This is a genomic window from Leptolyngbya sp. FACHB-321 (assembly GCF_014695975.1).
Lineage (GTDB): Bacteria > Cyanobacteriota > Cyanobacteriia > Leptolyngbyales > Leptolyngbyaceae > Stenomitos.
Genome location: NZ_JACJPI010000058.1, coordinates 230,110 through 691,482, shown reverse-complemented (window position 1 = coordinate 691,482; position 461,373 = coordinate 230,110). Strand labels below are relative to the sequence as shown.

Genomic DNA, 461,373 nt, shown 5'->3' with positions numbered 1-461,373 from the left:
TTATGCTTAGCGATCGCTTTCCGCTTCTCTTTCTCTAGCGGGGTTTCAAAATGTCGCTTTTTTCGCATATCTTGAAAAATGCCTGCCTTAGAAACCTGACGCTTAAAGCGTCGTAGGGCAGACTCAATGCCTTCATTTTCGCCAACTACGATCTGGGTCATGCTTGTCCTCCGGTTGAACAGGTCGCTGCAAGCTACTGAACTTTAAGACAAGGGACTGAAGGTAAAAGGCTTTGCAGGCTAGAAGCTTTCGACCTGCGGGGCGATGTCATTTAGTCCATAGTCTAAAGCGGCACTTCTGAAGTTCAGTAGCTGGAGCATATACAAAAAGTCTCTAGCAGAGCAGAGCCGTTGCTTTCATCTGCCAGAGACTCTGAAATCAAAAACTTGTGCGTAGCGTCTTAATAGCGACGACCACCGCCACCGCCGCCGCCGCCACCGCCACGGTTGTTACCACCCCAACCGCCAGAGGAACCACGCTCTTCACGGGGCTTCGCTTTATTAACTTTCAAGTCGCGACCCATCCATTCAGCGCCATCAAGGGCTTCGATGGCAGCCGCTTCTTCTTCTTCGGTGCCCATTTCTACAAAGGCAAATCCACGCAGACGACCTGTTTCGCGATCGGTGGGAAGCTGAACTCGGTTAACAGTACCGTACTCTTCAAAGGCTTGCTTAAGGTCGTCCTGAGTAACCTGGTACGAAAGGTTACCAACATAAATTGACATGGATTGTCTCCAAATTTCAGTGTGTGTGAGAGTTACATTCGGAGAAACGCTTGTCAATGAACAAAAACGAATTACACGACCGAAGATAATCCTGTAGGGCAACTATAGCATAGCGATCCAAGTCGTGTGGCGTCAGCTTTTGCGACTGATTGTAAGAACGGCAGCACTAGTGCAGCAACCTCAGAGGCGTACTCCTCATGCAAACCTAAAGAGTCAGGAAGATGCTAGCTTTGGACGTTGGCAAGCGAGGCTATAGACTCCATTTCAGCTTTAGAAGCTGGTGGCGACTGTTCACCAATTACTACTAGCAGCGGCACTGTTAAGCTTTGAAACGGCTTAAGAAAGTCTTCGCGTTTAGCGGCTGGATCTAAGCCTTCAGTGACAAAGGCGGTTGAGTCAAACCGAGCACACGGTTGCTGGGTTATCTAATATTTCTGCTCGATGAAGGTGGGTGTCAGTATGGCGGCATTAGTGTAAACGTGCTGACGATACATGAAGCTCAGAAACTTGTGTTTCGTAAACGATCGGAAATTCTTGCCCCTGATAACGCCATTGATAGGTTTGAACAGAACCGCCAATACGAGCAGGAACCATAGTGGAAAGGTCGATCGTTGCAGAAGTCATGGTAATTACTTGCTGTTTGCTTTTAGTAGAGATACTACACGTAACATCCCTACGACTAACTTCCCCGATAGGTGCTGTACGACCAGGGCGAAGCCAACAGTGGCACATGATAGTGAGCCGTCGTATCGGCAATACCGAATTGAAGCGGCACCTCGTTTAAGAACGGTGGCTGGGGCAAGTCTTGAAGATGTTGAGCAAAGTACTCTCCGACGCCGAAGACCAGTTCATAGACACCCGCTTGCAGTGCGCCATCGGTTAGCAGAGGGCTATCAGTTCGTCCATCCACATTAGTGATTACAGTTTTAAGTAAGGTTTTCTCACCCGATGGTTCGATCGACCAAAGGGCGATCGTCAACCCTGCCGCCGGACAGCCACGAGCGGTATCAAGAACATGCGTTGTGAGTTTGCCAGTCATGAGAGGTGAGGGGAGAGGAGTGAGGGGAGTAAGGGGCGAAGCAGGGAAGCGTTTGATTGCTTTAGCCTTTTAGCTGCTGACTACTGACCGCTGGTAGCTGAGCGCTAATTTTCTTGTTTTGTTGCTTTCGATACGTAGCGGCTGAAACGGTGTGATTTTATGAGTAAATCAGGGCTATACCGTGAGTTATTCAATTCAGGCTATCAGCGTGTCTCTTAAAGCGTTTCGTAGTGCATTTCTTGACTTTGTTGATGATCCATTCTATGCGTCTGAGGCAGACAGCGTTCGTTACTTTGCAGATGGGTTGCTGGTCTTAGAAGACGGCAAAGTTAAAGCATTAGGGACTTACGAAGATCTGCATGAGATTTATGCGGATGTTTCTGTGACGACTTATCCTGATCGGCTGATTCTGCCAGGGTTTATTGATACGCACATTCACTTTCCGCAAACGGAGATGATTGCAGCCTTTGGAGAACAACTGCTGACCTGGTTAAGCAAGTACACCTTTCCCACCGAAGGCAAGTTTAAAGACAAAGCCTATGCTCAGGAGATTGCGTCTTTTTTCTTAGATGAATTGCTGAAGCATGGCACCACAACGGCTCTGGTGTTTGCTGCGGTTTATCCCCAGTCAGTGGATGCGTTTTTTGAGGAAGCGAGTCGTCGGCACCTACGCATGATTGCAGGCAAGGTGTTGATGGATCGAAATGCACCCGATTTTTTGACCGATACGCCCGAAACTGCCTATGCAGAAAGCAAGCAATTGATTGAGAAATGGCACAAGCACGATCGCCTTTTGTATGCCATTACGCCTCGCTTTGCCGTGACATCCAGCGATGAGCAACTGCGACTAGCGGGTAAGCTACTGGCAGAGTTTCCTGATGTTTATATGCATACGCACCTCTCGGAAACTGTGAAGGAAGTGGCGTTGGTGGCATCACTGTTTCCTGAGAGTGATGGCTATCTGGATGTATACGATCGCGCTGGGCTAGTTGGCTCTAAATCGGTCTTTGCTCATGGTATCCACCTGACGGAGGCAGAGTTTCAGCGCTTGTCAGAGGCACAAGCGGCGATCGCGTTTTGCCCAACGTCTAACCTTTTCTTAGGGAGTGGGCTGTTTAACCTTACTAAGGCGAAGTCGGTAGACACTCCGATTAAGGTCGGCTTGGGAACAGATGTTGGCGGCGGTACGAGCTTTTCGATGCTGGAGACAGCCAGTGAAGCGTACAAAGTCACGCAACTGCGGGGGGAAAATCTCTCTTCTTTTCAGGCATTGTTCTTGGCAACATTGGGGGGGGCAAGGGCGCTGTCGTTGGAAGACACGTTGGGCAATTTTGAGCCAGGTAAAGAAGCTGATTTCGTAGTGCTTGACCCCAGAGCCACGCCCTTGATGGCACGGCGTAATGCGACGGCAAGCGCGACGTCCCTCGCTGAACTGGCTGATCAAGCCTTCGCCACAATCATCCTGGGGGACGATCGCGCGGTTCATGCCACTTACGTCATGGGCGAACTAGCTTATAAGAACAAGGCATATGAGCCGGTTACTGCTTAACAGAGGAAGAGAGAATGGTTAATGATCCAGTTGTGATCAACGATTGGCATCCGGTAGCGCGATCAGAGGATGTACAGAAAGGCGCACTGTTGCCCGTCCATCTGCTAGAAGAAGATTTGGTGCTATGGCGATCAAGTGACCAACTCCATGCCTGCCAGGATTTGTGTGCCCATCGTGGGACGCGACTTTCCAGCGGACAGGTGACGGATGGTACATTGGTATGCCCCTATCATGGCTGGGCATACAATGGTGAAGGGCAATGCGTCCACATTCCAGCGCACCCTGGGCAAACGATCCCCAAACGCGCTCAGGTAAAGACCTATCATGTGCAAGAGCGCTATAACCTGATTTGGGTAGCGTTAGGTGAACCAAAACAGGACGTGCCCTCTTTCCCAGAATGGGAGGATTCCACCTACCGTAAACTGCTGTGTGGACCCTACGGTGCCTTTGATCTGTGCGGCTTACGAGCGATCGAAAACTTTCTCGATGTGGCTCACTTTCCTTTCATCCACGAGGGCATTTTGGGTGATGCTGCTTATCCAGCGATCGAGGATTATGGCACGACGATCGAGCCGGATGGTGTGCTTTCTAAGGGTGTAAGCGTTTATCAACCCGATCCCTATGGCACAGGTCAAGGCGATGTTGTTGCCTATACCTATCGTGCGCTCCGACCCTTCACAGCATATCTAGCGAAAGAGTCAGAGGGTACTCGTTTTTCGATTCTCTTCTGCGTCACACCGCATACTGCCCTTAAAAGTACGCTCTGGATGTGGATGGCGCTCAATTATGACTACGAAACGCCTGCGGCTGACTTGATTGCATGGCAAGAAAAAATTCTGAACCAGGACATTCCGATCATTCAGGCACAACGACCCCAATTGCTGCCGCTTTACGCTCAAACCGATTTGCTGCTGAATAGCGATCGCACCCTGATTGTTTACCGCAAATGGTTACAGGAGATGGGCTTACGCTTTGGCACCGTTGGCGCGTGAACGCTCGACATTTGGCACTAGAGATAGACTAGAGATCAAGGCTAAAGAGCCATCACCGAGGCTGAAATAGCAAAAGGATGAAGGATAAGGGATGAAGAGAAGCCCTTGTTCAAAGGAAGTTTCAAAGTTGATGTCTATCCTACTCTTCGACTGCTATACCTTTCTTGCTAAGTGCTTTTCTCAGTCAGCCTGGAGTCTCTGTCCTGTAAACTTTTCTATGCAGTCAGTATCAATCCCAACCGCAGAAGTGACAGAGCGAGAGTAACCTAAGCGATCGACGTTAACCTGCGCCTTTACACATACATTCTTGTCGCTCTGTAGAGTCTTTGAACTATGCTTGAATCCTACCGCCAACATATTGTCGATCGCGCGGCTCAAGGTGTGCCTCCCTTGCCCTTGAGTGCTGCACAAATGTCTGAATTGGGCGAATTACTGAAGCAGCCACCTGTAGGAGAAGCAGAATTCTTGCTATCGCTGTTGCGCGATCGCGTACCGCCCGGTGTTGATCAGGCAGCATATGTAAAAGCAGGCTTTTTGACCGCGATCGCCAAAGGTGAAACGACCAGTCCGCTGGTGTCTCCGAAGGAAGCCGTTGAACTGCTAGGCACTATGATGGGCGGCTATAACGTCCATTCATTGATCGAGCTACTGCAAGTGCCCGATGCAGAAATTGCGGCAACGGCGACCAAAGCGCTGAGCAAAATTTTGCTAGTCTACGATGCGTTCCATGACGTACAAGAATTGGCGGCAAATGGTAACACCTACGCCAAGCAAGTGCTCGACTCCTGGGCAAATGCCGATTGGTTCACCAGCCGACTAGAGTTGGCAGCCGCGATCACCGTGACAGTTTTCAAAGTACCGGGCGAAACCAACACGGATGATCTCTCGCCTGCACCGCACGCCACTACACGCCCAGATATTCCCCTCCATGCCCAAGTAATGCTGGAGACACGGCAGCCAGGAAGTCTAGAGACGATCGCCGCCCTGAAACAAAAGGGGCACCCCGTGGCTTACGTCGGGGATGTGGTCGGCACAGGCTCTTCTCGCAAATCTGCTATCAACTCCGTCCTGTGGCATATCGGTGATGACATTCCCTTCGTACCGAACAAACGCACGGGTGGCTACATTTTGGGCGGCAAAATCGCGCCGATCTTTTTCAATACGGCTGAGGATTCTGGCGCGTTGCCGATCGAGTGCGATGTTACCCAACTAGAAACGGGCGATGTGATTACAATCTATCCCTACAAAGGCGAAATCACGAATGAGGCAGGGGCGATCGTGTCCACCTTCACGCTTAAGCCCGACACCATTTTGGATGAAGTCCGGGCTGGGGGGCGCATTCCTCTCCTCATCGGTCGCACCTTGACCGACAAGATCCGCGCCGACATGGGGTTAGAGCACAGCCCCCTCTTCCGTCGTCCAACGCTGCCTGCCGATACAGGTAAAGGTTTCACGCTGGCGCAAAAAATGGTCGGCAAAGCGTCCGGGCTTCCGGGTGTGCGTCCCGGCACTGCTTGCGAACCCGTCATGACCACTGTTGGTTCCCAAGATACGACAGGTCCTATGACTCGTGACGAGCTAAAAGAGCTTGCCTGTCTTGGCTTCAGCGCCGATCTAGTCATGCAGAGCTTCTGTCATACTGCCGCTTATCCCAAGCCTGTTGATATCAAAACCCACAAAGATCTACCTGACTTCATGCACGAACGCGGTGGTGTGGCGCTGCGTCCAGGTGACGGTATTATCCACTCCTGGCTGAACCGGATGCTGCTGCCAGACACGGTAGGCACAGGCGGCGACTCTCACACTCGTTTCCCGTTAGGCATTTCTTTCCCGGCAGGTTCTGGTTTAGTCGCCTTTGCCGCTGCCCTCGGTGCCATGCCGCTGGATATGCCTGAATCTGTCTTGGTGCGCTTTAAAGGAACGCTGCAACCGGGCGTGACGCTGCGCGATATTGTCAACGCCATTCCTTACGCTGCTATGCAACGGGGATTGTTAACGGTTTCCAAAGAGAACAAGCAGAACGTCTTCTCCGGTCGCATTATGGAGATGGAAGGATTGCCTGATTTAAAGCTAGAGCAGGCCTTTGAACTTACAGATGCAACGGCAGAACGCTCCTGCGCTGGCTCGACGATTAAGCTGAGTACCGATACTGTAGCGGAGTATTTGCGTTCTAACGTAGCCCTCCTGAAAAACATGGTGGCACGAGGCTATGGCGATGCGCGTACGATTCTACGTCGTGTTGCCAAGATGGAGCAGTGGTTGGCGAACCCAAGCCTGATGTCTGCTGATCCTGATGCGGAGTACGCCGAAGTCATTGAAGTTGATCTAGATCAGGTGACCGAACCGATCGTCGCGGCTCCTAACGACCCTGATAACGTGAAGCTGATGTCTGAATGTGCAGGCGATCCCGTTCATGAGGTGTTCATTGGCTCCTGCATGACCAACATTGGGCATTACCGCGCCGCTGCCAAAATTCTGGATGGTGCCGGTCCCGTAAAAGTGCGCCTTTGGATCTGTCCCCCCACCCGCATGGACGAAAAACAACTGCGCGAAGAAGGCATATATGGCATCTTTGCCGCTGCCGGAGCCAGAACCGAAATGCCAGGGTGTTCGCTCTGCATGGGCAATCAAGCACGGGTGGCAGATGGTACGACGGTCTTCTCGACCTCGACACGCAACTTCAACAATCGTATGGGTAAGGGTGCTCAGGTCTACCTTGGCTCGGCAGAACTGGCAGCCGTCTGTGCGCTGTTGGGCAAGATTCCCACGGTGAAAGAATATATGGCGATCGTCACTAAAAAGATTGATCCCTTTGCCGCAGAACTCTACCGTTATCTCAACTTCGACCAGATTGCCAACTTTGAAGATGAAGGGCGCGTGATTCCACTTGACGAGATGCCCCGCATCGAAGACATCCTGGGAATGCCAACCGCCGCTGCCCGGTAAGGCAAATAAAGCCGGAACGTGGCTCTGAAAAAAAGTCGCTTCACCCACCATGCACTAGGACAGTGCCTTAAGCGCCGTTCAGATAAGGCAGAGGTTGGTGAAGCGATTCAAACTATAGCAAAGGTGTACTTGAAGGCGATCGCAAAGGAGAATAACGAGTGGTCTTACCCGTTGCTGGTAGCAAATAAAGCAGTGCGGTGATGGGGTGCCGTTAGATAACTTAGATCGGGACCGCTTGGTATAATGGCACCGGGATTAAGCGGAAATAAGTTGCCGTAATAGTCTCGCTTCACCGTTTCCAGGTCACACGTACTAGCAACGCCGGGCAGTTGGTACAACTCTTGCAGGTAGGCTCCCAAGTACTGATAATCCTGAATACGGCGGCGATTGCACTTGAAGAGTCCGTAATAAACCAAATCGAAGCGGTAAAGCGTGGTGAAAAGCCGTACATCTGCCAGGGTCAAGCTGCTGCCACATAAATACTGCTGAGTTTTCAAAACCGTGTCAATTTCGTCGAGTTCGGTAAACAGCTCGTTGCAAGCCGTGTCGTACGCCGCTTGCGTTTGTGCAAAGCCACAACGGTAAACCCCATTGTTTACGGCATGGTAAATTTTCTCATTCCACTGATCAACAGTTGCCTTGAGCTGCTCTGGATATAAGTCGAGGTCAGGCTGCTGAGCGAAGGCATTAAACTCAGCATTAAGGATAACAATGATGTCAGCGCTTTCGTTATTGACGATCGTCTGTGTCTCGTCATCCCAGAGCACAGGCACAGTAGATCGCCCAGAGTAACCGGGTGCAGCTTTGCGGTACAGATCAGCCAAAGTCCAGCAGTCTGCTTCCGGTTCATCCAGTACCCAGCCGCCTGCTTCGGGCGACGGTGAAACGATAGTGATGGGTATGGCAGCTTCCAACCCCTTGAGTGCGCGAACCACCAGTGTGCGATGTGCCCAAGGACAACCCCAGCCAACATAAAGACGGTACCGCTGTGCTGCGGGTGGGTACGACGCTCCAGGCTCACTGCTGATGCTGCCTCTAAAGGTACTAGCTGGACGAGTATAGGCTCCTGAGGCATCACGTGGTGCTAAGCGAGACATCATCAAGTGCCAGAGTGTCGTCCAGACGAAGCGACCCAATCGAATGATGAGCGCTGAGGGTAAGGCAGTCTTTTGTTTGGCTGGTGCAGTCATACAAGGGGGTGGGTCGGTTTCCACCTCTAATCTATCAACCGTTACCTTGTTAGTGGTCTGATGGAGTGGTGCCGAAACCCTGACTATGCCCCTCGTCAAGACCGAACACTGCTTTAAGAACCACCTGCAAGAAAATTGGCGGCGCGGCAGAACGCACTATAAACGTTGCGTGATCTCCTGGTTCACCTGAGTAGGCGATCGCAGGCGATCGTCGTGGAACCGCCCCCATCCCATTTAAAGTTCTTCTCAGCGTATTGAAATTAAAGCCCATCATCGGTGGCACAATTCGCTTGGTCTACCGCTGCTCCTGCTTCATCACATTGTTTAAATGTTTACTTTGTCGTCATGCAATTGCTGCTAAGTAGAAGGGCTAAATTAAGCACTACTTGGAGACCGGGTTTCGACTGCGCTCAACCCGCCTACATAGCGTTTTATCGCCATCATCGCCTCGAAGTTTCGATCAAAGACGTAGCAACAGCACCACTGGACGTTGAGCAAGATGATCGCCGACAGAAAGTGCCGTCCTTTAAAGAAAGTTAGAGAAGCTATTTAGATCAAGGTCAGAGAAATTATGCTTCTTAACCCTGACATTCTTGGGGTATAACCGACTGTCCCTGGAATTGCTTGATCGTGCCAGGATTGCTCAGGGGTGATTTTGGCAATGACGAAACACCATCTCGTTCGTTACTAGCGTGCTGTAAATTTGTGAGTACTCTTGCACAAAATCTCGATCGAGCCATTGGCAGCCTTAGGATAAATGTCATGAAAGAAACTGAGTTCACAGCTATTTTTGAATCCTTAACGGCTCGCCAGCGCAAAGTGATTCAGCACTTTTTAGCAGAAGAGAGTGATGAAGCGATCGCGGCGGTACTTTATGTTGAACCCTCAACGGTACGGCGACATTTAGCGAATATTTGCAAGGAGTTTGGTTTCAGTAACACTGCGGGAGAACACTATTCCTACCGCGATGAGTTGCGAAACTTATTTTTGCACTTTCGTCCTGAAATGATGAAGCCTCTAATTGTAAGTAGGCAATCACAACCACTGCTTGATCTAGAATTTCCGGGTAGCCCAATGGCGATCGATTCTTCCTTTTACATTGCTCGATCGCCGATTGAAGAACGCTGTGCTAAAGAGATTAGAAAACCGGGTGCACTTCTTCGCATTCGCGCCCCTCGACGGATGGGCAAAACGTCTCTACTGCACCAGGTTATGGCAACAGGAACTCAACTGGGTTATCGATCGTTGCGGTTAGACCTACGGCAAGCAGAGCCAACTTGCCTGCAAGATCTGGACAGCTTTTTGCGATGGTTTTGCCTGAATCTCAGCCTTAAATTAGGGATCTCTCCTCAGCTCGAAGAGTACTGGGATCGCGATCGTTTCGGTAGCTTAGTTAGCTGTACAACCTATGTGCAGGGATATTTATTGGAGCAACTAGAGCAAGGCTTGCTCTTGGGGTTGGATGAAGTGGATTGGCTGTTTGAATTTCCGGCGATCGCCCACGGCTTTTTTGCCCTCTTACGAAGCTGGCACGAAGAGGCGAGCAACCTGGAGATCTGGCAGCGTCTACGTTTGGTTGTCGTCCATGCGACAGAAGTCTACATTCCGCTGAATCTCCATCAATCGCCGTTTAATGTTGGGTTGCCCATTCGTTTGCCAGAATTCACCCTTGAACAAGTGCAGCAATTAGTACAAGCCTATGGGCTGTCCTGGTCAACGGCTAAAACGACCAAGTTAACTGCTTTAGTTGGTGGGCATCCTTATCTGTTGCAACTGGCTCTCTATCATTTGCAGACTGGCGAACTGACTCTGGATGAACTGCTGCAAACTGCCCCAACTCAGGCTGGCATTTACAGCAGTGATCTCCGGCGGCACTGGCAAGTTCTACAAACCTATCCAGAATTAATGAACGCATTGCAAACTGTAATTCAAGCTGGATCTGCCGCTTTGGATCCGTTACAGGCTTACAAACTCGAAAGTATGGGATTGGTGCAGTTACAAGCTAATCAAGCCAGGGTTAGTTGTGAATTATATCGACAATATTTTGGTGGACGCAGCTCATGAACGTACATCTAGCAGAGTATGAATATCAGGTTGGCGGTAGTTTACGGGTTGGTGCGCCCAGTTATGTCACTCGTCAGGCAGACCAGGATCTTTATGAAGCGTTGAAAGCCAGACAATTTTGCTATGTGCTGAACAGTCGGCAAATGGGCAAATCGAGCTTGCGGGTGCAAACAATGCATCGCCTGAAAGCCGAGGGAATTACTTGCATTGCGATCGATATGACCCGCATTGGTAGCGAACACATCACACCGCAGCAATGGTATGAGCAAGTAATTTCAGAGCTTTGGCGGGGCGCGAACTTAATTGGAAAAGTCAACTTAAAAGCCTGGTTTGGGGAAGAGGGCGATCGTAGTTCAATCCAGTTATTGATTCGTTTTATTGAAGAAGTGCTGTTAGTACAGCTGTCAGGTTCAATTGTCATCTTTATTGATGAAATTGATAGTATTTTAGGGTTGAATTTTTCAGTTAACGATTTCTTTGCCCTCATCCGAGCTTGTTATAACTACCGGGTTGACAATCCGGCGTATCAGCATTTGACCTTTTGTTTGTTTGGAGTTGCATCCCCGTCTGACCTGATGACAGACAAAACCCGGACTCCCTTCAACATTGGGCAAGCAATCACCCTTAATGGTTTTCGGTTTGAAGAAGCGCAGGGGTTAGCCGCAGGCTTGGCGGAACGCGTCACCGAGCCACAAGTAGCGCTTCAAGAGATTTTGGACTGGACGGGAGGACAGCCCTTCCTGACTCAGAAAATCTGTCGATCGCTCGCGGAGTCAACCAGTTCATCTGCCCAGCAGTGTGTGAATGACTTTATCAAAAACTGGACATCACAGGATGAGCCAGAACACTTACGCACCATCCGCGATCGACTTTTACGAGACCAAAAACTTGCCAGTGGTCTACTGGGCTTGTATCAACAAATTTTGCTGCATGGTGAGATTCCCATCGATGACAGCAAAGAACAACAGGAATTACGTTTGTCAGGATTAGTCGTCAAACAAGACGCAACGTTAAAAGTTTACAACCCAATCTACGCTGCTGTATTCAATCAAACCTGGGTGGAAACCATGTTAAACAACTTAAGACCTTATGCCGAAGCACTGAACGCCTGGATTACTTCAAATAAAGCGGATAGCTCTCGTTTGTTACGGGGACAAGCTCTAGAAGAGGCGTTGCAGTGGTCAGTTGGGCGCAATTTGAGCTATCAGGATTCTGAGTTTCTTAGAGCAAGCCAAACGGCTGAAAATCAGGATGCCAAACAAGCGAATCAAATTCTTACTCAAGCCAATCACAAAGCCAAATGGATGATCCGTGGTGGTGCAGGGCTTTTAGGCATTGCAGTACTCTCCGCTGGGGCGATCGGGCTATGGTCAAACAAATCGATTAATACGGCGAAAACAATCACTCAGCTAGAAAGCACGAGCAGCAATGTCTTAAAGCAGTTTGAACTTGACCAGAACGAAGCACTACGGAATGCCTTGAGAGCAACGGGGCAATTAAAACAAATCAGCGAACCAGACAAAAAGTATCCCACGTCTAGCCCGATCGTTGCCCTGCAAACTATTCTTGATAACGTTCAGGAGAAAGACGCACCGACTTCAGGAGGTGACAGATTCCAATTAACGGCTCAAGGCATTCGCTTCACTACCTCTGATATCTCTGACCGGAGTATAGCTACTGTATGGGATTTGCAGGGGAACCAAATCGCCGCTCTCAAACATCCAGGCACCGTTACATCAGCAACGCTCAGCCCCAATGGGCAATTCGTTGCAACAACAGTTAGTAACAGTTGTAACATCTATCTCTGGAATCTTCAGGGTCAGCAACTGGCAACTTTGAAAGGACCAAGGGTGCCCTACAGCGTCGAATTTAGTCCAAATAGTCAATTTATTATGGAGACTGAGTTACACGAGAGGTGTGCTGATAGAAGTAGTTCGAGCAACGAAGCAGATACATCAATGGCTGGGGGCACAGCAACAGCACGGTTATACAATCTTCAGGGTCGTCAGCTAGCCGTATTCAAGCAACTTTCGCTCGGTGTCAAAGCTGCACAGTTTAGTCCTCAGAGCGATCGTATTCTTACCTTAGAAGACGACATTAGAACAGACATTAGGACTCCAAGTAAGCCGTTGATGCGACTCTGGGATCTACAAGGTCGGCAGCAAGTTGCCTTTCCAAGGCAACCTAATACTTCAATCGTGAATGCTACATTTAGTCCGGATGGTAAGTTAATTACCAGCAGTGAAAAAGAGTTTGAAGGTCAGAACACTATTAGCTTGTGGAATGTACAGGGGCAACGACTGTCAACATTCAAAACCAAACAGAGCTTCTCGGGTGCAATGCGGTTTAGCCCTAACGGAAAACTGCTTGCAACGGGTGGAGGCGATGGCACCATTCAACTATGGAATCGTCAAGGGCGGCTAATCCGAACCTTCAAAGGTTATTTAGGAGAAGTTACAGCCATACAATTCAGCCCAGATAATCAACGAATTGCCACTGTTGGTGCGACTACAGCAAGGGAATCTGGTCGGGGAACTGGATATGTATGGGATCTCCAAGGCAATCGCTTAGATTCGTTTGATGGTTCTGGTGGCGAACTCCAGTTCAGTTCAGATGGCTCCCGTATTTTAACAACGTCTCAGATGACGTATTTGCAAAATCCTCATCGTGCAACACTAGGAGTGAATCGAGGTGAAATTCAGGTTTTGCAAGCGAGTCCTAAGGGCGATCGCAGTATGACCTACATTGAAGCTGAGGGGATGATTCGAGTTTGGGACAATCAGGGCAAGGCACTGGCAAGCATCAAAGTTGGTGAGTTGCCGAGATTTAAAACAGGATATGCCATGCAGTTTACTGCCGATGGCGATCGTATTCTCACCTTTAAAATGCCTAAGAATCCAGTAAACCCGGGTCAGGAGAAGTATGGAGTGCGAGTCTGGAACTTACAGGGTCAACAAGTTGCCTTTCTTGAAGGATCGTGGTGGAATCAAGATTTGACACCGCCAAAGCAATACTATGCTTCATGGTTAGGCAAGAAAACTGTTCGAGTTTGGGATTTGCAAGGCAAGGTAGTTACCACCATCAAAAGCAATATTGACATTTCTCGTCAACCCTATATAGATGACAGTCAAGTCCGTCTGAGTCCCAGTGGTAACTATGTTTTGATAACAAGTGATAGTGGGAGTACTGTGTGGTCATTACAAGGTCAGCAACTTGCTAAAATCGAGGATTTAAAGTCTGGAAAGATCTTCTTTAGCAGTGATGAACAACGCTTAATTGCCTTACGAAGCGGTACCGTCGTACAACAGTTACCAAGCAGTACCGTCGTACAACAGTGGAACCTTCAAGGAAAACCATTAGCTCCCATTCAAACAACCCTCAAATCAGAGGAAGGAAGACCCTACAGCGAGAGTTCCTTTTCCACTATATTCAATACAAAAGCGGATTTGTTTGCTTCGGTCGGCGATCGCGTTTTCCTATGGAACTTGCAGCGTGGAAAAATTGCTGAATTAGAGTCTCGGACAATTGCTTCTCCATTTAATGATAAGGATCAGCCAGTTCAAATGAGCGATCGCGGCGATCGCATTGCAACTCTAGGACAAGACAATAAAGTCCGAGTGTGGGATAACAAGGGCAATCAGCTTGCTGAGTACGAAGGCTACAAAATGGCGTTGAGTGCAGATGGCAAACAGATTGTCGTCGTTTCGCAAGCCGACAATATTCCTAGAGTTTGGCAAGTCAGCGATGTGGATGGGCTGCTAAAACGGGGTTGTGACTGGTTGCGGCTGGCGATCGTGCTGGATATTGATGCAGACGATCGACGCTTGTGTGGCTTTGACAAGTAGAGTGGTACCAAACTCCAAAAGCTGCAACCTGAATGCACAGTAACTTAATGGGCTGCGTTTATTAGCCAGGGAGCGAATTTAAATGCTAGTTCACCGATGCTGAGGCTACTAAACAGACCAAAGTGAAGCTCGTAATCTGAGTCGGTAGTGGCTCCGAGTAAAACGTTCAAGCAAAGGTTTTACTTGGAGTTCTCCATCTCTAGACGACAGTTTTCACCCATATGAGTGGTTTAACAAGCCGCTTACTGAAATAACGTAGTCTTGTTTGAAGCTAAAGACAGGCTTTCGTTTCATCCTCGGCAATCCGGTTGATTTTATGCAAAAACGCTATTGGTATTTGCAATGGGGCGCATCGCTTTATCTGGTTCGTTCCTGTACGATTGCGCACCTACCGTTTCTGAGAGTACCTGTCTTTGACTCTAAAGAAGAAGCGTTAGACTATCGCGCCTGGCTTTCTATGTCATAGGCTGTGACAAATCGCTTACTGATCAAGCGACAACGTTAGCGAACATTGCCAACGCTGCTCGTTGTCATCTCACATCAACGACGATCGCAGCTAAAATTCCCATACAGCAGTGCTTCGAGTTGTCTTGATTGGTAATGATCGTTTTGCGATCGCTTTTTCATCACAGGGCTCGAAGTGATCATCCTGCCCACAGCCACCATCACTGCATCAGCGCTGTCTGCGATCAATGGCTGACGTTAGAACATGGCAAACCATTGCCGCAACTCCGGCAAATAACGTGCTGTGAGGATACCACCGACAAAGCCAAACAGATGCCCTTGCCAGGAAATGCCGCGTCTTCGTGACGGCAGGATGCCCCAGATAAGTGGACCGTAGAGCAAAGCAACCACGACTGAAATAACGGCAGAGAAAAGCTCTTGCTCAAAGTAGCTCCGGGAGAGCAAAAAGCCGAAATAGCCAAAGATGATGCTGCTAGCGCCAATGTGCATGGTGCGGGGTGTTGCAAAGAGCCAAACACCTACACCACTGACTAACCAGATCACAGCCGTCGCGATCGTGAATTCGGTGACTCCACGCAGTAAGGTCAGCCAACCAAGTACAGCGAAAGGTAATGTATTTGCCATCAAATGCTGCCAGGTACCATGCAGCAGTGGCGCAAACAAAATGCCCCACAGTCCAATCTGAGTCCGGGGCGCAATGCCGAAACGATCCAAACGTCGCCGCAACAACACCTGGTCAACAAACTCTAACGCCCACATAAGCGTGAGCAAGCCACCGATAATTTTGGCTTGGGTAGCAACATCACTAGCAGACAGGGAAAATGGCATCGATCGCAGACATCACGTTCTATAGTAGTTTAAGCGACCAACTACGCTTTAGCTTAAGTAACTCAAGCAGCATAAACGAGCAGCTGAGACACTACAACCGATCGTGCTGTTGACGTGTAGTGCCTGTAGGAGCAGAATCATTTGAAGCTAACGTGCTCTGAAGTGAGCTTTAACGTACAGGCATTGCTAGCACACCTTATGAGCCATTTTGTTTATCTTGTGCAATGTGCTGATGGCACGCTCTACACAGGGTATGCCAAAGACGTGCAACAACGAGTAGCAGTGCATAACACTGGCAAGGGCGCTCGCTACACGCGCAGCCGTTTACCTGTTGTCCTGCTTGCCTCCTGGAACTTTCCCACAAAATCAGCCGCACTCAAAAGGGAGTATCAGATTAAGCAACTCACCCGGCAACAAAAACTGGAGTTAAGCAAAAGTTCAGTACCTTTTAACATTGTTGCAGAGCAGCAGTAGGGCATTGGTCGTTAGATTGACCTTCTGTGCTGCCAAAGGCAATCACGTCGGTTGAAATCCATGACCCGCATCCAGCGCAATTGCACCGTAGCTACCCACCAAAATGAGACTAGCATCTACCCTTCAAATTATCCGTTGAACATTCCATCACCTATAGCAGTCGAAGAGAACGTTAGGACAGACATCAACCTTGAAACATCCTTTAAGCAAGGGCTTCAATTCATCCCTTATCCTTCATCCTTTTGCTATAGGCTGCACTCTGAAACTCATTATGGTTTGGTTCCGCTAGGTAATGGGACAAAGGCTTCACTACTGGTGCGATAGCGAACGATGTACAAACCGTGACCCAATATGATCAAAAGTTGCGCTCATAGCCTCTTAGGAAGTTATGCCATCGCTCTAGCGAAATTGAGTTGATGGAACGATCGAAAGTGGGAGCATTATTGTTTGCCAACCTCATGTCCCAGGACTAGCTTCCAGAAGCTAGAAACCCCCTCCCGTGGAAAGAACCGAGGCAGCGTAGCAAGAACGGGATTAATCAGATTGCCAGGAATCACGATCGACTCTCGTTTTTCAAATGCTTTGAGGGCATCTTGTGCAACAGTTTCGATCGAGGTATCAAATTTTGTAGCCACATTAACCAAGAACGGCGGAAAGCCTGCTTCTTTAAGGAATTTAGCGCCAACTGGTCCTGGACAAACGGCTAGCACATGCACTCCATAGCTGCGATTCTCTGCCCACAAAGCTTCGCTAAAGCTAAGGATAAATGCTTTTGTTGCCGCGTAAAGCGAGAAATAGGGCATCGATTGAAACCCTGCTACCGAAGAAAGATTAATTACCCCTCCAGTTCGACGCTGTCGCATCCCAGGTAAGAAGCGATGGGTTAGATCCACAAGCGTCGCAATATTAACCTGAACCGTTTTAAGTTGGAAGTCTCGATCGCTTTCGGCAAAATCACCGTAATCTCCAATGCCAGCATTATTCACCAACAAATCAATTGAGCGTCCAAGGTGCTGCACAGTCTGAAAGATTTTTTCTGTAGCGTCTGGTGCGGTCAAATCCTGCACGATTATATCTACTTGGATGTGATGTTGCTGACTGAGTGAATTAGCAAGTTCTTGCAACTTGTCCTCGGAACGAGCAACCAGCACAAGATCAGTTTGACGCGCTGCTAATTGTTGGGCGAAGGCGGCACCGATGCCAGCAGACGCTCCGGTAATCAAGGCTGTTGTCATATAAGTTTACATTTCGCTTTACTAAACAGATTGAATGACATTTCTCATTTCTGCATCACTCTAAAGAACTATTACTGCGGTACTTAAAGGGTAGTAATCCAGTAACCGTGTTGCACTACTTGGTTGCAGCGGACAAACGTGTTGGAGTGCCCACCGTCTTCAAACATTGCGTTGGAACCATGGAACAGAGGCATCAGTTGACAAACCGCCTGAAAAAGAGGCTCACTGCAATAACTATGAATGAGTTCCATAATTTTGCGATTTGTCGTTTTTGTGAGGAAGAAGTGATGTCATTTAGTGCCGCAAGTTTAATGCCATTTTTGGTGCTGCCAAATTGGTTAGTCAGTAAGGGACACTTGTTGGAAACTAAATGCCCTGGCAAGATATCAATATCAGCTCTGTGTATAAGGATCTTCCCTTTCCCAACTTGCCTCTCGTGTACTGTTAGCAAGGGCGGTATGAAGTTGTTTATCTGCAATCTGGCAGTAGAATTAGATACCCTGGGCATTAGCTTAACAACGTGGTACCAGGGGCGATCGCAACATCTATCAATACGAAGCTACAAAAGATCTTGATAGCTGAGTGGTTGCTTTGGAACGACCAGGAGCAGTAGTAAAAGATGAAGGATGAGAGCTGGAGTGCTGGTTATTTGATTAGTTAAAGAGTAGCTGTATGCTGGCAGAAAATACCTTGGTGAAAGAGGCTTACGCAGCCCTTGAAAACGCAATCCTCTATTATCGGGGGCAGCCCGTTGGCACTGTTGCTGCTCGTGATCCTGAAGCAGCGGCACTCAATTATGATCAATGCTTTGTGCGAGATTTTGTTTCCTCAGGTTTATTTTTTCTGATGCAGGGTAAGCCAGAGATTGTACGCAATTTTTTGATGGAGGTGCTGAGGCTGCAAAGCCGTGAACCGCAGCTAGAATGCTTTCAACCAGGGCAGGGGCTATTTCCTGCCAGCTTTAAAGTTGTTGAGCGAGAGGGCGAAGAATATCTAACGGCTGACTTTGGCGAGCAGGCGATCGCACAAGTTGCTCCGATCGATTCCTGCTTCTGGTGGTTGATTCTGCTACGAGCTTACGTCAAAGCGACGGGCGATCTGAAGCTGGCTCACAGACCTGATTTCCAACATGGAATTCATTTGATTTTGCAGCTTTGTTTGGAAGCTCGCTTTGATATGTTCCCCACGCTCTTAGTGCCTGATGGCTCGTTTATGATCGATCGACGCATGGGAGTCTACGGTTATCCACTGGAAATTCAAGCGCTATTTTATGCGGCTCTGCGGGCAGCACGAGAACTTTTGCTACCCAGTGGTTTTGGCAGCACCTACCTTCAAGCAATCGAGACCCGTTTAAGCCACTTGACCTATCACGTGCGGAAATATTACTGGCTTGACCTCAAACGCCTGAATGAAATTTACCGCTATAAGGGTGATGAATTCGGTGCACTGGCAGTGAATCGCTTTAATGTCTACTCAGACACCATCCCACCCTGGTCAATTGAGTGGCTTATGGGAAAAGGCGGCTACTTGGCTGGAAACCTGGGACCGGGACAAATTGATTTTCGCTTTTTTGGACTGGGGAATTTGATGGCAATCATCGCTTCGTTAGCAACGGCATCACAAGCTCAGGCAATCATGGCGTTGCTGGAACAGCGCTGGCAGGAGTTAGTGGGCTATATGCCGATGAAAATTTGCTTCCCAGCCGTTGAGGGGCAAGACTGGCGCACCATTACTGGCTCTGACCCGAAGAATATTCCCTGGTCTTACCACAATGGTGGCAACTGGCCCGTTTTGCTCTGGCTTTTAACCGCTGCAGCTTTGAAAACTGGAAAGGTAGAACTCGCACACAGAGCCCTAGCAATTGCTGAACAACGCTTGTTGGATGATCAATGGCCTGAATATTACGACGATAGGAATGGCAGACTGATTGGCAAAGAAGCTAGAAAATACCAAACGTGGACGATCGCAGCTTTTCTAGTCACTAAAGCTCTGTTAGCCAATCCAGAATACATAGCGCTCATTAGTTTCGATGAAGAATCTTTTAATGAAGAATCTAATGCAACGGCTTGTAGTGTTTGAGCTTAATGCTCCATAGTCTAATTGGAGACGATTTCACAACGTCATTGGGGACATCGATCGCTCTTCTTCAGTCCAAGCCTCCCGCCGTGGCTTGAGATGTTCCATGCTTGAGGTGAGCGATCGCAGTTAAAGCTACTTTAATCACTTAATATCCCGTTCACTTATGGTTAGTAAGCTTTCAGAATAGTGTGCAACGGGATTGCTAGCTTGCCGTAATAATCCTTATAGATCGGCTCTCACTTCACAGTAGTTACCTTAGCCACGCCCTTCAATATATCCTTTGATGAGTTGGGTAATAGCTAAGACCTCAAGCATTAAGTAAGTAAAAGCATTAGCCAGCAAAAATGATTGCTTCACTTTTCCTTGCTCAACTGCCTTGAATCTAGAACGACCGATCAATGATTCCAGCACAACAGAAAATAAAAACATCGGAATCAGCGTAACGATAATTTCTAAGGGCGGGAACGGAAAAGAACCCGGTTGCACTGGCACAGTTGATCCAAAAATTATAGTGCCGACAAATGCTCCAATAGGTAATAAAACAAGCAACCCTCCAACAATTGTTGACAAGAAATTTGTACCAAGAGCAACTAAAATTGCTTTCTTAATAGTAGTTTTAAGTAGTTTCTTGTAAACAAAAGCTTCGATCGCAACAACCGGAATCAGTAGGAGAATTTGATAGAATACGCTCTGAGAAAACAGTGGAATCCCCGCATTGGCAAGATAGAGAGAGTAGTTTCCAAAATAGAAGGAAGATGCAGGAAATAGCATAAAAACTTACAGGGATTTGCGTTTCTTAAAGCATGAATAGATGCAGACTAATGGCTGAGAGCATCAACAAAGTGTCTCTAAAGCAATAGCGAAACGCTTCAATATTGCCCGATCCAACAATTTGTTATGTCCCTTCTGATTTAGCTGTAATTTTAGTCTGACGGCAAACTTATCTTGCCGTTGTTATAATTGTTCCACAAATCAAATCCCATTTTGAATCTTTGTTTCGATGTATCTAGGTATGCTTTGACTTCAGACTGCAACAACTTTTTCATCAAAGGCTGCTTTGACAAACTTAACAGTTCCTTTAATTCATCTTCCGAAAAATCGGCTTGTAGTCTTGCTGCATAAGCTTCTTTGAAGTGTTTCCACCCAATTTTTTTCGCAAACATCTTCCTAAATCTTGCGTAAAGCTCAACATCGTCACCCCTACCAATCAAAATGCCCATCAAATGGTCAAAATGCATATCGTATCTTCTTGCAATTCCTATTGCTGGCAGCACCTCGCTTGCTAATTTATACTTAGAGGTCTCTCCAGCAGATATTGGAGGTTGATTTTCACTTAAAGGCAGTTGTTGAGAATTTGCTACATATACCGTGAAGAGGGTAAAGTAGACGACCAGCAACAATGCTAGAAACTTTGAAAATTGCAACTTTACTTTAAACATTGAAATTTAAGTATCTCAATTTTGATGTACGATCGCGCCAAAAACCAAATCTAAACTGCGGCTGAGTTTCCCTGCTATCCAACTTTTCTATGGTGATAAAAATATATCAACTCTATGCTTTTATGCAAAGCTACCGCCCTTCTATTTTCCGAATCTAAGCAAAAAGAGACTCGCTATGCTTTAGCTGTGATCGCGCTGTGATCATCCGTAGGTATGAACGATCATTTATTTACAGATATGACTTGAGCATTCCGCAGCAAGAAATTGACGTAAAGGGCGATCGACCCAAGCCTGGAGCAGGAGGATTAGTAGTACTGGCTGAAGTGGTAGGGACAATAGCCTGCTGACATTACCCAGTAGTCATCAACTGGTTAGCCGCTTATACTTTTCGAGGTATGCTCTTTGCCCAAACGCCTGCACGCTTATAATGCCCTACAACCTTTTAAGCCAGATTAAGCGTCAACGAGTGAGTGATGGCGCTGTCGTACCCATTTTGGAGCCGTGCGAAGCAACCGCTCGGCAGTTGGTGCTGATCTGGCCGCAGCTAGGAGATTTTGATAGTCTCGAATATGCCTGGTGGCTGCAACGGGAACGCGGACGGCTCCAAGCCCAGGATATCAGCATCCGAGCCGTTGGCATTGGCGATCGCGCGGCTGGACAACAATTTTGCGCCTATACGGGGTTCCCCTCTGACCGTTTATTTGTCGATCCAACGGCAGAACTGCATCAAAGCTTAAACCTGTATCCCGGACTTGCTTTAAAACTGCCCGCTTTATCGACGGCTCAGACTGCCTGGTTAAATCTGGTGCTGATGTGCGCTGGCATTGGTAGCCCTGGCACGCTGGCTGAAGTGTTGCGAGGGTATCGGGGCGATCGCCGTGCACCGCAACTCATTGCAGATGATGAAGTTGTCCAGGCAACCCCGCTGCCACCTATCAAGGGTGAGTTCTTTCAGTGGGCAGGTGGCAAAGGTTTTCAACGTCCGTTTGAACTAGCAACCCTACGACTACGCAACATGGCAGAAGTGCTGAGCCACTGGAAAACCTATGTTCCTGATGCTGCCTATCTCACTCAACGGGGCGCGACCTTTCTGTTTGATGCTCAGGGAAATCTACTCTACGAACACCGCGATCCAGGTATTCTTGGTTTCGCAGCCGATAAGAGTTACCCCTTGTCCTTTCTCAAGTGAGCCCGCTGCCCTTTCAGTTTTGCATCGCGATCAGTAGCGCTTCTGAATAGCGACAAACTTTTATCAACCCTGTCCCTGCATGGACGGTAAGCCGCTGCATCTTTAGGCGACCTTTGGTTTTTAGCCCTCAGTTTTTTGCAAGACTTCTGCTCTTTTGTATCCTATTAGCCTGTTTCATAGCAGCGACTCGCCCATAATCATCACAACCTTCACTCGAACAAGGCTATGACTCGATTACGCCCCCCTCTATCAGTCATCCTGCCCGCTTCCATTGTTGCAGTTACGCTTCTCTTTGGTTCCTCCATCGCTACTCAAGCGTGTCCGCTAGCTGACGGCAAGGCGGGTCTGAGCCAGATGTTGCGCCAGCCAGATGTTAGCGACCGCTCTGCTAGCGCAAGTCTGCCAGAGACCTCGAATCGGCAACCGCTTGATTACGTCGATGTGGTAGGTTTGAGCGGCATCATGGGGTTATTTGCGATCGCTCTTTCCTTTAAGGTGCGCCGTTCCCACGCTATCGAACCTACTGAAGCTGAGTTTCTTAATCGGTTCCCTCAGATTGAGCATCCAGAACTCGCGTTGACTTCAGTGCCTCAAGAAGCGTTGCCGTCTCATATTGATCGAGAGCTTGTTTCGGTGCGTTAGCGATCGGGCAAAGGCGTGCAGTACGTCTCCTTAAGTTGTTCATGTGTTTCTCCTTGGTTGTGTGCGGAAATGACCCTTTGACAGCAATGTCAGGGGTCTTTTTATTTGGGGTCGCAGAGGGGCGAGGTTTTGCAGTAAGCGGTCAGCCGAACAGTGTAGGGTGTAAGAAGCAATGCTGGATGAAAGAGGGCTGAGGAATGAAGCGATTGGTTAAGCCTAGACAACTGGCAATGCCGCTGGTTTGCCTGATGGTGCTGTTTGTCGGCAGTCAGAGTGGAGAAGCCTTTCCCTATCCCGATCGTGCCAAAAAGGGCATGGTGGTTTCTGCACACCCGTTAGCAAGTGAAGCGGGTCTCACTATGCTGCAAAAAGGTGGAAATGCGATCGATGCAGCAGTGGCAACGACTCTAGCGATTTCCGTCGTAGAGCCAGCCTCAGCTGGTATAGGTGGCGGCGGTTTTTTGCTGCTGCGGTTGGGTTCTACAGGCGAAGTGAAGGCGCTCGATTTTCGTGAACGGGCACCACTGGCAGCCACCCGTACGCTGTATCTGGATGCTCAAGGGAAAGTACGCCCCAATGCAAGCACCGATGGCTATCTAGCGGTTGGTGTACCAGGTACGATCGCCGGACTTTATGAGGTGCAGAGCCGCTATGGCAAGCTACCCTGGAAGGCTGTGGTGGCTCCGGCTACACAATTGGCAGCGAAAGGCTTTCCAGTAAGTTGGCGCCTGGCAGCGGCGATCGCCCAGCAAAAAACACTTCAGCAAAATCCTGCTGCTCGCCAGATTTTTACTCGGAATGGTGTGCCGTTGCAAGCAGGCGATCGTCTGGTGCAAGCAGATTTAGCACAAACGCTGACTCAAGTAGCGGCTGATCCTCAAAATTTTTACACAGGAAAACTGGCAGAGACAATCGCCCGTGACATGGCTACGAATAAGGGTTTAATCACACTAGCTGATTTGAAGCGCTACCGCCCCCTTTGGCGCGATCCGGTCTGCGGCAACTTTCGAGCGGCGCGTGTTTGCTCAATGCCGCCGCCATCTTCGGGTGGTGTGCATCTGCTGCAAATCCTTAACCTTTTAGGTGATACCGATCTTAAGGCGATGGGGTGGCACAGTCCTGATGCACTGCATTTATTGGTGGAAGCCATGCGGATTGCCTATGCCGATCGTGCGGTGCATCTAGGCGACCCTGATTTTGTAAAGGTGCCCGTTGAAGCCTTGATCAACCCTGCCTATGCCAAACAGCGTCGTCAGGATATCGATCCGCAAAAAGCTAAACCGTCTAGTCAGGTACAAGCAGCTAACCCAGAAACCCTCAAGCGGCTGGGCAAAGAATCTAACGACACCAGTCATCTTAGTGTGGTGGATAGCACAGGCAATGCCGTGAGTCTCACCTTCACGGTCAACCTTGGCTTTGGCTCTGGCGTTGTAGTGCCAGGTACAGGGCTCATTCTCAACAACGAAATGGATGATTTTGCGATCGCTCCTGGTGTGCCGAATGCCTTTGGTCTGGTCGGCGGTGAAGCTAATGCGATCGCCCCAGGCAAAACACCACTGTCTAGCATGACACCTACGATCGTTACTGAAAATGATCAACTTCGCTTAGTAGTGGGCGCTCCTGGTGGCAGCACCATCATTACCACCGTCCTGCAAGTCGTGCTAAATGTGTTGGTCTATGACATGGATGCTAGACGGGCGATCGCAGCTCCGCGCCTGCATCATCAGTGGTTACCCGATCAGCTCCGGGTTGAACGCAACGGTCTTGACCGCCTCACTTTAGACAATCTTCGTCAGCGGGGGCATACCATTGCAGAAGGTAACACATGGGGCAATGCTCAGGCGATCATCCGTTCTGCCGATGGGACCCTTGAAGGGGCAGCGGACCCACGGGGCGAGGGAGCAGCGTATGGTTTCTAATTAATCAACGACTCGCAAAAGACCTCGACGTAAACGATCGAAGACTTCATTCAGCAAGGCTTGTTCATCACGGCTCAACTTTGCTAATGAAACCAGCAACCGTTGGTCAACGCGAGTAATACAGCGAGAGGTCAGAATACGGGTCACAACATCTTGAAGGGAGGGAGACAACACTTGGGCTTCCATGTTTTTTGGGGCAACTCGATACTGTTTAGTATGCGGTTGTACCGAGGTCTGCCTGGTGATTGAACTGAGTCGTACAATGTGACAATTCTACGATCAGAGCGTGATCCAGATCAGTTCGCTGTCGTTGTCAGAGCGTCTCGGCTATCCAATAACGTTGTGACAGCATTTACCACTCGTTGTGTTGCTCCAGCAAGGAACGCGCGATCGAGTGTTTCTGGTGTATCGCTAGGCTGATGGTAGTGGGGATTGCGGAAGTTTGCCGTATCGCCAACCATCACTGCGCCAATATTCCTTGCCCAAAAAGGTGCATGGTCACTCCGCAATACATCTGGAGTCAGCAAACCTTTGAGGGGAATCGGCACTGTGATAATAGCTGGCAGTTTGGGCTGCGTTGGTGAAGTCGAAGCAGACATCTGGAAGGCATTTAGCAATGGTAAATGCTCCTGATCGCCAATGACGCCTAGAAAGTCACCACGATCGCCCAGCAATTTCACCACAGGTAAGCCTTCAGGATATTTCTGGCATCCGGACGTGTAACAGGCATAGCCCATCATTTCTAGATTCACTACGCCAGCCAGGTTCACTAAATTTTCAGGACGCGATGTGAAATTGAGACTGCCTAGCAAGCCAGTCTCTTCACGATCGAAAAAAGCAAGCCATAAAGGGCGCTCAGTAGAACGAGAACCTAATAGACGAGCCACTTCTAAGGTCGCAGCGATCGCGCTGCCGTTGTCATCTGCACCGGGCGATCCTTGTACCGTGTCGTAGTGAGCGCTCACCAAAAGCGCATCCGCGTCAGCCGTTATACCAGGACGTTGAGCAAAGACATTCACACCCCCCTCAAAGACTTGCAGTTGTGGTTTCCAGCCAAAGTCTGCCAACGTTTGAACCAGATAGCGACGGGCACGATCGCGATCGCTGCTTTCAAAACGCTCAAAGTTCAACGCTTCGATATGCTCAAACAAACGTGTGGAATTGACTTGAGGTGGCTGGCTTGCAAGAGACGCTTGAGGAGGGGTGCTAGATGTTGAAGTTGGGCTGTTGGGGGAGCGTTTTGGAAGGGGTGGAGAAGATGCCAGATTACAGCTTGTTATGACGAATAAGGCGAGCGCCAACAAAACTCCTAAAATCGATCGCTGCATTACTTTGACCTTTGAACCAACGTGCGACGTTTCTGAGAAACCTGTAAAGCTTATCCTCACTCTAATCGCTTTACCGTTATGTCCGGCATCAGTAACAGATTGGGCACTCTTAGCGTAGTTTTTCTCGCTGGCTTTGGGGTGCGTTATGACTGCAACGGGTGCAGTAGTGTTGAGTCTTGCCTACATTCTGGGTTTGCTAGTAGCGAAGCTTCCCTGGGGCGGCTACGGGTTACTGGTGCTGGGTGTTGGGCTATCGTTCGGCATCAAGCGTGTCTGGCGATCGGCACCCAAATCATGGGTCTGGCTGCTAGCTGGATTGCTCGGACTTTTTGCCAGCCTGTATTGCCAGTTTAGAACCCCCCAGCCCGCCATAACGGATATCAGCCGCTTGATTCCGACTGCAAATGCGCCTAAGCAAGAATGGGTAGTGATTGGCGATCTCGATAGTGTGCCCCGCTTAACCCGTAGTCAAAAGGCACAATTCTGGCTGGAAGTCCGGCAGGTCAATTCGGTCAGTGGTGAAGTGCAATATGTGGAGGAAAAAGCACCCACTGGCAAGCTCTATGTAACGGTGCCACTCCTTCAAGCAACGGGACTCCATCCAGGGCAGCGCGTGCAAATGACGGGTGCCCTTTATCTACCCCAACCTGCAACGAATCCGGGTGGCTTTGACTTTCAAGCCTATCTCAGGCAAGAGGGTTGCTTTGCAGGGATGCGGAGCAAGCAAGCTGAAGTGCTGGAAGAGCGATCGCGCTGGGGCTGGTGGCAAATACGGCAACGGGTGGTGCGATCGCAAATGCTCTGGCTCGGTAGTCCTGCTGGAGCTTTGGTCAGCGCGATGGTCTTGGGTAGCCGAGGTGTTGATCTTCCGTTTGACTTGAAAGATCAATTTACTCAGGCAGGATTAGCTCATGCGCTAGCAGCATCCGGCTTCCAGTCTTCATTGATTCTGGGTGTTGTGTTGGCGTTAACCCGTCGCTTTTCGGCAAAGGTGCAGTTTGTTGCAGGCACAACAGCTCTATTGGTTTTCGTCGGACTCACTGGCATACAGCCTGCCGTGCTACGAGCCGCTGTTATGGGCTTTGGTGGGTTAGTGGCATTAGTGATGGAACGCAAAGTGAAGCCGCTGGGAGCGCTATTGGTGGCAGGCGTTCTCTTACTCCTGTTCAACCCCTTGTGGCTCTGGAATCTCGGCTTTCAGCTCAGTTTTTTGGCAACGATGGGGCTGATGGTAACGGTGCCACCGCTGACGAAACGATTGGATTGGATGCCCAGCGCGATCGCGCCCCTCTTTGCCGTTCCGATCGCCGCTTATCTATGGACGTTACCGCTGCAACTTGCTGCTTTTGGTGTGTTGTCGCCCTACAGCATTCTTGTCAACTTAATCACTACGCCACTGATCTCGATTCTCAGCATTGGCGGCATGATTAGTGCTCTGGCAGCGTTGATCTGGTCACCCGCCGGTAGCGCGTTGGCGTGGCTGTTGAAGTATCCAGCCCAAGCACTCATGCTTGTTGTCGATGGGTTCAGCCAGTTGCCAGGCAATGCTTATGCAGTAGGCACCATTTCAGCGTTGGCGGCGATCGTACTTTACTGCTTGCTATCCCTGACTTGGCTTCAACCCTGGTGGCGCAAGCGATGGTGGGTAGCGCTACTACTGGCGATCGGGCTGGTGGTGTTTCCGGCATGGCAGGCAAGTGCTGCAATGTTTCGCCTGACGCTGTTAGCCACTACGGGACAACCTGTGATGGTGCTGCAAGAGTCTGGACGCGCGGCACTTATCAATAGTGGGGATGCATCTACTGCTGGTTTTGCTGTGCTGCCATTTCTACAAAAAGCAGGGGTGAATGAGCTTACGTGGGCAATTGCCACCGATCGTCCTTCAAAACGACCAGGCGGCTGGGGCAAAGTGGCAGAACGTCTACCCATTAAGCAGTTGTACACCGTCAAGGAAAACCTCATTCAGGACACTACGCTGACGGTAAAACCCACTCTACTGGCAGCAGGACAGACAGCGCAAATTGGCTCTAGCCAGTTCAAACTATTGAGTACAGAGCCGCTAATTGCCTCACTACAACTGCGGCAGCAAACCTGGACACTGTTGGGAAGCCTATCGCTAGAGCAGCAGCAGACACTCCTTCAATCTGGTCGCTTGCCAAAGACGCAGGTGCTTTGGTGGTTTGGTCAACAGCTACAGCCAGACGTCGTGGCAGCACTACGACCACAAGTGGCGATCGCCACTACCCAGCTATACCCCCAAACTGAAGCTCAACTCCGCCAGCTTGGTACTCAGGTTTATGCGCTTGGACGCGATGGAGCACTTCAGTGGACACCCATCAATGGCTTTAAGACAACTTTAGAATCGCAAGAAAACTCGCCCTCTGCCCTGTAGAATAGATTACTAGCCGTTAGTTTTTTGCTGTTGACTAACCAACAACCAAAAACTAAGCCCCTTATGGAGAGGTGGCAGAGTGGTCGAATGCGCCTGACTCGAAATCAGGTTTGGGGCAACCCAACGGGAGTTCGAATCTCCCCCTCTCCGTCCCGTCCTATCGACTTTTCAGCCCTTCAACTTGACTCACTCAAACTAGGTTCTTTGGGCTGATTTCAGCTAAAAGAGCAGAAATTGGGGGAAGTTTGGGGGAAACTGAAGATGGCATAGAGACCAAGATTCAGGAGATAAGTCGCAGGCTAGAGACAATCTCGCTTGGACGAAAGGGCGATAAGCTCTATGTGCTGGGATAAAGGTTCTGTCACGATCGTAAGAAATCACACGTAAGAAATTACAGTGGTGGCGCGACCATCAGCCAGCCCCGTGCTTTCAAAAACTGCATCGTTGCCAGCCCTTGAGAACGCAGTGTGTCTTCGTCTGCATCCGGTTGCATCAACGAAGGAAACTGAGTGTAGGGCTGCCAGCGTAGGGACGATCGTGGCTTTAACCATAAAATCAGCGGCTCGTCTTGTGATGCATTAGGCGGCGGCATCCAGGTCATGTCACCACCTGCCGCAGCCGCAAGGAACTGTTGCATGATACCCTCGCAGAAATGTTTGGATTATAGCGGTTGACGGCAAGCATTCGACTCTGGCAACTTGCTGATTATTAAAGGAATGCAGTTCCGCCTGTGGTAAATGCTGGGCATTAAGGAGTAACTTTGGGCAATTGTCGCCCAGTGCGAATGCTGAAACGCCGACACTATGTAGAATGGCTAAATTAAGCACTACTGAGAGACCGGGTTTCGACTGCGCTCAACCCGCTTACACATAAGACTGAGAGCATTGAGCGCAGTCGAAATGCCTCTTGCAAATAACTATGCCCAGCTAGTTACGACAAACAAAAAGTCACGTTACATTGGCAAATCAAACGTTCAGATCAACAATTTGAGCCCGAATTTCTGTGCCGTTAAGATGCAGATGAGCTAGCGTAACGGGAAGCTTAAATCTTCGCGGTCCTGCACTACCTGGATTAAGAAAGAGAACACCGTTGTGTTCTTCGACTAGCGGTTTATGGGAATGTCCGCTAATAACCACTTGGATTCCTGCAAGTTGTGGATCGATCGTCAAGTCTTTGAGGATGTGCAACAGGTAGAGTGAAACGCCTGCGATTTCAACAGTTTCATGCTCAGAAATTGCCTCTGCCCATGAACCTTTGTCATTATTGCCCCGTACTGCAATCACAGGTGCAATGGCTCTTAAACCATCCAGCACCTCTGGCTTGCCAATATCGCCTGCATGGAGAATCAGTTCAGAGCCTGCCAGGGCATCTACCGCTTCAGGGCGCAACAGCCCGTGGGTATCGGAGATTACGCTAACTTGCATTTCATCTGGTTCAAAGAGGATTATTTGCGTTGGCTGCATGCATGACGATGTCTAAAGCAGGCATTATTCAGTCATTGGGTCTTGAGGTCCAGCACACAAAGAGGTTGGGTTGAACAATCAACCCAACCTTTAAAGGCTGTACAAAAAATTCTAGCGTTGCTTCAAGACGCTGCTCAACAAAATTCTAGGAAGCCATTGCGACTTCAACCATTTCTTGCAGTTCGCCTTTTTGATAAAGTTCGATCAAAATGTCAGAGCCACCAACAAACTGACCATCGACATAGACCTGAGGAATGGTGGGCCAGCTGGAGTATTCTTTAATACCCTGACGAATCTCATCATCAGCAAGCACATCCACTGTCTCGAAAGGTACGCCAAGCGTGTTAAGAATTTGCACAACGTTGTTAGAAAAGCCGCATTGGGGCATTAATTTATTGCCCTTCATGAAGACCATGATTTTGTTTTGCTTAATGAGCGTTTCGAGCCGCGCTTGAGTTTCGGGAGTCATAAGGTTTGGAGGGGTGAGGTGTGCAAGAGGACTGAAGCTTAAAAAGAGCTGATCGGTGACACAATTCAAACCGCTTGGCTGGCGATCGCCCAATCATGAGGGGTATAAGTCTTGATCGCCATGGCGTGAATTGCCCCGCTAAGTAGATGCTGCTGGACTGCCTTATTCACCAACTGATGCTGCTGTACCAGGCGTTTACCGTCAAATTGCGATGACACAACTGTCACTTCGTAATGTTCACCATCGCTCGTCAACACCTGAACTTGGGCATCGGGTAGTACAGCTTTGATCATGGTTTCAACCTGATCGGGGCTAATCATTTGCTCTCCTTAACCAATACTGATATGCGTAACTCTAGTCTAACGTTCAGTGCCAAGCTAAGTCTCGTTGGGTTAATGACGCATAAGGTTGAAGACAGACGCGATCGCAGGCACCCTATTCCACCAACGGTAATGCCAATCAAGCTCTATGAACCAATCTACTATTAACGTGGTGCTGCACTTGGTTGATCAGCACGAGGGCGAGGAAACGGAGCATCTACAAAACCTAGCTCAAGGAGTTGCTGGTAAGCTTTTTGCCCCAGACTGCGAGTAGGCTGTTGACTGCGAATAATTTGCACCAGCAGGGGAACTGCTAGTTCTGGCTGATTTTGCGCCCGATGCACTAGCGCAAGCTGATAGGTGGCTTGATCACGCATTTCGGCAGACTCCAACGCTTTACGCCGCTGGGTATCGGCAATGCGGTTATCAATGCCAGAAAAACTGCCTGCTAATTCCTGGTAGAAGTTAGACAACTGATTGAAAACCTGACGCGCATCCTGAAGTTTTTTGATGGCAGTGGGATAGTTCTGAGCAGAAACAGCTTTGTCGGCATCAGCCATTAGGCGCTTTCCGCCCTGCTGACTGAGCAGACCTGCATCTTGATCCGTCGGACGCAGAATGCTTGGGTCGTTAGGGTCGATCGGCTGCGCCCGGTCGGGACTCGCTGGCAAAGCTTGAGCGAAACCGCTTGCAGGCTTTAGCAACACGGCAGCCGCCAAAAGAGAAAGGGAGATTACTCCCGCAGTGCGGAAAAAGCGAGTAGTTCCAAAGAATTCCATGGGCAGCTCTAAATCTAATTGCAGAAACAGAAGAAACACAACTGTATCAAAACTGTGAGTATATTACCATTGCAGGGTGACTCTGCGCCTATGTGGTCTTTTGAGTCATCCGTAGAGCTTTGTCTATGTTAAACAAAGCAGGGATTGCAGTGTGGGCTGTAGTGCAGCGTCGCTACACCCTATCGCCAATACCCTCTTGCAGCTTTTCAATGAGGTGTTTTAATGTCTGACCAAACGCCAGTCAATTCGCCAGGAAATCAGGGTGGAGGGATGCCCGAGTCAAGCTTCAGCCAAGTGTTGCAGCGTGGTGGCGAAGAACTGTTGCTAGAAAAAGTGAACGATCGCTTTACGGTGAATGCAGTAGACAAAGCCGCGATCGCGGGTCTCATCCAACCGTTGCCTGCCGATGTTAGCCCCGAGCGTGCCCCCGTTAAACTTACAGAGATTCGAGTAGACCCGGCACAGCGCGATGCGGTGATGCAGCAGGTGCGTGATGCCGATGTAGTGAACTATGCCAGCCATGTTTATCAGTTAAAAGATGATCCAGGCTCGCGGCTTTATTTAACCGATCAGATCACGATTCAGTTTGCTGCCTCCGTAACGGCAGAAGCGATCGCGCAAATCACTACAGCGATCGGGTTGCAGCAGGTGAAACCGATCGCGGGTGTGCCGAATACCTTCTTGTTTGAGACGACGGCTAGCGCACAGGAAAACCCCCTGAAAATTGCCAATCGCTTGATGCAGCGATCGGAGGTGCTGACGGCAGAACCAAATATTGTTGTGCGAACGCAAGCTCTCTATCGTCCTCGTGACCCCATCTATGCTAAACAGTGGCACCTCAACCACAATGGCGGCGCTGATCTGGCACCCAATTCTCACGTTTCGGCTGAACAAGCTTGGGATCTAACGCGAGGCATTCGATCAGTGACGATCGCGATTATGGATGATGCGGTAGATGTATCACATCCAGACTTTCAGGGCATTGGCAAAATTGTAGCTCCCCGCGACTTTAAGGAAAATGACTTTTTGCCGCTGCCCGGTGATCCTGACGACAATCACGGTACTGCTTGTGCTGGTGTTGCCACGGCTGAGGAAAATGGGGTGGGTTCCGTTGGTGTTGCGCCTGGCTGCGCGCTCATGCCCATTCGCACCACCGGCTTTTTGGATGATCAGACGATCGAAGAGATGTTCGGCTGGGCAGTGACCAAAGGCGCATCGGTCATCTCCTGTAGCTGGGGTCCGGCATCCGTCTACTTTCCGCTCTCGCTGCGGCAACGCGCTGCTCTAACTCAGGCTGCCACGACTGGACGCAACGGTAAAGGTTGCGTGATTGTCTTCGCAGCCGGGAACGCTAACCGTCCGACCAATGGCAGTGTTGATGAAAGTGGCTGGCCCAATAATGCGCTGAGTGGTCCAACGTCCTGGCTAGGCGGCTTTACCGTGCATCCAGATGTAATCACGGTTGCTGCTTCGACGAGCCTCAACCGGAAAGCTGCGTATAGCAACTGGGGTGCAGAAGTGTCTGTCTGTGCGCCTAGCAACAACGCACCGCCTGGCGTAGGGCTGCAAGAAACGGGTTACGTCTTCACACCACCGCAGATTAGAGGGGCATTGCCCGGATTGGGCATTGTAACGACCGATCGCGTCGGTGCAACAGGTTATTCCGCCAATGAGAATGCGATCGATTTTGGTGGCACCTCTAGCGCTTGTCCATTGGTAGCAGGAGTGGCAGCGCTGGTGCTGTCAGCAAACCCCGATTTAACAGCCGCAGAGGTCAGGCAGTTACTGCAACAAACAGCAGACAAAATTGTAGATCCTAACCCCGATCCTCAGTTTGGCTTCCGCAAGGGCACCTACGAGGCAAGCGGACGCTGCGACTGGTTTGGCTATGGCAAAGTAAATGCTGCCAAAGCAGTACAGGCAGCCGTGCAGCGGCAGGCAGCGGCAGCGATCGCGTCCTCTCGCCAAATCCAGCAGCAAAATACTACCAGTGTCGCTATTCCCGATAACAATCCTCAGGGACTTACCAGCACAATTCAGATTGCAGAGACTGGCACCGTGCGATCAATTCAAATTAGCGTGGCGATCGACCATACCTTTCTAGGCGATTTACAAATCAGCCTGATCTCACCTGCCAATCAAACCGTTTTACTGCAAAGCCGCAGCCTCGGACGCAGCACTCGCCTCCAAAGCACCTACACGCTGCAAACGACCCCTTTACTAAGACGTTTCCTCAACCAACCCGCTCAAGGGCGTTGGCAACTGCGCGTTGTCGATGCGGCAGAAGGCGACACAGGAACGCTAAATAATTGGACCTTAACGTTGGGAGTGTAAGGACGAGGGCGAGGGCGAGGCGGAGGAAGGCGGAGGAGAGAAGGAAGGCACAGGAGCAGAGGAAGCAAGAGAGGACGTTTGAATTGTGTAAGGCTTTACCCTCATGAAGAGCCTTTCAATTACACCCTGCTTCCCTTGCCGCCCCTGCTCTTTATGCTTCCCCTACGCCCTTCCGGCTCGCACTACTCCACCAAACGGTTATCCATCGCAAAGCGGACAAGCTCAGCACGATTGCTGGTATCCGTTTTGCGAAGTAAGCTGCTGACGTATTTTTCGACTGTACGCGGACTCAAGTGCAGATGTTCGCCAATTTGCATATTTGAGTGCCCATCTGACAAGATTTTCAGCACGTCATGTTCGCGCTGTGTCAGGTTGAGTGCGGCAACAGCGATCGAGAGTGCTGCTACACGTGTTGCCTCTTCTCGATCAGTATGTGACTTGAGCGACGACGAAAAGCGTGCTTCGCTTGCGGCTTCAGTCTCACGGCTTTGTGCAGCATCGCCTCTAGTAAAGCGCCAATCTCGCTCAATCATTTGCAGGCGCTCTAGCAAGTTTCGCACCACTGCACCTAACTCTTGCAGTTCAAAGGGTTTGGAGAGGTAGACATCGCAGCCTGCCTGATAGCCGCGAATACGCTCCTGCGTGTCATTACGCGCTGTTAGAAACACTACGGGCAAAAGTCGCGAAGTCGGACGCTGACGGATACGGCTGACTAACTCGTAGCCGTCCATCTGTGGCATGGTGATATCGGTGACAACGAGGTGCGGCTGGTATTCCTCAACCAGCTTGAGCGCTTCCTGACCATTCTCAGCCGAAACAACCAGGTATCCGATCGTTTGCAGGTAATCACCGATCGATAGCCGCGTCCCTAAGTCATCATCCGCAACCAGGATTGTGAGAGGCATACAAAAGCTGCTGTTAGCGTGTCCAAACCTTGATTACATTTTTAGAAAAGCGCTATAAAACTAAAATATATCGGTTTTAGCTTTATCTGTGGGGCATAAATAAGCGATCGCGAACAAGAATTTTACAATCACCTGCCTGCGATCGCCTATCCTGCCACGGTTAGAGCTGCTTCAGCTTAAGCTTGCCTTTAAGCTCGACAGATCATTTGGGTTGCCTTCCAGTACAACACCCTGTTGATTAGCAGCCAGGTGGCGCACAATCTTGTAAATTGTCTCAGTTTGGTCAGTAGCACCGAGAACTGTTGCTAAGGCGGGTAGTGACAGTGGCGCACCTTCCTGCTCTAGCGCTTCTACCACTTCCATTTGCAGTTCCAGGATGGCTGCTGCTGCCTTCTTCCCCGCCTCTACCCCTGGCTGGTGGTACGCGTTGATGTTGACAAGAAAGCCGTACAAGCCCACGGCTCTTTCGTACAGCGCAATTAAGGCGCCGATCGATCGAGGAGACACGTCAGGCAGGGTAACCGTGATGGAATCGCGCTGATTTTCGTAGAGCGCTTGCCGCGTACCTTGCAGTAGTCCAGAGAGATAATCTCCGGCAGTAACACCAGGTTCCACCTCTACAGACGGTTTCTCGCGGTCTTTCAGCACTTCGATAAAGGTTAGAAAGAAGTTCGGTACGCCTTCACGTAACTGCTGCACGTAAGCATGTTGGTCAGTCGAGCCTTTATTACCGTAAACGGCGATCCCCTGATATACCGTCTTGCCATCCAGATCTTTTTCTTTGCCAAGCGATTCCATTACCAACTGCTGGAGGTAGCGGCTAAACAGCAACAGGCTGTCTTTGTAAGGCAACACAACCATATCTTTTTCGCCCTTGCCGTTACCTGCAAAGTACCAGGCGATCGCCAACAATGCTGCCGGATTTGCTTTGAGGTCGGGCACACGAGTAGCAGCATCCATCTCTTTTGCGCCTGCCAGCATACTGCGAATATCAATGCCTTGCAGTGCCGCGTCAAGCAACCCAACGGCAGAAAGTTCTGATGTGCGTCCTCCTACCCAGTCAAACATGGGGAAGGTTGCCAACCACCCTTCCGATCGCGCCAAGTCATCCATTTTGCTGCCGGGCATCGTAATAGCAACGGCTTGTCTAGCAAAATCCAAGCCCTTGTCAGCAAAGGCTTGCTTCGCTTCCACCATGCCGTTACGAGTTTCGGGAGTGCCACCTGATTTAGTGATGACAATGACAAGCGTACTGTTCAGACGATCGCTCAGCCGTTCAAACACGCGATCGAAGCCAGCCGGATCGGTATTGTCAAAAAAGTGAATTGCCAGTGGCGGCGCTTCGGGTGCTAGTGCAGCAGCAACAAATTCGGGTCCCAGAGCTGATCCACCAATGCCGATCGAGAGAATATCGGTAAATTTAGCTGCCTGAGGTGGACGAATCTCACCGGCATGAACTTTGTTGGCAAAGGCTTCCAGTTGGTCAAGCGCTTCGGTAATTTCTTGCTTGAGCGCTGGCGTGGGAGCCAGGTCAGGGTCGCGTAGCCAGTAATGACCGACCATGCGATTTTCATCAGGGTTGGCGATCGCGCCACCTTCTAATGCCGCCATATCCTTAAACGCCTGCTCGCATTTTGGCTGCATCGTCGCCACAAATGCATCGTCAAACCGCATCCGGCTGATATCTAAATACAGTCCCAAACCTTCGTGATAATAGAGCCAGTCTTGGTAGCGTTGCCAGAGTGCAGCAGCATCCATAGCGGGGTTCACGCCTCTTAACGTTCATCACTGTTCAGTGTATCGGGGTGTGGGGCTAGGAGCGTGAGGTTTTGGAAAGAAATAAGAAAGGGAGGGAGGAGAGAGGAAGGATAAAGGATAAGGGATGAGAGTTTGGAGTTGATTCGCTACTAGCAGTCAGCAGTTAGCCTTTTAGCCTTTTAGCCTTCTGCCCTTTGCCTTCTGCCTCCTGCCTTTCTCCTCAAAGCTCTGGTTTTGGCAATAGCCGCAAGAATTTGACAACCTGCCCAGTGATTTCGAGGCTGACGAGGTAGTGGTCGAGCGTGAAGCGGTAGAAAATTTTGCTGCTGCCAAGGGCACGAAAACCCGGTAGCGAGTGCACTTGTTGAATGCTGGTGAAATCTTTGAATACGAACTGCTGCATTCTTTTCTGGGCAGCAGTCTCCAGGCTTGTTAGATCGAGCAGAAACGATCGCTCATAGCGGATTTCTAACCCTTTAAAGCTGGACATTCTTTGGGATAAAGCTGGTTGGGCAGGCACTTGATTAACGTTCATAAGGGCGATCGCAACACATTACAGCAGTGATAGAAAACGAAGCGCTTCTTCACGAGTGAGCGTATCTCCTGGCTTCAGGGTTTCCTTCGAGGCTTGCGTTGCCCTGAGCATATAACAGTCGCAGTAGAACTCAGACAGCCCAGCCCAGACCTCTAGCAGTTCATCGTCTGCTAACTGCTCAACAAGGCGATGTAATCGATCTTTGAGAAGGCTCATGATGACCCTGACCAATAAGTTCAGACTAGATAGCGATCGTATAAGCTCAGAATGCCCAAACAACGGACTAGAATCGCAGTTCACTATAGCGGTTAAATCCAGTTAAGCTCCGTATAGAATCGATCGCTACTGGTTCTACTTGCCTGGTAGGATACGATTCAATCGCCCTTTGCTAACATGGCTCATGCTCGATTTCAGCGGCATTCTGCTGTTCTTTACGCCCAGTTATCTTGTCTCGTTGATGATCTTCACTGCTACCTTTGCCCTGTTTAGCCTGGGCTTAAATTTGCAGTGGGGCTTTACGGGGCTGATTAATTTTGGTCACATTGCTTTTATGACCGTTGGCGCTTATACCACTGTGTTGTTGAGCATGAAGGGCGTACCACTTCTTTTGGCAGTGCTGATTGGGGCAGGGCTGTCAGCGTTGCTGGGTTTGCTGATTGGGCTGTCTACACTGCGCCTGCGAGAAGACTATCTGGCGATCGTCACGATCGGTGTGTCTGAAGTCATTCGCCTTATTGCGCTGAACGAAGAATGGCTGACGCAAGGCTCACGCGGCGTTTATAGCTATCCCCTACCACTAGAAGCGCTGACCAGACCTACTTTCATTAGTAAGCTTGGCATGATTGGTATCTGGACGGTCATTTTTGGGCTGGCTGGCTGGCAACTGTGGCACTGGACGTGGCGACGGCTTGATCGCCTGGGGCAAAAAGACACCCGCAATGGCAAACAACCAGGGCGCATCGGCAAACTGACGCTGGGCATCTCTACCGCGCTTCTGGGCTTGATACTGTACTGGGCAGGTGCCGTTTCGCTCTACAACTATTCTTACAAAGCAGGGCTGATGCTGGTACTGGTAAGTGTGCTAGCGCTAGTATATTGGCGGCTAGAAGCGCTGGTGCGATCGCCCTGGGGTCGCGTGCTTAAAGCCATTCGTGAAGATGAGGACGTTGCGAAAGCATTGGGCAAGAATGTGTTTTGGTACAAACTGCAAGCACTGATGCTGGGTGGCGCGATCGCGGGCATTGCTGGAGCCTTTTACGCATGGCAGTTGAACTTCATTAATCCCGATGGCTTTATCCCGCTCATTACCTTTCAGGCATGGACGATCGTCGTGCTGGGTGGGGCTGGCAACAATGCTGGCACACTGCTGGGAGCCGCTATCTTTTGGGCATATAACTCAGTGACGCGGTTTCTGCTGCCTGCGATCGCCCCTGCACTCCACGCGATCATTCCCGCCATTCCATCCCAGCTTGATGAAGGCAGAGCCGGAGCCTTCCGAATTATGGTCATTGGCTTGCTGCTCATTGGGCTCATGATGGCGCGACCACAAGGCATTTTAGGCAAAAAGGAGGAACTGTCACTTGGTCGATAAAAACCCCAATGCCATTGATCCTGTAGAACATTTGAGTCATCCTGACAGTGAAGACCTGGCAGACATTTTGGCAGATGTGGAACCGATTGAGCAATCCGCTAAACTGCAACTGCCGCTTCTGGCAGCAAGTGGGCTAATCAAAAGCTTTGGTGGGCTGGTGGCAGTCGATCAGGTTGCGATCGAAGTGTCCAAAGGCAGCATTACTGGACTGATCGGTCCCAACGGCGCTGGCAAAACAACCCTCTTCAATTTGCTCTCAAATTTCATTCATCCTGACAAAGGGCGCGTGCTCTTTGATGGCGAACCGATTCACCACCTTCAGTCACATCAAATTGCCCAACGCGGCATGATTCGCACTTTTCAGGTTGCACGGGTACTATCACGCCTCTCTGTACTAGAAAATATGTTGCTGGCAGCTCAACACCAAACGGGCGAGAATTTCTGGTTCACCTGGTTTAAACAAAAGCAAATTGCAGCCGAATCACGCCAGCAGCGCGAACAGGCAATGACGATTTTGGACTCGATCGGTCTTGCACATATGGCGCATGAATACGCGGGATCGTTGTCGGGTGGTCAACGCAAGCTGCTAGAAATGGGACGAGCGCTGATGAGCCAACCCAAACTAATCTTGTTAGACGAACCTGCCGCTGGCGTGAACCCAACGCTGATCAACCAAATTTGCGATCGTATCCTCACCTGGAACCGCGACGGGCTGACCTTCCTGATCATTGAACACAATATGGATGTGATTATGTCCCTGTGCGATCGGGTCTGGGTACTTGCTGAAGGACGTAATCTCGCCGTTGGCACTCCTACCGAAATTCAAACCAACGCCCAAGTGCTAGAAGCTTACCTGGGGCAGTAAAGCAATTAGGTCAGCACTTCGTTATACAACTCTATCTGCAATGACCGCTCGAAAAATGTCTTTAGGAGACCACGCTACAGGAGCAGGGTAAACGCCTCCAGCTTGGTCTTAAATAGGGCTATGCCTTCATCAATGCATATTAATCAATGACTCACTTCATTAGAACTTGCTGTACCAAACTCTCAATTTGATCCGTACAGGGTGTCTTTTAAATACAAACCTTTCATATAAACCCCTAAAGCATAGCGTTTGTTGAAAGCGACTCCGGTTTGCGTGCCTTCTTATTCTCACCTGGGTAAAGCTAGAGAAAGAATCGATCGCCTGCAACCTTTATGATGTTCTTAGATATTTCCGCATTAGAGCCAGATTGGAGCCGTGAACAATGCCTACGCTGGTGGTCTCCAGGGCAACAGCTCCTCAAGTCAATTCGTCGCTACCAATATTGGCAGAAGCATGGCGGCATTGTGGGTCGCTTATGCACAAAGTGGCATGTCCTAGAGCATCGGTTCTGGAGTGTGGTTACAGCAGCAGATATTCCCCTAAATTGTCAGATTCAAGGAGGACTGTTGCTCCCACATCCAAACGGGATTGTGATTCATCCAGATGCAGTGATTGGTCCAAATTGTCTGATTCTTCAGCAAGTAACCATTGTGAGTGGTGTGACGATCGGTGGACACGTGGATCTTGGTGCTGGCGCTAAAATCATTCGTCCAGTAGCGATCGGCCATCATGCAAAAATTGGCGCTAATGCTGTCCTCTTGCGTGATGTGCCAGCGTACTCGGTGGCAGTAGGTGTTCCTGCACAAATCGTCGTCCGTAGAGAATCGTCCAACATCTTGCCGAAACTACATAGTGATGCTGCCTAAAGCGCTTGTGTGAAAGGAGGGGGCAGGTATAAATCCCTATCCCCTAAATCCATGCTGTAGTAGACAATCTGCGGCTTAGAGGATGTTGTAGAAGGCTAGATGTTTGTAGCTTTGGCGACTAAACTTTATGCTTAATGAACGTTTGTCGCTTTCAACATATGGTATGCAATTAGTAGCTGTGTAAGGGCGAGAGGGTAGCTTCGTAGTGTTTCTCCTGTAGTGCCTGTCACTGTACCCAGTTCAGAATGGATATCACGATTGCAGGCATCAATTAAGTTTGGGATGTCGCTACAGATAAAGCGCTCCAGCTTCGTTACCTGATCACTGGTAGCGTGACCGTCAATTTCTAGCACATCAACGGGTTTGCCCATATCGCGATCAAGTCCCAACCGGATGGCAGAGTCAGAGTGAACAGCATCGGTGCTTACGACCTGAGTTAAGTCGGGGTGTGGGATGTTGGGTCTAAGTACCAGACGGACATTGAGGTGCCCATTGCTACCATCAATCACCTCAGTCGAGGGATAAAAGCTGACCACCAGATCTGCCCATTGTCGTTGGGGACGAATATACGCTTCGGAGTCAGGTTCGCGCTTGACTATTTCTGCCCGCACCTGCTCTTCAGAGTAACCCCGCTTTTGGGTGTCTCGCTTGATCTTCCACTGTATCCGTAGGTCTTCGGGTGGGGCAAGGTAAACCTTGACGTCATAGGCTCCGCGAGTACCCCGCGTTGAGTAGCCTAGCAAGCCTTCTGCCACCACAAATTTATTGGGCTTAATGTATTCTGGTGGGTCAAACGTTCCAGTCTTGTGGTTGTAAATCGGTTTAAGAATTGGTTGCCCGGTGCGGAGTTGAGATAGATGCTGCTGCATGATATCCAGATAGTTGCAGTCTGGATGCAAGGCAGTAATGCCAAGTTCAGCACGCTGTTTGCGATCGTAGCGGTGATAATCATCCGTACAAATGACGGTCACATTTTCAGGACCGAGGAATTGAGCAATCCCTTTAGTCAATGTCGTCTTACCAGCAGCACTATCGCCAACGATGCCGAGAATAATGGGGCGATCTGTCATAGTTCCTCCGGAGCGAGCCGTTTGATTACGGTTGTTTACAAATTTGGCTTATTTTAAGGTATGAACTGGAAAGAGACGCGAACACAGCAGCCAAGAGGAGCCAGCGCATTCGCTCAACGGTCAAGCACTCTGTGCAAAGACGTTTGCTTATGGCTGGAGCTGCAAAAAACTTGGCGGTTGCAATGAAAGTACCATCTACGACTAAAAAGACGGGTAGCATTGGTTGCTCTTTGCTTGATCATCAATGCCAGAGGCACAAAACTCAGAACTGCCTGTGTCCCGAACTGCCAATATGAGAACCAAAAACGTAAGTGTCTAAGCTTTCATTTATTATCAGTAAGGCTAAACTTCTAAAGCTTTATTAAGAATTACTCTATTCTTCTTGGCTGCGCCTCTTTCACCTGTTATTCCTTTTCACTTTACGGAACCCTCATGAAACTGTTTGTTTTCCATACGCCTGAGTTAACGCCGACTGCAACAATCGCCGATTGTGCTATCGCAGTTGATGTCTTGCGAGCTACCAGCACGATCGCAACGGCGTTGGGGTCTGGCGCAGAGGCAGTTCAGGCATTCAGCGATTTAGACAAGTTGCTGGCTGTCAGCGAGACATGGGCACCCGACAAACGGATTCGTGCTGGCGAACGGGGCGGCTCACAAGTAGAAGGCTTTGACTTTGGCAATTCACCCCTTGACTGTACACCAGAGCGAGTGAGTGGTCGTCGTCTGTTTATCAGTACCACAAACGGCACACGGGCACTTCAACGTATTGAAGCAGCTCCTACCGTTCTGGCAGCCGCGTTAATCAACCGTCGTGCTGTGGTGCAGCACCTCGTTCAACAGCAGCCCGATGTTGTCTGGATTGTTGGGTCTGGATGGGAAGGCAGCTATTCGCTAGAAGATACAGTATGTGCAGGCGCGATCGCCCATAGCCTGCAAGCCGAACTTGGTATTGCCCTTGAGCAGATTGCTGGGAACGATGAGACGATCGCGGCTGTCAGCCTTTACCGCCAATGGCAAGACAATCTGCTGGGACTCTTCCATCATTCAACCCACGGTAAACGGCTCCTAAAGCTGGGCATTACCGAAGACCTAACCTACTGCTCACAGCAAGATACGTTAGACGTGCTGCCGATACAACGCGAACTCGGCGTGCTGGTGAAGCAGTAGGCGGCTTGGACTTCACCGCCTGTTTTTATAAATGAGCCTTGACATAGTAGTGCAGGTAAAACTCTGGTGCCCTCATGACCTGAAGCAGTCAGGAGCCAGAGTCTAATCACTCTTTGGACGATCGCTATCAATATAAATCACCACCTTAACGGGACCATAGCGATCGCGAATCGCCCGCTCTACCCGTTCGGCAATGCTACGAGCAATGCTTAGGCACTCTGGGTGCAGAATCAGCCGCATTTCTACAAAGACCTGACGACCCACTACGCCGCGAGACTGGATACCATAGCAGTGCGTGATCCCTTCTACCTGATGGATGGTTTGGGCTAAAGCTTCGGGAGCGATCGCGATTTGCCGCATGACCGATGGCAACTGCCAATTAAACACGCGCCAACAGTTACAGATTGCCGCCAGCACCAGCAGCATTGCCAGTACTGGGTCAAGCCAAAGATAGCCACGCGCAACACCGACTAAACCAGCTAGCACTGGCAGCATTAACCACGTATCTTGAAACAGATGACCCGCGCTAAAACGTAGGGCGCTGTTCTCCAAAAGCCCTGCTTCATAGCGCTGAAAACAGGCAAGGCAAAAGTTTGTCGCTATAACCACGCCTAAAAGCTGAAGCAACGGCGAGTTTACCCGCACAGGCAACCAGCTAGCTTCTTGTGCGATCGCCTCCAATTGCTGCGCCGATACCACCAGCAAACTCAGACAGGCAAACCCCATCAATGCAGCCAGCAACAGCGCCAGCACCGACTCTACCTTGCCGTGCCCTCCAACCTCTCGACTGGCAGGATAGCGCGACGTGATCGCGATCGTGCTCAGAAGAATGCTAAACCCATTCACCAACGTTTGTAGCGATTCAGCCAGCAAGCTCAATGATTGCGTTGCCCAACCAATCCACACCTTTACAACTAAAATCAGTAGCGCCAGCCAAAGCGACGCTAATAAAACCTGACGACTTGCCCGACGACGACCCTGTGCCTCAGCCATAGCTTACAAGCTACTATGAGATTTGCTTTCACATTATCAGCGGTTAATCTGGTAATGAACGAAAACTAACAGGTTAACGCTGGAAAAACTTACTAACTGAGGCAGAAGGCTAAAAGAACTTTTTACTCCTTCACCTCTTTACCCCTCCCGCCCCTTCATGCAAAATCGATCGCTCCCCGCAGACATCAAACTTCTTGTGCTGGATATTGATGGCACGATCGCGGGTGTTGAAAACGAGATTCGTCAGCCCGTGATACAAGCAATCCGGGCAGCACAGGCAAAGGGGATCAAAGTGGCGATCGCCACAGGACGTATGTATTGCGCGGCGCTACGCTTCTATGAAGCAGTTGGTTCGACTCTGCCGCTGATGGCATATCAAGGCGCATGGATTCAAGAGCCAGCAACGCAAACGATCCATCGTCACTGGACAGTGCCGAAGTCACTGGTGCTACAGCTTTTGGATTACTTTGAGCAGCCAGAATTACGATCGTTGCTTTCAGTACATTTCTACATCAACGACCAACTCTACGTGCGCGAACTTACCTCAGAGACAAAGGAGTATGCCAAACGATCTGGCGTACAGCCAATTCCTGTTGGTGATTTACGCACAGCACTGACAGCCGAGCCAACAAAAGTTTTGGCGCTAAGCGACGACACAGCTTTAATTACTACTCTGTTGGGCAGTTTGCAAAGCCGCTACACACCCGCCGAACTCTATCTAACAAAATCTGTAGCAACGTTCTTTGAAGCAACTAACCCGTTGGTCAGCAAAGGTACGGCGGTTCGCTACCTTGCAGAAGAGTATTTAGGGCTGAAGGCAGAAAATGTGATGGCGATCGGCGACAATTTCAATGATGTGGAGATGATTGAATATGCTGGCATTGGCGTCGCCATGGGTAATGCGCCAGATGCCGTAAAAGCCTTAGCGAACTGGGTTGCCCCTGATGTTGAGAAGGATGGCTCTGCTGCGGCTATTGAGGAATTTCTACTCTAAGGAAATGCCGGGTAATAACCTTCAATGTGCTGCTGGGGCGATCATGCAAGCTCTAAATATTGGTGGTTGGACGCTGATAGCTAAGGATCGCATTCAAAACTAACTAGCTTTAAAATCAGAAAGAGCACCGACGACTTGCCGTGTTTCGTCTCGGTGCTCTTGCTGGTTCGCTCCTCACACACTCAAGAATATAGCTGACTGCAACAGGTTTGTCTATCAAAAAAGTAATCAGAAAAACCTATGTCAAATTTGCTCAGTATCAAAAATTTCTGATGACCTGCACCCAGTCTGCGTTTAAAGCTCCACTACAGGGGGAAGACCTAGCCCGTCTGCCAAGAGTGCATACAGAATGCGTTGAGTTGCCAGCAGTAAGCCTAGCTGTGACACCACCAAGTTTAGCTCTGTTCCAGTTTTACGCCATAGTGGATGCACACGATGGAATGCCTGCATGGCTTGCGCGATCGCCTGCGCTGATCGCAAGCTTTGCTGCACACGATGCGGCGATTCATTAGACAAGCAATCCAGTGCCTCCACTAAATAGCCAAGCAGCCTACGATCGACAGGATGGTTCAGGCAAAGTTGGGCAGTAGAGGTCAACCAAGGTACAGACGGTGGGTTCACAACGCGCCAGGCGAGTGGAGCTACGTCAAGCCTGTCCAGCGTGATTAAGCCCTCACTGTGAGCAAGCCGCAAGAGTGAGCAACAACGGGCATGAGCATATTGCACTTCAAAGATTGCCGTTGTTGGTAGCAACATTTGCCGCTCTACTGAAGTAAAAGGCATACATGGCTGTTGGGGCAGCGCTTTAGTAAGGAGACGGTCAAGCCACGACGCGATCGCTCGATCACTTAGCTCAAATTGCAGCAAGCCTGTAGCGGTAGGTTGCACCACAATGCCTGATAAAGAGTCTTCCTCCGGTATGTGAAGCGGCTGCAACAACGCATCAACTAGCTGGGCAGCAATCAGTGCTGCGGGCTGAGACGGAGTAGCCAAACGATGGGCGATCGCACAGACATAAATAAACGGTATTGCTTTGCTGGCACGCTTAAACGGTATCGCTCGTAGAATTTGATCAAGGTTTGATCGCTCTTCCTGCTCTGTTGTGACGCGATCCACGATCGTTGTTGCCATATCACTTTGGCGATCGCGAAGGTATCGAGCGACCGCCTGGCGCAGTCTCATTCGTAACAGTGATAACATAGCAAGAAGCTAACGCAATCTTGTGCTAAGTGTCTCTCGCTTAACCGTTACTTCGTGTCATTTATTACGCTGCTTCCGGTCTGAGACAAATATGCTTTGACAAACACAGTAGGGATAGATTCCGCAGACGTTTTGTTTAAGAATCCTGAGCAGTATCCGCGATCGCTACCTTCCATCTGTATCGGATGTAGCACTATTAGTTTAACTAATAGAACTACTGTGTTGACATAGACTTGTAAGTGAAACGTGAAGGTAGATTGATGATACCTTTTTGTTGCAATGCCCTGAACTCGGCTTTAGTCGTAGAGTCTAGTGTCCTGGTCGTAGGAATGAATCTTACATCTTTCCTACTGCCCCTAGAAAGTCCCACAGCCTCCATAGCCTATGTACTCACTAACATCTAATTCTGAGGCAGCGCGTCCGTTTCTTACCTGGCAACGGATCATTGATTGGTCTCAAGAGCATTACCGCATTCGCACCTTTGCCAAAGATGAGAAGCTGCCAACTAGGCCCGGACTTGTCTACTTAGTGCAGCGGGGCGCAGTACGGTTGGTTGGTAGCGCTCAGGTGAATGCTACCGGCAACAATGCCTCACGCCTGCCGCGGATTAGTCCAGAAGAAGCTTTTTTGGGCTTTGTTGGAGCAGGACAACCCTTTGAAATCGTCGCTCAGTCACCGTTTACGCTGCAAAGCTATGCCCATGTTGACCAGACATCAGTGCTGTGGATGTACTGGCATGATCTAGATAACTGGCCCCACTTTCGTCGTGAAGTGCTGGATGCGTTTCGCTATCAGCATCAACGTAAGCTCCTCTGGCTCAGTACATTGGGGCAGCGTCGCACAATCGACCGCCTGCTTGGTTTTCTGACCTTGTTAATTGAAGAATATGGTGAACCGAGCGAACAAGGTTACTGCTTGCCATTTCCGTTAACTCATGCTCAGATTGGTAGCGCGATCGGCTCAACCCGCGTCACTGTCACTCGTCTAATGGGCAAACTTCGCCAACGCGGCATGATCAGTACGCAAGGAGATAACTTGCTCTGCATTCCTACAGATTCAACACTGACTCGTACCTGATCTTTACACTGTTCCTTCTGTATCCATCGCTGCTAGAATTGCCTGCTGACTTGCTGCCTGATACACAGTTTTCAAATAGTCCATTGCTGCTGGTGCCTCTGATGGTGCGATCGCACCTTCTGAAGCCACTTCCGCTTTGAACGGTATGGGACCCAACACATCCAACACTGTCTCGCTCGTTGGTGGTGGCGCAATGACAACCAATGATGACTCTAGCTGCTCTGTGTAATGCCAGAACTGCTCCATCGCCAAGGGTACACCCAGCGCCGTTGTTGGCTCTGCTATGCTGCTATCTGGTGAGTCTTCAGATGTTTCTGCAATTCCATTAGCAGTACTGCCTGCACTCCGAATTTGCCGTAATGCTTCAATAATTTGCTCTTTATTACGACCGCGTAGCTGAAATAAGACGAACGGATCTTCGCTAAAGCGATCGCCCAGTAAGTAATACACAGCCCCAATGTGCTTACACGGGTTAGCCGGATCGGGGCAGGAGCATTTGCTATGAATATCAAATTTGGTGAACGGAAACAGGCTCAACCCATTAGCTGTAAACACTTCCTCAATGTTTTGCGGCATTTCTCCTGCCAGCAATTTGGCAGAAAAAATTGCTCGTTGTGCCATCGACTCAATGACATACCCCCATTGATCATCCTCAAAGGGATCGAGTGACAGAGAGACCTTGTAGGGATCGGGTGCTGTGCCCTGGACTCTAGCAGCTACTTTTGATCCCTTAAAGTCGATGCTGAGGACGTTACCTTCACGAGCGTAGGTGCGTGCCCGTGCTAAGCGCCGTACCCAGCCGAAGGACTCCAGCACATCAATCCAGCGCTGTGCCCACCATTCACGGTTTGCTTGAGAGTAGGGATCAGACATAGGGAAGAGGGATAAGGGATGAAGGCTAAGACGAGAGGCGATCGCAATGTCCACCGCAATGTCCTTAGAAACTCTCTGGATCGACATTGAGTTCGCGCAGTTTGGCAGCTAGGCGATCGGCACGTTGCTGTAATACTAAGGCAGCTTCAGTAGGAGAAGGAACTAGCTCACCTTCAGGCGTAAAGTAGCGTAGTTTATTCTCATAAAGACCCAAAAACAACTGTAGCTGCTGGCTCCAAAGCTGACCCTGAGCATTAGGCTGAAGCGGCTGGTATTGACCGTTCACAAGAGCAAAGCCTGCAAATTCGAGGCTGTCGGGATCAAACCAGAAGTAGTCGTAAACTTTAAGCACATCCTGGTAAAGCTGTTTCTTTAAGCCTCTATCGATCGTTGCGGTGCTGTCCGACAGCACTTCAATAATCACGTTGGGTGTTTTGCCATCTTCTGCCCAGACAACCCAGCTTTTGCGGGGTCTGCGTTCTACGCCCAAAACGACAAAAAAATCGGGTCCACGAAAATCACGGCTGCGGAGTTGCTTCTCGCTAAAGTAAATGGTGCTGTTAGCACTGGCGTAAAAATCAGTGCGATCGCGCCACAGCCAGTTAAGGCAGTCTAAAAACAGTACGATTTGCTGAAAGTGAAGGTCGGTTTCCAACTGTGGCTCATCACTGTATAAATCGCAAGGCGGAAGCAGCACATCTGGATCTGGCAGTGCGGTCGCTGGGTCTTGAGCTGAAAACACTTGAGCCGAAGCCATGACTAACACCTGTTTTACTGCCAATGCCTATCAGCGTAGCAAACTTGCAGCCAGTTGCTTTTGTAGAAGCGTTCCATGGCACGTCTCTACTTTTCTAGACCATCTCAACTTACGAAATACAGACGTTCTTTTTGTTTCGGTGAACCGGGTTCGTAATAGCCTGTGAGCCAGGAATCATCAGGCTTGAGGTACATGGCTTTAGCTTCCTTTGGCTGCTCTATTGCTTGCATAGTGGTTACATAGCGAGAGTAGTAATGGTTGAACAGCCGCACGAATTCGCCCAGGTAGATATCGGCAACACGTCGATCGCCCCGAATCACCAGCATATTTTCGTCATTGTTTTTAGTTAAGGCATCGCTAAAGTTGGCGGAACCTGTAATCACAAGCGGGTCATCGCTGAGGGGATCGATCAGGATATATTTTGTGCGGATGTAGCGGACGTGGGTGTTGAGGTTAGTGGTCTTTTCTTGTAGAAAGCGATCAAATGTATCGCCTTTTTTCACCGCACCAACGGCAATGCGAGTATCGGGATCACGGCGCAGGGTTTCAATGTTGCCACCTTCTTTTTCGAGTAAGACATAGCGCAGATAATCTTTGTCTGCTGACAGCACTGTTGCCAATAAATCATTGACGCCAAAGGCAGCAGTGAGAAAAACAGCCGTATGCGTTGCTTCCATGCGATCGACGTACCATTCCAGTGCTGCCAGCGACCGACGAGGGCTGAAGATCGGCGTTGTTGCGTTGAGTGGTAAGTCCTTTGGTACAGGCGTTTGCTGCTCAGTCCAGGGACGCAACTTGGCAGCGGATCTTGGCTCAACGCCTCCCAGTAGTCGAGATAGCAGGCAGCAACAGCGGGATCGCGCACGACAGTCCGACATTAGAGTGCCCAGAAATGCCTCCATCGGTGATGTTGGTAGAACCTGTCCAGACTTGAAGGGGTTTGCCGTCTTTAAGCAAGACAATGAACTTGTTGTGGGCAATGTAGCTGGGGTTAGCTTGGCGAGGAAGGGTGAGGGCTTCGATGTTGGCGTTGGCGATCGCTGCCGGGTTTGCCTGTTTGGGGTAATTCTGCCCATTCGGCTTGGCATCAAAGATAATTTTGACAGTGGCTCCCGTTTTTTGTGCGGCACCAAAGGCTTGGAGTACGGGCAGATAGTGGAACTCATACAACGCTGCCCGCAGTTCGTATTGGCTACCCTTCGCTTGCTGAATAAAGGTCAGTAGTGCTTCGACTAACCCACGAAACAACCACTCCCAGGCACGACCTTTAGGCACCTGATCGGGCGGTAGATTTTTGAACTTGCGAGCATAGGCTTGCGCCCCCGCCACACTCCGATTGAAGTAGACGGTATGATTGCCCGTCGCCTCGTCTTCAGTCGTAATTTTGACTGCGACCGTCTCGCTTTGCTCCAACTTTTTGGGTTTGCCACGCAGTGCAACAATGCGGTAGGTGTAGTCGTGGGCTGGTTTGGCAGTGAAGTCACCCCATAAAAATGCCTGTATGGGATGTTCTAACAACGAAACCAGGCTACCGGGGGGCAAGCTGGGATCAGTTTCTTCAAATGTACGAAAGCCTTTGAGCCAGTAGCGTTCGTCTTCGGTGCGGTCAATACGCTCGATCGCAAACCCCAGTACACCCGCACAACTCGACTCTGCCAGATCAAAACCTAGCAGGACAACAAATGGCGCGATCGCCCGCACTGCGATCGCGCCATTCGTTTTTTTGTTTCGCATTGCTTGTTACCGGGTGGGTTGGTCGCACGAGCCATTGCGGTTAGTGTCGGGCGTAGCATCGGGATAAAACGTACGGATCGCACCTGCCTTTTTGACAAATACGGCTTGATGTGGCTTGGTGCCAGGTATTGCGATCGTCAGGAGACAACCCTTTGATTCTTTGGAGGTAGACTTAAACAACTTAAACCCGCGTGTTGCTTCCAGCAGCATTTCTTGGGCATTGAGCGTGTAGGGATAGCCTTTGATGGGATTGTCTGCAATCACCCGACCGTTTTGCACGATCGCCACACCAAACGTATAGATTTCACCATCTACTACTTCTTGCGTTGCCTTTCTACCATTGCCAGTACGAAGAATGCGTCCGGCGACACCGTTCTGCTGAAACTCCAGATACCGACCAACAAAATGTAGCCCGCCAATGCTCTTGCCGTCCTGCTCACCGCAGAAAATGTGCTTAAAGCCCTTTTGCTCAAACCAAATGGCAGTTAAATCATCTAAAAACTGGCTGTCGGAGCGACGCTTAGGCTTTAGCTCTCCGTCTGTTACCTGCTTGAGATCGCGCACCACATCCGGGTAAAACGTCATCAACTGACGGAACTTAACATTGCTAACGGGCGCATCAAACTTGCCTCCGCAGAGCGCCAGAATCTTTCGATCGAACTCCTCCAACTGGGGTGGTGGTGGCGAAATGTCCTTCTGAGCACCGCTTGGAAAATCGACTGAAACAGGATTATCTTCTGTATCAAAGAACGGCAGGAGCAATGAACCGGGTTGGCTCGTTGGGCTGGGAGTCGGTGACAAAGTTGGCGATGGCTTAGGCGATGGGTTCACCTCTCCAGATGCTTGAAAATCGCCGCAGGTCGCTTTTACCCAGCGTCGATCGGGTGTAGCCTGGGGCACCTCCAGCAAAACAAACTGACGCTGCGGGTTGTTAAACCCAACAACAGCGTACAAAACGCCGACGGTCAGCTTGATATTGCCAGGATTTTTACCGTTGATGGCTTGCGTTGCAGGGCAGGCTTGCGTTGCTGTAAAGGTTCCAGTAGGAGGTACTTGAGCCTGAGTTCTGTGAATCAAGAGGGCAGATGTAACACCTAACGATAAGCAGGCAACGCTGATCGTGACTGATTTAGAAAAGGGGGGCATAAATAACGACTCCTGATGGGATGCTTGCGGAACTTACAGCAAGTCGCTACAACAGGCAATAGCGTTACTCGGAAGTTTTTAATAAAAATCTACATTACAGCCACTTCTGATTGTATGAGTCAGACTTTTCACCCCTTCACCCTACCCCCTCCTACTTCACCAAATCCAGCTTCAGCGTGCCAAACTTCGGCGACCAAAACCCATCATGTCCTTTAAAGAAAGCAACCTCTTTACATTTTCCGCGTCGATTTTCCAGCAGTGAACAACGCAACATCATCTTCTCCTTCCCCTCTTTTGTGTAGCAGTAGCGCTCCAACAATGCCCCACAGACTGGACAAGGAACGTCGGTAAAGGCTTCTGGGTCAGGGATGCGTTGAGCATAGGGCATTTCATATCGTTTTCCCTCGGGATTCCAAAACATCACAGTGCCACAGCCTGCTCCACCACACTTGAGAAAATGGTTTGCCTTCAGCTTTTTCGATTTTGATGGAATCTTGCTCATTGCCTCGCCACACTTAGGACAAGCAGTTTTCGTGACCGTTGCCTGTGGTTTTAGCTGGTTTGCCTTGGGCAATTGCGTCGTGCCTTCTTTAGAGCCTTGCGCTCCATTCACATTCACCACCTGAGCGCTATTGGTTTTCAGCAATTGACCCGCTTTCTCCAAAGCAGGCACAAAATAGGTGCGATGCCAAGCAGTCAAATATCCCTGCCAGTCCTGCTTTCCGTGGGCGATCGTATCTAACGCAGCTTCCATCTGTGCCGTAAACTCTGGTTGAATCAACTCTGGTAGTAGTTTTTCTAACGCTCCATCTAGTCCCATTCCCAATGCAGTGGGCTGAAGTTTGCCTTTCTCAATCTGTACATACTCCCGTTCTTTCAACGTTTTGATGGTAGGTGCATAGGTGCTGGGTCGTCCAATGCCCTTGCGTTCCATCAACTGCACCAGCTTAGGTTCCGTGTAGCGAGGCGGCGGTTGAGTTTGTTTTTTGTCTGCGGCTGCCTGTTTTAGAGTCAGCGGTTGTCCCTGTTGCAATGCAGGCAATTGGCTATCGGCGCTCAGGTTGTTCCAGTAGCGGGTATAACCAGGGAACTCTACGACCTGTCCGTTCGCTTCCCACTGTACTGCACCGGATTTTGTCACAACGCGCGTTTTCCGTAAACGGGCAGAGCAACACTGGGAAGCAACCGCTCGATTCCAGATCAACTCATACAGCTTCGTCTCATCGGCACTTGCTTGCAGTTGCGCGGGCACCCGCTTCACATCTGTGGGACGAATCGCCTCATGCGCTTCCTGTGCCCCTTTCACCGCTCGATGCCGCGTCGTTTTACTGGGTACATTTGTTGGATCATGCGCTTCCAGGTATTGACGCACAGCAGCACAAAATGGCTCTGCTAAGGATACTGAGTCCGTTCGCATATAGGTAATGTGACCCGCTTCGTAGAGTGCTTGCGCCACTTTCATCGCTTTGTCAGGACTGAAACGCAATTTGGCACCTGCTGCCTGTTGCAAAGATGACGTGATGAACGGTGGTGGTGGTGCTTGCTGAGCGACTTTACCTTCAACGGTGACGACTTGATGAGGATTCGCACGGGCGATCGCCACTAAGCGATCAGCTTCCGCCTGACTGGTCACTCGATCCGATTCCTGAGCTTCCTTCCCTTCTGTAGCATCATCGGGCGCTTCGCTGGCTGCTGACTTAGAACCTGGCTTGGCATTCAGTTTGGCACGGTAGAACGCTTTAAACCCTTCCTGATACTCCACCCAAACGCTCCAGTAATCCTGGGGTTTGAATGCTTGAATTTCTTTTTCTCGCACACAGAGTAGATGCAGCGTGGCGCTTTGCACCCGTCCCATCGACTTGGCACCCAGGTTAAGTCGCCACACTATATGCTTGCTGCCCTTGTAACCCACCAGCTTATCAAGACAATCCCGTGCTCGTCCGGCGGCAATGAGTGACTGGTCAAGCGTTCGAGGATGGGCGATCGCGGCTTTCACAGCCTGGGACGTAATTTCGCTGTAGACCACTCGATGCGGGTTTTTGAGTTTCAATTCCTGTTGTAAGTGCCAACCGATGGTTTCGCCTTCGCGATCGGGGTCAGTAGCAATGTAGACCGCATCCGCTTGTTTCACAGCTTGGCGCAGGTCTGACAGTACCTTTTTGCCTTTCGCGCCTCGGGGTTCATAGCGACACTCAATGCGATCGCCGGATAGATCAAACCCTAGGGCATCCTCACCATCGTTTGCCAGCTCCCGCACATGACCCATGCTGGCTCTCACAATCCAACCAGCGCCCAAAATCTGACTTAATTTTTTTGACTTACCGGGACTTTCAATCAGCAGCAGGTTTGCCATGCATTCAGTTCTTGCTCAATGCCTTCATAGTACAGGCGATCTAAAGAAGAGGAAACTGTATGTATAGCAAAAGGATGCGGATGAAAGATGAGTAGAAGCTATTGCTCAAAGGAAGTTTCAGGGTTAGTGTCAGTCCTAACGTTCTCTTCGACTGCCATAGCCCACTTTGCTAATTTTTATCAAGCCAATAGGTTAGCCTCGCACTCAGCTCAAGCATCACAGAAGCAACTTACTACTGTAAAGTCCTTGATAGAGAACGAGGCTACTGTAGAGAGAAAGGCTGGTGGCTAGGTAACAGCCTTTTACGACACTGGCTTACTCAGTAGTGCCGAGAACCGTTCGTCTTGGCGCAAAAGGTCGAAATCGGAATTGGTTCGAGCGCTTTCACGATACTCGTTCGGGTCTAGTTCGAGTGCCTGCTGTAAGTTTTCAAACGCTAGATCGAAGTCGCCTTGCAAAGCATAGCAGCACGCTTTGTTGTAAAGAGAATAGGGGCTGTTGGGTTTGAGCGTCAAAGCCCTGTCATAGCTTTTAATGGCTGCTTCCAGAAAGCCCAGGTGATAAAGAGCGTTCCCGCGATTAGTCCAGGCTTCTTCAAAATCGGGTTTGAATTCCAGAGCCTTGTCGTAGCTAGCAACTACTTTGTCGATGCGATCGAGTCGGCGTAGCGCGAGTGCGCGATTGTACCAAGCCCAATAGTAGTCTGGCTTGAACTCAATCGCACGATCGTAACTGAGTACGGCTTCGTCGTAACGCTCCAGGTTACGAAGTGAAATACCTCGGTTGTACCAAGCCCAGTAGTAGTTTGGTCTGAACTTAATTGCCTGGTCGTAGCTAGTGATCGCGGCTTCGTACTGTTGTAAGTCGTCCAAGGCACTACCCCGGTTATTCCAGGCTTCCGGAAAACCTGGTTCATACTCAAGCGCTTGGTCATAGCTAGCAATCGCCGCTTCATAGCGTCCCAGATGATATAGGGCGTTCCCACGGTTGTACCAGGCATCGGGATAATCGGGCTGAAGCTGCAACGTGCGATCGTAGCTACTAACCGCCGCGCTAAAGTCCTTCTGCTTATTCAGATATAGCCCTTTCTGGAAAAGGAAGGCGGCTTCTACATCCTGAATATGGCTCATAAGTTCAGTGTCTCAATGGTTTCTTGTGCCTAATATGCCCAAAGAGGGTGGCAGAAAAACAGTTTAAACCCTCTACCTCATAAATTACTTAATGATTTACTTAAAGCTTTTGTAAACCGAGCCATTTGCAACAGGGGCAGAAAGGGGTTCTTTATGGTTCGTTGGCTTATACAGTCCGTTGGCATTGCCTTGAGAGCCGTAACAGTTTACCCAAGACAGAAGGCTTGACGTTGCTAACACAGGGCTGCTCTGACAGATTGCGTGCAGAGCGTAAGGTTTGGTCGGCGCTTTTGGTTCAGTAGTGGGGCTTGCTGGTTAGGTTTAGTGGTTACTCAATTTGTAACGATTCGAGGTTTTCATTTCAGTAAAGGCATAATAGCAGCCATCCAACATTCTTTATCAAAGGCTGCCGATGTTGTTATGGCATGATGCCCGCACGTATCAAATTCTTTTCCTGGCGCTCTTTTTGATGATTGGGCTGGGCACACGCGATTGGACGTTGCAGCCGGGCATGATTGCTGTGGCGATCGCAACCTGTGTGCTTACGCAATGGGTGATGGTAGCGGTCAGTGGTCAGGGGGTAAAAGGCAGGAGGCAGGAGGCAGAAGGCGGAGGGCAGGAGGTGGAGCAAGGAGGGGAAAGTAGGGGGTGGGGAAAATTCAAAGCTTTTAGCCTTTATCCTTTAGCCTTCAGCCTTCATCCCTCCTTCCTTTCCTCTCTCCCCAGTGCGCTTGTCACCTCGCTGGGACTGAGCATTCTCGTGCGCGCTGATCACTACAGCACGATGGTTTTGGCATGTGTGGCGGCGATCGGCAGCAAGTTTCTCATTCGGGTGCAAGGCAAACATATTTTTAATCCTGGCAACTTTGGCATTGTGGCAGCACTCATGCTGACACCAGATGCCTGGGTATCGCCAGGGCAGTGGGGTGAAGAAGGTTGGTATGCACTACTGTTTTTGAGCTGTGGTGGTTTGGTGCTCCGGCGAGTCGGACGCTGGGATACGACGGTAGCGTTTTTAGGTAGCTATGCCGTCCTTGAGGCAATACGCAATGTTTTGCTGGGCTGGACGTGGGATGTGTGGGCACATCGCTTAATGAGTGGCTCGTTGCTAATGTTTTCCCTTTTTATGATCACTGACCCGCGCACGATTCCCAATGCTCGGATCGGACGGTTACTTTGGGCAGTGGCGATCGCCCTTCTCACCTTTTTTCTCCGCAATTACCTGTTCCTTTCCACTGCTGTCTTCTGGGCACTCTTTGCATTGGCACCGTTAAGCATTCTGATTGATGCTGTTTTTCCAGGCGATCGCTTTGTCTGGAGCGATGGAGCAGGGGAAGCAAGGGAAGCAGAGGAGCGAGAAATGACGGCACTTGTCACTTAAAGCTTGTAAACCTGGGCAGCTATCAGTATCAACCATCAGCTAGTGCTTCGTACACAGAAGCTAGAACGCAGAACTCAAAACTCTCTTGACTCCTTTCCAACAACTCAAAACTACGATCATGAAACCCTTTCGTATTCTCATTACTTTGTTTCTCACCTGCCTTGTTTGCCTGGTAGTGGCTCCTGAAGCATGGGCATTTTGCGGCTTTTATGTAGCCAAAGCGGATACTAAGTTGTATAACCAGGCATCGCAGGTGGCGATCGCGCGTGCGGGTAAGCGTACTGTGCTGACGATGGCAAATGACTATCAGGGCGAGGTAAAAGATTTTGCGATCGTCGTGCCTGTCCCTGTGGTGCTGCGGAAGGATCAGATCAAGGTGGCTGACCCCAAAATTATTGAGCGGTTGGATGCCTTCAGCGCGCCACGGTTAGTAGAGTACTTTGACGAAGATCCGTGTGAGCAAGGTATGTACGATCGGGCAATGCCACCTCGCGCTGCAGCAGCACCAAGTGCGGCTCAAGAGTCGAACAGAGTACGCCAAGACTCACTGGGGGTCACTGTAGAAGCGCGCTACACCGTGGGCGAGTATGACATTTTGCTTTTAAGCGCAAAGGAATCGGATGGACTGCAAACCTGGCTGACCCAAAACGGCTACAAAATTCCGAGAGGCGCAAATCAACTGCTAAAGCCGTACATTCGGCAAAAGCTGAAGTTTTTTGTAGCGAAGGTCAATCTGAGTGAGTACGACAAAACGGGCTATCAATCGCTGCGTCCACTCCAAATTGCCTACGAGTCGCCACGCTTTATGTTGCCGATTCGGTTGGGGATGATCAATGCGAATGCAGCGCAGGATTTATTAATCTACGTGTTGTCTCCACAAGGGCAAACAGAAGTGACCAACTATCGCACGGTTAAAGTGCCATCTGAAACGGAGATTCCGGTGTTTGTCAAAAATGAGTTTAGCGATTTTTACAGGGCAATGTTTCAGACGGCATACGATCGCGAAGACCGCAAAGTTGCCTTTATGGAATATGCCTGGGATATGTCAAACTGTGACCCCTGTTCGGCAGAACCGTTGTCGCAAGCTGAACTAAAGCAGGCAGGTGTCTTTTGGCTTGACAATCCAGATAGCGATGCAATGCCCCAGTCATCAGGCGGATTCCGTCCAGGTCGCTTTCCCTCATCCAGCGTTTTCATTACTCGCCTGCACGTTCGCTACACCCGCGACAAATTCCCGGAGGATCTGGTCTTTCAAGAAACGGGCAACCGCAACCTTTTCCAGGGTCGCTATGTGTTACGTCATGCCTTTACAGGCGAGCCGAAATGTCAGGCAGCGTATCAGTATCGTCGATCGCTTCCCCGGCAGTTTGAACAACAGGCGCAAAATCTAGCGCGTCTGACTGGATGGAACATTCAAGACATTCGTAAAAAGCTGCCGCAGATACGGGCAGATGTGCGTCCCTTTTGGCAACAACTTCTGTCTAGCTTGATTGGCAAATAGTGTCGATCGTCCTGTCCCCTGTCGAAAGGCGCTGTTTTGTCTCTCTACAGGGGATGACGCGGCTATGAGTTGAAGGCAGAATAAGAGGGTTGCAATTCAGCGAACCGGCAGTTATGGATAGCTTGAACGATTTGTTTCAGAAAACCCTTTATTTTGGGGCAGGGTTAGTAGCGTATACGATCGAGAAAATCGAGCATCTGGATGAGAGCGTCTCAGCGCTACAGGTCGAAGTGCAGCAAACGGTAGATGAACTGATTGCACGAGGCGAACAGGTGATGACACAAACCCAGCAGTCGTCTGATGTGACTGATTGGCAGGTTGCACCCTTACGTCGCCGACTGGTAATGTTGCTCAACGGTAATGAAACGCTGGCAACACACTTGGTTGAACAAGCACAAGATACCTATCCTGATCGTTCCTTAATGTGGATTTACGAGAAAGTCATTCACGATTTAGAGCGCGATCGGGGCTTATAGATGCTGTCTCAAGAATTCATCGACTGTTATTACCGCCACAGTACGAAATGGATGCAGTACAAGCAAATCTCTGTCACCAGTGATGATCTACTGTGCTTGACCATTCAATGCCAATTCTAAAAGCTTGTCGTCTTTGCGATCGGACTTAAATAGTGGGAAGTATTTAAGTTTGGACTGTGTAACAGCACTTTTATTGTGATTCTAGCCAAATTGAATCGTTGCGGCGGATGGTGCCGTTCTGCAAAACTGAGGCACGGATACCGGCAATGACGTTGTTGTGTTGAGCGGTTGCGCGTAGGATATGCAGATCGTTTGGTAAACCGGATTGAGCCAGCGTGGTGACAACGCAGCGAGGACAGGCGGTATCGATGCTGAGACGTACTTCATTGCCGATCGCCAGTACACTACCAACCCAGGCATTTTCCACAAACGCTGCCTCATCCGCTACAGGTTTAATCAGAATGTTAGGTCGAAAGCGGCATGGCTCAAACTGTCCGTCTGGGTAAAGTGCCTGAAGTTTTGCCAAAGTTGCCGTCGTTAGGGCATGAACAAAGCAAGAATCAAAGAACGTATTAGGAGGCAGCACTAGTTCTGTGATTGTTTCCTGGTAAGCTGTTCCTTCCACGTTAGGCCAATACTGGTCTAGGCTAGCGGTTTTTGGTGCAGATGAGAGTAGCCGTACCTCGCGACCAAGCAGCCCAGAGAGAATGCTGTTAGTTTCGATCGCCTCACTGATTAGAGAACGACCATCCGGTAGGGATACGTTTACTGGAGGAATTGCTTCTCGCACGGGAGTTGTTGTGTACGCTGCCTGAAATTCGAGCAGCTTCGCCCACTTTTTGGGGTTCTTAGCGCTGGCAACCCTACCGCTTTGCACATCTAGCAGTGCGTAGGCGCGATCGCCCAATAGCCCCTGCTCAGTGATCTCTGAAGCCTCCAGTTCCTCTCCCAGCATTGATTTCACAGGATACCGCCAGAGCGTTTCTACTGAGCCAACCATCACCCCCATCATCACACCTTGCTTACAACTGGCTAACGCTAACAAGACTAGAGCGCTTTAGGAGTATCAGAAGGTACAGGGTTCATTCTTTCCCAGCCGATGAAGCAGATTGGGCTAGAGCCGTTTTACTACGTAGAAGCGTCTGAATTGCTTGAACTCTCTCCCCACTCTGCTTTACTGTTTTAAGGCGTTCATTGCGATCGAACATGGCAACCATCAACGACAACTATCTCAAACTTAAAGCGGGCTATCTGTTTCCCGAAATTGCGCGACGGGTGACAGCCTTTGCAGAGGCGAACCCAAACGCGAAGGTGATTCGACTGGGTATTGGCGATGTCACCGAACCACTGCCAGAAGCCTGTCGTACTGCCATGATTCAGGCGGTTGGAGAAATGGGCGATCGTGCCAACTTCAAAGGCTACGGTCCAGAGCAGGGCTATGCCTGGTTACGCGAAAAGATTGCAGCACACGATTTTCAGTCACGCGGCTGTGACATCGACGCAGCCGAGATCTTTATCTCCGATGGTTCCAAGTGCGACTGCGGCAACATTCTCGACATCTTCGGCAACAACAACAGCATTGCTGTGACTGATCCCGTTTATCCCGTGTATGTGGATACGAACGTGATGGCAGGGCATACGGGCGAGGCAAATGAGAAGGGTGAATACGGTGGTTTGGTGTATCTGCCAATTACTGCCGCAAACCATTTCACTGCTGAGATTCCGACACAGAAAGTAGATCTCATTTACCTTTGTTTCCCCAACAATCCGACAGGCGCGACTGCCAGCAAAGAGCATTTACAAGCGTGGGTGAACTATGCGCGATCGCATGGTTCCATCATCTTTTTTGATGCTGCCTACGAAGCTTTCATCACTGACCCAACGATTCCCCACTCTATTTATGAAATTGAAGGAGCACGGGAATGCGCGATCGAATTTCGATCGTTCTCCAAAAATGCAGGCTTCACAGGTACTCGTTGCGCGTTGACCGTTGTGCCCAAAGCACTCACTGCCAAAGCCGCCGATGGCTCGGATGTGGAACTGTGGAAACTCTGGAACCGTCGTCAATCCACCAAGTTCAACGGTGTATCCTACATCGTCCAACGTGGAGCCGAAGCCGTTTATACAGAAGCAGGACAGGCGCAAATCAAGTCGCTGGTCAACTTCTATATGGAGAACGCTGCCATTATCCGCGAACAACTGACTGCGGCAGGAATCACTGTCTATGGTGGCGTAAATGCGCCCTATGTTTGGCTGCAAACGCCCAATGGTCTTTCCAGTTGGGACTTTTTTGACAAGCTGCTGCACACTTGCAATGTAGTAGGCACGCCTGGTTCGGGCTTCGGCGCGGCGGGTGAAGGCTACTTCCGCCTTTCAGCATTCAACAGTCGTGAGAATGTGGAAGAGGCAATGAAGCGAATTACGACTGCGTTTAAGCAGTAAAACTGTTAAGCATCCATTGCTAATGGAAGGGCTGCAAATTGAAACAACCGTGGCAGCATTTATCGTACGTATTTAATTAAACGGCTTGCAGACGACATTGTTCTAAAGTCTGTAAGCCGTTTGTCATTAGTTGACAGCAAAATGTGGGAAGCAATCGATCGCGCTATTCTTTGGTATGCAGTTCTAGACCAGAGCTTATGCAGCGTTTAACACCTCTTACGTTGCTGAAGGAGTAGGTAAGCGATAACTGGGTACATCAAGTATGTTAGTGTCCTAAGCTTCCTAAAGTTCAAACTGTAGTTTTTGGCGCGAATGTAATCCCTGCTCCAAGTTGTGCAACCATTTCTGCACGAGATGAAACCTCAAGCTTACGGAACATTCGCTTCAAAGCTTGTTTGACAGAATTCTCAGTGATCCAAAGTTCCTTGCCAATTTCTGCATTTGTTCGCCCCAAACCAACTAATGCGGCAATTTGCAATTCACGAGACGTTAAACGTTGGCATAGCCCTTCTGAAAGAGAATCGCTTCTCAAGGTCTGGCGTTGTGACTTCCCTTCGTCTGGGCGAGCTTCGTCAATATAAACGGCTTGCGAACGCACTGTAGCAGCCCAAACAGACAAGTGCAAACAAATTCCACTTAAATCAGCCAGGTTTTGTGTATCAAAGGCAGGCATTGATTTTTCGCGCGTGCAGCCGACTGTACCAACTAATTGACCGTGGCTGACGATCGGTCCTGCCATCACATGCCAATGATCGGGACGAGGGCAAATCAGCGCCCACGCTTTGGGTGATGTTACTAAGCCTTCATGAACAGGCGTATGGCGCTCCGCTAAGTAACGTGCAACAGGATTATGTTCGATCGATAACGCAACTTGTAGGGCTTTTTGAAGTCTTTTATCAGCTACGATTTGGTCGAAAAAGAAGATTGCCGATCGCGTGGCTGCAAAATACTCGCCAAGCTTAGGTGCAATGTCTGTTCGCAGATCTTGTTCGTCTTTTAGCTGATTGATTTTTTCAAATAAAAGTTGCAATGAAAGCATCGTGGTGCCAAAAAGAGTACTCGATCGAGGACTAGGCGCGGTCAGTTGCCACTCCTAGTATAAGAACAGATTTAAGCGCCGTTGCAAAGGAGATGGATTATGACTGGCTCACAAAAGCACATTATTGGTATGGTCTTTTATCCCGGTATGACAGCACTAGATATGGTGGGACCACATCAAGTTTTTAGTGCGCTTCCTGGTGTTCAGATTTATCGCCTCTGGAAGACTTTAGACCCGATCAAAACCGATGATGGCATGGTGATTTTGCCGGATACCACCTTTGAAAATTGCCCACCTTTGGATGCTATCTGTGTTGGTGGCGGTTTAGGGCAGGCGGCAGTAGTAGATGATCCAGAAACACTTGATTTTTTCCGAAAACAAGGCAGCACAGCAAAGTTTATTACCTCTGTGTGTGGCGGGTCAGAGTTTCTGGCGAAAGCTGGGCTGCTACAAGGCTATCGAGCAGCAACTCACTGGACAGCACGAGAACAACTTGCAAAGCTGGGTGTTGAGGTTAGCATCGATCGCGTAGTCGTTGATCGCAATCGTATTACGGGTGGAGGTGTGACAGCAGGAATCGATTTTGGTTTGACGATCGCTAACATCCTGTGTGGCGAGGAGGTTGCCAAAATTATTCAGCTATTAATGGAGTACAATCCAGCCCCACCCTTTGATGTCGGTTCACCCGAAAAAGCGGGGGCTGAGTTGGTTGCTAAGGCAATGTTATTTGTGCAGGGAATATCAACTTTAGAACTAGCAAAATAAGTAAGCTGATATGACTACAAATTTGGAAACAAATCGCGATATTGCTACTACAAGCTGGATGAAACTTAGCTTTTACGCAATTTCCATCCTCTTTAACGTTTGCTTGATTGCTCAGGTGTTAACGGTTGGTGTTGCCTACTTCACTGATCCAACTTGGTGGCATATTCATGTATGGCTTGTGCGAGGGTACAGTGGGCTGGCGCTAATCTTGCTGGCAGGGTCGTTGGTTGCTCCATTCTCGGACAAAATTCGATCGCTCGCCGCCAGTCTACCCGTGCTGCTTGGACTCCAGTTTTGCAGCATTCATCTCAAGACCCCGCTTCACTTAGAGGTGCTTCATCCTCTAAGTGGCTTCACCTTATTCTATGTTTCTTCAAGTCTTGTACATCGTCTATCGCGTGAGGTGTTTAACAAGTCAGATGTTGTGACTAATGCTTAGGAGGAACTTGTGACTTCAACTCAACGAGACGTTCGCGTCACCATTATTTCTAGAATTTGGGCTTATGCAACGGCAATGTTCTTAATTTCTCTCTTGCTTAAGGGACAGGGACACGATCGAGCGGTACTCTTCTTGCCAGCAACAATTGTGTTCGGTGCGGTCACTAGCACGATCGTTGTTTTGAGAAAGTTGCGCGATCGCCAGCATGATGCTTCATTGCCCTCCGAAACGTTAGAGGCGCTTCAACACCGCCTTGAGAATTTAGAGGCGATCGCCACAAGTGACGCTAGTTATTGGGAGCATTCTCCAAAGCAACTTGAGCAAACAACTCTCGACCATCGTTGAATTGATTAGGGTGACAGCACGTTGGTCATGCGATTGCTGATGGGGCAAAAAACGACTCTTTGCCGATGCGACCAAGAGCGTTAACGATCGCCATCTCAACCGTCAAACTATTGGCAGAGTCCTTCTCGGCAACAGCTATAAGTTGGAGCGAAGGAACCAAGTGGTTGTCTTTCTACAGTTCCCTAGGCTTGAAGTTATGATGCCCCTGTAGGATCAAAGAGGCTTTGTAGCTCTCACAATGCTTTGGTTCCATCTCACCCCTGCTTACAGCACAGTATGCACTCTTCCCCTCAAGCCGACTCAAGCCGCCCTGGTCGTGGTTGCGTCCCTGCTACGGCTATCATCTGGGGCTGCTCGACAGGCATGTTAGCCATCAATCTGCTGCTCGCGACCAGTGCCCAGAGTGAGATAGCGATCGCGATCGCGATTGTGGCAGGGGCAGCAATGAGTACGATGACGGTCTGGCTGTCCACGCGCAATGCTGCTGTCCCACAGGTTGAGGCTAAGGACGAAAGCTAAGGAGATTTCTAGCAAACAAAATACCCGTAGGGGCAGGTTTGATATCAACGTGATTGGCGATTCGCAAAGCTTCTGCAAAACCTGCCCCCTACAAGCGGTACGTTCTTTCTCAGAAAGCTCCTAAGACCTTAGCTTGGCGCTAGCCCTCTGAGTGTTCAGCCGCGATCGCCGCATCAATTTCTTCAGTGTTCTGAGCATAGTAGGTGTGGACTGCTTTCAAATCGTCTCGGGTCAACTGTGGGTAGTCACTCAGTAAATTTGCATCAGAGCAACCCTGAGCGCGCAAGGCGATCAGTTGCCACACGGGAATTTGCGTCCGACCAATACAGGCGGCTCCGTTACAGATGCCAGGTGTTTTTCTAATTTTTGCCGTTGCCATGTCTCATCCCAAGGGTCTTACATTTCTTGTCAGTGCTTAATGAGGCTGAACGCTACTTCACGAGTAGCATCCACCTTGCTGCTATAGCGCCAGCTTCATTGCGCTAGTCATGTTTTAGCATTGCTTTGCTGTGAGGAATGGTTGCCAGAGGTAGCGGTATCCAGCATAAAGCTATGTAAATATTCTATCTAAAAACAGCTTGCACCCCGGTCGATCGACCTCAGACTGCTTCACTTTGTACTACTTCGAGAGCTAATTGTCAGTACAATCGACACTGCTGAAACTGCTGCACTGCAACGCTGTTAAAGCTAAGGGGAACTGTTGTACAGAACAACGCCTGTAAAGGTGTACTAGTGATGTTAGGCTAAACTTTGGACAGCTTGTTGCTCAAAAGGGCTGCTACAAAGGCAATTTGACCGAGTTTCAAAGGCTGGAAACCTGATGCTCTCATGGTCTTTCCGCTCCCTTTGGCAGAAGGGCAGGTCACCCTTCACCGAAATAAACGGCACATTGTCTCTACGATTGGCAGAGTTAAGGGTAAAGTTAAGCCTTCTGGGTGGGCTAGATAGTCATACACTAATTTTGCACCAATAAAAGGGGTTGCCCTGTGGAGACGATGAGCGGAAGCAAGATACCTGAGCTATTAGAAATCTATGAGACAGATCTGCTGACTGAGTGGCATCAGGAGTTAGTAGCGACTAACGCTCGGAAGAGTTTAATCAAAGACGCGGAGCTACAGGAAGAGTGTCGTGAGTTTCTTCGGTTGCTTCGCACTGCGGTTCAGCAGGGTAATTTGGCTAATCTCAAGGCACCAGAATGGCAAGAGGTTCGAGAGATGCTGACGAGCGTTTCGCGATCGCGATCGCACAAGGGCTTTACGCCATCTGAAACAGCTTCGTTTGTCTTTTCGTTCAAACAACCGCTGTTTAACCGCCTACAGCAGCATTTAAAGGATTCTGCTGAACTCAGCGACGCGATCTGGCAAGCCACAACCTTACTGGATCGGCTGGGTCTGCTGACGGTAGAAGCGTATCAGAAGGCGCGGGAGGAAGTGATTCTGCGGCAGCAGGAAGAGTTAATGGAACTGTCTACGCCAGTGGTCAAGCTGTGGGAAGGTATTTTGGCCCTGCCGATTATTGGCACTCTGGATAGCGCCCGCACTCAGGTTGTGATGGAGTCGTTATTGCAGAAGATTGTTGAAACCGGGTCAGAAGTTGCCATTATTGACATTACTGGTGTGCCGACGGTCGATACTCTGACGGCTCAACATCTTCTTAAGACAGTGACAGCGGCTCGTTTGATGGGAGCGGACTGTATTATCAGCGGCATTCGACCGCAAATTGCCCAAACGATCGTGTATCTCGGTATCGATTTAACGGGCGTGATTACGAAAGCAACGTTAGCCGATGCCCTGCTGATGGCGCTTAAGCGAGTGGGAGCAACCATCACTCGTTCGCAACCCAAATAGGTGAGAGGAGAAACGGATGGAGCGCATTCCCATACTGCAAATGGGTCATTTCTTGCTTGTCACCATTCAGGTCGATATGCATGATCAGCTTGCCATGACCTTACAGGATGACCTGACTAACCGCATTACTCAAACTTACGCTCAAGGTGTCTTGATTGATATTTCTGCGTTAGAAATCGTTGATTCTTTTATCGGCAGGATTTTAGGCAACATCGCCAAAATGGCACGGGTGCTGGGTTCCGAGACGGTTGTCGTCGGTATGCAGCCTGCTGTAGCCATTACGCTGGTAGAACTGGGGTTGTCGCTGACGGGCATTCGCACTGCGTTAAACGTAGAAAAGGGCATGACACTCTTGCGATCGTCGCTCGGTGACACCGTCAATCAGGTCACTGCTACTACAAGTGATGCAGAGGGCAATGGAGAAGCCTGAAACAATAAGCATCCAGTCGTCTGGGGATGTCGTTTTAGTGCGGCAAGCCGTGCGCCACTTTGCAGTAGCGATCGGCTTTGGCTTAGTAGACCAAACTAAAATTGTGACAGCCGCCAGTGAGTTAGCCCGCAACACCCTGGATTATGGCGGTGGCGGCACCATGATGCTGGAAAAGCTTCAGGCAGGAGGGCGGCAGGGGCTTAGGCTCACCTTTGAAGATCAAGGTCCGGGTATTGCTGATATTGAGATGGCATTAAAGGACGGCTTTACGACCGGTAAAGGGTTAGGGATGGGGTTAAGCGGTGCCAAACGACTCGCTAGCGAATTTGAGATCGAGTCCACTGTGGGGGAGGGCACGCGGATCACGATCGTACGCTGGAAGTGAAAGCGGGATGGAGATGCAGCGACAGAGGGATGAAGAGAGGAAGAGACTCGGTTTATGATCACAAGAGCAGTTTGAAGCCTTGAGTTTTCTGAGGAATGAGTGATGACCAAAGCATGAAAGAATCGATTGCCATTCCTATTACTGAATCTAGCCAGGCAGGGGAAGCACGACGGGTAGCGCTGGCGTTAGCGAGTCGCCTCGGTTTTAACGAAGGAGAGCGAGGTAAGGTGGGCATTGTTGTCACCGAGCTTGCTAACAATCTTGTGCAGCATGGTAATGGCGGTGCGGTGGTACTGCGTGCGATCGATCAATATGCCACTCTTGGCATTGAAATCCTAGCGCTAGATCAAGGACGGGGGATGCTTGATGTCGATGATTGCCTGAAAGATGGCTTCTCCACTGGCGGCACCGCAGGCAATGGGCTAGGTGCCATTCATCGCCTCTCTAGCTTCTTTGAAATCTACTCCCCGCCTGCAAAGGGAACCGCAATTTTGGCGCATCTTTGGTCAGACTCAAAATACCATCCACCTGAAAACACTCTAGAAGTCGGTGGTGTGTGCTTACCGAAGCTAGGAGAGACGGTTTCGGGCGATACCTGGAGCTGTCAAGGAGCAACTCATCGTTGCTTGCTGCTTGTGGTAGACGGACTTGGGCACGGACCCGCTGCTGCCAGCGCTGCCGCAGCAGCTTTGAGAGCTTTTCAAGAGCATCATCACCGATCGCCTCATGCCATCATCGAAGCCACCCACGCCGCCCTACGAAGCACTCGCGGTGCTGCCCTGGCGATCGCCGAAATTGACTTTGAACAGCAGTCGGTTCGCTTTGCTGGTGTAGGCAACATCGCGGCTAGCATTGCCTCTGGCACCGAACACCGCAATCTCATGTCGCACAACGGTACAGTTGGGCATGAGGTTCGCAAAATTCAAGAGTTTACCTATCCCTGGTCTACGAATGGACTTTTGATTATGCATTCTGACGGCTTAGGCACTCAGTGGAAGCTCGATCGCTACCCAGGCTTAAGCCTCAAACATCCCAGTCTGATTGCAGGCGTGCTGTACCGAGACTTTCATCGCGATCGCGATGATGTGACGGTGCTGGTAGCCAAAGGAAACGGCGTATGACAACCCTCTTCAAGCTTGTAGTGAATGTCGAGCAAGATGTAGTGCAGGCACGGCAGCGAACCCGCGAACTCGCTGAGCAGTTGGGGTTTGAGACTCAAGAGCAGGTGCGCTTGGCAACCGCTGTGTCAGAGCTTGCCCGTAATGCGTTTCAGTATGCGAAGGGCGGAACGGTTGAATATTACGTAGAGGGAGAGCCTCAAACGTTTCTAGTGCGAGTGCAAGATCAGGGTAAGGGCATTCCTCATCTAGCCGACGTTTTAGAAGGACGCTACACCTCATCAACAGGCATGGGAGTAGGTCTTGTTGGCACTCGTAGGCTGATGGACTTCTTTGAGATTGAATCGCTGCCAGAACAAGGAACCACGGTAGTAGTAGGTAAACCGTTGCCGAAACGGGCACCAACCTTGACTGCTTCACAGTTGCGGCAGCTTCAGGAAGCGGTGACAGCACGATCGCCCCAGAATCCGTATGAAGAAGTCCAGCGGCAAAACCAGGAACTGCTGCAAGCAATGGCAGACCTGCGGAAGCGAGAGGACGAACTAACGCAGCTCAATCAAGAATTAGAAGACACCAATCGCGGTGTCGTTGCCCTTTATGCTGAACTTGATGAGAAAGCAAGCTCCTTGCAGCAGGCAAACGAACTCAAAACCCGCTTTCTCTCAAACATGAGCCACGAGTTTCGCACACCGCTCAACTCAATTCTGTCGCTCTCTCGTATGCTGCTGGCTCGTATGGATGGCGATCTAACGGCAGAGCAAGAAAAGCAAGTCACCTTCATGCAAAAAGCAGCCAGTGGCTTGTCAGAATTGGTCAACGATCTGCTGGATCTCGCTAAAGTCGAGGCTGGCAAAATTGAGGTGCGTCCGAGTGCGTTTGAAGTCAGCGATTTGTTCGGCACCTTAAGAGGGATGTTGCGCCCCTTATTAGTGGAGGGTACTTCTGTGGCGCTCATCTTTGAGGAACCAGAGGGATTGCCAACGCTCTACAACGACGAGAGCAAAGTCGCTCAAATTCTCAGAAATTTTATCTCCAATGCGCTCAAATTTACGGAGCAGGGAGAGGTGCGAGTGACAGCCACGCACGCAGGGCATATGGTCGTCCTCTCGGTGTCGGATACAGGTATCGGCTTGACACCCGAAGATCAGGAACGCATTTTTGAGGATTTTGTCCAAATTGAGTCCCCGTTGCAAAAGCAGGTAAAAGGCACTGGGCTAGGCTTACCCTTAGCACGTAAGCTAGCAGAGCTACTGGGTGGCAGTCTTTCAGTGCACAGCCAGCCGGGACAAGGCTCCACTTTTGCAGTATCGCTGCCGATCGTCTACCCCCATGCCACTGAACTGCCCTCCCTGTTGCAACCGATCGCACCGTTGAAAGCAGCTCACCTGCCGATTCTTGCGGTTGAAGACCATACTGAAACGCTCTTTATCTATGAGAAGCACCTGCAAGAATCAAGATATCAACTGATTGCAGCCCGCACTCTGGCGGACGCTCGGAAAGCCTTGCAGCAACTGCGACCAGCAGCGATCATTCTGGATATCCTGCTCGACGGGCAGAATGGCTGGACGTTTCTGCGAGAACTGAAAAGCGATGAAGCGACTCGCAGCATCCCGATCTTAGTGATTACTGTGATTGATAACGAACAGCAGGCGCTGGCACTAGGAGCGGATGCCTTCTTAATTAAGCCTGTAGACCGATTGCCCTTGCTCAGCAAACTGAATAGGCTAGTTAGTCAGGGAAAAGCTCAAACGCTTTTGCTGGTTGATGATGACCCAGCCTATCGGTATGTGGTGAAGCAATTGTTGGCAGAGACTCCATTACAAATTTTAGAAGCTGTAAATGGACAAGAGGGCTTTGCCTTGGCAGAGACTGCACAGCCAACCGCTATCCTGCTTGACCTGGAGATGCCAGAAGTTAGCGGCTTTGATGTCCTCGATCGGCTCAAGCACAATCCCAACACTCAAGCGATTCCTGTCATTATCTACTCGTCTACACAACTGGATATAGAGGCGCAGAGCCGTCTAACTGCCCAAAGTATTGCTATTCTCTCCAAAGAAACGACTGCTCAAGCAGCGACACTGGCTCAACTTCGAGATGCCTTTGTTAAAGCTGGGCTTGTCTTGGAGCCTTGAGGGAAAGCGCTATGGCTGAGCCGCAGTTGACAGTCCTACATGTAGATGACAGTGAAGCTAATCGTTATGTGGTAGCACGGATTTTGCGAAACGGAGGCTTTACCGTTGTGGAAGCAGCAACTGGAGCCGCAGGTTTAGCTGCGATCGCTGCTCATCAGCCTGCCCTGGTGATTTTGGATGTGAAGCTACCCGACTTAAACGGGTTTGAAGTCTGTCGTCAGATTAAGTCCAACCCCGACTCTGAGTTTCTACCAGTGCTGCATCTCTCGGCTAGCTTTGTTCAAAGCCAGGATAAAGCCGAGGGCTTAGACAGCGGCGCTGATGCGTATCTTGTGCAGCCTGTTGAACCGATCGAACTGCTTGCTACGGTGCGATCGCTGCTACGCATTCGACGAGCAGAGGAAACAGCGCTAGCTTCAGCACGAGATTGGCAAACGACCTTTGATGCCATTAACGATGGGGTTTGTCTGGTAGACCCAGACGGCAAAGTTATACGCTGTAATCAGGCAATGAGCCAACTTTTTGGCAAACCCTTCAATGAAATTCTGGGGCGCGTTCATTATGAGTTGATGCGTGGGGTGTTAGGGCTGGGAGATGGCACCTGCTTTCAGCAGGCACAAGCAACGCACCAGCGTCAAGTTCTAGAACTTCAGGCTAAAGGACGGTGGTTTGCCAAAACGATGGATCCAGTGTTGGACGGACAGGGCACCTTTACGGGTGCCGTTTTCATCCTGGCGGACATTACCGCTCGTAAGCAAGCAGAAGCGGCTCTACAAGAGAGTGAAGCGTTAAAGCAACGCATTCTAGAAAGTAGTAAAGACTGCATTAAAGTTTTGACGTTAGATGGACGCATACTTTACTTAAACAAGGGTGCCCTACAGCTGCTAGAGGTTGATAATCCTACGTCCTTGCTAGGCGTTGAGTGGTTTAGTTTCTGGCAAGGCGAGGATAAGGACAAGGCAAAAGGAGCGATCGCCGCTGCCAAAGCCGGTAATAGCGGACAGTTTCAGGGCTTTTGCCCTACAGCAAAGGGCACACTCAAGTGGTGGGATGTCGTAGTGACTCCGGTTCAGGATGCCTTGGGACAGGTTACACAACTCCTGGTTGTTTCACGTGATATGACCAGGCAAAAGCAAGCAATCGCTGAACGCGAACAACTGCTGATACGTGAGCAAGAGGCTCGTGAACAAGCTGAGACCGCTAACCGGATCAAAGATGAGTTCCTAGCAGTGCTGTCGCATGAATTGCGATCGCCCCTCAATCCGATTCTGGGCTGGGCAAGAATTCTGCAAACGAGCCAGCAGGACGCGGTTAAAACCCAGTATGCGCTTGAGACCATCGAACGGAATGCCAGATTACAAGCGCAACTCATTGAAGATCTGCTTGATGTCTCGCGTATCCTTCAGGGCAAGCTGAGTTTGCATACAGATTCAGTCGGTCTGACGTTTACTATCAAAGCTGCCCTTGAAACCGTGCGGCTTGCGGCTGAGGCAAAGGCAATTCAGATTAAAACCGTCTTTGCACCCAACGTTGGGCAGGTCTTGGGTGACGCTAGTCGGCTGCAACAGGTTGTGTGGAATCTACTTACCAATGCCGTTAAATTTACCAAACAGGGTGGTCAAGTCGAAGTACGGTTAGAGGAAGTAAGGAGCGGGGAAGAGGACATAGGACAGGGAGAAATGCCTCACTCTTCACGCCCGACTTCCCATGCCCTAACTTACGCTCAGATCACTGTTAGCGACACAGGCAAGGGCATTTCCTCCGACTTCCTGCCCCATGTCTTTGAGTACTTCCGTCAGGCGGATAGCACCACGACTCGCAGCTTTGGCGGGTTAGGGTTGGGGCTAGCCATCGTGCGTTATCTGGTTGAATTGCATGGGGGCACCGTTCAAGCAGAGAGTCCGGGAGAAGAACAAGGAGCAACCTTTAGAGTCAGACTGCCAATTCTAGAAGCTTCTAGTTTGAATCAAGCTGATACGTTGCCTCATGAACACTCAAAGTTTAATCTCAATGGCTTAGAGGTGCTTTTTGTAGACGACGATCGAGATTCGCGAGAGTTGATTGCTTTTGTACTGCAACAGCATGGGGCAAATGTTACTGAGGTAGAGTCAGCGAGTGAAGCGTTGAACCATTTGAGCCACGCAACCTTTGATTTACTAATCAGTGATATCGGGATGCCTACTATGGATGGCTATGCCTTAGTGCGTCATATTAGAGCACGATCGCCTCAGCAGGGTGGACAGATTCCTGCTATTGCCCTCACTGCTTATGCGGGAGAGATTGATCAGCAGCAAGCGATCACGGCAGGCTTTCAGCAGCACCTTACCAAACCGATTGAGCCAGAGCTACTCATGCAGGCGATTTGGACTTTAATGCAAGCTAATGGCAAAGGCACCGCAGCGAAATTTGGATGAGCCAGAACTTTAGTGAAACTAGAGAATTGGTGAAACTAGACTATTGCCTTCGATCGCCCACTTTTGGCTTACGAATCTGGTTTGACTAGCCCGATCGCGATAAAGGTGTACTGCTGCCCATGCCAATCCACTGTCCTCTCCTTACAAGGGGCAATTTGTGAGTCGGATAAGAGCCTAAAGCCCTGTTGTTGGGCAAGGGCAATTGCTGCTTGCACCTCTACAAACGAGAAAATGCTCCAGGATAAGCCAAACGGTTTGATCGATGGATCTATCTGAATTTTTTCCTGCCAATAGTCAGTTGTGATGAACAGAAGCCCGTTGGACTTGAGGATGCGATAAGTTTCCTGAAAAAACTGCTTCAGGTCTACGCCGTGTTCAATGACGGAAATACTGACTGCACAATCAAATGTCTGATCTGAAAAGGGCGTAGCAGTCAGATCACCCTGGTAAAGCTGATAGGGGCGATCGCCAACTGGTTGATGAATGGTTAAATCAATACCATGCAGTTGTTGAAACCCTAGCGCTGCAAGAAACTCTAACGTGCAGTAATCTCCACAACCGAGATCAATGATGGGGCAGTGGCGATCGCTGTGATCTAAGCATTGAGCAAGTAACCACTGGTCCCAGTTTTTCTCTACCGTAAGGTGAGTTGGCAGACCTCGACTTTGGAGCGCTTGAGTTGCAAGCTCAACGTCTTGCAGAGTTTTCAGAACTTGAATCACAACAGCATTCCTATTAACTAGATTAGTGGTGCTTGATCGTAATAGGTTTTGAATTATTAATGATGGTAATTAGCGTTATACCAATTCCCTTTTAACGCGTTGCAAAGCAAGATCCCCCTGCCTGCGGCTTCTCCCTTCATAAGGCGAATTGAGGGGGATCAATTGGAGGAATCAACACTAAAGTAATTCATGTCAATTAGAGCACCTACACTGCGATTACTGAGATCGGTCAGCAGCATAAGATGACTAAATTTTTAGGGAATTACTCTTTGTTGATTCCTATGCAGAGGCTTGACAGCAGGTGCCAAATTAAGCTTCTTGCCACATTTCAGAGATTTTACCGGGCAGGTACTCAGCTACTTCCTGAACCCGTTCCTGCGATAGCTCGTCTTTTGTCGCTGAAAAGACTGCTTTGATAATCGTTTCTGCATCGGCTCCGGGCAAGTTACCTTCTTGTCTCAGGCGTACTAAAAAATTATCAGGGCTGATATGCAAGTTTGGGCGAATGTGGCTGAGGAAGCTCACTAATGGATTTGTGTCTTTCCAAAGGTCTTCCACTTTGTCAGGGGCTTTTTCATCCAGTTCATCGGCAACGCGATCGATCGCCTCATTGCTCATCACGTCTCGCATCGTTCGATAAACTACTTCTGTAGCGTTACGTGCTTCTTTCAAATCTTTTAAGTTGCCCTGCGTTCTAACTTTCTCTAGAAAATCTTGATACGTTTCCATGTAAAGCTCCAGTAAGTTGTAAATTCTTTGGCGCTCAAGCTGTTTGTAAAGCGACCTTTAGCATCTTAAGGTTGGCTGCTTGGAAAAATGTCGATCGCAAGACAGAAATCTCAAATAGACAGTGCAGAAAGTAGGTTGCGCCTCTGTTAGTTTCTTACAACCATTCACGACTAATAAGCTTTTCGTAGGATGGGTTAGCAATAGCGTAACCCATGCTGCTAAAGGATTTGATGCGTTACGGCTACTGCCTTTAGCGAAGCCATGCCGCAGGCTTTACACATCCTACGTTTAATTAGGGCGACCTAATTAGTCTCTTACGACCATTTACGACTGATGAGTAGATATCTACAGATCAAGCTTCCATTGACAAATTAGGATACAGATTTGGGCACAAGGGCATTTCACCTTCAATCAGGAGGCGTGCCAGACTGGGCAGAGCTTCACCATAAGTGGGATGGATATGTACCGATCGCTCTAGTAGTTGCCAGGTTGCACCCGCTTCCATAAGGGCTAACAACACATGCACTAGTTCCGCTGTTTCGTAGCCAACCAAGGTTGCACCTAAAATCTGATCGGTGTCGCGATCGATCACCAGGCGATAAAATCCCAAATCGTGCCCCCATTCAATGGCACGAGCAATATGAGCCATTGGTAAGGTGACCGCACGGGCATTGATGCCTTGCATTTGTGCTTGCTCCAGAGTCATGCCAACGCGCCCTACCTGCGGTTCGGTGTAGACAGCATAGCCGAGGACGCGATCGCTCCGTGTCCGTTGCTCTCCACACAAGATTGCTTTCAAGCGGCGATAATCCTCCCAGGAGACATGGGTAAAGGCAGGTTGCCCTGCCGCATCTCCAATTGCATAAACGCCCTCGCGGGTAGTCTGAAACTGGTCGTTGATTTTGATGAAGCCTTTGCCATCCAGCTCTACACCTGCGGCTGTGGCATTTAAGGCAGTCGTATTTGGTTTACGTCCGATTACCACCATTAAGGCTTCACCCTCAAGGGTTTCGCCATTGCTTAGGGTTAGCGTAAACACCTCGTTTGCATAGTGAACCTGTTCCACATCGACTTTAAAGTGCAGAAAAATTCCATCTTGGTGCAATGCTTCTGCTAAAGTATCGCTGACCTCAGGTTCTTCCTGCGCCAACACACGATCGCCCCTGATAATCAAATGGGTTTCACTGCCTAAGCGGGCCAATCCCTGTCCCAATTCCAGCCCAATGTAGCCCGCCCCAATGACCAGTAAACGCTTTGGCAGTTCTTTTAAGTCAAAGAAATTTCGATTAGTGAGATAAGGCGTTCCGGCTAAACCTGGAATCTCTGGAATCAGAGACGACGTTCCCGTATTAATTACCACCAGTGGTGCTTGCACTGTGACGGCTCCATCTGTAACAGCACCTTCTTCAGTGAGCGAAGCTTCGGCACAAACAACGTGAACCCCAGCACCCTCTAATTTTTGCTGAATTCCTTGATTAAAGCGATCGCGAATGCCTCTAACCCGCTCCATAACGGCTGGGAAATCAACCTGAACTTGAGTATGAATTCCCAGTTTGACAGCCTGACGGGCACGACCCGCCGCATGAGCAGCCGCTAAAAAGGCTTTGGAAGGCGTACACCCATAATTGATGCAACTTCCCCCTAAGGCATCCCGTTCAAACAACACAACCGTACGTCCAGCTTTCGCAAAATCGGCTGCCAGGGGAATGCCACCCTGCCCACTCCCAATCACAACTAAATCTGCGGTTTCCATCTCTGATACGCCTCCGCTTAAGTAACGGCAACCGTGCTCACCTCAATCTTCCAGTCAAAGACGACGCGAGGGGCAGCAAAAGTTTGTACAACAGCCACAGCGATCTCAACTCGCTGGTCTCAACTTTCTAGGTGCACAGTAGCACTTCTACTCTCTAGAAAGCAAAACAACCATGCTACTAATGGTTAGCGCTGCTCCAGGGTTGTATAGCAAAAGGATGAAGGATGAGGGATGAATCGAAGTCCTTGCTTAAAGGACGTTTCAAGGTTTAGGTCTGTCCTAACGTTCTCTTCGACTGCTATACCAATTCCCTTTGTCCACGCTACAAAGCAAGAACTCCCTGACTGTAGCTCTTCGTACATTGAAGTTAAATCGATGGAAGGGTACAGTATTTCCTTGCACTTCCGCGACTAACACTCTGTATTCGTTCTTAATTAAACTCCCCAGGCAAGATTCGAACTTGCGACCAATCGATTAACAGTCGATCGCTCTACCACTGAGCTACTGAGGAATGCTCTACGTTGCGAATCTAATAGTACCTACAAATAGGTTACTTTGACAAGCGTTCAGACTAGTTTTTTGTAAATGTGTTGCATCGAGGCAGAAATGTAGTCAACGATGTCCCAGCGCACCACGGTAAAACCAGTTTGCTGTGCCAACGATCGCGTGCCTCAGCAACCCATACAGCCCTGCGCTACTTCTCCCAATTCAGGGCTGATGCTTGCCAAAGCGCATTTTTGCCAACCGTTGTTGGGCTGCGGGGTCAAGCGCATGAGCCAGAAACCGACTCGACGGCTTTTTAGCTGCTTTTTGCTGACGTTGAACGCGACGATCAATTGCTGCCACCTCAGCGCCCAAGCGTTCGGCAGACATCCATTCTGCGCCATAGCCAACGACTGTCAACTGCTGGGCACGATCGGACGTTGCCACAATTAACCGTTGTTGAAACTTACGCAAATCGTAGCGGAAGTCAGCGCAGGCTTTTTCAATATAGGTATCTGCTGTCTGCCCGCAGTTGGTATAGCAGACACATAGATTAGGGGTAATGACCTCTCGACTGCTACCGGTATCACGATACTGGGAGTCAAACACAATTTGGGTATCAAAGTCTTGGAAAGCACTGTAACCCGTTAAGGCTTCAATTAATTGACGGCGCGCAGGCTCTAAACCCTCGCGATCGCGCACTCGCCGTAAGTCAGCCCACAGCCCGACGACATTGTAGCCGTCCACTAGCAGTATCGCTTGTGGAGCCGATCGCGGCATAGTTCAAAGCCTGCAAAGGACAGTAGACATTTACTTAACCTTTAGTTAGCTTTATCATCACACATTTTGTTGAGTTCTGTTACAAAGTACGGGTCAAGCAAGTGTAGTCTAGCTTGGCAAGTTTGTCTCAGAGCAACAGCCCCACGCTCAGATCGCCAAAGCTAACGCTCTCTTTCAAGAAGCGTTTAAAGAGGAGTGAGCAATGGCAGATTACAAGTTGATCGATTGTCTGCCCAACCTGTTTACCATCCTGGCAAGTGCTAAGGCTACAGATTCCTTCGCTTTCAGGCTTATAGCGCTCTAGAGAGGCACCTGCATCAAGCGTTGCTTCAAGCGCTGGGGATCACCTCGATCGACCACTTTGCCCTTCTCCAGCAAAAATGCACCATCACAGTAGTCCAACTCATCCAGCCGATGTGTGACCCAAAGTGCTGTCAAGCCGCGACTCTTGACCAACTGCTGTACCTGGGCAACTAGGTCAAGCTGACTATCAGGGTCGAGCAAAGCTGTGGGTTCATCCAGCAGCAAAACATCACAGTGTCGAGCGATCGCGCCTGCGATCGCCACTCGTTGTTTTTGCCCACCACTTAACGCATAAATCGGTCGCCGGATTAGCGATCGCAGATTGACAGCATCCAGAGCTTCCTCAACCCGACGATGGACTTGAGCAAGGGTTAGATTTTCTGCAACTAAGCCAAAGGCAACATCGGCACCAACAGTGGGCATTACAAGCTGGTGATCGGGGTTTTGAAACACAAAGCCGATATGTGGACTAGTCCGAATCGAGCCAGATTGGGGCGGCAACAGGTTCGCTAGCAGCTTCAACAGCGTAGATTTGCCGCTGCCGTTAGTGCCCAAAAGCATCCAGAATTCGCCTTGAGGCACCGTTAGGCTACACCCATCAAGGACTGTTTCTCCCTTGTACCAGCGAAAACATAGATCCTGAACCTCGATGCCAAAGGATCGAGGCATCGTCTCTGTCTCTAGCCTCCCCACAGGTAGTATGGGAAGCTGGTTGCCAAGACTAGTATCGGTCTGACGCGCAAACGGTTCTGAGGCACTCATTCAGCTAACGCAAAAAAGCCAGGTGGTCTACCAGAAGCCGCAGCCGTACCAGCTTTATCAGAAATCTGCACGGCTGAAATTTCGGAACCCATGATACCGATTTTTTTTCCTACTTGCTTTTCACAAGACAGTTCTAGCAATTCATTGCTGCCAGAGCGAAGCATTTGCAGGATTTTTTGATAGATGGCTTCGGCATCTTCTTCAGACTTGCGCTGTACCGAAAGGGAAAGGGGCGTGTTTTTGAGAGTGATATCGATAATAAACATATGTTGTGTGCGTCACAGAACCAGCTTCTAGTATCGCAAATCGCGGCGCGGTTGGTTGGACGATCATCAGACACTTGGAAACCAGCGCTTAAAACAGATGGGTTTCTCCACTTAAAGAGACGGTTTGAGCAAACAGGTTGACCCAGCAATCCGGGTTTTCTTCGCGTTTGTCTTTCATCAGCGACCTTTTGCCTAAGCGTCGTCTCGCTGTAAGGGTAAAAATACTTGTAGCCAGCCGCCATGAGTTTCAGGATGGTTGCTTGCCTGCACGCTACCGTGGTGTGCTTCCACAATTTGACGGACGATCGCCAGCCCTAAACCACTGCCGCTGCTTACTGATACGGCGTGGGTTCCTTTTGTGGACTGGGCATCATCGCTAGAGGCACTGTTAGCAGCCGCGGTGTTTTTGCCAACGGCATAGGTTTTGGAGATCTCTACCTCAGCAGGGCTACGAGAACGCGATGGATCGGCGCGGTAAAAGCGATCGAAGACATAGGGCAACGCATCGTTAGGGAAACCCAAACCCGCATCAATGATATCCAGTTGCACTAATTGCTTAGGGAGATTAGGGTCAGAGTGATCGTTGGTGATCAAACTTGCCTGTACTCGAATTGCCTGCTGGGGTGGGCTGTACTTAATGGCATTGTCGAGCAAATTTAGCAGCACGCGATGTATCCGTGATTCATCAAGCTGTATCAGCAGGCGATCGGGTCCTACATAATCAAGTCGAAGCTGCTTGTTACGGGCTAATGGCTCCAGACCGAACCAGGCGGATTGAATCAGCCTCGTTAGGTCAACGGTTTTGCACCTTAGACTTGGGTGAGGATTTGCTTCAAGCTGGCTCAGATCTAGCAGATCTTGCACCAGGCTGCTCAAGCGGATTGTTTCATTGAGTAGGCGATCGATCCAATCGCGTAGCGGCGGCTCCAGTCGGATTTGAAGCGTTTCGGCAACCAGGCGGATAGAGGTAAGGGGCGTCTTGAGTTCGTGCGCCACATCAGAAATCCAGCGATCGCGCTGTTGAGCCAATAAAACAGCTTCCTGACGACTTTCCAAGAAAACGCCTACACAACCATCGCGTAACGGTAAACTGTGCGCCCGCAATGGACGGGGCATCTGACGCGATAGCTGCGAGGGATCGGCACACACAGGATGAAATGTCCAGTCGCTTTGGCAGGGTTTGCGGAGAACGCGAGTCTGCTCAATCAATTGATCTAACTCATAGGAGCGGACAAGCTCCAGTAGCAAGCGACGGGTTGGTGCGGTCGGCGGCTGAATGCTAAGAAGCTGGCCGGCTTGAGCATTACACCAAATCAGTTGGTTCTCTTCATCAACTTGCAGTATCCCGATCGGGGCAGCAAGCGCAAGGTGTCGCCAGGTTTCCAGGTCAGTAAGTAAGGCTTCTTGGGCATCAACTGAGGCTGCAACCGCTTGCCGTAGCCGCAATACTGATACGAGCGATCGACGTGAACCCTGGGGTTGAAACGAAGACATTAAAAACCGAAGCTGGCGAGTGAGCTGAATGTGATACCAGCTCAAAACTCCCAGCCCAATTATCAGCCCTAGCAAAAACCACAAAAATGCCACGTTGTTTTGCGCTTAACTGTCAGCAAGCAGCCTTAAGTGAAAAAGCACGGATTTCAATGAGAAATCGCTCGAGCCATGAAGCGCTCAATGCTTATTTGCCTTTCAACAAAGCATGGCGATCGCCGTACCCACTTAAAGCAGAATGTATCGTTATTCTAAGCTGATTGCTGACTGCTGACCGCCAATCGTCATTTAACCAAAACGATAGCCAAACCCGCGCACTGTTACCAAATAGATGGGGCTACTGGGATCAACCTCAAGTTTTTCGCGTAGCCAGCGGATATGCACATCCACAGTTTTGCTGTCACCGATAAAATCGGGTCCCCAGATGCGCTCTAATAACTGCTCCCGCGACCAGACTCGGCGAGGGTAACTCATAAATAGCTCTAGAATTTTGAATTCTTTAGGCGAAAAATTGACGGCAACACCCCGCACTGTAATGCGGCATTCTTGGGGATAAAGAGCAATATCTTGATACTTCAACGACGGTTGCTCTGGCTGCACTTGAAACTGTTGGTAACGGCGCAGCAAGGCACGACAACGCGCAACCAATTCGCGAATGCCAAACGGCTTGGTGAGGTAATCATCTGCCCCCACCTCCAGCCCAACGACGCGATCGGTCTCGCTACCTTTGGCACTAAGCATCAAAATAGGGACAGTCATGCCTTCTCGACGAATGAGACGGCAGAGGTCAAGTCCATTGATGTAAGGCAACATTAAATCGAGAATAATTAGATCGAGCGATCGCCCCCGCAGTTGGTGCGGTAGCGTCGATGTCACCCCAGAACCACCGTTAGACTCCAGTTCTTTAAGCTGGTGGACGATCTCAAGGGCAGCCCGACCATCTGTAGCGGTCACCACATCGTAGCCTTCATCTTTCAACGCTAACGCAATCGTCTCGGCAATTAAAACTTCATCCTCAACAACCAAAACGCGCCCCAGTTTAACACTGGGCTGATGCTTTGTTCTTTCCGACGCTAGCGTAAGCGGCATATTGCTGGTCCTGATTAATCCAGGTAACTTCTGTCCATCAACCGTAATCGTACCACTTGTGACACTTTTAGTAAGGTTTGATACCGCAGATGGAATCTGTTTTATGCGTCTAGTCCTGATCTGCCTCGATTCTCGCTACGCCTGTTTTGGGATAGTAGTTGCTCAAGATTTGTTGATACGAATAGCCCTGCTCGGCTAATGCCAACGCGCCTAACTGGCTCATGCCTTTACCCTGAAACGCCTCTGCCACAATGTCATCAGACGCAGCATAGAGTGATTCAACAATGCCACCACGATAGCTGACAAACTCGCCTGCTGTGGCATCAACGGCGGCACTGGTTCTACTCGCTTCACGCTCGATGCCACTGTAAACTTGATAATACTCGGTTGCGCCCATGTGAAAGAGCGGACTGACAGGTTTGAAGTAGTAGGTCAACGCATAGGAACGGGCGGCAACAGCCTGTGCCTTTAGTGCTTCCATTTTCCAGCTAGGGGAGACTTCGCTGGCAACAACACTGTAAAGATACTGTCGCAGATTGACATGATTAACGCCCCACAATTTGCCATCAGTAGCAACCAGCAAGAGCCGTCCTCGGTAAGTGCGATCGCCCATTTGAAACACACTTCCTGGTGGAATCTCTAGCCAAACGACTGCTGGCAATTGCCAGTCTCCAAAGCGAATGGCTTGTCCATCAGGCTGAGCATTGTAAACAGTACCAGGTGGTAACTGATGCAGTTGCTGTCCTTTCTGGTTCAGCAGGATGGCACCAGTAGGTGCACCGATCGTCAGGGAAGGTAGCCCTTCAGCGATCGCCACATGCATTTCAATCAAGGCATCAACGGATGATCCCGTTGAGGCAAAGGCTGCTTTCGCGCGTCGATTAATTGCTTTTTGTTCTTCCGTCAACGCATTGGGATCAACCGGTTTAGGGGACGGTTTGGCAGTTGGTTTCGTCGCTTGCGGTGATGGGGTGGGAGTAGCTGAAGGCGACGGCACCACTGCTGGCAAGGGTGTAGCTGTGGGTACAGGAGTCAACGCTGTCGGGACAGATGGCTGCACCTGTTGCCGACTGAGTGTCATACCCAGCAGTGAGAGTACGCCAATCAAAGGCACTACTACCCAGAGTAGTGGCTCCATCTGCCTCACACGGTTTGGCGTGAGCGTTTTGTCAGGCTTCATTGGCGATCGCTTCATAGAGTTCAGCACATCCTTAACTCTGGCTTACACATTCAAACATCCTTGTAAGTCACAGCATACTTTTCACAGCTATGTTACGAAGCAGCCTTTGCTTTGGTAAGGCGCTGTTGCTCTAAGTAAGCAAACACACTTTTATCACCAATATCGGGCGGAATTGGCTGGATAACCTTGCGAACAGCAAAAACTAGAAAAAGCAGTGCCCAAAGGGCAAGCAATCCTTGTTCTAGCGGTAAAGGGAGCCAACCAACCATGTGCCCTAACAGGAGCAGCGGCACAATTGGCGTAAGGAACTTCGTTTCTAGACGGTTAAAGCACACCGCTTCTTTAAAGAAAATGCCAGTCAGCGCTGCAAAGGTAAAGCCAATACCCAGAATACTCAGCGGTTGATTATAAACGGTTAAGGCAAACGGCTCTGGATCAAGATGCCCGATCGCCACTGCGGCAAGACAACCAATAACCCAAAAGACCTGTAGCGCCCGATGCAAGGCTGCCATGTAAATATGGATCGTCAGCAAACTCACGCCCAATGCCAAACAAAAGCCCGTGTAAAGAAACGTCAGCCCTTGTAATACTGACTTGTCTACGTGCCATAACACTAACCCGACCCCAAGGGCAAAGCAGAGCGCCGCAGTCAGCAAGCCAGCGCGATAAATGACAACGCCCTTGCGATCGTCTGCCGTCAGCGTAAACTCCCCAAACTGTCCCTGGTAAAGCTCTGGCTCAAAAGATTGCGTCATGACTACTGTAGTGAGTGCTGTTGCGTTGCTCCTCACCTATTCTCTCTCTAACAACCACAACTAACAACTAATCACGATTTCAATCCTGTTGGCAGCTAGCTCCCGGTTTAAATGAAGTCTTGCCTGAGCATTACCGCCATTAACGGCAACTTCGACCCAGCCATGACTGCCCACCAGTGCTAGCAATTCTCCCGGTAGGCTGTCGCTATAGGTGTGCTGACCTGGCAGCGTTACATTGTTAATCGAGAGCGACCATTGTTTGCCGCTTACTTGCGCTTCAGGGATGTTTGTAATCACATTGCCAAAGTGGTCGATCGCTTGAATGCAGCCTGTCAGTTTGTAGGAGGAACAAGCAACGTCTCCACCCTCCGCTAAAACTGCCGCTGGCGTCTCAATGCTATCTGCCTCAAGTTGACAGTTCTCAAGCCGACGGTATACAGGCACGTTCAGCCTGACTAACGTTTCTGGTTCAAGGCGATCGCCCATCTCAGTAAGCAGTACCCCACTGGCAAGATGTGCACCGACTGGTGCAAAGATGTCGCGCCCATGAAAGGTTACGCTAGGTGCTGGTGTACGCCAATAGTGGGAGTTTGTTAGAGAAACGGCTGCAATGATGGGATGAGCAGCAAAGACTCCACTGAAAATGCCATTATCGGGTCCGACTAAAAAACCTGTTGGTGGTGCTGCCATTTCGCCTATGGCAACCGCGATCGCACGTCTCGTACCACCGACACCTGGATCAACCACAGCAACGTGGACAGCGCCTGCTGGAAAATAAGGATAAGCCGTCATTAGAGCAAAGCGTGCCAGAGCAATATCCTGTGGCGGGATCTGGTGCGTTAGATCAATAACGGTTAGTGACGCATTCACTTGCGCGATCGCCCCTTTCATCACGCCAACGTAAGGGTCGCTCAAGCCAAAGTCACTCAGCAAGGTAAGCACACGACTTGGCTCCATTGCTGCATCTCTATTGGTAATCAGCTAGCAAGCGGGAAATCCTGCCAGTGTCGCTCGGGAGCCTCATTCTGTACTATAAACGGGCGATCGGTTTGCATTGACTCCAGCTCAACGATCGCGTCAATTGACTGTTGTGCAGCGTACAGCGCCTCTTCCAGGGGTTGGGTCGGTGCAACAAAATAGCCATAGCGTACAGCAACCTGATCTTCCTGTGCTGCATACCTGCGATCGGCAGGGTGATACCAGTGGAGCCACAAGCCCTTATCAATAGACCCTTGAAAGACGCGGGTCAGAAAAATTTCCCATCCTAAATAGGTGTGAACAGGCTGAGAATCACTCAAGACGGCTTGAGAAGATGGGGGTTGAATGGTTGCCGAGAGAGTTTGCATTGTCCGCTACTATGATTGGTTGAGTTTGTTCTTTCTCTACAGAGACACGTTGGTAGTAGCTGCACACAATTAAAGATTCTCTACAATCCCTTCAGGTTCAGCGCAACGACATAACAGCGCAATGATGAACACATTCGGGGATGACACAGGGCAATTTTAAAATTCAGTAACACCCACTGCATGAAGCCAGAGACTAGAAGCAGTAAGGTGCTCAAGAGCGTAAAGCTCTCAGCTTGAGAAAAGTAAGAGCTTGTTTCACGTCTTGATGTTGCCATGAGGTTAGTATCACAAGGATGGCAGCTACTTCGCCTCTACCAGTAGTTCGATTTCATACTGCCATTGCCTCATTCCGGACTAGCGCTCAAGTGCGTCACCGTCTCATGACAATACTCTTACAGTTTCTGAAATGTTGAGCCGTATCCTGTTTTTTCTTAACTTCTGATCGCTAGTATCTGATGGCTGATAAAAGAGGTGAGCGACAGCGAGATCGTAACGTTCCGTATCACAAGCTACCGTTTTTCCTTATGGATGCTATAATTAAATCAAATCAACTAGCACATTTTATTTTTAAGAGATGTCTATCATGAACAGAAAGCGTCAGGAAGTCGTGACACAGGCATCCCAGACCCACCGCGTTAATATGCAAAAAAACTTGCAGCGCCGTTTGGAAGCCGCCAGAGCCAATGGTGATGAAGAATTGATTCGTCTTCTGGAAGCAGAAGCAAACTATATTGGTTAGTCGATCACTGAGTTCGCGTTGCTCAAGACAGTCTAAAGTTCCATTGCTCACAAAAAAGAAGCCAAGGATCAATCATTTGAGCGGTCCCTGGCTTCTTTTTTTAGGTTGGTTAAGCGTATGTAAGCAGCCGAAGCCCCAATATTGATAATGAGAAGTTGATGGGCGATCACGGCTCCTATAAGCAGCCCTTAAAGCTTCAACACCTCACCAACTTTCAGTATTCTGATTTGACTTTTGACACCTTGCTGCCGAAGTGCTTGAGAGAAAGCAGTCGGTGTTCCTGGCAGGTTGAAGGCACCATAATGCATGGGCACGACAGTAATTGGGTTGACCAGCTTAACGGCTTCAGCAGCTCGTTGGGGTCCCATAGTGAACTGGTCGCCAATGCACGCCAGCATCAAGCTCACTTTTCTAAATTTGGGTATGAGCGACATATCGGCGAATAAATCTGTGTCGCCCGTATGGTAGATCACAGGTCCACCTTTGACGCTTACCAAAAAACCACCAGGATTGCCAGCAAACGTTGCAGGGCTACCATCCGATGCTACCGAAGAACTGTGGACGGCTGGAATAAATGCAACCTTGACCTCGCCATTAAGCAAAGTCAGTTCTCCACCAAAGTTGCCCTGTGTTTCAAAAGGAACTAATTCTTTGGGATAACCGCTAAAGGCTACCATTGCTTGCCCTAAGTCGGAGGAACTGACAAGCTTAGCGTTCGTTCTTTTAGCGATCGCCACCGCATTCCCTACATGGTCAAAATGCCCGTGCGTCACCAGGATTAAATCGACCTGCTTTAGCGCTGCCAGATCTGCTTTACCGTTGGGGTTGAGCGGATTCTCTAACCAGGGATCGATCAGCAGCACTTTGCCGGATGGTGTGGTGAGCTTAAAGGCTGATTGTCCGTACCAGAGCAGTTGAGTACTACCTGATTGCGCATTGCTGGTACTGTGCCATCCAGCCATCACGATCGTCAGAATGATCGTGATCAGGGCGATACCTGCTTTCAGCAAATGCTGCCGCACCCAAGTCCATTGCTTCATTTTGATATCCTTTACGTTGGCGATCGCAGTGCTGATTTTGCTGCAAGCGTGCAGTAAGACCTCACTTCAGGGAGACCTCAGCACCGAAGGCAGTGGTCATTCTCATGAGTCAAACGCGATCGTATCAACCCAGTCTTGATACTGCGTCTCGCGTTTTTCGGTAATCGCAATGAGCAAGGCTCGCAGACGCTCAGTCACGGGACGGTCAGTGGGTAGTTCGTAGTTTTCAACGCGCTTGACGGGTGCCACCTTAGCTGCCGTGCCCGTCAAAAAGACTTCATCAGCAATATACAGTTCAGACTTGTCAATGGGACGCTCGATCGTAGGAATGCCCAAATCCTTCGCTAGAGTCAGCACACTGTCACGAGTAATACCTTCTAGAATGTCCTGATCAAGCCCAGGCGTAATCAACTGACCATTGCGAACGATGAAAATATTCATCCCTGAAGCTTCGCTCACTTTGCCCTGCGTGTTCAGCATAATAGCTTCATCAAAGCCCGATTCAACAGCTTCCGTTTTGGCAAGGGCTGAGGCAATGTATGCCGCAGTAATTTTGCCACGCAACGGCATACTAGGATCTGCCTGACGCTGCCACGAACTAATGCGACAGTTTACACCTGCGGGCGGCAAATAATCGTCCATCGCTAAACCGTATACCAACAGGCTCTTTTCAACCTGATGTAGCCTGGGTGCAATGCCAAGTCCAGAGGTATAAACAAGTGGACGAATATAGAAGGGACGAGTTGGGCGATTTTTTTGGATGAACTCAACAATCACCTGCTTGATCGTCGTACTAGGCAAGTCGTAATGGATAAAGCGGGCACTCTGACTGAGCCGTTGGCAGTGTCTCTCTAGCCGAAAGAGAAGGATCTGATTAGGGTTCTGTGGATCAGGAATGCCTCGCATCCCACCGATCGCCCCCGTCCCATAATGCAAAGCATGGGTAGCGATCGAGATTTTGGCATCTGTAAACGGGATAAATTGCTCTTGAAGGTAGGCGATCGGCAGAAAGGTGTCCATGAGTCCGAGGGGTGATTGAAAAAAGCTAGTGCTGTTGATAGTACTCCACGACCTGCGTCATGAACGACCGCCAGCGATCATTGAGCACTCAAATTCGGTGCAAAGACTGGGCGGCAATCATCTCATCCATACCCTCATGCACATGGCGATAGAGATACATAAACACTGCTACAACCCGTCACTCCTTTATCCTTTGCCTTTGCCCTTCTACCCCTTACAAAAGCCAGCCCATCTTGCTTCTTGTGCCCACTATCAATCCTGAAAGAGGGGGAATTCTCCACCAAAGCTTTACTTTTGGAGCAAGAGTTTGTAAAAACTGTTGACTTTCTAAACTGGTTGGGTACATTAGGTGAAGATTTGCATGACCACCTTTAAAGCGTTTGGCATCCATCTATGGGTAGAAAGAATCTAGCGGGTAAAAACAATCGCGCCGTTTTAACCTTAATCGTCGCGTGTAGCACCGCTGGCGTGATTTTGGGCGGTACAGCAAGCTGGGCAGAAAGTAACAGTTGCCTGCAAGAATCAGCACCCTCTGCACAGTGCTTAACTAAAAGCCCGATGACACGAACGATTGAGGGAATGAGTGTCGGCTTAGTAGCAGGCTTAGGAGCCGCATTGGGAGCCGTCTGGCAAGCGAAGCAGACAACCTAAGCATAGTTGTGAAGCATAACTGTGAACGATTGTCCTAGCTCTTAGGACGATCGTTCTTTGCACCTGACGACCGCACGTTGTTAGTATTCGCTTCTCTAGCACTGGCGTCCCTGGAACGAGAGGGCAGCTCTGGCTGAAGCTGCTGCCGACCATTGCGAACCACACGCATCATTTCACTTAGCTGTTGCTCCATTTCTTGCAGCACGCGATCAGCATACTCATCTGCCCCCGCCTGAATTTCTTCGCACTCGGCGATTGCCATGCGCTGCATTTCTTCTAGCTCCTGTTGAGCTTGACGGCGTATCCGTTCAATTTCGGCGATGGTCTGCGCTTCCGCAGCTTCACACTTTTGCTGCACTTGCTGACGAATCTGCTGCGCTTCGATCTCAGCCTGCCGCAAAATACCCATTTCGTTCAAAATTTGGGCTGCCTGCCGCTCGGCATTTTCGACAACTTCCTGGGCATATTGCTCGGCTTGCAAGAACAGCTCATCCTTCTGGTGAGCGATCGCCTCTGCCTCATGAAACGCCTCTGGGAGACTGAGTCGCACCAAATCGAGCTGCTCTAGCAACTGCTCCTCATCCACCCATGTCCAGCGCGTCATCGGCACCCGTGGACTGTCGAGGATCATTTCCTCCAGCCGATTCAACTCTCGCTGAATATCTATTCCCGACCGGGAGGTTTCTCCTGGGACGGTTCCGTTGTGAGTGGTAGCGGCGTTGGTGCCAAAGCTGTGGTCTGGGCTGATGCTGGATGAGTCTTGGCGAAGCATTGGTAAATATCTACGGCGACATGGTTAGGAACAAGATGATCGATCGCACCGCCAAACCTGGCGATTTCCTTAACGAGACTGCTGCTCAAAAAACTGTATTCATTAGACGTTGCTAAAAAAACGGTTTCGATCTGAGCCGAGAGTGTTTTATTAGTATGAGCCATTTGCAGCTCCATCTCAAAGTCAGAAAGCACTCGCAAGCCTCGAAGCAGTGCTGATGCTCGTCGCATCCTGGCATAGTCAATTGTTAAGCCGTCAAAACTATCAACTTCAAGATTAGACAAGTGTTGCGTGGAGCGGCGAATCTGCTCTATGCGGTCTGGTACTGTAAACAGCGGCGTTTTATTTGGATTGCGTAAAACTGCCACGATTACCTGATCAAACAGCTTACAGCCTCGCTCAATAATGTCGAGGTGCCCTAGGGTAACAGGATCGAAGCTGCCAGGATAAATTGCAAGCACGGACAGTGACCAACGCTACTGAGGCGATTATAAAAGCAAACGCTGCTGGCTCAACCGGATACTGCTGAAGTAAGCCCAATCAGGCGAAGCCGCTAAGAGCAAAGTCGCCTTAATCACAAGGCACATGGCAGAGAAGCAGCTCAGTAAAGAAAAAGGCGAAAAGGATGGCAGTAGATAACTTTAAGTGATGGAAATCTACTTACTTTACCAGAGCCATATGATTTCGCCAAGCGGATATGCTTCTCGGCGATCGTTGCTGCTTGATGAATTATTTTTGCAGGCAAAAACTGTGTTCACGTTGCTGTTTTCGTTTCACTGCCAATGCGACATTTTTGACTGGTGACTTGCTTCATCACTTCTGCTAGGGGTTGTTCCAGGGTCTGGCGCTCTTGCTGTAGTGTGGTGGGATAAAGGACTACGAACAAGTACTCGCGGAGCAACAGCATGGCACGCTGGGGGCTAGTCATTTGGTCCGCGAGAGGGCTGATAGCAGGAATGACCTGAAAGCCTACTTGCTCAAAGATCAGGAGCGATCGCCACAGGTGAGGCGCATCTGTCACTAACAAAATCTGCTTAACAGCTTGAGATTGCAGCACAGTTTTTGTAAACACTGCATTCTCCCAGGTTGTTTTGGAGCAACCCTCGCCGCTGATGTTTGTAGCCGGAATGCCTTTGGTTCGCAGTAATTGAGCAAGTTCGGGGGCATCGTTGATCCCACTAGCAAAAATTATGGGTGCTCGCTGCTCTCTCCAAAGTTGTGCGGCAACATCGGCACGAGACGGGCTATGTTCGCGCCCACGTCCTAAAATGACGATCGCATCCACCCTCGTACCAGGATCAGGGGATAGCGGGCTGACGATTCCAGCTGTTGCCAGTGCAACAAACGGTGGTGAGATGAGAATCAGGTAGACAATCAGTAGGGCGATCGCATAAGTTCTCACGCGACGCAGCCAGTGCCTAGAACGAAAGAGCCAGGGCAGGCTAATCAAAAACAGAAGCGTAAAGATGACTCGAATGGGATCACTGAACCACTCTAACCAGATCCAAGACAAACGAATTGAGTCCATTTGACGTTAGTCCGCAGAAGGCAGATGGTGGGAATGGGGAACCGGAAATAGAGAGGCAAAGGGACAAAGGAGTTAAGGGAAACAGAGGGAGCAGCTCAAAATTCCTTTCTTGGTTGAAGTACTTTAAGGTAAACACGATCACATCGCTCGGTTTCGACACCCGTTGCTGGCTGATAGCCGCTGGTTTCGTAGAGTTTGACAGCTTCAGCTAACACGCTAGCGGTTTCAATCCAGATTTGCTCGAAGTGGCGGGTGGCGATCGTGGCTTCTAAGGCTTGCAGCAAAAAACGCCCTAAGCCCCGACCTCTGGCTTCTGGTAGCAAGTACATCTTGCGAATCTCGACGGCATTTTGTCCGCGCAGGATAGGGTAGTAGGCTCCGGTGCCAACGAGTTTGCCATGCTGCTCGATCACCCAAAACTCGCCATTGATTGCTTGGTAAGATGCCTCGACTGCCAGGACATCGCGATCAGCACCCTCTGGCTCCCAACCTAACCCGTACTCCGCTAAGACAGTGCGAATGATTTCGGCAGCGGCAGCGCGATCGGTTGGTTGCCAGTCACGCAGCAAAAAGTCCTTGTACTGTACTTGCATGAATGAAAGGTTTGGGTGAACGAGAAACTTGGCTAAACGTGGGTCAGGCTTGCTGGGTTTGCTCTTGAATCACCGCACTCCAGTCATCATTTTCGACTGCTGCTTTGAGCGTTGAGTGCGCTTCAGCCTGACTTTGGGCATCAGCTTCACGACTCAGATCAGCGTCTGCCATTGCTTTGCGTAGCTTGAGCTTTTTCTCTTCGTATGCCTGCCGTTCGGCGGGTGACATAACAGCGATCGCAGCTTCTCCGATCGTTCCTGCCCACAGATCACTTGCCTCTGCATTACCAGATGGTACGTAAGCTAATTGAGCGATCCAGGCATCACGCTGCTGTTCCATGACTTCTCGCTTTGGAAACTTGGCGGTTTGTACCTGGACAAACGCGCAGATATCGCTGCCAAGCTGTGCCAAATGACCTCTAAGCGACAGGGCAACGTTACGAGAGTAGCCAATATAGTGAGTGCAGCGATCACGTCCCAAAACCGCATAGACCCCTACCACCTTGACGTTACCAGCTAGATCACACCAGGCTTCTAGAGGCATTAACTCAGAGCTATTCTCCAAACTCGGAGCTGCGGTAACTGCCGCTGTGTGCTCATCCTCAGAGCCATAGAGGAAGCCGTGTAACCCTTGATGACTTTGCGGTACGTTTTGATGCTCGATCGCTGTATTTTCAGCTTCCACTTGTGTTGCTCCTGGTTGAAATGGCTTGATAAGGCTGCTAGCACTCAGCGGTCAGCTACTAGCGTCCAGTCGGTTAACGTTCGGTCACTTGTTAATAGCGTTGGTTGAAATTTACAGGCTTACAGTGATGCGCTCATCAGTCGCTACGCTATGAGGGATGCTTTTTCCCTTGTTGGTTAGCTATGCATCCTTGGTTCAGGGTGCAGAGTAGCGAGCAACTGGCTTTCGATCGCCGCCAAGGCTTCTAAACGTTGGTCTACCACAGCACGCTCAAACTCAGTCGTTGCCAGGAGCCAATAAACCCCATAGTGCCGTGCTTCCGATGCCATAAGGGCGCGGTAGAACTTCGCCAATTCAAGGTCTGGACAATGAGCGCCCAACAGTCCAAGCCGTTCATGACTACGAGCTTCGATTAAGCCACAAACTAGTAGGGTATCCAGCAGGCGATCGGGTTCTTTTGCCCGAATTTGCTTGTTCAAGCCAGCGCCATAGGGAGGTGGTACCAGTGCGCGTAAAGGAATACCCCGTCGTTCTAAAATTTCGTTAACCTGTTCAAAGTGCTCCAATTCTTCTTGGGCAATGGCTGTGAGCGATCGCACCAATTTTGTATAAGACGGATAGCGAAACATTAGATTTAGCGCTACGCCTGCGGCTTTGCGCTCGCAATGGGAGTGATCCAGCAAAATGGTATCAAGATTGGTTAGCGCCTGCTCAAGCCATTGTTGAGAGGTCGGTTGCTGTAAAAACTTGATCGTTGTTGGGTTTGCCGAAAGCACCATCTAAAGTTGAGTTATGAGTTCATGCACAGTCTACCAAGGCAACAGGGTAGCGCTCACGGATTGCGATTGACAATCGACAGATAAGATATGTTAGAAGCGCTCTTCATTATCGCGATCGGGCTGATTCCGGCAATTATCTCATGGTTCCTGATGCGTAAAGCCGAAGCCCACCTGAGAACCCGCTTGCGTGCCGCGATGAATGCCTCCGCTAACCGTCAGTTTAACCGCTTTCACCGATCGCCACTCTCTGCCGATCACCAATATGTTGAGGGGGTTGGCTATCTGATCGGTGATATCAGTTGCCGCTTCAACGCCCGCTCTGCTCATATTCGCTGCGCCGTTAACCCCTCTGGACCCTGCAAGGAATGCCCATACTATGAGTCGATTGAATTTAAATAGACCTTAGGAGATTTCTGAGAAAGAATGTACCGCTTGTAGGGGGCAGGTTTTGCCAGAAGCTTTGCGAATAGCCGATCACGTTGGTATCAAACCTGCCCCTACAGGTATTTTGTTTGCTAGAAATCTCCTTAGTCCATAGCCTACCCAATGCCTCAGTTTCTTAGTTCCTCACTCCTTCAGCCCTCATGATCTTTCCCAGTTTTTCAGACTTCACGAGCCTCGCCAAGCAAGGTAACTTTGTTCCTGTCTATCAAGAATGGATCGCTGACCTGGATACTCCCGTATCGGCATGGTATCGAGTGTGTGCAGGACAGCCCTATAGCTTTTTGCTGGAGTCGATCGAAGGTGGTGAACAACTCGGACGCTACAGTTTACTAGGCTGCGACCCGCTGTGGGTGCTGGAGGCGAGAGGAAACCGCACCACACAGACTTACCGCAACGGGGAACAAGAAGTCTTTGATGGTGATCCCTTTGCGGTGCTTGCTCGTTGCTTAGAGCCATATCGCCCTGTAAAGCTGCCGCAGTTGCCACCGGGCATTGGTGGGCTTTTTGGTTTTTGGGGCTACGAACTGATTCATTGGATCGAGCCTCGCGTACCCGTTTATCCTGCAACAGCAACCGATTTACCGGATGGTTTATGGATGCAAGTCGATAACTTGCTAATCTTTGACCAGGTGAAACGCAAAATTTGGGCGATCGCCTATGCTGATCTGCGTGACCCAAATACCGATCATGCCCTTGCTTACCAACAAGCCTGCGATCGTGTGGCTCAACTGGTCAACAAGCTACAATCACCGCTTTCAGAGCAAGCCGTTTTACTGGCATGGACACCGCCAGGAACAAGCAGCCAGCCGTCAGTACCAAATCAACACTCCTCGCCTGCTCTCTACACCAGCAATACGACCAAAGAACAATTTTGCGCCAACGTTGAGACAGCAAAAGCGCATATTCAGGCGGGCGATATCTTTCAAGTGGTTGTGTCGCAGCGGCTATCGGCAGAGTATAACGGCGATCCGTTTGCGCTCTATCGATCGCTGCGGTTGATTAATCCATCGCCTTATATGGCGTACTTCCACTTTGGCGACTGGCAAATCATTGGCTCTAGCCCAGAAGTGATGGTCAAGGCAGAGCTTGCACCTGATCCAACTGAACCATTAGTGGCAACTGTCCGACCGATCGCAGGCACCCGACAGCGCGGTAAAACGTTCCAGGAAGATGCGGCACTGGCAGCCGATTTGTTGGAAGACCCCAAAGAAGTAGCTGAACACGTCATGCTAGTCGATCTGGGACGAAACGATTTGGGGCGGGTCTGCATCAATGGCACAGTCAGCGTTGACGAACTGATGGTGATTGAGCGCTATTCGCACGTGATGCACATCGTCAGCAACGTAGTGGGTAAACTTGCTCCTAGCAAAACAGCGTGGGACTTGCTGAAAGCGTGTTTCCCAGCGGGTACGGTCAGCGGCGCACCGAAAATCCGAGCAATGGAGATCATTCATAGTCTAGAGCCGTGTCGTCGAGGACCCTACTCTGGTGCCTATGGCTACTATGACTTTGAAGGACAGTTAAATACGGCGATCGCGATCCGTACAATGGTAGTTCGCTCTCAAGGTGGCGGCAAACATACTGTCACCGTACAAGCCGGAGCCGGACTAGTCGCAGATTCACAGCCTGAAGCAGAATATGAAGAAACCCTCAATAAAGCAAAGGGTATGCTAGAAGCAATCCGAAGCCTAACGTAGCGCTGACGTTAAACATTGCACGTTAGTTAGGCTTGCATCACTTCTTCATAAATGTTACCTTTCTTTACAGAGAGGGGTGGCAAGAACATAACCTAAGCGGTTTATGCCTTAAATGCCACGTTACGTTAGCTTGTGGTTTGCCTGTGCTCTTAGGCTTCCTCCAGTTAGCCCTGTCTGGTTCTGCCATCTGCCGTTTTATATAAAGTCGGGTTTACATTGGTTCCTTCCACGGCTTAAAAAATGGTGAAAGATTAAAGTTGTCTTCATAAAAAGTACTACTTAGGTCAGAAATCTTTTTTCATCCTGCGTACGCCTTACCCACCGTGATACCTTAATGGATGGCATCGAAGTTTCTAGAACAGTTACGTTAGAGAAGTTTCTTCACTTGTGACCCTTTGGTCAATTTACTCATCCTTGGCGCATCGGTGATGACAGAGCACTCACGCAATCACCATTTGACTCCAGACTCCTAGCCGTCCGGTGAAAGCGCCATCAGACGTAGAGCGGTGGATGGAAATGCCTTGACTAGTACACCCTATAATCAAGGTTAGTTAGGGAAAGAGTACGCTGTTTCTGGGGACAGGTTTACCACTCTGGTTTCATGCAGCATTTAGTTTGTGCGCTTAAGTATGTCTATCTGAATCACAGTCTGGAGGTATCGTTCCCATGTCCATTCGTCTCTATGTCGGCAATTTGCCAGAAGATTTGAGTCGCCAAGAATTAGAGGCGGTTTTTGCAGAAGCGGGTGATTCAATTTCGATTAAAATCATCACCGATCGCAAGACGAACAAGTGTCGTGGCTTTGGCTTTGTTACTGTAAAAAGTGAGGAAGAAGCCGATGAGATTATTGAGAAATTCAATGGTCGTCCCATTAAAGACAACGCTTTGAAAGTGGAACGGGCGCAGCCACGAGCTAAAGATAAAGCTGATGACGAAGATTCGCCTTCGGCTACGAGTGCTCCGGTTCCGGCTGGAAGTGCTCCTAGTGCTGTTCGACGTAAGGGCAATGGCAATAGCGGCAATAACAAGACCCGTCGTGCTGCTGGCACCACTCAGAATGATTCTGATAGCGTGCAACCTGATCCTCGGTGGGCGCAAGAGCTTGAGAAGCTGAAGCAACTGTTAGCTGCTCAAACAACAAACCCCTAGCGCCTTGTTGTCATACTTTGATTGAAATGCTAAAAGCTTGACGTAAACAAGCTGAACAGAAGGCTCTTAAATGACTAATTTGCAGCTTCTTGCAACATTGACCATTTAAGAGCCTTAACTTTTACTTATCAGCGACATCTCGGATGATCACAGAAGAAATCTGTTGGGCGCGATATGCCTTGAAGGGTAACCAATTGTTCGCATCCATTCAGTCGATCGCATACAATGCAGCATCTATGATTATTCACCTGCTCGCCCACTTTAATCGACTAGAGACACCTGAAATTGCTCTTGCAAATGCGCTCGAACTTGCTGAGAAAAGGTTGGGCGCTGATTGAATTTTTCTGTCCGCACCGCTTTGCGCTCGGCATCTAGCATCCAGCCATAGTCGCTGCTGAGGCGAAGATTGCCTTGCCAGTCTGCGATCGAAAGAATGAGTTGGTCGGCGGGGCTATTATCAACGCCGTTGACCCAAAACACGTAGTTATAGGTATTTTGACTAGCTGCTGCAACAGTGGACGGTTGCTCAAAGGTTTCCTTGAGCCGCTTTCCCACTTGTGCCGCCAGTCCGGGGGTTGTTAGGTCATCCAGCGTTCGCACTGCCAGCGTGAGGGCAAAATAGAACTGTTCTACAGGAATAAACTCAAGCTGCATAGGTGGTTACGCTCTGTCACGGTCTGGTTTGTCTGAGTCTGAGAGTTGGGTCGGTTACTGTCAGGAAGCTGTAACCGCAAATCCAAGCCATTAATCAGAGTACCAGTGTCTCGCAAACAGAAACAGGGGAAGCGACAGATGGCTGCGATCGCCCCTTCCCTCAGACCCCTTTGCCAGCGCTCACTTAACCCAGCGTATAGGCAGACTGTAATGCCCAGACAATCAGTGCCGCAATACTTCCCAAAACCAAGAACGCAGAGAGCGCAACCGCTTTTGGATTATCGGCACCATTGAACTTCATGATGCCGCGATTTAGATCTGACATAGGGCTACTCCTCGTAGTCACAGTGCTTAAGCAGAAGCAGTACAGGCAAGGCACGATCGCATTAGATAAGAGCCTTACTTGGTCACTGGCTTCTCCAGATAACACTTGTACCCTCAAATTTTAGCGATACTCACGCTAAAGACAACGTATTCTTAAGTGTTTGATTAGAAAAAAGCATCAATTGGTAAAAGAAATCGGTAAAAGGCGACCCACTTCTATGGTAGGCAGTATGTGTAACGAAAGGCAGTAGCGATCGTAGTCGCATACTTTCTAGCAGGACACCTGAAGATTAAATTTCTCCTTCAATAAGAAAGCGCGCTTTTCGTATGATTATTTGGATGCTTGAAAGAAATAGTCAGGAAAATGTGAAGTAATTTTAACCAAACGTTAATAATCACAACTAAGCTGTTGTTTTTTGATGTGCAAGTACAGCATACTTAACCTCAAATCAAGTCAACGCTCAGCCATGCCTCTGGATTAGTTTGTAATTGGTTTTAGATCTGCTTAAACGATGACTTAATCATGCCTCTGAGTCGGTCAGCTGTAAGCGTCATTTCGACGCGGCTGGGTGTTTTAAATTCATAAGTTTGGATATATAGAATGGCTTTCTCAGTTGAATTGACTGCGGCTAATTTTCAGCGCCCTGGTACTATCATTTCTCCCTCGTCAGCAAGGATGGCAAAAGTTCCCCCAGCAAAAGTCTCATCTCTAGCGGCATTGTGGGCAAAAAACTATATCATTTCTGTCACAACACGTGATGAAGCCGAACGGTTGCGAAAAAGTGCTGATTTAGCAGAGATTACATCGCAAGAAGGGCGTGCCCGCACGGCACAGCATTTACAGCACAACCTGAAGTTAGCAAGTGCTCAAGCCTGGTCGTTAACTGAGAAACTACTGTCTGAGGAAGTACGCCGTCACGGCATTGACCTGAATGTGATTAATCCCTGGCAGATTGCAGCAGATTCTCATGCCTTGTTTCAGAAGGCGTTAGATGCCTATGGCGATCGCGTAACGCCTCGACGGCTATCGGTTATTGTAGGCAGTGAGTTTGGGCGCGTGCGGCAGAAGTATACGGCTGATGATCCACGGGCGATCGGCTTTGTGAGTATGCAGTTTCACTACACGGGGCAAACGCTGCTCGACAGCCTCTCATCCGCAGAACGGCTCCTTCTAGAACCATACTTTAAAGTGATGGATGACCACCTCTATATGCCGCTTCGGGCTGCGTATGAGGCAGCAGCAAACCATCCATCAACCTCTCCCGCTTTACGAGCCGTACAGAATTTGCTACCCATTAGCACCCGTGTTGCCCAAGAAGTCTGTAAGCAGGTGAGTCGTCTGCATCCCAGTTACGAAACCTACAGTGGGTCTCTCAGCGCCCCACAGGTGAGAACATCAAGCATCCGCGACGTCGAGATGTTTCAGGTCTATCTGTGCCTCTGTGTGCTGGAAGATAGCCTTCAGTCGGTACAGAATGAACTGTTTCCCCTCTGCGCGATGCTGTATCCACGCCTTCAAGTTAGCTGGCGCTTAGTGCAGGAGATGCTGCAAGCGATCGGCTGGGAAATGCACGATCGTCTCACACCACATGACGTAGCTGTGTTTCTACCCTATCTAGGCGCGCTGACAGAAATGTTTTCTAATGAGGTGTTTCAGAGCGCTTAAGGCTTGTGAATGGTTGGCAGCAAAGTGATGACTCCATACGATGTTTTAGCAAATCTCATGCTAGAAGCGAAGTCTACCTTCAGTCAGAAGTTTGAAGCCTGCAACCAGCGCTGTAAAAGCAATGAGGAAGTTCCAAAGGCTCGTCGGCTTTAGCATGATGCCCCCGCTAAGGAAGACGAGCACAACGCCAAAAATTAATAAGATCCAGCCAAATTTGCCTGTTTGACGAGGGAAAACGAGAAGTGAAATGACACCCCCCATAATTGCTAGCACTGAGCCTTGCGCTGGTAGGTTGCGCCAGAAGTAGGGAGAGTAATAGGTCGAAAACATGATGTTTTGACCGAGAAAATACAGACCCCCTAGTAAGAGCACAATGCCAAACAATTGACTCATAAATTTAAGACCTGTCCAAAGTAACGTCAGTATTCCCTACTGAGGTTAAAAATCACGACAGAAAGAGGCGATTCCGGAGGCTGGCTAGTCTATATCTGACATCGATAGTGCGAGTTGGTAGATCTGACGGCGAGGCAGAGCCGTTTGTTGTGCGAGTTGACGGCTAGCGTCCGATCGCGAGAGTCCCTGCTCCAAAAGGTGCTGCAACTCCATTTTCAGCGCTGCTTCAGACAGTACAAGCTGAGTTGCGGCGGCTCCTGCTACAACAACTGTAAATTCGCCCTGCGGTTCGCGAGTGCTGTAATGGGCGATCGCTGCCTCAATGGTGCCACGCCAAATTTCCTCATACCGTTTGGTCAATTCCCGTGCCAGTACAATTTGACGGTCTGCTCCCAAGAGGAGAAAGTCTTGCAGCGTTTGGCGCAGTCGATGGGGTGCTTCATAGAAAACTAACGTGCGGGACTCGGTTTGCAACACCTCTAGATGAGCGCGACGTGCCTGAGGCTTGGCAGGTAAGAAGCCTTCAAAAATGAAGCGATCGCACGGCAAACCAGAGGCAACCAGGGCAGCGATCGCGGCACTCGCACCCGGCAGCGGCACCACAACGATATCTGCTTCGGCACAGGCTTTCACCAACTCATAGCCAGGGTCAGAAATTCCTGGCATTCCGGCATCGGTGACAAGGGCGATCGTCATGCCTTGTTGCAGCTTCTCTAATAGTTCTGCCGTACGACTATGACGATTGTGGTCGTGGTAGCTAATCTGAGGCGTTGTAATCTGAAAATGGTGCAGCAGCTTTCCTGTATGGCGTGTGTCTTCGGCAGCAATCAGGTCAACCGTTTGCAAAAGCCGCACTGCCCGGAAAGTCATGTCTTCTAAGTTACCGATCGGTGTACCGACAAGGTAGAGTGTTCCTGACATGGGGGAGAAAGGTAAAGGGAGAGGAGTAAAGAGTGAGGAGAAATGGAAGAGTGAAGGGGTGGAAGTCTTGAACAGTGGAGGGGTGGGTACTGGAAACTGGAAACTGACGACTGACTCTGAAGAAATGCCTCAAGCTCAATTCGATCGTGGACTGTTTGTGGGAATGGTGACGTTGGATCTGATCTATCTAGTCGATCGACCGCCCCCGCCAAATCAAAAAATTGTTGCGTCTGACTCCACCATAGCGGCTGGTGGACCCGCGACGAATGCGGCTGTCGCTTTTGGTCATCTGGGTAAAACTGCGATCGTGCTCGGTGCCTTGGGCGCTCATCCGATCACTCAGCTCATTTTGACAGACTTACAGCAGTGTGGCGTGACCTTAATAGACCTCAACCCGACTCACACCACCCCACCCCCTGTTTCCTCAATTATGGTGACAGAAAACACGGGAGACCGAGCCGTTGTCTCGCTTAACGCTGTAAAACCGCAAGCGATCGCCGACCATCTTCCCAGCGATATTCTGCAGGCTGTCTCTGTCGTGCTGATCGATGGGCATCAGATGGATGTGGGACAAGCGATCGCGACCCAGGCACGATCACAGGGTATTCCAGTGGTGGTCGATGGCGGAAGCTGGAAACCTGGCTTTGAAACGGTACTATCTCTGGCTGATTACGTCATCTGTTCTGCCAACTTTTACCCACCAGGCTGCAAGAACACTGCAGACGTAATGGCGTTTTTACAGGCGCTGGGCATCCCCCATCTTGCTATTACGCAAGGGCAAAAGCCACTTCTGTACTGGGCAGCGGATCAAGCTGGACAAAGCGAGGCTAGGCAGATGGCGGTGCCTGCGGTAAACACAATCGACACGCTTGGCGCAGGCGATATTTTTCACGGTGCGTTCTGTCACGCCATTTTGCAGGAAGATTTTAAAGGCGCGCTGGCGATCGCCGCTAAGGTTGCGGCTCAGTCTTGCCAATACTTTGGGACACGGCGATGGATGGAGGAGAGATGAAGAAGTGAAGAGGTGAAGAGGTGAAAGATGATAGGAGAATACGCCGAGTGAACCATTTGCACGCTACAGAATTGCAGGAATTAGTGGCCATCGCCCGACGGATTGGCTGGGGAGCTGCTGACATTTTGCTTAACGTTCAGCACGCAGACCTTGCAATTCAGGATTCGGCAGATGGTCCTGTGACAGCGGCGGATACTGCGGTCGATGCCTACATCCTTAACAATCTGCAAGCCAGTTTAGGAAAGCAGGACTTTGCTTACCTGACCGAAGAAACGTACAAAACGCAGCCCAGCCATGAACGGTTAGCTAAGCCCCTGGTCTGGGTGATTGATCCACTGGATGGGACGAAAGATTTTATTAACGGTACTGGAGAGTATGCGGTTCACATTGCCCTGCTGGCAGGCAATCGCCCCATTCTGGCAGTAGTCGTTTGCCCAGCGGCGGAACGGCTCTACTTTGCGACGTTAGGCGGCGGTACCTTTGTTGAACATCAGCATGAAGCGCCAAAACCGATCTATGTCTCCCAACGTAACCGTCTGGGGGAAATGACGATCGTTGCCAGTCGCAGTCACCGCAACGATCGTTTTGTGCAACTACTACAGCAGTTTCCGGTACAGCAGCAGCGATCGGTTGGCAGCGTCGGTGGCAAAATCGCCGCTATTCTAGAACAGCAGGCGGATTTGTATCTTTCGCTCTCTGGCACATCGGCACCCAAAGATTGGGATTTAGCTGCCCCCGAATTGATTTTGACGGAAGCAGGCGGACAACTCACGCATTTTGACGGCACTCCACTGCGATACAACCAGGAGGATGTTAGTCAATGGGGCGGACTACTTGCCAGTAATGGGCAATGCCATGACGTACTCTGTGCGGAGGCAACCAGGATTTTAGGGGCGATCGATGGTAAGTAACAGCAGAGGTTAGCGGCGGCTAGAGATCTTAAACTCCTACCAACAAACTTTACTTTTTTGGATACTTTTTATAATGTCCTCTTACAGGAGTTCCATCTTTTCGATGATATAGTGGAACATAATAGTAATCATTCTGGTTGGCTATTCTTGCATAGTCTTCAACTGAGATTTTTCCTTTGGTTTCTATTGGCTTGGTGTTCGATTGAGTCTGTTGCTGAGGACTGTAAGAAGGTTGCGGGTGGTTAACTTGAGATAGCTGTGTCCTCAAATTCTCTATCTCAGTATATTGCTGTTGATAGTATTGATATAGTGTCCGATATTGTTGCTCTAACTCAGATTTTTCATTCTGTAATTCTTCAAGCGAAGATAGATTTTGTTGAGCGTAAGCAGAGAAATCTTGAACTCTCTTCTGTAGATCTAGTTTTTGTTGAATTAGTTGGGATACTTGAGCCTGTAAACCGTTAATATAATTTTGTTTTTCTTGGTTAAGCGCAGTTGTATTTTGAACATCTCTCCTTAAGTCAGATATTGAATTTTGCAGACTGTTTATCTGAACCTGTTTATCGTGAACCGTTTCCGTCAGATTCTGAATACTTTTTTGCAAAGCGACTATATCTGCATCACGGTTGGAGATCTCTCTGTGTAGCTCAGAAATGTTTCTTGAAAGGCTAGAAATTTCTTGTATACGTTTATCCAGCTCACTTCTATCGTCTGACTTAGCTTTAAGCAGACTATTGAACTCCTTAGACAGAAGATTTAGACGAGAGCGCAACTCATTAACCATTAACTGGTAACTGCTATCGGTTCTAGAATTACTAGGATTCAAGACTAGCTTCGTTGATAAAACCTTCATTAATTCATCGATCCTGTAAGCAAGACGAAGGCGGTAAGGACTAATTTGATTAGTATTTTGTGTTATCTCCGCAGCTAATTTATTAATAACTTCTGAAAGCACAATTTGTGAAGGTAGCCTACTTCTCGTAAAAAGAACTAAATTAGTTACAATTTTCTGAAGCTGTTCATAGTCTTTCTCTGCTTGACTAGCCAAAAAAGCGCGGGTAGCATCCTGTAATCCTGCTAGAACTTGATAACTGCGAGGTCTTCGAGGCTCTAACTCTTGTAGAATTTCACTTCTTTTATACTCCAATGCCTCAAGCGTTCTTGCAATTTTTTCATGATTTGCAGAAGGATCTGCACCAAGACGCTCTAAAATTCCTTCATATAACCAGGCTTGAGACTCTAAATTATTTAGCTTTTGGACTTGTTTCTTGTTATCTGGCTGGGAAACTACATCTGTTCTTTGCAAATGTTGTTGCAAGCTATTGATTTTTGCTGAAACAGTTCCCTCAAAACAAGCAAACATTAGTTCTAGAGCTTGACCAAACGGAAAGGAGTAGTCAGCCAGCCAACCAAATAAAACCCAGAAAACTAGAGCACACAACAAAAAGCCAACTACTTTAATGTAATTGAGCAATCTTCTGATGAAATTACTATTAGATTCTAAATCTGAGCTTTTTAGGTTGAGAAATAGTTGGTTAACGAAAAAACTGTTGACCTATTTGCTGCCCAATCACTGTACCCGGATTGCTTGCAACATTGATGTTTACACCTGATTCGGTGTTTTGTGAAACGGAATTATTTTGTACTTGCTGATACTGGTTTACCAGTTTTTCAAGGTCTTTCTGAAACTCTCTATCCCACTCCGCTTCACTTAAAATTGCAGCTTCCAAAAGCTCTGGTTTAGCACCTCTAATTTGAAGTCTGCCTTGAAAGCTTTTGGTCAAAAACTCTAGAACATCTGCTCCAGCTTTCTCCAAAGCTCCACCAGAAACCTTGTCGATTGCCCATAATGCAATATTAGCGGCTTGCAAAGCTAGTACAGATAATTCCATGTTGGTAGTGTTCCTGTTGATTACAAATCCTTGCCAATGTATAACATACACACTCTAGTATTCCTTGAGTGCTTCTTTACGGATAGCATCAGGTTGCCGAGTTTGAATGCACACCAACAATCTGTAAAGACATTTCCCATTGCAAGATGAAGCAGCCCAATTACTAGATATACGGAAAGTCTCTGTATATCTCCCTGATTTGAGCGAATACCCCGAATCTTTCCGTGTATCGCCCCTCACCAGCCCTTGAGTTGAGCGTGCTAAACCTTCGCCTAGCAGCAATATGAGTGAGGCGAAACTACGCCACACTCGATTGATCGCTCGATTAAAGATGAGTCGCGACCTGTCTTCTGTCTTCTTCCTTCTTACCCTATGCCTCCCGGTGGGCAATCACTGCATAAAACGGATCGCCGCCGCCCATGCCAAGCAAGCGCATAATGCTTGGTGCCTGGGATGACCGCGCTACGACTTCAGGTTTTGTGAAGCCTGGCACGGCAGCGAAGTAGCCTGTAACGAGCTTCACACGATCGCCCTCAGTGCCATCACGCCATGCCTGAATCGCCTTCTGGTAAAACATTCGGTTAGAGAAGCTGATGATCGCCACGCCACCCGGTTTCAGCACGCGATGGATTTCGCTAAAAATCGCTTCAGGATACTGGATGTACTGTACAGAGACCGTGTTGAGCACCGCATCAAAAGATTGATCCTCAAACGGCAGCTTCGGCTCCTGGTTTAAGTTCTGCACGAAGTAATGATCAAGCCGTGGGTTGCGCGCCAGTTCTTCGCCGTTTAGTCCATGCCCTTCCACATGGGCAAAGGCGATCGCCTCAGGTAAATGTGACACCCAGCTACTCATCAAGTCCAGGATGCGTGTGTTTGGCTGCAACCGTTCTTGATAAAGATCAGTCAACTGCTGAATAAAGCCTTCGTCAACATGGGTGACAAAGCGTGGCTGTTCGTAAAAGAGGTTGTCGTTTGTATCGTCAAGTTTGGTGCGCTGTTCAGGACGTAGCAGCATAGCGTTTAAGAGAGAAATAGGTTAAGGGGTAGAGCTTTGATTATGAAGATATGTTAACAAAATTCAGCCTTAGATCTCTGCAAAAGTCATGGAACCAAAAGTCTTGCCACTTTGAAGATGCTTCAAAGCTCTTCAGCAGTAAGTTATGAGGACTCTGACTCACATTACGTGAAAGAACAGATCGGCTTTAATACTTGAGATCGCTCCAGCACTGATGAAAAAGAGAGTTTGTTTTGTCGCTTCTTTAAGTGGATGCGCGATCGTGTAAGCCTCGAAGTAGGCAAGCCGCTTCTCATTCGATTGCTTTAGTAATTCATGAGGAAATTCAACGGTATGGTTTCAATGTCCCTTAGCAAAACTATGGTTCCATCGTTGGCGTAGATCCACTAGAGATTCGTTTTGATGATTGTGATGTGCGAACCGGAGTGCTTCTGCTAAAGCACGAGCGATATTAAGGATAGGTTCGTTGTAGTTGAGAATACGGCGAGAGAGGCGATCACGCACCCCTTCAGCAGCTTTCATGTCCTACTTGTCACGCAACTTCTACTGTCAAAAATGGCTACTGCCATAAATGGCAAAACCCACAACGGCAAACAGCTCATGCAAGACCCGCAGAACAAAAGTAATAACCAGACCACCAAAATTCGCAGCAACAAATGCCTGTTAGCAAAGCTTCTAATCTGGTACTTCGTCCACCACTACAATGCACCCTTACTGGTTTAGGACGACCAAAAACGAAAATGTGCGATCGCAATCCGTTGCAGTGCTCGGTAGTTAAAAGAATTTGATTGACCAGGAGTACTAGATAGTTACGGGCGGAATTACTGGCTCGTCATCTTTTGAACGGTATAGCTGAGATAAATCCTTCCCCCTTTGGACTGATTCTGTAGAGGAGAAAATGAAGATAGCCTGCAAGCGTATTCTTTTGCAGGGCAGTTGTTCTCGCTCTAAATCTACCAACCCTTTATTAAATTGCTGTGAAACCGTTAAATTATCAATATGATTTTTGGGTACTGCCCCATTTAGCTGTCACTGTATGCTCCTAAAGACCTGTGTTTAACTATCTTCCGCCACTTAACGAGCACAACCTTCCTTACCCCGACACTATTCACCCGATCGTGGTGCATTTTGTCATTGCGATGGTGCTCTTTGCAGTGTTCTGCGATGTCGTCGGCTATTTCACAAAGAACTCCAAATTGCATGAGGTTAGTTGGTGGAACCTTGCATTCGCAACGGTTTCGATCTTTATCGCCATTATTTTTGGGCAGATCGAAGCGGGTCTAGCAGAACCTTATGCAGCGTCCGTGTCTACCTTAAATGTCCATACAATTTTGGGCTGGTCGCTCTCAGCAATTTTGGCGATCGTCACAGCATGGCGGTATGTGTTGCGGTTACAGGAAAGACCGCAGTTACCCATCCCTTACCTCATAGCAAGTGTGCTGTTAGCTGGGCTAGTTTGTGTTCAGTCATACTTGGGCAGCGTACTGGTTTGGGTCTATGGTCTGCATACAATTCCAGTTGTAGATGCGATTAGAGGCGGTCTGTCATGAATCCAGATCTACTAAGACAGTGGGGCAGTTTAGGTGCTAACGGGTTGCCTTATCCAATCCCGATTCATCCCAACCTGGTACATCTGACGTTGGGTTTATTTATTGTGGCGATCGCCTTCGATATCGTAGCGACACTGTTTCCGATCGAGAAAGCAGTCTTTAAGTTTTTAGCGATTCCGGCTACCCGCTCTGCGCTGTTCGATGTTGGTTGGTATAACTTGCTAGCCGCCGCAATCATTACTTTTTTTACGGTCGCTGCCGGTTTTTTTGAAATTTCTTTGGCTGTACCACTAACCGATGTTACAAGCGCCTGGGGCTTTCACGCCCTGGAGACGATGATTGTACACGGGGTTGGGGGTGTCATCATTTTAACGCTGATTGTAGGGATGACCGTCTGGCGAGGTTTTCAACGCTATCGCTGGCGCAAAGACATGGCAAGACAGGTGCAGTGGAGCTATTTAGCTGCTGGTTTGTTTGTTTTTGCACTGATGTTTGTGCAGGGAACGTTAGGTGCACATCTGGGTGCTGAGTTCGGCATTCACATCACGGCAGATCAACTGCTGCACCTGGGCGAAAATCCTAATCAACTTTAGGTAAAGAAAGGCAGAAGGCAGGAGGCAGAAGGCAAAAGGTAAGAATATTTTTTCGCCCTTTTCCCTCGACTTCGGTTTCTGCTCCCGCCCTTTTGCCCTCTACCCTTTGCCTTTTACCCTGTACCTTCTGCCTTCTATCTCACGTTTAATATGATGCGATCGCTGTCATGATGAAACTCCGCGCAATTTTGATAATGACGGTCTACGCCATCCTGGTTACGTTTGCTAGCGTTTGGATGGCGAAGCAATCTTACTCCTGGTTTCCGCCAGAAGCATCAGCGGAATCGAAGCTGCTGGATGATTTATTCAGTCTCTTTACAGGGTTAGGCACATTCGTTTACCTGGGTGTGATTGGTCCCTTTATCTACTCGCTGGTCTTTCATCGAGCCAGTAAGTACGACACGAGCGATGCTCCACCGATCGAAGGCAACACCTGGCTAGAAATTATTTGGACAGCAATGCCGCTGGTTTTGGTGTTAACCCTTGCTTTTGTCAGTTATCGTACTTACGAAAAAATGTCCATTCGTGGTCCGATGGAACTGGTGCATCTGCATGTGCCACAGGTGATGGAGCCTGCTTATGCTGAACCGTTTGACAGTACGCCTCAACAGCAGATTCAAGATGCAGTAGAGGTCGCCCCCATTGAGCAGATTGATGTGATGGCTAAACAGTGGGCATGGGTATTTCACTATCCAGAGCAGGATATTACCAGCACTGAACTGCATTTACCAGTTGATCGCCGTATTCGGTTCACGTTGCGATCGGAGGACGTGCTGCATGGGTTTTACATCCCAGCCTTTCGCTTGAGTCAGTATGTGGTTCCCAAGCAGGATATTAATTTTGAACTCACTCCTATAAAAATGGGAACGTATCGCTTGCGGGACTCAATGTATAGCGGTACTTATTTTGCTGCCAATCAAACCGATGTAGTCGTGCAATCACCCAGCGATTACCAGCAGTGGTTAGCCGATGCGGCGACTCAAACGCCCAGCGCCGCTTTTAACCAGGCTGCCTACGAGTATGACCAAACTTCTGAACGGGGAGCAGGTAACACCAAAGATAAGGTTGCCGTTCGTGGTTGGGCAACGATTCCACCTGCGCCGCCACCGGTGGTGAACTATGCACCAAAGCATAAGCCTGACAGCCCAGCCATCTGATGCAGCTTGCTCTTATTTAGCGTTTGTGTAGCGTCCCGTAAGGACTTGAAGGATTAGCGAAGGATTAAGGACTTTATGACGAATATTTCGATCGAGGCTCCAGACATTATTCGCGGACAACCGTACCCCGGTGCGCCCGACAACTGGAAGCGGTTTTTTACCTTCAGCACCGATCACAAAGTCATTGGCATTCAATATATCGTCACGTCTTTTGTCTTTTTTCTGGTTGGCGGACTGTTTGCCATGATTATGCGGGGCGAGCTAATTACCCCCGAAGCAGATCTGGTCGATCGCACGGTTTATAACGCGCTGTTTACCATGCACGGCTCGATCATGCTGTTTTTCTGGACGTTTCCCGTTTTGGTGGGACTGGGAAACTACCTGGTGCCATTAATGATCGGAGCGCGAGACATGGCTTTTCCTCGGCTCAATGCGGTCTCGTTTTGGATGATCCCGATCGCAGGCGTGTTGATGCTGTCGAGTTTTCTGATTCCGGGCGGTCCGTCGCAGTCAGGCTGGTGGGCTTATCCACCTGTCAGTTTGCAGAATCCAACCGGAAATTTGCTTAACGGACAAGTGCTTTGGATTCTCTCTGTCGCCATTTCGGGTGTTTCCTCGATTATGGGGGCAGTGAATTTTGTCACCACCATTTTTAGGATGCGTGCGCCAGGAATGACCTGGTTTAGAATGCCTGCCTTTGTCTGGGCAGTGCTAGGGGCACAGTTGATTCAGCTTTATGGCTTGCCATCACTTACAGGCGGCGCGATCATGTTGCTGCTAGATTTAACGGCTGGAACCAGCTTTTTTGCCCCCGAACGCGGTGGAAATCCCATTCTATACCAGCATTTTTTCTGGTTTTATTCCCATCCCGCCGTGTACGTGATGGTGTTGCCTGCCTTTGGCATCTTTTCGGAAGTGCTGCCCGTTCATGCGCGTAAGCCGTTGTTTGGCTACCGCGTGATTGCCGCTTCGTCGATCGTCATTACCATCATCAGCAGCACTGTGTGGGTGCATCACATGTTCGCCAGTGCCACCCCTCCCTGGATGCGGATGTTCTTTATGGTGACGACCATGTTGGTTGCCATTCCCTCTGGCATTAAGGTGTTTGGCTGGGTCGCGACCGTATGGGGTGGCAAAATTCGGTTTACAACGCCCATGCTGTTTGCGCTAGGTGGCATTAGCAACTGGCTGTTTGCAGGCATCACGGGCATCTTTTTGGGTTCAGTGCCGATCGATCTTCACGTTCACAATACGTACTTCGTAGTCGGTCACTTTCATTATGTGCTGTACGGGGCGATCGTCATGGGCATCTATGCCGGGATCTATCACTGGTTCCCCAAAATGACAGGGCGTATGTATTACGAAGGTCTGGGCAAACTGCATTTTGCGCTGACGTATATTGGCACCGCGTTAATCTTTTTGCCAATGCATCCCCTGGGGCTGATGGGAATGCCGCGTCGGGTCGCTTCTTATGATCCAGAGTTTGCTTATTGGAATGTGGTCGCCAGCATTGGTGGCTTTCTACTGGGTCTGTCTACACTGCCGTTTATTCTCAACATGGTGAGCGCCTGGATTCGCGGCGACAAAGTTGGCAACAATCCCTGGCGAGCATACGGCTTAGAGTGGCTCACCTCTTCACCACCCTCAGTCGAAAACTATGAAGAAACGCCGATCGTGATTTCGGGTCCTTATAGCTACGGCAGAAACGAACCGTTGGTCGAAAACATTCCAAACCCTGGCTTGACTGATTTCCCAGAATCTCTGACACAGCAGAAAACATCATGACGGCAGAAAGAGCGCTTTCCCAAGACCTCGAAGCAAACGTCCGAGAGCACCAAGAGCATGACGAAGCAGGAAACAGTAAGTTTGGCTTTATTGTGTTTCTGCTGTCAGAAAGTGTTATTTTCCTGAGCTTTTTTGTGGGTTATACCATCTTCAAAACCACCACAACTGATTGGTATCCAGCAGGCGTTACCGGGCTAGAAACCAGAGAACCATTGCTTAATACGATCGTGTTGGTCTCCAGTAGTTTTGTGATCTACGTCGCTGAACGATATTTGCATGACAAAAAGCTCTGGGGGTTTCGCCTCTTTCTCCTGACAACAATGGCTATGGGAGGCTACTTCCTATTTGGGCAGGCAGTGGAATGGCGCGGTTTGCCCTTTACCTATCAGTCCGGTTTGTTTGGCAGCCTGTTCTATCTACTCACTGGCTTTCATGGTTTGCATGTCCTCACTGGCATTCTGCTGCAAGGGTTGATGCTGGGGCGATCGTTCTTCCCCGGTAACTACGACAATGGTTTCTTTGGTGTCGAGGCAACCTCTTTGTTCTGGCACTTTGTTGATGTCATTTGGATCGTGTTGTACACGCTAATTTATGTTTGGCAGTAGGAGACTCCTATGATCGTTGACGACCAACACTATGACGTGATTATCATCGGTACTGGAGCGGGTGGCGGCACCCTAGCCCGTAAATTAGCACCAACTGGCAAAAAGATTTTGCTGCTGGAACGAGGGGAATTAATTTACCGCGAAAGCTCAGAGTTAATCGATACAGAAGTCTTTAAAAAAGAGCAATACCATGCACCCGAATCCTGGCACGACAGTTCGGGAGAGCCGTTTTCTCCACAAACGTATTACGCAGTGGGTGGCAATACCAAAATCTGGAGCGGTGTTTTGCAGCGAAGGCGCGAACGTGACTTTGAGCAAGTGCAACATCAAGGTGGGCTTTCTCCAGCATGGTCATTAAAATACCAGGACTTTGAGCCTTACTATACGGAAGCAGAAAAACTGTATCAAGTACACGGTAAGTTTGAGGATGATCCAACCGAGCCATCCCACAGCGAAGCCTATCCCTTTGCAGAAGTTGCCCATGAACCATTAGTGCAACAAATTGGCGGTTCTTTGGCTGAGCAAGGGTTACATCCCGTTCATCTACCGCTAGGGTTAGGTGATTTTGGTCGAACGGATGCTGAAGATACCGGCATTACTCCCGTACTCAACAGCGAGAACGTGACGCTCAAAACGTCTGCCCAGGTCGTTCTCCTGCATACCAATCCATCCGGCTCAGAGATCAAAGCAGTTGAGGCAAAGATTGGGGAGCAGTCCTATTTATTTTTAGGCGATGTTGTGGTGCTTGCCTGTGGTGCTGTAAATTCGGCAGCCTTGCTGTTGCGGTCTGCTAACGAAAAGCACCCCAAGGGAATTGCGAATGGCTCTGATCAGGTGGGTCGCAACTTGATGAAACAATTGTTGTCTGTTGTCGTGCAGTTGACCTCTACCGCTAATTCTGGGTTGTTTTCTCGCACGCTGGGGCTGAATGATTTTTACTGGGGAGACAAGGATTTTCCGTATCCGATGGGTCATGTGCAAAACTCTGGCGGGATTCTCCAGGATGTCATTTTTGCCGAAGCCCCTCCCATTTTATCGGCGTTATCTCGACTGATGCCCAATTTTGGCTTGCGGCAGTTGGCAACCCATTCGATCGGCTGGTGGTTGAAAACAGAAGACTTGCCCCATGCAGACAATCGGGTTCGTTATGTGGGAGATAAGCTGCGAATTGACTACACGCCTAATAACGTCGAAGCGCACGATCGCCTGGTTTATCGTTGGGTTGACGCGTTGAAAAGCGTTGAGCAGTCTCAGCCCAATCTATTTAACCGCACAACGCATCCTCGTAGTGATATGCCTGTACAGGTTGTGGCGCATCAGTGTGGCACCTGTCGGTTTGGCGAAGATCCAGCGACCTCAGTCTTAAATCTAGACTGCCGTACCCATGAAGTGCATAATCTCTATGTTGTCGATAGCAGCTTCTTTCCATCTCATGCCAGTGTTAGCCCCGGTTTGACGGTTATTGCCAATGCTCTGCGAGTCGGCGATCGCCTCATTGAGCAATTGCAGTAAAAAGCTGAAAAAACCATCATCGGGTTTAAGGACAAAAAGGCAATGTTAATTTCCCCTCAGCAAGCGATCGTATTCCGCTTTAGTGGCTCTGAAACATTCACACGCAGAGGCTTCTAGCCCAGATCGATTGAGGATTTGGACTCTTCCCCGCTGATACTGAATCAGTTTTCGCTCTTGTAGCCGTTGCGCCGCCAGCGTCACCCCTGCCCGCCGCACGCCTAGCATATGGGCGATAAACTCCTGCGTTAGCGGCAGATTGTCGGACTCAATACGGAATTGCGTTTCGAGTAACCAACGTGGTAGGCGTTGGTCTAGCGTGTGGAGCGAGTTGCAAGCCGCCGTTTGAGAGACCTGTACCATAAACGCCTGAGTGTAGCGTAGGAGTAAATTGTGAAGTTCATCATAGCGTTTGAACTCCTCCTCTAGTCTCTGCACCTCAATTCTCATCGCGTTGCCTGCGATCTGAACCATGTATGCTGTCTGTGTGGTTGCACTGTTGCCCATTAAAGCGTTAAGACCCAGCACTTCTTGATTGCCGACCATCCCGACCTCTGCTGTCGCACCATCTTGCATGGTGATGGTGATCGAGAAAAGACAGTCGAGTGGGAAAAAGATATGCAGCAATGGCTCGCCAGGCTGATGGACGATCGAACCCTGACTTAAGGTAACCTGCTCAAGATGAGGTGTAAGCCGATCGAGCACATCAGCAGAGAGCAAAGCCAATATTTGATTTTTAGCGGTCATAAAAGCCTCATAACGGCGTCGAAGTCGCCCTTTTTAGAACATTCTTTGAGAAAAAGTCGACTGCTATAAACAGGTGTTTGCTGCCATCGCTTGAACCGACCCGGTACGGCAAACGATCATAGCAAGTAACTTGTCGATGTCTAACGGTTTGGCTAAGTGCCGACAAAACCCAGCCGTGAGGGCACGAGTACGCTCATGCACTCCAACACATACCGTTAAAGCAATTGCCGGAATCTGAACACGATAGGTCGTTTCAAAGGCTTTCACCTTATCCATGAGTGCGTGTCCATCTTGACTCGGCAGAAAAAGCTCACTAATTACAAAATCGGGGAGAGTTTGTTGCATGCGTTCGATCGCTTCACTAACGCAGGTTGCTGTAGTCGTTTCAACCTTATAGCTGTCAAACAACATCGTTAGCAAGTCTCTACAATCAGCAGTACCATCGACATACAAGCACTCGTAAACCTTTTCGCAGTAGAGGTAAATGAGGCATAGCAGCGGCGATCGGGCTTATAGAAAGGTTTAATGCAACATAGATCAACAATAGTTGTTACAGAAATTGCGATCAGTACAGTTGCGTACTATGGAAACAAATTCAGTACATTCAGAGTTAGCGGTGTAGCATTTTTCGCAACGGGCAACGTTTGTGCTGCAGCTTGCCCGACGGTATCTATTCTCCAACTCGGTATCTATTCTCCAACTCAGTCACAGGCTCATTTCCACCCACCTGAGTGTCTTGCCGTTCTAACTTAACTTCGTACTCCTGGCTAAATGAGATGATGAGCAGATTAGGGTTCCCAGTTCTGCTTCTGGTAAGGGTTCTACTTAATCCTTTAGCCTTTAGCCTTTTGCCATAGATGTCCTGGTTCACTTTAGCACTCAAAACTTTTAGCCCTCACCCCTCAGCCTTTCTCCTGATGGATTCAGAAACCGACGTATGATCCTAATTTGAAGTCCTCTATGGCATCACTGGTTATGACGAGATTGCTTGTGAGAAGCCTGCGCTTTGGCTGTTTGGCGATCGCTCTAGCTGCTGTTTCCGTTAGTACCAAACCCGTTTTTGGCGATCGTTTGTTGGCGGCTGATCCCATCAAGCCGATGCTGCCTGCCAATTTGCGTGAGGTAAGTGTGTGGACGCGGGCATTGGGCAAGGCTCAACCACCCTCACCGTGGCGTGTGGCACCGTGCGATCGCAGTAGCAAAGCGCCGATGCTCTGTGTGTACGATCAACAGGCTCTAGTCGGCACGGTAGAACTGGGAACACACCTCATTAGCAGCCGACCTGATTTGAGGCAAAAGCTGAAAGAGGCAGGCATTCCAGCCAAGGCAAACTACGCTGCTCCTAAATATCGCAAGCAGGTGGCGATCGCCCTTAAAGCCTGGGTCGAAGACTACTACGCCTTCTTTAAAGACGATCGCAAGACTGCATACGGTGACAGCATTACCTTTGCCTCTCAGCCACCTATACAAGTGTCGCTTGGTAAGCTAAAGGGATTCCGCTACGGTTTTTCAGGCATCAAACAAGATAAGGACATCCACGAACAGCGCGTTGGCTATGTTGCCTTTGATGGTGCCACGCTGTATATCATCACAACTGCGTTTGATGCTACATCAGAGACAGGCAAGTTTAAGACGCTCGAAGACTTCCAGCGCTTTGAACCGCATTTGGCAAAGCTGATAGCACGACTGCAATTACCGATCGCCAAGCGATCACGTTGATTGATAGCTAAGTTGATTGGTAGCTAAACAGCTATTTAGCCACTAGCGCTCAGCTTTCAGCGACTAGCATCGGTTCTCGCACCAAACGCTGACCGCTCATCTAAACCAATAGCTGCTTTTTTACAAACCCTAAGCCTTAGACAAACGGTGTAGCCAAACATAGTTGGAACCTTCGGGGCTGCATTTGCTTTGAATCAGGCTGTTGGAATAAAAAAGGTTCTGCCCAGAGCGATCGGTGAGATAGCCAGAAGCCGTCCACTCGCCGTAGGGATCATTAACGTAGAAGCCGCTCTGGTTGTAGCCACGCACGACCACGATATGACCAAAGCTCGTGAAGTAACCGTGGATAATGCAGGGACGACCTTCGGCGATCGCCTTGCGAATATCTGCCAAACTACCTCGCAGGGTCAGGTTATTCTCAATGCCATACGCTCTCGCCATCCTTGCCAGATCGTCCGGCTCGTGACGGCTCAAGCCATTGCCATCCATATAACGATACAGTTCGTCCTCGTACTGGGCGGCACTGGTGCGCTGCTTAATGCGGAAGTACGCCATCACCATTGCAAAGCTAGTAACATTGCAGGCCCCGGTTGGGTTCACGGCATTGTCAAGCTGGCTTTTATACGGAATGTTGAGATTCTTGCTTTTTGGCAGTGCACCGGGTGGTGGCGCGGGTGCAGGCTGGGGCTTACTGTAAGCCACTTTGCCCTTGCTGTCGATTAACTGCACATGATACCCATAGGTGTGCCAGGTATTGCGGGGTGGATCGCCCAGTACCTCACCTAAGATCGCGACCTTGAGATGGTCTTTCTCAACAAATTTCCAGGAACTCAACTCAAAAACCTTTCCTGCGGCTACAGACACCTTATCTTTTGCAGATAGTTTGTCAGCATCAGCAGTCGATTGCTTGAATGTAGTGTTTTGAACAACTTTGAGCCTCATATACAATGCCCCTTCCGCTAAATGAAAGCATCGAACGGTCAACACAAGCGACGTGAGTGGAAAACAGATGCCCCTCTAACGTTGTCGAACCGATCCACACAACGATTAACCCATTTAAGCTTATCAACACAAGTTGGGTGTTACAGAGGCTGATCAAGTCGGTAGCTAGCGATCGCCTTAGAGCTTCTTTCCGTCTGCGGCTGCATTGTGCGCTGTTTGATCATACAACCCCACCTAAAGGTAACTCTAAAAGCGCGCTCGATCGTCCTTCATTGCACGAAGCACGCGCCCAACTTGTTTCAGACAGTCGAGGTGTTTAACGGCTACTTTATGCGCCAGACCGCTACATATAGCGTAAACTCACAAACGAATGCGCTAAAAGAGGCAGGATTCGTTAAAATGAAGCGGCAGCAAACGTTGGAGCCTATGACACGCACAGGCATTGGAATTCGGACGGCGAATGCACGCTCCGAGCGGCTCACTGGGCAAATTCATGTGTACGATGGCGCTGGAAAGGGAAAGTCTCAAGCAGCGTTGGGCGTAGTGCTACGTTCCATTGGTTTGGGCATTCACTCCGACTTGCAGACCCGTGTGTTGCTGCTGCGCTTTCTGAAGGGACCCGGACGGACGTATGACGAAGATGGGGCGATCGAGGCATTGCAGCGTGGCTTTCCGCATCTGATTGATCAGGTGCGTACGGGCAGAGCCGAATTTTTTGGGGCAGACGATATTACCCGTTTTGACACGCTTGAAGCACAGCGCGGCTGGGATGTAGCAAAGGGTGCGATCGCTTCCGGTCTTTACTCTGTCGTTGTACTCGATGAGCTGAACCCTGTGTTGGATCTGGGCTTGTTGCCGGTCGAGGAAGTGGTCAGTGCCCTCAAGCGCAAACCTGATCATATGGAAGTCATTGCAACGGGTCGTGGCGCACCCCAACCGCTGCTTGATGTTGCTGACTTGCACTCAGAAATGCGTCCTCATTACCACGCTGGTGCCAAAGAGCAGGGCATTGCCGGTATCGAGATTTACACTGGATCAGGCAAAGGTAAATCGACGAGTGCGCTTGGTAAAGCGTTGCAAGCGATCGGCAAAGGCATCAGTCAGGACAAATCTCATCGTGTGCTGATTATGCAGTGGCTCAAGGGCGGCAGTGGCTATACCGAAGATGCTGCGATCGCCGCCCTTAACCAAAGTTATCCTAATCTTGTGGATCATCAACGCTGCGGACGCGACGCGATCGTTTGGCGTGGGCAGCAGCAGGAACTTGATTACGTCGAGGCAGAACGCGGCTGGGAAATTGCTAGAGCCGCGATCGCGTCGGGGCTGTACAAAACCATCATTTTGGATGAACTGAATCCTACTGTCGATTTAGAGTTGCTGCCAGAAGAACCGATCGTTCAGGCGCTGCTGCGTAAACCCCGCGATACCGAAGTTATCATCACCGGGCGCTGCAAAAACCCTCCTGCCTACTTCGACCTTGCTAGCATCCACTCTGAAATGATTTGCCACAAGCACTACGCCGAAAAAGGCATTGACCTTAAACGCGGCGTAGACTTTTAAGTGACTGTTTTTAAGTGGCTGTGAAGTACGTCTTGCTCAGCTGGTTGCTACAGCATTGCCAGCATAACGTCCTCTGCCTGTGCTTTTCCATGTGCCCTTGCTGCGACCCACTGAGAGGATATTGGCTAGGGAATTTTTCGCGCGATTGTAATCCTCTTTAGATAAACCATCGTACAACTCAGCCATCACCTCATCCGTACTCAGCGGTGCTGAAGCGTTACTAAGAATGTCACCCACCGATTCTGTCAGTGCTTTGTCGCTCCATTGACTCTTCAAAAACCGCTGTAAGTTTGATGTTTTGCCTCGCTGGTTCGTTTTACCGGCTGACGGCGTTGCTGGTTTCGATGGTTTTTTCGCTGTAGTGGTCTGGGCAGTTGCTGATGGTTTTGGACTAGGCGGCGTTTTTACTGGCTTGGCTTTTTGTTGGCTACCCCGCTGCTTAGTTGCAGTTTTTTTGGCGGGTAACGCTGCGATCGCCGCTGCAACGGGCTCCGGCTCGTCGCTGGAGGCATCACTCCCACTCTCTGCGGCAGCAAGCTCTATAGCACTAGCAAGTTCTACAACGCTCTCAGGCGTTACTTCTGGTATGGAATCGGTTTCAGGCGTTACTAATCCTAGCGCTGAGGCTTCAGACAGGAGCGTTTCAATACCTTGGATTTGAGTAGTCTTTTGCTGCGCTTGCTCGTTCATCCACTGGAGTTCTTGACTCAAATGATCTTTTACTTTCTGCAACGAGGCAACAAATGCGATCGCTTCATCTTTGGCTAGGGTTTGGAGATAGGACGTTGACGTTGCCACAGCTAAACTCTTGTGAACAGTGATTGTTCTTGATTCTACTTCACGCTTTGAGATCAGAAGCAGAATCTGTCAAGTTTTGATTGTAAATACTTGTGGAATGTTTCCACCGTTGGCGTAATCACTTCTAAATCCAGTGATGCAGCTATGCGGTGGTGAGCTATAGCAGCCACTTACACAGCTTCAGGCTGGCAAGTTTGCTCCTGACAATCCTCTCTGTAGACCGAATTTAAAGTCATAGAAAGAGCAGTGTGGAATGGCTAGTGCTTGTAAACAAGAAAGCCCGCGATCGCGTCTAGCAGAGCTTCCGGTTCATCAGCACGTATGGAATGACCGCTATGCTCAAAAATCCGCAGATCGGCGTTGGGAATGGCGTTAGCAATTTCTTCTGAGAATTCAGGTGGGCAGATCCAATCATGCCGCGCACCAATCACTAGAGTCGGAGCGGTGATTTTGGATAATTCGCTGCGAATATCGTAAGTTCGCAGAAAGCCACCAAAGGCAACATTGATGGCATCAGGAGAGAGAATGGCACGATCCCAGGCTTTTGGCGACGAGTCTGGATCGTAGGTGATGGAATAGAGCGATCGCATCACGGTGAAATACTCACGCAACTGTTCTTCATTCTCAAAGTTGCCGTCCCAGAGGCGTTGCGCGATTGCTTTTTGTTCGTCTGTTCCCCGCTCTGCCAGAATGACTTTGGCTCGTTCCAGAAAGCGGTAATCGGGCACGGTGACGATCGCAATCAGATGCGACACGTTTTGAGGATAGCGGCTGGCATAGGTTAACGCCACCATACCGCCATAGGATGCGCCAATTACAACAATCTGGTCTAAGCCAAGATGCCGACGGAGGGCTTCCATATCCTCCACATTGTTGTCTAGTGTGTAGGTTTCTTTCGCGCCTCGTACCGACCGCCCTTGCCCACGATGATCGAAGTAAACCAACTGCATTTTTTGGCTCAACGGCGACAGCGTTGGTTTAAAGGAGGTGTGATCGGCTCCGGGTCCACCGTGAATGAGAAAGGCAACAGGCTTTTCCCGCATCCGTTTGCCATCCGGCACCAGACCCGCACCTTCTATATCAAAGTAAATTTCGGTATCGCGTAACTTAGCTCGCATAGCTATACAGATTCTAAAATGCAGCGGTTAGCGGTCAGCAGTCAGCAGTCAGCTTTTTAGCCTTTAGCCTTTAGCCCTTCACTACGAATAGCCCTTAATCTGCTCTGGCAAGTTCATCACCGAGCGATAGTGCGCTTCCACTTGAGCAATCTTTGTCGATTGACGGTTTGTGATCCATTGACTGCGATCAAACAATTGTTGCCGTAGGTCATCGACATTAATAGTTGTGACACTGCCGTTAGCAACAAGGCGATTGCCCTTGACCCAAACGCTATCCACTGCTTGCGCCGGACGACCCAACACTAACAACCCGATGGGATCAGTGCGCGGCAGTAGCGATAGATTCTTCAGGTCGTACAGCACCAGATCTGCCTGCTTGCCCACAGTGAGCGACCCAAACTCATCTGCCATGCCCAGCCCAGTAGCACCCCCGATCGCCGCTATTTCAATTGCTTTGCGAGGTGTCATCCAGTGGCGATAGTCAAAATCGGTAACGTTGTGCAAAATCGAGCCGATTTTAATTGCTTCTAACAAATCCTGAGAGTCGCTGCTGGCACAGCCATCGCAACCAAACGCCACATTGATACCTGCTTGAAGATATTTGAGAATCGGTGCAATACCGCTCCCCAAACGCAAATTGCTAAGTGGATTATGCACAACGGTTGCCTGGGTTTCGACGAGGATGGCAATGTCCGCCTCATCCAACCACACGCAATGCGCTAGAGAGGTACGATTGCTCAAGAAACCCAGTTCCTTCAAATGCTTCACTGCGCTACAGCCGTATTTTTCGTGTGCCAGCATTTGTTGCGCTTTCGTTTCTAGCAAATGAGTATGGAGCGGCAGCGTGTAGCGATCGCTCAACTCAACAAACCCTTCAAACAGGGCATCGGTACCGAGCTGCAATCCCGTTGGTGCAGGCAGAATGACAACGCCCTCGTCGGGTCTATGAAACTCTTGAATGGCTTTGTGAAGCAACTCGATCGACTCCTGCGTCGATCGTTGATACGGAATATGTTCGCGCTTGACTCCACCTGATGGAATGCTGGCAGTAAGTGGCTCGTCTTGCATCAACGGGGCGATAAAGGCACGGATGCCCACTTCGCGATAAGCACGTACCGCTGCTGCGATCGACTCTACTTCCCGACCCGGAATCATCACCAGATGATCCACGACGCTTGTACCACCTGACAGCAAGGTTTCGACGGCTGTTGCTAACGCACTTAGGTAAAGTTGCTCTGGGTCAAGCGGCTCAAACTCATACAGTTCTGCAATCCACAGCTCCAGCGGCGTAGGGGGAATCATGCCCCGCTGCCACAGCTCAGGCGAATGGGTGTGAGCATTGACAAAACCAGGCAGCAGCAGCTTATTGCGCCCATCGACAACAGCTCCCACAATTTCCAAACTGGGAGCGATCGCCGCAATGCGTCCATCTATAAGCTGAACATCAACTGTTTCGTACCCTTGCTCAACTGGAACCAGGGCACTCTGAATGGTGAAATCCACAAACCTAATCCTTTCTATAATGAGAAACCGATTACTAAAGGAGAGGTTTCTCCGTTAATCTTTCTTAATTTTAGATACTGTGTTTCCTTGTTTGAAGTCAAGCAGTTAAGGTCTTAGCAGTGGTTCGTGTTGCGTTAGACGATCGAGGCGGGAACCTTACTAAAAACGGAGTTTTACTATGCAGCCATTACGACAGGGAGATGTGCTTTTGCTCCCTACTCAAGCCTTCTCTACATCAGTTCTAGACAGTCAGAAATTGCCACACCTGACGCTGGCAGAAGGCGAAGTGACCGGGCACAAGCACTGCATTAGCAAGGGGCAGGCAGAACTGTATGAAAAAGACGGCACACTTTATCTGCACGTGCTTCCAGAAACGGCTACGCTAACGCATGAAGAACACAAGGCGATCGCCATCCCCCAAGGCACCTAGATAACCCGCATTCAGCGTAAATATGAACCCGAATGCTGGCACCATGTCGCCGATTGAGGTGTGGCGAAAGAAGCCGAGTCTGTGTAGACAGAACCTGTTTGTGCTCTCGGTGGAGAAACTCGGTTCTTGGTGAGAACTGTTGGTCAGTTAGGTCGCAATTTTAGCAAGGTATCCTGTGCATTTATTTGGGTAAATTAATGCTCCAACAGCTTAGAAAATGGCTTAAAACGATGCCATCAAAAATAAAAGTGTCTTTACCCACATTTAAAGCATCAGTTACACCAGAATCTGTCAACCGCTAGAGAAGCAATTCGGTGGGTTAACTGAGATGCCGATCTAGAGGCTTTTGCGGTTCAGACCTGATCAAGCTGGTAAAGATACAGGTAAGCGTAATGTACCAACGATCGCCAAACTTTCAGGATACGTTGGCAAAGAGAAACGCGATCGTGAATGAGGGAGCGATCGCTCTGTCTAGCGTGACATTTAAGACATATTCCGAATCTTTCAAATGTTTGGCTCACTGTCTAAGCTGACCGATCCTATTAACTTTTTTAACGGTTCTCACAGCTTTGCAAATGAAATTCCGCTCAGGACTTAAAATTGTCCTATTCTTAGAAACCTTAGATAAAGTAGGACACGTCCAATATGGCTGACCCTAGAAATGCAGAACTTATTCAACCTTACAACGGTGATCCCTTTACAGGGCATTTGTCTACTCCTATTAGCGATTCTGCGTTTACCAGAGCGTTTATTGGTAATCTGCCTGCTTACCGCAAAGGGTTAGCTCCGCTCGTACGTGGTCTCGAAATTGGTCTCGCTCATGGTTATTTCTTGATTGGACCCTGGGTCAAGCTTGGACCATTGCGTGATTCTGATGCAGCCGCGCTAGGCGGACTCATTTCAGGGCTGGCACTGATCCTGATAGCAACTGCTTGCCTTTCAATCTATGGGCTTGTGACCTTTGATGGCGAAAGCCACTCCAAAGACGCATTACAAACATCTGATGGCTGGAGCCAGTTTACAGGCGGCTTCTTTATTGGTTCAACAGGCGCAGCTCTTGTAGCATTCTTCTTGCTAAAAGAGTTTTCTACTGTTGACTCAATCTTCCGTGGCTTATTTAACTAGAGCCTCGATTCAGCTTATTAATGTAAAAGAGCCTGAGTCATTGTGACTCAGGCTCTTTTGCTATGCCTACCAACTTTAATGTAAATGCTACTAAACCACCTTTTAGATGCATCGTGGACGCATCCTACTGCAATCCTTCTACCACGTGCGCTACGAACTCGCTTCCTAACAGTCTCCACCTGCATATTTAGTTCCTTCACCCTTTCACTTCTTCACTCTCATCCTTCCTTCCTTCCCCTCACCAACAGCGATCGTGCCGCTGCCAAGCCAAATAAAAAGCCCAACAGAAAAACTCTGCTGGGCTAAAACCTTACACATCACAGGCTAGTAAAACCCGATCGCCTAACGAATGTATTCTTTCAACACACTGTTGCGGTTGGGGTGGCGCAGTTTCCGTAGCGCTTTTGCTTCAATCTGACGGATACGTTCGCGGGTAACGTTAAAAATCTGACCGATTTCCTCCAGCGTTTTCATGCGACCGTCATCTAAGCCATAGCGCAGTCTCAGAACATCGCGTTCACGAGGGCTGAGAGTGTCTAAAACACTTTCTAAGTCTTCGCGCAGTAGGTTCTTAGAAACTTGATCTTCGGGTGTTTCACCGTCAGATTCGATAAAGTCACCAAGACGGGAATCTTCCTCTTTACCGATCGGTGTTTCTAAGGAAATTGGCAGTTGAGCAGACTTGGCGATAAACCGCAGCTTCTCAATGGTCATTTCCATGCGCGTGGCAATTTCTTCTTCAGTCGGCTTACGTCCCATTTCTTGCGACAGAAGCTTGGTTGTCTTCTTGATGCGTGAGATGGTTTCGTAAAGATGGACAGGCAGACGAATCGTGCGAGATTGATCGGCGATCGCCCGTGTAATTGCCTGACGAATCCACCAGGTCGCGTAAGTAGAGAATTTGTAGCCCTTTTCGTGGTCAAATTTCTCTGCAGCACGAATTAGACCCAAGCTGCCTTCCTGAATGAGATCCTGGAACGACAACCCCCGGTTCATGTACTTCTTGGCGATCGAAACCACTAATCGTAGGTTCGATTGCACCATTTTGTCTTTGGCACGACGACCCAAGTGTAGCCGATGGCGGAAGGCTGAAAGCGGCATATTGACCGCATTAGCCCATTCTTTATCTTGAGGATCGCGGTCTAACTGAAGCAGCAAATCTTCCCGAATACGTTCGAGTTCAAGCAAATCAGCAATTTTGCGTGCTAGCTCAATTTCTTCATCAGCTCGCAAAAGCCGGATGCGTCCGATTTCCTGCAAATACAAGCGAATAGAGTCTTCGGTGTAATGCTTCTTTTTTACCGGTGTGCGACGACGGGTAGACCGAGCCTTACCAGGCTTACTATCTTCTTCGTCCGTAGCAACATCGGCAGTTTCATCTCGATCTTCATCATCAATGAAGAACCCTAATTCGCTCTCAGGCAAATCGCCAGAGGCATCACTTAAAAGCTCGACTTCGAGTACGTTGTTGGCCTGGGTCATGCCGCGTTCCTCATGCTCCTTAACTAGAAAAAATCAGTCAACAGAGAAAACCACATGAAAGGTTGCACTGAGATAACCAATGCTGGATTATTTCAGCCGAACACCTTCATGAGCAAATTTAAAAACGTACCTTCCCACTCAGAGTATATCTCTAGATAGAGGCACCAATTTTAAGAGTACAGCAAAAAAAAGTGCGAGAGATGACTCTGATTGTAGCTTTTCTGACAAAAGCTGCACGCTTTTACCTTGATTTGGTAACAAACATCAGTGAGTTGCATCACACCAGTCGGCTATTTAGCCTAGCAAACGGTTAGGGTTTCCCTACCGATCGCGTCATGGCAGAGCAGGGAGGCATTAAACGTTAGAAACCAGATCACTAAAAAGCTGCATAGTTGGGCAACCTCGCAAATGAGTGATCACAATGTCTAAACGTTGGTTAGGGGCTAAGTTCTAGCTACTGCACAGATAGAAGGTTCGACCAGGTAAAGCGTAAAGATCAAACCTTAGACTAGTGTTGCCTAAGCTTGCTCTCGCTTATATTCCAAAGAGGAGTGAACCGTTGCTACTGATGTAACTTAGATACTCCAAGTTAACAGAGCCGTATTAAATGATCACCAAGTTTCTCTAAAATATTAAAAAATTGCTTGGGTCACCACCCACATCTTGCTGGGATAACTCAGCCATTCTAACGAATTTCCAGCTATTGCTTCAAGGAACGCAAGGATGGCTAGGAGACAAGCTAAGAGGGGACTACAGCTGTTGCAGGGTTCAAATTTATCTATAATTGCGCTCCGCCGTTTGTCTTAAGTTGAACGCGCTGGGGATAAATGTAAAACTTTGTTAACACTCCCGGTCTTCGTCAGTTATCTCCGTCCGCTAGGGGCTGAGTCGATTCATTACTTGTAGGCTGACCGATGCTAGGAGCGGTTTTGGATTGGGGGTAGAGCATTGCCTCTAAAAGACTGGTTGTGTTAGCAGTAGTCAAAATTCTTTTTAGCGACGGATCGCGTAGGCTACCCCAAAGACTACAGGCGACTGCAGAGCTACTGAGGACGATCGAGGTATGCTGCCGAGCAAGTTTGCAGCCGAGTTGATACACCTGAGGACGTTTTTGAAGCGGAAACGATCCTAGGCGGCAGTAAAGCTCACCATCATGATGCATCCCCCAGCGGATGCTTCCATTAAACCAAAAGCTAAAGGTGAAGATTTGCGCTTCATGAAGAATGAGGGGCAACATAAGCATGATTTGTCAGGAACGGTAGTAGCGGCTCGACAGAACGTGTGTTCTAATGTGATGGTTTTGCGATCGAGCCGCAAGCAGCTCTAGGAAGGAGCTTAAGTTATGATGCCCAGCGGCAATACTCTTTTCAGTATGGTTAAAGCGCTTAAGCCTGTAACATAACGGATGAAAAATCAGGCTTGCGGTTTCAGAGCTTTGGTGGGTTTAACGATCGTAAAACCTGGAAACTTCACCTTGCCTCATGCTAGGGATAGTGCCCCTGCCAAAGTTCATCGATGGTAACAAAGCGATAATTTTGTGCCATTAGTAAGGGAATCAACTGCGCGACCGTTGCTGTAACGTCTGCACCACCGTGGTAGCCGTCGTGCAACACAATAATCGAACCGGGTTCCACTTGTTCTAAAACGCGCTGTACAACCGTCGTTACACCAGGGCGCACCCAATCTTCGGGAACAACGCTCCACATGACAGAACGATATTGCCACTGCTGTAACAGTGCCAGAGTACGGGGTGTAAAGAAACCGTTAGGCGGACGGACATCACGTATAGCAGCCGGAGACACCTGACACGCTTGTGCAATTTCGGCTTGCGTCCGTGCAAGTGTTTGCTTTAGCGCTGTTGCCGAAAGTGAAGAAAAGGCTTGGTGGTCGTAGCCATGCAGTCCAAGCCAGTGCCCTTGTTCATAAACGGTGCGGGCAGTTATAGGCGATCGCTGTACGCATTGACCTAGCCAAAAGAAGCTTGCGGTAACGCTATAGTGCTCCAGTACTGCAAGCAACTGAGGGGTATAGTGAGGATGCGGACCATCATCAAACGTGAGCGCGATCGTGCGATCAGTGGTAGCACCAGACCATAGACAACCTGGAAACAGCGGCTTGAGTGCGCGATAGAGCAGCGGGTAGGCGGGTGCAAACTCCATTAGTTTGCCCTACATTGCTAGAGAAAGGGCTTGCCGAGCGTGTGCCGACTCTACCAATGACGACAGCACTTCACCACCTAAGGGATAGACTAAAAAGCCATCAAAGCCAGGGGCTTCGTTTTGGTGCATCCAGCGAGGTGTATGAAAGTCGGTCAATGCTACCAGCGTAATACGATGGACATTAGCAGCGTGTCGCAGTTTTCTTAGCAGCGGCTGAGACCAATGCTGAGTGTCGCCAGCCAAAATAATCAGGAACGGTGGTTTGCGATCGATTTGAGCCAGCGCCTGCTCTTCTAGGCTAGTACTGGCAACTGTGTAATGAGAGTGCTTTAGCAGCGAGGACAGTACGCGCACCACATGGGGCTGTTTCGCTAGCAAAAGAATATCGCTTTGTGTAAATGGCATAATGCGAAACGGCGCGTCAAACGCCAGTGTCCATAGAAGGGCATACGATTAGACATGACTATATCGTTTGCAGAAGACCTGGTTTCGCTGCTCAAAAGACTGAAACTTCTTGGCTAATGACCTTTAGCGCTGTTTAGCTATCTCGGGCTGCTTCCATTTTTCTTAGCCTTTAGCTTGCTTTGACGCTGCTTATTAGCAACTTTTCTTAAAGGTTGCTGCAACCGCTCTTATATTCTCTATACCGCATTTATTATGGAACGTGATGACCAAGCAGTGACGGTTTGAAGGCGTTTGCTAGTGCGATCGTGCCTTGTGCGGTGCTAAGTTTCTTTCGTGATCAGAAGACCTTACGGTGACAAACGAGCTTTTTTGAGTCGGTTTGCTTCGTACCAGTCGGCGATCGCGGGCACCCAGGCTTGAAAGTGAGGCCAGATGGCTTCGCACAGTTTTTGCGCTTCCAGTTGAGCATCGAGCTTCCAGCGCAGATCGAGCAGGTGCATGAGCGATCGGACGTTGGCAGACATCACCCAATGCTGCCGCACATCGAAGGGAATGAGTCCCCTCGCGTGTTCTTCAGAGAAGCCTTGGTGAATCCGCTCTTGGTAGCGCTTGCAGGCAGCCAGGCACCATTCTACGTCCTGCTGGCGAATGGCTTCAGTGTATTCGTAGCGCTTACCCTGGCGATCGCTGTAGGCTCCCAACGGACGCAAATAGAATACTTCCTCCACGTCTTGCTTTCCCTCTACCACATCAATAATTCGTTGCCCGGTATAACGAAACGACTGAACATCGAAGCTCACGCCGACACGATGTGTCCGTATCTGCTGCATCGTACTGTGCGGAAACCAGCCGCAGTTAAGTACGATTTGAGGATGTTCCAGCGGTCCATAGTGACCCCGATTGCCTGATAGTAAGTTTTTGACCACAATTTCGCCGCATTTAGTTTCATCGGGCCAGGTGTCGCGATCGTCCCACACAAAAGCTTCGGCATAGTCCTGGTGCATCGCCGCATAAATCGCTTGCTGGGGCTTCGGCGTTTGGGTGATGACAGCGACAGTAAAGCGATCCATGATTCAGCGCAATAGAAGTTAGGCTATCTAGAATACTGTAGAACGCCCCTGCTCCCCCTAAAGTTGATTCTTCAAGTAAGAGTGCAAACTTAAGGGATAAATAACTGACGCACGCTGGCTTTAGCGAAACTCAAACGAGGCATAACGTTTCACTCGAAGCATTGGCTCACCAGTGTGCTCAATTCATCCCTTCATGCTGCAACGCCCATACCTACACATCGTCTATCATTGTTGCGATTCAACCTTGTAGAACTCAACCGTTCCAGATAGACACCCCATTCGCTTCACCCTATTATTTTGAGATAAGACGGCTTCGAGTCTCACTTTTACCTCATTCACGCACTGCAAAATTTATGCCCTGCCAACATCTGAATGAACTGACTCTAGAAAATCTGATTTCAAAAGCCAATTACCCCGTCTTTCGGTGCGAGGAGTGCATTCGTATCAACGATCGCTGGGTGCATCTGCGGATCTGCCAAACCTGCGGCAAGATGTTGTGCTGCGACTCTTCCAAAAATCAACACGCCCGTCGTCATTATGAGGAGAGCGGACATACTGTAATCAGTTCAGCAGAATTGGGAGAGCAATGGCTATGGTGTTTCACCGATGAACAGGCAAAGAACTATTGATCAATCCAGTTCTAAGGCAGGGGGCTTTCGGCTTGATCGTCCTGCAGGGAACTGCTTTGGAGATGATTTTCTCCCCAGTTGCAAAGCACCTGCAAAACAGGTTTCAGGCTTAAACCATAGGCTGTAAAGGCATACTCTACTTTGGGCGGCACTTCTGAGTGAACGTTACGACTCACAATGCCATCTTTTTCTAATTCTCGCAGTTGTTGAATCAGCATCTTTTCTGTAATCTCTGGCATCAATCGTTTGAGCGCGCTAAATCGTCTTACGTTATCTTTTAGATGCCACAGAATTAAAATTTTCCATTTACCACCTAAGACTTTTAGTGTGGCTTGCACAAACACGGTGCCTTGAGTGAGTTCGTCGCTCATCTACTATTACTTCCCTGTTTGTGGAACAAGCTTACAAAAAAGTAAGTACTTCCGAAAAAGTCAGTACGAGTATACCCTGGTCATGGCTACTGGTTACTGGTTATGAGTCACTGGTCATTGGTTTTGGTTGTTGCAAATGACAAACCATTAACGACTAATGGCAACCCCTATGAGGACAGAACAGAATGCAGGTTCAAGGCGCGATCGCATTGGTGACGGGGGCAAACGGCGGCATTGGGCAATACTACATTCAAGGCTTACAGGCGGCGGGCGTGACTCGCATTTATGCAGGGGCACGGAATCTAGATAGCCTTAAAGACATTGCAGCGGCAGACCCTGATCGCATCATTCCAATTTCCCTCGATATTACCGATGAGGCATCGGTGAAAGCAGCGGTGGAGGCGTATGCTGATGTCACTCTCTTGATCAACAATGCTGGCGTTGGCTTCAATCAGCGATTGGTAGCGGACGTGAATTTTGACAAGATGCGATCGGAGATCGAGGTGAACTACTTTGGGATGCTGCGGATGTGTTTGTCGTTCGCTCCGGTTTTGGCAATGAATGGGGGTGGTGCGATCATCAATATGCTCACCGTTTTGGCAAAAATCAATTTTCCGCTCAACGCTTCCTATTGTGCGTCTAAAGCAGCGGCGCTATTGGCAACGCAGGGCATTCGAGCTGAGCTTGCTTCGCAAAAAACGTTGGTGGTTGGGGTGATGCCTGGAACGGTGGACACAGGGATGAGCAAGGATTTTCCGCCCCCAAAGGTTGCTCCCGAAATAGTTGTGCGGGAAGCACTTCAGGCAGTTGTGGATGAGGTTGAGGATGTTTATCCAGGAGAGCAGGCACAAGAGATGCAGGCTCAATTGCTTAAAGATCCGAAAGCGCTTGAAAAATGGATGGCAGGCATTTTATCGAGTTAACCTGAGTGCAAGGTAACGTCCTGGCTCTGATGAGCAATCCTTCTCAAGCACAGATTATGAATAGTGGCATCATTGGCTCAAGCGGTATGGATTGTGCGTTAAGCAACATTTGGGCAAAACGATGACCCTCAGAACGGATGCTCTCAAAACGGACTCTCTTCTCGTTAAAGCGACGCTGCTACTCAGCAGTAGTCTCACCGTCATGGCAGGAGCCACGATCGCGCCCTCCCTCCCTGCCATGCGTGATCATTTTGCCGCTACACCCAATGCTGACTACTGGGTACGGCTTGTTTTGACGGCTCCAGCACTGTTTATCGCGATCGGTGCTCTGTTTGTTGGTACGCTGATCGATCGCTTTGGACGTAAACCCCTCCTGGCTATAGCTGTACTGCTGTATGGACTAGCAGGCACTTCTGGAGCCATCCTGAACGATCTTGGCATGATCCTGGTAGGGCGGGTGCTTTTGGGACTGAGTGTGGCAGGCATTATGACGACTGCGACTGCCTTGATTGCCGACTATTACATTGAAGCAGCCCGCGCTCAGTTTCTCGGCTTTCAAGCTGCGTTTATGGGCTTAGGTGGAGTGGTGTTCCTATCGCTGGGTGGTTTCTTGGCAGATATCAACTGGCGAATGCCGTTCTTAATTTACCTGCTGGCACTTTTAATCTTTCCGCTTGTGGTGTTTGTGTTGCCAGAACCTGATCGCACCGCTGATACTCAACGCTTGGGAGATGCGGCTCCTGCTGTTTTTCCCTGGCGCATTGCAGGTGTAACTTATGTCGTGGCGCTTTTATCGCAGATTGTGTTTTATCTGATTCCGGTACAGTTACCGTTTTATCTAAAGCAACTGTTTGATGCGAATGCCTCGCAGAGTGGGCTAGCGATCGCCTTTGCTACGTTGTTCAGTGCAGCCAGTGCGTTCGCTTACAAACAAATCAAGGCGCGACTGTCGTTCATGGGCATCTATACGATCGCGTTTCTGTCGATGGCTGTTGGCTACCTCATCATTGGCTTTTCGACAATGTATGCAATGGTTTTAGTGGGGCTGGCGCTTGCTGGAACTGGATTAGGGTTACTGATGCCAAACATGAATGTTTGCTTAACCTCCGCCGTACCTGGCAGCTTCAGAGGGCGAGTATTAGGTGGATTGACGACTGCATTTTTCTTGGGTCAGTTTGTTTCGCCCATTCTCAGCCAACCGCTCAGTAGTGCTTTTGGGTTAGATGTCACGTATCGCTTGGCAGGTGGATTGCTAGTAGGGATGGGGGCGATCGCCCTTGCGCTAGGCTGGCGCTGGCAGTAAACCAAGCAGCACTCAAGTAAGTCTGTGCTAGAACACAATGAGTTAGTAAGCAGTTTAAGACACTGAGCCAGTCACCCCAGCAAACCATTGAGCAAGCGTTGGGTGCGATCAATATGATCAGCCATTAACTGTCTGGCGAGGTCTGCTTGTTCTTCACGAAGGGCATCAAGAATCTGCTGATGTTGGGCAGTGGAACTCAAGCAGGCAGCAGGACTGTGAGGAATGATTGCTAGTAAATCCGAGAGTTCGGCATGAATGCCTGCCACGATCGTAGTAAGCCGCCGAGATTGGGTGGCGCTAGCAATCAGCAAATGAAATTTAGTATCCAGATGGCGATGGTCATTAAAGTGATTGGCTGCTTGCTTCATTCGATCGACCAGCGATTGCAGTTCATCAAGCTGCTGGCTGTTAGCTCGCTGTGCTGCGAGTTCTGCCACTCCGGGTTCCATTACCAGTCGATAATCTAAAATTTCGTTGAGGGTTGTGCCTCTCTGCTCAAGTCTCTGCTTCAGTTCACAGACGCTCGGTAATACGAGTCCCTCGCAGACAAAGGTGCCGCCTGTGCGTCCGCGCTTGACGCTTAAAAAGCCCTGCGCTGCTAGTACCCGAATGGCTTCTCGCACGGTTGTGCGGCTGACTCCCATAATGTCTGCTAAATCTCGTTCCGTCGGCAATTGATCACCTGGACGGTACAGCCCCATTTTGATGGCAGCGCTTAAGCGCTCTACGGTAATTTCATACGCATTTACCGTGGTCTTGAAGCCTTGAATCACAGTTTCTGCTGCATTTAAAGCTTCGATGGGAGAGACATTGCAGGGTTTATACATGGACATTGCTATGAGTTTTTGACCAACCCCAGTGAGAGCCTGCTGGCGCTTTTGCGGCTTTTTGTTTGGTTGCTGTCACACCATCAGGCAAAGTTTTGAAGAAAGTATATTGAGTCACAATCTTAAACTTATTAAGGTCTAATACTAAACCTTAAAGCTTGGCGTTGAAGAAAGCTTGATATTCAGGTTTCCATTTTTGCGATCGCAGGGCAGGGTTAGTTTCCACGCTTGATTCATACGCTAGACATGGAGCGCATCGTATGGCTAAGAATCGGAATCGGGGCGGAGTTTCCTATGAAGATGTGGATGATGCTTATCTAGAGCGTCGGCAACTACGACGGAGCGCTGGTTGGATATTGCTTTGGGCGTTGGGCGTCGGTGCCGTGATTTCGGGCGAGTTTTCGGGATGGAATTTGGGATTAGCAGCGGGTGGTTTCTGGGGCTTGGCGATCGCTACCGTGCTAATGGCAATCATGTATGTGTGCATGGTCTTTAGTATTGCCGAAATGTCGTCTGCTTTGCCCCATGCTGGCGGCTCCTATTCGTTTACACGCAATGCGTTTGGTCCCTTTGGTGGTTTTCTTAACGGTATTACCGATGCTTGCGAGTTCGTGCTCACCCCAGCCGTTATCGTGTACTTCATTGGGTCTTACCTGAATACCTTGGAGCCGCTCAAGGGCGTACCCATCCCGGTGTGGTGGGTACTGTTTTATGTGGTTTTTGTAGGTATTAACATCATTGGGGTGGAACTCACGCTGAAGTTTGGGCTGTTTATTACAGTGATGGCAGCCAGCGTGCTAGTGATTTTTTATCTGGGTGCCATTGGTAAATTTGACCCAGCACTACTGACTAATATTGCACCTGATCCCGGTCAGACGGCGTTCTTGCCCAAAGGGTTTGGTGGGATTTTTGCTGCCTTACCCTATGCCATCTGGTTCTTTTTAGGCATTGAGCAGTTGCCCCTGGCGGCTGAAGAAGCCCACGACTCCGGGCGCGATGTACCCAAAGCGTTAACCTGGGGGATTTTTACGCTGTTGATTCTGGCTTTTCTAGTGCTGGTTTTGAACTCTGGCGTTGCCTCTGGAGCCGATGGTATTGGCAAATCGGGGGCACCGTTGGCAGATGGCTTGCAGGCAGTGTTTGGCGCCGGCATTTTCACCAGCACACTGATTGTCATTGCAATCAGCGGCTTGATCGCCAGTTTCCATACCATTATTTATGGCTATGGACGAGTATTGTTTTCGTTATCGCGTGCTGGCTATCTGCCTCGCTGGCTATCGCTTACAGGTAAATATCACACGCCTGCTCTAGCGCTGATTTTGGGTGGTGTGATTGGGCTGGCGTGTGCAGCAGCAATTCAGTTTGCTGGGAAAGCTGTGGGTGCAGCCTTGCTAAACATGGCGGTGTTTGCAGCGGTAATTTCCTATTTTCTCAATATGATCAGCTACATCCAGTTGAAAATTAGCCGTCCCGATTTGCCTCGCCCGTACCAAAGTCCACTGGGTATTCCTGGGGCAATCATCGGTGCAGGACTTTCGCTGATAGCGCTGGTTGCCTGCTTTGCCGATCCTGGCTACCGTCCAGGCGTTTGGGGTGTGGCAATTTTTCTGGGAGCAATGATCTTGTATTTCTTCCTTTATTCTCGCCGAAAGCTCGTTTCTAGAGCGCCAGAAGAGGAAAACGCGCTGCTGTCGTATGCGTTGCAGGAAATTGATCAGCCAGATGGGCTGCCACGGTAATTTAGGTTGGTGTGAATGGTATGGGGTTAACGGAGCATTTACTGATTGATGGCGATCGTCGTCCTGCCATTGCTGGGCAATACTCAACGCTGATCGATCCGGCGACGGGAGACGAGTGGGCAACGATCGCCGCTGGTGATGCTCAGGATGTGGATGCAGCAGTGCAAGTGGCAGAGCGATCACGGGTAGCCTGGCGCAAGGTCAATTCACGCGATCGCACCCAGATTTTGACCCGGTTAGCAGCGTTAATTCGCACTAATCTGGAGCCATTGGCACAGCTAGAAAGCCGCAACGTGGGTAAACCCATTGGCGAAGCGCGGGAAGAAGTTAATCTAGCCGCCGATTGCTTTGAATACTATGCTGGAGCCATTAATAAAGTAGGTGGGCAAACCATTCCCGTTGCTGCTGCTGGCACCTGTCTGACGTTTCGGGAACCGATCGGCGTTTGTGGATTGATTGCCCCGTGGAATTTTCCCATCGCCATCACCGCCTGGAAGGTAGCCCCCGCGTTGGCAATGGGCAACACGATTGTCCTCAAGCCAGCCTCCCAAACCCCATTGACAGCGCTGCGACTGGCAGAACTGGCGCTGGAAGCCGGAGTGCCTTCGGGTGTGTTTAACGTGGTGACAGGCAGCGGCGCTACGGTGGGTGATGCTCTGGTGCGTCATCCTCTGGTGCGAAAGGTTTCCTTTACTGGCTCTACGGAAGTGGGCACCCAGGTGATGAAACTGGCGGCAGATGACATCAAGCAGGTGACGCTGGAGTTGGGCGGCAAGTCTGCCAATCTGGTGTTTGCCGATGCCGATCTAGAGTTGGCGGCACCAAAAGCCATGTGGAGTGTGCTGGGCAATGCTGGACAAGATTGCTGTGCCCGCTCACGCCTTTTGGTACAGCGCCCTGTTTACGACACCTTTCTGGAAAAACTCACCCAGCATTTTGAGTCTCTTACCATTGGCGGGCCACTGGATGAAGCGACGCAGATTAGCTGCCTCATTTCCACCGCCCACCGCGATCGGGTGCTGAACTACATTCACCTTGGTAAAGCGGAAGGCGCAACCTTACGCTACGGTGGCACAATTCCCATCAATCCTCAACTGGCTCAGGGAGCTTATCTCACCCCCACAATTTTTGCCGATGTGCAGCCGACTATGCGGATTGCCAAAGAGGAGATTTTTGGTCCTGTGGTTTGCGTGATCCCATTTGATACCGAAGCAGAAGCCGTGGCGATCGCCAACGATAGTCTGTATGGCTTATCCGGTTCCATCTGGACACGGGATATTGGTCGAGCCTTGCGTGTAGCAAAGGCGATCGAAACCGGTGTGCTTTCCATCAACACAGGGCATAGCGTTCACTTAGAAGCGCCCTTCGGCGGTGTCAAGCGTAGCGGTTTAGGTCGCGAGCTAGGCATGGCAGTTTTAGACCACTACAGCGAATACAAAAGCATTTTCATTGCCGAATAACCGATTACCGCATAAACCATCGCCCCCTAAACCGATGACAAACCACAAAGTGCGTGGGCTGCTTACTGTCGATGCCCTGAAGGAACTGGTCGAAACGGAAGCGATCGAAACGGTGCTGACTGTGTTTCCTGACCTTTATGGGCGGCTAGTCGGCAAGCGCATTACGGGCGACTATTTCATCCATGATGTGCTGCCTCACGGCGTTCACGCCTGCGACTATTTGCTTGCTTGCGATATGGAAATGGATCCCGTACCGGGCTATCAATTTACCAGTTGGGCAAGTGGCTATGGTGATTTTCGCCTGATTCCCGACTTGACAACCCTGCGTCTTGCCTCCTGGCTAGAGAAAACCGCGATCGTCCTCTGCGACGTATTGAATGAAGAAGAAAATGTTCCCGTCAGTGTGGCACCGCGCAACATTCTGCGAAAGCAAGTGGAAGCAGCAGCAGCCTTGGGGTATACGGCTATGGGCGCATCGGAATTAGAACTGTATGTTTTTGCCGATTCTTACGAAGAGGCGCGTCGCAAGCATTATCACGATTTGCAGCCGATCGGTGCCTACATTGAGGACTACCACATCTTTCAGGGCACCAAGGAAGAGTTTGTCATTGGTGCCATTCGCAAACATCTCGATCGCTCTGGCGTTCCCGTAGAGTTTTCCAAAGGCGAGTGGGGACCGGGGCAGCAAGAAATTAACCTGCGCTATACCGACTTCTTGGAAATGTGCGATCGTCATGTGCTGTACAAACACTTGGCAAAAGAAATCGCATGGCAAAACAATGTTGCCGTCACCTTCATGGCGAAATGGGACGAACGCTACGCAGGCTCCAGTATGCATATCCATGCCAGCCTGTGGGATAGTGCGGGCAAAGCCCTCTTCCCAGGCGATGAGTCCTTCGGTTCTGTTCACAGCTCCCCGCTCTTTCGCTGGTTTTTGGGCGGCTGGATGACCCACATCCGCGAAATTTTTGCCTTTTATGCGCCCTACCCCAGTTCCTACAAGCGTTATGTCGCTGGCTCTTTTGCACCCACTGGTATTGCCTGGTCTTACGACAACCGCACCGCTGGCTTTCGTGTGTTAGGGCATGGAGCGGCTCTACGATTGGAATGCCGTGCCCCCGGAGCCGATGCTAACCCCTATCTGGCGTTTGCCGTCACCCTTGCGGCTGGGCTGGATGGTATCCGCAACCAGATCGAACCGCCGTCTATGTTTGAGGGTGACGTCTACGCTGCCCAGGAGTTGCCGCAGGTGCCCTCTAGCCTGAACGAATCCATTCACGAGCTCGAGAAAAGTACCTGGGCGCGGGATGTTCTGGGAGTGGATGTGGTGGAACACTACCTCCACTTTTTCCGCACGGAGCAGCGAAAATTTGATGAAGTGGTGACAAGCTGGGAGCGATCGCGCTACTTTGAGCGGGCTTAAGCCACATCCGGGCAAACGGTCTGACTGGGCAAGGTTTGCGATCCATCAAATTTTCCGCTCCGCCAATGCTTTGAACAAACGATTTGAAAGGAATAAGTGATGCGTTTAGACCATAAAGTCGCCCTGATAACCGGAGCCGCCAGCGGTATTGGGCGTGAATCTGCCCTGCTCTTTGCCAAAGAAGGTGCAAAAGTAGTGGTCAGTGATGTGAATGAGGTAGCCGGCGCCGAGACGGTACAGCAGATTCAGGCGCAGGGAGGCGAAGCCATTTTTGTTAGAACTGATGTGTCTAAGGGGGCGGATGTGGAAGCTGCGATCGCGACTGCCGAAACGACCTATGGGCATCTAAACATCCTGTTTAACAATGCTGGGATGTTTCATGCTGCCGACGGCTCTGTCCTGGACACCGAAGAAGCGATCTGGGATTTGACTCTAAATGTCAACCTGAAAGGGGTGTTTTGGGGCTGCAAATACGGCATTCCAGCATTGCTACGTGCAAGTGGTGGTTCCATTATCAACACCGCTTCCTTTGTTGCAGTGATGGGCGCTGCTACTCCACAAATTGCCTACACTGCCAGCAAAGGTGGGGTGCTCTCCCTCACGCGCGAGATCGCTGTAGAGTTTGCCCGCCAAAAGATCCGTGCGAATGCTCTTTGTCCTGGTCCAGTGCAAACGCCGCTACTGGATGAATTGCTAGCTGATCCAGCACGACGACAGCGACGGTTGGTGCATATTCCCCCTGGTCGGTTCGCGCAGGCAGACGAAATTGCCAAGGCGGCACTCTTCCTTGCCAGTGATGAGTCTGCCTTTGTTAATGGCTCTACGTTCCTAGTGGATGGTGGCATCACGGCTGCCTATGTCACGCCCGAATAGGTTACAACAAGTAATAGCAAAAGGATAAAGAATGTAGCTTGCTTCCGCTCGGCGGTAGGATGAGGGATAAATAGAAGCCCTTGCTTAAAGGACGTTTCAAGGTTTAGGTCTGTCCTAACGTTCTCTTTGACTGCTATAGAACTGCATCAGGCGATCACTTCCCTACCCATGTCCCAGCCTGCTCCTATTATCGGCATTACAACTTACGGTCGTAATGAAGTCGGGGATGTCTCCTTACCGGGAGCTTACCTGGACGCAGTGCAGCGGGCAGGAGGAGTGCCGCTCTTGCTGCCGCCCCATCAAGCACCGTTAGAACGCCTTCTAGAAAAAATTGATGGCTTCATTCTTGCAGGCGGCGGCGATATTGATCCATCACTTTATGGTGGCGCGCCTCATCCAACCATTTATTCAGTAGACGCAGAACGCGACGCCTTTGAACTCACTCTAGCTAAGGCTGCTTTGGCAAAGCAAATCCCTGTTCTGGGCATCTGTCGGGGTATGCAGATATTAGGTGTAGCAAGCGGTGCAGCGCTCATTCCCCATGTGCCAGATGTTTATGGTGATGCGATCGCCCATCGCCTAGATACTCCCCGTCGCCCCACGCCTCACCCATTGCAGCTTGAAGCCAACAGCCGACTGGCTGCACTCATGCAAGCCGTTCAGATTGATGTGATGTCCTGGCATCATCAAGCGGTCAAAACGCTGCCTTCTGGTTGGCGCGTCGCTGCCCAAGCTACCGATGGTTTACTAGAAGCGATCGAGTGTGAGCATCATTCCTGGGCGATCGGGGTGCAGTGGCATCCTGAACTATCGCCTAACGATCCCGCTCACCAAAAGCTCTTTAGAGCCTTGATTCTGGCAGCAGCGCAGTAGCCTCCAACTCCCTCTTCTTAGCGGCTGGAGAAATAGGGCTGAGAGACATTTTCGGGGCATTTTTACAGTTTTATGCCACCATAGACAGCAGATGAATTAAGCTATCTGTCAACTTACTACAACGTTCAAAGGCTGACCCGTGCCCAATCGTAATGCGTTCCTTTCGTTACTGTTTCTGCTTGGTTTGTGGGGGTCCGCCCAACCCACTTTGGCACAACATTTGGTGCCTCATAGTGTGCAACTAGACCCAACAAAATTAGAGCGACAGGGGCTTAATTTGGCTCAAGAAGCAGCCCAGTTAGCACAGTTTCAGCAGTATGAGTTGGCATTACCCAGAGCACGCCTTGCGACCCAGCTTGCACCGAAGAGTCCAGAGGTTTGGTCGCTATTGGGCGGGCTGTATCTGCAAACGAATGAGCTTGACAACGGCATTACAGCATTAAAAACGGCACAAACTTTAGACGCTAAAAGTTCGGCGGTGCTCTTTGCGTTGGGGTCAGCTTATTTTCAGAAAAGCAGCTATGCAACCGCGATCGACTATCTTAAAGCAGGCTTAAAGCTGAAACCGAATGTTCCGGGTGCTTTGTTTGATCTGGGGAATGCATACCTTATGTTGAACCAGACTCCGGACGCGATCGCCCAGTATGAGAAAGCAATTGCCCAAGACAAAACCTTCTGGCCTGCTATTAACAACATTGGGCTGCTGAAGTATGAAAGTGGAGATGTGGATGAAGCTATTCGTCGCTGGCGGGCAGCCGTAGCTATTGACGCGAAGGCTGCCGAGCCACAGCTAGCAATGGCAGTGGCGCTCTACGCAAAGGGCGATCGCGAACAAGGCTTGAAGCTAGGCGAAACAGCGATTCAAACTGACAGCCGATACAGCGATTTGAAGTTTCTAAAAGAAAACCTTTGGGGTAATCGCCTGCTAGCCGACACCAAGAAATTTCTAGAAACGCCTCGCATTAAAGCGACGATCGCTCAGGCACAAGAAAAAGGGCCGTCACAACCTCAGTCTATGCCGCAGTAAAGCAACCTAACAGTAGGGCGTTACCTTAACGCCTTGCTTATGATTTAGAAAGAGCATTTTTTTGGCAGGCGCAGAAGCAAAAGCATGATAGCCTGCCCAGTAACGCGATCGATGTATGCACTTATGGGGCTGAGGGGACGGTTCGACTTAAAGCACAAACGCACCAGGACCTCGAAACGTCGAGGTTTTAAGGCGCGATCATTGCTCTGGTTTTTTGTCTTAATACTGCTTTGGTTGGGCTACCGCGAGGTTAAAAGCTATTTCTTGAAACCCCAAGCCATACTGGTCTTGGGCGGTACGCCACAGCGAGAAGATTTTGCGGCTGAGTTTGCGCGTCAGCATCCCGATATCCCCATCTGGGTGTCTGGCGGTAGCCCACCTGAGTATACAGAAAGCGTTTTTGAAGACGCTGGCATCAGCCTGTCACGCCTTTATGTTGATCGAGATGCTGTGGATACCGTCACCAATTTCACAACGCTGGTCGATAAGTTTCAAGCCAGAGGTATTCATAGCGTTTACTTGATTACATCGGACTACCATATGCGTCGCGCTCGCATTATTGGTGAGCTTGTTTTTGGCAGTCGAGGGATTGAGTTTAAGCCCGTACCGATGCCGTCTAACCAGGCAACCGAACCTCTTTCAAAAGCGATTCGCGATGGGGCGAGAGCAATTCTGTGGCTGACAACAGGTCGTACAGGTTCAACGCTTGTTCAACGTTTTGACGATCGCTAGAGAAACTGAGTAAAGGCGCACCGAAACAACTTTAACGCGGCAACGGCTCCATCTCTTCGTGGTTTAACGTTAGTAATGTTCAGCGCGAGTGCCACCGCTTAAGCTAGCCCTCAATATGCCAGAGGGTAGAGATGCCGATAGATTCGGTTGCGAGTATGCTAGAAATTCTATACTTTTGTGAGCGTAGAAACAGTTATTCTCCCTTGAGCGAGGAGCCACTATGTATATCGTACAGATCGCTTCTGAATGTGCCCCAGTGATTAAAGCTGGTGGGCTGGGAGATGTTGTCTATGGGCTTAGTCGAGAGTTAGAACTTCGTGGTCATACGATCGAGCTGATTTTGCCGATGTATGACTGTATGCGCTACGACCATATCTGGGGCTTGCACATAGCCTATCAAGACCTGTGGGTGCCCTGGTATGGCGGTGCTATCCACTGCTCCGTTTATTGCGGTTGGGTACATGGGCGGCTGTGTTTTTTCATTCAGCCTCATTCGCAAGACAAATTTTTTAATCAGGGACGCTACTACGGCTGTGTGGATGACAACATTCGTTTTGCCTTTTTTAGCAAAGCTGCGCTGGAGTTTCTGCTACAAAGCAACAAGCGCCCGGATGTCATTCACTGTCACGACTGGCAGACTGGCTTAGTGCCCGTCCTGCTGTTTGAGATGTATCAATATCAGGGGATGGAAAACCAGCGCGTGTGTTACACCATCCATAACTTTAAGCATCAAGGCATGGGTGGCAGTGATGTACTGTGGGCAACGGGGCTAAATCGAGAAGAGTATTACTTCCACTACGATCGCCTGCGCGATAACTTCAATCCCTTTGCGCTCAACTTTATGAAAGGGGGCATTGTTTATTCAAACTATGTCACTACTGTTTCACCGCATCATGCCTGGGAAGCCCGTTGTACTGAGATTGGCTATGGTTTAGGGCACACGCTGCATCTGCATCAAGCTAAGTTTACAGGCGTACTGAATGGTATTGACCATGATGTATGGAATCCAGAGAACGATCGCTATGTGCCCCACTCGTACACCAAGGATGATCTGACGGGCAAGGCAAAAAACAAGCAAGCGCTACGAGAACGGTTGCTGCTGCGTGATCGCGATCGACCGCTCATCTGTTTTATTGGGCGGTTGGACGAGCAAAAAGGCGTACACCTGGTACATCACGCCATTTACCATGCTCTCAGCCGTAGTGCTCAATTTGTACTGTTAGGTTCTGCAACTGAAGCAGGCATTAACGACCATTTCTGGCACGAAAAGCAGTTCCTCAACGACAATCCAGACGTCCATATGGAACTGGGTTTTGATGAAGAGCTATCTCACTTAATCTATGCAGGAGCCGATTTTATTATTGTGCCCAGCAATTATGAACCGTGTGGTTTGACGCAGATGATTGGGCTGCGGTATGGTACGGTGCCGATCGTGCGCGGTGTTGGTGGGCTGGTCAATACTGTGTTCGATCGCGACTACGATGAAACCCATTTGCCCGAAGAGCGCAACGGTTATGTCTTCTACGAAACTGATTACGTGGCACTAGAATCAGCGATGGATCGAGCACTGGATCTCTGGTACGACAATCCTGGCGCATTTCAACAGTTTCAATGGCAAGGCATGAACTGTGACTATTCGTGGAACTACCCTGGTAAGGACTATTTAGAGATCTACGATCGTATTCGCCACAAGTAGTAGAGCTATCAGCGCTCAGCGATCAGCGTAGGATTAGACGCTAAAGGCTGAAAGCTGAATTTACATATTAAATAGGGTGGCTTGATACGCCTGTGCGGGAATCATGAGTTTGGCTTGCAGATGCGCGATTAGCTGTCGATCGTCTTCACTCCATACCCTCGGCGTATCGAACACAGAGCACTCCAGAATGCCAATCAGCGCCTCGTCAAAATAAAGCGGTGCATGAATCAACGCGCGATGCCGAAAGGTTTCTCGCTCATAGGCGCGATCGACCACATCACTACCCGCCGTCTCAATATCTTCTACAAACACAGCAATAGGGGTACGTAGCGCGAGCGTCATGAGTGGATCTGGCGGGGCATTCGCACCTTCTAACCAATCGGCACCCAGCCAATCCGCCGCCCGACCATCACGTGCCCAGCAGTGCGTAATGATTCCATGTTGTTTGACTGGCTCTCGTAAATAGAGAAAAGAGCGATCGCACGGCAACACCTCTCCCAACGCTGGCATCAATGCCGTAAACAGCTCATCCGGCTCCAACGCTTCCTCAAACAACCGTCTCAAGCTATCCGGCAAATGCTCCATTTCCCCCTGCTCCCTTTCTCCCCCATCCCTCTTCACTCCTTCACCCCTTCACGCCGTTACCCTTACCTCTCCCGGACATCCCGGTTGCCGCTTTGCCTCCAGATACTCTGCCATAATTTGCTGATAGCGATCGCGCCCAAACGTAGCGTAGTGACCAGGATAGACTGTTTCGATCGGTAGCTTCTGCAAGCGCTCATAGGTGTCGATGTAAGTAGGAATGTCGCTTCCTGGTAGTTGGTCGAGCAAGTCGCCATCATAAATTACATCGCCAGAAAAGAGTTCTTGATTTTTGGCATCGTACAGCGCAATGCAACCCGGTGAATGCCCTGGTAGATGCAACACTTCAAACGCACGATCGCCCAAATCTAGCACGTCGCCTTCCTGCAAAAGCTGCGTTGGCTCGGCACTATGGAGCGTATATTCCATCGCGGTAAACCCTGCGTAGGGCAACTGCTCAAAATGCTCATCCAGCACCCAGCCAAACTTGGGATCACATAATGCCATGTGGTTGTCGCCCGCTCGTAAAGCCTCTGCTTCAGCCACGTGAATGGCTCTGTGGTCAAATTCATGCAACCCGCCTGCATGGTCAAAATGGACGTGAGAGGCGATCGCCAGCAGTGGTTTATCCAGCAAGGACGCAAGATGTTGGCGCAAGCTCGCCACGCCCAACCCAGTGTCAATCAACAAATCCTGCTTTTGCCCTTTGATAAGCCACAGGTTCGCACGATTCCACTCCCAATAATGCAGTTCGCCAATGCAATAAAGACCGGGATTAACTTGGTGCGTGGCAAACCAGCGATCGCAGACAGGTTTAGAGTTCAACACATTTGTAGATGCTACGGATATAGCCCTTATACCAAAACGATCGTAGTTATGGTTCGCCAAGTTTCTAGATTCGTCTCAGACTGCCGCTCTTTTCAAGCATTGGATTCAAGCATGGGCGGTCTAAAGCCGTTAGACCAAGGCAAATGCTGATTACAGATTCTTCCGCTTGATCTCCCTTATCAAAAGGGAAACCGTAGGCAGGGGAATCTTGCTTGGTAGCGTGTAAAAGGGGCATTGGTTTTCAATCCGTCTTATGCTGAAGCATATGAAGCCCTATCTTTTACATTTACCATCGGGGCAAGCAGTGCCGATCGTCGCGAATCTGCCGCATAGCGGGATGATCGTTCCCGACGCGATCGCGGCTCAGTTTCTACCGGAACACCTCCAAGCGCTACCCCACACAGACTGGCATCTTGATCAACTATACCGATCGCTCCCGGCCTTAGGCATTACAGTTCTGCAAGCTACTCATAGCCGCTACGTCGTTGACCTCAACCGCCCACTGCAAGATCCCATCTTTGGCAACTTTTGGACAGCGGTGATGCCGGAGAAAACTGCCTTCGACAAACCAATTTATGCTACGCTTCCCAGCCCTGAACAACTACAGGAACGCATCGACACCTTCTACCTTCCATACCATCAAAAATTAACTGAACTCCTTCAGGAAAGTATTGCGGCGTTTGGTCACGTTTACCTGCTGGATCTGCATAGTTTTGGAGTGCCATTGACAGAGTCCGTTTGTTTGGGCAACCGCAATGGCAAAACCTGTTCAGACGTTTTAATCACAACTGTAGAAAAACATTTTCTGAGCAAAGGCTATCAGACGGTACAAAACAAAGTGTTCAATGGTGGCTACATTACGGGACACTATGGTCAGATAGCAGACGTAGAAGCGCTCCAAATTGAGCTTCGCTATCACGTCTATCTCAACGATGATGAACTGGAGCGATCGCAGCCACCCGCCTGGAATGTGCCAAAGTTTCATGCCGCTAAAGAAACGATCAATAAGATCTTTGCTGCGATCGTTCAAGATCTCAGTATTAAGAAGACCTCGTTACAATAGTTGCTGGCTGGCTCAGGAGTTGAAAGGCTAAAGGCTGACTCAAACTCCCCTTGCTCCCCTTGCCTCAAAGCTCCCCTTGCCCCTCTTCTCCCCTCACTCCCCACCTTATGACCTCTTCTCGCATTGACTCTTACGGTTCCTGGAAATCTCCCATCTCTTCTGATTTGATTGTGGCTGGCACGATCGGGTTGGGCAGCGTCCGGCTGGATGGCGAAAATGTGTATTGGACAGAGTTGCGCCCAACTGAAGCGGGTCGTAATGTGCTGGTGCAACGCAGCTCGAATGGTCAAATTGCAGACATTACACCAGCCCCACTAAACGTACGGACGCGGGTGCATGAGTATGGGGGCGGGTCATATCTTGTCAATCAAGGCACTGTCTATTTTTCTAACTTCGCCGATCAGCGTTTGTATCGTCAGGAAATTGGTGCTGAACCTGTCGCCATTACGCCTGAAACAGCCTGGCGCTATGCCGATGGTATGGTTGATGTCCAGCGGCAGCGACTGATCTGTGTGCGAGAAGACCATACAGGCGAGGGCGAGGCAGTGAATACGATCGTCAGCCTCAGTCTAGATGGCAGCACCGATCAACAAATTCTCGTTTCTGGCAGCGACTTCTACTCATCGCCACGCCTTAGCCCCGATGGTACTCAACTAGCGTGGATTAACTGGAACCACCCAAATATGCCCTGGGATAGTACTGAGCTGTGGGTAGCAGCCATCGCAGCCGACGGGACGCTAGAGGAACCTCAAAAAATTGCGGGTGGCAGGGACGAGTCGGTGCTAGAACCAAAGTGGTCGCCTGATGGGGTGCTGTACTTTATCAGCGATCGCTCTGGCTGGTGGAATCTATACCGTTGGCAGGCAGAAACCGAGGCGCTTTGCCCGATGGAAGCCGAATTTGGTTTGCCCCATTGGGTCTTTGGCATCTCCAACTATGCCTTTGAGTCTGCAATCCGTTTGATTTGTACTTACAGCAAGGATGGTATTTCGTATCTTGCCAGTTTGGATACACAGACGAAGCAATTGGAGACGATCACCACACCCTACACCGAAATTGGCGGTATTCATGTGGCTGTGGGTCGAGTGCTGTTTAATGCTGGTTCGGCAACAGAACCAGGAGTGATTGCCCAACTGGATCTGGCAACCCAGAAACTTGAGATTCTTCGTCGCTCCAGCAGTTTAACGATCGATCCAGGCTATCTCTCTGTACCAGAGCCGATCGCCTTTCCCACCGAAAACGGCTTAATTGCTTACGGTTTTTTCTACCCGCCGACCAATCAAGACTACACCGCGCCTACCAATGAACGTCCGCCGCTCTTAGTGAAAAGCCACGGTGGTCCGACTGGTTCAACCTCAACCGTTTTTAACTTGAAGATCCAATACTGGACGAGTCGCGGGTTTGCGGTGCTGGATGTCAACTATGGCGGAAGTACAGGCTATGGACGCGCCTATCGCGAGCGCTTGAAAGGTCAGTGGGGCATCGTGGATGTGGATGACTGCGCTAATGGTGCCAAGTATCTCGCTGACGCTGGTAGAGTCGATGGCGATCGCCTGGTCATCGACGGTGGCAGCGCGGGTGGTTATACAACGCTAGCAGCACTGACTTTTCGCAAGGTCTTTAAGGCGGGCGCTAGCTTCTATGGCGTGAGCGATCTCGCAGCGTTAGCAAAAGACACCCACAAATTTGAAGCCCGTTATCTGGATGGGTTGATTGGTCCCTACCCCGAAGCTGAAGCACTGTACCGAGAGCGATCGCCCCTCTATGCCACCGATCGCCTCTCCTGTCCCGTGATCTTTTTCCAGGGAGACGAAGATAAAGTTGTGCCACCCAACCAGGCAGAAATGATGGTCAATGCCCTCCGCGCCAAAAAACTTCCCGTGGCATACGTTCTTTTTGCAGGCGAGCAACACGGCTTTCGCAAAGCCGAAAACATCAAACGGACGCTGGATGGTGAGTTTTACTTTTATTCCAGGGTGTTTGGTTTCACGATGGCAGATACGGTGGAACCTGTGGCGATCGACAATCTCTAGTAGCTTCAACCCCTAGTTGCTCTTCACTTAACAAGGCAATTTAATGATAAACTCGGTCCCCTGCTCTGGTTGGGACTGACAGATTAACTGTCCCCCATGCTTTTCAATGATTTGGTAGCTAATGAATAAGCCCAACCCGGTGCCTTTTCCCATCGGCTTGGTGGTAAAGAAAGGATCAAACAGCTTGGCTTGAATATCTTCTGCTATGCCGCGACCATTATCCTTAATCGAGACCTCTACCCAGCCAGCCTCAGCACAACGGGTTGAAACAGTCACTACTCTGGAAACTGGGTGGTCTTTTTCAGTGGTCTCTAATTCATCGATCGCATTACCAATCAAATTCATAAACACCTGATTGAGTTGCCCTGCATGACAATGAACTGGAGGTAAGGTTTCGTAGTGCTTTTCAATCTCGATCGGTGTACCCGAAACTAATTTCAAGCGATGCTGCAAGATCAAGAGCGTACTTTCTAGACCCTCATGCAGGTCTACCGCTTTTACCTCCGCTTCATCTACCCGTGAAAAATTCCGCAACGATTGAACAATCTCTCGAATGCGCTCAGTTCCCATCCGCATTGAGGCGCAGAGCTTAGGAAAATCTTCTTCAATATAAGCTAAATCGCTGTCTTCCAAAAGCTGAAGCAAATCTGGTGATGGGGTTGGTATCTGTTGCTGGTAAGCCTGGAGCAGCTTCAATAAAGTGTGAGTATACTCATGGATGTGAGTTAGATTGCCACCAATAAAGTTGATGGGATTATTCACCTCATGGGCAATTCCAGCAACTAATTGTCCCAGGCTAGACATCTTCTCACTATGGAATAACTGCACTTGTGTTTGCTTCAAATCATTCAAGGTCTGTGCCAATTGGTCAGCCTGATGTCGTGTCTGAGCTAGCAACTCTGCATGTTGCAGGGCAACTCCCAATTGTTCTGCAATGTGGCTGACAAACTTAATTTCAGACGTTCTCCATTGACGAGTCGCAGAGTGTTGGTAAACACCCAGTAAGCCCCACAGCGTTTGACCGGCAAAGATGGGAATAGCCATAAATGCCCTCACTTGGAACTGTTCAAGGAGGTCAAGATGACACTGAGCGTAACCCTGCTGGTAAATGTCATGTACAACTGAGTTAGCACCTGTGCGGTATCGACCGCCTTGAGTGTCTTGTAGGTGTGTATCGTTCCAAACGGTATTTACCCCAAGCTGTCCATTGCTTTGCCATTCAGGTGCAACGGCTTCGTAATTGCTGACAAACTCTCCTCCCCAATCGGCATTAAAGCGATAAACGGCAACGCGCTCTGCCTTGAGGACAGTATTTAGTTCCTGCGTGGCAGTTTGAAAGATTGTGTCGATGTCTAGGGATTCACGAATTTTGGCAACGATTCGAGACAGTGTCATTTGCCGTTCCACTACCCGTTCTAGCTCGGTATTGGACTGCTGAAGTTGCCCAGATTGCTGTTTGAGTGCTTCTGTTCGCTCTTCTACTTGTCGTTCTAAGTTGGTGTTGAGCGCTTGCACCTGCTGATACAGCCGATACTGTTTGATTGTTGCCGCAAAGCGTTCTCCGAGAGCCTGAGCATACTTGATCTCTTCTTCTGTCCAGTGCTGTGCCTGTCCTTTCTTAAGTTGCCGCCAGCCTTCAAAGGATTGACGCGGCATCAACTGACGTGTATCTGGATCGTGGTACCCAGCCCACTGAGTTTCTGTCTGTATTTCGCTACGGAAGAAGGTTAAGCAGCCAATGATTTGGGCACCGTGCTTAAGAGGAATAATGAGAGCGCTGCGAATGCTTGTGCCATCAAAGAAGGGAGCAAGGGTGCGGCATAAAGGCTCTTTATAAAGATCATTCACTGCCCAAGATGACGCGATCGGCTTGAAGTTATGAGCAGGGTCTGCCAGTTCGTAGACGGCTCGCATCCACTCAACCGACCAGGGTTTATGCCCTGTTTCATCCGAAGGCTGCTCCAAGGCAGAGTGTAGATATTGCTGCCATAGCAAGTTCTCTTCAATTGAACGGTTCTGGGCGGGATCAATGAGAGCGGGCTGCTCCCCATTAGTGTAAATTTCTTTTGGTGAACAACTATCTCCAAAGAGATACAACCGACCACCTGCACTAAGGGTGTCCGAAGCTGCTTCAAGTGCATCCTGCCAATTGACCGTCGGAGACATTTGTAGCTGTGCCGTAACTTGATTCATATTGGCTTCTTGGCGTGCCTGAGCACGCACCTGCTCCAGCAAAACCGATTGAGCAATGGCAACCGCTACCTGGTCTACTACTGCCTGAATAAATTGCAGCTCTGCTTCTGTGACAACACGAGGATTAGCGTGATGTGAGACTAAAAGCCCCCAAAGTTGCTTGGAAGACTGGAGTGAAGGCAGGTTGTACGATCCAGCAGCTTCGCCTTCAAGCACGATCGGCACCACGACAGAGGATTTGACTCCCATCGCTGTCAGGTACTCGCGATGGCACGGATCAACGGGACGGTACCGAATATCAGCCGTGGTGATCGCTTCTCCGGTTTCGGGACAGTTGAGTGGACTAATACCAATCTCATGGCTACCAAGATCCACGATCGAACGCTGCCGCGCGCGTATAAACAGTTCACGGGCGTAACGTGGAATATCGTCTGCGGGAAAGTGCAGCCCTAAAAGCGATGGCAAGCGATCGCCTTGCAGTGACTCTGCTACAACAACCCCGTGCTCATCTGGTCGGAATTGATAAATTTTGACTCGATCGGTGCCCAAGTAAGCGCGAACTTCTGCTGCTGTCGTACTTAAGATCGTCTCAAGCTCTAAGGATTGGCGAATGCGATTGGCAATACGGTGGAGTAACGCTTCCTGAGTAAGAGGTAGTGTAGCGTCTTGTTGTGACAGCATATAAGACTTGATCCACGAAAGTGTTTAAGTTGCCTAGCTTAGAGTGCCCCTGAGTCGCTAATTCAAACAGTTAGTTCTGACTATAGATGTACTTACCGCAAGGTCCAAGTCATACTCTTCAAGCGATCGAGGGTTAAACAGGAGACAGATAGCATTCGCGGGGCAGGTGTAACTAAGTAACAACAGCACTCAACGCGCCATCTGGCGATCGCGCTGTGACCAGCACTTACTTTTCATGACTTTTGTGCAAATGTCTAAGAGGCAGATCAATCATAAAGGTTGTTCCTTGCTGCGGTGTAGACTGATATTGCAGCTTACCTCCATGCGTTTCAGTCACGATCTGATAGCTAATTGATAGCCCTAACCCTGTACCTTGACCGATCGCTTTTGTTGTAAAGAACGGGTCAAATAAACGTGGTTGAATAGCTTCTGGGATACCTGCACCATTGTCTGCTATTTGAATGCGAACCCACTCTGAATTCAACAGTTCCGTTTGAATATGAATGGTTGGGAGAGCGATTTGAGTCGGCTCTTCAGCGTATTTTTCTTCCAATGCATCAATCGCATTGGTCAGCAGATTCATCAATACCTGATTGAGCTGTCCAGCATAGCATTCAACTAAAGGCAGGTCAGCATAGTCTTTAAGCACTGTAATTTTTATCTGGTCTGGTTTGGCTTTAAACCGATGTTGCAGCAGGAGCAGGGTGCTATCAATCCCTTCATGAAGGTTCACTGTCTTACGTTCAGCCTCATCTAAGCGTGAGAAGTTGCGTAAAGTCAGCACAATTTGGCGAATACGCTCTGCACCTATTTTCATTGATGACAGCAGTTTGGGCAGGTCAGCAACAATAAAGTTAAGGTCGATCGCCGCAATCTCAGCTTCGATCATTGGCAGCGGCTTTGGGTAATGCTGCTGATAAAGTGCCAACAGTTGAAGTAAGTCCTGAATATAGTCACCCGCAGGAATCAGATTGCCATAAATAAAGTTGACCGGATTATTAATCTCGTGGGCTACGCCAGCAACAAGTTGCCCTAAGCTAGACATCTTTTCAGTCTGTACGAGTTGCGTTTGAGTCCGCCGCAATTCCAGCAAGGTTTGTTCAAGTTGCCGTGCTTTTTCTCGCAGTTGCGCTTCCGATTGTTGCAACGCCACCTCTGTTTGCTTGCGCTCTGTAATATCAGTAGACATACCGCAAACTGCATAGGCATTCCCGTCGGCATCAAACAGGGGAAATTTTAGTGATAGGTAAGTGTGCAAGCCATCTTCCTGTAGAGCCTCTTCTTCCCACTGAATCGCGGCGCCTGCTTGCAGGACACTTTGGTCATTCGCATGAAAGGCGGCGGCTAAAGCAGGCGGAAAAATATCGTAGTTGCTCTTCCCAACAATTTCAGTCTGGCTCAAGCGAAAGATGGTTTGGAATTGCCGATTGGCTGAGAGGAAGCGCCCTTCAGTGTCTTTCAAGTAAATCACGGCAGGCGAGTTATCTAAAATTGCCTGTAGTCGACCCTCACTTTCCTGAAGTGCCTTTTCTGCCTGCTTGTGCCTGGTGATATCGCGAGCGAAACCCAGAACTGCAAAAATCTGACCTTTGGCATCAAATAAGGGAAATTTTTGAGTATCAAAAATATGTAAGAAACCATTAGCATCAGTCGCTGGATCATGGGGATTATGAATGATTTGACCGGCTAAGACACGCTGGTCATCCGCCCGAAAACCTTCTCTGCCTTGCTCAAGATTCCCTAAAACTAGTTCTTCAGGAAAACCCAACTCCAGGTCATCCTTACCCAGCATCATCTCTGGTGTTTGATTGAGTGCAGACGCATACCCCTGGTTAACAAAGATGTAGCGAAAGTTGTGGTCTTTAGCAAAGATCCAGTCAGGGGTTGAGTCGATCACGGTACGCAGGAGTTGCGCTTGTTGTTCGGACTGCTCTAAAAGCTGCTGCGAAGCCGTCTCTGCTTGCTTGCGTTTCGCAATCTCGTATTCTAATTGCTCATTCGCCTTAGACAGTGCCGTTGTGCGGGTTTGAACCATTGACTCTAAATTGTCATTCATATGCGCTAGTACGTCTAGCGTTTCTGTTAATTGGTCTTGAGTCTGCGTCAACAGCAAAGGTCCATCAATTAAGAAGGCATAAGAGTGCCGTAATGCAATATAGATTCCCGCAAGCATGGCGGTGCTTAGATCAATTCCTACTTGAAGTGGCAGCAAGAGCGAGGTACGAGTTTGATGCCCCTGCTCTAGCATGAGCAAGACGTGTCCACCATGCCCCAAAGCGCAACTAAAAAACACCAGAATCGTGACTAATACCAGTGATGTCTTTTGCTTTCCCTTCAAGAAGGGCAGCAGTAGTAAGGAAGCAATGATGAAATAACTTAACGAGATGAAGGCATTTGAGACCATCATCAGTGCGTTTAGCATCCGTTCTACTCTCTCTGTATGTGAACTTCTTCTAATTAATTGTTGTATGAAGCAATTTCTAAACGGTTTTACAGCTAACCAAAACTGCTCGCTGCTTCCTTTGCTCTTGTTAGTGTTGACAATCACCATAAAAAAACTCTCGCAGAAAACGCTGAAATCGCTCCGCACTTTTACTGGATCTCTGCTTTCATAGAGGAACTGTCTGGACAGGCATTTAAGCAATGTCGCACGGTGTGTGATTGAGTTAAAGTTTTTAAGCCTATCTGCACTTTTGCCCGTATGCTGGCGCAACCCTTGATACGATTAAGAATGATCGCAGCAGCAGGCAGCATGAAGAAAAGGTGGCAACACGTTAAATTGAGGGCATTGCTGGAAGCGTCATCTTATTCACCGTTCCAACTGTCCTACATTGAAAGACGGGTGTTGAAGCGCTTATCTCTTTTCCTGCAGGAGAACGCTGGGGTGCGGGTTAAGGCAGTACAAAGCGTACGAAGCCTAGCACTATGCAGCAACGTTAAGTGCCGTTTTCCTTCACTCCAGCCACTTTTGCAGGTTGTCTGTTGCACCTTGGTCTGCTGGCTGTGGTTGAGTAGTAACGCTCAAGCTGGATTGCTCGCTGACCGCCTTGCTGCTTTCCCACATTGGGACGATAAACCAGTCGTACAGACAGCTAACGGCGATTTGGAGTACCCCGACTGGCTGGCTGGCACCTGGAAAATGACCAGTACATTGGTGGAACTAGCGGCACCCTTAGCACCTGCGATCGTCACACCAGGTTTTGACAGCAATCAAAAATATTTGAATCAGGCGATCGCCTGTAACGTTCGCTTTGTGCCGTCTCGTTCACTGTCAACGAATTCTACTGTGTTCTCGTTACTGCCGTTGAAAGGGCTTGTTAAAGATGCTGTGGTGTCCGATCGTGCCTTTAACGGCTTCAACTTAGCAAAAGCTTATTTGGGCGATAGCGTGCTGGCTGTTACCGTTGATCCGCGATCGCCCAACCGCCAGATCACACTGATGCAAGGTGGACGACAACTTATTTCTGTTGTGACTGCTCGTGCTATCGAAACGCCTGCTGCTGACGACTTTCTTACAAGCGAGTTGTTTCAGCAGGTCTTTCGCGGTGTACCCAATCCTTACTTGAACCAAGTCGAAACGACTACAGCTTATCACCACCTAGCAGCCGAGGTCGTTACTACAGGACAGCCAGCAATCACGGCAGATCAAGTCACAGCAATTTATCTCTCGCCGCAGGATGAAGATTACTTCAAGGCAAGCGATCGTCCGGTAGCACTTTATCGGTATCGACTAGAGTTCGTTCCTGTAAAAGATGAGGGATAAAGTCTTAAGGCTAAAAAATGCTACTTAGCCTTTAGCCCTTAGCTTTCATATTTTTCATTGATGCTTCATTGCCTTTAATAACGCCACTAAAGCTTGATCTTCAGAAGCATTCACCTGGCGATCGAGCATCGCAATGCTAACCGCTTTCGGCAATGCTACAGCCGCTACATCAGAATCTAAACCATCTAGCAAATCATCAAGCGCTTGCGGCACCTTCAACGCCGATCGAATGCCAAGCACCATTGGTTCACTCAGCCCTAATGCCTGTAATTGAGGCTGGAGGCTTTCCCAATCAACAGAGCTATCCGGTGCGCCCACCTGAATGAGGTAGGCTAGCAAGCGTTGCATCTTGCTTTGCTGTTGCGGCGTAAACTCTACCGGATTGATAGAGACGACCTCTGCCTCTGTTCGAGCCGTATTCAAATTGTGAAGAATTTGCTGCCAGTCATGAGCATCACACCCTTCAGGCTTATCAACCGAAAGGGAAATGTGAATTTTGCCAGCACCCGCATCAAGATGCGTTACCTGAGCCCGGACTCCCAAAAAGCCAAGCCAGTGAGCAACTGTCGAGACCATTGTGGGGCGCATGGCACGACTATTTGCCAGCAGTCGAATCTGGGTTTGAACCATCGGACGCACAATTTGCGAAAGCATAGCAAGGGCTTCATTGTTGACTGTTTACTAGCCCCTAGAATAGCCAACTTCTTTCCTCGATGCGGTATTTTAACCACATTCTTTGCGGTATACGGCAGTTCTCACTCAGATCAAACACACCTTGACCTTACAGCCATTGACGATCGCCCACGCCGTTTCTCTTTACTTCTTCACTCCTTCACCTCTTACCTCTTCTCCTCTTCTCCCCAGCAGTACCTACTTCCGTTCTGGGTGAGTACGTTCTTCTGTCGGTGCGCCAAATTGATTGAGTGCAGCGATAAATTGATACAACCGCCCCAGGTCGCGCTGGTTGAAATACATCACCAAATGAGAGTAGCCATCAGCCATATCCTGCTTTTCTTGAGGTAAAGGTTGACTTTTTTCGATGCGACCTTTTACTAAGATATCGTTGAAGTTTTCATTCAACTGCTCGACATCAGCATCCGATAGTTCCGAATTGAGACGAATGACAAGCCGATTGCCAAAGTAGCGGCAGGAGTGAAAAACGCGGTAGAAGTTGGCGATCGCCTCACACGCAACATCCAGGCGATCGGTAATAGTGTACAGGCTAGGATCATCAGCACTGATCAAACCACGCTTGAGCAGTTGCTTCTGAATATAGTCGTGCCAGTCATGCCAATAATTGCCACCAGGTTTATCAATCAACACTAACGGTACTGGCGATGATTTTCCCGTTTGGGTCAGCGTAATGCACTCAAAGGCTTCGTCCTGAGTACCAAAACCACCGGGAAATAGCGCTAGCGCATCGCTTTCACGTAAGAAAAAAAGTTTGCGTGTAAAGAAGTACTTGAACGGAACGAGTTTTGGATCGCCTTCAATAAACGGATTTGCGCCCTGCTCAAACGGTAGCTGAATGTTAAGACCAAAGGACTTTTCGCGTCCGGCTCCTTCATTACCCGCTTGCATAATGCCGCCGCCTGCCCCCGTAATGACCATAAAGCCATCCTGTGTCACACGATGTGCAAACTCTGCTGCCAGAGCATACTCAGGTGTATCGGGCATAATACGGGCGGAGCCAAAGATAGCAATCTTCCGCACGTGCCGATAGGGGTAGAACGTCTTAAAGGCTCGTTCCATATCTTGAAGCGAGGCAGCGCAAATCTTCCAGTCCAGACGGTCAATATCACTCTCCGCCATTCTGACGATCGTTGCCAACACAAGCTGAATCAGTTCTCCATGCTGTGAATTTGGTAAACGATCGAGCAAACGCAGCACATCAGCATGAAGCGATTCAGATGGGTTTGATGACAGAGATGAAGCCATGAATTCCTCCAACAGCCAGCATCCTATTCTATCGAGATTACAGCGACCCTCGTTCAGTAAATAAACTAAAAACGCCGCAAGAATCTATTTTCTGCGGCGTTAATGCAATATGCTTGATGACCGATCGCTACTTAGTGAAGTAAATCCTAGTTATTCACTAGACGCTTATTGCCAAGCAATCAGAGCTTAGAAATAAGAGATGACCGCATTTAGAATCTGAAATGGTTGTCCATGAGTGATCATGTCCCTATATCCAGATTCAACTAGGGCTTTGCCTATCCAAATTAAAGGTATTTTTCTAACGTATTGGACAGAGTGGTTTTTGGTACTGCACCAACCACCATATCAACGCGCTGTCCGCCCTTAAAGATCATCAGCGTCGGAATGCTGCGGATGCCATACTGGCTAGCAACGCTAGGATTTTCGTCAGTATTGAGCTTTACGACCTTTACCTGACCATCATACTGAGCAGCGATTTCGTCGACGATCGGAGCCACCATACGACAAGGACCGCACCAGGGTGCCCAAAAATCGACTAAAACTGGAATCTCGCTCTCAAGAACATCTTGTTTAAAAGAAGAATCCGTCACTTGCACTGCTGCTGCCATTCTAGGAATCCTTGCCTACATCGTTATCCCGAAATTCTACCATAGCGATAACTGGTGCTTTCGATACAACTGCCCACTCATTTAGACATAATTTTTGATGTTTCGTCAGTAGCGCCTCAAAAAGGAACCGCCCGAACAAACGTTCAGGCGGAATGTGGTGTGAGGAGTGAACGGAAACTTGCGTCTCCGCTACTTTTATTGTAGACGACCCTTTATTTTTTTCCAGTCATTCTTAAGCCGTAGGAAAAAAGTCTTAAGAATCCTACAGTCTATAGCTACCACCTAGTTGCCACGGATCTGATTAATGCGATCGCGAACCCGCTTTTCGTCTGCAATTTGTCCACTTGCCTTGTAAAGATCGGCAGCCCGCAGCAAGGAAAGAAGACTGCCTCGGATGTCGCCTTCAGTTAGTTGTTTGCGAGCAATTGTCTCGTAGTCGGTTGGGAGTTGTGGTAGGGATGGTAGCGCTACTGGACTTCCACTGACGGTTCCCTTGATGCTGGGCGTTGCCTCTGTAATAAAGAGGCGGCTAGGAAAGGTTGTAAAGGTGCTGCCATCCCAACTGGCAACTCGTCCCACAATGCAGATTGGACCTTCATCAACTTGAATGCCCCAATCGCTGCTGTAGTTATCAGTGCCTAGCAGATAGCCCTCGCCAGGCTCCGCATACCAATATCTAAAGACTCGCTTTGGCGCATCAGGATGGTAGAGCGAGATGAGCGTTGCGTTTTCGGTGTTGTTAATCACCTTGATGCGTCCCACTCTGCCATCAAACAAACCCGTAGTAACCCGCTGTGGCTGTGCTCCAGGTTCGTAGGAGGTGGTGCATTGTGCCTGTACGGGTAGAGTCGCGGCAAGCATAACCAGGACGGTCGCTGGTAACAGGCTGCGTCTAACATTATTCGTTTGGACAAGTGTGAAAACTCTTGTAATGGAAAACGGTTGGAAAAAGCACCTTGCTGGAGGAGAATCCTTTTTGTCAATCATTTTTGCATTCGTGAACACGATCAGCAGCACAGAGCTACCGTGACTCACCGATCGCTCACCCCCCTAAGGGTCTTCGGTTTACCTGTACCTTACTCTAGCTGCCACTTCTTTCTACAGAAAAAGTGATCGCTATCAGGATTCTACAGCCCCGCTTTAAGAGAGTTTCACATCGCTGACTGCCAAGACCGCGTAGCATTGCCAGAGCTTCATACCGTTTAAAAGAACAGAACCCTACAGCGCCACCAATAGGGTTCAGGGCAATCGCTGTAGGGCTGTCTGCTTAACGTTATCTGTCTAACGCTTAGAGGTAGCTTCCTTACTGGTAGGGGTCGAACTATCAGGTTCCGTATCGGGACCGCTTGCGCTCGCGGGTTTATAAGGTCCACGACGGTAACGCGCTTCAGCTGTTTTAATGACGATGTAAAGGATAGGTACGACAAACAGGCTGAGCACTGTAGCAACGCACATCCCACCGACGGTTGCTGCGCCCAACGATCGACGAGCGGCAGCACCTGCACCCGTTGCAATGAGAAGGGGCACGGCACCCACGATCGCAGAGATGGCAGTCATCAAAATTGGTCGTAGTCGCTCTTGCGATGCTTCCACTGCTGCTTTTGTAATGCTCCATCCTTCCTCATAGAGCTGATTCGCAAATTCCACGATGAGAATACCGTTTTTACTTGCCATCCCGATCAGCATGACAAAGCCAATCTGGGTGTAAACATCGTTAGCCGTGCCGTTCAGCAAAATTGCAACCAACGCGCCCAGAATTGCCAGCGGCACCGTCAGCAGAATAATGAAAGGATCAATGTAGCTTTCGTACTGAGCTGCCAGGGTGAGGTAAACGAAGACAACCCCCAGCGCAAAGATAAAGATGGCACTGCCGCCAGACTCAATTTCTTCCAGCGATAACCCAGACCATTGATAACCGAAGCCTCTAGGTAGTGTTTCTTTTGCCACCGCTTCCATTGCTTGTAGCGCCTGCCCTGAACTAACGCCCGGTGCACCGGCACCAGTAATTTCAACGGAGCGATACAGATTGTAGTGGGTGATGATAGACGGACCGATCGTCTGAGTAATGGTCACCAAGTTACTAAGCGGAATCATCCTGCCCGTCTGCGATCGCACATACAGCCGCTTAATATCTTCAGGGTTTGAGCGAAACTGCTGGTCAGCCTGCACATACACTCGATAGGTGCGTTCAAACTGGTTGAAGTCATTAACGTACGTTGAACCCAACGACGTTTGCAGCGTGTTGAAAATATCCTGTAGCGGCACCTGAAGTTGGTTTGCCCGCGTACGATCGACCTCCACCGAGATTTGCGGCGTGTTTGCATTAAAGGTGGGGCGTAAGCCAGCCAGCAGGGGTTTGTCTGCTGAAGGATAGGTCGCAGCACGACCCATAAACTTGTTGAGGTTCTCACCCAGCACATCAAACCCTAGCCCAGTGCGATCTTGCAGTTGAAAATCGAAGCCACCAAAATTCCCTACACCCTGTAAGGCTGGCGGCGCGACCGGAATGACTATTGCTTCTTTGATACCTAGCATCTGGGGGAACAGCCCCGATGGTTTTGGGAAAAAGCCGCCAATAATAGACTTCACCGATTGCTCGGCTTGTTTGCGTTCGCCCCAAGGTTTGAGGGTTGTAAAAATCAAGCCGTTGTTTGGGGTTGAACCACTGAAGCTAAAGCCGCCGACCGCAAAAATATTTTCAATTTCTGGCTGCTGCTTCAAGATCGCCTCAGCTTTCTCCAGTACATCACGGGTGTAATTGAGCGACACGCCTTCAGGTGCCTGGACAATCGTGATGAAATAGCCCTGATCTTCATCGGGGATAAACCCTCCTGGCACGATCGTATAGACCCAGTACGTTAGTGCCAATGCGCCTGCAAACAGTCCAACGACCAGCCCTTTACGTCGTGTGAGACCATCCAGTGAACGAATGTAACGATGCCGAGTGCTGTCAATAGCTGAGTTAATTCGATTAAAGAACCAGTTATCGGGCATCTGTCCGCGTCGTAGCAAAAGCGCCGACAGAGTTGGTGTAAGGATGATGGCGCTAAAGGATGAAACACCAACTGAAAAGGCGATCGTCAACGCAAACTGCTTGTAAAGCTGCCCTGTAGTGCCAGGGAAAAAGGCAACGGGCACAAAAACCGTCATAAGCACAATGGAGGTGGCAATCACGGCACCCGTCAACGCGTCCATAGAGGCAATTGCCGCATCTAGCGGTCGCATTCCATCCTCCTGAATGCGTCGAGTAATGTCTTCCACAATAACGATCGCATCATCCACCACCAACCCAGTTGCTAGCGTTAAGGCAAAGAGAGTCAGTGTGTTGATGGAGAAACCAAACAGCTTCACAAAGACAAAGGTGCCGAGCAAACCGACTGGAATAGTAATTGAGGCAATGAGCGCCGATCTCCAGCTCTGCAAGAAGATAAAGATAATGAGTACCACTAACCCAATCGACAGGATTAGCGAAACAACAACCTCTTCTGCGCCCGCTTCAATAAATGTCGTAGTGTCAAAGGCAACAGCGTAACGCATTCCAGGTGGAAAGCTTGCCTCTAGACGCTTCATTTCATCTTTGACAGCCTGAGCAGCATCCAGCGCATTACTGCCAAATTGTTGAGTAATACCAAGCCCAATGCCCTGGTGTGTAATGCGATCTTTAGGGGTGAAGCGCAGGAGAGACCCATAGTTTTCAGCCCCTAGTTCGGCTCGACCCACATCCCGCAGTTTGACCAGAGTGCCGGTTTCGGTTGTTTTTACAACCAGATCGTTGAATTCCTCCGCATTCTTAAAGCGCCCCTGAGCGGTGACGGCATACTGATATTGCTGTCCATCATCAACAGGTGGTTGCCCGATTTGCCCTGCACCAACCTGGAGGTTTTGCTGTTGCAGTGCTGTGATGACATCCTGGGCTGTCAGTCCACGACTGGCGAGGCGCTCTGGGTCAACCCAAAGACGCATGGCGTATTTCCGTTCGCCAAACGTTTGCACACCCCCTACACCTTTAATCCGCTTGAGTGCATCTACTAAATAGAGATCGGCGTAATTGCTGAGGTAGGTACTGTCGTAGACGTCCTGTCCTGTTTTTTCGTCCCGATCGGAATAAATTCCGATCGCTAGCAAGAAGTTGCTGTTCGCTTTTGCTACCTGGACACCTGTTTGGGTCACAGGACCCGGTAAGCGCGATTGCACCGTCGACACCTTATTCTGCACATCTACCGCTGCTAGATCCTGGTTGCGACCGAGTCCAAACGTCAGGTTGATGATGCTGGTACCGTCGTTAGCACTTGTAGACTTGATATACCGCAAGTCACTGATGCCGTTTAGTTCTCGCTCTAGGATATTGGTCACGGTTGATTCGACCGTTTCCGCGCTAGCACCAATGTAGTTAGACGTAACCGTTACCTGTGGCGGCGCAATATCGGGATACTGAGCGATCGGCAGTGTTGGAATACACGCAATCCCTAAGAGCGTCACCACGATCGAGCAAACCGTCGCAAAGATAGGACGACGAATAAAAAAGGTTGAAATGGAGAGAATCATAAAGCACAGGTGTCCTGAGGAAACTGCCCGCTGTCAGAGGTGAGAGATTATGGACTACAGAAAGGCGACTGCCTGCTAGCCCAATCAGGTTAAACCGTAAACATTACTTTGGTGCTGCCGCTTGGATGAGCAAACAATTTTGCAGGCTCAGGATGCCGGAAGTGGCAATGCGATCGCTGGCACTAAGACCGTCTAGCACTTCCTGGTCGTTGCCAACAATCCTGCCTAGCTGCACTGGCTTTTGAGCTATGACCAGTTGGTTAGGGTCAACATTGGTCGGTGGCGGTGCCCCCTCTCCTGCCGAGGCGGCTTTGCAGCCCGATGCCTTGAACGGCGTACCAACAAACACAAAATTCTTACCGGCTAAGCGCGAAATGGCAGTCGTTGGTACTAAAACGCCTGGACGAGTTGCCCAAACAACCCTGACGCGAGCAAACTGTGAGGTTCGCAGTGCGCCGCTCGAATTGTTAAACACCGCTTTTGCTTGTACAGACTGTGTAGATGCGTCAACATCGGGCGCAATAAAAGATAGCTTACCGGTTTGCAACACCTTACCTTTCTCATCCAGTAATTGCACAGGCAACCCCAAGCGTAGAGCAGAAGACCGTTCTAGAGGAATTTGCATTTGCACCTCAAGCTGCTCATTCTGCGTAATGCGGAGCAGTGGGGATGCATTATCGACGAAATCGCCTACCTTAACAGGAATGTTTCCAACTACTCCCGAAAAAGGAGCTTTGATGGTGTAGTACTGAAGCTCTGCCTGCCCTTCGGTCACATTTGCCTGTGCTTGCTGTAAGGCACGCTGGTTTTTTGCAACAGTTGCCTGCGATCGCGAAATGATTGACTGCTGCGCCTGGATATCTGCCTCTGTTTGGCTGAGGTTTGCCCGCGCGGTTTGCAGCGCATTTAGCCTTTGGTCAAGCACTTGCTTGCTGCTGGCTCCTTGAGTAAATAGATCCTGGTAGCGCTGATATTCGCTCTGGTTCAACTGAACGTCAGACAAATTTGCGATCCGTCTTGCCTGTAACGATCGCAGCGTTTCTCTAGCACTAACGACCTCCGCCTGCGCCGCAGTGATGTCAGTTGCGGCTGACTCTACTGCGGCATCACGACCGGCAACTTGGGCACGCTGTTGAGCGGCATCAATTTGAATAATGGGTGTGCCTGCCTCAACGCGATCGCCAGCTTTGACATAGATGGCTGCAATCTGACCAGATACCCGTGGCTGCAAAGTGACAGACTGTCGTGAATCAAGGTTAGCTGCATAGTCTGAGCTATCCGCGATCGATGCTGTCCTTGGCAACGATAACTCGACCTCAGTTAGCTGTGGTTTCATGCTGCTGAAGATCAGTATTGGCATGATGAACCGATTGAACACAATCCAGCCAACGCCCCCTAAAATTGCCGCCACAATGAGGGCAGGCACTAAAAAGCGCCGCCACCCTTTACGTGGCGGTTGAGGATCTCGCTCGGAGTCTCCTTCCTGCTTTAACCCACCTCTTTCCTTTGGAAACGGTTGGCTATTGTGATTTTTGCTTGTCCCTTCGACATTCATAGGGGTTGTCCACTCACTTTAAAGAACTGACAAAGCGTAACCGGATGCTTTAGACACGCCGCTTCAGACAAATACAAGCCGTATAGAGTCAAGCACTCAACGTTTAGGCAGCGCATTGGAGTGATTAGGGCTGCATAGAATGCAAATTTTCTCAGGTAGGTGTGGAGTATTAATGTGGCTAGATTATCGCAAGAGCATACAGCAGGCTTCACCTGTTCAAGTCGCCCGATCGGAGGATTTCAAACTTTTGGACTAGAGAATATTTTTGTGCAACTTTGGTTCAAGTGTACCAAAATCTCTGTGATTAGGACTATCCAGCGCTTTTGAAGAGGCTCAATCGCCAGCAAAGGCTTTCTTCAATTGATGACTTGGCGATCGCTCATTCAGCTTCAAGCCGTAAACTTGGAAGCTGTAACCTTTAAGACATGTCAAGACAGTTCTTGTTGATACAACGTCTGTGCAACGTCACTATAAGCACCAAGGCGTAAAACGTATAGCGCCTTTTAGATAATTGCAGTATTGCTTATAAGGTTAGGTGTAAGTGTATTTCATCTAAGTAACGATTGCCCTAAAAGCGTTCGTTTGTCAAAAGCGTACGAAACACCTTCTAGCCTTGTCAAGTAAATATTGTCAGTTAAACGTCTCAATGAGGGGCAAAAACTGTACTGCGGGATTTGGTAACGATTGAACTTAAACGCACCAGATTTTTCAAGGGTTAGGCAGTACTGCAAACTTTGTGAACCCTTAATTCATCACAACCACGTTTTTAGCGACTTCCTCATACACTGGGTTCAAGTCTATAAGAGGTTTGGAGGGGCGGTCGCGATCGCCCCTCCAAACTGCTCTAAATCGTTTCTGAAGCAACGGCAGCAGTAGGCTGTGCCTGCGGTTGGAACTGGAAGACCGAGTAGACCACATCGCGGCGGATTTCGGTCATCATTTCGAGGAAAATTTCGTACCCTTCGCTCTTATATTCAATCAGTGGGTCTTTCTGACCATAGCCGCGTAGCCCAACCGATTCACGCAGGGCATCCATCTGCTGTAGATGTTCGCGCCAGAGGGTATCAATGCGCTGGAGGATGAAAAAGCGTTCAGCCTGACGCATTAAACCGGGTTGAATTTGGTCAATCTGAGCTTCTTTAAGATCGTAAGCAATACGGACTTGCTCGTGCAAGAAGGTTTTGATTTCACCGATCGTCATGTCAGTGAGGTGATCTGGCTCCAGGTCAGCCAGCAGGTAAACAAATTCCTGGACTTTGCTAACCAGGCTTTTGAAATCCCACTCTTCCGAGGGCAAATCAGGGTTCACCTTGGCATCAACAATATCGTCCATTGTGCGCTCGGCATATTTTACGACTTGTTCTTTCAAGTCTTGCCCTTCCAACACACGGCGACGCTCAGCATAGATCGCACGACGCTGGTTGTTCATCACTTCGTCGTACTCGAAGACCTGTTTCCGAATGTCGTAGTAGTAGGTTTCTACTTTACGCTGGGCACCTTCGAGCGAGCGCGTCAGCATCCCCGACTCGATCGGCATATCTTCTTCGACACGGAAGGCATTCATCAGGCCTGCCACGCGATCGCCACCAAAAATCCGCAGCAAGTTGTCTTGCAAGCTGAGGAAAAACTTGGTAGAGCCAGGGTCACCTTGCCGTCCGGCTCGACCCCTTAGCTGGTTGTCAATGCGGCGCGATTCATGTCGTTCTGTTCCAATGACATGTAACCCGCCTAATTGCACGACATCATCGTGTTCACGGCTAGTAAACGCTTCATATTCCTGGCGGATCAGGTTGTAAATCTCGCGCAGCTTTTGAATGACTGGATCGTTAGTTGGCGCTTTTTCAGACGCAACAGCCACCCGATCTTCTGCTTCGAGTTCAGGCAGCGATCGCTCACCGTATTGCTGCACACCAACGTCTACAGCAGCTTTTAACTGTTGTTCCGCCTCTTTAGAGAGTTGAGTCGGGTAGATCTGGGGCGAGGCTTTCCAGGATTTAACTTTCTTACCAGGGACAAAGCCTTGACCGCCTCCACGACCGCCACCTAGCGCTGGGACATCGGTGACACCAAAGGTATCTTCATCCTCTGGCTGCACAATCCGAGGCATAAAGTACTCACGTACCTTCAAGCGTGCCATGTAATCAGCGTTACCACCAAGAATAATGTCTGTTCCACGACCTGCCATGTTAGTGGCGATCGTGACTGCACCTTTGCGTCCCGCTTGCGCGATAATCTCAGACTCCCGTTCAACGTTCTCTGGTTTCGCGTTAAGTAGATTAAAGGGAATATTACGGTCTTGTAGCAGCCTTGCCAGCAGTTCAGACTTTTCAACACTAGTAGTGCCAACGAGGACGGGACGACCGACTTCATGCATTTGGGCGCATTCTTCAGCGATCGCGTTCCATTTAGCGTCTTCGGTTTTATAGACCACGTCGGATAGATCGCGCCGTCCCGTTGGGCGATTCGTCGGAATAGTGGCAACTTCCAGGTTATAGATTTTGCCGAATTCTGCTTCTTCAGTTTTTGCCGTCCCAGTCATGCCTGCCAGCTTGGGATACAGTAGGAAGAAGTTTTGGTAGGTAATGGTTGCCAGAGTTTGCGTTTCGGGTTGAATTTCGACGCGCTCTTTCGCTTCGATCGCTTGGTGTAATCCATCGCTCCAGCGGCGACCTGGCATCACCCGACCTGTAAACTCATCCACAATCACAATTTCGTCATTGCGAACGATGTAGTTCACATCGTTGATAAACAGTTCTTTTGCCTTGATCGCATTAAAAATGTAATGTGCCCAGGGATCTTGCGGGTCAAAGAGATCTGTTACGCCTAGAAATTGCTCTGCCGCGATAAAACCTTCATCTGCAAGAATCACATTGCGCTGTTTTTCGTCTACCTCGTAGTGACCATTCGAGTCGTCTTCATCCACTTTGCGGGTGAGGGATGCAGCCACTTCAGCAGCTCTCATATACTTCTCACTAGGACGCTCTACTTGTCCTGAAATAATGAGCGGTGTGCGGGCTTCATCAATAAGAACCGAATCTACCTCGTCAATAATGCAGTAGTTAAACGGGCGCTGCACTACATCTACCATCGCCGTTGCCATATTGTCGCGCAGGTAGTCGAAGCCAAGTTCGCTATTCGTGGCGTAGGTGATGTCGCACTCGTAATTACGCTTGCGATCGGTTGGGTTCATGCTTTGCTGAATTAGCCCTACACTCAAGCCCAAAAAGCGGTGTACCTGCCCCATCCACTCAGCATCACGTCGTGCCAGATAATCGTTCACTGTCACAACGTGAACGCCTTTACCTGCGATCGCGTTCAGGTAGGCAGGCAGTGTCGAAACTAGAGTTTTCCCCTCTCCCGTTTTCATCTCGGCGAGGTGCCCTTTTACCCGTCCACCTTCGTTATCGTGCAGAAGAATGCCGCCCAAAACTTGAACATCAAAGTGACGCATCCCTAAAACGCGTCGTGCCGCCTCTCTTACAACGGCAAACGCTTCAGGCAGCAAATCGTCCAAACTCTCACCTTTTTCAATGCGCTGCCTAAATTCTGCTGTTTTACCTTGCAATTCATGATCACTTAGAGGCTGCACTTCTGCTTCCAGCAAAGCAACCTCAGTAATTAGCGGTTGATATTTTTTGAGTTTGCGTGCGTTGGGATCGCCCAGCAGAGTCTTAAACATGGCAGGAGTATAAACGTTCCTAATCAAATGGGTGCGAACAAAACTTTTAAGCGCTTCAAACTGCCTCAGTAAGACCCTCAAGCGCCAGGGCATACTTCTAAGCAAAAACCATAGCTGTGCCCCCATCCTATCACTGCAACTAGCAGCGAGGGGGCTAGAGAAAAAGGCTAAAAGCTTAAGTATAAAGGCTCAATTCTTCATACTTAAGCCTTTAGCCTTCAGCCTTTCTTAGGGTGCATTCTGCCACTCAGCACTAAGGGTGCGGAAGTCGTATTTGTCACCACCAGGATGGCAAGAGACGCAGCTAGACAGACCTACTCGCGTTGGCAGCTTGACTTTGGGATGCAAAACTTTGAAGTAGCGCGACTGGTAGATGCGATACGGAATTTCTTCTTCTGCCGCCTGAGGGCGCGAAAAGGTGCGGAGGTATTGCCAAATTATTTGCAAGTTCGGTCCAACCAGGGGCTGAAGCTGTGCGCCGTAGTGCTGGGAGTCTTGTATAAGCTGCCGCCAAGTTTCAGTTGGCAAGATCTGAGGTGGCAAACCAAGATGGCAACTTGCACAGTTTTCCAGGTAAAGCTCTTGACCCAGTTTTAAACCAGGCGGCACAACATCAACTGTGCCGATCGCGGCTGGCTGTAACGCACTTGAGGCTGGCGTTGTTTGATTTACAGGTGTTGGGCGTACAGGTGCCGGACTTGAAGGGCGTTGTGCGGGCGGTATCTGTGCGATCGCGCCCATTGATCGTGGCTCCTTGGCTTGTGCCAAGCCCCACCCCAAACAAAGGCTCCAGATCAGCAACAGCAGCAGCAAAACAACAACTGATCGCCCTCGCTTACGCGAACGATGTCGATCGCCACTTGCGATTAGGATGCGGCGCAAATTTTGTCTGACGGGATGGGACATAAGGATGCTAGAGAGTCTGAGCCATCAGTGTTTTGCGTTGAATGCAGATGCTTTGAATGCAGTGAAGCGAGGGCAAAGCTAAACACTGAGCGCTACTGTATGTATTTTAGCTGGCAGAGGTCAGCTTTCATCATGAGAAGCAAAATTAAGCCAATGTGTTCCTCCTGAACAGAGGCATTGACACTTGATGAAGTTGAATTATGTTAAAGATGCAAACCTTTACATACGATGTTGGGATGGATGGTCGTCATATTCGGTTCTCTGACCAGAAGATTGTAGACCTGCTGCAACTGCAAGCGTTGTTTCAGACAGCAGCGTTCTGGGCGATGGATCGTAGCGCTGAAGATTTAGCGATCGCGGTCGCCAACAGCGATCCAGTTGTGACTGCCTGGGATCACGATTTAATGATTGGCTTTGCCAGAGCCACCTCTGATGGCATCTATCGGGCAACTGTTTGGGATGTGGTCATTCACCCCAATTACCAGGGTGCTGGGTTAGGTCGGAAGTTAGTAGAGACGGTTTTAAGCCATCCTAAGATGAGCCGTGTTGAACGCATCTACTTGATGACAACCCATCAGCAGTCGTTCTACCAGCGTATTGGCTTTGAGCCAAATGAGAGCACAACAATGGTGCTACACAACCGACCGATCGATGCACCGCGAGCCACTTTAGTTGCTACCCAGCAAGCGTCCGCACCACCCAACTAATCAAGAGCGTGGCAACGACACCAATGCCGATGAGCAGTAGCAGCAGCGCCAGAACAATAAAAATGACGAAGCGGCGATCGGCTGCTTTTGCTGGCTCAGGCGTTGCAACGTGCGCTTCTAAAAGTGCCAGATTACGACTGTTGGCTTTCCACGTGGCATCAAAGACATCACCCAGTATAGGCACCGAGCCACCCACAGAATCCAGCACTAGATTAGTAACCATTTGCACCAACGTTTTTCGCGGCAAGCCAAAGCGAACTGCCTCAATCACGATGTAAACAGAAAGCGCTGCCCCTACAAAATCGCCTGCACCGGGCAAGAGTCCTAAAACGGGATCAAGCCCTAACCGAAAACGAGTGCCAGGGATCGGGATCGCGTTGTCTAGAAGACGGCTTACCGTACGAACCCGCCGCAATGCTGGATGGTTCGGCGTAACTTTTAAAGGGCTATTGTGCATGGACAGAGCCAGGAAGATTTCTTTTAGAATACCTGCCTTACGTACTATTGCCCTATGACGATCGAGAGATTTAAGCAGCGTTGCCCTACAGTTCTCTAGCGAAACATGCTGCTTACGGAGGTATCTTCGTGGATGCGCCAGATTGTTTCACCAAGCAGATTCGCGACGGAAAGAATGGTCAGTTGTGGGAACTGATCGCTCTCTGGAATTGGAATAGTGTTGGTTACAATCACTTCCTCAAACAAACCGCTAGAGAGCCGTTCGATCGCTGGTGGTGAAAAGACAGCATGGGTCGCGCAAGCATAAACTTGTCGCGCGCCTTCCTGCTTTAGCAGCCGTGCGCCCTCAATGATAGTGCCTGCCGTATCGATCATGTCATCGACTAAAACAGCAGTTTTGCCTTTTACATCGCCAATCAGGTTCATGACTTCTGCCACGTTGTGCGCCTGTCGTCGTTTGTCAATGATTGCTAACGGTGCATCACCCAGCTTTTTGGCAAAGGCACGTGCGCGTGCGACACCACCGACATCAGGTGAAACAACAACTAAATCCGATAATTGCTTGCTGGAGAGATAATCTATCAGCGTTGGCGAACCGTACACATGATCAAGCGGAATATCAAAGTAGCCCTGAATTTGCGCTGAATGCAAATCCATTGCCAGCACACGATTCGCACCTGCCTGAGTGATCAGGTTGGCTACCAATTTGGCACTAATTGACTCTCGCCCAGCAGTTTTGCGATCGGCTCTGGCGTAACCGTAATAGGGCATGACTGCTGTGATCTGCCGTGCGGAAGCCCGACGACAGGCATCGACCATAATCAGCAGTTCCATCAGGTTGTCATTCACCGGACGGCATGAGGGCTGAAGTAAATAGACATCGCAGCCCCGAATCGATTCTTGAATTTGAATGTAAAGTTCACCATCGGCAAACCGTTTCCGCACCATAGGGCTGAGATCCATGCCCAGATAACGCGCAACTTCCTGAGCGAGCAGCGGGTTGGCTGACCCAGAAAGCAGCCGCAGTCGATTTTGGTCGTTCAGGGGCGACAGCGCAGCTTTAGGAGTAAGAGTTGCAGAGCGGATCACGGCGTACCCTCAATCGTAGTCATCGCAATAGTACCATTCAGGTTTGAAATCAGCCCTCAGGATATATCCCTTGGAGCGATCGTAACGCGATCGCGAAAGATGAAAAACGAGCGAGTGCCTTTAGCATCCACATTATCGCTTCCAACGATTGCATCTTGGCGATCGCTAATTAATGCAGTTTGAGGCATTGAGAACATCAATCAAATAAAGGCTCAGTGGGGCAAAGCGATGGTATAAGCAGTATCGCCACCGAAGGCTAAACTGCCGCTATCTCGCTTTTCGTTCAATGCCGTCCAGCTACTTGCTAATCTCATTTATGATTGTCCTTCACTACTCATTTTCCCGTGATTCTAAAAAAACAAATCAGTGAATCTACAGAAACTACTATGACAATCCTATTCCATTTGACCTCTACCTTTGTGTAGTAAGTCTCTTGGATGGGTGAACCTTAGCCTGGACTCATCATCTTGGGCTGGTGGACAGCTTTGAGCAGTCAGCAGTCAGCTCTAGACTTTACGCTAGATGTCTAACTTCACCGAGTCCATGTCATAGTTTGGAACGCAACGTACTCGACGCAATAAAGGATAACGCTATGAGTTTGAACGATCGCGTTAGTGAAGCGATTAAAAGCGCTATGAAAGCAAGGGACAAAATTCGGTTAGAAACGGTTCGTAGTATTAAAAAGGCAATTTTAGAGAAAGAATCTAGCGTTCGTCCTTCTGGTCAAGAAAATTTAACCGAAGCGCAGGAAATTGAGTTGCTGGTGCAGTTGGCGAAGCAGCGACGAGATTCGATCACTCAATATCAACAGGCTAATCGTGATGATTTAGCCGCTCAGGAAGCTCAGGAATTGGCAATTCTGGAGGAGTATCTACCTCAGCAACTCTCGGATGAAGAGATCGAGCGTGCGATCGACCATATTATTGCTCAAGTCGGTGCCACCGCTGCCAAAGATATGGGTAAGGTGATGGGACCCGCTATGCAGCAGCTTAAAGGTAAGGCAGATGGTAAGAAAGTACAGGATCTGGTGAAAGCAAAACTGAGTAAATAGGGCAAAGAGGCGATCGACTGACCCGTTCACGGGCTTCGTTTCGTCTTGCTTATGCTTTGCTGGAAGGAAACTGCGATCGTGCTATAGCCCTTAACTTCGTAGCAGCCTCAAAGACAGGGCATCCCTCTGCCAGAATAGGAGTGTCTGAAGAGACAGCAGACAGCCTAGTGACCTAAATACCTCGATCGCTTCAGCAGTAACACTCTTTCTTCACCCCTTACCCCGTCCCCACTCTGTTATGCGCCCACCGATCCCCATTGGCATTACGTTACAAAACCGCTACCGTGTCCTAAGCGTGTTGGGTCAGGGAGGGTTTGGTCGCACCTATCTGTCAGAAGATCAGGGGCGGTTTAACGAACTTTGTGCCCTTAAGGAACTGATTCCAGCTCAGGGAAGCGCCTATGCACTGGACAAGTCGAAAGAACTGTTTCAGCGAGAGGCACAAATTCTGTACCAGATTCAGCATCCGCAGATTCCTCAGTTTCGGGCAACCTTTGAGGAAGACCAGCGCCTGTTCTTAGTGCAGGATTATGTCGAAGGACAGACGTATCGCGCCTTGCTGGAACAGCGGCAGGTGCAAGGAATAGCGTTTTCGGAAGCAGAGATTTTACAGCTCATGCGGCAGCTTTTGCCTGTGCTAGCTCATATTCATAGCAAAGGCATTATTCACCGCGATATTGCGCCAGACAACATCATATTGCGGCAGCAAGATGGCAAACCTGTCTTGATTGATTTTGGTGTAGTGAAGGAACTGGCAACTCGGTTTCAGTCGCCAACGATGACCGCGCAAAATACAACCGTTGGTAAACCAGGGTTTGCGCCTAGCGAACAGATGCAGTCGGGGCGAGCATATCCCAGCAGCGATTTGTACTCGCTGGCAGTGACAGCAGTAGTGCTGCTGACTGGACGAGATCCACAGACCTTGCTGGACGATACGACGATGACCTGGTATTGGCAGCGCTGGGTAACGGTCAGTCCGGGTTTTGCTCAGGTGTTGAACAAGATGTTGAGCTATCGTCCGGGCGATCGCTTTCAGTCTGTTGCCGAAGTGGCGCAGGCGCTTCAGTCGCCCCTGGTTACTGCCGCTACGGTGCCGCCACCCTACCAACCCCCAGTACCGACTGCAGCACCGCAGCCCGATATGTCGCAGATGGCAACGATGGCAGTGGGTCGACGAGTAGACCCAGCACCCGTGGCTGCGACTTCTAATCGTGCAGTACCGACCGTGCCTGCACCCCGAAGCTCAGTGTGGGATGACCCGCTGGCAGTAGTGGCGATCGGTCTAGGGCTAGTCGTGCTGACTGGCGTTGGCACTTGGGCAGTCGTGCGGGCATTTCTGAATAACCAGCCAACACCCACACTGACACCGACGATTACAACATCGTTTAGCCCAACCCCATCGCTTGAGCCTACACCTACGTCTAAACCAACGAATGAGCCGATCGCCTATAGCCAAAATCTAGACCTTAGCCCTGATGGTGGCAAGGTATCGAAGACGGGCACTCTGCGATCGAACGAAACGGTTAACTACATTCTCGCAGGTGAACAGGGTCAGCAGTTGAGTGCTGTGCTTTCGGGCGAAGGAGTACTGATGACGTTGCTAGGTCCTGATCAACAGCCTCTTAGTGGACAGTCTAATCGCGTGTCGCTTTGGCAGGGCACGTTGCCTTATACAGGTAGCTACTCGATTCGGCTCAGCCCCGTTAAAGGGTTGGATAAGAGCGATTATCGGCTGGATGTAAACCTCAGAAGTGCCGTTGTACCTAGTCCTACGTCAACCCCAACGACACCGCCTCCCAGCCCATCGCCATCAGCCCCCAGCATTCAAATTCATCGTGTGCAGTTTGAAACGGGTCAAACGTCAACGACAGTTAGCGATCGTGGTAGCCCACAGGTTGTTCATCGTTATTTAGTACGAGCAAGCGAGGGACAAATCTTTAAAGCTGCCGTGCGTGATGGCTCTATTACCCTCAATATCACTGCCCCTGATGGGCAACTGATTCAAGCTGCCGCAAACGTTTTGTCATGGGAAGAACAACTGCCCCTGAGTGGCACCTATCAAATTGATGTCATTGCCGCTCAGGATACAGACTTTAGCCTGGACATTAGTGTGCGGGACTAGAATAGATTCTGGCTCAAACTAGTAGCGGTGCTGCGTTTTTTAAGGGCGATCGCTCGATGTTAAACAACCAGTTACAGCTAGACACGTTCCATTGAGCCAGTATATTTGTTATGGGTTATCCATCATCAGCAACCAACCACTACACGCTATTCTCTTGAACGCTTTATTAATTACTGGAACCGACACAGACGCAGGCAAGACTGTTCTGACAACAGCGCTGGCAGCATATTGGCAAACTTATTGTACGGCTCAGACCCTGGGCATTCTAAAGCCCATTCAAACAGGTGATAGCGGTTTGGGTGGGGTAGCTGAGAGCGATCGCGCACTTTACAGCCGTTTGTTTAAGCTTGACCCTAACGAAGTAACACCCCTACCGTTTGTAGCGCCACTAGCACCACCGATCGCTGCCGCCCAAGAAGGTCGCCGCATTGAGTTAGATAAACTGTGGCAGGCATTTGAAGCCATGCGTCAGAAATACGACTGGGTGCTAGTGGAAGGCTTAGGCGGGCTTGGTTCACCCGTTACCAATGAAACAACTGTGGCAGATCTGGCGTGGGATTGGCATGTGCCAGCCGTGTTAGTGGTGCCCGTGAAGCTGGGCGCGATCGGGCAAGCGGTCGCTAACGTTGCGCTTGCCCGCCAAACTCGCGTTCATCTCAAAGGCATTGTGCTCAACTGTGTTCAGCCTTGTACAGAGCAAGAAATTGCTAACTGGGCACCGGCTGACTTGATACGATCGCTGACCAGTATCCCAGTTTTGGGGCTAATGCCTCACTTACCAGATCCGACTAATTTAAGCGCACTGGCTCAAATTGCTTCAGACCTTGATTTAGAGAGCCTGCTGCCGTTAGCAAGTCTGCTTTCTGGTATCGCTTAACAGTTTGGGAGGACGGGGAATGAGGGATGAGGGATAGAAAATGAAGGATGAGGGATGAATTTCTCTGTCTCCCTCTGTTTGCCTTCTCTTGCTGGCTGCTGACCTGCTCTACGTCTCTAGTCTTTGGTTTCAGCCGTTTGCTGTTTGGTTATCGCTTTCTGTTATCGATCGCCCAAACACCATTGCCACTAGCCCGTATGCTTGATAGAGATCGACGCCTAAGCGGCTACGGATTGGCGTTGGCAATGTGTCTGAAGGCACTGTTACAAAGCCTAGCTGCCGATAGAACTTTACTCGATGCGGTTGGCTTGCTAGATAGAGCGGTAGGGTTGCCTCTTCCTTCAGTCGCTGCATCAAAAATGACCCATAGCCTTGTCCTTGCGAGGCTGCATCCACACAGACCAAATATGCCTCAGAATGGGTTTTGTAACGCAACAGTTTGGCACAACCAAGCACTTCTCCATCACACTCTACAACCCAAAAATTTGTGGGTGATTGGGACACCTGCCAATAATCCTTTAGCGTCAGCAGAGACAGTACTGTTAAGGCTAAGGCGTGCGAGTAAAAGCCATGCAGCGTTAGCAAGAGGAGTAATGTGCCGATCGCAAGAACGATCATCCCTAAAATCTGACGAGACAAAAGCTTTGGTTTTGTGACATAAGGAAGCTGAAGCGACTGGTGAAACTGGCTGACGAGCCGCTCGACAACGCTGCGATCGCCTGCTTGAGCCGGACGGGTAAGACACTGAGGTCTTTCGGAAAAAGGCTGAGTCATAGAAAAACAACGGTAAAAACCAAATCACCTGCTTAAAGTCGTTAAAGTAGGAAGATTGAATCGGCAATCCCTTTCAGGGTGCCCAAGGTTTTATTGAGAGGCACGGCGAGCACTATGGTTGCAACTTCATTATCCCCATACCCTGTTGATACATCCCGTATTCGCGCTGCCATTCAAGCGTTGCAGCCAGAGCTTGTTGAGTGGCGCAGACAGCTACACCAAAAACCTGAGCTAGGATTTCGTGAGCAATTAACTGCCACCTTTATTGCTCAAAAATTAGACGAATGGGGTATTAAGCACCAAACAGGGATCGCGCAAACGGGCATTGTCGCTATCATTCAGGGCGATCGGTCCGGTAGTGTGCTGGGTATTCGTGCGGATATGGATGCACTCCCGATCCAGGAAGAAAACGATGTGCCTTACAAATCTCAGCATGATGGTGTGATGCACGCTTGCGGTCACGATGGGCACGTGACGATCGCCCTCGGCACTGCTTACTACCTGTCGCAACACCGGGACTTTGCTGGCACGGTCAAAATCATCTTCCAGCCTGCTGAAGAAGGACCCGGCGGCGCGAAACCAATGATTGAAGCAGGTGTCCTTAAAAATCCAGATGTGGATGCCATCATTGGCTTGCATTTGTGGAACAACCTACCACTGGGCACGATCGGCGTGCGTAGTGGTGCGCTGATGGCAGCGGTAGAGCTATTTAACTGCACCATCATTGGTAAAGGCGGACATGGTGCCATTCCCCAACAAACGATCGACTCGATTGTGGTGGCATCGCAAGTTGTCACCGCGCTACAAACGATCGTGGCACGGAATGTAGACCCGACCGAATCAGCCGTGGTGACAGTGGGTAAACTCAACGCTGGCACTGCTCATAATGTCATTGCAGCCACCGCCAAGATGAGTGGCACCGTGCGGTACTTCAATCCTCAGTTTGACGGCTTTTTTAAGCAGCGAATTGAACAAGTTGTAGGCGGCATCTGCCAGAGCCACGGTGCTAGCTATGAGTTGGAGTACTACAGCCTGTATCCGCCTGTGATCAACGATGAGCGCATTGCCAGCCTCGTACGATCGATCGCTGAAACGGTCATCGAATCGCCGCTCGGTATTGTGCCCGAATGCCAAACAATGGGGGGTGAAGATATGTCGTTCTTCCTTCAAGAAGTTCCCGGTTGTTATTTCTTCCTCGGTTCTGCAAACGCCGATCGCGATCTGGCATATCCGCATCACCATCCCCGATTTAACTTCGACGAAACAGCGTTGGGTATGGGCGTTGAAATTTTTGTTCGCTGCGTCGAGCAGTACTGCCGCTAAAGTTGGTTGTGGTGTGGTTAAGAACGTTGAAAGAATCAATCCCTCCTTCTGCTGTCAACCTCTTGCTGACTCGAAATAATGTTCCGTTTTTTTGGTTTTGCAGAGGCTTGATACGGATTGTATAAACGGTTTGAAGAAGGCTGGATTTACTTACACAAGATGATCTAAGAATTGTTGTAACTGGGGCTGCTCTGGATTAATGCCCAAGGCGGCGGCTTTTTCTAAAACAGCTTTGCGACTTAATTTCTGCTGCGTGGCGAAGGTAATTAAGGCAGCGGCGCTAGCTCGCCCACCAGCACCACAATGAAAAAACACGGGGGTTGGTAATGGCTCAACGGCTGCAAGCACTGTTGCTGTCAGGTTGGTGTTCGCTTCTGTAGGTTGCAGTGGCACATTAACATATTGCAGACCAACATTTTCAGCCTGTTGTTGTTCATCCGCCAACGCGCCCACTTCATCAGGCGAACGTAGATTTACCACTGACTTAAAGCCTTGATCCGCAAGCTGTTTCAGGTCTACTGGGGTCGGTTGCCCTCCGGCTGAAAACTCATCGCTGATTTTTTTAACATCCGTCATACAATACTCCTAAATTACGATTGACTTACCGGTTTTTTGCTTGACGGCATCATAGCAAAACTTGCTTTGTCAGTGTAGAGTGGCGTGATTGAAGTTTAATAGTCGTGCGGTTGATCACTGGCAGCCAAAGGAGAGCATTCGTGTTAGAGGCGGAGGATTTGCAACGGGAGCCAGAGTCAGTCGCTTATGCTACGTTGTCAGCGACCCAACAGCACCAGCGTTTAACAGAACTGGCGACCGTATTTTTGCGCCTGGGCACGATCGCCTTTGGGGGTCCGGCGGCTCATATTGCCATGATGGATGAGGCGGTGGTGAAGCAGCGGCAGTGGATGAGCCGAGAAAAGCTTTTGGATTTGCTTGGAGTCACAAACCTACTTCCTGGTCCCAGCTCGACTGAACTCGCGATTCATATTGGTTATGAACGAGCCGGATGGCGTGGCTTATTCATTGCAGGAAGCTGTTTTATTTTGCCTGCGATGCTGATTGTCTGGGGGTTGGCAGCGCTCTATGTTCGTTACCAAGCCGTTCCCCAACTCCAATGGCTGCTGTATGGGATCAAGCCTGTCATGATAGCGATCGTGCTTCAGGCACTTTGGAATCTGGGTCAAAAAGCAGCAAAAGATGTGCCGACTATCCTTGCTGGGCTGGCAGCAGTTGCCGGTTATTTTGCTGGCTTAAATGAAGTGCTGCTGCTGTTGCTTTTGGGGCTTGCGGTCATGCTGGCGAAGTGGCAGCGACACGGCACGACCACTGGCGCATTTTTACTACCCTTTTCTGGGGTTTTGTCACAGACTGGGGGCACCGCGATCACCACAGCCTCAGTCGGTTGGGTCAGTGTCTTTTTGTTTTTTCTTAAAATTGGGTGTGTGCTGTATGGTAGCGGCTATGTGTTGTTAGCGTTTCTACAGCAAGATTTAGTAGAGCGCAATCAGTGGTTAACGTCTCAGCAACTTTTAGATGCTGTGGCGATCGGGCAATTAACACCGGGTCCTATATTTACTACTGCTACCTTTATTGGCTATTTACTGGCTGGCAATGCTGGAGCGATCGCGGGCACCCTTGGCATTTTTTTGCCAGCTTTTTTGCTGGTTTGGTTGGTAAATCCTTTTGTGCCAAAGCTGCGTCAATCACGCTGGGCAAGTGGCTTTCTTGATGGTGTGAATGCTGCCTCACTTGGACTTATGGCAGGGGTTGCTTATACTCTGGGACAAACTACCTTAACTGATGGGCTGACCGTCGTTTTGGCAGTGTTGAGCGCGGTCGCAGTTTTTCGCTTTAGGGTTAATTCTGCCTGGTTAGTGCTGGCAGGTGGAGCGATCGGTCTTGCCTCTTACATCCTGGGCGCTGGCTGAAACATCCTTTTTACAGATGGAAGGGTGCGATCGCTTAGATCCATGCTGCTTCCAGGCTCACCATCACTCACTCTGCTACTAAATCGCCACATTCAGGCAAACCCATCACACGACGATAATGCGCTTCGACGGTGTGGATTGTTTGGTAGTGGGGCTTGCTGGCGATCTGACAGTTAAAGACCGTTTGTGCAAAATCGTTTGCATTGACCGTTTGCAAGGTGCCACCAGCGACCACTCGCTGACCACGCACCCAGACGCTATCGACTACGCCGTTGGGTCTACCGAGAACGAGCAGCTTCACCAGATCAGTGCGCGGCAGCAGAGACAGATTTTTGAGATCATACAATACCAGGTCAGCCTGCTTACCCACCGTGAGGGAACCAGCTTGGTCGGCTAAATTGACCCCTGTGAAACCACCGATCGCAGCCATTTCAACAGCTTTGTGGGGCGTAATCCAGTGCTTGTAATCTAGATCGGTGACGTTATGGAGTAGGGAACCAAGCTTGATCGCTTCGAGCAAATCTTGACCATCATTGCTGGCGGCTCCATCACAACCAAACGTAACGTTGACTCCAGCTTGCAGATACTTCAGCACGGGCGCAATGCCGCTGCCCAGACGCAGGTTGCTGGGGGCATTGTGTACAACGGTTGACTTGGTTTCTGCCAGAATTGCTATATCTGAGTCCTCTAGCCAAATGGAATGGGCAAGCGACGTACGGTGATCCAAAAAGCCAAGTTGCTGGAGATGTTTAACGCCACTGCCACCGTAGCGCTCCTGTGCCAGCATTTTTTGTGCTTTTGTTTCAAGCAGATGCGAATGACGGCAAAGATTATGGCGATCGCTCAAGTCTCGACACCCCTTAAACAGTGCATCCGAACAGCGATGAAAGCCTGTGGGTCCCACTGCAATCTGAATGCCCGCGTCTGGTTCGTGAAATTGAGCGACGATCGCTTCCATTAGTGCCAGAATTTCAGTGGTGGATTGATGAAAAGGCTTGTGGGGCAGTGTTTTTAGCCCTTTAGGATAGCCCGCAACAAAGGGCAAATCTTGAATCAACGGTGCAATAAAGGCACGAATGCCAATTTCTTTGTAAGCACGGGCGGCGGCAGCGACGCTTTCGAGTTCGTGTCCCGCAATGAGATACAGATGATCCATTACGCAGGTGCCACCCGACATGAGGGTGTTGATGGCGGTGCCCAACGCGCCCAGGTATGCCTGCTCTACCTGTGTTGGCGATGTATCAAAAACATCTGCTAGCCATAGCTCTAGAGGCAGTTGGGGAATCAATCCGCGCTGCCAGAATTGGGGTGAATGGGTATGCCCATTGACGAAGCCGGGCAGCAACAGCTTGTTTTCAGCATTGATCGCCGTTCCCACTATTGGCAAACTGGCTCCGATCGCCGCGATGCGATCGTCCTCAATTTGGACATCGACCGTAGCGTAGCCGTCCTCAACAGGAATGAGAGCAGAACGAAGGGTATAAGTCACAAGCAATCCTGGCGACGTTGCTCGGTTTCTCCATGCGTTGCAAGGCAGCGAGCTTATGCCGCCCTAGAATACCAGGTTTGGCGGCTGTTATATGTAGCTTTGTAACCATTCTGGCAGCTAGCGCTGCTGAGGCAGCTTGCTCAAACAAGACTGCTCCTGCAAGCTTCAGGATGCCTGTGTTTCAACCGATCGTCCAAAGTGTTCAAAAGCTGATAGTGAGCTTTTCAATACCAATGCAAGCTGTAAAATAGCGATCGAACTATAGATGCTAGACTCGGAGACAAAGAGCGGTTCAAGCTTTCGTAAGCTATGTTCGCAAAATTCACTTTAGTGTATGGGTGTTAACTATGGTCTTTTGGGGTGATCACACAGGTGAGCCAAGCTCTTACAGAGGTTGGAAAGTGCTAGCAGACACAAGCAAAATCAACACACCATCGGAGCTTGATAAATTCTGTAAAAAGCTATTTCAGTGGCTGCAAGTGCACATGGCTGTGGATACTGTTACCCTCCTGCTGCCGGACTCAGGCAACCAGGATCTAACCGTGCGGTCTACTATTGGGCTAGAAGAAGAGATAAGCCAACAAATTTTTATTCCGATCGGGAAAGGTTTTGCAGGTAATATTGCTGAAAACAAATTACCAGTAGTTGTTGAAAACTTAGCAGCAGTAGAAGTTGTTAGCCCAGTTTTGCGAAACAAAGGTTTGCAATCTATGGTTGGGGTGCCGTTGCAGCTTGTACATAGCGTTGTAGGCGTGCTGCACGTTGGCACGTTTCAGCCTCGCAAATTTAATGAACGAGATATTCAGCAGCTACAGCTAGTTGTTAACCTGCTTCAACCAGTTATAGCTAACGCAGGAGTTTATAATTTTGACCAACGTTACTATAGCCAAGCAGCCTGTAATAGTTGGAAAGGTAAATATTACCAGCTCGTTAAAATGCTTCTCGGTAGTAAGCAAGCCCAATCATTACAATACGACATTAGTTATTGAGCGGTCGCATAACTTTTGAATGGTAAAAGATGTAAAGGCGATCACACAACGGTAGTATTTCAAAAAGATTAACGTTAGATTTTCTGCTAGCAACTCCATCTAACAGAATATTGCTTATGTTAAATGCTTATAAATATAGGAACTGTTGCTGTCATTCAAAGCTAGCTAACAGTGGAAGAATCGTTATTCCAGCTTGTGCTTAGGAGTCCATAGGAACGAGAGAATAAGCGTTGCAGACTAGAACTGAACGGTGATGTTTGCCAAATCTAGTCCAGCGATGTGGCTCGGTCATAGAAGCATAATACTTAATTTCTGTTGTGTTCAAAATTTTTCTTGGCTTCGCGTCCTTCTATATTCGAGGTGCCTTAAAGTAGGTATAGCATCTAGCTAATTAGTAAGCTGCATCCACATACAAGTATGGACATATGGATCACTTAGTCAGTTCGATTAGGAAAGGGCTGACTGAGCAAAACTGGTACGCATCTCTCGGTTTAGCGCTAACCTTACCTGACATTTGTGGATTTCTTGAGTCACCAACGTTCGGTTCTAAGCAACGATATGTTGCATGGTGTAATCGCTTTCTTGTGCCCAAGTACACAAGTTCGGTTGGTGCTGGGGCTTTTAAACACGTATTCCTTAGCGGAGAGGACTGCTATGCGCTGCGATGCGCGTTTCTCCATGAAGGTACTAATGAAATAGTCCGCCAACGCGCTCGGCAGGCGCTCGAATCGTTCTTCTTCACCACCCCTCCACCACCTGGTGGCAATTCCGCTCACTGTAACCAAAGGAACTCAAGGCTTCAGTTGCAGGTCGATAACTTCTGCAATGATGTTTGTGATAGCGTTGAGGCTTGGAATGACACAGTGAAGGACGATACAGATCTTCAGCAGCGAATGGGCGAGCTCCTGATAATCTGGCAGTCTGACGGAACAGTTCGTTTGTAGCGCACTTATTGACATCGTTCCTTGTCGTCTTATAGTTCCACTTTTGTCGTCAATTTCGTGCCAGCGATGCTCCCGTAACAACTGTGTGGTTTGAGTAATCCACGCATCAAAGTCTGCCAAATATGAGTCACTCATTATTTGATGCCTGCTCTAAACACAGCATGATAGCGCGATCGCTACACTTTCATCATAAAACCGATGCACTCCGACAACTAGCTTTCGATCGCCAACACCTTCACCAAAAATGCCCATTTATCAGCGCTTTCTTCAATGATTTTGGCGGTTGGTTTGCCTGCGCCGTGTCCTGCTTTTGTTTCAATGCGAATCATGACAGGTGCATCGCCTTTGTGAGCAGCTTGGAGGGCAGCGGCAAATTTGAAGCTGTGGGCAGGCACCACGCGATCGTCGTGGTCGGCAGTGGTAATCAGCGTTGCAGGATAGGAAGCCCCAGCTTTGAGGTTGTGCAGTGGTGAGTAGGCGTAGAGTGCTTTGAATTCGTCGGCATTTTCGGGTGTGCCGTATTCCGAGATCCATGCCCAGCCGATCGTAAATTTGTGGAACCGCAGCATATCCATCACGCCAACGGCTGGTAGCGCCGCACCAAAGAGTTTAGGGCGTTGCGTCATGCAGGCACCGACGAGTAAGCCGCCGTTACTGCCGCCTGCGATCGCCAGCTTTTTGGGTGACGTGTATTTGTGGTCAATCAGCCATTCTGCAGCGGCAATGAAATCATCAAACACGTTCTGCTTTTTCAGTTTGGTGCCTGCCTGATGCCAGTCTTCGCCATATTCGCCACCACCGCGCAGACTGGGTTCTGCAAGAATGCCGCCCATCTCTAACCAAACCAGTGTGCTGACGGAGAAGCTGGGCGTGAGAGAAACCCCAAAGCCACCATAGCCATAAAGGAAGGTGGGATTCGTGCCATCCAGCACCAGTCCTTTTTTGTGGACGATGAACATGGGAATTTGCGTGCCGTCTTTGCTGGAGTAAAAGACTTGTTTCGTTTCGTAGTCGTCAGGGTTGAAATCTACGTTTGGTTGGCGAAACACGCGGCTTTCGTTTTTCACCAGGTCGTAACGGTAGATCGTGGCTGGTGTAGTGAAACTGGTGAAGCTGTAGAAGGTTTCGGTATCGTGGCGTTTGCCGCCAAAGCCACCGACGGAGCCAAGCCCAGGAAACTCAACGTCACGTATGGGAGTGCCGTTCAGGTCAAAGAGCTTTACCTGACTATGAGCATCTTTCAGGTAGGAGGCAACGAACTGATTGTTGAGAATGCCTACGCCTTCGAGCGTTTCTGCGGCTTGAGGAATAACTTCTTGCCAGTGGGCACGATCGGGATTGGTGGTATCGATCGCCACCACACGACTGCGCGGTGCCTCTAGATCGGTGCTAAACCAGAACCGATCGCCATCATTGTCAATGAAACTATAGCTAGCTTCAAAGGTGTTGATGAGTTCGACAATCGGTGCATTGGCGATCGTCAAATCCTTGTAGAACACCAGATTGCGCGGATCGGTGCCTAGCCAAACGGAGATGATGAGAAAACGCCCATCTTCACTCACACCACCACCAAAGCCCCAGTCTTTCTGGTCAGGACGTTCATAAATGAGAGTATCATCGCTCTGCGGTGTGCCGAGACGATGGTAATAAAGCTTCTGGTAATAGTTAACGGCTTCAAGCTTAGACTTTTCGTCTGGTTCGTCGTAGCGAGAGTAGAAAAAACCCTTACCGTCATGCGTCCAGGAGGCACCAGAGAATTTCACCCACTGCACGCGATCGTCTGTATCCGTTCCGGTTTCCACCGCTCGCACTTTCCACTCTTGCCAGTCGGAGCCAGATATGGACAACCCATAGGCAAGGTGCTGCCCATCTTCGCTAATGGAGAGTCCCGATAGCGCCACGGTACCGTCTTCCGAAAGGGTATTGGGGTCAAGCAAGACAACAGGTTCATCCTCCAGAGCCTTTAGCGTGTAGAGGACGCTCTGGTTTTGCAAACCATCATTTTTGAAATAGAAATAACGTTCACCCTGTTTAAAGGGAATGCCGTACTTTTCGTAGTTCCACAGTTGGGTAAGGCGTTGTTTGAGGCGATCGCGCGCTGGAATCGTTTCCAGTAGCCCAAACGTTAGCTTGTTCTCTGCCTCAATCCAGGCTTTTGTCTCGTCAGAATCCGGATCTTCAAGCCAGCGATACGGGTCGGCAACCTGCGTACCGTGGTAGTCGTCAACCTGATTTGCCTGATGAGGCTGAGGATAGACGAATGTTTGGCTGGAGAATTGGTTGGGTTCTGTCATGGCGGCGGATATGGAGCAACTTTGTCCATAGTGACAGATCAGAACGAAAAGGGCGATCGCACCAACCAGCAAAACGCGCTTTTTTACAGATAGCTGCAAGACACTTTCAGGTCGATCGCAACACGTTAGACCAATTCCTTTTTATACGTTACAAACCAAAAGCCCTTGCCTGCGGCTTTTTCCTTAGTTAGGAGATTGAGGGGAATCAATCAGCCTATCAAAGCACGACTAAATCCCCGGCTTCTTTAAGAAGCCAGGGATCTAAATGAAAGAAATTGGCAGTCTGCTGCAATTAGCGGACTCTTACCTGCGTTTGCAGTTGGGCATCCACCAGGTTCAAATATGCCTGATCGCTTACGGCTGTCACTGGTAACAATTGGGCATTGACGGCACCTTGTACCACTTCTTTGGCACCAATCTGACCCAGCGTATACGCCGAAGCCAAGCCTAAGTAGCCTGGAACCCCTTGTGACTTTAGCCCACCGCGTTGCGCGATCGTCACAAGGTCAGAGGGCGCGATGCGATCGTTCGCAATACTGACGGCAGGATAGGGATTATAAGCCGTTGGATCAGCGTTTGCAGTCGAAACCATAGCAGTACAGAGCGTGAGTGTGGTTAAACCAGCAAGAATGAAGCGTTTCATGGTCAACCTCCCAATAGTGGTTAGAACTAAGATTATCGGCGTTCGTTTAGTACTCACCTGAACTGTCGATGAATTTATTATTGCATTGCAAACTGTTTAATGTCAAACAATTATTGACATCGTTGCAGACGATCAGGCACCCTATTGCTTAACCTGCTATCACTGCCTTCTCATGGCTCACCCAACGCTGGAACTGATCAATGCTCGTCTGCCTGGCTATGAAGGGCTACAGCGACTTGCGATCGAGCAGCACACGATTCGAGCGATCGCGCCTATGAGTGCAGCCACTTGCTTGCCGTCGCTGGATGTACAGCAAGTGGATATGGAAGGCGATTGGCTTTCCCTGGGCGGCATCGACCTGCAAATTAACGGCGCACTTGGGCTAGCATTTCCCGATCTCAGTGACGACAATAGCGACAAACTCCATGCCATCAGCCAGTTCCTCTGGAATCAAGGCGTTGATGGCTTTCTACCCACGATCGTCACCACCTCAATTGAAAACATCCAGCGATCGCTCGCCCTTCTTTCCTCCCACTCCCCACTCCCTACTCCTCACTCCCCCATTTCCCAAATCCTCGGCGTTCACCTCGAAGGTCCTTGCCTGAACCCTGACAAACGGGGCGCACATCCCGCCGAATATTTGCTGCCACTGACGATCAACACCATTAAACGCCTTCTTGGTGACTATGCCAGCGTTGTCAAAGTAATGACCCTCGCGCCCGAATTGGACCCAACAGGCAGGGTGATTCCTTACTTGCGATCGCTGGGTATTACCGTTAGTCTGGGGCATTCTCAAGCAACGGCAAGTCAGGCACAGCAAGCGTTTGACCAGGGTGCGACGATGGTGACACATGCTTTCAACGCCATGCCGGGACTTCACCATCGGGAACCAGGACTATTAGGTGCGGCGATCGTTCATCCCCAGGTGTATTGTGGTCTCATTGCCGATGGTCAGCACGTTTCGCCCATCATGATGGATCTTTTGCTGCGAGCCAGTCAGTACGATCGTGGTGTTTTTCTGGTCAGTGATGCGCTCTCACCGTTGGGCTTACCTGATGGCATTTACCCCTGGGACACTCGTCAGATTGAAGTCAAAAACGGTACAGCTCGCTTGCCAGATGGCACCTTATCGGGAACGACTTTATCGCTGTTGGTAGGGGCACAAAACCTGGTGAAGATGGGCACTTGTGATGTTGAAACAGCGATCGCCCTTGCTACTATTGCGCCTCGTCGGGCGATCGGCTTGCCAACGAACCTGATTGGGCAGCCTGCTAATCTGCTCCAATGGCACCAGTCAGACTATGGCGAACTTTCATGGCAGCGCCTTTAAGGAGATTTCCAGCAAACAAAATACCTGTAGGGGCAGGTTTGATACCAGCGTGGTCAGCTATTCGCAAAGCTTCTGGCAAAACTTGCCCCATACAAGCGGTACATTCTTTCTCAGAAATCTTCTAAGGATGACTAGAGTAAGGCTCTGCAACTACCCATTCAAAAAAAAGGTGCAAGAAGTTTTAGCTTCCTACACCGTTGAACTCAAGGGCTACTTGATGTTTAGAGAATGAATAAAAAAGTGCGACGTAAGGGTTAAACCAGATGCCGGGCTAATGGTGTGACCAGGCAAATTCGTGCCTCAGCTTGCCTAACCCGCGATCGCGGTCAACCGTATAGTGGCGCTTACTCTGCGTGAGACGACGATGTCGATGCAGTCAGGGGGCGGATATTCACAATCTTGCCACCCAGACGAGTAATGCGACGCATCTCGTCATTCATGCGACTGTAGGGCACCTGAAGCAGGATAGTGCTGCTGTTACGAACCGGATAGCTCTGGTTCTGCGTTTGTGAGTTCTGCCGTAAGCCTTCGACTTCATAGATAAAAACGCGATTGTCCGCATTTGAAACAGACGCGTTGATTAAGGTGGGCTGTCCCGACATGGTGCTTCTTTCTCCTAATGAATGAGTCAAATTACTAACGTGCAGCGACAACAGTGAAGGGTGCGTTGGGTTGAGTCTTAAGCATTTTTGACCCATTCAACGCACCTTGACCAAACACTATTGCGCGAGGGTAACGCTGGCGACTCTTCCCCCCAGCTTGTTGATTTGCTGGAGTGTACTTGTCAGTTGCTCGTAGGGGACAATAAACTCTTTGTTACTACGGCGGACTTTGGGATAGCGAGGTAGGTTAATACCTGCAACCTCAATCCGATAGAGCCGGGATGTAGCCCCCTGCGAGGATCTACCAAACGATCGACTGGGTGCTGTGCCCTGCTTCGATGGTTGGTAAGCCCACCCCTCACCGCTACCAGATGGAGCCGTGATGTGAGATGCACTATTTCTTGCTAGATCGGTTGCCAACCGAGAATCAGGACCACCAAGCTGGGCGCGATCGCTATTGGCATAACCACGGTACAGGCGGAACATACGGGTAAAGCCGACTGTTCTTTGACCCACACCTGTTGTCACCAAATCACGGTAGTAGGGCACAACGGCTTCACCAAAATAGGTGGTGTATTCTTCAGAGTCGATGTAAGAATCGATATCTGCTTCAAAGCCTTCATTTTGGTAGCGATCAAGATGCTCAATCACTTCAGATTCATCATAAGGAGCGCGTCCCAGTAGATGCTTGAAGTTCAATTCAATCACTCGTGTTTGAAAGTGGGGATACAGAAACTTGGTCTTGTAGAGTTCTGATTTAGCCACTGCTCGGACAAAATCCCGCACGGTCAGTTGACCATTTATAAACAACGACTCTAAGCCAGTTAGACGTTCCGACTGCATCAAATAATCGTTTCCCAAGACCTGCCGATAGATTGCCTGAATAATTGTCTTGGCTTCGTCCGCAGTCCAGCTTGCACGCAATTCAACTGGGCGTGTTTCATTAAAAGCAGCGGTTCCTAGACGAGAGGCTGCGGTTGTAATTGGCACGATGACGCTCCTTAATGCTTTGGTACTATGAAAAATTGGGTAGATGAGCCGATGGGTTGATGGGGAAACCCACTCATCCACGTACTGGCTCTCCTACCCATCCACTTTTCTATCAATCCTTTCTACCGATTCACGTCTTTCAAATTACGCGATCGTTAGACTCACAACTTTGCTACCCCGCTGGTTAAGCCGTTGCAGAGTGGGTGAGAGTTGATCGTAAGTGACGAGGCAGGCGCTCACGCTACGCCGGATCTGGGGAGCCCGTCCCCGATTAGCCTGTGTAAAGCGCACCCGGTATAGCTGACCACGATCGTCGCCTGCCGCACCTGCTAAACCCCGACCAAAGGACGCTGTTTGAATAGGTGTAGCCTGATTACGTGCGAGATCTTGGGTTAACCAGGCAGACTTGTTTTTGCCTTGAGCGCGATCGCTATTGGCATAACCCCGGTAAACCTGAAACATCCGGCTGAAGCCTACCGTTTTTTGTCCCTGCTGTGTAGCAAAGCCCCGGTAATAGGGGACGATCGCTTCTCCAAAATTGGTTTGATATTCTGGTGAATCAAGATAGGAGTTGATCTCAGCCTCATAGCCTTTTTGAGTGTAGAGATCAACGTGGTAGGCAATCTCTGCTTCATCATAGGGCGCACGACCCAGTAGATGTTTATAATTCAACTCAATAAAGCGAACCTGAGGCGTGGAGTAAAAAAACTTTTGTCGATATAACTCCGACTGTGCTAAAAGACGCACAAAATCTCGAACCCGAATGTCACCCTGACGCAAGAGTGATTCGGCGCTAGTCAAGCGTTCACTCTGCATCAAGTGATCATTGCCAAACACCTGCCGATAAGCAGCGCGAATGACGGCTTGCACATCTTCTTCTGTCCAATTTGCCCGTAGTTCTGTTGGTACGTTTCCTACAAAGGGCTCAATTCCTAACTGTCTAGCTACCAGACTAGTCATGACTTCTCCTTAATCTCAATGAAATTTTAAGCAGAAAAATCATGCCCAGAACCCCAAAAACTGTTCATGCCAGACCCCCAGCAGTAACAATCTTTCGTTGTTCTGGGCAGCAAGAAACTAGCTCAGTGCATTGATAGCGTAGTCAATGTAGGAATTTGCTTCAACAGCAGGATCACCACTCAGACCGTGGTTTGCCCGCACGTGCTTCAGCGCTTCAACATACCAGCTTGGGGACAAGTCAAAGGTGCGGTTGATTTCTGCCAAGCCACCGATCAAATATTCATCTAGAGGACCTGTACCACCTGCAATGAGGCAGTAGGTGATGATGCGGAGGTAGTAGCCGATGTCTCGGACGCACTTTGCCTTGCCGCGAGCATCAGATGCGTAGTTAGGACCCTGCATTTGGGTGGTGTAGGGAAACTTTTGGTACACTGCATTCGCTGCACCTTCAGCCAAGCTCTGTGCCTTGCTGCTCAATGCTTTTGCAGCATCAAGACTGGCAGCCGCTTGACGAAAGCGTCCAAAAGCGACTTGGATTTCGGTAGAGCTAAGAAACCGTCCTTGAGAATCGGCGGTTGCGACGGCTTCGGTTAAAGGGGTTTTCATGCTGAATTCTTCCTCTTCAATGATTTTGCAAGTTGACGTTAAAAGAAGGGTGCCATCCATCATGTGTCTTGTACAACATGACCCATGACTAATGACTAGTGGTTAAAGCATTAACCGACGGCAGCAGCAGCTTGATCAAAGTAGCTGCCTAATTCAGACACTAGAGCGCTGCAATCGCCACGGGTAACGTTGTTGGGGTCGTTTGCAATCGCGATCGCCGCTTCTTTCATTTTTTGCACACCAGCTGCAACGGAACCACCAGGAACGCCTAGCGCTTGGTAGGTTTCGCGCAAGCCATTGAGGCAGCGATCGTTGAGGACGCTAGCATCGCCAGTGAACACAGCGTAGGTCACGTAACGCAGGATGATTTCCATGTCACGCAAGCAAGCTGCCATGCGACGGTTGGTGTAAGCATTGCCACCGGGTTGAATCAATTGGGGCTGCTCTTCAAACAAGGAGCGGGCTGCATTTGCAACGATCGTGGATGCGTTGCCAGTAATGCGGTTAACGACATCCATGCGCTTGGTACCAGCATCGACCATAGCCTTCAAGGCATCGATTTCAGCATTGCTAGCGTAAGCGCCACGAGTATCTGCTTGAGAGACTACTTTTGTAAAAGCGTCGAGCATTTCAGCTTCTCCTAGTATTTTTGACATTAAAAACACAAATTCTTAAAGCCTTACTGTCTGCAAACCTATTCCCTACAATTGGGCAACGAAACTGCTAGGCTGAAGAAACAAGCTCTCCTTTGCCCATAAACCTTGCGTGTTTGCAAACAAAGTTTATGTAACAAAATTCAGAAATAATTCTAATAGAGATGCTTGGTTGCAGCCAACCAACGGTGCGTCAATCAATACGGTAAATATCGCAAAACAGTCTTCCAAAATCCATGCGTAGTCTAACCCAATTTATTCAAGTATTCCTCGAATTTTTAAAGTGGGTTTAAAGAGCGTTTTAAAGGTTTTTTCTACCGCTCAAAACGGTTTAAGTAGACCATCAAACCAACGGAATGGTATGCAATGAATTTTTAGGAAGGCGAACCTTAATTCAGTTAGGAATCAACGGTTGCTGTGCTTCTTGAACTTGACATTGATTAAAGCAAGCCTAATGTGCAAAATTTGTGCAAAATTAAAACGAGTGTTCGTATAAGCAGTTACAAAATATTAAGAAGCGCTGCATCCCTTGTGTGTCAAGGCTTCTAGATTCTTTGCTTTCTTAGTTTGTCTGAGCTTATTGTTACGCTTGTTTACACTTGTTCAAATAACTAAATATAAAAAGGTGGAGCTGGCGATCGCCAGATGTTGCTATCCACCTCTACTAGTTAGGTTTCAGCCTAATTTCTGTAGATAGTGCTGCTGACTGCAAACTACTGTGTTGGCGAGAAAGAAGGAACAAGACGATTCAGCTTAATTTGCATATGCCATTGATGATCGAGCAGGACGCACGATCTCACCTTACTCTTTGTCCTGGTTTCCAGGTCATGGCGCTCGCGTGAAAGGCATTGGCGAGACATCAACCACTCTCTTGCTCGTCAAACTCTAGCGGTATCCTGACGGTGAAGGTTGTCCAGCCATCGGCACTGGAAGCCTCAACGACTCCTCGAAGCGGCTCAATCAGTCGCTTGACGAGTGCCAGACCTAACCCTGTACCCCGGTGCTGCCAGGGATTAAGGCTGGGAATGCGATAAAACTTGTCGAACACTCGGTTTAGCTCGTCAGCCGCAATTTCAACTCCAGAATTGCTGACGCTAATCTGAATGTGCGATCGCGCCAGAGTGGACGATCGCTCCACCGATTGCAGCGACACAACAATGGTTTCGCCTGCTGGAGTGTATTTACAAGCATTTTGCAACAGTTCGTTAAGAATGCGTTCCAGATAGGAATAATCGGTTGTTAAGGGAGGCAGGGGCACTGCCACACGAGTTTCCAGGCGTTGCTGCTGGCTGCTAAGACGATCGACAAAAGGCGCTAAAAGCGGAGCCAGCCAGACTTGAAGATCCCGTGTGCTGGGGTTGAGCGGTTCAGCCTGGTGCTCCAAACGAGATAGATCGAGCAGGTCGTCGATTAACATGGTTTCGCGCTGGCATTCGTCACGCAAGACCTGAACATAGCGGGCTGCACGTTGAAAAGACTCTGGCTGCAACACTAGTGAAGATGGATCTGCGGCATTGCGCGATCGCCCGTCTTCAGTTTGCAACAGCACAACTTCTAGCATTTGAATCGCCATTCTGATACTGGACATCGGTGTACGCAGTTCGTGCGAAACGGTGCTCACAAAGTCGTCTTTGAGCTGATTGAGCCGTTCTAGTTCATCGACTTGCGCTTGTGCTGCTTGATAGAGACGTGACTGCCGCAGGGCGATCGCACACTGATTGGCGACCTGCTGCACCAGGCGGACTTCCTGCTCCGAAAAAACGTAACCCGCATAGTTGACGAGTCGCAAATCTCCTAACACAGACTGATCATCAACGATAGGACACGCTAACCGTACTACGTGTTCTTGAATCGGTCGCGCATCCACATTACAGTACTGAAAATGCTGTCCCTCTAGTAGCTGCTGGTAAACTTCTGGAAACTGCGACATGGGAATCAGGCGACCTTGAAGGCTCTCTACCGCCGTCGTATATTCGTAGCGCACATTCACTGCGCGCTGAGGTAGATCGTAAACAGCTACGCTACATCGGCTTATAGCCAGTGTGACAGCGAGTTCTTCTACGACTGCCCGTAAAATTTGGTCTTCGTCCAAGCTGTCACGCACCCGCTCAGCAATCCGCTTTAACGTTGCTTCAAAGCTAAAGGCTTGTTGCAAGAGGAGAGTGCGTTCCTGCACCTGCTCTTCCAAACGGGCATTGAGTTGCTGCACTTGTTGATAAAGCTGCGACTGCTGAATGGCGATCGCCAACTGATCCCCAACGGCACGGGTGAGCTCAATTTGCCAGTCTTGCCAAACAAAGGGTTCTGGTCCATGAATCAGTGTGATGTTGCCCCAGACGGCACCGTTCATCTGCAAGGGCACTGCCAGCCATGCGCCCGGAAAGGTTTGCGCTAGAATTTGAGTCATTTCATGAGCGATCGTGCTGGCATCATCGAGCCGCACAATTTCCAGTTGTTTTAACCGTGCCGTAATGGGGTTGCCCTCATCAGGAATTTCTAGCCCCACTACATCTAAGCCAACGGGTGCAAGATCTGGGCTTTGGCGATAGCTAGCTTGATGGACCCAAACACCTTGCTCTGGTAAATATTGCAAAATGTTTGCTTGTTCAACCTGAAGCAAACTTCCCATTTCCATAACAGCTGTTTGGAAAATTGTCGTGAGATCTAGTGAGTTGCGAATTGCCTGAATGACTCGACTCAGCGCTTGTTCTTGCCTTGCCTGCTGCTGCGTTTGCTGATAGAGGTAGCTTTGGTGGATGGCGACCGCAACCTGAGCCGACAGCTTTTTGAGTAGGTCAATCTCTAACTCATCCCACTGGCGGGGTGCCGCACATTGCTGCACCGCTAGTAAGCCCCACAGATGCCCTAGCCCATCTTCATTCCGGTTCACTTGACTTGGAGGCAGCAGCACTGGAATAACTAGATTTGCTTTTACCTGAAATTGCCTGAGTAGACCAACATAGCACTCAGCTAACCCCGCATTTTCTAGATCATCAATGCTACTAATGTTGCCGTTTGCATAAGGGATCAAACAGTCCGCCATCGCCAAACAGGGGTCAAAAAGGCGTCGCCCCAGCATGGGAATCCAGCCATCTCCGACTGATTCCACAATGACAAAGCCACTCCAATCTGGCTCGAACCGATAAATGATCACGCGATCGGTCTGGAGCAGTTGGCGTACCTCTGTAACTGTTGTGTTGAGAATCTCATCCAACTCAAGCGACTGACGTACCCGTTGCGCGATCGCTACCAATAGGCGCTCCCGTTCAGCCTGCTGGCGTAAAAGGGCTTCTGCCCGCTTGTACTCCGTAATGTCGCGACTGACACATAGCAAAAAGTCGACGCTGCCATCCTGGCTGAACTCCGGCACAATCCGCGCTTGATAAACCCTTAAACCAGAGGGGGTCGAAAACTGAAACTCAATAATTTGCTCCTGACTCGTATCTAGCACGGCTTGCAGCGTCTCACGCCAAGATTCCACTAACTCGGTGGGCATTCCCATCTCGGCGTTGGTGCGTCCAATAAAGGCTTCTACAGCAATGCCAGTTGCCACCTCGACTGCCGGATTGACGTAAACGTGGCGAAACTCCCGATCAAAGCGCACCACAATATCGGGAGAGTTTTCCACCAGTGCCCTAAATTCTTCCTGGCGACGGTGTAAGAGCGCTTCGGCTTGCCGCCGTTCGGTTACATCTTGAAAAATCAAGACACCACCCGTAATTTCACCCTTGTCATTGCGAATAGGTGCAGCCGTGTCACCGATCGCTCGTTCTAAGCCATTCTTGGTTTGCAGCAAACAATGCTCAGAGATACTGACACTGGCTCCCTGACGGATTGCCTGCAAAAGCGGGTTTTCGATCGTTTCTCGTGTCTCTGCATGGATTAGACGCAATACCAATTCAGCAGAGGCACCTAATGCTTCTGACTGCTGCCAGCCAGTAAGGTGCTCTGCAACTGCATTCATAAACGTGATGCAGCCATACTCATCCGTGGCGATCGTGCCATCACCAATACTGGCTAATGTCGTTGCCAACCATTGTTCGGCTTGCTCAAGCTGTTGCTCCAACTGGTAGCGACGCAGCGCAATATTGATAGTTGTATGCAGCCCAACCTGATTAAAGGGTTTAACGAGATAGCCAAAGGGCTCCGTAGCCACCGCACGCTGAAGTGTTTGGTCTTCGGCATTTGCTGTGAGGTAGATGATAGGAATGCCCAACTGCTCATGAATTTGAGTCGCGGCAGCAATGCCATCCAGCCCACCCTCAAGCGAAATATCCATAAGAACGAGATCAGGTTGTGTTTCGGCTGCCAGTCGAACGGCTTCCGTTCCTGATGTCACACTTCCTACAACCGTATGTTCCGAATGCTCCAAAAAAGCTCGAATCATTAAGGCAGCCACAATCTCATCTTCAACAATTAAAATTCTTGCCATATGTGAGGCTGCTACTCCTGGCAGACAGAGCAAACTAAGACAACACCATTCTCATCCCGCACCGAACTAAAGGGAATCAGAAGAAATGATGATCTTTGGACTTGACACCATTTCTTAATCCAGAGCGTAGAGACCTTAATGCTTGCTGGTGTAAAGAGAACTAGCGTGTTTTTTGTTTGGTAAAACTAGAGGATCACTTTCATCAGCTATCTCTCCTTGTTTCGCGATCGCACAGCGATTCTAGAAAGCTAGTGATGAACGTCATTGTTGAAAGCATTGGTCTAGCAGTTAAGGGCGACCGGACTTACAATCTCCTTTAAGCAAGCACGGCGAGAACAGAATAAATTACGAAAACGCTATGATAGCAAATCTTGATCAGGCTACCTGACGCCTTGTTGAAGCAGTCTGATCAATCAAAACTGACTTGATTACTGCGGGTACAGGGTCAGCCAGTCCTCGTTGAAGGCTCTAGAAACCGATTCAGTCGTTTTGGGTACTAGAGGCGAGAGTGGGCAATTGCTTTTTGTTAAGGGGAATACACTCACAAGACTTGAGCTAGCCCTAGAGACGCTCCATGAGGTGTCACTCCGTCAAATTACTGAGTACAGCAACGCTAACTGCACCAGCCTTCTCTTAAAATGCGTAAACCATAACAGGCAGTTCCTTGAGACAACGCTAAAAATCAAGGCGCTTGATGTTGAGCCATTCTGAGTTGAGCCATTCTGAGTTGAGCCATTCTGAGTTGAGCCATTCTGAGTTGAGCCATTCTGAATTGAGTCATTCTGACCGCCGATCAGTTTAGCTGCACACTTACGTTGAAGCCTCACTACTGGCGCTTAAACCCATACGCTAAATCGATCTAAGAGGTTGTTTGAAAAGGGTCTGGCGGTTAAAACCGCGACTACATCAACAAAGTCCGCTGACACGGACTACCGCAGGCAAGGGTTTTACAACCTGCGGCGGCAGTTTCTAGCTCGTTAAGCATGACTGCGCTAGCATCTCTGTAGCTGGGGTTTAGTTGCCAAAACTACAAGCATCTGGACTGAGGCTTTTGGCATGGGCAGCTAGATGCGAATTATTCAGCAAAAATTCTCACGCCTATCCATCATCCTGAAGCGATAGGTATAGGTGTACCTAGCGCCACAGGCGACATTTTTTGAGTCAGGTAGAATAGCGACAGTCGCGCCCTGCCTTTCGGTTTGCCACTTTCAATTCTTATAGGAGACATCTATGAACCATCGGGAGATTAAAAAAGAATCTAACCTTTTATACAAAGCTGTCTTACCGTTATTGGAAAAAGGAGGCAACTTTGAGCGGTTAGTCTTAACCGATTTGGCAAAAATTTTGCAAATCTGTGGGCGCAGTCACGGTGAGCTAACATCCAATGAGTTACTCGCTTTTCTAGTTGTCTTTGCGTTAATTAAGCGGGATACAGAAAAGCTGCATATTGCGATCGACTTATGGGATACCTCCAGTGAAGTGAGGCGAAACACTGAGAAAGAGATGCTAAGGCTGCTCCTGGAATTAACTAATAGCACAAACCAGATTGAGCAGTTAGCGCTACCATCGGTTTTGAACAAGTTTGACGAAGAAAAAGGTGCTAATTATTTAGATAAAGTTGTTAACGCACTTTACCGCTTTGCTCAAGTCATTGTTAAAGCAGATGGCAAAGTGACAATGCAAGAAATGGAAGCATTATCCCAGATCTGGCAATTGCTGCACTCTTACAATAGTGCTGAAACGTACGCTCAAGCGATTGCTCCTGAAAACTTCTCGCTACCCGTTCAGAATGTTGACAATGTATTAGCTGAACTGAACAAGCTGGTGGGCATGGAGAATATTAAAACTGAAGTGAGAACGCTGACCAATTTTCTGCGAGTGCAGCAAGCGCGATCGCAGCGTGGCATGGCAAAAACACCGACCTCACTTCATGCTGTCTTCTCTGGACCACCGGGAACTGGCAAAACAACGGTTGCTCGCTTGATGGGGAAAATCTTTAAAGAGCTAGGCTTTTTGGCAAAAGGTCATCTAGTAGAAACCGATCGTGCTGGTATGGTTGCCTCTCACATTGGCGGCACGGCGGAGAAGGTTGATGCACTGGTTAAATCTGCGTTAGATGGTGTGCTGTTTATTGATGAAGCCTATGCCTTGAAACCACTCAATTCAACCCAGGATTTTGGGCAAGAGGCGATCGATGTGCTGATTAAGCGTATGGAAGATTACCGCAATCGGTTAGTTGTCATCGTTGCTGGTTATACAGACGAAATGGTAACGTTTGTGGAATCTAATCCGGGTCTAAAATCACGCTTTAATCGTTACTTTTACTTTAAAGATTACACACCAGACGAACTCGTTGCCATTTTCAATAAACTTTGCAAAGATAGCCATTTTAAGCCGACTGAGGCTGCTAATCAAACGCTCCGTGCTTTACTTAATACACTCTACGATCACCGCGATCGAACGTTTGGCAATGCTCGACTGGTACGAAATTTGTTTGAGAAAACTATTGAACAACAAGCAAACCGACTCGCTGTTATTTCAACACTGACAGATGAAGTGCTGACAACAATACAGCCAGAAGATATCCCGCCGCTGGAGGTCTTACTGCCACGGCAAAGCGATCGCGAACCGACCATGCAAGGGGCGATTAATCTGAATGCAACGTCAGTACCCGATGAACCGCTGCCTCAAGATGGCATTCAGCAGCTAACCACGCTGATTAACCAGGCACTACAGCCAGATGGTATTACCGCTAAAGCGAACCTGAAGGATCACAGTTTGCAGATTTTGTTTGAAGCAGAAACAGCGCCTAGCGAACAACAAATGGTTGACTTCGTAAACGGAATGCTGCCACGCCTGAAGCCCAGTTTTATTACGCAGGTGCAACTGTATGGTCGCCAACCAGGAGCTGAGTTTCCTGCCTGGAGTCAAGAGTTAACGGTATAACCGTTGCCGACTTCCATAATTAGAATTAGCCAAAACTTTCAACCGCGTAGTAAGAATTGCCATAGCTACTGTCAATGGAAATAAGGCTGCTGTCATCGCTCCCTAGTTCTCGGCTGCTAACAGTGCCACGATTGAGAATATGAATAAGCTGCTGAGGCGTAAAGGATTCCAGCTCAACTACGTTGCCTGCTTCCAACCAGATAATCTCATCTTCTGATAAGCTCGATCGCACCTCAGGAGACATTTGTTTCGCTGCTTCAACCGCATCGGCTGTATTTTGAATAAACATAGATTTGCTAGGGAAAATCTGTCGTGGCAATAAGCCTACGTCAAAGATTTCAACACTGCTATTCTGGAACCATTTAGCACTGCTTCTTAGTTGATGAACCAAGCCTACACCTCTAGCACTGCAATCATGAAAGGCGTACACTTTTAGTTCAGGATTGCGGCGCAACATTCCCATAGTGGTGTCAAAAATGCTTTGCGGATAACCTGTAATGCTAAGAATCGCGCAGTTATTTTCAAAATGAAAATTATTGGCAATCAAAATTTGGGCGATCGCAGCGCTGCTACAAACGACTAAGCGATCAAAGCTATACGCAGTGATGTCTGAATTGACGGTAGCAGGCGTGCGGTCTTCACGAGCAGGCGGCAGCATATTCGCTGCGAAACCATTGATTTGCTGCCAGCGATCGAGCCATCCCTGAAAGAGAGCAGCATCAACTATTAGCTGCTGATGAATCAACATTTGACGACTCTGCCGCCTGCCATAATAAAACGACCCAACGCCTAAAAGAACACTAATAGCAAAAAGCGGAAAAGAGTTGCCTATAATGCTTACACCTATTCCAGCCGCTAAGATAACGCCTCCAATAATTTGCAGTGCTTTCGCACTACTCTGACGTGCCTTATTGCTTGTTTTTCTAGATTGGCTGGTAGAAGCCAAAATGACAATAGCAACAAGGCTAATAGCAATTGCAGGGAGGGATGCCATTAAGACACTAACCGTATGAGTAAAGAGATTAGAACCCACCACCAGCGTCATAAATGTGGTTACTACAAGGTAGAGAAGCAAACAGCCTTTAGCAGACAACAAATTCTTGGTTCGTAGTCGTTTGTCAAAAAAGTATAAAAACTGTTTGGGTGTGAAAAAGAGCGTATTGTTTGCTGAAAGATCGGCGATCGCTTTGGCGAACATGGGGTCTGTCACTTTAACTGTTCCCATTGCCGTTGGTTCAAAGGCAAACGGATGCTGACAATTTTTGCAGCGACCTTGATTGTCGGTTCGATCTTTTAATGTATTGTCAGTGCTACAGCGAATACATTTCATAATGTTCTATCAGTTAGAAATTAACTATAGCGATCCTATCTAGATTGTGAGAAAGGATTCCAGTGGAATCCTTTCTCACAAAGTCTCTCAATCTCACAACTGATTTAGGACTGCTATAGGAAGTAGAAGGGTTAAGTTAAGCTCTACTTAGAGACCGGGTTGCGACTACGCTCAACCCAGCGATGCATAGGACTCTCAGCCGAACGCAAAGACGAAATGCGGCTTCTAAATAATTTACCCCTAACTACTCACATAGTCGGCATTAAACGCTAATCAGACCTGTTTGTCTAATTTACAACGTTATCTCAGAAAGTTCTCAGGTTATCCTCATCTTGAACCTGCAACGTCAGTGGATACTGCGACAAATGGCAAAACTGCTAACGGTATGCCTTGTCTATGCTTCAGTTATAAAAAAGATTACGGGCAAAGTGATGATAAACTCTCAGCCTGCTGCTAGGCTTTCTCCTCAACTGTTTTTGCAACAAGTTTCTCGTGTTCAGCTTGCTAATGCCGTGATGTTGAGTGGTGTGGCTTTAGCTGGGGCGATCGTAGCGGCATGGTTTGCTAAAGAAGGGACAACCAGCCAGATTTTTCAACATTTAAACCAGTTGCAGGAACAGTCACCGATGGGGATAGAAGCGCCCATGATAGTTGAGGGCTACCTGCTGTTTTAGGCGGTTGCGCTCCTATTGGTAGCATTGGTGATCATGCAGGTCGCCCCACGTCCAGCCCCCTAGTCAAGAACTTTAGTGATCAGTATTCTGGCTGTGCTAACAATGCGTTATTTACTCTGGCGATCGCTCTCAACGCTCAACCTCAGTACTTGGCTCAATGGCGTTTTTAGCCTGGGGTTATTTTTTCTAGAGTTGACCATACCGGTAGTCGGCATCATTCAACTTATTTTGCTGTTACAGGTACGTGGTTCGCGTAGTGATCCGATAGTAGTTGCTGACCTTAAGTCGATCGGCTTCTGAGGCAGTACTTGGTGGCGTGTTCACCCCCACTGTTGATATTGTCATTTCCACCTATCATCTGAGGCAGTGGAAAAGCCGCTGCGCTCTAGGAGAATTACGATCGCTGTGGCTACGCTTCAGAATCCTGTTTAAATCACGCGTGCTGTTCGATCGCAACATCAATAGCAGTATTGTTGCAGTCTCTAAGGGATAACTCAATTCAATCTGTCGTAGGAGAAAAGAGCGATCGCCTTGAAGGATCTCCTACAAATAGGCTGAAAACCCCTTTCAGAGCCTCACTGGATTACCTATACCGTTTTTACAGCATAATCAAATAGATCGTCACCTTAATTTCGGATGCGAACAAAGCCGCCCGCAATGCCCTCTGCCGAATTACGCAGTTTAACATTGGGTGAGATTTCAACCGTGCAAGGAAGCTGAGTTGCCCAACATAAAATACTCTGAATTGGAGAAAAATACGTAATATCGTTGACTTGTTTCTTCTCAAAGGAAATCCTCTGAATTTGCGGAGGCAACAATAATTGAGATGAGTCAATGCTGGCGTAGCTTGTAATAATTGCAGCGATTAAAGAAAGACAGATGATAGGCATAAATCTGTAGAGATTTCGCAAAGGGAACTGTGAGCTTAGCCGCTCAACAACCCTATTAAAGGCAGCCACAAAATTATTTTGAAAGTAGATTGCCATGCCTAAAGCAGGTAAAAGAACGAGGTAGGGGATTGCAAACCTGAAGAAAGGGGATTGCAGTATGATGAATACGATTCCTAAAACTGCTATTAATATCACCCAAAGCGGCTCAGAGAAGCGGTCCATTTTTACTTTTCTTGCAAGGTAGATTGCAGGAAAGATTGAGAATAAAACTAAGAAAGCCATGAATTGCCTTTGGATGGAGGAGTTAAACCAGCGCCAAAGTGACCAGAGCCAAGGATGGATACCAGATGGCGGTGAGTCTGCCCAAGTTATTACGCCATGCGTCCCATTAGCTGTCTGTTTAATTTCTTCCAGGGCTGGCGACCAGGGTAAATCGAGACAGAACAAAGAAGATGGATAAATTGGACACCCGGACGTAATGGCTCCAGAAATGAGCATCGGGGCGATCGCTACTGTGATTACTACGCCTGCGATCAAAAATCGTCGTGCTTTAAACCCTCTAATAAAAATAAAAAATAAGCTAGAGATTAATAAAACTGGCAAAGCGGTCAGTTTTACGGTCACGGCTCCTGCTGCTAAGAATAGCGGAATCACTTCAGGTTCAATCGCTCTTTCGCTGCTGGCTGGAGAAGGCTCTTTACAAGTAGAGAGTCCTAAAATTGACCAGACCGTAACCTCTACAAGAAAAATGACCGGAATATCTGGAGAGGGCGATACTAAAATGGTTGCTAACGAACTTACCAACATTAAGGCTGGTAAAAGTATGAGTGAGCAAGTTACCATAAACCAATCACTTAAGTAGGCTTTACGCTTCAAACAGTGCGTTAAGCAAATGAAGAATTGTAAGGTGGCGATGAGGAAAACAAAGCCGTTGGTAACTGCGCTAACGCGGGCATCAAAAATTTCAGCATTGAGAGGTGCAGCAAAGGCAAACCAGGATGAGGTGAAGCCGAAGTTGGGAAATAGTAAGGCTACACCCGGAACAGTGCCAAACTTTTCTAGCCATTGAATTACTTGGTAATGGTAGTACCCCGTGTCGTACCAAGTAACTTGACGAGTCATTAGAGACGCGATCGCGATCGCCAAAGCCAAGAAGCCAAAAATTTTCTTTCTCGATACCTTTGGTCTTAACGCCACCAGTTCTGTTCGAGTGCGTTTTGACAACAATGCTATCAAACAAAAGCTTCCTGCAACGCCTGCTCCTACAAGTGGAGATAAAGGAAGAATGAGAGCGGTTGCTAAGAGCGCGATCGCCAGTGTGACAGTTCCTACCCACACAGAGACGATTAGACGATCGCCAGCTCGTGTTAAATAGCTGATCTGAAAGACATTGAGCAACCCAATGCCAATTAAGTAGCCAGTAGAAAGTAGAACAATCCAAACAATAACGAAATAGCTCATTATTTCCTCTGAAGGGCTTTATTGAGACAACATTCTCTATTCAGTTGGATCGAAGTTGGGCAATTTTGATGAGTGTGATGTCTAAAGCAAATTTAGAACATTGCCTGGTAACTGTACTGAGAGTACTAAGACGTTCTTTCTACAATACCTGGAGCGTTCATCCGGAAGATTTTGCCGAACTTCACTTAAAGTACAGAGGCTTGTTCAAGATTTTTGTTTTTAGTGGAAATACTGAGGAAAGCTTCAACCACTTTGGTCAAGTGTGTCATCTTTAGTGCACTGGTGCATTGATTTATTTGCTCTCAACCTAATGATCAGTTCACCCAAATCAGTCCCTATCAGGACTTTTCAGAGTGAATCATGCTTTTACTTTTTGGCGCTGACTAGAACTAGGAGCGGCTCGAATAAGCGTCCAGGTTGCTCAAGTCGAACACCCCTGCTTCGTTGATGAAAATTGTGAAGTTCATCCGGATAGCCTCACTGAGCTTGCGAAGAAGTGAAAGCGTTCTCCATTGGGATGCACTGGGTTTTATTCAATCTACGGTGGGTTCCCCTTTGTTCTGGGTCGTCTGCTTCACTGGCAAAACTAGTATTAATCAAGAATGACAGTAAGGACTATGAAGGTTTTGAAAAGAAACCTTGTCTTGGCAACATAGAGTAATTCAATCATTGGTATTCATGAATTATCCTTAAAATGCGACCCGTCGAACAGTTCTGGGCATTACGCCATATCAGTTTTACAGTAGCGCCTGGCGAGATGTTAGGCATTATTGGGCACAACGGCGCAGGTGAATCCACCTTGTTGCAGCTTGTTGGCGGTGTTGGTAGCCCTGATGAAGGACGCGTGAAAAGGCATGGCAGAATTGGAGCATTATTAGATTTAGGCGCTGGGTTCCATAGTGATTTGACCGGACGAGAGAATGTCTTCGTCACTGCGATCGTAGCGGGGCTAACGCGGCGCGAGGTGGCACGATCCTTCCAATCGATCGTTGAGTTTGCTGAGCTTGAGACATTTATTGATAGCCCTGTCCGCACCTATAGCACTGGAATGCAGATGCGGCTGGCGTTTGCCGTGGCAGTGCATACTCATCCTGATGTGTTGTTAGTAGATAAATTTCTCTCAGTTGGTGACGTTGCCTTTCAAGCAAAGTGTTTAGGAAGAATTGCTCAATTAAAGGAACAGGGCTGCGCAATCGTTTTGATTTCGCATAGTGCTAAACAAGTACAGCAACTGTCCGATCGTTCATTGTGGCTACGTCATGGGCAGGTTATAGCTTACGGTGAGCCAAAAGTAGTGGCTGGTCAATATGTGAGTGAAATGCACGCCGAAACGCTACGCCGAACGCCCATACGACCACCACAATTAACGCGATCAGGCATCGAACTGCAAGTAAACCAAAACCGCTTTGGCTCTCAAGAAATTGAGATTACTGATGTGGAACTACGACCAGGCGCTGAAATAAAAAGTGGTGATCCCCTTGAGATTGTGATTGGGTATCGTTCGCCCGATCCCATTGCTGCTCCGATCTTTAGCGTCACCCTGAGTCATGAGGACGGTCAGACTTGTATCGACACCAACACTGCTGTGATGGAGCTAACTCTACCTATGGTACAAGGGCAAGGACAAATTACGTTGCAGCTCGATCGACTCGATTTAAACCACGGACGTTACTTTGTGGATGTAGGCGTACATGAAACGAATTGGAACTATGCCTACGATTACCATTGGCATGTCTATCCACTCCTAGTACAGTCTTCCATTAAATCAAAAGGACTTGTGTGCCCACCCCAGCGTTGGGATGTTGAGAAATTTCAAGTATCTGGTTTTAGAACTGTTCGCTAGCCTTATGAGTCTGTTTGGGGAGCCGAGCACAAGACCAATGTCGTCTGGCTACAGCACCCTCCGAAGCACCACATTTTGTGCCATTGTGTGCCCGCCAGTCTTTGAAACTTTAAGGCATGCCTCAAGCCCTTAACCCTTCCTCCCTCCCCTCCTTGCTGCTCCACTAAGCGTCGATCACCACCGCTCCATTTGGGTAAGCAACACATGCGAGAGCATACCCTGCCTGCTGATCGGCGGCTGTAAGCGCCATAGGTGGAGCTTCGTATCGCACTTGCCCTTGCCGAACACGAATTTTACAGGCACCACAGGCACCAACGCGGCAAGCATGACGGATTTGAATGCCTTCTTGTTCTGCAAGTTCTAAAATCGAGGCACTATCGTCTGCTTCCACCTGCCGATCTGATTGAGTGAAGTGAACAATGGGGGTTGCTTTAGCAGTAGTTGACAGTGCGTGATGTCCCTTCCCAGGATGGATAACCGTTTCCGGTTCCGATATTAAGCCTTTAGTAGCCGTTAGCTCCAGTGCAGTTGGTCGGGCTTTTTTGCCACCAAAGCTCTCTTCTTGATAGTTCTGCATGGGAAATTTCATCGACTCTAGCAAGGCACGAATGCTATCCATGAAGCTAGCAGGTCCACAAACATAGACGGCACGATCGAGCAAGTCAGGCACAACCATATTTAACAGTGAGTCAGAAATGCGTCCGGTCAAACCCATCCAGGCGTTACCTTGTGGTTGCTGCGTCAGTGTGACGGCTAGCTGAAAATTTGGCAGTTGGGCAGTGATGGTTTCTAGCTCAGTACGAAAAATGAGATCTGCAGGTGTGCGCGCACTATGGAGAAAGATAAGATCGCAATCGGTTAGCGTATCTTGCACCCACCGCGACATCGACATCATCGGTGTAATGCCACTGCCAGCCGAAAGCAGCAACAGCTTAGGGGGCAAATGGGGTAAACAGGTAAAATGCCCCATCGGTCCGCCAATCAACTTAACGCGATCGCCCACATTGAGATGATCATGTAACCAGTTAGAAACAATGCCAGCAGGCAGATCTGGCTGATCTGAAGGAGACGGTACACGCTTAATCGTCAAGCTAAGATGGTAGGGACGGGTCGGCGATGATGAAATGGAGTACGATCGCATCACAGGCTGCCCATCAATTTCGATTGCCAGATTCACAAATTGTCCTGGCAGGTAGTTGAACAGCACAGGCGGCTCTGCAACAAAGCAGAAGGTTTTTACATCCGGTGTTTCGTCCACAATACGGCAGCAACGGCATTGCAAATCTTCACCAGCCCATTGCTGGTCAGGCAGTGAAATAGGAGGGTGGGTCTTTAATCCATCAGCACTGCCACTATAAGAAGGAGCCGTTAACGCTTCAAGATGCAGAAACGTTTCTCCCAATTGAAGAATGTCACCTGTATGGAGCGGGCACATTTCATTGGCAGGCACGCTTTTGCCATTAAGCAAAGAGCCAGAACTACTGCCTACATCAATGTAGTGGTAAGCATCATCAACATAAACAATTTGCCCATGGATGCGGCTAATCTCTGGACTGGGCAGCACTAAATCGCAGGCAGCACTGCGTCCCAGCAACCATTCCATCTTTTCAGGATGCGATTGCTGTAACTGATGGCTTTGGAACTGCTGTTGTTCAAAATTAATTGACTTTAAGGTCAACATAGCGTGTAGACTCCTTTGCAAAGCGTGTGAATTGATTAAGTAGTGGTAATACCTGGAGGCTGACTGCAATTGCTAGCGATCACTCCGATGTGCGTTTGATGGCTTTGCCTGTCTGGCGATCGTTTTTGCTAGCGTCACAGCATCATGCATCTGGACAGAAGATGATGTGCGAGACGCTAAGAGCGATGGATGCGTTGTGGCAATCATTTCAAGCGCAGTGAAGTGGTCGGCATCTTTGAGTTTTAGGTCTTGTCGGAGCTTCTTGCAGAATTCAAAACTACCGGAACCATTTGTTGCCTTCTGTTCCAACAAATCCAGCACTACACCGATGTAGGTATGCAGCCGCAACTGTTGTGAGAAACCCTGCAACACTTTGACTAAGGTATAGGTTTCGTCTGGCGTTAGTTCGTCAATCGATCGTCCATCCAATAAGGTTGGATCTAGCTCAAGCTTGCGCAGTTGTTTTCGAAGGCTGATTGCCATATGTTCACGCTCGTACTGAGCATGAGTACGCTTGATGGTGCGGTACAACCACATGGAGCCAACTACTACAATTAACGCATTGAACGCCAGCAGGGGATATAACGGCAACCGATTTAACGACGGACGCGCACCATAAGAAAAAAATGTCCAGAACGAGATCACTGTAAACAGCGTAAACACAAGATGTTGGGCATGTTCTGCGGAAACTGGACGACCACACCACGTCATGTAAGTGCGGCAAAGCTTCTCTAAAACCATTCCCCAGATGAACGTAATGGCAATCAAAATGCCGAAGGTGATAAACACTGCCAGCGCTTTTGGGATAGGAATGGCATAGCCGTAGAGATAGAAACCTGTGTCAAAAACATTGGCAATTTGATCTGCCTCGTGCGTCCATGCGCCTGTAAAGTAATAATCCCAGTTGCCAGCGTAGAGAAAGTAATACAAGTAGAACGCGATCACCATGCCTAAATAGCCATATTGCACCAAACGCCGACCGGGTTTACGTAACTCTGCCCAATATGTTTTCTCAGCATCAATGTCGAAACAGGATGTTTTGCAACTGACACACGCGCTACGTTCGCTGCCAGTTTGTGGATCAACTATGCGACACATGGATTGGGTAATGGCTGGCTTTGGTGCATGATGGGTTTGACTGCCCAAGAGCGATCGTGGTCCTGTGTAAACTAGTTGCACCGGAGCCATAGGGCAAAAGTAATGGCACCAGCTTTTGCCAGCATAGAGGTAACCAATCAGGATGGCACAGCAAATAGTAGCAATGAGAAAACCTGCCAAAGCCACGCGATCGGAATTGACAAATAAAATACGGAGTCCTAAACCCAGAATAAACAGTCCAAATTGCACATAGAGATGGTTTCGCCCAAGCCACGAGTTTTCGCCGATCGTCACCAGTTCTCGACGGACCTCTCCCGTTAATGGATCGCGCACGTTGCGTCGCCGTTGGATACCCAAAGCACGGGGAATTTGAGACATAAAGGAAAGTGGGCAAATCCGCCGCCAGAACTCATGTCCAAGCACCAGTAAGATAAAAATTCCAGTGGGTACAATCATTGCCCACCAGATAAGCGCGCCCATCGCAAAGGGTTCTTGCGACATACAGGCATCGCGGATTTTGATGCAGCGATCGGGATCAATCCGAAAGGGACTTGCCAGATTATCTGGCTGCGTCCATAAGGGTGTTAGTGGATCATAGAGAAGTGAGGCAATGAGCACCAGCCAGCCAATGGTTAATAGCCAGCGGACACGGTGCATGGTTTTTTCTGGAACATTATGTAGCATTAATCTTACCTCATGTGGAAATTGTCAGTATTTAGCTGTGGAGTTGCCAACGGTGAACTTTGCCATACCAACGCAAAAAGTGCTGGCTACAGCTTTCTCCGCTTAATCCATCTCAATCCCCTTTATGAAGGGAGAAGCCGTGGACAAGGGACTCTTGCTTTGTAGCGTGTGAAACGGGAATGGGTCTAATTCCATCAATCATCTGGTTTTTGTACTATTACGTGCTTGAAACTTGAAACTTCTGCCTCCTTGCTTCCCTTAGAGAGGAACTTTGGAAGTTCCTTTTTCTAACGGAGCGGTATGATCACACGGGGCTAGAGAGGCATCAGTGATGTATAGCCTCGCCAGACTGGTTAGGACAGGGTGCAGGGGTGAAGCCTCTAGTTAGGGCAACGTCCCATACCCCCTTCGTTCCCAATGTCCTAAGCTTTGTGACAAAAGCTATACGTTGCTTTTTCAGCGAACATTGTTAGCGTGAAGCTGCCAGACGCGCAACCGTTGATCGGCTCTCCAACTCACAAGATAGCGATGGTCAGGACTCAGTGCTACACCCAAATTTTGCCCTAGCGCACTCGACTCGCCTTGCACTAGCTGCCCTGCTTTCCGCATCCAAACTCTGAGGCTGCCGTTAGCATGCACAGTCACAATATTTTGAGCGTTGAACGAAGCCGTGATCGCATTCGCTGAGTTTTTGGGAAACACTGTGGCTAATTCTTCGCGCTTTAAATCCCACAGCAACGCTTGATCTTTGCCCACGCTAAAAAGCATCTGGTCACCAACAACCTTTAACCCATCAATTGCAGTCGTATGTCCGGCAAATGTCCGTGCTAGGTTGCCCGTGTTGAGATCCCAAATTTGAATTTGGCTCAGCGATCGCGCACGATCGCTACTGGCACTGATCAGGCGATCGGAAGTTGCACCGTATGCCAGTGCAGTTACTTCACCATCAGCAAGCTTCAATGACTGCATCCGAATACCTGTCTGTGCATCCCAGCGGCGGATTTTTCCTTCTTTACAACCACTGGCAATGGTGCTTCCATCAGGGCTAATGGCAACTGCTGTCACTGGCTGACGATGCCCATCAAAGGAGCGTAGAAAATGCCCAGAGACGGCATCCCACAGATAGACCGTGCCATCTTGACCACCACTGACTAACAGTTTGCTGTCCTGGCTAACATTTAGAGCGGTGACGGTAGTTGTATGCTTGGACAGCGCTTTAAGCATGGCTCCGGTTGTTAGTGACCACACACGCAAAACGTGATCTGACCCAGTGGTAACGAAGCTACGGTTATTGGGCGCAACGACTAACCGTTCAATTTCAGGCTGTACCAAAACATCACGCACCATTGTTAAATGCACGTTAGATGGATGGAAGTGCTGCCTGAGTTGGCTAAACCATAATTCGGTTTGTTGACCTTGAGCCTGAGCATACTGAATACCAACGACACCCAGTAGCACCCCTGCCACGGCTGGTACCAAACGCTTGGCTACAAAACCTTGCCAATTGGTGATGTCTGGCTGCCGAAAATATTTTTTGAGGGGCAAGGCTTGCAGGTCTGCCAACACGTCTTCTGCTTGCTGATAACGATCGCGAAAATCAATCTGCACCATACGATTGAGCAGCACAACTAAACCTGGATCGATCGCCGACTCAGGTAAATGACGCTGCCAATCCAGCTGTCCCGAAACAAGGTCGCGTTGAAACTGACGTGGATGTGCTCCGGTAAGCAAATGAATCACTAAAATACCCAACGCATACAAATCACTATTGAGCTGAGCTTCGCCAGCATACTGCTCATCTGGCATATAATCTGGCGTACCGATCGCCAACGGACGCTCATCACTGGCAGAAGTCTCTGTTGCTTCCGGAAGCTGACAAGCTGCACCAAAGTCAATCAGCACTAGCTTTCCATCTCGCTGGCGACGAATGACATTACTCGGCGTAATATCACGATGGATCACACGATGAGCATGAAGATACGTCAGGATAGATAGCAACTCTGACAGCATCTTAATTGCTGCCTGTGTTGTCAAGCGCTTACCGCGAGCAAGCCACTTGCTTAAGCTTTCTCCCTCAATATATTCCTGGATTAGGTAGGATTGATCGTGTTCATGGCTGTAAGCCAGCAGGGTTGGAATTTGAGTGTGATGTTGCCCCAGCGTTTCTAAGAGCCGCGCTTCAGTCTCAAACAACTGCTGTGCGGTCTCTAATGACAATGTGTTGCCGGATGACAGTTGCAGTGCTTTGACAACACATAAAGGATGATGAGGAAGGTATTTGTCGCGAGCCAGATATGTTTCACTGAACCCGCCTACCCCCAATTTTTCCAGGATGAGATAGCGTCCAGTCAAGAGTTGACCAATCATGCAAATTCAACCTTTTGTGAGATGAGGTCTACACTATTGCCCTTAGGGGTAGCGGACTCTTTGATGACCTTACAGCAACTTTCAAAGAGGTAACTACGGTTTTGATGGAAGGGGCAAGGCGTGAAAGGGTGTAGCCTCTGCCGTGGAAACGTTCATGACAGACGTTTCTGTGGAATTGCAAAATCAAGCATTGTTGCTTGCAAGGATGATTTACCTCATCCCCAGCCTTTCTTCCAAGAAGGACGCTAAACTCTAGCCCCCTCACCTGTTTCTGCAATAACCCTCACCAATTCAGCGTTAGAGCGTTTGCAATTAGCAAGACACTCCAGCTGATCGCGTTTTACCTTCAAAGAAAGATGGCTGCAATTTTGATAATCGGATGCCTAAAAACTTTTCGCAGTAGCCACTGCGATCACTCCATCACACCGGGAAAGCACTACGTTTCAAACCTATGCCTGCAAGCCTATACACATCAAAAAAACTGATCCTGCTACGGCGGTAGACGAGAGCCTGCTTGCTCTTATGAGATTGCATTTAGTGCTGTTCTTAATGGCACTCAGTGCTGTTAGTGGTCAGATGCTCACGTAAATTATAATGGCTAGAACTGCCAGTGTCTAGGTTTTGTGACAGAACGAAGCCAGACGAGTCGTCTTTCTCTAACTGGAACACGTACACGGGGCAGGTTCTAATTGATTCTCGACCGTACAGACATAAACTGACTGTCACATCAAAGGCTTTGACTGTGACAATTGTCAAACAAGCATATTCTACAGATCCAGTGAAACAGAAATGCTTGACTATAAAGGCGACTAACTCAAACGTATAGCAAGTTCAGTGAACGAAGTAGCTCAACACCAATAAACGTTAAACGGGTGTTTGAAGTCGATCGGTAACTGACTAGCAGGAGTAAGGGTAGAGATAAATCAGCTTGTAATGCAACGGCTTCTGGTGTTGATGCTCTTACAGCGTCAGCGCTTTTACGCAAAAGCCACATCTACCTAATTCTATGGGTGTATCCATTCAAAGGTTAGTAGTCATCAATTATTTGTGAGTCGATCGCAATCAGCATAGCGCCTCTAAATATTTAGCAGGCGTGCCTTGACATCGCTCGATCCGAAACGAAAGGAATGCATTGTATATGGTTTCTGCTTTGTGGAATCTTCCTGGAATTCAGTCTCACCAATCATTAGAATTCTTGGAGCGAGCGCTTACGCCTCTTTGTATCTACAACAAGCATGGACAAACAATTTATGCCAGTCAAAGCTTTTTAGCCTTGCTACAGGCTGAAGCTGAGGACGTTGCTTTCTTTGACTGCTTTGCCTCAACGTTAACACCACAAGCGTTACTCAAAGATCTTTGGGAGCGTGCCTTACAGGGAGGAACAGTTAACTTTCTTGCTAAAATCCATGACGGTGGAATCAGCCTCGAATGTTCCCTGCATTTTAATCAAGCGACACACTCAATGTTTTTAACAGCCCAAAAAAGCGGGTATATAGAACCAATTAGTCGTGCTGTAGAGAGAAATGAGGAAGCGATAGGGTTACCGCCACACCCTAGTTTGGCAATGGCTTTGGTTAACCAGGATGGTGCCGTTGTTAAAGCCAACACACAATTTCATGCCCTATTGAAGACAAATGAGCATGATGTATTGATGTTTGACGCTTTAACGTACCCAGGCGATCGACTGGCTGATGCCGTTTTGAAGCAAAAGCTGCTGGATAGAGCCATCCACTCCTATACGGTTGAGAAGCGATTGATTGCTAAAAATAACGACGTTGTTTGGGTTAACATTAGCGTTTCCCTGGCAGAAGACTCTGGCTGTAAGAGCCGACATCAGTGTTACTTCAAATATCTGTTGGACGACATAACGGAATATCGCAAGGTCTACAGTGCGCTAGTTAGAACCGAAGCAAAGTGGAAAGCACTCATCTTAAATAGCCCCTACTTGTTTATCCAAACCACCAATACAGGACAAATTATTTACACTAGTGGGGCTGTCGAGCAGCTTTTAGGCTACAAGGAAGAAGAGTTGTTGGGTCGTCATCTTGCAGAACTGCTTCACCCCAATCATTTCAACGAGTTTGAACTTGCATTGCGCTTGTGGGCAAGTGATGCTCAACCGCATCAACCAGATATCGAATGTTGGTGGAGAACAAAAGCAGGTCGATGGGTAGCACTTTCGATACAGGGACAGCGCTTTCCGTCCGCCTCCAATGTTGATGGCATCATGATCAGTGGACACAACATCACCGATCGCAAAAGTTTAGAAATGGAGCTTAATGCAAGTGAAGAACGATTTCGGTCTTTAGTGCTTAATCTGTCAGGAGCTACGTTTCGCTGCAATGCTGTGTATACAATGACAGACCTCAGCGATGGTATTGAGACGATCGCTGGCTATCCGGCTGCCGCATTGATCAACAATCAAGCACGATCTTTTCTTGGAATCGTACATCCAGACGATATTCCACTCCTTAAAGACTCCTTAATTCAATCGTTTTTGGATTGCCACCGTTCTTCGATCGAGTATCGCCTGCTTCATGCCAATGGTCAGATTCGCTGGGTTTCTGAACGCAAACAAGGCGTTTTTGATCAGCATGGTAATTTGTTGTGGCTGGACGGTGTTTTGCTCGACATCAGCGATCGCAAACAAGCAGAGGCAGAGCTGCGTCGGTGTGAAGCGGTTAACCAGGCAATCCTTCAGCAGTATCCTGACTTAATACAATCGAGTGCATCAAATTGCTTTCCACCTTTTGTTTCAGCGAAAAACATGCAGCAGTCGAACTAAAGAGCCTGTCTAGTTCGGTAGCTCCAATTATTTGTCAAAGGAGAGTTTTGATCTGCTTCTAGGTACAAATTTTCACCTTTGGCTAAACGCTTATGCCAACGCTCAGCGACTCGGGAACGTAAATTAGATTATCTATTGACCTATAAAGCTGTAGGGGCAGGGCATCGCCCTGCTTTTTTAGTTAGAAATTCGGCTTACACAAGGCTCTTTTTACATGCCACAAGATCCCTTATAAGGATAAAACTCTTTTGAGCCTTCTCCAGCACTGCAATCAAGCTGTAAACCGCTGTGTGTTTAGATGCAATCAATCAGTGAAGTAGATAGCAGTTCTCGCCCACGTTATCCCTTATCTTACTGAAGAAGCCAGCATATAGCTGACTGAGAAAGGCTGTTAATGCTTCGTTCAAAGCCTTTCCATCAACTCTTAACACAAACCTCGCATTACTTTGCACGATCTTTCGCTTAGGTTATTAATCTGCGGAAATATCTGGGATAGAATGAACCCATCGCAATCGAGTCCTTTGGGTTAGCTAAATTCACCCAGTCGCATTGCTGGAAAGTGTGTTGTACAGCCCCTGGTTTTTCCTTACATGAGTCGTGAAGTTCCCGTTCCAGTTGCGAACGAGGGGGATGTTCAATCGCTCCCTCCAGCAGATGCAAAAGCATTGACTGAGCCGTTTGATTCGTCACTGTCTTTTGAAGCAGACATTTCGTTGCCAGAAGATTTAACTGTTGCTGGCGGCATTATTGACCAGATAAACCAACTCAAAGCAACAGTAAAGGTAGCGTTGGTTCGCCGTTTGATGACCCAGCTACAAACCGAGCAGATTCAAACAATTTTAGAATGTGGGCTGCGAGAAATTGGCGATCGCCATCGCCGTGGCATCGCGCCTACACAAAATACTCGTCTGCTGCTGAAAAAGGATTACAGCTACCAGGATCGGGGCTTAAGCGACCCAAACCAGTATTACGTCTACTTAAGACGGCGTAAACCTAAACTCGATCGCTACATTGGCACTCTTTTCTACGTTCCTCAAGGCTGTACACTTGACTACTTTTTGGATGCTGAAGGGCGGTTAGTGTTTAACCCCCCTCATAATGTTTTTCAGTTGCAAGATTGTAAAAATCCGGCTGTCAAACAACTGGTACGGCTGCTCTATCTAGAACCACCGCCACCCGATTACACCTTTGATAAACAGCAAAACGATACGCCAGATATCCATTTACACGTAGAATACCTCGATCTGAAAACTCACCAACCGATTGCAAAACAAGTTTACCCATTTCCTCTTTGTATGCATGAAGGGGGCAGGCTTGATCGCTATCGCTGGGATGTTACACCTCTAACGCTCAAACCAATAGCCGTGCTGCATGACCCATCTGATTGCACGTCTGTTGTTCCATCAACGGCAGAAAAACTCGTTGCTTCTTCTCACACTCAAGCTGACCCGACTCTTTCCCTTTCCAGCCAGGCAGTAGCACGCTTAAGTGAATTCCAGCCACCGCCGATCGCTGCTCGATCCTCACAGGCTGCGATCGAGCCACCCTTTAACCGTGTGCCAACAGGACCGCCACCAGCGCGTCGAGTGCTTGAATTGCCAGCAACAAAATGGCTGACCTTTGCTCTATCAAACCCCAGTGATACAGATGTAATTTTGAAACGGATGCGCTTATGGGTTACCTGGAGCAAGAAAGCAATGCCGCAATCGCCTTGGGAACTAATCCAGGAGGGCACTACCCACACACTGACGAATGCTCATTTCAAACGGCGCATTTTACGCTTTTCGAGCGATCGATCTGCTATGGCATTTGAGAACTCACTACCCGTCTTGGTGCGATGGTTTCATGATTTGAGTTTGGCGGTTTCCCAAAGCCCTAACCAGAGGCAATATAGTGCTGTCCAGCTACAGCTAGCGCATAGCCTCTTTGTGGAGATGAGTCTTCCTCAAACAGACCCAGTAGCAGTGTTGAAACATCTGTTTGGAGTTGAGTTTGCTAAAGCGTTACCGGATAAGCGCTAGAGGTGGAAACCATATTTACAGGCGAAATCATCAAACACCTTGCCTCTAGACTGAGGTTGCTTGATGATCAGCCATGTCCGTTGACTTTGAGAATGCTACAGATTTTGCAGGGAGATATCCTAAGTAGGAGCTAATCAGATGGGGGAATCCTAAAAGGTTGGCTTGTACCAATTCAGGAAGTGTTAGCTACAGCTATCTCACTGTTTGGGCATAGCAGCGTTTACTTTTGGCAAGGCAATGGGCGGTATGGCAGGCAGGTCTTCCGTTGCCACTTGTAGCATGGTTGCATCTGGTGTAAAAAGCTGCGTCATGGCTTTTTGCAGCAGTTCTTGCACAGGCAGGCTTTGATACATTGGTGTGCCTTCTAAGGCTTTAACGGAATCAATGACACCTTGCCAGTCACCAGATCTTTTGAAGGCGATCGCTTGTTGCAGAAAGCTGTCCTGTTTACTCCAGCGTTGCCGTAATTCAGTAACACGATCGTGCAACTGGCTGGTAGCGGGAATCATGTCAAGCATACTAAGGGCTTTGGCAACACGCGCGTGTTGGCATTCACTGGTTGCTTGCCGCAATAGTTCTCTTGACCAGTCTTCCTGGAGTTGGTGCGCCATCTCGTAATGCTGGCTGTTTTTAGGAATACCAGCCACGCGATTGATTGCTTCATTCAGTTGATTGCGATCGCTAAATGCCTGCGCTTGTTGCAGCAAATCGCTGTAAACAGCTTCGATCTTGTTCGGCAGCTTGCTGAGGCGACGATCGCTCCATTGATCATTCACCAAGGCTTCGGGCGCTGTACCACTGGCTAAGTGCTGTGCGTTCTGAAAATTTTGTGCATTTTGCAAACAACGGTCTTGTATTCCAGCAACGTTAGGCGCAGGTTCGCAATGAGGAAGAGTGGGTTCCGATACCGATGGGTGTGACCAACCGTAAAGGGCTAAGAAAGAGCAAGCAAGTGCTCCACGCTCTAATACCTGACGACTCATAACGAAATAATTTCAAACTAAACAACAATGGATTGCCATGTGTTATCAGCACACTACTGCCTCACGACGGCAGCTTTACACCAGTGCTGTTGATTGGTGGATGAGTGGGTCTGTACCCATCCACCAATCAGTCATGCGATCGCTTAAGGATGGAGCGGCTTGTACTACTGTGTTACAGCAGCACCGCATCGATCTTGCTAACGCACAAACCCGATACAACGGCTAAACCAGAGCAAAATCATTTGCCGAAAAGTTTGCCACGTTTGCCAGTCCAGCCTCGCCACGCTGGTTGTCCAAATTAGCAAGAACGCTGATATCTCCACCGTCGCTGAGGTCTTTAGAGTAGACGAGCCGGGTCAGCCCCAACGTTGAGTTGAAGTAAACAAATGCGCCTTCATCGGCTGTGATGTTGGGGTTGTTAGCGATAGCGCGTGCAGCCGCCCCAGCCGCAGCAAAGGGATTGGTCAGCACAATAACGTTGCCATCGGTTGCAATTTCAGACGCTTGCCCTTTCTGAAACGTAATCGCATCCAGACCTAAATCCGCTTGAGCCAACGCAAATTTGTCTTCACCAACTGTATAGTCCAGGATTACATCTGGTGTGTTCAGCACATTAATGCCGGTTTGTCCTGCAAGGGCAGGGGTGCCATTGGCAAACAGATTACCTTCGTACACAAACAGATCTTGCCCCTCACCGCCTCTCATGAGATCTTGTGTATCACCGCCAATGAGGACATCGGTGCCCTCTTGACCTTCGAGCAAATCACTACCTACACCGCCAGCGAGAATATCGTTGCCAGAGCCGCCAAAGAGTTCGTCACTACCCGCGTCGCCAAACACAACGTCATTACCATCGTCAGCTTGAAGCCGATCGTTGCCATTGCCACCAAACAGCGCGTCGTTACCACCTCCTGAAGCCAGCAAATCATTACCATCACCGCCGAGCATAAGGTCGTTGCCTACCTTCAAAAGATCGCCACTTGAGCCAGTAATGGCAATGTTATCTCCTGCATCCCCAAGAAAATTAATCCCAGCCGCTGGGTCAGTTGCTGCGTTAAGACCACCTGGGAATTGAGCCTGTCCCAGCAGTGAGGTTGGATTGTTTTGCAATAGGGACAAAATTGCGTCTAGCCCAATCTGTGCGCTAATACCCATGCTTATTTCCTCGTAATTGGTTAAATTGCTTTCATCGAACTGAGAGTGCCAATGCTCATCTGACGAACATGAACTAACACCAGATATATGAATGTGCTCTTTCTCACCCTTACGCTGCTACAGGATAGCGTAGTGCTAAAAACCAGGGGATTTCTACACACTGTGCTAGCCGTAGTGTGTCATGTAGCTTGTCTAGCCGCATTGAGACAATCGAGACAGCGCGATCGCAAGAGCAGAAAAAACTGGTGAAAAGGTTGAGCAGGCTGCTTAAGAGAGCGTTAGAAGCGTCTCCAGCACTGGTTGATGAGTATAACTGGTAGCTCGCACCTGCACGTGAGTAGTAGTGCAATACCACTCTGTATCAAGAGTAAAGAAAATATAAGGCTTTAGCCAACCTGAAATTCTCAGAACTTTTCACAAGGTTCATGATTATTTTATACTTAGCTACCTCAGTAGTAGTGCAACGCAATTTTCGCTAGGCTCCTCGCTTTCACAGAAGTTTCCAGCTTTTCTGACAGACGACTACAAATAGCGCCGTAATCTAGATGTGCTTTTTTTGACCACGAACCCAGAAATAGATTAATTGGAACCAAGTTTGCAAAAGTGGTTCTAGTTGATTTTTACCTTGCACGTTGTTTTGTTTGATGCTAGCTATAGAGGCGGTTTAGAGCAAATTGACCGGATCGATCCTTATTTAACTAGAACAGTTAGAAAATTGGTTCTAATTAAGTGATGACGCAAATGATTGTGTTATTGTTTGGGTCGGTGCATAAGTATAATCCGTCCCCTCGTGAGTTTGATGATGGTCGGTCTGCATCGTTCGGCACATAGGTGCTTTGGCATACTGACGATCGACGCTTTCAGGTTTAGATAAATGGGTGCGACTGTGACAAGGATTTGTGCTGCAAGGCAGTACTGTTGAGGCAGTAAATGGCTAGCTAACCGATCGCTGCTTACACCTTTGCAGCAAGTGCGGTTCACACAGGGTAAAGCTTTTGCTATGAGCAACTATTTGAAGATTGGCGATCGCACATTAGATGGCGATCAAATTATTTCGGCTTTGATTCGGTATCAGCTTCTAGAAACAATGGTCGGGCAGATTCTGATAGATGAGGTGCTTCAGAACGTACCCTTGTCAAAACAGGAGTTATTTCACACTCTCTTTGGCAATACTGAGGTTCCAGTACCCGATGACTTTGATGGTTTTATCAGTCAGTGGTGTCAGCTTAAAGGAGTCACACTAGATTACTTCAAGTCTGTGGTGCTGCGGGAATTACAGCTACAGAAATTCAAGCAGCTTCGGTTTGGTGACCAGGTTGAATCAGAGTTTTTGCGGTGTAAGGCTGAGATGGATCAGGTGGAATACTCATTAATCCAGCTCACTAATTTGTCCTTAGCGCAGGAACTCTATTTTCAGCTACGCGATGATGGAGCAGATTTTGCTCAACTGGCACAGCAGTATTCTGTAGGGCGAGAACGCTTGACAAGTGGTTGGGTGGGTCCAGTGCCATTGGCAACGCTGCCGATCGAGGTCGCAGCACTGTTTCGTAGTGAGCAGATTGGCACAGTCTACGGTCCAGTACCCGTTGCAGATAGTTTTTGGGTTGTGCGGCTAGAGCGCTTTACTGCCGCACGGTTAACTGAAGCAACGCGCGCTGATGTAATCAATCGTCTTTATAACCAGTGGCTGCAAGCTCAAATTAGAGCAATGACACAGACACCAGGGACGATCGCAATACAAACAAACGTGCCAGCAGAGGCAGTGGAATCAGAGCCGTTGCTATCACAGACGATACCATCACAGGCAAACGAACGACTGCCCGTAGCAGCACATTAAGACTTGAAGAATGCACAAGGGTTTACAGCGATGATGCAGGTTGAAGCACCGATACAAGCGTTTCTGACAGATTTTTTTGCAGCGTGGCCCTTCAATCATCTCCCTGCCCATTTACAGAAAACGATCGCTCCAAACCTCCAGTTGTGTTCGTTTCAACCCGGAGAATTGATTTATCCTTCTAGAGAACTCCCCTCAGTCGTTCACTGTGTGGTACAGGAGCGGGTGCGGATTCTTGGTCCTACATCCTACCAAAGCCCAACCTTAGAAGTGGTGGGTGATGGTACGGTGATCGGTTGGGATAGCTTGCTGCGGCGTGTTTCGGCTGGTTCCGTGCGGGCAGCGATGGCGGCTCCAGATACCGATCGTGAAGTGTTGACCATGGCACTGTCTGCTGATGCATTTGAAACGCTGGCATTAGAACACTTGCTACCTGTGTTGATGCGGCGCGTGAGCTTGATGGAATTGTTTGATACACTGTCTCGCGCCCTCTCTAAGATGCCCGATCGCACGGCTGGCATTAATCTAACGGAAGTTGTCCATCATATCGAGCGTGAGAAGTTAGCGGTGGCGCAGCACTGGTATCCCGAGACGGAGACGGTGGAAGCGCTAGCTCGCAAACTATCGCCTGATCGGGTTTGGTTAGTGAGTGGTGGTGCAGCGCTCAACTTGCCGATTGGCGCATCTGTGGGGAATGTCGAGCAATTACAGCTAATTCATCCATCACGGTTTCCCGTACGGCTACTGGGAATCGATCGCACGTGTTTGGCTTCGGCTGTGTTGCATCAGTCAGCTTCTGGCTTGCCTGCCGCTGCACCAACCAATCAACAACTACTGGCTCCGACCGATGCTTTCGTGAACCTGACAGAGCCAGTAGCAACTGGAAATCTCCCTGACATTACCGCGTCTAAAACCTATCCCATTTGGCGATCGACCGCGCCTGACCTAATTGAAGATGTGGTCGCTTGTTTCGGGATGGTTTGTGAACGTTTACAAATTCCCTTTCGTCCCGATTCGTTACGCCGTTCGCTCAAGCAGCAGGCGATCGAGAAATTTGAACCCTTTGATCTCTATGTCCGTATTGCTCAGGCGCTCGGTCTGAATGCTTATATCGTGCGCTTTACACCAACAGCAGGTGGCATTAATCGGCTCACAACGCCCGCGCTAGTTGAGTGCAGCAATATTCTCGCGGTACTGCATGATGCAACAGCAACAACGGCTGTACTGGGTTCACCGCGCACGGGTTTGCTGCGACTTGCCCCTACTGAGTTAGCCTCTCGTTTAACGCTGGATGCCAGTGCTACAGGCACCCGTGAAACGGCAAGCTGTCGGGCGATCGTTCTGGAGCGGTTTGCTACCACACCGACTAAGCGGTTCGGCTTTGATTGGTTTTTACCGTTAGTCGCAAAGCAACGGGGCACACTGGCGCAGGTTTTGCTGGCTTCGGTCGTGATTCAGCTTTTGGGTTTAGCCAACCCACTGCTAATCCAACAAGTAATTGATAACGTCATCATCAAGGCAAATGCCGATGCCATGTCTATGTTTGGCATCTTGATGGTTTCGTTTGCCTTTGTAGAAGGGATCTTAACAATCTTACGCACGTATTTATTGCTCAGTACCACTAACCGAATGGATTTACATCTGGGTGTGGAATTGATTCGCCACTTGTTGCATTTACCACTCAACTTTTTTGAAAAACGTCCGGTTGGCGAATTATCGTCACGATTACTGGAACTAGAGAACATTCGCCAGTTTATGACTGATACAGCCATTACTACCGTGATGGATGTCATCTTTTCGGTGTTTTATATTGGCGTGATGGTTCTCTACAGCGCTCAGCTAACCCTTTGTGTCCTGGCAACGGTACCGATCGTGATTATTTCGACGCTGCTTATGTCTACCGTTCAGCAAAAACTGATTCGTACTAAGGCAGAGCAGGGTGCAAAAGTACAATCGTATATGGTGGAAGTGCTGGGTGGTATTGCCTCTGTCAAAGCCCAACATATGGAATCCCTCGTTGAAGCGACTTGGCGCGATCGCTACGTGCAATATCTCACCAGTGGCTTCACCACTTCAACCATCAACACCATTTTCTTCTCATACAGTCAATTTTTGAATACGATTAGCAGCTTGCTGGTGCTGTGGGTGGGTGCTGGGCTGGTATTGAAAGGAGAACTATCGCTGGGTGGCTTAATTGCCTTCCGCATTCTCACAGGTTACGTGACAGGACCGCTACTGCGTCTTGCAAGGCTCTGGCAGCGCTTTCAAGAGACATCCCTTTCGATGGAACTATTGGCAGATATTGCCGATGCGCCGATGGAAGGTGAACTGTCCCAGGAAAAAGCATTCCTGCGTTTACCTGCGATCGACGGGCGCATCCAGTTTCAAGATGTGAGCTTTGGGTTCAAGCCAGGACAACTGCAATTGATGAATGTATCTCTAGATGTACCGCCCGGCACGTTTGTAGGTATTGTTGGGCAGAGTGGCTCTGGCAAAAGTACGTTGATGAAGCTGTTACCTCGGTTGTATTTGCCCCAGTCGGGCAGTATTACTATTGATGGCTATGATGTCAATAAAGTGGATTTGAATTCCTTGCGATCGCAAGTAGGCATTGTTTCGCAAGATGCTGTGCTGTTTCAAGGCACCATCCGCGACAATATTGCCTTATTTGAAGATCTGCCGGATGAACTTGTGATTGAAGCAGCACGAGTTGCCGAAGCACATGATTTCATCATGCAATTACCGGATGGTTATGCAACACAGATTGGTGAACGTGGTTCGGCAATTTCAGGCGGGCAACGGCAGCGCATTGCGATCGCCCGTGTTGTTATCCGCAACCCCCGACTCTTGATTTTTGATGAAGCAACCAGTGCCCTTGATTACGAAACCGAACGACGAGTCTGCCAAAATTTGATGCAGCGCTTTCAAGGGCGCACGTGCTTTTTCATCACCCATCGCCTCAATACGATTGCCCATGCCGATCGAATTCTCTTCATGCAAGCAGGCATTATCGCCGAACAGGGAACGCATCAAGAGTTGATTGCCAAGCGCCAGCTCTATTACTGCCTCTACTCACAACAATCACGCGAAGCATAGAACACTGGCAAAACAGTACCTAGCGATTCGCGCTGAGTGGTCAAAACCAACGCAACACTGCTCTCCTTACCCCTCACTCCTCACTCCTCAATTCATTTGGAGAAAAGTTATGACCCGTCACTGGTTAGCTAATCCCTTTGAGGCATTGCAAAAGCATTACCGAAAAAAGTTGGATCAGGTTGAGCAAAATCTGGAAATTAAAACCATTACGTTGCCACCCATAGCACCCTGGACAAAACTCATCACACAAGTGATTTTAGTTGGTATTGCTGCCGGTGCTGGGTGGTCGATCGTGGCACGTGTGGATGTTGTTGTAACGGCAACCGGCAAACTAGAGCCACTCTCGCAATCGCAGATTATTCAATCACGTGCGGGTGGTGTAGTAACGGCAGTGCTAGTGCGGGAAGGGCAAGAAGTAAAACAGGGTCAGTTATTAATGCAATTAGATAAAACTGCCCTCTACAATCAACTCCAAGAATTGCTACTTCAGCGCGATCGCTTAGTGAAAGAAATCGCAGTACTACGCACAGTACGAGAAGGGCGCTCAATGGAATCCTTAGGCAAACACTGGGCTGGGATGCCACCAGAATTAATGAACCAGGTGCAAATGCGTATGCTGCTGGTGGCTCAACTTTCAGGCAACCCCAGCAAACTCTCTCCAGAGCAACGTCAGCGATACGACCTGTTTGAACGGCAATGGCGCGATCGACAATACATTGGCAATTTACAGGAAGCAGACATCCAGGCAAAAATTAATGAAACCAATGCACAGCGAACGCAAACAGAATTCCAATTGCAAACAGAGCAAGAACTAATTGCACGGCTAAAACCCCTAGTAGATCAAGGCGCTATTTCTCGCATTACTTTACTTCAGCGCAATGTTGGTGTGAGCGAACTTCAAAGTCAACGCACCCAAAATTTCTTAAAAAAGCAGCAGTTAGAGATTAGCCGCGTCCAGACCAGAGCTGAAGAAGGCAGGACGATGAATGAAATGCTGCAAGATTTACAACGGCAGTTAGCCGAATTAGATACAAGATTTGATACCACAATCAAAGACAGCCAGCAGCAATTGATTGCGGTCAATAGCAAATTAAGCCAGGTGCAACTCGACCTAAAAGCGCAGGACTTACGCGCTCCCACTGATGGTGTTGTGTTTGAATTGGGACCTAAGCTTCCAGGCGTTGTTTCTCAGGCAGGTCAGACGCTGCTGCAAGTCGTGCCTAACGAAGCACTCACTGCCCAGGTCAAAGTTGCTAACGCCGATATTGCCAATGTCCATGTTGGTATGCCCGTCGATGTTCGGGTTGATGCCTATCCATTTACTGAATATGGTTCGCTTAAAGGGATTGTCTCAAAAGTTGGTAGTGAAGCAGTCAAGTTGAGCGAACAAGCTCCAGGTGCCACTGTCTTCCCGATCGAAGTACGCCTCGATCGCCAGTTTATAGAACGCAAATCAAAGCGATTACCCCTCACCCCTGGTATGAGTATTGCGGCTCTGGTCAAAGTGCGGCAGCGTGCTCCGATTACTTACGTTACCGAGGAAATTACTAAGGCATTTGATGGTCTCAAATCCGTTCGTTAACGCGAAGGTGGAAATTAAAAATGCGTCAAACCATCCTGACTTCTATCCTTTTTATCAGTAGTGTCGCAGGTACAATAGCCATTTTTCATCTTGCTTCGATCGCCTCTTTAGCAAATGGAATGCCCGCTCAGTTCAAGCAGCATCTTGCTAAGCAGCACTTACTACACGATTAAAGATGGAATGCCTAACTGGCAGAATTTCTCTCTCCTTGTCCCCCAAACGCTTTTTAAGAGCATTTGGGGGATATTTTTATGCAGTTTACTCGCACAGGACGCATGAACAAGTCTGCTGATGCTCTTATCGCTATGGATAAGGGACAAAGATAAATCACAAAATTCGCCTTCATTTCCATTTTTAGCAACGCTTACAATCACAAGTCCACGCAACTGATTGACCAATTAGAACCAAATAGAGATGTTAGTTCCAATTAATTATCAATTTAGTTTCAAAATTGGCTGATTTAGCCTTGCCAATGGGTGTGCATTTGCTATAGTTGAAACGAAGAGACGACAATGACTGATTGTAAAGGATTGCAAGTCTCTAGAGGCTTCATTAGTTTTTCACTTTCACAGATTTCACAGACGCTATATTGCTCAAACCACTCATCATCTTATGCCAGTAGAGCGGTCTGTTAGTCCTTTTGCATTTACCTCGATTGAATTGTAAGACTTCAAGCTAGTGCATAGCTGACTACCATACCAGTTCGTTCAAACTTTAGAACTATTGGTATTCAGCTTCTACAATGTATGCCTTGGTAGCTAAAGGCGCTTCTGAAGCTAGACTTTAACGTTCGGTCTTGATGTCTCTTCATCTTGTTCTCAACTTTTAGGAGTTCTTATGGAAGGCTTTGATCACAAAAACCATTCTGAACAACATAATGCTAGTGGAATAGCAGATCCATCAGTCAGCACAGCTAATGCGGGTGCGATCGCCAGTAGTTCAAAAGGTTCTTCTGTATTGGATTCTGATCTTAAGCAAGCGCTGGATCAAACGCTCTCACCTGATGAAAAAGCAGCAACGCCAACAGCAGTAACGAACCCTGACGATCACGATCATGGACCCAAAGTGGGTGTCTTTGAGACCCATGTAGATTTAAACAACGTTGCTAATGCTCGATCGTTGAATGCTAAACAAGTTAGCAAACAGGGTTCTTTCACAGACACTTTTGGCAATAAAGGTGATTTTCTCAATCCCGGTGGCGGTAACAATACAGTCATTTCTGGTAGTGGCAATGATGTCATCCGAGGCGCAGGGCAGGGGTTAAACACTATCACCACAGGTACTGGTAGAGACACCATCATTCTAGGTGAGGAAACTACTAACCGGATTTTTGATTTTGATCCATCAAAGGATCGGTTTGCGCTACAAGGCATCAACCCTAAAGATATTGTGATTGCACAGGGCAAAAATCCCGGTAAAGGTGGGCTGGAGCAGCCGCTTGATTCTGTAAACAATGCACTAGTGATTGACAAGCGAGGTGGGCATATCCTCGCTGCGTTGACATTTACTAAAGCCTCTGACCTTAATGAAGGTCACTTTTCAAAGCTCACTGGACAAGCAAACAAGAGCTTAAATGAGAAGGAACTGCAAGACCTTGGGTTCGCAAGCCAAAGTGGCAATGGTCAACTTACTGGAACACAGGAGAACGATCGCTTAATCGGCGGCAAAGGCAATGACTTTCTCTATGTGGGCAATGATGGGTTTAAATTCAACACTGCTGGAGCAGCGTCCGGTGCGACTGAATTTCCCTTCAAAAATGATAGCCCTGGGTCAAGCGAAATCAAGCTTGAGTTGAAGGATGGTGTGCTGCGTGCCAATGGTTCGTACAAGAACTTTGACGCTGCCCCACTTTTCAGCCAGGGTGAGACAGCCATTGACCCCAAAGCAACCATTCTCAATGGTTCAGATCCGGTGTCTTTGATCAATAACTTCTTGCAGGTACCGAAGGATGTGGAAGGCAATGTGCTTTCCGGTACGCATCTACACTTTAGTCCAGCAGAAGATGGTCGTGGGAGCTTTGCTGATGCCACCGTGGTGCGGTTCTTCAACAACACTGTGATTGATCCCAAATCTGGCACGATTACAGGTGAGTTTGAATTGAAACCAGAAGAGCAAGCTGCGCTCCTTGCCGGTAACTTGTATGTGAACATCCACACCAATGTTGACCTTGATGGCGATGGTAAGGCTGGCTTCCCAACTGGGGAAAATCGCATCAACATCAACAACAAAGTGGTGCAATTTGCGTAGCCATTAAGCGTTAGCCTGCGGTTTACTAAAAAGCCTCAGGCTGACGTAACACCACACATCAACTTTCTTGTGAAGCGAGCGACGAAGTCGATCACCTGTTGAGGGGTTTTACTTCTCAACAGGCTTCTTTCTACATTTGAGTGCTTTAACAGACAGCAATTTAACCATCATGGAGTGAAGTGATGCAACGGGCGAATTCTGTTCTGATGTTAGTTGCCATCAATGTTCTGCTAAACGCCTGGACAGCGTTGGCTAAACCTGGCAATCCTGTCATCAGTTTTGATCGTTCAAGGCTGACGAATGAATTTGTTGTCAGCGATCGCACAACGGGCAGCAACACTTATTTATTGCCTATGACCTTACCGAAACGAGTAGGGAAACAGTTCGCGAAAGTATCGATTTCGTTTACAGAACAAAACCGAGACAAAACGATCGCGCCCTTACAGTTTGATCTTCCTAACATCAAAGCTTTTGCAGGTGCAACCAATGAGGGGAGACGGGCAATTGCGATTCAAAGAACATGGATTGACGAGACAGGCAGCCTATGGGTGCAATTTAAGACACCGATTCCTCCTCAAACCAAACTTACCCTGGCGCTGAAACTACGCCAGCTACCAGCGGCTGCAAGTTATGACTATGGCATTGCCGCTTACCCAGAACCAAAAGCGGCGGCGAGCTTTGTGGGTGATGGCACGTTGACCCTGAAGCGATAACAAGCCTTTTTACAGCCAGCTTCCAACCAGAATTAACGCTGCCCAATAGCCAGGATGGCGACGATCGCTCGGCTGCTGCTGGAGCCAGCTTTTTTGTGCCGCTTGTAGCGCCTTGGCACGGCTCATCCCTTGCTTGAGCGACTGGTAGAAGTGGGTAATCAATTGCGCGGTTGCCCGATCGTCCACCTGCCAAAGTGAGGCAACCGTACTACGTGCCCCTGCCTGGAGCGAGATACCAGCAATGCCCAAAGCCTCGCGATCGCTCCCCACTGCTGTTTCGCACGCTGTTAATGTCAGTAACTCCAACATAGTTCCCTGCCGCATGGTGCGGAGCATTTGATAAAGTGCATTCATCGTCAGCGTTTCATTGTAGTTTTGAGGAACTAGTTGCGAGTCGAATGATTGGTTCCTTCCCGATCGTTCATTGCTCATACTTTCCCCTCTCTCTCCTCTCTCCTCTCTCCTCTCTTCCCTCTTCCCACCCGTCACCAAAAACGTGTCGCGAGCATCCATACCAAATTTGCCGTGCGTTGCTAAATGTACGATCGGGTAACCGTTTTGCGTTAGCTCCTGTTGCAGACGATCGAGGTTAAAAGCCTCATCAAATAGCCCTTTGCTATCTGGAAGCGCGGCTTGAATACTGTCAATTTCTCCCTTGACGTAGCTAAGAGGTGGAAAGAAGGTTGGGCCTTCGACGACAGATGGTTGGGTTAAGCCAAACCCCAAGACACGCAGCGAGTGGCGATCAATGCGAGATGGATTGATCAAAGTCAGGCTCAATGTGCTGGCGAGCGCGTATTGTTCCACCAAAAACTGTTTGCCATCATAGAGTGCCGCCATTGGCAAACTGCGTAAAATGCCATCCTGAATAAATACCAGCGTTTCGATCCGCGCGGCTTGCAAGTCTTGTGCAAACGGAGCAATCAACCAGTCGTACATCTGCCGCGATGTTACTTCATAGGTCTTTGCTAAATCAGAGCGGGTTTCTAGCTGGCGGCGTAGTTGGTTGACGGTCGTTTTGAGAGTTTGAGTGTTGACAGGCAACCATTGTACCTGAGAATGAAATTGATGGTTTGGTGCTGGCAACGTTAGTATAACTGCCACGCGATCGCCCAGCATGATGGAGCTGAACACAGCCGTTTTTTGATCAACTACGGTAACGGGTGTTGCGTTCGCCTCAAGCGTACAATCCTCACCGAGATAGTTTTGCAGTTCTGCCAGACGCAATCGATCAATGGTTTCCAGCGCTGAGGCAATCGGTTTGGCAGAGGCAAACTCAGGCTTCACCTCACCCAGATCCTTGTTCTTCTGCTGTGTTAGCGTTTGGCGTTTGGTTGCCTGCTCCAGGTAGAGTGCAGTTAACTCTCGATACACTGGCTCGACCGTATCCCGAAAGTCAAACTGAAAATCTCGACTCGCGCTTGCTAAATCGCCCCGAATGGTTTGAAGCGTTTTGACTGCGAGATCGTAGGCAGCGATCGCGGCACCTGTTTTTTGTTGTAACTGCAAGATGCGACCAGTCTGCCACTCCCATAAATAGCGGCTATCGTAGTTTGCCGCCGCGAACTGTGCCTGCTGCGTCAAGGTCAGCGCTTGCTCATAGTTTTGACGACATTCGTAGACGTGCCCCAAGCGTCCTAAGGCGAAGGCTTCTGACTGCGAATCACCAATTTGTTGCGCGATCGCGATCGCCTGTTGCAACAACGTTACTGCTGATGTGGGCACGTCAGTTGCCAAACAATGTGTAGCCGGATCGCGATCCCAATCACCTTGCCCTAGTACCTGCTGCGTCAACGTTGATAGCCGGATCGCCGCGTACACTTTTTCACGCGATGCAGGTAATTGGGCGAGGAGTGTTTGAGCACGCTGGAGCGCTGTATTAGGGGAGAGGGGAGAGGGGAGAGGAGGAAAGGGGGAGGGAGGGTTTCCTAACGGTTGTTTCGTAATAGCTTCTGCCTCCTGCCTTCTGCCTTCTACCTCCTGCCTTCTACCTCCTGCCTCCTGCCTTCTACCTCCTGCCTCCTCTCGACTCTGAAGCGGCACAATCAAGTTGAGGAGCGATCGCAGTTCGTTGACAGCATTGTTCTGATCACGAGCAATGGTCAGGCTGGTTTCAAAGAACTCGATCGCCTCACGGTTATAGCGGCTTGCCGTTTGTGCTAGCGCTTGTGCCATTGGTTCGTCGGCAGACTGTTGAGCATAGTAGCGGCGGCGATCGTCTCGTTTTGCCAGACTGACATAGGTATTGCCCAACCCATTTAAAGCGGCGAACTGGTGAGACTGGCTCTGCATCTGCGTGGCTAGCTTGAGGGCAGTTTGGAGATATTGCAAGGCACGCTCGTACTCGCCGCGTAGACGATGAACATTACCCAGAGTGCCCACGGCTGCTACTTCGCCTGTAGCGTCAGATTGGCGGCGAGCGATCGCCAGCGCGCTGTCACTACTGCACGAGGAGTCTGCATCTTGATCAGTAAGGTCACGGCAAAGAAGGGCAATCGCTTTGCGTTGCTGTCCTAGGCTGCTGTAAGCCTGAGCTTGCTCCGTCCGCATTCTGCCGACTTGAGTGATGTTACCTGTTTGTTGGTAATCAACGATGAGTTGGTCCAAATGCGCGATCGCCTGATCAACCTCACCAATTTGCTGCTCTGCCCGCACGAGATACTTTAAAGCCGTTCCCCTTACGGACGAGGCACGGTCAGTGGTAAGACGTAACGCCGTTTGCCAGTGGTCGATCGCACCCTGTACATCACCATTCTGATAGTGCTCTAAGCCATGCTGAAGCCATTCCGTTGCTCCAATTGCACTGCCTCTGCTGTCGTTAACACCGTGAGCCAGCGATCGTGCGGTGGTAAAACCTCGCCCTAGCCAAAGACATAAAAGCAGACTGCTAAAAAAGAGAAGTCGAAGCAGCTTTAGACGGTGGCGCATGGGTCACAGATGTGTGGCAGCAGCGAGGTTGGATGTTAAACAGTAGCGTTATTCTACCGCTAGTAGAACAGCCGCTTTTGACCTATACCAATCCCAATGCACCTTCTACGCAACTAAAGAACACTTTTTTTCACAAAACTACGACGTTTCATGACAAACTTCATCAAGGTAACGGGTCAGTCAGCCATACTTTTAGCCTCTGATACGGTTAAGTAGGCAGCTTCAATTAAATGTAAGAAGGGAGTAAGGGGGTTTACCGCCTGCGCGCCCAAAACTATCTTGACAGCGGTTTTCAGGTGAGTGCTACACAAGCAACGTCTCAGAATTAAGGCAAAACAGGCAGTTCGTGTGGCACGCACAAATGAAAATTGCTGTAAGTTAATTCCACCCAGCTACTAAGAACGATGGCAGCTAACGTTTAGCGCTTAACAAACGCTGTCACCGTTCAGACTCGCTGCCCAATAAGAGATTCCGAGCCGTCGCACTGGAGGGGACGTTGGTTATGGTCGGACGATCGCAATGGTTACGTTTTATCAGTCAGGTCTGCTGCCTTACGTTGCTGGGGCTGGGTGATCGTAGCGTGGCGCAAGTCACACCCGACACAACGCTGCCAAGCGGCGAGCGATCGCAAGTCTCTGCGGGACCGCTGTTTCAAATTGATGGGGGTGCCATTCGCGATCGCAACCTGTTCCATAGCTTTGCCCAGTTTTCTTTAAGGCAAGGCGAAACAACGTTTTTCAATAATGCCGCGACGATTACCAATATCATCAGTCGCGTGACGGGTGGGCAACCATCTCAACTAGACGGGTTAATCCAAACCAGCGGGAGCGCCAATCTTTTTTTCATCAATCCCAGCGGTATTCTTTTTGGACCTAATGCCGCGCTTAACGTGGGTGGTTCCTTTCTGGCTACCACTGCAAGCGCCATTCAGTTTGGCAATGAGGGTCTTTACAGCGCAACCAATCCCACTGCGCCATCGCTGCTGACAGTCAACCCATCGGCGTTGCTGTTTAACCAACTAGCAAATCAGTCGATCGTCAGCCAGGCAAAGCTCCAGGTGCCCAGCGGTCAGAGTCTAGCACTGGTAGGCGGCAATGTTTTGCTTAACCAAGCGGCGTTGCTAGCGCAAGGTGGGCGAGTAGAGCTAGGCGGCTTGTTTGGTCAAGGTGTCGTGGCGCTAAATGGCAACGGCAGCAGTCTGCGCTTGAGCTATCAAGACTTACAACAACCACTAGCCGACCTGTCGTTGACGGGGGCTGAAGTGAATGTTCGTACAGGCGGCAGCATTGGCGTGAATGCCCAAAACTTGCGTCTTGCTAGCGGCAGTAAGCTACAAGGTGGCGTTGCTACGGGTGAAGGCATTCCAGGCAGTAAGGCAGGCGACATTGACCTGAAGGTGTCGGGTGCGATCGTATTTACGGATGGGAGCTTGATTGATCATGCAACATTGGGCAATGCCGACAGCGGTAATGTCAACGTTACGGCTGGCTCCATACTGCTGAAGGACGGTTCGCAGATCAATGCCAGCAGCTTTGGCAGAGGGAATAGTGGCACTGTCACGCTGCGATCGCAAGGTGCGGTGATCGTTGATGGTGAAGCTAGCGGTGGGCGACCAGGCGGTATCTTCAGCCAAATTAATGCTAATGCAGTGGGCAACAGTGGCGGCATTAACATCTTTGCTGAGTCTGTCACAGTGACCAATGGTGCGCTTTTGTCCGCCAGCACACTCGGAATTGGTAACTCGGGCAGCATTAACATTCAGGCACAGAGGGAGGTGCGCTTTTCAGGCGTAGGTTCGGTCAATCGGTCTGCAAGTGGTTCGGTCAATCAGTCCGCAAGTGGTGCCTTTAGCCGCGTTCAAAGCGGGGCAGTGGGCAATAGTAGCGGCATTACCATTGTTGCTCGCAGCTTACTTATGGAAAACGGCGCTCAACTCGATGCCAGCACGTTTGGTCAAGGGAATGCAGGACTGATCGACCTTCGGGTCTTGGATGCTGTGACGCTAAAGGGCGATCCATCAAGCACTCTTGACGATCCTGGCGGCATCTACAGCTACATTGGCGAACGTGCGATCGGCAATAGCAGTGGCATTAGCATTACGGCGCGATCGTTCCTGGCAAAAGGTGGGGCAGCCGTTGTCGCCAGCACCTTTAATCAGGGAAACGGTGGCGATGTTCGCCTGCAAATTGCTGAAGCCGTCACGCTAGACGCACAGGTGTTTAATTCGTCTAACGAGCGTTTCTCCTCCAGCGGTATCTTCAGCAGCATCGGACCGAAGGCTCAGGGCGACAGCGGACAAATTAGCCTGAATGCCGCTTCGCTTACCGTCACCAATGGAGCCGCGATCGCCACCAGTGCACTTGGTAATGGCAAAATGGCTGGGGTCAACATCAACGTTGCGGGCGCAGTTTCCTTCGATGGCGTTGGATTGGATGGCTTTCCCAGTGGCATTTTTAGTCGTGTAGGTCGGGGTGCGATTAAGGATGAGAGCGGCGGAAATGCCATCACCGTTACGGCGCGGTCAGTCTCGCTGACTAATGGCGCACAGTTTCAAACGAGCACTCTTGGTCAACAACCCGCAGGCTCCATTAGCATCAACGCGATCAATGATGTGCGAATCGTGGGCAAGGATGCAGCGACGGGGCAATCCAGCGGCTTGTTTAGCGCGACTACCATCAACAGCAGCGGCAATGGTGGCAATGTTAACGTGGGGGCACGATCGCTATATCTGCAAGATAACGCCGTCATTTCTGCCCAAAGCGAAGGAACAGGCAATGCTGGCACGATCGCCCTTAGCCTGCACGAGCGTCTGCAAGCCATTGACAGCCAGATTCTAACGACATCGGCTCAAGCGGCAGGTGGCAATATTGCGATCGCCGCCCGCATTATTGAGCTACGCGGCAATAGCGATCTGACAACAAGTGTCTTGAGCGGCACTGGCAGCGGCGGCAATATTACCTTGGGTGCACAGGCGATCGTGGCGCTTGCTGATAGCGACATTCTGGCAGCGTCCCGCGACGGCAGTGGAGGCGACATCACTTTGAATACGCCTGCCTTCTTCGGCTTTCGCTATCAACCGGAGGCTGACAGTTCTAACATTGCGGCGCTAGATGGCAATGATCGGGTGGATGTCAATGCTAGCGGTAGGCTACGGGCGGGAAACGTGGTTGTACCCAGAGTGACATTGCAGCCAAGCCGCGTATCTTTACCCACGGAGGTTGTAGACACCAGCCAGCTTATCGCCCAAAGCTGTATGGCTCGCAGTTTGCGTCAAGGTAGCTTTATTGTCACAGGGGCAGGCGGCTTGCCAAGTTTGCCGGATGATTTGGTGACAACACCATTCGCAACTGAAGAGATAACGCTTGCCACCTCAGCGCAAGCCAACAGAGAAACGGGAAATAGAGATGATGGAGAGCATTCAAAGACTGCGTTGGGAGCGGCAGGGGCTAGTATCGTTGAAGCAGATGGTCTTTATGAACTAGAAAATGGTGCGATCGTCCTGGGTCGATCATGTAACCGCTTCTAAGAATCGTGAATTTAATCAATCCGCAAACTGTACGGGCGGACTTAGCAGACCAAACGGCATCCTGCAATCGCTTTAACAGCAAAACCCGCCCCTACCAAAATCGAACTTATTTAATTCCCATTCTTAAGACAGCATCCGTAAAACTTTGAGCCTGCTTTCCAAAAGTGGAAAGTCGCTTGCATCACAGAGGAATGTCTTTGCAGAGCAATTGCCTTAGTGTTGATTTACACCAGTAACCTTAAGAAAAGCTCCATACGAGCGCTAGCCTGTTCTTGAACGCCTCCTATGCAATTTGCCTTGAGTCGTTGCAGTTGGGCAACAGATAAAAGTGATTGACATTGATTCTGTTTGCTTTCAAATGCATTGGGCTGTTCTTTAATTTCTAGTGATCGTTTGTGCTTCGACGGTCAACAGTGTTCGCCCCAGACCCATCCCTGGGGCTTTCTTATCTCCGAGTCTTAGCAAGAGTTAGACCAATTTCCTTGCTACACGCTACACACAAAGCAAGCTCCCTCTGCCTGCGGCTTCTCTTGTCAAAAGGGGGATCAAGTGGGGGATATAGCCAGTACTTTTTGATGACTAAAGCTCAAAGTTGAACCCTTTTTCTTTCAATTGACGGTACGTTGATTCGTCAAATTGGTAAAGTCGGGCAGCTCGATGGGCGACTTCGGTCTGGGTTTCATCTAATTCGATTAGCAAACCCATTTTGAGAATTTTTTTGCGGAAGTTGCGTTTATCAAGAGGCATTCCCAGCACCGTTTCGTAGAGGGTTTGCAGCTGGGAAAGGGTGAATTTCTTGGGGAGAAGTTCAAACCCGATCGGCTCATAACGAACTTTTCCTTTCAGTCGGGCGATCGCCATTGCAATAATTTCGTTATGGTCAAACGCGAGGGGTGGTAACTGAGTAATGGGAAACCATCCCGCCTCACTAGCATCCGTTGCAGCCCGAATGAGATGTTCTTGAAGATTGACCAGGGCGTAATAGGCAATGGTAACAACGCGCTCACGAGGGTCGCGATCGAGCAGACCGAAGGTATACAACTGCTCTAAGAACACGTCTTTCAGCCCAGTTTCTTCCTGTAGCTCCCGACGGGCAGCCGCATCCACTGATTCATCAATGCGGACAAAACCGCCAGGCAGTGCCCATTGATCTTGAAAAGGGGGCAAGCTGCGCCGGATGAGCATGACTTTGAGGCTGTTCGGCTCATCCAACCCAAAGACGACGCAATCGACAGCCAGGTTAGGACGGGAATATTCGTACGTGTAGGTCATGGGTTGACATCGTGTAATTTTGACACTAAGCTTGGTGTTATAGAAACACTATCCCATAATGAAGAACGAATTTGAACTGGTAGGTGGCTCGGTTATCGGGCGAGAACATCTGCGAGTGGGCAAGAATAACCAGGATGCGTATAGCTGGAATGTATCTGAAGCAGGGGCGATCGCGGTGGTATGTGATGGGTGCGGCAGCGGGATGCATAGTGAGGTCGGTGCAAAATTGGGTGCCCGCATGATTGTGGAAACGCTGCATCGTTCTCTGAAGAGTGGTATGTGCTTGGAGCATGAGGAGTTTTGGCAAACCATTCAGCAAAAGCTATTTAACCAGTTACAACAAGTTGCGGAACACTTAGGGGGCGATCGAGCACAAACGGTGCGAGATTATTTGCTCTTTACGATCGTGGGCGTTGTCATTACACCTGCCATTACCTCTATCTTTACATTAGGCGATGGCGTGATTGCAGTTAATGATCAAGCTATGCAATTAGGTCCGTTCGCCAACAATGCGCCGCCGTATTTAGCGTATGGTTTGCTGGAGGGGGACATTTCAGAATCCTTACCGCTTAAAGCATTGCAGGTTTTACCAACTAATCAGGTGCAGTCTATGTTGCTGGGCAGTGATGGCGTAATTGATTTGATGGAAGTGGCTGCACATGCGCTACCAGGACGATCAGATGTTGTAGGTGACATAGCTCAGTTTTGGCAGGACGAGCATTATTTTCGCAATCCTGATCAGGTGCGGCGGCGTTTAGCACTGCTCAACCGCGAAGTCACAATGCTCAATCCACAATCCCAACAATGCTCAAGGCAGCCTGGTTTGTTGCCAGATGACACAACCCTAATTGTAATTCGCAGAAAGGAGGCGGCATGTTAGGCGCGATCGCGGGTGATATCATTGGTTCCGTTTACGAGTGGAATAACATCAAGACTAAACAATTTCGGCTGTTTCGTTCAGAATCCCGGTTTACGGATGACACGGTGCTGACGGTCGCGATCGCCGATGCCATTCTAAATCAGGGCGACTATACCGACACTCTGAAGCAGTATCATCAGCGCTTTCCGGGAGCTGGCTATGGTGGTACGTTTAACGCCTGGGCTGGTTCCAGTAACAGGGAGCCTTACAACAGTTGGGGTAACGGTTCTGCGATGCGTGTTAGTCCAGTGAGCTATGCATTTGACAATTTGGAGCAGGTGTTACAGGAAGCTAAACGCAGTGCTGCGGTGACACACGACCACCCCGAAGGCATTAAGGGAGCGCAGGCAACTGCTGCCGCCGTTTTTCTGGCACGGACGGGACAGAGCAAACCTGAAATCAAGGCTTACATTGAATCAACCTTTGCCTACGATTTGAGTCAAACATTAGATACTATTCGTCCCAGTTATCAGTTTGATGTCTCCTGCCAGGGTTCTGTTCCACAAGCCATTACAGCTTTTCTAGAATCAATGGATTTTGAGGATGCGATTCGTAATGCCATTTCTCTGGGTGGCGACAGTGACACGATCGCGTGCATTGCAGGCAGTATTGCTGAAGCGTTTTACGGGGGTGTACCAGAGGCGATCGCCCAAGAAACTATGATTCGTCTCGATCAACGTTTGATGGATGTTGTAGACACATTTACCACTCGTTATCCATCTCACTAAGTTCATTGAGTGACAAAATTATGGATGTCTATATTAATGGGAAACGGATTCGGGCTGACCCCAAGAAGGCGATCGGTAAAGGTGGCGAAGCAGATGTTTTTCAGCTTGATCAAACCACAGCCCTAAAGCTATTCAAACCACCGACGCACTCAGATTATCAAGGCTTACCACAGGAGCAACAGACTGCCCGCGATCGTCTTCAAATCCATCAACAAAAACTACTTCAGTTTCCCCGTCATTTACCATCACGAGTAATTACCCCCAGCGCCCTTGCCACTGATAAAGCGGGAAAAACGATTCTCGGTTACACCATGCCATTGTTGAGCGGTACTAATCCTTTGTTGCGGTACGGTGAACGTAGCTTTCGGCAAGCGGGAATTTCTGCCCAGACCGTTGTACAAATTTTTCAAGATTTGCATGACACGGTTTCTAAGCTGCACTTCCATCACGTTATTATTGGTGATTTCAATGACTTAAATGTGCTGGTACGAGGGACAGAAGCTTATTGCATTGATGCGGATTCGTTTCAGTTTCAGTCCTTTCCTTGCATGATGTTTACGGCTCGTTTTGTTGACCCGCTATTATGTGATCCAAGCGCTCCTCAACCGCTCCTGCAAAGACCTCCCACTATTGTCTCTGATTGGTACGCCTTTGCAGTGATGTTGATGCAGTGTTTATTGTTTGTTGATCCCTATGGAGGCATTTATAAACCCAAAGACCCGAAGCAGAAGGTGTTGCAGGCAGCACGATCGCTCCATCGCATCACAGTCTTTCACCCAGAGGTACATTATCCCAAGCCAGCTATTCCCTACCGTGTTTTGCCAGATGAATTGCTGCATTACTTTCAGCAGGTGTTTGTACACGATCACCGGGGAGAATTTCCTCGATCGCTGCTAGACAACTTACGCTGGACGCAGTGCCCTACGTGCGGCAAAGAACACGCCCGTGACCTGTGTCCTGGCTGCCAACAAACGCTTCTAATTGCTGTAAAGGCGGTAACAACAGTGCGAGGAACAGTGACTGCAACGCGCTTGTTCCAAACCGAAGGAGTGCTTTTATATGCCACTGTAGAACAGGCGCAATTGAAATGGGTGTATCACGATCACGGACACTTCCATCGCGAAGATGGTTCTGTAATCCTGAATGGTGAACTAAAACCGAATCTTGACTGGCGTATTCAAGGCAACCGCACACTTCTAGGCTATCAGGGGCAGGTCATAACCTTCCATTCACATAAAGCACCCGAACGAATCGCAGTTGAAAATCTTGGCTCAATTACCCTCTTTGATGCCAATGAATCAGCTTCTTACTGGATTAGCAACGGACAACTCTTATGGAACAACCCCTACGCCCTGCTCCCCACTCTCCACAGCCCTTCCCATATCGGAGATGTTTTATCCAATCAAACCCGTTTTTGGGTCGGCTCTCGGTTTGGTTTTGGCTTTTATCAAGCTGGTAATTTCAAAGTTGCCTTTGTCTTTGATGCTAATAAACCAGGGCTGAACGATCGCGTCCAACTGCCCGCATGGCAAGGGCAACTCATCCACGCTACCTGCACCTTTAGCCAGGAGTATGGTTGGTTGTTCTTAACCACTCAAACGCAAGGACAAATCCATCACACCTGTGTGGTCATTCAATCCAATGGAACCATTGCTGCTACGGCTCAAGCAACAAATGGCACCAACCACTGGTTAGCAGCCATCAACAAGAAAGATCCTGGTTGTGCGATCGCCAATTTTCTCTTAGCAGCCACCGATAATGGCATTATCCGCATTGAGCTACAGCAGGGACAACTCGTGCACACAAAGACCTTTGCCGATACCGAACCATTTGTAGACAGCAGTTGCCAACTGTTGCCTGCGTTAAATAGCTTGTATGTAGTTAGCTCTCACGAAATTTACCAACTCGTGATCGCTTAACCACAACAGATAGTCGTAGGGACAGGTATAGCGAGTACCTCTACAAGCTCTACCACAATTGCAATCTATTCGCTTTACTTTTTAGGAGATTCATCTTATGACAACTCAAACGCAATATTCCATTCCTTCGCATTTCGATACTCAACGAGTTGGTGAGGTTTGGTGCGTTCCTTACCAGGAGCGGGCAGCGCAGGCGAAAGCGTGGGCAAAACAGCAGGGGTTACAACCAGCAGCAAAAGATAAAACGCGCCTTTGCTTAATGGCGATCGATGTACAAAATACGTTCTGTATTCCTGGTTTTGAACTCTTTGTCGGTGGCCGATTGGGCAATGGAGCTGTTGAAGACAATCAGCGTTTATGCCAATTTATCTATCGCAACTTGGATGTAATTACTGAAATTGCACCCACGATGGACACTCACACAGCTATGCAGATCTTTCACCCTGGTTTTTGGGTGAATGATGCAGGCGAGCATCCCACACCCATGACCATGATTTCGTTAGCTGATGTGCAGCAGGGTGTATGGAAAGTGAATCCTGCGATCGCCTATAGCCTGACGCAGGGCAACTACATGGTACTGCAACGGTTTGCCTTGCACTATACCCATCGACTCAGCGATAACGGCAAATATCCTCTCACCATCTGGCCCTATCACGCGATGCTGGGCGGCATTGGTCACGCGCTTGTCTCTGCGGTGGAAGAAGCTTGCTTTTTTCACGCGATCGCCCGCAACAGCCAGACCAACTTTGAGATTAAAGGTGGTAATCCCTTAACTGAGAACTACTCAGTGCTGCGTCCCGAAGTGCTGGATAGTGCTGACGGTCGCCCGATCGCCCAAAAGAATACGCGCTTTATTCAAAAGCTGCTGGAGTTTGATGCGGTGATTATTGCTGGACAGGCAAAAAGCCACTGTGTTGCCTGGACGATTGATGATTTGCTGACCGAGATCCAGGCACAAGACCCTAGCCTTGCCAAGAAAGTGTATTTGCTGGAGGATTGCACCTCGCCTGTCGTAGTTCCGGGTGTAGTCGATTTCACCGATCAAGCCAATGCGGCTTTTCAGCGCTTCGCTGATGCTGGAATGCAGGTAGTGAAATCCACAGAGGCGATCGCGTCTTGGACTGGCATCAATTTGTAGGAGTCGAACGGCTGGCAGTGAAAACCTGTTCAGCCGTTAGATGGAGTTCCGGGAATGTAGGAGAGAAAATCGGGTCGGACTGACGAAACTGGCTGACTTGATACTCACTATCCACCAACGCATAAAGGCTCAATGTTGGTTGTTTGGGTTGCCCGGTGTAGTGGCTAGCTTCCAATACAGCATAATCAACCACCCAATATTCAGGAATACCTAGTGCCTCGTAGTCTGCCAATTTCTTGAGATAGTCATCCCGCCAATTCGTGCTCACCACTTCTACAATTAACCGCACCGATCGCCCCTAAGTGATGGTCGATCGTGGTTCCCACAGTGAGTCATCGCCGATCGTCGTCTCATCCAAAACAATTACATCTGGTTAATAGCTAGAGCAATCGGTATCAATAGGTTTGACGACGCAATCTCTAGGGATGAAGTAGGGAAGCTGTAAGCGATCAATCTCGACACTGAACCGAGAATCACTAAACCCTGAAACCTTGCCGTGCTGGACTGTTGGTTGCATCTCAACGATCAAACCATCAATGAGTTCATAGCGTCCCTCATCGTCTGGATACCAATCGAGAAATTCATCTAGAGTTATCAATTGCGGTAAGGCTTGAGTCATTGTAGCTTTACCTCCAAGAATCCATTGCCTACTTTGGCATAACTTCTCGCACGTCCATTCTCAAACCGTTCACCGACGTTTCGCTGCTTCAACATAAGGCAAAACGACCTCAACACCAACGTAACCCCCTTCTATTAAGGAAACTATCATGTCTCAAACATCTGATCTCAATCAACTCTTTCAATCAGCTCAAGCAGAAGGTATCCTGTCTAACGATTCCCTGCAAGCGCTCAATGTGCATGACATTGGTGCCCAAATTCAGGCAGGGTTGGGTATTCAGGTTGATGATGTCACTGCTAGTGAAGTCGTGCTAGTCACGATCATGCCGGATGACTCTGGCTCGATCGAGTATGGCGGCAATGCGGCGATCGTTCGTGCTGGGCATAATACCGTTCTGGATGCCTTGCTCAACTCCAACCAACAAGACAACATTCTGGTACACAATCGCTACCTGAATGGGTTCGTCCTGTATCCCTACTGCTCCGTTTCGCAAGCTGTGCGGATGGACGCTCAGAACTATACGCCCAATCAGGGAACGCCCTTGTATGACCAAACGGTTGTGCTTTTGGGAACCGTGTTGGCAAAAGCGCAGGAGTTTGCCGATAACGGAGTACCTGTACGGACCGTAACCCTGATCATTTCTGATGGAGCCGATGCCCATTCTCACCGAGCGTCTGCTAAAACAGTGCGATCGCTCGTTCAAGATCTGCTGCGAACCGAAAACCATATCATCGCTGCTATGGGCATTGACGATGGTAGCACCAATTTCCATCAGGTTTTTCGAGAGATGGGGATTCGAGAGCAATGGATTCTTACCCCAGGCAACAGTCAGAAAGAGATTCGGAATGCCTTTCAGGTCTTTTCGCAATCGGCTGTGCGTGCCAGCCAAAGCGCGGGTGGCTTTAGCCAAGCGTCATTAGGCGGGTTTAGCGCTCCATAGTAAAAACCCCTATTAAAGAGCATGATGAGTTTTTTGAACTGCACCAATTGATGCCGTTGATGCCGCAGTTGAAGCTAGAGGTAGGGTGTTTCCATGAGCTTTTGCCTGTTCCAAATCTGGCTAATGCAGTCCCATCCGGTTGCTAGATCGATCGGCTCTTGAGGCTACTTGCTGGAGATGAAGGGGTATGGTGTCTGCAAGTGGAAACGGCTGTAATGGCTGGTTTCAAGGACGTTCACCAGTAGCCGCAATTGCTGCCAGGACTTTAGTTAACAAAAGCTGGTAGTCAAAGGGTTTATCAACGAAGTCTTGAAAGCCCGCTGTGACTGCCCGACTTTTGTTAGCCTCGGTGACAGCAGCAGTCAGAGCAATGGCAGGAGTCAGAACAAGACCTTGCTCTCGTTCCCGTTGTCGCCACTGCTCAAGAAACATATAGCCGCTGGCATCAGGGAGCACGATATTAACCAAAATAATGTCAAACTTTTGCTGTTCGAGTATGGTTAGTGCCTCCTGCCCCGTGGTGACAAGGCTAACAGTAGCACCGGCATAGTCCAGAATATCCAGTAGGAGTCGTTGCGTCGTCGGCTCATCTTCGATGGCAAGTATGGTTAAGCCCTGAAGAGCAGGGGCGTTCTGAGTCACAGCATTACCACCTGTAGCGAAAGACATCCGTTGCCATTTTACTGCGGGGCACTGACAGGCCTTTATTAAATAAGACTGTTAGAACCCTCTGTCTCGGTCTGAAACTAAACTTTTTGCACGAACGATCGTCCTAGCAAGCCCTGGGGTCGTACCATCAGCATGATGAATAAAAGCCCAAAGGCGATCGCATCTCTGTAGGCAGAGTAGTCTCCTGGCACAAACGCTTCTACCAACCCGATGACCAGACCGCCCACAACAGCACCGGGAATACTGCCCAAACCACCCAGCACAATGACTGCTAGCCCTTTTAGCCCAAAGCCAATGCCAAAATACGGTCCTGCAATGCTGACGCTGGAGCCAACGAGCGTGCCTGCCAAACTGCCCAAAAAGCCGCTGACAAAGAACGTCAGGACGATAAAGCGATCGGTATCAATGCCTAGCAAACTTGCTGTCGTGGCGTCTTCCGCCACTGCCCGCATTGCTTTGCCATACTTGGTGGCATTAATTAAATAAGTAAGAAGGGACAAAATCACGACCGAAACGGCGAAGATTACAATTTGCACACTGCGGATCGGGATAGGATTCTCAACTGTCCCAAAGTTGATTGCAGGCGGCAAGTTGCCATAAATATCTGCCGGAAAGGTATAGCTCTCTGCACCAACGAGATACTGAATCACGTTGACAATCACGAACGCGACACCGAGGCTAGAAACAACTGTTAGCAGAGGATCTGCGCCTCTTCGTCGGAGGGGTCGAAACGCCAAACGCTCGACCAGCACACTCACGAAACCAGAGAGAATGCTACTCACGACGATCGCCACTGCAAACGGCATTTTCACCGGCAACATCGCATTTGCCAGCAAGCCGTTAAACCCAAACGCTCCGCCAATCAACACATAGGTAAAGTACGCACCCAGCGTAAAAATTGCGCCGTGGGCAAAGTTGATGATGCCCAAAATGGAAAAGACGAGCGTGTAGCCTAAGGCAAAAATGGCATAGACACTGCCGATCGACAGCCCATTCAAAAAGTTTTGCAGAAAGATAGTCAGACTCATGACGTGTGTTCAATGTTTCAAACCGTCAACCGATAGACAGATGAATTAGCATTCCCTCTTGGCAAACCTCATTTCAAATAAGCAAACGTGCCGCTATTACCGTTTGCATCCATCTTGATTTGGGCAACGTAGAATTCTTTCTGCACAATTTCACCTTCAGGCGTAAACGAAATTTCGCCTAGTGGCGTGTTGTATTTGCCAACAAGCAGTTGCTTATTGAGTGCGGTTCGTAACGCTGGTAATGCAGTTTGGGTTACTTTTGACTGTTTATCTAATACCCTTAACGCCTCTACAAAGACCTGCACACCTGCAAAGGTTTGGGCACTAAACTGCGGCGGCTCTTTTTTGAACTGGTTACGATACGCAGTGCGAAAGGCAGCGTTCACTTCACCAGGTTGCTCTGGGCTATAGGCTTGGGCAATCAACACACCGTCACACAGCGCTTTGCAAACGGAAAACACATTGGATGTATTCAGCCCATTGCCGCCAATGATGAGCCCTTTGTAGCCCAGCTCTCTAAGTTGACGCACGAGATTACCACCATCTGCTGCCAGCCCAGAAATGATGACTAAATCAGGCTTGAGATTAATGGCTGCCGTTGCTTGACTTTGAAAATCAGTGTCGGTGGTAAGGAACTTTTGAACAGTGGCAAGTTCGAGGTTTTGTTCCTTCACCGTCTGCTGAAAGATCTCGGTTTCGGACTTGTTGAAGGCATCGTTCTGAGCGTAGAAGACTGCCACTTTCTTGATTTGAGGATTGATTTTAAGTGCGGCTTTGACAGCATTAGGAGCCACTACCGAAACGGGTGCAGACACACGAGCAATGTACTCACCAATTTGTGGAATGCCTTTAGCTGTGTTGGAGGGTCCAAGAACAGGCACTTTCGCACGATCGGCGATCGGATCAGCACTAAACGCCTGCTGCGACAATGTGGGTCCAACAATGCCAACTACTTTATCTTTTGTAATCAGCGCCTGAAACGCATTGTTTGCGCCCTGCTCATCGCCGCCCGTGTCTTGAAGCACAAGCCGAATCGGTGTGCCATTGATGCCACCTTTACTGTTGAAATATTGCTCGGCAATTTTTGCGCCAGCGACTTCTTCTTGCCCCAGCAGCGCCACGTTACTGGTTTGAGCGACACCAATGCCGATCGGAATACCTGTAGTTGCTCCGTTCGTTGGAGACGCATTTGACGCACCAGATGCCTGCGGTGATGCACCCGTCGTTGCCGGAGGCGTATTGGGACTACAGGCAGCGATCGCGATCGCCAAAGCTGCTAAAACTGAGAGCCGAGTTGTTACTTGCATAAACCGATCGCTTAAGTCCTTTCACACATAGCATCTCACAAACCGATGGCATGACTGAAGCCAGTGTTAAAACCCTTACCAATGCTCCGAATCTTGCATCTAGCCTCGATCATCTTCCCACTTTTTAAGTAGGGTGACGCGTCAGGACGATTATGCCGAGCAATTCTGATTTCTAATCAACCATCAGCTTATAACTTAAGATTGATTTCATCATTCAACCCATCAATAGGTGACTCGTTTTTTTTTAAGAACCATGTCGTCCTGTGAAATAGTGTAAACCTGGAGAAAAGACAACAACTTAATAATGCCTAGAGTCCCTATAAGAAAACGTTTGCAGACTTTAGATAGATCTATTTCTAGTTACTAAAAGCTTTGTATGACAAATTGTTTCAGCATTCTTGAAGCACGTAAACTTTGATTTCTTCGATCGTTGTCAAAGGAACGGCTCTGCTAGGCTCGAAGGGTATAAAAAGCGTGTTGGATTCATCTGTCATCTTGGTGCTTTAGCAAGCTTGATGAATCTCTCAATCGCTAGATTGTGCCCCACGTAGCGTTTATCTATCCTTTTAATCTCGTCCTATAACTCATTGATTACGCCGAGCTATGAATCATTACGCTGCACAATGGATTGAAGATTGGTGTGCTGAAAACGGTTGGACTGACCTGTTTCAGGAACGTACCGATTATTGGGCGTTTCCTCCTAATGCGGTCATGCCAGTGCCCATTCCAACTCAAGTGCTGCGATCGATTAAGGCAAATCAGGGCTTATGTGTTGAAGAAAAGATCTGGTGCACTGCTGCTGGACTCAGCGCGATTATTGCTGCCTCGTTAAGCTATTTCTTTGCGACACCAATGCCATTGGTGGCTGCGTTTGCCTTTTGCGCGATCGTCATGGCACGTATGGAAGACGACGACCTTTAACTTGAGTTACAGCTTTCGAGTGGATGCCATACCGCAACAGCTTTAATAGCTATAGATCTATAGCCGTAGACGTATTAGTATGGAAAATCGCTTAACCCCACAGCAATTAACAAAACTGGTTGGCGAAGTGGAACGCCTCTCGCAACGCCAGCAGGACGAACTCGATCGCGACCAGGTGCAAGACATTCTGCGAGAACTGAATCTGTCGCCCGATTTGCTGGATGAAGCGATGATTCAGTTGCAGCGAAAGGAAGCACTGGTCGTACAGCAGCGTCGTCAGCGTTGGGTCATCGGTGGTGCGATCGCTAGTCTGGTCGTGGCGATCGCAGCGGTCGCTGTTTTCATGCAGCAGCAAAATCAGGTGCTCACTCGCGTGGCGGTGCAGCAAAGCTGCGTTGGACTAGCACAAAAAAGTTGTGGTATGCCAACATCGCTTATGCGTCAACGTAACTCAGAGGTGTTTTACAATGTGACGCTGAAAGATGCGCCTGTAGGCAAAAAGCTTTCTCTTACCTGTGATTGGCTTGCCCCTGGTGGACAGATTGTCAAGCAAAACCGCTACGAAACGCGCCAAATTGACACCCCCATCTGGAATACTCACTGTCGCTATCAGCTTGACCCAACCGAACCAACGGGCAACTGGCAAGTGCGGCTGTTGCTCGACGGTCGCGAACTGAGCAACAACCAATTTGCTGTGCAGTAGCTGGATGTGCAGTGGTTAAAAGGCGATTCTATGGGACATACGATCCCGTTACAAGTGCTTAAGGGGATCAGGTGATTGGTTATTGGGGCTATGGCACGCACGCTGACCTGGAACAGCGGCTGACAAGCACATTGCGCCAGCTTGGTGAGCTGTTGAGTGAGAGGCATGTGCGGCGGTGCGGTCGATCGCCTCAGACGGAACAAACACAACACACCCCTACAAAGGATGCCGTTACCTGCGTTTGGGGTGCTGCCTATTTGGGGCTACAGGAAGCAGACTGCGATCGTTTACCAAAGGGCACGATCGCTGCTTTATCCGCTTCAGGGCTAGGGCATGGCTCTGGCAAGACTTCGGATGCCTGGGCAACGGTTGAAGACCAGTGCTTGCACCTGGGTGCTGATCAGCACTTCCATCTAGGGCGAGAACCCTTTGGTCATGTGCCGCTGTATTGGACTCAGGTAGAACAAGTGCTCTGGTTCTCGTCGCGCCTGAGCCTGCTGCTGCCCCTTATCGAAGCGCCTCAAATCAGCATTCCCGCTGTCTATGGCTATAGCTGTTTTTCCTACGTGCCTATGCCGCTCACGCCGATCGCTCAGATCCACTCTATTGCGGCAGGTACGGAGCAGACCTGGATTGCTGATGCTGATTCACAAACGCTGCTGGCACCGAGCGTTACTCGATCGCTGGAATGGCAGGAAGCGCCAGAGCAAATCCAGGAGGAGACGCTTGCCATTGCCGAACTGCGATTGTTACTGAAGGATGCGGTGGCTCGTCAAATCACTGACCTTAATGATGAGCCAGTCGGTGTTTTGCTCTCCGGTGGGCTAGATTCATCGATCGTCGCAGCCCTCCTGGTGGAAGCAGGTGTGAAAGTGCGTGCCTACACCCTGGATTTTGGAGCCGATAGCCCTTCCGAATCTTCCTACGCTGCCCAGGTAGCTGAGTTTCTCAATATCCCGTTGGTGAAAGTCGATGCCAGTCCACGCCGTATCCGTCAGGCTCTCAGAGCCACTGCCCAGGCATTAGATGTGCCCTTTGGCGATGGTGTGACTGTCCCGCTTTTTCTATTGATGCAGGCAGTCAGCCAAGACGTTCAGGTGATCTTTAATGGTGAGGGAGGCGATCAACTGTTTGCTGGCTGGACGAATAAACCGCTGATTGCAGCAGATATTTATCGATCAACGCATCAAGCCAAAGAGACCTTCGACCGACAGTATCTCCGCACCTTTCATCGGCTCTGGGGCTACGAAGATCAGCTCTTCCAGCCTGACCTTGCTGCCCAACTGACAACCATCACGCCGGAAGACTGGCTTCAGGACGCGCTCAATCCTGCCTTTTCTACCACCTTGCTGCATCGTCTGCGCCGTGCCACGCTGATGCTCAAAGGCGCACAAAATATCCATCCCCGCGCCACCAATTTAGGCATGGCTCATGGGCTACAGGTACGATCGCCCTTCTGTGACTTACCGTTGGCACAATGGTCTTTTCAGCTATCTGGTACACTTCATCTGCAAGCTGCCTGCGAAAAGTACATTCTTAAGCGTGCTGTCGAACCCTGGTTACCACCCGAAATCGTTTGGCGACAGAAACGTGGCATGGGCGTGCCCTTAAACGCATGGTGTTTCAATGAGCTGTGGCAAGAACTGGGATGGTTACAGCCCGATCGCCTACGCAAGCAAGGCATCTGGCAACCCCAGGTTGCAGCACGTATTGCGGCTGGCACCTTTGGCACGCTGCAAGGTCGCCGCATTGGTGAAAGTCTGTGGCTGCTACTGATGTGGCAAGTGTGGCATGACACAGCTCTTGGTTCACTGCCTGCCTTTTCGCTGAATCATCCCTTTTGGCTGCCGTCCTCGCTGGGGCGGCTCTATCTGCAACTGCAACGAGAGCGTCAGCAATGGTAGCAACTCCAACCCCACGACCTCCCTTCTCGATCGCTCTGGCAGAAACACTACTTGATACCTACGGCTCACCGCTGTACGTCTACAAGAGCGATCGCCTGCGTCAAACCATTCAGCACATTACGCAAGCCATCTCCTATCCCCAGACTCGCTTTCATTTCGCTAGCGTCACCAATGGCAATATCGCCCTCCTGCAAATCTTCCGCGAGGCTAGCTGGGGACTTCATGCCAATACCCCCGGTGACATCTACCTCGGACTCCACGCAGGCTTTCATCCTAGTCAAATCCTTTACAGTGGCAGCAACCTTAACCGCCCCGAAATGGAGCAGCTTTTTCGCTGGGGCATCACCACACTGAATCTAGACAGCCTCGCGCAATTGCAGTTGTGTTGTAAAACTTGGCAAGCGTTAGCGCTGGAAAGAGCGCAGGAGCACGAAAGCGCTAAGACAGCGCACGATTCCACCACCCTTCTATCCCTTCACCCTTCCACCCCTTCACCCTCTCCTTCCCCTCTCCTCTCCTCCCCCTCTCCTCACCTCGGACTCCGCCTCAACTTCCCTGCTCTCACTGGTGATAGTCGCATTGGAGTGCATCCAGATGACTTTCCCGCTGCGGTAGCTTTAGCCCACCAAGCCGGGCTCCAAATCAAAGGGCTGCATTTCTATCGCGGTACGGGCACTAATGCGACTGCTGCCTTTACCGAGGCAATCGACACTGTTCTGAGGCTTGCTAGCCTGTTACCTGATTGGTCATATCTCGATTTTGGTGGTGGTTTTGGCTATCCCTATCATCACGGTGGTGTAGCGTTCGATTGGTATGAGTTTGGCACTGTCTTGAGCGATCGCCTGACCCAGCTTGATCGCCCACTTAATCTCATCATTGAACCGGGACGGGCTGCGATCGCGGGCTGTGCGTCCTTACTGGCTCGTGTTGTCTCGGTGAAATGGCAGGGCGAGAAACAAATACTAGGTGTTGATACCACTGTTGCCAATCTCTCTGTGCCGTCTGTCTACGGCGGTTACCGAGCCATTGTTACCTGGCACAACGACCCAGAAGGAAAGCCAAAACAGCCCTTGTACCTGACGGATATTTGCGGCAACACGACGTATTCTCGCGATTATCTCGGCAAAAATTGTCAGCTACCAGCACTCGCGATCGGCGATGTTCTTGCTGTCTTGGATGTAGGTGCTTATGGTTACGCAATGTCATCTCACTTTTTGCATCGTCCGCGACCTGCTGAAGTGTTAATTGAGGGTAATAACCATCGCCTCATTCGTCAGCGAGAAGAGTACAGTGCGCTTTTGTCAAACCAGGTTTTCGTTAATGGTGTTTTGTAATGACACTACCTTCATCTTTAGGCGCAGGTTGAGTTAAGGGTTGATTGCCTGCATAGTCCAAACTGCATTGTCACATTGATGTAGCCAGCGATTTTGGGGATCGCCCCGCAATTCCAGATGATCGACTTGGTATGGATCCAGCAGCAGCAGGCAAAAATGTGGCAAGGGCATTGTTGCATCTGGCGCGGCTACGTTGAAGGTTTCCTGATCCGTTCGGGGCTTACCTGGATGTGCCCAGGCAAACTGAGTACGAGCCGCATCGGATAGCGTCTGCCACGCTGCCCATCGGGCTTCTTGTAGCGCTGCATCTGAGTGCTGCTCTCGCACTAACAGCAGTGTGCCAGCCAGACGAAACTGTTCGCGAGTTTCAGGGAAATACCAGCACGCCTCGCCCCACGCTAGCTGATCGATCTGTTCTGCTTTTTCATTACGAGCATCAGTAACAAACTGAAGCTGGTTTGTGCCGTCTAGAAAGCCCCGAAATACAAGTGTTCGGTTAGCAGGACGCTGATCAGCACGGACAGTTGCAAGCTGTAGATAACGAGCATAGACCAACGCTCGATTGCGATGGAGAGCACGGGCAAGGGGCGATCGCCAGGAAGCTAGAGACATAGTGAGAAGGCTAAAGGGTAAAAGCCTAAGGGTAAAAGCCTAAGGGTAAAAGCCTGAGGATAAGTAAAAAGACAAGAAAGGCTAGATTCTACTTCTTGCCCATCCTTCATCCTTTATATTGTCCCTGATTCATCCTTTACCCCTTATCCTTCATCCTTTATATTGTCCCTCAAGACTCCAGCCATAATGGCACGTGGTAGCGGGCATCCCGTAAACCAGCATCCAGTTGCTGATAGTTTGGCTCTTTTTGAGCCACCAATGCCCAGAAAGCCGCCGAATGGTTCAAATGCACGGTATGGCACAACTCGTGAATTAAGACGTAGCGCACTAGCTCACTCGGTAGAAACAGCAGTTTGCAGTTGACGCTAATTGTTTGACGGCTAGAGCAACTGCCCCAACGAGTTTTTTGACCTCGGATAGAGGCGCTGGCAAAGGGTAATTCCAGTTCTTGGCTGATTGTTCTTAACCAGGGCAGTAAGTGCTTCTGCGCCTTGTCAGTGACCCATGATCGCAAGGCGATTTTACATGCAGTCTGGTCAGTGATTTGTCCAAAAAGGGTCAGCTTTAAGTCAGGCTGCTCCACAGCTCGCACTCTTGGCAGCGCTGTCGGGCAGTAGTCAACCTGCCAGGTTTGCCCGATCGCTTGCAGGCAGAGATGCTGAGGCAACTGGTCAGAGCGTTCTAAGCCGATCAGTGCATGACGTGTTTCAATTTGCTGTGTAACGCGATCGATCCAGCGCTGCTTACGCTCCAAAATTGCCGGAATCGTCGTGCGATCGTACCCTTTTGGCACCACAACTTCTAGACTGCCTGCAACCGATATTTTGAGAGAAAGATGCTTTGCTTTGGGGCTTTCCCGCACAGTGTAGCTCGGAAGCATAGCAATATCAGTTCATTGGCTAGTTTGCGACATTCCTATTAATGCATTCGATCGCCCAAGTGTCACCCCTTTTTCTATAGAGACTTGAGCACCTCTCCACGCTTCAGAACCGCCTATAATCAATGAAACATCCTGAGCTAATCACCATTGGATGAGATCGCATTGGATGAGATCGACCTTGAGAGTGACGAGTACCTAGGGAGCGATCCAGTGTTTCATGGCTTACCGCTTTGGCGATCGCCGAACCATACACTCCGGCTGCCACATTGAAACATCGACCTTAAGCTAAAGCTTCATTGCCAGAAGTGTTGGTTCGTCATGGTATCAAACATCGGTATACTGATTGACGAATAGAGCGCTAGCCATGTTATTGCAACCGTTTGCACAAAATATCACTCTCCGTCCGGCGATCGCCGACGATGTAGCCTGGGCTGCCCCACTCTTTTTTGCAGCGGGTCCAGCGGTGTTTAGCTATGTCTTCGCGTCACCATTCGAGGAATCAAAGGCGATTTTTTGCCAAGCGTTTGCCTACCCACAGCACGCCTTCAGCTACGAACACGCTCAAGTCATTGAAGTTCTCAATCAGCCTGCGGGTGTGATGATCAGCTATCCTGGCTCTTTGAAGCGCCAAGCTGACGAAAAAGTACACCAGGTGATGGCACGCATTCTGCCGCTGCGTAAGCTACCTAAGATTTTGGTCAACCTGGCAGACCTGACGCGCATCAAGCAAGAGGTTGCCGCTAAAGACTACTACATCTTGGGTCTGAGTGTGATCCCAGAGCTTCGTAATCAAGGCTTAGGCACCTATCTTTTGCAGCAGGCAGAACGGCAGGCGCAAACGCATTGCTGTCAGGCAATGGCGCTGGATGTTACTTATACCAATACTGCTGCTAGGCAGCTCTTTGAGCGTCTTGATTACCGGGTTACGTGTAGCAAATCTACTCATCGATTTGACCAGTTAACTCGCTCTGGTGGGCTGCATCGCCTGGTCAAACCTCTGGCAAGTCCAGGTGCCGAGAGTGATGAGCAAGGCTGACGGCTGATGACGATCGACGTTAGGCTGGTGTTGGACTCTACTGTAACGTTGGTATGAATCTTCCAGACCTTGATAGTGCAACGATCGATCGCGTTCTTGAAATGGCATGGGAAGACCGCACACCGTTTGAGGCGATCGAACAACAGTTTGGGCTGCTCGAAAAACAGGTGATTGCCCTCATGCGCCGAGAAATGCAAGCGTCGAGCTTCAAAATGTGGCGCAAGCGAGTCACGGGACGCAGTACCAAACATCTTAAAGAGCGAGAGTTTTTTGCCGGACGCTTTCGATCGCACCAGCAGAAAGGCTCTTGAAGCAAGCTTAATGAGTAAGCAGTGAAGGGGTAGAAGGGTGAAGGAGTGAAAGAATCAGGTGATGCAGTCGGCAAGCAGTGGAGTCATGAGCAAGCTGATTCATCCGCCTTAACGAATGCGCTATAAATCTGGAGGCTCAGAACATGGAGGCTCAGAACTTAGAAACTCAGATCAAACAAAAAGCGCTGGAGCTAGGCTTTCATAAGGTTGGCATTGCAGCGATCGACTCTGCACCAACTGAGCTAGCGACTAAGCCAACTATGAGCTTAAGCACCTGGTTACAGAAGGGCTATCACGCCGACATGAACTGGATGGAGAACCCCAAGCGGCAAGAAATTCACCAGGTCATGCCCGATGTGCAGTCTGTCATTTGTGTAGCGCTGAACTACTACAGTCCAGCCGATCGTCCTGACAACGCCACTGCAAAAATTGCCCGTTATGGCTGGGGGCGCGATTACCACAAGGTGCTGCACAAAAAGCTGAAAGCGCTGACAGCCTGGATTCGACAGCAGGGTGAGGCTGTGGAGGCTCGTTTCTATGCTGATACAGGACCAGTGCAGGACAAAGTATGGGCGCAGCGAGCGGGCATTGGCTGGGTGGCGAAGAATGGCAACCTGATTACACGCGACTACGGCTCCTGGGTGTTTTTGGGAGAAGTGCTGACGAATCTGACGCTTGCGCCCGATCGCCCACACACTGCCCACTGCGGCACCTGTACGCGCTGTATGGATGCGTGCCCGACGGGTGCTATTCCGCAACCGCAAGTCGTGAATGCAAATCGCTGCATCGCGTATCACACGATCGAAAACCGGGCAGAAACGTTACCAGAGGCGATCGTTCCTCATCTTCAGGGATGGGTTGCAGGCTGCGATGTGTGTCAGGATGTCTGTCCCTGGAATCAACGCTTTGCCCAACCCACGGATGTTGCTGACCTACAACCGCATCCCTGGAATGTCACTGCCACATTGCCAGAACTGGCTGACCTGACTGATGAAGAGTACGATCGACGCTTTACAGGCTCCGCTTTAAGACGAATCAAACCCTGGATGCTGCGGCGTAATGCTCGAGCAAATTTGGACAAAAAATCGTGAGATGCGACTGCTGCGCTTTCAACGCCCAGCCTTAAGAAAAGGTAAATTTATGGGAAAACCTGGCAATTCTGTTACCTTCCTTAACAATGCAGGCTATAACTGTCAGTAGAGATCACTATTGCTCCTGGACAAGATGTCCCCATCAGTCGCTTCTACTCAACCACAATCTGCTTCACTGCAACAGTTGCAGCTTGAAACCGAGGCGCTAAAAAAGTATTTAGCAGCCCAAAAAGTGATCATTGCTTCGCTTGAAAGACGGGTAGGACGATCGCTTGATACGCTAGACGTGCATTTACAGTCGCTCATCAGCACAAGCGAAGAATCTGCTCTTTGGTACGAGCACCTGCATTCGATGCAAAACGAGGTCAACAGCCTGTGTGATCTAATGTCAGATACGATGCTGTTGCAAAAATTAGAGGCAGGTAAGGTTGAGGTCAAGCTTGAACCATTGACGCTGGAACCGCTTTTAGTTGCGGTGAGCCGCCACTGGCGGAACCCCAAAGACGGTAGTGCTAACCGTTTAATCTACGAGATTGCCTCTGATTTACCACCGGCACTTGCCGATCAAGAACTCGTTGAGGCAGTGTTGACTGACCTTTTAGCCAGAAGCCTCAAATATTCCGATGCGGTTTCACCGGTTGTCTTGGGTGCTGAGCGCCTTGGCGATCGTATCAATCTCCGCATTACAGCACAACGGTTTGCTCCTGCTGGTAGTCGAGACTTTGCGACTGAAATTATCCTTTGCTGCCGCCGTATTGAAGTGCAGCGAGGCGAAGTAACCTGTCAACAACATCCCGATGGGCTACAAACAGTGACGATCGCGCTCTGCATCGCGTCTCACTAGAATACTCACTAGGGTAACAGCACTCCTAAAACCGGCCCCGATCGCGCTCTAGATCATAGATGACTTTCTCGACGTACCAATTGGGCGAGTTGCCTGCATATCTGAGCGTTGCTTGCGTAAACAGGCGTTCTGCCAGTGCGTGATCGTCATGCACCAGGCGGAGAAGCTTGCGCTGAAGGGAGCGACTTGCTTGCGTAAACGTAGCGCCATTCGCTGGGTGAAAGGCTGTCGTTCCAAACGATCGCTGTGTAGACGGCTGGAGCTGACCACGATCGAGCAGTTTATTTGCTCCCAAACAGATTGCTACGCTGCCACCAAAGGCAATTGCCATCACAGAGACGCGATCGGCTAATGGTACTTCTGGTGCTCTGGTTGCATTAACCAGTTGTATTCTCTCTGGCACAGACGATGTTGCGACTGCAGGTACCCCAGACGTTGCCAACAAACTACTGACGATCGCACTTATGCCTAGAAAAACGGCTGGCGTAAGCTGACGCTTTAGAGCAGAACGGACTAAAACAGAACGGAACATGATTGGTCTATCAACTCAATACATTCGGTTTACTCTTTTAGTTTGACTGCAAACTATGACAACGGTATGACAGCAAGGGGGTGGCTGGATACACTGCTGCACGATCGTCTGAAGGTGCTCCTGGTATTGCTCAAGGTCTCCTATTGGTGACAGCAAAGGGGATTCTCTATCAAATTCCCTCTTTCACGGGGAAGCGATCGATGAGTTGCATAGCGCGTCTGGCGTTGTTTTTAAGCTCAGTAGGCACATGGGGCACATGGGGAATTTGTGAGAGAACGTCTAGTGTGCGGCGCAAAATGCGGACGACGTCGCCTTCATCGAGACTGGTGTTAGAGCAGAGTTCTGTCCATTCCACACCAAGCGCCCACTGCTCCACCAAACCGACTAGCTCATACTCTAGCCAGACTGGTAGCACCACCTGATACTTCCGCTGAAACTGGAACAGGCGACGACGAATGCCCCGCAAGCCTCCCAGTGCTTCTTCGACTTCGCTGGAAAGGTCATAGCGTGTCCAGCTATCGGGGCGAGAAACTTCGGTAACCAGGGCAGCGCAGGCGGTTGCCAAATGGTGTGGATCGAGGACGTTGAGTTCACCCAACATGAGCGCTAGACCGAGCCAGAGTTCGTTATCGCCGCGAATGGCAGCGGCTACTTGCCCTAAGGGCGTCGGTGTTAAGTCATCTAGGCAACCAAAGTGTTGCAGAATTTCAATCAGATCAAGAAACTCTCGCCAGTGCTGCTGAGACTGTCGATCGAGCTTGCTTTTGCGATCGGCAATTTCGGTTTGCACCGCGCTGATCCGCTTTTGCCGTTTGAGGATGGTTGGGCGATTGCCCCAACTGTTGACTGGATGATACTCGATTTGTCGCTGCACTCCTTCCATACGCTGAAGCTGCTCATACACTTCGGGTGCATCGTCCATTGGGGATGGTAGAGCCGGAATTTGGCGGGCGATGACGGCTGTTGCCTCGTTCCCAGATTTCATCTGTCCTGGTTTTAAGGGCAGCTCTGGCGGTGGAGCCAAATGATCGACACCACTCAGTCGAGGAATTTCGCCCCGTAGCCCCACAACATCGCCAACAGTGACGACATACCAGCGGTTGTTCTGCCCCAAGCAAATCAGGTAAGGAAACTGACCAGAACCAGGAATTTTCATCACAAGCGCGGCTGGCATCGGCTGAGCAACTGGCACATTGCTACCCTTAAGGCTCAGCACCGTGCCCGCGATCGCAAATGACAGCGCCACAGGCAAATCACCTGCCCGCAGTTCGTTTGCCTGGTCTTGCAGAATTTTTAGCAGTCGACGCTCTTCCTTCATGCGCTCTTGCAGCTTTTCATACTGCGCCAGCAGATCCCAGTCCACGGCTTCTAACTGCGATCGTAGTTGGGCAAGCTCGGCTTCTAAATGGGCGATCGCTTCCTGTTGCGGGCGCAGATACAGCGTCGAGAGATATTGCCCAAAACTGCGCTCCACCAGCTCTTGGGCTTCTTCCAGCGTATGAGTTTGCAGCAAATTCAGCACCATACCGTAGCTGGGTGTAAATTGGCTCACCAGCGGGTCAGCTCCCACAGTGGTTAAATATGCCGCCTCTTTTGCTCCTTCAAACGGTGTTTGTACCGTGACTACATGCCCCTGACTATCCATCCCCCGCCGTCCTGCCCGTCCTGCCATCTGCAAGAACTCGGAGGCGTTTAAAAGACGGTGCCCCAGATCGGTTCGCTTCGACAGGCTAGAAATCACCGTTGTTCGAGCAGGCATATTAATCCCTGCTGCCAACGTTTCTGTGGCAAAAACAACCTTAATGAGACCCTGCTGGAAGAGTTCTTCTACCAACCCTTTCCAGGCTGGCAAAATCCCGGCATGATGTGCAGCTATCCCTTGATACAGCGGCTCGATTTGTCCCGCTCGTCCAGCTTCGGGGTTCAGCGCTAGAAAGGTATCAATCTGGGTTCGCAACTGTGCGGCTTCTACTTCATTCACCATTGATAACGGCGCATCGCTGACCGTTGACACTGCCTGGTCGCAGCCCCGCCGACTAAAGATGAAGTAGATTGCAGGCAGCATATCCTTTTGCCGTAGCTGACTTAGCACAAACGCCAGGTTTGGGCTTTCCTGCCGTGGTCCTCGTTTTCCTGGTGCAGCACCTCTGCCCCCCTTGAGCTTGAGACGAGGATTAATGCGCTTCTGGCTGTCATCGAGTAGTGGAAACAAGCCCTTGGGGTTGCAGAAGTGAAATTCTAGTGGAACGGGTCGAAAATCTGAATAAATTAGATCGGTAGGACCATGAACTTGATGGATCCAATCGGTCAACTGATCGCTATTGGCAACTGTGGCAGACAGTGCCACTAATTGAATTTCGGGTGGACAGTAGATAATTGACTCTTCCCAGACAGTGCCCCGCTGGCGATCGTTCATGTAGTGGCATTCGTCTAGCACAACTGCTTCCACACCTGTAAGGGAGGTGCCTACTTCCCCGATCGGCGTGCCGTACAGCATATTGCGAAAAATTTCCGTCGTCATCACCAGGATGGGTGCATCCCGATTCACGGAAATATCACCCGTCAACAGTCCCACGTTGTCGTTGCCAAAAAGCTCTCGAAAGTCACGCAGCTTTTGGTTCGAGAGTGCTTTAAGGGGAGTCGTGTAAAACACTCGCCGCCCTCGCTTCAGCGCCCGATGGATGGCATACTCTCCAATCAGCGTTTTACCCGATCCCGTGGGGGCACAGACAACGACCGATCGCCCTGCTTCCAACGCAGCGATCGCCTGCTGTTGAAAATCATCCAGCTCGAAGGGAAACAGAGTTTTCAGGTCTAGCCCTGACGCTAAAGGAGAAACAGTCACGCCCAAAAATCCTAACCGTGGTGGAGACAAAGCAACCGACGTTTTACGATCGTTCATCCATCATATATCTTGACCCTAAATCCACTCTCTCGTGTTGCGTCTTCGTGGGGTCGCTCTCCTTTATTAATGCCACTTGCTTGCAGCGTGTAGCCGTTCCTAGCTCTGGTACGGTTTATCAAGTCAGTGCCTAGAAGCGCAGGTGCTAATGAAAAGTGGTGCAACGAGTAACCTCAGACTTAATGCTTCCTCCTTAAATAAGGAGAAACCGGGGATCGCCTCCTTCAAAGCCTTTTACGCTTTAAGCGTTCCTTTGTAAATAGCACTTGAGGGCAGATGGCAATCTGTCTGCTGTGGGCTATATTGTCAAAGGGTGATTAGCGTTTGGTCAACACAGTCACAACGCCTCTGCCTTAAAAGCAGTAAGCTAGTGGCTCAATGTGATGATTCAAGCGCATCAATGAGGCATCTTGCCCTTTGGCAGCAGTGCTTCCTTAACCAACATCAGTGGGTAAGCCTAATTTGAGTGGACGCTGGACAGGAAACTGCACCCGTTATGTAACTCAAGCGGAGGAACCAATTTATTGGGGCTAATCTCGGTCATGCCGAGAGAGACACCTTCCAGTCTTAGCCCGGCAGCTAACTCCGTCGGCAGTGGGAGGAGTAACCCAAAACTATTGCTTTACCAGCTATGGTTATGGAGTCTCCTTGTGGGTACTAGTTGAGCGCCAGGCAAGCGTTACTGTACCCGTTACCTGACCCACCTCTCGTACACTTTATTCTTGAGAGGTTAAACCGTGAATATCTTATCAATGCTTGCACGCCTGCAAGATGCATTAGGCTGCTCTGACCTTACTAAGCAAATGGTGCTAGTGCCAGCTACTTCATCGGAAGCGCGATCGACGAAAGAAATTAATCTACTGGTTGGCTACAATGGTTCTCCGCGTAGTCAGACAACACTGGATCTAACTCTGTGGATCGCCCATCAGACGCGGTTGGCAACAGGCAAGCAGGTGGTTGTGCAGGTTGTCTATGTTGTCCCTCTAGAAGAGAAATGTCAACCCTTTTCTTCGCTGCCCGCACACCTTGTTGGCGATCAGGGTGGTGACGAGGCGTTGTATCCTAGCGCGATCGGTAGAAGCTATCGTCATGCCGAAACAGGAAACCGTGCCTATGGTGCTGTGGCTGAATTGCCCGTAAGAGCGACTGCTGCCTGCCAGTTAAACCAATTTGACCAGGCAGATCTAATTCTTTGGCAGGCTCGTCACATGGCAGACGAATGGCGTGGGTCGCTAAAAACTCATCTTCGCTTTGGTTCAGTTGCTGCAGAACTGCGATGTGTCGCTCAGGCAGAATCAGCAGCACTGCTGTTGTTAGGCTGTGAATCGGCAGCACATCCACTGATAGAGCAGTTAGGAAGTGGGTTCCCTTATGCCATTCTTGGCATTCCACCCGCAACTGCAACTCACTAGACCTGATCGGTTAAGCACGGTTGCCCCAAATAACCCATTAAAGGGATTCCTAAAACAGCCATTAGGAATCCCTTCTTGTTTAAGGTCAGTTACTCCGATCGCTTAGCACGATCGATCTCGCGTTGCAGTTCCTCAATTTGACGGCGCAGTTCATCTACTTCGGCTCTGGACGTTGACGAGGGGTTTGCTGCTGTTGCTGAGGGTACGTCAACGGAACCTTCAGCCCCTGCACGGGGATAGTTACCTCGCTGAATCTGCCGATAGTCATCCGAAACTGACCACTCGCGCAAAAAATGCACACGCTCTACGGTAAAGGGGTGGGTGAGAAAAATGCCTGTTGAAAGATTGTTGTACAGAAAAAATTTGTAGACTTGGTTTAGCCCATCCTGGTCAAGTTCCTGATAGCGTTCTGATTGTCGGATAAATTCATCCAGACTAATTTCATGAGCGTGTTTGCTGCTGCCGCCTGCAATCTTCATCATGCTATGCAGCACTGGGCTAAGGTCGTCTGCTACCAAGAGAGCGGCGCGATCGGCAGAGAGTTCCGCTTTGCGCTTCCATTCTGCAAACGCCAGCAGTAGCCCCGTTGTCACTAGATTGCTCAACCCAAAGGTGCGCTCTGCCAGCCCAGAAATAATCTGATTTACCCAAAGCGCCATCCGCACTAGTGTGGTGTGACCGCACTTAATATGACCCAGTTCATGAGCAATAACGGTTCGCAGTTCGTGGTCGTCGAGCAAATCCAGCAAGCCGCTGTTAAGAACCATGCTGGGAAACTCCTGCCCCAGCGCCAGCGCATTCACAAATGGATCCTGGGAGATAAAGAGAACGGGTTCTGGATGCATATCCAGGTCGCGGACACATTCTCGAAAAATTTGATAAATGTTGGAGTATTGGCGCGGTCCTACCTGGATGCTATTGCCCATCTGATAGACAAACTGCGGGCGCTCAGAGAGAAACTCGACAAAAGTACGTGCAACCAGATCAAAACCAGGAACGCTACGAAGCGCTTGTTCGGCTTGGCGATCGAGCGGATGGCGGAAGGCTTCGCTGGAAATTCCAGTGTAGGTAGGCATGGGGAAAGAAAGAATAAGGGATAAGGGCTGAAGGATAATGTGACTGGCGGGATCTGGCTTTTGATCCTTTCGCTTTGCTCCTCAACTTACGCCTTTCTAATTTAGCCTCTACGGCCGCTGTAAATAGCGATGGCAATACTGATGTCATCCTGTCCAATAGAAGTGGGGTGAGTAATGACAGCACGTTTGCGGCAGGTAGAAATGGGCAGTCATCTAAACGCGATCGCTGATAAGGCTATATCTATGGTGTGAATGGCGATCGCACTAACATGGGTTATCAAACAGGTGGCAACAATCAACGGTTGTCTGATGATGCGTACAGCTATACCTATTAGGTTAGGGGGTTGGCAAATACGTTATCCGGAGGGGATTTGAAGGGCTTGAAAAGGGAGAAAATTTAGCAATAGGATGTAATTCCTTGCTCAGTGAGGCATTGAGCAATTCACAGCCGCAAGTGATGAAATGACATGGTCTCCCTGCTTACGCTGGAATCGTTGTAATCAAGGGGTCAGGCACCGGGAAGGAGCGTTGCCGCAGCAGCGTAAACTGTCGTAAGCCCGCATCATAAGCGAAGACCTTACCAGTCTCTATTTCGTACATCCAAGCATGCAGATTCAGTTGCCCGCTATGCAACTTCGACCGCACGACAGGATACGTTTCTAAATTCTCGATCTGCGTCAACACATTCTGCTCGATCGCGATCTTGAGCAAGCGCTCAGGCTCCACGTGTGCATAATTATCTAACACTAAGCGCCGCGTCGCTTCGCCATGGCGCTTCAACCAGTCGTAGACTAGCGGCATCTGCTCACTCAAAGTGCCGATTTGCAGCAACCCTTTCATAGCCCCACAGTGGGAATGACCACAAACAATGATATCCCGTACACCGACTCCAGCGACCGCATACTCTACCCCAGCAGCTTCAGCACTACTAGCGGCACCATAAGACGGAATGATGTTACCGACATTTCGCATCACGAAGAGTTCACCGGGCTGAGACTGGGTGATTAAGCAGGGATCGATCCGTGAATCGGAACAAGTAATGAAGAGAACTTCAGGTGTCTGCCCATTCGACAGCCGTTCAAACAGTGCTCGATTGGTGGTGAAGTAGTCGCTGTGAAACGCATTGAGTCCTTGGATCAGACCGGTCACTGACATAAATCGCTTCCTACTGCCGACAAGGCTAGTGAGTGTACTCGCACAACATCCTTAAAGCGGATGTCGTTCTATTCTTCCCTTACTACACGCGAAGCATAACATTTTCCGTACTTCTGTAAAGAAATGCTAATAAGAGACTGGGTCAAGGGGGGCACGATCGCACGAAAAGTCCTTAGGTGCTGCCTAAGCTCAATGATGAAAGGACGGCAGCCTTAGCATTGTTGCTGCTATAGGCAAACGTGATTTCAAGGTATGGTCAGCAAGTTGACTAGGAAATTTGAACCAACGGCGTTCGCCAAGGGTGTCACTGAGGCGTGAGTATTTAATCTGATTTATGTGCTTGAGCTAGTTGTTAGTTGATGCAATGAGTGCTTGCTTGTGTAGCAAGATTTTGTCGATGCGCTTAACCAGGCAGCTTTTCATGTTCTTCTCGGACTTCGTGATGAGTTGTAAGCCGCGCTCGTATAGCTGTTGAAACAAGGCTTGCGAGACATAGCCACGGTCGTCGAACAGTTCGCCCAGTAAGACCTGACTCAAGTCAGGCACGGGCTTACGGTTGTCGGTGTTCGCAGGCGTAAGCTTAAACATCAGCAACTAACGCGCTTCCGGTGCAGTTGCCTTGGCGCGTGTGTCAGAAGCAGCACAAGCGCATCAAGCACCACGGCATCAGCTCGATAAAACGGGTGTAACGAAACACATTAGGAAAGGCACATCGCCAGTGCAGCAACATACATAAGGTATAAAACGCCTTGAAGGTGCGAAAACCAGAGCCGTGAAAGGCACCAGCATTGGCGAAGCCGCTCCTTTGGAGCATCGTCATCACTTCGCTCAAGCTCAAGCGAGAAAGGCTCCGGCGTTCAAGGAACTTACGTTAACAAACAGCATTGCAAAACCAATCAATTGCAGTAGAACTGCATCTAAGTCAAAGGTGTGAGATTGTTTGAGCACCTGTAAAATGCTAACTCTAATCATTGCACCGGGTACGCTGCCCGTTGTCAGCCAGCATACGATATGCCAATCTTAAAGTTCCCTGCTGCCAATGTTTCCAACCACCAACCACTTTCATTAGCTGGTGGCAACTACGTTGGAAGGAACAGCGATCGCCCCCGGAACCTGAAAGACAAAAATCAACATTGGCGTTATGAGAGATGCGCCACCACCTCTAGTAGGGTATCTGTCATCACTTCTCCTATCACTTGGCTGAGTAAGCGGAAGGTAACAGAGTATCTAGATTTAATATCTGCTCATCACCAATAAAGGCTGAAATATCTACAATTTTTAGTTCCACCGTCAGCACAATAAGAAGGGTGTGAAACTGCCACACCCATTAAAAGTTCTTGTTTGAGATGACGTTCTTTTGATCTGTTCTGGAACATATCGATCGCCTCAAACGGTATCAAGATAATGCCAACAGGTTAGACAACTAGTAGTGAAACAAGGGACGCAAACGTAGTCCTACCGCTGTTCCAACTAGAGCGCAGAGAATCCAAACCCAACCGTGCAGGCTGGTTGAAGCAATCCCACCAAAAAAGGCGCTGACATTACAACCGTAGGCAAGAAATGCGCCATAGCCCATCACTAAACCGCCGATCAAGGTTGCTACTAACGATAAGCGTGAAAGCTGGAATTTGAATAGCAACCGTCCTGCTAAGGCTGCTGCCGATAGTGCCCCCAAAACAATCCCCATATTCATCACGGAACTGACATCGGCAAACACTCCCCGGCTAAGAGACTGCTGTGCCGCTTCACTACTCCAGAAGGGGCTAGTGGTTGAGTCCCAACCTAGAGAACTGGCAACTTCGGCTGACCAGAGAGCAAAGCCCCATGTAACGCGCCAAGGCTGCCCAGATAATATTAGTGTCAGCCAGTTAAGCACAGCCAGAACGATCGCCCCTGTGACCAAAGACCAGGGACCGCGCAAGAGAGAAAATGGTTGCGCTGATTTTGTCTGTTCACTGCTTGGTGCCTCTTGCCTACGATTGCTCCACCAGCGCAAAACTCCAGCAAGTAGCATGAACACTACAAGTTGAAGCACGACTGCCCCCACCCAGCCGATGCTCGTACCGAGCGCGATCGGTGGGGTGGCGGGTAAGCCAGCCCATAGCTGACGAGTCAGACTTGCCCAAAAGGCACCGATGCAGAAAGTAATCAGGGTAATCACCATTGGAAGACTGCCACCGCCAAGAGTGTAGAGTGTGCCACAGCCACAGGCTCCACCTAGCTGCATCCCAATGCCGAATAGAAAGGCACCGATCGCTCCCTGTACCCCTACTGGGGAAATTGCCCCTCGTACCGACTGGTCAAAGACAGAGCCATTCGCCAGAACAGGAGCAAATAGAAGGGTTGCGATCGCCAGCATCACAAGTTGGGCATACATACCACGCACATCGCAATCAACCAGCAGCTTGCGGTAAGCTGACGCAAAGCCAAAGCTAGCGTGGTAAAGCGTCATGCCCAGCAAACCACCAATTAAAAAGAGAGCACTTTGCTTCCATCCATAAGGGGTGAGGGCAATCGCGCCTGCTGTAAAGAGAGAAAGTGCGATCGCAACAATCAAACGTTGCGATCTCAGAGGGGTTGTGAACGAATCAGTCTGAATCACTTCTTTGGAGGTTGCTTAGGAGGGTCAGAGGGTGGTGGATCGCAGCTTGCTTGGGCAACGGGATGACCCATTGTGTTGATCAGGGCAATGGTTCCCAGGCTCAGTGCAAGCGCGATCGTCATTGAACGCACAAAATTCATGGTAAATCTCTCAATTTGTTGTTGAGGTTAACGTTTTTTCAGGTCCAGTCGCAACTGGTAAATCGGTTGTGCTGTACTCTGTCCAGGAGCCTTCATAGACTCGAACTTTGGGATAACCTAACAGGTGCTTCAGCACAACGTACTGTAGAGTTGCCTCGCGTCCCGTGCTGCAAGAGACGATGATGTCATCAGATGGCTTAATACCCCGCTCAGCGAGCAACGCACGGATCTCACTAAGAGATTTTAGTTTGTGTGGATTCTTTAAGCTTTCCTGAGCATTGTTAGCTTCAGTGAAGGTAGGCCACGGAATGTTTTTAGCACCAGGAATATGCCCGTTACGAATCCAGATGTCTTTCTCGCCCCGGAATAGTTCCGGTGGGCGTGGATCGATAAACACTACTCCTGGCTTACCGATCAAATTCTGCACCTGGCTTAGATTCACTCGAATTGAAGGATCATCTTTCAAGACAAATTTACCAGGGGAATAACGGGGAAACTCTTTGGTGACAGGCTGGTTAGCGTTTTTATAGCCAGCGTAACCGCCATCTAAAACAGCGATCTCCTTTACCCCAGAGCGCTCTAGTAGGTAAGCTACCATCGTTGCACCCAACACATCATTGCCACTGGAATAGACCAGCACCTTACTGCGATTGGATACGCCCGCCTTTGAAAAGGTATCAGCCAACTTGGTGTTATCCCAGTATTGAACAGGTAAAACGCCGTTAGGTCCTCTAAAATTGCTATCAGCAATATTAACTGCACGGGGCAGATGTCCAGCAATGTACTCCAATGGAGCTGTTCGGACATCCAAGACGCTCAGATTAGCATCTTTAGCATGAGCCGCAACCCAGTCAGGAGCGACAAACTGAATCGTTGCCTTAGAGGTGGCAGCTTGAATAGAGGCAGGCAACACCGGAATCACAAGCAAACTGGCAACTAGAGTCGCGAGAAACGCAAATGTACGCGGCTTCTTCAACTTCGCCCAAAGAGAGTTCAGTCGCATGATCGGTCCTTCAAGAGTGAATGAATTTAATACTACGGCAACCTTGTAGAGAAACCGTATTTTCTACGCCTTATGCATACTGCCATAGGAAAACATCGGATGCAAGGAATTTTGATAAAAAAATGCAATTTGTCGATCGAGCAACGCTTATTGCACTACATGTACCATTGCAATGGCGGAGATTCAGTCTCAGTACTGAGCGTTACCTCTACACAATTCAAGTAATTGCTTTGGCGAACCGTTGATTAAGAAGCTAGCCTTGCTCGAGACGTTGCAAGACGCTCGCCGGACATACTGAATTACGGCAGAGCAAAGATTGGAATAACCGCTTGGAATGACATCTTGGAAAAACATCACTAAGCAGGAGCATAGAGCGAGCAAACGCATAGTGAAGCCGATGCTGAGATTTAAGACGTTCAATACGGCAGGACAAACCTTGAGTGAAATTGAAGCGATGAGTATGATTTGCAAAAGACAAGTGCAAGGATTCGATCGAGGGGACAGCATGTCTCAAGTGAAAGTTATCGAAGCCCTCTTTAACACTGCTGCTTAGAACAATGTGAACGATGCAGAGCGTTCATCCAGCAGAAGTATTTGCGACACAACCACTGCTAAAACCCAGATCTCATGCCGATATGCTTCATACCTTCAGCGATGCCGAACTGCAATCTCAAGGATCACCCACGACAACACCAATTAAATTGAGAGCAGTTTCTTACCTTGCACCGAATTGGTTTGAGTTTTATCAAGCAGTCGTTTCCTCTTTGGGGCGCAGGCTGCAAGTAGAGACTCAGCTTGTGCAGGCTCATAGTGATCCACTTCATGACCCTTTATTAGAGCAGGATCAATGGGATCTCGCATTTATCTGTGGTCTACCGTTGGTTCGTTATCAACGGATGGCACCCAAGCAGCTACGTGCGATCGCCGCACCGATCATGCAAGCATCTCGTTATCAAAACCGTCCTTTTTACTTTGCCGATGTGGTTGTTAAAGCTGACAGTGGCTTCCACAGCTTTGTCGATCTGGCAGGTGCCACTGTTTGTTACAACGATCCTGGTTCTAACAGTGGCTACTATTTATTGTGCGATCGTCTGCTGCAAGAAAATGCCCCTCGTTTTTTCAGCAGCGCGATGCAATCGGGTTCACACCAGCACTCAATGCGTTGGGTTTTAGAGGGAAAGGTGGCTTGTGCTGCGATTGATAGCACCGTCCTGGAACAAGAATGTCGCCTCTTTCCAGAGCTATCCGGGCTGCGTGTAATTGAATCCATTGGTCCCTGCATGATGCCGCCTGTTGTGCTCGCTCAACATTTGGGTGAGGCGCTTATCCAACAGGTGCAAGCAGCTTTGCTCAAACCGGATGTACTACTGCAAGCAGCAATGAACCGGATGGCAATGGAACGCTACGCCGCTGTGACTGATCACGAGTACGGCGCGATCGCTCAAATGTTTGATGTGGTGGTAAATGCAGGCTGTGCGTTGTGAGTTGCCTGTGATGGAATGGTAACCACCGCTTGACTGGCTTTTAGGCTGATAAGGCTGACAGCTTGTAGCCTGATGGCTGCTTTCGCAAAGGCACACGGCTCAAAGACGACAGCGCTCCATCACCGTGCTCACAATGGAACAACGCCTTCTGATAAAGCTGCTGAAACAATGCCTGTTGCGTCCGACTGCCACCAACATCAGGCATTTGTGGCAAAACGGGCTTCAGTTGAGTTACGGCGGCTGTCCAATCACCGTTGGCATAGGCAACCATCCCTTTCGCCGCAGGGAGAACAATGTCAGACCAAGTTTTTTGTCGGGAAGCCTTGACAGTTGCAACGTGGTTTAAGCTGTCGAGCATTTCCGTTACCCAATCAGAGTAGCCAGCACGGGATAGGGCACAGATGTAATGCAGATCTTGAAAGGGCAGGGTATGTTCGTGTAAACGCTGATGAAGATAAGGGGCAAGCTCCTGCCAATGGTTTCCCACATTGACTCCTCGCAATTCTAGACGCAGCAATGTGGCGATCGCACCCACCTGATCTTTGGGTGAGGTCTTGTTTGCCTTGCCCCAGATATGGGTGTCATAGAGCCGCAGCACCATTTGCAAGTCTCCTAATGCCAGGTAATACAACGCAATATGCCACCAGTTATGGGTGTAGAGCATAGAGTTGCAACTTTCCCAGGTATCGGCATGGCTCTCCATCCAGGCGAGACCTTCTGCCACCCGACCTTGCGTTTCCAGCACATGGGCGACGGCGTGCTGTGCCCACGGGTCGTAACGGTTCAAGGCAACTGCCTGTCGCCCGATCGCTTCTGCTTGGCTTAAATCACCGCACTGCTCCAACCCAAAAGCCATCATGCCGTACAGGTAAGGCTTTGACTGGTTGGCAGGCAACACCGTTTCGGCAAGCCGTAGCAGGTTTGTGGCATCCCCCCGGTAGAAGTGATGATATTGTCCCTGTTGGACTGAAAGCAGGTCTTGCGGATAATCTTGAGCGATCGCCCAGTGCAGCCGCAGCGCCTCATCAATGTCGCCAACTGCCCATGCCGCGATCGCCTGTATATACCACTGCTCACGTGTCGTTTCAGGACGATGGCGTTGCGCTGCCTTCAAGTGTGGCGTTGCGTGCTGGCGATCGTTGGCATTCTCTTGACACAGAAAGTAGGCGGCAGCATACGCATGAGCAATCGCGCAGGTGCGATCGGCAATCACTGCTTTGAGAATGGCATCTTCTGCCTCTTTGCCGTAGCTTAGTGCCTGGTCGATGAAGCGATTGATCTGGGCAATGGCGGCTGGTGAATCAGTCGTCACCGCAAGCCCTTGAGAGTCATACAGCATAAAGGGGTAAGGGTAGCAAAACTGCAATGAAGTGCCGTGCAACGATTAAAATGCTTGCCTCATGTGGGGATGCCAAAACTTTTGGCAAAGCGACTTTGACAAAGTAGTTTAGACATCCCAGGAGGCTGTAGCTGAACACGTTTTAGGGTGGTAAAAATCTGAAAGGTTAGTGCTCACTAACTTTTCAGAGGACGGAGCGCATTTTGAAAAACGTAGTCACCCACTGCTTTGCCCAAGACATCACCCTGAGTATCAGCAGTACGGGTATGAACACCCGCCCAAATGCGGGTTTCTCCAAGCTCCTTAGAGATCTGCGAGAAGCTAGTAAAACTGCGGGTTACGCCTGCGTTTGCCGGAAAAATGATGTTGACTTTCACGGCATCACTACCAAAGAAGTTTTCTAAGATGCGTTCATCCGCACCAGCGGTAACGCAGTGCCCAGAGATATAGTCTGGGTGGTTCGGCGTGACGATCAAGGCTTCCCAGTTTGGATCGGCTGTGATACCAGGATTGCCCAGTTGCTCTGCCTGTGGGATGGCGATCGCAGGTCGCCAGAGTTTGTATTTGTACTTCACGTCGTAGCCAGCAATATAGGCATCAACCCCTGCCAGGTTGAGTAGTGCAAACAGTCGAGCATTCTCGCTAAGGCTATTTCCTTTCGCGGTAGCGGCGGCTTTCGCAGTTGTATTCCAGAGGACGACTGGAGAAACCGCTGACCAAATGGCGGCGGCTGTTTGGTCAGGAGTGCGAGCGGCACTGTTTTTACCTCCAAGCCGTTTCACCTCATTCAGCTCTTTTGCATAAGCGGCACTGTTTAGAGGCAATGGTGCCGGAATCTTAAATTGGTCAGCGCGTTTAATCACAAATGGCGTGACCGTGCTCCAGTACGGCAACATAGCTGGTAGGAAGAGTGGTGGCGTTGGTTGCCATACGCCAACCTTTTGCTCGGCACTGTAGCCTACTTTCTGATCAGCACCATCATTGTTGCGAAGCGACAGCAGCTTTTCGGCAACGGTTTGACCCAGGGTAATGCCGTCCGTTTTTGGCTGCCCTTCGCTAAGCTTTGCCAATGCTTTAGTAAACGCTGCATCCAGTGTGGCTTTTTGGAGTGGATACAAGTTTGTTAAAACAGTGTGCGCCGCTGCTGCAACAGCTGCATCAGGGGAGGCTCCTGCTGCTTTGATATCGACAGCATACGGAGTGTATTGTCGATCGATCGCATTCACAGCGTCAAAGATGGCAGCATGAACAATAGCTAGTGTGCGATATTGCTGCGGCGCAGGTGCCGCTGCTGTCAGTACGGTAGTTTGGGCGATCGCATTCCAATCCAGCACAGCGTCAGTCGGCTTGTTAGGTTGAGCAACCTGAGTCACCGGAGCCTGAGTTCCTTGAGCCTGAGTTGGAGCGGCGATTTGCAAAAGGCTTGTTACTGCTAAAACTGCAAACAAAGAGGCTAAAACGTAGTGTCCAAACCGTTTGATTGAAAGCCGACCAATCTTGCCACCGTAGTCCATCTGTATACTCCTATTATTCAATCGATTAACCGTATTTTTGAAGCACATGAGAGGAAGGCGTATCTGAGACACAATGTCAGCCTTAGTTGAGCCAATTTTGTTAACGCAGCGTTTGCAGAATGAGCTTACAAATCCTATACATTCAGAGCGTTAGCCTCAAAACCTTTGGTGCAGAAAGGTTTTGGCTATGCTCAACTCTGACTCTATAAACTTGCAGCGTGTGCTGCCTCGGATGGAAAGTCCTGCGATCGACCTAAAATGTAAAGGTCGTCCGTAGCACGCCAACCACAATGTCACCGTTGCTATCGTTGTGATTGGGTGCCGTGAGCCAGATTATGCCTGGTGTAATGGCAATATTGTTGTTAATGCGGTAGCGATAAAACGCTTCAAGATGGAAACCTGTATCAGAATCGCGTCTCTGCGCTAAACCAATTGAACGATCAGAGCCAGTCAAGCGGGGCTGCATCCCAAAAATAATGCCACCCAGGTTCCCTCGCTTACCTAAATCAGGTAGTGCCAGCGTTAAGGCAAAGTTCCAGATATCGGCATCACCTCTTCTACCACGGGTCAAAGAACGAGCGCTTGTGTAACCAACCCAGCCGCCTACCTCTAGACCTTTAATCAGCTTAAAGTTAGCCTCAACCCCGTAAGAGTTAGACGAAACAGTTCTACCTGATAGATTCGAGAGCAAGCTGCCAGTGCCATGCCCCAAACCATTATCGTTATAGGCATTAACGTAGGTAAAAGCGATTTTGCCTAAATTTCCAGGCGAAAAAACTATCTGTGCTAAAGCAGCATAATCGCCATTGAACAAGCCATTGCCAAAGCTAGGATTCTCCGCTTCACCTGCCAGATAACCGAGTTCAAGCTTCAAAGACTTGCTCAAGCTAATATTGGTTGCAATGCCAGCACCACTGCCGTAGCGATAAAGTGGGCTAAAGCGACCAAAGCGAGAAATGGTGCCGCCCGAGTCGCTCTGCAAAGGATTGATTACATCAATGATGTCAACGTAACTCACACCAGCACCGACAAGCGTGACACGCACATTGTCAGTAAGTGGAAAGCTATAGCGCAGTTGTTGGATAGCAACTGAGTTGTCGTCAATGGGTTGATCAAAACTTATTCGCGCCTCATTGCCAGGAGCCGTAAAGCCGCTGGCAGCAGTCGGACCAGGATCAATGACGTTATTAGCTTGTAAACGAGTGAAGAGTAAATCCTTACCACTAAAGCTCGTTAACAAATTTAACCGAATACGATCAGAGACTGTAGTGTTGTAATTGTCTTGGTCTCTATTAGGGGAATTACTGCTAGCATCGCCAAATAAATCAACAACCGCAAAAATCGCCTCTCCTACCAGCTTTGTCGTAGTTGAAAACTGCTGTTTTTCGAGTGTAGCAGCACGAACTTCTAGTGCATCAACTCGACCGCGCAGCGTTGCCAATTCGGCTGCAAACTCCTCTTGCAATTTCTGCACTGCCGCTAGATCTTCCTTCTTCACCAGATCAGCCGTTCCGGCTGCTAATAGTTCATCAATGCGGTTTAGCGCAGCATTTAAACCTGCTGCGAATTCATAACGTGTTAGGGCACGATTACCACGGTAGGTTTGATCGGGATAACCAGCAATCACTCCATAGCGTTCAACCAGTGATTGCAATGCTTGAAAAGCCCAATCTGTAGGTTGAATATCAGAAAGCTGTGAAACAGATGTCACTTGATCCACGACATCTAGCTGCGCTTCGTTTGATGCGGTAAGCGTTGATTCGGGCGCATCTACCGTCTGGATGTTGCTGATGAGTACTGGTGCAGCCTGAGTGAGGCTGATTGATCGATCGCCTGCCCTTGCCGCAGGCATAACGACACCAATGCCCAGAACTGTAACGATTATCCAGCCAAAATTCCACGGCGCTTTTGCCATGTCTTAACCCCTCACAACCGAGAATATTGATTTACCTAGAAAAAGGTTTGGCAACTCGCTGAGTGCACAACCGCCAATACTACAAGCAAATAACAATTAAATCTATCGACTTACCGTAGTTTAGTGATTTATCATCACATAAGCTTTTTGGGAAAGCAAGTCCATTTCTCAGGAAACAAGCCCAGTATGCGTTCAAAAGAACTGCCTTGTGACTTGACCGTATGCCTTGAAAATTCTATAGTCCGGTAAGTCAATCGACAAACCATACTTTTTATTGAGAGTATCTTGAAATGATTTTTTATTTGTGCCATACTGCCTTTTCAACAAGGTAAGTACACTAATTTGATCGGCTTACTGTGGTTTAGGAAGTGTTGCAGTTTTAAAGTAAGTTGAGGAGTTAATGTAATGAGACTCTGGCAAAAGGTCAGTGTGTGGTGGCAACGCATTGGGAGATTGCAGCGATCGCTGCCAGTTTTGCCGATGTTATTTGTGATCGCCTTGGTTCTAACGCTGACCACTGCTGCCTGTAGTCAGACTGCAACCACTACGTCAGCAGACAGTACAAGCACCGCATCGGCTGCACCAGTTGTTTTACGTATCGGTCGGCAAAAGTTTGATCCACTAACGCTGGTGAGAGCAAAAGGCAAGCTGGAAGAGCGACTCAAGCCGCTGGGTATTACGGCGGTCGAATGGATCGAGTTTCAGTCAGGACCACCTATGTTAGAGGCACTAAATGCTGACAGCATCGACATTGCCCGCACAGGTGATGCGCCGCCTGTCATTGCTCAAGCCGCAGGAGTACCGCTGGTTTATGTAGGTGGTAGCGCTCCTAAAGATAAAAGTTCAGCAGTGCTTGTCAAGCAAGATTCTCCCATTCAAGCGATCGCTGATTTGAGGGGTAAGAAAGTTGCTTTTGCTAAAAGCTCGAGCGCTAATTATTTAGCTGTTAAAGCGTTGGAAGCGGGTGGCTTGAAATGGGAAGACATTAAACCTGTTTATCTATCGCCATCAGATGCGCGCTCGGCTTTTGAGCAAGGCAACGTGGATGCTTGGGTGATCTGGGATCCTTTCTACGCAGCGGCACAAAAGCAGGCAGGGGCACGCGTCGTTCGTGATAGTGCTGGCTTGGTTGCTAATCGTGATTTTTATCTGGCGACCCGCAAGTTTGCTGACAAGTATCCTGATGTGATCAAAGCGATCGGCGAGGAAGTTCAAGCCGTTGCCAAGTGGGCAGATGCTAACCCTAGTGAGGTAGCGGCGCTGCTATCACCGCTATTGAAGATCGACCAACCCATCTTAGAAACAGTAAACCAGCGCCGGAACTATGGCTTTGAAGCAATTACGCCTGAAATGATCGCCGAACAGCAAGCGATCGCTGATACCTTTCACACACTCAAGCTGATTCCCAAACCCATCGACGTTAAGAATGCAATCTGGAAAGCGGTGTAACAGCAGCATCACAGAGCTTCAAAACAGCGTTTCAATGCATTGATTCAACTCATTTAACAGGATTCATTATGGCTTCAATCCAAACGCTTAAAGGTTCAGTTAAGCAATGGCATAGCTTAGGGCGAACAGTCGCGCTAGCGATCGCCCTGGGTGTTGGGATCTCCCTCACCGCTTGCGGCAAGCAGACGGCAACATCGCCTGCAAATGCCCCCAGTGCAGCCTCAGTAGCCAGTAGCGCACCACAGGGTGAAACCAGCACGGTTGTGAGAATTGGCTATCAAAAATACGGCACGCTGGCACTACTTAAAGCGCGAGGTGAACTAGAGCAAGAGTTCAAAGCGCAGGGCGTTTCGGTGCAGTGGGTGCAGTTTCCAGGTGGACCGCAACTGCTAGAGGCATTGAATACAGGCAATCTTGACTTTGGCAACACGGGGGAAACGCCACCCATTTTTGCTCAGGCTGCGGGTGCGCCGTTACTCTACATTGCTAATGAATTGCCCGACCCCAAAGGTGAAGCCATTCTTGTTAAACAGGATGCAGCGCTTAAAACAGTGGCAGACCTAAAAGGCAAAAAAGTTGTGCTCAACAAAGGCTCCAACGTCCACTATTTGCTGGTCAGAGCTTTGGAAGATGCTGGTTTGAAGTACACCGATGTCAAGACCATCTTTTTGCCACCCGCAGATGCACGCGCCGTGTTTGAAAAAGGTGATGCTGACGCCTGGGTCATTTGGGACCCGTATTTGACCGCGGCAAAGCGATCATTGAATGCTCGTATTCTTAAAGATGCTGACGGTTTAGCCCCCAATCGGCAGTTTTATTTGGCAGCAAAACCCTTTAGTGAGAAATATCCTGAGCGGGTGAAAGCAATTATTACCAGCTTGGAAAAAACAGGTGAGTGGGCAAAAGCAAACCCTAATGAGGTTGCTAAAATTCTTTCACCGCAGCTTGGTATTGATGAGCCAACACTACAAGAAATTGCTCAGCATCTGCCCTATGGCATTCAACTCATTAAACCCAATGTCATTGCTGACCAACAAAAAATTGCTGACACCTTCTACGAATTGAAGCTCTTGCCAAAACCTGTGGAAGTCAAAACTGTTGCTCAAATAACGAAATAGCTGTGGTTAATCATGCAGCGGCGGTCAGCGGTTGGAGAAAGGTTGATAGCTAACCGCTAACAGTTAAAGCAGCAATGATTTTTTGCTGTTTCTAAGTAGTCCTCGATCGCGCCACAAAGATTCACTAGATTTACTATGCAGCTACTTTGGTTTATTCCAACTCATGGCGATGGACGCTACCTGGCAACGAGTACAGGGGGACGCAGTACCGATTTTGCCTACCTGCGCCAGATTGCTCAGGCGGTCGATCATCTTGGTTATACAGGTGCGCTCTTACCTACTGGTCGATCGTGTGAAGATGCATGGGTTGTAGCCTCTACCCTCGTAACGCATACCCAGCGGATGCGGTTTCTTGTGGCAATTCGCCCTGGGCTGATGTCGCCTGGTGTCGCAGCGCGCATGGCAGCAACGTTCGATCGTCTCTCTGGTGGGCGTTTGTTGATCAACGTAGTGACAGGCGGTGATCCAGTCGAACTGGCAGGGGATGGTGTGCATCTCAGCCATGACGATCGCTACCATGTCACCGATGAATTTCTCACCATTTGGCGACAAATGATGACGGGCAACGTGACCGATTTTAGCGGCGAACACATCCAGGTAGAAGAGAGCAAATTGCTGTTTTTGCCTGTACAAACCCCTTATCCACCCTTGTGGTTTGGCGGTTCGTCTCCGATCGCACAACAAATCGCAGCGAAGCATGTCGATGTGTATCTCACCTGGGGCGAACCACCTGAGCAAGTTGCAGCAAAGATTGCAGCCGCTCGTAGGTTGGCAGAAATTGAAGGACGCACACTCAAGTTTGGCATTCGTCTGCATGTGATTGTCCGCGAAACCACAAGCGAAGCCTGGGATGCTGCCGATCAACTCATTCGCTATGTGGATGAAGCCGCGATCGCCACTGCCCAAAAAGCCTACGCTCGGATGGATTCAGTGGGACAGAGCCGGATGACTCAACTACATGGGGGCGATCGCTCTGCCTTAGAAATCAGCCCTAATTTGTGGGCAGGGGTTGGGCTAGTGCGTGGCGGTGCTGGCACAGCGTTGGTTGGTGATCCCGCTACTGTCGCAGCACGCATGCTGGAATACAGCGAGCTTGGTATCGACACCTTCATCCTTTCTGGCTATCCCCACTTAGAAGAAGCCTACCGTGTCGCCGAATTACTCTTTCCCCGCTTGCCACTAGACAATCTACCAACCACTCAGCAACAAGTTCTCTTCAGTCCCTTTGGTGAAGTGGTCGCCAATGAGGCGTTTCCTCAGCAACAACAAATTTCTCAATTAACGGTCGATTAAATGCTGCTAGCAGACTGTTTGTCTGCGACACGACCGCCACTTAACTCACCAAACATCTTTCTCTTACCGTACCTTTCCATCAATGTCTAATTTCCTTTCTAAACAGTTACAGCGACTGATTCCGTGGAGTGTTCCGGTTCTTCTCCTCCTGAGTTGGCAACTGCTTGTGCAAACGGGCATCGTTCCGTCACGGGTGCTACCTGCACCAACGGCGGTTGTGCAAGCAGGGTTGAATCTTGCTGCAACTGGTGAACTGTGGCGAAACTTGTATGTCAGTACAGCCCGAGCGCTAATCGGCTTTGCGATCGGGGGCAGCCTTGGCTTTATTTTGGGCTTGCTCAACGGTATTTTTCCCTTTGCCGAAAAGCTGCTCGATACCTCGTTACAGATGTTGCGAAATATTCCACACTTAGCACTGATTCCATTAGTGATTTTGTGGTTTGGCATTGATGAAGAGGCGAAGATTTTTTTAGTGTCGATCGGGGTTTTGTTTCCGATTTATCTCAACACTTATCACGGAGTACACACCGTTGATCAAGGCTTGTTGGAGATGGGTAAAGTTTACGGGCTAAAGCCTTTTGAATTGTTTTGGCAAATCATCTTGCCAAGTGCGTTGCCAGCGATTTTGGTCGGTGTGCGCTTTTCGCTGGGCATTATGTGGCTCACGTTGATTGTGTCAGAAACGATCGCGGCTGACTCGGGCATTGGATATATGGCAATGAATGCTCGCGAGTTTTTACAAACGGATGTAGTGGTCTTTAGTATCTTGCTCTATGCACTGCTGGGCAAGCTAGCGGATATTTTGGCACGACTCCTAGAACAATGGCTGCTGCAATGGCATCCAAGCTATCAATCGGCACAAGCGTAAGGACGTAGGCAATGACAACAGTAGTAACAACTTCAGCCAAGGGCGCAAGCTTGAACCTTATCGGGCTTGAGAAACGCTTTGGACAACATCCAGTGCTGCGAGGCATTAACTTAGAAATTCCACCGGGGCAATTTGTGGCGATCGTCGGGCGCAGCGGTTGCGGCAAAAGCACATTGTTGCGGTTAGTTGCTGGACTTGATCGACCTACTGCTGGCGGTGTGTTGCAGGATGGGCAACCCATTAAAAAGTTGAATAGCGACGCACGGGTAATGTTTCAGGATGCTCGGCTGTTGCCCTGGAAGCGAGTCCTCGAAAATGTTGGCTTAGGTCTACGTGACAATTGGCAAGAACAAGCGCTCTGGGCACTGCAACAAGTTGGTCTGGCGGCTCGTACTCGTGATTGGGTGGCAAAGCTATCAGGTGGACAGCGACAACGGGTAGCTCTGGCACGTGCCCTTGCGCGACAGCCTCGCTTGCTGCTATTAGACGAACCCTTGGGTGCTTTGGATGCGTTAACTCGCACCGAAATGCAGAGCTTGATTGAGTCGCTGTGGCAGCAGCAACAATTTACGGCACTGTTGGTCACTCATGATGTGGAAGAAGCAGTAGCATTAGGCGATCGCGTCATTATGCTAGATGAAGGTCGCCCTGCTCTCGATCTACCGATTAATTTGCCACGCCCTCGCTATCGGCAAGATGCTCGCTTCGTTAGCCTAGTCGAAAAAATTCTCAAACACATTACAAGTTCCGGTTTAGAACTGGCTCAAACTGAAGTTCTAGAATCCCATGCATCGCGTTCCCACACTTAGTGGTTCTGTTGCAAAGATTAAGCACAGGGTTTTGTCAAAGTTTGAATTTGAACATGCATTTGGCTTTGTAAGGGAGGCACTCTCCCTACTGCGTTACAGGATTATAAGAGCGATCGCCATGACGATCGCTCATTGCGCTACTGAACAGCAGGCTAATTGCCGCCGCTAAGGCTAACCTTTGACACAGACAACCTGCTTGAGCGTCGCAACCACCTCAACCAAGTCGGACTGATTTGCCATAACCTGGGCGATCGGCTTGTAAGCGCCCGGAATCTCATCAATGACCCCAGCATCCTTACGACACTCCACACCCGCTGTTTGCTGAATCAAGTCATCTAGGCTGAAGTGGAGTTTCGCCTTGTTGCGTGACATTAGCCGTCCCGCCCCATGCGAACACGAGCAATAGCTGTGGGTGTTGCCTTTGCCCTTGACGATGAATGACTGGGCACCCATCGAACCAGGGATGATGCCGTAATCCGCTTCACGAGCACGCACTGCACCCTTGCGAGTTACATACACAGGCTCGCCGTAGTGGGTTTCCTGTTCCGCGTAGTTGTGGTGGCAGTTCACCGTCAGCAACGCTTTCATAGGCTTCCCGCCTGCCAGATGACGTTCAACAATCCGTTGGAAGCGTGCCATCATCACCACTCGGTTGTAGAGGGCATAACCCTGTGCCCATTGCAGGTCATGCCAATAGGCAGCAAACTCTGGTGTGCCCTGCACAAAGTGAGCCAGGTCAGGATCGGGCAGTTTGGCTCCCGCCAGCTTCGCTAACTCCTTTGCGGTTTCGATGTGCCGTTGCGCCAAGACGTTACCAATGTGCCGCGAACCAGAGTGCAGCATCAACCAGACCTGATCCTCGGTGTCGAGGCAAACCTCAATAAAGTGGTTGCCGCCGCCAAGTGAACCCATCTGTTTGCTTGCCTTTCCTTCCAATCCTTGCACCTTGGGATGCAGATGCTTGAAATCCTGCCAGCCCTGCCAGTTGGAGACGGTCTTTTCAATTTCCTTATTATCGTTAAAGCCCGTGGGAATTGCCGCCTCAATGTCCAGGCGGATCTGCTTGAGCTTTCCTTCTAATTGCGCGGCAGTGTAAGGCGTTTTGACCGCTGCCATCCCACAACCGATATCCACACCGACCGCAGCCGGCACGATCGCGTCCTTGGTTGCCACCACGGAACCGACCAGCGCCCCTTTGCCAAGATGCACATCGGGCATCAGGGAGACGTGCTTAAACACAAACGGAAGTGAGGCAACATTGCGTGCCATCCGCGCTTCTTCGTGTCCCAGCGCGTGCCCTGCCCAAGAGAGGACGGGGGCGCGAGTGTCTAAAGGCAAAGTTTCGTAAGGCATGGTTTCGTATCCTTGTTGATCTTGCGGGTTTACTCTGTATGAGTGGATGGGTTCCCATTCCTGTTGCTGCCATCCAGTGAACGGCTCCGGGTAAGCGCTAGGGGAAGACAAGAGCGATTGCCTAGCGGCACGCCCAAGCGATCGATGGGACTCGTTCGCGTAAGCGTTTCCAAAGAGGATACCCATACGCTGAGACTGGCAGACTCAGATGCTAGCCGTTACATCACGATCGCCTACGGCACACTAACGTGAATGCGTTTTGGGGCGAAAGACGAAACTGCTGAATCGCTCCTCTTAAAGGGGGGCAGCGTTACCCGCAGCATGAGTCTTGCTAGACCCTAAAGGCTTCAAGAGCAGCTTTGTGTTTGGAAGGGCGCGAGTGGTCATTGCTTTAGCTGCTTGGTGCCTCACCTCATACCACAATATAATACAACATACTACAAGGCGTCAAGGGCGTACTAACGTGAGTTTTGGCTAAGGGCATAGACTAAAACGTCGTCCAGGTTAAGGGTGGGTTTCTTAGGCTGACGACAGTAAGCAATCAAACCGTACAGAACATTGACGCAGAAGTGAACGGGGCTACGATGGCGCGAATGCTCGATCTGGGAGATGTTCTTGAGTTGGTCAATGATCGATTCAATGATGGCGCATTTGCAAGCCTGTTTATACAAACGCTGGTGAGTCACTGCCGTTGCCAGCTCGGTTTAAAGCGTTGGCAGCAGTCAGCGATTGAGCAGAACAAGGCTTCTAAGCTAAACATGGGGCTGAGTATTTTGGTTAATTTCAGCGTACTTCCCTCCCCTTTCCTTATCCAATCACGTTAGATAGAGACTGCCTTGCGCGATGGAGACTGCTTCGTGACTGTAACCAAATCGTTGCAAGAGGGGCTGAGTCTCAAGGGCGAATTGCCAGCGCACACAGATCAAGCAGAGAGGGAAAAGCCTGCTGCCAATAACCAACCAAAGAACAAAGCAGAGCCGATCGCGTAGACCCATGCTCGATTTAGCAAGCCAGCAACCAGAGACAAGATGCCCATCAATAGCGGAAAGAGCGGCAGAAGCAAAAACATAAAGCCCAATTGCGGTAAAAAGTTGAGCGTTAACACGAAGCCGCCAATCAAAACGACGCTCTGTCCCAACCACCAGAGAAGACGTTTGCGGACCCCAATATGCTCTTGCACGATTCCCACTGCCAGAAACCAGGGAAAACAGGCGATCGCGATTGGCAACCACACCTTCAGTCGAATGGGAATGAGCCACCACTGAAGCCACACTACCTGCGCCATTGCCCCAAAGGCAACCCAGAGGATAACAAACAGTAAAACTCCCAGCCCAACGGCACGCAGGGTCGGACGAGGTAGACGCGCTAGTACTCCCAGCCAGGTTAACCCGGCAAGCAAAAACCAGACTCCAACCGCTCCACCCACTTGAACCCCACCTAAATTCTGGAGTTCAAACCGTTGGCTTAGAAGGACTAACCCTGCGGTTGCCGCCAGTGGTGCAACGATTAAGCCTGCCCAGCGTCGGACAGGAGCTATTTTTGTGACAAGCGTTTGGGGTTGGGTTAGAAGCGGTGCGATGGCTGCCAACCCCACTAGCCAGCCCAGTAAATGTAAGCCGTACCAAGCCATGCGGCGATCAACGTACTGACTACCGTTGGTTTTGCCAAATGTTGCATCCAGCCAGCGCAGTGCTGCCTCATGACTCCTATCACTAAACAAAATGGTGATGTGTTCAACACCGGGAATGACTACCAATGACCGCCCCTGCCCTGTTGCCAGGTTCGTGTTTTCACCCCCCGCCTGTGCCAGCAAGCGTTCGGCATTGCTCACAAAACGTCCCTCTCCACTCCCTGCCTGTAGTTGCAAATTGCGGGGAGATTGGGGAGTCACGTTCGCCCCGGTTGGGGAAACGGCAACTGTTGCGGCGAAGCGATTAGGGTTACGAATCCCAGCCGTCATCACAATCCCGCTGCCCATCGAGTGTCCCAGCAATGCCAAGCGATTTGGGTCAACCTGGGGTTGTTCTAGGAGAGCTTGCAAAGCAACATCTAGATTCTGCTGTAGCTCATAACGCTGTAAGCGAGTTCCATTCGCGCCATGCCCGTCAAAATCCCAGAGCATGACTGCGTAGCCTGCATGAGCCAGAACGTGTGCATAGCCCAACATCAGCTGTTTGGAGCCTGCAAACCCATGTGCAACCAACACTCCTGGGACTGCCTTTGCCCCTTGAGGAGTCAGGTAGAGCAGAGGAATACCCTCTTTTTGGAACGACCGCACCGCCAGTCCCGATCGGGCGGTCGCGATTCCCAACCAGGACGAGACAACCAGCAGAATCGCGAATATCAGGAGTCCCAAGCGTTTATAGTTTAATTTCACAGGCTTCAGCTAACGTCCAAACACCATCTACTGGTGTAACGCAAAACAGTCTTAAAGCTTTGGCACTCTACTTAATATCCCGAAATGACGATTCATTGTCAGAAGTGAAAAGCAATTTTATCTTGGCGATCGCTCCACCAATGCGATCCAACCCGCTCTCCTTGAGCGTGAGGTGAACCGGAGCAGTGAGTTTCACGACTTCAGTTCACCCGCGACAGATTGCCAATCTGGAACCGATTGTAACGGCTTCAGGCGAAATCTACCGCTTTCGATCTATTTTCACTCGTTTATTTGGGTCTTGCTTGTGAACCCAGGCGAGAAATTTTTGTAGCTGTATGTCTTGCTTTAGCTTTTCTAGAGTATTCAGGTGTAGTGCTAAATGGGAGTTGTCGTAGAGCGTGTGAATTTGTCGGTGACAGGCAGAGCAAATTTGAATCGTGGGGCTGGGGGCAAGCCCCTTGCGTTTCGTCTTTTGACGCGGAATCAGGTGATGTTCGGTGAGCGCAGACATCTCGCGCTGGCAAAGTTCGCAGAGTTGCGGCATCGCTTAGAAATTCAGTGGATGGTGCGGAACAGTGACACGTAACTTGATCTTAGCGATCGCCCTCGGGTACGACACTACCAACTCATTCGGTTTACCTCCAACACACAGCCTGCAAGGATTGACTTCATGATAAAGTGAATGACCTTTTGGGAGGCGATCATCACTCTCCATCAACTCAGCTCGACAGCGGTTTGCTCATCTCCTTCCATTCTATTGAGACAGATTGAAGACGTTTATTCCTTCAGCCCCCACAAAATGACATGGAATCTTTTAGTTGCGTTTTTCTAAAAACTGGCGACTAAAAAGTCTCAAGCCTTGCTCTGTAAAGCTTTGAGGCAAAAGCGGCTGTGGCATTTATTCCTTCAGTTATGACACTTATTTCTTCGTTTTGCATAAGCTGACTGTGCCGTTGCCAAACGATCAACAATTGCCCGACTCCCATACCTTCAAGAAGCGTAGAGATGGTGTAGGTATGAAGCTGATCAACGTTCAAATTTCTGCTTAAAAAGGTTGTTCTAATACGGTCTGTATTGTTTGCAGCAGTTGTTGAATGGTGTAGGGCTTAGCGATAAAGTTTTTGATTTCGCCTACCCCTCTCAATTTATCATTAGGTACAAAGCCACTGATTACAATTGCTTTGAGCTGCGGGTTGATTTTTTGCAGGGTTTGAATTGTTGTTATGCCGTCCATTGATGGCATCATCATATCCACCAGTGCAACAGCAATTCTGTGCTTGTATCGAGCATAAAGTGAAATCGCTTCAATGCCATCATTAGCTGTCAGCACGTGGTAGTTGTAGGCTTCTAGCGAAACTTTTGTTGTTTCTAAAATTTCGATTTCATCATCGACAACAAGGATCCATTGTTGATTTCCATCAAACAGATTAGGAGGTTCTACTTGTGGAGAAACAGTCGCTTCTACAGCTGGTAAAAATACTTTGAACTCAGTTCCTTGACCAACCCTGCTAAACACATTAATGAACCCGTCGTGACTTTTAACAATACCCCTTACAGTAGAAAGCCCTAACCCTGTCCCTTTACCAATCTCTTTCGTTGTAAAAAATGGTTCAAAAATTCTATCCATAATTTCGGCTGGCATGCCAATGCCAGTGTCTTTGACTGTGATACCAATATATGAACCAACAGATGCATCAAGATTCATACGGGCATAGTATTCATCGACAAATAGATTTTCGGCAGAAATGGTGAGTGTACCGCCATGGGGCATCGCATCACGAGCATTAACGAACAGATTCATCAGCACTTGATGCAGGTGGGTTGCATCTCCAGAAACCAACCAAAGTCCTGGTTCTACATTGGTCAGCAGCTCAATGGATTTAGGAAACGTCTTCTCAGCAATCTGCTTAACTTCATGGATCAGATGTTTCACGTCCACGATCGCCCGTTTACCCTCTACACCACGAGCAAATTGAAGTACTTGCTTAACCAAAGCAGCCCCGCGTCTAGTGTTTGTTTCAACAATTTTAAGCAAATGCTGACTTTGCTCACCGGCATCAGGAAACTTAAGTTGTAACAGTTGAGCCGTACTAAGAACAGGGGTCAGAATATTGTTGAGATCATGAGCAATGCCACCTGCTAAGGTACCCAAACTTTCGAGCCGTTGCATCCGCAGAAACTGGCTTTCGAGCTGTTTCTTTTCAGTGATGTCTGTATTAACCGTTAAGACAGATTTAGGTTGCCCCTGTGCATCACGCATGAGGGTCCAACGGCTAGCAACAATGGTTTCCTTACCCTGTTTATTAATTTGATACAATTCACCTTGCCATGTACCAGACTCGATTAAACTGCTTTGAGCAATTTCAAGTTGCTTGAGCGAGTCTGGTCGATACAGAAGTTGATTCGCATTTTGGTCGATCGCTTCTTCAGCCTTCCACCCATAGACGTGCTCTGCGCCCTTGTTCCAATACTGAATTTTGTTGTCTAAATCTCTCACTAGAATGGCATCTGTTGTGATGTTGAGCAAAGCCGCTTGTTCACGAATTTTGTCTTCTGCTTGCTTATGCTGAGTTAGGTCAAGAATAAAAGCAACGATAGCCTGAGATTCATCAAGCAACGCTCCGCCAATGAGGACAGGAATGCGGTGACCATCTTTGCAAACGTATTCCTTCTCAAAGGCGGTAAACGCTCCAGTAGTGCTTAATTCTGCCAATGCTGCTTGATGCAAATGGGCATATTCTGGAGGCGTCATTGCCTGCCAATTAATAGCCCCAGCTTCCATATCGGCGCGATCGTAGCCAATAATTCGGAGAAAGGCATCATTGGCATCTGTAATGCTGCCATCCATCTTGCTAAAGATAATGCCAATTACATTAGATTCAATTAAACGTCTAAATCGAGCTTCACTACGCTGTAGTGCTCTAAAGGCTTGCTCGCGTTCTGCTTCTACCTGCTGACGCTGCCGGATTTCCTTTTCTAGTCGCTCATTCTGTTCCGTTAATCGCTTAGCCAGGGTTTGCAGCCGAAAGTGGGTATTGACTCGCGCTAAAACCTCTTCATGATTCAGCGGTTTAGTGATGTAATCAACGGCTCCAAGATTCAAGCCTTTGACCTTATCAACGTTATCGCTAACGGCGGTCAGAAAAATGACTGGAATCTCTTGTGTAGCTGAGTTTGTTTTTAAGCGGCGGCACGTTTCAAACCCATCGATTCCAGGCATGAGAACGTCTAGCAAAATTAAATCAGGTGGAGCATACTCTGCTAGAGCGATCGCTCTTTCTCCATCTTCAGCGATCACCACTTTGAACTCAGCAGTCTCTAGCAGATCAAGCAGCACATTTAAGTTTGTGGGCGTATCATCCACGATCAAGATGACACCTTTTTCGGCAATCTCTGTATTCATGGACTCCTCTCAAACTTGCTTCAAAAACTCTAAAATTTGCCGTCCCTTAAATTCTTTGGCAAGCTGCCGCAAGTGGCTGGCAAAAGGGCTCCACTGCTGGTTCGACTCCTCTAATCGGGTTGCTCGTTTGGCGATCGCTCGTAAGTCTCCTCGCATAGCTAAATCTAGAAAGATAGCAATCTCTTCTGCGGGTGGAATAGCGAATTCAGAGGGAGCAGAGGAAAAACTCGCTGACTCATTTTCCGCTTTAGCTCCTGCTTTTTGGGGTTCCCTAGATTCGCTCTCATACTCGTAAACCCATTCTAGTTTTAGATGGTCTTGCAACTTCTGAAGCAGCTCGTCTTCCCGAATCGGTTTCGGTAGAAAATCGTTGCAGCCCACTTTAAGGCTCTGTTGCTGATCGAATTCAAAGACACTAGCCGAGATTGCGATCACGACCACATCTTTTAGAGCTGGCATTGTTCTAAGCCGACGAGTTGCCTCAAACCCATCTATGTTTGGCATTACTAAATCAATTAAGATGGCATCCGGTTGAAATGTTTGTGCCTTCTTTAGTCCGTCTTCACCATCTACAGCGTCTAGCACGTCAAACCCGATCGGCTCTAAGAGATTGACAAGGATAGAGCGATTAGTTGGTTTGTCGTCCACGATGAGAACTTTTCGCTTGTCGCCTTTGACTCCAGTAATTGTACGTTTTAAGACATTTGCAACATCAGTCGAAGGAAGTACGCGTAGGTCTAGATCAAACCAGAAGGTGCTCCCTGTGCCCAGGACACTCTTGACCTGAAGCCGTCCTCCCATCATCTCAAGCAGTTGACGACTGATAGCTAGTCCTAAGCCTGTGCCTTCTGTCTTACGGTTATTTTCGCCAACCTGGTGAAACGGCTGAAAAATCTCATCAAGTTGGTCAGAAGCGACACCAACGCCTGAGTCTTCAACTTCAAAGCGAAGCTTTTGTTTGTGATAGCCCACCTTAAAGACGATCGCTCCCTTTTCGGTGAACTTGATGGCATTGCCGAGCAGGTTCAGCAAGACCTGACGTAAGCGTTGGTCATCAGCTTGAATCACTTTGGGCAAAGGCGATCGCGTTTGATAAATTAATGGAATGCCCTTTTGTTCAGCTTTGATTTTGCAGATTTCTATAATGCTTTGTAATAATTCATCCAAATGAACCTCTCTCGGATACAATTCCATCTTCCGAGCTTCAACTTTAGCCAGATCTAAAACATCATTAATCAGCGTTAGCAGATGTTCTCCGCACTGATGAATGATCGCAATACGATTCTTTTGCTGTTCAGACAACGCTCGGTCTTTTCGACAAATTTGGGTATATCCTAAGATGCCATTGAGCGGTGTACGAAGTTCATGGCTCATGTTTGCCAAAAATTCGCTCTTGGCTCGATTGGCAGATTGAGCGATTTCTTCAGCCCGCTGGCGATCGCGCACCTCTTGCTGTAGTTGTATTGTCCGTTCTTCTACTTTCGCTTCCAGGGTTTTACTATAATCCTCTAACTGTTCATGCGATCGTTTCAAATTGATATTGGCATCTTCCAAGTCAGTGTACAAACGAGCATTCTCAATGGAGATAGCAGCTTGTGATGATAAAAGCTGTAAAATTTCGACGCGCTCTGACGTGAAAGCACCGGCCGTCAAATTGTTTTCTAGATAAAGAATGCCAATGAGTTTGCCTTGATGAACGATCGGCGTACACAAAACAGACTTTGGCTGATGATTAAGAATATAGCCATCTGTTGTAAAAAGCCCCTCACGGGCCGCCTCATTCAGAACCACATTCTCCTGAGTCTGTCGTACATAGTTGATGATTGAAAGCGGTAGCTGACTCATTTCTACAGCAAGTGATTGTTGAACGGTTATATCACCTTGATCAACACGTCCGGTTGCTTCGATCAAGAGTTTTCCAGCCTTTTCTAGAATTAAGACCCCTGTTTCTGCACCTGCATTTTCAAGCAAAATCTGCATTAAGGTTGTCAGCAACTTGTCTAAAACAATCTCACCTGAAAGAGCTTGAGCTGCCTTCATCACAGTGGCTAAATCCAGGTTGTGATCCGTTTCAGGATGAGTAGTCGTTCTTTGAGGACTTGTTGTTGCTGTGCCGCTCTTAACTGAAGTTCTAGCTAGAAGTTGAGGATATTTTTCTTCTAAATGCTCAACTTTAGCTTGAGCACCCCAAACCTGATACGCGTGGTATGCCTTCTGTAGATAGAGTTGACCGATCGCGTCTCTACCCCATGTCAAATAAAATTTAGCAGCAAGCTCACAAGCAAGTGCTTCTTCATTCAAATATTCGTTTTCTTTAGCTAAAGCAATGGCTTCATCGTACAGTTCCGCAGCTTTAACTTTTTCGTCGAGTACACGGTAGCGTTCTGCTTCTACAAGATAAAGCTTATGCAAATAATTCATTGGGGCATGGCGCGCCCATTTCTGCATCTTTTCTTGATTTGCGTTTACTCTATCAAGAAAGTTTTTTTGCTCTGTCTGTGGCATATTAGAATATATCGCCAGCTTAGTTAGAGAATCGTAGAAATGGAAGAGCGGAACATGCGGTGTGGCAACAACGGCGTCTAAATAATTCTCTGTTATCGCAGCATTTTCAATCGCCTCTGAGTAACTTTCAAACCAATAACACAGTAAAAGTTTATTTAAATAGATGTAGGCGATCGCTGCTTTATCAGCTGCTTGCTCATGAATTGGCAGTCTTATCTGCTCATCACAGGCTTCACCTTGAAGACGGCAAGGATTTTTACTTTTTCTAAGCAAATTTAAAGTAGCTTGCCAATAAATTTCGTGATAATTCAGTGCTGTTTTTTGGTTGATTTTAGCAATAGCATCTCTATTAATTGCCATCTCCTTTTCTAAACCTGTCAGTTCTTTACCGCTGTAGTAAGCGAAGTAGGAGTACACCAACAGACCAAATGCACCAAACTCTAAATCTCCGGTTTCCATACCGCTAGAGTAGGCTGACATCAAAGACGCTAGAGTTTGTCTCAGATGCTCTTTCCAGGGTCGGATAAAGATGTTGACTATAACAATTGTTTTAGTTTTAATATCCTGAACATTTAATGTTGACAGCAGATTCAATGCTAATTGACCAAATTGATAGCCTGAATCAATGTCTCCTACCACTCCACAGAGCAAAAGACCATAGTTGGCATAAGCGATCGGGGAAACAGAAGCATTTCCATATTGGACTGATAAATTAACTTGTTTGCATACCGTCAATGGCAACAGTGCAGGAGCCGCAATATAGGCGGGAGCAAAGATCCTGGCTAGGAGTCTGATAGTAGCTAGCTGGTAGGGATCACTCATTTGAGGCAGATCAATTAAAGCCTCAATTCGCTTGTTATGGACTATTGCCGCTGTTTCAGAAAGTGCTTTCCCCACGTCAGAAAGTGCAGGATTTTCGGGAAAATCTACCCCTAACAATTTTAAGGTTTGTTGTGCTATGTTAACGGCTTCTAGCAGTTTGTTCTGCAATACACACGCTTGAATCTGAATTTCGTGTACTTTTACTTTATCTAATAGATTTTTGGCGCACTGCTGTACGACATCAACGAATTTTGGAATCGCTTCAAAATCACCGCTCAAATAGGCTGATTCAGTGACTTCAGTATGAAGTGCCAATGCTAAGTGGTACTGATCAGTCCAGCTATCGTCTGCTAACAATCCTATCCCTACCCGCAGATATGCTGTTGCCACAGCATAAGCTATGGCAGCTTTTGCTTTCTGCCCAGCCATTAAGTTTAGTTGAGCGATCGCCGTTCGTTCTGCTTTGTCTGTAATTCGCCTGATTCCTAAATTAAGGTGATCAACGATCTCAAATAACTTTTCTGATAACGTCTCTGGTGATGTGTTTTGCCACAGCAATCGACCTACTTGTAAATGAGTAGCCTGCTTAGAACTGTCATCAATTAATGCGTATGCTGCCTGTTGTACACGATCGTGGAGAAACCTCAATTCCAAGTCCACTAAATACGGATCGGTCAAAACTGCTGGTGCAAGTGTTAACTCAGAGGTTGGAAAGATTAAATCTTCTTCAATTGCTGACCAAAGATCTTGATATGTCTCAGCTGGCGATCGCTTATAAATTATTGAAAGCGTCTGCAAGTCAAAGATATTCCCCACACATGCTGCTAACTGCAAGAGACGCTGAGTCGATTCAGGTAATTTTCGTAACTTATGAATCATCAGTTCAACAACATTATCTGTAATATCAAGCGCTTCAATTTGGTCTATAGACCATTGCCAGCAAGCCTTCACTTGATTCGGTAGAGGCTTAAAAGTCAACAAGTTTTCCTGATACAGCGTTCTGAGAAATTGATTTACAAAAAAGGGATTGCCCGATGTTTTGCGGTTAACTAATTCGGCTAAGTGCTGGGCAGCCATTGCATCAGTGTGAAGCGTATCAGCAACAAGATTGCTAATATCCACAATCCCCAAGGGAGCTAGGCTGACTTCATGCATGACAACGGCTTTAGACCGAAGAGCATTTAATGCCATGCTCAAAGGATGACTCAGGCTAACTTCATTATCTCGATAGGCTCCAATCAAAAACAAATAGCCCGCTTCTGTATTGGTCAGGATTACCTCCAGCAACCTCAGCGTAGCGGAATCAGCCCATTGCAAATCGTCGAGAAACAAAACTAAAGGATGCTCTGGTGAGCAGAAGACACGAATAAAGTTTTGGAAAATGAGGTTAAATCGATTTTGTGCTTCAGTGGGTGCCAAGTTTAAAGGGACAGGTTGTTTACCAACGATTAGTTCTACTTCTGGAACCACATCAATAATGACTTGAGCATTGCTACCAAGAGCAGTCAAAAGATCAGTGCGCCATTGCGTCAGTTGAATTTCGCTTTCAGTCAAAAGCTGTTTCACTAATGATTGAAAAGCCATAATCATGGCAGAGTAAGGAACATTTCGTTGAAATTGGTCAAATTTACCAGAGATGAAGTAGCCTCTTGCTCCAACAATGGGTTTGTGAATTTCATGGACTAGCGACGATTTACCAATGCCGGAGTAGCCCTTCACCAACATAACTTCCGTGGTGCCAGTACTGACGCGATCGAAGGTTTCCATCAACAACCCAACTTCGTGATTGCGTCCATATAACTTCTCTGGAATCGAAAACTGGCTAAATAAATCGAACTCTCCCACCTCAAAATGAGAAACCGCACCCGAGGTTTGCAGCATCTCTAGACAAATCTCTAAGTCAGCCTTCAGCCCTAGGGCACTTTGATAGCGGTCTTCCGCCGTTTTAGCTAGTAGCTTCAGGACAATGTTAGATGCAGGCTCTGGAATATCCGCATGGACAAAGTGGGGCGGAATTGGTGTTTTAGCAATGTGGCAGTGAATAATCTCTAAGACATCAACAGCGGCAAATGGCAACTGCCCAGTTAGCATCTCGTAAAACGTAACACCCAGAGAATAAAAATCTGTGCGGTAGTCGATCGAGCGGTTCATTCTCCCAGTCTGTTCGGGAGACATATAGGAAAGCGTTCCCTCAAGGGCATTGACATGACTAATCGTTGAGTTTTCTCTCGACAGGCGTGTAGAAATACCAAAATCAATCAGTCTGATTTCACCCGTTGTTTCGTTAATAAGGATGTTATGAGATTTAATATCTTTGTGAATAATAGTTTGCTGATGAAGCTGTACCAAAATTGAGGCTAGGCGAATTGCAATTTGTAAAAAATTGTTTAAGGTAAACCGTTTTTCTGCAATCACTTTTGCCAACGATTCCCCATCAAAATCAGACAAGATCAGAGCTAGCCCGTTACCATCACTTTCTAACGCTAAAGGCTTGACAACTTCTTCGATTTCTAGGTCTTGTAGAATTTGGTACTCGCGTCTTAAGCGATTCAGTTGCTCAATTGTTGGATACTCGGCTTTCAACGTTTTTATAATGACAGACGTTTCTCCTAACTCGCTTTCAGACACTGTCTTTGCCCGATAAACGCAAGTGGTGGCTCCTTCATGAAGGACATCGAGCAATTTATAGCCCGTGATCGTAGTACTCATTATTTTTTTGCCTAGGTAGTACGCTTAGATAGAAAAAGTCTGGTTTCGGGAGCTTTATCGTGTAAAAACTTTAGGAATAGGACCATTCTTTAAGAAAGAGGATTAGATAGGCAGCCCAGATCAGATTATCGATGCAGCGTAAATTACTTGCCTTAACAGTGAGATGTTCGCGCTATCAATATGCACAAATTAATTATATGCACCTACTTACTTATGCTTGTATTTAAGTAAATGGTCGGCGTTCATCACGCTCAGTGTAGGAACGGTAATTTGATAGGCTTTTAAGCTTAAATAATCTACCAGTATACGCTTATCCTTATACCTAAGATAGATGACGCGCTTTTGAATCAGTGCGGCAGCAATATTACTTCACTTCTTAACATTTAAGAAGTAGGCTCATTGTATGATTTACAGCAGTTCTTAGATGAATCAGCGACAGTGAGCGAACCAGTCGAGGCGATTAATAGCGGGAAAGCATTTGTTAATAATCTTGGTTAAAGCCTGCTCTAAGACTTCACTTGTTGGAGTTTTAGCCAAACGCAAGAGGGGCAAGGGCGGCAAATGAATTTGCTCTGGCTTGAGATAGATAGGCAAAAGAAATAAGGATCGCTACAGTCTAATGTAAAGCTTTTGGGCTTACCATATTCTTCCAAAGTCGCTATAGCGACACATTACCGTTAAGCAGCGCTGTCTGTTTAACGACTTAATGTGCTGTCGTCCCTACTGAAGCTCCACCTTTCTACTGGTATAACTATCATGTATCTTCCCCTTTGGCCTGGCAATGTTTATCCTCTGGGTGCATCTTGGAACGGCAAAGGCACTAACTTCGCGCTTTTTTCGGAGTACGCTACGGGTGTAGAACTCTGTTTGTTCGATCGTGACGATCAAGAAACACGGATCGCTTTCACAGAAGTGAGTAACTTTGTTTGGCACGGCTATCTACCGGGCGTTGGACCGGGACAGCGCTATGGCTTTCGGGTTCACGGACCTTATGAACCAGAGAAAGGGTTTCGTTTTAACCCAAATAAGCTCTTGATTGACCCTTATGGCAAAGCCATTGATGGGGATGTGCTTCCTGATGCAGCACTCTCAGGCTACAACTGGGAAGATCCGGCAGAAGATCTATCGTTCTCGGACAGTGATAGTGCTCCTTTTGTGCCGAAATCGGTTGTGGTGGATCAAACGTTTGATTGGGAAGGTGATACGCTACTGCGAACTCCCTGGCACGAAACCATTATTTATGAGACGCACGTTAAAGGCTTCACCAAAAACCATCCAGAGATTCCAGCGGCATGGCGTGGCACCTATGCTGGGCTAGGGCATACAGCAGCCATTCAGCACCTACAGCGACTTGGCATTACCGCTGTGGAACTGATGCCCATCCATCATTTCCTTGCTAACCCAGGTCATCTTGCTGATAAAGGGTTGAGAAACTACTGGGGCTACGATTCAATCAACTATTTTTCACCTTATGCAGGCTACAGCGCCAGCGGTACTTTAGGGCAACAAGTCGTTGAGTTCAAGGCGATGGTAAAAGCACTCCATCGGGCTGGCATCGAAGTGATTCTGGATGTTGTTTATAACCATACTGGTGAAGGTAATCATCTGGGACCGACTCTTTCCTTACGCGGTATTGATAATTGCAACTATTACCGACTGATGGAAGGTAATGAGCGCTACTACATGGACTTTACAGGCTGTGGCAATTCTCTGTATGTGCGTCATCCACAAGTGCTAAAGCTTATTACTGACAGTTTGCGTTACTGGGTCACGGAGATGCATGTGGATGGCTTCCGCTTTGACCTAGCATCTGCTCTTGCACGTGAGCTTTACGAAGTTAACAGCCTGGCGGCATTCTTCGATATTATCCACCAAGATCCAGTGCTAGCAGATGTGAAGTTGATTGCGGAACCGTGGGATGTCGGTGATGGTGGCTATCAGGTAGGCAACTTTCCAGTACTGTGGTCGGAGTGGAATGGGAAGTATCGTGACACAGTGCGCGACTTTTGGCGCGGCGAGGATGAAACATTAGGCGAATTTGCTTACCGTCTCACTGGTAGCCCTGATTTGTACTTCCAGCAAAACGGACGGCGACCGAACGCCAGCATCAACTTTATTACGGCGCATGATGGTTTCACGCTAAATGATGTCGTGAGCTACAACGAGAAACACAATGAGGCGAATGGTGAAGATAATCGCGACGGTGAAAGTCATAACCGTTCGTGGAATTGTGGCGTTGAAGGTGAGACTGATGATCCAGATGTTTTGCAGTTGCGAGAGCGCCAGCGGCGTAATTTTCTGACAACGCTGATGCTATCGCAGGGCATTCCGATGCTGTTAGGCGGTGATGAGATGGGACGCACTCAGCAAGGAAATAACAATGGCTATTGTCAGGATAGCGAACTTTCCTGGTTTAACTGGGAGCTAGTCAAAGAAAATGCAGAGCTGTTAGATTTTTGCCGTGAACTCATCTATTTCCGGCGACGGCATCCTGTTTTTCGACGGCGGAAGTGGTTTCAGGGGCAGGCTATTCGTGGGGTACCTGATATTGGTTGGTATAACCCCGATGGTACAGAGATGATGCCAGAGCAGTGGGATGTGGGCTACACGAAGTCAATTGCACTTTTCCTCAATGGCAATATGATTCCGAGCCCGGGTCCGCAAGGTCAAAAGATTAGCGATGATAGTTTTTTGCTGTTCTTTAATGCACATTGGGAAACGATCGAGTTTGTTTTACCCAACGGCTTTGCCAACCAAAAGTGGAAGATGATAATTGATACAAAAGAGTCGCGCTTTATCCAGGATGAACGAGTCTTTACAGGCGAACAAGTGTTACCTGTAGCGGGACGCTCCATTGTGGTGCTTATGGTGCTAAAGCCGCTATAAGCGATAGCACTGTTGATCATTGCCAGCGGTCAGCGGTCAGCAATCAGCTTTGATGGCTACAGCAGTGGGTGTAATACCAAATCAAATTGTAAGGGGTACAGATCCTTTGCCCTCATCCCAGCCCCTCTCCTGGAGGAGAAGGGTGCTAAAGGCAAAGTCCCTCTCTCCTTGGGAGAGGAATTGAGTGTGGATCGATTGATCTGTAACGTCTTTTGGATTTGGTATTATGCCACCGCAGGCGACTGTCTGAAGGCGCTGCAAGCAGGATTTCAAACCCATATCACTATCCATCTAAATGGGAGGACTACTAGGCAATCAACCGATAGGACGACGTAAGGCTAAGAAGGAAAATGTGATCATATTTTCAAAGCAAGATACTAAGGGAGCAGTACAGTGACCACTACAAACCGAGAACGGGCTGAGATGCTCTTGAAGGCGTACGATGACTATTTAGCAGGCAAGCAAGCGCGTCGAGCGGGACAACCTTCATGTCCTTCTGAAGCTTCGGCAGTCCCTTTCCGTGTGCGATCGCTGCTCTGGCTGTTGCCTATGTTTCAGGCTTAAGCCATGGGTCTGACCTTTCTACCCGGTTTTACGTTCCACTGCGCCTCAAACCCAACATTACCGCTCACCTGCCTGCATCCTCACTCTGGTTTGGTTTAAGCAGGCTGATGATTGTGCTTACGAAGCGTTCTGGGTCTAGCGGCTTCGTCAAGTGTCTTTGAAAGCCAGCTTGCATAGCTCGTTGTTGGTCAACATCGGTAGCATAGGCAGTAAGAGCGATCGCGGGTACTGTACTGCCCTGAGTAGGTGGACGTAAGCGAAGCCGCTGCATCAATTGGTAGCCATCCATGTCTGGCATACCCACATCGCTGATAACTACAGCCGGTGTAAAGTGCTCCAATGCTTGCAACGCAGCGAAACCAGAGTCAACTGCTGTGACCGTTGCCCCCTGTTGTTCTAGCAGAAAAGCTTCAAATTTACGGGTGTCTGTATCGTCATCTACCAGTAAAATGTGAACGTTATCTAAGAGCCGTTCCGAGGCTGATTGAAGGTTGGTGACCGCAGCCATAAGCGGTGTTGTTTGTGGCAGAGTTGGTAGCTGTACAGTAAAGATGGCACCTTGCTGCTCACCCGGACTCTCTGCTGTAACGGTGCCGCCATGTAGCGTCACAATTTGCCGCACGATCGCCAATCCTAAACCCAAGCCTCCAAAGCTGCGAGTGGTGGAACCATCTTCCTGCCGAAAATACTCAAACACATAAGGAAGGAAGGGAGCCTTGATGCCGATGCCTGTATCAATTACTCGAATCTGAGCTAATTGCTCCACTTGCCGCAGTTTAACTGTCACTTGTCCGCCATTGGGCGTGAATTTGACGGCATTGGTCAGCAGATTCCAGACCACTTGCTGCAAGCGACTCGCATCACCAGAGACAAAAGAGACGGCTGCATCGAGGTCAAGTACGATCGCAACCTGCTTAGCATCTGCCGCCAAGCGAACGGTTTCGACTGCTGCAGAAATGATCAATGCCAAACTAACTGGAGTTGCTGTCAAGGTCATTTTGCCCTGCATAATGCGGGAAATGTCGAGCAAATCTTCAATCAGTTGTGATTGCAGTTTGGCATTGCGTTCGATCGTGGCTAAGGCATCCCTTTGACGAGCCGGATCGAGGTTGCCAGTGCGTAACAACCGCGCCCAGCCCAAGATAGGGTTGAGGGGCGATCGCAACTCGTGGGACAGCACCGCCAGAAATTCATCTTTGATCCGATTGGCGTTTTCGGCGGCTTCGCGTGCGATTTGTTCTTGTTGTAAGAGCTGTTCTCGTTCAGCCTGGGCGCGTCTAAACTCTTCAATGTCTGTGCTCGTGCCAAACCACTGCACAATTTGTCCTTGTTCGTTCTGAATAGCGATCGCTCGTGACAGAAACCAACGATAGGTCTGAGCAGTCCTGTGTTTCAAGCGAAATTCCGCTTGGTAGAGTGTCCCTGTTGCCAGCGCTGTCTGCCACAGAGCACTCGTGCCCTCAAAGTCATCCGGATGAATCACTTGAGTGGCATAGTGAATGTCTTGAGTCTGCTCTAGGGTTAGCCCGGTGTAAGTTGTCCATTGCTGGTTCACATATTGCGTGTTGCCTTGAGCATCGGTGATCCAAACCTGTTGTGGCATCGCATCTGCGAGTTGGCGAAACTCCGCTTCCCGTTGCAAAATAGTGGCTTCTGCCTGCTTGCGATCAGTAATATCGACGACCATGCCCAATAATCGAGTGGGCGTGCCGTCAGAGTCACAGTAAATACTGCTGCGAACCCAAATCCAATGGATACTCTGATCTGGGTGAAGGATTCGACATTCAAAGTTCCAATTGGTACTAGCGGAGAGGGTTTCTTGAAACTTTTCATTCACACTAACGCGATCGTCCGGATGCACATGGGCTAAAAAGATTTCGTAGCTCCATTCCGGCAGCAGCGATGCATAACCAAAGATTTGATCGTGTCCCAGCGAGTGGTGAGCCGTGTAAGGTTCCGTTGTCAGGTCGAGATCCCACTCGCCAATTTGGGAGGCATCCAACATGAATCGTAGTCGGATTTCACTTTCCCGCAACGCTTCTTCTGCCTGTTTGCGATCGTGGATATCTACTGCCGTTGCGTAAAGCACTTGTGCTTCTAGGTGTGGCTGCGCTCTCCAGAGCAACCAGCGGTAGGAGCCGTCTTTGTGTCGATAGCGGTTTTCAAAGGCAAACGTTTCGGAGCCAGACAGCACGTTGACGCTTTCCGCAACAGAGACAAGAATGTCGTCTGGATGAAGAAAATCAGTCCAGGGGCGGGATGTCATTTCCTCAGGTGTCCAGCCGAGAATATGCTCAAAAGCTGGGCTGACCCAGTGGAAATACCCGTGGCTGCTCATGATTATTTGCAAATCTGACCCAACGGCAAGAAAGCGATCGCGTTCCTGCTCCACTTTTTGGCGTTCGGCTTCAATATGCTTCGCCTCAGTAATGTTGGTAAACAAAGCGGCAAACTGATGACTTTGCGGCTCACCAAGGCAAAAGGCGTGGACATTAAACCAGCGGTTGCTAGCGATCGCTTGCTGCTCAAAGCGAGCGGGTTCCCTGGTTCGCACAACTCTGCCATAGATCTCAAACCAGTAGGCTTCGTAATCGGGCACCAACTCCCGTATCGTTTTACCGATCACTTGCTCCAGTCCTGTTAACCGTTCAAACGCCGCATTCACTTTGAGAAAGCGATAATCAGTCGGTTCACCGTGCTCATCAAACAGCAGTTCGCAGAGGCAGAACCCTTCATCAAGGGACTCCAACACCATGCAGTATTTTGCTTCCGATTCGCGCCACTTGGCTGCCGCACGGGTAGGTTCAACGGGTGCTGCTGGGTTACTGTTGCAGGGTGGCTGTGACTCGGTTTTTAATTGTGTTTTCTCTGGCTGCTGGGCTTGATCAAGCTCTGTCAACAGTATCTGCACACCCGCTTTTAAGCCCTCTGTCCACGTTTCGACAGCACCTAACGGCGTTTGTGACCAATCGTGCGATCGTAGAAATGCACCTAACTCACCACCACCGACAAAGCGATCTTCAGGCAGTTCCATATGTTCCTCTACACTCATGCTTTGAGCGTCCTTGAGAAACAGTATTTGCCTCGGCTTGCCTGACTACGTTCCCGTAAAATCGCCTCAGGTAACGCAGCCAACTGGTTAAGCAAGATCTCAATTTGTCTCGAGGCTAAGGGAGAAGGAGTAGCATGACCGTTTTCCCAACGATTGATAGTGGGAAAGCTGAATCCCAGTTGCGCGACAAACTTCTCTTGAAGTAGCGGCAAGGTTTGCCGCAGTGCTCGAATAAGCTGACCAATGGCTGGCTGTTCCACCCCTAAATAGTCCTGATGAAACGCCACAGCACTCACGAATTATAAAGTTCATTACTTTATAAGTCTTAGTGAGTTCGGAAGCAAGGTCAATCCATCATCCGAGAGAAGCTCTATAGCAAAAGGATAGAGGATAAGGGATGAAGAGAAGTTCTTGCTCAAAGGAAGTTGCAAGGTTGATGTCTGTCCTAACATTCTCTTCGACTAGCTATGGCGATCGGGATGAGGACACGCTGCTGGAGTAGCCCTGTATGCAGAGGCTTTGACTAAATAGGTCGCCTTAATTAAACGTGGGATGTGTTGGGCGTAGCCGTAACGCATCAAATCCTTGAGCGGCATGGGTTACGCAATTGCTTTTCTAGAATGCCGGAACGGCTTTACCCATCCTACGAAAAGCCCTGTTTACTTATGACCATTTATTTAGTTTTTGTAGAGCAATAGGTCTAGCAAGCTTTTGTAGAGCAACTTTGAGTGCTTGTCGCTAACGCGCTTGCTCTTGTGTTGCCAAATTAGCCTTACAGTGTGCTTGCAAGGAACGTTGTCATACATTCACCAGCAGCACCCGATGCTACTTACCCCCCTTGCTCTCTCGTCTCTTGTCTGTAGCCAAGCAAGTCAAGCAGATCAGAGTGCCTATCGCTCTAAGGCAGTCTTACGGCTTAAAGCACTGTGGGGCAGTACCCGTTTAACCTCTTCGACAGTGGTGACGCCAGTGGTCACTTTTTCGGTCGCTGCCACCCGAAAGGAAGCAAAGCGAATCTCGCTAAGATAACGGTTAAGCTGCGTCAGCGAACCTTCGTAAATGATTTGGCGCACGGTGTCATCAACATGGAGTAGCTCAATCACCGCTTCTCGCCCTAAGTAACCAGAGTTAAAGCAATGAGAACAACCCTTGCCGCGTCGCCAAGCTTGTGTATTGGCTTCCTCACGCTTTAAACCCAGAACGTTTAGCTCGGCATCCGTTGGCACATGAGCCTCAGCACAATGAGGACACACCCGCCGCACCAGGCGTTGAGCCACGACCCCTAGGAGCGCATCGCTGATGAGCCCTGGATCGGGTCCAATATCTTTGAGACGGGGAATCGCCCCAACGGCATCGTTAGTATGCAAGGTGGTCAAGACTAAATGACCTGTTAAGGCGGCACGAATGCCCGTTTCGGCGGTTTCGCTATCCCGGATTTCGCCTAGCATCACAATGTCGGGATCTTGACGAAGAATCGCCCGCAACCCACTTGCAAAGGTCATGCCTGCTGCCTCATTGACCTGGGTTTGGGTAATGCCTGAAAGAACATACTCCACCGGATCTTCGACCGTAACAATGTTGACGGATTCCGTCGAGATAGCTAACAAGCTGGTGTAGAGGGTGCTGGTTTTGCCAGAACCAGTCGGTCCTGTAAAGATGACCATGCCCTGCGGCTGTTCTAGCCAGCTTTTGTAGATGGGCAACGTCTCTTGAGAAAAACCTAAGTCATCGATCGTGTTGAACGTGTTTTGCTGACGCAGTAACCGTAAGACTGCTTTCTCACCCGGTTCACCTTTTTTGCCGCTCACGCATGGTAGGGTACTGACCCGCAGATCCAACCCCTGTTCTTCCTGTCCAGAGGTGTATTTTTCGCCAATGCGTCCATCTTGCGGGCGACGGCTTTCTGAGATATCCATATCACACATGACTTTGAGCGAGACGATCGCTCGACGGCTAATGTCTGGCGGGAGGGTTGTGACATGGCGGAGAATACCATCAATGCGGTAACGCACGCGCAAGCCAACCTCAGTCGGTTCCAAGTGAATATCACTAGCGCGGTTCCTCAGTGCGCCGGCAATGATGGCTCTAATGCGCTCAATCTGGTTATCTGTTTGCGAAAGATAGAGTTCTGTCGTTTGCGTAATGTCTTCTTGTTCAAACTTGCCAGTGAGGGGATTAGCAAAATTTGTGCCGCAGATCCGGTTTGTGTCCAGGTTTTGTAAGCGAAACCAGTCGCGGTAACTCTTCTCATGGATGGGAATGATTTTGATCTCGGTTGCCAGTCGATCGCTGATCCGCTGCACTGCTTCAGCCGACATCGGCAACGGGCTACCCAGGTAATAACAGTTGCGCCATAGCAGCAGTGGCACCACTGGATGAAGCGAGCTGCGATCAGAAATCTGGCGGAAGAAGCGATCGCTCACTTCGGCATCCAGCAGATCGAATCTGATCACACCTTGGTGATTAACCAGCAGTTTCAGCGCTTCTTCACAAGTAATCTCACGATTCTTCAGTTGCTTAAAGACAGACGTGGGAGGAGTAAGCGTTTGCATAAAATTCCTTAATCAACTTGCTACTGAGGTGAATCTGTTGCGGTCTTTCACAGGGTGGAGCCTTTTCTGGGGTTCTTTGCACAGCCCCTTAAAACTAATGTCTCGATGCTCAAGTCTTCTCTACGTTGCCGCAGTCATGCAGCCAGCGCGCCACTCGGCTATCTACGGACGCTATCACTTCATTCAGGAAAAGCTTGAGAAGAGGCAGTCAGACCAATTTCAACAAAAAGTGCTGGCTACAGCATTCCCCGTTTCAGCACTCTCAATTTCCCCTATGAAGGAAGCCGTAGTCGGGGGATCTTGGTTTGTAGCGTGTAAAAAGGGAATTGGTATAGCTCCAGGCAATGCACCCACCTGACTTGCGGCCTTGTCAACCAAAATTTGATTGTTGCTGGTATCACGCTAGAGGCTATTGACGCATTCGCTAGCTAAAAGTCAATTTGGCTGAACTCCAATTCTTGTAAAGATGGGGTGTTGAAATAATTTCAACACCCCATTGCAGTTACAAACAGGAAGTTAGAGACTTTTCCTCATCTTTCGTAACGCGCCAACAGTAGCTTCGTTAGCTCTGCCCTGTTAAGAACCGATGATGCCGCCGTTCTTCCGGGTGATGACAATGGTTGAGTCGCGGGGTACTCTTCCACTACCTTGTGGTGCTGGGAAGTTTGTCACGCTGGGATCGCCATCACCGGGATGCTGGAGGTTGACAAACATAGTGCGGCGATCAGGTGTGACTGTAATACCTGTAACTTCAGAGCCTGTTACCCCCGAGAAGATCCGGCGAATTTCATCCGTGTTTGGGTCAGCAACGAGCATCTGGTCATTTAGCTGCACACCATTCACAGTTGGTTGATTGCCGTCGGTTTGAATAAAGAGCCGACCATCTGGATCGCCCCAGAGACCATCTGGGCTACCAAAAGCACTCTTCTCGATACTGTGAGTATCTTTGGCAAGAACAACAATGTCCCATTTGAAGGTGAGACCAACGTGGTTATTCCGATCTCTCCACTTAATAATGTGACCAAAAGGGTTTGGCGCTAAGGGGTTAGGGGCATCCGGTGCTGTCCGTTGGGTGTTGTTAGTGAGGGTGCAGTAGATGTCGCCATTGGGGGCAGCAGCAATCCATTCTGGACGATCCATGCGTGTGGCACCCAGGGCATCGGCAGCGAGACGGGTGTAGGTCAGCACTTCAGCCTGGTCTGCAAACTTAGCTTTCAGCACGGGGTTATCGATCGTCAGTTCTAGCCAGTTGCCTGTGCCATCATCATTAAACTTAGCAACGTAGAGCTTGCCCTGATCGAGAGGACTGATACCACGAGCCTGCATCAAACGCCAGTTGCCGTCTGAAACAAACTTATAGATATAGTCAAAACGTTCGTCATCACCCATATAGACGACGGCACGCTTGCTTTTGCCAATCACAAGCTCTGCATTTTCATGCTTGAAGCGGCCCAGCGCAGTGCGCTTCACAGGTGTTTGAGCCGGATTCATTGGATCAATCTCAACCACCCAACCAAAGCGGTTCTCTTCATTTTTATAGCTAGGGTTTGAGAGATCGAAACGAGGGTCAAAAAGGTGCCAACCATAGCCAGCACCTGCTGCACTAAAGCCGTAGCGGGCTTGTGCTGGCGATCGTGTCCACTGACCCGTTGCACCAAAGTACCCGTTGAAGTTCTCCTCACAGGTCAAGTAGGTGCCCCAAGGTGTTTTACCGTTGGAGCAGTTATTCAACGTGCCTAGGGGAGCATTTCCCGCCGCCGTCTTCAGCAGTGCACTTCCGGCTACGGGGCCGCTAAAGGTTACAGGTGTATTGCCATGGATGCGTCTAGACTTATTGCTCTTGGCGACCTGCCACTTGCCGTTGGTCTTCTTAATTTCAACAACTGATACGCCATGGGCATGTTGAGACAGACGCACATCTTCAAGACTTGCTGGTACCTCTTTGCCTAAGACATGCTGATTTGTACCGTATTCGTGGTTGATAGCAAGGATGCCGTGATCATTGCCTGTGCCAATTGGGAAAAGCCACATCCCATCATGACCAATACCCACCTGTTGAGTTTGTTGCTCCGCAGTGGGTCGCGTAGCCGGATTGCCATCATAGACAGGACCACCCGGCTGCAGTGGGGTGCCCCAGGGAATCAGCACATCATACTGATAGTCGGACGAAATGTTGGGAACGGGACCCGTTGCCGCAGCAGCGGGAAGAAAGGCAAAATTAATCAACTGGCTCCCACCAGCCTGGGCGATCGCAGTTCCAGCCCCTTGAGCCACGGTATTACTAAAGCCCTGAGCTGTAGCTGCCTCAGCACCTGGAGCAAAAAGCTTGTTGCCAGCCAGCGCTGCTAAAAAGCCAGTAGCGGATAAGGCTGCTCCGCGAGCAAGGGTGCTCCGTCGAGACATCCTGACATTCAGAACATCTTCAAAGGAACGATTACCCGACTTATTACTGCTGCCATTGTCATGAATCATCTGTGTTCTCCTCTCCATATTGAATCGTATTGAACTATTGAAAACGTGGACGAAGCTCGACTTTGCACTAACGCACAGCTAATCTCCCTAACTCAAAACTTGCAGCTTAGTCCTTCTGTAAAACCGCATTCATCAACGGCTAGAACGTTTTGCTACTAGCAGCGTGATGACGTTTACGTGTGAATCACATTAGTTCGGCAACCCAAAAATCAATCCAAGTCATTCAGGTATTTCTGAGCCGCTTGCCCAGTGAGAACGCCTGAATCAAAGGCTGCATCGATCTGGGCGGTATCGTTCAGGTTACTGCTAGCAATGGCACTGGCTGGGGAAGATACAGCTACTTCTGTTTTCTGCTCATGCCGTTGCAGAAGTGCGTAGGACGCACTGTAGTACTTAGTCCAAGCTTTTACCTGTGGATTTGCTTGCCACTGAGCGCGAGAAGCTGTTGTCGTCAGAATTGGTATGATTTCACCATTTCGATCGCCCGTAACAACAACTTGAATCGTTGACAAGCCAGGATTTTGTTTGAATTGACGCTCAATAGCACTGCTAACTAATAATTCTGCTTGCGCCGTTAAACTACCAGGTACGGCTTGACCATATACAGGTAGCTCAATTACGAGACCTTGCATTTCTGCATGTGCAGGTTGATAACTACCCTTAAGCAGTTCCAGACTCCACGCCGCCGTTAAAGCAATGAGAAGCTGGCGAATTAAAATCTTTTGCGCCATAAAACCGAAAACTTACCTCAGGCAATTTAAGAAAAAATTGATTAAAATCTTTCTCAAGCCCATAAACTTCAACCTTATTGATAATCCCATTCCTTAGTTATGGGAACGTGAAGCAAGGGTTAAATCGAGTTAAAAAAGACTCCAATTTTGCGAGAGAGAAATTGCCTGTAAAACTTACCACGCCTAGATAAACAGGATCGTTTGTCAAGCATCCTCACAGAAAGTTCATCACGCTTGCTAGCGAAACAAAAATGTGCAATCTTCTGCCTTTGCGATCGAGACACCACTAAAAATGCCCTATTTAAATCTTTCGTCAGTTTCTTAGGATGCAAACTTTCGCTTTAAAGAACGGTGAGCAGATTCCAAGTGTGATAAAGCACTTTTTAACGATCGCGACTCAGAACTTAAAGCCTTCAAGCACTAAAAACAATCTCAAGCACAGGTAATAGCATTGCGATCTTGTAGTATGACGATCGCGCTGACGAGACCTTTGCAAAAGACTAAGTTTTATAAAGAAATATTGAGATTTAAAGCATCTCGCTGCAAAGCTTCCAGATCATTAGCCTTCCTGCTTCATAACAGTTCTGCTTTCATAGCCCTAGTGTCTCTTTAAGGGAACTTGAGCAGAGCTGTAAACCCTGAAGGTTTGCGGGGAATAGTATTCGTAAAGTCTGTAGGCAGACTGTTTTGCTCATGCGGTAGAAAACTAACCATAAATTTTTCTCCATCTTTAAATAGAATAGGGTCAGCTAGGCTTTATTCTCTTTCACCTCTTTTTCTCTGCTAATTCCCTTTGAGTCCTGCGCCAATACAGCACCTGTCGCTAAAAATTGACCGTTTGTATGAATTCGCAAAACGTATCAAACTCTTTTCTGTCGTTAGACCCTGCCATTGATCGACGTCCGCTGACCGTATCTCCTGATACATCCCTTAGTGACGCAATCATGATGATGAGCAAAGCGCAGAGCAGTTGCGTTCTGCCAGGTTTAGAACTCTCGCTCAGTACCATATTGATGAGCGAAGCACGCGCAAGTGGTCTTCTAATTGTGGAAGGGACGCAGGTCGTGGGGGTATTCGCCGAGCAAGACGCACTACAGGCGATCGTCTTAGGACGAGATTTAACGGCGACAAAAATCGCTGACGTGGTGCGACAACCTGCCATTGTCTTGACTCAAGCGGCTGATCAAACTGTTTTTACTGCCCTAGCTCAGTTGCGTCAACATCAGATTCATCATCTGCCTGTAATGAATGAGGAGGGGCAATGGCTCGGCATCGTTACTCCGGCAAGTCTTCGTAATGTCTTACAGCTAGACGAATTACTAAAAGCAAAGTCCTTAGCAGAGCTTGTTTCTCCGCCAGTTGTTCAAGCACCCGCAAAAACGTCCATTTTTGAGTTAGCTCAACTGATGATGAACCATCAAGTTGATTACATTGTGCTAACGGACGATAGCCAGGATGATGCTCACCCCGTAGGATTAATTTTAGAGCGGCATATGCTTCAGCTTTGGGCGTTAGGGCTGAACTTAGCGCAGATACAAGCTCAAGCAGTGATGAGCGCTCCCTTCCTGCACTTTGCGTCCTCTGAATCAGTCTTAGTTGCCTACTGGGAAATGCAGCAAACAAAAGTACAGCGGTTTGGGGTGTACGGTAATCAGGGTGAGCTTTTAGGAGTTGTCTCACCAACAAGTTTCCTGGAGGCGTTGGACATAGACGAGATGCACAACGCTGTAGAGCAACTGCATCGATCGATCAAGCAGTTTGAGGTCTCAAGCGCCGAACCCGATCCAAACTCGGCACCCACCCTAGACATTCAGTTGCTAGAGAATCCGGTAAGTTTGCTAGAACAATTGCAGTGCAGCCGCATTCTAGCTGCGATGGCGCTACATATTCGGGAGTCCCTTAACCTTAATGAGATCCTTCAAAGGAGTGTAGAAGAGGTCCGACAGTTCCTTAAAAGCGATCGAGTGATTATCTACCAGTTTCACCCTGACTGGAGCGGCACAACCGTAGTCGAGTCGGTAGAGAAGGGCTGGAGACCAGCACTCAACAGCAGCATTCGGGATACGTGCTTTGGACAAAACTACGCCCGGGCGTACAAAGAAGGACGGACTCAAGTTTGTGAGGATATTTACACTGCTGGTTTAACGCAGTGTCATATCGACATTCTGGTTTTATATGATGTTCGGGCTAGCTTAGTCGTACCAATCCTGCAAGGAGACCATCTGTGGGGTTTGTTGTGCGCCTATCACTGCTCTGGACCCAGACGATGGCGGCAGTTTGAAGTTGACCTACTGAAGCAACTGGCAACACATATGGCGATCGCCATTCAACAATCAGAGCTGTATCAGCAGGTTCAGAACGAACTCAAGGAGCGCAAGCGAACGGAGGAGCAACTAAAGCAATCCTTGAAAGAAAAGGAAGTCTTACTGAAAGAAATCCATCACCGGGTCAAGAATAATCTCCAGGTGATTTCGAGTGTCTTAAGACTGCAATCAGACTATATCAAGGACGATCGAGTGCTCGCACTGTTCAAGGACAGCCAAAGCCGGATTCGTTCCATGGCGCTGATTCATGAAAAGCTGCATCAATCGAATAACCTGCTCAAGATAAACTTTGATGAATACATCCGCGACTTAGCAGACACTCTGCTGCGGTCTTATACGGCGAGTTCGCAGTCTGCAACGCTGAGCACCGAGGCGATCGACGTTTGGCTCAATATTGATACAGCCATCCCCTGTGGCTTAATCATCAATGAGTTAGTTTCTAATGCCTTAAAACATGCCTTTCCAGCCCCAAAGTTAGAAAACCAAATCTTCATTAAGCTTTCTCCCATCACTGACAATCGCTATACATTAACCGTTCAAGATAATGGGATTGGCTTTCCACCAGACGTAGACTTCCGCAACACAGAATCACTTGGCTTAGAATTAGTCTGTATCTTCACCGAGCAGCTAGAGGGGAAGATCGAATGCCATCAGACTAACGGAACGGGGACAACCTTTACGATTCAATTTTCAGAACTAGAAACTACTGGGAAGGGATAATAAGTGGCTGCTGAAAAGATTTTAGTTGTTGAGGATGAAAGAGTTGTTGCTCGAGACATCGAGAAGCGCTTAAAAAAGCTGGGGTATGTCGTAGCCGCATCGGTTGCCTCTGGAGAAGCAGCGCTTGAAAAGGTAGCGGAATGCCGACCCGATTTAGTTTTGATGGATATCCGACTCAAAGGTCGCATGGATGGTATCGAAGCAGCGGAACAAATTCGAGTCGTTTTTGGTACGCCGGTTATTTATTTGTCAGCCTATGCTGATGCAACCACCCTACAGCGGGCAAAAGTAACAGAACCCTTTGGGTATATCGTGAAGCCGTTTGATGAGCGAGACTTACAAGTGGCGATCGAAATTGCACTCCGCCGCCGCTTATCAGAAATGGCTATTCGGGTCGCCCTAGAAAAAGAAAAAGAGTTGAGTGAGCTAAGATCCCGGTTCTGGTCGATGGCAGCGCATGAGCTTAGAAGCCCAATGACATCGATTTTGAGTTGTGCCCAACTACTTGAGCAGGAAAATCACAGGCTAACAGAAGAACGACGACGCGAATTCTTATACATGATTCAACAATCAGTCCGCTCGATGGATCAATTGTTGAACGATCTATTGTCTGTGGGTCGCGTCGAAGGCGGAAGTTTAAGGTTTGAGCCAGCACCATTAGATTTAGAAGAGTTCTGTCGAGGACTGGTGGAGGAAGTTCAATTTAGTGCAGGATTAAACCATGCCATCACGTTCCGTAGCCAGGGGCAATGTGAGGATGCTTGTTTAGATCCTAAGCTCCTCAGACACATTCTGACGAATTTAATTTCAAACGCAGTCAAATATTCTCATCCAGGTAGCCCGATCGATTTCGATCTTTCCTGCATGGCTGAAGAAGTTACGTTCCAAGTGCGAGACACGGGCATTGGCATTCCGCTTGATACACAAAAGCATTTATTTGAACCTTTTCAGCGAGCAGATAACGTCGGCGATATTCCTGGTACTGGGCTAGGGCTGACGATGGTAAAACGATGCTTGGATTTGCACAATGGGCAAATTGCCATAGAAAGTGAAGAGGGCGTAGGAACAAGCATTACCGTTAAACTACCCCAACGCCAAACGATAAACGGTCAACTAGAAAGAACGGCGTCGAGTTAAAAGGGATCTAACAGCCCACTCTAGCGTTCCTGTATGGAAAGCGTGCCGAATGTCATGGTATGTGTGGGTTGGTTTCGTATTGACCGCTTTCGTTCTAGCCGCTTGCCGCTACTAAATTCGCTAAGAGCAAGAGCGAGAGGATGAAGGATAAAGGACGAATGGAAACCCTTGCTCAAAGGAAGTTTCAAGGTTTATGTCTGTCCTAACTTTCTCTTCGACTGCTATATGTTGAAGCTCCAACAAGGGAAACTGGAGTATATCAAAGCGTACTTTCAAAGAATGCGAGTTAAGGTGTTCAGCGAAGCAGTCATAGCTCTGGCGATCGTTTCCTTGCGTTTGCCATTTTGCACCTTTCTGCAAATAAGGCGTGTGGGAAGCCCTCTATTCTGATTCTGTGTGGTTAATTGCTGTGAAAGATAGATAAACAACGCCTGGGACATGGAGCGTAAGCAGAGGCAGAAAGCAGTAGATTAGCAATGGTTCAAGCATCTTTACACACAGATTGAAAACTGACAGCCTACTAGTCTTATTGAGAGTACTGTTATGAATCCCAACGATCCGTCTAACTTTAAGCGTCAGCAAGAACTACGCCGTCAACAGGAAGCCTTACAGCTTCGGCAAGAAGAGCAGCGGCTTGAGCTTGCCCGCAGAGCAACAACAGCAAACTGGATCATCAATAGCATTTATTTTTTTGTAGGGCTTTTAGAAATTCTGCTGGGGCTACGCTTCTTATTGCGTGTCTTGGGTGCAAATACCGACAACACATTTGCCCAAGTCATCTATAACCTCTCAGCTCCTTTCGTGGCACCATTCTCCACCTTGTTTATCAGTCCGGTAACGGGTGGCGGCGCAAATATCTTTGATGTGAATGTGCTGATTGCGATCGTCGTGTACGCCCTATTAGGTTGGCTTGCTGTCTGGTTCGTGCGATTGCTTCAGGGACGGGGGTAAAAGCAAAAAGGTGCAGTTCTTGTCAAACCATATTACCGAGAGCAGCGATCGCGCTTATTTTCAAAAGACAAGAACAATATAAACAAAGATGAGCGACCCGTTTAGCAGCCGGATCGCTCATCTTCCAATCAAATTTTATATGTGGTTGTTACCATCAACTATGGCAACTTGGGAACCAAAACGCTTAGTAGGAAGCGCTACGACGGGTCACAGCAGAGTAGATGAGCAGTGCTACGATCGCACCCAGTACTGCTACTGCAACGCCACCCAAGCTTAGTCCGGCTGACGTTAGAGCTAGTGTACCAGTGGTCAAAAAGCTGTAAAGACTACCACCGACGAATGCACCAACAATACCCAAAATCATGGTGCCCAGGATGCCGCCACCCTGATGTCCAGGGAAAAGAGCCTTTGCGATCGCTCCAGCAATCAAACCTAAAACAATCCAAGCCAAGATATTCATAATGTCAACTCCGGTTGAATAGTACGCTGAAAAACGTTTGTCATGTATTTAAGTTAACAGGCAAGCCCTTTTGCTTGTCCCTGCCTCTGGCAAGAACCTAAGTTAACCGGGGGGAGGAGAAAAAAGATGCAATTACTCTGCCTTACGAAGCAAAGAGAACTAGAAAGGGGAGGGTTATCACTTCTGACCTATGCAGAAAAAGTATTGAAGTGGTTGCCTCCACGCAAGGGTAAGCAAATTATTGTCTATGGCTTTAGCGATCGCTATCCGGCGTAATGTAAAAGACCTTGGCTTGTCATCGGGTTTAGCATCGGTAAATCCACCGTTGGACTGAGGTGCAATTCCGTAATTGAAAACACGATTATCCTAGTCACGCTTAAGTAACCTAGCGCCTTAATTACAAAGGAGAGTAACGCTTGATTCACTCGTTTTGGTTTGTTGCAGAAACAGCCGCTGGTCAAACTCCTACTGAGTTGTGGCATTGGCAAGGCACGCCGATCATCATTGGTTGGTCGCTTCTAGTTCTTTTTATTGCGTCGCGTACGATTAAGCTGCCTCACGTCGGTCCTGAAATGCCACTGGGTCCTCTTGCCCCAATATTTAACAGACCCAGTGTGGCGACTGTTCTTGCTTCGGTCAGCTTCGGTCACATTCTCGGCGTACTCACTATTTTTGGTTTAGCACCTTATTTGCAGTAGGTTAGCACTGCGTTTGCAGTAAGTTAGCGCTGTTAAACCGCGATCGCCCCCTTGCTTCATTGATCTTGCGAAGCTAGGGCGAGAGAGCCTCAAGCTCCTCGTCTATCTAGGAAATGTTTTTGAAAGTGTTTCTATAAGGGCGATCGCGGTTTTTCTCTGCTTACAAAAGCTGCTCTAAAACTGTTGGGTCTTGAATCTCTTTGTCTCGTGCTAGTAGCAGTACTTTAGAAACCACTTCAGCCGTTTTGGGATCATTGTCAACGAAGGGCAGAAAAAGTCTGCCGCGATGTTGAGAGTGAACGGGCACGATGCAGAGTGCGCCACCTGGTTGCCGATGCACGATCGCGCTGCCCAAATGCACCGAATAACTGCCGAGTTGTCCTTCGATCAACACGTGAGACTTTTGTAGTTGAACGTTGTGCAGCTTCAGCAGGCGACAGGTTTCGCGTACTAGAGCCGCTCTCATTTCAATGGTGGAAGCAGTTGCCTCTGGATCAACGCCGCCTTGATGCGCCACACTGACGACCAGATCGAGATCGCGCATCACTTCGCTAAAGAGGCGTGGTGGAATCTCATTGAGTGGTAGAGCTTTCCAATCGTCGCGGTGATGGAAGCGCACTCCTGCAATAGTTAGCCCTTCCACTTCAAGCGGTGTGTAAAAGCCGTTGAGAAATTCCACCGCAGCAATCAGCCCTTCAGCGTGAAAGGTACGGCGAACGCCTTCTTCAGGAGCCGCAATCCAACCGCGTTGTCCCCACAGTGCCAGTGCTTGTCGAGGATTCACCTGATGTCCTTCATAGCGGCGGCAAGCGGGTTCTGACTGCTCCGCAGCCGTAGTAAGGTAGAGTTCGCGAAAGACTTGCTTGAAGGGCTGGATGCGATCGACATTAAAACAGTCCTGTTGCCACAAATGCCAGTCTTGCAGCAGCAAATCATGGGGATGGGCAAGGCGGAGTTCAGCCGATTGAATGGGTGTGACAACCTGGCTATGGTCTTGCAGGGCTGTTCCCTGTTCAACAAGATAGCCTACTTCGCTGTCGCCAACTAATACCAACTGACTCAGCATGGGAAACAGCACGGGATGTTTCGCCAGTTGCACCAATTCAGTTGCCGTAAAGCGATCGCCGCGACACATGGCTTGTTCTAGCGAGAGGCGAATGCGGGAAGCTTGCTGAGTAATCTCTTGTTTACGAGCAGTTAGCGTTTGAATCTCAGGCTGTTTTTTGAGCTTGGCGGGAATGGCTTTTAGCGGTTTGCCTGCTTTGACAACGGTGATTTCTGGGGTGCCCTCGGTAGTAATTGCCAGACTGACGCTGACTTCCCCAATCGTTACCACCTGTGCTTGACCAACTAGATCGGCGATTGCCTCTGCTTCCATTGCCCACTGGAGCCGTTGGGGGTCAACAAAGCCAGCCGTGCGTGCCAAATTTTCCATGCCGATCGCGACGGCTAGTTTTTCACTTGCCTGTCGTTGGGAGCCGAACTTTTTGCTGGTGCGGAGAAAGTCTTGCAGCACTTGATAGCGATCGAGAATATCCCGATCGCGCTGTTTGCCCTTTGCCAGCGGCAGCAACCCTAATGCCCGAATCGAATCTTGATGCCGTTTTTGGGTAATGCGATCGCGTAAATTCTTCGTGTCCAGGTTGCCCAACATGGCATCGGCAAAGAGTTTGGCGCGTTGGTGCCCGGCACCACTGGAGGCGTATTGCGCCGCTTCGTAAAGTTGCTGCCAGCGATCAGCGTTCAACAGTTTGTAGAGGCGATGAAACCAGGCAACATCCACCGCACCTTCAACTAGGCTTCTAGCCGAGAGGGGTGTCCGTTCACTAATCTGCGCCACCCAGGTTTCGCGGACATCGGCTTCGACCGTCCAGCCGTTGTCTTTAGTGTGAGCGTGAAACCACCAGACGACTTCGGCAAAGCCATCCCAGCCGAGCGCCTGTTCGATGTAGTTGACCCACTGAGGCGCGTAGAAAGCAAACTGAATCAGGTTTTCTGGCTTGATTTGAGCCGACTGCACGCGCAGCGCAAACTCAGCTGGGGTGTCGTCTGCGGCGGGAAAGCTGATCCGCATCAAATGACTGAAGACCGAGGCTTTGCTGAGACTGTTGTACGAGTAGTGGCGTACCAGCTTGTTGCGATCGAAGGATTGAAGCAGTTGGATGACGGTGGACATGCCGACGATCGACTTCAAGGCACGAGCGGCATTCGAGGCGGCGGTTGGGAGATCACCCCGTTGCAGTTCGATCGCCAGGATGCGCTTTCGGGCGCGATCAGCCAGTGACAGCAAGAACGGATGCGCTACATAATCATCGGGCACTTTACGGCGCGTCAGGTGTGACAAATCCTGAAACGAGGTTCTAAGATTGGCTTTTGCCTCTGCTGTTCCAGATGTTTGATCACCCTCAGTGATGCGCTCCTCTGCACCCAACAGGTAAAACATCAGGTCAGCTTCGGTTGCGCCTCCAGCTTGATAAGCATTCAACACATCCCAGAGCGTTGTCATGGCATACCGATACCCTCGATCTGTGGGCGAAAATTGATCGACCCACCGAACTAGATGCCACCAGCGGACGTGCTGATCGGCATCCTCGTAAGACTGGTAAGATCGAGCGAAACGAATCCAGTTGTCAGCAAACCCACTTACCTGCCTTCTCACGCCATCGAAGTTAAGGTCGCGCCACTGCGGATCACGATCAAGTTCTTTGAGGGGAATGGTATTAAGAATTTCACTGATCGCATCTAGCAGAAAATTAAAGATCTGAGCAGGCGGATGTAGATACAGCAACCAGCGAATCACACTGTCTATCTGTTGCGAATAGCGCAGGGACGACATCTCTTGCCTCGTGAGCGCTTGCAGATCCGTGACGACGCGATCGCTCAGGCTAGGATCTGATTCACTACTCGACACCACGTCCGATACGAACGAATTAGTGCGGTAATCAAAGCGCGGCGCGATCGCCCGCAGCAGTTCCAACCCATCCTGATCGCGGAGAGTATCGGGTCGATCGCGCCACCAGTTTTCCCAAACATCACTCAATGGCAAGCGTGCCAAGTTTTCCTCTAGTGACAGACGAAAATGAACGCGAGGAAATTTCCAGGAGAGATTGCCCAACAGGTTTTCTTCGTTGTGGTCAATCAGTTGGATGGGCGTTTGGCGATGCTCGTGGATTAGCTCATCCAACGCGACAAGACATTTGATCGCGGCTGGAGTGCTAATGATGGGAGTTGACAGGACTTGTGGAGGGGCGATCGGGGTTAAGTCATCAAGCTTGACCAGACCCAGCGCATCAGTCAGTGTAGCTTCGGTTTCGGTTTGCAGAATGCCGTTGAGCAACTGCGTTTCTGTAACGGTGAGTTTTGAGCGCGTGGTTTGATAGTCGGTTGCCAAACTACGGGCGCGATCGAGCAAGCGGTTCTGCTGCACCAACTCTCGCAGGAGTTCCAAGCCTGCCTGTCGTTGAGGGGCTTGTTTGGCTTCTACGAGTCGCTGTGCAGACGCGATCGCCACTTCATCCGGTTGTTTGAGCAGTAAACCCAGAATGCCCCGTCGCAGATCGCTTGCCTTACGAGTCAACAACTGTTCGAGCTGGATGCCTTCTTCAGGAGCGATCGCACCATGCTGTTGTAAAAGTCGCATTACCTGTTCGCGCACCCAACTGCTGGCATCACCGACCAGATCAAACATTACAGCGCGAATCTCGCTGTCCCAGGGCTTGAGTTCTGCCAACAGTCGGGCAATGCGGCTACGGCCAGATGAATCGAGATAGGGTAGATAGGGAATTAACCGTTTGGGCGATCGCTGCCCCAAATTTTGCACCAGTGCTGACGCAACTAAATGCTGACTCGGTTCAAGCTTAATCCACTCCCAAACGATCGACAGCGGCTTTGGTCTGTCAGGAAAGTAGGGTAATGCCTGCTCCAGTCGCTCAAAAGCATCTGAGTCGTTTTGAATCGTTGTATCGTTGGCGCATAGTGCCTGCACCGCACAGGTCGTGACTTCCAACGCGCGATCGCTCACCGCAGGCAGCAGCAGCAATCTGGCAGGTGTGATGTCTAGCTGAGCCAGAAAATGCACGGCGACAAACCGATGGGTTGTCTGAGGATGGTCAAGTAATGGGACGACACAGGCGATCGCGGCAATGGCATCCTCAAAGCCGATCGCCCACAGCGCTAGATACACCGTCTGAGAATCGTCAGACTGTAACGCAGTGGCTTGAGCCTCAGGGTTTTCCAGCAATTCAAGCACCTGGCTCAGCAGTTGTTTGGCAACTTTTTCGTTGAGCGCTTCCAGCCCAAAGCCAAACCACACATCCACGGCGCGAATGGTCGCACTGAAGCGAGTCAGATTGTGCTCTACGATTAGCCGCACCATGCGCCGAAACGCGATCGGATGGGCTTCGTCGATCGTCTCCAAAATGGTTTGCCGCAGTCCTTCTTGCCGTTGCGCTGCCAGCAACAAGCGTTCCATAAAATCCCAACCGTCTTCTCGGTTAGCAACCAGCAAGGCACGGGTTACATGCCGTCCCATCGCTCCAATTTCATGATTGCCATTCGCTGAAGCAAGCAAGGTATCAAAAATGGTTTGCCCTAGCATATCGTTCTGATTGATCGCCGCTGCAAACAAAATGCCCAACACATCAGACGCATAGTAATGCAGGTACGGTGTCCAAGCAACGAACCACTCTAAATCCTGGTCGTAACCCTCCACTACAGTAATGAGTTGCTGAAACCAATTGCGTCGTCTGTCTGCACTGAGTTCTGGATGCGATGGACTGCGAAACGATCGCCGACTGTAACCAGTTTGATAGGGCAAATGCGCGTTCAGTTGCCAGGCGGCTTCAACCGTAAGCGCAAATTTAGGAAAAATGACCGCTAGAATTTGGAGCCGATCGCTCGGTGCCAGCGCATCAAGTTGCTCTAGCGATCGCTCCTGCACTTTATAGGACTCAGGCGAGTCTAACCGCTGACCCGCAGCGCTACAGCCAAAAATGCCATACCCGACAACTTGTAATGGCTCGGGCAAACTGCCCATGCGTTGAATGCGTTGCGATCGCCAAGCGGTAACATGAACAGTACGCAATTGAGCCTGAGCAACTTCGCGGTTCAGCATTGTTCCATCCTTCAACGATCGGCTTTTGCTAGATTACCCACCTACCAATGGCACTAACCGTAGAAACAATAGTTCTGAATGCGGTTGTAAGGTAACAACGTCGTCTAGATTTTCCTGCTGCTGCTCGTCTACAAACACAAAATAGAAGCCATCAATAAACGCCTGCAAAGCGGTTTCAACTGCCTGTTCCAGATCAACAACCTGCTCCAGATCGCTACCACCAGACTCCACTTTCCCTTGCTCTACACCCAGGCTAATTTGGGCAGGACTAAGCACCTGTAGCAAGCGTTGTTGACGTTGGCGATCAACAAAGCCTGCAACCTCTGCCAACACAATCTGAGTCAGCAATGCTCGTAGCGTCAATGGAGCCTGCTCTGCTTGTTCTGGTAAACGCAATTCCCAATTGGCAAAAAGGGGCTGCGTTTTACCCATCACTTTTCCAGAAACGGTGAGTGCAGAAGCCATAGCGCTGATTGATAGGGTCGAAGGATGGACTGACTAGGCTCAATTGCTTTGTTTACAAAGACGCTGCCTAGCAAAAAGCGTTAAATTTAGTTCGATTGTACTATAAAAAGAACGATCGTTTATAAACGATCGTTCTCTGCAAGCACAAGCAATCATGCGTAATGCAACAATCTGTGATGTAACAATCCGTGATGCTTAGTCAAACCAATTTTAAGTGCTATCAGTCAGTAATGCTTCAACCAGTAGCACTATCGTATTAAGCTCACTCGGTTTCCCTTCTAAGGTTTCACATTTAGTCGAAGTTAAACCCCAGTGCGATCAGGCTTACCAACACAATCAAGCCGAGCGCTCGGCGGAAGTAGTTGACCCCCTCAAAAAGTTCTTGCCATGCCCAAGTGAACGAAGCACCGAAGGCTACTAAAGCTAGGACTGTATGGGGTTTGCCATCTGGAAGTATATATTGAAGTAAGGTTCCTGTTAACCCAACTAGAAGCGGTAAATTGGGTGCCTGAGCCAGCACAAGATTACCTTCACTGTCGCGAAACGTGCGATCGAATAAAGTTGCTTCCTTCGTCTCGAGTGTTTTTTGATCGGGATTCAATTGAGTTGACATTTATACCTGTTTGAAAGACTACTAAGCACCAATAGTAGGACTGTAGTTCACGGCAGCGCCTATACCAGACGTTAGATTCGATCGCTCGTCTTAATACTGGAGGGTTAAATAGCAGACCCTGCCAGTCAATGTCTACATAGACAACGTTCCCTCTACTTTCCTACACTGGAGCGGTAATTGTCTAATTCAGGTTCATCGTGCATCCTCTCCTACGCTTGTTACGCTACGCCAAAAACTACCGCCCTCAAGTATGGCTGGCAACCATTTGCACCATCCTGAACAAAATCTTCGACTTGGCACCGTCTTATCTCATTGGGGTTGCGGTCGATGTGGTAGTGCAAAAAGAGAACTCTGTGGTTGCACGGCTGGGGGTAACGGATACCGTTGGGCAACTGGCAGTCTTGTCTCTTTTGACGCTACTGATTTGGAGTTTAGAATCGCTCTTTCAATTTTTCTACGATCGCCTCTGGCGCAACCTGGCACAAACCGTGCAGCACGAGTTACGGTTGGATGCCTACAGCCATTTGCAAGAGTTGGAATTGAGCTATTTTGAAGACCGCAGTACCGGAGAAATGCTCTCCATTTTGAATGATGACATTAATCAATTAGAGCGGTTTCTCGACTCTGGGGCAGCCAGAATTGTGCACTTTTTCACGACCGTTTTAGTCGTCGGTGGTTCGTTTGTGGCGATCGCTCCAAGTGTTGCCTGGGTTGCAATGTTGCCGATACCATTCATTATTTGGGGCACGATGGCAATTCAGCGGCGGCTGGCTCCTCGCTATGCTGATGTGCGTGCAAAAGCTGGATTAATCAATAGTCGGTTAGCCAATAATCTGTCTGGCATTGCCACCATTAAAAGCTTTACGGCTGAAAAGTATGAGCGCGATCGCGTGCTGACCGAAAGCGAAGCGTATCGCCGCAGTAATGGTAGAGCGATCGCGCTGAGTGCAGCCTTTATTCCCCTGATTCGGATGGTGATTGTGGTGGGTTTTGTAGCAACGCTCTTTTTTGGCGGTGTTGCGGCTCTAAATAATCAAATCACAGTCGGTACTTATGGGTTTCTGGTGTTTATTGTGCAGCAATTGCTGTGGCCCTTTGCCTCTTTAAGTGAAATTCTAGACAGCTATCAACGGGCGATGGCTTCGACACGACGGGTGATGGGCTTGTTGGATACACCAATTGCGATTACCACAGGCGATCATCCTCTTCCGCTCAACACGGTACGCGGCGACGTGCATTTTAATGACATTACCTTTGCCTATAGCGATCGCGATCGTGTGCTCAAACGCCTTTCCCTGCACATTCCACCGAAATCGACGATTGGCATTGTGGGTGCTACAGGATCGGGTAAAAGTACATTAGTGAAGCTCTTACTCCGGTTCTATGAAATTCAACATGGAAAAATCCTGATTGATGGCATTGATATTCGCACATTGAACTTAGCCGACCTGCGCCGCTGTATTGGCTGGGTTAGCCAGGATGTGTTTTTGTTTCATGGCACAGTTGCCGAAAACATTAGCTACGGCAGCTTCAGCACCAGCCATGAGGAGATTGTGCATGCGGCAAAATTAGCCGAAGCTGATGAATTTATTCGGCAACTGCCTCAGGGCTACGACACAATTGTGGGTGAACGAGGACAGAAGCTCTCTGGAGGGCAGCGACAGCGCTTGGCGATCGCCCGTGCCATCCTCAAAGATCCACCGATTCTGATTTTGGATGAAGCGACTTCTGCCGTAGACAATGAAACAGAAGCAGCTATTCAAAAATCCCTGATCATGATCACGCAAAACCGTACGACGATCGCGATCGCCCATCGCCTATCAACCATCCGCCACAGTGATTGCATCTATGCGATGGATCGGGGACAAGTAGTGGAGCAAGGAACGCATGAAGAACTGCTGGCGCTCGGCGGGATTTATGCCGGACTCTGGCAGGTGCAGTCGGGCGATCGACTTTTCAATCCATCAGTCAATCCATAATGCTATCCACCGTAATGCTTCTATCACAGCCGAAGAGAACGTTAGGACAGATATAAGCTTTGAAACTGCGTTTGAGCAAGGGCTTCGATTCATTCCTCATCCTTCATCCTTTTGCTGTACAAATAGGGTGTGATAGTTACAAATGGTATGTAACTGTAGCAGCCGAAGCCTCGTTGCAATCTAAACATATTGTTAGCTTTCATCAGCTCGTTCGCTTGTAGACTAAAAGAAGATGGAGCTAGTAGAGTTGTCGATCGCCAACAGCTTGATTCAAACGATGGGTTCTACCGCTCCATGATGCTGCACATAGATGCTAGAGCAGGAGTTTGTAATGCTACAGATGCCTCCACCCCCTTCCATTACGCCGCGTCAGATGAATTTGCTGCGTATTGTCGCTGCCTTGGCTTGGTCTGATGGTCATCTTGCTGCCGAAGAGGTGACGGTAATGCTAGACCGCCTGAGCCGCATTTTTGCTACTGATGCCGCCCAGCAAAAAGCCTTACAGCACGAACTGCGTGAGTATTTGATGCAGCATATTCCCCTTAGTGAACTGGTGTCTAAGCTAGAAAGCGACGCGGAGCGAGCACTCGTTTTGCATTTGGGTTATGAGGTCATTAGCTGTAGTGCCCGTTCCCCTGGTGAAGCTAGGATCAACGCAGAGGAAGACGCTGCTTATCAAAACCTGGTACAACTTTTAGGCTTGCCACCTGAGACTGTGAAGCAAATCGAGGCAGCAGTCGCAGCAGAAGCACCACCACCAGAAGGGCTAGCGGATAGGCTCACTCATACACTTGAAGACTTTGTGCATCAGTAGCGGTGTCCCGTTACGCCAGTCTTTAGGTTACAGAGAGATACTGCGACAAGAGCGACTCAATTTGGACAGTTTGGATCGGTTTACTGAGATAGTCAGTTGCGCCCGCTGCTAAACAACGTTCGCGATCGCCTTGCATTGCCATTGCAGTCACCATCACAACTGGCAATTGGTACAAAGCGGCTTCCTGCCGTAGCGCTGTCAGCAAGTCGAACCCTGTGATGCCGTGGGGCAATTGGACATCCAGTAAAATCAAGGCTGGGCGGAACAACTGCACCCGCTCTAGAAAGTTGCTGCCATCCGCCCAATGCTCAACCCGGTGCCCCAAAGCTTGTAAAAAGTCCTGGAGGAGCATCGCACTAGCAATATCATCCTCCACAACTAAGATGCGACGAGAAGACGCTGTTTGCCGCTGGCTGAGAGTACGGCGAGGAGAGGGTATCAGGAGGTTTGTCACGGGTTGAATTTGCTTTAGCCCTGGTGGTTCGTCCGGTAGGTAAAGCGTAAACTGGCTGCCCTGCCCTAATGTTGACTCGACGGTAATATCGCCACCATGCAGTTGCGCTAGCTCGCGTGCCAGGGCTAACCCCAGTCCCGTGCCTTCATACCGCCGATTCAAGCGGCTATCTAACTGCACAAACGGCTGAAACAGCAAGGGGATCTGCGCTTCAGCCATACCAATACCCGTATCAGACACCGTAAAGGTCAGACCTTGGGGCTGCTTTTGCACAGTCAGCGACACGTCACCAACAGATGTAAACTTGATGGCATTCGAGAGCAGATTGATCAAGATTTGCTTGAGGCGACGCTCGTCTGCCATGCAGAAGCTGACTCTAGGATCAATATGGCTGATGAGTCGTAAGCCTTGTTCAAAGGCTCGCTCCTGTACCAGAGTGAGGCAGTACGCACAAAGTTTTGATACTGAAAGTGGTAACAGTGCTAGTTCTTCTTTGCCAGCCTCCACTTTGGCTAGATCCAGAATGTCATTAATGAGTAAGAGCAGATGATTACCACTGCTGTGAATGCAAGTAACGTATTCTTGCTGCTTAGGATTGAGCGAACCAAACAACTCGCGTTGTAGCATCTGCGAGAGTCCCAAAACGGCGTTGAGCGGTGTCCGCAGTTCGTGACTCATGTTGGCAAGAAATTCACTTTTGGCACGATTAGCTGCTTCTGAACGTAGTTTTTCTTGCTCTAGGGCTTGAGTGCGCTGCTGCACTAACTGTTCCAGCCGTTCGTAGCTCTGAGCATTACAAAGGGCGATCGCCGCTTGTGCAGCAATCTGTTCTAACAAGCTCAACTCATCGGCTGTAAAGGTATGTTGGCTGGCTGTCGTGTGGAGACAAAGCCCTCCCAAGAACTGGTCGCCAATATTGATCGGTACATGCAAGACCGCTAGCGATGGCGATGGCTGTTGCCCTGGCTCGGTACTTACGGGCTGCTCTGCCGTAAGCAACGGCATCTGAAAAAGCTGAGGAGCGTAGCAAGCAGACGTTGGATCCAGCCATGCTGTCCACAGATTAAGTGGCGCTCTGCAATGCAGTAGAGAGGCAACCTGATCGTTGGCTCGCCATTCATTTAACACCTGCATTTGTTCGGCTACGAGGGCAAAAACAACGACTCGCTCAACGCTGAAACAGGCTCCAATCCGGTTAACAATTTCCTGTAGGATGTGGTTTGGATCGAGGCTGGCATTAAGCGCTCGACTGATTTGATTGAGCAACTGCTCTCGTTGGGCTTGCTGTTGCACCTGTTGAAACAGTTGCGCTTGCTGCATCCCGATCGCGACTTGGGTAGCGAGTTGTTGCAGCGCACTAAGCTCAAAGTCTTGCCAGGGACGTGGTGCCGAACAGTGGTGCATACAGAGCAAACCCCACAGTTGCTCCTTAAAGATAATGGGAACTAGCAGTAAGGCGCGTAACTTTAAGGGAGCCAACACTTCACGGTAGCAAGGGCTTAGCTCTGCCTGCTCGATATCATCAATAGCACTGATGCGACCCTGTTGGTATTGGGCAGCATAATCCGTCTCAAAACAATGATCGTGCAAGACCAAACCGAGAATCGACGGACAGCCAGGAGCAACAGATTCCACCACAAACCTGCCACCCTGGTTGACCTCGATTTCATACAGTGCAACCCGGTCTACCTGCAAAAAGTGACGGACTTCAGCCACGGCCGTCTGGAGGATGTCATCTAGCTGTAGTGACTCCCGAATGCGTGCCGCGATCGCCCCTAACAAGCGGTTATGCTCGACCTGTTGTTGCAGTTGCTTTTCAGCCTGTAACCGCTCATTAATTTCAACCTGTAGGGTGGCGTTCGTTTGCACCAGTGCGGCTGTGCGATCGCTCACTTGGCTTTCTAAAGTAGCCTGCGCGATCTGCAATGCCCGCTCGGACTCAGTGACTTGAGTGACGGTCTGAGCTAGATCTTTTACATGGCGACGGAGTTCAAGCTGGGTCATCACCTGACGTGCTAAAACCCGCAGCGCTTGTGCTTGCTCTAAGCTAAGGTCACGAGGCACGCTGTCAATAACGCACAGGGTTCCCATCGCATGCCCTTCGGCGGTCAGCAACGGTGCGCCAGCATAAAAGCGAATTTGAGGATCGTCAAGCACGAAAGGATTGTCAGCAAACCGTTGATCCTGGGACGCATCCGGCACGATCAGTAAATCAGGTTGAAGAATCGCATGACCGCAAAAGGCAACTTCTCGTTCCGTTTCCTCCACCGCCAAGCCTATTTTGGCTTTGAACCACTGACGTGTACTGTCAACCAGGCTGACGAGAGCGATCGGCGTATCACACAGCGCTGCCGCTAGCGTAGCAATCTCGTCAAAGGCAGCTTCAGCCGGAGTATCAAGAATATTGTACTGGCACAGAGCTGCCAGTCTAGCCGTTTCGTTTTCAGGTAAGTTAGCTGGAGGCATCGGTTTAAGGAGGGTAGAGTTGCACAAAAGCAATGATTTGACGGCACTTTGGAAAACGGCACTTTAGAAAAATGATGCAGACACTCAATTAATCGTCTGCTGCTGCACTGAAATTTCAATCACAAACGCTGTTCCTTATCCAGGTGCGGAGAAACATTGCAACGTGCCACCATGCTTGCCGACCACAATCTGATAGCTAATGGATAATCCCAGCCCAACGCCTTGCATAATAGGTTTAGTAGTAAAAAAGGGTCAAAACCCTAAAACAGATAAGATGTCGCTATTCGTAGTGCCACAAATTAATTCGATCGCCGGAAACGCTTTATGAATGTGTTTCAGAATGAGCGCATGATCAAGATCGATCGCGGCTAACATCAAACTAGCTTTGGGTCTTGCGCCTGCTAATGTGTGAAGGCAGGCTTTCAGCACCGTCAAAATTGCTGATTGAGAATCGGGACGTTGCTATGACCAACAGCAACTTTTAACATCAAGTGCTCCTTATAGGCAGTTCGCTTCTCTCATATTTATAGATGAAAGCTTTAAGGCGTTTCAGGCACTAAAGGTTCATGGCTTTCCTTTTGCAGGCAATTCATGTACTGATTCGAGCTGGAACGATCGCGGTAGGCACCTGTTGAAGCTTCTCTACCTTTGTCAGCAAAACAGCTAAGGCGGCTTTCACCGGCACTGTCAATTAAAGCAACCCAAACGGTATAACTATCTTCTGCATGGGTTAGCATCACTGTTTGACCCTGTTGAACCAAGTCAATGCCCAAACTGTATGCTTGCTGCCTCTGCAACATTGAGAATGAAGCTATTTGACGATAAAGATGATGTCCGTGACTCATTCCAGTCTGGATCATGCCATCCGCCCAGAATTTAAAGCGGTGAATCAGTTGTTCCGAAGCAACAGAGGGATACATGAGGTTACTTGAAAAGAAAACGTAGTGCTGCTCAAAGAAAGTTTGAACTCATAAGATGAAGTAAAAAAGAAGCTTTACTAAGATTAGTAGCTTTTGTTAAGAAGTATGAATGCCATATCTTAAGTTAAGAGCTATTTTAAAGGATCTAAGTGATTCTTATCACAACCAGGCGTAATTGTTGCTTTGGAAAAATAAGTTTGTTTCTTTAAACGAAGACGTGGTGGCAAAACAAGTAATGTCATTGCCACTCTGCTTCTAAGCTAAATTATGAAGCTGTTTTATTTGAGGACAGTGAGAAATAACAATTGCAAAAAGGATAATTCAGTCTAAAAAAGCTTATGACTTTTAACTAAATCAGAGTTGAAACTATTGAGCAACTTTGAGCCATGAGATAGCTGCTACTGTTTCTATATAGCGTTAGTTTTTTTCATAATAAAGTAGATGCCTCTTTCGCTTTATCACGATGAAGCACTGCAAACATAGAGTTCAGTTTATATAAGTGCTTCAGACAAATCCGTCAAAGCGACGTTGCTAAACTTCGCCACAAAGTCTGATCTCGCCATCTAAACATTTTTTGACCAAACTCGTCTGTACGCTTTCAAACATTGGCAGTGTTAATTGCCTTAGAGTTGCTCGATCTGCTGAAGAGCCTTAGCTCGCGATCGTTCTGCAATTTCGCTGAGCGAAACCTGATTAGTAGCATCCAACAGTTGCTCTTTTTGCAGCAACTCTAGCAGCGTCTGAAAGAGTAACTGCTCGAGTTGGTCTCCTCGCTGGTCTAACCAATGATGTGTCTCAGTGGCTTCTGGAAAGCGTTCAATACAATTAATGGTGTAAGACCGAAAGGCACGCACTTGTCGTAATAAACGGGTTAAATAACCGGGGCAGGTGCAGGTAAGGACAGAAGCCGCAGCACAAATCTCGGTAAGCAATGCATCCGAAAGATCGGCTGAAACCTTGATAGTTGGCTGAGTCACTGTCGTTATTTCACAAAAACATTTCGGGCGCTTTAACTAGAAAACTAACAGCAGACGGCTCAGACAACTAAACCAGAGCGCAAGGCGCGTACTGCCGCTTGTGTACGATCGTCCACACAAAGCTTATTCAGAATATTACGAATATGAGTTTTTACAGTGCCAATCGTGATGTAACACTCACTCGCAATTTTGGCGTTAGTGTAACCGGTTACCACCAGGGTTAAAATCTCAAGCTCTCGTTGCGTCAAAGGATAGGCTTGGAGGACGGGCGCTTGTTCCCCATCAGCCAGAATATCTACCGTCTTGGTGGCGCTCGTGCCAACTGCTGTAGCTGCTTGCAACTGACGATGGTGCTGCAAAACCAACTGGGCGATCGCAGGGTCAATCCAATTGTTGCCCTCGTGAGTACTCTGCAATGCCTCTAGCAGTCGCTCTGCCGGCAAATCTTTCATGCAATAGGAGTCGGCTCCGGCAGCAAAAGCGGCTAAAACGGAGTCCTCCGTCCCTTGCATGGTCAAGATCATGATTTTGGGTTGGGAGTTGGTTGCGATCGCAGCCGCATTCAAACTTTGCTTAAAGCGCCGTGTTACCTCAATACCATCCAAACCAGGCAAGTCTAGATCGACCACTGCAACGTCGGGTTGAGACGTTTCGAGAAGCTTTAAGCCTGTAAATCCGTCAGATGCCTCACCAACAATCTCAACGGTAGGATGCTGCTGAAAGACCAAACGTAAACCGACGCGGGTCAAATCGTGATCTTCAATTAAGGCAACACGCAGTTTACTCATGCACTATCAATGCCAGAGGAGTTGAGTTCAAACAGAGAAACATTGGAATGAAGCACTTTAGCAGCGATAGTCAGCTTACAGCCTCACGCTTATTACGCCAACTGAGCATAATCAACCAGCGGCACTTGCTTTGCTTGGGATAGTGCCACAGCAACTTCATAGGCACACTGATAACCTTTCTGAGTCGAAATCAACCGCCCTTTCTGGTTAACGGCAATTTGCTCTCGCTCCAAGACGTAAAGTTCGATACGTTCTTCAAGTAAGTAGATCGAGTAGAACTGCATCCTTTTGCCCTGAACCAAAGTGCTAAACCTGATCGAACCATCTGCTTGACAGTCTAGTCTGTACGGTTCTCGACATTAGCCTGTATCAAAACAATATTTTCTATCTAAAGGAATAGCCTATACAGGTAAAGGCGTACTCTATCTATCTTAGGGAATAGTTTTTCTATCCCACCGAGCGATTCATCTATCTTAAGGAGTAGTTTCCCTATTCTTAAGGAGGAGTCTATCTGTCTTAAGAAGTATTTTTTCGCTCGTAGTTAATAGAGCCTAATTAAGTATTTTCTGCTCTACAAATAGTCAGGTTTAGTTGTTGAATCGAGCGATCGCGCTGTTAACCTGTTCATAAAGTTTGAACCGATGTCACAAATTATACATGGGTTAAAAACGGGCAAAACTGCTGATGGGCTGCAATTTCAAACCTTGGCTAGCATTAGCAAGAATAAACTCTTAGAGAAGTTATTTAACTTACTCTTAGAACCTTCATTTTCAGTTTATTGAAGGTTTACCGAATATTTATGTTGTGGGAAGTTTTTGCGCCTAATCTTAGCTGTAGGAGTAATTCATCAGCAATTTCACGCAGATTGTTTCAGCATTTTTCTCTTTGCAAGTCTGTACTTAAATATACTTCTCGAATTGGAGAACGTAGTGAATGCTAGAAGTTCCTGTTAAGCGATCTTATTCTGACCATGCAATCGGTTTACCTCTTGAGGTTGAGCCAAAGCAGTCTCGATGGCAGCGTTTAATGCTAACGCTCGCGTTGGTATCATTAGGTGCTACAGCAGTAGCCTTTGGACTATCTTCAATTAGTTACCGCCTAACGCATTTAACGATTGATACTGGCATTGTTAATGGTCGAACCGTGCGCGTACAATCACCAATCAACGGCACCATTAAAGCGTTTTATGCACAGCCAGGAGCAGTTGTTAAACAAGGGCAAGTGCTTGCTCGTATTGCGCCAACACCTCAAGACGAGCAGAACATTTTACGGCTTCAAGGTGAGATTAGTTCTCTTGACACGCAGATAGCTGCTAGTCAGCAATCTCTAGCCCTATTGCAACAGCAATTAAGAGGCTTAGAATCTCAGGATCAATCAATCCAGGGAGCCAACGTTGAGCTAGCGGGCAATGATATTCGTCGTTACCAGGCAGCAGTGGATGAAGCAAGTGCTAAAGCTCGCTCTGCACGTTCAGATTACGAACGCTACTCTCAACTAATGAGCGAAGGCGCTGTTGCCCAGCAAAAGGTTGACCAATTGAAAGCGCTTTGGCAGTCAACTGAAGCTGAGGTGAAACAGGCAGAGGCGGTTTTAGCTTCAGCTAAAACATCTCATACTGTCTTGCGAGAGGGCACAGCATTTAAAGCAGACGATAGTTTGTTGAGCCAGCGAGTCAGCCTTGCACAGACGATTCAAACTCAATCAACGTTGCTTAAAACGTTAGAGGTGCAGCGAGTTAACAAGAAAAATCTTCTTGCTCAAGCTCAAGCCATTTACACCAGCCGAAAAGACCTTACAGTTAAGGCTCCTTTTAGCGGGGTGATTTACCGCACAGAGCAAGAGCAAGATGCACAGGTCAACCGTCCGAGCAATCTATTAACGATGTTGGATTGCAGTAACCTTTGGGTTGAAACCCTAGTTAGTGTAGACCAGGCAAACCGCATCGATAGCCAGCAGCCAGTCCGGGTGCAACTGGCGGGTGAACCCAAGACTTTAATTGGAGACGTTGACCTGATTGAATCCGTTAGCACTATTGAAACAATCAAGGAACAAACACAGGCAATTACTCCAGCAACCCCTGCCAACTTGATTAATCAACCACTGGTGCGCGTTACGGTGAAAATTCCGCCTTCAGCACAGCAAACACAAGCTCATCGTTTTTGCGGCACTGGTCAAACTGCAAAACTGACCTTTGGCACCCGTTAGAGACGATTTCGTTGCTATTTATCCTTGTATGTCTGTCCTTGTAAGTCTGTTCTTATAGTGCAGGCATGGACGATCGTACGCGCTTAAGCCCCTCATTTTGTGTTTTTAAATTGCGAGAGTGCCGGTCTATGTCTACAGTTGTTTCTGCCCCAAAAAAAACGCTCAACGACCAGCTCAATTGGTTGGCGTGTCTAGCCATTACTATCATTGGGTTTGCATCGCTGTATTTAGCTCACGGTTCAAAGCAAATCGCTGTATGGGATGTCTTTGCACTCATTAGCCTTGGTGTTGTCGGTACCTGGCGGTGGAGCCTCTTTATACTGCGAGGTATTCGCTCCCGAATTTACTTAAGTTGGGTTTTTCCACGCTGGCGTCGCCGAGCCAATGCCTTAACTGCTGAGCAACTTCCTCCCGTCTGTTTACTTGTTCCAACTTATAAAGAGAAAACCTGGATTACGGAGCGAGTTTTTCGAGCGATCGCTCAAGAAGCTAGAACGCTGGCTCAACCCATCACCCTGCTAGTCAATAGCAGTAGTGATGAAGAAAATGCTTTTATTCATCAAGTATTGGAGGCTGAAGATCCAGGGTTACGCTCCATGCACCTAATTCAGATGGTGCAAAAAGACGGCAAACGTAAGGCAATGGCGGATGGGTTAAAAGAGTTGGTTCGCCATGGTCTTCCCTCAGAGACGATTATTGCCCTGATGGATGGGGATTCAGAGTTAAGTCCGGGTACGCTGCGCCAGTGTCTGCCGTTCTTTCGTTTGTTTCCTCGCTTGGGAGCGCTAACCACGGATGAACTGCCAGTTGTGCAAGGGTCTTATCTCTTTGCTGAATGGTTCCAGATGCGGTTTGCTCAGCGACATCAGCAAATGTGCTCAGACTCTTTATCTCGCAAAGTGATGTGTCTCACCGGGCGCTTTTCACTGTTTCGGGCAGAGGCAGCGCTGCATCCCTCTTTCAGTGACCAACTAGAGAACGATAACCTGGATGATTGGTTGTGGGGGCGATTTAAATTCCTTTCTGGTGACGACAAAAGCACCTGGTTCTGGCTGCTCCGTCGTGGCTACGATATGCTCTACATTCCCGATGCGCTGGTTTACTCGATCGAAACTGTATCAGGTTCAGTGATTGATCGCGCGTATGAAAATATGCGGCGCTGGTATGGCAATATGCTCCGCAACAATAGTCGGGCGATCGCCTTGGGACCCAAAGTAACAGGTTTCTACCTCTGGTATGGCTTGCTGGATCAGCGCATTAGTATTTGGACCTCTCTCATTAGCCCAAGCTGCCTCATTCTTTCGATGGTTCGAGGTCATTTCATTGCGGCTAGCATTATTGCCTCATGGATTTTGTTTAGTCGCTCCTTGATGCTGCTGCTCGTTTTTCAGGGTAGACCTTCTTCTCCAAAACCCATTCATTTACCAATTCTGCTGGCAACTCAATGGAGTTCATCATTGGTCAAGATTTGGACTCAGATGAACTTGGCGAAGCAGAAATGGGCAAACCGGGGCAATCAAAGTATTTCTGCAGACGGCACTGGCAGAAGCCGCGTTGCGAAACTTGGTATTTCTCGCTTTTTACTGGCTAGTCAGGTTTTTAGCTTTGCAATCTTTCTTCTGTGGTTGAATGGTGTGATCAATCCCCTGTGGGATCTAGAGGGCTTACACCTGAAACATAGTGCGTCTCAACAAGTAGCAGTGCAGCAAGTTGAGGCAATTAACCACGGTATTATGCCGAATGATGGCAAAGATGATGCCGCCGCTTTACAGGCATTAATTAAACGGCAGCCTCTAGACAAACCAGTGCAAATCAATCTGCCGATTGGTGAGCTTGATTTATTCAAACCGATTAGTATCGATCGCAGCAACATTCGTCTTAAAGGACAGGGTATTAGTAGAACAATCCTGCTAGCGCAGTTTGATCCCACGGCTGACACAGCCATCTTGACGATTTCTACGCCAAAAGCGGGTCAGACAGTAGCCCTCGCTGTTGCACAAACGGCAGCAAAGGTTGAACAAAAACCTGTTCAAAACGTGCAGGTTGGCGGCTTTACGTTGCGTCACAGCTCGTCTGGCTCCGATGCTGTAAAGGCAATCAATAGCCTGGTCTTAGACAACGTGGCTCAAGCGACACTTAGCAACCTTCATTTAGAGCGAGGCATTCGCTATCCTTTAGTGTTGAAACGATCGCGGGATGTCATAATGCAATACGTGACGGCAGAAGATGGTGTTGATCGCAGCAAAATTGTTATGAATGATGCTAATGTTCAACCTGATCTTAGAGCCGATCGTGTTCAGTAGAAACAATCTATTCCCTTGCGGTAGCCATGAAGTTTAGCGTTGTTCATGCTTGTCTATGGCTCTCTGCATTGCTAGGTTCTGCCCTGCTTGTAAGTAGCTGTAGTCAGCCAAATTCAATCGCAGCCGTTGAGAACGTTGAGCGATCGCCTTACTCTGAATCTAATTCCGAGTCTAATAAAGTAGCCAACGCTAGCGATCGCTCGGTTGCCAAGCGCAGCGTGTGGAAAGGAAATTTCTCTCGTTCTAGCTGGCCCTCACAATGGCGCATCCGCAAGCAAGGTGACTGGGGTTGGCAAAATACAGCCATTCTTGCTGACCCCAGATTCTCACAAGTCTTGAGAGTTCGCTATCCAGCCAAATCTGCTAGCCCAGCAGTTAACCGTAAAACAGGCGCTCCCTTGGGCGGCACTCAATTTTACACAAATCTGCCTTCAGCACCACAAGACTCTGTACGGTTGAGCTATTACGTTCGCTTCTCTAAGCCCTTTGACTTTGTTAAAGGTGGAAAATTACCAGGCTTATTTGGTGGCACTGAAACTAGTGGTGGCGATAACCCCGACGGTACAAACGGCTTTTCCACCCGGTTTATGTGGCGTAAAGAGGGGCAGGGCGAACTTTATGCCTATTTGCCAACTAGCTCTAAGTATGGAACCTCGATCGGGCGCGGCAAGTGGTCTTTTACACCTGGTACTTGGCATCATCTAGAGCAACAGGTTGAACTGAACGACCCTCAAAAGAAAAACGGTCGCGTTCAAGTTTGGCTAGATGGGAAAAAAGTATTAGATCAAAGTAAACTTCAATTTCGGACAACTAACGCCCTAAAAATTGAAGGCATTTTCTTCTCCACGTTCTTTGGCGGCAACGATCCATCATGGGCAACACCCAAGGATGTCACTGTTGATTTCGCCAATTTCTCGATTGAACAGTAGCATTTTTTTGTTCAACCGCTCCATACTGTGGTGCTTGCCGATCCAGTCACGTAGTCCTTTTCAGGTAGACCTAAGGCAAATTTCCATAGGTAATACCATTTCCCTAAACTGTCGCTACAGATGCAATCTTTGGTGAGCGGTCAGCCGTCAGCCGTCAGCTTTTTAGCCTTCTAACGGTCAGCGGTCAGCAGCAACGAATCTGTAGGGCTATTTTGGAGAATTGGTGTAATACTAATTTCCTTTTGGCACGCTACGAAGCAAGATCCCTCTATCTAAGACTTCCCCTTCATAAGGAGAATTGAGGGGGATCAGTCAGAGAAAGCTGTAGTCAGCACTTTTTGAATTGAAGACACAGTTTCTTTTCAGTGAGTGAAGGGATCAAAGAGTGTGGCTTATTCAATTGGAAAAGGTGTAGCAATAATGGTTAAAGCTTGCAGCAGAGTAGTTTAGTGTTTTTGCTCAGCACTTCTGCGTTCTCTGCTGCAAGACCCATTACTTTTTATAAACGCCAGCCCGACCGCGATAGGCTTCCATCATGGTCTTCATTTCAGCCATCATGGTTTTCATTTCAGTCATTATTGCTGCTTGTTGCTGATAGACATCTTGTACTGTTGCCGCATTGTTTTTAGGCAAGATAGTATCTAAGCGCGACTGGCTCAACGTCATAATTCGTGCCAGTATCATCTGTTGCTGCTTGTATAAATCAGTCATCGTTGGAGCCTGTCCTTCTGGCAGTGAAGTGAGCACTTTCATTTCAGCCATCATTGTTTTTGCTTGCGTCATCAGCGTCTGTAGCTCGTCAGCTAAGACCTTTTGTTCTCGAAACATTTGCTCGATCGCCGCTGAGTTCGATTGGGCAACTGTCACGGCTGGCGTTGTCGCTTGAACAGGTACTGTCGCAGCTAAAATCAGTAAGCTAGACAAAACACCGTAAGCAAGTTTCTTCATTGGAAAGCTCTCCTGAATCAATTTATAGTTAGATACTTTTGCAAATTGAGCTGCAAATCGTACCGCTTGAAAGGAACCTTAGAACACTTCTCGACACTTTGCATGAGAAGAGGCTTAAAAACAAATTGAGCTTGTATGAGAACGCAGGCTTTATGGTTCATATGTATAACTTCTGCATTGTCTATAAGTAGGTAGCTTCAATTAAGTGGGAAATAAACCATCTAACTGCACACTATGTTTACATCAAGATTTTTAATGGTGACAACCCGATCCCAACCGATATTCTGCGAACCTTGCCTAGCGCTTTTGCTCTATAAAGTTTGATGGTACTGGGTTAGGGCTAGTGCTAGCGCTTACTAAACGTACTGTACAAACTCATGGTGGAATGCTAGCGATTCAACTTGCACCGATGGCTGGTACGATCGTTCGTCTTAAATTACCAGCAGCATGATCAAGCCTTACGTCACTTTCATAAAGGCTCACTATACAGACACGTTGCTAGCCTGTTGTCAGCATCAGATGACAATACACTAATCCTCTCAACGTAGTTGGAGGGGGTGCCACATGACTTAGAGATAGACATAACGTCATGCACATTGCCAAAGGCTGTGGTTTCTCAAAGATGCTGTCGATCGCTATTCCTTTTAACGGCATGGATTCGTGAACTGCCAACTCGTAGCAATAAAGCTAGTAGATGTAAAACGAGAGGTTTGAAAAAGCTCAATCAACTCAGCTGCAAGTGAATCACGTCCTAATGGTTGCTGCTTGAATCCGATCGAAACTTTATAGTATCTGTAGCCTCATCTTAAGGAATTGGTATAACACCCTCCCAGATAACGCACCCTGGCAAGAACGTAAGCAAAAAGTTATGGCTAGTGCCAGCGCACTGAAGCAAAGACAGGCTGCCTGCCAATTGTTTTCCTTAGGACTCGGCAATTGTGCCCAGTAGTTTTTTCAGCCAACGAACCAACTCAAAGCAAACTAATTTAACTAAAAAAGCTGCACACTTATAGAAATTGCCGTTGCAACGTTTACCGGTCTACTCTTTCTGGTCATCACAGACTGCCTTACACCCAAAAAGCCATCAAAGACTTCAGAAGAGGAGATTGGAGAAGCGATCACCAAATATCTTGCTGCAAAGAATAACGGTAGAAACGACCCGCAAAATACCAAAAAGTGAACGCGATCGCTCAAGGAAGGCTGATATAGTGCTTTTTAACCATGGCGGTGACTCCATCGTTAAAAAGCACTATAAGCAAGGGAAGAGGTACGTGACTGTGAAGCCCTCTGTTGATAGCAACCCAACTAATAGCAACCCAACTGCAACCACTGGCAGCGCGATCGCCGTTCAAATCATTCCAGTAACAACAGCAACAGAGCAAGAATGGTTTTTAGACGTTCCGGCTGTTGTTTACGCCAACGATCCCAACTGGGTGCCGCCGATCCGCAGTAGCATTGCCAAGCAGCTTGCGCCGACCAATCCGTTTTTGCAGTACGGGCGCTTACAGCAGTTTGTGGCGGTCAACCGTCAGCAAGGAAACCCCTCACTTCTAGGTCGAATCGTGGCAGCGGTCAACGATCGCTTGATCGCTCGCGAAGGGCAGAAGGTCGGACTCTTTGGCTATTTTGAGTGTGTGCCTGATTTCGCCGTAGCGAAGGCATTACTGGATGCAGCGTGTGAGTGGTTGCGGGATCAGGGCATGAGCACTGTACGCGGACCGATCGACCTCTCAACCCATAACAACTGTCTGTTTTTGGTGGATGGGTTTGACTCGCCACCGATGATGATGATGCCCTACAATCCGCCCCACTACCCGCAGTTTGTAGAGCAGGATGGCTGGCAGAAGGCGAAAGATGCCTATGCGTACAACTTTCCCTTAGACAAACCGCTGTCGCCAGAGTTTGAAAAGGGTTATCGCATTGCGCTGAAATCGGGTGTCACGTTCCGTCCTTTACGAACCAAAGGTGATGGGTTTGAGCAAGATTGCATTAGCCTGTATAACCTGTTTACAAAAGCCTTTTCAAATAACTGGAGTTCCACGCCACGCACGCAAGAAGAGTTTTTAGAAGAAGCAAAAGATTTACAAAGTTTGGTTGATCCAGATGTGTTTCCGATCGCCGAATACAACGGTGAGATGATTGGTTTTTGGATGGGGCTACCGGATTACAATATTGCCCTCAAACACATTAACGGCAAGCTAAATTGGCTCGGCATTCTTAAGTTTCTCTGGTATCGCCGCCAGATCGATCAAGGACGAGTCGTTGCTATTTGTTCATTGCCAGAATTTCGCCGCAAAATGGTGCCGTTAGGGCTTATCTATTTGGGTATGCAGGGTGGCATTCAAAAAGGAAAACCCTACAAACGCGCTGAACTCTCCTGGGTTTACGAAGACAACTATCCCTCTCGCAAACTTATCGAAGCCTCTGGCGGCACGATTTATAAGACCTATAGAATCTATGAGAAAGCATTGACCTGAAAAAGCTCTTAGTTGCCGCGATCGTGGCTCAATGCTGGCTCGTTCTCACTCAAGCAACGAGGGTAACACTGCGCTACTCTGGCTTTATCAGTTGGTTATGCCTTCACGATGACGCTAGTAAACGGTCGGTTGGTCGATCAACGCAAGGGTAAAGTTGGTGAGTGGGGCTTATGCAGGTGGAGATGGCTGTAGCACTATGAGAGCATTCGTAACCGGGGCAAATGGCTTTTCCGCAGCACATTTAATTCAAGCGTTGGAGCAACGCGGCGATTCTGTCGTAGGGCTGGTGCGAAAGTCGAGCGATCTGGCACGCCTGGCAGGAAGCAAGGTAGAGCTAGTGTACGGCGACTTGTGCGACGTTGATACCCTGAAGACTGCGATGGCAGGCGTGGATATAGTCTTTCACATTGCTGCCTATGTCGAACTAGGCATTGTCAATGCAGCCGAAATGACACGGGTGAATGTGGACGGCACGCGGGCAGTGTTGGCAGCAGCGCAGGCGGCGGGAGTCCCTAAGATGGTTTATTGCAGCACGATCGGCATTTTCGGTGATACGCAGGGGCGCGTTATTGATGAAACCTTTGAGCGCATGCAAAAAGATTTTTCGTCAGCGTACGACCGCACCAAATATGATGCTCAGCAATTAGTCGATCGTGCTGCTGCGGCTGGCTTTCATGTCGTTAGCGTTCTTCCGTCTGGAATCTTTGGTGCTGACGACCCGCACTTTGGTCCTGTGGTGAAGCAGTTTCTTAAAGGCGGGCTGAAGCTTTGGGCAGGGGGCGATCGGGTGACGGGCATCGTTCATGTAGACGATCTGGCAACGGCAATGCTGCTAGCAGCCGAGAAGGGCAAGCGAGGCGAACGCTACATTATTTCGGCAGGCGATATGACGACTCGCGAAATGTTTGCTTTACTTAGCAAAGAGTCTGGGGTTCCCGCTCCAGCCGAAACCCCAGAGGCGATCGTGCGGCTAGTCGGCAATTTGCTTGATCCCATCGGTCGTTTGTTTAACTGGCAGCCACCGTTAAGCCGAGAGCGTGTTCATTACGTGTACGATCGTTGTGTGCGAGTGGATGGCAGCAAAGCTCGTCAAGAATTAGGTTGGCAACCACGATCAATAGAGGAGACTATTAGAGCGTTGGTAAGGTAATAACAGATAAAGGCACCGACATTCGCTCTAACCATGTACGATTAAATTTTGTTACAGTCATCGCAGACCCACCTTAACTTGACTTTCTCTGGAGATTCCCCATGTTGCGATTGGAGCACGTCAGCAAAATTTATCCGACTGGCGAAGTGCTGAAGGACATCAACTGGGAAGTCAAACCCGGCGATCGCATTGGCTTAGTCGGCGTTAACGGTGCTGGCAAATCAACTCAGCTTAAAATCATTGCAGGCGAAACAGAGCCAACCGCAGGCGAAATTATCCGCCCTGCCAGCCTGCATATTGCTTATCTGACTCAGGAATTTGAAGTAGACCCCACTCGCACGGTGCGCGAAGAATTTTGGCGTGCCTTTGGGGAAGCGAACGATGTTCACGTGGCGCTGAGTGCGGTTCATCGCCACATGGAAACAGCCACGCCCGAAGAACTGGACAAACTGCTGCATGAGATGGATCACCTACAGCGGCAGTTTGAGGCGATGGATGGCTACGGGTTAGATTCGCGCATTGAGAAAATCATGCCCGACCTGGGTTTTGATCTAGAAGATGGCGATCGCCTTGTGAGTGCCTTCAGTGGTGGCTGGCAGATGCGGATGAGTTTAGGCAAAATCTTGCTGCAAAAGCCCGATCTGCTGCTGTTGGATGAGCCGACCAACCATCTCGATTTAGAGACCATCGAGTGGCTAGAAAACTATCTCAGAGGGCTGTCTACGCCCATGGTCATCGTCTCTCATGACCGTGAGTTTCTCGATCGCCTCTGCACCCAGATTGTTGAAACCGAGCGTGGCGTTTCCAGCACCTACCTGGGCAACTACTCCGCCTACCTTCAGCAAAAAGAAGAGATGCGCGATGCCCAACTCAGCGCCTTTGAGCGGCAGCAAAAAGAACTGGAGAAACAGCAAACGTTTGTCGATCGCTTCCGCGCCAGCGCGACTCGCAGCACCCAGGCAAAGAGCCGCGAAAAGCAGCTTGATAAAATTGAACGGCTCGAAGCACCCGATGGTGGCTTGAGAACCCTCCACTTCCGCTTTCCACCCTCGCCCCGTAGTGGTCGCGAAATGGTGGAAATCAAAAACATGACGCACTCTTACGGTGACAAAATCCTGTTTTTGGATGCAAACCTGCTGCTAGAACGGGGCGATCGCGTCGCGTTCCTGGGTCCTAACGGTGCGGGCAAATCCACACTGCTGCACCTGATGATGGGCATGGAGCAACCGACGGAAGGCACCGTGACGCTGGGCAGCCACAACGTCATTCCTGGCTACTTTGAGCAAAATCAGGCAGAAGCGCTCGATTTGCAGAAAACCGTCATTCAAACCATTCACGACGAAGTACCCAAGTGGAGCAATGAAGAAGTCCGCACTCTGTTGGGACGCTTTCTCTTCAGCGGCGATTCTGCGTTCAAGAAAGTCGAAGCGCTCAGCGGTGGCGAAAAAGCACGGCTCGCGCTGGCAAAAATGCTGCTGCAACCTGCTAACTTGCTGATTCTGGATGAGCCAACTAATCACCTGGATATTCCCGCTAAGGAAATGCTGGAAGAAGCGCTCCAGAACTACGACGGTACAGTGATTATCGTCTCGCATGATCGCTACTTTATCTCCCAAGTTGCTAACAAAATTGTCGAAATTCGTGATGGTGAACTCATCCTTTATCGCGGCGATTATCACTACTACCTCGACAAGATTGCCGAAGAAAAAGATAAAGCAGCCCTAGCGGCGATCGAAGCTGAAAAAGAAGCCAAAGCCGCCGAAAAACGCGCCAAGCAAAAGGAAAAAGAAAAGAGTAAGAAAGCACAAACAAAGGCTTGATGCAGCAATCCACTGCTACCTGTGGCGCGAGTACCAAGCCTTACTGATGCTTTTTCATAGAGCCTTCTTCGTGCAGCAATTCTGCGATCGCCTTTCCCAAATACTCGTACTGCTCCAAGTGATTGTAGAACTGTGCCGAAACACGCACTAGGCGACTAGAAGTGGTTGGAAAGGGTACGATCGGCACCTCAATCTGATAGCGCTCCAACAGGGCATCTTGTAGTCCCATCGGGTTGCCATCAGGCAACGGAATTACCGCCATCGCTCCCAGCATCGCTTCTGGGCAGGGTGGCGCAATCTGAAGCGTTTCGCAGAGAACCCGACGAGCCGCGATCGCCAGCGCATGGTTGGTCGCTATCAGTTCATCCCATCCTCCTGGCAGCAACGATCCCATAAAGCAGATTGCTTCTGGGACGCAGAGGTAAGCTGTGGGATCATCGGTGCCAGTCCAATCAAACTCCAGCCGAAAGCGGCTGCGATCGGTGCGCGTTGCATTAGCACCGTGGCTAATCGTAAGGGGACGGATTGTGGGTTGGCGATCGCGCTGCACATACAAAAAAGCAGCCCCTTTCGGAGCGCTAACCCATTTGTGCAGGTTGCCAGTGTAGTACGTTGCCCCAAGAGCGTGCAGGTTTAGCGGCAGCATTCCCGGTGCATGGGCACCATCCACCAGCGTTTCGACTCCCCGCTGGGTCAAAACTTGTACCAGTTCAGTTAGCGGAAACACTAACCCCGTCTGGCTGACCACATGATCCAGCAGCGCCAGCCGCGTTTTGTCGGACACACAGGCGACGATCGCATCTATCACTTGTTGCGGCTCATCAATGGGAAAGGGCACCTGAGCGACCACGACTTTCAAGCCATACCGCTCTGCCACATAGTTCAACGCATTGCGGCAGGCATTATACTCCTGGTTCGTCGTCAGCAATTCGTCGCCTGGTGCAAACGAAAGCGACTTCAAAACCGTATTAATTGCAGTCGTTGCATTGGGTACAAACGCCAGATCATCTGCCTCTGCGCCTACAAACGCTGCCAACTCTACACGGGCATCGTCCAATAGCGCTTCCAGATCGCGCCCAAAGAACTGGAGGGGCTGCCGCTCCATACGGTCGCGCCAGTGCTGCTGAGCCGTCAACACAGGCAAAGGACAGGCTCCAAAGGAGCCATGATTCAAAAAGGTAATGGACGAATCAAGCGACCAGCAGGCAAGTAGCTGCGCACGAGAAGGAAGCAACGGTGCCGACTCACCCCTCTGCAAATCCGACCATAAGCTGTCCATAGCTGCAACCATAATTTGACCATGCAATGCTCTTGAATACTCTATGCCTCTCCGCTAAAAACTGTTCTCTTCTGTTACTACAACCATACGCTGCCTGTAAGTTAAAAAGATCCAGTTACACGAAACAAGCTAACGATTTACAACTGCAAGAGAAGGCACAAAGCCAGTTCAAGCGTAATAATTATTGAAGGACGTTTAAGAAGCCTAATGAACCACATTTTAGCCGTGAAAGAATTAGTGTTTCAGGCGTTGAGCCTTAACGAAAAATGAGGGATTTTTCTCCTTTAGCTACTTGTTAAACCATCCTCATTAGAAGTAAAGAGCCTAGCAATGATTAACACTATTCAACCAACCAAGGTTGGGGCATGGGCAAAGGCAGTGCTTCGACCTGCCACCGAGTTTGGTCCCATCCCCCTCAGCATTTTGTCTGGAGCTGTGCCTTCGGGCTTGCGTGGCTCTCTCTATCGCAATGGGCCTGCCTTACTGGAGCGAGGTGGGCAACGGGTAGGGCACTGGTTTGATGGTGATGGCGGCATTCTGGGACTGCACTTTACAACGGCAGGTGCAACAGGTGTGTATCGCTATGTCCAAACTGCTGCGTATCGGGCAGAAACCCAAGTTGGAGCGTTTAAGCACAGTGGTTATGGCATGTTGCCGCCTGGTCATTGGTGGGAGCGGTTTAACAAAGGGCTGAAGAATGCTGCCAATACATCTGTGCTGGCTTTGCCCGACAAGCTTCTTGCCTTGTGGGAAGGTGGACTACCGCACGCCTTGACACTCGATCGCCTCGAAACGCTGGGACTTGATGACCTCAATGGCTTGGATGGAGCCGCTTATTCCGCACATCCCAAGCGCGATCTGCAAACGGGTGACATCTTTAATTTTGGGGTAAGCTTTGGTCGGAACGGCACGCTCAATCTGTACCGTAGCGATGCTAGTGGCAAAGTAAAGCAGCACGGCAAGATTCCACTCCAGGGGTTGCCTCTCATCCATGACTGGGTGCTGGCGGGTCAGTATTTGATTTTCTGCGTCCCACCTGTGCGGTTGAAGGCGCTGCCCTTGCTGGCGAAGCTAAAGAGCTATAGTGAAGCGCTAACCTGGCAACCGGAGAAAGGCACTGAAATTATTGTGGTCGATCGCACCACCCTGGAAGTCGTCAGCCGCACTCAAGCCGAACCCTGGTATCAGTGGCACTTTGGCAACGGCAGTGAACTAGCTGACGGAACTGTCGCCTTTGACTTTGTGCGCTACCCCGATTTTCAGACCAACCAATTTCTTAAAGAAGTGGCAACTGGGCAGACTCAAACCTTGGCAAAGGGTACTCTCTGGCAGTTGCGGCTTGAACCCAAAGCGGGCACCGTACTAGCGCTAGAAGAAGTCGTTAACCGCAGTTGCGAATTTCCAACCGTGCAGCCTAGGTCTGTGGGTCAGCCATCACGCTACACTTACCTGTCCATTCATCGTCAGGATGTGGAGTTGCAGCGAGAACTGTTTGGCGCGATCGCTCGTTTCGATTACCAAACCGCAACCCTCACCGAAGCTGATTTTGGTGCGAACTGTTATCCCAGCGAACCGATCTATGCGCCCGATGCGGATGATGTCGATCGAGGCTGGGTGCTGACGGTGGTGTACAACGCAAATGTCGATCACAGTGAAGCCTGGATTTTCGACAGCGAGCGTCTGGATGACGAACCAATCTGTAGGCTGGCATTACCCGAAACCGTACCGCCTGGTTTTCATGGTACATGGAGGGGTAAGGCGTAAGAGATGAGGGATGAAGAGCTAAAAGCAACGCGAGGCTTTCTAGAGTAGCAGCACTACCTACCACTTAAAACTGTCCTTACTTCCCTTACTTCCTGTGTCGCACTCCTATGGCTGTTTCAGAGTAACGATCGCTGTCGGTGAGCGATCGTGTTGGGCAGTGCTTCTCGCGTTGAAAGGCTGGTTAGAAACACTAAACAACCTAAGGTAGCACCGCTGGCAATTTGACAATGAAGCTTGTCCCCATCCCCTCAGCACTTTCAACCTCGATCGTCCCTTGATGAGCTTCAGTCAGACTTTTGGCTAAGAATAAGCCCAAGCCCCAGCCCGTTTGATCTTCCGCAGAGATGGTGCGACGAAATTGTTGAAAGAGAATCGATTGCGCTTCTGTCGTGATCGGCGTACCTTCGTTATGGATGGTCAGGCTGATCTCCGTTTCAGTTTGTTGGAGCGTGAGTATAATTGGCGTGTTAGGCGCACCATACTTCACAGCATTAGTGGCAATGTTTTCAATCACCCGCCGTAGTTCTTTACGGCTGCAACGAGTCATCACTGCACCATTAGAAACCACCACAAAGCGGTTCGTATAGGCGAAGTTCAAATCCTCCACAACTTCTTGGAGTAGCTGTTCCAAATCGCATACCTCAAAGGTAAGCTTTAAGCTCTGTCCTGCCTTCAGTCGACTGGCATCGAGCAGATTCTGAATCATTGAATCCAGTCGATCAATCGCGCTGATCATTCTTGCTGTGACATCAAAGTGAGTATCGCCGCGTTCAAACCGACGGAGGATCAATTGCGTGCCCATTTTCACGACGTTAATGGGATTTCTCAGATCGTGAGTTAGTGTCACCATAAAGAGTTCTTGAATCTCGCTCAGCGTCTGTGAAAACTGAGTCGCAGCATCATTCACAGCTTGCTCAATCGAGCCAATAATAATGTCTCGTTCCCGTACGTCTAAAGGCGCTTCCTCCTCTAAAATCTGAAAGATCACCTTGCGGAGAATGTGATACTCGAAAATAAGCTGAGTCATGGAGTAATCAGCATAACCCGCCCGTTCACGTCCATGCTGTTTACTAATCCGATCGCTTTCTGCCTTATCGGCTTCAGTGCGAGCAGATGTCCGTTCAATATCGGTTGACAGTGCATTGCCTAGATGGCTTAAGTACTGCGGTAACGAATCTTGCAAGACCAGCGACTCTTGATGCATGGAGGCACTGATTTCCTTCCGTGCCCACTCTTCCCACAGTTGCATGATTCGTTTAGCATTTTGCCGAAGACGCTCAGACGCAGGATTAGACACAGGGTTAGACATGAGTTGTGCTTCTCTGTATGAGCGCGATAAAAAGAGACATTGAGCCGAAAGGCGCGCCTGCTTGAACACACAAGTAGCAAAACCTTGCTCTGGCGTTCACGTCTTTAGAAAAGCCTGCTTTTACAGCAGTTTTTAGTTGAGTAGCACAGAGTTTTAAGTGAGCAAGGATCAGCAATTGGCAAAACGCTGGTTTAAATAGAGGAGTGTAGCGTATCCCTTTCAACCTTGCCATAAGTTGGTCAGAACAAGGGTTTTAGTGCCATATAATTAACTTTTACCATGCTCTCGGTCTAATGTTAGAAAAGCGCTAAGTCGGTAGCCCTCATGCTTTGTGAGACGGGGCTAGAGGTCTTTGCTCCCAAGCTACGGTGGAACCTGTCTACCCTTAAATAACAATTCTTAGTTTAATAACGCTCAACTACTGACCAGTTACTTAACGGATAAGAGGCACCTGAATAAGCAAATGATCCCTTAAAGCAATTAGCCGTCAGTGGTTAGCTTTCAGCCTATTCAGTTTAATTTAGTCTATGTACTTAACAACCAATCACCAACAACCGCATGGCTCTTGTCATTGGCTTAATGAGCGGCACCTCTGTAGACGGCATTGATGCGGCTCTAGTCGATCTTTCGGATGCTACAGGCACTCTAGCAGTCACTCTGTTAGCAGGAGCAACCTATCCCTATCCCACAGAGCTACGAGCACAGATCTTGGCAGTCTGTGGCGGTGCATCACTATCAATGGCAGACCTGGCAGATCTAGACGACGCGATCGCCCATCAGTTTGCTCAAGCCGCGATCGCCATTCAAACGGGACACCCCACGGCTGTACTCATCGGTTCCCATGGGCAAACGGTCTATCATCGACCACCGAAACCCAGGCGAGGAGAGGAGAGCGCAGTGGGAGAAAGGGCTCCTACCCCTTACCCCTCACCCCTTACCCCTCACTCCCTAGGCTACAGCTTACAACTGGGACGGGGAGAGGCGATCGCCAACGCTACAGGCATTACAACCATCAGTAACTTTCGTGCCGCTGACATTGCCGCTGGTGGACACGGTGCACCCCTCGTGCCTGCTGTAGATGTGGCGCTCCTTAGTCATCCCACCCTCAACCGTTGCGTGCAAAACATTGGCGGCATTGGCAATGTAGCGTATTTACCCACCAGGGGGCAAAAGGCGATGGGGCGATGGGGCGATGGGATGATGGAGCAAGAAAAGCTCACAACTCAAAACGCGTCCCCACTCCCTACTCCCTACCCCCCACGCCCCCTTTCTCCCCTCGGCTGGGATACTGGACCCGGTAACGTGCTCCTCGACCTGGCAGTGCAAACTTTTTCCAATGGTACGAAGACGTACGACAAAGACGGCAACTGGGCAGCAAGTGGTACGCCTTGCGAAGCCCTAGTCGATCGCTGGCTGCAACAGCCGTTTTTCCAGCAACAGCCGCCAAAATCAACCGGGCGAGAATTATTTGGTGCTGCCTATCTCCACCAGTGTTTGGCAGATGCAGAGGCGCACTCACTCACCCATGCCGATATACTGGCAACGCTAACAGCCTTAACCGTAGACTCGATCGTCCATAGCTACCGTCACTTTTTGCCGCAACTGCCCGATCAAGTCTTGCTATGCGGCGGGGGCAGTAAGAACCTATATTTGAAACAGCGATTGCAGCGGCAATTGGGTAACATCCCTGTTTTAACGACAGATGATGTAGGGTTGAATGCCGAATTTAAAGAAGCGATCGCCTTTGCTGTACTCGCGTACTGGCGGCAGCAAGGTATCGCTGGCAACCTTCCTGAGGCAACGGGCGCTCAAAACTCGGTGCTTTTAGGAGACATTCATTCAGTGTACGGAAGGGGTGCGTAGTAGCATGGATTACCACAAAAACCCGCATCGCAAGAAGCAAGCAAAGCAAGGGATAAGGCTGTGGCTCACACCTTTTTAATGGAGGCAGGACGCTGGTCACTTCAGGGCAACTGGCTAGAACGCAACGGCATGCCCCTTACGGTCATTGGCAAAACGCTGGTTGGCTGGAGCCGAGATGACTGGTTTACGATGGTAACAAAGCTGGTCTTTCCGGGTGCCGATCGCGAAGAAATTTCGTTTCAGTATCGGGGGCGGCTGGATGCTGGCGAGCGCCAGTATACCTTTGTACTTCAGCACAGTTTGCTGGGGCGCGTTGAGGGTGAAGGCTGGGTTGCCCAGGAATCGATCGTGCAGCGGTATTGGGTCTTGGGCGATCGCCAACGTCGTAGCGGGTTTGAAACGCTTTATCGTATGGACGACAACAAATACTACCTGTCCAGCGGCATTATGGCAGGACATTACCTCACCAGCACAATGGAAGCTACCTTGGAACGCCATGTCGATTGATCGCGGTGGCTAACGTGTGGTCTATATCTACTCCAACGAATGCGATCGTTGGTAGGAAAAACAGCCGCTTGAATCAATTAAAATTGCTCAAACGAAAGATCGCTAAAATGACTTTACGGGATTACTAACAATAGAGTGAAAACAAAGTTCCTGACTGCTTAAAAAGCTAGGAGCTGGAGAATAAAACGTTTCGTTCGTCAAGCAGCCTTTAACACCAACTGACGAGCGCGTACCCTGTCGCTTGCTGCTCTAAAAGCCTCAAGCGTTGTACAACGCCTTCTTCAGTAGGTTTTAAGCCTTACTCTCCGGGTAACCATAATGTCCTCCGTTCGATGTTTTTAGGCTGCCTTTGAAGGGTACTGCGCGAACACGTTTTGCCTTTCGTTAGTCATAAAATTGGGTTGCGTTGCGTCAATCGAAGTTCGTGTCAAGGTGTAAAAAAGCATTACCTGCCCTGTATGTATTTTTTGCCCCTGAACGATCGTTGCACCTGCGCTTTCAGGGTTTGGGATGCCCCTTAATGTAAACTATGGTCACAGATTCCAACGTCGGACGCTTGCTAGCAAATCGTTATCGGCTTGCTGAACTGATCGGCAAAGGTGCGATGGGGCGCGTTTATCGGGCAGAAGACATCTTACTGGGCGGTGTCATTGCAGTGAAGTTTCTGGCTCAGACGCTCCTGAACCCCAAGATGCGCGATCGCTTTAAGAGCGAAGCCCGCATTTGTGCCCAACTTGGTCGCAAAAGTATTCATATCGTTAACGTCATTGACTATGGCGTGTCGGATTACAAGGACGAAGACGTACCCTTCTACGTTATGGAGTACTTGCAGGGGCAAAGTTTGAGCGAAGTCATTAACAATCAGCCGCTCCCGTTGCCTCGCTTTTTGACAATTTCTCGGCAGATCGCGTTGGGCTTGCAGTGCGCACATCAGGGCATCATTGTTGACGACAGCCTTTACCCCATCATCCACCGCGACATTAAGCCCAGTAATATCCTCGTGAGCCGTGATGCTAGCTTGGGCGAACTGGTAAAAATTCTTGACTTTGGCATCTCTAAGCTGCTGCAAGCCGATAGTGATCAGACCAGTTCCTATATGGGCACTTTGGCTTACTCGTCGCCAGAGCAAATGGAAGGTCGTGAACTCGATTCCCGCTCTGACACCTATAGCCTGGGCGTAATGATGTACGAGATGCTAACCGGCAAGATGCCGCTCCATGTCGAAACACACGCTTTTGGAGCCTGGTTCAAAGCACATCACTACCAAACACCTCGCACTTTTGAAGCGGTTAATCCTAGCCTGAAGCTACCGAAAGCCTTAGAAACGCTGGTTATGAGCTGCCTGGCAAAGGCACCCGAGGATCGCCCTCAGTCAGTGGCAGATATTTTGGAGGTGCTAGACGCACTGGGGAAACGGTACAAGGATAATCCCGGTGTCGGCAAACGAATTGCAGACTATTTGGAGAAAATGCCGCCCTCAGTCCAGGGTCAACCGAAACCGCTAAGCGACCGAGTTCCTCTAATTGATGAGATCTGCACATTAGCCGTCTGGCCTAAAAATAAACCGATCGCGCAAATCGTCTTTGCCCAAAGCCTTACAACTGAGACTATCGCTCTGCCAGCCGTTTGGGTGATGCTTCCCCGGCAAGAAATCCAGAACTTACAGACGTACCGACTCTACAATGTCATCTACAAAAACTTTCTCTATGCTATGTCGCCCCATCCCACACTGCTGTGGGTGACGGGCATTTACAACCGCCAGCGCCATCAACAAAAAAGCAATGGCGGGGAGGCTCAACAGGGCACGCGCTGGTTGCCCTGCTATTTAGATCTAAAATCACCCTCTGGTTTAGAAACGGCGCGCCTATTGAGCCAAAAAGGAGAGTACCAGGTCTTGCTCTTTGCCTTAGAGCAGCCAGAACGGTGCCTTCATGCGATTACAATCACCATCAACGAGTCTCAGCGATTACAGCTACAAGAGTGGGCAATTACCAGCCAGCCAGTGCGATCGATCGGTTCTCCAACCTTAAGTAAAAATATCCTAAAAGCAGAGTTTGACAAGCTCAAGCTACGCATCACCCCTGAAATGGAGAAAGACCCCGGCGGCTCCTCCTTTGGGCGGTAAGAGCAGGAGCTTAGGTACCTGGGTAGGATGTCTGCTTCGTTACACCTACTTACTCGGTCAGCAACTGGGGAGTGTGGGATCGTCACACTTTATGTTTTGCCCTGGAACCAATCTTTTGTAAGGGCAGACAGTGGGTGGCGCTTACAGCCTTTGATCGATCGCCCTTCTTTTGAGATTGGTAAAACCTTGTATCATTTGCACGTTCAGCAGGGTAGATTCTGTTCATGATAGGGCAAGCAGTTCTGTTGTGTGACACGATTGAGCACTGGTGATGGAGCGGCGTAAATGAACAAACCACCATGCAACAACGTAGCAATATGCCTAGCTGGACACGGCTAAAGCAGAGATTTTTTAAGGCAAGCAGGGTTCTCCTTACGTCGTCAGGTGTTGCCGGGTGCGTTATCATCCTTCGCCTTACTGGGCTATGGCAAGCCTCAGAGTTAGGCGCATTCGATATGCTGTTTCGTCTGCGTCCAGCAGAGCCGATCGACGAACGCATTGTCATTGTGGGCATTGATGAGATGGATCTGCGGCGCGTGGGCAAATGGCCCATTCCTGATCACGTCTTAGTACAGTTGCTGACCAAGCTCCAGTCTTATCAGCCGCGTGTGATCGGTTTAGACATCTACCGAGATTTGCCTGTCGAGCCAGGTTATGCCGAGCTACAGGAGATTTATCGTACGCTGCCTAATCTTGTTGGTATTGAGCAAATCAAAGACCAAGCAAATGTGGGCGTACCAGCCCCACCCCTACTTGCAGTACGGCAACAGGTTGGCTTTAATAATCTGGTGTTTGACGTTGATGGCAAGGTACGGCGGAGCTTGCTCTATTGGAGTGTTGATGGCAAAAGTCATCGAAGCTTTGCGCTCACGCTCGCCCTTGCCTATCTCTCCCATGACGGTATCACGCCTCAAGCTGCCAGCCGTGGTAAGCGCTATTTGCAGCTTGGTCAGGCTGTGTTTCGTCGGTTTGAGAATAGTGATGGTGCTTATACTCGTGCCGATGCCGGTGGTTATCAAATTCTGGCAAACTTGCGAGGTGCAACAGGCACTTTTGCGAGCGTATCGCTGACGGATGTTTTGAAGGGTAGGGTTAATCCTGAGCAGTTGCGCGATCGCATTGTCATCGTTGGTTCTACTGCCGTCAGCCTGCGCGATTTTTTTCAAACTGCCTACAGCAAGGAACTGGTTAACTCGTCACCTCAACCGACATCAGGAGTCGAGTTGCAAGCCAATTTTGCAAGTCAGATCATCAGCGCTGCCTTACAAGGACGTAGTGCTATCAATGTTTGGGCAGAGCCACTGGAGTGGTTATGGATTTTTGTCTGGGCTTGGGTTGGTGCCCAACTAAGCTGGACAGTGCGATCGCCGTCCCGGATCACTCTCAAGTTGCTCTTAGCAAGCGGTAGTCTTGTAGGTTTTTGCTTACTGGGCTTTCTGTGGGGTTGGTGGCTACCGCTAGTGCCACCCATGATCGCGCTGGCAGGATCAGCGATCGTGCTCATGGCTCATGTTGCCTATCTGCAAGAAGAACTAAAGCGTTCCAAAGAGTTTCTTGGCAAGATCATTAACGCCATTCCCGATCCAATTTTTGTGAAAGACAGGCAGCATCGCTGGATTGTGCTAAACCAGGCTTACTCTCGGTTTCTCGGCTATCCCCTTGAAGACTTACTCGAAAAATCAGAGTATGACCTGTTTTCTCAGCAGGAAGCCACTGTCTTTCGTGAGCAAGACCAGCTTGTTTTTAGCAGCGGACAAGAACACGAACATGAGGAGGTTTTTACCGATCAGTGGGGCGCAACGCATTACATTGCAACGAAGCGATCGCTCCATAAAGATGCGGCTGGCAACCTCTTTCTCGTTGGTGTCATACGCGACATCACAGGGCGTAAGCGCATGGAGGACGAGCTAAAACGCACCACTGCCGAACTTATCCGTTCCAATGCCACCTTAGAGCAATCGGCTAGCCACCTGCGCCATTTGGCAAACCATGACGGACTCACTGGGCTACCAAACCGCAAGTTGTTTCACGAACGCCTCGATCAGTCGATCGAGTGGGCAAAGGAAAATAGTCAGCCTGTTGGACTGCTGTTCCTTGACTTGGATGGGTTTAAGCTCATCAACGACACGCATGGGCATGATGTCGGTGATCTATTGCTAAAAGCAGTGGCTAAACGCTTAACGAGTTGCTTGCGTGGCAGTGATACTGTCTCTCGGTTAGGAGGAGACGAATTTACAGTCATTCTCCCCGCCATTCCAATGGCTCAAGGTGCTGCGCGCGTTGCCGAAAAAATTCTTCAGACTCTTGCCAAACCGTTTGTTATTAAAGGTCACACTATTTTTGTCACTACTAGCATTGGCATCAGCCTTTACCCCCAGAATGGGCTAACCGTTGATGTGCTTGTCAAAGAGGCAGATAGTGCCATGTACTCAGCCAAAGAGCTTGGCAAGAACCGCTACGAATTGGCAGCCACGTCTGAGACGGTTAGCAATGAGTAGGTGAAGATGCTCTAGTGCGTGCTTAGAAAATTGCAATGCTCTCTAGAAGCAGAATAAGTAGAAAGCAGAAACAAAACTGTCTGATCTCCTTGTCTCAAGGCAACCAGACGTAAAAGGGCAGACTAACGTTCGCCGTTCGTTTGGCAATGCAGCGATCGATCAACCTGCCCAATGTTATGAAGTGATGCCCTCCAGCCTTGCCTCTGAAAAGCCTGAGCATTCCAGACGAGAAACCACTGCACCCTGATAGTGCTTGTAAGCACCCAGTCATTTGACAATCGTTCATCCCCTCAACGCGATCGCACAAGGGGCTACTTCTTCGCCTTCGTTTTTGATTTAGTGGCTTTCTCCTCTACTGGCTTTTCCTCTTTAGCTGGAGCCACCTTTTCCTTAAACAGTTTACCTGCTGAGAATGCCGGAACAGTTGTTGCCGGAATCTTAATTGGCTTACCGGTGCTAGGGTTACGTCCTTCGCGTTCTTGGCGCTGACGAGCTTCAAAGGTGCCAAAGCCAACCAACGTCACTTTGTCACCAGCAGAGACCGCTTCGATAATGGCGTCGACTGCTGCACTAAGCACTGCATCCGCATCTTTCTTCGTAATGGATGCCTTTTCAGCGATCGCGTCTACTAATTCACTCTTGTTCATAGCTTAAGCCTCTAGCATTGTGGATTCAAATGTGTGCCGTGATTATAGTTCAGCTATTTGTAAATGGCGCAATAAATCAACATTTGCTCATTACTGATTGCTGTTCATTCGTATTACCTTTACCCCAGCGTAAGATCAGCTAGCTCGATACCTTACAGAATTGCATGGCAAAAACTAAATGGATACTATCAAACTTAAAGTAAGGTTCGTCTTCCCCCATAAGTCTAATTTCATACCAAAAAGTGGTGCGTTCATCTGGTCTTTCGATGCTACAAATAGCCTGCTTATTCGCTATGAACCACGATCGCCGCATAGTGAACATTGTCTACAGCCCTTGAGGGCTGGACATTTCAGCTTCTAAGCCCTTCTCAGCAAGGCTATTAAAGACGAGTGTTCCTTTTGCTCAAAATGCCCCTTCCAACGCTGGAATGCAGCGTTCACAGAGTAAGGGATGTGCAGCCGATTCGCCAACGTAAGTGGAGTAGTTCCAGCAGCGATCGCATTTTTTACCCTCCGCATCCACAACTCCAATTTGAAGGGCGTTTGCCTGAGCGCTGTACTTGAGCCCAGTGATGCGATCAACAGTGTCTAGCAGCTCTACTTGAGAGGTGAGAAACAGGTAGCGGAGTTCATCTACACCGTTGCCGCTCAGGCTACCAGAGACGTTAAGTGCCTGTAATGTCTCTTTAAGTTGGGCATCAGCTGTATACAGCAGCAGTTTTGCTTCTAGCGACGAACCGATCGCTTTGTCAGCACGGGCTTTTTCAAGCACCTTGTTGACCTCATCACGGCTTTGAGCAAGGGTTTGCCATTTGGTAGCCAGTGCTGGTGCGTGCCACTGGTCATCTAGCGTGACCCAACCTGCTTGAAAAACAGACGTATGCGGCGTGGTATAGGGTAGCGCTTGCCAGATGTCTTCTGCCATATGCGAGAGGACAGGCGCGATCGCCTTTGCCAGGTTTTCGAGGGCGATTGCCAGAACAGTTTGGCAACTGCGACGACGGGGCGAATTTTCAGCGCTGATATAAAGTCGATCTTTGGCGCTATCTAGATAAAAATTAGAGAGATCGACCACGCAAAAGTTCAGCACCGTTTGGAAGAAGCGGAAAAACTGAAAGCTGTCAAACGCATCGGTTACTTCGCTAAAGACTTCGTTAATGCGATGGAGGAGGTAGCGATCGAGTTCCGGCAGTTGCTCATAGGGCACGGCATTTTTAGCAGGATCAAAATCATGCAGGTTACCCAGCAAGAAACGCGCCGTATTGCGGATCTTACGGTAAACGTCCGCCATCTGCTTCAGGACAGTTTTGCCCAGCCGCATATCGGATGAGTAATCGACAGACGAAACCCACAACCGCAGTACATCAGCACCGTAGGGTGGTTCCTCCTTCTGGTTTTTGCCACCCTTAATAATGATCATCGGATCAACGACGTTGCCGAGGGATTTGCTCATTTTGTAGCCCTGCTCATCCAGCACAAAGCCGTGAGTCAGCACAGTTTTGTATGGCGCACAATTATTTACCGCGACGCTGGTCAGCAAACTGGACTGGAACCACCCACGATGCTGGTCAGAGCCTTCGAGGTACAGATCGGCGGGGTAGGTAGGAGGAGAGGAGAGAGGAGAGAGGGGTGAATGGTCTGGCACCTCACCCCTCACTTGCTCACTCCTCTCCTGTAGCACCGCTGCCCAAGAAGAACCGGAGTCGAACCAGACATCCATCGTGTCGGTGCCCTTGCGATAGGTATGTCCATTGTTCCGGTAAGCCTCTGGCAGCAATTCATCAACGGAGCGCTCCCACCAAGCATCGGAACCATGCTCAGCGACGATCGCCTGCACATAGGCGATCGTTTCCTGAGTCAATAACGGCTCCGCAGTGGCTTCGTCGTAAAAGACAGGAATCGGTACACCCCAACTTCGCTGACGAGAGATACACCAGTCCGATCGCTCTGCCACCATTGGCGTGATGCGGTTTTCGCCCTGAGCCGGAATCCAGCGGACATCCGCGATCGCTGCCAGTGCCTGATCCCGAAAGCCTTCTACTGAGGCAAACCACTGTTCCGTTGCCCGAAAGATCGTTGGTTTGTTAGTGCGCCAGTCGTAGGGATATTTGTGAACGTAAGGCTCTTCTTTCAGTAAAGACTGAGCCTCTTGCAGCGCTGCAATCACCGCCGTATTGCCGTCGCCCAGCACATTCAGCCCAGCAAACGGTCCGGCTTCTTCGGTAAAGTTACCATCATCATCCACAGGCGCAAGGATAGGCAAGCCGTAGCGTTGACCCACAAGATAGTCATCTTGACCATGCCCCGGAGCAGTATGCACTAAACCCGTACCGGTATCTGTAGTGACGTAATCGCCACCGATCACGATTTCGCTCCGGCGATCGAACAAGGGATGCTGATATGTTGTATGCTCCAGCGTTTTGCCCACCATCGTTGCCTGTACAGTCAGCGTGGTGCCGAGGACTTCTGAGAGGCGATCGACTAGATCTTTCGCCACAATCAGGTACTTAAAGCGACCGGGCGCGTTTTCACCCACTTCCACAACTGCATAGATCAGCTCTGGGTTCACGCTCACTGCCAGGTTGGCGGGGATCGTCCAGGGAGTCGTTGTCCAGATCGCCACGCCTAACTCACCCTTACCCATGAAGGAATCTAGCCCCATCATGAGCGCAGGTGAAAGCTGCTTGATTTCAAACGCGGCATACAGACTGCGCGAGGTGTGCCCTTCAGGATACTCTAGCTCTGCCTCTGCCAGTGCCGTTTTGGAACTAGGACTCCAATAGACAGGCTTTAAGCCTCGGTAGATATAGCCTTTAAGCACCATCTGCCCAAAGACGCCAATTTGCGCGGCTTCATACTCTGGTTTCAGAGTGAGGTAAGGATGCTCCCAATCGCTCCAAACGCCATAGCTCTTAAAGCTTTGTCGCTGTTGATCGACAGTTTTGAGGGCAAATTCTTTAGCTTTTTGCCGTAGCTTTAACGGTGTCAGCGCTTTGCGCTCGTCTGATTTGAGGGTTTGCAGCACTTTAAGCTCGATCGGCAAGCCATGACAATCCCAACCCGGCACATAGCGTACCTTTCGTCCGCATAGCAACTGGTACTTGTTGATCACATCCTTCAGCACCTTGTTGAGCGCATGCCCCATGTGCAACGAGCCATTGGCATAAGGAGGTCCATCATGCAATACAAACAATTCGCCTGGATTCTCTTGCGACAGACGTTGGTATAGCTGCTGCTCATCCCAAAATGCCTGTAGTTCCGGTTCCCGTTTGACGGCATTGGCGCGCATGTCAAAATTGGTCTTTGGAAGATTAACAGTGTCTTTATAAGAGCCGGGTTCTGTCACAGTCATGGAATTGGGGACTAGGGTTTAGGGATGGATGCGAATGAGCAGCGTCTTAACGCCTGGAGCTAGTACGGACCATAAGTTAGACAGCCTTTTTCTAGAGTGAGGTCTCTAGAGCAGGGTGCTGTCATGGCTGAGGCCAAGATGAAGGTAGGAACTAGCGCTTTAACTGAATCAAGTGACGCTTGTAGTATTCATGTAGTATAGCAATCACCTTTGCTTGTTGAGAGCCGTTACCTCACTGGCTCAAGCTAAAGCTTACTATCGTTGGTCGGCGATCTGAAGCCTCAAGTTTAGCGAATCACAGTCTTACATACCTAAACGAATCAATCGCTGTATGCAATTAAGCTGAAGCTTGCTTTAAAGGTAGACAGATTTAGAGTTTCTAGACTGTAGGCGTAGCCTCCAAACTCCCTTCTTGTACAGGAGGACAATCTTATTAGTAAGGCAAAGTTCATTCACAGGATAGAGATATGACAAACCGTAATTTGAGACTCTAAGTGGAACGCTAATACCTTATGAGTCCTCGTCAGTAAAATTATGGTTGGCATTAATGAAATCAAAACGGTAGGGCTGCTAGGTCTACTGAGCGGGTTGTTTGTACTCGCTGGCTATTATCTAGTGGGTGATGAGTCAGGTCTTTATCTAGGGTTAGGCATTGCCGCAGTCACTAGCTTTGGCTCCTGGTTTTACTCCGATAAGGCAGCATTGTCAGCCTATCAAGCGCAGCCGATCGCACGAGAGCAAGCACCTGAACTTTACGATATGGTGACTCGTTTAAGCGATCGTGCTGGCATTCCCATGCCCAAGCTATTTGTCGTTCCAACAAAATCTCCGAATGCGTTTGCTACAGGGCGCGATCCTCAACACGCTACGATCGCCGTCACAGAAGGCATCACTGAATTGTTGAACCGTCAGGAGCTAGAAGGCGTGATCGCTCATGAACTGACGCACGTGAAAAACCGCGATACGTTAACTCAAGCAGTTGTCGGTACAGTGGCAGGAGCCATTACTTATCTGGGTCGGTTGCTAACCCTTGGTGCACTGTATGGACCAGTTACTCGTGACACTCGGCGTGCTGCAAATCCCTTTGTTTTGCTGTTTCTCATTGTCCTGGCTCCACTGTCTGCAATGTTGATCCAACTTGCCATTTCTCGAACACGCGAATTCTCGGCAGATCAAGGCTCTGCTGCGATTACAGGTAACCCGCTTGCACTAGCTCACGCACTTGAAAAGCTGGAAGCAGCAGGTCATGAAATTCCGATGCATGGCAATCCAGCTATGTCTCCGTTGCTGATTGTTAACCCACTGTCAGCCCAGGGGTTACAATCGTTATTTCGCACTCATCCTGCAACAGAAGAACGGATTCAGCGACTGATGGAGTTAGCACAACAGCAGCAACCTGTTGATCCTGCGTTTGCTTGAGTTTCTAGTTTTACTAACAGCGATCGATGCGTCACAAAAACTCACTAGAGAAAGCATTCTAATTTGCGCTGCCTTCTTAGAAGTCGGAGTGCCTTGAGAAACAACGATCGCTGTCAGCATCACCCTACCAGCATTGCAGAACGCTGCTGAGAGAAACCGAGTTGTAGAGTCTTGGGATGCCAACCGTCCCCTGTATGGAAGCAACCCAATTTCTGAGTAAGCCCTGACATTTAATAAATTTCATGTCGCTCGGTACGAAGTCACAAGTGTTTGTCATCACATTTGCTTAGGATCAGTTTAAACCCGAACGTCTCTGAGCAAGCATTGCTTCCCCATTGAAATCTATGACCCAGCTTGAGTTGACGCAGTGCCTACACTTGGCTAAAACGCTAGATTTAATTGTGTCGAGCCGCATGATTAACGGAGTTTTGTACGTTTACGATGCCGCTGGGCAAAAGAAACCGTGGGACAGCTTTGTGTCCGATTATCCCTTAGAACGGCTCCGGGCAATGATCGATCGTCGGCAAATTCGCCCTACGACCGCCACTTAAGCCACATGGTTCCGCAGCCAGAAGGTAGCTTTTAGCATTACTTACTACTTCTGGCTTCTGGCTCCCTTTAAAGATGCGCTATTTGTTGCAGCAACCTAAAACTGTTGCAAGAAACGCAAATCGCTTGTGTAGAGACGGCGGATATCATCAATTTGGTGCAGCACCATTGCCAGTCGCTCAACACCCATACCAGCAGCAAAGCCTGTGTAGACTTCGGGGTCATACCCAACCGCTTTTAGCACATTAGGGTCTACCATGCCGCACCCCATGATCTCAAGCCAGCGCCCTTTCCACTGCACATCGACTTCAGCAGATGGCTCTGTGAAAGGAAAGAAACTGGGGCGAAAGCGAATGGGCACTTCCCCAAACAGTTGTTCCAAAAACACTTTAATTGTGCCTTTTAAGTCGGTGAAGGTCAGTCCTTCATCCACTGCTAAGATTTCTACTTGATGGAAGACAGCCGAGTGGGTAGCATCAACTGTATCGCGACGATAGCAGCGCCCCGGCATAACAATTCGTACAGGCGGATCGTTTGTCTCCATGTAGCGAATTTGCACCGAGGAGGTGTGGGTTCGCATGATGTTCCCGTCGGGTAGATACAGCGTATCCTGCATATCGCGTGCGGGATGATCAGGCAGGAAGTTCAGTGCCTCGAAGTTATAGTAGTCTGTCTCCATTTCTGGACCTTCGGCGACAGTGTAGCCCAAACCAACAAAGATGTCTGTGACTCGATCCATCATGCCGTTAATCGGATGAATGCGCCCCTGAGGACGATAAACCCCTGCCATCGTGACATCTAACGTCTCTGCTTCAAGCTGCGCCTGAATCTGAATTGCTTGTAGAGCAAGGCGGCGACGATCGAGTTCCTTCTGAATAGTTTCCTTTACTTCATTTGCTAAGGCACCAATACGGGGTCGATCGGCAGCGTCCAGTTTCCCCATGCCACCCAGCACTTGAGGAATGGGTCCCTTCTTGCCCAGGTACTTCACCCGCAGTTGCTCCAGTTGGTCTAACGAGTCAGTCGCCGTTAACGCCTGTTGGGCTTCCTGACGAATGGATTCTAATTGTGCGGCGAGTTCTTGAAGCTGAACAGTCATACTAAAAGTTGTTGGTTGTTAGTTGTTGGTCTAGGGTTGTTGTTCTAGGACAAAGCACGATCGAACAACGAACAACTAGTTAATTTCCCAGCCCAAAGGGTTGAATAAGATCTGGAACGGGAACGTTGGCTCTAATGCGGCTTCTTCTGCTGCATCCATTCTTCAGTTTAGTAGCTGAGTGGAAGCATAAGCGATCGCGCTCCAAAGTTCTCTACTCCCTGCCCCCTACGCCCCATTCCTCACTCTCACTGATTCATGAAACTACTCATCAGCAACGATGATGGCATTTACGCTCTGGGTATTCGTGCTCTGGCGAACAGTCTAGCCGAAGCAGGGCATGATGTAACGGTTGTGTGCCCCGATCGTGAGCGATCGGCGACTGGGCACGGACTGACCTTACACCAGCCCATTCGCGCTGAAATTGTCGAGTCTATCTTTCATCCCAGCGTCAAAGCCTGGGCATGCTCCGGCACTCCTTCAGATTGCGTTAAACTAGCACTGTGGGCGTTGCTAGATCACCCACCCGACCTGGTACTTTCTGGCATTAATCACGGGTCTAACCTGGGAACCGATGTGCTGTACTCTGGCACGGTATCAGCAGCAATGGAAGGCGTGATTGAGGGTATTCCCAGTATTGCGTTTAGCCTCACCAGTTTTTCCTCGTCCGATTTTCAGTCAGCCGCCGCCTTTGCCCAATCGCTAGTCGCTCAACTTGCCAAGCAACCTCTGCCCGAACTGCTGCTGTTGAATGTAAATGTGCCTGCGGTGGCAGCAGCAGCGATCGCAGGTGTCAAGGTTACGCGACAGGGCATTCGTCGCTATATTGATGTTTTTGAGAAGCGGCTCGACCCGCGTGGTAAAACCTATTACTGGCTCGCTGGCGAGCTGTTGGAGGAAGTAGACGAGGACTCAAGCCTGAGCGAACTAGCCCCCACTGATGTGCAGGCAATTCGCGACAACTACATTACAATAACGCCATTGCAGTACAACCTAACCGCAGCAACAGGACTAGCCAGCCTAAAAAACTGGAATTTTACGTTTCCGGACTGAGGTTATCTACAGACGAGGTAATTAAAGCGACTAAAAATCATACTGGTAGAAAATCTTCTGACTTTTGTGCGTGTGCGCGATCGAACGGGTACTTTAACTAAAAGCTCATTAGATTCGCACTAGCTTTACGTTATGTTTCATCTAAGTGGCCGAAATAATAGCGCATGATTACTGAGATTTAGTCCATCGTGCGATCATGATCACTGACAGAGAGCACCTTTTTTTATGAAGCTGTCTTTAAGGGTACGTTGAATAACTGTTTTTGATGTCACATTTATCCAGGCTATGTCTTTTTGTGATTGAGGTAATTACTGAGCCTGGAGGCTTGATCGAATTTTGCAAAAAACACCCATGTCCAACACGGAAAACCAGTTTACAGTCACCTTCTGGGGCGTTCGGGGAAGTATTGCCAGTCCAGGCTCTTCGACAGTACGCTATGGCGGCAATACCCCTTGTGTTGAAATGCGCGTCGGCGGCGAACGCCTGATTTTTGATGGAGGGACAGGCATTCGTGTCCTGGGGCAGTCGCTACTGTCGCAGATGCCACTTGACGCACATATGTTCTTCACCCACTCCCATTGGGATCACATTCAGGGCTTTCCCTTTTTTGTCCCTGCCTTTGCTAAGGGTAATCGCTTCAACATTTACGGGGCGATCGCACCGAACGGCTCCACCATGGAGCAGCGCTTAAATGACCAGATGCTGCATCCAAACTTCCCTGTCCCGCTACAAATTATGGGTGCAGACCTGAAGTTTAATGATATTGAAATCGGCGAAACGGTTCGGATCAACGATGTAGTGGTCGAAAATGCACTGCTAAACCACCCTGGTCAAGCGGTAGGCTATCGCGTCAACTGGCGGGGTCATGCGGCGGCATATGTCACTGATACCGAACATTTTCCCGATCGATTGGATGAAAATGTCCTTTCCTTGGCGCATCAAGCTGACTTACTCATCTACGATGCGACCTACACCGACGAAGAATACCACTCAGAGAAATCCAGCAAAGTTGGTTGGGGGCACTCAACCTGGCAAGAAGCTGTCAAAATTGCCAAAGCCGCTCATGTAAAGACGCTGGTCATCTTCCATCACGATCCATTGCATAGCGACGACTTTCTCGATCAGGTGGGGGCAGATGTCGCTGCTGCGTTTCCTAACAGCTTAATGGCGCGCGAAGGTTTGGTGATTCATATTGCACCGCCTGTTATGGCTTTGGAGCCTAGAGCAATCGCGGCTGAAATAGGACTGTCGGTATGAGTAGGGTACAGGGAGTAAAGAAAGACAGAATGCACTCAACACAAATGCCTCTCGCCTTTGTTCCTTTGTGTGTAAAAATGTAAAGCGTGTGGGTTACTTCATCGCCAACTACTGTTCTGACTCCGACTGCCGTTGCCCTGGGAAACTTTGATGGTGTGCATCAGGGGCATCGACAGGTCATTCAACCTGTTTTGCCAGAGCCTGTAACCATTGATAAAGGCGCTCATCCATATGCGACTGTGGTGACATTTCATCCACATCCGCAAGAGTTTTTTACAGGACAACCACGCCTGTTACTGACACCGCTTACAGAAAAGGCAGCACAGCTAAGTACGCTTGGGGTCAAACAGCTTGTACTTTTGCCGTTTGATCGTGCGTTGGCAAGCTTAAATCCAGAGCAGTTTTTTGAGCAAGTGCTGGTGCAGCAACTCAAGGCAGTGCAGGTAAGCATTGGTTCAGATTTTTGCTTTGGTCAGCAGCGATCGGGGACGGCAAAAGATTTACAGGCGATTGCGGCTCGCTACGGGATTGCCGTTACAATTACGTCGCTCAAGCATTTAGGAGACGAGCGCGTTAGCAGTTCTGCTATTCGGCAGGCATTACAAGAAGGCAATTTGCCCTATGCTAATCAGCTTTTGGGGCGTCCCTATCGGCTCATTGGTAAGGTCACGCAAGGGCAACAACTGGGACGCACGCTTGGCTTTCCGACTGCCAATTTGCAACTGCCACCCGATAAATTCTTACCACGTTTGGGCAGCTATGCTGTGCGCGTTCATGTCTGCGATCACGGTCATGCGGTTGACCTATCTGCCGTCCCGTCTTTACCAGGCGTAATGAATATTGGCTACCGCCCTACGGTAAATGGCAAAACACAGACGATCGAAGTGCATTTGCTGGATTGGGCAGGCGATCTATACGAACAAACGCTTATCGTTCACTTAGAAGCCTTTTTGCGCTCGGAACAGTCGTTCCCGTCCCTTGATGCCCTCAAAGCGCAAATTCAGGCAGACAGCGATCGAGCACGCACGCTGCTTAATGCTACATCTTGACACCCGAAGAGAGCTAGCAGAGGCAATTTCAGTCAGCTTAAACACGAATGCCTGCGATTATGTAGCAGTCAAGAGAACGTTAGGACAGCCATAAGCCTTAAAACTTTTGAGCAAGGCTTTTATTCATCCTTCATCCTTTTGCGGCTGTGGAAGTCTTTGCTGCACACCGAAAGCCCACTGAAAAATTTGCTACCGACAACCGCTTAAGTGGGAACACTAACAACGGTAGCCTTGGCAAAGCTGCTGCCATGTCTTGGCGGTAATAAGACTAGCCGTAAGCAAACTAGCAGCAACAAGAGGAATGACTAAATGGCAAACGAGGGGCACCTTGCTTTGCTTAAGCAAGGCATAGCCGCCTGGAATGAGTGGTGGCATAACCATCCCAAGACGAGTCCCAACCTTGAGGGAGCAAACTTTAGAAACACTAATCTGCGAGAAGCCAATTTTTACAAAGCTGACCTTAGGGAAGTGAGCTTTCAAAAGGTTGATCTCAGTATGGCAAACCTTGAAGGGGCAAACCTTGGCATTGCCATGCTTGCGGGAGCCACGCTTTATACAGCCATACTCTATAGAGCCAACCTGCGGGAAGCCAACCTTTACAAAGCCGACTTGCGCGAAGCGGATCTAAGTCAGGTTGACCTTAGCATGGCAAACCTGCGGGAGGCTAACTTGAGCACCGCAATTTTGGAAGGAGCGACGCTTTACACAGCTATTCTCCACAAAGCTAACCTGCACGAAGCCAGCCTTTACAAAGCTGATCTACGCGAGGCAGATTTCAGCATGGCGAATCTGCGAGAGGCTAACCTAAGCATGACCAACCTAAGTATGGCAAACCTTTGTATGGCAAACCTGATTGGTGCAACGCTCTATGGAAGCAATCTGAAACAGGCGAATCTCAGTCTGGCAAATCTCTGTATGGCAAACCTGATTGATGCAACACTGGACGGGGCAAATCTTGTTAGTGCAACCCTTATTGGAGTCAACCTCTACAAAGCAACCTTGATTAGTGCCAACCTACGGGAAGCTGACCTACGGGAAGCAACCCTGAGTACAACAAACTTAAGTACTGCGAATCTGCATGGCACCAACTTAATGATGGCAAATCTTCAGGGCGCAAACTTAGCGAAAGCCAATTTAACAATGGCAAATTTGCAGGATGCCAACCTACATAGAGCGAACCTCCACGAGGCTAACCTGCGGGAAGCAAATCTCTCGGGCGCTTATCTTAAAGAGGCAGTAATGCCAGATGGTTCAATACATGACTAGCGATCGCCCCAATAAGGGTTGCCCCATTAACGATCGCCCCTAGTACTGCTTATTAGAATCACTGTTTGATGATGGCGCAAAGAGGCAATGGCAGCATAAAAACATCGCCCCTCCACCCATCGAATCATCTACAAGGCTGGTACAGAGTTTCTGCGTAACGTCTTAGGTTGTTTGCGCGTCATTCAAGCCAGAACGAGCAGCAAGCGCTAGCAGGATTCTAGAAGTACCTGTAAAGACGATGCTAATACCGACCAGTAGCCCGATCGCAAAGGGACCATTTAGGGGCCACTCAAACCAAATCAGACCGCCCAAAACTAGTGTTGTAATGCCATTTGCCAACGACCAAACCCAGTTAGGCTGTGAGCGTCGTTTGAACGCATAAACAATCTCGAAAACGCCTTCTGTAAGCAGAAAAGCGCCTAGAGCCAGTGTCAGCGTTAAGACTCCCTGTAGCGGATAGACCAGCAGCAGCACTGCCGTACCGATGTAAAGAAGACCCAGTAAAAGCTGCCAGACAAACCCCTCTTGCTGCCGCGTCTGATACGCATAAGTTAGCTTAGAGATACCGCTGAAAAGAATAATCCAGGCGATCCAGCTTTCAGCAGCAAGTGTACTAAAAAAGGGAAAGGCGATCGCGGCAGCACCCAGCAGTATGAGCAGCACGCCTGTTACGATCGCTCCGTTGACGTTATTTTTTAAATCGTTAGTAGACAAGTCAGTATTCATCCAGACCTCGCTTAGTGCATTAACAGGGGCGTAAAGCGGAGCGCTTCAACTGAATCTTGGACTGTATCGGATCATTTGAAGGCATATCACCGCTCACTAATACTGCGAGTGAAACACAAAGTAACAGTTGCTTAACAGTATCTCAGGAGGGAGAGCCACTTGTGCCGCAGGAAACAGAGTACGATAGCAAAGCATCCTAAAAGCATCAGAACTGGTTTATTGCAAAAAGAGAAAGAGATAGGAGCGAGTGCCTGAGTCCCTGCATGACAGCAACAAAGCCACGCAGACGATCGCTATGTTTTCTGGGGGATGCTGCTAAAAACAGCTTCTCCACACCCCTTATTCTTGGCTGAATCAACTAGCTCTGCCCGTAGGGTCGTGGGTAGGGTTTGAGTAAGCGTTGGCATTGATACACTTCGACCACCTGAACGATCGCCCCACCACGACGAATCGGCAGATCCGCAACCTTTTGGATCGTCTGAAAGTATGCCTGATATTGTTTAACCGTTCTGCTTGACTGCGAGGCTGATGTGACCAGCAAGCCATCCTGCCCTACCCATTGATCGGGCGTTGACCAGAAAGCAAAACCGCGCAAGTCTTGATCGAAGCAGGTAATTGGTTTGGGCTGAAGCGGTGCGATCGCCATCCCCACCTGTCCTGCGAGAAACAGGTCATTAGTAAACACAAAATTGGCTTGGCTCATAGCTGCAGTCAGTAAGGGAGACGCAAAACCCTGTCGCAGTTGCTGGATGTCAATCAACTGCGTAGACGCATCATTGCTGGGAGTCAAAAACCCGCCAAGGAGGGCATAACGGCTCGGTTTTTGTAGCGTGCCAAGCGTTAGATGCAGCAGCAGCAGCAGCAGCACACTGGTGACTACCCAGCCTGAACCCCATAACCAATGTTTGATAACTTTGGGCGATCGCTGTTGCCAACTAACTGCCTGCTGTCCTAGTAAGAGTGTGGCACTCCAAAACCCTGGCATTGCCCAGGTTGGCAGAATCGCTCGATACCCACCCATAAAGGTAAAGGTCAGCATCAGCGGTAGGGACAGCCAGAGGAGGAAGGCAGTTTTGGGAGAGGGGAGAGGGGAGAGGGCTAAGGCGTAGCTTCCGGTTTCTTTGCTCTTGCTTTCCCTGCTCCCCTGCGCCTCTGCTCTCCTACGCTTCTGCGTTTTCACGGATCTTCTTCGGTTGATCAATTCGATCGCTGCTTTACCGCTGACCCACCAGAGCGGAAAGCCGAAGGTTGGAAACAAATAACCCACGCCCACAAGAAAAGTAACCAGCAGATCAAGGACACTATATCCACGATCGGGAACTGCCCGCCCAGACTGAAACCGCAGTGAAACCCAGTCGTGCTGAGCATTCCAAATGACGATCGGTAGAACTGCTAGCGTAAACAGCCCCAGGCTTGCCAATGTCCAGGGCGAAAGCAGCGCCAAACGGTAACGTGGGCTGGTAAGGCAGAAACCAATGAGTCCGAAACCAAGTGCCAGTCCGTAATATTTGCTTAAGCAGGCAAGTCCAATGAGTAGACCGACGATCGCGAGTCGATAGGTGGGACGGTAGGGAGAGAAGTAAGGGGGCAGCAGGGGGAGAGAGTGGTCTGCCTCTCTAGGTTGCTGCGATTCCTTATCTTCTTGCTGATCAAAAAACTCGCAAACTGCCACATATAAAGTTGCCGTCCAGAAGAACATCAGTGGGCTGTCTGGCAACGTCAATACACCGAAGCCGAGTTGAAAGATGGGGATGAGGGTGGCGATCGCCAGCGTGAGGATTGCTGCTTGCCTGGAAAACAGCCGCACACTGGTCAAGTACAGCAACAGCAGCGATCCTGTATGTAGCAGCAGCGATCCTAACCGAATGGTGAAGGGGGACACAGTATGGGTCAACAAGGGACCAAAGCCTGTGGTCAGTGCTACTAGCAGCGGATGGTCAAAATAGCTCCAGTCTGGATGGAGACTGTAGAGGTAGTAGTAGCCTTCATCAAAACCGACTGGCAGCCAAAGGGCGATCGCACTCCGCAGCAAAAAGCCGCCTACGAGAAGGCTCACCAGTTGCTTGTTCTCTCGCTGTGTCAGCCACTTTTTTATTGCTTGCATCCCGTTCTCGTGCTTACACACCTAAGCATGACAGCTTATGCTACCAAGTCTTACGCCACCGATCCGTCCTGCACTCTCACTACTGGTATAAAAAGCAGAGTGTTATGATTTCAAAGTTAATTTGTGATCAATTAATGAATCTGGGCTTTTTAACGAACCGCTGCGAGTTTGCTGTACCAAAACGCTACAGCGGCAATGGCGAACTGGCATTTGCGGTGATTGGCTGTGTTCTTTGGTTTAGCGCGATCGTCATTCGTTTGGGCTTTAGCAGTAAACCTTGGACGCTTACGGAAAAGTTGGTTGAAGCGACATCATTTGTGGTTTTTGCGGCTTTGCCAATCTTATTTTTGGCAACCTATGAAGGGGCAGAACTTGCTAGACGAGTGCTGTTAAGAAATAGCGGACTTTGGTTTCAAACAGCTACCTGCTTGTTGCTTGGAGTTTATATTAGCGTAGTCAAATTACTTGGTTTAAATCCGGCTCGGTTTGGCTGGCTTAACCAATTCGATCGCTTAATCATTCAGGATTCTTTTTGGCTCAACGTTATTTTGTTTTTGCTGGGCGCTTTTGTGGTGTTGAGGCTGCCGTTTGTGATGCTGGGACTACGCGATCGCAAGCCACACGGCTTCAAGCCACCGACATTACTCTCAACGATCAAGCAAAATAGTCAGCTTACTTTTCTGCTGGTTGCCAACTTTATTTACTTCAGTCTTGTCCACACATCACTGATTTCAACTGCGTTTAAAGCAGAATATTCAGGCTATTTTATTGGGCTTGCCTATATTTTAATTGCTATTTTGCTAGTATCACCGCTCGTCACCCCCTCGGCAACCCGCATGACGGTGTTTGATCTGCTTTTAACTGGGGCTTGTCTGCTAAGTTTGTTTTGCTTTTCTAGACCGTTTTTCAGCTTTGGACCATTTATTGGTTTAACTCTTTTCGTCCTTGTCGTTATTTTTGGCACCAGGTTAGGACGAGAACACTTTGGCTACAGCTTTCAAATTCGTAAAGCTGACGTTTTCTACACAGTTAAAGCTATTTTAGCGGCGGCTTTAATTCTGGTGCCGCTGGCGCTTTTGCTTAGATTTACACAACCTCAAGCTTCTACGTTTAATTTGCCAACGATCGCTCACTCTGTTCTCTTTTTTCTGAGCTATGCCATTCTGTTTGGCTTTCGAGTGGGTCTTTTTGAGGAAATTTTGTTTCGATCAGGGCTAATGGTGTTCATTCGCGATCAGATTCAAGCACGATCGCCACTGCAACGCGATCGCAAACGGCTTGTTCTACTCTCCGCTGTCATTGGTTCTATCATTTTTGGTCTTTGCCACATTGGCAATGAGCCGGGTGCAGGCATCGCGCTCTCGCCCTTCCAGTACAAAGCGATTTATGCAGCGCTGGCAACCCTGGCTTCTATGTTCTACGCGCTTGCTTTTGGTGAAACAAATCGCTTGTGGGCATCCATCACCATTCACGGCATTGTGGATACGATCGCGGTTCTTTTGCTAGGCGCATCGTTGGTTGTACCGTTTTAGCTCTTTCGTGCCTGTTCTAACATGTAGGCGTGCCCACCGATAGAAGCTAATCCACGCAACGCTGGGCTAGCGAGATGTCATGCGGTTTTTAGTTGAGGCGATCGCTATAACAACGAGTATCCTCATAATGTTCATCGTTCGCTCAGGTATTGACACAACATGGCAAAGCTTACAGTTTACGGTACGCCCATTAGCACTTACGTTCGTACCACTCGGTTGCTGCTTGAGGGCATTGGTGCAGACTATGACCTTAAAAGTGTGGATATCTTTAATGGCGAAAGCCAGTCGGCAGAGTACTTAGCCAAAAATCCGTTTGGGAAGGTACCGACGCTGGAGGTTGATGGGACGTTGCTGTACGAAACAAATGCGATCGTCGAATACCTGGATGCAACGCTTGCCGATCGCAAATTTAGCCCATCAGAGCCGCTTGCCCAGGCGCGGATGCGTCAAATCATCTCCATCATTGATAGTTATCTTTATGCAAACGCAATCAGCACAATTGTGATTCAGCGTTTAATTGTGCCTAACCAGGGTGGCAAGCCAGATGAAGCTCTGATAGCAAATGCTGTTGCACCTGCCAAAACAGCGCTAGAGGCGATCGAGTCGCTAGTAGTTGGCAGCCCCTATCTTCTCGGTAGTGACGTGGGCATTGCTGATTTTTATCTCATTCCTATCTTTATCTATCTCTCAAAAACGCCAGAGTTTGAGACAGTTACCGCTCAAACGCCGAAACTGCGAACGTGGTGGGATGGCGTTAGCCAGCGTCCCGATGTGAAAAAAGTGTGTGGCTAACGTTAGTTGCTGACGGCTACTTGTTGCAACAGCCAGTCTACTGCGATGGAAAGATCGGTCGCGGTGAAGTCTGGCTGGGTAGAGTGCTGGTACTTGCCGCTGAGGACACGATCGCCAAAGCCTGTTTGCACCAAAATGCCAACACAGCCTGCGTTGTGCGCCATATCAACATCCGTTGCTTTGTCGCCCACCATAAAGCTCTGACTAAGGTCTAGATCGTGTTCCCAGGCAGCCGCTACCAGCATGCCTGTATTGGGTTTTCGCCAAGTGCTCCAGCGGGTATACTCTGGCTCAATGCCGCCTTCGGGGGCGCTTAAAGACGGGCAATAATAGAGGGCATCCAGTTTTGCACCTGCCTCAGTTTTAAGTAAATGGCAGAGGCGATCATGTAAGGCATCGACATGGCTGGCTGGATAGTAGCCTCTAGCCGGACCTGATTGATTGGACACCAGACAGCAAAACAAACCTGCCTGGTTTAAGCGCCTGACTGCCTGTGCAACGCCCGGCATCAAGTGCAGGTCTTCAACCTGGTGGATGTAGCCCACTTCTTGATTGAGCACCCCATCACGATCGAGAAAAACGGCTCGTCTTGTCACGCCCTAACTGCTCCAAACTTTCTCCAACACGGTTTGCGGCGAAATGTCAGACATCTTGCCAGTCAGCGATTTGATGCCGATAAAGCGGTTGCTTTCAGGCAGCAGTTTTTTAGGCTCGGTAGGACCAAAGAGCGCCACTGTGTAGGTTTTTACAGCCACTGCCAGATGCATCGGAGCGCTATCGGTACACAGCATTAAGTTTGCTGCCGCGATCATCGCTGCCAGCTTGCCCACATCAGCAGGCGCAGTGACTTTCAGTTTAGGGCTTGTTTGTAGCAGCGCAGCCACAAATTCGGCATCATCAGGACCTTGAACGATGACGATCGGTAGGTCGGGCTGTCGGTGCTCAAAGTCTTGAATGATGCCTTTCCAGCTTTCGATAGGATAAATTTTGTCGATGCCCTTCTCTTTTGCTAGCTGGCTAGACCCGCCATGAATCAGCACATAGCCACTGCTTTGAATGCCCAAACGCTTGGCTTCACCCTCTGCCCAGTCAAGATCTTTGACAGGAACGCTAATCGCCATCTCAGGGCAAGGCTTATGGATATCTACTCCTTGCAGCAGATCGTGGTACATCTGAGCCGCGTACTGATTTTGCTTGAGGGGAACGGCACGGGTGAGAAAGAATTCGCCAGCGCTGCCAGCATAACCAACCCGATTGGGAATGCCAGTCAACCACAGGAGTAAGCCAACTGCCCAGCGTTGCCCCAACGAAAGCACCAAATCGTACTCACGTTCGCGAATAACACCCAGAAGATTGCCTAAATCTGCCAGACTGTTGCGCCCTTTAAAATCAAACAAAATTGTGCTGTGCACCGATTTGCAAACCCGATAAGCATCTTTTGCCCTCGGTTCAACCACGACATCAATCAGAGCATTAGGATGGGCTTGCTTCAAATCGTCCAGGGTTGGAAAAAATAGAAGTTGATCGCCAATTCCACCGGGGACGAGGGCTACAATTCGCATAATAATTCTTTACGCTAATTCGCTCTTAATTTTACGTGAAGAAACCGGAAAGTTTTGCGTCTTGCACGTCACCATACGCGCATAATTTGAAACGCTAAGGCGTGAAGGCAGCTTCAGCAAACCAGACTCTAGTTGAGCCATCAGCAGCCAAATTTCAGCACCTTTTCTTTCAGCACCTTTTCCTGCCTCCTGGCGATCGCTTACTATGTCATGGCTATGCTGCATCTAACGGTGTCTTAACCTCATACGCTGACTCACTCATCTCTGTAAGAGTACCACCGTTCGCTTACCTTCCTGAAAGCCCTTTCCTGAAAGCCCTTTCCTGAAAGTTCATTCCTAAAAGCCTGTCTTTCTGAAATGCTGTTGAAGTCACGACCAATGAACGCTCAACCTTAGAGGTCTGCCGTGTATCTCTTGATTCCAGCCGCCGGATCCGGTCGCCGTATGGGCAGTAGTCGCAACAAGCTGCTGCTTCCCCTGTTGGACAAGCCAGTCCTTGCTTGGACACTGGCTGCAATCAAAGCATCACGATCGGTGCGGTGGGTTGGCATTATTGGTCAGCCAGACGATTTTCCTGACTTCAAGGAAATTGTGATCAGCCTGGGGATGACGAAGTGCGTTCACTGGATTCCAGGGGGAACCACTCGTCAGGAATCGGTCTACAAGGGCTTGCAGGCATTACCAGTTGTGGCAGAGCGTGTGTTGATTCATGATGGCGCTCGGTGTTTGGTTACGCCTGAGTTAATCGAGCGCTGCGCGGCTGCTCTTCTTCGCTCTCCCGGTCTCATTGCTGCGGTGCCAGTAAAAGACACGATCAAAGTAGTGACACCCGCGACGCAGTTGATTGCCAGCACACCTGATCGCCGTCAGCTTTGGGCAGCCCAAACTCCTCAGGGCTTTGCAGTAGAGCCACTAACGCGTTGTCATGATGAAGGCATTCGCCAGGGCTGGGAAGTGACTGATGATGCGGCATTATTTGAGCAATGCGGCTTGCCTGTGACCGTTGTGCCAGGGGAAGAGAGCAACTTGAAGGTGACAACACCGATGGATTTGGCGATCGCGGAGTTTATCCTGCGCCAACGGGGGAAGGAGTAAGGGAAGCGTTAGTCTACACTCTGTCGATCGTCAGCCCTTTTTCTGCTTTAGCTCTCTCAACAGGAGGTCAACAGCCCTCACACCATCTTGCTTGCCCTGGTCTTTATAGAGTCGTTTTGCTTGCTCCAGTGCTGTACGCGCGTCGTCTTTGCGATCGCGGTTTTTCAGTGCTTTGCCAAGCTTGTAATACGCCTCGGGGTTTTGCGGTGCAGCAGCCGTATATTGACGGTAAGCAACGGCTGCCGAAAAATAGTCTTGCTTCTCCATGTAAATATCACCAATCGCAACCTGCGCTTCTACAAGATCGGCTTTGAGAAAGAGTGCCCGCTGGTAGGACTTTAGAGCGCGGTTGTACTGCCCTTTAGCTTGCAAAATTTTGGCGATCTGCAACTGAAGCGTCGCGTTGCGCGGTTCAAGTTGCTCGGCGTATTCCAGCCTTGCAACACCTCGTTCGAGATTGCCTTCGTCGAGTAGGGCGGTTCCTAGGCTAACCTGAATGCTAGCCTGCCGGGGAGCGAGCTGAGCCGCCTGCAACAAAGGCTTAACGGCATCTTGCGGTCGTTCTTGTTGCAGCAGCAAGTTGCCCATGAGTTCATAGGGTCTGTAGTTACGAGGTTCTAACGTGATCGCCCGCTGGGTCACCCGCAGTGCCTCGCCGTAGTTTTTCTCGCGGGTCAGCACTACACCTAAACCAATTTGGGCATTCATGTGGCGAGGATTAAAGAGCGTCGCCTGACGGTAAGCCGCGATCGCTGCACCATTGTTGCCGAGATTGGCTTCGCTAAAGCCAAGCGCATAGTAAAAATCAGCGTTTTTGGGATCAAGGGCGATCGCCTGTTGATAAGCTGAAACTGCCTCGCGAAAGCGCCCTTGGTTGGCTTCCAGAAAGCCAATACCTGAGAAAATGCGCGGATTTTGGCTATCGAGTGCTGCTGCTTGTTGGTAGACGGCGATCGCATCAGGCAGCCTGCCAGCATCAACGAGCTTGCGTCCTTCCGCTAGCAGTTCTGTCACCCGATCATCGTTTAGATTTTTACGGGCTTGTGCTGCTACCCCTTGTGGCAGGCACAGCCCCAGGAGCAGCACCAGGCTTATGAGGAGAGGGGTTTGCTGACGCACAATTACTTTTTCCGACATACGTTTTTCTGACAGAGCATCGTCGCTTAGTTGGCAGACCAATTAGATTACAGGAAAGCTTTCTGACTGAAAAGCCTAGGCTGAAAGTTTGTTGACTAGGGCAGCGATCGCTCGATCACTGCGTTTTGCCTACAGCCCATGATTCTATCAATATCTACTAATAACTGATGTCAAAGCACTGGATGCCAGAACAGTCTCAAGCATTCACGACTATCAAAACCTAGCATCTTGAAGCCGTTAAGGGGCCTGCATCGCTTCACGACCTGCATACATTGTTAAAGCAGTCTCAAAGCTTTTAGCAAAAGTACGCTGGTACAAGCGATCGAGAGCCAGCCTTGGAGCAAACTGAAAGCGGATCTAAAAAAGATTACTGCATCCTCATTCTCGTTGCTGGTAGCATTTGCTGATAGTCATGAGCCACGCTATGAGACAGCAGTTATGTAGGTGTAAGCAATGAGTCAACGTGCGTCTACGGACCCGACCCACACCTTTCTAGTAATTGATGACCATGAAGCGATTCTGGAAGGCACCGTCCCTGCCCTCAAGCGCGCCTATCCCACAGTCGAAATTTTCACGGCTCAGGATATTCAAACGGCTCAGACCCAAATCGGCTATTACCATCCCACCCTGGTTTTGCTGGACTTAAGCGTGCCTCCAAAACCCTACGCGCCTGCTAGTGCCGACGTGGGCATCGAGTTTCTAAAGCTGCTAATCGAAAGTAAGCTGGCACCCAATCTTTTGGTGGTCAGTACCAACATCAAACCGTTGGTGCAGCTTAAGCCCATGATCAACGCCTACGAAGGTGGGTTTGCAGCTATGGACAAGTCATCGCCGATTCGGGAGATGATTCGACTAGTCGATTTTGCACTCCGTGGTTCGATCTACTTGCCACCGGAACTGCGTGCCCGATCGGAGTTTGACCGCAAATGGCTGGAGGTACTCACGCTGAAGTTTCAGGAGGGACTGACCGATAAGGCGATCGCCGAGCGGATGCAGGTAAGCGATCGCACGATTCGCAACTACTGGGTGAGGTTGCAAGATGCTCTGGGTATTTATGATGAACCCGATAAGGATCTGCGGATTCAAATTGCGATCGCGGCTCGTAAACTCGGTTTATTAAGTTGAGGCGGTGGCTATTGGGCAATGCCCCTCCCTCCCCTTGAGTGCGAATGCCCTAAGCTCATTACCGCAGTGGTGAATCAGTCTTCCTTCAGGGTCTACCGTGCAAGCTATCTGTTCGTCGTCACACATTATCAAAGCCTAGCCCCTCTTTGCTTACATGGAAATTAAAGTGAATGCTAGATTCTGGACGCAGATTGGTCAGCACATTAGGGTTTGGCGAGTGGGGTTACTGCCAGGATTGCTAGTGATTGGGCTGGTCGCAGGTGCCCGGATGACTGGTTCACTACAACGGTTGGAATGGACAGCGTTCGATCGCGCTCTACGATCGCGTCCTTTAGAAGCACCAGACTCGCGGGTTGTCATTGTTGGCATCAATGAAGAAGACATTCGCCGGGTGGGAAAGTACCCGATCCCCGATCGCGAGTTGGCAACACTTCTCAAAGCGATCCAAGGCTATCAGCCAGCAGTCATGGGGCTTGATCTGTTTCGCGATATCACCACCGATCCCGATCGGGCTGAGCTGGCGCAGCTTTTGAGAGCTAGCCCTAACTTAATTGGCATTGAAGCAGATGTGAGTTCAGTCGCTACGCTCAAAGTCAAACCGCCTCCGGAGTTGCCCCCCACACAAGTCGGGCTAGCTGATATTATTCTTGACCCGGATGGCAAGCTGCGGCGCTGTCTGCTGGCAAGCAAGGTGGATTCTGGCACTGTGAAATATTCGTTACCACTGTTGTTGGCGGCAGGCTACCTCAAGACAAAAGGCATTGCCCTGCAACACGGCACCCGTGCTAGCGACCTGATTCGACTTGGCACAACTACTTTGCCGCGCTTTCGTGCCTATACGGGCGGCTACGTGAGAGCCAGGGCGGGAGGCAACCAACTGTTAATCAACTTTCGCAGCCATCCAGCCCCCTTTCCAGTTGTTTCGATGATGGATGTGCTGCAAGGCAGAGTCAAACCAGAGCTAATGCGCGATCGCATCGTCCTGGTAGGCGTAACTGCTTCTCACAGCCTTAACGACACCATTATGACCGATGCTCTTAAGGGCAGCTTGCTCAGCGAGGCAACAGGCAGCACTGACGAGTATCAGTTGCTCTACGGCATTGAAAATCATGCCCATGCGATTAGCCAACTTATTAGTGCTGTGCTAGACCAGCGTCCCTTGCTACATACCTGGGCAGAAGGCTGGGAATATGCCTGGATTTTGCTGTGGGGGTTGCTTGGCACTGCTCTCGGTCTGCTGTTGCAATCACCCTGGAAAACGCTTTTGGGTCTAGCGATCGGCAGCATGTGCCTGGTGGCGATCGCCTATGGCGGCATCCTCCTCAGTTGGTGGTTACCTGTGGTGCCATCGTTGCTGGCGTTGAGTGCAGCAGGACTAACCACCGCCCTGTTTGACCGTGATTCTCGACTATTACTAGAACAGCGAAGCCTGACGCTCAAGCGTACCTACGATGCGGTGCATAACGGTCCCCTACAAACGCTGGCAGCCATGCTACGCAGTGTAGACGATTTGCCAGCTGAAACTGTGCGATCGCAACTGCAAAATCTCAATCAAGAACTGCGATCAGTGTACGAATCAATGCAGCAGGCAATAGTAACAGGCGATCAACGCTATGCCCAAACCCCCATTGATGCGTTGCTCTATCAGGTCTATGAAGACACTTTAAAGCGTGACTTGCCAGGGTTTAGCTCTATTCATACTTTTATCCCACCAGACTTTACGTTGCTCAAACACTGCACTCTTTCTACCGATCAAAAGCAAGCGCTCTGCCTTTTTTTGCAGGAAGCATTATGCAATGTTGGCAATCACGCGGTTGCTGCGAGCTGTCTAGACGTTATTTGCCGTCAAGAGAAAGATTGCTATACTTTGCGGGTGATTGACAACGGCAAGGAGCTAGCTGCTTTCGATCGCGCCGCATCTGACAGCGCTAGAGAAGGACGTGGTACCGCTCAGGCGAGAGAATTAGCGCGATCGCTGAGAGGTCGTTTTCAACGTCATCCTCATACACCCCACGGCGTAGTATGTGAACTAATATGGCGTAGCTCCCGCTCCTGGCGGCTTTCTCACCTGTTTGAGTCAATGCAATACCTACGTAAAAGGCTTTAATGGTCTTAAGAGTTTTTGAGTCCTAGCTTTTTTGGAGAGCCATGAATCACCTCGCTTCAGCGCTTCTCAAGCAACAACAAATTGTCACCAAGTTACTAGCCGGTATAGTCGCGGGGCTGTGCTTTATGCCTGCGATCGCTCTAGCAGATGACGATAAAGCACCGTCAAGCGGCAGATCATCGGGCGGCAGAGGCTGTGGTAGCAACACACGTCCTGCCGCTAATGTACCTGCACTGATCCTGATCACACCTAATGGGCAATCAGGAAAAACGGTTTCGCCACGCCCGACCTTTGCCTGGTTTGTACGTGATGCTGCACCTGTGCCGTTGGAATTCAGGCTGTATGAGCAGGACGGCGATCGCTTTGTACTGGTGCAAGCAATTAAGGACGAGCGCCTGCGAAGTGCCCCTGGCATCATGGTGCTGTCAGCAAATGATGGGCTGCCTGAGTTGACAGTGGGTAAGCGCTACCGCTGGCAGGTTGAACTCGTCTGCAACCCAAGCCGCCCTTCTAGCAATCTTTTTGCTGAAGCCACAATCGAAGTAGTGCCGCTACAAGCAGGGTTGAAGACCCAATTGGCACGGTCTCGCGATCACCTCGATCGCGCCAAGCTGTATGCTCAGGCAAACCTCTGGTATGACGTACTAAAAACGGCTTTTACTCCAGTTCGCAGCACCACGCGGCTGCGAGCGCTTCGGCTCTCCGTGCTAGATCAGGTGGCACTTGATCCCACTGAACGTCAACTGTTGAAAGCTAGCTCCATTCACCCGATCCAGCGCTAGAGTTGCAAGTAATAGCCGTCAGCAAGCAATCAGCTGTCAAGCGTAGACCGGTTGGGGCATAGACTTTTGCTCTTTAGCCAACAACACTCTTACATTCACTACTGACCGCTGAAGGCTGACCGCTTTTCTAACGCGCCACCACAATCGGATGAAAACCTTGAGCAACGCCTTAACAGACGAGATATTACCAGACGAGTTCTGGCACGGGGTTGAGCAATTTAACCAGCAGGAGTTTTATGCTTGCCATGACACCCTTGAGGCACTGTGGATTGAGGCGACTGAGCCTGACAAGAAGTTTTACCAGGGCATTTTGCAGGTGGCGGTTGCGTTCTATCATTTAGGCAATCAAAACTGGCGTGGGGCTGTCATTTTGCTGGGCGAAGGCATCAATCGTCTGCGCGGCTATCAGCCAAGCTACGGGACGATCAACGTAGAGCAATTTCTGGCGCAGAGCGCTCACATTCTGACCACGCTTCAGCAGGCAGGACCTGACCAGGCTATTGCTGTGATGCAGCAACTAGAGCTACTGCAACCGGAGCCTGATCTAGCTGAAGCCCAATCTGGCGCTGATCCCCAGCTTCTTACGTTCCCTACTCTGCAAACAGTCGATCAAGGGCAGTCGTAGCGTCTTGCGTTCAGCCAAGCTAGCGATCGATGAAACTTCTTGCAGGGATAATCAGTCTCAGATCCTCTAGAGCGGCACTCAACCATGATTCTGTCTAGAAGAATTCGCTTCAGCCGAAGCAAGATTGGGTAGACTACGTAAAGCATCTGCAACCGCCGTAAGCGTCCGTTTTTAGCCCTACTGCTGAGTTTTTTGCCTCATGACTTCTTCTCTCCGATCGCCGCGCACTCCGTTCAAACTGCTCAAGCTAGCGGCTCTCCTTCCGGCTGCGTTGGCGACTGCCCTCGTCTTCGACAGTTTCGTGAATCTTTTTCTGGTTAGTCCGCCTGCTAGGGCACAAACAGGGGCAAACCAATCGCTGACACTGCGATCGGACGTGCAGGAAGCAAACTCTAGAACGGGAGTTATTACAGCACGTGGCAATGTGCAGATTAACTATCCAGCACGACAAATCCAGGCAACATCGGCGCAAGCGCAATACTACAGCCGCGAACGGCGAATTGTGCTGAGTGGCAATGTTTACGTCTTGCAGCAGGGCAACAGTTTGAGAGGTGAAACAGTCACCTATTTGATTGACGAGGGCAAGTTCTTGGCACTGCCAGATGCGCCCAAGCAGGTCGAGTCAATTTACCTTGTTCCGAATGCGACCGCAGCGCCTGTCCCTACTGCGAACCCTGCACCGTTTGTCAACCAACCGCAGTTTACGCCTGCTGTGCCTGCACTGCCACGGACACAATCAGATTTAGCGCCGCCGCTCTCTCGCCCGTTATCTCCTGGTTCGCCCTAACCTAGTGACGACTGATACACGATAAAATCGTCGATAGCCTTGTGTTTTTTGCCCAGCACAGCCAGGAGTGGACGGTTGAAGATTGCGCTTGAGAATGTTCATAAATCCTACGGTGCGCGGGTTGTAGTCAGCCGCGTCAGCCTTTCTGTTTCTCAAGGAGAGATTGTAGGGCTATTGGGTCCTAACGGTGCGGGCAAAACGACAACATTTTACATGGCTACAGGGCTAGAGAAGCCAAATCAAGGTCGAGTGTGGCTAAACGATACGGAAATTACTGCACTGCCGCTGCATCGACGCGCACGGCTGGGCATCGGCTATCTGGCGCAAGAAGCCAGCATTTTTCGCTATTTGACCGTACAGGAAAATATTCTTCTTGTGATGGAGCAGTCTCAAGTCCCCCGCCAAGAATGGCAAGAGCGACTGAGCTATCTGCTGAAGGAATTTCGGCTCGAAAAGGTTGCTGATACCAAAGGCTCTCAAGTTTCTGGTGGAGAGCGGCGACGCACAGAACTTGCACGAGCCTTGGCGGCTGGACGCAGTGGCCCAAAGTTTTTGCTGCTGGATGAACCGTTTGCTGGCGTTGATCCGATCGCCGTTGCCGAAATTCAACAAATCGTAGCTGCCCTGCGCGATCGCCAGATCGGCATCCTCATTACTGACCACAACGTTCGGGAAACACTGGCAATTACCGATCGCTCTTACATTATGCGAGACGGTCAAATCCTGGCTTCTGGTAGCTCTGAAGAGCTCTACAGCAATCAACTCGTTCGACAGTATTATTTGGGCGATAGTTTTCAGCCCTAGAAGCGGTAAGGAGTGGATGAGGAGTAAAAGGATGAAGAATGAGAGCTGAAGGATAAGGTTTTAAGTGAGAGGCGTTTCTACTTGCTTTTTTCATACCCTTACTCTTTCACCCTTCCACCTCAACTTCTAACGCCCAACGCCCAGCGCCCAACGCCCCATTCCCTAATCACCTATGGCTTCTCTATCCACTACAAAACTGCCGCCCATAAAACCATTTGGTCGGATCCCGTCGCTCTTCTCGGTGATGGATCGCTACATTGCTAGCGAACTCATCATGCCGTTTTTGTTTGGGGTTGGCGCGTTTTCCTCGATCGGAGTTGCGATCGGCGTGTTGTTTGATCTAGTACGGCGGGTGACAGAAGCAGGATTGCCTGTGTCTATTGCAGTGCAGGTATTTTTGCTCAAGCTGCCTTACTTTATTGGTCTATCGTTTCCTATGTCGATGCTGCTGTCATGCTTGACGGTATATGGTCGGCTTTCGAGCGATAGTGAGCTAGTGGCGCTCCGAAGTTGTGGAGTCAGCATCTATCGTCTGATTGCACCTGCGATCATCATGGGCTTAATTGTCACGGGCATTACGTTCGCGTTTAATGAAGCGATCGTCCCAGCAGCGAACCGACAAGCATCCGAAACGCTCGATACAGCGTTGAATAGAAAAGAGCCATCGTTTCAGGAGCAAAATATTTTCTATCAGGAGTATCGAGACGTTAGCCTACCGGATGGTGGTCGCGGAAGCGAGCTGTCTCGCATTTTTTACGCCAAGCAATTTGATGGTCAGCGCATGAAGGGGCTAACTATTCTGGACTTCTCGCAAGATGGACTGAATCAAATCGTTGCTTCCGAATCTGCCCTCTGGAACACTGACCAGAAAACTTGGGATTTCTTCAATGGCACTATCTATGTCGTTGCGCCGGATGGCTCTTACCGTAATATCATTCGTTTCGTCCAACAGCAGATTCAACTGCCACGGACACCGCTTGACATTGCTCAGACCTCGCTCGACCCTGGCGAGATGAATATTGCTCAAATCCGGCAATACTTGAGCCTGATGAACCAGACAGGTAACCAGAAGGAAATTCGCAAATTGACGCTGCGGATTGATCAAAAAATGGCGTTTCCGTTCGCCTGCCTAGTCTTTGGTTTGGTCGGTGCAACGTTAGGCACCCAGCCCCGTCGAGGCGTTGGTCGTGGCACTAGCTTCGGTATTAGCCTGGTGTTGATTGTGTCCTACTACCTCTTCATCAGCATTTGCGAAGCCCTCTACCAATTTGATATTCTCTCCTCCTTTTTGGCTGGCTGGCTACCAACGCTCATTGGATTAGTCTTTGGCGGTATTTTGTTGGTTCGTATTAGCCGATAAAGAAACTATGGCAGAGCAAGAAGTGCAAGAGAGCAGGGGGTGCAGGGGCACAAAACTCAGAATGCTTCCTTCACCTCCCCTTGCCCCCTCTGCCTCCTCCACTTCCTCTAAAAGTGCTGAATAATTGCTTTAGCAAATTCTGAACACTTTAGCGGTGGCTCAACAGGCGGTTCCATCATGCGGGCAAGGTCATAGGTAACTTCGCGGTTGGCGATCGCAGCACTAAGACCTTTAGTAATCAGATCTGCCGCTTCTTGCCAGCCCATATATTCGAGCATCATGACCCCAGATAGAAGCAGGGAACCGGGATTAACGCGATCGAGCCCAGCGTGTTTAGGAGCAGTGCCGTGGGTGGCTTCAAAGATGGCGCACTCGTCGCCGATGTTGGCTCCGGGTCCCATACCGAGCCCGCCGACGATCGCCGCTGCCGCATCAGATAAATAATCGCCATTCAGGTTCATGGTTGCCAGGATGGAGTATTCATCGGGTCGCGTCTGAATTTGCTGAAAGATGCTGTCGGCAATGCGATCGTTCACCATTATTTTTTCTTTCCACCGCCCGTTACCGTGCGTCTCCCAGATTGCTTCCAGAACTTCTTTCACCTCGGCACAGATTTTTTCCTTCTTATCAGCCGTCAGCGCGTTGTAACCTGGATCGATTTGACGCGCGTTTTCTTCAAGCGTGATGTCTGGTTGGCGCTCCTTGTTACCTAAAATCCAGGATTCGCGCTCAGTTACACATTCAGCACGAAACTCAGAGGTCACCAATTCGTAACCCCAGTCGCGAAAGGCACCTTCGGTGTACTTCATAATGTTGCCCTTGTGGACAAGCGTGACCATTTGCTTTGCCTTGGGCAGACGCAAAGCGTGTTTCATGGCGCGGCGCACTAACCGCTGAGAGCCTTTTTTGCTGATGGGCTTAATGCCAATGCCTGCGTCCAAAGGGATTTGTTTCTTGCCGTGTTCGGGGGTGCCGGGAATCAGATCTTCATTAAGGAGCTTGATCAGGCGATCAGCGGTTTCGCTCCCTTGCTTCCATTCGATGCCCAGGTAGATATCTTCAGTATTTTCACGGTAAATAATGACATCCAGCTTTTCGGGCGTGCGATGAGGTGACGGTGTACCCGCATAGTATTTGCAGGGACGTACACAGGCATACAGGTCAAAAATCTGGCGAAGCGCCACGTTGAGCGATCGAATGCCGCCACCGATCGGTGTGGTCAACGGTCCTTTAATCGCGACTCCATACTCTTTGATTGCTGCCAGCGAATCGTCTGGTAGGTACTGATATGTGCCGTAGGTATCACAAGCTTCATCACCCACAAAAATTTTGAACCAGCTAATCTGGCGCTTACCGCCATACGCTTTTTCTACGGCTGCATCAAAAACAAGCTGAGAAGCGGGCCAGAGGTCAATACCCGTGCCATCCCCACGAATGTAGGGAATGATGGGATTATCAGGAACAATTGGTTCACCGTTTTGAAACGTAATTTTGGCACCCGTGGTAGGGGGTGCAATCTTTTCATAGGTCATTTACAGTTACTCCTGTATTTATGTAGCGGCGCACCAGCGCAAACAAGCAGCGGCTGAATGGCATTAACCAGACAACGTGCATTAACAGCATCGTTTAGCTGCACTGCTGTGGTTAGAATAGCCCAACGGCTAGGCAGGTTTGTAGTCCATCTGACTGCGCTGGAGCGATCGTCTACCATACGTAAAATGACTGCACCGAATTTGACCTAAGGACTTGTTGAGCAGCGTATAACTAACACACCCCCTGTCGTTATCTTTGTGAGGAGAGACAGCAATAGCTAAGAGAACTGCACAAAGCGGTTTGTAAGTTTAGGTACTTAAAAAATAAGCATCAAGTTTGTTTAGGGTAATCACAGTCTAGCTACTTACGATCAATCACTAAAACCAAGTGGTGGTCGATTCTGCCTGATGGGTTAAATCTTGTGTTCTAAATTAAACGCTCTAAAAAAAATTATTTTTATGAGTTCTAAATCTTATATTTGCTTTGTTCAAACTCTTTGGGAACTCTAAGATAGGAACAAGGTAATGGCTGAACTTTATCAGCAATTCAGCCTGCTTAACCTAAAGACGTCGTTTGATGATAGCAATGGTGAAACGCCGCCCACACAAATGGGCAAACGACTCAGCAGCCTAGGGTAGTTAGCTAACTCTAAAAGAACTACGTCTCACAGAGCCTCTCAATCAGCTTGCTCTAAAATGATTGCTGCTTCTACCTGAAACGGTCTTTTGGCAAGTTTTCAAGGCATCTCATACCGTGCTTAAGCCAATACTGGACAATGTGCGTGGAGAAAGCTCAAGCGGTTTTGTGTTTGTACCCCGTACTGCTGTGTAGGAATCTAGATGAAAAAAATTTTAGTGGTGGACGATGATGCAACGCTGCGAATGGCGTTGACGCGGTATCTAGAAAAACGGGGCTACCAGACGCAAGATGTCGCGTCTGGCGTTGACGCGCTCCTGGTCTTTGAGCAAGATCCGCCAGATCTGGTGGTCTCAGATGTCATGATGCCTGAGATGGATGGGTTTGAATTTTGCCGTCGCTTGCGATCGACCCGTTCTGGACAGCTCGTACCCTTCATTTTTCTCTCTAGCAAAGGAGAAGTAGAAGATCGGGTACAGGGGCATTCGATCGGTGCAGATGATTACTTAATTAAACCCTTTGAACCGAGAGAGCTATTGGCAAAGATCGAATCGCAGTTGGAGCGATCGCGTCGTATCCACAGCGAAATTGTGCTGCTCATGCAGCGCGAAGCTAGTAATTCTAATCAAAATGGACAGGGGACATCAGCGCCTCAGCCCTTGCCGTTGACTCCTGCTGAAGAAAAGGTGTTTTGGGAGGTGATTCAAGGGTTTACTAATAAACAGATCGGCGATCATCTCTTTGTTAGCCCTCGCACGGTGCAAACTCACCTCAGCAATATTCTTAGCAAGTTGCAGCTAGAAAATCGCTCTCAGCTTGTTCGTTTTGCCTTTGAGCAGGGCTACAAGTTGCCAACTGAGAGCTTATTGCGAGACGACAGCTAGCGGTAAACTTTAAAAAGGCTAAAACATCTCTGCCATCTTTGTTTATCTTCCCCTATGGTTTCTGGTCTTTATACGTTAGATGAACTAAGACAGACGATCGCGGCTGACCCGCAGCGGTGGCGACCGTTGGTTTTTACAAATGGTTGCTTTGACTTAATCCATGCTGGTCATGTGCGCTACTTACAGGTAGCAAGAAGTTTAGGAAAAGCGCTTGTAGTTGGGTTAAACAGCGATCGTTCAGTACAGGCAATCAAACCACAGGCTGTAGGACTGCCCCCACGACCGATTGTGCCAGAGCAGCAGCGGGCGGAAGTGCTAGCAGCGCTGAGAGCAGTGGATGGTGTGGTGATCTTTGCTGAAACAACAGCTAGCCAGCTTCTTGACTCACTTCAGCCAGATATCTATGTCAAGGGTGGCGATTACAAGCTAGAAACGTTGCCAGAAGCCGCAATTGTGCAGGCATACGGCGGTCATATAGAGTTAGTGCAAATTGAAGTGCCCAGTTCTACATCGGCGATCGTCAAGCGTATTCTGGCTACCAACGTTACCTAACTGCAACAGTTTTGCGACCAAGCGCTGACCGTGCGTGTCGTGTCAACCACTGATCCGTTTGCTGACTGCTTCACGCGACTTGGAAAACGGTCTTTAGACCTGCTAACGTTATACTGGTGTTTTCGTGTTGCACAAACATTTGAGTGCTGTAAAAGTCTCTCAAATGTTTTGGTAATCTCTTAGCAGTACGCGACTTGATGGATAGGATGGCTAATTCGACTGGCAACTTGATCGCTATGTCCGTGACCGATAATGCAGACTCTGCAAACGCCCTTTACCTGCAACTGAAAGCTGCCTCCGTTAAAAATCAAGTGCAAATCGTTCGCGATTTGGGTGCAGTCGGTGAGCCTGGTTTAGATGCCTTGATGCGCTTTCTTGCAGAATATCAGCAGACAACGGTTGCTGCACTGGCTGCGACAAGCGACGTGACTAGCAAAGCCTCAGAAAATAAAGCCTCAGAAAATACCGTTTTACCCCTTGTGGGAACGATTTATCAGGTACTCTTTAGCTCTGGTTCAGCAGCAGCAACAGTCTTTCTACAAACCCATTTTCCTCAAGGCGTGGTTCCCCTACGGTCTGCCGCAGAAGTCGACTACGCGCCACTGCAACAACTTCTGGCTGAACAAAACTTTCAAGCGGCTGATCAGCTTACCTTACAAAAAATGTGCGAAGTGGTGGGTGCTGCGGCTGTACAACGAAAATGGCTGTACTTTACAGAAATTGAGCGGTTGCCGATCGCCGATCTACAAACCTTAAATGCGCTTTGGCTTGCCCACTCTGAGGGTCGTTTTGGTTTCTCTGTCCAGCGTGAGCTTTGGCTGAGCGTCGGCAAAGACTGGGATCAGCTTTGGTCAAAAATTGGCTGGCGATCGGGTAATCTCTGGACACGCTACCCACAAGGCTTTACATGGGCGTTGTCTGCACCAAAAGGGCATTTGCCACTATCAAATCAACTGCGCGGAGTGCGCGGAATTGCCTCTCTGCTAGCACATCCCGCCTGGTCTTAAAAAACGGTTGTAGAGCTTCGACGGTGCTTTCTAAACATTGAATAAGCGGGTAATCGGACTCGAACCGACGACATTCACCTTGGGAAGGTGACGTTCTACCACTGAACTATACCCGCAAAACAAGGGGCTAGAGGCTGACCATAATCGCCTTTCCCTCAACCAATGAGAGGGTAACCTCACCCATGCGCCTCATCTGTATCAGCTATTATAGGCGCGATTAGCAGCATTACGAAAGAAATTGCGATTACCAGGGTTTCGCCCGCTCTTTCGTCCTTAACGGCTGCTTACTTTAGCCAGTTTAAAGCGATCGCTCACAGCATTCCAATTAACGACATTCCACCAGGCTTGCAGGTAGTCAGCACGGCGATTTTGGTACGCAAGGTAATAGGCGTGTTCCCAAACGTCATTACCCATGATGGGATACAGTCCTTCTATCAGCGGATTGTCTTGATTAGGAGTACTAGTAACTTGGAGTTTGCCGTCTTTTGTCTGTACTAGCCATGCCCAACCGCTGCCAAAGCGTTTTGTGCCAGCTTCGTTGAACTGCTTTTTGAACTCAGCAAAGCTGCCAAAGCCTTTTTGAATAGCGGCAGCAAGCGCTCCAGTTGGCTCACCACCTGCTTTCGGTCCCATAATTTCCCAATACATGGTGTGGTTAAGATGCCCACCGCCATTGTTACGAACGGTTGTGCGAATGTCTTCAGGCACATCGTTGAGGTTGCGAATGAGCTCCTCAATAGTTTTGCCCTTTAATTCGGGGTGCTTCTCAATAGCATCATTAAGGCTTTTAACGTAAGCAGCATGGTGCTTGTCGTGATGGAACTGCATCGTGCGTTCATCGATATAAGGTTCTAAAGCGTTGTAGGCATAGGGTAGAGGCGGCAAGGTAAAAGCACCTGATGCGGCTGGTTTGGCAGCAGGATCAGCAGCCCAAGCAAAACGAGGTGCGTAGATACTGGCAGCGATCGCGCCTGAGCCTGCACCCAACAAGCCCAAAAAATGACGGCGGTTCAATGTCATAACGTAAATCCCTATACTTTAAGCAAGATGTTGAGCCAATTGCAGTCTTAAACCATCGTGCTATGACCCTGTTGCTATCACTCCAAACGTTGTAAAAGCCTACCTAAAAGCGCCATACCAACTTCAAGGGTTCTATAACCAACTTCATCAAACAAGATAACAACTTTGTCTCCTTCGTAACGCATCACCGTACCTTCACCCCAACTTTTGTGCTTCACACGGCTGTCAAGCGGGTAGGGTTCTAATTGATCGGTCTTTTCCACCGTGATGCCAGCGTCGCAGTTGTCGCAAGCGCCGCAGGGAGTGTCGATTTTTTCGCCAAAGTAGTTGAGTAAGTATTCTCGCCGACAGCCGTGAACTTCCGCATACCCACGCATCATTTCCAGACGCGATCGCTCAAACTGTTGGTGCTGTTTATCTGCTTGAGCAGCTTCTTCTAACGCCTCACTTAAATCAGTCGGTTCTGCACAGGCAACGACTTCACCTGTTGGCAGCAGTTCCACTACCCCTGTCGCTTCTAAATGATTGAGGGCAGTCATCACCTTCGTTTGAGAAAGATGCGCTTCCTGCTGTACATCCTTGAGCAGCATGGGTGCGTCGGCTTTGTGAATGGTAACTGCCACCTGTGCCAGTTGATCCAGATCAAGATGACTGCCCGTAAAGAAGCGACGTAGGCTCAAATCTTTAGGGTTGTAGAATAACTTGGCGCTGGCTGGGTTGCCATCCCGTCCGGCTCTACCAATTTCCTGATAGTAAGAGTCGATCGAATCACTGATATCGTAATGAAAGACAAAGCGCACGTTTGGTTTATCAATACCCATGCCAAAGGCAGTGGTTGCCACAATCACTTCAACGTCATCTGCCATAAAAGCGGTTTGAGCCTCATCACGCTCACGACGCTTTAAACCCGCATGGTAAGCAACGGCAGTAATGCCACGATCGCTCAAAGCGGTTGCCAGTAACTCGGCTCGTTTACGCGTCGCTGCATAAATAATGCCTGGTTTTGCTGCCTTTAATACCCCTTGTACCAGAGCCGCTTGTTTTTCCTCGTCATCCTCAAAGCGCTCTACTCCTAACCAAAGATTGGGGCGATCGAAGCCCTGCACAATGACCTGAGCGTTTCTCATGCCCAACTGCTCCAGAATGCCTTGCCGTACAGGCGGCGAGGCTGTAGCGGTCAGTGCCAGCACAGTGGGATGCTCCAAGGCTTCGATCACGCTTCCCAGTCGGCGGTAATCGGGACGAAAGTCATGTCCCCATTCGGTGACGCAGTGGGCTTCATCCACGACAAAAAGTGACGGTTTTGCTGCCTGGAGTTGCGCTAGCGTTTCAGGTTTTTTCAACTGTTCAGGAGCCAAAAAAATAAACTCAAGCTCACCCGCTTTCAATTGATCGAACCTTTCCTGTCGATCGCCCTCGCTAATGGTCGAGTTAACCTGTGCCGCACCCCCTAGTTCCTGGCTCTCGATCGACTCCACCTGGTCTTTTTGCAACGCAATAAGCGGTGAAACCACCACTGTTGCACCAGCCAACTCAACCGCTGCAAGTTGGTAAATGGCAGATTTACCAGATCCCGTTGGCATGACTACCAGGGTATCTTGTCGATTTAATACAGATTGAATGGCTGCTTCCTGCCCCGGTCGCAGATCGTCATAGCCAAGATGCTCTTGAGCCGACTGCTCAATTTGCTTAGTCCGTTTGCGCTGTTTAGCCATAAATTTGGCAGCGAGGGGTAGCAACCAGTTTTCGCTGATACCCGATCGCCTTACTCCTCATCTCTTCGATCAACGTAATCTTCAGAGGAAGACGGCTCTAGCTCCCAACGACGAGCATCGCGTTGTTCTAAGATCTCGGTAGTGCGAAGAAAGGCGCGATCGTCCATCTCTAAACCCACAGCCGCGCCCAGTTCATCAACAACATCCATGTCTGGCGTACTGACAGTACCACCAATCGACTCGTCGCCAACTGCATTTGCTTGCTCGTAGTTTGCATCGATGTCGCCACCAGTTAGCGTTGCGTCAGCTTCATTGAAATTACCTTGGCGATCGCCCATTGTTCGTCCACCTGCCACATAGCCAGGTATTTCCTGCACGCCTGTACCATAGGACTGCGTAATCACTTGTGGCGCATCGCCCAGATCCTCTTCCTCAAGCTCTTCAAGTTCAGCATCCGGAATCAGGTCTAAGGCATCATTCGTTTGCAAATCCAAGTTTCGATCGTCAGCCATCGTCATGAGCATTGGCTCCTCTGCGAGTCTTTCTCTATGCAGCCTAACCAACTAGCAATGACTCAAAATCCTCAAATAGACAGAAGTAACGGTATGACGGGTAACGTCTCTACAAATGGTGCCTGATCAAGCAACACCGGACGCTTTGCAAAAACAATCTAGGGAGATCGGCTAGGGGAGAGCGATCACTGCTTTGTGTTCACTCAGACGCTTTTGGGCACACTGAAGCCAAATAGTAATCGAAGCTGGACGCTCTGTGATGTCGTTATGAAGCAGACGGAATCGATCGTCCTGCAATGAAGTTACTGGCTAACAAACCATTCAATCGGCTCTTCCATAAACGTTATGTCTCGTCTTAATCAGCGTGCCTTCGAGATTCTCAAAGCTGAAATTTTACGCTGTAGTGCTGATGATCCTGTTGGGAAGGTGCAGCGAGATATTGCCCTGCGTCGGCTAGAACGGTTTCAGGCAAAACCAGGCGCTCCGTTGACGCTGGAAGACTTGCGGGACGCGATCGTCGACTTGTTTCCCGACTTTAGCGAAAAGGTTTTGAAAGCGGCAGTTCGCGCCAACTGCCCCTCTCCGACTGCAAATCGGTTTCGGCTAGCATCGGCAGTATTGGTTGGCATCGTGGGGCTAGCCGGAGGCGTTTGGATACTCAACCTGCCCTATCCCCCCATTCGCTGGACGGTAGCGCGAGTCGCACCGCTCGTGTTGATGCCCAGTTTCATCAGCATGGATAAAAACTATCGGCAGGCGATCGCCACTACCGAGCAGGCAGACCAACTGGTAAATCGAGCTACCAGCGCCGCCGATTTAGAGCTGGGCACCACTAAAGTGCAAACGGCACAAAAAAGCTTGGATGCTTTACCTGTCTGGTTTCTAGGCTACTATCCACAGACGTACTGCGGCTTATTTCAATGCAGTTGGCGCTTTACGCTTGATGAGTTTCAAGGTGCTCGTAAAGAGGTTGCCCGGATGGATGCCAAGCTGTTTCAGGAAAAGAATGCCCAAACGCAGCTTAATCAAGCCGACCAATTGCTGGGTAGTGCTAAACAGCAGTATCAGGAAGCACCCAATACCGCTGAGCAGCAGGCAGCAATTGCCCAGTGGCAGCAGGCGATCGATCAGCTTCACCAAATTCCTGACCAGACTCTCGCGGCTCGTATGGCACGACCGAAATTGATGGCGTATGAGCGAGATTTTCAACAAGTATCAGGTTTAGCACTTGGCAGCACTCAGACAAGTAACTTAATTGAGGCAGCTAAGATCTTTGCCAAAACGGCTCAAGAGTTGGATTTAAAGGTTCCCCATGCCGAAATTGAGTGGGAGGAAAACCAAAAGCAGTGGGCAACCGCGATCGATCGCCTGAAAACAATTGACTTTAAAGACCCCGATTATCGGCAAGCTCAAACGCTGCTTGCAAATTATGAAAAGCGCTTCAGCTACGTGCAGATTCGGCTGAAAACAGAGCAAGCATCCGCACAAGCCTTTAAGGAAGCTCAACAGCTACGAAACTATTTGCTTGACTCTACAGCCAATAATGCCAAAGCACTCAACCCTGACCAAGCAAGACAACTACATAGAATCGCAGACAAGCTTAGAGAGGTAAAAGCGGGTACGACTGTGTACGTCGATGCTAGAGGTATGCTGAAAGCGGCGGAAGCACGGTTGAAGTAGCACGTAAGGCAGAGGGCAGGTAATGTTTTGCCTTCTGCCTTACTCAGCAGTCTTAACTCAGCCTTTACTTAGAAGTCGGGTTCGCGTCGATGTAGCGAATCAACGCCTGGTATTTGGGAGCTGTTTTCGGATCTTGTCCGAGATATTCCAACACGCCCCACACCCCATATTTGTTTGGCGGGGCAATATCGTTGTAGTGGCTAAAAAGACCACCACCTGAGGCTTTCCAATTGTTGAGATATTCGGTGTATAGGTCGCCCATGCGAGGATTGCGGTTGACATTAGTGTAAAGTTTGGTGATTTGAGGTTCGTAACCCCCAAACTGGAAACTCGTAAGCTGTTGCCCCCCTTCGTACGCTTTAAGCTGTATCCCATATTTGCGAGCCAGCTTCGCATTAGAAACCATATCATCCTTAATCTTGCCTCTAATATCTGCCTGAAGAATATCAAGGACTTGATCCTCCGACATTTGGGCAATCTGGGCACCTTTCTCTCCATTCAGCAGCGTTTCTCTTCCGTCAAAGTAAGGAGCGATCGCATAAGTATCAGCGTGCTTATAAGCATCTTTCCAGGCAAGTATTTCATTGCCAGACCAGGTATTGACTGATTGCCCTGCCAACACACGATCAATGCGGCTCGTCCCACCCATCACGGTTTCAAAAATTTTGAAAATCTCGACCGATCGCTGTGAGTAGTACTTTGTGCCAGCAAGGTATTGGTCGCGGTCTAACCCCAGCCGCACCCCTTGATCTCTCACATACCCCGCCTGTTCAAAACCGAAGTTCCAGACTTCATTCGAGTATTCAATGTGGGCTTTTAACGAAGGGTCGAGTTTGTCACGTACCAGCGTTGCAAATTGACGCACAAAGTCGTCACTCGCTCTGATGGGAATTGTGAACCAGGGATCAGCCTGTAGCGTATTGGCAAGCTGAATCATATGCTCCAGCGCCACGCCGTTTTCTACTGCCTGGGTCGCAGAAAGGGGTGTGGTGCGATCAGACCAGTTGGCGAGCTTAGACCCATTTGCCTTCTGCCAATCCATAAAGCGGATGGACTTGAACCTGGACAGGGCTTTGAGAAACTGTGGATTGAACGGTTGTGTCTGATAGGTTTTTTCGTGTCCCGGCATAATGAACCGGATATTTCGGACTGGATTAGCTGGATTCGTCTCACGCAGGTGAACAAAAAGACCTTCAGTTTCAGTCGTCACCTTAAACACTGATCGACCCGGTGCTTCGCTCACAGTGGTCAGACCTTTGTTGCTCATTGCGCGAATCTCGATCTTCCCCTGCCCGTCATACAGCAGCGTGTAGTTTCCGGTAGGATAGCGTTGATCGCCATCAAGCACACCTGTCGTCGCATACTGCCCCGGTCGCAAAGACGCAACCCAACCCTCGGCGGTAAGTGCTAAGTCGCCGCCCTGTGCCCAACTCTTACCCTCCGCATTAGAAAACCAGGGATGAGTGGTTTTAAACACGTCCACAAACGGGCGTTCTGCACTGTAGCTCGTCACGCCAGCCAGGTTGATACCCAACGGTGAACGAGCGTTCTCTTTACTGCTGGTACGGGCACTGCCTGCTCCACTCCCAGCAATCATTGTCGCAACATTCGCTGCGATCGATGGTACTGGGGCAACCGTTTGGGCAGTAACAGAAACGCTGCTGTTGGCGCTCGTACTGACGCGATCGATGCTGGCGAGGTCAGCCATCGCTTGGGGCACAAACTTGGATGGATCAGCCAACGTTGCATTGATCTGGAGGAGCGTGCCAATCAGCACGACGCTGCTAATGCCATTGTTGTAAAGACTGGTTAGTTTCACGCGGCGGCTACATTCCCCTTGAGTGTAAAAGTGCGATCAAAAATGCCGTACTCGGCACTCTGTTAAAGTGGCGGTTAGGTACATCGGCATGGGGTGCAACGATGCCCCTGAGCAGCAGGCTTAGATGGCTTTGCCTTTAACATAGACTCACCGTCCAACCTAAAAACCCGATGGCATCATGATAACCGCCTCATTAGGAACAGCCATCGGTAGTCTGCTCAACTTCTAGAAGTCTTGTTAAAAAGGCTTGGCGACTTAGGAATGGGAATTAAATAAGTTCGATCTTTGGTAGGGGCGGGTTTTGCTGCCAAAGCCATGGCAGGATGCAGTTTGGTCTGCCAAATCCGCCCATACAGTTTGCGGGTTTATTAACTTCACGATCCTTAAGCGTAATCACACGCCAAACCCACCACAATCGCAAGATCCCTCATAATTCAGGTGTATCTATTGGTAAGCGAGAGGCAGACTGTGAGTGATCGACGATTCAATCTAACATCTTGTCTGCTAGCCCTCCTGCTGGCGCTCATGCCACTTTTAACAAGTTGCGACCTGCCGCAAGTCAGTGCCGAGGATCGGCTATTTTTAAATCTGTCAGTAGATTTTTTAGGCGACTATCAGTTACCAAAACAGCCTTTTAAGGGGACTCGCGTGGGTGGGTTATCGGGCATTACGTACGATCGTCAGCGCGATCGCTTCTATGCCCTTTCAGACGATCGCAGCGACTTTGCGCCCGCTCGTTTCTACACGCTCAAGCTAGATCTGGATAGTACGAAGGCTGAAGCGCTACGTATTAAGCAAGTGGCGATTGAGTCTGTTACGACAATTTTGGGTGAGGACGGCAAACCCTACCCCCAAGGCACGATCGACCCAGAAGGCATTGCACTATCGCCACTAGAAACCGTCTTTATTTCGAGCGAAGGTGTCACAAAGGATGGCATTCCGCCGTTTGTGCGCGAATTTGACCTTAGAACAGGGCAATGGAAGCGCAGCCTCCAGGTTCCCAAACGCTACAGCCCTGAGACAACAGATGATCAGCCGCCGCAGGGCGTGCAAGACAATCTAGGGTTTGAATCCTTGACGATCGCCTCTGGCAACTATGGCAAAACGGCAGTCGAACCGTTTCGGCTGTTTGCTGTGACTGAGTCTGCCCTGACGCAAGATGTTAGCGCGGCTGACCCAACGCAAGGAGCCAAAAATCGCCTACTCCACTACCTGCTGGAGGCTCGTCGAGCACTGTTGCTTTCGGAGCATTTATACCAACTTGACCCGCCACCGGAGGGTGCCATCAGTCACGGTCTAACAGAACTATTAGCGATCGACCAGGGCGGACATTTCCTGAGCCTGGAGCGATCGTTTGGCTTGGAAGGCTTTCAGGTGAAGCTCTTTCAACTCGCACTGGGTAGCGCGACTGATATTTCGTCATTTGACACTGTGAAAAAAACCTCACGCAGCACGGTAGCCATTCCTAAAAAGCTGCTGCTGGATCTCTCTTCTTTAAACGTGCCGCTGGATAATCTTGAAGGGATGACGATCGGTCCCCGTTTGCCTGACGGTAGCCGCAGCTTGTTACTGGTGAGCGACGACAACTTCCGCCAGGAACAGGTGACGCAGTTTTTGCTGTTTCGCCTGAAGGGTTTGGGTTAAGGACGTGGGGAGGGGAATAGGGAGTCGGAGTTGGGAATAGAGAGCCAACTCATCACTTCCAGCCTTCTACTCCTCACCCTGCCGCAAAGCGCTACTCAAAACTTTCTACTCCTCACTCCTTACTCCTTACCGAAAGAACAACGACGGCTTTAAGATAGTGTCAGTATTTTGGAGAGCACACGATTAATGACTCACTCCACTGATATCGCAACCCTGGGGCGTTGGATGGCAGCAGATTTTAGCAATCAAGCGCAAGCGTTTGAAAATCCGCCCTTTTTTGCCCATATTCGCGTTTGTATGCGTCCCTTGCCGCTAGAGCTGTTGTCAGGCGTGAGTTTGCTGGTAGAGCAGGCATATGATTATGCGCTGAACGATCCCTATCGAGTGCGGGTGCTGAAGTTGATGGCAACGAACGATCGCATCGAAATCGAAAACTACCGTGTGCACGATGAAGCACAGTTTTATGGCGCGACTCGCGATGTTAAACGATTGCCAACGCTCAAAGCTGACCACCTCGAAAAGCTGCCAGGGTGCAATGTGCGAGTGCAGTGGACGGGACACAGTTTTAAGGGAGCGGTTGAACCTGGTAAAGCCTGTATGGTCGTCCGTCGTGGTGTAAATACCTACCTTGATAGTGAATTTGAGATTGATGGCGAAAAATTCATTAGCCTTGATCGCGGACGTGATCCTGAAACTGATGAACACTTGTGGGGTTCGGTTGCGGGACCGTTTGAATTTGTGCGCTGGGCGAGCTTCGCAGACGAAGTTAAGGTGTAAACGCAGACGAAATTAAGGTGTGAAGATGTACGATTTGCTCCTGCGTCAGGGTCGCTTGCTTCAGAGAGATGGGACGATCGCAACAGTGGATATTGCGGTGCGGCAGGGGACGATCGTCACGATTGAGTCTCAGATTGTAGAGTCTGCCACCCTTGACATTGACCTTCAGGGGCAGCTTGTGAGTCCACCCTTTGTCGAGTCACACATTCATCTCGACTCAGCACTAACGGTTGGCGACCCGCGCTGGAACCAAAGCGGTACGTTGTTTGAAGGCATTGAAATTTGGCGCGATCGTAAGCAAAACCTTTCACTAGAAGATGGCAAAGCCCGCGCCATTGAAACCCTGAAGCAGCAAGCCATGCTGGGCGTTCTCTTTGTCCGTAGCCATGCCGATGTCAGCGAAACCAGCCTCACCGCACTTCAGGCGCTTTTAGATGTCCGCGAAGCTGTAAAAGACTGGATGACGCTCCAAGTTGTTGCTTTTCCGCAAGACGGTATCTATGGTGGAGCGCAGAACGACAGCCTGATTGAGAAAGCAATGGAAATGGGTGCCGATGCTGTTGGTGGCATTCCTCACTATGAACTGACGCGAGAAGATGGGGTGAAATCAGTGCATCGCATTTTTGAGTTGGCTCAGAAATACGATCGCCTCATCGATATCCACTGCGACGAAATTGATGATGATCAGTCCCGCTTTCTCGAAGTGGTTGCAGCGGAGGCAATGCGTACTGGTATGGGGTCTCGCGTCACCGCCAGCCACACCACTGCCTTTGGTTCTTATAACAATGCCTACGCCTTCAAACTACTTAGCTTTCTTCGTCGCACCGAACTCAACTTCATCGCCAATCCTTTGATCAACATCACGCTGCAAGGACGCACGGACACCTATCCCAAACGTCGCGGTGTGACTCGCGTTAAAGAACTCTGGCAGCAAGGCACTAACGTCAGTTTCGGACACGACTGTATCCAAGATCCCTGGTATTCTCTCGGCACAGGCAATATGCTGGATGTCGCCTCTATGGGACTCCACGTTTGCCAGATGACAGGTACTGCCGAGATTGATGCCTGCTATGACATGGTGACGTGGAATGGTGCGAAAACGCTAAATGTGAGCGATCGCTATGGCGTTGAAGTCGGCAAACCTGCAAATCTAATTGTGCTGGATGCTCATGATCGTTACGATGCGATCCGTCGCCGCGCCACGGTGCGTTATGTCATTTCGCAGGGCAAGCTGCTGGCAAAAACAGATCCACCCAAAACTGACTGGCATGGTGCATAAAAGCATTTACCTTTAAGTTGCTCTCTGAAGCAATGACAGGCGCATTGATTGATTACAGACGCTCGTATACTGCCAACGCTGAGCTACTTCAAGTCGTTTAGTTGACATTCGTCCGATTCTGCAAAGAGTCGATTTTTTGCTGTGATAAGCGCGATCGCTTGCATTTAGCAAGCAAAATGGTACGCTTGTTTTACGTCATTAGTACATTTGCTTTAACCTGTCGGCTTTGAAAAAATGTTGCTTGATCGAGGTTAGGCAATGTCTGCTGCCTAGACATCGCTTGATCAGTGAAGTTTAGAGTAATTGAATGGCTCCAGAGCAACCACTCGGTTCCGTCGTTCAGGGCTCCCTTAGTCAGGGGCTAGAAGTCCGCTTGCACCCCGATGTGTTTGTGGAAGATATGCGCGTAGGCAAGTTTCTGGTGGTGCAGGGAATGCGATCGCGCTTCTTTTGTATGCTCACCGACGTTTCTCTGGGTACAGGTAGTCCCCGCATTCTTGCCAATCCACCTGATCCCAACAGTTTTTTGCAGGAAGTTCTTGCTGGTACAGGCACCTTTGGCACGATCGCCTTAACGCCGATGCTGATGTTTACACCAGGAGAAGCAGTTAGCGATCGACCGTCAACCGTTAGCAACCGGAAAGCTGAAAGCCGAAAGCTAAAAGCTGAAAGCGCCGGTTCTTACACCGCTCAAACTAGTGCAGACATCGAACTGCTTCCAGTCAAAACAATCCCCGGTCACTTTAGCCAGGTTTATGATGCTAGCGAGCGAGACTTTCGGGCAGTCTTTGGGTGGGAGGATGACCCAAGTAGACGGAATTTTGCGATTGGGCAACCGATCGATATGGCAGTGCCCGTTTGCATTGATCTCGATCGCTTTGTTGAGCGCAGCAACGGCGTCTTCGGTAAATCTGGGACGGGGAAATCGTTTCTGACACGGTTACTGCTATCAGGCATCATCCGCAAACAGGCAGCGGTGAACCTTATCTTTGATATGCACTCCGAATATGGCTGGGAAGCCGCACGCGAAGGCAAGCAGTTCAGCACAGTCAAGGGGCTTCGGCAACTGTTTCCGGGTCAGGTGCAAATTTACACCCTTGATCCGGACTCGACAAAGCGACGCGGCGTACGGGACGCACAAGAGCTTTATATCAGTTTCGATCAGATCGACGTAGAAGATTTGATGCTGGTGCGGGGTGAACTTAATCTGTCGGAAGCCAGTCTAGAAAATGCGATTATTCTTCGCAATGAGTTTGGCAAAGCCTGGATTAGCCGTCTATTAGCAATGAGCAACGGCGAAATTCAAGAGTTTTGCGAAACCAAAATGGGCAGTAAATCTTCAATCATGGCGTTGCAACGGAAGCTCAATCGTCTAGATGAGCTGAAGTATATTCGCCAGACCTGCCCGCACAATTATGTCGGACAGATTTTAGAGTCGATCGAAGCCGGTAAACACGTTGTCGTCGAGTTTGGCTCTCAGTCAAATCTACTGTCCTATATGCTGGCAACAAACGTGATCGCACGTCGCATCCACCATGCCTATGTTCGGAAAGCCGAACAGTTTTTACAGACCAAGAAGGTGAGCGATCGCCCGCGCCAGCTTGTGATCACGATCGAAGAAGCACATCGCTTTCTTGATCCCTCGACCGTGGGACAAACTATTTTTGGCACGATCGCCCGTGAAATGCGAAAGTACTTCGTCACTCTTTTGGTGGTCGATCAACGTCCATCCGGTATCGACAACGAAGTCATGTCTCAGATCGGGACTCGCATTACAGCGCTGCTTAACGACGAGAAAGATATTGATGCCATTTTCACTGGCGTTTCGGGCGCACAAAGCCTGCGATCAGTGCTGGCAAAATTAGACTCCAAGCAACAAGCTTTAATCCTGGGTCATGCGATCCCGATGCCAGTCGTCGTTAAAACTCGTCCTTATGATGAAACCTTTTACGCTGAAATCAGCGAACCTGCCTGGGAAGAATTGCCAGCAGCAGTAGTTTTCAAAGCGGCTGAAGCAGCCAAAGCTGACCTCGGTTTTTAAGCAGATAGCAAGCTCTGAATCATCATAACCGTCTCCTTATACCAGCCTCTTCCTTCACTTCTTCACCCTTTCATCCCATCACCTCTTTACGCAGGTTGTAGCTGAACTCCTTTGACTCGTCTTAGAAAGTAGCGACGGTGATGAATCTACTAGCAAAGCTCGAACGTAAATCATTCAAGGGTGCCTTAAATCAAATGTATTCAACGACCTACCTGAAAGTGGTGCTACCGTTCGGTTATCCCTCTTATCTAGGACTGTTCAGAAGCAAACAATCAGGTCATCATAGGGTATGAAGCAATGTACCGCGCAGCAGCACAACGCAGTTAATATCCTATTCAATCGTCTCCAAAACCTTAAGACATCTGGAGCTTTGTATGCGACTTAAGAGGGACTACTCACCCGGTCGGGTCATACTATAGGGCGAAACTAAAAGACTTTGGTTGCGTCTATAATGTAGGCTACGATCAGATGCAAAGTCATAATGATTCCGTCTTAGTGCTTCAGTTGCCGTCTAAACCCAGTCATTTTAAGTGTTCTGCTCAATAGTTGAGTGCTTTCGCATTAAGGAAATTGTTCTCTAATTAGTTGTCTTTAGTGAACTGAGAGCACTCTAATAGTGTTCTAGTTCTCCACTAGAAAACAAGTATCGAAAGCTAAAGGCTTGACAGTCAGGTTAAAGACTCTAGATCCGAGAGAGTTGTCCTGATATAGAACGTTTGTCTCTAATGTCCTAACTGATGTTGCTTAGGGCGCTAAGTTTCGCTTCAGTCCTAGTTCCCTGTCCTTTGTCTACGGAGTTGTACGCATCCATGGCTACTGCCAATACCAAATCTAAAGCTACGAAGCCCACTTTTACGGCAGATATGGTTCGTACCTACCTGCACGAAATTGGTCGCGTGCCGATGCTGACCCATGAACAAGAAATTATTTACGGTAAGCAGGTGCAGCAAATGATGGCGCTGCATGAGCAAAAAGAGGTGCTTGCCCAAACGCTTGACCACGAGCCGACTGCCAAAGAACTCGCGGACCATGCTCAAATGAGTGAAGAAAGCTTCAAAGAGGTGATGCTGCGGGGTCAGCGGGCTAAACAAAAAATGATCGAGGCGAATTTACGCTTGGTTGTGTCGATCGCTAAAAAGTACCAGAAACGCAATCTAGAATTTCTGGATCTAATTCAGGAAGGCACGATGGGTCTGGAACGCGGCGTTGAGAAGTTTGATCCCATGCGTGGCTACAAATTCTCAACTTACGCCTACTGGTGGATTCGGCAGGCAATCACGCGAGCGATCGCTCAACAGGCACGCACGATCCGTCTACCCATCCACATCACTGAAAAGCTCAACAAGATCAAAAAAGTGCAGCGCGAGCTGGCACAAAAGCTCGGTCGTAGTGCGACTGCGGCTGAGATCGGGGTTGCTCTAGAGTTGGAACCTGCTCAGATTCGAGAATATCTGACGATCGCACGTCAGCCCGTTTCTTTGGACCTGCGCGTTGGCGATAACCAGGACACCGAACTGCAAGACTTGTTGGAAGATGATGGTCCTTCTCCTGAAACCTACATGGCGCAAGAATCGCTGCGTCAAGACTTGGAAACGCTAATGGCTGACCTAACGCCACAGCAACGGCAGGTCATTGCACTGCGTTATGGTTTGGAGGACGGTAACGAACTGTCTCTTGCGAAGGTTGGTGAACGCCTTAGCCTTAGCCGTGAACGGGTACGCCAGCTTGAGCGCCAAGCACTTGACCATCTGCGTCGCCGCAAAGCGAACGTACGAGAATATCTTGCTAGCTAAACTGTACGCTCCTTAAATAAAGTAGGGGACAAGCACTATCTAGTACTTGTCCCTTTCTCTTTAAACTGATTTAAGCATCTTGCTAACGTTGTGGCATTGCTGCACTTATGATTGCACTTTACCCGGCAACGTTTTGAACTATCTAGTCTATACTCTGCTGGATCAACCAATCTTCCCCTAGCAAAGGATGCTACAGCAGATGCAATCGCTCAAGCATTGACCATCATCCTATCTAATACTTAAACGGTTGCATAAGCGCTTTCTAACCAAGTGATAAAGTTAGTACATTCTCTTTAAGTAGCCACTTGGATTAAATGTCATAAGAAATTTTTCTTTTGAAGTATCCACAGAGAAATTCTGATTTTTACTTAAGAACTCCTCCACAGCTTCAAACCCGCTTTCACCAAACGAGGGATAAGCAGGGTGCCCATTAGTGTTGGTATCTTCGACAATGAGGTAGCTACCAACACTAACATAAGGTGCAAGGAGAGCCATTTCTGCTACAATATGTTGCTTAGAATGATCAGAATCCAGAATCACCATACATTTTTTTGGCAGTCGGACATTCAGTAAAGAGTTAACTAAAGCTGGATCAGCACTGGAACCTTGAACATAGTTAATTCTGGAATGCTGTGGTCTGCCAGGATAGTCGAGAATATAGATCGTGATGATCTCACCATGCCCACTAATATTAAGCATATGTGCCATAAACAGAGCGCTACCACCCATATGCTTACCTGTTTCAACAATCAAGTCGGGCTGGGTTTCAGCAACAATTTCTTGATATATCCACATATCTAACGGACATTTCAGGCATTGCACATTCATCCAGTAAGTGCGTTCAGAAATGTGCCCTTCACTCTTAGGACCGTCATAGTAAAGGTTATGAAAGTCGTTGACAATGTCTTTTTGTTCGCGTTGAAGCATGATAAAATACTACCGTTAAAAGAAACTTATCGGTTGCCCGTCAAAAATTTACTATAGTGCTTATATAAATACTTAAAAATTTATACGGTCATCATTTTATTGTGTTAGCCAAATGTCGCTTAAGGCGAGACTAACATAAGCAGACAAAATGTTTACTCAAAGGTTAAATTAGTTTTATTGAGAATTATATAAATTTTCTGACATTCCAAACTTAGAACCTTTTTATTCAAAGTACAAGTACTACTACACTCTGGAATAAACCTTCATGTCATCAAAGTTCCAAATTGTTGTAGGCTTACCCTTTACTTCAATAATTGAATAGCAAATCTTAGTAGCTAGAATTCACAAGATTTATCTGCATCATCAAGAAAAAGGTGGGCAATACAACCTAGTTCGATCTATAGCTTTTAACCTCCATTCCTACAGAGCAAATTTGCGTATGACTTCTACCTCTGGTCAAGTAAAAAACTATCCTTTAGTAGAAATTACAAATGAGAACGAATTAGATGAAAACAACAGCTCAAAAAAACAATTAAATTTAATTGGCAATAACAAACGAGTCGTTGATTTTGGGTGCGCTACAGGCTACTTTGCTCAATTCCTCAAGCAAAGAGGCTGTTATGTTGTAGGAGTGGAACTGAATCCTGAAGCAGCAAAAATTGCAGAACATCACTGTGATCAAGTACTCGTCGCTGATTTGGATTTTATCTCTATTCCAGAGATTCTACGTGACCAAAAATTTGAAGTAGCTGTCTTCGGTGACGTTCTGGAGCATTTACGCGATCCTTGGCGGGTTCTGGAAGAAGCTCGCCAGATCTTGCAGCCTGGCGGCTATGTTGTTGCCTCAATTCCCAATATTGCTCATGGTGCAGTGCGGCTTTCACTCTTGCAGGGTCATTTTGAATATGCTGATTTGGGTCTTTTAGATAACACCCACCTAAGATTTTTTACACGGAAAACGGTTCAAGAATTATTCGAACGAGCAGGCTATACGGTGGATATTATTGACCGTACAATTGTTCCAGTATTCTCTGGCTCGTCGTACTATGTACCTGATGTGGAACGGCAATCCCTAAGTGATGAACTGATTCACCAAGTTGAGCAAGCAGAGGATGCAGATACTCTACAGTTTGTTCTACGTGCGTTTCCAATGACTCTTGAAGGCAAGTATGCCGCACTAAACCTAAAGCACTCACGTGTTAATGAGCAAAATTTGCAGCTACAAACAGAGTTATCAAACTTTCAAAACCAATTAGAGCAAACGCAGGCTCAGTTGGAGCAAACTCAGAACCAATTAGGACAAACGCAGGCTCAGTTGGAGCAAACTCAGAACCAACTAGAGCAAACGCAGGCTCAGTTGGAGCAAACTCAGAACCAATTAGGACAAACGCAGGCTCAGTTGGAGCAAACTCAGAACCAACTAGAGCAGACGCAGGCTCAGTTAGAGCAAACTCAGAACCAATTAGGACAAACGCAGGCTCAGTTGGAGCAAACCCAGAACCAACTAGAGCAAACGCAGGCTCAGTTGGAGCAAACCCAGAACCAACTAGAGCAAACTCAAGAAAGAAATGTTGCTATGGAAAGCAGTAAATTCTGGAAAATTAGAAAGGTTTGGGTGCAATGTAAGCAAAGGATAGGTTTAAGAACATGAAGTAGTCACAATTGACTTAATCACTCTTCAATTCTAAGAAGATAGCTGTTTCTAGGTACTTGGAGGCAAGTAGGCTGAACGCTATAGTGATGGAATGAATGAGGTCAAAATTATGTTTTAGAGACAATATAGCGCTCCTATCTAGTTTGTGAGAAAAGATTTCAGTGGAATCTTTTCTCACAAAGCCTTTAAATCTCATAGCTGATTTAGGACTGCTATATAACTGCTATATAAGGAATGCAAGTTTGCAGTGAAGCCACCTTGCGAAATGGAAAGTCGTCATAGCTCTGTCCGCAGCGCCAAAGATGATGACCTGTTGCAGAAAGATAAAACGTCTCCAAGTCATCTTTCAAAGTCATTAGCGTTTCGTCGCATTGCTTGTCAGTATCACTGCGTAAACACTCAAACTCTTGCAACCGCTTCTGACGATAAAAAATCTCTCTAAAGATGTCTTCGTCATACTGAGTGCCATTTCCCTGAACTACAAGGTCGATACAATGAATTGAAAAGCCTCCAGGCTTTAAAAACTTGTGAATACCATCAAAGACTTCTTTAATCCCCTGTTGAGGAATGTGCTCTAGTACAGACACAGAATAAATGCAGTCAAAGGATGACTCGGCATAGCCAACTAGATCAGCATTAAAATAGCTTCTAACTAAATTAACATTTGGAAATTGCTGAGCGTAAGCCTCATACTCAGTAGGACCATTACCCATACCCTCATAAGGGTCAACTAAGGTAACGTCATAGCCTAACTCTGCAAGCATACCTGCCACTAGCGGGATCCCGCCTCCAATCTCTAACAGCTTGCCGCCTAAAGGTACAGCACCTAAAACGGCTTTAATTGTCCAAGGTCTTTGAACGTTTTTAAGATCACCATTGAGGTAGCAAACTTGAGGCATATTGTCAGCGCTATCACAAAAGTCTCTGACAGTGGCGTAATTTAGCGCTGATGTTTCTTTCTGACTGTAGCGCTCAGTCAAGAAATGTTTGGAATGCTCGTTTAATAATTCAACTGGCTTAGGTAACTCAACTGGCTTGAGTTCTAACGGTTCCTGTTTTGGTTTTCTCGCTCCTGAAAACAGTTTCGTAAAAGGCTTTAAGGTTTTCACTACTTGTTGACCAACTAAGGTATTTTTTCGCAAAATTCACTGAGCCAGAGCTTAGTTTATCGTACAGCTCCTTGTTATCAAGCAGCAGTTTAACAGATTCAACAATACTGAGAGCATCAGCTACAGGCAAGACTAAAGCATCTTTTTTGTTTTCCATTAACAAGCCGAGGTTAGCAGCGGGGAGTATTACCGGTTTACCCATTGCTAAAAACTCAGGTAGCTTGGATGGAAAGCGGTAATCATTGAAAGCATCCGATCGTCCTGGCTGCACTAATACATCTGCTAAAGCAAGTATGTCTGGCAGACGGTCGCGATCAACAAAGCCTAGCTCTATCGAATACCGTTGTGCCCAGCGGTCATCCTCGCCTAAAATGTTGACCGACCCTTGACCAGTACGAACCAGCATTGTTGGATAACCCTCTCGGTTTAACATTGCTGTTGCCAGATACAGACTTCTTACTTCATGGGCATTAGCTGGATGAACATTGCCTGTGTAGCATAATACAGCACTATTTAGGGGTATACCTAACTCTAATGCCAGTTCGGGATTACGCGCTCTTGGAAAAAACCAATCTATATCAGCACCAGGGTAGAGAAGCAGTGTCGGGGTATAGTCAGGAACAAACTCTTTAAGTCGATCGATAATAACGGTTACACCATCAGCAGCTTTAAGAAATTGGTGGTATTTGAGAGGGTGTGAAAGATGTGGAGGAATTGAATCAGGACAGTTATTACATAAGTCTTTGTAGGACGTTTGTAAAAACTTTTCCAGAATGTGCTCTTCATTATCCTCAAGATGGATAAAAAGCTTGAAGTCGTAGAGTTCTTGGAGTCGTTTGCAGTAGAGCCTAACAACTTCTCGTGGAGTCCAAGCATGTACGATGTCTGGACCTCTACCATCAGGAAACACATCTTTAATCTGATGAATTTCATCAAATTCAATCGTTTTATATAGATGTTTACCAAGGACCGAGATAGTCTCTTTACTATGAGGAACTGCGACAACACAGTTTAGCCCCTGGGCAACTAAGCAATTAGCAAAATGATGAACGTGTACAGCACTATTAGCTCTGAAATCAAAGTAAAGAACAAAAAGGACATTCTGCATCAGTACACTTTGACTCCATAATCGCAACGCGCCACATCAAAATTCAGGTTGTAAAAGGGATCGCCTGCTTCAATATAGTGTTGCCATTGATCTAGTAAAAGATAGCGATCGACAAGGTCATAGTAATTACGACGGGTTACGGATTCGTGATGGATTAAGACAGCGCGCGGTGTAAAAATGATGCGCTTTCCAAGGTTAACAAGTTTCATACATAAATCAACGTCCTGATAGTGAGTAAAGAAATGCTCATTAAAATGATTGACCGCCTGAAAATCATGTTTTCGAACCATCATACAGGCAGCAGTCACAGCAGAAACCTCACGCGCACAAACTAGAGAGCCAGCGTAACCATCAACATCCGACGGAAAGCCCCTCATAATGTGATCAGCCGTTCCTCGACTGCCCATTACAACGCCCGCATGTTGTACTGTCCTATCTGGAAACAGCAAAAGTGCCCCAACAGCACCAACATCAGGTTGCTCTGCGTAATATAAAAGCTGCTGTAGCCAATCTTCGGTGAGCACCTCTGTATCATTATTTAGGAAAACCAAATATTCGCCGTTAGCATAGGTTGCTCCTAAGTTATTTGCCCGAGAGTAATTGAAAGTGCCAGGAAAGTTTAAACGTTTGATAGGGTGCTGCCGCATTGTTTGCAATGCTCTTGGATCGTCTGTTTCGTTGTCTACCAAAACTACTTCAAAATTTGGATAGTTAGATAGAGTAAACAGACTGTTTAAGCAGCGCTCTAAATGGTCTGGGGCGTTCTTAGTAGGAATGATTATACTAATCAGCGGATGCTCGGTACGAGGAGCTGAAATAAGACCTAATCGATGATTGCCAAGACTCTTTGCCGTAGCTGGCAGCCCTAATCGTTCTAAATGTGAACGCACTGCTGCTTGCTGAAGTACTTCGACAGCAGGTTTCGCTTGAGGATCACTAGCAACACTTCCTTCGATTTTGCGCCAATGATAAAGAATCTTCGGAATATGACCAATATTTTGAGTAATTTCGGAAAGGCGTAACACTAGCTCATAGTCTTGGACACCGTCGTACTGGCGATCAAACCCTCCAGCAGCGACAACTAACTCTCTTCGTATGCTTAGAAAGTGACCCACATACATGACGCCGCGAAAGTATTCTGGCGACCAGTCAGGCTTAAAAAATGGTTCTATATAATGAAGACCAGAGGAATCAATTTTATCCTCATCGGAGTAAACCAGATCAAAACCTTGCGAAAGCTTTTTTAGAGACGCTTGTATAGCATCTGGTGTGAGCGTATCGTCATGATCAAGAAAGCAAACATAGTCACCACTGGCAAGTTCTAAAGCTTTATTTGTGGCAGCACTAATACCACCAGATGGCTGTAATAAGACCTTGATTCTAGGGTGTTTTTGAGCAAGTGTTTCAAGAACACTTCGGATCTCACTGACTGTTGAGCCGTCATCAACAATGCACCACTCCCATTCTGTCGACGACTGATGCAAGACACTCAATACAGTATCAACGAACCAACTGAGTGATGAGTTAAATGTTGGTGTAAGAATGCTGATTTTAGGAGTGCTTGCTTCAAAGCAATTAACTTGCTCTTGGATTACAGGGTCAATTTTTTTCCAAAATTCACTAGGAGTGATTTCAGGAGGAACGACTACGGGAGCTGGCGTTAAAGGAGCAGGTTCAACGTAAGAACGCCATTTATCTTTAGCGTTCGTCAATAGCCGCGTCGCCAGCCTCAAAGTAGGCTTTAAAGCCATGCCAGGGTAGCGTCGAACTAGCGTTTTAGCATTAAGCCATCGAGTTCGCAGTTTCCAAAACTTACTGCTTTCCATCGCTTGAATTACAGCTTGACTATGCTGTAATTCAAGCTGCGTCCGATGCAGTTCGGAGTTCAAGGTTTCTAGATCCATCTTGATTTATCCGCTTGTGATTGCGATGAGCTGGCTGGTAGAACGTTATGAACGTCTATAATTTACCTTACGGTGGCGTGTCCTACCAAATTTGAAAGGATAATTGTTTACTCAACCCGCATAGTTTAGTTTGAGTTTATTAATGGATGGTTTGTAAGCCCATACCTGTTTCTTTCAGCTCAAAACTCACCTTCACCCCTTTCTCTGTCACCGCTTTTGCGTTTTATAAATGATGAACTGTCCCAGCGCACCAACGCTTTCGACATGGTAGGACGGCAAGTCGGGGCTAATAGACAAATTTGTGGTGTAGCGGCTGAAGAGGACGAAATTTTGTCGCTGCGTACCTTCGGCGATAATTTGTTTGATTTTGGCTTGGTTTGACTCTAGCTCTGACTGGCACACCCGTTGCAACCCAAAAGTTGTTGGTACTTTGGCACAGACTTCCGATTTCAAGTAGGCGATCGCAGCCTGTGTGGCGAAATCATCGTAAGCGTCCTGCTCTGGATTGGTGATTGCCAGCGCCCCACCTAGCCCTAAAAGAACACACCCACCGACGATCGCGCCCGTTTTGATCTTTTTCATGCTGCTGCCGTCAGTCATTGCAGTCGTTTGTCTAAGCTTGAGACGGTTCACCATTGCAGGTTGTTTCAACCTCGCTAATCGTTGTGTTGGCAAGGATTATGCGCTAAAAGCGAAACAAAAGCCAGCTTTTGACCTTTCTCCGGATGCTTTTAGGAAGGCACACTGCACTCAATTATGGCGAGTCTTGTCTAAGCCAGCACAGTTTCTGATTCAGCCAGGCATCTGTCAGTGAAGGTGTCGTATGCGGTTTGTTATAGAGAAATTAATTTAGGGTAACGACATCTTTGCCATTCAAATGCTACAATCAGTATCGCACGGCGAGCGTAGCCAAGTGGTTAAGGCAGAGGATTGTGATTCCTCCACTCGTGGGTTCGATCCCCATCGTTCGCCCTTCTTTTGTACAGTGACTAGCTAGTGTCATCTGTGACAAGTGATTGTCGTCGTAATAGTTTGCTGCCGCTGAGCTACTGGTAGCAGATTAGTATTTTTCAGTGAAAAATTGAACGCTATTAGTGGCGGCAACCGATTTTACGACGGTCAAGCGTTGTAAGGTTTCCCGGTTGATTAGCTACATCCATACAGATATAACTATTGCCATTCCTTTGCCTGGGAGATGTTATCACTCTTTCCAACCCTTACCTGAAAGACTCAGCTAAAGCCGTCTTCGATCGCGCTACCGAAAGCCGTACTCGCTCTATCTGCGAGTCATAGGCAGCTTTTTGCTGCGGCGACGCATCGCCTGGGTTAGCCCTTAAAATTTGCTCATAGTAGCGAAAAATTTGAAACGCATAGCTAGCGATCGCAACCTGCTCTTGAGATAGCGACCTGACCCGCTCTACTAAAGCAGCACAGGTAACAGAGCTTGGTAAGACAAAAACATCAGCATATAGTGGCGGCACGACATCAGCCCGTTTTGCCAATTCGTCTAGTAGCCCAATCGCTTCCTCAGATAGTTCCCCATCAAAATCAGCTAACGAATTAAGCAGGGCTACCAGAAGGAATTTTGAACGTTTCTGCTTCAATTTAGACCTGTACAGCGGTAATCAATTCCTTCAGAATTCTAGCAAAACTTAACCTCATGGTTTCTTTCAGTTGCCCTTATCACTGGTGATAGTGGCGATCGCCTGTACCCTTTTTCTAACTTGCCGACCAAACTTGTGGCGTTAATCAGTGCGTGGTAGTCACAGATGCCTGCATAAAAGCAATTTGCGCTTTTGATACAGCTAGATTGAGCAAGGTGGTGGGGTAGGATGCTATAGGCTATTCTCTACTCGCCGAGCGATCGGTCATACCCTACCCAAAACCCTGTACCCTCTTAGAACTTAGAGGCATGAGTCCCAAAATGCGTTTACAGCTAGCAGTGAATCGATCGACGTTTGCTCTGCGGCAATGGGTGGCTCATCCAGTCATCAGAGTTGCCTTGCTATTCGTTGTGTGTTGTGTACTGCTGCTGTTGTATCGCCATTACAGCCTCTTTAGCTCTTATGACCAGGGCATTTTCAATCAAATTTTCTGGAACAGTCTGCATAGCAGGTTCTTTGAAAGCTCCTTATCGTCTGGATTATCGGCAGAGGTAACGCTTCAGGGTGCGATTCCCCTCGTGTCGTACCGTCATCTGGGGCAGCATTTTAATCCGATTTTTTTACTTTGGTTGCCGTTTTACGCGCTGTTGCCGTTTCCAGAAACCCTAAGTGTGTTGCAAGTGTTGCTGGTCGCGGCGGCCGGGTTGGTGCTCTATGTGCTGGCACGGCAGTCGTTACCACCAAAGCTTTCAGCCGCGATCGCTATCAGCTTTTATGGTGCCAATGCGGTGGTGGGTCCGACATTGGGCAATTTCCATGATTACAATGCGCTGCCACTGCTGATGTTTAGCTTGCTGCTGGCGATGGAAAAGCGCTGGTGGATTTTCTTTTGGGTGCTTGCGCTCCTTGTTTTGAGCGTGCGAGAAGATGCGGGTGTCCCGCTGTTGAGTGTGAGCATCTATCTCGTCATTAGCCGCCGCCATTGGCGTGTGGGCGTGGGTCTCTTTGCACTTGCAGTCGCCTATATTCTGCTGTTGACTAATCTGGTTATGCCTGCTTTTTCGCCCGATGTTTCGCAACGCATGATTGTGGAGCGCTTTGGTCAATATACAGGCGAGAAAGCAGCGTCCCCAGTGGAGGCGATCGGTGCGATGTTGGCACAGCCGGGTCAACTGCTAGCAGAATTATTTTCGCGCTTTCCTAAAAAGCTGTACTACCTGTTTGACCAATCCCTACCGCTGGTGCTAGTGCCGTTAATTTCTGCGGATGCCTGGCTTTTGGCAGCGTTTCCACTGCTGGAATTGCTGCTGATGAAAGGGGAAACTCCGTTGGCAATTAATATTCGCTATGCCACGTTGGTTGTACCAGGTTTCTTTTATGGGGCGATTCTTTGGTGGTCGAAGCATCCAACAGCTTTCAAACCCAGAATCCAAAGGATTTGGAGCGTATGTCTGGCGCTCTCGCTGTTGTTTACAGTGACCTCTAATCCCAATCGGACGTTGTCGTTCCTGGTGCCTGATTCGATTCGTCCGTGGGTTTACTTACCGCTGACACAGCAGATACCGCACGCAGCGCAGGCGCGTAGCGTCATGGCACAGATCCCGGCTCAAGCCAGCGTGGCTGCAACAACCCCTTTAGTGCCACCGTTGTCAGGTCGGCGGGCGATCGTCCGGTTTCCGCATTCCACTCAGTTTCGCAATGAGGCGTTACAGGCTGAAAATGTTGATTACATCGTGGCTGATTTGTGGCAGTTTCAGCAGTATCAACCTGCCTTTAGGCTCGATCGTGATCTGTTGCAAGCCAGTGTCACAGCCATTAATCAATTGCTGCAAACCCAGACCTACGGTATCCAGACGTTTCAAGACAATGTTGTGCTGTTACAGCGTAATGTAGCAACCCGTCCAGAGCTTGCGGCACAATGGCTCGAGTTTACCAAGCAATTGCCTGCTCCAAAGCCCTAAGCAGCGCCCATGTTTACAATGCGGTTCTTGTTCTCCCCTTATCCTTCTCCTAGTCCTTTCCTCCTCGTTTCCCAGTCCTTCGCCACGCGATCAATGCCATAAAACTGCTGCCAGAAGCGATCGACCATCCAGGTTGGCAGCACACGGCGCATCATAAACAGCAAAAAATCACCACCCGTTGCAGCGACATAGCGCGATCGTGGTCGGCGTGCTGTCATCGCTTTGATGATTACATCGGCAACCTGTTCCGAAGTCCAGGCATTGGCGCTAGTTTGCTGCTCTAGCTGCGTCAATTTTTTCAGCGCGGCACGATACGGTGTTGCTTCTGGATCAGGTATGCCCTGCTTCACTTGTTCACCAGATACACTAATAAATTCTGTGCTGACCGGTCCTGGTTCGACTACGCTGACCCGAATGTTAAAGGGTTGCAGTTCCATACGTAGAGAATCACTGAGGGCTTCGAGGGCAAATTTAGAGGCGCTGTAAAGCCCGCCGATCGGAAAGGCAAGGCGACCGCCGAGGGAACTAACGTTGATGATCCGACCACCACCACGATCGCGCATCTGAGGAATGAGCGCCTGAGTAAGCGCCAGTGGTCCTAAAAGATTCACCGCAAACTGCTGCTGGCAAGCCCGAATCGGCACCAACTCAAGCGGTCCCATTTGCCCATAGCCAGCGTTGTTAATCAGAATATCCACTTGCCCAAAGTGGCTCAACGTTTTCTCAGCAAGGGCGATCGCTTGGTCTACTTGCCCTAAATCTGTCACCACAGTCAAAACATCCGCACCCGCCTCCCGACAGTGCTCTGCTACCATATCCAGCTTGTCTCCCTGTCTCGCTGCTAGCACTAACCGAATGCCCCGGAAGCGCGCTGCCAGAACTTTCGCCAGTGCTGCACCAATGCCAGTTGAAGCACCTGTGATTAGAACAACTTGTGTAGTTAGGGAATGGGACATAGGGAAGAGGAGTGAAAGAGTGAGGAAGGGAAAGAGTAAGGAAGGGAAAGAGTGAGGAAGGGAATAAGGGAATGGCGAAATTTTACACGCGATCGTGGGTGGGCTTTATCTGTCGATTGGAGGTCATTGCAGCCAGTTTAAGCCAAAAGATATAAGCCTTTTAGTCTAAGAGCTTTGGTTGTAGCCTTTTGTACGATCACTACTGACTCATTTTTACTGGCTATTACCCATCAACTACTACCCTTATGGATACCGATACTTTTTTACACCGACTTACCTGTTTTATTGAACCTTTTCGGTCAATGCACTGTCTTACTCTATAGAACGGCAAAATGAAGGGAGTGAACGTTCCTGGTGTTAGTTGTGCCGACTGCGTCTAGCGATCGCCCAGACGGTGAGACTGATCATTATCTGGTGCAGCAATGTCTAAAGGGAGACACTCGGAGTTTTCGGGTTCTCTATCGTCGTCATCAACAGCGGGTGCGATCAATCCTCTACCAGCTTTGCGACCCGTCAGCGTTAGATGATTTGGTGCAGGATGTGTTTCTACGTGCCTGGAAAGGCTTACCAAAGTTCCGCCAGTCTGCTCAGTTTTCCACTTGGCTGTACCGCATTGCCTGGAACGTTGCCTCAGACCAACGACGAGCGGTAGCGCAAGGGCGAACGCGGCTTCAGGTGATTGGTAGTCAAACCCTGACTCAGTACGACGATCCTGGTGTCACCCAGTTACACTATCAGGATTTAGTCAAACGGGGTTTAGCAAGCCTGAGCGCCGACCACCGCACGATTCTGGTGCTGCATGACCTGGAAGAAGTGCCCCAGAAAGAGGTTGCCGAAATTTTGAGTATTCCCGTTGGTACAGTCAAGTCTCGTCTGTTTCACGCCCGCGCAGCGATGCGTCAATTTCTCCAGAAGGAAGGAGTTCAGTTATGAGCCATTTCTCAAATGATGACCATGAGTTGGTCGATTTTCTCAAGCAGCATCGTCCTTCCGTTCCCGCGGCTGATCCCGCTTTGGAAGATCGGCTCTTTGACGCGATCGCGGCTACCGCGCAACCAACATCGCTGGCAGATCGTCGAGCGTCTCGCTCCAAGCGATCAGTAGCGTGGCTAGTCCCCTCAGCGATCGCAGCAGGTTTAGTCGCAACGGTAGTTGGCTACCGTACACTGATGCCTGCCCAACCCAGTGCTACCGAACTGGCGAGCCTGGAAGCTTTTGTTGAGAGCAATTGGCAAGGCACGCTCAACAACACTAGTGACGAAGCGCCATTTGGTGACGTGGCAACCAACTAAGCAGCAAGGCGGAGGGCTGAAGGCTAAAAGTTTGGTCAGTGCTCAGTTGTTAGTGGTTAAAGCTCTCCCCTTCTCCCCCACTCCTCTTTCCTCTCTTCTTCTCAAGGATATGAAGCTCATGTCTCCTCGCTATGTTTTTGCACTGATTGCTGCCGTAGCTGCCCTTGGAGGGGCAGTGGCGATCGCTAATCCCTCTGTGCTAAGGCTGCCATCGATCGCTCAGGCTCCCACAGCGGCTCCTAGCTCAAAGCCACCTCGCCCAGACGAACCAGGATGGTTAGAGGATTTGAACCTCAGTGCTGATCAGGTGCGGCAAATGCGTGCTGTCCGAAGTCAGTATCAAGACAAAATTAGCCAGGGTCGGCAAAATGTCCGTCAAGCCCAGCAGGAACTGCGAGAGCTAATGGCAGGAACGGCATCAGAAGCCGAGCTTCGCACCAAGTACGGTCAGGTCAAAACGCTCAAACAGCAGGTTGGCGATATCCAGTTTGAAAGTATGCTGGCAACGCGCAAGGTGCTAAACGCTGAGCAGCGTCGTACGTTTGCTAACCGTGTGATGAAGAGACGACAAGGCGACGATCGCAGACCAGAACGAATGCAGCCACCACAAAGCTAGCTGTTCCCTTATTGAGTTAGCAGCTACGCCACATCTGCTGTGATCGCACTCATAGAGTTGCCCGGATTCGCGCTTAAAGACCATGCACACTAGCCTCTTAAGGAAGCTATGTCCCTAGAACTAACCACCAATGATTTAGTTACGCTAGAGCAGTATCGGCTACAACGGTTCCGCTCGTTTTTCTTCAGCACTCTCAGTGCGTGCCTGCTTCGACTGGATGAGCAGCAAACTTTAATCATTCATTGTTTGGAACCGCAATTTGTTGATCAACTCCTGAGCCAAATTGATCAACTGCGCTGGTATGCGCGCATTGTTTTAGGAGTTTCCTGTCTCACAATCAACTTTGTGCAGGAAGAAATCTATCGAACGGCAACGGACACCGCTTATTGCTGAACGTCTCCAGCATCAGCACACCTTACTGCCTAGTGAAACTGCTGTACCATCACTCGCTATACTAAGGCGATAGATCAGCTTTAACCAAACTGGCACATGTCTTTCCAGGCTATACTTCTAGCCAGTCAGCGTTCTAGCCTGTGTCGTGGGATCTTCATGCATTATATTTACCTTCACGGGTTTGCATCCAGTCCACGATCGACAAAGGCAAGAGACCTAAGCGATCGCTTTGCTGCTCTAGACATGTCCCTCAGTATTCCAGACCTGAACCAGAACGACTTTTCCCATCTCACCCTCAGCCGCCAGATTCAGCAGGTAGAAGCACTCTTCCCACCCGCACCTGCACCTGTGACGCTGATTGGCTCTAGTTTTGGCGGACTGACCGCTGCCTGGTTAGGAGAGCGACATTTACAGGTCGATCGTCTTGTCTTGCTAGCACCTGCCTTTAGCTTTTTGGCTCATTGGCTGCCGCGATTGGGCGATCAGGTGGAGCAGTGGCAAACAGATGGTTATCTGTCGGTCTATCACTATAGCGAGGCAAAAGAACTGCCCCTCCACTATGCGTTTGTGACCGATGCCGCACAGTACCAGGAGGAAAGCATCACGCGATCGCTCTCCACACTGATTTTGCACGGCAGGCATGATGACGTGATTCCCCTACAAGCCAGCCTTGACTTTGCGAGAACTCGACCCTGGATAAAGTTGGTGGAACTTGACAGCAGCCACGCCCTTACAGACGTTAGCACCGAAATCTGGCAGGCAATACAAAGCTTTTGCGCCTTGTAGTAGGGACGTTACATGTAACGTCCCTACAGATGCTTCTTACTTCCGGTGTCCGTTGCGGATGGGCGTACCGCAAGGATAGGTCGCGACCAATTCCCGTGCAGCAGATTCCACAACTGGAATAGGAGACGATACCGAATGGGTGGGGTTCGCCTTTGCAGCTAGGTAGTCTGCCTGGAGTTTAGCTAACAGCGCTTCTCGTCGATCGTACAAGCGCTTCAACGGACGAGCCTCGCACTGATCAATGACGTAGGCAGTCATGATAGGTAGCGCGATTGTGCTGTCGGTATAGCAAACGATCGTGTTGGGTAACTCATCTGGGTCAACCTTGCCCCAGCTTACCGCTTCGCTGGGTGTGGCTCCTGACAAACCGCCTGTATCAGGACGAGCATCCGTCACCTGGATGAAGTAGTCGTGACCACGCTCTTCTAGACCCAACACTTCATGCAACTGAGGCTGAGTTTGCAGCAAGAAGTTTTTGGGACTACCGCCACCGATAATTAACGCTGCACTTTTTCCCTCTACGTCAGCAATGCCACTGTCACGCGCTGCATAGGCGATCGCAGCGGTTTCATTCACATCCAGTGATGGGTCTAGCACCAGTTGAGAGCCTTCGAGAGCGATCGCCGCGACGTTCATACCGATGGAGCTATCGCCAGGAGACGAAGTGTAGATCGGCACGCCACATTCGTATGCAGTCGCTAACAAGCAGGAATTTTTCACACCCACTTGCTTTTCTACTTCGCTCACATACTTACCTAGCAGGTAATGAAACTCTGCCGTACTCATGCGCTTTTGGAACGGTTCTGCTTTCAGCAGTTCGCGTAGAAAGGCATCAGTTTCGAGCAGCACGTCATAGTCAAACACAATGTCGTAGATGCGAATGCGCCCTTCCTGCCGCAGCTTCACATCATCCAAAAAGGGGCTACTAGAGTACAGTTCCAGTCCCAAACCATAGTGCATATCGTGATAGAGATTTGCACCTGTGCTGATGATCCAATCCACAAAGCCGTGGCGCATCAAGGGTGCAAGTACCGAGACTCCAAAGCCAGCGGGTGTCATAGCACCGGATAGACTCAGCCCGACTGTAACGCCCGGCTGCATCACTTCGCGGCTCAACAGATGGCAGATTTCGCGCAAACGCGCAGAGTTGTACGCCGTAAAGTAACCGTCAATCAGGTCAACGACGCTGATCGAGGCAGGCATGGGGGAGGGTGCGATTTTGTGACTGAGCAATTTCGACATTTTTCGACTCCAGCAAAAATGGACAGCATAAAAGCATTGAGAGGGTTTACAGACAGCACCGCAACGAAACCGACACCCCAACGCAAGTAAGGGCGAGCGACACAACGATCGGTGGGCTGTTAAAAAGCAGACTAAAACAGACTGGCTGCAACACAGCTAGCTAAACTCAGGGTTCCCGACTAGGAGGGAAAAACCTGAACTTTAGTCATATGCAAACAGGGAAGCTTTCTTCCAGTGACTATCGCGCTGTTCAAGCCACGACATTACGGTTCAAGCCAAAAAACAACTGCACGGCTTGCAAGCCCACTATAAGAAAGGCAGCATAGCAACAGATTTCTATTTGATTTAAAAATTCTCCCTTAGAGAACATGACCGACCCAGTTCGCAAGCCGTAGGTGCAAGAATCGTTCAACAAGGAACTATTCAAGCCAAATCCTACTAATCGTGAACCTTAAGTTACAGGTCGGTCAGTTCATACTGGGCGCTTCACAGCGGTCAACCCAGGATAGAGCGGGGTCGCATTGCCGCTTCCGCTTCAGTTTCATCTCCAGGTACCAGAGCGGTCTCCACGGATACCCAGTCAAGGAAGGAAGTTTCAATGCTCTTTACACAGCCTTCAAACACTAGCACGACTAATTTAACACTAATATTTCAGGGCTTCTTCATCAAATGGATGATTTTTTCATGTCGATGTTTAAGACTGTAGCTAAAACGACATCAACTATTCTTTAACCTATTCTCAGTGCACACTATAGCTTTGGAAACAACCGTGACATCACCTACCGCTAATCAAACACCATCTGATCGCGCCTCTTCTCTCACTGCTGAGCAACATCGCCAGAAAATGGAGCGACGCAAAGAAGTTCAGGATCAACGCCTTGCTGGCATGACTGAGGCAAAGGGGCTGATCATCGTGAATACTGGAAACGGCAAAGGCAAAACCACAGCTGCACTGGGGATGGTTTTGCGATCGTTGGGTCATGGCTACCGAGTAGCGATCGTACAGTTCATCAAAGGAGCCTGGGAACCAGCGGAGAAAGCTGCCTTTAGCCACTGGTCAGACCAGCTGGAATTTCATGCGATGGGTGAAGGCTTTACCTGGGAAACGCAAGATCGCGATCGCGACACCCAAAAAGCGCAAGAAGCTTGGGAAACCGCCCTTACCTACATCCGAAACCCCAACTTCAAACTCGTCTTACTTGATGAAGTCAATATTGCGCTTAAGTTGGGCTATTTGACCATTGAGCAAGTGTTAGCAGGATTGGCACAAAAACCAATTGATTCCCATGTCATTTTGACTGGACGAGGCGCACCGAAGGAATTGTGCGATCGTGCTGACCTCGTAACCGAAATGACGCTCGTCAAACATCCCTTCCGCGAACAGGGCGTGAAAGCCCAACCTGGAATCGAGTTTTGAGCAAGAAGTCCCCATAAGGATAGTCACAACGTATTCATAACAATCGTCAGGAGAGAGTTATGGCGTAGTAGTAGGTCGCTCAGACTGACGGATACGATCGCCCAACCGATACCGCTTTTAGTCGCTCGGTGGCTTAAGCGAAAGACAAGACCTATGCAGGTATATTGGCAGCGTGTTAATAATACTTGCATAAGCTCTTAGCATAAAGGCAACACGTACTCAGACGTGAATAACCTTGTGCAATCCTAAGTAGTCGCGCTCTTTAGTAGGGAGCCTACAGGGGAGGCTTTAGTTGTGTCCGGCTACTGAGGCGTTGATGATGAAAAAGTGGCGATGGTTTTTAGTGCTGGCTTTAGTGGGTTTGCTGGCAGCGTGTGGAGTTTCTAGCAGCCAAGCGCCTACCCCTGTCGCGTCTCCTGCACCGACTACAAATGGCATTACCCTAACCGTTTCTGCTGCTGCCGATTTGAATGACGTTTTTCCAGCGATCGGCAAACTATGGGAGCAAGAGACAGGGAACAAGGTGACATTTAACCTGGGTTCAACCGGGCAACTGGCACAGCAAATTGAGCGGGGTGCGCCTGTTGATTTGTTCGCAGCAGCCAATAAGAAATTTATTGAGGCGTTGGATAAGGAAGGGTTGATTTTCTCTGAGACGAAGGCGCTGTATGGGGTGGGACGGCTCACACTCTGGCAAAGGGACAGCAGTACCCTTGAGCTGAAAGACATCAAAGATCTCACTAAGCCAGCGGTTAAGCGCGTAGCGATCGCGAATCCCAACCATGCCCCCTATGGCGTTGCAGCACAGGAGGCGTTGCAAGCGGCGGGGCTTTGGGACGAAATTCAACCTAAGCTGATTCTGGGAGAAAACATCAAGCAAACGCAGCAATATGCCGAAACGGGGAATGTGGAGGTGGCGATCGCAGCCCTCTCTCTTAGCGTCGAGAAGCCTGGAAAGTGGACCTTGATTCCTGCGACATTGCACAAACCGTTAGAACAAATGCTGGCAGTGCCGAAAAGCGCTCCCCATCCTGAAGTCGCCAAACAGTTTGCTGCGTTCATCAACGGCGAGAAGGGAAGACCGCTGATGCGGAAATATGGTTTTGTGCTACCCGGAGAAAAGGCTGTTTTATAAGGCAGAGGGCACAAGGTAAAAGGCTGAAGGCAGAGGGTAGGTTTCCCAGAACGTGAGCTGACGGGAGGCTGAAGGCTAAAAGGAACAAGAGGGCATAGGGCATGATTTGGCAACCTTCGCTGTTGTCGTTACAGGTCACGATCGTTGCGAGTGGTTTGATTCTGATCATCGGTCTGAGTCTAGGAATTTTTCTAGCCAGAACACAATTTCCAGGTCAAATTTTTGTCTCTACCATGCTGAACTTGCCGCTGGTATTACCGCCTAGCGTGGTGGGTTATTTCTTGCTATTGGTCTTGGGACGCGGTAGCCCACTCAAGGAATGGCTGGGAATTGACCTGCTCTTTACCTGGCAAGCTGGGGCGATCGCATCTACGGTAGTAGCGTTGCCCCTAATGGTGGAATCAACGAGAGCCGCGATCGCCAGCATCAACCCCGAACTGGAAGCTGCCGCCCGTACCTTAGGCTCGAGTGAACTGGAGGTACTCTGGCGGATCACCATGCCTTTAGCCTATCGCGGCATACTGGCTGGCTTTGGGCTGAGCGTAGCGAGAGGCTTGGGGGAGTTTGGAGCCACGCTTATGGTGTGTGGCAGCATTCCCGGACGCACTCAAACCTTACCGTTGGCAATCTATGACGCAGTGCAATCCCAAGACTATGGGCTGGCAAACGTGATGGTGATGCTAATGACCACGATCGCCTTTGTCCTCTTGTGGGGCGTGAGGCGTTTGGAAAGAGAGCATGCAATTAATCGTTGATATTCAGAAACAGCTCCCCAATTACTGTTTAGAAGTCTCGTTCACTATTGAGGGCGAAGCGCTAGGCATTTTGGGCAGTTCGGGTTCTGGCAAAAGTATGACTCTCCGCTGTCTTGCTGGCATTGATACCCCCAGCAGCGGCACGATCGTGCTAAATGGACAGATCTTGTATGACTCTTGTAAGGGGATCAATCTGCCGAGCCGCGATCGCAAAGTGGGATTTCTCTTTCAAAACTATGCCCTCTTTCCCCATCTGACGGTGGCGCAAAACGTCGCCTATGGGTTGAAAGGGCTGTCTCCCAGTGCCATTGCTAGACGAGTGACAGCTCAGCTAGAGCAAGTGAAGCTTGTAGGTTTGGGCGATCGCTATCCCCATCAGCTCTCAGGCGGGCAGCAGCAGCGAGTGGCGCTGGCGAGGGCATTGGCAACCGACCCTAATGTGCTGTTGTTGGATGAGCCGTTTTCCGCTCTCGATACGCATTTACGCCATGAGCTCGAAAAGCAACTCATCAAAACACTAACTCACTACCAGGGGATTACCCTCTTCGTCAGCCATAACCTGGAAGAAGCTTACCGTGTCTGTCAAAAACTGCTGGTTCTCTCCCATGGAAAAGTCGTAGCGAATGGACCGAAACAAGCCATCTTCGATCGCCCCGGTACACTTACCGTAGCTCAACTCACAGGCTGCAAAAATTACTCTCGCATCCAACAGCTTGATGCCCACACTATCCATGCCCTTGATTGGCACTGTACACTCCACACAGCAGAACCCGCGTCAGCACATACCCATGTCGGCATTCGCGCCCATCACCTGACCTTTCCTGAGCAGCCACAGTCGGAGAATACCTTTCCCTGTTGGCTGGTTTGGACTAGCGAAACCCCTCACCGCATGACCCTGTACTTGAAACTTGGTCAACCACCGATCGACCTCGACGATTATCACCTCCAGGCAGAAGTCTTCAAAGAAAAGTGGGAGCGTTTGCAAAACCGTCCTTCCCCCTGGTTTGTCTGCATAGAGCCATTGCAATTACTATTGCTAAAGCCTTGATTTGACCACCATGAAGCAAAACTACCGTGAAGCATGACTTATGCCAATTCGTTGCAATCAAGCAGGATAAGCGCGCGTGAAGCAAGAGAACGACCTTTGCAATAACTTGAAGCAGATTCGGTTGCGCCTGGGTATGAGCCAGCAGGATGTAGCAGCGATCGCGGGCGTATCGCGGCAAACCATTGGAGGCGTGGAATCAGGGCAATATGCCCCCTCTACAACCGTGGCGCTCCGGCTAGCAAAAGCGTTGGGTTGCCAGGTCGAAGATTTGTTCTGGCTAGAACAAGACACTGCCGAAATTGAAGCGATTCCCAGCCAGGATTTCTCAGTAGGCAGACCGTTGCGCTTAAGCTTGGCACAGGTCGGTGGACGTTGGATTGCTCACCCGCTACAAGGCAAGCAAGCCTTTCGGCTGGAGATGATTCCTGCTGATGGGGAAGGCAGCCATACTGCCAATGCACCCACTATGCGAGTTAAATTGCTGGATGACCTGGAGAACCTTCATCAAACGGTTGTTTTAGCAGGCTGCACCCCAGCACTGTCGCTATGGGCACGGGCAGCAGAACGGTGGCATCCGCACCTGCGCGTCCATTGGACGTTTGATAACAGCATGAGCGCTCTACAAAAGCTCTGCCGAGGAGACGTTCATGTAGCTGGGATGCACTTATACGATCCCGTTACTCAAGAACATAATGTGTCCTTTGTACAAGCGGTCTTGCAAGAGATTCCAGCCGTCTTAATCAACCTGGGCAGTTGGGAAGAAGGCTTACTCCTACAGCCTGGAAACCCCTTAAACCTCAAAACAGTGGCAGATTTAACCCAGCCTGGAGTGACGATCGTTAACCGAGAACCAGGTGCAGGGAGCCGTCAGGTTTTGGAGCGATCGCTCCAGCAAGCAGGAATCAACAACCAAGCTGTCAAAGGCTTTGATCGCATCGTGTATGGGCATCTAGAAGTCGCGCAAGCGATCGCAACTGGTCAAGCCGCAGCAGGGGTTAGCACCGCAGCCGTAGCCGCAGCCTTTGGGCTGGGATTCGTGCCGCTGCACCGCTCTCGTTACGATTTGGTCGTCCTGCAACCGTACCTCGATGAGGCTCCCGTGCAGCAATTACTCGGCACGTTGGGGCATCGACGAGTGCTCTTGCAGCTTGAAGCTTTGGGTGGCTATGACACTAGCCAGACAGGTGAAGTAATGGCAACGGTTAAGCCAACACGACCATGCTGATTGCCTGGTAGAAGCAGCACTCTATGTAGGCTGAAAGCTAACCTTGATCGGGAAGCTGAATTTTAGCTGTGCCAGCTAAAACCGCCATTCTAAAGATTCAACAGCTTACCCAACCCTGCAGGCAGCGGCAGGATAATTAGCACCAGCAGACCTAACGCCAAAATGCCCCACAGGTCGCGACGGTTATCCAACTCGGTGACATCATTAAGCGCGGGTTCATCAGAGGCAGGCATCAAAAATAACAGCACTGCCCAAACGAGTAGATGGGATTGCACCAGCGAGAGTAACAGCAGCAGCAAACGGGAAATCTGACCGATCGCCGTGCCGACCCGTTGCCCAAACATGGCATGAACAATATGACCACCATCCAGCTGCCCCACAGGCATAAGATTAAACGCCGTGACCACAATACCCAGGCAACTTGCGACTGCAACTGGATGCAGGTCAAGACCAGAACCAGCCGTTAGCGCACCGCCCAACGCTAGCTTGCTCATCAATGCCAGCAGCAGCGAAAAGTTAGGGTTCAGCGCCTGCAAATTAAAGGCTTCAAGCTTCTCAGGCAGATCTACCACCTCCGAATGCGCCAAGCCCCATAGCAGCAGCGGCAGCGCTACGACAAAACCTGAGAGTGGACCCGCAATGCCAACATCAAACAAGGCACGACGATGGGGAATCGGCGAACGGATTTGAATAAACGCGCCAAACGTCCCAAACGGAAAGAGCGGGATAGGGATGACCGGAATAAAATACGGCAGCGTTGCTTGAATCTTGTACCGACGTGCAGCGAGATAGTGCCCTAGCTCATGGATGCCCAAAATTGTCATCAACGTGAACGCATAGGGCAAGCCCGTTACCAGCGTCGCTGGTGAAAGCTGTACGGTTTGCTTCTCTAGATCCAGCCATGCCAGCGTTGTTGTAAAAAAGGTAGCGAGAAACAGACCGATCGCCAGAAACGGTCGAGCCACTGTCTGTTTGCGTGGTTTTGCACCGGGCAGACCATTGGCATCAGCCGCACCTTGCGCTTGGGGATTGGGCACCAAGACAAAAAATGGTTTCTGATTAGCACCCTCTTGAAACACGACGTAGAAGCGATCGCCAAACTGTTCCGCCACATTTTCCTGAATCGTTTGGTACGCCACTTCTGGCTTACTCCGCAACTGCCCCCGGCACACGATGGCTTGCGGACGATACTCCACGTTTTGCAGATAATAGACCGACCAGGGAAAACAGTTTTGCAGGGTTGTTTCCTCTGCTTTGTCGATCGGGCGCGGCAGTGCTGGAATTGTAACCGCTTCCTTCGTCACCTCGATTGGTTGCCCTTCCCCCTCTGCGACCGATGAATTAACGGGCGGTGACGAAAGGCGATTCCGCTGGATCAAAAACCAATACAGCAGCAAGCAAACTGCCGACAAAAGAAGGATGAGCTGCGATGGCATTGGTTTGCCCTTCACCAAAACCCAACCGCTCGACACGATCGCTGGAGCCATTGCCACCAACCACAGCAGCCAAACAGGCGTTCGGGTCACGCCAGCCACACGCCGCACGATAAAGTAGGTGATGAGTCCTAAAAGGACCAGCAGAAGTAACGGATTCATGCGTCTAGTCTCGTCGGTCTGGAAGAATATACGGTCTGAAAAGAATGCTAATAGTCTGAATCAGTGTGGCTAGGAGCGATACAGCACGATCGGCTTGCAGAACAATCGCCTTACAAGATAATCGCCTTACGAGACAACAGTGTTCGTTAACGACACATTCACTCCATCACAGCTAGCATCCAGAACTCACCTAGTTTAAAAGCCAAGTGGCACAAATGCGAACATATCCAGAATGCGACAAGGTGCTTGTCTAAGTACCCCCTCCTAAAGTAGCCTGCGCCAGACAGTTTCTTTTTAACTTTGCACCTTACAGTGCCCTCTAACCAACAGTGTCATTAAATCAACAGTGCCATCAAACCAACCGAGCGATTCTGCACCCCTCTTGCCCCCACAACCCGCGATCGACCAAAGCCCTATCAGCCAAAGCTCCACTGTAGCCAAGCAACCCCGCTTGCTGCTGCACCGGCCTCAGGGCGATCGCCCATCCATCTTCGCCTTCCCCCCTAATCGAGACACCTTAGGAGGAACTGCTTATCTTATTGTAGAAGCAGTCAACATTCTCGTGGACTGTCCTGCCTGGGATCATGCCAACCGTACCTTTTTAGAGGCACAAGGCGGCGTAGAATGGCTCTTCCTCACCCATCGTGGCGGCATTGGCAAAGCCCACGAAATTCAGCAAGCTTTTGGCTGCCCTATCGTCATTCAGGAGCAAGAAGCCTACCTTCTTCCAGGCTTGACCGTCACACCCTTTGAGCAAACGTTGACGCTAACGCCTCAAACCCGTGCAATCTGGACATCAGGGCATTCTCCCGGTTCTGCCTGCCTGTATTACAGCCAGTTTGGTGGTGTCCTTTTCTCAGGTCGGCATCTGTTGCCCAACCCTCAAGGCAACCTGCTGCCCCTCAAAACGCCCAAAACTTTCCACTGGCGCAGACAATTGCAAAACGTCCAAAAGCTAGTGGAACAATTCACGCCAGAAACGCTACAAATCATTTGCCCTGGAGCAAATACAGGCTTTTTGCGCGGCAAATATTTGGTGGAGAATGCATATGAGAAATTAGGGAGTGAGGCTGAAGACAAAAGGCAAAAGGCTGATCGCTGAAAGCTAAAGGCTAATTGCTAAAAACTTAAACCTCAAAACTTCCCCAGCCCCTCTGCTCCTCAATCTCCTCATCCCTCATCCCTCGCTATAGAAATTCCCCTTCCAGTCCGTTAAACTCTCTAGCATCGCCCAAGGAGCCATTGCTGATGACCCATGACGTAAGCCAGTGGTTGACTGAGATCAAGACGTTGCGGCAGCAGTTGGTAGATGCCCAGCAGGATCGCGAACAGGCGTATAGCAGTGCGGCGAACTGGCAGCGGTTGTATGAAACCGAAGCGCAGCAGCGTCGGACGGAGGCAAGTTTGGCACGTCAAACGATCGCCGAGTTGAAGCAAGAGATCCAGCAATTAAAGGGCATGGCGTCCATCGCAACTGCAGAGGCAGCAGACTCAACGACGATTCGAGCCGAAGTCGAAAAACTGCAAACGGTTGCTGAACTTCAGGACAAGCTGCTTGAGTCTTTAATCATGCGCGATCAGTTGACTCAAGCGCTCCAAACCGAACAAAAGAATCATGCTCAAACGCGTCAGGGCTTGACGACAGCACTAGGAGACGCGATCGATATGCTCTCAAAAGACAAAGTCCAAGGTTAAAAGGCTAAAGGCTGAAATTTTTAGCCCTTCCTCTGATGGTGCACCAGACTGCATCTTCAAGATACCCGTGCGAGCAGAAATCACGCTTTGTTAAGAATTTGCCTGCCAGTGCGATCGAGTTCTGGACAACGGGCACTCTCTTACCATAGAGCGTCATGGGTTGACATTGCCCCAAGAGGTTAAAGCACCTCTCTCCCATACAGATGAAGCCACTGCTAGTACTCGGTTGGTGTCATTCGCCGAGACACATCTGCAATTTTTAAGGTTAGAGGAATTTTCTATGCACGACTTTACACCAGTGACTGTCAGCCGACGGTCTTCCCTTGAAGAACGTCAATTTGCACTGACGCAAATCTATCGCCAAGTTTTGGAACGACAACTCTACATGGCAGAGCGGCAAAGCGTTGCAGCACTGGAAAAAGATTTTCTAACAGACAAAATTGGTGTGCGCCGCTTCTTAAAACAGTTTGCCTGCACTGACATTTATCGCAACCAGTATTACGACAAGCTCTCCAATGTCAAGTTTATGGAGGTCTGTTTCAAGCATTTTCTAGGACGTGCGATCGCAGATCACCAGGAAATGAAGGCTTACAACGAGATTTTGCTCAAGCAAGGCTGTGGTGGCTTCGTTACAGCCATACTGGATTCAGAAGAATACCGCAAAGCTTTTGGCTGCTTCACTGTGCCCTATCCGCGCGAACAAACCTGTTATCGATCGCCCGAAGTCTTTCTGGAATCAAAATTCCTCAACGAAGAACACTTTGGTCAACGCGGGCACTCCATACCCACAATGTATTGGCGACAGCTTGGCTTGCTGTGCAGAAATGGCGTTTGCCGCCGCCCTGAGGCGCATAATGCGGTTACAGCAAACGCCGTAGACCGGGAAGGAACGAATACGATCGAAACCCTGCTGCATTTGCTCAAGCCAGATGATGTTGGCAAAGCTAAAGCCTTGCTCACCCAACTATCAGCAGAGGAACGAGAAGCCTTGCTAGCCTTACGTTAGAGAACCTTTCCCAGAACTAAAACTGATCTAGAAGTCCCGTCTGCAAGGAAGTGGGGTATGGCGTTGTCATACCCCACTTTTTGTTGGAAGCAGTCTGATCCAAGCAATCTAGCCAAGCACCGACAACAGCAACGCTAAGTTCATTTTTAAGGAGTGCAGCCTCTAGGGTCAGAGTGAACACGCTTGGCCTTCTCATCTTCTTTACCTTTCTTAAACTTTGCGCCGACTTGAGAACGGCATGCAAATGGTTATTGTCGTTACAGTTAGGGAGTAGGGTGCATTTTGTTGTGTAAGTGCCACAGTTACTCTTTTTTCAGCGAAGCTGCCCATCCCAATTGCGGTCTAGCCTTTCACAATTTTTAACAAACAACGATCCAACGGCATAGTATAAACATAGAGGTTGAGAAAGTTACTAGAAAACGGATGCGGTTTATACAAGCGTCCAGATGAGTTAAATTTCTCGATCGTTTAAGAAATGTAACTTTTCTCCCGCTTCTTTTTTGGAAGAGCAAGAAACATTTCGTCGGTCTCCATCCACTGAGTTTGCTTGTTTCTTTCTGCTCAGGCAGATTGACTTCTAAGCTTAATTTGGTCTGGTTGTGACCTGAGCCATCCTCGACTAAACCCATTAGGAGATTGAAGTTTATGTTGGACGCATTTGCAAAAGTGGTTTCCCAAGCTGACGCACGAGGCGACTACCTCAGCGCTTCGCAGTTGGATGCCCTCAGCGCTATGGTCGCAGATGGCAACAAGCGCATGGACACCGTGAACCGCATTACCAGCAATTCGTCTGCAATCGTTGCTAACGCGGCTCGTTCACTGTTTGAAGAACAGCCTGGTCTGATTGCACCCGGTGGCAACGCTTACACCAACCGTCGTATGGCAGCTTGCTTGCGCGACATGGAAATTATCCTCCGCTACATTACCTATTCAATCTTTTCGGGTGATGCCAGCATTCTCGAAGATCGTTGCCTCAATGGCTTGCGCGAAACCTACCAAGCGCTAGGCGTTCCCGGTGGTTCCGTTGCAGCTGGTGTGCACAAGATGAAGGATGCTGCACTGGCGATCGCAGGTGACCAAAATGGCGTGACCAAAGGCGATTGCTCCAGCCTGATGAGTGAAGTTAGTAGCTACTTTGACAAGGCTGCTGCTGCCGTCTCTTAGTCAAGTACACAGCCTTTTTTCGATTAGCCTCTGAGCGCGATCATCATCAGAGGCACCCGCAAGACAAGCCTATTTTGGAGATTATTTGACGATGAAGACCCCTTTAACCGAAGCAGTCGCTGCTGCTGATTCTCAAGGACGCTTTCTTAGCTCCACCGAACTTCAAAGCGCGTTTGGTCGTTTCCGTCAGGCTTCTGCCGGTCTAGAAGCTGCTAAAGCGTTGACCTCGAAAGCCTCCTCGTTGTCTTCTGGCGCTGCTAATGCGGTATACAGCAAGTTTCCCTACACCACCCAAATGCAGGGTCCTAACTACGCGTCTGACCAACGTGGTAAGGACAAGTGCGTGCGTGACATCGGTTACTACCTTCGCATGGTTACCTACTGCCTAGTTGTAGGTGGTACAGGTCCCATGGATGACTATTTGATTGCTGGTGTTGCTGAAATCAACCGCACCTTTGATCTGTCTCCTAGCTGGTATATCGAAGCGTTGAAGTACATCAAAGCTAACCACGGTTTGAGTGGTGATCCTGCTGTTGAAGCAAACTCCTACATTGACTACGCCATCAATGCGTTGAGCTAGTCTCTAATGCTTCTGCCCGGAGAGATGCATAGCAGCCGCTTAAGGTTGTTCATCATTCCGGGCATTGCTTTTTTAAAGTGAGCTTACCAAGACGCTCTTTCGCCGACCTTTCGTTTCGATCGATATGGATGACGAGTCTGTCATAAAAAGTGATAGTTCACTGACTGTGGAACAAGCGATCGCTAACCTGCAAGGCGAAGACTTGGGCTTGCGAGTCTATGCCGCATGGTGGATTGGTCGGTTTCGGGTCAACGACCCAGAAGCCATTGCCGTGTTAATCGCCGCTTTGGATGATGAGGACGATCGGACGACGGTTGGTGGCTATCCGCTACGGCGCAATGCAGCGAGGGCATTGGGTAAACTGGGCGATCGTCGAGCCGTCCCAGCGCTAGTGCGAGCTTTAGAATGTTCTGATTTCTATGTGCGGGAAGCAGCAGCACAGGCGTTAGAGGCGTTAGGTGATGCATCGTGCCTGCCCCGCTTGATTGAGTTGCTTAACAACCAAGTGCCCGGAACATTGCCTGCACCAGAACCGCCTCAGCTAACTCAACCATTTGAAGCCATTCTAGAGGCATTAGGCGCGTTGGGCGCAACTGCGGCGATTCCTGACATCCTGCCCTTTTTAGAGCATGATGTTCCTCGGATTCAGTATGCTGCTGCACGAGCCATGTATCAACTCACGCCTAGTCCTGAAGCCCAGCAGTATGGCGATCGCTTGGTGCAAGCTCTCTCTAACAAGGAATTGCAACTCCGCCGCACCGTCCTGACCGATTTGGGAGCGATCGGGTATTTACCTGCTGCCGATGCGATCGCACAAACCCCGGCAGAAAACAGTCTGAAGCTGATTGCCCTCAAGGGCTTATTGGAAAAACAACTCCAGCACACTACGCCGCCTCACTTGACCGATGGCGCAATGAAAGTCATGACCTTAATGGACGAATTACTGTAGCCGATGCTCTTAGCAGACGACGTTGCTGTGAGGCAAAATGCTTTGCCCTCATTCTAAGCTTCAGCAACGCCAAAATGACGTTAGCGTTACAGCACCAAGAGCGGCACCTAACTCCAGTGCTTTTATTGCTAGAAGCAGCAATGTCTTGCAGAAAGAGCGAGAATAAAATCAGCAGACTTTATGGCTCCTTTTCTCCGTCATGACTGATCACCTTTCTACCTTGATTCAGGCTGTAGAAGACGCAGATTCTTCTTATCGTTTGTTAGCCGCCGTCCAAGAGCTGGCAGCAGCCCGTTTAGAAGGAGCCATTCCGACGCTGATCGCTGCTCTGAGCTATAACAATCCAGGGGCGGCAGTAGCAGCAGTAGATGGGTTAATTCAACTAGGCGAACCCTCTATACCGGCTCTTTTGGAGCAACTGGATCTTCATAATTACACCGCTAGAGCCTGGGCTATTCGTGCTCTGGCAGGCATTGGCGATCCGAGAGGCTTAGTCACCTTGCTAGGAGTGGCGACGGCTGATTTTTCGCCCAGCGTGCGACGGGCAGCAGCCAGGGGACTGGGGATGATGAAGTGGCACTGGTTCCCAGATGATCTTCTAGAAATCGCTCAAGAAGAAGCACTGGAAGCCTTGCTTTTTGTCGCACAACAGGATGAAGAATGGGTGGTGCGCTATGCTGCCATCATGGGTTTACAAGCTTTGGCAAGGGCGATTGCCGCAACGCATCCAGATTGGCGATCGCGCATTCAGTCGCACCTTGAGCAAATTGCCGCCAACGATGAAAACTGGGCAGTGCGGGCGCGCATCTGGATGGCACAGCAGCACCTCCAAACGGAAGCAACGCCTACACCAGCGGTTGTAGCGAAGCCTTCACCCCTGTCGGCAACAGATTGGCAGACTATTTTAGAGAAACTGTACGATCGCAAAAAGCAAGAGAAACTTGTGTTAGCAGAAGGCGATCCACGCCGCTATCGTGACTTGGCAGCGTCTATAGCTCAACCATCTGACGGTGTTCAGGTTTGAAGCAGGATTATGCTGTCGATCGTATTACACCTATTAAGAGGTTGAAGAGCATGAGCCAAGCTATATCAATGCTCGATCGTTGTTATTCCCATCAGTCAAAAACTTAAAATAGGAAAGCATTTGCGTAGTCAGTGAACCGCTATTACCATAACAGCGTTGGTAACTCGACCAATAAAGTCGATCAAGCACCGCTTCTGGTTATGAGTAAATAACGCTTCAGGCTTACTACGCAAAAGCTCGACGCATTTGCAACGTCTTACGGTTGCAAGCTTTAGCATTAAGTTTTTGCAACAGGATAGTGGGCTTTCTACCATAACTTGGCAGTGGCTCGCACAAGATCAAGTTCTTGCCACAACCGCGCAAAAACCGAAAAATCCATAGTCAGTAGATGAGCATAATAAAACGATTAGTCCCTACAGCCCAACCATTAGTGCCCTTGCTAATAGCGAAGTGCAAAAGCAATAATGAGTTGCAGGAAGGGAGCTTGGGGTGCCCCTGAATAGAGACTTCACCTACTCCCTCCTAGAAGTATTCTTAGTTTCGGGACATCTAGCTACTTAGCTAAGCGCATTGATGATGTAGTCAAGGTACGAATTAGCCTCAACGGCTCCATCTCCACTTAAGCCATGATTTGCCTTGATGTATTTAAGTGCTTCGAGATACCAACTGGGCGATAGCTCAAAGGTGCGGTTGATTTCAGCCAGTCCGCTAATCAAATAATCATCGATCGGTCCTGTGCCGCCCACCACTAGAGCGTAGGTAACAATCCGCAGGTAGTAGCCAATATCCCGTACACACTTTGCTTTGCCAGTCGAGCTAGACGCATAGTTCGGACCATCCAACTGAGTAGTGTAGGGAAACTTCTGATACACAGCCGCCGCCGCCGCTTCCGCCAAACTTGGTGCCTTTTGAGAGAGTGCCTTTGCGGCTTCTAAGCTGACAGTTGCCTGCCGGAAGCGACCAAATGCCACCTGGATCTCGGTGCTACCCAGATAGCGACCTTGTGAATCAGCAGCAGCAACTGCTTCAGTTAACGGAGTCTTACTCATTGACTTTATGATCTCCTAATTTCTTTTACAAACGATGGACTGAGTAACCTACTTGCAGGTAGGTCATCCGTCTCGGGAACCTGATTGTTCGTTAATGTCTTTATCCCAGTGGCATCAGCAAAGAGGGTTTAACCAACTGCCGCTGCTGCGCGATCGAAATAGGATGCAACTTCTGAAATAATGGCGCTACAGTCACCTTTGGTAATGCCATTTGGGTCATCTGCAAGCGCGATCGATGCTTCTTTCAACTTTTGAATGCCAACTGCCACAGAAGCCCCCGGAGTGCCTAAAGCTAGATAGGTTTCCCGTAAACCATTCAAGGCACGGTCTTCCAGAATACTGGCATCACCGGTAAAAATGGCGTAGGTCACATAGCGTAGGATGATGTCCAAATCTCGTACACAGGCAGCAGCACGGCGGCTTGTATAAGCATTGCCTCCAGGTGCAATCAGTTGAGGTTGTTCAGCAAATAAGGAACGAGCGGCGTTGGCAACAATAGCAGAGGCATTGCTAGAAATCCGGTTAACAACATCAACCCGTTTATTGCCATCTCTTACTAAACCCAGTAGAGCATCCAACTGAGAGGCAGGCAGGTATTCTCCCCGCGCATCAAACTGAGCAACAACCTTAGAAAAGGCATCTTGCACCATCGTTTTCAATCTCCTGAATATTGATTAATTAAGGCTGCGGAAGAACTTAATAGAGAAGGTAGGGAGTTTTGTCTTAATCTTTTTCAAGCCAATTATCATGCTTGTCAAGAATCTGACTTGGACTAAAAAGTTTAAAATCTAAACTTTACGGTAGTGCAAACTGCACCTAAAGCGAGCCTTTTCTCATGTAGCTTGATCAAGGATCATGATTGTCAAAGAAAAAGATACTAAAAGCGCGCTCTAAGCTGAGCCACAACCTTACTCCCTTTACTCAAAGCCCTTACAAGGTTTTTTATACAATAGCCAATCAGGCTTTTTTATTAAAAAATATTTAGAGATGCCTTATTCGATTTGTATTATTTTCGATACTATTTCTAGCCACTCTCCACTCATAATCAAAAACCAAATTAAGAGTGGCTTTTCTTCTTTAGTATTTCCCAACTGCCTTCAGGGTGTAGATAAAGCGGTTTTACATTGTTAGAAAAACCCTTAGGCAACTCGCTTAAATTTAATGTTTAATACCTATGGTTTCACATCAGAAAAATTGTATTAACCAAAAAATCGTGACATTATATACAAGGCGCTTGTAACCCTGGTTACTTCGTCTTTGTTGGTTATTTTCAAATCTTAACAATGCTAGTTCAGCATAAAAATCAAGGGCAAAGACTATTACTATCAACCAATAAGCAATCTATGCAGTTTTGTATAAACTGTACTTGACAAAATTTATGGCAGTAAGAAAGCTCAAGAGAAGCTACTGCCAGATTGTTATTGACAGAATTGAGAAAATTGGTGATCGCGCTCAGTCACACGCCTTCAAAGCATTGCTTAAGCAAAACAAGTCGTCGGGCGTACCCAACGAAACAGATAATCGCGCGAGTAGAGTGACAAGCTGATGCTGATGCTGATAGATCTCTAACTATTAGGCAGATGGCGTCAAGAGGATGATTTGTTGCCGCTGTAGCGATCGCACATCTTCTAGCCTGGCTCCGCTCAACGGCAACAGTTCCTCAACCGTTTTTTGCTGCGTTTGGTTGCCATCACAGGCACGCAAGAACTTCCACTCTGCGTCAGCCAGGTCAACTACCTGATAATCGTAATTAAAAAATTGCCGACTCTCGCGCCAACCCTGAATACAAGGGCTGGGTTCTGGTTTCGCTGCCAGTAGCTCTGCGTCTATTGACCAGTCCTGCCGGGGCAAAGGAGCACGCGCCAAAAAGAATTCGTAGTGAGTAATTGCCTGTGGATCGAGTAGCTCAATCAGGCGATAACGCTCGCGATCGCTCAACCCGTGCGATCGCTGCATAAGTGCCGGTGCGTTCGCCAGCAATCGTTCCAGAGCCCAAACCTGCGGATTGGAAAAGCCAACAAACTCCAACCCAGAGGCATCAATTAACTCAAAGACCGTCTGGATGTTGTAATCAATCTCCTGCGGATGCACGTACATATCAGCAAAGTAGCCATCGCGCTGATTTTCCCAAGACCAGCGTTCCTGTTCCCGTTTGCGGAGTCGGTTATCCTCAGGCAACGCCGCAAATAATTGTCGCCCTACTGAAACGCCATCCGCATAATCACCCCGTTTATCTCCCTGCAACAGCGCGATCGCCTCTTGCATCAACTTAATTTCCCATCGTCCCAATTCGCCGTACACAAAAATGTGCAGCAAGCCCCCTGGTGCCAGCTTTTTTGCCAATGCCTGAATGCCGCGAATAGGGTCAGGCGTGTGATGCAGCACTCCCACACAGTTAATGAGATTAAACTCTCCGGGCAGTTGTTCGGCATCAAACAAACTGAGGTGATGAAACTCCACCCGCGTTGCCTTCGACTTGTGACAACGCTCTTTTGCCACCGCTAGCGCTCCAGCGCTCAGGTCAATGCCCACTACACTGGCTTCTGGGTTAAGATGCACCAGATATTCGGTTCCTACACCCGTCCCACAGCCCGCATCCAAAATCCGCGCTGTTTGATGGGCGGGCTTTTGCCCCGTACAAAAGTTGTAAGCTGACAGCCAATTCCAGCGCCAGTTATAGCCCGGAGGCGGTTCATCCAACAATGGCTCGGGCGGAAAGGGATAGGTATTATAGAGCTTGGCAACAGCGGCACTAATAGCTTGAGAGTCGGACATGACTGGTCTTAACGTTGGATGGAGTGGTAAACCCAGCTACCATTGTCCCACATCGCTTGATGGCGGCAGCGCTATTGAAGAACTGATCAAAATGGCGATCGTTAGACTCACGCCTCTAGTTGCCAGCGCTAGTTGGATCGTTATTCAGCACAAAATTTTGCTCTTTAGGAACTGCCCCTCTAGGGCTTCTGGGGTAACAGCTACCGCCCGATCAACATCGTCACTCAGCAACCGCTTTGCTCATAACGCTTAAAGCTGCTTAGACGTTTTCGATCGCCCACTCCGCGCCAAAATCACGTCGTTTTGTGTAGCGATACGGACCCAAAACTGCTCCCCACGTTGCTTTCTGCGTTTCAACATCAATGCCCTTGTCATAACTCTCAAACGTCTGGGCGCGTACCGCAAACCCAAGCTGTACCTGAGACTGTTTACCCTGATAAGAGAAGAGACACTGTGAACCGGGCAGAGGTTGAGCTATAAAGCTCTCTGCATCCTGCTGTGTAATTTTGAGGATACAGCCAGGTAAATAGTCGAGTTGCTCCAACGTGATTGCGTTCAAAAACTTTGGTTTCAGCCCTGCGCCGATCGCAGCTGTTGGGTTTTTAAACGCATAGTAATGTGCTTGCAGTGGCGCTTCGGCATCATCAACTTGCCTGAGTCGTATTAAGCGCTGACGGTATGCCTGCTCTGGATACAGCACATTCGCTTGCTCGGCAAAGAGCGTCAAGCTGTCCTCGCGAAAGAGCGGCACGGGACGCTGCCACATGCGTAGATGAACGTACCAGGCAGGATCACCGATCGCCTGTTCGCGGTTATCAAATTCGCCTGCCATAGAGCGAGCAAGCGTAATCAGGGCGGGAGAAAGGGGCATAGAGCGTCACTTTAAAGGGGCTAGCCGCAGCCTTAGGTGTAGGAAAGGATAAAGGAGTGCTTCAGTAGCGTATGTAAGTGGCAAAGGTCATCAAACATCAAAAAGTCCCGGTAGGAAGCCTAGCCGAGACTTTAACAAAGCAATTTTAACAGCGCCAAGGATGTTTCAAGATTTATAGGACGTTGCCAAACAAAAATGCCCAGAGTACCCCAGCTACACCAACAGCCAGCAGCAGGTTTGTGAAAAATTGACCGGCTTCAGCATTGAACCCAAGGGCTTTATCTTCGTTACCAGCGGTGAAGAAGAGTGACCAAGCTTGATTGGTGCTAATAACTTCAGCTTGGCTATTGAAATCCGGTCTAAAGACAACGGGTTTAAGCGAAAGATTGTTTGTAATGTCGAAGTCAGTTTTCATCTTGTAGTTTCCTCTATTGAGCGTTTGCTCGATAACCAATTTGTTTAACCTGCCGATTAAGAATTTTTATAAACCTGTCAGCCAGCCAATCACGCCATGCCCGGTGGCAACTTCTAGCACTAAAAGCGAGACGAGCCCAATCATGGCTAACCGTCCGTTCAGCATCTCAGCGTGCTCGTTAAACCCAAATTGCTGTGTGTCGTCAGCATACATTTTGGGTTCTACGGCATATACATTCGCGCGTCCGCCTTCTTCAATCACTTGTCCACGAACCATGATGCTGTACCTCGCAATTAATCTTATGTAACGGAATATAACATAATGTAAATAATTGTTGCAATATCCTTGACATCTGAGTTCGTTGCGGTCAGTCAAATTAGGTGTAAGCCACGTAAAAAGGCTCTGTTCTGGATAGATACTCCCTAGAGATGGGAATGGTAGGGGCGATCACTCTCTTCTGGCACGGCCACCCGTTTTCGATCGCATCGCTTGAGTTTAAGCACTGCTTTCGCTATGATGCGAACTGCTGACATTTAATCTCAATAGTTTCGCGCTCTATTGAGTACTTGCTGCTTAAATCAATCATTTTTCTGACCAGTTGAGGATCTACGATGAGCATGAAAAGACGGACGTTCTTGGCTTCTGGTGCTGCAATCACAGCGGTTGCGGCTCACCAAGCCTGGAACTCAATGAGTGGCGTTGCACAAAGCGGTAAAGTCCTTAATCTCTACTCAGCACGGCATTATGATGCTGACAATCAAGTTTACGAAGGCTTCTTTAAAAAGACTGGCATTAAGGTGAATCTCGTCGAAGCGCCAGCAGATAAATTAATTGAGCGTGTCAAGAGTGAGGGGGCAAACAGCCCTGCCGATGTCATTATTACGGTTGATGCAGGCAATCTGTGGCGCATCCGGCAGGAAGACCTGCTGCAAAAGGTTCCCACTGGTAGTGCTCTCTACACCAACGTTGCTGCAAACTTGCGAGACCCAGATGGGTACTGGTTTGGCTTTACAAAGCGCGCCCGTGTCATTGTTTACAACAAAGCACGAGTTAGACCCACCGAGATTACCCGTTACGAGGACTTGGCAGAGGCAAAATGGCGCGGCAAGGTGCTAGTGCGCTCGTCCGGCAATGTGTATAACCAATCGCTTGTTGGCTCCATCATGGCAGCCTTAGGCGAAGCAAAAGCAGAGGCATGGACAAAAGGAGTCGTGGCAAACTTTGCCCGTAAGCCTGAGGGCAATGATACGTCGCAAATTAAAGCGGTGGCAGCAGGCATTGGCGATCTAACACTTGCTAATACGTATTACCTGGCACGGCTTGCCAAGTCAAGCAAGGCAGAAGATCGTGAGATTGCCAGCAAAGTAGGGGTGCTTTTCCCTAACCAGCGCGATCGTGGTACCCATGTCAATATTAGCGGTGGCGGCATTGCAAAGAATGCACCCAACCGAGACGCAGCCATCCAGTATCTGGAATATCTGGCAAGCCCCGAGGCACAGCAGATTTTTGCAGGGAGCAATTATGAATATCCCGTGCGGCGAGGCGTAACGAAAGATGCAGTCTTGACCAGTTTTGGAAGTTTTAAGGAAGATAAGCTAAACGCAAGTATTTTCGGCGAAAAGAACCGTGTAGCACTGCAATTGATGGACCGGGCTGGCTGGGCATAGCGATGAGTGTCAGGGACGATCGGCATCATCAATGCTGATCGCCCTGTACCATTTGCCAACTGAGCAACACTACGGGCAACAAGCCGACGACCACGATCGCTAGGGCTGGAGCGGCGGCTTCTGCTAACCGCTCGTCTGATGCCAGATTGTAAACACGAATCGCCAGCGTATCAAAGTTGAAGGGACGCACAATCAACGTCGCTGGCAATTCTTTCATCACATCAACGAACACCAAAATTAAACCAGTGAGCAAGCCACCGCGCACCAGCGGCAAATGTATTTTCTGTAAGGTGCTGACAGTGCCACAGCCCAGACAGCGTGCGGCATCATCAAGGCTCGGCTTCACACGCTCCAGGCTCGATTCTACTGCGCCAAACCCCACAGCCAAAAAGCGTACTAGATAGGCAAACACTAGCGCCGCGATCGTTCCGCTTAACAGCAGTCCGGTCGAAACGCCAAACGTGCTACGGCTCCAGGCATCTACCGTATTATCAAACTGACCCAACGGTACTAAAATGCCAACTGCGATCACGGCTCCGGGCACTGCATAGCCCAAAGTAGCAACTTGAGTTGCCCAGCGGTTGGCAGGACGCAGCCGTTGCCCATAGGCAAGGATGATAGCTAGCAGTACGGCGATCGCCGCCGTCAGCAGTGACAGCAGCAGACTATGGCGAGCAAACTCCCAAAAGCTGTTGCTCGTATTCTGTACAATTGCCTCACTGGAACCCGCTGCACTGGGAAAGTCAGCATCGGCACGCGAGTCTACTTCTGCTGTACTGTTGCCGAATCCCATCAACTGTACCAGCACCCCCGCAGGCACCAGAAAGCCCAGAAGAATGGGCAGCACGCAGGCTACGATCGCCAGCAGACTGTGCCACCTAGAGAGCACATAGCGAGGCACCGTTCGTCCCTGCCTCGCATTTTGAAAATAGCGCTGCTGCTGACGCGAGAGCCGTTCCAGCGCAATCAAGCCAAAAATAAAGAGCAGGAGTAACGCTGCTAGCTGCGATGCTGCCAACCGTTCGCCCATGTTAAACCAGGTGCGATAAATGCCAGTGGTAAACGTGGGCACTGAGAAAAACTCAACCGTGCCAAAGTCATTAAGCGTTTCCATCAATGCCAGCGATAAACCTGCCACGATCGCCGGACGCGCCAATGGTAAGGCGACCGTCCTAAAGCTGCGCCAGGGATTGCAACCCAGATTGCGGCTAGCTTCCAGCAGGCTACTGGATTGGGTGAGAAACGCCGATCGCGCTAACAAATACACATAGGGATATAGAACTAACGTCAGCATCACGATCGCCCCTGGCAGCGATCGCACATTAGGAAACCAGTAATCCTGCACTGTCTCCCAACCAAACCACTGCCGCAACTGAGTTTGGATTGGTCCGTAATATTCCAGTAGTTCTGTATAGGTGTACGCCAGGATATAGGCAGGAGCAGCAAGGGGGAGCAGCAGCGCCGACTCAAACAAGCGTCGTCCTGGAAAGTAACAGAGCGTCACCAACCAGGCAGTGCCGACCCCGATAAAGGCAGTACCCATGCCCACTCCTAGCATTAACCCTAGAGAATTGCCGACATAAGTGCCTAGAACGGTAGTTGCTAAATGCTGCCAGATCGATCGCGCATCAACAAAGGTGCTGCTTAACACGACCCAAAGCGGCAGCGATAACAGGAATGCTATCAATAGAGTGCTAACAGTCCAGCCATCCCAATGGGGCAGCGAAAAGCGGTTAGTGGATGACTGAGACAGCGGCGATCGCATACAGAAAACCGAGTAGAACAATAGCGGAAGATACCAACGATCACCTTACTATAGGGTGAGACTATTGCTTATAAATTTCAACTAGATGTCTGATGCTATTCTGCACCTCGATCACCTGTCGCAGCAGTTTCCAAATGCGTCCCTTCCGGCCGTCAAGCAGGTTTCGTTAACGCTCAAGCAAGGCGATTTGTTAGGGCTGCTTGGTGCGTCGGGTTGCGGTAAAACGACTCTCTTGCGACTGATTGCTGGGTTTGAGCGTCCGCAGTCTGGAACGATTGATCTGGCAGGGCAACGGGTTGCAGGTGAGGGTATTTGGCAACCACCGGAGCGCCGCGATGTGGGTATGGTGTTTCAAGACTATGCGCTGTTCCCCCATCTTACAGTGGCAAAAAATGTTGCGTTCGGGTTGCAGCAACCGCGTCAGAAGCGCTTTTCGGCAAAGCAAAGACAGGCATTAACCGCAGAGGCGATCGCCCTGGTTGGCTTGACTGGACTAGAAAAGCGCTATCCCCATCAGCTATCAGGTGGTCAGCAGCAGCGCGTTGCCCTGGCACGTGCGTTAGCTCCCCAACCAGCTCTGGTCTTGCTCGACGAACCCTTGAGCAATTTAGATGTACAGGTGCGGCTGCGGCTGCGTCAGGAGATTCACGACATTCTTAAAACCAGTCAGACTACCGCCATTTTTGTTACCCACGATCAAGAAGAGGCGCTCTCTATTTGCGATCGTGTGGCAGTCATGCGCCAGGGCACATTGGAACAGATCGACACGCCAGAAGCACTGTATCAAGCGCCCAAATCCCAATTTGTTGCCGAGTTTGTCACGCAGGCAAATTTTCTACCCGCTCACTGGCAAAAAGACGGTTGGCAAACTGAGATTGGCTGGTTTCCAGGTGATGGCGTTCAGGGCAATGGCGTTCAGGACGATCGCCCAACTTCCAATCACGCCACTGTCATGTTGCGTCAGGAAGCCTTGCTGTTGACAGCCGATGAGACAAGTGAGCTGGTAATTCGCGATCGTCAATTTCTGGGACGTGAGTACCGTTACTGGCTTGTAACGCCTAGTGGTCAAACGCTTTACGCCCGTACACCTGTAAGCGTAAACCTCCCAATTGGTACAGCTGTCCGGCTCTCCATAACTGGCGGATCGGTGCAGGTGTTTCCAGGGACTTAGCAGATTTCTAGCAAACAAAAGACCCGTAGGGGCAGGTTTGATACCAACGTGATCGGTTATCAGCAAAGCTTCTGGCAAAACCTGCCTTCTACAAGCGGTACATTCTTTCTCAGAAATCTCCTTAGAGCGTGCGATCGCCATTCTTATGCAATCGTGATGTGGCAGTCGAAGGGAATATTAGGACAGACCTCAACCTTGCAACTTCCTCTGAGCAAGGGCTTCTATTTATCCTTTATCCTTTTGCCATGGAGCCTTTTATACCCTTGCTGTCAAAAGACAAGCGGTTTAACCAGTCCGTTCACTGGGTTAAACGCAGAGGAGCGATTGAAGCCAAGCAGCAAAATTGGTCGGTGACTCTCGGCGAAGGGCACTTGGTACGGTAAAGTTACAGATATGTATGATGACGATGATCTGAGCGTCCTTGATATTGAGGGTGATCTAGAGAGTCCTCTGGATCACATGGAGCCTATTGATTCTGGGTCGGAGGAGCCAAAGCCTGACCCGGAGGAAATGCTGCGACTACTTGAAGCGGCTGACACCAATCAGCGCATGCTGGCAGCAAGGGCTTTTTGTGAACTTCAAGACACTCGCGCCGTGCCGCATCTCATTCGGTTATTGACCGAGCCTTGCCCACTGGTTCGTGTCAGCGCCGCTTATGCGCTGGGTCGCAACCCCAGTCGGGCTGCAGTGGAACCGTTGATTGCTCGCTTTAACGAGGATTGGAATGGCTATGTGCGCAAGGGTGTTGTCTGGGCACTGGGCAACTGCCGCGATCGTCGTGCGCTGCCAACCTTAATTGAGGCGCTTAAAACCGATATTTCGGCAGTGCGGCTGTGGGCAGCCAGCTCGCTAGCACAGATGGCAGACGTAGGCTACGAGTGTGTTGTAGCGTCCATACCGTCACTCATTGAGTCGATGCGCCAAGACCCGATCGCAGCGGTGCGGAGTAATTGTGCCTGGGCAATCGGGCAGCTTTGCCGTGAGTTACCGTCTAACGTTGTCTATGGCACGGCGATCGACGCGCTTTTGGAAGTGTTTGCCGAAGATGGTGAACTGGGCGTACGAGAAGATGCCAAAGCTGCCTTGCTTAAAGTCGGCGATCCTCGCGGCTTGCAGATCATTGAAGAGTTAGAACGAGACTGGTTTCTTTGAAATGTCCTTAACGCGCTGTGGCACCCAACCTACTGTAAGCGGTGTACCCAACCTCAGCACCAAAAGTTGGATTGACGTTACTTAGGAAACGGCTTGATCACGCGTTATTACTGCGAGCGCGTTCGGTTAACCGTGCTAAGGAAAGAGACTGTCTAACAGGTACATCCTCTACTCTAGAAGGAGAGAGTAGCGCATTGCCTGAAGAACAAACGCCTGATTGATCATGCCGATTGCGACCCTGCATCGTGTCAATCAGCAATTGTTTCTCAGTGCTTTATTCTCATGTTGCAACTAGAGGTTTGTTATGCGGTCAGGTTGGCGGGTCGGTTCACTGTTTGACATTCCACTATTCATTGATCCATCTTGGCTTGGCGTGCTGGTTTTAATCGCTATTCCCAGAGGGCTGCTATGGCAAGCCAACTTCCCGCAGTGGGGCGCTGCTCTTGCTTATAGCATGGGTGTTGTCATGGCGTTGCTGCTGTTTAGCTCAGTTGTATTGCATGAGTTAGGGCATAGCCTGGTAGCTAAAGCACAAGGCATTAAGGTCAGCTCTATCACGCTATTTTTGTTTGGCGGTATTGCGTCGATCGAGCAAGAATCAAAAACACCAGGGAAAGCTTTTCAGGTAGCGATCGCGGGTCCCGCCGTAAGTTTGGTACTGGCGCTGTTACTGGGTGCTGTGGCTTACGCGATTCCTGATCCAACCAATGCAATTAACGTGCTGGCAGTCAATTTGGCGTTGACAAACCTCATTCTGGCGCTGTTTAACTTGATTCCTGGCTTGCCGTTGGATGGTGGACAAGTATTGAAAGCAGCCATTTGGAAGATTACAGGCAGCCGCTTTAAAGGCATTCACTGGGCAGCCCGAACCGGAAAAATTCTGGGCTGGCTGGCAGTTTTGTGGGGCGCATCCAGCTTTGTGAGAGGCGATTTTAGTGGGTTATGGATTGCCTTTCTGGGCTGGTTTGGTATCCGTAATGCGACTAGTTACGATCGCATGACCGACCTTCAGGAAACCCTGCTGCAAATTAATGCAGGCGAGGCGATGACCCGCGACTTTCGAGTGGTGGATGCCGATATGAGTTTGCGCCAGTTTGCTGATGCCTACTTGCTTGAAACCGATCGCCCAACAGTCTACTTTGCTGCATCCGATGGGCGCTACCGGGGCATGGTTAGTGCTAATGACTTACAAATGGTTGAACGCAGCGAATGGGAAACGCAGACCCTTCACCGCATTGTTAAACCACTGACCACCATTCCAACGGTTCGGGAAGTTACGTCGTTGGTTGACGTGATTCAACTTCTGGAGTCGCAAGAACTTAAGCGGATCACCGTACTTTCTCCGGCGGATGCAGTCGCTGGCATTATCGATCGTGGTGATGTAGTACGTGCCTTGACTAAAAAGATGAACATTCCGCTTTCAGACGCACTTATCAAGCAAATTAAAGAAGAAGGGGTTTACCCACCGGGCTTTCAACTGGGCGCGATCGCTCAGGCTGCCGCTGAAGCTGGGCAGAAGTAGTGGGTAAGGAAGTGAAGAGGTAAAGGGGTAAAGAGGGGAGGAAGTGAAGAGGTGCTGACGATCTTCTACGCCTCGCTCTTTACTTTCCATTCTCCACTATGGCTTAATACTGCTTCCCACTCGCTGTCAGATAACGGTTGCACTTGCAGATTAGCAGCAAAGCATTCACTCGCCGCTGCAATCAGTGCTGTCATTACTGTTTCGATGATTGCTTCTTTGGGTAACGTTAGTGGCAGTGTGGGCAAAGTTGATGTTCCTTCAAAGACCTGTTGGAATAAGGCAGCATCAGTAAGCAATGGCATCGAGCCGTGCTGCAATACCCCTGAGCCGCGACGCAGTTGAGCACTGCCAATGAGTTTAGAACCATCTACTAACACCAAATCAGCACCTGTTGCTGTGCCAAAGCAGTTAGCTTGACGTGCATAACTGCGTCCTGCCTGCCCATATCGCAGGGGTACGCCGAGCGATCGCCATCCTTGAATCAAAAACTCACAAATAGTCTTGTATGCCTGTAAGCGACCAGCAGCTAAACCGGATGTTACTACGGCATAAGTTAAATCGCCTTGATGCAGCACGGCTCGTCCTCCAGTTGGTCGGCGTACTACCTCTAGCGGCACGTCTTGCCAACGCAACTGCTGCCAGCCTGCTGACCATTGATGCTGATGGTAGCCTAATGAAATTGTCGCAGGCTTCCAAGTGTAGAAGCGTAGCGTTGGCGGGTGTTGCTCCTGAAGATGCTGTGTCAGCAACCAAGAATCTAACGCCATTTGAATGCTTCCTGGCGCTTCCAGCAAGGGGATCAAACGCCAGGTCTGCATGAAGAAATTTAGGGATAAGGGACTGAAGTAGTAAGGGGTGAAGGGAGGAGCGGTAAGAACTCCTTTAAGACCTAGCTACCACCAAACTCAGCCTGTAGCGGCTCGTCCTGGTCATCGGCGATCGTCGCTACCAGGGTAATGGCGCGCGAAATTTCACCAGGAGAGAGATCAGCGAGCGATCGTGTTGAAAGCACCACAATTTCATTATCCAGAATGGCAAAACGTGCTTCTAGCGTACCTGACCAATTTAACTCAAGCAGTTTGCGAGTCAGTTTAGCCTCATCCCTGGCTGGCAGCTTCAAAACGGCTGCCCATGCACTGATCGTATCCTCATTTGATAGCCCGGTAAGCTGCACAAAGACTTCAACCGTACCGTATTTAAATTTCCAGACATAGCCGCCATCAGTCTCACTCACCATGGCTGTGTTGTCACTATCCAGGCTGTCAATGACTGTTTCAATTACGTCCACAATATTTGCGGCGGCATTCTCAGCATTCTGGTTCGCTGGTTCATTATCCAAGGCGCTTGGGGCTGGAACTATCTGTTGGCTTGTCATAAAAAATTCCGTACGATCGCGTTAATAAGCGGTTAGACAAGGAATGGCAGAGCCGCTTCGGTCAGTGTGCCTCATTGCTTGCACTACCTTGAGTCTACGTTAGCGTCGATTCATTATGCTGTTTCTTCTTATTCTGATTTTTTTATGTTTGTAGCCGCCTAATTATTCCTAGAGCTTGAGCAAAGTAACGACACGTGTGCCTAGGTTTCACGGCTTACCTTTTCACCAACACTATGGCTCATCTACTAGATAAGTAGTAAATAAGTAGGATGGCTAGATTAAGCAGACCGGGTTTCGACTGCGCTCAACCCGCCCCGTTACTTATAGAAAATTTGCCCTAAACGATTGCGGCTCTTTTGGTACATCCCTTTATGGTAAAGCGAACTAAAATAGTGTATAAATATTTGGACATCACTAAATTAAGAAATTAGGGATATTTTCTGGATGGAGCGGGCTTTAGAGTAAACGGTCAGCCGAACTGTAACTCTCCTGCCAAGAGGCAAAGCGCCTACCGTTCTCTCTTACACATCATCAGGGTTGCCTGCTCAAAACTTTTTTAGCTAACAAAACATCTGTAGGGGCTAGGTTTAACAACAAGGTTGGCAGCTAAAGGTAAAGACTCTGGCAACACCTGCTTCTACCTAACAGTTAATCTTTCTTGCAAGGCTTCTCTGTCCTATGTTTGCCCTTAGCTACTTAGCCCGTGCTGCCACTCTGCTGCCTTGATGAAGCACGTTTTTATGGATGAACGGGTACAAAAACTATTGTCCCAATGGGGTATTGCGTCGCGCCGTCAGGCAGAGCAGATGATTTTGGCTGGTCGGGTGCAGCTCAATGGCGCGATCGTTCAGCTTGGGCAAAAAGCGAATCCTGAGATCGATCGCATCACGGTAGATGGTGTGCTGATGCAACCAGCGCAGCGCCCCAAACTGATTTACCTCCTGCTCCATAAACCTGTTGGTGTTCTTTCTACTTGCACAGACCCCTGGCACCGACCAACGGTGCTTGATTTACTACCCTCGTCCCTTAAAGAAGGTCATGGCATTCATCCTGTCGGACGTTTAGATGAAGACTCTACCGGTGCGCTGTTACTAACGAATGATGGGGCGTTGACCTTTTATCTAACTCATCCTCGGCACCATATCCCTAAAACATATGAAGTTTGGGTTGAAGGCTATCCTGCTGAGGCAGTTTTACAAGAGTGGCGGCAGGGTGTGCTCTTGGCAGATCGTCTCACTTTACCAACTCAAGTGACAGTCCTTAAGCGTCATCCAGCGCGTAAAACACTTTTACAGGTGATCTTAACCGAGGGCAGAAACCGTCAGATTCGCCGCGTTGCTGCACAGTTAGGACATCCAGTGCTTTCTCTGCATCGTACAGCAATCGGTCCCATTCAACTGCAAGATCCGAGTGCATTACTATTAGCAAGTGGGCAATACCGTCCCTTGAAAGATGCAGAAATCAGTTTCTTGAAAACTCAACTTGACTTACTATCAGAAGGGGAGACAGTGACGCGCGAGGAGTACAGCCGATGAGTAACCAAATGACTCAGATCAGCCCGGAGCAGATAGAAAGGCTCAAAGAATTGGGTGCCTACTTGCAGCAAGTGCGTCAGAAAGAGCGAATTTCGCTAGAAACGGTGGCAAAGAAAACGCTCATCCCGGTGCGTTTGCTGGCAGCGCTCGAAATCGGCAACACAAAGCAATTGCCGGAGCCTGTCTACATTCAGGGTTTTATTCGTCGTTATGCGGACGCGATCGGTATTGATGGAGCCGAGCTGGCGAATGCGTTTCCAGCCCAAACAGATTTGAGGGCACCCAAACCTTCGTGGCGCGGTACCGTGCAAGCGCAGCTACGCCCATTGCATCTCTATTGTCTCTACACAGTCTTAGTCGTGGGTGCTGTCAGTGGGCTATCTTACCTGTTAAATCGTTCCTCCACCCCACAAATTCCTGGGCTTGTAGCAACCGCACAAAAGCGCGAACCAGTCATTACACCTGTGCTACCCAATGGACCAGTCAATATTGCTGCCCAACCTACTGTTAGCCCGACAGCAGGTAATAAGACCGCACAGCTGCCTACCGTCGTGTCGCCAAAGTCAGTTCGCATTGGGTTGACGATGACATCTCAGTCTTGGGTTCGCATTGTTGTTGATGGTAAAACTGACTTTGAGGGCGTTCTATCGGAAGGCACCCAGCGTGCCTGGGAAGCGGACAAGCAGTTGGTTCTACGAGCTGGTAATGCTGGTGGGGTTATGGTTAGCCTCAATGAGGGTCTACCAAAACCGCTAGGAGAACCAGGAGCTGTTGAAGAAGTAACGTTTGGGTCGAATGCTCAAGCAGCTAACCTAGCCGCTTCATCAGAGTCTGCAAGCTTAACGGCATCACGCCCTAACCCGTTCTAAGTCACTTTTGTTCTAAGTGATTGTCTGAATGCATCCGTGGTAGAGCAACAATGAAATGGGTCTGTCCATTGCTACTTTCTACGTGAATGCTTCCTTTGAGGTGCGTGACTAATCGCTTTACAAGTGCTAATCCCAAGCCTATCCCGCCCTGTTTCCAGGGATCGCTGCTGGGAATGCGATAGAACTTCTCAAAAATACGGGTTCTTTCGTCGGCAGAAATTTCTACACCTGTATTGCTGACTTTGAGTTCAACGCACGTTGGTGTAGCACTAGCAGCGAGAGTAATCGTTTGGTCTGACGGCGTATACTTGCACGCATTGTCAAGTAGCTCTATTAGGATGCGTCGCAGCCCAGTAAGATCCGTTACTAGAGACGGCAAACCCGGCTGCAAGACAACCTGCAAGGTTTGCTGCTGCTGCTGGGCGCGGTTGTGAAATGCTGTAGCGATCGCAGGCAGACAATCATACAGGTTCAGGGTCTCAAAGCTTAGGGGCGTTTTGACCTCTAAATGCTGTAGTTCTAGTAGGTCGCTGATTAGACTAATTTCGCGTTCACACTCGTCGTGCAAGATTTTTAGATAGGTATGGCATTTGCTGGCTGGTTTGCCGTCTTCCTGAGCAATGTCTACATTATCTTGGGGCAGCGATCGCTCAAGCATCTGTATCGCGAGGCGTATGTTGGATAGAGGTGTTCGCAATTCGTGAGAGACAGTGCTCAAAAAATCGTCTTTGAGTTGGCTCAATCGCTCTAGCTCCTGCACTTGCGCCTGCGATGCTTGGTAAAGACGTGCCTGACGAATGGCGATCGCGCATTGATTAGCAACCTGCTGCACCAAACGAATTTCTAGCTCACTTAAACTGCGTTCTTTGGGGTTAATGAGCCACAGATCGCCGATCGTTCCAGTTTCGTTGATCATTGGGCAGGCAAACATAGCAACCTGACCACGCACTGGGCTTGGCACCAGTGAGCAAAACTGAAAGTGGTAGCCCTCTGTAAGTTGTGCATACAGTTCGCTATAGACCTCCATATCAATCACCTGATTGTGGTAGCCAGCAATGGAGGCAGCGTACTCGTAATGCACGCTAGAGGTGAGGCGCTCGCGATCGTACAGCGAGGCATTGCAACAGCCCAGATCTAGCGCCCAGGCTAGTTCTTGCACGGCTGTCTGCAAAATTTGACTCTCGTCCAGACTATCGCGCACTTTATCAGTGATTCGCTTTAGGGTGGCTTCAAACTCTAAAGCACGGTGGAGTTGAAGCGTGCGCTGCCTCGTCTCTAGGCTATATTCGCCAACCTGGTCTTCCAACTCAGCATTAAACTGATCAACCTGCCGATGGAGTTCAACATGCTGCAATAAGCGCCGTACTCGCTGGCGCAGCACTGCCCAGTGAATAGGCTTGGTAACAAAATCGGTGGCACCACATTCAAACGCTCGGTCAACCGATTCGCGATCATCCAGGCTCGTCACCATGATAATTGGCGTGGAATGGCTTTCGGGTAGGGCATTCAGCTTACGGCAGCAAGTAAAGCCGTCCATACCAGGCATAAGGGCATCGAGTAGCACTATCTGCGGTTGATAGGTTGCGTACGCACTAAGTGCCTCTGAGCCGTTGTCAGTCTCGATCACACGGTAGCCATCAGATTCCATCGCCTGACGGAGTGAGAGACGTATAGCGTCATTATCATCAACAATAAGAATAAGGGGCGGCGTGTTTAAGTGCTGATGGGTACGATTGTTGCCTAAAAGCTTTAGCCTTTCACTTTCAGTAAGGGTTAGCATATTACAGTTAAATTAAAAGACAACAATTGCTAAAACAATATATGAGAGCAATTGATCGCTTAGCCCTTGTTTTGATTATTTAGCAGGCTCTTTAAAGTTGGTACTAAATGGGGATATATGTTGCACAGAATGCCCAGCACATGCAAAATTAGCTCAAATTTAGACAAACTTGCTTACTTTAGATATTTCTTTAAACTGAGTTAAGGGCTAAAGACTAAATTTGAGCTGCATGATTATATCCACTCACCACCTGGAAAAAATGAGCGATCAGCTTTTCAAGCGATGATGAGGCGCGCACTCTATCCTGTTGCATTCCTGTTCCATAGTTTACTGCCTGACATAATGTTGTAAAGTTCAACTGCTGATTGCTCTTATAGCGATCGCCTTAATGTCTTGCCGTTATGCAGTGACTGATACTGAGCCAAAAGTGCAAGTACTGAGTGAGGAATGCGCTTGACTCAGTACGATTGACGCAAACGAACAGTAAGCGGAGGCAGCGAAATATGCGTATACTCTTAGGTAGCTTCGTGCTGAGCATGGGTTTAGCCGTTGCATTAGCACCAGTCCAGGCGCAAACACCCGCTAAACCGCGAGTAACGGCAATGGTAGAAGCGCTGCGGCAGGCGGCACCTAAAACAGGTCGGTCTAACGACGGCTTATATAGTGACTGGCAAGTTAAGCCTGGTACGCTTGCCGTTTGGTCAAAAAGTTGTCTGAAGCGGCAAGTAACACCAGCCCAGTTTGACCGCGATCCGGCTCTAGCAAGACAGGTCATCACTTGCGTCGTGCAGGATGAATTCAACCAAAGGCTACAGCTTAATGCTAATAACGAAAGCAGTACTGTACAAGCTGTTGCCTGTTGGTGGATGACTGGCAAAGACAAGGGCTGCACCAGTGGCGCGACCGCTAACTATGTGCGAACCGTGACCCAATATTATCAAAAGCTGCGCTAACCTGCTGAAGAGTCACTACAGCCTAAGGCAGCCCTTGAGTCACTATAGCCTAGGGCGGCGCTTGCGGCTCTGTGTCTCTGTAAGGAACGTGGTTAAGTTACTCTCCTTTTACAAACTGCCAGAGAATGCTATGTCAGTTTGTGCTTAAGCCAAAGAGCTGCTTTGCCATGCTGATAAATGGGATCTGGATCGAGAGCAATCGCACGGTCATACGACTCAACGGCATTAACGTAGGCTGCCATCTCTGTTAGCAAAAGCGCCCGGTTAAACCATGCTTGGTGATAATTCGGTTCTATTGCGACTGCCCGGTCATAGCTATGCAGGGCTTCAGCTTGGCGTTTCATGCCTGACAGTGCATTACCGCGATTGCTCCAAGCTTTGCAGTTACCAGGATCAAGGGCAATCGCCTGGTCAAAGGCTGCGATCGCAGCCGCATATTGCTCTGTTTCACAAAGCCGGCAACCCTGGTCATGCCAAAACTCTGGTTGGGACTGGTCAAAAGCAGTCATGATCGGTAGCCTTTATGTTCCCTTTCTATTGTCGGCAAACGAGAGGCGAATAACCAGGAGTTTAAGGAAAATCTAGCGCGTGATGCGAAGAATTTTGTCTTTTTCCGCAGGGCAACTGCCACGACCATCACAGTTGCTGGTGGTGATATACAATTCGCCATCGGGTCCCATCACAGCATCTCTTAGCCGTCCCTGTTGACCCTGTAAATACACTTCATGCTGCTGCACCTGGTTAGATTGCAGATCAATGACTACGCGCTGTAAGTGTTCTGACCGCAGTCCTGCCACAATAAGACTGCCTTTCCATTCAGGAATCGCGTTGCCAGTGTAAATCGCTGCGCCTCCGGGAGGTAATGCTTGCTGCCAGACGATCGCAGGTGTTACTAATCCTTGCCGTGCTTCACAGCGGTAGGTGGTAGGCCAGCCCAGATTATCGCCTGCCTGAGCAACACTGACTTTATCGTGTCCCGATCGCCCTAATTCACCACTGGGACCATGATCACTAACCCACAGAGTTGAGGCATTGACCCAATCAAACCCTTGAGTGTTGCGAATACCCGTAATGTAGACTGGGTTGCCCGGAAAAGGATTATCGGCGGGCACTTGACCATCAGGAGTGACGCGCAAAATCTTACCTGCCAAGCTTTTCACATTCTGAGAAAGGTCAGGCTTTCTAGCATCCCCAGTGCCGATGTAAAGCATGCCGTCAGGACCAAAGCGAATCCGTCCGCCATTGTGGAACTGTGCGACTGGAATGTTGTCAATGATGGTGCGATCGCGGGTGGCACTTAAGCCATTCGTTGACAGCCGCCATCGTTCTACTCGATTAACTGGAGAGCCATTCTTGTCTGCCGTGAAATAGACATAAAAGAAGCGATTGTTAGCAACGTCAGGATGAGCGGCAATGCCCAGCAAGCCACCTTCACCACGATCGCTGACATTAATAGTGGCGATCGCCTGAGGGCGCAATTTGCCCTTTTGCACCAACCTCACTCGCCCTGGTCGTTCTGAGACGAGGAGGTCGCCGTTTGGTAGAAAGGCAAGTCCCCAGGGCACATCTAGCCCTGTCACTACTTCTTCTACTCGCACCTTGACCTGCCCTTGTGGACCAAAGCCGTTTTCCACTAGCCTACAGCTTGCTGGTTGCACCGCTACAGGTTTAGCAACTGTTTGAGCCTCCTGACTTATTGTCTCTGTTGCTCTGGGCGTTTCGCTGACTGACTCTTGTGTTGGTGTGCAGGCAAACAGCCCTACTAGAGTAAGAATAAGCCAGGGTGTGTGAATATGGAGTGCTTTCATATGTCTCGCTCTTCGTTTTAGCCCATGTCGACACCTGTCAAATAATGCCGCTGGTGCCATCTATAAACAGAAGTAAACCGTCGCTTTCTTGCTCATCGTCCAAGGGCATTGCCTCAGTTTAAGGGTCAGCCATCGGTGCTGCCTGCTCGAATTGGGTTAATTTCTTCAAGGGGTCAGTCTTCGTCTCGTTCGTTAGATTCGTGCTCCATACCCTATGCTTCATTTGTTTTGGGACACCATTCAAGTTTCATAGATAAAAGTGACATGAAGGTGACAGATTACCCGCTGTTCACGTCTCTTTTGAAAATGCTGCCTAACAGCACGACTAGCTGGGTCATGCTCAAGCTTTCTTTAACGAAGCCGCTTTCCAACACAGAGTGCAGCTAAACGGCTGGAAAGCGGTTAGCACATAAGCCACTTATGCAGTTTCTACGGCACTGCAAGGGAGAGTTTTTAGAAAAGATAAAAAGCTGGCGATCGCTGGAAGAGGGCTTAATACTGCATCATTCCGGCTGCGGGTTTGCTACTGAAGACGCTGTGTCACCCAAAGCGATTGACCATTATCATCGGTTTCTAGATGAGCTAAACGCCAGGTTTTGCCCTCTTTTTGCCGTTGCAGATAGACTTCAAACGGATTCTGCTGGGTGATCCGTCGAGTGGGTAGCTTGGTGGTGACATTGTACGTGCCGCGCACACGAAAGGCTTTCAGGTCTTCAATGATGAGAGGTGTTTGTTCGGCAATAACCACTCGCTTAATTTCTAGATCAGTGGGTTGCACGTTGAGCCGAAGTTGCTGATTGAGCGCTGCTTGGGTTTGATGAAGCTGTTGCGCGATCGCCCGTTCTACTAGCTGATGGCTGGGTCCCCCAATCGGCAGCCCACAAGCTGTCAGCAGCATAGCTAGAACTAAGGCTCCAACCCCCTTCCAAATTCTCTGCATCATTCACTTATCGCTGCAAATTGCCTTCTCAGCGATAGTATACGACTGAGCGGTAGACAGGGTTTGCAAAGTTTGTCGTTAGGCACTGTTTGCTAGTTAGCCGCGTCGCTATTGAATACCAGCCCTGCGTTGATCGTACTGATGCTGGTGGTATAGCAGTCGAAGAGGACGTTAGGATAAACGTAAACCTTGAAACTCTGTTTGAGTAAGGGCTTCGATTCATCCCTCATCCTTCATCCTTTTGCTATAGCTAATGCCGACAGACAATTTTCCAGAGAGGATGGCTCACTCCCTGTAAGCGAATGCGCTGTACCTGCTGCTCTAGCCGATGTCGATCGCGAGGCGAAAGCCCAAACAGGGCATTGCGACTTTGCCAGAGCAGTGTGGCGATTGTGAAACCGATGCAAGTAGCGAGTCCGATCGTGGGAAGCCGATTGAAGGCTAGCCCATAACGCACCGCAGTCCACGTAAAGTAATCCAGCAAGAGCGAAATGGGATAGCGCAAGCCCCACAGGCTTAATAAGCCAACGGTAAGCCACAAAACTCCAACCACACACCAGCGTGCATAGATGGTGAGACGATAGAGCCGTGCAACGTCCTGCTGCAATGTAGGGTCGATCGCATCAGCATTTACAGCTACCGATGGGTTCTTTTCTGATTGATCCATACTATGGCTCGGTCAGGCATCATCTGCTCTTGTGGAAATATCGTTGGTAGAAGCAAGATTACTTCCACCTAGATCCACAGTGGCAGTCGCGGGCGTCAGAACCTCCGTTCGCTCACGCCAGAAGGCCAGAAGTGTGCCAGCAATAAAGATGCTGGAATACGCGCCAACTCCAAAGCCAATAATCAGCGCGAGCGCAAAGTTTTTCAGGGTTTCACCACCGAAGAAAAAGATCGAAAACAGCGTTAGCAGTACCGTGACAGTCGTGTTGATGGAACGTGCTAGCGTTTGGTTAACGGCTTCATCCACAATGTCATTGATCGGGCGCGTTGGGCTTTCAGCTTTTGTTTCGCGAATACGGTCATAAATAACAACGGTATCGTTTACCGAGAAACCAACGATCGTCAGCAACGCCACAATGAACAGGCTATCGACCTCAGTGCCCATGGTCAATCCCAGCATGGCAAAAATGCCGACTGTAATCAAAACGTCATGAAAAAGCGCAATGATCGCAAAGATTGCATAGTCTAACTGGAACCGGAAGCTCAAGTAGACCATGATTAGCGCAAACGAGACAATGAGCGCTAGCATTCCAGACGCAAACAACTGCTGTCCAATCACTGGACCAACTGTATCAATCTGGTTTTTAGTTGGGTCAAACGCCCCAAGCTTACTACTTAGTGTTTCCAACACTCTCACCCGCTCGTCTGGGTTAAGCGGTTTCGTACGAATCGACAGTGCTTGCTGCTCCTTCCCTAACAGTTGGATACTACTATCGCCAAGCCCTTCAGCCGTCATGACATCTCGCACTGCTGCAATGTCGATCGGCTGGTCGCAGGCATTAGGCTTTGAGCAATCTCGCTCAACCTGAAGACGAGTACCACCAACAAAATCCAGGCTTGGGCGCAGAGGCGAACCCAACTGCTGCCAGGAGATCAGCATTGCAATGATGCCTGCCAGAATCAGCACAGACGACACCGTCCACCAAAGTTTGCGTTGCCGCACAATTTGCAGTTTCATGGGGTTGCCTCCACCTGAGATTGATTCGCTGATGGCAGTTTAGGACCGTAGAATTCTAGCTTCCGCAGCCTGTGAATGCTCTGTACATAAAACAGCAAAGTTCGGGTACAGGTCAAAGAAGTGAACAGACTTAAGCCAACGCCTAACGCCAGAGTGAGGGCAAAGCCTTTGACCAAGCCAGCACCAAGCCAGAAGAGAGCTGCACAGGAAATCAGAGTCGTCACATGACCGTCCAAAATACTTGGAAACGCTCGATAAAACCCCCCTTCTATTGATCGATAAAGGGTCTTGCCTGCGCGTAGCTCTTCTCGCGTGCGCTCAAAAATCAGCACATTGGCATCTACTGCCATCCCAATGCTGAGAATAAAGCCAGCGATACCCGGAAGAGTGAGGGTCACACCTAGGAGATTAAAGGCCGCATAGGTGAGAACGGCATAGATTAGTAGGGCAACATCGGCAACGAGTCCGGGCAGCCGATAGTAAGCCACCATGAAAATCAGCACCAGCACCAAGCCGCCAATGCCTGCATAGATGCTGCTTTGCACGCTGTCTCGTCCTAAGGTCGCGCCAACAGTACGGTTTTCCACGACTTCTACAGGCAGAGGCAAAGCGCCACCTCGAAGTTGTACCGCAATGTCGCTAGCTCGTTCAGCTGTGAAGCTGCCCTCAATAACTGCGCCGCCGCCCGTAATGCCCGTTTGAGCGTACTGCACATCGACGGTGTAAGCAAAGTCAGCACTAATGGGGGCAGCATCTAGAAAAATGCCGAGCGCACGTCCTGTACCGGCAATGCTTTTCGTTAGTTCTGCAAAAAGTTCGCCGCCGCGTGGATCAAACCTCAGCCCAACGTGCCAAATGCTGGCAGCACCAGCAGGTTCAGGATAGGCATCTTTGAGATTTTTGCCTGTCAGTTCCGTTTTTTCAAAGAGGGTAGCGATCGAGTCATTGGTCGCTTTTAGCTCTGCCTGATTTTTCGCGATCGCGGCTTGATCCGGGTTTTTTCTTAGCTGCGCCTGTACTTCTAACTTCTCACGCAAATTTTGTTTTTCAATTTGCAACTGCGCCTCTGTACCAGGCTTTTGCCTGCGGAAATCGAGCTGAGCCGTGCCACCCAATACACGCTCTGCCTGCTTCGGATCGTTCACGCCCGGTAGCTGCACCAGAATCTGGTTGTTGCCAGCGGTTTGTACGAGCGGTTCGGATACGCCCAATCCATTGACTCGCCCTTCGATCACCTTGCGAACGCCTTCAAGGTCTCGATCGGTAATCTCTTGAATTTCTGGCGTTGTTTTTACCTGAATCGTGAGCTGTGAACCACCTTGCAGATCCAAGCCCAGACGTGCTGGCACTTTGACGATAACAACAATGGCGGCAATCAGCAGCACTAAAATTAAGCCTAAGAGCGATCGCTGTCTTCCCATACTGTGACCCCTGTAACAAACGCTATGATAGCGCTTTAAAGTATTTGAATTTTGCTTTGACTGACGGTGAAGTGGAAAGGTGTTTTGGCAATTGGCTTGAGCTAGCAAGCGCAGTTCGCCATTCGCTCAACGTCTGCAACGTCTATCAGAAGAGAGACTCACCAGCTAGTAGTCTCTATGCATAAGACAATTACAAGACATGAACCCTCTCAATATCTGTCTCGCTAGCTTTTATTTTGTCTCCTTTGGTTTTCTCCTTTACCCACGGCATCTTGCCTTTGATGTTGACGGTTGAGAGGGTTCTCCTTCGTACATTTCTTTATGCTGCCTTTATAAAGTACTAGCGCTTAAAAACAGGAACAGGAAGCAACCGGAACTCTGTAAATCCACACAGTTCAATCATTTGCCAGAGCACTTCTTGATTTTAACCAGTGCTAGCTTGTGAAGTCTCCGTAATTGCACTAGGCAAGGCGATCGAGAATTAGATAATTTACCAACAGAGGGATTAGGATTCACGCTCTGAAGTGTCTAAACACCCAGCCTTCATCGAGCACACTTTCACCAAGCGTCTTCACTAAGCATTAATTGCAAACACGACTGAATTGATGAACTTACCAGTTTTAACTTTGAGTCTCAGGACACCTGCTAGTAGAACATAAACCTATGTTCTGCTTAATAAAAGTCGTTTTGTACAAAACAAAACGCTCACCTTGCCAAGCTTGCTGTGAATAAAACGATGGCTCAAACTCTTCTCAAGCCTCTTTGGGCAACGATCACAGGCATTTTCACCCTTGGCTCTGTTACAGTGCTCAAGCCTGCCCAGGCCTTTAGCATTACGTATAACTTTACCGTTCAAATTACTAGCGCTGCCTACGAAAGTCACGGCTTGATGAATGGTGCTACTGAATACGGTAGCCTCACCTACGACAACGCTAATTTAACGGGAATCGGTAGCGAATATGTCTCTGCTGCACCAGGAAGCCTCACCTTAGAATTTAACTTCTTAAGCAAGCTTCATACACAGAAAAACGACCTGAACTACGGTAGTGATGCCTATCTTTATGACTACCCGGTTGCCTTTTTCTCAAATGGAAGGCTGCTAGGACTCGACTTTTTGGTCGTCCCATCGCCATCTCAAGCTTCACAAGATGAGCTTGGCTTTCGCATCTTTCGGGAACTCTTTTATGTTGGTGCGACGGACAACTTCAATAGCGGTACTCTAGCGGGTACCGTCACTTATGGCAATAGTGCCGCTGTCCCAGAGCCATCTGAAATAGGCGGTACGATCTTAGCCTTCAGTTGCTTTAGTCTCTGGTTCTTGAGACGGGTTAAAGGCTAAAGGGATCATTAAAGAATTATGATCGTTAGGCAGTCGTTTAAGGCTTGGGGCAACCGAAGTAGAATCATACAGAGCAAAGGCTACATCGATCTCAAGATGTTCTCTCTGCATTTTGCAGCTATTTCATTGCAAGTCTCTATATTTATTTACTCTACATCTTGGGGGTGATGATGCTACGTGTTCTTAGTTCTTACCTTACCTATGCTTCTAATCGGGCAATTAGCCATATCTTTCTATCCCTTTGCCGTCCAGAAGTTGAGGTTCCTGTTCAGTTTACCTGCCTTGTCTCAAGCTGTGATCCCAACGTTGAGCGCTCCAATGTGGTCAAGGCTATCCCTAACTTAATCAGACCCTTTGTGTTTCGCTTGCGTGCCAATGATGCTATGACCGAATGGCGCTATCTCCAGGCACTAAAACATTTTGATGCTGCCTATTTGTGGCCGGGGTTCTCTTTGGCAACGATCAGAAAGGTGAAAAGCAAGGGGAAACCAATATTCATAGAGCGAATCAACTGTTTCACTGGTTTTACCAAATCAGTTATGAATAGTGAATATATTCGGTTAGGGCTTGGACCTCGACATCCCACGACTGATCAAACGGTACAGGATGAGTTGGAAGAAACCAAGCTAGCTGACTTCATTTTCTGCCCTAGTCCGCACGTGCGATCAAGCTTTTTAGACGCTGGCGTACCAGCCGAGAAATTATTACTCAGCAGTTATGGGTGGTGTCCCAGTCGCTTTCCAGATTTGCTTCATCAAAGCCCTGCACCAAAAGCTGTCGATCGACCCTTTACGATTCTTTTTGTCGGTACGGTCTGCGTTCGTAAGGGTGCTCACCTGTTGATGGATGCGTATGTTCGTTCAGGAATCAAGGGGAAATTGATTCTGTGTGGAGAGATGGAACCCGCGATCGCAGAAGTTTGTCAAGATTGGCTGCGCCGTCCTGATATTATCCACCAACCCTACGTGAACAATATCTCTACTTTCTACCAGGACGCGGACTTATTTGCCTTCCCTAGTTTGGAGGAAGGCAGCCCCTTAGTAAGCTATGAAGCAATGGCTCATGGTTTACCGATGCTGGTCTCTCCCATGGGTGGCGGAGAAATTGTGCGGGATGGCGTTGATGGTTTTATCCGCTCTGAGTTCGATCGAGATGCCTGGGTTGAGATCATCCAAAAACTTGCTGCCTCCCCAGATTTGAGACATCAGCTTGGTCGCAATGCTTCGCAAAGAGCGGCAGAGTTTACCTATGAAAAAGTTGCTAATCAACGAGCCCGAATGATTTTGGAGCATTTGACTGACTCAGCCACTAGCCCCAGCGTATAGCCAGGGCTGTTTTAGTCTAAATTTTGACGTTTATGCCTTCACGAGAATATGCCACTCTAGGCTGTAGAGATTTGATCTCTTGATAGCTGAACTCACCCAAACTATTGCTGATAAAGGTTTTTCATCAAGATACGCTATAGTCCTGGAATTCTGAGTTCGGAGTATAAGACGTGGTGAAAGCAAATGAAGCCATCTGTCAATCTAGAATAACCAGAATGAAAGAGATTTGTTGCTTCCCCCTCATGCTGGATGAAAGTAGAATGCGGCTCCAAGAATTGTATAGGTTGCCAGCAACAGCACGCCTTCCAGCCAATTGGAACGTCCATCAAGGCTAATCAGGTTGGCGATCGCCACTGCAATCACTACTGCAACGACTTCAAACAGGTTAAAGCTTAAGTCCATTGGCTGCCCGATCGCTTGCCCAACCAAGACCAAAATGGGTGCCACTAGCAAGGCAACTAGCAAACTTGACCCCATTGCCACCGAAACAGACAAATCCATATTATTTTTCATAGCGACTCGTACCGCTGTAACGTACTCTGCGGCTCCACCGACCAAGGGCAGCAAGATTACACCTGTAAAGAGTGGCGTTAAGCCTAGCCCTTTGGTTGCTTCTTCGACGGCACCGACAAAAATCTCGGATTCAAAAGCAACAGCGATCGTCGCGATGAGTAGCACTCCAATCCAGAGAGGTAAATTTGGCTTGTGTGGCGCGTGTGCGCCGGCTGCCTCAGCGGTACCCTCTTCTAGTTCCACGATGCCGACATCGTAGAGATAGCTGTGGGTCTTGAGCGAAAACAGTAGGGTCAGCGCGTAGACCACAATTAGCACAGCTGCCACCGTAATCGAAAGGCGGCTGATAGTCACCTGATCCACTACATTCGAGGTTGAAATGACCATAGCGGGTAGGACGATCGCCGTTACCGCCAGCGTCATAGTCGAACCACTAACCCGTGCCACGATCGGCTGAAATTCTTGCTCTTTGTAGCGTAATCCCCCCAGGAACATAGATAGCCCCATGACCAGAAGCAGGTTACTAATAATCGTGCCTGTAATGCTGGCTTTTACGATGTCGAGCAAACCTGCTCGCAGCGCCGAGAGAGCAATAATTAATTCAGTAGCATTACCGAACACAGCATTTAACAAGCCACCGATCGAGGGTCCTGTTGCTACCGCAACCTCTTCTGTCGCTGTACTAAGCCAGATAGCAAGCGGCACAATGGCGATCGCAGAGGTAATGAAGACTATGAGCGCATCCCATTCCAAATGCTCTGCCGCAACAGAGATGGGGATAAAGACTAACAAGCCCAGAGAAACAAGGTTCTTAATTGACATAGTGCCGGTAGGAGAAAGGATTCAGTGAATAGGCTTGTGCCGCCAAGCAACGCGAATGGTCAATGGTGTTTCCCGTTTGACCATACTTACAAAATGCCTCGTTCATCATAGAAGCTAGAGCGCGTTCTAACCCGACAAAAGCAACGGGTGAGTAATCAAAACCTGACTTTAGTTGAGAAAGCGATGCTTTAGTCAATCTTCCCTTAGTTGGATGGTTCAGCGACAGAGCAAACTAATGTAGGTACGTAGTCATTCCGCCAGGATGACTAACACTAACTTGATAGCCTTGGCTGTACGCTAGAGAACTGTATGCCGTTGTACGTAAATCGCACTCTAAACCTGCTTAAAGCTAGAGTCTTCCGTATACTGCCAGATGCCCTTCCATTCACTAGGCATCATTGGCAAGTCGTTAATTTTGGACTCGGCTTGCTGACGGCAGCGCTGATTGTTCTAGCGGGATCAAGCGGCTTCGGGCAGAATGTAGTGCCGCCTCATCTTCAAGTACCAAAACTTGAAGCGCCTAAACTTGAAGCACCTAAACCTCCTGTGCCAAGTGTAGCCAGTGCCACGCCCGCGATCGCCACGGCAGATGTCAAATTAGATGGACGAACCCTGTTTACGATCGCTGCGCCTAATGTCACGACTCAGGCAGGTACTCAGTCCGCTGGTACACCGCCGATCAAAGAACGAGTCAAGAACATTGAGGAAACACTGAACCGGATTGCCAAAAACACTGCTGAACCTAAAACGCTGGATGTAAAAGCGGCAGTGGATGAACAAAGTCGCTTGCCTGTTATCTCGATCGGAACCCGCTATCTGATGACAGTAACAACACTGGATGCCCAACTTCAGGCGCAAGACCCTGAACAACGAGCAACCGAACTCATCCAAATTATTAGGGACGCTCTAACGGTCGCCCGACAGGAACGCCAACCTCAATCGTTGATGAGACAAGGCTCAGTGGCAGGGCAGCTTGCACTCGGCATAGTAGCAGTAAGCGGCATTTTGGCATTAGTACAGCGCTGGATCAAGGCACAACGAGAGCAGTTAGTGGCTCAAGCTCATGCAGCGATCGAGTCATCCACCGTGGTCGATCCTACCAGCACAGCAGCAATGGCAATTGTGCGCGAGCAAATCAAGCAACGGCGGCAGCGATCGCTAAATGATGTACAGCGCCGGCTACTGCAAGTGATGCAGTTAAGCATTTGGTTAGGCGGTCTTTTCATTATTTTGGGGCTGTTTCCCTATACCCGATGGCTACAGTCGCTCATCCTGTCAGGTCCACTCAAAATCTTGGGGATCGTTATCGCCGTCTACCTTCTTATTCGAGTAAGCGACACGTTTATCGATCGCTTCTTTAATGCACTCACTGCTAACGAACTTCTCCCGCCGGATACGTCTCAACGCTTGGCACAGCGTATTACTACGTTTTCACGGGTGCTGCGGAGCCTTGTTGCCACCGTTTGGATCAGCACAGGCATTCTCACCTCGCTTTCTATTGTGGGCGTTGAACTGGGTCCAGTACTTGCAGGTGCGGGCATTTTGGGCTTAGCACTCTCCTTAGCCTCTCAAAACTTGATTAAGGATGTGATCAACGGCTTGCTTATTCTTTGGGAAGATCAGTACGCTGTGGGGGATGTCATCCAAATTGGCAAAGCCACTGGGCTGGTAGAATCCTTAAACCTCCGCATTACCCAACTCCGTAACTCCGAAGGACGGTTGATTACCATTCCCAACAGTTCGATTACGGTGGTCGAGAACCTCTCCAAGGATTGGTCACGAGTTGACCTAGGCATCACGATCGCCTACGACGCGAATGTTGATCGAGCGATTACAGTCGTCAAACAGGTTGGCGAAGACATGACTAATGATCTGGCATGGAAAGACAAAATCCCCGAACCACCAGATGTCTTAGGAGTAGATGATATTGGTAACAATGGCATTACCCTGCGAGTGTGGATCAAAACCCTGCCGCTACAGCAATGGAATGTTGCCCGCGAGTTTCGTCGTCGGTTGAAGCGATCGCTGGATGACGAAGGTATTGCGATCGGGTTGCCGCAACAGTCGCTCTGGTTCCGCAATTCATCGGACCCACCGCACGTTGCTGATGGTAAGCTGCCTTCACCTCATAACGCTGTAAATGACGAACAGGATTGAAGGATGAAGGATAAAATTTTTGAGTTTTGAGTTAGCTCTGCCCCGCAACTTCCAGCTCCCAATCTTCTTTTACCTTCTGCCTTTTACCTTTTGCCTTCTGCCTCCCGTCGGCTGACGCTCTAGGAAGCCTGCCTTCTGACTACTCCATCCCCTGCCCATCCCGTCGTCCCAACTCATAGATACCACAACCGATGCAGGCAAGCATTCCTACACTAATTGCCCAACTGCGACCCAGCGTTAGCTCTACACCGTAGTTGCATAAGGCTCCAGCTAGAAGAAAGGGCACAATGCTAAAAATAGAAGCGTAGAAAGCATTTTGTGCCTCTCTGCCTTTGCGGGTGCGCTCAAATTCTTCGGTCGACGTGTAGAGCGATCGCTCAGCAAAATTAAACCAGCGGTTAAGCTGATGTGTTACCCAGTCGCTAGTAGTTGCCAGCCCTAGATACAGCGACAGTGACCATAAGCCTGTACCAGCGATCGCGATCGCGCTTAAGTGAAGATCAAACGGGAAAAGGTCAAACATACCAAAGCCCACATAGAAAGCTTATGTAGAACGGCTCGTGTCAAAGCAAAGACAGCAAGCCAATAGTGTTAACGAGCAATCGATTGCATCTCGAATGCCTACCCGTTGCTTGTTGTGTATCTTAACGAAAATTAAACCATAAGTACCTAGACACAGAAAATCCCCTGTGCCTTAACCCGTTGCTGCTCCCGCGTCCTTACACTACTGCATTAGAAATCCTGAAGCTTGTGTTCAAGTACTCAACGCTCGTGTTGAGTTTCTTAAGCAGCGTGTTCAAATATTCAGCGCTCTCATTCAGACGTTGAATCAGCTCTGTCGTCTCCCTATGCTTTGAAGTTAAGCAATCTGGTTCACAAACGAAAGATCGATCGTACTAAAGTTGGTACTCAGCGCTAAGTTGAGGGTTTCCATCGCTTCGACTAGCCACTGCACACCATCGCGGCGGCACAGTTCATAATGGTTAAACAAAATTGAGAAGCGCTTTTCCAAACATGGCTTTACTTTGCGACAGATCAGCACAATTTTGAGTAATAGCCCAGTCGTTAACGTTGAACCGATGTTAGAGATGAGATCAACAAAAACAAAATGATTTGGTTTTTGGGGGCTTTCAACGACAAGAAAATTCAGCAACTGGCTACAGGTTCGGACTAGAAGAAAGTCATTTAACTTTTGATTATGGCTTTCTGGCAGCGTGTTTTTGAGTTGGTTGTAAAGCTGATTGTTGAACTGCCGTCTACCATATTCTGAATCAACCGAAACCGTAATGTATTGGTAAAGGTCATCCTTAAACGATTGGTAAGATGGCGCTTGATTAGTGTGAGTTAGAAATCGTTGGGCTGAATCGCGGTAAGTGCCAGCACCTTGAGATTTACCCGCAAATTGCTTCAAGGCACTACATAGCTGTTGGTCAGTTAACAGCGTTGGGTTCTTTACTGGTTGAAGAATACGATGCGCTGGCAAGGACAGAGCATCCTGATCACACTGCGATCGCCTTACCTGATAAGTGACATATTGGGATAGGTCAACTTCATACTGATGCTGTGCTTTTGCCTGAAGCTGTCGAATTGTCTGCTGCTGCTCGTAGGTACTGCCTTCTGTCAGCAGGCAATGTTCATAAAGGTAAGGATAACGTCGAATGAGCGCACCAATCGGCTCATGAGCGGGCGGATGATGCAGGTCGCCCGTCTGGCTCATCACCTGAGACAAACGGCGGAGGGTCACAAACTGTTCACTATCGACAAAACCCTTAACCAGCTCGCGCACTCGTCGGATCGAACGCGAACGGGAATATTCAGTGATGCTCCTAGTTGGAGCCGCTTCAAAGAGAGCAACCAACTCTGGGATAGCCGCTTGAAGTTGAGGGCGAGTTTGCCAACGATTGATCAAAATATGACAACAACGATTCAACACGAACCGAAACTCTTGTTCAGCCGCTTTGGATGTAGCAATTTTGTCGATCGCTGCGGTAATCTCAGCATCGGGATAACCAACACCATCAATAAACAACGCCCGAAAGCGACTAATCAACTGACTAGGTAGCTCAGATTGCACCAATCGCAGCAAGTGGTCATATAGCTGCTGCTCTGACTGGTCGATCGGACGATGAAAGTTGGGTGTCCAGGTACTCACGGCGGTAGAACTCCCATGCCCAGAGATAGGGGGTCAAAATAGCACTGTCTAGAAAGCGCTGAGGGTGCTAGTCAGCGTTATTGGCTCTATTACTAAAAAATATAGAACGGTACGTTGTAATCCTGAACAAAATGTTCAACAACTGCCTTTAGACGCAACTTTACGCCCTACGGCTCTCAATCGTATCCGTAACAACCACAGAGGTGTTGTGACTTGAATCACACAAACTCAATTAAACCACAGTTGCTGTTTAAACTTTAAGCTACCTCACGCCACAATCTGAGCCTTGTGATTGCTCAAGAGCAACGATGAAGAGTGTTAGCAACCTGCAAAATTAAGAACATTTGCACTAGTCCACTCATCCGTAAATCTACTTAGGGAAAATGTGAAGTTAGATGCCAGCCCCAAGTTTTGAGCACTCCTAGTTTTGTTTATTCTATTAATACCGCAGAGTTTAACCCTCTAATTGGCTTAAGCGGCGTAGGTTAAGCACATCACTCAGTTTTCTGATTTGACTAAAAGTGCGCTCAAGCTGATCGTGGTCGCGGATGTCGATACCTAGATCGATCGTCGCAGTTTGAGCAGGGTAGGTTTTAACCTGAGCATTACGGATGTTGATATTGTTATCAGTCAAACGCGACAAGATGTCTTTTAGTACACCAACCCGATCGATCACCTGAATTTGAATGTCAACAGGATAAGTTTGAGGACGACCATGGTCCTGGTCAGTTGTATTCCAACTGACAGGAACGAGACGATCGCCAGGAATAAGTTCAACGTTAGGACAACTATTGCGATGAATGGAAATGCCGCGACTGCTCCGCGTTACAACCCCAATGATGGCTTCACCAGGAACTGGCGTACAGCAGCCTGCAATATGATGCAGCAGTCCTTCCACACCAATAATGGGGGACTTGCTAGATGACTGCAACGGCAAAATCTTAGCCCCTGTTGGCAGCACAGGAAGCTCTTGGATCGAGGCACTCAAACTCTCTGAGAGCTTTTCTAAAGGTTGTTGTGCTTTAACTGCTTCGCGCAAGCGGTTGAGTGTAAGGTTGAGGGTGACTTCTCCATAGCCCAGCGCTGCTAGCAAATCTTCAACGCTGTGGTAGTTACATCGTTCAGCTGTGGCTTGCATTGGTGCTGATTTTAAGAGCGCCTCAAAGCCATTTTTGCCTAAGGCTCTCTCTAACATTTCTCGACCACGATCGACGTTTTCTTCACGGTTCGATCGCTTGTACCATTGACGAATGCGGTTTCGTGCACCCGGTGTCACCACAAAGTTAAGCCAATCAAGGCTAGGACGGGCGTTCTTCTGCGTCAGAACCTCAACAATATCGCCGTTTTTGAGCGGTGTATCCAGCGTGGTCATGCGCTCATTTACCCGCACTCCAGCACAGTGATTGCCCACCTCCGTGTGAATGCGGTAGGCAAAATCAACAGGCGTTGCGCCACGACTGAGTGATACAACATCGCCTTGAGGAGTAAAGACATAAACATCGCCATCAAAGAGATCATCCTTGATGTTCTCTAGATATTCTTGGGCATCTTTGAGGTCGCTTTGCCAATCTAGTAATTGCCGCAGCCAAGTAAATTTCTCATCAGTCGTTGTCAGCTGGGTGCTGCTACTGCCCGTTTCTTTATACTTCCAGTGAGCAGCAATCCCATATTCAGCAATTTGGTGCATTTCCAGCGTCCGAATCTGAATTTCTAAAGGACGCCCTGAACTGCCAATAACAACAGTATGCAATGACTGGTAGCGGTTAGGCTTGGGTAAGCCAATGTAGTCCTTAAATCGACCCGGAATCGGACGAAACATATCGTGGACAACGGCTAAAGCGCGATAGCAGTCATCATTAGCGCTTACAATGAGCCGAATCGCTGCAACGTCGTAGATTTCGTTGTAATCCTTTTGCTGCCGCTTCATCTTTTGATAGATGCCATACAGATGCTTGGGGCGACCACTAATATCAGCGTAAGCAAGCCCTGTTTGATCCAGGCGTTGTTTGAGGCGATCGACGGTTTGAGCCAGCCCTGTTTCGCGATCGACCCGCTTTTCAGCCACCAGTCCCTGAATTTGCCGATAGGAATCAGGCTCTAAGTATTTGAAGGTTAAATCCTCCAGTTCCCATTTGAAGCGACCAATCCCTAAACGATTAGCAAGGGGAGCAAAGATTTCGCGTGTTTCCAGAGCAATTTGACGGCGCTTTGCATCGGGTAAGTGCTCTAACGTCCGCATATTGTGCAGACGGTCTGCTAGTTTGACGACAATAACGCGAATATCTTGCGCCATTGCCAAAAACATACGACGAAAGTTTTCTGCCTGCCGCTCTGTTTTACTAGAAAAATTAAATTTTGAAAGCTTAGTAACACCTTCAACTAGCAGTTGAACTTCTTCACCAAATAATGCGCCTAACTCTTCAGCCGTAACGGTTGTATCTTCGACTACATCATGTAAGAAGCCAGCAGCAATCATGACACCGCCACCACCCAAGTCTCGCAGCAACCCAGCTACTGCAACAGGATGCATGATGTAAGGCTCACCCGAGGCACGGTATTGCCCCTCATGAAGCTGATACGCAAACTCAAAAGCTCGACAGACTAGATCAGCATCGGCATTGGTGCCATCACATGCTGTAGCATCGGCGCTCGATCGCCGCGCTTGGAAGCATTCTTCTAGCCAAACAGGAAGATCAAATGCTGTGGAAGAGGCGGGAACGGTTAGGTGCATACTGTCAAGCTCAGAGGTCGAAAGGCTCAAAAGGCTCGTTATACTGGCTGATTCTACTGCACAGTGTGCTGCTCAATACAGATTGCAGCTTAATGAAAACATCTAGGCAGTAAGAAAAAACCTCTCAAAAGTTTGAAATCAAAAATAGGATACAAGTATCCCTGCATCGAACTTACAGCGCTGATAAATATAGAGCTTACAAATGTTGCTTGTAGTAGAGCCGCTAAATACGGAAGGGTTATAACTTTCTTTCCGATCTACAACTAACGGCTGTAGCTAAAAGACGAGAACCTGAAGAGTGCCCTGCTCTCAACGGTTTAATTTCTATGTACCATCTATCCTAGCAAAAAGGACAGAATTCTTTACATGAACTTACAGGTGCAACAGTGAGAAAGGAAGAGAAAGCCTTACCGTCGGCTCAACAGCAGCGCTATGAAGCATTTAAGCAAACACTACAGCAGGTGCAGCAGAGGGCGGTTTCACCTAATGCCAACAGCCTAATGCTACGGTCCGAAGTCACAGCCTTGCAACAGTATTTTCACGAGCAGCTTTTGAGTTTGTCAACAGATACCTTCTCGACGACAACGCAGCAGTGGGTGCAATCGTACCAAGTAGAGATGGATAAGCAGCTTCGGTTGCTAGGAATGGATGTACTTTTTTTGCAGGCAGCGAAGCAAGCAGCTACAGCGTTGCAACGGCAGCAACAGGTGTGCGATCGCCTTAGCACTTTGCAACGCTACTGTGAGGCACTGCTGGGAGGGGAGGAGAAGGGTGAGGAGTGAAGGAGTAAGGGGGTGAGAGAGCAGGGGACGCGAGGGGAGAAGAGGTGCATTCGTTGTTAGACTTCAGCCTGCATCGCACCATTGCCTCTGCCAATTTCCTTATGCAAAAGCTAAAAGACTGCCCCTTGCTTGGTTAAATAGAAGGGATCGGTTGAAGCGGAGAGAGCGCCAGTGCAGTGCCCAAAGGATAAGCAAGTAAGTTTGGTGGAAAGTCAGTTGGCGGCTCAGTTAGCGGCTCACCATTGCCCAGAATGTGAGGGTGTCTGGATTCCGGGCGCTGGGTACGAAAGTTGGCAGGTGCAGCAACCTTTGACGGAAAGTCTCTCTGCGCTCATTGATCAAGCGTTGGAAATGAATGTTGACCGATCGCCCTTCGATGCACGGGCGGCACTCTGCCCTGAATGTAATGCTTATCTAGCAAGGGCGAAGGTAAGTGCCAAAACACCGTTTTATGTCGAGCGATGCCCGAACTGTAAAGGCATTTGGTGCGATCGTGGCGAATGGAACACGCTGCAAACGCTGTCGCTACATACTGTAATTGACCAGATGTTTTTGGGAGAGTGGCAAACGCGCACACGCGAACGAGAGCAGTTGGCTCAGGAACGTCGCGCCACGATCGATAAACTAGGAGCCGAACTGGCGGCACAAATTTTTGAGTTGGCTGACGTTTTAAAACAGCATCCCAATGGTGATTTTGGTGTCGCTTACCTAATGCGACGATGTGACAAGTAGCGGTGAGCGATCAGCCGTCAGCTAGGAGCAATTAGCCTGTCAATCCGGCTGTCATGGCGTACAACTGGTAAAGTAGCTGAACGCTAATTGCTTACTACACTGACGGCTTATGCCATGACAAACGCTCTCTTTCAGGTTGAACATTTGCGGGTCGCGTATCCTCAACGTGGATCGGAAGCGATCGCATGGGCAGTGGATGATGTGTCGTTTACCCTCAATCCAGGCGAAAAATTGGGGTTAGTTGGCGAGTCAGGATGCGGCAAAAGTACCTTGGGTCGAGCTGCCATGCGGTTACTGTCCGAAGATACCCAAATCGAAGGGCATGTCACTTTTGCAGGGCAATCTGTGTTTGACCTTTCGACAGCAGCGTTACGGCGCTTTCGAGGCGAAGCCGTTGCGTTGATTTTTCAAGACCCCATGACGCGGCTTGATCCACTAATGACGATCGGCGATCACTGCCTGGAAACGCTGCAATCGCACCAGCCTCAACTTTCACGGCGACAGGCAAAAGAACAGGCGATCGCAACCTTAGAAGCGGTCAACATACCTGCGAGTCGCTGGTCACAATACCCCCACGAGTTTAGCGGTGGGATGCGGCAACGAGTGGCGATCGCTCTGGCGCTACTGCTGAATCCTAAACTCATCGTGGCGGATGAGCCAACCACCAGTTTGGATGTGACCGTCTCTGCCCAGATTTTGCGCGAACTGACACGTCTTTGTGCTGAGCGGCAAATGGCACTGCTGATCATCTCTCACGACCTAGCGATGATTGGCGAGTATTGCGATCGCATTGCCATTATGTACGGCGGCAAATTTGTCGAAACAGGTGCCACTCAAACAGTATTAAAGCAGCCTCAGCATGAATACACGCGATCGCTGCTGAAGGCAGCACTCCATCTGCAAGCCGTTGATTTGGAGAAAGGAGAAAGAGAGGAGCGCGTAGACAAAGGGCAGCAAGTGGTAGACCCGACTCATAACGCCCCTCTTCCGACGCCCCTCCTCCACCTTGATAATCTTATCCAGCACTACACCTTGGAGCAAAACCCGATCGCGCAACTGTTCTCGAAGACGAACCAAACAATTAAGGCTGTAGACGGTGTGACTCTGGATCTTTATCCAGGTGAAACGTTGGGTTTGGTTGGCGAGTCGGGCTGCGGTAAAAGTACGTTGTCGCGCACAATTTTGCAGTTGATTCATCCCACAGCCGGCAAAGTCGAGTTTTTGGGGCAAAACGTAGTCGGGTTATCGCGAACTGCTATGCAGCAACAGCGACGGCAAATGCAAATGGTGTTTCAAGACCCTCATGCGTGCTTGAATCCAATGATGACGGTGGGGGAAAGCATTGCAGACCCGCTACGGATTCACCAATTGGCTGATCCCCAAGCCGCGAAAGCCCAGGTGTTGGAAATGTTGGAACGGGTAGGCTTGAGTCCAGCGACAGCGTTTTACGATCGTTATCCTGCACAGCTTTCGGGTGGGCAGCAGCAGCGTGTGGCGATCGCTCGTGCCCTCATCACACGTCCGCAATTACTGATCTGCGACGAACCAGTCAGTATGCTAGATGCCAGTGTGCAGACGCAAGTTTTAGCGCTCATGCAAGACCTCAAAGATGAATTCAACCTAACCTACTTGTTCATTACGCATGATCTGTGGGTCGCGCGCTTTTTCTGCGATCGCATTGCCGTGATGCAAGCTGGCAAAATTATTGAGTTGGGTGCCACTCAAGATCTTTTTACGCGCCCACAGCATCCTTATACACAGGCGCTACTGCAAGCAGCCCCACTCCTTGCAAGACTGTAATGGGTAAGGCAACATGGCTACGCTAGCAGTCTAAAGCGTTCATCTTGTAGACGTTTACTATGTTGCCATGCTCAAAAATTTACTGCTGTGGTATGGCAAAAGGATGAAGGATAAGGGATAAATCGAAACCTTTGCTTAAAAGAAGTTTCAAGGTTTATGTCTGTCCTAACGTTCGCTTCGACTGCTATAGGAAATGCCTGTGTGCTCCTATCAAGCGTGCCAATTTTTAGCTCATTTCTTGGCTAGAAAGCGCTCAAGCCTCTGACAGTAGCTAGATTGATTCCGTTAGAACTTAAAGGTATTAGGGTAATCTAGAGAGTAGAGATTCAAGCGAATTAATTGAATTTCTTAAGGTTTAGTCCAAATTAAAGTCAAGAGCAAGTTAGCTTTATTTGTTTTAAGTGCTGGAACAAGATGGTATGCAGGCATTTTCTGAGAAGCAACCCAGCAACGAAATGCCCCTACAGCTCTTGCTGTTTATTGATAAACGTCCGACCTCAAGAGAACGCATTCGGCAAGTGCGTGAGGCGCTCAAAAACCTTAGAGCGGGCTACCCCTTTGAGCTAGAAGTCATTGACGTGAGCGAGCAGCCTTATCTGGCTGAACACTTTCGGCTTGTAGCAACTCCAGCGTTGATCAAACTTCATCCTGCTCCGCAGCAAACGCTGGCAGGCAGTGATCTAGTTGCCCAATTGCAGCATTGGTGGTCTTACTGGCAACGCTCTGTAGAGAATTATCTGGTGAATACTAACTCTCAGCAAGTCTTTGGGGAAGACCACCGAACACAAGAGAATGAAGATCCCAGAGTAAATATTGCGATTGAACGTGGCTTAGTAGCCAATTCGCCGGACGTTGGGATAGATGCTACCAAGCAATCAATCAGCGCCCTGAAGACGATCGCCCGCTCGGCAGAACTTATTGAGCTAACCGACGATGTCTTTCGCCTGAAGCAAGAAAAAGCCGAGCTTGAGCATCAGCTTCGCTTTAAGGATGAAATTATCGCCATGCTGGCGCACGATTTGCGTAACCCACTTACTGCTGCGTCGATCGCCATGGAAACCCTGGAGATGGGACACAGTATTACTGATGGTTGGTCTTCACGGCTAACCCCTACCCTTACTGCACAGCTTTTAAAGCACGCTCGGACACAGACGCGCGCGATCGATCACATGATTACTGATATTCTACAGGCAGCACGTGGTACCGGCGCTGAACTACGCATTGTGCCTCAGAAGATGAACCTGGGACAGCTTTGTGTTGAGGTCTTAGAGTCTCTTCGCGATCGTTTTCAGGCAAAGTTACAACGCGTTGAGCAAGATCTTCCATCTGACTTGCCTCACGTGTATGCCGACAGCGAGCGAGTCCGTCAGGTTTTGGTTAATTTGCTTGATAATGCCATTAAATATACGCCTGTCAGCGGCTCGGTTGCCGTTTCAATCCTTCATCGCACCACCCAAAAAGTACAGGTTAGCGTCTGCGATAATGGTCCGGGCATCCCTAAAGAAAATCGCGATCGCATCTTTGAAGAGCACTTCCGGCTCGAACGCGATGAGGCAAAAGACGGCTATGGCATCGGGCTATCGCTCTGTCAGCGCATTATCCGATCGCACTATGGTCAGATTTGGGTAGACTCGACGCCCAACACGGGCAGTTGTTTCCACTTCACACTTCCCGTCTATCGTTCCTAGCAATCAAAGCTTATTGTTTTAAGAATGTTTAGAGGGCTTCAAAGAGAAGAGCGACGATAGGTTGCCCGCACTTTGGGACCAAAAACAATTACGTCTTCTGGCTTCAGCTCCCACGTCCGGTATTTTTGACCATTGATCACCAACCCATTGGTGCTTGCCTTTCCATCCAGGTCGCCATCGGTAATCTGGTAGCCATAGCTGCCATCTTCTTTAAGAACCTTTGTCAGGATCGCGTGATGACGAGAGGCAAACTGAGAGTGGAGGCAGATATCGCTTTGCGGATCACGCCCAATTTGATACTGATCGCGATCCAAAGTGATGTCTCGCTTGCCTCGCTCGTCTTCAACAACCAAAATTGACTCGTTCCGACGCCCCAGAAACGGTTGAATACCACGATCGGACATCGGTGCAAACGTCGCGCTGCTATCCAAATCGCCTTCCACAAACGTTCGTGAGTCGCTAAAGCCAGCGCCATACCAGGCTGGGTGAGTAGTGGGTGGTCGATAGTTTAGCCCTGAGCGCTCAGAGGCAAGGTGACGAGCGTGCCAAGAAACATCATCGTCTGGCTTAATAGCGAGGGCACGATCATAGCTAGCGATCGCCTCGACGTAACGGTGCAACTCAATGAGTGCATTGCCACGGTTGCGCCATGCTAAAGAGTTATCTGGGTTAATGTGCAGTACGCGATCGTAGCTAGCAATCGCTTGAGTCGGTTGGTCTAACCCATATAGCAGCGCGTTGCCACGGCTCTGCCATGTGTGCTCGTGACGTGGGTTAATTTGTAATACCCGATCATAGCTCTCGATCGCTTCAGTATAGCGCCCCAGACCGTACTGCAGGGCGTTACCACGGTCATGCCAGATCTGGACGCACACCTCACTTTTAGGTCGCAGGTTGAGCGCTTGATCGTAACTGGCGATCGCTTCTAGATAAGAACCGCACTTTTCGAGAGACAAACCACGTTCGTACCAAACTTCGTAAAAATCGGGTCTAATAGCAATGACGCGATCATAATGCGCTACGGCTCGCTCGTAGGCTTCAGTCGCAGCCGCTGCTAGTCCCTGTCTAAACCACAGAAGAGCATCACCACTGAGTTGAAGTTGACCGGTATCAAGCATGGCTCAATTTTCTGGAATCCAGTACCCATTCAAATAAACAGGGAGCCGGGGGCAGTTCTAGCGATTCAATAAACGTGCCAGCGATCAACAAAATTTGATAGCTTTATACAAACTTAGCGTAAAACGACTCGGCTGCTAACACTTCCCTCAAAAGAAATAGAACATCACGAGATTGAGTGATGGTGAAGTAGCGATAGTTGTGTACTCCAGAAAGTCATGCAGGAAAGAACACATTAATACGGAGCGCGGGACTCCAGGCACTCAAACTAATTTTTTTCTGCTTCTCTCAATCTTGCAATTGACCTTGAATGCCATCGCTGCCTGCTGTAGAGAAGCTCCTCCCACTCTAAAAACAGCTTTCACGACCCTTTCCGGCTCTCTTCTCTAGCAGGCAAGGGGACAGGTTAGACTCCTAGCATGCAGATAGTTTGCCCAAGCATTTTTAAGTAAGGCATAACTTGAGCTAAATCTCTTCACTCATTCTCAACAAAACTGTAGAGCGAACACTCTTTCATGGGGTAGTATTGTATTTCTGTGGGTTTTTACACCTTAGAAATTTAGAAAGATTGCGGCGAAGGGAAGGTTATGGCAAAGCGCGTACAGTTAGTTCTCAGTAAAGATGTAAGTAAGTTGGGTAAAGCAGGAGATCTGGTTGAAGTCGCTCCTGGCTATGCTCGCAACTATCTCATTCCGCAAGGCATTGGGGCGCGCACGACTCCTGGTCTCTTGAAGCAGGTCGAGCGGCGCAGAGAGTTAGAGCGGGTGCGCTTGCTGGAAGAAAAGCAGGAAGCAGAAACGCGCAGAGCAGCTTTGCAAGCTGTGGCAAGTTATATCATTGCCAAGCAGGTCGGCGAAAATGAGGCGATTTTTGGTACTGTAACCAACCAGGATGTCGCTGATGTAATTTTGCAGACGACTCAGCAAGAGGTCGATCGCCGTGGTATTACGCTACCCGATATTCACAAGCTTGGTTCTTACAAGGCAGATATCAAGCTGCATCCTGACGTTACCGCAACGGTTGAAATTCAGGTTGTTGCTAGCTAGAGCGTCAGCTCAAGGCGGTTGTCCAGGGAGTTTGGCTTTGCTATAATAGTACGCAGGTACTAAATATACGTTAGCGTCTGCCTATGCTAACACTTCACTACACTTAGCGTTTTAGTCTTGAGCGAGCGTTAAGCAACGCTACATGTAGTAGAGCAAGTGCGGTCTTCCCTGTATAGTGAAGTGAGCCATGCTGGATGTGTGGGTTACTTCTCCAACATATTGTTGCCGTCTCTGTTTCTTATGGTTCAGGAACTCAATTTCCAAGCCTTTAGCGATCGCCTGCCGCCTCAGAACATTGATGCTGAAGAATCAATTCTGGGCGGCATTTTGCTAGACCCAGAGGGTGTCAATCGGGTTGCAGATTTGCTTCATCCCGATGCCTTCTACTTGAGTGCTCACCGAGAAATTTATCGCGCTGCTCTGGTGCTGCAAGGACAAGGCAGCCCTACAGATTTGATGAGCATTACATCCTGGTTGATCGATCGTGGTCTTCTCGAAAAGGTGGGCGGGCAAAGTAAGCTGGCACAGTTAATCGATCGCACAGTGAGCGCTGTCAACATTGACCAGTATGCTCAACTGGTGATGGACAAGTATATGCGCCGTAAGCTGATCAAGGCGGGCAACGAGATTGCACATTTGGGGCACGACACATCCAATGATCTAGAAGTAATACTTGATCAGTCCGAGCAAAAGCTGTTTGGTGTGACGCAAGATCGCCCGCAGCAAGGCTTAATGGCAGCGTCCGATATTTTGACGCACACTTTTTCAGATATTGAGAGCCGATCGCTGGGCATGGTGTTGCCTGGGTTGTCCTGCGGTTTCTATGATCTAGATGCGATGACTCAGGGCTTTCAGCGCTCTGATCTCATTATCGTAGCGGGGCGACCGTCGATGGGCAAAACATCTTTTACGATGAACGTTGCCCGTAATATCGCCGCCTTTCACAAGTTACCTGTTGCCGTCTTTAGCCTGGAAATGTCGAAAGAACAACTGGTTCAGCGATTGCTAGCCAGTGAGGTGCGGATTGAAAGTGGTCGACTACGGGCAGGGCGTGTGAGCCAAAATGAATGGGAGCCGCTGGGTCATGCTATCAGCACTCTGTCGCAACTACCAATGTTTATCGACGATACGCCGAATATCAGCATCACTGAGATCCGATCGAAGGCACGCCGACTTCAGGCTGAACAGGGTGGTGCGCTCGGCTTAATCTTGCTGGACTATTTACAGTTAATGGATGGCGGTAGCGACAATCGGGTGCAAGAGCTGTCACGCATTACACGTGCGCTTAAAGGACTGGCACGAGAACTTAGTGTGCCCGTCATAGCGCTTTCCCAGTTGAGTCGTAGCGTCGAGTCGCGCACCAATAAGCGACCAATGATGTCTGACTTGCGCGAATCAGGTGCAATCGAGCAAGATGCTGACCTGATCATGATGCTTTACCGCGATGAGTACTATAACCCTGACACGCCCGATCGGGGTATCGCGGAAGTCATCATCTCGAAACATCGGAATGGCCCAACTGGAACCGTCAAACTTCTGTTTGAGTCGCAGTTTACTCAGTTCCGCAACTTAGCAGCGCCAAATCGCACTTAGAGGCAGCATCAAAGCGTGCTTGGATCAAGGTAAGTGGAGCCATCACTATGCAGTAATGGAGTTGATGGGTGCTAAAAACACAACGCATTTAGCAACCCACTAAATCACTGGCACAAAAACTGCTGTAACTCCACCAGCGTCTTAAGGGGCGATCGTGCTCCTAGTTACCACTTGGTTGCTTGAGTG

391 protein-coding genes, 4 tRNA genes, 3 pseudogenes and 1 riboswitch (2 of these 399 cut by a window edge) are annotated in these 461,373 nt (G+C 49.3%); of the genes and pseudogenes, 195 read left to right on the top strand and 203 right to left on the bottom strand.

The window, feature by feature from the left end:
- The 4 genes from rpsU to uraH all read right to left on the bottom strand — a co-directional run.
- Positions 1 to 161: the 5' portion of a 30S ribosomal protein S21 gene (gene rpsU / locus H6F76_RS13810; RefSeq protein WP_106257393.1), read on the bottom strand. Its footprint begins 28 nt before the window's first position; 161 of the gene's 189 nt are visible here — the first part of the coding sequence; its start codon is at positions 159 to 161; the stop codon falls past the left edge of the window.
- Between the two features lie 239 nt (positions 162 to 400).
- Positions 401 to 724, bottom strand: coding sequence for an RNA-binding protein (locus H6F76_RS13805; RefSeq protein ID WP_190508910.1), 324 nt, complete (start codon positions 722 to 724; stop codon positions 401 to 403).
- 468 nt (positions 725 to 1,192) lie between these two features.
- Entirely contained in the window at positions 1,193 to 1,348 is a 156-nt protein-coding gene (locus H6F76_RS13800) for a hypothetical protein (RefSeq protein ID WP_190508909.1), read from the bottom strand.
- A 55-nt stretch (positions 1,349 to 1,403) separates the two neighbouring features.
- Positions 1,404 to 1,763: a hydroxyisourate hydrolase gene (gene uraH / locus H6F76_RS13795; protein WP_190452274.1), complete on the bottom strand. Its 360-nt coding sequence runs from the start codon at positions 1,761 to 1,763 to the stop codon at positions 1,404 to 1,406.
- 181 nt (positions 1,764 to 1,944) lie between these two features.
- On the opposite strand from uraH, the gene guaD reads away from it, so the two are divergent.
- The 3 genes from guaD (at position 1,945) to acnB (ending at position 7,250) form a co-directional block, all read left to right on the top strand.
- Positions 1,945 to 3,312 (top strand): guanine deaminase, encoded by a 1,368-nt coding sequence (gene guaD, locus H6F76_RS13790; RefSeq protein WP_347276017.1) that lies wholly within the window; start codon positions 1,945 to 1,947, stop codon positions 3,310 to 3,312.
- Between the two features lie 14 nt (positions 3,313 to 3,326).
- Positions 3,327 to 4,304 carry an aromatic ring-hydroxylating dioxygenase subunit alpha gene (locus tag H6F76_RS13785; protein ID WP_190508908.1) on the top strand — a complete coding sequence of 326 codons (978 nt, stop codon included), beginning with the start codon at positions 3,327 to 3,329 and terminating at the stop codon, positions 4,302 to 4,304.
- Between the two features lie 333 nt (positions 4,305 to 4,637).
- A complete protein-coding gene (gene acnB / locus H6F76_RS13780) occupies positions 4,638 to 7,250 on the top strand; it encodes a bifunctional aconitate hydratase 2/2-methylisocitrate dehydratase (protein ID WP_190508907.1) in 2,613 nt (870 codons plus the stop codon).
- 164 nt (positions 7,251 to 7,414) lie between these two features.
- On the opposite strand, the gene H6F76_RS13775 is transcribed toward acnB, so the two are convergent.
- Together H6F76_RS13775 and H6F76_RS13770 are read right to left on the bottom strand one after the other, a co-directional pair.
- The gene (locus tag H6F76_RS13775) at positions 7,415 to 8,440 is read right to left on the bottom strand and encodes a glutathione S-transferase family protein (protein ID WP_190508905.1); all 1,026 of its coding nucleotides are present in this window, start codon (positions 8,438 to 8,440) and stop codon (positions 7,415 to 7,417) included.
- 49 nt (positions 8,441 to 8,489) lie between these two features.
- Positions 8,490 to 8,669 (bottom strand): hypothetical protein, encoded by a 180-nt coding sequence (locus H6F76_RS13770; protein ID WP_190508903.1) that lies wholly within the window; start codon positions 8,667 to 8,669, stop codon positions 8,490 to 8,492.
- A 533-nt stretch (positions 8,670 to 9,202) separates the two neighbouring features.
- On the opposite strand from H6F76_RS13770, the gene H6F76_RS13760 reads away from it, so the two are divergent.
- The 3 genes from H6F76_RS13760 (at position 9,203) to H6F76_RS13750 (ending at position 14,815) form a co-directional block, all read left to right on the top strand.
- On the top strand, positions 9,203 to 10,504 hold the full coding sequence (locus H6F76_RS13760) for an AAA-like domain-containing protein (RefSeq protein ID WP_190508900.1): 1,302 nt from the start codon (positions 9,203 to 9,205) through the stop codon (positions 10,502 to 10,504).
- Positions 10,501 to 14,349 carry an AAA-like domain-containing protein gene (locus H6F76_RS13755; RefSeq protein ID WP_190508898.1) on the top strand — a complete coding sequence of 1,283 codons (3,849 nt, stop codon included), beginning with the start codon at positions 10,501 to 10,503 and terminating at the stop codon, positions 14,347 to 14,349. Before H6F76_RS13760 ends, H6F76_RS13755 begins: the two co-directional genes overlap by 4 nt.
- A gap of 265 nt (positions 14,350 to 14,614) precedes the next feature.
- Entirely contained in the window at positions 14,615 to 14,815 is a 201-nt protein-coding gene (locus H6F76_RS13750; protein ID WP_190508896.1) for a hypothetical protein, read from the top strand.
- 236 nt (positions 14,816 to 15,051) lie between these two features.
- On the opposite strand, the gene H6F76_RS13745 is transcribed toward H6F76_RS13750, so the two are convergent.
- The gene (locus H6F76_RS13745; protein WP_190508894.1) at positions 15,052 to 15,642 is read right to left on the bottom strand and encodes a rhomboid family intramembrane serine protease; all 591 of its coding nucleotides are present in this window, start codon (positions 15,640 to 15,642) and stop codon (positions 15,052 to 15,054) included.
- 198 nt (positions 15,643 to 15,840) lie between these two features.
- On the opposite strand from H6F76_RS13745, the gene H6F76_RS13740 reads away from it, so the two are divergent.
- Entirely contained in the window at positions 15,841 to 16,116 is a 276-nt protein-coding gene (locus tag H6F76_RS13740; protein ID WP_190508892.1) for a GIY-YIG nuclease family protein, read from the top strand.
- A gap of 440 nt (positions 16,117 to 16,556) precedes the next feature.
- Here H6F76_RS13740 and H6F76_RS13735 read toward each other — a convergent pair whose 3' ends face one another.
- Entirely contained in the window at positions 16,557 to 17,351 is a 795-nt protein-coding gene (locus H6F76_RS13735; protein WP_190508890.1) for an SDR family oxidoreductase, read from the bottom strand.
- 672 nt (positions 17,352 to 18,023) lie between these two features.
- Between H6F76_RS13735 and H6F76_RS13730 the strand changes: the two genes are divergently transcribed.
- On the top strand, positions 18,024 to 19,430 hold the full coding sequence (locus H6F76_RS13730) for a glycoside hydrolase 100 family protein (RefSeq protein WP_190508888.1): 1,407 nt from the start codon (positions 18,024 to 18,026) through the stop codon (positions 19,428 to 19,430).
- A gap of 255 nt (positions 19,431 to 19,685) precedes the next feature.
- On the opposite strand, the gene H6F76_RS13725 is transcribed toward H6F76_RS13730, so the two are convergent.
- Positions 19,686 to 20,201 carry a hypothetical protein gene (locus tag H6F76_RS13725; RefSeq protein WP_190508886.1) on the bottom strand — a complete coding sequence of 172 codons (516 nt, stop codon included), beginning with the start codon at positions 20,199 to 20,201 and terminating at the stop codon, positions 19,686 to 19,688.
- Positions 20,202 to 20,353: 152 nt separating this feature from the next.
- Positions 20,354 to 20,869, bottom strand: a complete 516-nt coding sequence (locus H6F76_RS13720) for a DUF2059 domain-containing protein (RefSeq protein ID WP_190508884.1) — start codon at positions 20,867 to 20,869, stop codon at positions 20,354 to 20,356.
- Between the two features lie 424 nt (positions 20,870 to 21,293).
- Between H6F76_RS13720 and H6F76_RS13715 the strand changes: the two genes are divergently transcribed.
- The 3 genes from H6F76_RS13715 (at position 21,294) to ggt (ending at position 24,619) form a co-directional block, all read left to right on the top strand.
- Positions 21,294 to 22,058 carry an AhpC/TSA family protein gene (locus H6F76_RS13715; RefSeq protein ID WP_190509043.1) on the top strand — a complete coding sequence of 255 codons (765 nt, stop codon included), beginning with the start codon at positions 21,294 to 21,296 and terminating at the stop codon, positions 22,056 to 22,058.
- Positions 22,059 to 22,283: 225 nt separating this feature from the next.
- A complete protein-coding gene (locus tag H6F76_RS13710) occupies positions 22,284 to 22,700 on the top strand; it encodes a hypothetical protein (RefSeq protein ID WP_190452232.1) in 417 nt (138 codons plus the stop codon).
- 197 nt (positions 22,701 to 22,897) lie between these two features.
- The gene (gene ggt, locus H6F76_RS13705; RefSeq protein ID WP_190508882.1) at positions 22,898 to 24,619 is read left to right on the top strand and encodes a gamma-glutamyltransferase; all 1,722 of its coding nucleotides are present in this window, start codon (positions 22,898 to 22,900) and stop codon (positions 24,617 to 24,619) included.
- Here the strand turns inward: ggt and H6F76_RS13700 are convergent, their stop codons facing one another.
- A complete protein-coding gene (locus H6F76_RS13700; protein WP_190452229.1) occupies positions 24,620 to 24,805 on the bottom strand; it encodes a hypothetical protein in 186 nt (61 codons plus the stop codon). It lies immediately after the preceding gene.
- A gap of 110 nt (positions 24,806 to 24,915) precedes the next feature.
- Complete coding sequence (locus H6F76_RS13695; RefSeq protein ID WP_190508880.1) at positions 24,916 to 25,947, bottom strand: M28 family peptidase; 1,032 nt, start codon at positions 25,945 to 25,947, stop codon at positions 24,916 to 24,918.
- Positions 25,948 to 26,092: 145 nt separating this feature from the next.
- Between H6F76_RS13695 and H6F76_RS13690 the strand changes: the two genes are divergently transcribed.
- Both H6F76_RS13690 and H6F76_RS13685 read left to right on the top strand, forming a co-directional pair.
- Positions 26,093 to 28,339, top strand: a complete 2,247-nt coding sequence (locus H6F76_RS13690; protein WP_190508878.1) for a ComEC/Rec2 family competence protein — start codon at positions 26,093 to 26,095, stop codon at positions 28,337 to 28,339.
- A gap of 65 nt (positions 28,340 to 28,404) precedes the next feature.
- Positions 28,405 to 28,489 (top strand) — tRNA-Ser (locus H6F76_RS13685).
- Between the two features lie 241 nt (positions 28,490 to 28,730).
- Here H6F76_RS13685 and H6F76_RS13680 read toward each other — a convergent pair.
- The 5 genes from H6F76_RS13680 to H6F76_RS13660 form a co-directional block, all read right to left on the bottom strand.
- On the bottom strand, positions 28,731 to 28,976 hold the full coding sequence (locus tag H6F76_RS13680) for a hypothetical protein (RefSeq protein ID WP_190452144.1): 246 nt from the start codon (positions 28,974 to 28,976) through the stop codon (positions 28,731 to 28,733).
- 328 nt (positions 28,977 to 29,304) lie between these two features.
- Positions 29,305 to 29,763: a metallophosphoesterase family protein gene (locus H6F76_RS13675; RefSeq protein ID WP_190509042.1), complete on the bottom strand. Its 459-nt coding sequence runs from the start codon at positions 29,761 to 29,763 to the stop codon at positions 29,305 to 29,307.
- Positions 29,764 to 29,947: 184 nt separating this feature from the next.
- Positions 29,948 to 30,271, bottom strand: coding sequence for a Grx4 family monothiol glutaredoxin (gene grxD, locus H6F76_RS13670; RefSeq protein WP_190452142.1), 324 nt, complete (start codon positions 30,269 to 30,271; stop codon positions 29,948 to 29,950).
- A gap of 65 nt (positions 30,272 to 30,336) precedes the next feature.
- Positions 30,337 to 30,591, bottom strand: a complete 255-nt coding sequence (locus tag H6F76_RS13665; RefSeq protein ID WP_190452140.1) for a BolA/IbaG family iron-sulfur metabolism protein — start codon at positions 30,589 to 30,591, stop codon at positions 30,337 to 30,339.
- A 164-nt stretch (positions 30,592 to 30,755) separates the two neighbouring features.
- Positions 30,756 to 31,370, bottom strand: coding sequence for a hypothetical protein (locus H6F76_RS13660; protein ID WP_190452138.1), 615 nt, complete (start codon positions 31,368 to 31,370; stop codon positions 30,756 to 30,758).
- 222 nt (positions 31,371 to 31,592) lie between these two features.
- Here H6F76_RS13660 and H6F76_RS13655 point away from each other — a divergent pair, with 222 nt between their 5' ends.
- A complete protein-coding gene (locus H6F76_RS13655; protein ID WP_190508876.1) occupies positions 31,593 to 33,704 on the top strand; it encodes a S8 family serine peptidase in 2,112 nt (703 codons plus the stop codon).
- A 182-nt stretch (positions 33,705 to 33,886) separates the two neighbouring features.
- Here H6F76_RS13655 and H6F76_RS13650 read toward each other — a convergent pair whose 3' ends face one another.
- The 4 genes from H6F76_RS13650 to H6F76_RS13635 all read right to left on the bottom strand — a co-directional run bounded on the left by H6F76_RS13650 (position 33,887) and on the right by H6F76_RS13635 (position 37,118).
- A complete protein-coding gene (locus tag H6F76_RS13650) occupies positions 33,887 to 34,609 on the bottom strand; it encodes a DNA-binding response regulator (protein ID WP_190452135.1) in 723 nt (240 codons plus the stop codon).
- Between the two features lie 171 nt (positions 34,610 to 34,780).
- Positions 34,781 to 36,367: a glucose-6-phosphate isomerase gene (locus tag H6F76_RS13645; protein ID WP_190508874.1), complete on the bottom strand. Its 1,587-nt coding sequence runs from the start codon at positions 36,365 to 36,367 to the stop codon at positions 34,781 to 34,783.
- A gap of 220 nt (positions 36,368 to 36,587) precedes the next feature.
- Positions 36,588 to 36,902, bottom strand: coding sequence for a cytotoxic translational repressor of toxin-antitoxin stability system (locus tag H6F76_RS13640; protein ID WP_242036633.1), 315 nt, complete (start codon positions 36,900 to 36,902; stop codon positions 36,588 to 36,590).
- A gap of 18 nt (positions 36,903 to 36,920) precedes the next feature.
- Complete coding sequence (locus H6F76_RS13635) at positions 36,921 to 37,118, bottom strand: hypothetical protein (RefSeq protein WP_190452133.1); 198 nt, start codon at positions 37,116 to 37,118, stop codon at positions 36,921 to 36,923.
- A 184-nt stretch (positions 37,119 to 37,302) separates the two neighbouring features.
- On the opposite strand from H6F76_RS13635, the gene H6F76_RS13630 reads away from it, so the two are divergent.
- From H6F76_RS13630 to H6F76_RS13620, 3 genes are all read left to right on the top strand, one after another.
- Positions 37,303 to 38,493 (top strand): branched-chain amino acid ABC transporter permease, encoded by a 1,191-nt coding sequence (locus H6F76_RS13630; protein ID WP_190508872.1) that lies wholly within the window; start codon positions 37,303 to 37,305, stop codon positions 38,491 to 38,493.
- A 103-nt stretch (positions 38,494 to 38,596) separates the two neighbouring features.
- Positions 38,597 to 39,358: an ABC transporter ATP-binding protein gene (locus H6F76_RS13625; RefSeq protein WP_190509040.1), complete on the top strand. Its 762-nt coding sequence runs from the start codon at positions 38,597 to 38,599 to the stop codon at positions 39,356 to 39,358.
- A gap of 335 nt (positions 39,359 to 39,693) precedes the next feature.
- The gene (locus tag H6F76_RS13620) at positions 39,694 to 40,224 is read left to right on the top strand and encodes a serine acetyltransferase (RefSeq protein WP_190509039.1); all 531 of its coding nucleotides are present in this window, start codon (positions 39,694 to 39,696) and stop codon (positions 40,222 to 40,224) included.
- A gap of 131 nt (positions 40,225 to 40,355) precedes the next feature.
- Here H6F76_RS13620 and H6F76_RS13615 read toward each other — a convergent pair whose 3' ends face one another.
- Entirely contained in the window at positions 40,356 to 41,294 is a 939-nt protein-coding gene (locus H6F76_RS13615) for a phosphoribulokinase (protein WP_190452127.1), read from the bottom strand.
- 432 nt (positions 41,295 to 41,726) lie between these two features.
- Here H6F76_RS13615 and H6F76_RS13610 point away from each other — a divergent pair, with 432 nt between their 5' ends.
- On the top strand, positions 41,727 to 42,461 hold the full coding sequence (locus H6F76_RS13610) for a 2-phosphosulfolactate phosphatase family protein (protein WP_190452125.1): 735 nt from the start codon (positions 41,727 to 41,729) through the stop codon (positions 42,459 to 42,461).
- 102 nt (positions 42,462 to 42,563) lie between these two features.
- Here the strand turns inward: H6F76_RS13610 and H6F76_RS13605 are convergent, their stop codons facing one another.
- Entirely contained in the window at positions 42,564 to 43,454 is an 891-nt protein-coding gene (locus H6F76_RS13605; protein WP_190452123.1) for a cation diffusion facilitator family transporter, read from the bottom strand.
- Positions 43,455 to 43,611: 157 nt separating this feature from the next.
- Here H6F76_RS13605 and H6F76_RS13600 point away from each other — a divergent pair, with 157 nt between their 5' ends.
- Positions 43,612 to 44,448 carry a Cof-type HAD-IIB family hydrolase gene (locus H6F76_RS13600; protein ID WP_190452121.1) on the top strand — a complete coding sequence of 279 codons (837 nt, stop codon included), beginning with the start codon at positions 43,612 to 43,614 and terminating at the stop codon, positions 44,446 to 44,448.
- Positions 44,449 to 44,742: 294 nt separating this feature from the next.
- Here H6F76_RS13600 and H6F76_RS13595 read toward each other — a convergent pair whose 3' ends face one another.
- On the bottom strand, positions 44,743 to 45,630 hold the full coding sequence (locus H6F76_RS13595; RefSeq protein WP_190508870.1) for a hypothetical protein: 888 nt from the start codon (positions 45,628 to 45,630) through the stop codon (positions 44,743 to 44,745).
- 402 nt (positions 45,631 to 46,032) lie between these two features.
- Between H6F76_RS13595 and H6F76_RS13590 the strand changes: the two genes are divergently transcribed.
- Positions 46,033 to 46,725: a Crp/Fnr family transcriptional regulator gene (locus H6F76_RS13590; protein ID WP_190452118.1), complete on the top strand. Its 693-nt coding sequence runs from the start codon at positions 46,033 to 46,035 to the stop codon at positions 46,723 to 46,725.
- A 3-nt stretch (positions 46,726 to 46,728) separates the two neighbouring features.
- On the opposite strand, the gene H6F76_RS13585 is transcribed toward H6F76_RS13590, so the two are convergent.
- From H6F76_RS13585 to H6F76_RS13555, 7 genes are all read right to left on the bottom strand, one after another.
- Positions 46,729 to 47,598, bottom strand: coding sequence for an SWIM zinc finger family protein (locus H6F76_RS13585; protein ID WP_190509038.1), 870 nt, complete (start codon positions 47,596 to 47,598; stop codon positions 46,729 to 46,731).
- Between the two features lie 64 nt (positions 47,599 to 47,662).
- Positions 47,663 to 48,355, bottom strand: coding sequence for a Uma2 family endonuclease (locus H6F76_RS13580; protein ID WP_190508868.1), 693 nt, complete (start codon positions 48,353 to 48,355; stop codon positions 47,663 to 47,665).
- Positions 48,356 to 48,459: 104 nt separating this feature from the next.
- Positions 48,460 to 49,149, bottom strand: coding sequence for a hypothetical protein (locus H6F76_RS13575; protein WP_190508866.1), 690 nt, complete (start codon positions 49,147 to 49,149; stop codon positions 48,460 to 48,462).
- Positions 49,150 to 49,168: 19 nt separating this feature from the next.
- Positions 49,169 to 50,089 (bottom strand): phospholipase D-like domain-containing protein, encoded by a 921-nt coding sequence (locus H6F76_RS13570; RefSeq protein ID WP_190508865.1) that lies wholly within the window; start codon positions 50,087 to 50,089, stop codon positions 49,169 to 49,171.
- 6 nt (positions 50,090 to 50,095) lie between these two features.
- Positions 50,096 to 51,235, bottom strand: a complete 1,140-nt coding sequence (locus tag H6F76_RS13565; RefSeq protein WP_190508863.1) for an EndoU domain-containing protein — start codon at positions 51,233 to 51,235, stop codon at positions 50,096 to 50,098.
- A 151-nt stretch (positions 51,236 to 51,386) separates the two neighbouring features.
- A complete protein-coding gene (topA, locus tag H6F76_RS13560) occupies positions 51,387 to 53,588 on the bottom strand; it encodes a type I DNA topoisomerase (RefSeq protein WP_190508861.1) in 2,202 nt (733 codons plus the stop codon).
- 302 nt (positions 53,589 to 53,890) lie between these two features.
- A complete protein-coding gene (locus tag H6F76_RS13555; RefSeq protein ID WP_190508859.1) occupies positions 53,891 to 54,718 on the bottom strand; it encodes a tetratricopeptide repeat protein in 828 nt (275 codons plus the stop codon).
- 415 nt (positions 54,719 to 55,133) lie between these two features.
- On the opposite strand from H6F76_RS13555, the gene H6F76_RS13550 reads away from it, so the two are divergent.
- The 3 genes from H6F76_RS13550 (at position 55,134) to H6F76_RS13540 (ending at position 58,076) form a co-directional block, all read left to right on the top strand.
- On the top strand, positions 55,134 to 56,099 hold the full coding sequence (locus tag H6F76_RS13550; protein WP_347276023.1) for an RnfABCDGE type electron transport complex subunit D: 966 nt from the start codon (positions 55,134 to 55,136) through the stop codon (positions 56,097 to 56,099).
- Positions 56,100 to 56,217: 118 nt separating this feature from the next.
- Positions 56,218 to 57,600, top strand: a complete 1,383-nt coding sequence (locus tag H6F76_RS13545; protein ID WP_190508855.1) for a DUF2330 domain-containing protein — start codon at positions 56,218 to 56,220, stop codon at positions 57,598 to 57,600.
- Between the two features lie 113 nt (positions 57,601 to 57,713).
- Complete coding sequence (locus H6F76_RS13540) at positions 57,714 to 58,076, top strand: hypothetical protein (RefSeq protein WP_190452101.1); 363 nt, start codon at positions 57,714 to 57,716, stop codon at positions 58,074 to 58,076.
- Here H6F76_RS13540 and H6F76_RS31480 read toward each other — a convergent pair.
- Both H6F76_RS31480 and H6F76_RS13535 read right to left on the bottom strand, forming a co-directional pair.
- Positions 58,071 to 58,217: pseudogene (locus H6F76_RS31480) on the bottom strand (putative toxin-antitoxin system toxin component, PIN family); the annotation flags it as partial. The gene H6F76_RS13540 and the pseudogene H6F76_RS31480 sit on opposite strands and share 6 nt — an antisense overlap.
- A gap of 49 nt (positions 58,218 to 58,266) precedes the next feature.
- The gene (locus H6F76_RS13535) at positions 58,267 to 59,088 is read right to left on the bottom strand and encodes an MOSC N-terminal beta barrel domain-containing protein (protein WP_190508854.1); all 822 of its coding nucleotides are present in this window, start codon (positions 59,086 to 59,088) and stop codon (positions 58,267 to 58,269) included.
- Positions 59,089 to 59,282: 194 nt separating this feature from the next.
- Between H6F76_RS13535 and H6F76_RS13530 the strand changes: the two genes are divergently transcribed.
- A complete protein-coding gene (locus H6F76_RS13530; protein WP_190508852.1) occupies positions 59,283 to 60,518 on the top strand; it encodes an LL-diaminopimelate aminotransferase in 1,236 nt (411 codons plus the stop codon).
- Between the two features lie 289 nt (positions 60,519 to 60,807).
- Here H6F76_RS13530 and H6F76_RS13525 read toward each other — a convergent pair whose 3' ends face one another.
- Complete coding sequence (locus H6F76_RS13525) at positions 60,808 to 61,557, bottom strand: LuxR C-terminal-related transcriptional regulator (protein WP_190508850.1); 750 nt, start codon at positions 61,555 to 61,557, stop codon at positions 60,808 to 60,810.
- Between the two features lie 99 nt (positions 61,558 to 61,656).
- Here H6F76_RS13525 and H6F76_RS13520 point away from each other — a divergent pair, with 99 nt between their 5' ends.
- From H6F76_RS13520 to H6F76_RS13510, 3 genes are read left to right on the top strand one after another with little or no spacing between them, the layout of a single operon-like run.
- A complete protein-coding gene (locus tag H6F76_RS13520; protein ID WP_190508847.1) occupies positions 61,657 to 62,322 on the top strand; it encodes a DJ-1/PfpI family protein in 666 nt (221 codons plus the stop codon).
- Between the two features lie 10 nt (positions 62,323 to 62,332).
- A complete protein-coding gene (locus tag H6F76_RS13515; RefSeq protein WP_190508845.1) occupies positions 62,333 to 62,761 on the top strand; it encodes a DUF6220 domain-containing protein in 429 nt (142 codons plus the stop codon).
- Positions 62,762 to 62,770: 9 nt separating this feature from the next.
- On the top strand, positions 62,771 to 63,106 hold the full coding sequence (locus tag H6F76_RS13510; protein WP_190508844.1) for a hypothetical protein: 336 nt from the start codon (positions 62,771 to 62,773) through the stop codon (positions 63,104 to 63,106).
- 25 nt (positions 63,107 to 63,131) lie between these two features.
- Here H6F76_RS13510 and H6F76_RS31045 read toward each other — a convergent pair whose 3' ends face one another.
- Positions 63,132 to 63,266 (bottom strand): hypothetical protein, encoded by a 135-nt coding sequence (locus H6F76_RS31045; protein ID WP_277881221.1) that lies wholly within the window; start codon positions 63,264 to 63,266, stop codon positions 63,132 to 63,134.
- Positions 63,267 to 63,382: 116 nt separating this feature from the next.
- On the opposite strand from H6F76_RS31045, the gene H6F76_RS13505 reads away from it, so the two are divergent.
- Positions 63,383 to 63,625: a hypothetical protein gene (locus tag H6F76_RS13505; protein ID WP_190508842.1), complete on the top strand. Its 243-nt coding sequence runs from the start codon at positions 63,383 to 63,385 to the stop codon at positions 63,623 to 63,625.
- A 139-nt stretch (positions 63,626 to 63,764) separates the two neighbouring features.
- Here H6F76_RS13505 and H6F76_RS13500 read toward each other — a convergent pair whose 3' ends face one another.
- A complete protein-coding gene (locus tag H6F76_RS13500; protein ID WP_190508841.1) occupies positions 63,765 to 64,004 on the bottom strand; it encodes a DUF433 domain-containing protein in 240 nt (79 codons plus the stop codon).
- A 616-nt stretch (positions 64,005 to 64,620) separates the two neighbouring features.
- Between H6F76_RS13500 and H6F76_RS13495 the strand changes: the two genes are divergently transcribed.
- From H6F76_RS13495 to H6F76_RS13470, 6 genes are all read left to right on the top strand, one after another.
- Positions 64,621 to 65,472: an STAS domain-containing protein gene (locus H6F76_RS13495; RefSeq protein ID WP_190452087.1), complete on the top strand. Its 852-nt coding sequence runs from the start codon at positions 64,621 to 64,623 to the stop codon at positions 65,470 to 65,472.
- 16 nt (positions 65,473 to 65,488) lie between these two features.
- Positions 65,489 to 65,902 (top strand): STAS domain-containing protein, encoded by a 414-nt coding sequence (locus tag H6F76_RS13490; protein ID WP_190508839.1) that lies wholly within the window; start codon positions 65,489 to 65,491, stop codon positions 65,900 to 65,902.
- On the top strand, positions 65,889 to 66,287 hold the full coding sequence (locus tag H6F76_RS13485) for an anti-sigma regulatory factor (protein ID WP_190452083.1): 399 nt from the start codon (positions 65,889 to 65,891) through the stop codon (positions 66,285 to 66,287). Before H6F76_RS13490 ends, H6F76_RS13485 begins: the two co-directional genes overlap by 14 nt.
- Before the next feature lie 113 nt (positions 66,288 to 66,400).
- Entirely contained in the window at positions 66,401 to 67,408 is a 1,008-nt protein-coding gene (locus tag H6F76_RS13480) for a SpoIIE family protein phosphatase (RefSeq protein WP_190509037.1), read from the top strand.
- Entirely contained in the window at positions 67,405 to 69,537 is a 2,133-nt protein-coding gene (locus H6F76_RS13475; RefSeq protein ID WP_190508837.1) for an ATP-binding protein, read from the top strand. Before H6F76_RS13480 ends, H6F76_RS13475 begins: the two co-directional genes overlap by 4 nt.
- A gap of 11 nt (positions 69,538 to 69,548) precedes the next feature.
- Positions 69,549 to 71,951 (top strand): response regulator, encoded by a 2,403-nt coding sequence (locus tag H6F76_RS13470; RefSeq protein WP_190508835.1) that lies wholly within the window; start codon positions 69,549 to 69,551, stop codon positions 71,949 to 71,951.
- Positions 71,952 to 72,019: 68 nt separating this feature from the next.
- On the opposite strand, the gene H6F76_RS13465 is transcribed toward H6F76_RS13470, so the two are convergent.
- From H6F76_RS13465 to H6F76_RS13405, 13 genes are all read right to left on the bottom strand, one after another.
- Complete coding sequence (locus H6F76_RS13465; protein ID WP_190452078.1) at positions 72,020 to 72,673, bottom strand: class I SAM-dependent methyltransferase; 654 nt, start codon at positions 72,671 to 72,673, stop codon at positions 72,020 to 72,022.
- A 309-nt stretch (positions 72,674 to 72,982) separates the two neighbouring features.
- Positions 72,983 to 73,402 carry a DUF2267 domain-containing protein gene (locus H6F76_RS13460; protein WP_190452077.1) on the bottom strand — a complete coding sequence of 140 codons (420 nt, stop codon included), beginning with the start codon at positions 73,400 to 73,402 and terminating at the stop codon, positions 72,983 to 72,985.
- Positions 73,403 to 73,754: 352 nt separating this feature from the next.
- On the bottom strand, positions 73,755 to 75,155 hold the full coding sequence (locus H6F76_RS13455; protein WP_190508833.1) for an FAD-dependent oxidoreductase: 1,401 nt from the start codon (positions 75,153 to 75,155) through the stop codon (positions 73,755 to 73,757).
- 439 nt (positions 75,156 to 75,594) lie between these two features.
- A tRNA-Asn gene (locus H6F76_RS13450) sits at positions 75,595 to 75,666 on the bottom strand.
- 197 nt (positions 75,667 to 75,863) lie between these two features.
- Positions 75,864 to 76,418, bottom strand: a complete 555-nt coding sequence (locus tag H6F76_RS13445) for an NYN domain-containing protein (protein WP_190452074.1) — start codon at positions 76,416 to 76,418, stop codon at positions 75,864 to 75,866.
- Positions 76,419 to 76,718: 300 nt separating this feature from the next.
- Positions 76,719 to 77,390: an ABC transporter ATP-binding protein gene (locus H6F76_RS13440; RefSeq protein WP_190509035.1), complete on the bottom strand. Its 672-nt coding sequence runs from the start codon at positions 77,388 to 77,390 to the stop codon at positions 76,719 to 76,721.
- Positions 77,391 to 77,479: 89 nt separating this feature from the next.
- Positions 77,480 to 77,749, bottom strand: a complete 270-nt coding sequence (locus tag H6F76_RS13435; RefSeq protein WP_190508831.1) for a hypothetical protein — start codon at positions 77,747 to 77,749, stop codon at positions 77,480 to 77,482.
- Positions 77,750 to 77,941: 192 nt separating this feature from the next.
- Entirely contained in the window at positions 77,942 to 79,336 is a 1,395-nt protein-coding gene (locus H6F76_RS13430; RefSeq protein ID WP_190508830.1) for an ATP-binding protein, read from the bottom strand.
- A 192-nt stretch (positions 79,337 to 79,528) separates the two neighbouring features.
- Entirely contained in the window at positions 79,529 to 80,329 is an 801-nt protein-coding gene (locus H6F76_RS13425; RefSeq protein WP_190508829.1) for a response regulator transcription factor, read from the bottom strand.
- A 109-nt stretch (positions 80,330 to 80,438) separates the two neighbouring features.
- Positions 80,439 to 81,536 carry a SpoIID/LytB domain-containing protein gene (locus H6F76_RS13420; protein WP_347276016.1) on the bottom strand — a complete coding sequence of 366 codons (1,098 nt, stop codon included), beginning with the start codon at positions 81,534 to 81,536 and terminating at the stop codon, positions 80,439 to 80,441.
- A gap of 65 nt (positions 81,537 to 81,601) precedes the next feature.
- On the bottom strand, positions 81,602 to 82,264 hold the full coding sequence (locus H6F76_RS13415; RefSeq protein ID WP_190508827.1) for a DUF2301 domain-containing membrane protein: 663 nt from the start codon (positions 82,262 to 82,264) through the stop codon (positions 81,602 to 81,604).
- 60 nt (positions 82,265 to 82,324) lie between these two features.
- A complete protein-coding gene (locus H6F76_RS13410; protein WP_190508826.1) occupies positions 82,325 to 83,221 on the bottom strand; it encodes an SAM-dependent chlorinase/fluorinase in 897 nt (298 codons plus the stop codon).
- A 20-nt stretch (positions 83,222 to 83,241) separates the two neighbouring features.
- Entirely contained in the window at positions 83,242 to 83,610 is a 369-nt protein-coding gene (locus tag H6F76_RS13405; protein ID WP_190452062.1) for a hypothetical protein, read from the bottom strand.
- 583 nt (positions 83,611 to 84,193) lie between these two features.
- Between H6F76_RS13405 and H6F76_RS13400 the strand changes: the two genes are divergently transcribed.
- Complete coding sequence (locus tag H6F76_RS13400) at positions 84,194 to 84,349, top strand: hypothetical protein (RefSeq protein WP_190508825.1); 156 nt, start codon at positions 84,194 to 84,196, stop codon at positions 84,347 to 84,349.
- A 188-nt stretch (positions 84,350 to 84,537) separates the two neighbouring features.
- Here H6F76_RS13400 and H6F76_RS13395 read toward each other — a convergent pair whose 3' ends face one another.
- On the bottom strand, positions 84,538 to 85,389 hold the full coding sequence (locus H6F76_RS13395) for a metal-dependent hydrolase (protein WP_190508824.1): 852 nt from the start codon (positions 85,387 to 85,389) through the stop codon (positions 84,538 to 84,540).
- 102 nt (positions 85,390 to 85,491) lie between these two features.
- Positions 85,492 to 86,409, bottom strand: coding sequence for a branched-chain amino acid transaminase (locus H6F76_RS13390; RefSeq protein ID WP_190452056.1), 918 nt, complete (start codon positions 86,407 to 86,409; stop codon positions 85,492 to 85,494).
- 393 nt (positions 86,410 to 86,802) lie between these two features.
- Between H6F76_RS13390 and H6F76_RS13385 the strand changes: the two genes are divergently transcribed.
- A complete protein-coding gene (locus H6F76_RS13385; RefSeq protein ID WP_190508823.1) occupies positions 86,803 to 87,060 on the top strand; it encodes a hypothetical protein in 258 nt (85 codons plus the stop codon).
- A 34-nt stretch (positions 87,061 to 87,094) separates the two neighbouring features.
- Here the strand turns inward: H6F76_RS13385 and H6F76_RS13380 are convergent, their stop codons facing one another.
- From H6F76_RS13380 to miaE, 6 genes are all read right to left on the bottom strand, one after another.
- The gene (locus H6F76_RS13380) at positions 87,095 to 87,832 is read right to left on the bottom strand and encodes a hypothetical protein (protein ID WP_190508822.1); all 738 of its coding nucleotides are present in this window, start codon (positions 87,830 to 87,832) and stop codon (positions 87,095 to 87,097) included.
- Positions 87,724 to 88,293 (bottom strand): pantetheine-phosphate adenylyltransferase, encoded by a 570-nt coding sequence (gene coaD, locus H6F76_RS13375; protein ID WP_347276015.1) that lies wholly within the window; start codon positions 88,291 to 88,293, stop codon positions 87,724 to 87,726. The genes H6F76_RS13380 and coaD overlap by 109 nt, the downstream gene beginning before the upstream one ends.
- A 293-nt stretch (positions 88,294 to 88,586) precedes the next feature.
- On the bottom strand, positions 88,587 to 89,360 hold the full coding sequence (locus H6F76_RS13370; protein ID WP_190508821.1) for a YdcF family protein: 774 nt from the start codon (positions 89,358 to 89,360) through the stop codon (positions 88,587 to 88,589).
- A 95-nt stretch (positions 89,361 to 89,455) separates the two neighbouring features.
- Positions 89,456 to 89,953, bottom strand: a complete 498-nt coding sequence (locus tag H6F76_RS13365; RefSeq protein WP_190508819.1) for a GNAT family N-acetyltransferase — start codon at positions 89,951 to 89,953, stop codon at positions 89,456 to 89,458.
- Between the two features lie 43 nt (positions 89,954 to 89,996).
- Positions 89,997 to 90,638, bottom strand: a complete 642-nt coding sequence (locus H6F76_RS13360; protein ID WP_190508817.1) for a GIY-YIG nuclease family protein — start codon at positions 90,636 to 90,638, stop codon at positions 89,997 to 89,999.
- A 176-nt stretch (positions 90,639 to 90,814) separates the two neighbouring features.
- Positions 90,815 to 91,417: a tRNA isopentenyl-2-thiomethyl-A-37 hydroxylase MiaE gene (gene miaE, locus H6F76_RS13355; RefSeq protein ID WP_190508815.1), complete on the bottom strand. Its 603-nt coding sequence runs from the start codon at positions 91,415 to 91,417 to the stop codon at positions 90,815 to 90,817.
- A gap of 87 nt (positions 91,418 to 91,504) precedes the next feature.
- Here miaE and H6F76_RS13350 point away from each other — a divergent pair, with 87 nt between their 5' ends.
- The 3 genes from H6F76_RS13350 to H6F76_RS13340 all read left to right on the top strand — a co-directional run bounded on the left by H6F76_RS13350 (position 91,505) and on the right by H6F76_RS13340 (position 94,707).
- A complete protein-coding gene (locus H6F76_RS13350) occupies positions 91,505 to 91,816 on the top strand; it encodes a DUF6464 family protein (protein WP_190452042.1) in 312 nt (103 codons plus the stop codon).
- Positions 91,817 to 92,001: 185 nt separating this feature from the next.
- On the top strand, positions 92,002 to 93,558 hold the full coding sequence (locus tag H6F76_RS13345) for an anthranilate synthase component I family protein (protein WP_190508813.1): 1,557 nt from the start codon (positions 92,002 to 92,004) through the stop codon (positions 93,556 to 93,558).
- 666 nt (positions 93,559 to 94,224) lie between these two features.
- Entirely contained in the window at positions 94,225 to 94,707 is a 483-nt protein-coding gene (locus H6F76_RS13340) for an RNA-binding protein (RefSeq protein ID WP_190452037.1), read from the top strand.
- Between the two features lie 261 nt (positions 94,708 to 94,968).
- On the opposite strand, the gene H6F76_RS13335 is transcribed toward H6F76_RS13340, so the two are convergent.
- Both H6F76_RS13335 and H6F76_RS13330 read right to left on the bottom strand, forming a co-directional pair.
- Positions 94,969 to 95,361 carry a hypothetical protein gene (locus tag H6F76_RS13335; RefSeq protein ID WP_190508811.1) on the bottom strand — a complete coding sequence of 131 codons (393 nt, stop codon included), beginning with the start codon at positions 95,359 to 95,361 and terminating at the stop codon, positions 94,969 to 94,971.
- 184 nt (positions 95,362 to 95,545) lie between these two features.
- Entirely contained in the window at positions 95,546 to 95,686 is a 141-nt protein-coding gene (locus tag H6F76_RS13330; RefSeq protein WP_190452033.1) for a hypothetical protein, read from the bottom strand.
- A 675-nt stretch (positions 95,687 to 96,361) separates the two neighbouring features.
- On the opposite strand from H6F76_RS13330, the gene H6F76_RS13325 reads away from it, so the two are divergent.
- Positions 96,362 to 97,351 carry a hypothetical protein gene (locus H6F76_RS13325; protein ID WP_190452031.1) on the top strand — a complete coding sequence of 330 codons (990 nt, stop codon included), beginning with the start codon at positions 96,362 to 96,364 and terminating at the stop codon, positions 97,349 to 97,351.
- Between the two features lie 60 nt (positions 97,352 to 97,411).
- Here the strand turns inward: H6F76_RS13325 and H6F76_RS13320 are convergent, their stop codons facing one another.
- Entirely contained in the window at positions 97,412 to 97,744 is a 333-nt protein-coding gene (locus tag H6F76_RS13320) for a hypothetical protein (protein WP_190508810.1), read from the bottom strand.
- 84 nt (positions 97,745 to 97,828) lie between these two features.
- Positions 97,829 to 98,665 carry a 16S rRNA (cytidine(1402)-2'-O)-methyltransferase gene (rsmI, locus tag H6F76_RS13315; protein ID WP_190508808.1) on the bottom strand — a complete coding sequence of 279 codons (837 nt, stop codon included), beginning with the start codon at positions 98,663 to 98,665 and terminating at the stop codon, positions 97,829 to 97,831.
- 163 nt (positions 98,666 to 98,828) lie between these two features.
- Between rsmI and H6F76_RS13310 the strand changes: the two genes are divergently transcribed.
- Positions 98,829 to 99,677 carry a PfkB family carbohydrate kinase gene (locus H6F76_RS13310; RefSeq protein ID WP_190509029.1) on the top strand — a complete coding sequence of 283 codons (849 nt, stop codon included), beginning with the start codon at positions 98,829 to 98,831 and terminating at the stop codon, positions 99,675 to 99,677.
- A 47-nt stretch (positions 99,678 to 99,724) separates the two neighbouring features.
- On the top strand, positions 99,725 to 100,588 hold the full coding sequence (locus tag H6F76_RS13305; RefSeq protein WP_347276014.1) for a 3'(2'),5'-bisphosphate nucleotidase CysQ: 864 nt from the start codon (positions 99,725 to 99,727) through the stop codon (positions 100,586 to 100,588).
- A gap of 49 nt (positions 100,589 to 100,637) precedes the next feature.
- Here H6F76_RS13305 and H6F76_RS13300 read toward each other — a convergent pair whose 3' ends face one another.
- The 4 genes from H6F76_RS13300 to H6F76_RS13285 all read right to left on the bottom strand — a co-directional run bounded on the left by H6F76_RS13300 (position 100,638) and on the right by H6F76_RS13285 (position 104,020).
- Entirely contained in the window at positions 100,638 to 102,062 is a 1,425-nt protein-coding gene (locus H6F76_RS13300; RefSeq protein ID WP_190508806.1) for a hypothetical protein, read from the bottom strand.
- Between the two features lie 61 nt (positions 102,063 to 102,123).
- Positions 102,124 to 102,480, bottom strand: coding sequence for a hypothetical protein (locus tag H6F76_RS13295; protein WP_190508804.1), 357 nt, complete (start codon positions 102,478 to 102,480; stop codon positions 102,124 to 102,126).
- Between the two features lie 370 nt (positions 102,481 to 102,850).
- On the bottom strand, positions 102,851 to 103,498 hold the full coding sequence (locus H6F76_RS13290; protein WP_190508802.1) for a class I SAM-dependent methyltransferase: 648 nt from the start codon (positions 103,496 to 103,498) through the stop codon (positions 102,851 to 102,853).
- 339 nt (positions 103,499 to 103,837) lie between these two features.
- On the bottom strand, positions 103,838 to 104,020 hold the full coding sequence (locus H6F76_RS13285) for a hypothetical protein (protein ID WP_190508800.1): 183 nt from the start codon (positions 104,018 to 104,020) through the stop codon (positions 103,838 to 103,840).
- A gap of 33 nt (positions 104,021 to 104,053) precedes the next feature.
- On the opposite strand from H6F76_RS13285, the gene H6F76_RS13280 reads away from it, so the two are divergent.
- From H6F76_RS13280 to H6F76_RS13250, 7 genes are all read left to right on the top strand, one after another.
- On the top strand, positions 104,054 to 104,221 hold the full coding sequence (locus tag H6F76_RS13280) for a hypothetical protein (RefSeq protein ID WP_190508799.1): 168 nt from the start codon (positions 104,054 to 104,056) through the stop codon (positions 104,219 to 104,221).
- Between the two features lie 329 nt (positions 104,222 to 104,550).
- The gene (locus H6F76_RS13275) at positions 104,551 to 105,048 is read left to right on the top strand and encodes a DUF2231 domain-containing protein (RefSeq protein ID WP_190508797.1); all 498 of its coding nucleotides are present in this window, start codon (positions 104,551 to 104,553) and stop codon (positions 105,046 to 105,048) included.
- Positions 105,045 to 105,641: a DUF2231 domain-containing protein gene (locus tag H6F76_RS13270; RefSeq protein WP_190508795.1), complete on the top strand. Its 597-nt coding sequence runs from the start codon at positions 105,045 to 105,047 to the stop codon at positions 105,639 to 105,641. Before H6F76_RS13275 ends, H6F76_RS13270 begins: the two co-directional genes overlap by 4 nt.
- A gap of 167 nt (positions 105,642 to 105,808) precedes the next feature.
- Complete coding sequence (locus H6F76_RS13265) at positions 105,809 to 106,798, top strand: cytochrome c oxidase subunit II (protein WP_190508793.1); 990 nt, start codon at positions 105,809 to 105,811, stop codon at positions 106,796 to 106,798.
- 75 nt (positions 106,799 to 106,873) lie between these two features.
- On the top strand, positions 106,874 to 108,583 hold the full coding sequence (gene ctaD / locus H6F76_RS13260; RefSeq protein ID WP_190508791.1) for a cytochrome c oxidase subunit I: 1,710 nt from the start codon (positions 106,874 to 106,876) through the stop codon (positions 108,581 to 108,583).
- Positions 108,580 to 109,188 (top strand): heme-copper oxidase subunit III, encoded by a 609-nt coding sequence (locus H6F76_RS13255; protein ID WP_190508789.1) that lies wholly within the window; start codon positions 108,580 to 108,582, stop codon positions 109,186 to 109,188. The genes ctaD and H6F76_RS13255 overlap by 4 nt, the downstream gene beginning before the upstream one ends.
- A gap of 9 nt (positions 109,189 to 109,197) precedes the next feature.
- Positions 109,198 to 110,700: a GMC family oxidoreductase gene (locus H6F76_RS13250; RefSeq protein WP_190508787.1), complete on the top strand. Its 1,503-nt coding sequence runs from the start codon at positions 109,198 to 109,200 to the stop codon at positions 110,698 to 110,700.
- 45 nt (positions 110,701 to 110,745) lie between these two features.
- Here H6F76_RS13250 and H6F76_RS13245 read toward each other — a convergent pair whose 3' ends face one another.
- Together H6F76_RS13245 and H6F76_RS13240 are read right to left on the bottom strand one after the other, a co-directional pair.
- Positions 110,746 to 111,444: a Crp/Fnr family transcriptional regulator gene (locus tag H6F76_RS13245; RefSeq protein ID WP_190508785.1), complete on the bottom strand. Its 699-nt coding sequence runs from the start codon at positions 111,442 to 111,444 to the stop codon at positions 110,746 to 110,748.
- Between the two features lie 63 nt (positions 111,445 to 111,507).
- Positions 111,508 to 111,897, bottom strand: a complete 390-nt coding sequence (locus H6F76_RS13240) for a response regulator (RefSeq protein WP_277881220.1) — start codon at positions 111,895 to 111,897, stop codon at positions 111,508 to 111,510.
- Between the two features lie 522 nt (positions 111,898 to 112,419).
- Here H6F76_RS13240 and H6F76_RS13235 point away from each other — a divergent pair.
- Positions 112,420 to 113,163 (top strand): hypothetical protein, encoded by a 744-nt coding sequence (locus H6F76_RS13235; protein ID WP_190508782.1) that lies wholly within the window; start codon positions 112,420 to 112,422, stop codon positions 113,161 to 113,163.
- 129 nt (positions 113,164 to 113,292) lie between these two features.
- Here the strand turns inward: H6F76_RS13235 and H6F76_RS13230 are convergent, their stop codons facing one another.
- Positions 113,293 to 114,105: a C39 family peptidase gene (locus tag H6F76_RS13230; protein ID WP_190450151.1), complete on the bottom strand. Its 813-nt coding sequence runs from the start codon at positions 114,103 to 114,105 to the stop codon at positions 113,293 to 113,295.
- A 426-nt stretch (positions 114,106 to 114,531) separates the two neighbouring features.
- Between H6F76_RS13230 and H6F76_RS13225 the strand changes: the two genes are divergently transcribed.
- Positions 114,532 to 115,665 (top strand): cob(I)yrinic acid a,c-diamide adenosyltransferase, encoded by a 1,134-nt coding sequence (locus H6F76_RS13225; RefSeq protein ID WP_190509025.1) that lies wholly within the window; start codon positions 114,532 to 114,534, stop codon positions 115,663 to 115,665.
- A 36-nt stretch (positions 115,666 to 115,701) separates the two neighbouring features.
- Here H6F76_RS13225 and H6F76_RS13220 read toward each other — a convergent pair whose 3' ends face one another.
- The 3 genes from H6F76_RS13220 to H6F76_RS13210 all read right to left on the bottom strand — a co-directional run bounded on the left by H6F76_RS13220 (position 115,702) and on the right by H6F76_RS13210 (position 119,084).
- Entirely contained in the window at positions 115,702 to 116,463 is a 762-nt protein-coding gene (locus tag H6F76_RS13220) for a hypothetical protein (protein ID WP_190508780.1), read from the bottom strand.
- Between the two features lie 257 nt (positions 116,464 to 116,720).
- Entirely contained in the window at positions 116,721 to 117,581 is an 861-nt protein-coding gene (locus H6F76_RS13215) for an alpha/beta fold hydrolase (RefSeq protein ID WP_190508778.1), read from the bottom strand.
- 81 nt (positions 117,582 to 117,662) lie between these two features.
- On the bottom strand, positions 117,663 to 119,084 hold the full coding sequence (locus H6F76_RS13210) for an amidohydrolase family protein (RefSeq protein ID WP_190508776.1): 1,422 nt from the start codon (positions 119,082 to 119,084) through the stop codon (positions 117,663 to 117,665).
- 178 nt (positions 119,085 to 119,262) lie between these two features.
- On the opposite strand from H6F76_RS13210, the gene H6F76_RS13205 reads away from it, so the two are divergent.
- Both H6F76_RS13205 and H6F76_RS13200 read left to right on the top strand, forming a co-directional pair.
- Complete coding sequence (locus tag H6F76_RS13205) at positions 119,263 to 119,514, top strand: hypothetical protein (RefSeq protein WP_190450147.1); 252 nt, start codon at positions 119,263 to 119,265, stop codon at positions 119,512 to 119,514.
- Positions 119,515 to 120,159: 645 nt separating this feature from the next.
- Entirely contained in the window at positions 120,160 to 120,639 is a 480-nt protein-coding gene (locus H6F76_RS13200) for a photosystem I reaction center protein subunit XI (protein WP_190450146.1), read from the top strand.
- Positions 120,640 to 120,981: 342 nt separating this feature from the next.
- On the opposite strand, the gene rpoD is transcribed toward H6F76_RS13200, so the two are convergent.
- The 5 genes from rpoD to thyX all read right to left on the bottom strand — a co-directional run bounded on the left by rpoD (position 120,982) and on the right by thyX (position 125,755).
- On the bottom strand, positions 120,982 to 122,121 hold the full coding sequence (rpoD, locus tag H6F76_RS13195; protein ID WP_190450145.1) for an RNA polymerase sigma factor RpoD: 1,140 nt from the start codon (positions 122,119 to 122,121) through the stop codon (positions 120,982 to 120,984).
- Positions 122,122 to 122,980: 859 nt separating this feature from the next.
- The gene (locus tag H6F76_RS13190; protein ID WP_190508774.1) at positions 122,981 to 123,358 is read right to left on the bottom strand and encodes a hypothetical protein; all 378 of its coding nucleotides are present in this window, start codon (positions 123,356 to 123,358) and stop codon (positions 122,981 to 122,983) included.
- 247 nt (positions 123,359 to 123,605) lie between these two features.
- Positions 123,606 to 124,280, bottom strand: a complete 675-nt coding sequence (locus tag H6F76_RS13185) for a polysaccharide deacetylase family protein (protein ID WP_190508772.1) — start codon at positions 124,278 to 124,280, stop codon at positions 123,606 to 123,608.
- 9 nt (positions 124,281 to 124,289) lie between these two features.
- Entirely contained in the window at positions 124,290 to 124,685 is a 396-nt protein-coding gene (locus tag H6F76_RS13180) for a hypothetical protein (RefSeq protein WP_190450141.1), read from the bottom strand.
- Between the two features lie 347 nt (positions 124,686 to 125,032).
- Positions 125,033 to 125,755, bottom strand: a complete 723-nt coding sequence (gene thyX, locus H6F76_RS13175; protein WP_190508770.1) for an FAD-dependent thymidylate synthase — start codon at positions 125,753 to 125,755, stop codon at positions 125,033 to 125,035.
- Between the two features lie 353 nt (positions 125,756 to 126,108).
- Between thyX and H6F76_RS13170 the strand changes: the two genes are divergently transcribed.
- Entirely contained in the window at positions 126,109 to 126,384 is a 276-nt protein-coding gene (locus H6F76_RS13170; protein ID WP_190450139.1) for a UBP-type zinc finger domain-containing protein, read from the top strand.
- Positions 126,385 to 126,395: 11 nt separating this feature from the next.
- Here the strand turns inward: H6F76_RS13170 and H6F76_RS13165 are convergent, their stop codons facing one another.
- The gene (locus tag H6F76_RS13165; protein ID WP_190508768.1) at positions 126,396 to 126,755 is read right to left on the bottom strand and encodes a helix-turn-helix domain-containing protein; all 360 of its coding nucleotides are present in this window, start codon (positions 126,753 to 126,755) and stop codon (positions 126,396 to 126,398) included.
- Positions 126,756 to 126,940: 185 nt separating this feature from the next.
- Here H6F76_RS13165 and H6F76_RS13160 point away from each other — a divergent pair, with 185 nt between their 5' ends.
- Together H6F76_RS13160 and H6F76_RS13155 are read left to right on the top strand one after the other, a co-directional pair.
- On the top strand, positions 126,941 to 127,678 hold the full coding sequence (locus H6F76_RS13160) for an SDR family oxidoreductase (RefSeq protein WP_190508766.1): 738 nt from the start codon (positions 126,941 to 126,943) through the stop codon (positions 127,676 to 127,678).
- 121 nt (positions 127,679 to 127,799) lie between these two features.
- The gene (locus H6F76_RS13155) at positions 127,800 to 128,981 is read left to right on the top strand and encodes an MFS transporter (RefSeq protein WP_190508764.1); all 1,182 of its coding nucleotides are present in this window, start codon (positions 127,800 to 127,802) and stop codon (positions 128,979 to 128,981) included.
- Between the two features lie 71 nt (positions 128,982 to 129,052).
- Here H6F76_RS13155 and H6F76_RS13150 read toward each other — a convergent pair whose 3' ends face one another.
- Complete coding sequence (locus tag H6F76_RS13150; protein WP_190508762.1) at positions 129,053 to 129,808, bottom strand: FadR/GntR family transcriptional regulator; 756 nt, start codon at positions 129,806 to 129,808, stop codon at positions 129,053 to 129,055.
- A gap of 260 nt (positions 129,809 to 130,068) precedes the next feature.
- On the opposite strand from H6F76_RS13150, the gene eat reads away from it, so the two are divergent.
- From eat to glgA, 8 genes are all read left to right on the top strand, one after another.
- Entirely contained in the window at positions 130,069 to 131,547 is a 1,479-nt protein-coding gene (eat, locus tag H6F76_RS13145; RefSeq protein ID WP_190508760.1) for an ethanolamine permease, read from the top strand.
- A 20-nt stretch (positions 131,548 to 131,567) separates the two neighbouring features.
- Positions 131,568 to 133,007, top strand: a complete 1,440-nt coding sequence (locus H6F76_RS13140; RefSeq protein WP_190508759.1) for an aldehyde dehydrogenase family protein — start codon at positions 131,568 to 131,570, stop codon at positions 133,005 to 133,007.
- A 34-nt stretch (positions 133,008 to 133,041) separates the two neighbouring features.
- Positions 133,042 to 134,430, top strand: a complete 1,389-nt coding sequence (locus H6F76_RS13135; RefSeq protein ID WP_190508757.1) for a glutamine synthetase family protein — start codon at positions 133,042 to 133,044, stop codon at positions 134,428 to 134,430.
- Positions 134,431 to 134,529: 99 nt separating this feature from the next.
- Entirely contained in the window at positions 134,530 to 135,303 is a 774-nt protein-coding gene (locus tag H6F76_RS13130) for a glucose 1-dehydrogenase (RefSeq protein ID WP_190508755.1), read from the top strand.
- A gap of 168 nt (positions 135,304 to 135,471) precedes the next feature.
- A complete protein-coding gene (locus H6F76_RS13125; RefSeq protein ID WP_190508753.1) occupies positions 135,472 to 136,176 on the top strand; it encodes a gamma-glutamyl-gamma-aminobutyrate hydrolase family protein in 705 nt (234 codons plus the stop codon).
- 169 nt (positions 136,177 to 136,345) lie between these two features.
- On the top strand, positions 136,346 to 137,203 hold the full coding sequence (locus H6F76_RS13120) for a tetratricopeptide repeat protein (protein ID WP_199305370.1): 858 nt from the start codon (positions 136,346 to 136,348) through the stop codon (positions 137,201 to 137,203).
- Between the two features lie 84 nt (positions 137,204 to 137,287).
- A complete protein-coding gene (locus tag H6F76_RS13115) occupies positions 137,288 to 137,935 on the top strand; it encodes a YdcF family protein (protein WP_242033581.1) in 648 nt (215 codons plus the stop codon).
- A 220-nt stretch (positions 137,936 to 138,155) separates the two neighbouring features.
- On the top strand, positions 138,156 to 139,631 hold the full coding sequence (glgA, locus tag H6F76_RS13110; RefSeq protein ID WP_190508751.1) for a glycogen synthase GlgA: 1,476 nt from the start codon (positions 138,156 to 138,158) through the stop codon (positions 139,629 to 139,631).
- A 60-nt stretch (positions 139,632 to 139,691) separates the two neighbouring features.
- On the opposite strand, the gene H6F76_RS13105 is transcribed toward glgA, so the two are convergent.
- Positions 139,692 to 140,216, bottom strand: coding sequence for a GAF domain-containing protein (locus H6F76_RS13105; RefSeq protein WP_190508749.1), 525 nt, complete (start codon positions 140,214 to 140,216; stop codon positions 139,692 to 139,694).
- Positions 140,217 to 140,264: 48 nt separating this feature from the next.
- Complete coding sequence (locus H6F76_RS13100) at positions 140,265 to 141,041, bottom strand: MBL fold metallo-hydrolase (RefSeq protein WP_347276013.1); 777 nt, start codon at positions 141,039 to 141,041, stop codon at positions 140,265 to 140,267.
- Between the two features lie 265 nt (positions 141,042 to 141,306).
- Here H6F76_RS13100 and H6F76_RS13095 point away from each other — a divergent pair, with 265 nt between their 5' ends.
- Positions 141,307 to 142,104, top strand: a complete 798-nt coding sequence (locus tag H6F76_RS13095) for an N-formylglutamate amidohydrolase (protein ID WP_190508747.1) — start codon at positions 141,307 to 141,309, stop codon at positions 142,102 to 142,104.
- 107 nt (positions 142,105 to 142,211) lie between these two features.
- Positions 142,212 to 144,137 (top strand): S9 family peptidase, encoded by a 1,926-nt coding sequence (locus H6F76_RS13090; RefSeq protein WP_190508745.1) that lies wholly within the window; start codon positions 142,212 to 142,214, stop codon positions 144,135 to 144,137.
- Positions 144,138 to 144,164: 27 nt separating this feature from the next.
- On the opposite strand, the gene H6F76_RS13085 is transcribed toward H6F76_RS13090, so the two are convergent.
- Positions 144,165 to 147,011: a GAF domain-containing protein gene (locus H6F76_RS13085; protein ID WP_190508743.1), complete on the bottom strand. Its 2,847-nt coding sequence runs from the start codon at positions 147,009 to 147,011 to the stop codon at positions 144,165 to 144,167.
- Positions 147,012 to 147,237: 226 nt separating this feature from the next.
- Positions 147,238 to 149,433 (bottom strand): PAS domain-containing protein, encoded by a 2,196-nt coding sequence (locus H6F76_RS13080; RefSeq protein ID WP_190508741.1) that lies wholly within the window; start codon positions 149,431 to 149,433, stop codon positions 147,238 to 147,240.
- A gap of 585 nt (positions 149,434 to 150,018) precedes the next feature.
- Here H6F76_RS13080 and H6F76_RS13075 point away from each other — a divergent pair.
- Positions 150,019 to 150,774 (top strand): DUF6816 family protein, encoded by a 756-nt coding sequence (locus H6F76_RS13075; protein ID WP_242036631.1) that lies wholly within the window; start codon positions 150,019 to 150,021, stop codon positions 150,772 to 150,774.
- Between the two features lie 54 nt (positions 150,775 to 150,828).
- On the opposite strand, the gene H6F76_RS13070 is transcribed toward H6F76_RS13075, so the two are convergent.
- From H6F76_RS13070 to H6F76_RS13035, 8 genes are all read right to left on the bottom strand, one after another.
- Positions 150,829 to 151,428, bottom strand: a complete 600-nt coding sequence (locus H6F76_RS13070; RefSeq protein WP_190508740.1) for a hypothetical protein — start codon at positions 151,426 to 151,428, stop codon at positions 150,829 to 150,831.
- Positions 151,429 to 151,644: 216 nt separating this feature from the next.
- A complete protein-coding gene (locus tag H6F76_RS13065; protein ID WP_190508738.1) occupies positions 151,645 to 152,712 on the bottom strand; it encodes an LOG family protein in 1,068 nt (355 codons plus the stop codon).
- Between the two features lie 284 nt (positions 152,713 to 152,996).
- Complete coding sequence (gene trxA, locus H6F76_RS13060; RefSeq protein WP_190450120.1) at positions 152,997 to 153,320, bottom strand: thioredoxin; 324 nt, start codon at positions 153,318 to 153,320, stop codon at positions 152,997 to 152,999.
- A 282-nt stretch (positions 153,321 to 153,602) separates the two neighbouring features.
- The gene (locus tag H6F76_RS13055) at positions 153,603 to 154,181 is read right to left on the bottom strand and encodes a hypothetical protein (protein WP_190508736.1); all 579 of its coding nucleotides are present in this window, start codon (positions 154,179 to 154,181) and stop codon (positions 153,603 to 153,605) included.
- 420 nt (positions 154,182 to 154,601) lie between these two features.
- Positions 154,602 to 157,865 (bottom strand): efflux RND transporter permease subunit, encoded by a 3,264-nt coding sequence (locus H6F76_RS13050; protein WP_190508733.1) that lies wholly within the window; start codon positions 157,863 to 157,865, stop codon positions 154,602 to 154,604.
- A gap of 103 nt (positions 157,866 to 157,968) precedes the next feature.
- Positions 157,969 to 159,420 carry an efflux RND transporter periplasmic adaptor subunit gene (locus tag H6F76_RS13045; RefSeq protein ID WP_190508731.1) on the bottom strand — a complete coding sequence of 484 codons (1,452 nt, stop codon included), beginning with the start codon at positions 159,418 to 159,420 and terminating at the stop codon, positions 157,969 to 157,971.
- Positions 159,421 to 160,264: 844 nt separating this feature from the next.
- Positions 160,265 to 163,099, bottom strand: a complete 2,835-nt coding sequence (gene secA, locus H6F76_RS13040) for a preprotein translocase subunit SecA (protein ID WP_190508729.1) — start codon at positions 163,097 to 163,099, stop codon at positions 160,265 to 160,267.
- Positions 163,100 to 163,327: 228 nt separating this feature from the next.
- Complete coding sequence (locus H6F76_RS13035; protein ID WP_190508727.1) at positions 163,328 to 164,005, bottom strand: diheme cytochrome C; 678 nt, start codon at positions 164,003 to 164,005, stop codon at positions 163,328 to 163,330.
- A 236-nt stretch (positions 164,006 to 164,241) separates the two neighbouring features.
- Here H6F76_RS13035 and H6F76_RS13030 point away from each other — a divergent pair, with 236 nt between their 5' ends.
- Positions 164,242 to 164,712 carry a GNAT family N-acetyltransferase gene (locus tag H6F76_RS13030; protein WP_190450170.1) on the top strand — a complete coding sequence of 157 codons (471 nt, stop codon included), beginning with the start codon at positions 164,242 to 164,244 and terminating at the stop codon, positions 164,710 to 164,712.
- Here H6F76_RS13030 and H6F76_RS13025 read toward each other — a convergent pair.
- From H6F76_RS13025 to H6F76_RS31040, 3 genes are all read right to left on the bottom strand, one after another.
- Complete coding sequence (locus H6F76_RS13025; protein WP_190508725.1) at positions 164,681 to 165,169, bottom strand: DUF4112 domain-containing protein; 489 nt, start codon at positions 165,167 to 165,169, stop codon at positions 164,681 to 164,683. The two genes, H6F76_RS13030 and H6F76_RS13025, sit on opposite strands and share 32 nt — an antisense overlap.
- Positions 165,170 to 165,264: 95 nt before the next feature.
- Complete coding sequence (locus tag H6F76_RS13020) at positions 165,265 to 166,257, bottom strand: ribose-phosphate pyrophosphokinase (RefSeq protein ID WP_190450113.1); 993 nt, start codon at positions 166,255 to 166,257, stop codon at positions 165,265 to 165,267.
- 56 nt (positions 166,258 to 166,313) lie between these two features.
- Positions 166,314 to 166,445 carry a hypothetical protein gene (locus tag H6F76_RS31040; protein ID WP_277881219.1) on the bottom strand — a complete coding sequence of 44 codons (132 nt, stop codon included), beginning with the start codon at positions 166,443 to 166,445 and terminating at the stop codon, positions 166,314 to 166,316.
- A gap of 404 nt (positions 166,446 to 166,849) precedes the next feature.
- On the opposite strand from H6F76_RS31040, the gene H6F76_RS13015 reads away from it, so the two are divergent.
- The 3 genes from H6F76_RS13015 (at position 166,850) to bioD (ending at position 170,307) form a co-directional block, all read left to right on the top strand.
- On the top strand, positions 166,850 to 167,308 hold the full coding sequence (locus tag H6F76_RS13015; RefSeq protein WP_190508723.1) for a GatB/YqeY domain-containing protein: 459 nt from the start codon (positions 166,850 to 166,852) through the stop codon (positions 167,306 to 167,308).
- A 238-nt stretch (positions 167,309 to 167,546) separates the two neighbouring features.
- Complete coding sequence (locus H6F76_RS13010) at positions 167,547 to 169,430, top strand: serine/threonine-protein kinase (protein ID WP_190508721.1); 1,884 nt, start codon at positions 167,547 to 167,549, stop codon at positions 169,428 to 169,430.
- Positions 169,431 to 169,584: 154 nt separating this feature from the next.
- Complete coding sequence (bioD, locus tag H6F76_RS13005; protein ID WP_190509019.1) at positions 169,585 to 170,307, top strand: dethiobiotin synthase; 723 nt, start codon at positions 169,585 to 169,587, stop codon at positions 170,305 to 170,307.
- Positions 170,308 to 170,436: 129 nt separating this feature from the next.
- Here bioD and H6F76_RS13000 read toward each other — a convergent pair whose 3' ends face one another.
- On the bottom strand, positions 170,437 to 171,081 hold the full coding sequence (locus H6F76_RS13000) for a GNAT family N-acetyltransferase (RefSeq protein WP_190508719.1): 645 nt from the start codon (positions 171,079 to 171,081) through the stop codon (positions 170,437 to 170,439).
- A gap of 114 nt (positions 171,082 to 171,195) precedes the next feature.
- Between H6F76_RS13000 and H6F76_RS12995 the strand changes: the two genes are divergently transcribed.
- Entirely contained in the window at positions 171,196 to 172,404 is a 1,209-nt protein-coding gene (locus H6F76_RS12995; RefSeq protein WP_190508717.1) for a M20 family metallopeptidase, read from the top strand.
- A 150-nt stretch (positions 172,405 to 172,554) separates the two neighbouring features.
- On the opposite strand, the gene H6F76_RS12990 is transcribed toward H6F76_RS12995, so the two are convergent.
- Positions 172,555 to 172,980, bottom strand: a complete 426-nt coding sequence (locus H6F76_RS12990; RefSeq protein WP_190508715.1) for a sulfur transferase domain-containing protein — start codon at positions 172,978 to 172,980, stop codon at positions 172,555 to 172,557.
- A gap of 140 nt (positions 172,981 to 173,120) precedes the next feature.
- Between H6F76_RS12990 and chrA the strand changes: the two genes are divergently transcribed.
- Complete coding sequence (gene chrA / locus H6F76_RS12985) at positions 173,121 to 174,332, top strand: chromate efflux transporter (protein WP_190508713.1); 1,212 nt, start codon at positions 173,121 to 173,123, stop codon at positions 174,330 to 174,332.
- Between the two features lie 67 nt (positions 174,333 to 174,399).
- Here the strand turns inward: chrA and H6F76_RS12980 are convergent, their stop codons facing one another.
- Positions 174,400 to 175,821 (bottom strand): amidohydrolase family protein, encoded by a 1,422-nt coding sequence (locus H6F76_RS12980; protein ID WP_190508711.1) that lies wholly within the window; start codon positions 175,819 to 175,821, stop codon positions 174,400 to 174,402.
- A gap of 347 nt (positions 175,822 to 176,168) precedes the next feature.
- Between H6F76_RS12980 and H6F76_RS12975 the strand changes: the two genes are divergently transcribed.
- On the top strand, positions 176,169 to 176,810 hold the full coding sequence (locus tag H6F76_RS12975) for a GAF domain-containing protein (protein ID WP_190450106.1): 642 nt from the start codon (positions 176,169 to 176,171) through the stop codon (positions 176,808 to 176,810).
- Between the two features lie 791 nt (positions 176,811 to 177,601).
- Here the strand turns inward: H6F76_RS12975 and H6F76_RS29720 are convergent.
- From H6F76_RS29720 to H6F76_RS12960, 3 genes are all read right to left on the bottom strand, one after another.
- Positions 177,602 to 177,889, bottom strand: coding sequence for a hypothetical protein (locus H6F76_RS29720; RefSeq protein WP_199322070.1), 288 nt, complete (start codon positions 177,887 to 177,889; stop codon positions 177,602 to 177,604).
- A gap of 77 nt (positions 177,890 to 177,966) precedes the next feature.
- The gene (locus H6F76_RS12965; protein WP_190509016.1) at positions 177,967 to 180,048 is read right to left on the bottom strand and encodes a prolyl oligopeptidase family serine peptidase; all 2,082 of its coding nucleotides are present in this window, start codon (positions 180,046 to 180,048) and stop codon (positions 177,967 to 177,969) included.
- 292 nt (positions 180,049 to 180,340) lie between these two features.
- Positions 180,341 to 180,691 (bottom strand): hypothetical protein, encoded by a 351-nt coding sequence (locus tag H6F76_RS12960; RefSeq protein ID WP_190508707.1) that lies wholly within the window; start codon positions 180,689 to 180,691, stop codon positions 180,341 to 180,343.
- A 172-nt stretch (positions 180,692 to 180,863) separates the two neighbouring features.
- Between H6F76_RS12960 and nagA the strand changes: the two genes are divergently transcribed.
- Positions 180,864 to 182,021 carry an N-acetylglucosamine-6-phosphate deacetylase gene (gene nagA / locus H6F76_RS12955; RefSeq protein WP_190508705.1) on the top strand — a complete coding sequence of 386 codons (1,158 nt, stop codon included), beginning with the start codon at positions 180,864 to 180,866 and terminating at the stop codon, positions 182,019 to 182,021.
- A gap of 344 nt (positions 182,022 to 182,365) precedes the next feature.
- Here nagA and H6F76_RS12950 read toward each other — a convergent pair whose 3' ends face one another.
- The 6 genes from H6F76_RS12950 to H6F76_RS12925 form a co-directional block, all read right to left on the bottom strand.
- Positions 182,366 to 182,623, bottom strand: a complete 258-nt coding sequence (locus tag H6F76_RS12950) for a phycobilisome linker polypeptide (RefSeq protein WP_190450103.1) — start codon at positions 182,621 to 182,623, stop codon at positions 182,366 to 182,368.
- Between the two features lie 117 nt (positions 182,624 to 182,740).
- Complete coding sequence (locus H6F76_RS12945) at positions 182,741 to 183,613, bottom strand: phycobilisome rod-core linker polypeptide (RefSeq protein WP_190508703.1); 873 nt, start codon at positions 183,611 to 183,613, stop codon at positions 182,741 to 182,743.
- Between the two features lie 144 nt (positions 183,614 to 183,757).
- Entirely contained in the window at positions 183,758 to 184,573 is an 816-nt protein-coding gene (locus H6F76_RS12940) for a phycobilisome rod-core linker polypeptide (protein ID WP_190450101.1), read from the bottom strand.
- 117 nt (positions 184,574 to 184,690) lie between these two features.
- Positions 184,691 to 185,179 (bottom strand): phycocyanin subunit alpha, encoded by a 489-nt coding sequence (gene cpcA, locus H6F76_RS12935; protein WP_190450100.1) that lies wholly within the window; start codon positions 185,177 to 185,179, stop codon positions 184,691 to 184,693.
- 110 nt (positions 185,180 to 185,289) lie between these two features.
- Positions 185,290 to 185,808 carry a phycocyanin subunit beta gene (locus H6F76_RS12930; protein WP_190508701.1) on the bottom strand — a complete coding sequence of 173 codons (519 nt, stop codon included), beginning with the start codon at positions 185,806 to 185,808 and terminating at the stop codon, positions 185,290 to 185,292.
- An 883-nt stretch (positions 185,809 to 186,691) separates the two neighbouring features.
- Complete coding sequence (locus tag H6F76_RS12925) at positions 186,692 to 190,264, bottom strand: GAF domain-containing protein (RefSeq protein ID WP_190508699.1); 3,573 nt, start codon at positions 190,262 to 190,264, stop codon at positions 186,692 to 186,694.
- A 1,230-nt stretch (positions 190,265 to 191,494) separates the two neighbouring features.
- Here H6F76_RS12925 and H6F76_RS12920 point away from each other — a divergent pair.
- Positions 191,495 to 193,210 carry an AAA family ATPase gene (locus tag H6F76_RS12920; RefSeq protein WP_199322069.1) on the top strand — a complete coding sequence of 572 codons (1,716 nt, stop codon included), beginning with the start codon at positions 191,495 to 191,497 and terminating at the stop codon, positions 193,208 to 193,210.
- 25 nt (positions 193,211 to 193,235) lie between these two features.
- Here the strand turns inward: H6F76_RS12920 and H6F76_RS12915 are convergent, their stop codons facing one another.
- A complete protein-coding gene (locus H6F76_RS12915; protein ID WP_190508697.1) occupies positions 193,236 to 194,540 on the bottom strand; it encodes a hypothetical protein in 1,305 nt (434 codons plus the stop codon).
- Between the two features lie 332 nt (positions 194,541 to 194,872).
- Between H6F76_RS12915 and H6F76_RS12910 the strand changes: the two genes are divergently transcribed.
- The 3 genes from H6F76_RS12910 (at position 194,873) to H6F76_RS12900 (ending at position 195,707) form a co-directional block, all read left to right on the top strand.
- The gene (locus tag H6F76_RS12910; protein WP_190508695.1) at positions 194,873 to 195,214 is read left to right on the top strand and encodes a hypothetical protein; all 342 of its coding nucleotides are present in this window, start codon (positions 194,873 to 194,875) and stop codon (positions 195,212 to 195,214) included.
- Positions 195,215 to 195,316: 102 nt separating this feature from the next.
- Positions 195,317 to 195,514, top strand: a complete 198-nt coding sequence (locus tag H6F76_RS12905) for a hypothetical protein (protein ID WP_190508693.1) — start codon at positions 195,317 to 195,319, stop codon at positions 195,512 to 195,514.
- Complete coding sequence (locus H6F76_RS12900) at positions 195,486 to 195,707, top strand: hypothetical protein (protein WP_190508691.1); 222 nt, start codon at positions 195,486 to 195,488, stop codon at positions 195,705 to 195,707. The genes H6F76_RS12905 and H6F76_RS12900 overlap by 29 nt, the downstream gene beginning before the upstream one ends.
- A gap of 133 nt (positions 195,708 to 195,840) precedes the next feature.
- Here the strand turns inward: H6F76_RS12900 and H6F76_RS12895 are convergent, their stop codons facing one another.
- Positions 195,841 to 197,502 (bottom strand): hypothetical protein, encoded by a 1,662-nt coding sequence (locus tag H6F76_RS12895; protein ID WP_190508689.1) that lies wholly within the window; start codon positions 197,500 to 197,502, stop codon positions 195,841 to 195,843.
- Positions 197,503 to 198,259: 757 nt separating this feature from the next.
- Here H6F76_RS12895 and H6F76_RS12890 point away from each other — a divergent pair.
- Positions 198,260 to 199,408, top strand: coding sequence for an ABC transporter ATP-binding protein (locus H6F76_RS12890; protein ID WP_190508687.1), 1,149 nt, complete (start codon positions 198,260 to 198,262; stop codon positions 199,406 to 199,408).
- A 163-nt stretch (positions 199,409 to 199,571) separates the two neighbouring features.
- On the opposite strand, the gene H6F76_RS12885 is transcribed toward H6F76_RS12890, so the two are convergent.
- From H6F76_RS12885 to H6F76_RS12875, 3 genes are all read right to left on the bottom strand, one after another.
- The gene (locus tag H6F76_RS12885) at positions 199,572 to 201,089 is read right to left on the bottom strand and encodes a 2Fe-2S iron-sulfur cluster-binding protein (RefSeq protein WP_190508685.1); all 1,518 of its coding nucleotides are present in this window, start codon (positions 201,087 to 201,089) and stop codon (positions 199,572 to 199,574) included.
- 72 nt (positions 201,090 to 201,161) lie between these two features.
- Complete coding sequence (locus H6F76_RS12880; protein ID WP_190508683.1) at positions 201,162 to 202,871, bottom strand: hypothetical protein; 1,710 nt, start codon at positions 202,869 to 202,871, stop codon at positions 201,162 to 201,164.
- A gap of 456 nt (positions 202,872 to 203,327) precedes the next feature.
- Complete coding sequence (locus H6F76_RS12875) at positions 203,328 to 205,238, bottom strand: serine/threonine-protein kinase (protein ID WP_190508681.1); 1,911 nt, start codon at positions 205,236 to 205,238, stop codon at positions 203,328 to 203,330.
- Positions 205,239 to 206,376: 1,138 nt separating this feature from the next.
- Here H6F76_RS12875 and H6F76_RS12870 point away from each other — a divergent pair.
- Together H6F76_RS12870 and H6F76_RS12865 are read left to right on the top strand one after the other, a co-directional pair.
- Entirely contained in the window at positions 206,377 to 208,023 is a 1,647-nt protein-coding gene (locus tag H6F76_RS12870) for a PAS domain-containing protein (protein WP_190508679.1), read from the top strand.
- 590 nt (positions 208,024 to 208,613) lie between these two features.
- Positions 208,614 to 210,044, top strand: coding sequence for a hypothetical protein (locus H6F76_RS12865; protein ID WP_190508678.1), 1,431 nt, complete (start codon positions 208,614 to 208,616; stop codon positions 210,042 to 210,044).
- Positions 210,045 to 210,241: 197 nt separating this feature from the next.
- Here H6F76_RS12865 and H6F76_RS12860 read toward each other — a convergent pair whose 3' ends face one another.
- On the bottom strand, positions 210,242 to 211,027 hold the full coding sequence (locus H6F76_RS12860; RefSeq protein WP_190508676.1) for a hypothetical protein: 786 nt from the start codon (positions 211,025 to 211,027) through the stop codon (positions 210,242 to 210,244).
- 37 nt (positions 211,028 to 211,064) lie between these two features.
- Between H6F76_RS12860 and H6F76_RS12855 the strand changes: the two genes are divergently transcribed.
- The gene (locus H6F76_RS12855) at positions 211,065 to 211,253 is read left to right on the top strand and encodes a hypothetical protein (RefSeq protein WP_190508674.1); all 189 of its coding nucleotides are present in this window, start codon (positions 211,065 to 211,067) and stop codon (positions 211,251 to 211,253) included.
- Here H6F76_RS12855 and H6F76_RS12850 read toward each other — a convergent pair.
- Positions 211,250 to 212,182 (bottom strand): hypothetical protein, encoded by a 933-nt coding sequence (locus H6F76_RS12850; protein WP_190508672.1) that lies wholly within the window; start codon positions 212,180 to 212,182, stop codon positions 211,250 to 211,252. The two genes, H6F76_RS12855 and H6F76_RS12850, sit on opposite strands and share 4 nt — an antisense overlap.
- 1,000 nt (positions 212,183 to 213,182) lie before the next feature.
- Here H6F76_RS12850 and H6F76_RS12845 point away from each other — a divergent pair.
- From H6F76_RS12845 to H6F76_RS12820, 6 genes are all read left to right on the top strand, one after another.
- Positions 213,183 to 214,019 (top strand): peptidylprolyl isomerase, encoded by an 837-nt coding sequence (locus tag H6F76_RS12845; RefSeq protein ID WP_190508670.1) that lies wholly within the window; start codon positions 213,183 to 213,185, stop codon positions 214,017 to 214,019.
- 3 nt (positions 214,020 to 214,022) lie between these two features.
- Entirely contained in the window at positions 214,023 to 217,112 is a 3,090-nt protein-coding gene (locus H6F76_RS12840; protein ID WP_242036629.1) for a peptidase domain-containing ABC transporter, read from the top strand.
- A gap of 109 nt (positions 217,113 to 217,221) precedes the next feature.
- Complete coding sequence (locus H6F76_RS12835; RefSeq protein ID WP_190508668.1) at positions 217,222 to 218,694, top strand: HlyD family type I secretion periplasmic adaptor subunit; 1,473 nt, start codon at positions 217,222 to 217,224, stop codon at positions 218,692 to 218,694.
- A gap of 20 nt (positions 218,695 to 218,714) precedes the next feature.
- Complete coding sequence (locus H6F76_RS12830) at positions 218,715 to 218,867, top strand: hypothetical protein (RefSeq protein ID WP_190450077.1); 153 nt, start codon at positions 218,715 to 218,717, stop codon at positions 218,865 to 218,867.
- A 664-nt stretch (positions 218,868 to 219,531) separates the two neighbouring features.
- Positions 219,532 to 220,941 (top strand): CHRD domain-containing protein, encoded by a 1,410-nt coding sequence (locus H6F76_RS30470; RefSeq protein WP_242036628.1) that lies wholly within the window; start codon positions 219,532 to 219,534, stop codon positions 220,939 to 220,941.
- Between the two features lie 182 nt (positions 220,942 to 221,123).
- Complete coding sequence (locus tag H6F76_RS12820; RefSeq protein WP_190508666.1) at positions 221,124 to 221,654, top strand: DUF2808 domain-containing protein; 531 nt, start codon at positions 221,124 to 221,126, stop codon at positions 221,652 to 221,654.
- Positions 221,655 to 221,663: 9 nt separating this feature from the next.
- Here H6F76_RS12820 and H6F76_RS12815 read toward each other — a convergent pair whose 3' ends face one another.
- Positions 221,664 to 224,582 carry a CHAT domain-containing protein gene (locus H6F76_RS12815; protein WP_190508664.1) on the bottom strand — a complete coding sequence of 973 codons (2,919 nt, stop codon included), beginning with the start codon at positions 224,580 to 224,582 and terminating at the stop codon, positions 221,664 to 221,666.
- A gap of 502 nt (positions 224,583 to 225,084) precedes the next feature.
- On the opposite strand from H6F76_RS12815, the gene H6F76_RS12810 reads away from it, so the two are divergent.
- Complete coding sequence (locus H6F76_RS12810; RefSeq protein ID WP_190508662.1) at positions 225,085 to 228,108, top strand: filamentous hemagglutinin N-terminal domain-containing protein; 3,024 nt, start codon at positions 225,085 to 225,087, stop codon at positions 228,106 to 228,108.
- Between the two features lie 579 nt (positions 228,109 to 228,687).
- On the opposite strand, the gene H6F76_RS12805 is transcribed toward H6F76_RS12810, so the two are convergent.
- Positions 228,688 to 229,380: an NUDIX domain-containing protein gene (locus H6F76_RS12805; RefSeq protein ID WP_190508660.1), complete on the bottom strand. Its 693-nt coding sequence runs from the start codon at positions 229,378 to 229,380 to the stop codon at positions 228,688 to 228,690.
- A 58-nt stretch (positions 229,381 to 229,438) separates the two neighbouring features.
- Between H6F76_RS12805 and H6F76_RS12800 the strand changes: the two genes are divergently transcribed.
- From H6F76_RS12800 to H6F76_RS12785, 4 genes are all read left to right on the top strand, one after another.
- The gene (locus H6F76_RS12800; RefSeq protein ID WP_190508658.1) at positions 229,439 to 230,260 is read left to right on the top strand and encodes a protein phosphatase 2C domain-containing protein; all 822 of its coding nucleotides are present in this window, start codon (positions 229,439 to 229,441) and stop codon (positions 230,258 to 230,260) included.
- Entirely contained in the window at positions 230,254 to 231,027 is a 774-nt protein-coding gene (locus H6F76_RS12795; protein ID WP_190508656.1) for an ADP-ribosylglycohydrolase family protein, read from the top strand. Before H6F76_RS12800 ends, H6F76_RS12795 begins: the two co-directional genes overlap by 7 nt.
- 20 nt (positions 231,028 to 231,047) lie before the next feature.
- The gene (locus H6F76_RS12790; RefSeq protein ID WP_190508654.1) at positions 231,048 to 232,946 is read left to right on the top strand and encodes a hypothetical protein; all 1,899 of its coding nucleotides are present in this window, start codon (positions 231,048 to 231,050) and stop codon (positions 232,944 to 232,946) included.
- Between the two features lie 97 nt (positions 232,947 to 233,043).
- Positions 233,044 to 234,084, top strand: coding sequence for an isochorismatase (locus H6F76_RS12785; protein WP_190508652.1), 1,041 nt, complete (start codon positions 233,044 to 233,046; stop codon positions 234,082 to 234,084).
- Here H6F76_RS12785 and H6F76_RS12780 read toward each other — a convergent pair.
- Positions 234,074 to 234,703 (bottom strand): annotated as a pseudogene (locus H6F76_RS12780) (Uma2 family endonuclease). The gene H6F76_RS12785 and the pseudogene H6F76_RS12780 overlap by 11 nt on opposite strands.
- 148 nt (positions 234,704 to 234,851) lie before the next feature.
- Between H6F76_RS12780 and H6F76_RS12775 the strand changes: the two are divergent.
- Positions 234,852 to 235,643, top strand: a complete 792-nt coding sequence (locus H6F76_RS12775; RefSeq protein WP_190508650.1) for a hypothetical protein — start codon at positions 234,852 to 234,854, stop codon at positions 235,641 to 235,643.
- 225 nt (positions 235,644 to 235,868) lie between these two features.
- Here the strand turns inward: H6F76_RS12775 and H6F76_RS12770 are convergent, their stop codons facing one another.
- The 3 genes from H6F76_RS12770 to H6F76_RS12760 all read right to left on the bottom strand — a co-directional run bounded on the left by H6F76_RS12770 (position 235,869) and on the right by H6F76_RS12760 (position 238,647).
- Positions 235,869 to 236,285, bottom strand: coding sequence for a response regulator (locus tag H6F76_RS12770; protein WP_190450066.1), 417 nt, complete (start codon positions 236,283 to 236,285; stop codon positions 235,869 to 235,871).
- 104 nt (positions 236,286 to 236,389) lie between these two features.
- Positions 236,390 to 237,340: a branched-chain amino acid ABC transporter permease gene (locus H6F76_RS12765; RefSeq protein WP_190508648.1), complete on the bottom strand. Its 951-nt coding sequence runs from the start codon at positions 237,338 to 237,340 to the stop codon at positions 236,390 to 236,392.
- A 68-nt stretch (positions 237,341 to 237,408) separates the two neighbouring features.
- The gene (locus H6F76_RS12760; protein WP_190508646.1) at positions 237,409 to 238,647 is read right to left on the bottom strand and encodes an ABC transporter substrate-binding protein; all 1,239 of its coding nucleotides are present in this window, start codon (positions 238,645 to 238,647) and stop codon (positions 237,409 to 237,411) included.
- 603 nt (positions 238,648 to 239,250) lie between these two features.
- Between H6F76_RS12760 and H6F76_RS12755 the strand changes: the two genes are divergently transcribed.
- The 4 genes from H6F76_RS12755 (at position 239,251) to H6F76_RS12740 (ending at position 243,509) form a co-directional block, all read left to right on the top strand.
- Positions 239,251 to 239,568, top strand: a complete 318-nt coding sequence (locus H6F76_RS12755) for a hypothetical protein (protein ID WP_190508644.1) — start codon at positions 239,251 to 239,253, stop codon at positions 239,566 to 239,568.
- A gap of 79 nt (positions 239,569 to 239,647) precedes the next feature.
- Positions 239,648 to 240,271 carry a DUF3859 domain-containing protein gene (locus tag H6F76_RS12750; protein WP_190508642.1) on the top strand — a complete coding sequence of 208 codons (624 nt, stop codon included), beginning with the start codon at positions 239,648 to 239,650 and terminating at the stop codon, positions 240,269 to 240,271.
- Between the two features lie 71 nt (positions 240,272 to 240,342).
- On the top strand, positions 240,343 to 242,175 hold the full coding sequence (locus H6F76_RS12745) for an asparagine synthase C-terminal domain-containing protein (RefSeq protein WP_347276012.1): 1,833 nt from the start codon (positions 240,343 to 240,345) through the stop codon (positions 242,173 to 242,175).
- Entirely contained in the window at positions 242,169 to 243,509 is a 1,341-nt protein-coding gene (locus H6F76_RS12740) for a decarboxylase (RefSeq protein ID WP_190508641.1), read from the top strand. Before H6F76_RS12745 ends, H6F76_RS12740 begins: the two co-directional genes overlap by 7 nt.
- 33 nt (positions 243,510 to 243,542) lie before the next feature.
- Here the strand turns inward: H6F76_RS12740 and H6F76_RS12735 are convergent, their stop codons facing one another.
- Positions 243,543 to 244,121 (bottom strand): Npun_F5749 family FMN-dependent PPOX-type flavoprotein, encoded by a 579-nt coding sequence (locus tag H6F76_RS12735; RefSeq protein WP_190508638.1) that lies wholly within the window; start codon positions 244,119 to 244,121, stop codon positions 243,543 to 243,545.
- A gap of 169 nt (positions 244,122 to 244,290) precedes the next feature.
- Entirely contained in the window at positions 244,291 to 245,001 is a 711-nt protein-coding gene (locus tag H6F76_RS12730) for a SprT family zinc-dependent metalloprotease (protein ID WP_190508637.1), read from the bottom strand.
- A 147-nt stretch (positions 245,002 to 245,148) separates the two neighbouring features.
- Between H6F76_RS12730 and H6F76_RS31035 the strand changes: the two genes are divergently transcribed.
- The 5 genes from H6F76_RS31035 to H6F76_RS12710 all read left to right on the top strand — a co-directional run bounded on the left by H6F76_RS31035 (position 245,149) and on the right by H6F76_RS12710 (position 248,283).
- Entirely contained in the window at positions 245,149 to 245,271 is a 123-nt protein-coding gene (locus H6F76_RS31035) for a hypothetical protein (protein WP_277881218.1), read from the top strand.
- A gap of 94 nt (positions 245,272 to 245,365) precedes the next feature.
- On the top strand, positions 245,366 to 246,037 hold the full coding sequence (locus H6F76_RS12725) for a GNAT family N-acetyltransferase (protein WP_190508635.1): 672 nt from the start codon (positions 245,366 to 245,368) through the stop codon (positions 246,035 to 246,037).
- A 53-nt stretch (positions 246,038 to 246,090) separates the two neighbouring features.
- Positions 246,091 to 246,348 carry a TIGR03643 family protein gene (locus H6F76_RS12720; protein WP_190450055.1) on the top strand — a complete coding sequence of 86 codons (258 nt, stop codon included), beginning with the start codon at positions 246,091 to 246,093 and terminating at the stop codon, positions 246,346 to 246,348.
- Positions 246,349 to 246,491: 143 nt separating this feature from the next.
- Positions 246,492 to 247,439, top strand: a complete 948-nt coding sequence (gene queG, locus H6F76_RS12715) for a tRNA epoxyqueuosine(34) reductase QueG (protein WP_190508633.1) — start codon at positions 246,492 to 246,494, stop codon at positions 247,437 to 247,439.
- A gap of 133 nt (positions 247,440 to 247,572) precedes the next feature.
- On the top strand, positions 247,573 to 248,283 hold the full coding sequence (locus H6F76_RS12710; protein WP_190508631.1) for a HAMP domain-containing histidine kinase: 711 nt from the start codon (positions 247,573 to 247,575) through the stop codon (positions 248,281 to 248,283).
- Between the two features lie 25 nt (positions 248,284 to 248,308).
- Here H6F76_RS12710 and H6F76_RS12705 read toward each other — a convergent pair whose 3' ends face one another.
- Positions 248,309 to 248,815, bottom strand: a complete 507-nt coding sequence (locus H6F76_RS12705) for a hypothetical protein (protein WP_190508630.1) — start codon at positions 248,813 to 248,815, stop codon at positions 248,309 to 248,311.
- 169 nt (positions 248,816 to 248,984) lie between these two features.
- Positions 248,985 to 251,717, bottom strand: coding sequence for an RNA helicase (locus H6F76_RS12700; protein WP_190508628.1), 2,733 nt, complete (start codon positions 251,715 to 251,717; stop codon positions 248,985 to 248,987).
- Positions 251,718 to 252,199: 482 nt separating this feature from the next.
- A riboswitch (cyclic di-AMP (ydaO/yuaA leader) is annotated at positions 252,200 to 252,323 on the top strand.
- Positions 252,324 to 252,454: 131 nt separating this feature from the next.
- Between H6F76_RS12700 and H6F76_RS12695 the strand changes: the two genes are divergently transcribed.
- Positions 252,455 to 253,129, top strand: coding sequence for a universal stress protein (locus H6F76_RS12695; RefSeq protein ID WP_347276011.1), 675 nt, complete (start codon positions 252,455 to 252,457; stop codon positions 253,127 to 253,129).
- 89 nt (positions 253,130 to 253,218) lie between these two features.
- Here the strand turns inward: H6F76_RS12695 and H6F76_RS12690 are convergent, their stop codons facing one another.
- The 6 genes from H6F76_RS12690 to H6F76_RS12665 all read right to left on the bottom strand — a co-directional run bounded on the left by H6F76_RS12690 (position 253,219) and on the right by H6F76_RS12665 (position 259,105).
- A complete protein-coding gene (locus H6F76_RS12690) occupies positions 253,219 to 254,205 on the bottom strand; it encodes a M48 family metalloprotease (RefSeq protein WP_190450050.1) in 987 nt (328 codons plus the stop codon).
- Positions 254,206 to 254,685: 480 nt separating this feature from the next.
- Positions 254,686 to 255,360 (bottom strand): carbonic anhydrase, encoded by a 675-nt coding sequence (locus H6F76_RS12685; RefSeq protein WP_190450047.1) that lies wholly within the window; start codon positions 255,358 to 255,360, stop codon positions 254,686 to 254,688.
- A gap of 345 nt (positions 255,361 to 255,705) precedes the next feature.
- Entirely contained in the window at positions 255,706 to 255,948 is a 243-nt protein-coding gene (locus tag H6F76_RS12680) for a transposase (protein WP_190508627.1), read from the bottom strand.
- 835 nt (positions 255,949 to 256,783) lie between these two features.
- Positions 256,784 to 257,962 carry a YeeE/YedE thiosulfate transporter family protein gene (locus H6F76_RS12675; protein ID WP_190508625.1) on the bottom strand — a complete coding sequence of 393 codons (1,179 nt, stop codon included), beginning with the start codon at positions 257,960 to 257,962 and terminating at the stop codon, positions 256,784 to 256,786.
- Complete coding sequence (locus H6F76_RS12670) at positions 257,959 to 258,102, bottom strand: hypothetical protein (protein WP_190450043.1); 144 nt, start codon at positions 258,100 to 258,102, stop codon at positions 257,959 to 257,961. Before H6F76_RS12670 ends, H6F76_RS12675 begins: the two co-directional genes overlap by 4 nt.
- Before the next feature lie 10 nt (positions 258,103 to 258,112).
- Positions 258,113 to 259,105: a sulfurtransferase gene (locus H6F76_RS12665; protein ID WP_190508623.1), complete on the bottom strand. Its 993-nt coding sequence runs from the start codon at positions 259,103 to 259,105 to the stop codon at positions 258,113 to 258,115.
- A 334-nt stretch (positions 259,106 to 259,439) separates the two neighbouring features.
- Between H6F76_RS12665 and H6F76_RS12660 the strand changes: the two genes are divergently transcribed.
- Both H6F76_RS12660 and H6F76_RS12655 read left to right on the top strand, forming a co-directional pair.
- Positions 259,440 to 259,658, top strand: coding sequence for a hypothetical protein (locus H6F76_RS12660; RefSeq protein ID WP_190508621.1), 219 nt, complete (start codon positions 259,440 to 259,442; stop codon positions 259,656 to 259,658).
- A gap of 13 nt (positions 259,659 to 259,671) precedes the next feature.
- Positions 259,672 to 260,589, top strand: coding sequence for a PhnD/SsuA/transferrin family substrate-binding protein (locus H6F76_RS12655; RefSeq protein WP_242036627.1), 918 nt, complete (start codon positions 259,672 to 259,674; stop codon positions 260,587 to 260,589).
- Positions 260,590 to 260,629: 40 nt separating this feature from the next.
- Here H6F76_RS12655 and H6F76_RS12650 read toward each other — a convergent pair whose 3' ends face one another.
- From H6F76_RS12650 to H6F76_RS12640, 3 genes are all read right to left on the bottom strand, one after another.
- A complete protein-coding gene (locus tag H6F76_RS12650; RefSeq protein ID WP_199322068.1) occupies positions 260,630 to 261,928 on the bottom strand; it encodes a tetratricopeptide repeat protein in 1,299 nt (432 codons plus the stop codon).
- Positions 261,929 to 262,104: 176 nt separating this feature from the next.
- Entirely contained in the window at positions 262,105 to 263,442 is a 1,338-nt protein-coding gene (locus H6F76_RS12645) for a vanadium-dependent haloperoxidase (protein ID WP_190508619.1), read from the bottom strand.
- Between the two features lie 253 nt (positions 263,443 to 263,695).
- Positions 263,696 to 265,357 (bottom strand): iron uptake porin, encoded by a 1,662-nt coding sequence (locus H6F76_RS12640; protein ID WP_206754372.1) that lies wholly within the window; start codon positions 265,355 to 265,357, stop codon positions 263,696 to 263,698.
- A gap of 405 nt (positions 265,358 to 265,762) precedes the next feature.
- On the opposite strand from H6F76_RS12640, the gene H6F76_RS12635 reads away from it, so the two are divergent.
- From H6F76_RS12635 to H6F76_RS12615, 5 genes are all read left to right on the top strand, one after another.
- Entirely contained in the window at positions 265,763 to 266,806 is a 1,044-nt protein-coding gene (locus tag H6F76_RS12635; protein ID WP_242036626.1) for a sulfonate ABC transporter substrate-binding protein, read from the top strand.
- Positions 266,807 to 266,874: 68 nt separating this feature from the next.
- A complete protein-coding gene (locus H6F76_RS12630; RefSeq protein WP_190508617.1) occupies positions 266,875 to 267,924 on the top strand; it encodes a sulfonate ABC transporter substrate-binding protein in 1,050 nt (349 codons plus the stop codon).
- 135 nt (positions 267,925 to 268,059) lie between these two features.
- Entirely contained in the window at positions 268,060 to 269,217 is a 1,158-nt protein-coding gene (ssuD, locus tag H6F76_RS12625; RefSeq protein ID WP_190508615.1) for an FMNH2-dependent alkanesulfonate monooxygenase, read from the top strand.
- An 82-nt stretch (positions 269,218 to 269,299) separates the two neighbouring features.
- Positions 269,300 to 270,085 carry an aliphatic sulfonate ABC transporter permease SsuC gene (gene ssuC, locus H6F76_RS12620; RefSeq protein WP_190508613.1) on the top strand — a complete coding sequence of 262 codons (786 nt, stop codon included), beginning with the start codon at positions 269,300 to 269,302 and terminating at the stop codon, positions 270,083 to 270,085.
- A gap of 11 nt (positions 270,086 to 270,096) precedes the next feature.
- On the top strand, positions 270,097 to 270,894 hold the full coding sequence (locus tag H6F76_RS12615) for an ATP-binding cassette domain-containing protein (protein WP_190508611.1): 798 nt from the start codon (positions 270,097 to 270,099) through the stop codon (positions 270,892 to 270,894).
- 171 nt (positions 270,895 to 271,065) lie between these two features.
- Here the strand turns inward: H6F76_RS12615 and H6F76_RS12610 are convergent, their stop codons facing one another.
- Positions 271,066 to 272,247: an RtcB family protein gene (locus tag H6F76_RS12610; RefSeq protein ID WP_190508608.1), complete on the bottom strand. Its 1,182-nt coding sequence runs from the start codon at positions 272,245 to 272,247 to the stop codon at positions 271,066 to 271,068.
- A gap of 42 nt (positions 272,248 to 272,289) precedes the next feature.
- Between H6F76_RS12610 and H6F76_RS12605 the strand changes: the two genes are divergently transcribed.
- Positions 272,290 to 272,499, top strand: coding sequence for a hypothetical protein (locus H6F76_RS12605; protein WP_190508606.1), 210 nt, complete (start codon positions 272,290 to 272,292; stop codon positions 272,497 to 272,499).
- Positions 272,500 to 272,705: 206 nt separating this feature from the next.
- On the opposite strand, the pseudogene H6F76_RS12600 reads toward H6F76_RS12605, so the two are convergent.
- The 7 genes and pseudogenes from H6F76_RS12600 to H6F76_RS12575 form a co-directional block, all read right to left on the bottom strand.
- A pseudogene (locus tag H6F76_RS12600) lies at positions 272,706 to 272,900 on the bottom strand (transposase); the annotation flags it as partial.
- Positions 272,901 to 273,169: 269 nt separating this feature from the next.
- Entirely contained in the window at positions 273,170 to 274,624 is a 1,455-nt protein-coding gene (locus tag H6F76_RS12595) for an alpha/beta fold hydrolase (RefSeq protein WP_347276010.1), read from the bottom strand.
- A gap of 67 nt (positions 274,625 to 274,691) precedes the next feature.
- Positions 274,692 to 274,820 (bottom strand): hypothetical protein, encoded by a 129-nt coding sequence (locus tag H6F76_RS31030; RefSeq protein ID WP_277881217.1) that lies wholly within the window; start codon positions 274,818 to 274,820, stop codon positions 274,692 to 274,694.
- 63 nt (positions 274,821 to 274,883) lie between these two features.
- Entirely contained in the window at positions 274,884 to 275,135 is a 252-nt protein-coding gene (locus H6F76_RS31475) for a hypothetical protein (RefSeq protein WP_347276022.1), read from the bottom strand.
- Positions 275,136 to 275,669: 534 nt separating this feature from the next.
- Positions 275,670 to 278,027, bottom strand: coding sequence for a response regulator (locus tag H6F76_RS12585; protein ID WP_190508602.1), 2,358 nt, complete (start codon positions 278,025 to 278,027; stop codon positions 275,670 to 275,672).
- 9 nt (positions 278,028 to 278,036) lie between these two features.
- A complete protein-coding gene (locus tag H6F76_RS12580; protein WP_190508601.1) occupies positions 278,037 to 284,063 on the bottom strand; it encodes a hybrid sensor histidine kinase/response regulator in 6,027 nt (2,008 codons plus the stop codon).
- A gap of 429 nt (positions 284,064 to 284,492) precedes the next feature.
- The gene (locus tag H6F76_RS12575) at positions 284,493 to 284,657 is read right to left on the bottom strand and encodes a hypothetical protein (RefSeq protein ID WP_190508599.1); all 165 of its coding nucleotides are present in this window, start codon (positions 284,655 to 284,657) and stop codon (positions 284,493 to 284,495) included.
- Between the two features lie 162 nt (positions 284,658 to 284,819).
- Between H6F76_RS12575 and glgX the strand changes: the two genes are divergently transcribed.
- Together glgX and H6F76_RS12565 are read left to right on the top strand one after the other, a co-directional pair.
- Positions 284,820 to 286,949, top strand: a complete 2,130-nt coding sequence (glgX, locus tag H6F76_RS12570) for a glycogen debranching protein GlgX (RefSeq protein ID WP_190508597.1) — start codon at positions 284,820 to 284,822, stop codon at positions 286,947 to 286,949.
- 393 nt (positions 286,950 to 287,342) lie between these two features.
- Positions 287,343 to 287,513: a hypothetical protein gene (locus H6F76_RS12565; RefSeq protein WP_190508595.1), complete on the top strand. Its 171-nt coding sequence runs from the start codon at positions 287,343 to 287,345 to the stop codon at positions 287,511 to 287,513.
- A gap of 64 nt (positions 287,514 to 287,577) precedes the next feature.
- Here the strand turns inward: H6F76_RS12565 and H6F76_RS12560 are convergent, their stop codons facing one another.
- The 6 genes from H6F76_RS12560 to H6F76_RS12540 form a co-directional block, all read right to left on the bottom strand.
- Complete coding sequence (locus H6F76_RS12560; protein ID WP_190508593.1) at positions 287,578 to 290,547, bottom strand: PAS domain-containing protein; 2,970 nt, start codon at positions 290,545 to 290,547, stop codon at positions 287,578 to 287,580.
- A 14-nt stretch (positions 290,548 to 290,561) separates the two neighbouring features.
- Positions 290,562 to 290,861, bottom strand: a complete 300-nt coding sequence (locus H6F76_RS12555) for a helix-turn-helix transcriptional regulator (RefSeq protein WP_199322067.1) — start codon at positions 290,859 to 290,861, stop codon at positions 290,562 to 290,564.
- Between the two features lie 165 nt (positions 290,862 to 291,026).
- Entirely contained in the window at positions 291,027 to 291,161 is a 135-nt protein-coding gene (locus H6F76_RS31025; RefSeq protein WP_277881216.1) for a hypothetical protein, read from the bottom strand.
- A 294-nt stretch (positions 291,162 to 291,455) separates the two neighbouring features.
- Complete coding sequence (locus tag H6F76_RS12550) at positions 291,456 to 293,117, bottom strand: GspE/PulE family protein (protein ID WP_190508591.1); 1,662 nt, start codon at positions 293,115 to 293,117, stop codon at positions 291,456 to 291,458.
- 576 nt (positions 293,118 to 293,693) lie between these two features.
- On the bottom strand, positions 293,694 to 295,589 hold the full coding sequence (locus H6F76_RS12545) for a PhoX family phosphatase (protein ID WP_190508589.1): 1,896 nt from the start codon (positions 295,587 to 295,589) through the stop codon (positions 293,694 to 293,696).
- A gap of 209 nt (positions 295,590 to 295,798) precedes the next feature.
- Complete coding sequence (locus H6F76_RS12540) at positions 295,799 to 296,320, bottom strand: hypothetical protein (protein WP_190508587.1); 522 nt, start codon at positions 296,318 to 296,320, stop codon at positions 295,799 to 295,801.
- Between the two features lie 842 nt (positions 296,321 to 297,162).
- Between H6F76_RS12540 and H6F76_RS12535 the strand changes: the two genes are divergently transcribed.
- From H6F76_RS12535 to H6F76_RS12525, 3 genes are all read left to right on the top strand, one after another.
- The gene (locus H6F76_RS12535) at positions 297,163 to 299,364 is read left to right on the top strand and encodes a histidine kinase dimerization/phosphoacceptor domain -containing protein (protein WP_190508586.1); all 2,202 of its coding nucleotides are present in this window, start codon (positions 297,163 to 297,165) and stop codon (positions 299,362 to 299,364) included.
- A 3-nt stretch (positions 299,365 to 299,367) separates the two neighbouring features.
- Positions 299,368 to 300,501, top strand: coding sequence for an ATP-binding protein (locus H6F76_RS12530; RefSeq protein WP_190455316.1), 1,134 nt, complete (start codon positions 299,368 to 299,370; stop codon positions 300,499 to 300,501).
- 543 nt (positions 300,502 to 301,044) lie between these two features.
- Positions 301,045 to 301,452 (top strand): YggT family protein, encoded by a 408-nt coding sequence (locus H6F76_RS12525; protein ID WP_190508584.1) that lies wholly within the window; start codon positions 301,045 to 301,047, stop codon positions 301,450 to 301,452.
- Between the two features lie 184 nt (positions 301,453 to 301,636).
- Here the strand turns inward: H6F76_RS12525 and H6F76_RS12520 are convergent, their stop codons facing one another.
- Positions 301,637 to 301,912, bottom strand: a complete 276-nt coding sequence (locus tag H6F76_RS12520; RefSeq protein ID WP_190508582.1) for a GlsB/YeaQ/YmgE family stress response membrane protein — start codon at positions 301,910 to 301,912, stop codon at positions 301,637 to 301,639.
- Positions 301,913 to 302,038: 126 nt separating this feature from the next.
- Here H6F76_RS12520 and H6F76_RS12515 point away from each other — a divergent pair, with 126 nt between their 5' ends.
- Both H6F76_RS12515 and H6F76_RS12510 read left to right on the top strand, forming a co-directional pair.
- On the top strand, positions 302,039 to 302,188 hold the full coding sequence (locus tag H6F76_RS12515) for a hypothetical protein (RefSeq protein ID WP_190508580.1): 150 nt from the start codon (positions 302,039 to 302,041) through the stop codon (positions 302,186 to 302,188).
- 140 nt (positions 302,189 to 302,328) lie between these two features.
- Positions 302,329 to 302,610, top strand: a complete 282-nt coding sequence (locus H6F76_RS12510; protein ID WP_199322066.1) for a photosystem I reaction center subunit PsaK — start codon at positions 302,329 to 302,331, stop codon at positions 302,608 to 302,610.
- A gap of 160 nt (positions 302,611 to 302,770) precedes the next feature.
- Here the strand turns inward: H6F76_RS12510 and H6F76_RS12505 are convergent, their stop codons facing one another.
- The 3 genes from H6F76_RS12505 to H6F76_RS12495 form a co-directional block, all read right to left on the bottom strand.
- The gene (locus tag H6F76_RS12505) at positions 302,771 to 307,723 is read right to left on the bottom strand and encodes a DUF4132 domain-containing protein (RefSeq protein ID WP_190508578.1); all 4,953 of its coding nucleotides are present in this window, start codon (positions 307,721 to 307,723) and stop codon (positions 302,771 to 302,773) included.
- A 33-nt stretch (positions 307,724 to 307,756) separates the two neighbouring features.
- Complete coding sequence (locus H6F76_RS12500) at positions 307,757 to 308,188, bottom strand: hypothetical protein (protein WP_190508576.1); 432 nt, start codon at positions 308,186 to 308,188, stop codon at positions 307,757 to 307,759.
- 292 nt (positions 308,189 to 308,480) lie between these two features.
- Positions 308,481 to 308,801: a hypothetical protein gene (locus tag H6F76_RS12495; protein WP_190508574.1), complete on the bottom strand. Its 321-nt coding sequence runs from the start codon at positions 308,799 to 308,801 to the stop codon at positions 308,481 to 308,483.
- 197 nt (positions 308,802 to 308,998) lie between these two features.
- On the opposite strand from H6F76_RS12495, the gene H6F76_RS12490 reads away from it, so the two are divergent.
- Both H6F76_RS12490 and H6F76_RS12485 read left to right on the top strand, forming a co-directional pair.
- On the top strand, positions 308,999 to 310,780 hold the full coding sequence (locus tag H6F76_RS12490) for an ABC transporter ATP-binding protein (protein WP_347276009.1): 1,782 nt from the start codon (positions 308,999 to 309,001) through the stop codon (positions 310,778 to 310,780).
- A gap of 331 nt (positions 310,781 to 311,111) precedes the next feature.
- The gene (locus H6F76_RS12485; protein ID WP_199322065.1) at positions 311,112 to 311,594 is read left to right on the top strand and encodes a TerB family tellurite resistance protein; all 483 of its coding nucleotides are present in this window, start codon (positions 311,112 to 311,114) and stop codon (positions 311,592 to 311,594) included.
- Between the two features lie 22 nt (positions 311,595 to 311,616).
- Here H6F76_RS12485 and H6F76_RS12480 read toward each other — a convergent pair whose 3' ends face one another.
- The 6 genes from H6F76_RS12480 to H6F76_RS12450 all read right to left on the bottom strand — a co-directional run bounded on the left by H6F76_RS12480 (position 311,617) and on the right by H6F76_RS12450 (position 317,483).
- Positions 311,617 to 314,514: a GAF domain-containing protein gene (locus H6F76_RS12480; RefSeq protein WP_190508570.1), complete on the bottom strand. Its 2,898-nt coding sequence runs from the start codon at positions 314,512 to 314,514 to the stop codon at positions 311,617 to 311,619.
- Between the two features lie 252 nt (positions 314,515 to 314,766).
- Positions 314,767 to 314,943, bottom strand: a complete 177-nt coding sequence (locus H6F76_RS12470) for a hypothetical protein (protein WP_190509050.1) — start codon at positions 314,941 to 314,943, stop codon at positions 314,767 to 314,769.
- Positions 314,944 to 315,053: 110 nt separating this feature from the next.
- Complete coding sequence (locus tag H6F76_RS12465) at positions 315,054 to 315,434, bottom strand: hypothetical protein (protein WP_190455277.1); 381 nt, start codon at positions 315,432 to 315,434, stop codon at positions 315,054 to 315,056.
- 623 nt (positions 315,435 to 316,057) lie between these two features.
- The gene (locus H6F76_RS12460; RefSeq protein WP_190455274.1) at positions 316,058 to 316,411 is read right to left on the bottom strand and encodes a hypothetical protein; all 354 of its coding nucleotides are present in this window, start codon (positions 316,409 to 316,411) and stop codon (positions 316,058 to 316,060) included.
- 59 nt (positions 316,412 to 316,470) lie between these two features.
- The gene (locus H6F76_RS12455) at positions 316,471 to 317,199 is read right to left on the bottom strand and encodes a response regulator transcription factor (protein WP_190455271.1); all 729 of its coding nucleotides are present in this window, start codon (positions 317,197 to 317,199) and stop codon (positions 316,471 to 316,473) included.
- 92 nt (positions 317,200 to 317,291) lie between these two features.
- Positions 317,292 to 317,483, bottom strand: coding sequence for a hypothetical protein (locus H6F76_RS12450; RefSeq protein WP_190508569.1), 192 nt, complete (start codon positions 317,481 to 317,483; stop codon positions 317,292 to 317,294).
- A 649-nt stretch (positions 317,484 to 318,132) separates the two neighbouring features.
- Here H6F76_RS12450 and H6F76_RS12445 point away from each other — a divergent pair.
- From H6F76_RS12445 to H6F76_RS12435, 3 genes are all read left to right on the top strand, one after another.
- Positions 318,133 to 319,404, top strand: a complete 1,272-nt coding sequence (locus tag H6F76_RS12445) for an HlyD family efflux transporter periplasmic adaptor subunit (protein WP_190508567.1) — start codon at positions 318,133 to 318,135, stop codon at positions 319,402 to 319,404.
- A gap of 128 nt (positions 319,405 to 319,532) precedes the next feature.
- The gene (locus H6F76_RS12440; RefSeq protein WP_190508565.1) at positions 319,533 to 321,707 is read left to right on the top strand and encodes a glycosyltransferase; all 2,175 of its coding nucleotides are present in this window, start codon (positions 319,533 to 319,535) and stop codon (positions 321,705 to 321,707) included.
- Positions 321,708 to 321,733: 26 nt separating this feature from the next.
- A complete protein-coding gene (locus H6F76_RS12435; RefSeq protein WP_190508562.1) occupies positions 321,734 to 322,636 on the top strand; it encodes a polysaccharide lyase in 903 nt (300 codons plus the stop codon).
- 492 nt (positions 322,637 to 323,128) lie between these two features.
- Here H6F76_RS12435 and H6F76_RS12430 read toward each other — a convergent pair whose 3' ends face one another.
- Positions 323,129 to 323,584: a hypothetical protein gene (locus tag H6F76_RS12430; protein ID WP_190508560.1), complete on the bottom strand. Its 456-nt coding sequence runs from the start codon at positions 323,582 to 323,584 to the stop codon at positions 323,129 to 323,131.
- Between the two features lie 1,340 nt (positions 323,585 to 324,924).
- Between H6F76_RS12430 and H6F76_RS12425 the strand changes: the two genes are divergently transcribed.
- From H6F76_RS12425 to H6F76_RS12415, 3 genes are all read left to right on the top strand, one after another.
- Positions 324,925 to 326,061: a hypothetical protein gene (locus H6F76_RS12425; RefSeq protein ID WP_190508991.1), complete on the top strand. Its 1,137-nt coding sequence runs from the start codon at positions 324,925 to 324,927 to the stop codon at positions 326,059 to 326,061.
- A gap of 196 nt (positions 326,062 to 326,257) precedes the next feature.
- Entirely contained in the window at positions 326,258 to 327,211 is a 954-nt protein-coding gene (locus tag H6F76_RS12420) for an NAD-dependent epimerase/dehydratase family protein (protein ID WP_190508558.1), read from the top strand.
- A 101-nt stretch (positions 327,212 to 327,312) separates the two neighbouring features.
- Positions 327,313 to 329,031 (top strand): ABC-F family ATP-binding cassette domain-containing protein, encoded by a 1,719-nt coding sequence (locus tag H6F76_RS12415; protein ID WP_190508556.1) that lies wholly within the window; start codon positions 327,313 to 327,315, stop codon positions 329,029 to 329,031.
- 40 nt (positions 329,032 to 329,071) lie between these two features.
- On the opposite strand, the gene H6F76_RS12410 is transcribed toward H6F76_RS12415, so the two are convergent.
- Positions 329,072 to 330,310 (bottom strand): aminotransferase class V-fold PLP-dependent enzyme, encoded by a 1,239-nt coding sequence (locus tag H6F76_RS12410; RefSeq protein WP_190508554.1) that lies wholly within the window; start codon positions 330,308 to 330,310, stop codon positions 329,072 to 329,074.
- 330 nt (positions 330,311 to 330,640) lie between these two features.
- Between H6F76_RS12410 and H6F76_RS12405 the strand changes: the two genes are divergently transcribed.
- On the top strand, positions 330,641 to 332,074 hold the full coding sequence (locus tag H6F76_RS12405) for a carotenoid oxygenase family protein (protein ID WP_190508552.1): 1,434 nt from the start codon (positions 330,641 to 330,643) through the stop codon (positions 332,072 to 332,074).
- 199 nt (positions 332,075 to 332,273) lie between these two features.
- On the opposite strand, the gene H6F76_RS29715 is transcribed toward H6F76_RS12405, so the two are convergent.
- A complete protein-coding gene (locus H6F76_RS29715; RefSeq protein WP_199322064.1) occupies positions 332,274 to 333,383 on the bottom strand; it encodes a HAMP domain-containing sensor histidine kinase in 1,110 nt (369 codons plus the stop codon).
- Positions 333,384 to 333,941: 558 nt separating this feature from the next.
- Between H6F76_RS29715 and H6F76_RS12395 the strand changes: the two genes are divergently transcribed.
- The 4 genes from H6F76_RS12395 (at position 333,942) to H6F76_RS12380 (ending at position 340,376) form a co-directional block, all read left to right on the top strand.
- Positions 333,942 to 335,246, top strand: coding sequence for an anhydro-N-acetylmuramic acid kinase (locus tag H6F76_RS12395; protein WP_190508550.1), 1,305 nt, complete (start codon positions 333,942 to 333,944; stop codon positions 335,244 to 335,246).
- Between the two features lie 60 nt (positions 335,247 to 335,306).
- Complete coding sequence (locus H6F76_RS12390) at positions 335,307 to 335,753, top strand: hypothetical protein (protein ID WP_190508548.1); 447 nt, start codon at positions 335,307 to 335,309, stop codon at positions 335,751 to 335,753.
- A gap of 529 nt (positions 335,754 to 336,282) precedes the next feature.
- Complete coding sequence (locus H6F76_RS12385; protein ID WP_190508546.1) at positions 336,283 to 337,878, top strand: serine/threonine-protein kinase; 1,596 nt, start codon at positions 336,283 to 336,285, stop codon at positions 337,876 to 337,878.
- Positions 337,879 to 338,177: 299 nt separating this feature from the next.
- Positions 338,178 to 340,376: a CHASE2 domain-containing protein gene (locus H6F76_RS12380; protein WP_206754370.1), complete on the top strand. Its 2,199-nt coding sequence runs from the start codon at positions 338,178 to 338,180 to the stop codon at positions 340,374 to 340,376.
- A 311-nt stretch (positions 340,377 to 340,687) separates the two neighbouring features.
- On the opposite strand, the gene H6F76_RS12375 is transcribed toward H6F76_RS12380, so the two are convergent.
- Both H6F76_RS12375 and ileS read right to left on the bottom strand, forming a co-directional pair.
- The gene (locus H6F76_RS12375) at positions 340,688 to 341,023 is read right to left on the bottom strand and encodes an HU family DNA-binding protein (protein WP_190455217.1); all 336 of its coding nucleotides are present in this window, start codon (positions 341,021 to 341,023) and stop codon (positions 340,688 to 340,690) included.
- A 403-nt stretch (positions 341,024 to 341,426) separates the two neighbouring features.
- Positions 341,427 to 344,369, bottom strand: coding sequence for an isoleucine--tRNA ligase (gene ileS / locus H6F76_RS12370; RefSeq protein WP_347276021.1), 2,943 nt, complete (start codon positions 344,367 to 344,369; stop codon positions 341,427 to 341,429).
- Between the two features lie 540 nt (positions 344,370 to 344,909).
- Between ileS and H6F76_RS12365 the strand changes: the two genes are divergently transcribed.
- Both H6F76_RS12365 and H6F76_RS12360 read left to right on the top strand, forming a co-directional pair.
- Positions 344,910 to 345,794: a M48 family metalloprotease gene (locus tag H6F76_RS12365; RefSeq protein ID WP_190508542.1), complete on the top strand. Its 885-nt coding sequence runs from the start codon at positions 344,910 to 344,912 to the stop codon at positions 345,792 to 345,794.
- 344 nt (positions 345,795 to 346,138) lie between these two features.
- Positions 346,139 to 346,345 carry a hypothetical protein gene (locus H6F76_RS12360; RefSeq protein ID WP_190455209.1) on the top strand — a complete coding sequence of 69 codons (207 nt, stop codon included), beginning with the start codon at positions 346,139 to 346,141 and terminating at the stop codon, positions 346,343 to 346,345.
- 95 nt (positions 346,346 to 346,440) lie between these two features.
- On the opposite strand, the gene pheS is transcribed toward H6F76_RS12360, so the two are convergent.
- Positions 346,441 to 347,442, bottom strand: coding sequence for a phenylalanine--tRNA ligase subunit alpha (gene pheS, locus H6F76_RS12355; RefSeq protein ID WP_190508540.1), 1,002 nt, complete (start codon positions 347,440 to 347,442; stop codon positions 346,441 to 346,443).
- Between the two features lie 255 nt (positions 347,443 to 347,697).
- Between pheS and surE the strand changes: the two genes are divergently transcribed.
- The 4 genes from surE to H6F76_RS12335 all read left to right on the top strand — a co-directional run bounded on the left by surE (position 347,698) and on the right by H6F76_RS12335 (position 352,064).
- Positions 347,698 to 348,492 carry a 5'/3'-nucleotidase SurE gene (surE, locus tag H6F76_RS12350; RefSeq protein WP_190455205.1) on the top strand — a complete coding sequence of 265 codons (795 nt, stop codon included), beginning with the start codon at positions 347,698 to 347,700 and terminating at the stop codon, positions 348,490 to 348,492.
- Between the two features lie 351 nt (positions 348,493 to 348,843).
- Complete coding sequence (locus tag H6F76_RS12345; RefSeq protein WP_190455200.1) at positions 348,844 to 349,749, top strand: MBL fold metallo-hydrolase; 906 nt, start codon at positions 348,844 to 348,846, stop codon at positions 349,747 to 349,749.
- Positions 349,750 to 349,835: 86 nt separating this feature from the next.
- Positions 349,836 to 350,798: a bifunctional riboflavin kinase/FAD synthetase gene (locus H6F76_RS12340; protein ID WP_190508538.1), complete on the top strand. Its 963-nt coding sequence runs from the start codon at positions 349,836 to 349,838 to the stop codon at positions 350,796 to 350,798.
- Positions 350,799 to 351,107: 309 nt separating this feature from the next.
- Positions 351,108 to 352,064 (top strand): pentapeptide repeat-containing protein, encoded by a 957-nt coding sequence (locus H6F76_RS12335; protein ID WP_190508537.1) that lies wholly within the window; start codon positions 351,108 to 351,110, stop codon positions 352,062 to 352,064.
- Positions 352,065 to 352,226: 162 nt separating this feature from the next.
- Here H6F76_RS12335 and H6F76_RS12330 read toward each other — a convergent pair whose 3' ends face one another.
- Positions 352,227 to 352,790 carry an HdeD family acid-resistance protein gene (locus H6F76_RS12330; protein ID WP_190455192.1) on the bottom strand — a complete coding sequence of 188 codons (564 nt, stop codon included), beginning with the start codon at positions 352,788 to 352,790 and terminating at the stop codon, positions 352,227 to 352,229.
- A gap of 358 nt (positions 352,791 to 353,148) precedes the next feature.
- Positions 353,149 to 354,894, bottom strand: a complete 1,746-nt coding sequence (locus H6F76_RS12325) for a glycosyltransferase family 39 protein (RefSeq protein ID WP_190508535.1) — start codon at positions 354,892 to 354,894, stop codon at positions 353,149 to 353,151.
- A 104-nt stretch (positions 354,895 to 354,998) separates the two neighbouring features.
- Between H6F76_RS12325 and H6F76_RS12320 the strand changes: the two genes are divergently transcribed.
- Positions 354,999 to 356,426 carry a CPBP family intramembrane glutamic endopeptidase gene (locus tag H6F76_RS12320; RefSeq protein WP_190508533.1) on the top strand — a complete coding sequence of 476 codons (1,428 nt, stop codon included), beginning with the start codon at positions 354,999 to 355,001 and terminating at the stop codon, positions 356,424 to 356,426.
- Positions 356,427 to 356,585: 159 nt separating this feature from the next.
- A complete protein-coding gene (locus H6F76_RS12315) occupies positions 356,586 to 357,218 on the top strand; it encodes a glutathione S-transferase family protein (RefSeq protein ID WP_190508531.1) in 633 nt (210 codons plus the stop codon).
- Between the two features lie 2 nt (positions 357,219 to 357,220).
- Here H6F76_RS12315 and H6F76_RS12310 read toward each other — a convergent pair whose 3' ends face one another.
- Together H6F76_RS12310 and H6F76_RS12305 are read right to left on the bottom strand one after the other, a co-directional pair.
- On the bottom strand, positions 357,221 to 357,814 hold the full coding sequence (locus H6F76_RS12310; RefSeq protein WP_190508529.1) for an HAD-IIIA family hydrolase: 594 nt from the start codon (positions 357,812 to 357,814) through the stop codon (positions 357,221 to 357,223).
- Between the two features lie 3 nt (positions 357,815 to 357,817).
- Positions 357,818 to 358,780, bottom strand: coding sequence for a glycosyltransferase family 9 protein (locus tag H6F76_RS12305; RefSeq protein ID WP_190508528.1), 963 nt, complete (start codon positions 358,778 to 358,780; stop codon positions 357,818 to 357,820).
- Positions 358,781 to 359,185: 405 nt separating this feature from the next.
- On the opposite strand from H6F76_RS12305, the gene ispD reads away from it, so the two are divergent.
- On the top strand, positions 359,186 to 359,875 hold the full coding sequence (gene ispD / locus H6F76_RS12300; protein WP_190508526.1) for a 2-C-methyl-D-erythritol 4-phosphate cytidylyltransferase: 690 nt from the start codon (positions 359,186 to 359,188) through the stop codon (positions 359,873 to 359,875).
- Between the two features lie 30 nt (positions 359,876 to 359,905).
- Here ispD and H6F76_RS12295 read toward each other — a convergent pair whose 3' ends face one another.
- Positions 359,906 to 361,012, bottom strand: a complete 1,107-nt coding sequence (locus H6F76_RS12295; RefSeq protein ID WP_199322063.1) for a tetratricopeptide repeat protein — start codon at positions 361,010 to 361,012, stop codon at positions 359,906 to 359,908.
- A 453-nt stretch (positions 361,013 to 361,465) separates the two neighbouring features.
- Between H6F76_RS12295 and H6F76_RS12290 the strand changes: the two genes are divergently transcribed.
- From H6F76_RS12290 to H6F76_RS12260, 7 genes are all read left to right on the top strand, one after another.
- On the top strand, positions 361,466 to 362,137 hold the full coding sequence (locus H6F76_RS12290; RefSeq protein WP_190508524.1) for a response regulator transcription factor: 672 nt from the start codon (positions 361,466 to 361,468) through the stop codon (positions 362,135 to 362,137).
- A gap of 166 nt (positions 362,138 to 362,303) precedes the next feature.
- Positions 362,304 to 364,244, top strand: coding sequence for a CHASE2 domain-containing protein (locus tag H6F76_RS12285; RefSeq protein WP_190508523.1), 1,941 nt, complete (start codon positions 362,304 to 362,306; stop codon positions 364,242 to 364,244).
- Between the two features lie 41 nt (positions 364,245 to 364,285).
- A complete protein-coding gene (locus H6F76_RS12280; protein ID WP_190508520.1) occupies positions 364,286 to 365,026 on the top strand; it encodes a DUF928 domain-containing protein in 741 nt (246 codons plus the stop codon).
- Positions 365,027 to 365,174: 148 nt separating this feature from the next.
- A complete protein-coding gene (locus H6F76_RS12275) occupies positions 365,175 to 365,651 on the top strand; it encodes a DUF309 domain-containing protein (protein WP_190508518.1) in 477 nt (158 codons plus the stop codon).
- Positions 365,652 to 365,850: 199 nt separating this feature from the next.
- Positions 365,851 to 366,438 (top strand): LptA/OstA family protein, encoded by a 588-nt coding sequence (locus H6F76_RS12270; protein ID WP_190508515.1) that lies wholly within the window; start codon positions 365,851 to 365,853, stop codon positions 366,436 to 366,438.
- A gap of 75 nt (positions 366,439 to 366,513) precedes the next feature.
- Positions 366,514 to 367,242, top strand: coding sequence for an LPS export ABC transporter ATP-binding protein (gene lptB, locus H6F76_RS12265; protein ID WP_190455153.1), 729 nt, complete (start codon positions 366,514 to 366,516; stop codon positions 367,240 to 367,242).
- A 244-nt stretch (positions 367,243 to 367,486) separates the two neighbouring features.
- Complete coding sequence (locus H6F76_RS12260; protein ID WP_190508983.1) at positions 367,487 to 368,602, top strand: LptF/LptG family permease; 1,116 nt, start codon at positions 367,487 to 367,489, stop codon at positions 368,600 to 368,602.
- Positions 368,603 to 368,709: 107 nt separating this feature from the next.
- Here the strand turns inward: H6F76_RS12260 and H6F76_RS12255 are convergent, their stop codons facing one another.
- Positions 368,710 to 370,134, bottom strand: a complete 1,425-nt coding sequence (locus H6F76_RS12255; protein WP_190508513.1) for an NADP-dependent isocitrate dehydrogenase — start codon at positions 370,132 to 370,134, stop codon at positions 368,710 to 368,712.
- A gap of 840 nt (positions 370,135 to 370,974) precedes the next feature.
- Between H6F76_RS12255 and H6F76_RS12250 the strand changes: the two genes are divergently transcribed.
- The 3 genes from H6F76_RS12250 (at position 370,975) to H6F76_RS12240 (ending at position 373,214) form a co-directional block, all read left to right on the top strand.
- Entirely contained in the window at positions 370,975 to 371,655 is a 681-nt protein-coding gene (locus tag H6F76_RS12250; RefSeq protein WP_190455147.1) for a response regulator transcription factor, read from the top strand.
- A 54-nt stretch (positions 371,656 to 371,709) separates the two neighbouring features.
- Positions 371,710 to 372,207, top strand: coding sequence for a D-glycero-beta-D-manno-heptose 1-phosphate adenylyltransferase (gene rfaE2 / locus H6F76_RS12245; RefSeq protein WP_190508511.1), 498 nt, complete (start codon positions 371,710 to 371,712; stop codon positions 372,205 to 372,207).
- A 236-nt stretch (positions 372,208 to 372,443) separates the two neighbouring features.
- Positions 372,444 to 373,214 (top strand): GUN4 domain-containing protein, encoded by a 771-nt coding sequence (locus H6F76_RS12240; RefSeq protein ID WP_190508980.1) that lies wholly within the window; start codon positions 372,444 to 372,446, stop codon positions 373,212 to 373,214.
- 44 nt (positions 373,215 to 373,258) lie between these two features.
- On the opposite strand, the gene H6F76_RS12235 is transcribed toward H6F76_RS12240, so the two are convergent.
- From H6F76_RS12235 to H6F76_RS12220, 4 genes are all read right to left on the bottom strand, one after another.
- Positions 373,259 to 373,330, bottom strand: a tRNA-Gly gene (locus tag H6F76_RS12235).
- A 157-nt stretch (positions 373,331 to 373,487) separates the two neighbouring features.
- Positions 373,488 to 374,234 (bottom strand): superoxide dismutase, encoded by a 747-nt coding sequence (locus H6F76_RS12230; protein WP_190508509.1) that lies wholly within the window; start codon positions 374,232 to 374,234, stop codon positions 373,488 to 373,490.
- A 77-nt stretch (positions 374,235 to 374,311) separates the two neighbouring features.
- Positions 374,312 to 375,949, bottom strand: coding sequence for an ATP-dependent DNA helicase RecQ (locus tag H6F76_RS12225; RefSeq protein WP_190508507.1), 1,638 nt, complete (start codon positions 375,947 to 375,949; stop codon positions 374,312 to 374,314).
- Positions 375,950 to 375,999: 50 nt separating this feature from the next.
- Positions 376,000 to 376,467 (bottom strand): DUF6335 family protein, encoded by a 468-nt coding sequence (locus tag H6F76_RS12220; protein WP_242036623.1) that lies wholly within the window; start codon positions 376,465 to 376,467, stop codon positions 376,000 to 376,002.
- A gap of 339 nt (positions 376,468 to 376,806) precedes the next feature.
- Between H6F76_RS12220 and H6F76_RS12215 the strand changes: the two genes are divergently transcribed.
- The gene (locus H6F76_RS12215; RefSeq protein ID WP_190508505.1) at positions 376,807 to 378,141 is read left to right on the top strand and encodes a hypothetical protein; all 1,335 of its coding nucleotides are present in this window, start codon (positions 376,807 to 376,809) and stop codon (positions 378,139 to 378,141) included.
- Positions 378,142 to 378,205: 64 nt separating this feature from the next.
- Here H6F76_RS12215 and H6F76_RS12210 read toward each other — a convergent pair whose 3' ends face one another.
- Positions 378,206 to 379,960, bottom strand: a complete 1,755-nt coding sequence (locus H6F76_RS12210) for a hypothetical protein (protein WP_190508503.1) — start codon at positions 379,958 to 379,960, stop codon at positions 378,206 to 378,208.
- Positions 379,961 to 380,485: 525 nt separating this feature from the next.
- Here H6F76_RS12210 and H6F76_RS12205 point away from each other — a divergent pair.
- The 5 genes from H6F76_RS12205 to H6F76_RS12185 all read left to right on the top strand — a co-directional run bounded on the left by H6F76_RS12205 (position 380,486) and on the right by H6F76_RS12185 (position 387,494).
- On the top strand, positions 380,486 to 381,604 hold the full coding sequence (locus H6F76_RS12205) for an esterase-like activity of phytase family protein (RefSeq protein WP_190508501.1): 1,119 nt from the start codon (positions 380,486 to 380,488) through the stop codon (positions 381,602 to 381,604).
- A 186-nt stretch (positions 381,605 to 381,790) separates the two neighbouring features.
- Entirely contained in the window at positions 381,791 to 382,381 is a 591-nt protein-coding gene (locus H6F76_RS12200; RefSeq protein WP_190508499.1) for a chromophore lyase CpcT/CpeT, read from the top strand.
- A 25-nt stretch (positions 382,382 to 382,406) separates the two neighbouring features.
- The gene (codA, locus tag H6F76_RS12195; protein ID WP_190508497.1) at positions 382,407 to 383,660 is read left to right on the top strand and encodes a cytosine deaminase; all 1,254 of its coding nucleotides are present in this window, start codon (positions 382,407 to 382,409) and stop codon (positions 383,658 to 383,660) included.
- 307 nt (positions 383,661 to 383,967) lie between these two features.
- Positions 383,968 to 385,701, top strand: a complete 1,734-nt coding sequence (locus tag H6F76_RS12190; RefSeq protein WP_190508495.1) for an ATP-binding protein — start codon at positions 383,968 to 383,970, stop codon at positions 385,699 to 385,701.
- A gap of 809 nt (positions 385,702 to 386,510) precedes the next feature.
- Positions 386,511 to 387,494 carry an RNA polymerase sigma factor, RpoD/SigA family gene (locus H6F76_RS12185; protein ID WP_190455108.1) on the top strand — a complete coding sequence of 328 codons (984 nt, stop codon included), beginning with the start codon at positions 386,511 to 386,513 and terminating at the stop codon, positions 387,492 to 387,494.
- A 279-nt stretch (positions 387,495 to 387,773) separates the two neighbouring features.
- Here the strand turns inward: H6F76_RS12185 and H6F76_RS12180 are convergent, their stop codons facing one another.
- Entirely contained in the window at positions 387,774 to 388,421 is a 648-nt protein-coding gene (locus tag H6F76_RS12180) for a CmcI family methyltransferase (RefSeq protein ID WP_190508493.1), read from the bottom strand.
- A gap of 439 nt (positions 388,422 to 388,860) precedes the next feature.
- Between H6F76_RS12180 and H6F76_RS12175 the strand changes: the two genes are divergently transcribed.
- Positions 388,861 to 390,072, top strand: a complete 1,212-nt coding sequence (locus tag H6F76_RS12175; protein ID WP_190508491.1) for a methyltransferase domain-containing protein — start codon at positions 388,861 to 388,863, stop codon at positions 390,070 to 390,072.
- A gap of 215 nt (positions 390,073 to 390,287) precedes the next feature.
- On the opposite strand, the gene H6F76_RS30465 is transcribed toward H6F76_RS12175, so the two are convergent.
- From H6F76_RS30465 to H6F76_RS12155, 4 genes are all read right to left on the bottom strand, one after another.
- On the bottom strand, positions 390,288 to 391,184 hold the full coding sequence (locus H6F76_RS30465; protein WP_190508489.1) for a class I SAM-dependent methyltransferase: 897 nt from the start codon (positions 391,182 to 391,184) through the stop codon (positions 390,288 to 390,290).
- Entirely contained in the window at positions 391,102 to 392,292 is a 1,191-nt protein-coding gene (locus H6F76_RS12165) for a glycosyltransferase family 4 protein (protein ID WP_190508487.1), read from the bottom strand. Before H6F76_RS12165 ends, H6F76_RS30465 begins: the two co-directional genes overlap by 83 nt.
- Positions 392,292 to 394,196, bottom strand: a complete 1,905-nt coding sequence (locus H6F76_RS12160; RefSeq protein ID WP_190455090.1) for a glycosyltransferase family 2 protein — start codon at positions 394,194 to 394,196, stop codon at positions 392,292 to 392,294. Before H6F76_RS12160 ends, H6F76_RS12165 begins: the two co-directional genes overlap by 1 nt.
- A 207-nt stretch (positions 394,197 to 394,403) precedes the next feature.
- Entirely contained in the window at positions 394,404 to 394,832 is a 429-nt protein-coding gene (locus H6F76_RS12155; RefSeq protein ID WP_199305588.1) for a DUF4359 domain-containing protein, read from the bottom strand.
- A gap of 263 nt (positions 394,833 to 395,095) precedes the next feature.
- Between H6F76_RS12155 and H6F76_RS12150 the strand changes: the two genes are divergently transcribed.
- A tRNA-His gene (locus H6F76_RS12150) sits at positions 395,096 to 395,168 on the top strand.
- 245 nt (positions 395,169 to 395,413) lie between these two features.
- On the opposite strand, the gene H6F76_RS12145 is transcribed toward H6F76_RS12150, so the two are convergent.
- A complete protein-coding gene (locus tag H6F76_RS12145) occupies positions 395,414 to 395,800 on the bottom strand; it encodes a hypothetical protein (RefSeq protein ID WP_190508486.1) in 387 nt (128 codons plus the stop codon).
- 308 nt (positions 395,801 to 396,108) lie between these two features.
- Here H6F76_RS12145 and H6F76_RS12140 point away from each other — a divergent pair, with 308 nt between their 5' ends.
- Positions 396,109 to 397,761 (top strand): DUF2079 domain-containing protein, encoded by a 1,653-nt coding sequence (locus tag H6F76_RS12140; protein WP_199322061.1) that lies wholly within the window; start codon positions 396,109 to 396,111, stop codon positions 397,759 to 397,761.
- Between the two features lie 38 nt (positions 397,762 to 397,799).
- Here H6F76_RS12140 and H6F76_RS12135 read toward each other — a convergent pair whose 3' ends face one another.
- Positions 397,800 to 398,717, bottom strand: a complete 918-nt coding sequence (locus tag H6F76_RS12135) for an SDR family oxidoreductase (RefSeq protein WP_190508484.1) — start codon at positions 398,715 to 398,717, stop codon at positions 397,800 to 397,802.
- Between the two features lie 354 nt (positions 398,718 to 399,071).
- Here H6F76_RS12135 and H6F76_RS12130 point away from each other — a divergent pair, with 354 nt between their 5' ends.
- From H6F76_RS12130 to H6F76_RS12110, 5 genes are all read left to right on the top strand, one after another.
- The gene (locus H6F76_RS12130; RefSeq protein WP_190508481.1) at positions 399,072 to 399,650 is read left to right on the top strand and encodes a sigma-70 family RNA polymerase sigma factor; all 579 of its coding nucleotides are present in this window, start codon (positions 399,072 to 399,074) and stop codon (positions 399,648 to 399,650) included.
- Entirely contained in the window at positions 399,647 to 400,009 is a 363-nt protein-coding gene (locus H6F76_RS12125) for a hypothetical protein (protein WP_190508479.1), read from the top strand. The genes H6F76_RS12130 and H6F76_RS12125 overlap by 4 nt, the downstream gene beginning before the upstream one ends.
- A 118-nt stretch (positions 400,010 to 400,127) precedes the next feature.
- The gene (locus tag H6F76_RS12120) at positions 400,128 to 400,625 is read left to right on the top strand and encodes a Spy/CpxP family protein refolding chaperone (protein ID WP_190508477.1); all 498 of its coding nucleotides are present in this window, start codon (positions 400,128 to 400,130) and stop codon (positions 400,623 to 400,625) included.
- 108 nt (positions 400,626 to 400,733) lie between these two features.
- The gene (locus tag H6F76_RS12115; protein ID WP_190508475.1) at positions 400,734 to 401,018 is read left to right on the top strand and encodes a hypothetical protein; all 285 of its coding nucleotides are present in this window, start codon (positions 400,734 to 400,736) and stop codon (positions 401,016 to 401,018) included.
- Between the two features lie 156 nt (positions 401,019 to 401,174).
- Positions 401,175 to 401,804, top strand: a complete 630-nt coding sequence (locus H6F76_RS12110; protein WP_190508472.1) for a YqiA/YcfP family alpha/beta fold hydrolase — start codon at positions 401,175 to 401,177, stop codon at positions 401,802 to 401,804.
- A 36-nt stretch (positions 401,805 to 401,840) separates the two neighbouring features.
- Here H6F76_RS12110 and speY read toward each other — a convergent pair whose 3' ends face one another.
- Complete coding sequence (speY, locus tag H6F76_RS12105) at positions 401,841 to 403,046, bottom strand: deoxyhypusine synthase (RefSeq protein WP_190455067.1); 1,206 nt, start codon at positions 403,044 to 403,046, stop codon at positions 401,841 to 401,843.
- A 769-nt stretch (positions 403,047 to 403,815) separates the two neighbouring features.
- Here speY and cobO point away from each other — a divergent pair.
- The 5 genes from cobO to H6F76_RS12080 all read left to right on the top strand — a co-directional run bounded on the left by cobO (position 403,816) and on the right by H6F76_RS12080 (position 408,626).
- Positions 403,816 to 404,463: a cob(I)yrinic acid a,c-diamide adenosyltransferase gene (gene cobO / locus H6F76_RS12100; RefSeq protein ID WP_347276008.1), complete on the top strand. Its 648-nt coding sequence runs from the start codon at positions 403,816 to 403,818 to the stop codon at positions 404,461 to 404,463.
- A gap of 316 nt (positions 404,464 to 404,779) precedes the next feature.
- Positions 404,780 to 405,598, top strand: coding sequence for a molybdate ABC transporter substrate-binding protein (modA, locus tag H6F76_RS12095; protein WP_190508972.1), 819 nt, complete (start codon positions 404,780 to 404,782; stop codon positions 405,596 to 405,598).
- A 101-nt stretch (positions 405,599 to 405,699) separates the two neighbouring features.
- A complete protein-coding gene (modB, locus tag H6F76_RS12090; protein ID WP_190455065.1) occupies positions 405,700 to 406,353 on the top strand; it encodes a molybdate ABC transporter permease subunit in 654 nt (217 codons plus the stop codon).
- Entirely contained in the window at positions 406,337 to 407,401 is a 1,065-nt protein-coding gene (locus H6F76_RS12085) for a sulfate/molybdate ABC transporter ATP-binding protein (RefSeq protein WP_190508470.1), read from the top strand. The genes modB and H6F76_RS12085 overlap by 17 nt, the downstream gene beginning before the upstream one ends.
- A 76-nt stretch (positions 407,402 to 407,477) precedes the next feature.
- Positions 407,478 to 408,626 carry a substrate-binding domain-containing protein gene (locus H6F76_RS12080; RefSeq protein WP_190508463.1) on the top strand — a complete coding sequence of 383 codons (1,149 nt, stop codon included), beginning with the start codon at positions 407,478 to 407,480 and terminating at the stop codon, positions 408,624 to 408,626.
- Between the two features lie 89 nt (positions 408,627 to 408,715).
- On the opposite strand, the gene H6F76_RS12075 is transcribed toward H6F76_RS12080, so the two are convergent.
- Entirely contained in the window at positions 408,716 to 410,221 is a 1,506-nt protein-coding gene (locus H6F76_RS12075; RefSeq protein ID WP_190508460.1) for a site-2 protease family protein, read from the bottom strand.
- 451 nt (positions 410,222 to 410,672) lie between these two features.
- Between H6F76_RS12075 and H6F76_RS12070 the strand changes: the two genes are divergently transcribed.
- The 7 genes from H6F76_RS12070 to H6F76_RS12040 all read left to right on the top strand — a co-directional run bounded on the left by H6F76_RS12070 (position 410,673) and on the right by H6F76_RS12040 (position 416,639).
- Positions 410,673 to 411,323 (top strand): MBL fold metallo-hydrolase, encoded by a 651-nt coding sequence (locus tag H6F76_RS12070; RefSeq protein WP_190508970.1) that lies wholly within the window; start codon positions 410,673 to 410,675, stop codon positions 411,321 to 411,323.
- A gap of 146 nt (positions 411,324 to 411,469) precedes the next feature.
- Positions 411,470 to 411,916, top strand: a complete 447-nt coding sequence (locus H6F76_RS12065; protein ID WP_190508459.1) for a hypothetical protein — start codon at positions 411,470 to 411,472, stop codon at positions 411,914 to 411,916.
- 280 nt (positions 411,917 to 412,196) lie between these two features.
- Positions 412,197 to 412,922 (top strand): phycobilisome rod-core linker polypeptide, encoded by a 726-nt coding sequence (locus H6F76_RS12060; protein WP_190455051.1) that lies wholly within the window; start codon positions 412,197 to 412,199, stop codon positions 412,920 to 412,922.
- A gap of 645 nt (positions 412,923 to 413,567) precedes the next feature.
- Positions 413,568 to 414,086, top strand: a complete 519-nt coding sequence (locus tag H6F76_RS12055; RefSeq protein WP_190455048.1) for a phycocyanin subunit beta — start codon at positions 413,568 to 413,570, stop codon at positions 414,084 to 414,086.
- 91 nt (positions 414,087 to 414,177) lie between these two features.
- Entirely contained in the window at positions 414,178 to 414,666 is a 489-nt protein-coding gene (cpcA, locus tag H6F76_RS12050; RefSeq protein WP_190508457.1) for a phycocyanin subunit alpha, read from the top strand.
- A gap of 124 nt (positions 414,667 to 414,790) precedes the next feature.
- Positions 414,791 to 415,615 (top strand): HEAT repeat domain-containing protein, encoded by an 825-nt coding sequence (locus H6F76_RS12045; RefSeq protein WP_190508455.1) that lies wholly within the window; start codon positions 414,791 to 414,793, stop codon positions 415,613 to 415,615.
- Positions 415,616 to 415,814: 199 nt separating this feature from the next.
- Entirely contained in the window at positions 415,815 to 416,639 is an 825-nt protein-coding gene (locus tag H6F76_RS12040) for a HEAT repeat domain-containing protein (protein WP_190455036.1), read from the top strand.
- A 557-nt stretch (positions 416,640 to 417,196) separates the two neighbouring features.
- Here H6F76_RS12040 and cpcA (H6F76_RS12035) read toward each other — a convergent pair.
- The 3 genes from cpcA (H6F76_RS12035) to H6F76_RS12025 all read right to left on the bottom strand — a co-directional run bounded on the left by cpcA (H6F76_RS12035) (position 417,197) and on the right by H6F76_RS12025 (position 420,463).
- Positions 417,197 to 417,688, bottom strand: coding sequence for a phycocyanin subunit alpha (gene cpcA / locus H6F76_RS12035; protein WP_190508453.1), 492 nt, complete (start codon positions 417,686 to 417,688; stop codon positions 417,197 to 417,199).
- A 128-nt stretch (positions 417,689 to 417,816) separates the two neighbouring features.
- The gene (locus H6F76_RS12030) at positions 417,817 to 418,338 is read right to left on the bottom strand and encodes a phycocyanin subunit beta (RefSeq protein WP_190455031.1); all 522 of its coding nucleotides are present in this window, start codon (positions 418,336 to 418,338) and stop codon (positions 417,817 to 417,819) included.
- 922 nt (positions 418,339 to 419,260) lie between these two features.
- A complete protein-coding gene (locus H6F76_RS12025) occupies positions 419,261 to 420,463 on the bottom strand; it encodes a class I SAM-dependent methyltransferase (RefSeq protein ID WP_190508450.1) in 1,203 nt (400 codons plus the stop codon).
- Here H6F76_RS12025 and H6F76_RS12020 point away from each other — a divergent pair.
- Complete coding sequence (locus tag H6F76_RS12020) at positions 420,462 to 420,716, top strand: hypothetical protein (protein WP_190508449.1); 255 nt, start codon at positions 420,462 to 420,464, stop codon at positions 420,714 to 420,716. The genes H6F76_RS12025 and H6F76_RS12020 overlap by 2 nt on opposite strands.
- A gap of 6 nt (positions 420,717 to 420,722) precedes the next feature.
- Here the strand turns inward: H6F76_RS12020 and H6F76_RS12015 are convergent, their stop codons facing one another.
- The 3 genes from H6F76_RS12015 to H6F76_RS12005 form a co-directional block, all read right to left on the bottom strand.
- Positions 420,723 to 421,334: a chromophore lyase CpcT/CpeT gene (locus tag H6F76_RS12015; RefSeq protein WP_190508446.1), complete on the bottom strand. Its 612-nt coding sequence runs from the start codon at positions 421,332 to 421,334 to the stop codon at positions 420,723 to 420,725.
- Between the two features lie 172 nt (positions 421,335 to 421,506).
- Positions 421,507 to 421,749 (bottom strand): hypothetical protein, encoded by a 243-nt coding sequence (locus H6F76_RS12010; protein WP_190455016.1) that lies wholly within the window; start codon positions 421,747 to 421,749, stop codon positions 421,507 to 421,509.
- Between the two features lie 66 nt (positions 421,750 to 421,815).
- Complete coding sequence (locus tag H6F76_RS12005; RefSeq protein WP_190508444.1) at positions 421,816 to 422,025, bottom strand: chlorophyll a/b-binding protein; 210 nt, start codon at positions 422,023 to 422,025, stop codon at positions 421,816 to 421,818.
- Positions 422,026 to 422,360: 335 nt separating this feature from the next.
- Between H6F76_RS12005 and H6F76_RS12000 the strand changes: the two genes are divergently transcribed.
- The gene (locus H6F76_RS12000) at positions 422,361 to 423,416 is read left to right on the top strand and encodes a Fe(3+) ABC transporter substrate-binding protein (RefSeq protein WP_190455009.1); all 1,056 of its coding nucleotides are present in this window, start codon (positions 422,361 to 422,363) and stop codon (positions 423,414 to 423,416) included.
- A gap of 28 nt (positions 423,417 to 423,444) precedes the next feature.
- On the opposite strand, the gene H6F76_RS11995 is transcribed toward H6F76_RS12000, so the two are convergent.
- Positions 423,445 to 425,181 carry an iron ABC transporter permease gene (locus H6F76_RS11995; RefSeq protein WP_190508968.1) on the bottom strand — a complete coding sequence of 579 codons (1,737 nt, stop codon included), beginning with the start codon at positions 425,179 to 425,181 and terminating at the stop codon, positions 423,445 to 423,447.
- Between the two features lie 85 nt (positions 425,182 to 425,266).
- Here H6F76_RS11995 and H6F76_RS11990 point away from each other — a divergent pair, with 85 nt between their 5' ends.
- From H6F76_RS11990 to H6F76_RS11975, 3 genes are all read left to right on the top strand, one after another.
- Entirely contained in the window at positions 425,267 to 426,352 is a 1,086-nt protein-coding gene (locus H6F76_RS11990) for an ABC transporter ATP-binding protein (protein WP_190508442.1), read from the top strand.
- A 393-nt stretch (positions 426,353 to 426,745) separates the two neighbouring features.
- Positions 426,746 to 427,504: a HEAT repeat domain-containing protein gene (locus H6F76_RS11980; protein WP_190508438.1), complete on the top strand. Its 759-nt coding sequence runs from the start codon at positions 426,746 to 426,748 to the stop codon at positions 427,502 to 427,504.
- Positions 427,505 to 427,808: 304 nt separating this feature from the next.
- The gene (locus H6F76_RS11975) at positions 427,809 to 429,026 is read left to right on the top strand and encodes a site-2 protease family protein (protein WP_190508436.1); all 1,218 of its coding nucleotides are present in this window, start codon (positions 427,809 to 427,811) and stop codon (positions 429,024 to 429,026) included.
- Positions 429,027 to 429,091: 65 nt separating this feature from the next.
- Here H6F76_RS11975 and H6F76_RS11970 read toward each other — a convergent pair whose 3' ends face one another.
- Both H6F76_RS11970 and H6F76_RS11965 read right to left on the bottom strand, forming a co-directional pair.
- The gene (locus H6F76_RS11970; RefSeq protein ID WP_242036621.1) at positions 429,092 to 429,793 is read right to left on the bottom strand and encodes a biotin/lipoate A/B protein ligase family protein; all 702 of its coding nucleotides are present in this window, start codon (positions 429,791 to 429,793) and stop codon (positions 429,092 to 429,094) included.
- Between the two features lie 122 nt (positions 429,794 to 429,915).
- Positions 429,916 to 430,365, bottom strand: coding sequence for a YbjN domain-containing protein (locus tag H6F76_RS11965; protein WP_242036620.1), 450 nt, complete (start codon positions 430,363 to 430,365; stop codon positions 429,916 to 429,918).
- 776 nt (positions 430,366 to 431,141) lie between these two features.
- On the opposite strand from H6F76_RS11965, the gene H6F76_RS11960 reads away from it, so the two are divergent.
- The gene (locus tag H6F76_RS11960) at positions 431,142 to 431,936 is read left to right on the top strand and encodes a pseudouridine synthase (protein ID WP_190508430.1); all 795 of its coding nucleotides are present in this window, start codon (positions 431,142 to 431,144) and stop codon (positions 431,934 to 431,936) included.
- Positions 431,933 to 432,805, top strand: coding sequence for a RodZ domain-containing protein (locus tag H6F76_RS11955; protein WP_190508428.1), 873 nt, complete (start codon positions 431,933 to 431,935; stop codon positions 432,803 to 432,805). The genes H6F76_RS11960 and H6F76_RS11955 overlap by 4 nt, the downstream gene beginning before the upstream one ends.
- A 1-nt stretch (position 432,806) precedes the next feature.
- Here H6F76_RS11955 and H6F76_RS11950 read toward each other — a convergent pair whose 3' ends face one another.
- Positions 432,807 to 434,585 carry a response regulator gene (locus H6F76_RS11950; RefSeq protein WP_190508426.1) on the bottom strand — a complete coding sequence of 593 codons (1,779 nt, stop codon included), beginning with the start codon at positions 434,583 to 434,585 and terminating at the stop codon, positions 432,807 to 432,809.
- A gap of 503 nt (positions 434,586 to 435,088) precedes the next feature.
- On the opposite strand from H6F76_RS11950, the gene H6F76_RS11945 reads away from it, so the two are divergent.
- Positions 435,089 to 435,538 carry a hypothetical protein gene (locus tag H6F76_RS11945; protein ID WP_190508425.1) on the top strand — a complete coding sequence of 150 codons (450 nt, stop codon included), beginning with the start codon at positions 435,089 to 435,091 and terminating at the stop codon, positions 435,536 to 435,538.
- Between the two features lie 128 nt (positions 435,539 to 435,666).
- Here the strand turns inward: H6F76_RS11945 and H6F76_RS11940 are convergent, their stop codons facing one another.
- The 6 genes from H6F76_RS11940 to secD form a co-directional block, all read right to left on the bottom strand.
- The gene (locus H6F76_RS11940; RefSeq protein ID WP_190508423.1) at positions 435,667 to 436,047 is read right to left on the bottom strand and encodes a tetratricopeptide repeat protein; all 381 of its coding nucleotides are present in this window, start codon (positions 436,045 to 436,047) and stop codon (positions 435,667 to 435,669) included.
- Between the two features lie 72 nt (positions 436,048 to 436,119).
- Complete coding sequence (locus H6F76_RS11935; RefSeq protein WP_190508421.1) at positions 436,120 to 437,346, bottom strand: PQQ-dependent sugar dehydrogenase; 1,227 nt, start codon at positions 437,344 to 437,346, stop codon at positions 436,120 to 436,122.
- Between the two features lie 523 nt (positions 437,347 to 437,869).
- Positions 437,870 to 438,289, bottom strand: coding sequence for a hypothetical protein (locus H6F76_RS11930; RefSeq protein WP_190508419.1), 420 nt, complete (start codon positions 438,287 to 438,289; stop codon positions 437,870 to 437,872).
- Between the two features lie 247 nt (positions 438,290 to 438,536).
- Positions 438,537 to 438,953, bottom strand: coding sequence for a hypothetical protein (locus H6F76_RS11925; RefSeq protein WP_190508417.1), 417 nt, complete (start codon positions 438,951 to 438,953; stop codon positions 438,537 to 438,539).
- Between the two features lie 12 nt (positions 438,954 to 438,965).
- Complete coding sequence (secF, locus tag H6F76_RS11920) at positions 438,966 to 439,970, bottom strand: protein translocase subunit SecF (protein WP_190508415.1); 1,005 nt, start codon at positions 439,968 to 439,970, stop codon at positions 438,966 to 438,968.
- Entirely contained in the window at positions 439,967 to 441,391 is a 1,425-nt protein-coding gene (gene secD, locus H6F76_RS11915) for a protein translocase subunit SecD (RefSeq protein WP_190454961.1), read from the bottom strand. Before secD ends, secF begins: the two co-directional genes overlap by 4 nt.
- A gap of 736 nt (positions 441,392 to 442,127) precedes the next feature.
- Here secD and H6F76_RS11910 point away from each other — a divergent pair.
- Positions 442,128 to 442,730, top strand: coding sequence for a hypothetical protein (locus H6F76_RS11910; protein WP_190508413.1), 603 nt, complete (start codon positions 442,128 to 442,130; stop codon positions 442,728 to 442,730).
- A gap of 539 nt (positions 442,731 to 443,269) precedes the next feature.
- Positions 443,270 to 444,055 (top strand): glycosyltransferase family 4 protein, encoded by a 786-nt coding sequence (locus H6F76_RS11905; protein WP_190508411.1) that lies wholly within the window; start codon positions 443,270 to 443,272, stop codon positions 444,053 to 444,055.
- Positions 444,056 to 444,295: 240 nt separating this feature from the next.
- Here the strand turns inward: H6F76_RS11905 and cax are convergent, their stop codons facing one another.
- Positions 444,296 to 445,390, bottom strand: coding sequence for a calcium/proton exchanger (gene cax, locus H6F76_RS11900; protein ID WP_190454952.1), 1,095 nt, complete (start codon positions 445,388 to 445,390; stop codon positions 444,296 to 444,298).
- 309 nt (positions 445,391 to 445,699) lie between these two features.
- On the opposite strand from cax, the gene H6F76_RS11895 reads away from it, so the two are divergent.
- Positions 445,700 to 447,547: a mechanosensitive ion channel family protein gene (locus H6F76_RS11895; RefSeq protein WP_190508409.1), complete on the top strand. Its 1,848-nt coding sequence runs from the start codon at positions 445,700 to 445,702 to the stop codon at positions 447,545 to 447,547.
- A gap of 139 nt (positions 447,548 to 447,686) precedes the next feature.
- On the opposite strand, the gene H6F76_RS11890 is transcribed toward H6F76_RS11895, so the two are convergent.
- The 3 genes from H6F76_RS11890 to H6F76_RS11880 form a co-directional block, all read right to left on the bottom strand.
- Positions 447,687 to 448,070, bottom strand: a complete 384-nt coding sequence (locus tag H6F76_RS11890) for a hypothetical protein (protein ID WP_190454946.1) — start codon at positions 448,068 to 448,070, stop codon at positions 447,687 to 447,689.
- Between the two features lie 336 nt (positions 448,071 to 448,406).
- Complete coding sequence (locus H6F76_RS11885; protein WP_190454942.1) at positions 448,407 to 449,699, bottom strand: hypothetical protein; 1,293 nt, start codon at positions 449,697 to 449,699, stop codon at positions 448,407 to 448,409.
- Between the two features lie 454 nt (positions 449,700 to 450,153).
- Entirely contained in the window at positions 450,154 to 452,430 is a 2,277-nt protein-coding gene (locus H6F76_RS11880; RefSeq protein WP_190508407.1) for a bifunctional (p)ppGpp synthetase/guanosine-3',5'-bis(diphosphate) 3'-pyrophosphohydrolase, read from the bottom strand.
- 386 nt (positions 452,431 to 452,816) lie between these two features.
- Here H6F76_RS11880 and patD point away from each other — a divergent pair, with 386 nt between their 5' ends.
- The 4 genes from patD (at position 452,817) to H6F76_RS11860 (ending at position 457,432) form a co-directional block, all read left to right on the top strand.
- On the top strand, positions 452,817 to 453,212 hold the full coding sequence (gene patD, locus H6F76_RS11875; RefSeq protein WP_190508405.1) for a heterocyst frequency control protein PatD: 396 nt from the start codon (positions 452,817 to 452,819) through the stop codon (positions 453,210 to 453,212).
- A 171-nt stretch (positions 453,213 to 453,383) separates the two neighbouring features.
- Entirely contained in the window at positions 453,384 to 453,944 is a 561-nt protein-coding gene (locus H6F76_RS11870) for a zf-TFIIB domain-containing protein (protein ID WP_190508403.1), read from the top strand.
- A 114-nt stretch (positions 453,945 to 454,058) separates the two neighbouring features.
- Complete coding sequence (locus tag H6F76_RS11865; RefSeq protein WP_190508400.1) at positions 454,059 to 455,744, top strand: ABC transporter ATP-binding protein; 1,686 nt, start codon at positions 454,059 to 454,061, stop codon at positions 455,742 to 455,744.
- 419 nt (positions 455,745 to 456,163) lie between these two features.
- Positions 456,164 to 457,432 carry a histidine kinase gene (locus tag H6F76_RS11860; protein ID WP_190508398.1) on the top strand — a complete coding sequence of 423 codons (1,269 nt, stop codon included), beginning with the start codon at positions 456,164 to 456,166 and terminating at the stop codon, positions 457,430 to 457,432.
- Positions 457,433 to 457,470: 38 nt separating this feature from the next.
- On the opposite strand, the gene H6F76_RS11855 is transcribed toward H6F76_RS11860, so the two are convergent.
- Entirely contained in the window at positions 457,471 to 458,550 is a 1,080-nt protein-coding gene (locus tag H6F76_RS11855; RefSeq protein ID WP_190508396.1) for a tetratricopeptide repeat protein, read from the bottom strand.
- Positions 458,551 to 459,135: 585 nt separating this feature from the next.
- On the opposite strand from H6F76_RS11855, the gene rplI reads away from it, so the two are divergent.
- Both rplI and dnaB read left to right on the top strand, forming a co-directional pair.
- Positions 459,136 to 459,594: a 50S ribosomal protein L9 gene (gene rplI, locus H6F76_RS11850; protein ID WP_190454921.1), complete on the top strand. Its 459-nt coding sequence runs from the start codon at positions 459,136 to 459,138 to the stop codon at positions 459,592 to 459,594.
- Positions 459,595 to 459,834: 240 nt separating this feature from the next.
- On the top strand, positions 459,835 to 461,187 hold the full coding sequence (gene dnaB / locus H6F76_RS11845) for a replicative DNA helicase (protein WP_190454918.1): 1,353 nt from the start codon (positions 459,835 to 459,837) through the stop codon (positions 461,185 to 461,187).
- Between the two features lie 164 nt (positions 461,188 to 461,351).
- On the opposite strand, the gene H6F76_RS11840 is transcribed toward dnaB, so the two are convergent.
- Positions 461,352 to 461,373: the 3' end of a class I SAM-dependent methyltransferase gene (locus H6F76_RS11840; RefSeq protein WP_347276007.1), read on the bottom strand. Its footprint extends 926 nt past the window's final position; 22 of the gene's 948 nt are visible here — the last part of the coding sequence; its start codon lies off the right edge, out of view — the gene reads right to left on this strand; it ends in the stop codon at positions 461,352 to 461,354.

Excerpts from the sequence above, each read along its gene's own strand:
- H6F76_RS13805 (WP_190508910.1), bottom strand. The coding sequence starts at position 724 with ATGTCAATTTATGTTGGTAACCTTTCGTACCAGGTTACTCAGGACGAC.
- H6F76_RS13800 (WP_190508909.1), bottom strand. The coding sequence starts at position 1,348 with ATGACTTCTGCAACGATCGACCTTTCCACTATGGTTCCTGCTCGTATT.
- uraH (WP_190452274.1), bottom strand. The coding sequence starts at position 1,763 with ATGACTGGCAAACTCACAACGCATGTTCTTGATACCGCTCGTGGCTGT.
- H6F76_RS13785 (WP_190508908.1), top strand. The coding sequence starts at position 3,327 with ATGGTTAATGATCCAGTTGTGATCAACGATTGGCATCCGGTAGCGCGA.
- acnB (WP_190508907.1), top strand. The coding sequence starts at position 4,638 with ATGCTTGAATCCTACCGCCAACATATTGTCGATCGCGCGGCTCAAGGT.
- H6F76_RS13775 (WP_190508905.1), bottom strand. The coding sequence starts at position 8,440 with ATGACTGCACCAGCCAAACAAAAGACTGCCTTACCCTCAGCGCTCATC.
- H6F76_RS13770 (WP_190508903.1), bottom strand. The coding sequence starts at position 8,669 with ATGGGGGCGGTTCCACGACGATCGCCTGCGATCGCCTACTCAGGTGAA.
- H6F76_RS13760 (WP_190508900.1), top strand. The coding sequence starts at position 9,203 with ATGAAAGAAACTGAGTTCACAGCTATTTTTGAATCCTTAACGGCTCGC.
- H6F76_RS13755 (WP_190508898.1), top strand. The coding sequence starts at position 10,501 with ATGAACGTACATCTAGCAGAGTATGAATATCAGGTTGGCGGTAGTTTA.
- H6F76_RS13745 (WP_190508894.1), bottom strand. The coding sequence starts at position 15,642 with ATGCCATTTTCCCTGTCTGCTAGTGATGTTGCTACCCAAGCCAAAATT.
- H6F76_RS13740 (WP_190508892.1), top strand. The coding sequence starts at position 15,841 with ATGAGCCATTTTGTTTATCTTGTGCAATGTGCTGATGGCACGCTCTAC.
- H6F76_RS13735 (WP_190508890.1), bottom strand. The coding sequence starts at position 17,351 with ATGACAACAGCCTTGATTACCGGAGCGTCTGCTGGCATCGGTGCCGCC.
- H6F76_RS13730 (WP_190508888.1), top strand. The coding sequence starts at position 18,024 with ATGCTGGCAGAAAATACCTTGGTGAAAGAGGCTTACGCAGCCCTTGAA.
- H6F76_RS13725 (WP_190508886.1), bottom strand. The coding sequence starts at position 20,201 with ATGCTATTTCCTGCATCTTCCTTCTATTTTGGAAACTACTCTCTCTAT.
- H6F76_RS13720 (WP_190508884.1), bottom strand. The coding sequence starts at position 20,869 with ATGTTTAAAGTAAAGTTGCAATTTTCAAAGTTTCTAGCATTGTTGCTG.
- H6F76_RS13710 (WP_190452232.1), top strand. The coding sequence starts at position 22,284 with ATGACTCGATTACGCCCCCCTCTATCAGTCATCCTGCCCGCTTCCATT.
- ggt (WP_190508882.1), top strand. The coding sequence starts at position 22,898 with ATGAAGCGATTGGTTAAGCCTAGACAACTGGCAATGCCGCTGGTTTGC.
- H6F76_RS13700 (WP_190452229.1), bottom strand. The coding sequence starts at position 24,805 with ATGGAAGCCCAAGTGTTGTCTCCCTCCCTTCAAGATGTTGTGACCCGT.
- H6F76_RS13695 (WP_190508880.1), bottom strand. The coding sequence starts at position 25,947 with ATGCAGCGATCGATTTTAGGAGTTTTGTTGGCGCTCGCCTTATTCGTC.
- H6F76_RS13690 (WP_190508878.1), top strand. The coding sequence starts at position 26,093 with ATGACTGCAACGGGTGCAGTAGTGTTGAGTCTTGCCTACATTCTGGGT.
- H6F76_RS13680 (WP_190452144.1), bottom strand. The coding sequence starts at position 28,976 with ATGCAACAGTTCCTTGCGGCTGCGGCAGGTGGTGACATGACCTGGATG.
- H6F76_RS13675 (WP_190509042.1), bottom strand. The coding sequence starts at position 29,763 with ATGCAAGTTAGCGTAATCTCCGATACCCACGGGCTGTTGCGCCCTGAA.
- grxD (WP_190452142.1), bottom strand. The coding sequence starts at position 30,271 with ATGACTCCCGAAACTCAAGCGCGGCTCGAAACGCTCATTAAGCAAAAC.
- H6F76_RS13665 (WP_190452140.1), bottom strand. The coding sequence starts at position 30,591 with ATGATTAGCCCCGATCAGGTTGAAACCATGATCAAAGCTGTACTACCC.
- H6F76_RS13660 (WP_190452138.1), bottom strand. The coding sequence starts at position 31,370 with ATGGAATTCTTTGGAACTACTCGCTTTTTCCGCACTGCGGGAGTAATC.
- H6F76_RS13655 (WP_190508876.1), top strand. The coding sequence starts at position 31,593 with ATGTCTGACCAAACGCCAGTCAATTCGCCAGGAAATCAGGGTGGAGGG.
- H6F76_RS13650 (WP_190452135.1), bottom strand. The coding sequence starts at position 34,609 with ATGCCTCTCACAATCCTGGTTGCGGATGATGACTTAGGGACGCGGCTA.
- H6F76_RS13645 (WP_190508874.1), bottom strand. The coding sequence starts at position 36,367 with ATGGATGCTGCTGCACTCTGGCAACGCTACCAAGACTGGCTCTATTAT.
- H6F76_RS13640 (WP_242036633.1), bottom strand. The coding sequence starts at position 36,902 with ATGAACGTTAATCAAGTGCCTGCCCAACCAGCTTTATCCCAAAGAATG.
- H6F76_RS13635 (WP_190452133.1), bottom strand. The coding sequence starts at position 37,118 with ATGAGCCTTCTCAAAGATCGATTACATCGCCTTGTTGAGCAGTTAGCA.
- H6F76_RS13630 (WP_190508872.1), top strand. The coding sequence starts at position 37,303 with ATGCTCGATTTCAGCGGCATTCTGCTGTTCTTTACGCCCAGTTATCTT.
- H6F76_RS13620 (WP_190509039.1), top strand. The coding sequence starts at position 39,694 with ATGTTCTTAGATATTTCCGCATTAGAGCCAGATTGGAGCCGTGAACAA.
- H6F76_RS13615 (WP_190452127.1), bottom strand. The coding sequence starts at position 41,294 with ATGACAGATCGCCCCATTATTCTCGGCATCGTTGGCGATAGTGCTGCT.
- H6F76_RS13610 (WP_190452125.1), top strand. The coding sequence starts at position 41,727 with ATGAAACTGTTTGTTTTCCATACGCCTGAGTTAACGCCGACTGCAACA.
- H6F76_RS13605 (WP_190452123.1), bottom strand. The coding sequence starts at position 43,454 with ATGGCTGAGGCACAGGGTCGTCGTCGGGCAAGTCGTCAGGTTTTATTA.
- H6F76_RS13600 (WP_190452121.1), top strand. The coding sequence starts at position 43,612 with ATGCAAAATCGATCGCTCCCCGCAGACATCAAACTTCTTGTGCTGGAT.
- H6F76_RS13595 (WP_190508870.1), bottom strand. The coding sequence starts at position 45,630 with ATGAGACTGCGCCAGGCGGTCGCTCGATACCTTCGCGATCGCCAAAGT.
- H6F76_RS13590 (WP_190452118.1), top strand. The coding sequence starts at position 46,033 with ATGTACTCACTAACATCTAATTCTGAGGCAGCGCGTCCGTTTCTTACC.
- H6F76_RS13585 (WP_190509038.1), bottom strand. The coding sequence starts at position 47,598 with ATGTCTGATCCCTACTCTCAAGCAAACCGTGAATGGTGGGCACAGCGC.
- H6F76_RS13580 (WP_190508868.1), bottom strand. The coding sequence starts at position 48,355 with ATGGCTTCGGCTCAAGTGTTTTCAGCTCAAGACCCAGCGACCGCACTG.
- H6F76_RS13570 (WP_190508865.1), bottom strand. The coding sequence starts at position 50,089 with ATGCGAAACAAAAAAACGAATGGCGCGATCGCAGTGCGGGCGATCGCG.
- H6F76_RS13565 (WP_190508863.1), bottom strand. The coding sequence starts at position 51,235 with ATGCCCCCCTTTTCTAAATCAGTCACGATCAGCGTTGCCTGCTTATCG.
- topA (WP_190508861.1), bottom strand. The coding sequence starts at position 53,588 with ATGGCAAACCTGCTGCTGATTGAAAGTCCCGGTAAGTCAAAAAAATTA.
- H6F76_RS13555 (WP_190508859.1), bottom strand. The coding sequence starts at position 54,718 with ATGAGCCATATTCAGGATGTAGAAGCCGCCTTCCTTTTCCAGAAAGGG.
- H6F76_RS13545 (WP_190508855.1), top strand. The coding sequence starts at position 56,218 with ATGAAACCCTTTCGTATTCTCATTACTTTGTTTCTCACCTGCCTTGTT.
- H6F76_RS13540 (WP_190452101.1), top strand. The coding sequence starts at position 57,714 with ATGGATAGCTTGAACGATTTGTTTCAGAAAACCCTTTATTTTGGGGCA.
- H6F76_RS13535 (WP_190508854.1), bottom strand. The coding sequence starts at position 59,088 with ATGATGGGGGTGATGGTTGGCTCAGTAGAAACGCTCTGGCGGTATCCT.
- H6F76_RS13530 (WP_190508852.1), top strand. The coding sequence starts at position 59,283 with ATGGCAACCATCAACGACAACTATCTCAAACTTAAAGCGGGCTATCTG.
- H6F76_RS13525 (WP_190508850.1), bottom strand. The coding sequence starts at position 61,557 with ATGCTTTCATTGCAACTTTTATTTGAAAAAATCAATCAGCTAAAAGAC.
- H6F76_RS13520 (WP_190508847.1), top strand. The coding sequence starts at position 61,657 with ATGACTGGCTCACAAAAGCACATTATTGGTATGGTCTTTTATCCCGGT.
- H6F76_RS13515 (WP_190508845.1), top strand. The coding sequence starts at position 62,333 with ATGACTACAAATTTGGAAACAAATCGCGATATTGCTACTACAAGCTGG.
- H6F76_RS13505 (WP_190508842.1), top strand. The coding sequence starts at position 63,383 with ATGCACTCTTCCCCTCAAGCCGACTCAAGCCGCCCTGGTCGTGGTTGC.
- H6F76_RS13500 (WP_190508841.1), bottom strand. The coding sequence starts at position 64,004 with ATGGCAACGGCAAAAATTAGAAAAACACCTGGCATCTGTAACGGAGCC.
- H6F76_RS13495 (WP_190452087.1), top strand. The coding sequence starts at position 64,621 with ATGAGCGGAAGCAAGATACCTGAGCTATTAGAAATCTATGAGACAGAT.
- H6F76_RS13490 (WP_190508839.1), top strand. The coding sequence starts at position 65,489 with ATGGAGCGCATTCCCATACTGCAAATGGGTCATTTCTTGCTTGTCACC.
- H6F76_RS13485 (WP_190452083.1), top strand. The coding sequence starts at position 65,889 with ATGGAGAAGCCTGAAACAATAAGCATCCAGTCGTCTGGGGATGTCGTT.
- H6F76_RS13480 (WP_190509037.1), top strand. The coding sequence starts at position 66,401 with ATGAAAGAATCGATTGCCATTCCTATTACTGAATCTAGCCAGGCAGGG.
- H6F76_RS13475 (WP_190508837.1), top strand. The coding sequence starts at position 67,405 with ATGACAACCCTCTTCAAGCTTGTAGTGAATGTCGAGCAAGATGTAGTG.
- H6F76_RS13470 (WP_190508835.1), top strand. The coding sequence starts at position 69,549 with ATGGCTGAGCCGCAGTTGACAGTCCTACATGTAGATGACAGTGAAGCT.
- H6F76_RS13460 (WP_190452077.1), bottom strand. The coding sequence starts at position 73,402 with ATGGAAACGTATCAAGATTTTCTAGAGAAAGTTAGAACGCAGGGCAAC.
- H6F76_RS13455 (WP_190508833.1), bottom strand. The coding sequence starts at position 75,155 with ATGGAAACCGCAGATTTAGTTGTGATTGGGAGTGGGCAGGGTGGCATT.
- H6F76_RS13445 (WP_190452074.1), bottom strand. The coding sequence starts at position 76,418 with ATGCCGCGATCGGCTCCACAAGCGATACTGCTAGTGGACGGCTACAAT.
- H6F76_RS13440 (WP_190509035.1), bottom strand. The coding sequence starts at position 77,390 with ATGCCTCGATCCTTTGGCATCGAGGTTCAGGATCTATGTTTTCGCTGG.
- H6F76_RS13435 (WP_190508831.1), bottom strand. The coding sequence starts at position 77,749 with ATGTTTATTATCGATATCACTCTCAAAAACACGCCCCTTTCCCTTTCG.
- H6F76_RS13425 (WP_190508829.1), bottom strand. The coding sequence starts at position 80,329 with ATGCCGCTTACGCTAGCGTCGGAAAGAACAAAGCATCAGCCCAGTGTT.
- H6F76_RS13415 (WP_190508827.1), bottom strand. The coding sequence starts at position 82,264 with ATGACGCAATCTTTTGAGCCAGAGCTTTACCAGGGACAGTTTGGGGAG.
- H6F76_RS13410 (WP_190508826.1), bottom strand. The coding sequence starts at position 83,221 with ATGGAGCCAAGTCGTGTGCTTACCTTGCTGAGTGACTTTGGCTTGAGC.
- H6F76_RS13405 (WP_190452062.1), bottom strand. The coding sequence starts at position 83,610 with ATGCAAACTCTCTCGGCAACCATTCAACCCCCATCTTCTCAAGCCGTC.
- H6F76_RS13400 (WP_190508825.1), top strand. The coding sequence starts at position 84,194 with ATGAACAGAAAGCGTCAGGAAGTCGTGACACAGGCATCCCAGACCCAC.
- H6F76_RS13395 (WP_190508824.1), bottom strand. The coding sequence starts at position 85,389 with ATGAAGCAATGGACTTGGGTGCGGCAGCATTTGCTGAAAGCAGGTATC.
- H6F76_RS13390 (WP_190452056.1), bottom strand. The coding sequence starts at position 86,409 with ATGGACACCTTTCTGCCGATCGCCTACCTTCAAGAGCAATTTATCCCG.
- H6F76_RS13385 (WP_190508823.1), top strand. The coding sequence starts at position 86,803 with ATGGGTAGAAAGAATCTAGCGGGTAAAAACAATCGCGCCGTTTTAACC.
- H6F76_RS13380 (WP_190508822.1), bottom strand. The coding sequence starts at position 87,832 with ATGCTTCGCCAAGACTCATCCAGCATCAGCCCAGACCACAGCTTTGGC.
- H6F76_RS13370 (WP_190508821.1), bottom strand. The coding sequence starts at position 89,360 with ATGGACTCAATTCGTTTGTCTTGGATCTGGTTAGAGTGGTTCAGTGAT.
- H6F76_RS13365 (WP_190508819.1), bottom strand. The coding sequence starts at position 89,953 with ATGCAAGTACAGTACAAGGACTTTTTGCTGCGTGACTGGCAACCAACC.
- miaE (WP_190508815.1), bottom strand. The coding sequence starts at position 91,417 with ATGGTGCTTTCGGCAAACCCAACAACGATCAAGTTTTTACAGCAACCG.
- H6F76_RS13350 (WP_190452042.1), top strand. The coding sequence starts at position 91,505 with ATGTTAGAAGCGCTCTTCATTATCGCGATCGGGCTGATTCCGGCAATT.
- H6F76_RS13345 (WP_190508813.1), top strand. The coding sequence starts at position 92,002 with ATGATCTTTCCCAGTTTTTCAGACTTCACGAGCCTCGCCAAGCAAGGT.
- H6F76_RS13340 (WP_190452037.1), top strand. The coding sequence starts at position 94,225 with ATGTCCATTCGTCTCTATGTCGGCAATTTGCCAGAAGATTTGAGTCGC.
- H6F76_RS13335 (WP_190508811.1), bottom strand. The coding sequence starts at position 95,361 with ATGCAGCTTGAGTTTATTCCTGTAGAACAGTTCTATTTTGCCCTCACG.
- H6F76_RS13330 (WP_190452033.1), bottom strand. The coding sequence starts at position 95,686 with ATGTCAGATCTAAATCGCGGCATCATGAAGTTCAATGGTGCCGATAAT.
- H6F76_RS13325 (WP_190452031.1), top strand. The coding sequence starts at position 96,362 with ATGGCAAAAGTTCCCCCAGCAAAAGTCTCATCTCTAGCGGCATTGTGG.
- H6F76_RS13320 (WP_190508810.1), bottom strand. The coding sequence starts at position 97,744 with ATGAGTCAATTGTTTGGCATTGTGCTCTTACTAGGGGGTCTGTATTTT.
- rsmI (WP_190508808.1), bottom strand. The coding sequence starts at position 98,665 with ATGTCAGGAACACTCTACCTTGTCGGTACACCGATCGGTAACTTAGAA.
- H6F76_RS13310 (WP_190509029.1), top strand. The coding sequence starts at position 98,829 with ATGGTGACGTTGGATCTGATCTATCTAGTCGATCGACCGCCCCCGCCA.
- H6F76_RS13295 (WP_190508804.1), bottom strand. The coding sequence starts at position 102,480 with ATGGAATTATCTGTACTAGCTTTGCAAGCCGCTAATATTGCATTATGG.
- H6F76_RS13290 (WP_190508802.1), bottom strand. The coding sequence starts at position 103,498 with ATGCTGCTACGTCCTGAACAGCGCACCAAACTTGACGATACAAACGAC.
- H6F76_RS13285 (WP_190508800.1), bottom strand. The coding sequence starts at position 104,020 with ATGAAAGCTGCTGAAGGGGTGCGTGATCGCCTCTCTCGCCGTATTCTC.
- H6F76_RS13280 (WP_190508799.1), top strand. The coding sequence starts at position 104,054 with ATGGCTACTGCCATAAATGGCAAAACCCACAACGGCAAACAGCTCATG.
- H6F76_RS13270 (WP_190508795.1), top strand. The coding sequence starts at position 105,045 with ATGAATCCAGATCTACTAAGACAGTGGGGCAGTTTAGGTGCTAACGGG.
- H6F76_RS13265 (WP_190508793.1), top strand. The coding sequence starts at position 105,809 with ATGATGAAACTCCGCGCAATTTTGATAATGACGGTCTACGCCATCCTG.
- ctaD (WP_190508791.1), top strand. The coding sequence starts at position 106,874 with ATGACGAATATTTCGATCGAGGCTCCAGACATTATTCGCGGACAACCG.
- H6F76_RS13255 (WP_190508789.1), top strand. The coding sequence starts at position 108,580 with ATGACGGCAGAAAGAGCGCTTTCCCAAGACCTCGAAGCAAACGTCCGA.
- H6F76_RS13250 (WP_190508787.1), top strand. The coding sequence starts at position 109,198 with ATGATCGTTGACGACCAACACTATGACGTGATTATCATCGGTACTGGA.
- H6F76_RS13245 (WP_190508785.1), bottom strand. The coding sequence starts at position 111,444 with ATGACCGCTAAAAATCAAATATTGGCTTTGCTCTCTGCTGATGTGCTC.
- H6F76_RS13235 (WP_190508782.1), top strand. The coding sequence starts at position 112,420 with ATGACGAGATTGCTTGTGAGAAGCCTGCGCTTTGGCTGTTTGGCGATC.
- H6F76_RS13230 (WP_190450151.1), bottom strand. The coding sequence starts at position 114,105 with ATGAGGCTCAAAGTTGTTCAAAACACTACATTCAAGCAATCGACTGCT.
- H6F76_RS13225 (WP_190509025.1), top strand. The coding sequence starts at position 114,532 with ATGACACGCACAGGCATTGGAATTCGGACGGCGAATGCACGCTCCGAG.
- H6F76_RS13215 (WP_190508778.1), bottom strand. The coding sequence starts at position 117,581 with ATGCGAGCTAAGTTACGCGATACCGAAATTTACTTTGATATAGAAGGT.
- H6F76_RS13205 (WP_190450147.1), top strand. The coding sequence starts at position 119,263 with ATGCAGCCATTACGACAGGGAGATGTGCTTTTGCTCCCTACTCAAGCC.
- H6F76_RS13200 (WP_190450146.1), top strand. The coding sequence starts at position 120,160 with ATGGCTGACCCTAGAAATGCAGAACTTATTCAACCTTACAACGGTGAT.
- rpoD (WP_190450145.1), bottom strand. The coding sequence starts at position 122,121 with ATGACCCAGGCCAACAACGTACTCGAAGTCGAGCTTTTAAGTGATGCC.
- H6F76_RS13190 (WP_190508774.1), bottom strand. The coding sequence starts at position 123,358 with ATGTTGCCCCTCATTCTTCATGAAGCGCAAATCTTCACCTTTAGCTTT.
- H6F76_RS13185 (WP_190508772.1), bottom strand. The coding sequence starts at position 124,280 with ATGGAGTTTGCACCCGCCTACCCGCTGCTCTATCGCGCACTCAAGCCG.
- H6F76_RS13180 (WP_190450141.1), bottom strand. The coding sequence starts at position 124,685 with ATGCCATTTACACAAAGCGATATTCTTTTGCTAGCGAAACAGCCCCAT.
- thyX (WP_190508770.1), bottom strand. The coding sequence starts at position 125,755 with ATGGATCGCTTTACTGTCGCTGTCATCACCCAAACGCCGAAGCCCCAG.
- H6F76_RS13170 (WP_190450139.1), top strand. The coding sequence starts at position 126,109 with ATGCCCTGCCAACATCTGAATGAACTGACTCTAGAAAATCTGATTTCA.
- H6F76_RS13165 (WP_190508768.1), bottom strand. The coding sequence starts at position 126,755 with ATGAGCGACGAACTCACTCAAGGCACCGTGTTTGTGCAAGCCACACTA.
- H6F76_RS13160 (WP_190508766.1), top strand. The coding sequence starts at position 126,941 with ATGCAGGTTCAAGGCGCGATCGCATTGGTGACGGGGGCAAACGGCGGC.
- H6F76_RS13155 (WP_190508764.1), top strand. The coding sequence starts at position 127,800 with ATGACCCTCAGAACGGATGCTCTCAAAACGGACTCTCTTCTCGTTAAA.
- H6F76_RS13150 (WP_190508762.1), bottom strand. The coding sequence starts at position 129,808 with ATGTATAAACCCTGCAATGTCTCTCCCATCGAAGCTTTAAATGCAGCA.
- eat (WP_190508760.1), top strand. The coding sequence starts at position 130,069 with ATGGCTAAGAATCGGAATCGGGGCGGAGTTTCCTATGAAGATGTGGAT.
- H6F76_RS13140 (WP_190508759.1), top strand. The coding sequence starts at position 131,568 with ATGGGGTTAACGGAGCATTTACTGATTGATGGCGATCGTCGTCCTGCC.
- H6F76_RS13135 (WP_190508757.1), top strand. The coding sequence starts at position 133,042 with ATGACAAACCACAAAGTGCGTGGGCTGCTTACTGTCGATGCCCTGAAG.
- H6F76_RS13130 (WP_190508755.1), top strand. The coding sequence starts at position 134,530 with ATGCGTTTAGACCATAAAGTCGCCCTGATAACCGGAGCCGCCAGCGGT.
- H6F76_RS13125 (WP_190508753.1), top strand. The coding sequence starts at position 135,472 with ATGTCCCAGCCTGCTCCTATTATCGGCATTACAACTTACGGTCGTAAT.
- H6F76_RS13115 (WP_242033581.1), top strand. The coding sequence starts at position 137,288 with ATGATAGCCTGCCCAGTAACGCGATCGATGTATGCACTTATGGGGCTG.
- glgA (WP_190508751.1), top strand. The coding sequence starts at position 138,156 with ATGTATATCGTACAGATCGCTTCTGAATGTGCCCCAGTGATTAAAGCT.
- H6F76_RS13105 (WP_190508749.1), bottom strand. The coding sequence starts at position 140,216 with ATGGAGCATTTGCCGGATAGCTTGAGACGGTTGTTTGAGGAAGCGTTG.
- H6F76_RS13095 (WP_190508747.1), top strand. The coding sequence starts at position 141,307 with ATGAAGCCCTATCTTTTACATTTACCATCGGGGCAAGCAGTGCCGATC.
- H6F76_RS13090 (WP_190508745.1), top strand. The coding sequence starts at position 142,212 with ATGACCTCTTCTCGCATTGACTCTTACGGTTCCTGGAAATCTCCCATC.
- H6F76_RS13085 (WP_190508743.1), bottom strand. The coding sequence starts at position 147,011 with ATGCTGTCACAACAAGACGCTACACTACCTCTTACTCAGGAAGCGTTA.
- H6F76_RS13080 (WP_190508741.1), bottom strand. The coding sequence starts at position 149,433 with ATGCTAAACGCACTGATGATGGTCTCAAATGCCTTCATCTCGTTAAGT.
- H6F76_RS13070 (WP_190508740.1), bottom strand. The coding sequence starts at position 151,428 with ATGCTTTCGCAAATTGTGCGTCCGATGGTTCAAACCCAGATTCGACTG.
- H6F76_RS13065 (WP_190508738.1), bottom strand. The coding sequence starts at position 152,712 with ATGGCTTCATCTCTGTCATCAAACCCATCTGAATCGCTTCATGCTGAT.
- trxA (WP_190450120.1), bottom strand. The coding sequence starts at position 153,320 with ATGGCAGCAGCAGTGCAAGTGACGGATTCTTCTTTTAAACAAGATGTT.
- H6F76_RS13055 (WP_190508736.1), bottom strand. The coding sequence starts at position 154,181 with ATGCTTGCCGCGACTCTACCCGTACAGGCACAATGCACCACCTCCTAC.
- H6F76_RS13050 (WP_190508733.1), bottom strand. The coding sequence starts at position 157,865 with ATGATTCTCTCCATTTCAACCTTTTTTATTCGTCGTCCTATCTTTGCG.
- H6F76_RS13045 (WP_190508731.1), bottom strand. The coding sequence starts at position 159,420 with ATGAATGTCGAAGGGACAAGCAAAAATCACAATAGCCAACCGTTTCCA.
- secA (WP_190508729.1), bottom strand. The coding sequence starts at position 163,099 with ATGTTTAAGACTCTGCTGGGCGATCCCAACGCACGCAAACTCAAAAAA.
- H6F76_RS13035 (WP_190508727.1), bottom strand. The coding sequence starts at position 164,005 with ATGTCCCATCCCGTCAGACAAAATTTGCGCCGCATCCTAATCGCAAGT.
- H6F76_RS13030 (WP_190450170.1), top strand. The coding sequence starts at position 164,242 with ATGGATGGTCGTCATATTCGGTTCTCTGACCAGAAGATTGTAGACCTG.
- H6F76_RS13025 (WP_190508725.1), bottom strand. The coding sequence starts at position 165,169 with ATGCACAATAGCCCTTTAAAAGTTACGCCGAACCATCCAGCATTGCGG.
- H6F76_RS31040 (WP_277881219.1), bottom strand. The coding sequence starts at position 166,445 with ATGCCTCAAACTGCATTAATTAGCGATCGCCAAGATGCAATCGTTGGA.
- H6F76_RS13015 (WP_190508723.1), top strand. The coding sequence starts at position 166,850 with ATGAGTTTGAACGATCGCGTTAGTGAAGCGATTAAAAGCGCTATGAAA.
- H6F76_RS13010 (WP_190508721.1), top strand. The coding sequence starts at position 167,547 with ATGCGCCCACCGATCCCCATTGGCATTACGTTACAAAACCGCTACCGT.
- H6F76_RS13000 (WP_190508719.1), bottom strand. The coding sequence starts at position 171,081 with ATGACTCAGCCTTTTTCCGAAAGACCTCAGTGTCTTACCCGTCCGGCT.
- H6F76_RS12995 (WP_190508717.1), top strand. The coding sequence starts at position 171,196 with ATGGTTGCAACTTCATTATCCCCATACCCTGTTGATACATCCCGTATT.
- H6F76_RS12990 (WP_190508715.1), bottom strand. The coding sequence starts at position 172,980 with ATGACGGATGTTAAAAAAATCAGCGATGAGTTTTCAGCCGGAGGGCAA.
- H6F76_RS12975 (WP_190450106.1), top strand. The coding sequence starts at position 176,169 with ATGGTCTTTTGGGGTGATCACACAGGTGAGCCAAGCTCTTACAGAGGT.
- H6F76_RS29720 (WP_199322070.1), bottom strand. The coding sequence starts at position 177,889 with ATGAGTGACTCATATTTGGCAGACTTTGATGCGTGGATTACTCAAACC.
- H6F76_RS12965 (WP_190509016.1), bottom strand. The coding sequence starts at position 180,048 with ATGACAGAACCCAACCAATTCTCCAGCCAAACATTCGTCTATCCTCAG.
- H6F76_RS12960 (WP_190508707.1), bottom strand. The coding sequence starts at position 180,691 with ATGAAACGCTTCATTCTTGCTGGTTTAACCACACTCACGCTCTGTACT.
- nagA (WP_190508705.1), top strand. The coding sequence starts at position 180,864 with ATGGCTCACCCAACGCTGGAACTGATCAATGCTCGTCTGCCTGGCTAT.
- H6F76_RS12950 (WP_190450103.1), bottom strand. The coding sequence starts at position 182,623 with ATGTCGGGACAGCCCACCTTAATCAACGCGTCTGTTTCAAATGCGGAC.
- H6F76_RS12940 (WP_190450101.1), bottom strand. The coding sequence starts at position 184,573 with ATGACTAGTCTGGTAGCTAGACAGTTAGGAATTGAGCCCTTTGTAGGA.
- cpcA (WP_190450100.1), bottom strand. The coding sequence starts at position 185,179 with ATGAAAACCCCTTTAACCGAAGCCGTCGCAACCGCCGATTCTCAAGGA.
- H6F76_RS12930 (WP_190508701.1), bottom strand. The coding sequence starts at position 185,808 with ATGCTCGACGCTTTTACAAAAGTAGTCTCTCAAGCAGATACTCGTGGC.
- H6F76_RS12925 (WP_190508699.1), bottom strand. The coding sequence starts at position 190,264 with ATGGCAAGAATTTTAATTGTTGAAGATGAGATTGTGGCTGCCTTAATG.
- H6F76_RS12920 (WP_199322069.1), top strand. The coding sequence starts at position 191,495 with ATGAACCATCGGGAGATTAAAAAAGAATCTAACCTTTTATACAAAGCT.
- H6F76_RS12915 (WP_190508697.1), bottom strand. The coding sequence starts at position 194,540 with ATGAAATGTATTCGCTGTAGCACTGACAATACATTAAAAGATCGAACC.
- H6F76_RS12905 (WP_190508693.1), top strand. The coding sequence starts at position 195,317 with ATGCGTTATTTACTCTGGCGATCGCTCTCAACGCTCAACCTCAGTACT.
- H6F76_RS12890 (WP_190508687.1), top strand. The coding sequence starts at position 198,260 with ATGCGACCCGTCGAACAGTTCTGGGCATTACGCCATATCAGTTTTACA.
- H6F76_RS12885 (WP_190508685.1), bottom strand. The coding sequence starts at position 201,089 with ATGTTGACCTTAAAGTCAATTAATTTTGAACAACAGCAGTTCCAAAGC.
- H6F76_RS12880 (WP_190508683.1), bottom strand. The coding sequence starts at position 202,871 with ATGCTACATAATGTTCCAGAAAAAACCATGCACCGTGTCCGCTGGCTA.
- H6F76_RS12875 (WP_190508681.1), bottom strand. The coding sequence starts at position 205,238 with ATGATTGGTCAACTCTTGACTGGACGCTATCTCATCCTGGAAAAATTG.
- H6F76_RS12870 (WP_190508679.1), top strand. The coding sequence starts at position 206,377 with ATGGTTTCTGCTTTGTGGAATCTTCCTGGAATTCAGTCTCACCAATCA.
- H6F76_RS12865 (WP_190508678.1), top strand. The coding sequence starts at position 208,614 with ATGAGTCGTGAAGTTCCCGTTCCAGTTGCGAACGAGGGGGATGTTCAA.
- H6F76_RS12860 (WP_190508676.1), bottom strand. The coding sequence starts at position 211,027 with ATGAGTCGTCAGGTATTAGAGCGTGGAGCACTTGCTTGCTCTTTCTTA.
- H6F76_RS12855 (WP_190508674.1), top strand. The coding sequence starts at position 211,065 with ATGTGTTATCAGCACACTACTGCCTCACGACGGCAGCTTTACACCAGT.
- H6F76_RS12850 (WP_190508672.1), bottom strand. The coding sequence starts at position 212,182 with ATGGGTATTAGCGCACAGATTGGGCTAGACGCAATTTTGTCCCTATTG.
- H6F76_RS12845 (WP_190508670.1), top strand. The coding sequence starts at position 213,183 with ATGAGCAACTATTTGAAGATTGGCGATCGCACATTAGATGGCGATCAA.
- H6F76_RS12835 (WP_190508668.1), top strand. The coding sequence starts at position 217,222 with ATGACCCGTCACTGGTTAGCTAATCCCTTTGAGGCATTGCAAAAGCAT.
- H6F76_RS12830 (WP_190450077.1), top strand. The coding sequence starts at position 218,715 with ATGCGTCAAACCATCCTGACTTCTATCCTTTTTATCAGTAGTGTCGCA.
- H6F76_RS30470 (WP_242036628.1), top strand. The coding sequence starts at position 219,532 with ATGGAAGGCTTTGATCACAAAAACCATTCTGAACAACATAATGCTAGT.
- H6F76_RS12820 (WP_190508666.1), top strand. The coding sequence starts at position 221,124 with ATGCAACGGGCGAATTCTGTTCTGATGTTAGTTGCCATCAATGTTCTG.
- H6F76_RS12815 (WP_190508664.1), bottom strand. The coding sequence starts at position 224,582 with ATGCGCCACCGTCTAAAGCTGCTTCGACTTCTCTTTTTTAGCAGTCTG.
- H6F76_RS12810 (WP_190508662.1), top strand. The coding sequence starts at position 225,085 with ATGGTCGGACGATCGCAATGGTTACGTTTTATCAGTCAGGTCTGCTGC.
- H6F76_RS12805 (WP_190508660.1), bottom strand. The coding sequence starts at position 229,380 with ATGACCTACACGTACGAATATTCCCGTCCTAACCTGGCTGTCGATTGC.
- H6F76_RS12800 (WP_190508658.1), top strand. The coding sequence starts at position 229,439 with ATGAAGAACGAATTTGAACTGGTAGGTGGCTCGGTTATCGGGCGAGAA.
- H6F76_RS12795 (WP_190508656.1), top strand. The coding sequence starts at position 230,254 with ATGTTAGGCGCGATCGCGGGTGATATCATTGGTTCCGTTTACGAGTGG.
- H6F76_RS12790 (WP_190508654.1), top strand. The coding sequence starts at position 231,048 with ATGGATGTCTATATTAATGGGAAACGGATTCGGGCTGACCCCAAGAAG.
- H6F76_RS12785 (WP_190508652.1), top strand. The coding sequence starts at position 233,044 with ATGACAACTCAAACGCAATATTCCATTCCTTCGCATTTCGATACTCAA.
- H6F76_RS12775 (WP_190508650.1), top strand. The coding sequence starts at position 234,852 with ATGTCTCAAACATCTGATCTCAATCAACTCTTTCAATCAGCTCAAGCA.
- H6F76_RS12765 (WP_190508648.1), bottom strand. The coding sequence starts at position 237,340 with ATGAGTCTGACTATCTTTCTGCAAAACTTTTTGAATGGGCTGTCGATC.
- H6F76_RS12760 (WP_190508646.1), bottom strand. The coding sequence starts at position 238,647 with ATGCAAGTAACAACTCGGCTCTCAGTTTTAGCAGCTTTGGCGATCGCG.
- H6F76_RS12755 (WP_190508644.1), top strand. The coding sequence starts at position 239,251 with ATGAATCATTACGCTGCACAATGGATTGAAGATTGGTGTGCTGAAAAC.
- H6F76_RS12750 (WP_190508642.1), top strand. The coding sequence starts at position 239,648 with ATGGAAAATCGCTTAACCCCACAGCAATTAACAAAACTGGTTGGCGAA.
- H6F76_RS12740 (WP_190508641.1), top strand. The coding sequence starts at position 242,169 with ATGGTAGCAACTCCAACCCCACGACCTCCCTTCTCGATCGCTCTGGCA.
- H6F76_RS12735 (WP_190508638.1), bottom strand. The coding sequence starts at position 244,121 with ATGTCTCTAGCTTCCTGGCGATCGCCCCTTGCCCGTGCTCTCCATCGC.
- H6F76_RS12730 (WP_190508637.1), bottom strand. The coding sequence starts at position 245,001 with ATGCTTCCGAGCTACACTGTGCGGGAAAGCCCCAAAGCAAAGCATCTT.
- H6F76_RS12725 (WP_190508635.1), top strand. The coding sequence starts at position 245,366 with ATGTTATTGCAACCGTTTGCACAAAATATCACTCTCCGTCCGGCGATC.
- H6F76_RS12720 (WP_190450055.1), top strand. The coding sequence starts at position 246,091 with ATGAATCTTCCAGACCTTGATAGTGCAACGATCGATCGCGTTCTTGAA.
- queG (WP_190508633.1), top strand. The coding sequence starts at position 246,492 with ATGGAGGCTCAGAACTTAGAAACTCAGATCAAACAAAAAGCGCTGGAG.
- H6F76_RS12710 (WP_190508631.1), top strand. The coding sequence starts at position 247,573 with ATGTCCCCATCAGTCGCTTCTACTCAACCACAATCTGCTTCACTGCAA.
- H6F76_RS12705 (WP_190508630.1), bottom strand. The coding sequence starts at position 248,815 with ATGTTCCGTTCTGTTTTAGTCCGTTCTGCTCTAAAGCGTCAGCTTACG.
- H6F76_RS12700 (WP_190508628.1), bottom strand. The coding sequence starts at position 251,717 with ATGAACGATCGTAAAACGTCGGTTGCTTTGTCTCCACCACGGTTAGGA.
- H6F76_RS12690 (WP_190450050.1), bottom strand. The coding sequence starts at position 254,205 with ATGCCTACCTACACTGGAATTTCCAGCGAAGCCTTCCGCCATCCGCTC.
- H6F76_RS12685 (WP_190450047.1), bottom strand. The coding sequence starts at position 255,360 with ATGTCAGTGACCGGTCTGATCCAAGGACTCAATGCGTTTCACAGCGAC.
- H6F76_RS12680 (WP_190508627.1), bottom strand. The coding sequence starts at position 255,948 with ATGTTTAAGCTTACGCCTGCGAACACCGACAACCGTAAGCCCGTGCCT.
- H6F76_RS12670 (WP_190450043.1), bottom strand. The coding sequence starts at position 258,102 with ATGAATTTTGTGCGTTCAATGACGATCGCGCTTGCACTGAGCCTGGGA.
- H6F76_RS12665 (WP_190508623.1), bottom strand. The coding sequence starts at position 259,105 with ATGCGACTGAACTCTCTTTGGGCGAAGTTGAAGAAGCCGCGTACATTT.
- H6F76_RS12660 (WP_190508621.1), top strand. The coding sequence starts at position 259,440 with ATGACATCTTGGAAAAACATCACTAAGCAGGAGCATAGAGCGAGCAAA.
- H6F76_RS12655 (WP_242036627.1), top strand. The coding sequence starts at position 259,672 with ATGCAGAGCGTTCATCCAGCAGAAGTATTTGCGACACAACCACTGCTA.
- H6F76_RS12650 (WP_199322068.1), bottom strand. The coding sequence starts at position 261,928 with ATGCTGTATGACTCTCAAGGGCTTGCGGTGACGACTGATTCACCAGCC.
- H6F76_RS12645 (WP_190508619.1), bottom strand. The coding sequence starts at position 263,442 with ATGGACTACGGTGGCAAGATTGGTCGGCTTTCAATCAAACGGTTTGGA.
- H6F76_RS12640 (WP_206754372.1), bottom strand. The coding sequence starts at position 265,357 with ATGGCAAAAGCGCCGTGGAATTTTGGCTGGATAATCGTTACAGTTCTG.
- H6F76_RS12635 (WP_242036626.1), top strand. The coding sequence starts at position 265,763 with ATGAGACTCTGGCAAAAGGTCAGTGTGTGGTGGCAACGCATTGGGAGA.
- H6F76_RS12630 (WP_190508617.1), top strand. The coding sequence starts at position 266,875 with ATGGCTTCAATCCAAACGCTTAAAGGTTCAGTTAAGCAATGGCATAGC.
- ssuD (WP_190508615.1), top strand. The coding sequence starts at position 268,060 with ATGCAGCTACTTTGGTTTATTCCAACTCATGGCGATGGACGCTACCTG.
- ssuC (WP_190508613.1), top strand. The coding sequence starts at position 269,300 with ATGTCTAATTTCCTTTCTAAACAGTTACAGCGACTGATTCCGTGGAGT.
- H6F76_RS12615 (WP_190508611.1), top strand. The coding sequence starts at position 270,097 with ATGACAACAGTAGTAACAACTTCAGCCAAGGGCGCAAGCTTGAACCTT.
- H6F76_RS12610 (WP_190508608.1), bottom strand. The coding sequence starts at position 272,247 with ATGCCTTACGAAACTTTGCCTTTAGACACTCGCGCCCCCGTCCTCTCT.
- H6F76_RS31475 (WP_347276022.1), bottom strand. The coding sequence starts at position 275,135 with ATGTCTGCGCTCACCGAACATCACCTGATTCCGCGTCAAAAGACGAAA.
- H6F76_RS12585 (WP_190508602.1), bottom strand. The coding sequence starts at position 278,027 with ATGAATACAGAGATTGCCGAAAAAGGTGTCATCTTGATCGTGGATGAT.
- H6F76_RS12580 (WP_190508601.1), bottom strand. The coding sequence starts at position 284,063 with ATGAGTACTACGATCACGGGCTATAAATTGCTCGATGTCCTTCATGAA.
- glgX (WP_190508597.1), top strand. The coding sequence starts at position 284,820 with ATGTATCTTCCCCTTTGGCCTGGCAATGTTTATCCTCTGGGTGCATCT.
- H6F76_RS12560 (WP_190508593.1), bottom strand. The coding sequence starts at position 290,547 with ATGGAACTGCCTGAAGATCGCTTTGTCGGTGGTGGTGAGTTAGGTGCA.
- H6F76_RS31025 (WP_277881216.1), bottom strand. The coding sequence starts at position 291,161 with ATGCCGCTCAAGGATTTGATGCGTTACGGCTACGCCCAACACATCCCA.
- H6F76_RS12550 (WP_190508591.1), bottom strand. The coding sequence starts at position 293,117 with ATGCAAACGCTTACTCCTCCCACGTCTGTCTTTAAGCAACTGAAGAAT.
- H6F76_RS12545 (WP_190508589.1), bottom strand. The coding sequence starts at position 295,589 with ATGATTCATGACAATGGCAGCAGTAATAAGTCGGGTAATCGTTCCTTT.
- H6F76_RS12540 (WP_190508587.1), bottom strand. The coding sequence starts at position 296,320 with ATGGCGCAAAAGATTTTAATTCGCCAGCTTCTCATTGCTTTAACGGCG.
- H6F76_RS12535 (WP_190508586.1), top strand. The coding sequence starts at position 297,163 with ATGAATTCGCAAAACGTATCAAACTCTTTTCTGTCGTTAGACCCTGCC.
- H6F76_RS12525 (WP_190508584.1), top strand. The coding sequence starts at position 301,045 with ATGAATCCCAACGATCCGTCTAACTTTAAGCGTCAGCAAGAACTACGC.
- H6F76_RS12520 (WP_190508582.1), bottom strand. The coding sequence starts at position 301,912 with ATGAATATCTTGGCTTGGATTGTTTTAGGTTTGATTGCTGGAGCGATC.
- H6F76_RS12515 (WP_190508580.1), top strand. The coding sequence starts at position 302,039 with ATGCAATTACTCTGCCTTACGAAGCAAAGAGAACTAGAAAGGGGAGGG.
- H6F76_RS12505 (WP_190508578.1), bottom strand. The coding sequence starts at position 307,723 with ATGCTGAACCGCGAAGTTGCTCAGGCTCAATTGCGTACTGTTCATGTT.
- H6F76_RS12500 (WP_190508576.1), bottom strand. The coding sequence starts at position 308,188 with ATGGCTTCTGCACTCACCGTTTCTGGAAAAGTGATGGGTAAAACGCAG.
- H6F76_RS12495 (WP_190508574.1), bottom strand. The coding sequence starts at position 308,801 with ATGTCAACTCAATTGAATCCCGATCAAAAAACACTCGAGACGAAGGAA.
- H6F76_RS12485 (WP_199322065.1), top strand. The coding sequence starts at position 311,112 with ATGCTACAGATGCCTCCACCCCCTTCCATTACGCCGCGTCAGATGAAT.
- H6F76_RS12480 (WP_190508570.1), bottom strand. The coding sequence starts at position 314,514 with ATGCCTCCAGCTAACTTACCTGAAAACGAAACGGCTAGACTGGCAGCT.
- H6F76_RS12465 (WP_190455277.1), bottom strand. The coding sequence starts at position 315,434 with ATGTATCCCTCTGTTGCTTCGGAACAACTGATTCACCGCTTTAAATTC.
- H6F76_RS12455 (WP_190455271.1), bottom strand. The coding sequence starts at position 317,199 with ATGAGTAAACTGCGTGTTGCCTTAATTGAAGATCACGATTTGACCCGC.
- H6F76_RS12450 (WP_190508569.1), bottom strand. The coding sequence starts at position 317,483 with ATGCAGTTCTACTCGATCTACTTACTTGAAGAACGTATCGAACTTTAC.
- H6F76_RS12445 (WP_190508567.1), top strand. The coding sequence starts at position 318,133 with ATGCTAGAAGTTCCTGTTAAGCGATCTTATTCTGACCATGCAATCGGT.
- H6F76_RS12440 (WP_190508565.1), top strand. The coding sequence starts at position 319,533 with ATGTCTACAGTTGTTTCTGCCCCAAAAAAAACGCTCAACGACCAGCTC.
- H6F76_RS12435 (WP_190508562.1), top strand. The coding sequence starts at position 321,734 with ATGAAGTTTAGCGTTGTTCATGCTTGTCTATGGCTCTCTGCATTGCTA.
- H6F76_RS12430 (WP_190508560.1), bottom strand. The coding sequence starts at position 323,584 with ATGAAGAAACTTGCTTACGGTGTTTTGTCTAGCTTACTGATTTTAGCT.
- H6F76_RS12420 (WP_190508558.1), top strand. The coding sequence starts at position 326,258 with ATGAGAGCATTCGTAACCGGGGCAAATGGCTTTTCCGCAGCACATTTA.
- H6F76_RS12415 (WP_190508556.1), top strand. The coding sequence starts at position 327,313 with ATGTTGCGATTGGAGCACGTCAGCAAAATTTATCCGACTGGCGAAGTG.
- H6F76_RS12410 (WP_190508554.1), bottom strand. The coding sequence starts at position 330,310 with ATGGACAGCTTATGGTCGGATTTGCAGAGGGGTGAGTCGGCACCGTTG.
- H6F76_RS12405 (WP_190508552.1), top strand. The coding sequence starts at position 330,641 with ATGATTAACACTATTCAACCAACCAAGGTTGGGGCATGGGCAAAGGCA.
- H6F76_RS29715 (WP_199322064.1), bottom strand. The coding sequence starts at position 333,383 with ATGTCTAACCCTGTGTCTAATCCTGCGTCTGAGCGTCTTCGGCAAAAT.
- H6F76_RS12395 (WP_190508550.1), top strand. The coding sequence starts at position 333,942 with ATGGCTCTTGTCATTGGCTTAATGAGCGGCACCTCTGTAGACGGCATT.
- H6F76_RS12385 (WP_190508546.1), top strand. The coding sequence starts at position 336,283 with ATGGTCACAGATTCCAACGTCGGACGCTTGCTAGCAAATCGTTATCGG.
- H6F76_RS12380 (WP_206754370.1), top strand. The coding sequence starts at position 338,178 with ATGCAACAACGTAGCAATATGCCTAGCTGGACACGGCTAAAGCAGAGA.
- H6F76_RS12375 (WP_190455217.1), bottom strand. The coding sequence starts at position 341,023 with ATGAACAAGAGTGAATTAGTAGACGCGATCGCTGAAAAGGCATCCATT.
- H6F76_RS12365 (WP_190508542.1), top strand. The coding sequence starts at position 344,910 with ATGGTTGGCATTAATGAAATCAAAACGGTAGGGCTGCTAGGTCTACTG.
- H6F76_RS12360 (WP_190455209.1), top strand. The coding sequence starts at position 346,139 with ATGACCCAGCTTGAGTTGACGCAGTGCCTACACTTGGCTAAAACGCTA.
- pheS (WP_190508540.1), bottom strand. The coding sequence starts at position 347,442 with ATGACTGTTCAGCTTCAAGAACTCGCCGCACAATTAGAATCCATTCGT.
- surE (WP_190455205.1), top strand. The coding sequence starts at position 347,698 with ATGAAACTACTCATCAGCAACGATGATGGCATTTACGCTCTGGGTATT.
- H6F76_RS12345 (WP_190455200.1), top strand. The coding sequence starts at position 348,844 with ATGTCCAACACGGAAAACCAGTTTACAGTCACCTTCTGGGGCGTTCGG.
- H6F76_RS12335 (WP_190508537.1), top strand. The coding sequence starts at position 351,108 with ATGGCAAACGAGGGGCACCTTGCTTTGCTTAAGCAAGGCATAGCCGCC.
- H6F76_RS12330 (WP_190455192.1), bottom strand. The coding sequence starts at position 352,790 with ATGAATACTGACTTGTCTACTAACGATTTAAAAAATAACGTCAACGGA.
- H6F76_RS12325 (WP_190508535.1), bottom strand. The coding sequence starts at position 354,894 with ATGCAAGCAATAAAAAAGTGGCTGACACAGCGAGAGAACAAGCAACTG.
- H6F76_RS12320 (WP_190508533.1), top strand. The coding sequence starts at position 354,999 with ATGATTTCAAAGTTAATTTGTGATCAATTAATGAATCTGGGCTTTTTA.
- H6F76_RS12315 (WP_190508531.1), top strand. The coding sequence starts at position 356,586 with ATGGCAAAGCTTACAGTTTACGGTACGCCCATTAGCACTTACGTTCGT.
- H6F76_RS12305 (WP_190508528.1), bottom strand. The coding sequence starts at position 358,780 with ATGCGAATTGTAGCCCTCGTCCCCGGTGGAATTGGCGATCAACTTCTA.
- H6F76_RS12295 (WP_199322063.1), bottom strand. The coding sequence starts at position 361,012 with ATGTCGGAAAAAGTAATTGTGCGTCAGCAAACCCCTCTCCTCATAAGC.
- H6F76_RS12290 (WP_190508524.1), top strand. The coding sequence starts at position 361,466 with ATGAGTCAACGTGCGTCTACGGACCCGACCCACACCTTTCTAGTAATT.
- H6F76_RS12280 (WP_190508520.1), top strand. The coding sequence starts at position 364,286 with ATGAATCACCTCGCTTCAGCGCTTCTCAAGCAACAACAAATTGTCACC.
- H6F76_RS12275 (WP_190508518.1), top strand. The coding sequence starts at position 365,175 with ATGAAAACCTTGAGCAACGCCTTAACAGACGAGATATTACCAGACGAG.
- H6F76_RS12270 (WP_190508515.1), top strand. The coding sequence starts at position 365,851 with ATGACTTCTTCTCTCCGATCGCCGCGCACTCCGTTCAAACTGCTCAAG.
- H6F76_RS12260 (WP_190508983.1), top strand. The coding sequence starts at position 367,487 with ATGGATCGCTACATTGCTAGCGAACTCATCATGCCGTTTTTGTTTGGG.
- H6F76_RS12255 (WP_190508513.1), bottom strand. The coding sequence starts at position 370,134 with ATGACCTATGAAAAGATTGCACCCCCTACCACGGGTGCCAAAATTACG.
- H6F76_RS12250 (WP_190455147.1), top strand. The coding sequence starts at position 370,975 with ATGAAAAAAATTTTAGTGGTGGACGATGATGCAACGCTGCGAATGGCG.
- rfaE2 (WP_190508511.1), top strand. The coding sequence starts at position 371,710 with ATGGTTTCTGGTCTTTATACGTTAGATGAACTAAGACAGACGATCGCG.
- H6F76_RS12240 (WP_190508980.1), top strand. The coding sequence starts at position 372,444 with ATGTCCGTGACCGATAATGCAGACTCTGCAAACGCCCTTTACCTGCAA.
- H6F76_RS12230 (WP_190508509.1), bottom strand. The coding sequence starts at position 374,234 with ATGACATTGAACCGCCGTCATTTTTTGGGCTTGTTGGGTGCAGGCTCA.
- H6F76_RS12225 (WP_190508507.1), bottom strand. The coding sequence starts at position 375,949 with ATGGCTAAACAGCGCAAACGGACTAAGCAAATTGAGCAGTCGGCTCAA.
- H6F76_RS12220 (WP_242036623.1), bottom strand. The coding sequence starts at position 376,467 with ATGACGATGGCTGACGATCGAAACTTGGATTTGCAAACGAATGATGCC.
- H6F76_RS12215 (WP_190508505.1), top strand. The coding sequence starts at position 376,807 with ATGTCTCGTCTTAATCAGCGTGCCTTCGAGATTCTCAAAGCTGAAATT.
- H6F76_RS12205 (WP_190508501.1), top strand. The coding sequence starts at position 380,486 with ATGCCACTTTTAACAAGTTGCGACCTGCCGCAAGTCAGTGCCGAGGAT.
- H6F76_RS12200 (WP_190508499.1), top strand. The coding sequence starts at position 381,791 with ATGACTCACTCCACTGATATCGCAACCCTGGGGCGTTGGATGGCAGCA.
- codA (WP_190508497.1), top strand. The coding sequence starts at position 382,407 with ATGTACGATTTGCTCCTGCGTCAGGGTCGCTTGCTTCAGAGAGATGGG.
- H6F76_RS12190 (WP_190508495.1), top strand. The coding sequence starts at position 383,968 with ATGGCTCCAGAGCAACCACTCGGTTCCGTCGTTCAGGGCTCCCTTAGT.
- H6F76_RS12185 (WP_190455108.1), top strand. The coding sequence starts at position 386,511 with ATGGCTACTGCCAATACCAAATCTAAAGCTACGAAGCCCACTTTTACG.
- H6F76_RS12180 (WP_190508493.1), bottom strand. The coding sequence starts at position 388,421 with ATGCTTCAACGCGAACAAAAAGACATTGTCAACGACTTTCATAACCTT.
- H6F76_RS12175 (WP_190508491.1), top strand. The coding sequence starts at position 388,861 with ATGACTTCTACCTCTGGTCAAGTAAAAAACTATCCTTTAGTAGAAATT.
- H6F76_RS12165 (WP_190508487.1), bottom strand. The coding sequence starts at position 392,292 with ATGCAGAATGTCCTTTTTGTTCTTTACTTTGATTTCAGAGCTAATAGT.
- H6F76_RS12160 (WP_190455090.1), bottom strand. The coding sequence starts at position 394,196 with ATGGATCTAGAAACCTTGAACTCCGAACTGCATCGGACGCAGCTTGAA.
- H6F76_RS12155 (WP_199305588.1), bottom strand. The coding sequence starts at position 394,832 with ATGGTGAACCGTCTCAAGCTTAGACAAACGACTGCAATGACTGACGGC.
- H6F76_RS12140 (WP_199322061.1), top strand. The coding sequence starts at position 396,109 with ATGAGTCCCAAAATGCGTTTACAGCTAGCAGTGAATCGATCGACGTTT.
- H6F76_RS12135 (WP_190508484.1), bottom strand. The coding sequence starts at position 398,717 with ATGTCCCATTCCCTAACTACACAAGTTGTTCTAATCACAGGTGCTTCA.
- H6F76_RS12125 (WP_190508479.1), top strand. The coding sequence starts at position 399,647 with ATGAGCCATTTCTCAAATGATGACCATGAGTTGGTCGATTTTCTCAAG.
- H6F76_RS12120 (WP_190508477.1), top strand. The coding sequence starts at position 400,128 with ATGTCTCCTCGCTATGTTTTTGCACTGATTGCTGCCGTAGCTGCCCTT.
- H6F76_RS12115 (WP_190508475.1), top strand. The coding sequence starts at position 400,734 with ATGTCCCTAGAACTAACCACCAATGATTTAGTTACGCTAGAGCAGTAT.
- H6F76_RS12110 (WP_190508472.1), top strand. The coding sequence starts at position 401,175 with ATGCATTATATTTACCTTCACGGGTTTGCATCCAGTCCACGATCGACA.
- speY (WP_190455067.1), bottom strand. The coding sequence starts at position 403,046 with ATGTCGAAATTGCTCAGTCACAAAATCGCACCCTCCCCCATGCCTGCC.
- modA (WP_190508972.1), top strand. The coding sequence starts at position 404,780 with ATGATGAAAAAGTGGCGATGGTTTTTAGTGCTGGCTTTAGTGGGTTTG.
- modB (WP_190455065.1), top strand. The coding sequence starts at position 405,700 with ATGATTTGGCAACCTTCGCTGTTGTCGTTACAGGTCACGATCGTTGCG.
- H6F76_RS12085 (WP_190508470.1), top strand. The coding sequence starts at position 406,337 with ATGCAATTAATCGTTGATATTCAGAAACAGCTCCCCAATTACTGTTTA.
- H6F76_RS12075 (WP_190508460.1), bottom strand. The coding sequence starts at position 410,221 with ATGAATCCGTTACTTCTGCTGGTCCTTTTAGGACTCATCACCTACTTT.
- H6F76_RS12065 (WP_190508459.1), top strand. The coding sequence starts at position 411,470 with ATGACCCATGACGTAAGCCAGTGGTTGACTGAGATCAAGACGTTGCGG.
- H6F76_RS12060 (WP_190455051.1), top strand. The coding sequence starts at position 412,197 with ATGCACGACTTTACACCAGTGACTGTCAGCCGACGGTCTTCCCTTGAA.
- H6F76_RS12055 (WP_190455048.1), top strand. The coding sequence starts at position 413,568 with ATGTTGGACGCATTTGCAAAAGTGGTTTCCCAAGCTGACGCACGAGGC.
- cpcA (WP_190508457.1), top strand. The coding sequence starts at position 414,178 with ATGAAGACCCCTTTAACCGAAGCAGTCGCTGCTGCTGATTCTCAAGGA.
- H6F76_RS12045 (WP_190508455.1), top strand. The coding sequence starts at position 414,791 with ATGGATGACGAGTCTGTCATAAAAAGTGATAGTTCACTGACTGTGGAA.
- H6F76_RS12040 (WP_190455036.1), top strand. The coding sequence starts at position 415,815 with ATGACTGATCACCTTTCTACCTTGATTCAGGCTGTAGAAGACGCAGAT.
- cpcA (WP_190508453.1), bottom strand. The coding sequence starts at position 417,688 with ATGAGTAAGACTCCGTTAACTGAAGCAGTTGCTGCTGCTGATTCACAA.
- H6F76_RS12030 (WP_190455031.1), bottom strand. The coding sequence starts at position 418,338 with ATGGTGCAAGATGCCTTTTCTAAGGTTGTTGCTCAGTTTGATGCGCGG.
- H6F76_RS12020 (WP_190508449.1), top strand. The coding sequence starts at position 420,462 with ATGACTGGTCTTAACGTTGGATGGAGTGGTAAACCCAGCTACCATTGT.
- H6F76_RS12025 (WP_190508450.1), bottom strand. The coding sequence starts at position 420,463 with ATGTCCGACTCTCAAGCTATTAGTGCCGCTGTTGCCAAGCTCTATAAT.
- H6F76_RS12015 (WP_190508446.1), bottom strand. The coding sequence starts at position 421,334 with ATGCCCCTTTCTCCCGCCCTGATTACGCTTGCTCGCTCTATGGCAGGC.
- H6F76_RS12010 (WP_190455016.1), bottom strand. The coding sequence starts at position 421,749 with ATGAAAACTGACTTCGACATTACAAACAATCTTTCGCTTAAACCCGTT.
- H6F76_RS12005 (WP_190508444.1), bottom strand. The coding sequence starts at position 422,025 with ATGGTTCGTGGACAAGTGATTGAAGAAGGCGGACGCGCGAATGTATAT.
- H6F76_RS12000 (WP_190455009.1), top strand. The coding sequence starts at position 422,361 with ATGAGCATGAAAAGACGGACGTTCTTGGCTTCTGGTGCTGCAATCACA.
- H6F76_RS11995 (WP_190508968.1), bottom strand. The coding sequence starts at position 425,181 with ATGCGATCGCCGCTGTCTCAGTCATCCACTAACCGCTTTTCGCTGCCC.
- H6F76_RS11990 (WP_190508442.1), top strand. The coding sequence starts at position 425,267 with ATGTCTGATGCTATTCTGCACCTCGATCACCTGTCGCAGCAGTTTCCA.
- H6F76_RS11980 (WP_190508438.1), top strand. The coding sequence starts at position 426,746 with ATGTATGATGACGATGATCTGAGCGTCCTTGATATTGAGGGTGATCTA.
- H6F76_RS11975 (WP_190508436.1), top strand. The coding sequence starts at position 427,809 with ATGCGGTCAGGTTGGCGGGTCGGTTCACTGTTTGACATTCCACTATTC.
- H6F76_RS11970 (WP_242036621.1), bottom strand. The coding sequence starts at position 429,793 with ATGGCGTTAGATTCTTGGTTGCTGACACAGCATCTTCAGGAGCAACAC.
- H6F76_RS11960 (WP_190508430.1), top strand. The coding sequence starts at position 431,142 with ATGGATGAACGGGTACAAAAACTATTGTCCCAATGGGGTATTGCGTCG.
- H6F76_RS11955 (WP_190508428.1), top strand. The coding sequence starts at position 431,933 with ATGAGTAACCAAATGACTCAGATCAGCCCGGAGCAGATAGAAAGGCTC.
- H6F76_RS11950 (WP_190508426.1), bottom strand. The coding sequence starts at position 434,585 with ATGCTAACCCTTACTGAAAGTGAAAGGCTAAAGCTTTTAGGCAACAAT.
- H6F76_RS11945 (WP_190508425.1), top strand. The coding sequence starts at position 435,089 with ATGCGTATACTCTTAGGTAGCTTCGTGCTGAGCATGGGTTTAGCCGTT.
- H6F76_RS11940 (WP_190508423.1), bottom strand. The coding sequence starts at position 436,047 with ATGACTGCTTTTGACCAGTCCCAACCAGAGTTTTGGCATGACCAGGGT.
- H6F76_RS11935 (WP_190508421.1), bottom strand. The coding sequence starts at position 437,346 with ATGAAAGCACTCCATATTCACACACCCTGGCTTATTCTTACTCTAGTA.
- H6F76_RS11930 (WP_190508419.1), bottom strand. The coding sequence starts at position 438,289 with ATGATGCAGAGAATTTGGAAGGGGGTTGGAGCCTTAGTTCTAGCTATG.
- H6F76_RS11925 (WP_190508417.1), bottom strand. The coding sequence starts at position 438,953 with ATGGATCAATCAGAAAAGAACCCATCGGTAGCTGTAAATGCTGATGCG.
- secF (WP_190508415.1), bottom strand. The coding sequence starts at position 439,970 with ATGAAACTGCAAATTGTGCGGCAACGCAAACTTTGGTGGACGGTGTCG.
- secD (WP_190454961.1), bottom strand. The coding sequence starts at position 441,391 with ATGGGAAGACAGCGATCGCTCTTAGGCTTAATTTTAGTGCTGCTGATT.
- H6F76_RS11910 (WP_190508413.1), top strand. The coding sequence starts at position 442,128 with ATGGCTCAAACTCTTCTCAAGCCTCTTTGGGCAACGATCACAGGCATT.
- H6F76_RS11905 (WP_190508411.1), top strand. The coding sequence starts at position 443,270 with ATGAATAGTGAATATATTCGGTTAGGGCTTGGACCTCGACATCCCACG.
- cax (WP_190454952.1), bottom strand. The coding sequence starts at position 445,390 with ATGTCAATTAAGAACCTTGTTTCTCTGGGCTTGTTAGTCTTTATCCCC.
- H6F76_RS11895 (WP_190508409.1), top strand. The coding sequence starts at position 445,700 with ATGCCGTTGTACGTAAATCGCACTCTAAACCTGCTTAAAGCTAGAGTC.
- H6F76_RS11890 (WP_190454946.1), bottom strand. The coding sequence starts at position 448,070 with ATGTTTGACCTTTTCCCGTTTGATCTTCACTTAAGCGCGATCGCGATC.
- H6F76_RS11880 (WP_190508407.1), bottom strand. The coding sequence starts at position 452,430 with ATGCACCTAACCGTTCCCGCCTCTTCCACAGCATTTGATCTTCCTGTT.
- H6F76_RS11865 (WP_190508400.1), top strand. The coding sequence starts at position 454,059 with ATGACAAACGCTCTCTTTCAGGTTGAACATTTGCGGGTCGCGTATCCT.
- H6F76_RS11860 (WP_190508398.1), top strand. The coding sequence starts at position 456,164 with ATGCAGGCATTTTCTGAGAAGCAACCCAGCAACGAAATGCCCCTACAG.
- H6F76_RS11855 (WP_190508396.1), bottom strand. The coding sequence starts at position 458,550 with ATGCTTGATACCGGTCAACTTCAACTCAGTGGTGATGCTCTTCTGTGG.
- rplI (WP_190454921.1), top strand. The coding sequence starts at position 459,136 with ATGGCAAAGCGCGTACAGTTAGTTCTCAGTAAAGATGTAAGTAAGTTG.
- dnaB (WP_190454918.1), top strand. The coding sequence starts at position 459,835 with ATGGTTCAGGAACTCAATTTCCAAGCCTTTAGCGATCGCCTGCCGCCT.